Source organism: Pseudomonas furukawaii, from assembly GCF_002355475.1.
Lineage (GTDB): Bacteria > Pseudomonadota > Gammaproteobacteria > Pseudomonadales > Pseudomonadaceae > Metapseudomonas > Metapseudomonas furukawaii.
Genome location: NZ_AP014862.1, coordinates 1,358,904 through 1,815,208, shown reverse-complemented (window position 1 = coordinate 1,815,208; position 456,305 = coordinate 1,358,904). Strand labels below are relative to the sequence as shown.

404 protein-coding genes, 5 tRNA genes, 19 pseudogenes, 1 riboswitch and 1 other annotated feature (2 of these 430 cut by a window edge) are annotated in these 456,305 nt (G+C 64.6%); of the genes and pseudogenes, 159 read left to right on the top strand and 269 right to left on the bottom strand.

The annotated features are described in order from the left end of the window. On the bottom strand, positions 1-88 hold the 5' portion of the coding sequence (gene apbC / locus KF707C_RS08520; RefSeq protein WP_003452628.1) for an iron-sulfur cluster carrier protein ApbC. The gene continues 1,007 nt to the left of window position 1, outside the view; the window shows 88 of its 1,095 coding nt (coding positions 1-88); its start codon is at positions 86-88; its stop codon lies beyond the left edge, outside the window. A gap of 145 nt (positions 89-233) precedes the next feature. Here apbC and metG point away from each other — a divergent pair, with 145 nt between their 5' ends. The 8 genes from metG (at position 234) to KF707C_RS08480 (ending at position 7,637) form a co-directional block, all read left to right on the top strand. Beyond that, positions 234-2,267: a methionine--tRNA ligase gene (gene metG, locus KF707C_RS08515; protein WP_036993089.1), complete on the top strand. Its 2,034-nt coding sequence runs from the start codon at positions 234-236 to the stop codon at positions 2,265-2,267. A 251-nt stretch (positions 2,268-2,518) separates the two neighbouring features. Then, complete coding sequence (locus KF707C_RS08510; RefSeq protein WP_003452635.1) at positions 2,519-3,073, top strand: Rnf-Nqr domain containing protein; 555 nt, start codon at positions 2,519-2,521, stop codon at positions 3,071-3,073. After that, positions 3,070-4,446 carry an electron transport complex subunit RsxB gene (rsxB, locus tag KF707C_RS08505; protein ID WP_003452637.1) on the top strand — a complete coding sequence of 459 codons (1,377 nt, stop codon included), beginning with the start codon at positions 3,070-3,072 and terminating at the stop codon, positions 4,444-4,446. Before KF707C_RS08510 ends, rsxB begins: the two co-directional genes overlap by 4 nt. A gap of 126 nt (positions 4,447-4,572) precedes the next feature. Further along, positions 4,573-5,544: an RnfABCDGE type electron transport complex subunit D gene (locus KF707C_RS08500; RefSeq protein WP_051050739.1), complete on the top strand. Its 972-nt coding sequence runs from the start codon at positions 4,573-4,575 to the stop codon at positions 5,542-5,544. Then, a complete protein-coding gene (locus tag KF707C_RS08495) occupies positions 5,541-6,146 on the top strand; it encodes an RnfABCDGE type electron transport complex subunit G (RefSeq protein WP_003452639.1) in 606 nt (201 codons plus the stop codon). The genes KF707C_RS08500 and KF707C_RS08495 overlap by 4 nt, the downstream gene beginning before the upstream one ends. Then, on the top strand, positions 6,143-6,715 hold the full coding sequence (locus KF707C_RS08490) for an Rnf-Nqr domain containing protein (RefSeq protein ID WP_003452640.1): 573 nt from the start codon (positions 6,143-6,145) through the stop codon (positions 6,713-6,715). Before KF707C_RS08495 ends, KF707C_RS08490 begins: the two co-directional genes overlap by 4 nt. Then, positions 6,712-7,350 carry an endonuclease III gene (nth, locus tag KF707C_RS08485; protein ID WP_003452642.1) on the top strand — a complete coding sequence of 213 codons (639 nt, stop codon included), beginning with the start codon at positions 6,712-6,714 and terminating at the stop codon, positions 7,348-7,350. The genes KF707C_RS08490 and nth overlap by 4 nt, the downstream gene beginning before the upstream one ends. A 107-nt stretch (positions 7,351-7,457) precedes the next feature. Beyond that, positions 7,458-7,637, top strand: coding sequence for a PA3496 family putative envelope integrity protein (locus KF707C_RS08480; RefSeq protein ID WP_003452644.1), 180 nt, complete (start codon positions 7,458-7,460; stop codon positions 7,635-7,637). A 1,040-nt stretch (positions 7,638-8,677) separates the two neighbouring features. On the opposite strand, the gene ltrA (KF707C_RS08470) is transcribed toward KF707C_RS08480, so the two are convergent. Together ltrA (KF707C_RS08470) and KF707C_RS08460 are read right to left on the bottom strand one after the other, a co-directional pair. Continuing rightward, positions 8,678-10,045: a group II intron reverse transcriptase/maturase gene (gene ltrA, locus KF707C_RS08470; protein WP_003453656.1), complete on the bottom strand. Its 1,368-nt coding sequence runs from the start codon at positions 10,043-10,045 to the stop codon at positions 8,678-8,680. Between the two features lie 517 nt (positions 10,046-10,562). Next, a complete protein-coding gene (locus KF707C_RS08460; protein WP_003453657.1) occupies positions 10,563-11,789 on the bottom strand; it encodes a hypothetical protein in 1,227 nt (408 codons plus the stop codon). A 1,063-nt stretch (positions 11,790-12,852) separates the two neighbouring features. On the opposite strand from KF707C_RS08460, the gene ltrA (KF707C_RS08450) reads away from it, so the two are divergent. After that, positions 12,853-14,220, top strand: coding sequence for a group II intron reverse transcriptase/maturase (gene ltrA / locus KF707C_RS08450; RefSeq protein ID WP_003453656.1), 1,368 nt, complete (start codon positions 12,853-12,855; stop codon positions 14,218-14,220). 540 nt (positions 14,221-14,760) lie between these two features. On the opposite strand, the gene KF707C_RS08445 is transcribed toward ltrA (KF707C_RS08450), so the two are convergent. The 23 genes from KF707C_RS08445 to KF707C_RS08340 form a co-directional block, all read right to left on the bottom strand. Further along, entirely contained in the window at positions 14,761-15,720 is a 960-nt protein-coding gene (locus KF707C_RS08445; protein ID WP_003452740.1) for a PDR/VanB family oxidoreductase, read from the bottom strand. A 14-nt stretch (positions 15,721-15,734) separates the two neighbouring features. Then, a complete protein-coding gene (locus KF707C_RS08440; protein WP_003452744.1) occupies positions 15,735-16,169 on the bottom strand; it encodes a RidA family protein in 435 nt (144 codons plus the stop codon). Then, positions 16,166-17,185, bottom strand: a complete 1,020-nt coding sequence (locus KF707C_RS08435) for an aromatic ring-hydroxylating oxygenase subunit alpha (protein ID WP_003452747.1) — start codon at positions 17,183-17,185, stop codon at positions 16,166-16,168. Before KF707C_RS08435 ends, KF707C_RS08440 begins: the two co-directional genes overlap by 4 nt. Positions 17,186-17,208: 23 nt before the next feature. Next, positions 17,209-17,427, bottom strand: a complete 219-nt coding sequence (locus KF707C_RS08430; protein WP_003452749.1) for a recombinase-like helix-turn-helix domain-containing protein — start codon at positions 17,425-17,427, stop codon at positions 17,209-17,211. 1 nt (position 17,428) lies between these two features. Next, positions 17,429-17,746 carry a hypothetical protein gene (locus KF707C_RS08425; protein WP_003452752.1) on the bottom strand — a complete coding sequence of 106 codons (318 nt, stop codon included), beginning with the start codon at positions 17,744-17,746 and terminating at the stop codon, positions 17,429-17,431. 4 nt (positions 17,747-17,750) lie between these two features. After that, the gene (locus tag KF707C_RS08420; protein ID WP_003452754.1) at positions 17,751-18,716 is read right to left on the bottom strand and encodes a VOC family protein; all 966 of its coding nucleotides are present in this window, start codon (positions 18,714-18,716) and stop codon (positions 17,751-17,753) included. Positions 18,717-18,729: 13 nt separating this feature from the next. Beyond that, positions 18,730-20,214 carry an aldehyde dehydrogenase gene (locus KF707C_RS08415; protein WP_003452757.1) on the bottom strand — a complete coding sequence of 495 codons (1,485 nt, stop codon included), beginning with the start codon at positions 20,212-20,214 and terminating at the stop codon, positions 18,730-18,732. A 10-nt stretch (positions 20,215-20,224) separates the two neighbouring features. Further along, a complete protein-coding gene (locus KF707C_RS08410; protein ID WP_003452759.1) occupies positions 20,225-21,028 on the bottom strand; it encodes an aspartate dehydrogenase in 804 nt (267 codons plus the stop codon). 10 nt (positions 21,029-21,038) lie between these two features. Further along, on the bottom strand, positions 21,039-22,721 hold the full coding sequence (locus KF707C_RS08405) for a thiamine pyrophosphate-binding protein (protein ID WP_003452760.1): 1,683 nt from the start codon (positions 22,719-22,721) through the stop codon (positions 21,039-21,041). Beyond that, positions 22,714-23,511: an SDR family oxidoreductase gene (locus KF707C_RS08400; RefSeq protein ID WP_003452763.1), complete on the bottom strand. Its 798-nt coding sequence runs from the start codon at positions 23,509-23,511 to the stop codon at positions 22,714-22,716. Before KF707C_RS08400 ends, KF707C_RS08405 begins: the two co-directional genes overlap by 8 nt. Beyond that, on the bottom strand, positions 23,498-24,331 hold the full coding sequence (locus KF707C_RS08395) for an IclR family transcriptional regulator (RefSeq protein WP_003452765.1): 834 nt from the start codon (positions 24,329-24,331) through the stop codon (positions 23,498-23,500). The genes KF707C_RS08400 and KF707C_RS08395 overlap by 14 nt, the downstream gene beginning before the upstream one ends. After that, positions 24,318-25,193 carry an alpha/beta fold hydrolase gene (locus tag KF707C_RS08390; protein WP_003452766.1) on the bottom strand — a complete coding sequence of 292 codons (876 nt, stop codon included), beginning with the start codon at positions 25,191-25,193 and terminating at the stop codon, positions 24,318-24,320. Before KF707C_RS08390 ends, KF707C_RS08395 begins: the two co-directional genes overlap by 14 nt. Positions 25,194-25,201: 8 nt before the next feature. Beyond that, a complete protein-coding gene (locus KF707C_RS08385; protein WP_003452768.1) occupies positions 25,202-25,732 on the bottom strand; it encodes a cupin domain-containing protein in 531 nt (176 codons plus the stop codon). A gap of 15 nt (positions 25,733-25,747) precedes the next feature. After that, positions 25,748-26,509, bottom strand: coding sequence for an SDR family oxidoreductase (locus tag KF707C_RS08380; protein ID WP_085986665.1), 762 nt, complete (start codon positions 26,507-26,509; stop codon positions 25,748-25,750). Between the two features lie 5 nt (positions 26,510-26,514). Next, positions 26,515-27,291, bottom strand: coding sequence for an ABC transporter permease (locus KF707C_RS08375; RefSeq protein ID WP_003452773.1), 777 nt, complete (start codon positions 27,289-27,291; stop codon positions 26,515-26,517). Positions 27,292-27,300: 9 nt separating this feature from the next. Beyond that, positions 27,301-28,296, bottom strand: coding sequence for an ABC transporter substrate-binding protein (locus tag KF707C_RS08370; RefSeq protein ID WP_003452777.1), 996 nt, complete (start codon positions 28,294-28,296; stop codon positions 27,301-27,303). A 37-nt stretch (positions 28,297-28,333) separates the two neighbouring features. Further along, positions 28,334-29,185: an ABC transporter ATP-binding protein gene (locus KF707C_RS08365; RefSeq protein WP_081608092.1), complete on the bottom strand. Its 852-nt coding sequence runs from the start codon at positions 29,183-29,185 to the stop codon at positions 28,334-28,336. A 635-nt stretch (positions 29,186-29,820) separates the two neighbouring features. Continuing rightward, positions 29,821-30,924, bottom strand: a complete 1,104-nt coding sequence (locus KF707C_RS08360; RefSeq protein WP_036992720.1) for an IS110 family RNA-guided transposase — start codon at positions 30,922-30,924, stop codon at positions 29,821-29,823. A gap of 1,278 nt (positions 30,925-32,202) precedes the next feature. Continuing rightward, the gene (locus tag KF707C_RS08355) at positions 32,203-33,516 is read right to left on the bottom strand and encodes an NAD(P)/FAD-dependent oxidoreductase (RefSeq protein ID WP_003448674.1); all 1,314 of its coding nucleotides are present in this window, start codon (positions 33,514-33,516) and stop codon (positions 32,203-32,205) included. 79 nt (positions 33,517-33,595) lie between these two features. Continuing rightward, entirely contained in the window at positions 33,596-34,960 is a 1,365-nt protein-coding gene (locus KF707C_RS08350) for a glutamine synthetase family protein (RefSeq protein ID WP_003448675.1), read from the bottom strand. A gap of 106 nt (positions 34,961-35,066) precedes the next feature. Then, positions 35,067-35,276, bottom strand: coding sequence for a hypothetical protein (locus tag KF707C_RS29315; protein ID WP_131679662.1), 210 nt, complete (start codon positions 35,274-35,276; stop codon positions 35,067-35,069). 270 nt (positions 35,277-35,546) lie between these two features. Continuing rightward, positions 35,547-36,182: a response regulator transcription factor gene (locus KF707C_RS08345; protein ID WP_003448678.1), complete on the bottom strand. Its 636-nt coding sequence runs from the start codon at positions 36,180-36,182 to the stop codon at positions 35,547-35,549. Between the two features lie 24 nt (positions 36,183-36,206). Continuing rightward, the gene (locus KF707C_RS08340; protein WP_003448680.1) at positions 36,207-38,459 is read right to left on the bottom strand and encodes a PAS domain-containing sensor histidine kinase; all 2,253 of its coding nucleotides are present in this window, start codon (positions 38,457-38,459) and stop codon (positions 36,207-36,209) included. A 221-nt stretch (positions 38,460-38,680) separates the two neighbouring features. On the opposite strand from KF707C_RS08340, the gene KF707C_RS08335 reads away from it, so the two are divergent. From KF707C_RS08335 to KF707C_RS08320, 4 genes are all read left to right on the top strand, one after another. Further along, positions 38,681-40,303 (top strand): acyl-CoA synthetase, encoded by a 1,623-nt coding sequence (locus KF707C_RS08335; protein WP_003448681.1) that lies wholly within the window; start codon positions 38,681-38,683, stop codon positions 40,301-40,303. A gap of 137 nt (positions 40,304-40,440) precedes the next feature. Continuing rightward, entirely contained in the window at positions 40,441-40,770 is a 330-nt protein-coding gene (locus KF707C_RS08330) for a DUF485 domain-containing protein (RefSeq protein WP_003448684.1), read from the top strand. Next, positions 40,767-42,410 (top strand): cation acetate symporter, encoded by a 1,644-nt coding sequence (locus tag KF707C_RS08325; RefSeq protein ID WP_003448686.1) that lies wholly within the window; start codon positions 40,767-40,769, stop codon positions 42,408-42,410. Before KF707C_RS08330 ends, KF707C_RS08325 begins: the two co-directional genes overlap by 4 nt. A 134-nt stretch (positions 42,411-42,544) precedes the next feature. After that, complete coding sequence (locus KF707C_RS08320) at positions 42,545-43,807, top strand: OprD family porin (protein ID WP_096368009.1); 1,263 nt, start codon at positions 42,545-42,547, stop codon at positions 43,805-43,807. Positions 43,808-43,899: 92 nt separating this feature from the next. Here the strand turns inward: KF707C_RS08320 and pcsA are convergent, their stop codons facing one another. Further along, positions 43,900-44,628, bottom strand: coding sequence for a phosphatidylcholine synthase (gene pcsA, locus KF707C_RS08315; RefSeq protein ID WP_231992328.1), 729 nt, complete (start codon positions 44,626-44,628; stop codon positions 43,900-43,902). Positions 44,629-44,856: 228 nt separating this feature from the next. Between pcsA and KF707C_RS08310 the strand changes: the two genes are divergently transcribed. The 19 genes from KF707C_RS08310 to KF707C_RS08220 all read left to right on the top strand — a co-directional run bounded on the left by KF707C_RS08310 (position 44,857) and on the right by KF707C_RS08220 (position 62,355). Further along, a complete protein-coding gene (locus KF707C_RS08310; RefSeq protein WP_003451011.1) occupies positions 44,857-45,069 on the top strand; it encodes a cysteine-rich CWC family protein in 213 nt (70 codons plus the stop codon). Then, complete coding sequence (locus KF707C_RS08305) at positions 45,069-45,761, top strand: pseudouridine synthase (RefSeq protein ID WP_003451009.1); 693 nt, start codon at positions 45,069-45,071, stop codon at positions 45,759-45,761. The genes KF707C_RS08310 and KF707C_RS08305 overlap by 1 nt, the downstream gene beginning before the upstream one ends. A gap of 398 nt (positions 45,762-46,159) precedes the next feature. Further along, positions 46,160-47,044 carry an alpha/beta fold hydrolase gene (locus KF707C_RS08300; RefSeq protein WP_003451007.1) on the top strand — a complete coding sequence of 295 codons (885 nt, stop codon included), beginning with the start codon at positions 46,160-46,162 and terminating at the stop codon, positions 47,042-47,044. A gap of 96 nt (positions 47,045-47,140) precedes the next feature. After that, positions 47,141-47,214, top strand: a tRNA-Gly gene (locus tag KF707C_RS08295). A 237-nt stretch (positions 47,215-47,451) separates the two neighbouring features. Further along, positions 47,452-49,305, top strand: coding sequence for a tyrosine-type recombinase/integrase (locus KF707C_RS08290; RefSeq protein ID WP_036992510.1), 1,854 nt, complete (start codon positions 47,452-47,454; stop codon positions 49,303-49,305). 367 nt (positions 49,306-49,672) lie between these two features. Next, positions 49,673-50,410: a GntR family transcriptional regulator gene (locus tag KF707C_RS08285; protein ID WP_036992482.1), complete on the top strand. Its 738-nt coding sequence runs from the start codon at positions 49,673-49,675 to the stop codon at positions 50,408-50,410. A gap of 91 nt (positions 50,411-50,501) precedes the next feature. Next, the gene (locus KF707C_RS08280) at positions 50,502-51,878 is read left to right on the top strand and encodes an aromatic ring-hydroxylating dioxygenase subunit alpha (RefSeq protein ID WP_036992472.1); all 1,377 of its coding nucleotides are present in this window, start codon (positions 50,502-50,504) and stop codon (positions 51,876-51,878) included. A gap of 42 nt (positions 51,879-51,920) precedes the next feature. After that, positions 51,921-52,562 (top strand): aromatic-ring-hydroxylating dioxygenase subunit beta, encoded by a 642-nt coding sequence (locus KF707C_RS08275; protein ID WP_269148407.1) that lies wholly within the window; start codon positions 51,921-51,923, stop codon positions 52,560-52,562. A gap of 37 nt (positions 52,563-52,599) precedes the next feature. Next, complete coding sequence (locus KF707C_RS08270; protein ID WP_003451002.1) at positions 52,600-53,019, top strand: BphX family protein; 420 nt, start codon at positions 52,600-52,602, stop codon at positions 53,017-53,019. 74 nt (positions 53,020-53,093) lie between these two features. After that, the gene (locus tag KF707C_RS08265) at positions 53,094-53,423 is read left to right on the top strand and encodes a non-heme iron oxygenase ferredoxin subunit (protein ID WP_011494297.1); all 330 of its coding nucleotides are present in this window, start codon (positions 53,094-53,096) and stop codon (positions 53,421-53,423) included. Then, a complete protein-coding gene (locus tag KF707C_RS08260; RefSeq protein WP_003450997.1) occupies positions 53,420-54,646 on the top strand; it encodes an NAD(P)/FAD-dependent oxidoreductase in 1,227 nt (408 codons plus the stop codon). The genes KF707C_RS08265 and KF707C_RS08260 overlap by 4 nt, the downstream gene beginning before the upstream one ends. 46 nt (positions 54,647-54,692) lie before the next feature. Further along, positions 54,693-55,526, top strand: a complete 834-nt coding sequence (gene bphB, locus KF707C_RS08255; RefSeq protein ID WP_036992465.1) for a cis-2,3-dihydrobiphenyl-2,3-diol dehydrogenase — start codon at positions 54,693-54,695, stop codon at positions 55,524-55,526. Between the two features lie 21 nt (positions 55,527-55,547). Beyond that, a complete protein-coding gene (gene bphC, locus KF707C_RS08250; RefSeq protein ID WP_029380758.1) occupies positions 55,548-56,444 on the top strand; it encodes a biphenyl-2,3-diol 1,2-dioxygenase in 897 nt (298 codons plus the stop codon). A gap of 31 nt (positions 56,445-56,475) precedes the next feature. Continuing rightward, positions 56,476-57,087, top strand: coding sequence for a glutathione transferase GstA (gstA, locus tag KF707C_RS08245; RefSeq protein ID WP_003450988.1), 612 nt, complete (start codon positions 56,476-56,478; stop codon positions 57,085-57,087). 82 nt (positions 57,088-57,169) lie between these two features. Then, entirely contained in the window at positions 57,170-57,952 is a 783-nt protein-coding gene (dmpE, locus tag KF707C_RS08240; protein WP_003450985.1) for a 2-oxopent-4-enoate hydratase, read from the top strand. A 21-nt stretch (positions 57,953-57,973) separates the two neighbouring features. Further along, positions 57,974-58,888: an acetaldehyde dehydrogenase BphJ gene (gene bphJ, locus KF707C_RS08235; protein WP_003450975.1), complete on the top strand. Its 915-nt coding sequence runs from the start codon at positions 57,974-57,976 to the stop codon at positions 58,886-58,888. Between the two features lie 19 nt (positions 58,889-58,907). Next, positions 58,908-59,948 (top strand): 4-hydroxy-2-oxovalerate aldolase BphI, encoded by a 1,041-nt coding sequence (gene bphI, locus KF707C_RS08230; RefSeq protein WP_003450974.1) that lies wholly within the window; start codon positions 58,908-58,910, stop codon positions 59,946-59,948. A 70-nt stretch (positions 59,949-60,018) separates the two neighbouring features. Further along, positions 60,019-60,879 carry a 2-hydroxy-6-oxo-6-phenylhexa-2,4-dienoate hydrolase gene (gene bphD, locus KF707C_RS08225; RefSeq protein WP_003450973.1) on the top strand — a complete coding sequence of 287 codons (861 nt, stop codon included), beginning with the start codon at positions 60,019-60,021 and terminating at the stop codon, positions 60,877-60,879. Positions 60,880-60,981: 102 nt separating this feature from the next. Next, positions 60,982-62,355, top strand: coding sequence for an OmpP1/FadL family transporter (locus KF707C_RS08220; RefSeq protein ID WP_003450972.1), 1,374 nt, complete (start codon positions 60,982-60,984; stop codon positions 62,353-62,355). Between the two features lie 313 nt (positions 62,356-62,668). Here KF707C_RS08220 and KF707C_RS08210 read toward each other — a convergent pair. The 3 genes and pseudogenes from KF707C_RS08210 to KF707C_RS08200 form a co-directional block, all read right to left on the bottom strand. Continuing rightward, positions 62,669-63,127: pseudogene (locus KF707C_RS08210) on the bottom strand (IS5-like element ISAch1 family transposase); the annotation flags it as partial. A 72-nt stretch (positions 63,128-63,199) separates the two neighbouring features. Beyond that, the gene (gene ltrA, locus KF707C_RS08205) at positions 63,200-64,705 is read right to left on the bottom strand and encodes a group II intron reverse transcriptase/maturase (RefSeq protein ID WP_003450970.1); all 1,506 of its coding nucleotides are present in this window, start codon (positions 64,703-64,705) and stop codon (positions 63,200-63,202) included. Positions 64,706-65,309: 604 nt separating this feature from the next. After that, positions 65,310-65,420, bottom strand: a pseudogene (locus KF707C_RS08200) (IS5/IS1182 family transposase); the annotation flags it as partial. Between the two features lie 315 nt (positions 65,421-65,735). Between KF707C_RS08200 and KF707C_RS08195 the strand changes: the two are divergent. After that, positions 65,736-66,911, top strand: a pseudogene (locus KF707C_RS08195) (IS3 family transposase). Next, positions 66,002-66,119, top strand: a sequence feature (AL1L pseudoknot). (Overlaps the previous pseudogene by 118 nt.) Positions 66,912-67,068: 157 nt before the next feature. After that, positions 67,069-67,257: pseudogene (locus KF707C_RS08190) on the top strand (transposase domain-containing protein); the annotation flags it as partial. A gap of 55 nt (positions 67,258-67,312) precedes the next feature. Here the strand turns inward: KF707C_RS08190 and nahR are convergent. Then, a complete protein-coding gene (nahR, locus tag KF707C_RS08185; RefSeq protein WP_017849601.1) occupies positions 67,313-68,215 on the bottom strand; it encodes an HTH-type transcriptional activator NahR in 903 nt (300 codons plus the stop codon). A 33-nt stretch (positions 68,216-68,248) separates the two neighbouring features. Further along, positions 68,249-69,402 (bottom strand): IS3 family transposase gene (locus KF707C_RS08180; protein WP_430458650.1). Its coding sequence is split into 2 segments (ribosomal slippage): positions 68,249-69,165 and positions 69,165-69,402, totalling 1,155 coding nucleotides; the frame shifts between segments, so codons are not numbered across the junction. 191 nt (positions 69,403-69,593) lie between these two features. Here KF707C_RS08180 and salA point away from each other — a divergent pair. The 11 genes from salA (at position 69,594) to KF707C_RS08125 (ending at position 79,252) form a co-directional block, all read left to right on the top strand. Beyond that, a complete protein-coding gene (gene salA / locus KF707C_RS08175) occupies positions 69,594-70,907 on the top strand; it encodes a salicylate 1-monooxygenase (protein WP_036993061.1) in 1,314 nt (437 codons plus the stop codon). Between the two features lie 442 nt (positions 70,908-71,349). Further along, on the top strand, positions 71,350-71,688 hold the full coding sequence (locus tag KF707C_RS08170) for a 2Fe-2S iron-sulfur cluster binding domain-containing protein (protein WP_003292091.1): 339 nt from the start codon (positions 71,350-71,352) through the stop codon (positions 71,686-71,688). Beyond that, complete coding sequence (locus tag KF707C_RS08165) at positions 71,685-72,608, top strand: catechol 2,3-dioxygenase (RefSeq protein ID WP_003292092.1); 924 nt, start codon at positions 71,685-71,687, stop codon at positions 72,606-72,608. The genes KF707C_RS08170 and KF707C_RS08165 overlap by 4 nt, the downstream gene beginning before the upstream one ends. A gap of 34 nt (positions 72,609-72,642) precedes the next feature. Next, on the top strand, positions 72,643-74,103 hold the full coding sequence (locus KF707C_RS08160; RefSeq protein WP_003292094.1) for a 2-hydroxymuconic semialdehyde dehydrogenase: 1,461 nt from the start codon (positions 72,643-72,645) through the stop codon (positions 74,101-74,103). 10 nt (positions 74,104-74,113) lie between these two features. Further along, positions 74,114-74,962, top strand: a complete 849-nt coding sequence (locus KF707C_RS08155) for an alpha/beta fold hydrolase (RefSeq protein WP_014819622.1) — start codon at positions 74,114-74,116, stop codon at positions 74,960-74,962. A gap of 11 nt (positions 74,963-74,973) precedes the next feature. Next, positions 74,974-75,759, top strand: a complete 786-nt coding sequence (gene dmpE, locus KF707C_RS08150) for a 2-oxopent-4-enoate hydratase (protein ID WP_003292096.1) — start codon at positions 74,974-74,976, stop codon at positions 75,757-75,759. Positions 75,760-75,773: 14 nt separating this feature from the next. Continuing rightward, positions 75,774-76,697 (top strand): acetaldehyde dehydrogenase (acetylating), encoded by a 924-nt coding sequence (locus KF707C_RS08145; RefSeq protein WP_003292099.1) that lies wholly within the window; start codon positions 75,774-75,776, stop codon positions 76,695-76,697. Positions 76,698-76,709: 12 nt separating this feature from the next. Then, the gene (gene dmpG / locus KF707C_RS08140) at positions 76,710-77,750 is read left to right on the top strand and encodes a 4-hydroxy-2-oxovalerate aldolase (RefSeq protein ID WP_003450283.1); all 1,041 of its coding nucleotides are present in this window, start codon (positions 76,710-76,712) and stop codon (positions 77,748-77,750) included. Next, a complete protein-coding gene (gene dmpH / locus KF707C_RS08135; RefSeq protein ID WP_017849598.1) occupies positions 77,747-78,541 on the top strand; it encodes a 2-oxo-3-hexenedioate decarboxylase in 795 nt (264 codons plus the stop codon). The genes dmpG (KF707C_RS08140) and dmpH (KF707C_RS08135) overlap by 4 nt, the downstream gene beginning before the upstream one ends. A 48-nt stretch (positions 78,542-78,589) precedes the next feature. Beyond that, positions 78,590-78,781: a 2-hydroxymuconate tautomerase gene (locus tag KF707C_RS08130; protein ID WP_003292102.1), complete on the top strand. Its 192-nt coding sequence runs from the start codon at positions 78,590-78,592 to the stop codon at positions 78,779-78,781. 30 nt (positions 78,782-78,811) lie between these two features. Beyond that, positions 78,812-79,252, top strand: a complete 441-nt coding sequence (locus KF707C_RS08125) for a GlcG/HbpS family heme-binding protein (protein WP_017849597.1) — start codon at positions 78,812-78,814, stop codon at positions 79,250-79,252. 188 nt (positions 79,253-79,440) lie between these two features. Here the strand turns inward: KF707C_RS08125 and KF707C_RS08120 are convergent. Further along, positions 79,441-79,777: pseudogene (locus tag KF707C_RS08120) on the bottom strand (ISL3 family transposase); the annotation flags it as partial. A gap of 307 nt (positions 79,778-80,084) precedes the next feature. Between KF707C_RS08120 and KF707C_RS08115 the strand changes: the two are divergent. Next, a complete protein-coding gene (locus tag KF707C_RS08115) occupies positions 80,085-81,515 on the top strand; it encodes an FAD-binding oxidoreductase (RefSeq protein WP_003451223.1) in 1,431 nt (476 codons plus the stop codon). A 313-nt stretch (positions 81,516-81,828) separates the two neighbouring features. Here KF707C_RS08115 and KF707C_RS08110 read toward each other — a convergent pair. After that, a pseudogene (locus KF707C_RS08110) lies at positions 81,829-82,865 on the bottom strand (IS110 family transposase). 887 nt (positions 82,866-83,752) lie between these two features. Here KF707C_RS08110 and KF707C_RS30125 point away from each other — a divergent pair. Together KF707C_RS30125 and KF707C_RS30120 are read left to right on the top strand one after the other, a co-directional pair. Continuing rightward, positions 83,753-83,839 (top strand): hypothetical protein, encoded by an 87-nt coding sequence (locus KF707C_RS30125; protein WP_075751106.1) that lies wholly within the window; start codon positions 83,753-83,755, stop codon positions 83,837-83,839. A 175-nt stretch (positions 83,840-84,014) separates the two neighbouring features. Further along, complete coding sequence (locus tag KF707C_RS30120; protein WP_202967462.1) at positions 84,015-84,278, top strand: IS66 family transposase; 264 nt, start codon at positions 84,015-84,017, stop codon at positions 84,276-84,278. A gap of 401 nt (positions 84,279-84,679) precedes the next feature. On the opposite strand, the gene mobH is transcribed toward KF707C_RS30120, so the two are convergent. From mobH to KF707C_RS08080, 3 genes are all read right to left on the bottom strand, one after another. Continuing rightward, a complete protein-coding gene (gene mobH / locus KF707C_RS08090; RefSeq protein WP_003451228.1) occupies positions 84,680-86,506 on the bottom strand; it encodes a MobH family relaxase in 1,827 nt (608 codons plus the stop codon). A gap of 202 nt (positions 86,507-86,708) precedes the next feature. Beyond that, a complete protein-coding gene (locus KF707C_RS08085; protein ID WP_003451230.1) occupies positions 86,709-87,629 on the bottom strand; it encodes a nucleotidyl transferase AbiEii/AbiGii toxin family protein in 921 nt (306 codons plus the stop codon). Further along, positions 87,622-88,380, bottom strand: coding sequence for a type IV toxin-antitoxin system AbiEi family antitoxin domain-containing protein (locus KF707C_RS08080; RefSeq protein WP_003451232.1), 759 nt, complete (start codon positions 88,378-88,380; stop codon positions 87,622-87,624). Before KF707C_RS08080 ends, KF707C_RS08085 begins: the two co-directional genes overlap by 8 nt. 223 nt (positions 88,381-88,603) lie before the next feature. On the opposite strand from KF707C_RS08080, the gene KF707C_RS08075 reads away from it, so the two are divergent. Then, positions 88,604-88,975 carry a DUF3742 family protein gene (locus tag KF707C_RS08075; protein ID WP_003292113.1) on the top strand — a complete coding sequence of 124 codons (372 nt, stop codon included), beginning with the start codon at positions 88,604-88,606 and terminating at the stop codon, positions 88,973-88,975. Between the two features lie 7 nt (positions 88,976-88,982). Here KF707C_RS08075 and KF707C_RS08070 read toward each other — a convergent pair whose 3' ends face one another. The 17 genes from KF707C_RS08070 to KF707C_RS29000 all read right to left on the bottom strand — a co-directional run bounded on the left by KF707C_RS08070 (position 88,983) and on the right by KF707C_RS29000 (position 103,553). After that, positions 88,983-90,506, bottom strand: a complete 1,524-nt coding sequence (locus tag KF707C_RS08070) for a conjugal transfer protein TraG N-terminal domain-containing protein (RefSeq protein ID WP_003451235.1) — start codon at positions 90,504-90,506, stop codon at positions 88,983-88,985. A 15-nt stretch (positions 90,507-90,521) separates the two neighbouring features. Next, positions 90,522-90,875 (bottom strand): hypothetical protein, encoded by a 354-nt coding sequence (locus KF707C_RS08065; protein WP_003292115.1) that lies wholly within the window; start codon positions 90,873-90,875, stop codon positions 90,522-90,524. After that, complete coding sequence (locus tag KF707C_RS08060; protein WP_003451236.1) at positions 90,872-92,278, bottom strand: integrating conjugative element protein; 1,407 nt, start codon at positions 92,276-92,278, stop codon at positions 90,872-90,874. The genes KF707C_RS08065 and KF707C_RS08060 overlap by 4 nt, the downstream gene beginning before the upstream one ends. A 10-nt stretch (positions 92,279-92,288) precedes the next feature. Continuing rightward, positions 92,289-93,233 carry a TIGR03756 family integrating conjugative element protein gene (locus KF707C_RS08055; protein WP_003451237.1) on the bottom strand — a complete coding sequence of 315 codons (945 nt, stop codon included), beginning with the start codon at positions 93,231-93,233 and terminating at the stop codon, positions 92,289-92,291. Further along, positions 93,230-93,679: a TIGR03757 family integrating conjugative element protein gene (locus KF707C_RS08050; protein WP_003451238.1), complete on the bottom strand. Its 450-nt coding sequence runs from the start codon at positions 93,677-93,679 to the stop codon at positions 93,230-93,232. Before KF707C_RS08050 ends, KF707C_RS08055 begins: the two co-directional genes overlap by 4 nt. 150 nt (positions 93,680-93,829) lie before the next feature. Beyond that, on the bottom strand, positions 93,830-94,324 hold the full coding sequence (gene radC / locus KF707C_RS08045) for a RadC family protein (RefSeq protein WP_003451239.1): 495 nt from the start codon (positions 94,322-94,324) through the stop codon (positions 93,830-93,832). Positions 94,325-94,519: 195 nt separating this feature from the next. Beyond that, positions 94,520-95,263: a DsbA family protein gene (locus tag KF707C_RS08040; RefSeq protein WP_003451240.1), complete on the bottom strand. Its 744-nt coding sequence runs from the start codon at positions 95,261-95,263 to the stop codon at positions 94,520-94,522. Between the two features lie 13 nt (positions 95,264-95,276). Further along, the gene (locus KF707C_RS08035; RefSeq protein WP_003451241.1) at positions 95,277-98,156 is read right to left on the bottom strand and encodes a conjugative transfer ATPase; all 2,880 of its coding nucleotides are present in this window, start codon (positions 98,154-98,156) and stop codon (positions 95,277-95,279) included. Beyond that, a complete protein-coding gene (locus tag KF707C_RS08030) occupies positions 98,156-98,590 on the bottom strand; it encodes a TIGR03751 family conjugal transfer lipoprotein (protein WP_036992627.1) in 435 nt (144 codons plus the stop codon). Before KF707C_RS08030 ends, KF707C_RS08035 begins: the two co-directional genes overlap by 1 nt. Continuing rightward, on the bottom strand, positions 98,571-100,007 hold the full coding sequence (locus tag KF707C_RS08025; protein ID WP_003451243.1) for a TIGR03752 family integrating conjugative element protein: 1,437 nt from the start codon (positions 100,005-100,007) through the stop codon (positions 98,571-98,573). The genes KF707C_RS08030 and KF707C_RS08025 overlap by 20 nt, the downstream gene beginning before the upstream one ends. Next, the gene (locus KF707C_RS08020) at positions 99,997-100,911 is read right to left on the bottom strand and encodes a TIGR03749 family integrating conjugative element protein (RefSeq protein ID WP_003451244.1); all 915 of its coding nucleotides are present in this window, start codon (positions 100,909-100,911) and stop codon (positions 99,997-99,999) included. Before KF707C_RS08020 ends, KF707C_RS08025 begins: the two co-directional genes overlap by 11 nt. Then, entirely contained in the window at positions 100,908-101,606 is a 699-nt protein-coding gene (locus KF707C_RS08015) for a PFL_4703 family integrating conjugative element protein (RefSeq protein WP_003451246.1), read from the bottom strand. Before KF707C_RS08015 ends, KF707C_RS08020 begins: the two co-directional genes overlap by 4 nt. Continuing rightward, positions 101,603-102,013: a TIGR03750 family conjugal transfer protein gene (locus KF707C_RS08010; RefSeq protein ID WP_003451247.1), complete on the bottom strand. Its 411-nt coding sequence runs from the start codon at positions 102,011-102,013 to the stop codon at positions 101,603-101,605. Before KF707C_RS08010 ends, KF707C_RS08015 begins: the two co-directional genes overlap by 4 nt. Positions 102,014-102,025: 12 nt before the next feature. Beyond that, positions 102,026-102,394, bottom strand: a complete 369-nt coding sequence (locus KF707C_RS08005) for a TIGR03745 family integrating conjugative element membrane protein (protein WP_003451249.1) — start codon at positions 102,392-102,394, stop codon at positions 102,026-102,028. A gap of 22 nt (positions 102,395-102,416) precedes the next feature. After that, positions 102,417-102,656, bottom strand: a complete 240-nt coding sequence (locus KF707C_RS08000) for a TIGR03758 family integrating conjugative element protein (RefSeq protein WP_003451251.1) — start codon at positions 102,654-102,656, stop codon at positions 102,417-102,419. Continuing rightward, positions 102,653-102,997 carry an integrative conjugative element protein, RAQPRD family gene (locus KF707C_RS07995; RefSeq protein WP_036992632.1) on the bottom strand — a complete coding sequence of 115 codons (345 nt, stop codon included), beginning with the start codon at positions 102,995-102,997 and terminating at the stop codon, positions 102,653-102,655. Before KF707C_RS07995 ends, KF707C_RS08000 begins: the two co-directional genes overlap by 4 nt. A gap of 340 nt (positions 102,998-103,337) precedes the next feature. Then, entirely contained in the window at positions 103,338-103,553 is a 216-nt protein-coding gene (locus KF707C_RS29000; RefSeq protein WP_059396312.1) for a hypothetical protein, read from the bottom strand. On the opposite strand from KF707C_RS29000, the gene KF707C_RS07990 reads away from it, so the two are divergent. Further along, positions 103,482-103,853, top strand: coding sequence for a transposase (locus tag KF707C_RS07990; protein WP_079452554.1), 372 nt, complete (start codon positions 103,482-103,484; stop codon positions 103,851-103,853). The two genes, KF707C_RS29000 and KF707C_RS07990, sit on opposite strands and share 72 nt — an antisense overlap. A gap of 104 nt (positions 103,854-103,957) precedes the next feature. Here the strand turns inward: KF707C_RS07990 and KF707C_RS07985 are convergent, their stop codons facing one another. From KF707C_RS07985 to KF707C_RS30220, 3 genes are all read right to left on the bottom strand, one after another. After that, entirely contained in the window at positions 103,958-105,325 is a 1,368-nt protein-coding gene (locus KF707C_RS07985) for an IS1182 family transposase (protein ID WP_003451255.1), read from the bottom strand. Between the two features lie 103 nt (positions 105,326-105,428). Next, positions 105,429-106,346, bottom strand: coding sequence for an AEC family transporter (locus KF707C_RS07980; protein ID WP_003451257.1), 918 nt, complete (start codon positions 106,344-106,346; stop codon positions 105,429-105,431). A gap of 95 nt (positions 106,347-106,441) precedes the next feature. Continuing rightward, positions 106,442-106,711, bottom strand: a complete 270-nt coding sequence (locus tag KF707C_RS30220; protein ID WP_075746132.1) for a helix-turn-helix domain-containing protein — start codon at positions 106,709-106,711, stop codon at positions 106,442-106,444. A 26-nt stretch (positions 106,712-106,737) separates the two neighbouring features. Between KF707C_RS30220 and KF707C_RS07970 the strand changes: the two are divergent. Beyond that, positions 106,738-107,892 (top strand): annotated as a pseudogene (locus tag KF707C_RS07970) (ISL3 family transposase). 251 nt (positions 107,893-108,143) lie between these two features. On the opposite strand, the pseudogene KF707C_RS07965 reads toward KF707C_RS07970, so the two are convergent. Continuing rightward, positions 108,144-109,231 (bottom strand): annotated as a pseudogene (locus KF707C_RS07965) (IS5 family transposase). Between the two features lie 349 nt (positions 109,232-109,580). Here KF707C_RS07965 and KF707C_RS07960 point away from each other — a divergent pair. Next, positions 109,581-110,579 carry an AraC family transcriptional regulator gene (locus tag KF707C_RS07960; RefSeq protein WP_036993437.1) on the top strand — a complete coding sequence of 333 codons (999 nt, stop codon included), beginning with the start codon at positions 109,581-109,583 and terminating at the stop codon, positions 110,577-110,579. A 61-nt stretch (positions 110,580-110,640) separates the two neighbouring features. On the opposite strand, the pseudogene KF707C_RS29670 reads toward KF707C_RS07960, so the two are convergent. The 62 genes and pseudogenes from KF707C_RS29670 to KF707C_RS07645 form a co-directional block, all read right to left on the bottom strand. Then, positions 110,641-111,196, bottom strand: a pseudogene (locus tag KF707C_RS29670) (IS66 family transposase); the annotation flags it as partial. Between the two features lie 348 nt (positions 111,197-111,544). Next, entirely contained in the window at positions 111,545-112,795 is a 1,251-nt protein-coding gene (locus KF707C_RS07940; protein WP_004574812.1) for a benzoate/H(+) symporter BenE family transporter, read from the bottom strand. 37 nt (positions 112,796-112,832) lie between these two features. After that, a pseudogene (locus tag KF707C_RS30110) lies at positions 112,833-113,226 on the bottom strand (IS30 family transposase); the annotation flags it as partial. A gap of 12 nt (positions 113,227-113,238) precedes the next feature. Further along, positions 113,239-114,039 (bottom strand): annotated as a pseudogene (locus KF707C_RS30105) (penicillin-binding protein activator); the annotation flags it as partial. A 103-nt stretch (positions 114,040-114,142) separates the two neighbouring features. Continuing rightward, positions 114,143-115,324: an ABC transporter substrate-binding protein gene (locus KF707C_RS07930; protein ID WP_003454305.1), complete on the bottom strand. Its 1,182-nt coding sequence runs from the start codon at positions 115,322-115,324 to the stop codon at positions 114,143-114,145. 86 nt (positions 115,325-115,410) lie between these two features. After that, a pseudogene (locus tag KF707C_RS07925) lies at positions 115,411-115,638 on the bottom strand (OprD family outer membrane porin); the annotation flags it as partial. Then, a protein-coding gene (locus KF707C_RS07920; protein ID WP_197704974.1) for an IS3 family transposase occupies positions 115,639-116,819 on the bottom strand; the annotation gives its coding sequence in 2 pieces (ribosomal slippage) (positions 115,639-116,564 and positions 116,564-116,819; 1,182 coding nt in all). 54 nt (positions 116,820-116,873) lie between these two features. Further along, positions 116,874-117,932, bottom strand: a pseudogene (locus tag KF707C_RS07915) (OprD family porin); the annotation flags it as partial. 271 nt (positions 117,933-118,203) lie between these two features. Continuing rightward, the gene (locus tag KF707C_RS07910) at positions 118,204-118,395 is read right to left on the bottom strand and encodes a 2-hydroxymuconate tautomerase (protein WP_003454301.1); all 192 of its coding nucleotides are present in this window, start codon (positions 118,393-118,395) and stop codon (positions 118,204-118,206) included. A gap of 49 nt (positions 118,396-118,444) precedes the next feature. Continuing rightward, positions 118,445-119,239, bottom strand: coding sequence for a 2-oxo-3-hexenedioate decarboxylase (gene dmpH, locus KF707C_RS07905; protein ID WP_059392972.1), 795 nt, complete (start codon positions 119,237-119,239; stop codon positions 118,445-118,447). Continuing rightward, entirely contained in the window at positions 119,236-120,273 is a 1,038-nt protein-coding gene (gene dmpG, locus KF707C_RS07900) for a 4-hydroxy-2-oxovalerate aldolase (RefSeq protein WP_003448357.1), read from the bottom strand. The genes dmpH (KF707C_RS07905) and dmpG (KF707C_RS07900) overlap by 4 nt, the downstream gene beginning before the upstream one ends. A gap of 10 nt (positions 120,274-120,283) precedes the next feature. Beyond that, complete coding sequence (locus KF707C_RS07895; RefSeq protein ID WP_003448356.1) at positions 120,284-121,222, bottom strand: acetaldehyde dehydrogenase (acetylating); 939 nt, start codon at positions 121,220-121,222, stop codon at positions 120,284-120,286. 14 nt (positions 121,223-121,236) lie between these two features. Then, positions 121,237-122,022 (bottom strand): 2-oxopent-4-enoate hydratase, encoded by a 786-nt coding sequence (dmpE, locus tag KF707C_RS07890; protein WP_059400088.1) that lies wholly within the window; start codon positions 122,020-122,022, stop codon positions 121,237-121,239. Between the two features lie 11 nt (positions 122,023-122,033). Next, complete coding sequence (locus KF707C_RS07885; RefSeq protein ID WP_059390751.1) at positions 122,034-122,882, bottom strand: alpha/beta fold hydrolase; 849 nt, start codon at positions 122,880-122,882, stop codon at positions 122,034-122,036. 10 nt (positions 122,883-122,892) lie between these two features. Next, positions 122,893-124,353 carry a 2-hydroxymuconic semialdehyde dehydrogenase gene (locus tag KF707C_RS07880; protein WP_096368008.1) on the bottom strand — a complete coding sequence of 487 codons (1,461 nt, stop codon included), beginning with the start codon at positions 124,351-124,353 and terminating at the stop codon, positions 122,893-122,895. Positions 124,354-124,387: 34 nt separating this feature from the next. After that, a complete protein-coding gene (locus KF707C_RS07875; protein ID WP_059390749.1) occupies positions 124,388-125,311 on the bottom strand; it encodes a catechol 2,3-dioxygenase in 924 nt (307 codons plus the stop codon). After that, complete coding sequence (locus KF707C_RS07870; RefSeq protein ID WP_059390776.1) at positions 125,308-125,640, bottom strand: 2Fe-2S iron-sulfur cluster binding domain-containing protein; 333 nt, start codon at positions 125,638-125,640, stop codon at positions 125,308-125,310. The genes KF707C_RS07875 and KF707C_RS07870 overlap by 4 nt, the downstream gene beginning before the upstream one ends. 144 nt (positions 125,641-125,784) lie before the next feature. After that, the gene (locus KF707C_RS07865) at positions 125,785-126,561 is read right to left on the bottom strand and encodes a 1,6-dihydroxycyclohexa-2,4-diene-1-carboxylate dehydrogenase (RefSeq protein ID WP_003452491.1); all 777 of its coding nucleotides are present in this window, start codon (positions 126,559-126,561) and stop codon (positions 125,785-125,787) included. 115 nt (positions 126,562-126,676) lie between these two features. Then, on the bottom strand, positions 126,677-127,687 hold the full coding sequence (gene benC, locus KF707C_RS07860; protein ID WP_003452496.1) for a benzoate 1,2-dioxygenase electron transfer component BenC: 1,011 nt from the start codon (positions 127,685-127,687) through the stop codon (positions 126,677-126,679). A gap of 9 nt (positions 127,688-127,696) precedes the next feature. Beyond that, positions 127,697-128,185: a benzoate 1,2-dioxygenase small subunit gene (gene benB / locus KF707C_RS07855; protein ID WP_003452498.1), complete on the bottom strand. Its 489-nt coding sequence runs from the start codon at positions 128,183-128,185 to the stop codon at positions 127,697-127,699. Further along, positions 128,186-129,541 carry a benzoate 1,2-dioxygenase large subunit gene (gene benA / locus KF707C_RS07850; RefSeq protein ID WP_003452500.1) on the bottom strand — a complete coding sequence of 452 codons (1,356 nt, stop codon included), beginning with the start codon at positions 129,539-129,541 and terminating at the stop codon, positions 128,186-128,188. It abuts the gene before it with no gap. A gap of 174 nt (positions 129,542-129,715) precedes the next feature. Next, complete coding sequence (locus KF707C_RS07845; protein WP_003452502.1) at positions 129,716-130,465, bottom strand: TIGR03747 family integrating conjugative element membrane protein; 750 nt, start codon at positions 130,463-130,465, stop codon at positions 129,716-129,718. Continuing rightward, a complete protein-coding gene (gene traD, locus KF707C_RS07840; RefSeq protein ID WP_036993057.1) occupies positions 130,462-132,618 on the bottom strand; it encodes a type IV conjugative transfer system coupling protein TraD in 2,157 nt (718 codons plus the stop codon). Before traD ends, KF707C_RS07845 begins: the two co-directional genes overlap by 4 nt. A gap of 8 nt (positions 132,619-132,626) precedes the next feature. Further along, entirely contained in the window at positions 132,627-133,160 is a 534-nt protein-coding gene (locus KF707C_RS07835; protein ID WP_003452505.1) for an integrating conjugative element protein, read from the bottom strand. Continuing rightward, positions 133,157-133,777, bottom strand: a complete 621-nt coding sequence (locus KF707C_RS07830) for a lysozyme family protein (protein ID WP_003452507.1) — start codon at positions 133,775-133,777, stop codon at positions 133,157-133,159. The genes KF707C_RS07835 and KF707C_RS07830 overlap by 4 nt, the downstream gene beginning before the upstream one ends. Then, positions 133,762-134,478: a TIGR03759 family integrating conjugative element protein gene (locus KF707C_RS07825; protein ID WP_003452509.1), complete on the bottom strand. Its 717-nt coding sequence runs from the start codon at positions 134,476-134,478 to the stop codon at positions 133,762-133,764. The genes KF707C_RS07830 and KF707C_RS07825 overlap by 16 nt, the downstream gene beginning before the upstream one ends. 10 nt (positions 134,479-134,488) lie before the next feature. After that, the gene (locus KF707C_RS07820) at positions 134,489-135,136 is read right to left on the bottom strand and encodes a hypothetical protein (protein WP_003452511.1); all 648 of its coding nucleotides are present in this window, start codon (positions 135,134-135,136) and stop codon (positions 134,489-134,491) included. Next, positions 135,133-135,666 carry a PFGI-1 class ICE element type IV pilus protein PilL2 gene (gene pilL2 / locus KF707C_RS07815; protein WP_197704973.1) on the bottom strand — a complete coding sequence of 178 codons (534 nt, stop codon included), beginning with the start codon at positions 135,664-135,666 and terminating at the stop codon, positions 135,133-135,135. Before pilL2 ends, KF707C_RS07820 begins: the two co-directional genes overlap by 4 nt. A gap of 368 nt (positions 135,667-136,034) precedes the next feature. Further along, positions 136,035-137,122 (bottom strand): annotated as a pseudogene (locus tag KF707C_RS07810) (IS5 family transposase). Positions 137,123-137,640: 518 nt separating this feature from the next. Continuing rightward, on the bottom strand, positions 137,641-138,708 hold the full coding sequence (locus KF707C_RS07805) for a UvrD-helicase domain-containing protein (RefSeq protein ID WP_003451210.1): 1,068 nt from the start codon (positions 138,706-138,708) through the stop codon (positions 137,641-137,643). Next, on the bottom strand, positions 138,705-140,786 hold the full coding sequence (locus tag KF707C_RS07800) for an ATP-dependent nuclease (protein ID WP_003451208.1): 2,082 nt from the start codon (positions 140,784-140,786) through the stop codon (positions 138,705-138,707). The genes KF707C_RS07805 and KF707C_RS07800 overlap by 4 nt, the downstream gene beginning before the upstream one ends. Beyond that, positions 140,743-140,997: an AAA family ATPase gene (locus tag KF707C_RS29665; RefSeq protein ID WP_231992304.1), complete on the bottom strand. Its 255-nt coding sequence runs from the start codon at positions 140,995-140,997 to the stop codon at positions 140,743-140,745. The genes KF707C_RS07800 and KF707C_RS29665 overlap by 44 nt, the downstream gene beginning before the upstream one ends. Positions 140,998-141,218: 221 nt before the next feature. Next, on the bottom strand, positions 141,219-143,489 hold the full coding sequence (locus KF707C_RS07795; RefSeq protein WP_003451206.1) for a helicase-related protein: 2,271 nt from the start codon (positions 143,487-143,489) through the stop codon (positions 141,219-141,221). 99 nt (positions 143,490-143,588) lie between these two features. Beyond that, complete coding sequence (locus KF707C_RS07790) at positions 143,589-143,885, bottom strand: hypothetical protein (RefSeq protein ID WP_003451204.1); 297 nt, start codon at positions 143,883-143,885, stop codon at positions 143,589-143,591. Between the two features lie 99 nt (positions 143,886-143,984). Continuing rightward, a complete protein-coding gene (locus tag KF707C_RS07785) occupies positions 143,985-145,094 on the bottom strand; it encodes a DUF6094 domain-containing protein (protein ID WP_003451202.1) in 1,110 nt (369 codons plus the stop codon). A gap of 67 nt (positions 145,095-145,161) precedes the next feature. Beyond that, positions 145,162-145,812 (bottom strand): hypothetical protein, encoded by a 651-nt coding sequence (locus KF707C_RS07780; RefSeq protein WP_003451200.1) that lies wholly within the window; start codon positions 145,810-145,812, stop codon positions 145,162-145,164. Positions 145,813-146,039: 227 nt separating this feature from the next. After that, entirely contained in the window at positions 146,040-146,867 is an 828-nt protein-coding gene (locus tag KF707C_RS07775) for a DUF932 domain-containing protein (RefSeq protein ID WP_003451198.1), read from the bottom strand. Positions 146,868-147,016: 149 nt separating this feature from the next. Next, the gene (locus KF707C_RS07770) at positions 147,017-147,277 is read right to left on the bottom strand and encodes a hypothetical protein (RefSeq protein ID WP_003451196.1); all 261 of its coding nucleotides are present in this window, start codon (positions 147,275-147,277) and stop codon (positions 147,017-147,019) included. 17 nt (positions 147,278-147,294) lie between these two features. After that, on the bottom strand, positions 147,295-147,678 hold the full coding sequence (locus tag KF707C_RS07765) for a hypothetical protein (RefSeq protein ID WP_003451194.1): 384 nt from the start codon (positions 147,676-147,678) through the stop codon (positions 147,295-147,297). Positions 147,679-147,770: 92 nt separating this feature from the next. Continuing rightward, positions 147,771-148,385, bottom strand: a complete 615-nt coding sequence (locus tag KF707C_RS07760) for a DUF3275 family protein (RefSeq protein ID WP_003451192.1) — start codon at positions 148,383-148,385, stop codon at positions 147,771-147,773. 116 nt (positions 148,386-148,501) lie between these two features. Next, the gene (locus tag KF707C_RS07755) at positions 148,502-149,038 is read right to left on the bottom strand and encodes an STY4534 family ICE replication protein (RefSeq protein ID WP_003451191.1); all 537 of its coding nucleotides are present in this window, start codon (positions 149,036-149,038) and stop codon (positions 148,502-148,504) included. 342 nt (positions 149,039-149,380) lie between these two features. Beyond that, positions 149,381-149,747, bottom strand: a pseudogene (locus tag KF707C_RS07750) (DUF3085 domain-containing protein). A 96-nt stretch (positions 149,748-149,843) separates the two neighbouring features. Then, positions 149,844-151,025: pseudogene (locus KF707C_RS07745) on the bottom strand (IS3 family transposase). 50 nt (positions 151,026-151,075) lie between these two features. Further along, a complete protein-coding gene (locus KF707C_RS07740; protein WP_003451183.1) occupies positions 151,076-151,864 on the bottom strand; it encodes a hypothetical protein in 789 nt (262 codons plus the stop codon). 291 nt (positions 151,865-152,155) lie between these two features. Continuing rightward, positions 152,156-152,872, bottom strand: a complete 717-nt coding sequence (locus KF707C_RS07735) for a DUF5983 family protein (RefSeq protein ID WP_003451181.1) — start codon at positions 152,870-152,872, stop codon at positions 152,156-152,158. A 250-nt stretch (positions 152,873-153,122) separates the two neighbouring features. Beyond that, the gene (locus tag KF707C_RS07730; RefSeq protein ID WP_003451177.1) at positions 153,123-153,515 is read right to left on the bottom strand and encodes a hypothetical protein; all 393 of its coding nucleotides are present in this window, start codon (positions 153,513-153,515) and stop codon (positions 153,123-153,125) included. A gap of 951 nt (positions 153,516-154,466) precedes the next feature. Beyond that, the gene (locus KF707C_RS07720; protein WP_003451175.1) at positions 154,467-156,482 is read right to left on the bottom strand and encodes a DNA topoisomerase III; all 2,016 of its coding nucleotides are present in this window, start codon (positions 156,480-156,482) and stop codon (positions 154,467-154,469) included. A 291-nt stretch (positions 156,483-156,773) separates the two neighbouring features. Then, the gene (locus tag KF707C_RS07715; protein WP_003451173.1) at positions 156,774-157,157 is read right to left on the bottom strand and encodes a single-stranded DNA-binding protein; all 384 of its coding nucleotides are present in this window, start codon (positions 157,155-157,157) and stop codon (positions 156,774-156,776) included. After that, positions 157,154-157,702 (bottom strand): DUF3158 family protein, encoded by a 549-nt coding sequence (locus KF707C_RS07710; protein WP_003451171.1) that lies wholly within the window; start codon positions 157,700-157,702, stop codon positions 157,154-157,156. The genes KF707C_RS07715 and KF707C_RS07710 overlap by 4 nt, the downstream gene beginning before the upstream one ends. Further along, on the bottom strand, positions 157,699-158,487 hold the full coding sequence (locus KF707C_RS07705; RefSeq protein ID WP_003451170.1) for a PFL_4669 family integrating conjugative element protein: 789 nt from the start codon (positions 158,485-158,487) through the stop codon (positions 157,699-157,701). The genes KF707C_RS07710 and KF707C_RS07705 overlap by 4 nt, the downstream gene beginning before the upstream one ends. A gap of 246 nt (positions 158,488-158,733) precedes the next feature. Next, positions 158,734-159,255 (bottom strand): OST-HTH/LOTUS domain-containing protein, encoded by a 522-nt coding sequence (locus tag KF707C_RS29660; protein WP_003451169.1) that lies wholly within the window; start codon positions 159,253-159,255, stop codon positions 158,734-158,736. Then, positions 159,240-159,557 carry a hypothetical protein gene (locus tag KF707C_RS29655; protein WP_003451167.1) on the bottom strand — a complete coding sequence of 106 codons (318 nt, stop codon included), beginning with the start codon at positions 159,555-159,557 and terminating at the stop codon, positions 159,240-159,242. The genes KF707C_RS29660 and KF707C_RS29655 overlap by 16 nt, the downstream gene beginning before the upstream one ends. Further along, positions 159,554-159,868, bottom strand: a complete 315-nt coding sequence (locus tag KF707C_RS07695) for a type II toxin-antitoxin system RelE/ParE family toxin (protein WP_003294157.1) — start codon at positions 159,866-159,868, stop codon at positions 159,554-159,556. Before KF707C_RS07695 ends, KF707C_RS29655 begins: the two co-directional genes overlap by 4 nt. Before the next feature lie 5 nt (positions 159,869-159,873). After that, the gene (locus tag KF707C_RS07690; RefSeq protein WP_003451164.1) at positions 159,874-160,134 is read right to left on the bottom strand and encodes a ribbon-helix-helix domain-containing protein; all 261 of its coding nucleotides are present in this window, start codon (positions 160,132-160,134) and stop codon (positions 159,874-159,876) included. A gap of 148 nt (positions 160,135-160,282) precedes the next feature. Next, positions 160,283-161,452, bottom strand: coding sequence for an STY4528 family pathogenicity island replication protein (locus KF707C_RS07685; protein WP_003451161.1), 1,170 nt, complete (start codon positions 161,450-161,452; stop codon positions 160,283-160,285). A gap of 3 nt (positions 161,453-161,455) precedes the next feature. Continuing rightward, complete coding sequence (locus KF707C_RS07680; protein ID WP_003451146.1) at positions 161,456-162,016, bottom strand: DUF2857 domain-containing protein; 561 nt, start codon at positions 162,014-162,016, stop codon at positions 161,456-161,458. A gap of 17 nt (positions 162,017-162,033) precedes the next feature. Continuing rightward, entirely contained in the window at positions 162,034-163,692 is a 1,659-nt protein-coding gene (locus KF707C_RS07675; protein WP_003451135.1) for a ParB family protein, read from the bottom strand. Beyond that, the gene (locus tag KF707C_RS07670; RefSeq protein ID WP_003451134.1) at positions 163,685-163,921 is read right to left on the bottom strand and encodes a hypothetical protein; all 237 of its coding nucleotides are present in this window, start codon (positions 163,919-163,921) and stop codon (positions 163,685-163,687) included. Before KF707C_RS07670 ends, KF707C_RS07675 begins: the two co-directional genes overlap by 8 nt. Next, complete coding sequence (locus tag KF707C_RS07665; RefSeq protein WP_003451133.1) at positions 163,905-164,771, bottom strand: ParA family protein; 867 nt, start codon at positions 164,769-164,771, stop codon at positions 163,905-163,907. Before KF707C_RS07665 ends, KF707C_RS07670 begins: the two co-directional genes overlap by 17 nt. 40 nt (positions 164,772-164,811) lie before the next feature. Continuing rightward, a complete protein-coding gene (locus KF707C_RS07660; RefSeq protein WP_003451132.1) occupies positions 164,812-165,030 on the bottom strand; it encodes an AlpA family transcriptional regulator in 219 nt (72 codons plus the stop codon). A 118-nt stretch (positions 165,031-165,148) separates the two neighbouring features. Continuing rightward, a complete protein-coding gene (locus KF707C_RS07655) occupies positions 165,149-165,910 on the bottom strand; it encodes a hypothetical protein (RefSeq protein ID WP_003451131.1) in 762 nt (253 codons plus the stop codon). A gap of 528 nt (positions 165,911-166,438) precedes the next feature. Continuing rightward, on the bottom strand, positions 166,439-167,350 hold the full coding sequence (locus tag KF707C_RS07645; protein ID WP_003451130.1) for a LysR family transcriptional regulator: 912 nt from the start codon (positions 167,348-167,350) through the stop codon (positions 166,439-166,441). Between KF707C_RS07645 and KF707C_RS29520 the strand changes: the two genes are divergently transcribed. Together KF707C_RS29520 and KF707C_RS07635 are read left to right on the top strand one after the other, a co-directional pair. Further along, a complete protein-coding gene (locus KF707C_RS29520; RefSeq protein WP_192817696.1) occupies positions 167,349-167,789 on the top strand; it encodes an ExbD/TolR family protein in 441 nt (146 codons plus the stop codon). The two genes, KF707C_RS07645 and KF707C_RS29520, sit on opposite strands and share 2 nt — an antisense overlap. Positions 167,790-168,058: 269 nt before the next feature. Beyond that, positions 168,059-168,967, top strand: coding sequence for a LysR family transcriptional regulator (locus tag KF707C_RS07635; protein ID WP_003451128.1), 909 nt, complete (start codon positions 168,059-168,061; stop codon positions 168,965-168,967). A 342-nt stretch (positions 168,968-169,309) separates the two neighbouring features. On the opposite strand, the pseudogene KF707C_RS07630 reads toward KF707C_RS07635, so the two are convergent. The 5 genes and pseudogenes from KF707C_RS07630 to KF707C_RS07610 form a co-directional block, all read right to left on the bottom strand. Beyond that, positions 169,310-169,596: pseudogene (locus KF707C_RS07630) on the bottom strand (helix-turn-helix domain-containing protein). A gap of 5 nt (positions 169,597-169,601) precedes the next feature. Next, on the bottom strand, positions 169,602-169,871 hold the full coding sequence (locus KF707C_RS30100; protein ID WP_394296129.1) for a type II toxin-antitoxin system RelE/ParE family toxin: 270 nt from the start codon (positions 169,869-169,871) through the stop codon (positions 169,602-169,604). Continuing rightward, positions 169,792-170,076 (bottom strand): hypothetical protein, encoded by a 285-nt coding sequence (locus KF707C_RS07620; protein ID WP_003451126.1) that lies wholly within the window; start codon positions 170,074-170,076, stop codon positions 169,792-169,794. Before KF707C_RS07620 ends, KF707C_RS30100 begins: the two co-directional genes overlap by 80 nt. Then, on the bottom strand, positions 170,069-170,281 hold the full coding sequence (locus tag KF707C_RS07615; RefSeq protein WP_003451125.1) for a hypothetical protein: 213 nt from the start codon (positions 170,279-170,281) through the stop codon (positions 170,069-170,071). Before KF707C_RS07615 ends, KF707C_RS07620 begins: the two co-directional genes overlap by 8 nt. Continuing rightward, positions 170,278-170,502, bottom strand: coding sequence for a hypothetical protein (locus KF707C_RS07610; protein WP_003451033.1), 225 nt, complete (start codon positions 170,500-170,502; stop codon positions 170,278-170,280). Before KF707C_RS07610 ends, KF707C_RS07615 begins: the two co-directional genes overlap by 4 nt. Positions 170,503-170,631: 129 nt before the next feature. Between KF707C_RS07610 and KF707C_RS07605 the strand changes: the two genes are divergently transcribed. The 5 genes from KF707C_RS07605 (at position 170,632) to KF707C_RS07585 (ending at position 173,480) form a co-directional block, all read left to right on the top strand. Beyond that, complete coding sequence (locus tag KF707C_RS07605; protein ID WP_081608070.1) at positions 170,632-170,871, top strand: DNA-binding protein; 240 nt, start codon at positions 170,632-170,634, stop codon at positions 170,869-170,871. A 335-nt stretch (positions 170,872-171,206) separates the two neighbouring features. Further along, positions 171,207-171,509: a hypothetical protein gene (locus tag KF707C_RS07600; RefSeq protein WP_003451035.1), complete on the top strand. Its 303-nt coding sequence runs from the start codon at positions 171,207-171,209 to the stop codon at positions 171,507-171,509. A gap of 170 nt (positions 171,510-171,679) precedes the next feature. Then, positions 171,680-172,225 (top strand): NADPH-dependent FMN reductase, encoded by a 546-nt coding sequence (locus KF707C_RS07595; protein ID WP_003451053.1) that lies wholly within the window; start codon positions 171,680-171,682, stop codon positions 172,223-172,225. Between the two features lie 152 nt (positions 172,226-172,377). Beyond that, a complete protein-coding gene (locus tag KF707C_RS07590; protein ID WP_036992538.1) occupies positions 172,378-172,941 on the top strand; it encodes a TetR/AcrR family transcriptional regulator in 564 nt (187 codons plus the stop codon). A 59-nt stretch (positions 172,942-173,000) separates the two neighbouring features. Next, the gene (locus tag KF707C_RS07585) at positions 173,001-173,480 is read left to right on the top strand and encodes a nuclear transport factor 2 family protein (protein ID WP_003451056.1); all 480 of its coding nucleotides are present in this window, start codon (positions 173,001-173,003) and stop codon (positions 173,478-173,480) included. A gap of 118 nt (positions 173,481-173,598) precedes the next feature. Here KF707C_RS07585 and hisN read toward each other — a convergent pair whose 3' ends face one another. Together hisN and KF707C_RS07575 are read right to left on the bottom strand one after the other, a co-directional pair. Next, entirely contained in the window at positions 173,599-174,378 is a 780-nt protein-coding gene (gene hisN, locus KF707C_RS07580) for a histidinol-phosphatase (protein WP_003451057.1), read from the bottom strand. A gap of 129 nt (positions 174,379-174,507) precedes the next feature. Next, positions 174,508-175,065: a cysteine hydrolase family protein gene (locus KF707C_RS07575; protein ID WP_003451058.1), complete on the bottom strand. Its 558-nt coding sequence runs from the start codon at positions 175,063-175,065 to the stop codon at positions 174,508-174,510. A gap of 105 nt (positions 175,066-175,170) precedes the next feature. On the opposite strand from KF707C_RS07575, the gene KF707C_RS07570 reads away from it, so the two are divergent. Further along, the gene (locus KF707C_RS07570; RefSeq protein WP_003451059.1) at positions 175,171-176,181 is read left to right on the top strand and encodes a GlxA family transcriptional regulator; all 1,011 of its coding nucleotides are present in this window, start codon (positions 175,171-175,173) and stop codon (positions 176,179-176,181) included. 511 nt (positions 176,182-176,692) lie between these two features. Here KF707C_RS07570 and KF707C_RS07565 read toward each other — a convergent pair. The 4 genes from KF707C_RS07565 to KF707C_RS07550 all read right to left on the bottom strand — a co-directional run bounded on the left by KF707C_RS07565 (position 176,693) and on the right by KF707C_RS07550 (position 180,703). Further along, entirely contained in the window at positions 176,693-177,043 is a 351-nt protein-coding gene (locus KF707C_RS07565) for a hypothetical protein (RefSeq protein ID WP_003454435.1), read from the bottom strand. A 72-nt stretch (positions 177,044-177,115) separates the two neighbouring features. Next, entirely contained in the window at positions 177,116-178,786 is a 1,671-nt protein-coding gene (locus KF707C_RS07560; RefSeq protein ID WP_003454437.1) for a sensor domain-containing diguanylate cyclase, read from the bottom strand. Between the two features lie 106 nt (positions 178,787-178,892). Beyond that, positions 178,893-179,213: a DUF2025 family protein gene (locus KF707C_RS07555; RefSeq protein ID WP_003454440.1), complete on the bottom strand. Its 321-nt coding sequence runs from the start codon at positions 179,211-179,213 to the stop codon at positions 178,893-178,895. Positions 179,214-179,380: 167 nt separating this feature from the next. Further along, positions 179,381-180,703: an MFS transporter gene (locus KF707C_RS07550; protein ID WP_003454442.1), complete on the bottom strand. Its 1,323-nt coding sequence runs from the start codon at positions 180,701-180,703 to the stop codon at positions 179,381-179,383. Positions 180,704-180,876: 173 nt separating this feature from the next. On the opposite strand from KF707C_RS07550, the gene KF707C_RS07545 reads away from it, so the two are divergent. From KF707C_RS07545 to KF707C_RS07510, 8 genes are all read left to right on the top strand, one after another. Beyond that, a complete protein-coding gene (locus KF707C_RS07545) occupies positions 180,877-181,791 on the top strand; it encodes a LysR family transcriptional regulator (protein WP_003454447.1) in 915 nt (304 codons plus the stop codon). Positions 181,792-182,017: 226 nt separating this feature from the next. Continuing rightward, the gene (locus KF707C_RS07540; RefSeq protein WP_003454453.1) at positions 182,018-184,102 is read left to right on the top strand and encodes an LTA synthase family protein; all 2,085 of its coding nucleotides are present in this window, start codon (positions 182,018-182,020) and stop codon (positions 184,100-184,102) included. Positions 184,103-184,273: 171 nt separating this feature from the next. Further along, positions 184,274-184,906: a maleylacetoacetate isomerase gene (gene maiA / locus KF707C_RS07535; RefSeq protein ID WP_003454454.1), complete on the top strand. Its 633-nt coding sequence runs from the start codon at positions 184,274-184,276 to the stop codon at positions 184,904-184,906. A gap of 142 nt (positions 184,907-185,048) precedes the next feature. Then, entirely contained in the window at positions 185,049-186,125 is a 1,077-nt protein-coding gene (gene hppD / locus KF707C_RS07530; RefSeq protein WP_003454456.1) for a 4-hydroxyphenylpyruvate dioxygenase, read from the top strand. A gap of 152 nt (positions 186,126-186,277) precedes the next feature. Next, positions 186,278-186,799: an RNA polymerase sigma factor gene (locus KF707C_RS07525; protein ID WP_003454458.1), complete on the top strand. Its 522-nt coding sequence runs from the start codon at positions 186,278-186,280 to the stop codon at positions 186,797-186,799. Positions 186,800-186,861: 62 nt separating this feature from the next. Further along, on the top strand, positions 186,862-187,818 hold the full coding sequence (locus KF707C_RS07520; protein ID WP_036993491.1) for a FecR family protein: 957 nt from the start codon (positions 186,862-186,864) through the stop codon (positions 187,816-187,818). A gap of 154 nt (positions 187,819-187,972) precedes the next feature. Continuing rightward, complete coding sequence (locus KF707C_RS07515) at positions 187,973-190,576, top strand: TonB-dependent receptor (protein ID WP_003454461.1); 2,604 nt, start codon at positions 187,973-187,975, stop codon at positions 190,574-190,576. 95 nt (positions 190,577-190,671) lie between these two features. After that, positions 190,672-191,250 (top strand): biliverdin-producing heme oxygenase, encoded by a 579-nt coding sequence (locus KF707C_RS07510; RefSeq protein WP_003454463.1) that lies wholly within the window; start codon positions 190,672-190,674, stop codon positions 191,248-191,250. Between the two features lie 718 nt (positions 191,251-191,968). On the opposite strand, the gene KF707C_RS07505 is transcribed toward KF707C_RS07510, so the two are convergent. Beyond that, on the bottom strand, positions 191,969-193,354 hold the full coding sequence (locus KF707C_RS07505; protein ID WP_004420882.1) for an MBL fold metallo-hydrolase: 1,386 nt from the start codon (positions 193,352-193,354) through the stop codon (positions 191,969-191,971). Positions 193,355-193,538: 184 nt separating this feature from the next. Between KF707C_RS07505 and KF707C_RS07500 the strand changes: the two genes are divergently transcribed. The 8 genes from KF707C_RS07500 (at position 193,539) to KF707C_RS07465 (ending at position 200,793) form a co-directional block, all read left to right on the top strand. Continuing rightward, positions 193,539-194,429: a diguanylate cyclase domain-containing protein gene (locus KF707C_RS07500; protein ID WP_004420893.1), complete on the top strand. Its 891-nt coding sequence runs from the start codon at positions 193,539-193,541 to the stop codon at positions 194,427-194,429. A gap of 84 nt (positions 194,430-194,513) precedes the next feature. Then, positions 194,514-195,188 carry a thermostable hemolysin gene (locus KF707C_RS07495; RefSeq protein ID WP_004420894.1) on the top strand — a complete coding sequence of 225 codons (675 nt, stop codon included), beginning with the start codon at positions 194,514-194,516 and terminating at the stop codon, positions 195,186-195,188. Continuing rightward, positions 195,178-196,638, top strand: a complete 1,461-nt coding sequence (locus KF707C_RS07490; RefSeq protein ID WP_004420895.1) for an AMP-binding protein — start codon at positions 195,178-195,180, stop codon at positions 196,636-196,638. Before KF707C_RS07495 ends, KF707C_RS07490 begins: the two co-directional genes overlap by 11 nt. Before the next feature lie 2 nt (positions 196,639-196,640). Then, entirely contained in the window at positions 196,641-197,315 is a 675-nt protein-coding gene (locus tag KF707C_RS07485; RefSeq protein WP_036991711.1) for a TenA family transcriptional regulator, read from the top strand. Further along, a complete protein-coding gene (locus tag KF707C_RS07480) occupies positions 197,302-198,108 on the top strand; it encodes an SDR family oxidoreductase (RefSeq protein ID WP_004420897.1) in 807 nt (268 codons plus the stop codon). Before KF707C_RS07485 ends, KF707C_RS07480 begins: the two co-directional genes overlap by 14 nt. Further along, positions 198,105-198,749 carry a tetratricopeptide repeat protein gene (locus KF707C_RS07475; RefSeq protein WP_004420901.1) on the top strand — a complete coding sequence of 215 codons (645 nt, stop codon included), beginning with the start codon at positions 198,105-198,107 and terminating at the stop codon, positions 198,747-198,749. Before KF707C_RS07480 ends, KF707C_RS07475 begins: the two co-directional genes overlap by 4 nt. 8 nt (positions 198,750-198,757) lie before the next feature. Beyond that, positions 198,758-199,420, top strand: a complete 663-nt coding sequence (locus KF707C_RS07470; protein ID WP_004420906.1) for a response regulator — start codon at positions 198,758-198,760, stop codon at positions 199,418-199,420. Next, positions 199,417-200,793, top strand: coding sequence for an ATP-binding protein (locus KF707C_RS07465; RefSeq protein WP_004420910.1), 1,377 nt, complete (start codon positions 199,417-199,419; stop codon positions 200,791-200,793). The genes KF707C_RS07470 and KF707C_RS07465 overlap by 4 nt, the downstream gene beginning before the upstream one ends. Before the next feature lie 71 nt (positions 200,794-200,864). Here the strand turns inward: KF707C_RS07465 and KF707C_RS07460 are convergent, their stop codons facing one another. The 3 genes from KF707C_RS07460 to KF707C_RS07450 all read right to left on the bottom strand — a co-directional run bounded on the left by KF707C_RS07460 (position 200,865) and on the right by KF707C_RS07450 (position 204,402). Then, positions 200,865-201,809, bottom strand: a complete 945-nt coding sequence (locus tag KF707C_RS07460; RefSeq protein ID WP_003450664.1) for an IS110 family RNA-guided transposase — start codon at positions 201,807-201,809, stop codon at positions 200,865-200,867. A 369-nt stretch (positions 201,810-202,178) separates the two neighbouring features. Beyond that, positions 202,179-203,093, bottom strand: a complete 915-nt coding sequence (locus KF707C_RS07455; RefSeq protein ID WP_003451757.1) for a response regulator — start codon at positions 203,091-203,093, stop codon at positions 202,179-202,181. Positions 203,094-203,097: 4 nt separating this feature from the next. After that, positions 203,098-204,402: an ATP-binding protein gene (locus KF707C_RS07450; RefSeq protein ID WP_003451758.1), complete on the bottom strand. Its 1,305-nt coding sequence runs from the start codon at positions 204,400-204,402 to the stop codon at positions 203,098-203,100. Between the two features lie 148 nt (positions 204,403-204,550). Between KF707C_RS07450 and KF707C_RS07445 the strand changes: the two genes are divergently transcribed. After that, positions 204,551-205,414, top strand: coding sequence for a neutral zinc metallopeptidase (locus tag KF707C_RS07445; RefSeq protein WP_003451759.1), 864 nt, complete (start codon positions 204,551-204,553; stop codon positions 205,412-205,414). A 6-nt stretch (positions 205,415-205,420) separates the two neighbouring features. Here KF707C_RS07445 and KF707C_RS07440 read toward each other — a convergent pair whose 3' ends face one another. Beyond that, positions 205,421-206,209 (bottom strand): IclR family transcriptional regulator, encoded by a 789-nt coding sequence (locus tag KF707C_RS07440; protein WP_003451760.1) that lies wholly within the window; start codon positions 206,207-206,209, stop codon positions 205,421-205,423. A gap of 102 nt (positions 206,210-206,311) precedes the next feature. On the opposite strand from KF707C_RS07440, the gene hmgA reads away from it, so the two are divergent. Next, positions 206,312-207,607 carry a homogentisate 1,2-dioxygenase gene (gene hmgA, locus KF707C_RS07435; RefSeq protein ID WP_003451761.1) on the top strand — a complete coding sequence of 432 codons (1,296 nt, stop codon included), beginning with the start codon at positions 206,312-206,314 and terminating at the stop codon, positions 207,605-207,607. A gap of 1 nt (position 207,608) precedes the next feature. Next, complete coding sequence (fahA, locus tag KF707C_RS07430; RefSeq protein WP_003451762.1) at positions 207,609-208,913, top strand: fumarylacetoacetase; 1,305 nt, start codon at positions 207,609-207,611, stop codon at positions 208,911-208,913. 41 nt (positions 208,914-208,954) lie between these two features. Here fahA and KF707C_RS29515 read toward each other — a convergent pair whose 3' ends face one another. Continuing rightward, positions 208,955-209,410: a hypothetical protein gene (locus KF707C_RS29515; RefSeq protein WP_003451763.1), complete on the bottom strand. Its 456-nt coding sequence runs from the start codon at positions 209,408-209,410 to the stop codon at positions 208,955-208,957. A 230-nt stretch (positions 209,411-209,640) separates the two neighbouring features. Between KF707C_RS29515 and KF707C_RS07420 the strand changes: the two genes are divergently transcribed. Continuing rightward, positions 209,641-210,072 (top strand): anti-virulence regulator CigR family protein, encoded by a 432-nt coding sequence (locus KF707C_RS07420; protein WP_003451779.1) that lies wholly within the window; start codon positions 209,641-209,643, stop codon positions 210,070-210,072. A gap of 319 nt (positions 210,073-210,391) precedes the next feature. Here the strand turns inward: KF707C_RS07420 and KF707C_RS07415 are convergent, their stop codons facing one another. The 6 genes from KF707C_RS07415 to KF707C_RS07390 all read right to left on the bottom strand — a co-directional run bounded on the left by KF707C_RS07415 (position 210,392) and on the right by KF707C_RS07390 (position 216,450). After that, positions 210,392-211,252: a LysR family transcriptional regulator gene (locus tag KF707C_RS07415; RefSeq protein WP_003451782.1), complete on the bottom strand. Its 861-nt coding sequence runs from the start codon at positions 211,250-211,252 to the stop codon at positions 210,392-210,394. A gap of 293 nt (positions 211,253-211,545) precedes the next feature. Next, entirely contained in the window at positions 211,546-212,493 is a 948-nt protein-coding gene (locus KF707C_RS07410; protein ID WP_003451784.1) for a SphA family protein, read from the bottom strand. Between the two features lie 32 nt (positions 212,494-212,525). After that, positions 212,526-213,068, bottom strand: coding sequence for a flavin reductase family protein (locus KF707C_RS07405; RefSeq protein WP_003451785.1), 543 nt, complete (start codon positions 213,066-213,068; stop codon positions 212,526-212,528). Between the two features lie 15 nt (positions 213,069-213,083). Next, positions 213,084-214,322, bottom strand: coding sequence for a styrene monooxygenase/indole monooxygenase family protein (locus KF707C_RS07400; protein ID WP_003451787.1), 1,239 nt, complete (start codon positions 214,320-214,322; stop codon positions 213,084-213,086). Between the two features lie 87 nt (positions 214,323-214,409). Next, a complete protein-coding gene (locus KF707C_RS07395; protein WP_003451794.1) occupies positions 214,410-215,195 on the bottom strand; it encodes an SDR family oxidoreductase in 786 nt (261 codons plus the stop codon). Positions 215,196-215,205: 10 nt separating this feature from the next. Next, positions 215,206-216,450, bottom strand: coding sequence for a dienelactone hydrolase family protein (locus KF707C_RS07390; RefSeq protein WP_003451797.1), 1,245 nt, complete (start codon positions 216,448-216,450; stop codon positions 215,206-215,208). Positions 216,451-216,798: 348 nt separating this feature from the next. Between KF707C_RS07390 and KF707C_RS07385 the strand changes: the two genes are divergently transcribed. After that, positions 216,799-217,827, top strand: coding sequence for an AraC family transcriptional regulator (locus tag KF707C_RS07385; RefSeq protein WP_003451800.1), 1,029 nt, complete (start codon positions 216,799-216,801; stop codon positions 217,825-217,827). Positions 217,828-218,825: 998 nt separating this feature from the next. Here KF707C_RS07385 and KF707C_RS07380 read toward each other — a convergent pair. From KF707C_RS07380 to KF707C_RS07345, 8 genes are all read right to left on the bottom strand, one after another. Beyond that, complete coding sequence (locus KF707C_RS07380; RefSeq protein ID WP_003455037.1) at positions 218,826-219,269, bottom strand: YybH family protein; 444 nt, start codon at positions 219,267-219,269, stop codon at positions 218,826-218,828. A 119-nt stretch (positions 219,270-219,388) separates the two neighbouring features. Next, the gene (locus KF707C_RS07375) at positions 219,389-220,612 is read right to left on the bottom strand and encodes an RNA polymerase sigma factor (protein ID WP_036993717.1); all 1,224 of its coding nucleotides are present in this window, start codon (positions 220,610-220,612) and stop codon (positions 219,389-219,391) included. 31 nt (positions 220,613-220,643) lie between these two features. Then, positions 220,644-221,030 (bottom strand): YciI family protein, encoded by a 387-nt coding sequence (locus tag KF707C_RS07370; protein WP_003455039.1) that lies wholly within the window; start codon positions 221,028-221,030, stop codon positions 220,644-220,646. A 168-nt stretch (positions 221,031-221,198) separates the two neighbouring features. Next, the gene (locus KF707C_RS07365) at positions 221,199-221,726 is read right to left on the bottom strand and encodes an SRPBCC family protein (RefSeq protein WP_003455040.1); all 528 of its coding nucleotides are present in this window, start codon (positions 221,724-221,726) and stop codon (positions 221,199-221,201) included. Positions 221,727-221,924: 198 nt separating this feature from the next. Continuing rightward, positions 221,925-223,238, bottom strand: coding sequence for an OprO/OprP family phosphate-selective porin (locus tag KF707C_RS07360; protein WP_003455041.1), 1,314 nt, complete (start codon positions 223,236-223,238; stop codon positions 221,925-221,927). Between the two features lie 272 nt (positions 223,239-223,510). Beyond that, a complete protein-coding gene (locus KF707C_RS07355) occupies positions 223,511-223,744 on the bottom strand; it encodes an anti-sigma factor family protein (protein WP_003455046.1) in 234 nt (77 codons plus the stop codon). Then, complete coding sequence (locus KF707C_RS07350; RefSeq protein ID WP_003455048.1) at positions 223,738-224,349, bottom strand: RNA polymerase sigma factor; 612 nt, start codon at positions 224,347-224,349, stop codon at positions 223,738-223,740. Before KF707C_RS07350 ends, KF707C_RS07355 begins: the two co-directional genes overlap by 7 nt. After that, positions 224,349-225,470 (bottom strand): beta-ketoacyl-ACP synthase III, encoded by a 1,122-nt coding sequence (locus tag KF707C_RS07345; protein WP_003455050.1) that lies wholly within the window; start codon positions 225,468-225,470, stop codon positions 224,349-224,351. Before KF707C_RS07345 ends, KF707C_RS07350 begins: the two co-directional genes overlap by 1 nt. Before the next feature lie 472 nt (positions 225,471-225,942). Here KF707C_RS07345 and KF707C_RS07340 point away from each other — a divergent pair, with 472 nt between their 5' ends. Continuing rightward, positions 225,943-226,377: an HIT family protein gene (locus tag KF707C_RS07340; RefSeq protein WP_003455054.1), complete on the top strand. Its 435-nt coding sequence runs from the start codon at positions 225,943-225,945 to the stop codon at positions 226,375-226,377. A gap of 67 nt (positions 226,378-226,444) precedes the next feature. Here the strand turns inward: KF707C_RS07340 and KF707C_RS07335 are convergent, their stop codons facing one another. The 6 genes from KF707C_RS07335 to fadD2 all read right to left on the bottom strand — a co-directional run bounded on the left by KF707C_RS07335 (position 226,445) and on the right by fadD2 (position 236,456). Beyond that, positions 226,445-227,524 carry a diguanylate cyclase gene (locus KF707C_RS07335; RefSeq protein WP_003455056.1) on the bottom strand — a complete coding sequence of 360 codons (1,080 nt, stop codon included), beginning with the start codon at positions 227,522-227,524 and terminating at the stop codon, positions 226,445-226,447. Positions 227,525-227,613: 89 nt separating this feature from the next. Next, positions 227,614-228,147, bottom strand: coding sequence for a DUF3087 domain-containing protein (locus KF707C_RS07330; RefSeq protein WP_003455058.1), 534 nt, complete (start codon positions 228,145-228,147; stop codon positions 227,614-227,616). Beyond that, positions 228,144-232,202 carry an ATP-dependent RNA helicase HrpA gene (gene hrpA, locus KF707C_RS07325; protein ID WP_003455060.1) on the bottom strand — a complete coding sequence of 1,353 codons (4,059 nt, stop codon included), beginning with the start codon at positions 232,200-232,202 and terminating at the stop codon, positions 228,144-228,146. The genes KF707C_RS07330 and hrpA overlap by 4 nt, the downstream gene beginning before the upstream one ends. Positions 232,203-232,370: 168 nt before the next feature. Next, the gene (locus KF707C_RS07320; RefSeq protein ID WP_003455063.1) at positions 232,371-232,592 is read right to left on the bottom strand and encodes an addiction module protein; all 222 of its coding nucleotides are present in this window, start codon (positions 232,590-232,592) and stop codon (positions 232,371-232,373) included. Between the two features lie 136 nt (positions 232,593-232,728). Next, entirely contained in the window at positions 232,729-234,435 is a 1,707-nt protein-coding gene (gene fadD1, locus KF707C_RS07315; protein WP_003455065.1) for a long-chain-fatty-acid--CoA ligase FadD1, read from the bottom strand. Positions 234,436-234,767: 332 nt separating this feature from the next. Then, positions 234,768-236,456: a long-chain-fatty-acid--CoA ligase FadD2 gene (gene fadD2, locus KF707C_RS07310; RefSeq protein ID WP_003455067.1), complete on the bottom strand. Its 1,689-nt coding sequence runs from the start codon at positions 236,454-236,456 to the stop codon at positions 234,768-234,770. 186 nt (positions 236,457-236,642) lie between these two features. On the opposite strand from fadD2, the gene KF707C_RS07305 reads away from it, so the two are divergent. The 3 genes from KF707C_RS07305 to KF707C_RS07295 all read left to right on the top strand — a co-directional run bounded on the left by KF707C_RS07305 (position 236,643) and on the right by KF707C_RS07295 (position 238,871). Further along, on the top strand, positions 236,643-237,380 hold the full coding sequence (locus KF707C_RS07305; protein WP_003455069.1) for a substrate-binding periplasmic protein: 738 nt from the start codon (positions 236,643-236,645) through the stop codon (positions 237,378-237,380). 64 nt (positions 237,381-237,444) lie between these two features. Further along, positions 237,445-238,404 (top strand): alpha/beta hydrolase, encoded by a 960-nt coding sequence (locus KF707C_RS07300; protein ID WP_003455071.1) that lies wholly within the window; start codon positions 237,445-237,447, stop codon positions 238,402-238,404. After that, positions 238,401-238,871, top strand: a complete 471-nt coding sequence (locus KF707C_RS07295) for a MaoC family dehydratase (RefSeq protein WP_003455073.1) — start codon at positions 238,401-238,403, stop codon at positions 238,869-238,871. The genes KF707C_RS07300 and KF707C_RS07295 overlap by 4 nt, the downstream gene beginning before the upstream one ends. Before the next feature lie 111 nt (positions 238,872-238,982). Here KF707C_RS07295 and KF707C_RS07290 read toward each other — a convergent pair whose 3' ends face one another. Beyond that, positions 238,983-240,326, bottom strand: a complete 1,344-nt coding sequence (locus tag KF707C_RS07290; protein WP_036993663.1) for an MFS transporter — start codon at positions 240,324-240,326, stop codon at positions 238,983-238,985. A gap of 333 nt (positions 240,327-240,659) precedes the next feature. Here KF707C_RS07290 and KF707C_RS07285 point away from each other — a divergent pair, with 333 nt between their 5' ends. Next, complete coding sequence (locus tag KF707C_RS07285; protein ID WP_036993665.1) at positions 240,660-241,226, top strand: LuxR C-terminal-related transcriptional regulator; 567 nt, start codon at positions 240,660-240,662, stop codon at positions 241,224-241,226. Positions 241,227-241,290: 64 nt separating this feature from the next. Here the strand turns inward: KF707C_RS07285 and KF707C_RS07280 are convergent, their stop codons facing one another. Genes KF707C_RS07280 through KF707C_RS07270 form a run of 3 tightly spaced genes read right to left on the bottom strand, consistent with a single transcriptional unit; the run spans position 241,291 to position 244,341 of the window. Next, positions 241,291-242,148, bottom strand: a complete 858-nt coding sequence (locus KF707C_RS07280) for an efflux RND transporter periplasmic adaptor subunit (protein WP_003455078.1) — start codon at positions 242,146-242,148, stop codon at positions 241,291-241,293. A gap of 11 nt (positions 242,149-242,159) precedes the next feature. Next, on the bottom strand, positions 242,160-242,366 hold the full coding sequence (locus KF707C_RS07275; RefSeq protein ID WP_003455080.1) for a DUF1656 domain-containing protein: 207 nt from the start codon (positions 242,364-242,366) through the stop codon (positions 242,160-242,162). Beyond that, on the bottom strand, positions 242,353-244,341 hold the full coding sequence (locus KF707C_RS07270; protein ID WP_003455082.1) for an FUSC family protein: 1,989 nt from the start codon (positions 244,339-244,341) through the stop codon (positions 242,353-242,355). The genes KF707C_RS07275 and KF707C_RS07270 overlap by 14 nt, the downstream gene beginning before the upstream one ends. A 190-nt stretch (positions 244,342-244,531) precedes the next feature. Between KF707C_RS07270 and KF707C_RS07265 the strand changes: the two genes are divergently transcribed. Genes KF707C_RS07265 through KF707C_RS07250 form a run of 4 tightly spaced genes read left to right on the top strand, consistent with a single transcriptional unit; the run spans position 244,532 to position 248,136 of the window. Beyond that, positions 244,532-245,170: a TetR/AcrR family transcriptional regulator gene (locus KF707C_RS07265; protein WP_003455084.1), complete on the top strand. Its 639-nt coding sequence runs from the start codon at positions 244,532-244,534 to the stop codon at positions 245,168-245,170. Beyond that, positions 245,167-246,126, top strand: coding sequence for an HlyD family secretion protein (locus KF707C_RS07260; RefSeq protein ID WP_003455087.1), 960 nt, complete (start codon positions 245,167-245,169; stop codon positions 246,124-246,126). The genes KF707C_RS07265 and KF707C_RS07260 overlap by 4 nt, the downstream gene beginning before the upstream one ends. Beyond that, positions 246,113-247,060 carry an ABC transporter ATP-binding protein gene (locus KF707C_RS07255; RefSeq protein WP_003455089.1) on the top strand — a complete coding sequence of 316 codons (948 nt, stop codon included), beginning with the start codon at positions 246,113-246,115 and terminating at the stop codon, positions 247,058-247,060. Before KF707C_RS07260 ends, KF707C_RS07255 begins: the two co-directional genes overlap by 14 nt. Continuing rightward, on the top strand, positions 247,057-248,136 hold the full coding sequence (locus KF707C_RS07250) for an ABC transporter permease (protein ID WP_003455091.1): 1,080 nt from the start codon (positions 247,057-247,059) through the stop codon (positions 248,134-248,136). Before KF707C_RS07255 ends, KF707C_RS07250 begins: the two co-directional genes overlap by 4 nt. A 51-nt stretch (positions 248,137-248,187) precedes the next feature. Here KF707C_RS07250 and KF707C_RS07245 read toward each other — a convergent pair whose 3' ends face one another. The 5 genes from KF707C_RS07245 to KF707C_RS07225 form a co-directional block, all read right to left on the bottom strand. Beyond that, positions 248,188-249,318 carry a TIGR03364 family FAD-dependent oxidoreductase gene (locus KF707C_RS07245; protein ID WP_003455093.1) on the bottom strand — a complete coding sequence of 377 codons (1,131 nt, stop codon included), beginning with the start codon at positions 249,316-249,318 and terminating at the stop codon, positions 248,188-248,190. A 72-nt stretch (positions 249,319-249,390) separates the two neighbouring features. Beyond that, positions 249,391-250,410: a putative 2-aminoethylphosphonate ABC transporter substrate-binding protein gene (locus tag KF707C_RS07240; RefSeq protein WP_003455094.1), complete on the bottom strand. Its 1,020-nt coding sequence runs from the start codon at positions 250,408-250,410 to the stop codon at positions 249,391-249,393. 41 nt (positions 250,411-250,451) lie between these two features. Beyond that, the gene (locus KF707C_RS07235; RefSeq protein WP_231992303.1) at positions 250,452-252,161 is read right to left on the bottom strand and encodes a putative 2-aminoethylphosphonate ABC transporter permease subunit; all 1,710 of its coding nucleotides are present in this window, start codon (positions 252,159-252,161) and stop codon (positions 250,452-250,454) included. A 13-nt stretch (positions 252,162-252,174) separates the two neighbouring features. Further along, positions 252,175-253,233, bottom strand: a complete 1,059-nt coding sequence (locus tag KF707C_RS07230; protein WP_003455096.1) for a putative 2-aminoethylphosphonate ABC transporter ATP-binding protein — start codon at positions 253,231-253,233, stop codon at positions 252,175-252,177. 168 nt (positions 253,234-253,401) lie between these two features. Continuing rightward, entirely contained in the window at positions 253,402-254,250 is an 849-nt protein-coding gene (locus tag KF707C_RS07225; RefSeq protein ID WP_003455097.1) for a LysR family transcriptional regulator, read from the bottom strand. A gap of 341 nt (positions 254,251-254,591) precedes the next feature. On the opposite strand from KF707C_RS07225, the gene KF707C_RS07220 reads away from it, so the two are divergent. Continuing rightward, positions 254,592-255,413, top strand: coding sequence for an AraC family transcriptional regulator (locus KF707C_RS07220; RefSeq protein ID WP_003455098.1), 822 nt, complete (start codon positions 254,592-254,594; stop codon positions 255,411-255,413). A 259-nt stretch (positions 255,414-255,672) separates the two neighbouring features. Here KF707C_RS07220 and KF707C_RS30095 read toward each other — a convergent pair whose 3' ends face one another. The 6 genes from KF707C_RS30095 to KF707C_RS07190 form a co-directional block, all read right to left on the bottom strand. Then, on the bottom strand, positions 255,673-255,918 hold the full coding sequence (locus KF707C_RS30095) for an OST-HTH/LOTUS domain-containing protein (protein WP_394340060.1): 246 nt from the start codon (positions 255,916-255,918) through the stop codon (positions 255,673-255,675). 686 nt (positions 255,919-256,604) lie between these two features. After that, a complete protein-coding gene (locus KF707C_RS07210; protein WP_003455099.1) occupies positions 256,605-258,026 on the bottom strand; it encodes an aspartate aminotransferase family protein in 1,422 nt (473 codons plus the stop codon). 25 nt (positions 258,027-258,051) lie between these two features. Next, positions 258,052-259,332 (bottom strand): 4-aminobutyrate--2-oxoglutarate transaminase, encoded by a 1,281-nt coding sequence (gene gabT / locus KF707C_RS07205; RefSeq protein ID WP_003455101.1) that lies wholly within the window; start codon positions 259,330-259,332, stop codon positions 258,052-258,054. A 126-nt stretch (positions 259,333-259,458) separates the two neighbouring features. Continuing rightward, on the bottom strand, positions 259,459-260,904 hold the full coding sequence (gene gabD, locus KF707C_RS07200) for an NADP-dependent succinate-semialdehyde dehydrogenase (protein ID WP_003455103.1): 1,446 nt from the start codon (positions 260,902-260,904) through the stop codon (positions 259,459-259,461). Positions 260,905-260,914: 10 nt separating this feature from the next. Beyond that, the gene (locus tag KF707C_RS07195) at positions 260,915-262,408 is read right to left on the bottom strand and encodes an aldehyde dehydrogenase (protein WP_096368007.1); all 1,494 of its coding nucleotides are present in this window, start codon (positions 262,406-262,408) and stop codon (positions 260,915-260,917) included. A gap of 90 nt (positions 262,409-262,498) precedes the next feature. Next, the gene (locus tag KF707C_RS07190) at positions 262,499-263,176 is read right to left on the bottom strand and encodes a type 1 glutamine amidotransferase (RefSeq protein WP_036993667.1); all 678 of its coding nucleotides are present in this window, start codon (positions 263,174-263,176) and stop codon (positions 262,499-262,501) included. Between the two features lie 327 nt (positions 263,177-263,503). Here KF707C_RS07190 and KF707C_RS07185 point away from each other — a divergent pair, with 327 nt between their 5' ends. The 8 genes from KF707C_RS07185 (at position 263,504) to KF707C_RS07150 (ending at position 271,590) form a co-directional block, all read left to right on the top strand. Further along, on the top strand, positions 263,504-264,718 hold the full coding sequence (locus KF707C_RS07185; protein ID WP_036993668.1) for a cytochrome P450: 1,215 nt from the start codon (positions 263,504-263,506) through the stop codon (positions 264,716-264,718). Positions 264,719-264,720: 2 nt separating this feature from the next. Beyond that, a complete protein-coding gene (locus tag KF707C_RS07180; protein WP_003455109.1) occupies positions 264,721-266,013 on the top strand; it encodes an FAD-dependent oxidoreductase in 1,293 nt (430 codons plus the stop codon). Then, positions 266,013-266,453 (top strand): flavodoxin domain-containing protein, encoded by a 441-nt coding sequence (locus KF707C_RS07175; RefSeq protein ID WP_003455111.1) that lies wholly within the window; start codon positions 266,013-266,015, stop codon positions 266,451-266,453. The genes KF707C_RS07180 and KF707C_RS07175 overlap by 1 nt, the downstream gene beginning before the upstream one ends. A 142-nt stretch (positions 266,454-266,595) precedes the next feature. Further along, positions 266,596-267,315 carry a type 1 glutamine amidotransferase gene (locus tag KF707C_RS07170; RefSeq protein ID WP_036993669.1) on the top strand — a complete coding sequence of 240 codons (720 nt, stop codon included), beginning with the start codon at positions 266,596-266,598 and terminating at the stop codon, positions 267,313-267,315. 307 nt (positions 267,316-267,622) lie between these two features. Next, entirely contained in the window at positions 267,623-268,999 is a 1,377-nt protein-coding gene (locus tag KF707C_RS07165) for a glutamine synthetase family protein (protein WP_003455113.1), read from the top strand. Continuing rightward, positions 268,996-269,718: a substrate-binding periplasmic protein gene (locus KF707C_RS07160; RefSeq protein WP_003455115.1), complete on the top strand. Its 723-nt coding sequence runs from the start codon at positions 268,996-268,998 to the stop codon at positions 269,716-269,718. Before KF707C_RS07165 ends, KF707C_RS07160 begins: the two co-directional genes overlap by 4 nt. 255 nt (positions 269,719-269,973) lie before the next feature. Then, entirely contained in the window at positions 269,974-270,723 is a 750-nt protein-coding gene (locus KF707C_RS07155) for a FadR/GntR family transcriptional regulator (protein ID WP_036993670.1), read from the top strand. Positions 270,724-270,831: 108 nt separating this feature from the next. Beyond that, entirely contained in the window at positions 270,832-271,590 is a 759-nt protein-coding gene (locus tag KF707C_RS07150; RefSeq protein WP_036993672.1) for a cache domain-containing protein, read from the top strand. 56 nt (positions 271,591-271,646) lie between these two features. On the opposite strand, the gene KF707C_RS07145 is transcribed toward KF707C_RS07150, so the two are convergent. Both KF707C_RS07145 and KF707C_RS07140 read right to left on the bottom strand, forming a co-directional pair. Continuing rightward, positions 271,647-272,699 (bottom strand): extracellular solute-binding protein, encoded by a 1,053-nt coding sequence (locus tag KF707C_RS07145; RefSeq protein WP_036993674.1) that lies wholly within the window; start codon positions 272,697-272,699, stop codon positions 271,647-271,649. A 127-nt stretch (positions 272,700-272,826) separates the two neighbouring features. Then, entirely contained in the window at positions 272,827-274,332 is a 1,506-nt protein-coding gene (locus KF707C_RS07140) for an APC family permease (protein WP_003455121.1), read from the bottom strand. A gap of 563 nt (positions 274,333-274,895) precedes the next feature. Between KF707C_RS07140 and KF707C_RS07135 the strand changes: the two genes are divergently transcribed. Both KF707C_RS07135 and KF707C_RS07130 read left to right on the top strand, forming a co-directional pair. Next, on the top strand, positions 274,896-276,158 hold the full coding sequence (locus KF707C_RS07135; RefSeq protein ID WP_051050769.1) for an NAD(P)/FAD-dependent oxidoreductase: 1,263 nt from the start codon (positions 274,896-274,898) through the stop codon (positions 276,156-276,158). Between the two features lie 172 nt (positions 276,159-276,330). Then, positions 276,331-277,314, top strand: a complete 984-nt coding sequence (locus KF707C_RS07130) for a methyl-accepting chemotaxis protein (protein ID WP_036993679.1) — start codon at positions 276,331-276,333, stop codon at positions 277,312-277,314. A 34-nt stretch (positions 277,315-277,348) separates the two neighbouring features. On the opposite strand, the pseudogene KF707C_RS30090 reads toward KF707C_RS07130, so the two are convergent. From KF707C_RS30090 to glaH, 3 genes and pseudogenes are all read right to left on the bottom strand, one after another. Beyond that, positions 277,349-279,325 (bottom strand): annotated as a pseudogene (locus KF707C_RS30090) (putative bifunctional diguanylate cyclase/phosphodiesterase). 411 nt (positions 279,326-279,736) lie between these two features. Then, positions 279,737-280,978, bottom strand: a complete 1,242-nt coding sequence (gene lhgO, locus KF707C_RS07115) for an L-2-hydroxyglutarate oxidase (RefSeq protein WP_003455124.1) — start codon at positions 280,976-280,978, stop codon at positions 279,737-279,739. Between the two features lie 83 nt (positions 280,979-281,061). After that, positions 281,062-282,048, bottom strand: a complete 987-nt coding sequence (glaH, locus tag KF707C_RS07110; RefSeq protein ID WP_051050772.1) for a glutarate dioxygenase GlaH — start codon at positions 282,046-282,048, stop codon at positions 281,062-281,064. 145 nt (positions 282,049-282,193) lie between these two features. Between glaH and csiR the strand changes: the two genes are divergently transcribed. After that, positions 282,194-282,940 (top strand): DNA-binding transcriptional regulator CsiR, encoded by a 747-nt coding sequence (csiR, locus tag KF707C_RS07105; RefSeq protein ID WP_231992302.1) that lies wholly within the window; start codon positions 282,194-282,196, stop codon positions 282,938-282,940. Between the two features lie 117 nt (positions 282,941-283,057). Here csiR and KF707C_RS07100 read toward each other — a convergent pair whose 3' ends face one another. Together KF707C_RS07100 and KF707C_RS07095 are read right to left on the bottom strand one after the other, a co-directional pair. Further along, positions 283,058-284,263, bottom strand: a complete 1,206-nt coding sequence (locus KF707C_RS07100) for an MFS transporter (RefSeq protein ID WP_036993683.1) — start codon at positions 284,261-284,263, stop codon at positions 283,058-283,060. Positions 284,264-284,915: 652 nt separating this feature from the next. After that, on the bottom strand, positions 284,916-285,665 hold the full coding sequence (locus KF707C_RS07095; protein WP_036993687.1) for a hypothetical protein: 750 nt from the start codon (positions 285,663-285,665) through the stop codon (positions 284,916-284,918). A gap of 71 nt (positions 285,666-285,736) precedes the next feature. Here KF707C_RS07095 and KF707C_RS30085 point away from each other — a divergent pair, with 71 nt between their 5' ends. Further along, positions 285,737-285,988: an AbrB/MazE/SpoVT family DNA-binding domain-containing protein gene (locus KF707C_RS30085; protein ID WP_081608116.1), complete on the top strand. Its 252-nt coding sequence runs from the start codon at positions 285,737-285,739 to the stop codon at positions 285,986-285,988. 322 nt (positions 285,989-286,310) lie between these two features. Here the strand turns inward: KF707C_RS30085 and KF707C_RS07080 are convergent. Beyond that, positions 286,311-287,164, bottom strand: a protein-coding gene (locus tag KF707C_RS07080) for an IS5 family transposase (protein ID WP_085986648.1) whose coding sequence is annotated in 2 segments (ribosomal slippage) — positions 286,311-286,822 and positions 286,822-287,164 — 855 coding nt in all. Because the reading frame shifts where the segments join, the coding sequence is not laid out codon by codon here. 218 nt (positions 287,165-287,382) lie between these two features. Here KF707C_RS07080 and KF707C_RS30005 point away from each other — a divergent pair. After that, positions 287,383-289,449, top strand: a pseudogene (locus KF707C_RS30005) (AAA family ATPase); the annotation flags it as partial. A gap of 563 nt (positions 289,450-290,012) precedes the next feature. Here the strand turns inward: KF707C_RS30005 and KF707C_RS07070 are convergent. The 3 genes from KF707C_RS07070 to KF707C_RS07060 all read right to left on the bottom strand — a co-directional run bounded on the left by KF707C_RS07070 (position 290,013) and on the right by KF707C_RS07060 (position 292,448). Beyond that, positions 290,013-290,999 (bottom strand): IS5 family transposase, encoded by a 987-nt coding sequence (locus tag KF707C_RS07070; protein WP_003449698.1) that lies wholly within the window; start codon positions 290,997-290,999, stop codon positions 290,013-290,015. Positions 291,000-291,200: 201 nt separating this feature from the next. Beyond that, entirely contained in the window at positions 291,201-291,896 is a 696-nt protein-coding gene (locus tag KF707C_RS07065; RefSeq protein ID WP_036993689.1) for a DUF3223 domain-containing protein, read from the bottom strand. 99 nt (positions 291,897-291,995) lie between these two features. Beyond that, positions 291,996-292,448 carry a helix-turn-helix domain-containing protein gene (locus KF707C_RS07060; RefSeq protein WP_036993691.1) on the bottom strand — a complete coding sequence of 151 codons (453 nt, stop codon included), beginning with the start codon at positions 292,446-292,448 and terminating at the stop codon, positions 291,996-291,998. A gap of 149 nt (positions 292,449-292,597) precedes the next feature. Here KF707C_RS07060 and KF707C_RS07055 point away from each other — a divergent pair, with 149 nt between their 5' ends. The 4 genes from KF707C_RS07055 to KF707C_RS30080 all read left to right on the top strand — a co-directional run bounded on the left by KF707C_RS07055 (position 292,598) and on the right by KF707C_RS30080 (position 294,480). Next, positions 292,598-293,059, top strand: a complete 462-nt coding sequence (locus tag KF707C_RS07055; RefSeq protein ID WP_036993693.1) for a hypothetical protein — start codon at positions 292,598-292,600, stop codon at positions 293,057-293,059. 50 nt (positions 293,060-293,109) lie between these two features. Further along, positions 293,110-293,490 carry a hypothetical protein gene (locus KF707C_RS07050; protein WP_051050773.1) on the top strand — a complete coding sequence of 127 codons (381 nt, stop codon included), beginning with the start codon at positions 293,110-293,112 and terminating at the stop codon, positions 293,488-293,490. Positions 293,491-293,554: 64 nt separating this feature from the next. Further along, the gene (locus KF707C_RS07045) at positions 293,555-293,962 is read left to right on the top strand and encodes a DUF6957 family protein (protein ID WP_051050774.1); all 408 of its coding nucleotides are present in this window, start codon (positions 293,555-293,557) and stop codon (positions 293,960-293,962) included. A gap of 98 nt (positions 293,963-294,060) precedes the next feature. Continuing rightward, positions 294,061-294,480: a DUF6957 family protein gene (locus tag KF707C_RS30080; protein WP_394296138.1), complete on the top strand. Its 420-nt coding sequence runs from the start codon at positions 294,061-294,063 to the stop codon at positions 294,478-294,480. Here the strand turns inward: KF707C_RS30080 and KF707C_RS07040 are convergent. The 10 genes from KF707C_RS07040 to KF707C_RS07000 all read right to left on the bottom strand — a co-directional run bounded on the left by KF707C_RS07040 (position 294,464) and on the right by KF707C_RS07000 (position 307,888). Then, positions 294,464-295,237: an HNH endonuclease gene (locus KF707C_RS07040; RefSeq protein ID WP_081608119.1), complete on the bottom strand. Its 774-nt coding sequence runs from the start codon at positions 295,235-295,237 to the stop codon at positions 294,464-294,466. The two genes, KF707C_RS30080 and KF707C_RS07040, sit on opposite strands and share 17 nt — an antisense overlap. 4 nt (positions 295,238-295,241) lie before the next feature. Then, entirely contained in the window at positions 295,242-296,534 is a 1,293-nt protein-coding gene (locus KF707C_RS28990; protein ID WP_003455136.1) for an ATP-binding protein, read from the bottom strand. Between the two features lie 253 nt (positions 296,535-296,787). Next, complete coding sequence (locus tag KF707C_RS07030; protein WP_081608121.1) at positions 296,788-297,267, bottom strand: Mov34/MPN/PAD-1 family protein; 480 nt, start codon at positions 297,265-297,267, stop codon at positions 296,788-296,790. Beyond that, entirely contained in the window at positions 297,255-298,907 is a 1,653-nt protein-coding gene (locus tag KF707C_RS07025; RefSeq protein WP_003455137.1) for a ThiF family adenylyltransferase, read from the bottom strand. Before KF707C_RS07025 ends, KF707C_RS07030 begins: the two co-directional genes overlap by 13 nt. A gap of 8 nt (positions 298,908-298,915) precedes the next feature. Beyond that, positions 298,916-300,061 carry a CBASS cGAMP synthase gene (locus KF707C_RS07020; protein WP_036993697.1) on the bottom strand — a complete coding sequence of 382 codons (1,146 nt, stop codon included), beginning with the start codon at positions 300,059-300,061 and terminating at the stop codon, positions 298,916-298,918. Positions 300,062-300,422: 361 nt separating this feature from the next. Continuing rightward, a complete protein-coding gene (locus KF707C_RS28985) occupies positions 300,423-301,070 on the bottom strand; it encodes a Cap15 family cyclic dinucleotide receptor domain-containing protein (protein ID WP_131679697.1) in 648 nt (215 codons plus the stop codon). 343 nt (positions 301,071-301,413) lie between these two features. Then, a tRNA-Arg gene (locus tag KF707C_RS07015) sits at positions 301,414-301,488 on the bottom strand. 288 nt (positions 301,489-301,776) lie between these two features. After that, complete coding sequence (locus KF707C_RS07010) at positions 301,777-303,174, bottom strand: sodium-dependent transporter (protein WP_003455138.1); 1,398 nt, start codon at positions 303,172-303,174, stop codon at positions 301,777-301,779. 80 nt (positions 303,175-303,254) lie between these two features. Further along, positions 303,255-304,310: a Glu/Leu/Phe/Val dehydrogenase dimerization domain-containing protein gene (locus KF707C_RS07005; protein WP_003455139.1), complete on the bottom strand. Its 1,056-nt coding sequence runs from the start codon at positions 304,308-304,310 to the stop codon at positions 303,255-303,257. Between the two features lie 110 nt (positions 304,311-304,420). Beyond that, positions 304,421-307,888: an indolepyruvate ferredoxin oxidoreductase family protein gene (locus KF707C_RS07000; protein ID WP_003455140.1), complete on the bottom strand. Its 3,468-nt coding sequence runs from the start codon at positions 307,886-307,888 to the stop codon at positions 304,421-304,423. Between the two features lie 199 nt (positions 307,889-308,087). Here KF707C_RS07000 and KF707C_RS06995 point away from each other — a divergent pair, with 199 nt between their 5' ends. Continuing rightward, positions 308,088-308,555 (top strand): Lrp/AsnC family transcriptional regulator, encoded by a 468-nt coding sequence (locus KF707C_RS06995; RefSeq protein ID WP_003455141.1) that lies wholly within the window; start codon positions 308,088-308,090, stop codon positions 308,553-308,555. A 3-nt stretch (positions 308,556-308,558) separates the two neighbouring features. Here KF707C_RS06995 and phnN read toward each other — a convergent pair whose 3' ends face one another. Further along, positions 308,559-309,143 carry a phosphonate metabolism protein/1,5-bisphosphokinase (PRPP-forming) PhnN gene (phnN, locus tag KF707C_RS06990; protein WP_003455142.1) on the bottom strand — a complete coding sequence of 195 codons (585 nt, stop codon included), beginning with the start codon at positions 309,141-309,143 and terminating at the stop codon, positions 308,559-308,561. Positions 309,144-309,594: 451 nt separating this feature from the next. Between phnN and KF707C_RS06985 the strand changes: the two genes are divergently transcribed. Beyond that, the gene (locus KF707C_RS06985) at positions 309,595-309,921 is read left to right on the top strand and encodes an Arc family DNA-binding protein (protein WP_036993700.1); all 327 of its coding nucleotides are present in this window, start codon (positions 309,595-309,597) and stop codon (positions 309,919-309,921) included. A gap of 100 nt (positions 309,922-310,021) precedes the next feature. Here the strand turns inward: KF707C_RS06985 and mgtE are convergent, their stop codons facing one another. Beyond that, positions 310,022-311,464: a magnesium transporter gene (mgtE, locus tag KF707C_RS06980; protein WP_003455148.1), complete on the bottom strand. Its 1,443-nt coding sequence runs from the start codon at positions 311,462-311,464 to the stop codon at positions 310,022-310,024. 317 nt (positions 311,465-311,781) lie between these two features. Here mgtE and KF707C_RS06975 point away from each other — a divergent pair, with 317 nt between their 5' ends. Continuing rightward, on the top strand, positions 311,782-312,285 hold the full coding sequence (locus KF707C_RS06975) for a DUF4124 domain-containing protein (protein WP_003455156.1): 504 nt from the start codon (positions 311,782-311,784) through the stop codon (positions 312,283-312,285). A gap of 46 nt (positions 312,286-312,331) precedes the next feature. Here KF707C_RS06975 and KF707C_RS06970 read toward each other — a convergent pair. The 24 genes from KF707C_RS06970 to KF707C_RS06850 form a co-directional block, all read right to left on the bottom strand. Continuing rightward, a tRNA-Arg gene (locus KF707C_RS06970) sits at positions 312,332-312,408 on the bottom strand. 72 nt (positions 312,409-312,480) lie between these two features. Next, positions 312,481-312,557: transfer RNA gene (locus KF707C_RS06965), tRNA-Arg, on the bottom strand. A 107-nt stretch (positions 312,558-312,664) separates the two neighbouring features. Beyond that, positions 312,665-312,755, bottom strand: a tRNA-Ser gene (locus KF707C_RS06960). Positions 312,756-312,816: 61 nt separating this feature from the next. Then, positions 312,817-313,002, bottom strand: a complete 186-nt coding sequence (csrA, locus tag KF707C_RS06955; RefSeq protein WP_003283978.1) for a carbon storage regulator CsrA — start codon at positions 313,000-313,002, stop codon at positions 312,817-312,819. Positions 313,003-313,189: 187 nt separating this feature from the next. Beyond that, the gene (locus tag KF707C_RS06950; protein ID WP_003455157.1) at positions 313,190-314,425 is read right to left on the bottom strand and encodes an aspartate kinase; all 1,236 of its coding nucleotides are present in this window, start codon (positions 314,423-314,425) and stop codon (positions 313,190-313,192) included. A 100-nt stretch (positions 314,426-314,525) separates the two neighbouring features. Next, a complete protein-coding gene (gene alaS, locus KF707C_RS06945) occupies positions 314,526-317,150 on the bottom strand; it encodes an alanine--tRNA ligase (RefSeq protein ID WP_003455158.1) in 2,625 nt (874 codons plus the stop codon). Between the two features lie 264 nt (positions 317,151-317,414). Further along, a complete protein-coding gene (gene ltaE, locus KF707C_RS06940; protein WP_003455159.1) occupies positions 317,415-318,419 on the bottom strand; it encodes a low-specificity L-threonine aldolase in 1,005 nt (334 codons plus the stop codon). 81 nt (positions 318,420-318,500) lie between these two features. Further along, positions 318,501-319,499 (bottom strand): succinylglutamate desuccinylase, encoded by a 999-nt coding sequence (astE, locus tag KF707C_RS06935; RefSeq protein ID WP_003455160.1) that lies wholly within the window; start codon positions 319,497-319,499, stop codon positions 318,501-318,503. A gap of 9 nt (positions 319,500-319,508) precedes the next feature. Next, on the bottom strand, positions 319,509-319,796 hold the full coding sequence (locus KF707C_RS06930; protein WP_003455161.1) for a hypothetical protein: 288 nt from the start codon (positions 319,794-319,796) through the stop codon (positions 319,509-319,511). A 10-nt stretch (positions 319,797-319,806) separates the two neighbouring features. After that, positions 319,807-321,153: an N-succinylarginine dihydrolase gene (gene astB / locus KF707C_RS06925; protein WP_003455162.1), complete on the bottom strand. Its 1,347-nt coding sequence runs from the start codon at positions 321,151-321,153 to the stop codon at positions 319,807-319,809. Next, a complete protein-coding gene (astD, locus tag KF707C_RS06920) occupies positions 321,150-322,613 on the bottom strand; it encodes a succinylglutamate-semialdehyde dehydrogenase (protein WP_003455165.1) in 1,464 nt (487 codons plus the stop codon). Before astD ends, astB begins: the two co-directional genes overlap by 4 nt. After that, the gene (gene astA / locus KF707C_RS06915) at positions 322,614-323,636 is read right to left on the bottom strand and encodes an arginine N-succinyltransferase (RefSeq protein ID WP_003455168.1); all 1,023 of its coding nucleotides are present in this window, start codon (positions 323,634-323,636) and stop codon (positions 322,614-322,616) included. It abuts the gene before it with no gap. A 75-nt stretch (positions 323,637-323,711) separates the two neighbouring features. Continuing rightward, positions 323,712-324,728 carry an arginine/ornithine succinyltransferase subunit alpha gene (gene aruF / locus KF707C_RS06910; RefSeq protein WP_003455170.1) on the bottom strand — a complete coding sequence of 339 codons (1,017 nt, stop codon included), beginning with the start codon at positions 324,726-324,728 and terminating at the stop codon, positions 323,712-323,714. Between the two features lie 129 nt (positions 324,729-324,857). Then, complete coding sequence (locus KF707C_RS06905; protein ID WP_003455173.1) at positions 324,858-326,078, bottom strand: aspartate aminotransferase family protein; 1,221 nt, start codon at positions 326,076-326,078, stop codon at positions 324,858-324,860. A 333-nt stretch (positions 326,079-326,411) separates the two neighbouring features. After that, positions 326,412-327,398, bottom strand: coding sequence for a transcriptional regulator ArgR (argR, locus tag KF707C_RS06900; RefSeq protein ID WP_003455200.1), 987 nt, complete (start codon positions 327,396-327,398; stop codon positions 326,412-326,414). A 96-nt stretch (positions 327,399-327,494) separates the two neighbouring features. Then, positions 327,495-328,259, bottom strand: coding sequence for an arginine/ornithine transport ATP-binding protein AotP (gene aotP / locus KF707C_RS06895; RefSeq protein ID WP_003455201.1), 765 nt, complete (start codon positions 328,257-328,259; stop codon positions 327,495-327,497). Positions 328,260-328,278: 19 nt separating this feature from the next. Next, the gene (locus tag KF707C_RS06890) at positions 328,279-329,391 is read right to left on the bottom strand and encodes a succinylglutamate desuccinylase/aspartoacylase family protein (RefSeq protein ID WP_003455202.1); all 1,113 of its coding nucleotides are present in this window, start codon (positions 329,389-329,391) and stop codon (positions 328,279-328,281) included. Positions 329,392-329,395: 4 nt separating this feature from the next. Beyond that, on the bottom strand, positions 329,396-330,094 hold the full coding sequence (locus KF707C_RS06885) for an ABC transporter permease (protein ID WP_003455203.1): 699 nt from the start codon (positions 330,092-330,094) through the stop codon (positions 329,396-329,398). Further along, entirely contained in the window at positions 330,091-330,780 is a 690-nt protein-coding gene (locus tag KF707C_RS06880; RefSeq protein WP_003455204.1) for an ABC transporter permease, read from the bottom strand. The genes KF707C_RS06885 and KF707C_RS06880 overlap by 4 nt, the downstream gene beginning before the upstream one ends. 108 nt (positions 330,781-330,888) lie before the next feature. Further along, the gene (locus KF707C_RS06875) at positions 330,889-331,671 is read right to left on the bottom strand and encodes an ABC transporter substrate-binding protein (protein WP_003455205.1); all 783 of its coding nucleotides are present in this window, start codon (positions 331,669-331,671) and stop codon (positions 330,889-330,891) included. Between the two features lie 552 nt (positions 331,672-332,223). Further along, entirely contained in the window at positions 332,224-334,179 is a 1,956-nt protein-coding gene (acs, locus tag KF707C_RS06870) for an acetate--CoA ligase (protein WP_003455206.1), read from the bottom strand. 264 nt (positions 334,180-334,443) lie between these two features. Then, positions 334,444-335,937 (bottom strand): sodium/proline symporter PutP, encoded by a 1,494-nt coding sequence (putP, locus tag KF707C_RS06865; protein WP_003455208.1) that lies wholly within the window; start codon positions 335,935-335,937, stop codon positions 334,444-334,446. A gap of 599 nt (positions 335,938-336,536) precedes the next feature. Beyond that, entirely contained in the window at positions 336,537-338,618 is a 2,082-nt protein-coding gene (locus tag KF707C_RS06855; protein ID WP_003455209.1) for a TonB-dependent receptor, read from the bottom strand. A 174-nt stretch (positions 338,619-338,792) separates the two neighbouring features. After that, positions 338,793-339,545 carry an AraC family transcriptional regulator gene (locus tag KF707C_RS06850; RefSeq protein ID WP_003455210.1) on the bottom strand — a complete coding sequence of 251 codons (753 nt, stop codon included), beginning with the start codon at positions 339,543-339,545 and terminating at the stop codon, positions 338,793-338,795. A gap of 151 nt (positions 339,546-339,696) precedes the next feature. Here KF707C_RS06850 and lon point away from each other — a divergent pair, with 151 nt between their 5' ends. The 6 genes from lon (at position 339,697) to cmoB (ending at position 345,761) form a co-directional block, all read left to right on the top strand. Then, positions 339,697-342,096, top strand: coding sequence for an endopeptidase La (lon, locus tag KF707C_RS06845; protein WP_003455211.1), 2,400 nt, complete (start codon positions 339,697-339,699; stop codon positions 342,094-342,096). A 106-nt stretch (positions 342,097-342,202) separates the two neighbouring features. Continuing rightward, complete coding sequence (locus KF707C_RS06840) at positions 342,203-342,607, top strand: protease inhibitor I42 family protein (protein WP_003455212.1); 405 nt, start codon at positions 342,203-342,205, stop codon at positions 342,605-342,607. Between the two features lie 91 nt (positions 342,608-342,698). Then, positions 342,699-343,388, top strand: a complete 690-nt coding sequence (locus KF707C_RS06835; RefSeq protein WP_003455213.1) for a lysoplasmalogenase — start codon at positions 342,699-342,701, stop codon at positions 343,386-343,388. Positions 343,389-343,414: 26 nt separating this feature from the next. After that, positions 343,415-343,987 carry a hypothetical protein gene (locus KF707C_RS06830; protein ID WP_003455214.1) on the top strand — a complete coding sequence of 191 codons (573 nt, stop codon included), beginning with the start codon at positions 343,415-343,417 and terminating at the stop codon, positions 343,985-343,987. Positions 343,988-344,052: 65 nt separating this feature from the next. After that, the gene (cmoA, locus tag KF707C_RS06825) at positions 344,053-344,796 is read left to right on the top strand and encodes a carboxy-S-adenosyl-L-methionine synthase CmoA (RefSeq protein WP_003455215.1); all 744 of its coding nucleotides are present in this window, start codon (positions 344,053-344,055) and stop codon (positions 344,794-344,796) included. Continuing rightward, the gene (cmoB, locus tag KF707C_RS06820) at positions 344,793-345,761 is read left to right on the top strand and encodes a tRNA 5-methoxyuridine(34)/uridine 5-oxyacetic acid(34) synthase CmoB (RefSeq protein WP_003455217.1); all 969 of its coding nucleotides are present in this window, start codon (positions 344,793-344,795) and stop codon (positions 345,759-345,761) included. The genes cmoA and cmoB overlap by 4 nt, the downstream gene beginning before the upstream one ends. Positions 345,762-345,903: 142 nt before the next feature. On the opposite strand, the gene pdxJ is transcribed toward cmoB, so the two are convergent. The 11 genes from pdxJ to rpoE form a co-directional block, all read right to left on the bottom strand. Continuing rightward, on the bottom strand, positions 345,904-346,650 hold the full coding sequence (gene pdxJ / locus KF707C_RS06815) for a pyridoxine 5'-phosphate synthase (protein WP_003455219.1): 747 nt from the start codon (positions 346,648-346,650) through the stop codon (positions 345,904-345,906). Continuing rightward, complete coding sequence (recO, locus tag KF707C_RS06810) at positions 346,643-347,341, bottom strand: DNA repair protein RecO (RefSeq protein ID WP_003455221.1); 699 nt, start codon at positions 347,339-347,341, stop codon at positions 346,643-346,645. Before recO ends, pdxJ begins: the two co-directional genes overlap by 8 nt. An 8-nt stretch (positions 347,342-347,349) precedes the next feature. After that, a complete protein-coding gene (gene era, locus KF707C_RS06805; RefSeq protein WP_003455223.1) occupies positions 347,350-348,252 on the bottom strand; it encodes a GTPase Era in 903 nt (300 codons plus the stop codon). Next, on the bottom strand, positions 348,245-348,934 hold the full coding sequence (rnc, locus tag KF707C_RS06800; RefSeq protein WP_036993704.1) for a ribonuclease III: 690 nt from the start codon (positions 348,932-348,934) through the stop codon (positions 348,245-348,247). Before rnc ends, era begins: the two co-directional genes overlap by 8 nt. Beyond that, complete coding sequence (locus tag KF707C_RS06795; RefSeq protein ID WP_003455229.1) at positions 348,931-349,308, bottom strand: DUF4845 domain-containing protein; 378 nt, start codon at positions 349,306-349,308, stop codon at positions 348,931-348,933. Before KF707C_RS06795 ends, rnc begins: the two co-directional genes overlap by 4 nt. 111 nt (positions 349,309-349,419) lie before the next feature. Beyond that, the gene (lepB, locus tag KF707C_RS06790) at positions 349,420-350,274 is read right to left on the bottom strand and encodes a signal peptidase I (RefSeq protein WP_003455232.1); all 855 of its coding nucleotides are present in this window, start codon (positions 350,272-350,274) and stop codon (positions 349,420-349,422) included. Positions 350,275-350,279: 5 nt separating this feature from the next. Beyond that, on the bottom strand, positions 350,280-352,079 hold the full coding sequence (gene lepA, locus KF707C_RS06785; RefSeq protein WP_003455234.1) for a translation elongation factor 4: 1,800 nt from the start codon (positions 352,077-352,079) through the stop codon (positions 350,280-350,282). A 159-nt stretch (positions 352,080-352,238) separates the two neighbouring features. Continuing rightward, on the bottom strand, positions 352,239-353,660 hold the full coding sequence (locus KF707C_RS06780; protein ID WP_036993709.1) for a DegQ family serine endoprotease: 1,422 nt from the start codon (positions 353,658-353,660) through the stop codon (positions 352,239-352,241). Between the two features lie 156 nt (positions 353,661-353,816). Continuing rightward, on the bottom strand, positions 353,817-354,767 hold the full coding sequence (locus tag KF707C_RS06775; protein WP_003455237.1) for a MucB/RseB C-terminal domain-containing protein: 951 nt from the start codon (positions 354,765-354,767) through the stop codon (positions 353,817-353,819). Positions 354,768-354,775: 8 nt separating this feature from the next. Then, the gene (locus tag KF707C_RS06770; RefSeq protein WP_003455238.1) at positions 354,776-355,360 is read right to left on the bottom strand and encodes an RseA family anti-sigma factor; all 585 of its coding nucleotides are present in this window, start codon (positions 355,358-355,360) and stop codon (positions 354,776-354,778) included. A 30-nt stretch (positions 355,361-355,390) separates the two neighbouring features. Next, the gene (rpoE, locus tag KF707C_RS06765; RefSeq protein ID WP_003455239.1) at positions 355,391-355,972 is read right to left on the bottom strand and encodes an RNA polymerase sigma factor RpoE; all 582 of its coding nucleotides are present in this window, start codon (positions 355,970-355,972) and stop codon (positions 355,391-355,393) included. A gap of 381 nt (positions 355,973-356,353) precedes the next feature. Here rpoE and nadB point away from each other — a divergent pair, with 381 nt between their 5' ends. Beyond that, a complete protein-coding gene (nadB, locus tag KF707C_RS06760; protein WP_003455260.1) occupies positions 356,354-357,970 on the top strand; it encodes an L-aspartate oxidase in 1,617 nt (538 codons plus the stop codon). Here nadB and KF707C_RS06755 read toward each other — a convergent pair. Beyond that, entirely contained in the window at positions 357,939-358,391 is a 453-nt protein-coding gene (locus KF707C_RS06755) for a protein YgfX (protein ID WP_003455262.1), read from the bottom strand. The two genes, nadB and KF707C_RS06755, sit on opposite strands and share 32 nt — an antisense overlap. After that, the gene (locus KF707C_RS06750; protein ID WP_003455264.1) at positions 358,375-358,629 is read right to left on the bottom strand and encodes an FAD assembly factor SdhE; all 255 of its coding nucleotides are present in this window, start codon (positions 358,627-358,629) and stop codon (positions 358,375-358,377) included. The genes KF707C_RS06755 and KF707C_RS06750 overlap by 17 nt, the downstream gene beginning before the upstream one ends. 119 nt (positions 358,630-358,748) lie before the next feature. On the opposite strand from KF707C_RS06750, the gene ygfZ reads away from it, so the two are divergent. The 3 genes from ygfZ (at position 358,749) to KF707C_RS06735 (ending at position 361,377) form a co-directional block, all read left to right on the top strand. Next, on the top strand, positions 358,749-359,690 hold the full coding sequence (gene ygfZ, locus KF707C_RS06745) for a CAF17-like 4Fe-4S cluster assembly/insertion protein YgfZ (RefSeq protein ID WP_003455268.1): 942 nt from the start codon (positions 358,749-358,751) through the stop codon (positions 359,688-359,690). Positions 359,691-359,718: 28 nt separating this feature from the next. Beyond that, a complete protein-coding gene (locus tag KF707C_RS06740; protein ID WP_003455270.1) occupies positions 359,719-360,555 on the top strand; it encodes an HDOD domain-containing protein in 837 nt (278 codons plus the stop codon). 66 nt (positions 360,556-360,621) lie between these two features. Next, positions 360,622-361,377: a substrate-binding periplasmic protein gene (locus tag KF707C_RS06735; RefSeq protein ID WP_003455272.1), complete on the top strand. Its 756-nt coding sequence runs from the start codon at positions 360,622-360,624 to the stop codon at positions 361,375-361,377. A 20-nt stretch (positions 361,378-361,397) separates the two neighbouring features. On the opposite strand, the gene KF707C_RS06730 is transcribed toward KF707C_RS06735, so the two are convergent. Together KF707C_RS06730 and KF707C_RS06725 are read right to left on the bottom strand one after the other, a co-directional pair. Continuing rightward, positions 361,398-362,783 (bottom strand): sensor histidine kinase, encoded by a 1,386-nt coding sequence (locus KF707C_RS06730; protein ID WP_003455274.1) that lies wholly within the window; start codon positions 362,781-362,783, stop codon positions 361,398-361,400. Next, positions 362,776-363,447 (bottom strand): response regulator, encoded by a 672-nt coding sequence (locus tag KF707C_RS06725; RefSeq protein WP_003455276.1) that lies wholly within the window; start codon positions 363,445-363,447, stop codon positions 362,776-362,778. Before KF707C_RS06725 ends, KF707C_RS06730 begins: the two co-directional genes overlap by 8 nt. A gap of 204 nt (positions 363,448-363,651) precedes the next feature. On the opposite strand from KF707C_RS06725, the gene KF707C_RS06720 reads away from it, so the two are divergent. The 6 genes from KF707C_RS06720 (at position 363,652) to KF707C_RS06695 (ending at position 369,988) form a co-directional block, all read left to right on the top strand. After that, complete coding sequence (locus KF707C_RS06720) at positions 363,652-364,917, top strand: OprD family porin (protein WP_003455283.1); 1,266 nt, start codon at positions 363,652-363,654, stop codon at positions 364,915-364,917. A 29-nt stretch (positions 364,918-364,946) separates the two neighbouring features. Continuing rightward, positions 364,947-365,921, top strand: a complete 975-nt coding sequence (locus KF707C_RS06715; protein ID WP_003455289.1) for a Bug family tripartite tricarboxylate transporter substrate binding protein — start codon at positions 364,947-364,949, stop codon at positions 365,919-365,921. Positions 365,922-366,017: 96 nt separating this feature from the next. Continuing rightward, positions 366,018-366,461, top strand: a complete 444-nt coding sequence (locus KF707C_RS06710; protein ID WP_003455290.1) for a tripartite tricarboxylate transporter TctB family protein — start codon at positions 366,018-366,020, stop codon at positions 366,459-366,461. 1 nt (position 366,462) lies between these two features. Then, positions 366,463-367,971 (top strand): tripartite tricarboxylate transporter permease, encoded by a 1,509-nt coding sequence (locus KF707C_RS06705; protein WP_003455291.1) that lies wholly within the window; start codon positions 366,463-366,465, stop codon positions 367,969-367,971. Then, complete coding sequence (locus KF707C_RS06700) at positions 367,964-368,983, top strand: AbrB family transcriptional regulator (RefSeq protein ID WP_003455292.1); 1,020 nt, start codon at positions 367,964-367,966, stop codon at positions 368,981-368,983. Before KF707C_RS06705 ends, KF707C_RS06700 begins: the two co-directional genes overlap by 8 nt. 141 nt (positions 368,984-369,124) lie before the next feature. Then, positions 369,125-369,988: a DUF6279 family lipoprotein gene (locus KF707C_RS06695; protein ID WP_003455293.1), complete on the top strand. Its 864-nt coding sequence runs from the start codon at positions 369,125-369,127 to the stop codon at positions 369,986-369,988. A gap of 5 nt (positions 369,989-369,993) precedes the next feature. Here KF707C_RS06695 and ung read toward each other — a convergent pair whose 3' ends face one another. Further along, positions 369,994-370,689, bottom strand: a complete 696-nt coding sequence (gene ung, locus KF707C_RS06690; RefSeq protein ID WP_003455294.1) for a uracil-DNA glycosylase — start codon at positions 370,687-370,689, stop codon at positions 369,994-369,996. Between the two features lie 107 nt (positions 370,690-370,796). On the opposite strand from ung, the gene KF707C_RS06685 reads away from it, so the two are divergent. Further along, complete coding sequence (locus tag KF707C_RS06685; protein ID WP_003455322.1) at positions 370,797-371,639, top strand: HDOD domain-containing protein; 843 nt, start codon at positions 370,797-370,799, stop codon at positions 371,637-371,639. An 87-nt stretch (positions 371,640-371,726) separates the two neighbouring features. Here the strand turns inward: KF707C_RS06685 and KF707C_RS06680 are convergent, their stop codons facing one another. Beyond that, a complete protein-coding gene (locus KF707C_RS06680) occupies positions 371,727-372,608 on the bottom strand; it encodes an AraC family transcriptional regulator (protein WP_003455324.1) in 882 nt (293 codons plus the stop codon). 131 nt (positions 372,609-372,739) lie between these two features. Here KF707C_RS06680 and KF707C_RS06675 point away from each other — a divergent pair, with 131 nt between their 5' ends. From KF707C_RS06675 to mmsB, 5 genes are all read left to right on the top strand, one after another. Next, a complete protein-coding gene (locus tag KF707C_RS06675; RefSeq protein ID WP_003455325.1) occupies positions 372,740-374,233 on the top strand; it encodes a CoA-acylating methylmalonate-semialdehyde dehydrogenase in 1,494 nt (497 codons plus the stop codon). Positions 374,234-374,323: 90 nt separating this feature from the next. Beyond that, complete coding sequence (locus KF707C_RS06670) at positions 374,324-375,487, top strand: isobutyryl-CoA dehydrogenase (RefSeq protein ID WP_003455328.1); 1,164 nt, start codon at positions 374,324-374,326, stop codon at positions 375,485-375,487. Positions 375,488-375,505: 18 nt separating this feature from the next. Beyond that, complete coding sequence (locus KF707C_RS06665) at positions 375,506-376,324, top strand: enoyl-CoA hydratase (RefSeq protein WP_003455329.1); 819 nt, start codon at positions 375,506-375,508, stop codon at positions 376,322-376,324. Between the two features lie 11 nt (positions 376,325-376,335). Next, positions 376,336-377,439 (top strand): enoyl-CoA hydratase/isomerase family protein, encoded by a 1,104-nt coding sequence (locus KF707C_RS06660; protein WP_036993713.1) that lies wholly within the window; start codon positions 376,336-376,338, stop codon positions 377,437-377,439. Positions 377,440-377,481: 42 nt separating this feature from the next. Then, the gene (mmsB, locus tag KF707C_RS06655) at positions 377,482-378,366 is read left to right on the top strand and encodes a 3-hydroxyisobutyrate dehydrogenase (protein ID WP_003455333.1); all 885 of its coding nucleotides are present in this window, start codon (positions 377,482-377,484) and stop codon (positions 378,364-378,366) included. Between the two features lie 170 nt (positions 378,367-378,536). On the opposite strand, the gene KF707C_RS06650 is transcribed toward mmsB, so the two are convergent. The 3 genes from KF707C_RS06650 to KF707C_RS06640 all read right to left on the bottom strand — a co-directional run bounded on the left by KF707C_RS06650 (position 378,537) and on the right by KF707C_RS06640 (position 383,507). Further along, entirely contained in the window at positions 378,537-379,874 is a 1,338-nt protein-coding gene (locus KF707C_RS06650) for an HlyD family type I secretion periplasmic adaptor subunit (RefSeq protein WP_003455335.1), read from the bottom strand. Positions 379,875-379,884: 10 nt separating this feature from the next. Next, entirely contained in the window at positions 379,885-382,041 is a 2,157-nt protein-coding gene (locus tag KF707C_RS06645; RefSeq protein WP_003455340.1) for a type I secretion system permease/ATPase, read from the bottom strand. A 113-nt stretch (positions 382,042-382,154) separates the two neighbouring features. Next, entirely contained in the window at positions 382,155-383,507 is a 1,353-nt protein-coding gene (locus KF707C_RS06640) for a TolC family outer membrane protein (RefSeq protein ID WP_003455344.1), read from the bottom strand. Positions 383,508-383,843: 336 nt separating this feature from the next. Here KF707C_RS06640 and KF707C_RS06635 point away from each other — a divergent pair, with 336 nt between their 5' ends. Together KF707C_RS06635 and KF707C_RS06630 are read left to right on the top strand one after the other, a co-directional pair. Further along, positions 383,844-393,920 (top strand): retention module-containing protein, encoded by a 10,077-nt coding sequence (locus KF707C_RS06635; RefSeq protein WP_158526750.1) that lies wholly within the window; start codon positions 383,844-383,846, stop codon positions 393,918-393,920. An 86-nt stretch (positions 393,921-394,006) separates the two neighbouring features. Continuing rightward, complete coding sequence (locus KF707C_RS06630) at positions 394,007-394,357, top strand: hypothetical protein (protein ID WP_004420963.1); 351 nt, start codon at positions 394,007-394,009, stop codon at positions 394,355-394,357. Positions 394,358-394,395: 38 nt separating this feature from the next. On the opposite strand, the gene lapD is transcribed toward KF707C_RS06630, so the two are convergent. Beyond that, positions 394,396-396,345, bottom strand: coding sequence for a cyclic di-GMP receptor LapD (lapD, locus tag KF707C_RS06625; RefSeq protein ID WP_004420964.1), 1,950 nt, complete (start codon positions 396,343-396,345; stop codon positions 394,396-394,398). An 8-nt stretch (positions 396,346-396,353) separates the two neighbouring features. Continuing rightward, entirely contained in the window at positions 396,354-397,013 is a 660-nt protein-coding gene (gene lapG / locus KF707C_RS06620; protein WP_004420965.1) for a cysteine protease LapG, read from the bottom strand. Positions 397,014-398,368: 1,355 nt separating this feature from the next. Between lapG and KF707C_RS06615 the strand changes: the two genes are divergently transcribed. Beyond that, on the top strand, positions 398,369-398,881 hold the full coding sequence (locus KF707C_RS06615; RefSeq protein WP_003453418.1) for a BRO-N domain-containing protein: 513 nt from the start codon (positions 398,369-398,371) through the stop codon (positions 398,879-398,881). 50 nt (positions 398,882-398,931) lie between these two features. Here KF707C_RS06615 and KF707C_RS06610 read toward each other — a convergent pair whose 3' ends face one another. Next, positions 398,932-399,477 carry a hypothetical protein gene (locus KF707C_RS06610; RefSeq protein WP_003453420.1) on the bottom strand — a complete coding sequence of 182 codons (546 nt, stop codon included), beginning with the start codon at positions 399,475-399,477 and terminating at the stop codon, positions 398,932-398,934. 306 nt (positions 399,478-399,783) lie between these two features. After that, positions 399,784-399,883, top strand: a riboswitch (guanidine-I (ykkC/yxkD leader). 64 nt (positions 399,884-399,947) lie between these two features. Between KF707C_RS06610 and KF707C_RS06605 the strand changes: the two genes are divergently transcribed. From KF707C_RS06605 to KF707C_RS06575, 7 genes are all read left to right on the top strand, one after another. Beyond that, positions 399,948-401,009: a putative urea ABC transporter substrate-binding protein gene (locus KF707C_RS06605; protein ID WP_003453423.1), complete on the top strand. Its 1,062-nt coding sequence runs from the start codon at positions 399,948-399,950 to the stop codon at positions 401,007-401,009. Between the two features lie 104 nt (positions 401,010-401,113). Beyond that, complete coding sequence (locus KF707C_RS06600; protein WP_003453425.1) at positions 401,114-401,929, top strand: ABC transporter permease; 816 nt, start codon at positions 401,114-401,116, stop codon at positions 401,927-401,929. After that, on the top strand, positions 401,926-402,744 hold the full coding sequence (locus KF707C_RS06595) for an ABC transporter ATP-binding protein (RefSeq protein WP_003453427.1): 819 nt from the start codon (positions 401,926-401,928) through the stop codon (positions 402,742-402,744). The genes KF707C_RS06600 and KF707C_RS06595 overlap by 4 nt, the downstream gene beginning before the upstream one ends. Beyond that, a complete protein-coding gene (locus KF707C_RS06590) occupies positions 402,741-403,469 on the top strand; it encodes an urea amidolyase associated protein UAAP1 (protein WP_003453429.1) in 729 nt (242 codons plus the stop codon). Before KF707C_RS06595 ends, KF707C_RS06590 begins: the two co-directional genes overlap by 4 nt. Positions 403,470-403,479: 10 nt before the next feature. Next, positions 403,480-404,115, top strand: a complete 636-nt coding sequence (locus KF707C_RS06585) for an urea amidolyase associated protein UAAP2 (protein WP_003453431.1) — start codon at positions 403,480-403,482, stop codon at positions 404,113-404,115. 255 nt (positions 404,116-404,370) lie between these two features. Continuing rightward, the gene (uca, locus tag KF707C_RS06580; protein WP_003453433.1) at positions 404,371-407,958 is read left to right on the top strand and encodes an urea carboxylase; all 3,588 of its coding nucleotides are present in this window, start codon (positions 404,371-404,373) and stop codon (positions 407,956-407,958) included. A gap of 172 nt (positions 407,959-408,130) precedes the next feature. Continuing rightward, on the top strand, positions 408,131-409,624 hold the full coding sequence (locus tag KF707C_RS06575) for a sensor domain-containing diguanylate cyclase (protein ID WP_003453435.1): 1,494 nt from the start codon (positions 408,131-408,133) through the stop codon (positions 409,622-409,624). Positions 409,625-409,647: 23 nt separating this feature from the next. On the opposite strand, the gene modC is transcribed toward KF707C_RS06575, so the two are convergent. The 6 genes from modC to KF707C_RS06545 form a co-directional block, all read right to left on the bottom strand. Next, positions 409,648-410,733, bottom strand: coding sequence for a molybdenum ABC transporter ATP-binding protein (gene modC / locus KF707C_RS06570; protein ID WP_003453437.1), 1,086 nt, complete (start codon positions 410,731-410,733; stop codon positions 409,648-409,650). Between the two features lie 4 nt (positions 410,734-410,737). Continuing rightward, positions 410,738-411,424, bottom strand: a complete 687-nt coding sequence (modB, locus tag KF707C_RS06565) for a molybdate ABC transporter permease subunit (RefSeq protein WP_003453439.1) — start codon at positions 411,422-411,424, stop codon at positions 410,738-410,740. Between the two features lie 70 nt (positions 411,425-411,494). Then, the gene (locus KF707C_RS06560) at positions 411,495-412,520 is read right to left on the bottom strand and encodes a sensor domain-containing diguanylate cyclase (protein ID WP_003453442.1); all 1,026 of its coding nucleotides are present in this window, start codon (positions 412,518-412,520) and stop codon (positions 411,495-411,497) included. A gap of 58 nt (positions 412,521-412,578) precedes the next feature. Further along, positions 412,579-412,971, bottom strand: coding sequence for a lactoylglutathione lyase (gloA, locus tag KF707C_RS06555; RefSeq protein WP_003453444.1), 393 nt, complete (start codon positions 412,969-412,971; stop codon positions 412,579-412,581). A gap of 152 nt (positions 412,972-413,123) precedes the next feature. Beyond that, positions 413,124-414,341, bottom strand: coding sequence for an argininosuccinate synthase (locus tag KF707C_RS06550; RefSeq protein ID WP_003245607.1), 1,218 nt, complete (start codon positions 414,339-414,341; stop codon positions 413,124-413,126). Positions 414,342-414,469: 128 nt separating this feature from the next. Next, positions 414,470-415,444 (bottom strand): flagellar protein MotY, encoded by a 975-nt coding sequence (locus KF707C_RS06545; protein ID WP_003453446.1) that lies wholly within the window; start codon positions 415,442-415,444, stop codon positions 414,470-414,472. A 166-nt stretch (positions 415,445-415,610) separates the two neighbouring features. Between KF707C_RS06545 and pyrC the strand changes: the two genes are divergently transcribed. Next, positions 415,611-416,657: a dihydroorotase gene (pyrC, locus tag KF707C_RS06540; RefSeq protein WP_003453448.1), complete on the top strand. Its 1,047-nt coding sequence runs from the start codon at positions 415,611-415,613 to the stop codon at positions 416,655-416,657. After that, on the top strand, positions 416,654-417,325 hold the full coding sequence (gene rnt, locus KF707C_RS06535; protein WP_003453450.1) for a ribonuclease T: 672 nt from the start codon (positions 416,654-416,656) through the stop codon (positions 417,323-417,325). Before pyrC ends, rnt begins: the two co-directional genes overlap by 4 nt. 78 nt (positions 417,326-417,403) lie before the next feature. On the opposite strand, the gene KF707C_RS06530 is transcribed toward rnt, so the two are convergent. Then, entirely contained in the window at positions 417,404-418,006 is a 603-nt protein-coding gene (locus KF707C_RS06530; RefSeq protein ID WP_003453452.1) for a peroxiredoxin, read from the bottom strand. 282 nt (positions 418,007-418,288) lie between these two features. Here KF707C_RS06530 and KF707C_RS06525 point away from each other — a divergent pair, with 282 nt between their 5' ends. Then, positions 418,289-418,507, top strand: a complete 219-nt coding sequence (locus KF707C_RS06525) for a bacterioferritin-associated ferredoxin (protein WP_003453454.1) — start codon at positions 418,289-418,291, stop codon at positions 418,505-418,507. A gap of 203 nt (positions 418,508-418,710) precedes the next feature. After that, positions 418,711-419,181 carry a bacterioferritin gene (gene bfr, locus KF707C_RS06520; RefSeq protein WP_003453455.1) on the top strand — a complete coding sequence of 157 codons (471 nt, stop codon included), beginning with the start codon at positions 418,711-418,713 and terminating at the stop codon, positions 419,179-419,181. 175 nt (positions 419,182-419,356) lie between these two features. Here the strand turns inward: bfr and grxD are convergent, their stop codons facing one another. From grxD to KF707C_RS06505, 3 genes are all read right to left on the bottom strand, one after another. Then, a complete protein-coding gene (gene grxD / locus KF707C_RS06515) occupies positions 419,357-419,683 on the bottom strand; it encodes a Grx4 family monothiol glutaredoxin (protein WP_003453456.1) in 327 nt (108 codons plus the stop codon). A 93-nt stretch (positions 419,684-419,776) separates the two neighbouring features. Then, positions 419,777-421,885 (bottom strand): molybdopterin oxidoreductase family protein, encoded by a 2,109-nt coding sequence (locus tag KF707C_RS06510; RefSeq protein ID WP_003453457.1) that lies wholly within the window; start codon positions 421,883-421,885, stop codon positions 419,777-419,779. 137 nt (positions 421,886-422,022) lie between these two features. After that, complete coding sequence (locus tag KF707C_RS06505; RefSeq protein ID WP_003453461.1) at positions 422,023-422,463, bottom strand: hypothetical protein; 441 nt, start codon at positions 422,461-422,463, stop codon at positions 422,023-422,025. 427 nt (positions 422,464-422,890) lie between these two features. On the opposite strand from KF707C_RS06505, the gene argF reads away from it, so the two are divergent. Next, on the top strand, positions 422,891-423,808 hold the full coding sequence (gene argF / locus KF707C_RS06500) for an ornithine carbamoyltransferase (RefSeq protein WP_003453462.1): 918 nt from the start codon (positions 422,891-422,893) through the stop codon (positions 423,806-423,808). After that, a complete protein-coding gene (locus KF707C_RS06495; protein ID WP_003453463.1) occupies positions 423,805-424,914 on the top strand; it encodes an ABC transporter ATP-binding protein in 1,110 nt (369 codons plus the stop codon). The genes argF and KF707C_RS06495 overlap by 4 nt, the downstream gene beginning before the upstream one ends. 86 nt (positions 424,915-425,000) lie before the next feature. Here the strand turns inward: KF707C_RS06495 and KF707C_RS06490 are convergent, their stop codons facing one another. The 3 genes from KF707C_RS06490 to ybaK all read right to left on the bottom strand — a co-directional run bounded on the left by KF707C_RS06490 (position 425,001) and on the right by ybaK (position 427,941). Then, complete coding sequence (locus KF707C_RS06490; protein ID WP_003453464.1) at positions 425,001-425,783, bottom strand: PhzF family phenazine biosynthesis protein; 783 nt, start codon at positions 425,781-425,783, stop codon at positions 425,001-425,003. A 138-nt stretch (positions 425,784-425,921) separates the two neighbouring features. Beyond that, positions 425,922-427,409, bottom strand: a complete 1,488-nt coding sequence (gene glpK / locus KF707C_RS06485; RefSeq protein WP_003453466.1) for a glycerol kinase GlpK — start codon at positions 427,407-427,409, stop codon at positions 425,922-425,924. Between the two features lie 61 nt (positions 427,410-427,470). Further along, positions 427,471-427,941, bottom strand: a complete 471-nt coding sequence (gene ybaK / locus KF707C_RS06480) for a Cys-tRNA(Pro) deacylase (protein ID WP_003453469.1) — start codon at positions 427,939-427,941, stop codon at positions 427,471-427,473. 101 nt (positions 427,942-428,042) lie between these two features. On the opposite strand from ybaK, the gene KF707C_RS06475 reads away from it, so the two are divergent. Both KF707C_RS06475 and glpD read left to right on the top strand, forming a co-directional pair. After that, the gene (locus KF707C_RS06475; protein WP_003453471.1) at positions 428,043-428,801 is read left to right on the top strand and encodes a DeoR/GlpR family DNA-binding transcription regulator; all 759 of its coding nucleotides are present in this window, start codon (positions 428,043-428,045) and stop codon (positions 428,799-428,801) included. A gap of 132 nt (positions 428,802-428,933) precedes the next feature. Then, the gene (gene glpD / locus KF707C_RS06470; RefSeq protein ID WP_003453474.1) at positions 428,934-430,466 is read left to right on the top strand and encodes a glycerol-3-phosphate dehydrogenase; all 1,533 of its coding nucleotides are present in this window, start codon (positions 428,934-428,936) and stop codon (positions 430,464-430,466) included. 139 nt (positions 430,467-430,605) lie between these two features. Here glpD and KF707C_RS06465 read toward each other — a convergent pair whose 3' ends face one another. After that, complete coding sequence (locus KF707C_RS06465; protein WP_003453476.1) at positions 430,606-431,601, bottom strand: alpha/beta fold hydrolase; 996 nt, start codon at positions 431,599-431,601, stop codon at positions 430,606-430,608. A 237-nt stretch (positions 431,602-431,838) separates the two neighbouring features. Between KF707C_RS06465 and metR the strand changes: the two genes are divergently transcribed. Then, complete coding sequence (gene metR / locus KF707C_RS06460; protein WP_003453478.1) at positions 431,839-432,756, top strand: transcriptional regulator MetR; 918 nt, start codon at positions 431,839-431,841, stop codon at positions 432,754-432,756. Between the two features lie 9 nt (positions 432,757-432,765). Here the strand turns inward: metR and KF707C_RS06455 are convergent, their stop codons facing one another. The 4 genes from KF707C_RS06455 to KF707C_RS06440 form a co-directional block, all read right to left on the bottom strand. Then, entirely contained in the window at positions 432,766-434,109 is a 1,344-nt protein-coding gene (locus tag KF707C_RS06455; protein WP_003453480.1) for a TolC family outer membrane protein, read from the bottom strand. Position 434,110: 1 nt separating this feature from the next. Beyond that, complete coding sequence (locus KF707C_RS06450; RefSeq protein WP_394296135.1) at positions 434,111-435,394, bottom strand: HlyD family type I secretion periplasmic adaptor subunit; 1,284 nt, start codon at positions 435,392-435,394, stop codon at positions 434,111-434,113. Between the two features lie 66 nt (positions 435,395-435,460). Further along, complete coding sequence (locus KF707C_RS06445; RefSeq protein WP_003453484.1) at positions 435,461-437,197, bottom strand: type I secretion system permease/ATPase; 1,737 nt, start codon at positions 437,195-437,197, stop codon at positions 435,461-435,463. Between the two features lie 376 nt (positions 437,198-437,573). Then, complete coding sequence (locus KF707C_RS06440; protein ID WP_036993315.1) at positions 437,574-438,215, bottom strand: TetR family transcriptional regulator; 642 nt, start codon at positions 438,213-438,215, stop codon at positions 437,574-437,576. 201 nt (positions 438,216-438,416) lie between these two features. Between KF707C_RS06440 and KF707C_RS06435 the strand changes: the two genes are divergently transcribed. The 4 genes from KF707C_RS06435 (at position 438,417) to KF707C_RS06420 (ending at position 445,057) form a co-directional block, all read left to right on the top strand. Further along, complete coding sequence (locus KF707C_RS06435; RefSeq protein WP_003453487.1) at positions 438,417-439,559, top strand: efflux RND transporter periplasmic adaptor subunit; 1,143 nt, start codon at positions 438,417-438,419, stop codon at positions 439,557-439,559. Between the two features lie 11 nt (positions 439,560-439,570). Next, complete coding sequence (locus KF707C_RS06430) at positions 439,571-442,708, top strand: efflux RND transporter permease subunit (protein WP_003453493.1); 3,138 nt, start codon at positions 439,571-439,573, stop codon at positions 442,706-442,708. Next, complete coding sequence (locus tag KF707C_RS06425) at positions 442,705-444,138, top strand: AdeC/AdeK/OprM family multidrug efflux complex outer membrane factor (protein ID WP_003453496.1); 1,434 nt, start codon at positions 442,705-442,707, stop codon at positions 444,136-444,138. The genes KF707C_RS06430 and KF707C_RS06425 overlap by 4 nt, the downstream gene beginning before the upstream one ends. 559 nt (positions 444,139-444,697) lie before the next feature. Continuing rightward, positions 444,698-445,057, top strand: coding sequence for a hypothetical protein (locus KF707C_RS06420; RefSeq protein WP_081608099.1), 360 nt, complete (start codon positions 444,698-444,700; stop codon positions 445,055-445,057). Here the strand turns inward: KF707C_RS06420 and cls are convergent. The 5 genes from cls to KF707C_RS06395 form a co-directional block, all read right to left on the bottom strand. After that, the gene (gene cls, locus KF707C_RS06415) at positions 445,054-446,445 is read right to left on the bottom strand and encodes a cardiolipin synthase (protein ID WP_003453501.1); all 1,392 of its coding nucleotides are present in this window, start codon (positions 446,443-446,445) and stop codon (positions 445,054-445,056) included. The genes KF707C_RS06420 and cls overlap by 4 nt on opposite strands. 201 nt (positions 446,446-446,646) lie before the next feature. After that, positions 446,647-447,075 carry a hypothetical protein gene (locus KF707C_RS06410; RefSeq protein WP_003453503.1) on the bottom strand — a complete coding sequence of 143 codons (429 nt, stop codon included), beginning with the start codon at positions 447,073-447,075 and terminating at the stop codon, positions 446,647-446,649. A 74-nt stretch (positions 447,076-447,149) separates the two neighbouring features. Next, complete coding sequence (locus tag KF707C_RS06405) at positions 447,150-448,304, bottom strand: MFS transporter (protein ID WP_003453505.1); 1,155 nt, start codon at positions 448,302-448,304, stop codon at positions 447,150-447,152. Between the two features lie 108 nt (positions 448,305-448,412). Next, positions 448,413-449,225, bottom strand: a complete 813-nt coding sequence (locus KF707C_RS06400; RefSeq protein ID WP_003453507.1) for an SDR family oxidoreductase — start codon at positions 449,223-449,225, stop codon at positions 448,413-448,415. Between the two features lie 128 nt (positions 449,226-449,353). Next, complete coding sequence (locus KF707C_RS06395) at positions 449,354-449,722, bottom strand: DUF2784 domain-containing protein (RefSeq protein ID WP_003453509.1); 369 nt, start codon at positions 449,720-449,722, stop codon at positions 449,354-449,356. Between the two features lie 112 nt (positions 449,723-449,834). On the opposite strand from KF707C_RS06395, the gene KF707C_RS06390 reads away from it, so the two are divergent. Next, positions 449,835-449,990: a DUF3309 family protein gene (locus tag KF707C_RS06390; protein WP_003453511.1), complete on the top strand. Its 156-nt coding sequence runs from the start codon at positions 449,835-449,837 to the stop codon at positions 449,988-449,990. 43 nt (positions 449,991-450,033) lie between these two features. Here the strand turns inward: KF707C_RS06390 and KF707C_RS06385 are convergent, their stop codons facing one another. From KF707C_RS06385 to KF707C_RS06370, 4 genes are all read right to left on the bottom strand, one after another. Next, the gene (locus tag KF707C_RS06385) at positions 450,034-451,683 is read right to left on the bottom strand and encodes a cation acetate symporter (RefSeq protein WP_003453512.1); all 1,650 of its coding nucleotides are present in this window, start codon (positions 451,681-451,683) and stop codon (positions 450,034-450,036) included. Further along, on the bottom strand, positions 451,680-451,991 hold the full coding sequence (locus tag KF707C_RS06380; protein WP_003453513.1) for a DUF485 domain-containing protein: 312 nt from the start codon (positions 451,989-451,991) through the stop codon (positions 451,680-451,682). The genes KF707C_RS06385 and KF707C_RS06380 overlap by 4 nt, the downstream gene beginning before the upstream one ends. 300 nt (positions 451,992-452,291) lie before the next feature. Further along, entirely contained in the window at positions 452,292-453,959 is a 1,668-nt protein-coding gene (locus tag KF707C_RS06375) for a cation acetate symporter (protein WP_003453514.1), read from the bottom strand. Beyond that, positions 453,956-454,267: a DUF485 domain-containing protein gene (locus KF707C_RS06370; protein WP_003453515.1), complete on the bottom strand. Its 312-nt coding sequence runs from the start codon at positions 454,265-454,267 to the stop codon at positions 453,956-453,958. Before KF707C_RS06370 ends, KF707C_RS06375 begins: the two co-directional genes overlap by 4 nt. 224 nt (positions 454,268-454,491) lie before the next feature. Between KF707C_RS06370 and KF707C_RS06365 the strand changes: the two genes are divergently transcribed. Next, positions 454,492-454,716, top strand: a complete 225-nt coding sequence (locus tag KF707C_RS06365; protein WP_003453516.1) for a DUF2061 domain-containing protein — start codon at positions 454,492-454,494, stop codon at positions 454,714-454,716. A gap of 121 nt (positions 454,717-454,837) precedes the next feature. After that, positions 454,838-456,305, top strand: partial view of a glycoside hydrolase family 17 protein gene (locus KF707C_RS06360; RefSeq protein WP_003453517.1) — the 5' portion only. It continues 83 nt past the right edge of the window; the window shows 1,468 of its 1,551 coding nt (coding positions 1-1,468); its start codon is at positions 454,838-454,840; the stop codon falls past the right edge of the window.

Sequence of the window (456,305 nt, the reverse complement as noted above, 5' to 3'; positions counted from 1 at the left end):
AGCCCGCGCTGACCGGGTCCTGGTTGAGGTGGGGATCGGTGAACTGGCGCAGGGTCGCTTCGACCTGGGCGCGGGAAAGGGTGCTCATGGCGGGACTCCAGATAAAGACCGAGCGAAGTAGCGGGCTATCCTACCCGAGCCCCCCGCCGCTGGGTCCTCCGGGCGTGAAAAAATCGTGGCGCCCCTTTATAGTTGCCGACTTCCCTTCGTTTCATATCCGGTAGCCCAGCACCATGACCGAGCCCCGCAAGATCCTCGTGACAAGCGCCCTTCCCTATGCCAACGGTTCCATTCACCTCGGGCATATGGTCGAGTACATCCAGACCGACATCTGGGTGCGCTTCCAGAAGATGCGCGGCAACCAGGCCATCTACGTCTGCGCCGACGACGCCCACGGCTCGGCCATCATGCTGCGCGCCGAGAAGGAGGGCATCACCTCCGAGCAACTGATCGACAACGTGCGCGCCGAGCACACCACCGACTTCGCCGACTTCCTGGTGGACTTCGACAACTACCACTCGACCCACTCGGAAGAGAACCGCGCGCTCTCCAGCCTGATCTATACCCGCCTGCGCGACGCCGGGCACATCGCCACCCGCCCGGTGACCCAGTACTTCGACCCGGACAAGCAGATGTTCCTGGCCGACCGTTTCATCAAGGGCACCTGCCCGAAATGCGCGGCCGAGGACCAGTACGGCGACAACTGCGAAGTATGCGGCGCCACCTACTCGCCCACCGAACTGAAGAACCCCAAGTCGGCCATCTCCGGCGCCACCCCGGTGCTCAAGGAGTCGCTGCACTACTTCTTCAAGCTGCCGGACTTCGACGCCATGCTGAAGCAGTGGACCCGCGGCGGCGCCCTGCAGGAGTCCGTGGCCAACAAGATCGCCGAATGGCTGGACGCCGGCCTGCAGGAGTGGGACATCAGCCGCGACGCCCCCTACTTCGGCTTCGAGATCCCCGACGCCCCGGGCAAGTACTTCTACGTCTGGCTGGACGCGCCCATCGGCTACATGGCCAGCTTCCAGAACCTCTGCGCCCGCCGTCCGGAACTGGACTTCGACGCCTTCTGGGCCAAGGACTCGGGCGCCGAGCTGTACCATTTCATCGGCAAGGACATCGTCAACTTCCACGCCCTGTTCTGGCCCGCCATGCTCGAAGGCGCCGGCTATCGCAAGCCCACCGCGCTGAACGTCCACGGCTACCTGACCGTCAACGGCCAGAAGATGTCCAAGTCCCGCGGCACCTTCATCAAGGCCCGCACCTACCTGGACCACCTGGACCCGGAATACCTGCGCTACTACTACGCCTCCAAGCTCAGCCGTAGCGTCGACGACCTCGACCTGAACCTGGAAGACTTCGTGCAGAAGGTGAACTCCGACCTGGTGGGCAAGGTGGTCAACATCGCCAGCCGCTGCGCCGGCTTCATCCACAAGGGCAACGCCGGCCGGCTGGTGGCCGAGAACGCCGCCCCCGAACTGTTCGCCGAATTCGCCAGCGCCGCGCCGAGCATCGCCGAGGCCTATGAGAACCGCGACTTCGCCCGCGCCATGCGCGAGATCATGGCGCTGGCCGACCGCGCCAACGCCTGGATCGCCGACAAGGCGCCCTGGGCCCTGAACAAGCAGGAAGGCAAGCAGGCCGAGGTGCAGGCCATCTGTGCCGCCGGCGTCAACCTGTTCCGCCAGTTGGCGATCTTCCTCAAGCCGGTGCTGCCGAAACTGGCCGAAGCCGCCGAGCAGTTCCTCAACGTCGCCCCGCTCACCTGGGACGACCACAAGGTGCTGCTGGCCGACCACGACCTCAACCCCTTCAACCCGCTGATGACCCGGATCGACCCCGTGAAGATCGACGCCATGATCGCCGCCTCCAAGGAAGACCTCGCCGCCGCCTCCGCGCCCAAGGGCAATGGCGAGCTGACCAAGGACCCGCTGGCCCCCGAGATCGCCTTCGACGCCTTCGCCGCCGTGGACCTGCGCATCGCCCTGATCGAGAAGGCCGAGTTCGTCGAGGGCGCCGACAAGCTGCTGCGCCTGACCCTGGACATCGGCGACGCCAAGCGCAACGTGTTCTCCGGCATCAAGAGCGCCTACCCGGACCCGAGCAAGCTGGAAGGCCGCCTGACCCTGTACGTGGCCAACCTGGCCGCGCGCAAGATGAAGTTCGGCGTCTCCGAAGGCATGGTCCTGGCCGCCGGCCCTGGTGGCGAGGAGATCTACCTGCTCAGCCCCGACAGCGGCGCCAAGCCCGGCCAGCGCGTCAAGTAAGCGCCTCGTCCCTCCCACAACGCCCGCGCCTGCGGGCGTTGTGCTTTCCGGGGCCGCCGGCCGGACCTTTCCCGGATTCCATCCCGCTACCACGGGCAAGGATTCGGCAATGGCGCTACCCATGCCAGGCCGTCTCGCTGAGCTAGCCTTTGATGACAGGCGCGGCCAGCGGGCGTCGCGCCCCTGTACCGCCCCGGCGGCATCCCGGATAATACGCGGCCCTTTTTCCAGCCCGGCGATACCACGTCCCCATGACCGACTTCCTCCTCGCCCTGCTCGGCGCGGCCCTGGCCAGCAACCTGGTCCTCGGCCTGCCCGTCGGTGCCGACGCCCTGCGCCCGCCGCGCGGCCGGGCGCTGGCCGAGGCGGGCGGCGTTCTGCTGGTGGTCGCGGTCCCCGTCGCCTGGCTGCTGGACCGCCTGGTCCTCGCCCCCTTCGGGCTCGACGCCCTGCGCCTGTTCCTCTTCCTGCCGCTGCTGGCTGGCCTGGCCTGGGCGCTGTTGCGCCTGCTGGCCCGCTGGCGCCCGGCCCTCGCCGCGGAGGGCCTGCTGCCGCTGCTGCTGGCCAATGGCGCCGCGCTCGGGGCCATGCTGCTGGCCCAGGCCGGCAGTCTTCTCCAGGCCCTGGGCCTGGGGCTCGGCGGCGGCTTCGGCTTCTGGCTGGTCCTGCACCTGTTCGACGACCTGTTGGCCCAGACCGAACAGGCGGACATCCCGGCCCCCTTCAAAGGCACGCCCATGCTGCTCATCTGCGCAGGACTCATGGGCCTGGCCTTCCTCGGTTTCAACGGATTCGGCACCCCATGACCCAAGCAGCCCTGATCCGCAGCATCGACGCCCTGCTGCCCCAGACCCAATGCGGCAAGTGCGGCCACCCCGGCTGCCGGCCCTACGCCGAAGGCATCGCCCAGGGCGAAGCCATCAACAAATGCCCGCCCGGCGGCACCAGCACCATCCAGGCCATCGCCGAGCTGTTGCAGGTCCCGCCCCTGCCCCTCGACGCCCCCAACGGCCCGGTGCCGCCGCAGATCGCCCTGATCCGCGAAGCCGAGTGCATCGGCTGCACCAAGTGCATCCAGGCCTGCCCGGTGGACGCCATCGTCGGGGCGGCGCGACAGATGCACACCGTCATCACCGACGAATGCACCGGCTGCGAACTCTGCGTCGCGCCCTGCCCGGTGGACTGCATCGACATCCTCCCCCTGGCCGAGCCCGACGCCAGCGCCCAGCGCGCACGCGCCGACCAGTTCCGCACCCGCTTCGAGTCCCGCAACGCCCGCCTGGCCCGTGAAGACGCCCGGCGCCAGGCTGAGCGCGAAGCCCGCGCCGCGCGCATGGCCCAGGCCCAGGCGAGCGCCGGCGCCCCCCAGGACGCCGTGCAGGCCGCCATCGAGCGGGTCAAGGCGCAGAAGGCCGCGGCGCCCAGCCTCAGCGACCAGCAGAAGCGCCTGAAGATCGAGGCCGCCATGGCCCAGGTGGCGCTGAAGAAGGCCGAAGCCCAGTTCGCCACCTACGGCACCGACGAACTCAAGGCCCAGGTGGACGAACTGCGTCGCGCCCACGAGCAGGCCAAGGCCGCCCTGGAGGCCGCCCTCGAAACACCGGTAGCGGCGCCGACGGCGGTGGACGAAGCCGCCCTCAAGCAGGCCAGGATCGCCGCCGCCATGAGCCGCGCCCAGCTCGCGAAAGCGGAAAAGGCCTTCGGCGAGACCCCCAGTCCCGACCAGCAACGGCAGCTCGCCGAACTGCGCGCCGCCGTGGACGGCGCCCAGCAACATCTGGAGCGACTCCAGAACGCGTCCGCTCCCCAGGTGCCGGCAGCCGGTGAGGCGAACCTGAAGGCAGCCAAGATCGCCCTCGCCAGCCGCCGCGCCGCACTCAAGGGCGCCGAGCAGAGCGGGGCCGACGAGGCGGAACTGATTCCCCTGCGCCAGGCCCTGGCGGAAGCCGAGCGCGCGCTGCACGCGGCCGAGGACGCCTGCGGCAAGGCCCCGCCGGACCTGCAGCGCATCGACAAGCGCCCGGTAGACCCGGCAATCCGCGCCCTGAAGACCGAACTGGCCTACGCCCGCGCCGAAGTCAGCAAGCTGGAGCGCCGCGCCGAAGTCGACCCGGCCGCCCTGGCCCAGGCACGGGAGCGCCTGGCCCGGGCTGAACGAGCCCTTGATGAACAGTCCTGACCGGACCACCCGCGCAAGCGCCCTCAGCCGCCAATGGCTGCGGGGCGAGCTTCGCGAGCAAACTAGCGCCCATGGCCCGGAGGCCCGGCCGTGACCCAGCGGCCAGCCTTCGATCCACGCCCCAGCATGCAATGGGTGCTGCTGGCGTGCGTGCCCGGACTGCTGGCCCTGCTCTGGCACTTCGGCTGGGGCAGCCTTCTGCAACTGCTGGTGGCCCTGCCGGTGGCCCTGGGCTGCGAAGCCCTGGTGAGACGGCTGCGCCGACAAGCCGCGGATGCCGCCAGCGCCCTGTTCAACCAGCCGCTGCTGGGCGAAGGCAGCGCCCTGGTCAGCGCCACACTGCTGGCCCTTGCCCTGCCGCCCTACGCCCCCTGGTGGCTCACCGCCTGCGCCTGTGCCTTCGGCCTGCTGTTCGGCAAGGCCCTGTTCGGCGGTTTCGGCCAGAACCCCTTCAACCCCGCCATGCTGGGCTACGCGGTGGTGCTGGTGGCCTTTCCCGCCCAGCTCAACCAATGGCCCGTGCCGGGCCAGCACCCGGGGCTGCTGGAGTCCCTGCAACAGGTGCTGGGCCTCGGCGGCGGCCTGCCGGACGGCTGGAGCCAGGCCACGGTCCTGGACAGCCTCAAGCACAACGACCGCCTGACCATCGAGGAACTGTTCGCCAGTCACCCCGCCTTCGGCGGCCTCGGCGGGCAGGGCGCGGAGTGGGTCAACCTGGCCTTTCTCGCCGGCGGCCTGCTGCTCCTGCAGCGCAAGGTGATCCGCTGGCACGCGCCCCTGGGCCTGCTGGCCGGGCTCTTCGTCGCCAGCCTGCTGGGCTGGAACGGAAGCGGCTCCGACTCCAATGGATCCCCCATCTTCCACCTGTTCAGCGGCGCCACCATGCTCGGCGCCTTCTTCATCGCCACCGAACCCGTCTCCGGCCCGGGCAGCGACCGTGCCCGCCTCTGGTTCGGCCTGGGTGCCGGGCTGCTCATCTACGTCATCCGCGCCTGGGGGGGCTACGCCGATGGCGTCGCCTTCGCCATCCTGCTGATGAACCTGCTGGTACCGAGCCTGGATCGCCTCGCCGAGCGGCGGCGGCAGGTGCCTTCATGAACCGCCGCAGCGCCCTGTCCCTCGTCCTGCTGGCCCTCTGTGGCCTGGCGCTGCTGCTCATCGCCCGGCACTGGCTCGCCGACCCGATCGAAGCGGGACGCCAGGCGGCCCATGAGCGCGCCCTGCTGGACCTGATGCCCCCCGGCAGCTACGACAACCATCCCCTGACCCGCCCCATCGCCCTGCCCGCCAGCGAACTGCTGGGCCAGCCCGCCCCCCGGGAAGCCTGGCTCGCCACCCGCGCCAGCGAGCCGGTGGCGGTGCTGCTGCCGGTGACCGCCCAAGGCTACGAAGGACCGATCCGGCTGCTGCTGGCGATCCGCCCCGATGGCCGGCTGCTGGCCTCCAAGGTCCTGGAGCACCGGGAAACCCCGGGTATCGGCGACGCCATCGAACCTACCCGCAGCCCCTGGCTGGCCGGTTTCGCCGACGTCTCCCTGGTCGATCACCCGGAAGCCGACTGGCGAGTGACGGCCGACAAGGGCCGGTTCGACCAGATCGCCGGCGCCACCATCACCTCCCGCGCCGTGGTCTCGGCGTTGCAGCGTGGCCTGCAGTACTTCGACCAGCACCGTCGGCTGCTCATGGAGCCCCCGCCATGAAGACCCTGCACCCGAGCCTGCTGGGCCTCGCCCTGCTGGTAGGCGCCACCGACCTGCTGGTGAAAGGGGTGGCGCTCGCCCTTCTCGGGCTGCCCCTGCTCGGCCTCTTCGGCCTGGCGCTGCCCCTGCTGGACCGCCACCTCCAGGGGGCCGCTCACTGGCTCGCCGCCCTGCTGCTGGCCGCCCTGCTGGTGAGCCTGGGCAACCTGCTGCTGCAGGCCGGCGCCTTCGAGTTGCACCGGGCCCTGGGTCCTTTCGCCTACCTGCTGGTGCTGCCCTGCCTGCAACTGGCCCGCCAGGAGCGCCAGGACGCCTTCGAAGGCGTGAGGGCGGGCCTGGCCCTCGCCCTGCTCGCCCTGCCGCTGGCCGCCCTGCGGGAAATCCTCGGCCAGGGCAGCCTGCTGGCCCACGCCGACTGGTTGCTGGGCCCCGGAGCCGCCACCTGGCGCCTGGAGCTGGACGGCGCGGGCATCCCCCTGTTCGCCCTGGCGCCCGGAGCCTTTATCCTGCTCGGCACGCTGCTGGCGCTCTGGCGCCACCTGACCACCACAAGAACCGACTCCCGATGAACGCCGCAAAACGCTACGAAATCTTTCGCCGTCTCCATGCCGACGACCCGAACCCCACCACTGAACTGGCCTACAGCACGCCGTTCGAGCTGCTGATCGCGGTGATCCTCTCCGCCCAGGCCACCGACGTGGGCGTGAACAAGGCCACGGCCAGGCTCTACCCCGTCGCCAACACCCCGGAGGCCATCTACGCGCTCGGCGTCGAGGGGCTCTCGGAGTACATCAAGACCATCGGCCTGTACAACAGCAAGGCGAGGAATGTCATCGAGACCTGCCGCATCCTCATCGAACGGCACGAAAGCCAGGTGCCGGACAATCGCGAAGCCCTGGAAGCCCTGCCCGGCGTAGGCCGCAAGACCGCCAACGTGGTGCTCAACACCGCCTTTCGCCAGCCCACCATGGCGGTGGATACCCACATCTTCCGGGTCAGCAACCGCACCGGCATAGCCCCCGGCAAGAACGTTCTGGAAGTGGAGAAGAAGCTGCTGAAATTCGTACCCAAGGAGTTCCTGCTGGACGCCCACCACTGGCTGATCCTCCACGGCCGCTACGTCTGCGTGGCCCGCAAACCGCGCTGCGGCGCGTGCAAGATCGAGGACCTGTGCGAGTACAAGGCGAAGACCTCGGACGATTGATAACCTATTGAATCGCTCAAGTATCCGATTGAAAAAATCTTTTTTACCGCCCCTGGCTTTGTCGCTATAAGGTGCGCCAATAGCGCCCCGCATTGTGGAGTGACCTTATGAGCACCGCCAAAGACGAGATCGAGATCGAAGATGAATTCGTCGCCGACGACGGCGAAGAGTCGGATGCCCCGGTAGAGAACGCGAAGACCAACCTGACCAAGCGCCGCATCATCGACAACTACCTCGAAGAACGACGCCTGCAGAAGCAGCTGAACGACTACGACTTCGACCTCTGATCGAAGCCACTGGAAAAGCCCCGCCACGCCGCGGGGCTTTTTGTTTGGTTCATCGCGGATTATCGGGGAAATCCTGTTCACACTGGATTGGCGATTTTGCGTGGCGCCCTGACCAACTCCCAGTCTGCGGATACCGCCCTCTCCCCCGCCCCTCTCCCAGAAGAGGAGAGGGGTGACTCGCGCCGGCAGGGGACAAGTCATCCTGCTGCCGAAACCGATCTGAAACCGGGCGAAGACGATGACGCCGCGCGAAGTGCCCCGTCAGGAGGCCGAGCGGAGTCGTCGCGCAGGGTGACGAGCGGCATGGATGCTGCGAGAGGCGTGCGGGGCCATGGATGGCCCCTCGCGCCGTGCCCCGGAGCGGCGATGCAGCGAGGGGACCCGGCGAAGCCGGGCCGGATGCAGGGGCAAGCCCTTTGGTTCCTTTCGGCGATTGAGAAAGGGACTCGACCGGGAGGGCGAAACAGCAACTCGCAGCCTGCGCGGAAATGAGCCGAGCCCCCACAAAACCTGACACCGTTCTGACAATCCGGCTTGAGCAAGTCCCTTCCCCGATAATCTGCGAAGAACCTTTTGTTTGGGCCGGCGCAAGGCGACCTCGTGCTGGCAATCCGGTATGAATCCGCACCTGACCAACTGCGGACCTGACGCATCCCTCACCACGCCTTTCCCTGGGGTTAAAGGGTGAGTCGGGCCGGCCGCGCCTAGCGATCCGGATGCCTGCGACGAACCCGAATGCCTGTGCATCCGGTGGGGCAGCAGGACCGCCCCTTCAGGAGGCCGAGTGGAATCGTTGCAGAGGGGGATGAGCGGCATGGATGCCGCGAGAGGCGTGCTGGGCCATGGATGGCCCTTCACGCCGTGCCCCCGGCGCAACGATGGAGCGAGGGCAGTCCGGCTCGGCCGGACCCGGATGCAGGGGCAAGTTCTTTGGCTCCTTTGGAACGACTGCCAATCGGCATAGGGGGCGGCCATCGGGCCGCGCCCCTGCCACACCACCCGGCATGCGGGTCCGCACCGGGCGGTTCGAGAAGTTGAGGTCAGCAGAGTCGAGGTAGACCCAACCGGTCGAACCACGCCACCGTGAGCACTCCATGGATCAGACCGACACTGTTGTGCCAGAACCTGTGGCTGTTGCCGGCTATCGCCGCTGCCAGATCAGGCCATGCTCCAAGTTTGCGCAGTTCACGGTACGTTCTCCGTCCGGTTTTCCATTGTTTGAGCTGGATGGCCCTGAGTCGTCGGCGTATCCACTCATCAAAACCCCGCCAACGACGAGGGGTTTGCGATAGACCGAAGTACGCTTTCCAACCCAGTAGGTAAGGCCTCAGGCTTTCCACCACTTGCGACACACTTCGGCCTCCGTTTCGAGACGTCAGCTGTCGGATGCGGCTTTTGAACCGCTGCAGTGCTTGGCTGGCCACCCCGCGTTTGATCTCGCCTTGAGCCGACAGCCAAAAGCTGTAGCCCAGGAACTTGCGGCCAAACGCACTGGCAATCGCGCTCTTGCGTTCGTTCACTTGCAGCCTGAGTCGATCATAAAGGCGACGGAGCACTGCCATTACCCGCTGACCGGCCTTGAGGCTGCGTACGTAAACATTCGCGTCGTCCGCGTACCTGACGAAGCAATGGCCTCGTCGCTCCAACTCTTTGTCCACCTCATCCAGCAATACATTGGCCAGCAGTGGTGAAAGGGGGCCGCCTTGCGGTGTCCCTCGTTCACTGGCCACCACCACGCCGTCGATCAACGTCCCGCTGTTCAGGTAGGCCCGGACCAGACGCAGAACGCCTCGGTCGGTCACCTTTCTGCTCAGTCGAGCGATCAACAGGTCATGGTCGACGCGATCGAAAAACTGCTCCAGATCGACGTCCACCAGGATGTTCCGCCCCGAGTGAATGTATCGCTGCGCTGCCAGTACCGCTTGGTGAGCGCTGCGACCGGGACGAAAGCCGTAGCTATGATCACTGAACCCTGGGTCCAGCAACGGCTGCAGAATCTGTAGCAGCGCCTGCTGGATCAGCCTGTCCGTCACCGTCGGGATGCCCAGCTTGCGCTCGCCACCCTCCGGCTTGGGGATCAGGACTCTACGCACCGGACTTGGCCGATACGTCCCGGCCAGCAACTGTGCCCGTATCGCGGGCCAGGCCGTTTTCAGATGCTCGACCGTCTCATCGATCCCAAGACCGTCGACGCCCGCAACACCTTTATTAGCCCGAACGCGCTTGAGCGCCAGTTGCAGGTTCTCTCTTGTCAGGACTTCTTGCAGAAGCCCTGACCCCGTGTGGTTCTGGTCATGGCGCGGACAGCCGGCTTCATCGCTGGACGCCCCGCGTCGGGCTTCACCCGTTGCAGCTCCGTCCCGCCCCGGTTTCCCGGGCATCTGATGCAAGGCCTGCTGTATCGCCATGGTGAACCTCACTCCTTCTCGTTCGGCCCTTCGCTGCAGCGCAACTACTACGGCCTCTGCTGACTTCTCGCTCCAACTTACGTCGTTGCCCTTTCAGGCATAAGGCGAGATCTCCCCAGGTAAGAACGCCATCCTTCACCGCACAACCGCTGCATTTACGTCACCGGGCTTTGGCCACAAGAGCTTCGCAGTACCTTGGCTGCTCGCCCTGTCCGGTAACGCCTCAGATGCAGTTCGTGTACCTCGGCTCGCGGTTTACGCTCCACGCTTCCTCCCCACACTCAGTCGCCTTCATGCAGTTGCGCTTCACTTCATTCGCTGTGGCCAGCTCAAGAGAGGACTTTCACCTCTAGGATGGCGCCCATGCTGGGCGCACAAGGAGCTCGCCCGGGGGGGGCGAAAAAGAGACCTGAAGCCCACTCGGCAATGAGCTGAACCACAAACCTCAGGCCCCCGACCGCGCACTGCCAGTCCGGTGCACAGCCCCTGTCCTTCCGGGTCCGGCGCCTACATCCCCTCAGAAGTAGTAACCGACATTCAGGTTGGTACGGAATATCCACTCGTTGCTGCGGGACGAGGTGGCGCTGGTGAAGCCGGTACCGCTTTCAGCGCCGCCGTAGGGGTTGGCGTTGCGGCCCCAGGTGAAGTCCAGCCAGCCCATGATCGGCATGGCGATGAACTGCACGCCGGCGGTGAACATCTGCGAGTCGTCCCAGCCGCTCTTGTCCTTGAACATGCGGCTGTAGTCGTTGTAGAAGCGCAGCTTCTTGAGCATCCCCATGTTCGGCGTCGGCACGTCGTAGCCGACGTTGAAGGACAGCACCGAGGCCTTGGAGGCGATGAGGTACGCCGGCGTCAGGCCATTGGCCCCCATGAGGATGGCGTCGTCGCTGACCCCGTCGGGGTTCTTCGGATCGAACTCGTAACGGATGCCCTGGGTGGTGACGGTCCAGTTGCCGGTGTTGAACACCGCGTGCAGGCCGCCGGCCCAGTAATCGCCATCGTCGTCGGTGGTGGCGTTGTGCAGGCGCGCGGCGGCCAGGGAGGCGCCCACCTCGGTCTTCCAGCCGTCCCCGGCGAAGTTGCGTGCCACCCGCAGGTTCACCTGGTCGCGCTTTTCGTTGTCCTGGCGTCCGTGGATGAAGGGGATGGCGTTGTCATCCAGGTCCGCGAATCGCCCCACCTCCGGCGAGTAGCGGAGATCGCTGGGCAGCATGCGCGGGAAATAGCCCGCCTGGACGTGCCAGTCGGCATCCTTGTAGACGTACTTGGCACCCGCCCCGGCGCTGACCCCGTAACCGAGGAAGAAGGGGATGTGGTAGCTCCAGCCGAACTGCGGGTAAGGCTCCAGGCCGAAGGGCTTGAAGGGCGCACCCAGCTGCAGGCTGGAGGTGTCGCTGAACCGGTAGCCGACGAAGCCACGGTCGATGGAACGCTTGCCATCGTCCTGGAACCAGTAGCCGATATCGGAGAAGAGATTCTTGTGGGTGGCCTGCACGTCGAGGCGGAAGGTATCGAAGAGGAAACGGCCATTGTTCTCGGTGGTGTCCCAATCCTCGTGGCGATAGTTCATCCGCAGCGCGCCGCCGATATCCAGGGTGCTCTGCCCGTCATCGCTGCTCAGGCTGATATGGGGGAACGCCTTGGCCGGTTTGGCGACGGGCGATGCCGGGCCGGCGGACTGGTCGGCCATGGCGGAAGCGGTGGACAGCGCGAGACCAAGGGACAGCAGGTACTTGTTCATTACGACCTCATCTGCAAGTTCGCTAAGGCAGAGTTTCTTGAGCAAACAAAGCCCGCCACCCGAACTTTCCAGGCAACTTTAAAGTTGCAAAACCGGACTATTTCAGGCGCTTCGCTTATTGCTCGTTAATTGTTTTTTCGGCCTCTCCATCGGCCAGTTCGGCTGTTACCCGGCAGCGCTGCCGAACAGCCAGTCTCCATCGCATTTCGTTTCATCTGCGATACGCTGTTTTGAGCATGAATCATGCCACTGGACAGCCAGCGCGTTATTTTATGAAAAAGTCTTTACTTTCAGTTGTTTATATATAGAACAGGGACTTTTGTACCGCCCTTGAAACCTGACTTTCCGGGGGTAACGAAAACGCACAAAGTGTGTGCGAGAAATACTCACAGTGACACTTTCAGGGGAGTTCTGTCGTTTCATCAGGAAAACCTGAATGGGTGGTCCTTGATTTTTACAAGGATGGACCGAGTGAAGCTGTAACTTCCCTCAGCCAACTTCATCCATTCCGCTTATCCGGACTAGATGATTAGTGCATTTTCCACGGACAAAAAAGGTTCTTCGCAGATTATCGGGGAAGGGACTTGCTCAAGCCGGATTGTCGAACCGGTGTCAGGTTTTGTGGGGGCTCGGCTCATTTCCGCGCAGGCTGCGAGTTGCTGTTTCGCCCTCCCGGGCGAGTCCCTTGTGCGCCCAGCATGGGCGCCATCCTAGAGGTGAAAGTCCTCTCTTGAGCTGGCCACAGCGAATGAAGTGAAGCGCAACTGCATGAAGGCGACTGAGTGTGGGGAGGAAGCGTGGAGCGTAAACCGCGAGCCGAGGTACACGAACTGCATCTGAGGCGTTACCGGACAGGGCGAGCAGCCAAGGTACTGCGAAGCTCTTGTGGCCAAAGCCCGGTGACGTAAATGCAGCGGTTGTGCGGTGAAGGATGGCGTTCTTACCTGGGGAGATCTCGCCTTATGCCTGAAAGGGCAACGACGTAAGTTGGAGCGAGAAGTCAGCAGAGGCCGTAGTAGTTGCGCTGCAGCGAAGGGCCGAACGAGAAGGAGTGAGGTTCACCATGGCGATACAGCAGGCCTTGCATCAGATGCCCGGGAAACCGGGGCGGGACGGAGCTGCAACGGGTGAAGCCCGACGCGGGGCGTCCAGCGATGAAGCCGGCTGTCCGCGCCATGACCAGAACCACACGGGGTCAGGGCTTCTGCAAGAAGTCCTGACAAGAGAGAACCTGCAACTGGCGCTCAAGCGCGTTCGGGCTAATAAAGGTGTTGCGGGCGTCGACGGTCTTGGGATCGATGAGACGGTCGAGCATCTGAAAACGGCCTGGCCCGCGATACGGGCACAGTTGCTGGCCGGGACGTATCGGCCAAGTCCGGTGCGTAGAGTCCTGATCCCCAAGCCGGAGGGTGGCGAGCGCAAGCTGGGCATCCCGACGGTGACGGACAGGCTGATCCAGCAGGCGCTGCTACAGATTCTGCAGCCGTTGCTGGACCCAGGGTTCAGTGATCATAGCTACGGCTTTCGTCCCGGTCGCAGCGCTCACCAAGCGGTACTGGCAGCGCAGCGATACATTCACTCGGGGCGGAACATCCTGGTGGACGTCGATCTGGAGCAGTTTTTCGATCGCGTCGACCATGACCTGTTGATCGCTCGACTGAGCAGAAAGGTGACCGACCGAGGCGTTCTGCGTCTGGTCCGGGCCTACCTGAACAGCGGGACGTTGATCGACGGCGTGGTGGTGGCCAGTGAACGAGGGACACCGCAAGGCGGCCCCCTTTCACCACTGCTGGCCAATGTATTGCTGGATGAGGTGGACAAAGAGTTGGAGCGACGAGGCCATTGCTTCGTCAGGTACGCGGACGACGCGAATGTTTACGTACGCAGCCTCAAGGCCGGTCAGCGGGTAATGGCAGTGCTCCGTCGCCTTTATGATCGACTCAGGCTGCAAGTGAACGAACGCAAGAGCGCGATTGCCAGTGCGTTTGGCCGCAAGTTCCTGGGCTACAGCTTTTGGCTGTCGGCTCAAGGCGAGATCAAACGCGGGGTGGCCAGCCAAGCACTGCAGCGGTTCAAAAGCCGCATCCGACAGCTGACGTCTCGAAACGGAGGCCGAAGTGTGTCGCAAGTGGTGGAAAGCCTGAGGCCTTACCTACTGGGTTGGAAAGCGTACTTCGGTCTATCGCAAACCCCTCGTCGTTGGCGGGGTTTTGATGAGTGGATACGCCGACGACTCAGGGCCATCCAGCTCAAACAATGGAAAACCGGACGGAGAACGTACCGTGAACTGCGCAAACTTGGAGCATGGCCTGATCTGGCAGCGGCGATAGCCGGCAACAGCCACAGGTTCTGGCACAACAGTGTCGGTCTGATCCATGGAGTGCTCACGGTGGCGTGGTTCGACCGGTTGGGTCTACCTCGACTCTGCTGACCTCAACTTCTCGAACCGCCCGGTGCGGACCCGCATGCCGGGTGGTGTGGCAGGGGCGCGGCCCGATGGCCGCCCCCTATGCCGATTCTCAATCGCCGAAAGGAACCAAAGGGCTTGCCCCTGCATCCGGCCCGGCTTCGCCGGGTCCCCTCGCTGCATCGTCGCTCCGGGGGAACGGCGCGAGGGGCCATCCATGGCCCCACACGCCTCTCGCGGCATCCATGCCGCTCGTCCCCCTGCACGACGAATCCGCTCGGCCTCCTGACGGGGCACTTCGCGCGGCGTCATCTTCTTCGCCTGGTTTCAGATCGGTTTGGGCAGCAGGATGACTTGTCCCCTGCCGGCGCGAGTCACCCCTCTCCTCTTCTGGGAGAGGGGCGGGGGAGAGGGTGGTATCCGCAGACTGGGAGTTGGTCAGGGCGCCACGCACAATCGCCGATCCAGTGTGAACAGGAATTCCCCGATTATCCGCGATGAACCAAAAAAAAGCCGGCGTCACGAGCGCCGGCGAAGGGATGAGCAAAGGAGCACTCGGGGGAACTAGAGGTCCAGCACCAGGCGTGAACCCTTGCAGCCGGAAACGCAGACCATCATGGTCCGGTTGGCCGCTTTCTCGGCCTTGGTCAGGACGCCGTCGCGATGGTCCGGCTCGCCTTCCAGCACCGCCGTCTCGCAGGCACCGCAGACGCCCTCGCGGCAGCTGCAGTCCACTTCGATCCCCGACTCCAGCAGGGCATCCAGCAGGGACTTTCCGCTGGGCACTTCGATGACCTTGGCCGAACGCGCCAGCTGCACCTCGTAGCTGCCCTGGGGCGCAGTCGGGGCCTGGGGCGCGGCGGCGAATCGCTCGACATGGACATTGCCGTGGCCGAGGCTTTCGCAGAGGTTCTCGAAGGCCTCGATCATCGGCGTCGGGCCGCAGCAATAGAAGTGCGCACTGGAGGGGCGTTCGGCGAGGAAGGCCCGCAGGTCGATGGGCCCGCCCTGCTCATCGTCGAAGTGCAGCTTCACCGGTACGTCGGTGACGGCGGCCAGCTCGGCCACGAAGGCGGCCTCCTTGCGCGAACGGGCGCAGTAGAGCAGTTCCACCGAGCGGCCCAGGGCGCGCAGGCGGTTGAACATGCAGTAGATGGGGGTGACGCCGATGCCGCCGGCCACCAGCACCGTGTGCCCGGCGCCCTCGTCCAGCTGGAAGTGGTTGCGCGGCAGGGAAATGGTCAGCGGCATGCCCACCCGCAGGTTCTGGTGCACGTAGGCCGAGCCGCCCCGGCTGTTGCGGTCGCGGAGGATGCCCACCACATAGCGGCCACTGTCCTCCGGCGAGTTGAACAGCGAGTAGCTGCGCACCAGGCCATTGCCCAGGTGCAGGTCGATGTGGGAGCCGGGGGTGAAGGGTGCGAACACCTGGTCGCCCTGGGGGCGCAGCTCCACGCTGATGATGCCTTCCGCCTCGAAGCGCAGCGTGTGGACGAAGGCCGTTACCGTGTTGTTGTGAGTCATGTGCTACCTCTGTTTCAGGCTTCGTCGCAGCGGGTCAGATCAATGTCCAGGCGCGCCCAGGCGTCGACTTCCACCCGCAGTTCCGGGAACACCAGCCCGCTCACCTCCACCAGGGTGGAGGCCGGGAAGTGGTCCTGGCCGGTGAAGAAGTCGCGCCGCGCGCGCCCGACCGCGTCCTTGTCGTCGATGCGGGTGACGTAGATGTTGAGCTTGTAGATGTTGCCGATATGGCCGCTCGCCGCTTCCAGCAACGCCTTCACCTTGCCCAGCACCAGCAGGGTCTGGGCATGGGCGTCCAGGGGCTCGCCCCGCTCCGCCGCCAGGCGGGTCGCGGCGTGCCCGGTCATCCCGGACATCACCAGCTCCCGGCCCACCAGCAGGGCGTTGGACCAGCTGGCGCTGGCCGGCTCGGGGACGGCGTCGGTGCGGATGCGGCGGACCGGGGTCATAGCTGCCTGGCCTCGATCAGCTCGAGCTGGGCCTTGGCCAGGTTCTTCATGTGCCGGCGCAGGCGCACCAGGCCCAGGTCGTGCTGGTAGAGGTTCTCCCGCTGGTTGGCGTCCGGCTCCATGAACTCGAGCATTTCCCGGTCCTGTTCCAGCACCGCCCAGTGGCGGGCTTCCAGGCGGTTCTTGTAGAGGAAGCGCCAGGTATCGCGCTGCCAGCCGGTCAGTGCCCGGCAACGCCAGTGGAACACGGCCGAGAGCTCGCGACTGATGGGCGTGTAGCTGCCGACGATGTGGAAATTACCGCCCGGGCCGCCGGTCTTGGGATAGGGAATCTCCAGGCGCATCCAGTGCACGCCGGTGTCGGCCCATTCGGTCCAGTCGAAGTTCACCCCGCGCTGGCCGTCCTTCTCGAAGATGAAACCGGTGTCGGTGTCGCGGGTGACGAACTTCGCCTGACTCTCGCCTTCGGACATGGAGTGGGACTGCTTGTGCAGGTAGGTGCCGTGCATGGGGTCCATGACGTTGTCCAGCACGTAGCGGTAGTCACCGCGCCACTCGGCGTAGCAGAGGAAATGGGAGAAGGCCGGGTCGGTGAGCTGCTCCGGCAGCACCAGGGGCGGCGCCTCCTCGACGTTCTGCGCCGAGTTGTACAGCCACACCGCGCCGGCGGCCTCGGTGACATGGAAGTAACGGGTCGCCTGGCTGCCTTCCAGCTTGCAGCCGGGGCTGCCGGGCACGCGGGTGGTGACGCCGTCGCAGCGCACTTCCACGCCGTGGTAGGGGCACTGCAGGCGGTCGCCGAGGTTCACCCCGCGGGACAGCGGCGCCCCCCGGTGCGGGCAATGGTCTTCGAGGGCATGCAAGGTGCCGTCGGTGTCGCGCCAGAGGGCCAGCTTGTAGCCCAGGCGACGCAGGGAGACCGGCCTGTCGGCGATGAAGCCGACCGGGCAGATGGGGTACCAGAGGTTCTTCAGGCCATTGGCCAGGAGGTGTTCAACAGGGTCCAGGGTGCTCATATCGCTTTCCTCTTGGAGGGAATTCACTCGCCCAGGCGGGCCATCAGGGTGGTGTAGGCCTCTTCGGTCCAGGGACCGCCACCAGGGCAGGTGGGGCCGGCCTGGTTGAGGTAGCCCAGCAGGCCCGGCAGGTCGTGCAGGCCGGCCGCGTAGGCGCGCTCGATGGAATCGCCGAGCAGGTCTTCGAAGGCGTTCGGCTCGCGGCTACGGGCCTGGTGGGGTTCGAGGTAACGGTCTTGCATGTCATTGGCCTCCATTGCGGACCCGCTCGCGAATGGTTTCGCGAACCGGGACGAAGTCGTAGGTGGGGTAGCACTCGGTACGGAAGACGCCCCAGGCGGAGCGCTCCAGTTCAACGTTGATGCGCGGCAGCAGGGCCGGCGGCAGGCGCAGCGTGACGATCTGCCCCAGGCCCATGGCGACCGTCCAGGAGACGATCTCAACGCCTTCGCCGGGGAAGCGCTCCCACCAGTCCATGGCCTTCATGTGGCCCTGGATGGCGTCGAGGTTCTTCGACGGGTCGTGCCGGAGCAGCAGGGTCAGCAGCATGGTTTCGCTCATGGCCTCAGCCCTTGGGTTTGTCGGTGAGGAACTTGCCCTGGGGCGCCTCGACGTTCTTCTGCCGCCGGGTGTTGCCGTCCAGGCCGCCGGCGATGGCCCACTCGGCGAAGACGGTGGGGCCGGGCTCGAAGGTCCGCGCCTGCCACTCGCCGGTGAGCTGGTCCTCGTCGGCGTAGTACTCCACCAGGGCGCCCGCCGGGTTGCGGAAGTACCAGAAGTAGGCGGAGGACACGGGATGCCGTCCCGGGCCGATCTCGGTATCCCAGCCGCAGCGGGAGATGTGCATGCCGCCACCGAAGACCTCGTGGATGTCACGCACGGTGAAGGCCACGTGGTTGAGGCCGGCGCGCGGCTGGGGCAGTTGCAGCATGAAGAGGTCGTGGTGGCCGCCCTCCTCCGCGCAGCGCATGAAGGCGCCCCGGTCCGGGTAGCGGTCGGAGCAGACGAAGCCGAAGCGCTCGCTGTAGAACCGCTCGCAGGCGTTGACGTCCTTGACGAAGAACACCACATGCCCGACTTCGATGGGCTGGGCGCGCTCGTAGATGGGGCTGGCCTGGTTGATCCGGCCCTTGAACTGCCAGGTGTTGGACTGGCCGCACGGCACCTGGATATCGCGCTTGCGGGTGACCTGGAAGCGCACCGCCAGGCCGTTGGGGTCCAGGCAGCCGATGCGGCCCTCGCCCTCGATGAAGCCGGGGTCGCGGGCGATACGCTCGGCGTAGCGCTTGAGGTCCGCCTCGCTTTCCACGCCCCAGACCACTTCCCGCAGGGTGGAGCCCGCCTCGATGGCCGGCGGCAGGCCGGGCTTGTCCAGGTGGGCCAGGATCACGCGGCAGCCGTTCAGGCTCTCGAAGACGACCTCGTCGTGGCTCGCCGCCACTTCCTTCAGGCCCCAATCGGCGAAGAAGCGCGCGCTGGTGGCCAGGTCTTCCACGCCGTAGGTGATTTCGTCGATTCCCAATACGCTCATGGCGTCTTCCTCGTCAGTGGCCGCCGGCCCAGGCCAGCGGTTGTTCGTTCAGGCCCCAGTAGAGGCTCTTCTGCTCCATGTACTGGAGGATCCCCAGGCGGCCCTTCTCGCGGCCCAGGCCGCTGTCGCGCCAGCCGCCGAAGGGGGTGGCAATGGAGAACTGCTTGTAGGTGTTGATCCACACGGTACCGGCCTGCACGGCGCGCCCCAGCTTCCAGGCCCGCTGGAAATCACGGGTCCAGATGCCGGCGGCGAGGGCGTAGCAACTGTCGTTGGCCTCTTCGATCAGGGCCGCTTCGCTGTCGAAGGGCATGGCCACCAGCACCGGGCCGAAGACCTCCTCCTGGCACAGGCGCGCGTCGTTGCCGAGGCCTTCGATGATGGTGGGGGTGTAGAAATAGCCGCGCTCGAAGGCCGCGCCCTGGGGACGCAGGCCCCCGGTGCGCAGGCGACCGCCTTCGGCGACGCCCAGTTCGACATAGCGCTCCACCGACTCGCGGTGGCGGGCGGTGATCAGGGGCCCCATCTGGGTGCCTTCGTCCGCCGGGTCGCCGACGCGCAACGCGGCGGCGCCGGCCGCCAGGCGCTCCATGAACTCGTCGTAGTGCTCGCGGGCGACGAAGAGGCGGGAACCGGCGATGCAGGACTCGCCGCTGGAGCTGAAGATGCCGTAGAGCACCCCGGCCACCGCATGGTCCAGGTCGGCGTCGGCCAGGACCATGGTGGGCGACTTGCCCCCCAGTTCCATGGACACCAGCATCATCTTGTCGGCGGCGATACGGGCGATGTGCTTGCCGGTGCTGGTGCCGCCGGTGAAGGACACCCGCTTGACCAGGGGATGGCGGGTCAGCGCATCGCCGATCACCGATCCCTTGCCCGGCAGCACGCTGACCAGGCCGCTCGGCAGGCCGGCCTCGTCACAGATGCGGGCCAGCGCCAGGGCCGCCAGCGGGGTGACCTCCGCCGGCTTGACCACCACGGCGTTGCCGGCGGCCAGCGCCGGCGCCAGCTTCTGCGCCTCGGAGGCGATGGGCGAGTTCCAGGGGGTGATGGCGGCCACCACGCCCATGGGCTCGTAGACGCTCATGGTGACGAAATCGCCCCGGGAGGGGGTGATGGTCTCCTCCAGGGTCTCGCAGGCGGCGGCGAAGAACTGGAAGGTGGCGGCGGCGCTGGCCACCAGGTTGCGGGTTTCCTTGATCGGCTTGCCGTTGTCCAGGCGCTGCAACTGGGCCAGCTCCTCGCTGCGCTCGCGGATCAGCGCGGCGATGCGATAGAGCACGGCGGCGCGCTCGTGGGGCTTGCGCTGGGCCCAGCCGCTCTCGCGGAAGGCGCGGTCAGCGCCGATGATGGCCTCCTCCACGTCCTCCAGGCTGGCGGCGTGGAGCCGGGCGATGGCTTCGCCGGTGGCCGGGTAGAGGCTGTGGTAGAGGTCGCCACCGCCCAGGCGCCACTGGCCGGCGATGCAGATGGGTTGGATCGGGTCGAGGTCAATCACGGTCGTTGTCCTAGATCGAAATCACGTGGGCGTGGTTGCCCAGCGCGCGAACCACGCTGAACACGGTGAGCGCCGAAGTCTTGGGGTTGGCCGCCAGGGGCTTGCCGCGCAGGGTCAGCTCGAAGCCGCCGAAGGCGCCGCTGGCCTCCACCTGATGCACGTTCTCGCAGCTCTCGGGGTCGGCGATCAGGCGCACCTGGGTACGGTCCAGTCCCAGCCCGGCGAGGGACAGGGTGGCGGCGACGTTGGCGTTCTTCGGGTAGAGCCGCGCGGCTTCCCGGGCGCTGCCTTCGAAGATCACCCGGGCTTCCTCCAGGTGTTCCAGGTCGCAGACCTGTTCACCGGGGGTGCCGAGCCAGGCGCGGGCCGGCTTGCGGCCGGTGTAGCGCACCGACTCCAGGCCACCCACCTTGGCCGCCGACAGGGCGTCGATGCCACCGATGGCACCCGGCAGCAGCTCGATGCGGGTACCACCGAATTCGGCGGCGGCCTCCAGGCGCTCCACCAGCCCGGGCTCGGAGAGCGCGCCCACCGACACCACCAGGCAGGGAATCCCCTGGGTCAGGGCCGGCAGCACATGCTCCTCGATGGCCCGGTGCCCGGCGCACTCCACCAGCAGGTCGGGGCGCACCCCGGCCGGCAGCTCGCTGAGCACCCGCGGCGGATTGCGCAGCCCGCCCAGGCGCTGGCGGACCAGCGGCTGGGAGGCTTCCGGCACTATCACCGCATCGACGCAGAGGTGCGGGTCGCTTTCCAGCAGTTCCAGCACGCCGACGCCAATGGCGCCGCAACCGATCATGGCGATATGCAACATGGCGTCTGCCTCAGACTGCGGCCTTGGCGGCCTTGGCTTCGTTGACCGGCGGACCGGCGAAAATGGTCTTGAAGCTGCCCACCGAGAGCATGTCCACCTCCAGCAGGAAGGGGCCGGGCTCGGCCAGGGCGCCATCCAGCACGGTGCTGAAGTTCGCCAGGTCGCTGACCCTGGCATGACGCAGGCCAAGGGAGGCGGAGAGCTGGGCGTAGTCCGGGGTGTGCAGGTCGACGTAGCAGCGACGGCCACCGTAGGCGGCGTCCTGGATGTTCTTGATCACCCCGTAGCCCTGGTCGTTCATCAGGACGATGACCATGTTCGCGCGCTCCTGGACGGCGGTGGCCAACTCGCCCAGGTTGAGGATGAAGCCGCCGTCGCCGGCCAGCACGAAGGTCTTGCGGCCGGGAGCGGTTTCCGCCGCGCCCACGGCGGCGCCGATGCCCATGGCCAGGCCCTGGCCGATGCCGCCGCCGAGGGCGTGGACGCCGGCGCGGGGGCTGAAGATCTTCAGGTGGCGGTTGCCCCAGGTGCTGTTGGAGACGGTGACGTCGCGCACCCAGTTGAAGTCGCTGCCGGCGAGGTTCTGCAGTTGCTCCACCAGGGAGGCGTAGGGGCCGAGGCCGTCCACCAGCTGGGCGCGGGCCTGGTTGCGCGCGGCGGCCAGGTCGGCGGCGAAGGCCGGGTCCACCGACAGGCGCCCTTCCAGGCGGTCGGCCAGGCCCTTGAGGACCCGTTCGGAGTCGCCGCAGACGAAGAAGTCGCTGGGGTAGCAGCGGCCCTCCGCCGTGGCATCGGCGTCGGCCCGGTAGAGCGGACGCGGGAGCTTGAGCTCGTACTTCAGGGTTTCGTTGCCGCGCAGGCGCGAACCGACCACCAGCATGGCATCGCAGCTCTGGTAGAACTGCTCCACGGGCTTGTTCAGGTTGAAGGCGCCGAGGGAACGCTCGTCGTCCTCGGGGACTATGCCGCGCCCCTGGGTGCTGGTGACCACGCCCACGCCCATGGCCAGCAGGCGCTTGACCTGCTCTCCGGCGTGACGGGCGCCGCCGCCGAGCCAGAGCATCGGCCGCCGGGCCTTGGCGAAGCGTTCGGCGAGGTCATCCAGCGCCTGCTCGGAGGGCTTGGCCACCGGCACCGGCAGCGGCGACAGGTCGGCCGGCATGTTGATCAGCGCCGACTGGATGTCGATGGGGATTTCCACGCTCACCGGGCCGGTGGGCGCGGTCAGGGCGGTCTGCACGGCGAGCTTGATGGTGCTGATGGCGGTGTCGACGCTGCGCACGCGGAAGGCCGCCTTGGAGATGGCCTTGAGCATGGTCAGCTGGTCCGGCGCCTCGTGGATGTAAGCCAGGCTCTGGTCCAGGTAGGGAGTTTCGATCTGCCCGGTGAGGTGCAGCAGCGGCGTGCCGGCGGTCAGGGCCTCGACCATGGCGCCGGCGGCGTTGCCGGCGGCGGTGCCGGTGCTGGTCAGGCACACGCCCAGGCCGCCGGTGGTGCGGGCGTAGGCGTCGGCCATGTTGGCCGCGCCGGCTTCGCCACGGGCCATGACGAAGCGGATGTTCCCGCGAATGGCGAAGGCATCGAGGATCGGCATGTTGTGGATGGAGATCACGCCGAATGCGGCCTTGACGTCGCACTGCTCGAGGAAGGCGGCGATGGCGGCGCCGACGGTGACTTGGTTTTCGTTACGCATGACGGGACAAACCTCCGGAAACATCGATGTGACTGCCCGTCGTGTAGGCAGACAGGGGGGACGCGAGGAAAACGATGGCGCGGGCCGCCTCGATCGGCTTGCCCAGGCGCCCGAGGGGAATCTGCTTGCGTTGCGCCAGGTCGCCGCTCCACCGGGCCCAGTCCTGGTCACGGTCTTCGCGGGCCTCGAAGCGGCGGCGCCACTGGCCGGACTCCACCAGGCCGATGAGGATGCCGTTGACCCGGATGCCCTGGGGGGCGAACTCGAAGGCCATGGAGCGCACCAGGTTCTTGACCCCGGCGCGGGCGGCGCTGGTGGCCACCATGTGCGGTTCCGGCTGGCTCGCCAGCAGCGAGTTGACGCAGACGATGGCGGCGTCCGGCTGGCCCTGCAGTTGCGGCAGGAAGGCGCGCACCGGGTGGATGATGGAGAAGAACTTCAGGTTCAGTTCCTCGGTCCAGGCCTCGTCGGTGGTGTCGGCGAAGGTGGAGACGCGACCCTGGCCGGCGTTGTTCACCAGGATGCTGGTCCGGCCCAGCTCCCGCTGGCTGGCCTCGGCGAAGGCGGCGACCTGCCCGGCGTCGAGCACGTCGCAAGGCTGGGCGAACAGCCGCGCCTCGGGGAAGCGCTGGCGCAGGCTGCTCTCGGCGCTCTTCAGGCGGTCCGGGTTGCGGCCGCAGAAGGCCACGGCGGCGCCGGCCTCCAGCAGCAGCTCGACGGTGGCCAGGCCGATGCCGGAGGAGCCGCCGGTGACCACGGCCACGGCGTGGGACAGATCACACAGGCTCATGCTGCTTGCTCCGGAAGATGGAGGTCACCTTGTCGTGGCCGTCCGGGGTGTAGTTCAGCAGGTGGGACAGCTCATCGGCGCTGTGGCGCACGGCGCTCACCAGGCCATCGATGCGGGACGGATCGATGTGCGCCGAGGGAATGGTGGCGCCCATGGCGGCCACCACCCGGCCGCTGTGGTCGCGCACCGGCGCGGCGACCGTGGAGATGGTCGACTCGAAGAAGCCCTCGCCCTGGACGAATCCGCGCAGGCGGTCGCTCTGCACCAGGTCGAACAGCTCCAGCACGGTCTTCGGGGTGTTCGGCGAGAAGCTTTCCAGGTGCTCTTCCGGGTACAGCTCGCGCAGCTCGGAGAGGGACAGGTCCTGCAGCAGGATGCGGCCGAGCACCGTGGCGTGGGCCGGCAGGCGGGTGCCGACGTTGACCGTGCTGGTGAGCAGGGTCGAGGGCGAGACCTTGGCCACGTAGACGATGGAACGGCCATCGCGGACCACCAGGTTGCAGGGGTAGCGGATCTCGTCGCAGAGCTGGTTCAGCAGCGGCTGGCCCAGTTCGGTGAGTTCCAGCGAGGCCAGGTACTCGAAGCCCAGGCGCAGCACGGCCATGCCCAGGCGGTACTCGTTGCCGTTGCGATTGACGAAGCCCATGGTTTCCAGCGTCGTCAGCAGCCGGAAGATCGTCGAGCGCGGCAGCTTCAGGCGCCGGGCCAGCTCGGGGGCGGTCAGGGTGCGGTTCTTCCGGCTGAACTCGCAGAGCAGCAGCAGGCCGCGCTCCAGGCCGGGCACTATGTACTTGTCTTGTTGATCGTCAGGCTTTTCCATGGGCGGATCCTTCAAGAGTGAGGCGTTGCGCGTGACCAATGCGTCCTGCGACCACGTCGGGTTGTTCGATGGGGCTGGCGTGGCCGGCTGCGGGGATCAGCGAGAAGGGAGCGTCCAGCCCCCGGGCGATGGCGCCGCAGGCCTCCGGCGAGGTGATGGCGTCGTCCTCGCCGCAATGCACCTCGCAGGGCATCGCCGGCCGGCCGTTGCCCAGCAGGTCGTCGCCGCAGAGCAGCTCCACCGCCTGGCGGTAGCCGGCCGGGTTCAGCCGCGCCATGTTCCAGCGCACCCAGGCCAGGGCGTCCTCGCTGGGGTTGCGCCCCAGCAGCCGGCTGGTGCGCTCGCTGGCCATGCCGTCGATGCCCAGCCGCTCGAGGTTGTCCAGGCGCTGCTGGCGCACCCGCAGCCCGGTTTCCCGCAGGGCCTCGGCGCCGTAGCCTCGCGCCGGGCTGATCAGCACCAGGCGGGCGACGCGCTGGGCGCCCTGGCCTGCGGCGTAGGCGGTGGCCATCAGCGCGCCCAGGGAGTGCCCCACCAGCAGGCAACGCTCGACGCCCAGGGCCACCAGCAGCGCCTCCAGCCGGGCGGCGTAGTCGACCGCTTTCGGTCTTGCCTGCGGCAGCGGCGTGGACAGGCCGTAGCCGGGGGCGTCCCAGGCGATCACGCGGTTGCCCTCGGCCAGGCGCTGGGCGCAATGCAGCCAGGACGCCGAGCCGGAGCCGATACCGTGCAGGAGCACCACCACCGGGCCCTGGCCGCACTCGCGGATGGCCACCCGGGCACCGTCGGCGACGGTCACCAGGCGCTCCGGGAAGCACTGCTGCAAGCGCGGCGTGGGGATGCGGGTCTGCGCCATGTTCATGGGTGACCTCAGCGCTTGATGCTCGCCAGAGGGTGCTCCGGCGGATAGGTCGGGGTGATGGGCTTCTTCGCGCCGAGCATCACGCACATCAGGGCGTCCTCGTCGCCGATGTTGATCTCCTCGCGGTACACGCCCGGCGGCACGGAGATGACATCGCGGTCGGTGAGGATGGTCTCGAAACGCTCGCCATCCTTTTCCAGGATGACCTTGAGCTTGCCGCGCAGGACGAAGAAGACCTCTTCGACATCGACGTGCAGGTGCGGCGGGCCCTCGTGGCCGGCCGGGATCACCATGGTGGAGAAGGTGAAGTGCTCGGAGGGGATGGTGTTCATGTCACTGGCCACGCCGGTGCCGCCGGTGCCGATGTAGCGCATCTGCGCGCGGCGGAACTTGGGGTCGTGGTCGGCCTGGAACTTCAGGGCGTCCCAGTCGTACTTGCGGGTGGAGTAGCGGGCGATGCGGGTATTGCACCACTCCTCGAAGCTGGCGCCTTCGGGGCGATCCCAGGATTTGGGCGTGTTCTGGTTCAGATCGGTCATGGGGGAGTCTCCTGATCAGGGCATGACGAACCCGCCGTTGACCGGCAGGGTTTGTCCAGTGATGAAGCGGGAAAGGTCGGACAGGGCGAAGAGCACTGCGCCGCAGACGTCCTCGGGTACCTGGCCGCGCTGAAGGGCGCGCTGGTCGCGGTAGAGCTGGTGCCGGGCGGCGGGCACGTAGGCGGTGGCCTCCACTTCGACCAGGCCGGGGGCGATGGCATTGACGGTGATGCCGTCGCCGCCCAGTTCGCGGGCCAGGCTGCGGGTCATGGCGATGACCGCGCCCTTGCTGGCGGTGTAGGCCAGCAGGTTGGGTGCGCCCCAGAGCGGCGTGTCGGAGGCCAGGTTGACCACCGTGCCACGGCCGCTCTGGCGCAGGGCCGGCAGGCAGGCGCGGGTCATCAGCCAGGTGCCGCGCACGTTCACCTGCAGCACGCGGTCGAACATCTCGATCTCCAGCTCTTCGCAGCTCTTGCCGCCGGAGTGGGTGATGGAGGCGTTGTTGACCAGGCCGTCGAGGCCACCCAGGCGCTCCACGGCGACGGCCGTGCAGCGCTCGATGGACGCCGGGGCGGCCAGGTCCAGGAACAGGCCGCTGACATCCAGGCCCTGGGCGGACAGGTCTTCGGCCGACCGCAGGACGCGGTCTTCGAGGATGTCGGCGATCACCACCCGGGCTCCGGCGCGGGCCGCCGCCTCGGCGAAGGCGAAGCCCAGGCCGCGGGCGCCGCCGGTGATCAGCACGCGGCGTCCTTCGAGAAGGGAGTTCAGGCTCATGGCGTTCACACCGTGCTCAGGTTGGCTTTGGGCAGGTAGTGCAGCACCCGCTTCTCGGCCCAGACCACCGCGCTGTAGGCCAGCACGCCGATCAGGGTGAGCATGACGATGGCGACGAAGACGCCGGCGGTGTTGCCCTGGCCTTCGGAGTCCACCAGCAGGAAGCCCAGGCCCTTGTTGCCGCCCACCAGCTCACCGACGGTGACGCCGATGACCGCCAGGGTGGAGGCGATGCGCAGGCCGGAGAACAGCGCGGCCATGGCCGAGGGGAACTCCACCAGGCGGAAGATCTGCCAGCGGCTGGCGCTCATGGCGCGGACCAGGTTGATCATGTCCGGGTCGACGGTGCGGATCGCCGAGAGCACGTTGATCATCACCGGGAAGAACACGATGAGCACGGCGATGAGGATCTTCGGGTACACGGTGTAGCCGAGCCACATCACGAAGAGCGGGGCGAAGGCCACCTTGGGCGCGATCTGCAAGGCCAGGATGTAGGGCGAGAGCATGGCCTCGGTGGTGGGCGACAGGCCCAGGGCGACGCCGATGGCCACCCCCAGCAGGGCACCCAGTCCGAAGCCGACGATGATCTCCAGGGTGGTGATGGCGGTGTGTTCGACGAGGTCGGCGTTGCGCCACATGGCCACGCCCTCCTCCATCACCCGGCTGAGCTTGGGCAGGACGAACTCGGGCATGCCGAGCAGGCCGGGGCCCCATTGCCAGGCGGCGAGGAACAGGACCAGCAGCGCGACGCTGCCGAGCATGGGTTTGTTCAGGCTGTTCATCGGGGCACCTTATTGCTTGGCGGCCACGTCGTCGGCGTCGACGAAGCGGTTGGTGTAGAGCTCATCCAGCGGCGTCTCGCGGCCGACGATGCCTTCGCTCACGTAGAACTTGCGCACCGTGTCCAGGCGCGCGGGGTCGATGTGGCCCAGGGGCTGCTGGTTGGCGTAGACGTGCTCGACGTAGAGGCGCAGGACCCTCTCCAGGCTGGCTTCCTTGCCCTTGTAGCTGGGCACCGCCTCGGCGAAGGTGGCGGCGGCCTGCTTCGGGTCGGCGATGATGTCGCGCATGCCCATGAGGGTGGCCTTGACCACGCCACCGACCACTTCCGGCTGCTTCTCGATGGCCTCCTCGGAGGCGAGGATCGCCTGGGCCATGCTTTCGAAGACTTCGCTGCGGGGCATCAGCTTGACCTTGAGGCCGGCGTCCTCGGCATTCACCACCCAGTCCGGCACACCGGCCATGGCCTGGGACTTGCCGGCGGAGAACAGTTGCCAGACACCGGACGGGCCGGCGGCCTGGACCTCGACATCGGTCTTGCTCAGCCCGGCCTTGCGCATGGAGGCCAGCAGTGCGTAGTAGGTGGTGTCGGAGTAGGACATCACGGTCAGGGTCTTGCCCTTGAGGTCCTTGATGCTGCCGATGCCCGCCTGCTCGTCGGTGGCGATCATGGTCACACCGCTGGCTCCCAGCACCGCGACCGCCTTCACCGGCACGCCATTGGCGCGGACGATGATCGGGGTGTCGCCGATGGCGCCGCCCACCAGGGCGTTGCCGGCACCGATCTGCTTGGCCACATCCACCCCGCCCTTGCCGGCGACGAAGGTGACCTTGAGGCCCTGCTGGGCGTAGTAGCCCTTCTGCTGGGCGATGATCCAGGGCGCGAAGGCCGGGGAGTTCGGCGGTGCCGGCAGCAGGTAGGTGATTTCCTTGGGCGCGGCCTGCACGGAAAGGCCGGCACCGAGGGCGGCGCAGAAGAACGTGGCGTGGATCAGGTTCTTGAACATCTGCAGCTCCTGTAGGGGAAATGGGATCGGGGACGGTTCAGTGCAGCTCGGAGTCTTCGCCGACTTTCAGCAGGGTCATCAGGCGCCCGGCGAGGGGACCGATCTCCGGCAGCTTGCGACGTTCGAGGGGGTTCTCCCGCAGCGGCAGGTTCACCTCGATTTCCTCGATGATGGTTCCCGGGCGGGCGCTCATGACCAGGATGCGGTCGGACAGCGCGATGGCCTCGATCAGGTCGTGGGTGATGAACAGGGCCGTCTTCCGCTGCTCATGGAGCATCTGCGCCAGGTCCTGCTGGAGGATCATCTTGGTCTGGGCGTCCAGGGCCGAAAACGGCTCGTCGAGGAACAGCACCTGGGGATCGGTGGCCAGGGTGCGGGCCAGGGCGGCGCGCTGGCGCATGCCGCCGGACAACTGGAAGGGGTAATGGTCGCCGAAGCCTTCCAGGTGGCACTTCAGCAGCATCCGCTCGGCGATGTCGCGACGCTCGGCGGCCGGACGCCCCTCGATCTCCAGGCCCAGTTCGATGTTGCGGCGAATGCTGCGCCAGGGCATCAGCAGGTCTTTCTGCAGCATGAAGGCGACGCGCTTCACCGGGCCGTTGACCCGCTCGCCGCCGACATACACCTCGCCTTCGCTGGGCATGTAAAGGCCGGAGCCCATGTTCAGCAGGGTGCTCTTGCCACAGCCCGACGGACCGATGATGGACACGATCTCACCACGGCGAATGCTGAAGTCCAGGCCATTCACGGCGACGGTGGGTTCCGCCTTGCCCTTGGCCGGGAAACGCTTGGTGACACCCCGGAACTCGATCTCGGCCCGGACTTCGTCGGCCCTGGGCGCACCCTGCAGCTGTTCGGCGGTGTAGATGTTCAATGCGGTGGCTCTCATCTGTTTTCGGCCTCACACTTGTTTCATATACGAAACATCGTTTTATTTATGAAACTTGCATGAGCCATGCCAGGAAATCGGCAGGTGAAAGAGCCCCCTTGTTTCGAGGGTTAAACCTTATAAATCAATAAGTTATTTGAATTGAGAGCGATGTCGGCGATGAATCTCCGACAAGCGACACGGATGAGGGAAAAAGTCGCTCGAGCGCCCATTGCCGAAACTGGGTCCTCGATGCACACCTTCAGGGCAGGCGTGCTTCATTTGGTAACAGGCGTTGCTGTTCTACACATAAAACAACGTTTTATGGGTGGAACAAATGTGGCGTTGCGGCTTGGCTCCGGCCAGGCACGTCGATGGGTTTCGCTGCGCTCTACGCCATCCTATGTATGGACTCGCCTTTTACTGTCAACCCGCTTTGAACAGAGAAACCCGGTTGCATCTATGTATCAGGCCTCAGCAAGGGAGCCGCAAAGGGGCTCCGGGCCAACATTGTCTGAGCTCGCGCCGTGCCAATTACGAAGAGGCTTAGGGGCCAGTAGGATGGCAGGCATCATCGCGCGGCGGTCTGACCTGGGGTCAATGTTCTCAGCAGCGGTTGAGGCGCTCAGCGCCTCGGTGGCGGGATCTCGTGGGATCTATTCGGCTATCGTTGCTCCCGGTTGGACAGAGGGATTACGGCAGTAGCGGGCGTCCGACTGCAGCAGCACCCAGACGATACGCAAGTTGCGGTTGGCCAGACGTATGGCCGCCCCCTTGCGTCCGTGCCGCTGCATCCAGCGGTTCAGCCGACGGTCGTCCACTTCCTCGGAGTCAGCCTTGAGCGTGCGGAGCACCGCATGGGCGCCCTCGACCATCAGGCTGCGCAGATAACCATCACCGCGTTTGCTCATCTTGCCGAGCCGAACCTTCTGGCCGCTGCTGTGCTGATCGGGTACCAGGCCAAAGTAGGCCGCGAACTGGCGTGCATTCGGGAAGCGCGCGGGCTCGACCTGCTTGGCGACCAGGGCAGTGGCGATGATCGGCCCAACCCCGCGCACGCTCATCAGTCGCGAGGCGGTCTTGTCCGCGTGCGCACATTGTTCCAGCCGTTTGGTCAGCAGCAGGAGACGGCCTTCCAGAGCCTGCCATTCCGCCTGCATATCGGCGATCAGCTCACGCAGCAGGTCTGGCAGCGGCAACGTGGCATCCTCCAGAATCCGGCTCACGCGGTCGCTGAGCGCTGCAGCGCCTTGCGGGATCGCCAGGCCATGCTCGAGCAGCAGCCCCCGGATTTGATTACCCAGCGTCGTCCGGCGCCGTATGTAGCCCTGTCTGACCCGATGCGCCGCCTGCATGGCCAGGGCCTCCACGGTTTTCACCGGTACGGCATGGATGGTGGTATCGCGTCCGGCGCGCAAGATCGCCTGCGCATCGTTGCGATCGTTCTTGGCACCACTGCGGTGCTCGGCGACTCGCTGTGCGGGTAACAAGCGCACCTGACAACCCAGGGCCTGCACCTGTCTTGCCCAGGCTTGTGCGCCCGGCCCGGTCTCCAGCAAGACCGTCGCGCCCTTGGCGATCTGGTACAAAAACCTCGAGAACGCCTCGCGCGACTGGAGACGCTTTTCGTACACCAGCTCTCCGTGCGCCTCTTCGCCGGCGATTTGGAACACCTGCTTGGCCAGATCAACAGCGACTGTCGTGCACAGAGAGAGCGTTTCCGGGTGTGCAGCTTGCGGTTTCGTCGTACGCTTTTGCATGGCCTTGCCCTCGCTGTCGGTGGTTATCGTAGGGTGCCACCGTGGCGCGCTCGACGCCTCGGCGAGGGCGAGTCCATCCAATTACGGGCCGCTCGGCGGCACGCGTGTAGGGTGGGTCACGCTCCACCGACCCACCGGCGAGGTCCGCTGCGGGTACGCCGATGGGTTTCGCTGCGCTCTACGCCATCCTACGAACCGCTCGGCGGCACGCGTGTAGGGTGGGTCACGCTCCACCGACCCACCGGCGAGGTCCGCTGCGGGTACGCCGATGGGTTTCGCTGCGCTCTACGCCATCCTACGAACCGCTCGCCGGCACGCGTGTAGGGTGGGTCACGCTCCACCGACCCACCGGCGAGGTCCGCTGCGGGTACGCCGATGGGTTTCGCTGCGCTCTACGCCATCCTACGAACCGCTCGCCGGCACGCTTGTGGGGGGTCACGCTTCACCGACCCACCGGCGAGGTCCGCTGCGGGTACGCCGATGGGTTTCGCTGCGCTCTACGCCATCCTACGGGCCGCTCGGCGGCACGCGTGTAGGGTGGGTCACGCTCCACCGACCCACCGGCGAGGTCCGCTGCGGGTACGCCGATGGGTTTCGCTGCGCTCTACGCCATCCTACGGGCCGCTCGGCGGCACGCGTGTAGGGTGGGTCACGCTCCACCGACCCACCGGCGAGGTCCGCTGCGGGTACGCCGATGGGTTTCGCTGCGCTCTACGCCATCCTGCGGTCTGCTCGCCGGCACGCTTGTAGGGTGGGTCACGCTTCACCGACCCACTGGCGAGGTCCGGTGCGGGTACGGCGATGGGTTTCGCTGCGCTCTACGCCATCCTACGGGCCGCTCGGCGGCACGCGTGTAGGGGGGGTCACGCTTCACCGACCCACCGGCGAGGTCCGCTGCGGGTACGCCGATGGGTTTCGCTGCGCTCTACGCCATCCTACGGGCCGCTCGGCGGCACGCGTGTAGGGTGGGTCACGCTTCACCGACCCACCGGCGAGGTCCGCTGCGGGCACGGCGATGGGTTTCGCTGCGCTCTACGCCATCCTACGGGCCGCTCGGCGGCACGCGTGTAGGGTGGGTCACGCTCCACCGACCCACCGGCGAGGTCGGGTGCCGGCACGCCGATGGGTTTCGCTGCGCTCTACGCCATCCTGCGGACTGGTCGCCTGCACGCTTTGTGCGGTGATGGGTTTCATTGCGCCCGGCACCATCCGGCGGTTGCTGCGAAGAAAAAAAGAAGCCGGCGCTGGGCCGGCTCTAAGGACGCACAACAATCCTGGTCAGCGCAGTTTCTCCATCAGCTGGTAGTACCACATGCCCACCGCCAGCATGTGGTTGCCCAGGCGTTCGCTGAGGGGGACGCGGATGTGCTGGCACTGGGCGAAGGTGTCGAACTTCTCCAGGCTGCCGCTCATGGCGTTGGCCATGACCTCGCCCATGATGTGGGTGGTGGCGACGCCGTGGCCGGAGTAGCCCTGGCAGTACCAGACGTTCTTCGACAGCTTGCCCAGCTGCGGGATGCGGTTCATCACGATGCCCATGGCGCAGCTCCACTTGAAGTCGATCTCCACGCCCTTGAGCTGCGGGAAGGTGCGCTCGATGCAGGGCCGCAGCTCCGCTGCGATATCGCGGGAGTCGCGGCCGGAGTAGTTGGCGCCACCGCCGAACAGCAGGCGGCCATCGCCGGTCATACGGTAGTAGTCGAGGACGAAGCGGCAGTCGTAGACGGCAAGGTCCTGGGGGTTGAGCTGCTTGGCCAGGTCGCCCAGGGGGCGGGTGGTGACGATGCCGCCCATGGCCGGGAAGATCATGCCCTTGAGTTGCTTGCGCTCCAGCTTGTGGTAGACGTCGCCGGCCAGCAGCACCTGCTGGGCGTTGATCCGGCCACGACGGGTCACCACCGCCGGGCGATCGCCGTGGATGATGTCCTGCACCTCGGAGTGCTCGAAGATCAGCGCACCCAGGCTGGCGGCGGCCTTGGCCTCGCCGATGCACAGGTTCAAGGGGTGCAGGTGCATGTTGCGGGTGTTCTTCACCGCGCCGATGTAGAGGTCGGAGGCCAGATGCTCGCGCACGCCGGCGGCATCCAGCAGGGTGACGTCATCGCCCATGCCACGACGCACGGCCTCGTCATAGGAGGCCTTGAGCTCGTCCATGTGGGACGGTTTCATGGCCGCGTGCAGGTGGCCGTGCTTGAGGTCGCACTGGATGCCGTACCTGGCTACGCGGTTCTTGATGATCTCGTGGCCGCGCCAGCGCAGGTACCAGATGAAATCGTCCACCTCAGGGCCGAGGAAGCGGCTCATCTGCTTGCGCATGGCGGCGTCGCCGGACAGGCTGCCGGTGACCTGGCCACCGTTGCGGCCGGTGGCGCCCCAGCCGATCTTGTGGGTTTCCACCAGGGCCACCTTGTAGCCACGCTCGGCCATCTCCACGGCCGTGGCGACGCCGGTGAAACCGCCGCCGATGATGGCGATGTCGACATTCACCTCCCCTTCCAGGGTCGGGTAGGCGGTCTCTTCATTAAGGGTCGCGGAATAATAGGACGGCGCGCGCTCGGGGGCGGGCAGCGGGTGTCTGATTGCAGCGGTCATGGTGGATCCTTCTTATCTATGGGGAGCGATTCGCCAATGCGTTCGCTCCCACGAACAGGGGCAGACTCGGCGCGGGCGATCAGGCCTGGTTCAGGTACCAGCGCCAGTCCTGCTCGCCCACCTCGGCCATGAATTGGCGGTACTCGGCCCGCTTCACCGCCAGGTAGACACCGAGGAAGGCGGTGCCGAAGGCGTCGCGGGCCCAGCTGGAGCGCTCCAGGGCGCGCAGCGAGGTGAGCCAGTCGGTGGGCAGCAGTTCGGTGGCCTGGGCATAGCCATTGCCCTCGACGGGCTCGCCCGGATCGAGGTTTTCGCGGATGCCCCGGTGGATGCCCGCAAGAATGGCGGCGGCGGCCAGGTAGGGGTTGGCGTCGGCGCCGCAGATGCGGTGTTCGATATGCCGGCTGGCAGCCGGACCGCCCGGGACGCGCAAGCTGACGGTGCGGTTGTCCACGCCCCAGGTCGGTGCCAGCGGCGCGTAGCTGTTGGCCTGGAAGCGGCGGTAGGAGTTGGCGTTGGGGCAGAACATCAGCAGCGAGTCCAGCAGGCTCTCCAGCATGCCGCCGACGGACTGGCGCAGCAGCGGGGTGCCGGCGGGGTCTTCGCTGGCGTAGAGGTTGCGGCCCTCGGCGTCGGCCAGGCTGACATGCATGTGCATGCCGGTGCCGGCGATCTCGGAGAAGGGCTTGGCCATGAAGCAGGCCTGCATGCCGTGGGCATGGGCCACGCCCTTGACCAGGCGCTTGTAGCGCACGGCCTGGTCCATGGCTTCGAGGGCGTCGCCGTGCTCCAGGGTGATCTCCACCTGGCCCGGCGCGTACTCGGAAATGGCGGTGCGCGCCGGAATGCCCTGGGCCTTGCAGGCGGCGTAGAGGTCGGCGAGGAAGGGTTCGATCTGCTCCAGCTCGCGCAGGCCATAGACCTGGGTGCTGCGGGGGCGCTGCCCGTCGGCATCCAGGGCCGGCTGCGGGCGCCCGCTGGCGTCGCGCTTCTGGTCCAGCAGGTAGAACTCCAGCTCACAGGCCATCACCGGGTGATAGCCGTCGGCCTTGAGGCGCTCGATCACCTCCACCAGCACATGCCGGGGATCGGCGATGGCGGCCGGCATGCCGGCTTCGGGGTGCATGCTCACCTGCACGGCGGCGGTGGGCATACGGCGCCAGGGCAGGCGGACCAGGCTGCCGGGCAGCGGGTAGGCGCGGCAGTCGATATCGCCCACGTCCCAGACCAGGCCGGAGTTCTCCACGTCCTCGCCGTGCAGGGTGAGGCCGAGGATGGTGCTGGGCAGCGGACGCCCCGACTCGTAGACGGCCAGCAGCTCGTCGCGGTGCAGCAGCTTGCCGCGGGGAACGCCGTTGGCGTCGAGGATGAAGAGTTCGATGGCATCGATATCCGGGTTCCGCTCAAGGAAATCCCGGGCTTCCTGCACAGTGGCAAAGGTCATGGCGCTCTCTGTTAGTGCCGCATGGCACGCGATTCGTCCCCGCCCGCTGGGCAAGGGTCGAGGGTCTCGTTCTGAAGTGGGGAAAGGGCCACGGCGGTGGCCCGGATCAGGCGAGCGCGCTGTCCGGCGGACGGGCGTGACGGCAATGCCAGAGCGCCCAGAAGGCGAGTTCGAGCGGCAGGGAGATCAGCAGACGGGCGGCCCATTCGTGGGAGAACTGGACCTTGGGCCTCACTCCGGGAGTACGACGCGTGACCCGGACCTGCCCGAGGGGCATGGCGGCCAGCGACGATTGGTGCGGAGTGGGACAACCCATGAGGGAAAGCCGTGTTATTGGAATGCCTCGCAGGCTCGCACGGCCGGTTGGGTCAATAAAATTCAGGTTTTTTTATCTTTGGTTGAGCGATGGCTAAACATTGCACCTGACCCGGACATGCGCGCGACGCGTCCTACGGGAGGGCCGAGGCGCCGGGCGTTATCGGCCGGGGTTCCGCCTTGTTCCCCCGGAGTTCGGACCTGTCCCCGGATTTCATCCGGGCTACGGATTGTGCACGCGGTGAGCATCGCGCACCCTGCCGCGCAGGCATCAGCGCAGCTTCAGCGGGTCCACCAGCCCCGCCGCGATGGCCATGCCCACCAGGTCCGGCAGGCGCTCGGCCTGCATGCGCTTCATCACCCGGGCGCGGTAGAGGTCCACGGTCTTCACGCTGATGTCCAGTTGCTCGGCGATCTCGCGGTTGGTGTAGCCCTGTACCAGGGGCAGCAGAACATCACGCTCGCGAGGGGTGAGGCTGTCCAGGCGCTCCTTCAGCTGCCCCTGGCCGGCGTCGTTGCCGCGCTTCGGTTCATGGCTGGACAGGGCCTGCTGCACGCTGTCCAGCAGCAATTGTTCGTTGTAGGGCTTTTCGATGAAGTCGCGGGCGCCAGCCTTGAAGGCGCGGACCACGATGGGCACGTCGGCGTGGCCGCTGACGAAGATGATGGGCAGGTCGAGCCCACGGCTGCGCATCTCCTCCTGGACGTTCAGGCCGCCCATGCCGGGCATGCGCACGTCCAGCAGCACGCAGGCGTCGAGGTCGGCATCACAGGCCTCGAGGAAGGCCCGGCCGCTGGTGAAGGGCAGCGCCTTGAGCCCGACCGACTCCAGCAGCCAGACGGTGGAGTCCAGCATCCCCTGGTCGTCGTCCACCACATACACCACCTGCTCGCCGCTGTTGGGCATCGTTCAACTCCGTTCCGATTCTTGTTATTGCCGCGGCAGGCGGCAGCGCATCAGCAGCCCGCCCGCCTCGTCCGGCATCCCGTCGAGGGCGCCGCCAAATCCTTCGATGATGCTCCGGCTCATCGACAAGCCCAGCCCGAGTCCATCGGGCTTGCTGGTGTAGAACGGCGTGAAGATTCGCCCCAGCGCCTCCTCATCCAGCCCCGGCCCCTGGTCGCGGACGTCGATCAAAACCTGCCCCGCCTCCGCCCGGGCGATCAGGCGGATCAGCGACGGCTGCCCCGGATGCGCCTCGCGGTTGGCGTCGATGGCGTTGCGCAGCAGGTTCAGCAGCACCTGCTCCAGCAGCACCCGGTCGGCGAACACCGGCGGCAGATTCTCCGGCAATTGCTCCTCGATCGCCACCTGGCTTGCACCCGCCTCCCAGGCGCACAGGCGCACCGCCTCGCGGGCCACCTCAGCCACGTCCAGGGCCTGCATGCGGCGCTGGCCCTTGCGCAAGAAGGCGCGCAGCCGCTTGATCACCTCCGACGCATGGTTGGCGTGCTCGGTGATGCGTTCCAGTCCCTGGGCCACCCGCCGGGCCGCCTCGGGGTTGCTGCCCAGGGCCTGCAGGTAGCGCTGGCTGGCCCCGGCGTAGTTCATCACCGCCGCGAGCGGCTGGTTGATCTCATGGGCGATGCCCGAGGCCAGCTCGCCCAGGGTCACCAGTCGCGCGGTGTGGGCCAGTTCGTCCTGATGGCGGCGCTGCTGGGCCTCGCGCAATTCGCGCTCGGTCATGTCCCGCGCCACCAGGGAGTAATAGCGCTCCCCGCCGGCGCTCTTGTGGGCCAGCAGCACCATGGAAACCGGCACCGAGGCGCCTCCGGCGGGCGGCTGCAGGCGCGTGTCGAGCTTCCACACGCCCAGGCGCTCGGCGGTGCTCCAGCCTTCCCGCTGCAGCCGCGCCAGGTCGTCGGCGGCGATCACCTCGGACAGCGCCGGCATCGGCTGTCTGACGGCCAGGCCCAGCGCCTTGCGCGCCGCCGGGTTGAGGTAGGTGATATGGCCGGCGGGGTCGACGAAGAGCACCGGGTCGGTGTTGGCCTCCACCACTTCGGCCAGGCGCCGGCGGTTCTCTTCCGCCTGCACCCGCGCGGTGATGTCCCGGGACACGCTGACCACCTCCACCACGGCACCGGTGTAGGTTTCGCGAATGGCCCGGCTGGCGGTCTCGAACCAGAGGTAATGCCCGGCGCGGTGGCGGATGCGGTAAGTCATGGTGTGGTAGCCGTCCTGCTCCAGGGCGTCCTGGGCGCGCTGCACCAGCTGCGCCACTTCCTGGGGATGGAAGAGGCACTGGGCCAGTTGCCCGCGCAGCTCCTCGGGCCAGTAGCCCAGCAGGGTCCAGGACGCGGGCGAGGCGTCGAGGAAGCGACCGTCCGGGGTATGGCGGGAAATCAGGTCGGTGGTGTTCTCGGTGATCAGCCGGTACAGCCGGCGGGCCCGCGCCGCCTCGCGCTCAGTGAGGATCTGCGCCGTGGCCTCGCGACAGCGCGCCAGCACCCGGCGCTCCTGGGCATCGGGAATGTAGGTCCAGATCAGCACCCGCTCGCCGCACTGGGCCTCCACCCCCTCGATGGCACGGGCCTGGTCCAGGCAGGCGCGAACCAGGGCGACATGGTTCACCGGCAGCAGGCGCAGGGCGTGCTCCAGAGGCTGCTCTCCCAACAGCGTCAGGAGCGCGGCGTTCAACTCCAGGGGGCGGGCCTCGGCGTCCAGCAGCAGGCTGGGCTGCGGGTCCTGGCCCAGCAGCGGCGAGGCCCGCAGCAGGCCGTTGATGCTGCCCAGCAGGGTGGTCAGCAGCTCATGGACCCAGCCCAGCCAGTCCAGGCTGACGCCCTCATGCACCTCCACCAGCAACATCCCGGGCGGACCGGCATCCAGCGACAGCGCGAAAGCCTGGCCGTGGCTGATGCCGGCCCGGCGCAGTCGCCCGGCCAGCCAGCACTCCAGCTGGCGCACCTGGTCCAGTCCCAGCCGCCCCTCCGCCGCCAGGCGCGCGGCCAGCGCTTCATCGCTGGCCTGCAGCGGGTCACCCTGCCCGGGGGGCAACTGCTGGCCACCGCCTTCGTGGCTGTAGATGCGCGCCCCCGGTTGCCAGGACAGGTAGAAGGCCTGGCGCACCTCCGGGCAACCCCGCACGGCGCGGCACAGGGCATCGGCCCGGACGCCCAGGGGCACCCCTTCGCGTTGCAGGCGCAACCAGGTGTGAAGTCGAACCGGAGTCTGGGTCATGGCGGGTCCAGCGGCTGGGGGTGGGAAAGCATATAACGCCTCAGAATGGATCGAGAGGCGTCCTACCAAAGCATCAGATTTAATATAGTAGTTTTACTATACGACTCTAGAAGTACTTCCATACAAACACAAAGTCGGTATATAAATCGCCCCAGAGAACTATCGGCCTTACCAGAAGAGCCGGTACAGAAGAGCTAATAATCCGCCGCCGGGTATCCAGCATGTCGATCTACGATCAGGGCCTCGCTCCTGCCGCCGTCAACCACATCGCCCTCTCCCCCCTCAGCTTCATCGAGCGCACCGCCGCCGTTTATCCCCACTACCCCGCCGTGATCCACGGATCCATCCGCCGCAATTGGGCCGAGACCTACAGCCGCTGCCGGCGCCTGGCCTCGGCGCTCGCCGGTCGCGGCATCGGCCAGGGCGACACGGTGGCGGTGATGCTGCCGAACATCCCGGCGATGCTCGAGGCTCACTTCGGCGTGCCGATGATCGGCGCCGTGCTCAACACCCTGAACGTGCGCCTGGACGCCGAGGCCATCGCCTTCATGCTGCAGCACGGCGAAGCCAAGGTACTGATCACCGACCGCGAGTTCCACGATGTGATCCACGCCGCCATCGGCATGCTCGACCAGCCGCCGCTGGTGATCGACGTGGACGATCCGGAGTACGGCGAAGGCCAGGCGGTGAGCGACCTGGACTACGAGGCCCTGCTGGCCGAGGGCGACCCGGAATTCGCCTGGCAATGGCCCCGGGACGAGTGGCAGGCCATCTCCCTCAACTACACCTCCGGCACCACCGGCAACCCCAAGGGCGTGGTCTATCACCACCGTGGCGCCTACCTGAACGCCCTGGGCAACCAGATGACCTGGAACATGGGCAACCAGCCGGTCTACCTCTGGACCCTGCCGATGTTCCACTGCAACGGCTGGTGCTACCCCTGGACCGTGACCGCCCTGGCCGGCGTCCATGTGTTCCTCCGCCGCGTCGACCCGCAGAAGATCCTCAACCTGATCCGCGATCACCAGGTCAGCCACCTGTGCGGCGCGCCCATCGTGCTCAACGCCCTGGTGAACATGCCGGACTCGGCCAAGGCCGCCATCGACCACCCGGTGAACGCCATGGTGGCCGGCGCGGCGCCGCCGGCCAAGGTGATCGGCGCAGTGGAGGAAATGGGCATCCGCGTCACCCACGTCTACGGCCTCACCGAGGTGTACGGGCCGGTGACCGTGTGCGCCTGGCACGAGGAGTGGGACGAGCTGCCGCTGGAGGAACGCGCCCGCATCAAGTCCCGCCAGGGCGTGCGCTACCCCACCCTGGAAGGGGTGATGGTGGCCGACCCCAAGACCCTGGAACCCGTGCCCCGCGACGGCCAGACCATCGGCGAGATCTTCATGCGCGGCAACACCGTGATGAAGGGCTACCTGAAGAACCCCAGCGCCACCAGCGAAGCCTTCGAAGGCGGCTGGTTCCACACCGGCGACCTGGCGGTCTGGCACCCGGACGGCTACGTGGAAATCCGCGACCGACTGAAGGACATCATCATTTCCGGCGGCGAGAACATCTCCACCATCGAACTGGAAGGCGTGCTCTACCGCCACCCCGCCGTACTGGAAGCGGCCGTGGTGGCGCGCCCGGACGAGAAGTGGGGTGAAACGCCCTGCGCCTTCGTCACCCTCAAGGCGGACCACGCCGACACCCGCGAGGCGGACATCATCGGCTTCTGCCGCGAGCACCTGGCCAGCTTCAAGGTGCCGAAGACCGTGGTCTTCACCCAGCTGCCGAAGACCTCCACCGGCAAGATCCAGAAGTACGTCCTGCGGGACATGGCGAAGAACCTCTGACCTCACCCGGCTGCGGCCGGGCCGACCCGACTCACGAACACGGTGGCGCCCACGGGCGCCGCCAGGGGCCGTCGCATGCCCGAAAAGCCTGCGACGGTCACCACCGGCATCGACAACAACAACAAGCGGAGCCCGTCATGAGCCACCTCGAAACACCTCACAGCCACAGCTTCGAACGCATCCGGTCCAACCCCAAGTTCCAGCGCCTGGCACGCCAGCGGGCGACCCTCGCCTGGTCCCTGAGCGCCGTGGTGCTGGGGGTCTACTACCTCTTCATCTCCCTGGTAGCCTTCGTCCCGGGCTGGCTGCACCTGCCGCTGTACGAAGGCAGCCACCTCAGCCGGGGCCTCCCGCTGGGCGCCGCCATCATCGTCCTCTCCTGGCTGCTCACCGCCTGGTACGTGCGCAGCGCCAACACCCGCTTCGACGCCCTCAGCGCCGAGATCATCGAGGAGGCCAAGGCATGAAAGCGCTCCTCGCCCTCCTCGCCCTGTCCCCCCTGGGCGCCGTCGCCGCCGAGGCGCCCAAGCAGCCGCTGAACCTGCACGCCATCGGCATGTTCTTCGTCTTCGTCCTCGCCACCCTCGCCATCACCTGGTGGGCGGCCCGGCGCACCCGCTCGGCCTCGGACTTCTACACCGCCGGCGGCGGCATCTCCGGCTTCCAGAACGGCCTGGCGATCGCCGGCGACTACATGTCGGCGGCCACCCTGCTGGGCCTCTCAAGCCTGGTGTTCGCCAAGGGCTACGACGGCTTCGTCTACACCATCGGCTTCTTCGTCGGCTGGCCGGTGATCACCTTCCTGATGGCCGAACGCCTGCGCAACCTGGGCAAGTACACCTTCGCCGACATCGTCTCCTACCGCCTCGACCAGACCCGCGTGCGCAGCCTGGCCGCCGTCGGTTCGCTGACCGTGGTCTGCTGCTACCTCATCGTGCAGATGGTCGGCGCCGGCCAGTTGATCAAGCTGCTGTTCGGCCTGGACTACCAGATGGCGGTGATAGTGGTCGGCGTGCTGATGCTGGTTTACGTCATCTTCGGCGGCATGATCGCCACCACCTGGGTGCAGATCGTCAAGGCCGTCCTGCTGCTGGCCGGCGGCACCACCCTGGTGCTGATGGCCCTGAGCGAATTCGGCTTCAGCCTGGAAAACCTCGCCGCCCGCGCCATCGAGGCCCACGCCATCGGCAACGGCATCATGGGCCCGGGCTCGCTGCTGGCCGACCCGATCAACGCCGTGTCGCTGTCCCTCGGCCTGGTCTTCGGCATCGCCGGCCTGCCTCACATCCTGATGCGCTTCTTCACCGTGCCCAACGCCAAAGAAGCCCGTCGCTCGGTGCTCTTCGCCACCGGCTTCATCGGCTTCTTCTTCCTGGTGGTCTGCGTGCTCGGCTACACCGCCATCGTCATCGTCGGTACCGACCCGCAGTACTTCGTCGACGGCAAGCTGGGCGGCGCCCTAGTGGGCGGCGGCAACATGGTGGCCATGCACCTGGCCAAGGCAGTGGGTGGCAACCTCTTCCTCGGCTTCCTCTCGGCCGTGGCCTTCGCCACCATCCTCGCCGTGGTGGCGGGCCTGGCACTCGCCGGTGCCTCGGCCATCTCCCACGACCTCTACGCCACCGTCCTGAAGAAAGGCCGGGCCAGCGAGCGCGAGGAAATGCGCGTCAGCCGCATCGCCACCGTCTGCCTGGGCCTGGTGGCCATCTGCCTGGGGCTGCTGTTCGAGCAGATGAACATCGCCTTCCTGGTGGGCCTGACCTTCGGCGTCGCCGCCTCGGCCAATTTCCCGGTGCTGATCATGGCCATGTACTGGAAGGGCCTGACCACCCGTGGCGCCCTCTGCGGTGGCCTCACCGGCCTGGTCAGCGCGCTGGTGCTGGTGGTCCTCTCCCCCGCCGTCTGGGTGACCGTGCTCGGCAACGCCAAGGCGATCTTCCCCTACGACCATCCGGCGCTGTTCTCCATGCCCCTGGCCTTCGCGGTGATCGTCCTGGTCTCCAGCCTCGACCGCAGCGCCCGTGGGCAGCGCGAGCGGGCGGCCTACGACGACCAGTTCGTCCGCGCCCAGACCGGCCTCGGCGCCGCGGCCGCCAGCAGTCACTGATCCATGAAACGAAGCCCGGGGCCACCGTCCGGCCCCGGCGCCTCCCCCGTTGAGCGTGGCGCGGTCCGGCCGTTTTGGGCCGCGCCCTTTTCATTCCGCCTCCGGGCGACAGAACAACAACAAAAGGAACCCCCATGAAGCGCACCACCCTCACCTCCGGCCTGATCCTGGCCAGCGGCGCCCTCGGCCTGTCCGTCCCCGCCTCCGCCGACTTCATCCAGGACGGCAAGGCCAGCCTCGAACTGCGCAATTTCTACTTCAACCGCGATTTCCGCCAGAGCGGCGCCCCCCAGGCCAAGGCCGAGGAATGGGCCCAGGGCTTCCTCCTGCGCTATGAATCGGGCTTTACCGAAGGCACGGTCGGCGTCGGCCTGGACGCCATCGGCCTCTTGGGCGTGAAGCTGGACTCCAGCCCGGACCGCGCCGGCTCCGGCCTCCTGAAGCGCGACCGAGAAGCCCCCAAGCGTGCCCAGGACGAATACGGCGAACTGGGCCTGACCGCCAAGCTGCGGGCGTCCAGGAGCACCCTCAGGCTGGGCACCCTGATGCCGAAGCTGCCGGTGCTGCTGGCCAACGATTCGCGCCTGCTGCCGCAGACCTTCGAGGGCGGCCAGCTCAATTCGCTGGAGCTCGATGGCCTGACCTTCGACGCCGGACGCCTGACCCAGGTGAACCAGCGCGACTCCTCGGACTATGAGGACATGGGCATCACCACCGTCGGCGCGAAGAACATCCGCGCCCGCAGCACCGGCAGCGACGCCTTCGATTTCGCCAACCTCAGCTACAAATGGAGCGACAGCCTCACCACGGGCTACGGCTTCGGCCGCCTGGACGACTTCTATCGCCAGCATCAGCTCAATCTCAACCACCTGCTGCCCCTGGGCGAGGGCCGGAGCCTGAAGAGCGACCTGCGCTTCGCCCACTCCAGCGACGAAGGCGGCAGCAACGTCGATAACAAGGCCTTCGGCGCGATGTTCACCTACGCCTTCGGCGGCCACGCCCTGGGCCTCGGCTACCAGCGCATGAGCGGCGACACCGGCTTCGCCTACGTCAACGGCAGCGATGCCTACCTGGTGAACTTCGTGCAGATCAGCGACTTCGCCAACCGCGAGGAACGCTCCTGGCAGGCCCGTTACGACTTCAACTTCGCCAGCGTCGGCATCCCCGGCCTGACCTTCATGACCCGCTACCTCTCCGGCGACGGCGTGGAACTGGGCGCCGGGCGCGAGGACGGCAAGGAATGGGAACGTGACACCGACATCGCCTACGTCATCCAGGGCGGCCCGCTGAAGAACCTTGGCCTGAAATGGCGCAACGCCACGGTGCGCACCAGCCACTTCGGCAGCGACCTGGACGAGAACCGCCTGATCCTCAGCTACACGCTGCCGCTCTGGTAAGGCCCCGGGTACGCTCCGCCCCTGAGGCAGGGGCGTGGCAGGGAGACGACGCAACGCGGCCGGTAAGTGGCCCTTCGGGCAGCAGCCCGTGCTCAGGCCTTCAGCTTGTGGGTCCAGTCCAGCAGGCTGCGCCACAGGCAGATGCCGACGAAGTAGGCCGAGGCCAGCCACCAGATGCCCAGCACCAGGGACTTGTAGAAGGGATGCTGGATGATCAGCAGCATGCTGCTGATCATCCAGATGAAGGTCACCAGGATGTTCAGCGGCATCAGCCTGCGCACCCGGAAGGGATGCAGGAACTTCAGCTTGGTCAGGGTCAGCGCCGCCAGCACGCAGATCAGCAGCAGGCTCACCACCGGCGGCGGGTCGATGATCCAGACGTACAGCGCCACCACGTTCCAGGCGGCGGGGAAGCCGACGAAATAGTTGTCGCTGCTCTTCATGTTCAGGTTGCAGAAGCAGAACAGCGAGGACACCAGGATCAGGCTCACCGCCACCAGCGCGGTATGGTCCGGCAGGTCGATATAGCGGTAGATGAAGATCGCGGGGATGAACACATAGGTGAGGTAGTCGATCACCAGGTCCAGGGTGGAGCCGTCGAAGTTCGGCAGCATGGTGCTGGTCTGAACCCGTCGCGCCAGGGTGCCGTCGAGGCCATCCACCAACAACGCCGCACCGAGCCAGAGGAGGCAATCGCGCGGCTGGTTGTCGAACAGGGCGAGAATGGCCATCAGGGCAAGGACGACACCGGTGGCGGTGACGCCATGGGCCGACCAGGCCTTGGCTTTGTTGACGGCATTGATATTGGCGGACACGGGCAGCTCGGCTCAGGAAGTGGATGACAGACTCGATAGACCGCGATTATGCGTTAGCTTCTTAAATGCCTTCAGACTTTTGTGAATGCGGCCATGTCGCATACAGACATTTACGTCTTGCATATTCGAGCCTAGGCGATCCCCAGCGGACGGCAACACCAGCCCATCGGCCCGGGCTTGCAGCATGACGCCCCAGGCCTCACCCTTGCGCCCTTTCCATCGCCGTCCCCATCCATGAGCACCCCCAACGACCCGACCCGCTGCCCGCTCTGCGGTCAGAGCAACCACTGCACCCAGGCCGATCCGGCGCGGGCCGGCGAGGACTGCTGGTGCTTCTCCACGCCCATCGACCCGGCGGCCCTGGCGCGCATCCCACCGGCGGACATCGACCGCGCCTGCCTCTGCCCACGCTGTGCCCAGGCACTGCCGCCCGACGCACCAAACTGATGCGCCTTGATCGATTCCTGAGCAATTTTCCCGAGTTCAACCGCCTCGATGCACGCCTGCTGCTGGCCGCCGGTCGGGTTCGGGTGGATGGCGAAAGGGTCACCGACGGCCGTTGCGATATTCGGGAATTCCAGCGGGTGGAGCTGGACCAGCGCGTACTGCAGGCCGGCAAGCCGGCGCGCTACATCATGCTCTACAAGCCCTCCGGCCACGTCAGCGCCACCGAGCACCCGGACCACCCCACGGTGCTGGACCTGCTGGACGAGCCGGACAAGCACGAGCTGCACCTGGGCGGCCGCCTCGACCTCACCACCACCGGCCTGCTGCTCATCACCAACGACGGCCAGTGGTCCCGCCGGCTCACGCTGCCCGGCAGCAAGCAACCCAAGGTCTACCTGGTGGAAACCGCGGACCCCATTGGCGGCGAGTACGTCGAGACCTTCGCCCGAGGGCTCTATTTCGCCTTCGAGGACCTGACCACCCTCCCCGCCCAGCTGGAGATCCTCGACACGCGCAAGGCCCGCCTGACCCTGCACGAGGGCCGCTATCACCAGGTCAAGCGCATGTTCGGCCACTTCCGCAACCGCGTGACCAGCCTGCATCGGGAGTCGATCGGCCCCCTCGAGCTGGACCCTTGGATGCAGCCCGGCGACTACCGGTCACTCACCGAGGCGGAAGTGGCCTGCTTTTAGCAAGGTCATGGGCGAGTCACATCGGATTCGAATAACCCGACGAACTGCAAGAATTTTTCCTTTCAATGCGCTTGCAGGGGTAAAGAGGCCCTGCTTAAATCGGACACAAGGTCAGAGCGTGACCCAAGAGTCACGCCGACCATCTAAGCGTTCCTGCGGTCCCTTGTGCTATGCACTCGTAGGTTCCCTGCCTGGTTAGAAGACACCCTTCCGACGCCCGCCAAAGCGTCGGAACACGCCGTCTTTTCTCGAACTAACCGCTTGAAATATAAAGATTTTTAAAAATCTCCGCCTGACATTGGATTGTCATCGAAAGGCGCTTTCCTACTGCCACGACTTACAGCGAACCACGCGGTCGAGAGGGTTCGCATGACCCATCTGCGCCAGGAGGAAACGACATGAGGCCGGAAACTGCCATCGTCGAGATTCACAGCCAGTACAAGGTTCACACGGAGTTCTACCGCAATCCTGAAGCCAGGGAGACCATCATCCTGGTCAACGGCTCCTTGTCGACGACCGCCTCGTTCGCGCAGACAGTGAAATACCTGCAACCGCACTTCAACGTGGTGCTCTTCGACGAGCCCTATGCGGGCCAGTCCAAGCCGCATAACGACAACAGCCGCTTCATCAGCAAGGAAACCGAGGCGGACATCCTCCTCCACCTGATCGAGCATTTCCGGGTGGACTACCTGATGTCCTTCTCCTGGGGCAGCGTCTCCGCCCTGCTGGCCCTGGCCCAGTGCCCGGCCCGGATCAAGAAGGCCGTCATCACCTCCTTCTCGCCCATCCTCAACGCGCCGATGATGGATTACCTCACCCGTGGCCTGGAGTGCCTCGCGGCCGTGGACCGCAACGCCGTCGGCGACCTGGTGAACGGCACCATCGGCAAGTACCTGCCGGGCCTGTACCAGCGCTTCAACCACAAGCACTGCAGCAGCCTGGACGAGCACGAGTACCTGCAGATGCACTTCCACGTCCGCCAGGTGCTGAACATGGATTCGCGCTGCTACGTGGATTGCCTGGCCAACGTCGACATCCCCATGCTGTTCATCAACGGCGAGAACGACGAGTACACCTCCGCCGAGGACGCCCGCCACTTCGCCAAGCACGTACGGGACTGCCAGTTCATCACCATCGACAACGCCGGCCACTTCGTCGACGTCGAGCACAAGGACGGCTGGCGGCAGACCCAGGACGCCATAGTGGGTTTCCTGAAAAAGAACCCGGCCACCAAGCCCCTGGCCCGCCCCCTGGCGGCCGACTACCAGGCCGTCGCCGTTTGAGCGCCGGGTCACCCGGGCAGATTCAAGTATTTTCAGTCACTTGACCTGCCCCGGGCTTCACCTCGCCTGCAGCTTCTGGTAAAAAGAGCACCCTCCGCGGGCGTCGTATAATGGCATTACCTGAGCTTCCCAAGCTCATGACGAGGGTTCGATTCCCTTCGCCCGCTCCACTGCATCATTCTGCGGACTTCCGCAGAAGTCCAAGAGAGTCTGCAAGTCGTTGCCACACAAAGGCTTTTTCTCTCTTTGACGTTCTGCTGTGGTCCACTGCGATCCGCCTACAGCCGGGACTTTTAAGTCCACAAACAAGTCCATTTTTGCGGGCGCGGCTGATTCCGGATTGTTGATGGAGAGGCGAGGTCGACGTGACCAGCATCTGGTTCCTGACTCATGTTCGGAGCAAGAGCATGGCACTCTCAGACCTGGCCGTTCGACAGGCCAAGGCGACTGGCAAGGCATACACCCTCCCTGACCTGGATGGCCTCTCCCTGGCCGTCACCGCTGCCGGTGGCAGGACTTGGCACTTCCGCTACTACTGGGCGGGCAAGCAGAAGCGGATGTCGCTCGGCACCTACCCGGAGGTGACGCTTCGCGAGGCCCGCAGCCTGCGCGATGAAGCGCGCGCCCTGCTGGCCAAAGGCACCAATCCTCGCGATCACCGCAAGCAGAAGCGCACCGCTGTCCGGCTCGCCGACGAAAACACCTTCGAGGCGGTGTATCGCAAGTGGCTCAAGCATCGCGGGCTCAGCCTCAAGGAAGGCCGGCAGACGACTCTCTCGATCCTTCCGCGCATCTTCGACAAGGATGTGCTGCCGACCTTGGGCAAGCAGTCGATCTATGAGATCAAGCGGCCCGACCTCCTGGAGGTGATCGCCAGGATCGAGAAGCGCAGGGCGCTCTCCGTCGCCGAGAAAGTCAGGACGTGGTTCAACCAACTGTTCCGCTACGCGCTGGTGATCGTGCCGGGCCTGGAGCAGAACCCCGCCTTCGATCTCGATGTGGTGGCGCTGCCGCTGCCACCCGTCAACCACAACCCGTTCCTGCGCATGGCCGAGCTGCCAAGGCTGTTGCAGCGGCTGCGCAGCTATCGCGGCCGGCGGCAGACCCAGCTCGGGCTGCGGCTATTGCTGCTGACCGGCGTGCGAACCGGAGAGCTGCGGCAGGCGATGCCGGATCAATTCGATCTGGACCGAGGGCTGTGGATCATCCCGCCCGACGTCGTGAAGCAACTCCAGGTGGATATGCGCAAGAAGCGGCAGCAGCCGAAGGACATCCCGCCCTACATCGTGCCGCTGTCGATTCAGGCCATGGAGATCGTCCGGCACCTGCTCGATGAGTTCAAGCCGGCCCAGCGCTACCTGTTCCGGCACGACAGCGACCTGAAGAAGCGCATCAGCGAGAACACGCTCAATGGTGCGCTCAAACGCATGGGCTATCAGGAACGCCTGACCGGACATGGTATCCGTGGCACGATGTCCACTGCGCTCAACGAGATCGGCTACCCGAAAGTCTGGGTGGATGCACAGCTTTCGCATGTCGATCCCAACAAGGTCAGCGCGACCTACAATCATGCCGCGTACGTGGAGCAGCGTCGACGCATGATGCAGGACTGGGCCGATCGCCTCGACCTCTTCGAGCAGAACCAGGTCGAGGCGGCCAGCATGCCGCTCACCGTGCATCTGGAAGGCGTGCCCGCATTCCCCACTGAGCAAACCGCAAGCGCGCCCTCTACGCCGGTTGCCGCTTCGCCAAGCCTGCTCGTGACGAAGCCGGGTGACGCCATGCCGTTGGTTTCTGCCGCCGCACATCGGCTGCCGGCAATGCCGCCCCAGCGATCGGCCGCACCGCTGGTGCCTTCGGACATTCAGCGCGAGAGAATGGATTTGTTCGATGTCTTCGAAGCGCCGCACAACCTTCCCGTCGCTGCGTTTGCCAAGATGGCGGGCAAATCCCGCAGGTGGATCAGCTACGAGATCCAGGCGGGCAACTTGCTGGCGTTGAACGTGGGCAACCGCGGCCAGCGCGTGCCGGACTGGCACCTCGACCCACTCAAGCACGAGATGATCCAGTCTGTCCTGAAGCTGACCAGGGGTGCGGACCCTTGGCAGATCTACCATGCACTGCTGCAGCCGCGCTCGATGCTGCGGGGGCGCTCGGCACTGGAGGGCGTGACTGCCAGCAATCTCGACAAGCTCGTCATGGCCGTGAGCACAGCGGTGAAGGAAAGCGAATGGACCCCGCTGCGGGTCGGGGTCGTGTAGTCAAACAACGGGCCGGTAAGGGATGGTCTGGATAGCCCTGTATTTCCGGTCCGACCTCAGCCCCTGCCGATTTTGAAAGCGGTAAATCGATCAAAAACGATCTGATCACCTTGCTCTTCCCTGCGCTTTTAGCCAACGCGAGCACCTCGCGTCAGCCATTTATATTACAGGCGCACGGATCCTGCACGGACCACCATGAGGAGGTCTGCCCGCTTTCGCGTGAAGTGATTGACAGGCGACGTCAAGCTCATCTAAGTTAACCCGATAAATATAAATATCGATTATCGACATTTTTGAAGCCGCTTTCTCCCGGATCCTGATTCCGAAAGTGCTGAAATTTTTCTTTAACGAGCATGTGTGAAATGCAATGAATACGAGAACTCCAAGCGGCGTTGCGATGGCAGGCGAAAAGTCATTTTCGGATGCATCGACGGTGCCTCGCGCGAAGATGCGCAGCCTGATTGAGGTGACGTTTCAGCGTTTGCGAGCAGACATCGTGGAGGGGCGACTCGCTGCGGGCTCCAGACTCGGCGTTGAAGATCTCAAGTCGCGCTATGAGGTCAGCGGCGGAACCATGCGGGAGGCGCTTTCTCTGCTAGTAGCCGAAAACCTGGTGCAGACACAGGCCCAGCGTGGGTTCCATGTGACCCCAATGTCCCTGGGTGACATGCGTGATTTGGCCGCCACGCGGATCGCGCTCGAGAGCGAAGCGTTACGCCAAAGCGTGCTGAATGGTGACGCTGAATGGGAGGCGCGGATCGTCAGTTCGTTTCACCGACTGTCATTGATTGAAGAGCCCACGATGCGGGATCCGGCTCGCTGGTTTAATGAGTGGGAGCCAGTCAACCGCGGTTTTCACGAAGCTCTTATCTCTGCCTGTTCGTCCGTCTGGATCCGGCGGTTCCTGTCCATCCTGTATGTGCATATGGAGCGCTACCGCCGATTGACTGCTATGCACAACCCGCCTACCAGAAACGTACATGAGGAGCATCTAGCACTTCGCGACAGCGCGCTCGCGCGAGATGCCGAGCGCTGTGCTGCGTTGATGGCGGAGCACATCGAATCATCAATTTCGGTGGTTCGGGAATTCGGTTTGTTGAGGTGACGCCAACATCCCACGTGTTTGTTTTCGTCGTGATGGATGCGGTCGGCATTTTTTCGCCCTACTAAGGGCATTTCAAAGGAGACGTTGAATCATGAGCTCATCAATCAAAGAAGTGCAGGGAGCCCCTGTGAAGTGGGTTACCAATTGGACGCCGGAGGCGATCCGGGGGTTGGTCGATCAGGAAAAAGGGCTGCTTGATCCACGCATCTACGCCGATCAGAGTCTTTATGAGCTGGAGCTTGAGCGGGTTTTTGGTCGCTCTTGGCTGTTACTTGGGCACGAGAGTCATGTGCCTGAAACCGGGGACTTCCTGGCCACTTACATGGGCGAAGATCCGGTGGTTATGGTGCGACAGAAAGACAAGAGCATCAAGGTGTTCCTGAACCAGTGCCGGCACCGCGGCATGCGTATCTGCCGCTCGGACGCCGGCAACGCCAAGGCTTTCACCTGCAGCTATCACGGCTGGGCCTACGACATCGCCGGCAAGCTGGTGAACGTGCCGTTCGAGAAGGAAGCCTTTTGCGACAAGAAAGAAGGCGACTGCGGCTTTGACAAGGCCGAATGGGGCCCGCTCCAGGCACGCGTGGCAACCTACAAGGGCCTGGTCTTTGCCAACTGGGATGTGCAGGCGCCAGACCTGGAGACCTACCTCGGTGACGCCCGCCCCTATATGGACGTCATGCTGGATCGCACGCCGGCCGGGACTGTGGCCATCGGCGGCATGCAGAAGTGGGTGATTCCGTGCAACTGGAAGTTTGCCGCCGAGCAGTTCTGCAGTGACATGTACCACGCCGGCACCATGTCGCACCTGTCCGGCATCCTGGCGGGCATGCCGCCGGAAATGGACCTGTCGCATGCACAGGTGCCCACCAAGGGCAACCAGTTCCGGGCCGGCTGGGGCGGGCACGGCTCGGGCTGGTTCGTCGACGAGCCGGGCATGCTCATGGCGGTGATGGGGCCCAAGGTCACCCAGTACTGGACCGAAGGTCCGGCTGCCGACCTGGCAGAACAGCGACTGGGCCACACCATGCCGGTTCGACGCATGTTCGGCCAGCACATGAGCGTCTTCCCGACCTGCTCGTTCCTCCCGGCCATCAACACCATCCGGACCTGGCACCCGCGCGGCCCCAACGAAATCGAAGTGTGGGCCTTCACCTTGGTCGATGCCGATGCCCCGGCCGAGATCAAGGAAGAATATCGCCGGCACAACATCCGCACCTTCTCCGCAGGCGGCGTGTTTGAGCAGGACGATGGCGAGAACTGGGTGGAGATCCAGAAGGGGCTACGTGGGTACAAGGCCAAGAGCCAGCCGCTCAATGCCCAGATGGGCCTGGGTCGGTCGCAGACCGGTCACCCTGATTTTCCTGGCAACGTCGGCTACGTCTACGCCGAAGAAGCGGCGCGGGGTATGTATCACCACTGGATGCGCATGATGTCCGAGCCCAGCTGGGCCACGCTCAAGCCCTGATCAAGACGCAATCGTTAGATCTGTCAACCGGAAGAATTCAACATGGTGGGCTGGACGTGCATGTGCAGACGGCGCGCCGAGGTTCCGTCCCCTGATATTTACTTGGAGATAACTGTTATGACAAATCCATCCCCGCATTTTTTCAAAACATTTGAATGGCCAAGCAAGGCGGCTGGCCTTGAGTTGCAGAACGAGATCGAGCAGTTCTACTACCGCGAAGCGCAGTTGCTTGACCACCGGGCCTACGAGGCCTGGTTTGCCCTGCTGGACAAAGATATCCACTACTTCATGCCGCTGCGCACCAATCGCATGATCCGGGAGGGCGAGCTGGAATATTCCGGCGACCAGGATGTTGCCCATTTCGATGAAACCCATGAAACCATGTACGGGCGCATCCGCAAGGTGACCTCGGACGTGGGCTGGGCGGAGAACCCGCCTTCCCGCACGCGCCACCTGGTCTCCAACGTCATCGTCAAGGAGACGGCCACGCCGGATACCTTCGAGGTCAATTCCGCATTCATCCTGTACCGCAATCGGCTTGAGCGCCAGGTCGACATCTTCGCGGGCGAACGCCGGGACGTGCTGCGCCGCGCCGACAACAACCTTGGTTTCAGCATCGCCAAGCGCACCATCCTGCTCGACGCCAGTACCTTGCTGTCGAACAACCTGAGCATGTTCTTCTAGCCCAGCACGCTGAACCGGCCTCAATGAGGATGCTGCCATGAAAAATGCAAGACTGTTTTTGATCGCCATCGGCGTCTTCTACATCATCAACCTCATTGGCACGCTTCCCTTCAGCACGTTGGGCTTGTTTGGCAGGATGTATCCAGGCGTAGAACTGCACGTGGGTGCGCCGATTTTCACCCTGCTGCAGGATGCCTGGGCGGTGGTCGGTCTCCAGTTGGGCGCCATCGGGGCCGTCGCTTTGTGGGGCGCCCGCGATCCGGGCCGTTATCGGGCCGTTATTCCAGTGGTCATCGCAACGGAAGTGGTCGATGGTCTCTGGGATTTTTACAGCATCGTGTGGAGCCACGAAGCCTTGTGGTTCGGGCTTGTCACGCTGGTGATCCATGTGCTGTGGATTGGCTGGGGCCTGCATGCCTGGCGTGCCCTGGCGTCGAAATCGCTGAGGACACTTTGAATTACTCTTCAGCCACCAACAGTGACTGTTCGCCCCAGGCGATTTAACCCTTTTAACTAATTACAAGAAGCGTTATGAAATTTACCAGAGTTTGTGATCGAAGAGATGTGCCCGAAGGCGAAGCCCTGAAGGTCGAAAGTGGAGGCACCTCCGTCGCGATTTTCAATGTGGATGGCGAGCTGTTCGCAACACAGGACCGCTGCACCCACGGCGACTGGTCCCTGTCCGATGGCGGCTATCTTGAAGGTGACGTGGTGGAATGCTCACTGCACATGGGGAAGTTTTGCGTTCGCACGGGCAAGGTCAAATCACCGCCGCCCTGTGAGGCACTGAAGATATTTCCGATCCGCATCGAAGACAATGACGTGCTGGTCGACTTCGAAGCCGGGTATCTGGCGCCATGATCGACACCATCGCCATCATCGGCGCCGGCCTGGCCGGTTCGACGGCTGCGCGCGCACTGCGCGCCCAGGGATACGAGGGGCGCATCCACCTGCTCGGGGATGAGTCGCATCAGGCCTATGACCGGACCACGCTGTCCAAGACGGTGCTGGCGGGCGAGCAGCCCGAGCCGCCTGCAATCCTGGACAGCGCCTGGTACGCATCGGCCCATGTGGATGTCCAGCTCGGGCGACGGGTGAGTTGCCTGGATCTGGCCAACCGCCAGATTCAGTTTGAATCGGGCGCCCCGCTGGCCTACGACCGGCTGCTGCTGGCCACCGGCGCGCGCGCCCGGCGCATGGCGATTCGGGGTGGCGACCTGGCAGGCATCCATACCTTGCGAGACCTCGCCGACAGCCAGGCGCTGCGGCAGGCGCTGCAACCGGGCCAGTCGCTGGTCATCGTCGGCGGAGGCCTGATCGGTTGCGAGGTGGCGACCACCGCCCGCAAGCTGAGTGTCCATGTCACGATTCTGGAAGCCGGCGACGAGTTGCTGGTGCGCGTGCTGGGTCACCGGACCGGGGCATGGTGTCGGGCCGAACTGGAACGCATGGGTGTCCGCGTGGAGCGCAATGCACAGGCCGCGCGCTTCGAAGGCCAGGGGCAGGTGCGCGCCGTGATCTGCGCCGACGGGCGCCGGGTGCCCGCCGATGTGGTCTTGGTCAGCATTGGCGCCGAGCCGGCGGACGAGCTGGCCCGTGCCGCTGGCATCGCCTGCGCGCGCGGCGTGCTGGTCGACGCCACCGGCGCCACCTCGTGTCCAGAGGTGTTCGCCGCCGGTGACGTCGCCGCCTGGCCGCTGCGTCAAGGGGGCCAGCGCTCGCTGGAGACCTACCTGAACAGCCAGATGGAGGCCGAAATCGCGGCCAGCGCCATGTTGAGTCAGCCCGTGCCGGCGCCCCAGGTGCCGACCTCGTGGACGGAGATTGCAGGCCACCGCATCCAGATGATTGGCGATGCCGAAGGGCCCGGCGAGATCGTCGTACGCGGCGACGCCCAGAGCGGCCAGCCAATCGTGTTGCTCAGGCTGCTTGATGGCTGCGTCGAGGCCGCGACGGCGATCAATGCCACCAGGGAATTTTCTGTGGCGACCCGACTGGTCGGCACCCGGGTTTCTGTTTCCGCCGAGCAACTGCAGGACGTCGGCTCGAACCTGCGGGATTTACTCAAAGCCAAACCGAATTGATGCGCATGACCGGCGAATCGCTTTAACAATAAAGGGGATTGGAAAAATGAAACTGAAAGGTGAAGCGGTACTGATCACGGGGGGCGCCTCCGGATTAGGGCGCGCGCTCGTGGACCGATTCGTGGCCGAAGGCGCCAAAGTGGCGGTGCTCGACAAGTCGGCAGAGCGCCTTGCAGAGCTGGAAACCGATCATGGCGACAACGTGCTCGGCATCGTCGGCGATGTGCGTTCACTGGAAGACCAGAAACAGGCTGCCAGCCGCTGCGTGGCCAGGTTCGGGAAAATCGACACCTTGATTCCCAATGCAGGCATCTGGGATTACTCGACGGCCTTGGTCGACCTGCCCGAAGAGAGCCTCGATGCCGCGTTCGATGAGGTCTTTCACATCAATGTCAAGGGTTATATCCATGCAGTGAAGGCCTGCCTGCCGGCCCTGGTCGCCAGCCGTGGCAACGTGATCTTCACGATCTCCAATGCGGGCTTCTATCCCAATGGCGGCGGCCCTCTTTACACCGCAGCCAAGCACGCCATCGTGGGCCTGGTGCGTGAACTGGCGTTCGAGCTGGCGCCATACGTGCGCGTCAACGGCGTGGGGCCGGGCGGCATCAATAGCGATATGAGAGGTCCTTCCTCGCTGGGAATGGGCAGCAAGGCGATTTCGACCGTACCGCTGGCCGACATGCTGAAGTCGGTGCTGCCGATTGGTCGCATGCCCGAGGTCGAAGAGTACACCGGGGCCTATGTGTTTTTTGCCACCCGAGGCGATGCGGCGCCTGCGACCGGGGCCTTGCTGAACTACGACGGTGGCTTGGGCGTTCGTGGATTCTTCTCGGGTGCCGGAGGTAATGACTTGCTCGAACAGCTGAATATCCATCCCTAAGCATCGACGAAGGAGACAGTAATGAGCATCAGAAGTTTGGGATACATGGGGTTTGCGGTCAGCGACGTAGCTGCTTGGCGTTCGTTTCTGACGCAGAAACTGGGCTTGATGGAAGCGGGCACGACCGACAACGGCGACCTGTTCCGCATCGATTCGAGAGCCTGGCGGATCGCCGTTCAGCAGGGCGAGGTTGACGATCTGGCCTTTGCCGGCTACGAGGTGGCCGATGCGGCAGGGCTGGCGCAGATGGCTGACAAGCTCAAACAGGCCGGTATCGCAGTCACCACCGGCGATGCCTCATTGGCCAGGCGCCGCGGGGTGACCGGATTGATCACCTTTGCCGACCCGTTTGGCCTGCCGTTGGAAATTTACTATGGCGCCAGCGAGGTGTTCGAAAAACCGTTCCTGCCTGGTGCGGCCGTGTCGGGTTTCCTGACCGGCGAGCAAGGGCTGGGGCATTTCGTGCGCTGCGTTCCGGATTCGGACAAGGCGCTGGCGTTTTATACCGACGTGCTCGGCTTCCAGTTGTCTGACGTCATCGACATGAAAATGGGGCCGGACGTGACGGTTCCTGTGTACTTCCTGCACTGCAACGAACGCCACCACACCCTGGCAATTGCGGCATTCCCGCTGCCAAAACGCATTCATCACTTCATGCTCGAAGTCGCCTCGCTCGATGACGTCGGCTTTGCATTTGATCGGGTTGACGCGGACGGCTTGATCACCTCCACGCTGGGGCGCCACACCAATGACCACATGGTGTCGTTCTATGCCTCGACCCCGTCCGGAGTAGAGGTCGAGTATGGCTGGAGTGCCCGTACCGTTGACCGCTCCTGGGTTGTGGTGAGGCACGACAGTCCGAGCATGTGGGGCCACAAGTCTGTGCGCGACAAAGCAGCTGCGCGCAACAAAGCATGAACAACAACCTGAATAGCACGGGAATCCCTGCATGAAACTTTACTACAGCCCTGGTGCCTGCTCCCTGTCACCGCACATTGCATTGCGCGAGGCGGGCCTGAACTTCGAGTTGGTGCAGGTCGATCTTGCGAGCAAGAAGACTGCCTCCGGGCAGGACTACCTGGAGATCAACCCGGCCGGGTACGTGCCTTGCCTGCAGCTTGACGACGGCCGTACCCTGACCGAAGGCCCGGCCATCGTGCAATACGTGGCCGATCAGGTCCCCGGCAAGCAGCTGGCGCCGGCCAACGGCAGCTTCGAGCGCTACCACTTGCAGCAATGGCTGAACTTCATCTCGAGCGAACTGCACAAGAGCTTCAGCCCCTTGTTCAACCCTGCCTCCAGCGATGAGTGGAAAAACGCCGTGCGGCAGAGCCTGAACACCCGCCTGGGGCAGGTCGCACGACAGCTCGAACATGCGCCTTATCTGCTGGGCGACCAACTGAGTGTGGCCGACATCTATCTGTTCGTCGTGCTCGGTTGGAGCGCATATGTCAACATTGATCTTTCGCCCTGGCCCTCGCTGCAGGCCTTCCAAGGCCGTGTTGGAGGCCGTGAAGCGGTACAGTCAGCGCTTCGCGCCGAAGGCTTGATCAAGGAGTGAAGATGCCTTCCCGGGGCGCGGAAGCGGGCCTGGGAGAGCTGCCTCAAAGCAATGAACGCCCCGACCTGGAATGAGAAACGCCATGACCCCTGAACTGATCGGAACGCTGGGTGACGAGCTCTACAGCGCGCTGTGCACGCGCACCGTGGTCGAGCCGTTGACCAGCCGCCATCCAGAGATCACCGTCGAGGACGCCTACCACATTCAGCAACGGATGATCTCGCGCCGTCTGCAGGCCGGCGAGCGCGTCGTCGGCAAGAAAATCGGCGTTACCAGCGCGGCCGTGATGAACATGCTGGGCGTCTACCAGCCCGACTTCGGCTACATGCTGGACGGCATGATCGTCAGCGACGGCGGCAGCATCGCCATGTCCTCCCTGATCCAGCCCAAGGCCGAAGGGGAAATCGCCTTTGTCCTGAAAAAGGACCTCATGGGTCCCGGCGTCACCAACGCCGACGTGCTGGCTGCCACCGACTTTGTCATGCCCTGCTTCGAGATCGTTGACTCGCGCATCGGCGACTGGAAAATCAAGATCCAGGACACCGTGGCCGACAACGCCTCCTGCGGCATGTTCGTGCTCGGTAGCAGCGCCGCCGACCCGCGCAGGATCGACCTGATGACCTGCGGCATGGTGCTCGAGAAAAACGGCGAGATCATCGCCACCGGCGCCGGCGCCGCCGCCCTGGGCTCCCCGGTCAATTCCGTGGCCTGGCTGGCCAACACCCTGGGCCGCCTGGGCATCGGTCTGAAAGCCGGCGAGGTGATTCTCTCCGGCGCGCTGGCCGCCATGTTCCCGGCCCAGGCCGGCGACCATTTCCGCGTCACCATCGGCGGCATCGGCGGCTGCTCGGTGCGCTTTCACTGACTTTTCCGGAAATTTCAGCACATGACGAAAAAAATCAAATGCGCCCTGATCGGCCCCGGCAACATCGGCACCGACCTGCTGGCCAAGCTGCAGCGCAGCCCGGTATTGGAACCCATCTGGATGGTCGGCATCGACCCCGAATCCGACGGCCTCAAGCGCGCCCGCGAGATGGGCATCAAGACCACCGCTGACGGTGTCGATGGGTTGATTCCCCACATGCAGGCCGACGGCGTGCAGATCGTCTTCGATGCCACCAGCGCCTACGTGCATGCTGACAACAGCCGCAAGGTGAATGCCCTCGGCGCCCTGATGATAGACCTGACCCCGGCGGCCATCGGCCCCTTCTGCGTGCCGACGGTCAACCTCAAGGAACATGTCGGCAAAGGCGAGATGAACGTCAACATGGTCACCTGCGGCGGCCAGGCCACCATTCCCATGGTCGCGGCCGTGAGCCGCGTCCAGCCGGTGGCCTACGGCGAAATCGTCGCCACCGTCTCGAGCAAGTCCGCCGGACCCGGAACGCGCAAGAACATCGACGAATTCACCCGCACCACCGCCGGCGCGGTCGAAAAGGTCGGTGGCGCCAAAAAGGGCAAGGCCATCATCATCCTCAACCCGGCCGAGCCCCCGCTGATCATGCGCGACACCGTGCACTGCCTGCTGGAGAGCGAACCCGATCAGGCCAAGATCACCGAGTCCATCCACGCCATGATCAAAGAGGTGCAGAAGTACGTGCCCGGCTACAAGCTGGTCAACGGCCCGGTTTTCGACGGCTTGCGCGTCTCGGTCTACCTGGAAGTCGAGGGCCTGGGCGACTACCTGCCCAAATACGCCGGCAACCTCGACATCATGACGGCGGCGGCGGCCCGCACCGCCGAGATGTTTGCCGAGGAAATCCTCGCCGGGCAGTTGACACTCCAGCCCGTCCACGCCTGAACCACGCAGGAGAACCACCATGAAGCTAGAAGGCAAAAAAGTCACCGTCCACGACATGACGCTGCGCGACGGCATGCACCCCAAGCGCCACCAGATGACGCTGGAGCAAATGAAATCCATCGCCTGCGGCCTGGATGCCGCGGGCATCCCGCTGATCGAAGTCACCCACGGCGACGGCCTGGGCGGCTCCTCCGTCAACTACGGCTTTCCGGCGCACAGCGACGAGGAATACCTGGGCGCCGTGATTCCGTTGATGAAGCAGGCCAAGGTCAGTGCCCTGCTCTTGCCCGGCATCGGCACCGTCGAACACCTGAAGATGGCCAAGGACCTGGGCGTGAACACCATCCGCGTGGCCACCCACTGCACCGAAGCCGATGTGTCGGAGCAGCACATCACCCAATCGCGCAAGCTGGGTCTGGACACCGTGGGCTTTTTGATGATGGCGCACATGGCCAGCCCAGAAAAGCTGGTCAGCCAGGCACTCTTGATGCAAGGCTACGGCGCCAACTGCATCTACGTCACCGACTCGGCCGGCTACATGCTGCCTGACGACGTGAAAGCGCGCCTGAGTGCCGTGCGTGCCGCGCTCAAACCCGAAACCGAGTTGGGCTTTCACGGCCATCACAACCTGGCCATGGGCGTCGCCAACTCGATCGCCGCGATCGAGGCCGGGGCCACCCGCATCGATGCCGCTGCCGCTGGCCTGGGTGCCGGCGCCGGCAACACGCCGATGGAGGTGTTCATCGCCGTATGCGCGCGCATGGGGATCGAAACCGGAGTCGATGTGTTCAAGATCCAGGACGTGGCCGAAGATCTGGTGGTGCCGATCATGGACCATGTCATCCGCATCGACCGCGACTCGCTCACGCTGGGCTATGCCGGGGTCTATTCCAGCTTTCTGCTGTTTGCCAAACGCGCCAGTGCGAAGTACGGCGTGCCGGCGCGCGACATCCTGGTCGAGCTGGGACGGCGCGGCATGGTCGGCGGCCAGGAAGACATGATTGAAGACACCGCCATGACCATGGCACGTGAGCGCGGGTTGACCTTGACCGCCGCATGATTTCAAACCCGGCGCGGCATGAAGCGCTGCGCCTGACCAGTTTCCACTCCACTCACTTAAAGGATGAAAAATGACCGCACTCACCGAAAGTTCTACCAGCAAGTTCGTGAAAATAAATGAAAAAGGTTTTTCCGATTTCAATATTCACTACAACGAGGCGGGTAACGGCGAAACCGTCATCATGCTGCATGGCGGGGGCCCCGGCGCTGGCGGCTGGAGTAACTACTACCGCAACGTCGGACCGTTTGTCGACGCCGGTTACCGGGTGATCCTGAAGGATTCGCCCGGCTTCAACAAGTCGGACGCGGTGGTGATGGACGAGCAGCGCGGCCTGGTCAACGCCCGTGCCGTCAAAGGGCTGATGGATGCGCTGGGCATCGACCGGGCGCACCTGGTCGGCAACTCGATGGGGGGCGCCACGGCGCTGAACTTCGCTATCGAATACCCTGAGCGCATCGGCAAACTGATCCTCATGGGACCCGGCGGCCTTGGCCCCAGCATGTTCGCGCCAATGCCGATGGAAGGCATCAAGCTGCTGTTCAAACTGTACGCCGAACCGTCCTATGAAAACCTGAAACAGATGATTCAGGTGTTTTTGTATGACCAGTCCCTCATCACCGAGGAGTTGCTACAGGGCCGCTGGGAAGCCATTCAGCGCCAACCGGAACACCTGAAGAACTTCCTCATCAGCGCACAAAAGGCGCCGCTTTCAACCTGGGATGTGACTGCCAGACTTGGAGAAATCAAGGCCAAGACATTCATTACCTGGGGGCGCGATGATCGCTTCGTTCCCCTTGACCACGGTTTGAAGCTGCTCTGGAACATCGACGACGCGCGTTTGCACGTTTTCTCCAAGTGCGGCCATTGGGCGCAATGGGAGCATGCCGATGAATTTAACCGATTAGCCATTGATTTTTTACGGCAGGCCTAAGGAGAAAGCGTTGCCTCTTCTATAAATGATGACGAGCGGGCAGATGGAAGTGCTCGTTCGTTAAATAATTATAAGACTTATTGATATCTGAGGATAAAAACAATGAAGCACAGATTAATGGGTCCGATCACCGCGGGGGTATTGGCAATCACATCTCAGCCGGCACTGGCGGTCACCGACGTATTTCGGTTCGTAGGGTTTGGACAGGTGTCGGGGGCGATGGGTGGTGCCGCAACCGCATTTGACGTGGGTGCTGCCGGCATGATGACCAATCCGGCGACACTGTCGCTAATGCCTGAGGGTTCGCAGTTCTATCTCGGCATGGATGTCACTTTTGGTGACCTTGCAATCAAGAACCTCGATACAGGGGAGGTTGCCGACTCTGAGGATCACTCCAAAAATCGCGGCCCCTATGCCGTCCCCCAAATGGCATATACCTATCACAGCGGCTCCTTGACGCTTGGCGCAGGCATCTTTCCGCAGGGCGGGGTTGGAACGGAGTATGGAAACAGCAGTTTTCTTTCCCGTGCTACCGGTGGCCTTGATACTGGACTCGAGAACTCGAGTCGGCTGATGACCTTGAACATTCCCTTTGCGGCGAGCTATGAAGTCAATGACAAGCTGACAGTTGGTGCAAGTCTCGATGCGATGTGGCAGGGCCTGAACCTCGATCTACTACTGGGTGCGGATCAGGTTGGTTCGTTAATAGGATCGGGCCGGGCAAGCGGTAGCCTCGTACCCGTTCTCGGAGGCTTGCCTGACTTGCGCGGTGCGCATTTAAGCTTTACCAGGAACCATCCAGTGGCCAGCGGCGCTGATGCATGGGGTATTGGCGGGCGCATCGGGCTGACCTACAAGGTCTCAAAAGATACGGTTCTGGGTGTCGCGTATTCCATGGAGAGTCATATAGCTGACATGAAAGGTGATGCAACCCTGACTGCAGTCGACGCCTTGGCCGGCCAGGTTCCGCTCAGAGGCAGGATCAGCGTACGTGACTTTCAAACGCCGGCGCAATTGAATCTTGGCATAAGCCACCAGGTCAATGCGCAATGGATGATTGTTGCCGACGTCTCCCGGATATTCTGGAAGCACGCCATGAAAGACGTCGATGTCGGGTTTGTGGCGGATACCGGTGACAATATCGACATTCTGTTGCCGCTAAATTTCAAGGATCAGACCGCCCTGTCGCTCGGTGCCGCTTACCAAACTGGCAAGTGGACGCTGCGAGGTGGCACCCGTTTCGTGACTCAGGCACTCCGCTCTGAGACCTTGCTGTCGGTAATGCCCGCCATTACGACTAGGTTTGTCTCGGCGGGGTTTTCTTATCAGTTCTCGCCAACAAGTAAGGTGGATGTTGCCTGGAACCATTCCTTCAAGAAGAAGATGGATAACTCCAGTTTGCCTAATACCTCCGCGCCAATAAGGGTAGAGCATGCTCAGGACACTGTCGGTCTGGGCTATACCCACAGCTTCTGACCCTAAAGCTGGCAGAATAACCGCGACATGGCTCGCGGTTATTTTGTATGAGACGTATGGGAGGCACTCCTAAAAGGAAAATGGAACAGATTTGAATGGCACTTACTTATGCTTCGCAGGGTGCCCGTTTTTTTTTGACGTCATCGCGAGCAGAGTGCCGCGGCTTAAGGGATGGTCTGAAGTAGTCACGTATTTCTGGCTGACTTCAGCCCTGCCAATTTCAAAAACGGCGATTCGTCTAAAAACGATCAAATCATCCATTCTTTCTGGATTTTTAGCCGCCGCGAGCACCTCGCGGCGGCCATTTCCCGCATTACAGGCGCACCTCTCCTGTATTCGCCAGTAAATGTCGGCGCGCCATCCACAGGTTCGACAGGGCGAACAGCGTCACCAACTGCGCCGTGTTCTTCACCAGCCCTCGAAAGCGAACTTTGATGTAACCAAACTGGCGCTTGATCACCCGAAACGGGTGCTCGACCTTGGCCCGCACCTGCGCCTTGGCCTTCTCGACCTTGCGCTTGGCTTTGTAGAGCGGGCTGCTCTTGCCAAGCTTCTTGTAAGTGCTGCGGCGTGCCGCGACCTGCCAGATCACCGCCCGGCCTTCGTGTTCGGAGCGCTTTTCGACGCCGGTGTAGCCGGCATCGGCGCAAACGACGTTTTCGTCGCCGTGCAGTAACTTGTCGACCTGAGTGACATCCGCCACGTTGGCTGGCGTACCGACTACGCTGTGTACCAGACCCGACTCATCATCCACTCCGATGTGGGCCTTCAGTCGGGTAAAGCAGGAGTGTTACCACCCCTGCCTCCCCTAAGAACCGTACGTGAGAGTCACCCCTCATACGGCTCAAGCCTTCCAGCAGCCTGAGTAAGACTGGGCAACCTGACGATGCGCTCTTCGGCGCTCAAGGTAAAACGTCCATGCCGGGTCGAACGGGTTCGCTGCACTGCATATTTTGATATGCCGCACGATCGAAACACTGGCGGCGGCATACAGCCAAGCGGGTTGACTCAAGCCGCGCGCTTTCTCCTGAGTGGCAAAAACCCAGTGCCGTTGACCTACGACACGAAAGTAGCGTTGTTTTACCCAATGGGCATTTTTCATGGCGTGCCGACGAACTGCCCAGCGCCATAGCACTTGCCAAATCTGATGGTCGATCCATGCGAAACGCTTGGCAGCGACAACATGGCGATGATACATGGTCCACCCTCGGATCACCGGGTTCAAGGTCAGGATCAAGTTAGCTTGAGTTGCCGTCTTGTTTGCGTTCGCGATTTCCCGCACCTTATCCAGCAATGCCTTCACACTCTTGCGAGCCGGAGTGATGAGTAGCTTGCCGGCGTACTTGCGTACGTTCTGGCCCAGAAAATCGAAGCCTTGTGAGATATGCGTTATCTGAGTCTTTTCATCAGAGAGTTCCAGTCCACGCTGTTTCAGGAACGCCTCAATTGCAGGACGAACCTGATGTTGCAGAACAGCTTGCGTGGCCCCTGTGATGATGAAGTCATCGGCATATCGTACGACGTGTATCTTGAATGGCTTACGCTTGCGCGCTGTCGAAGCCACGCTTGCATGGACGACATCTTCCAGGCCATCCAGCGTCCAATTCGCAAGTACCGGAGAGATGATCCCCCCTTGCGGGGTTCCTGCCTCCGTTGCGAACAAGGCTCCCTGATCGACATACCCCGCTCGAAGCCATTTGCGCAGAACCACCTTATCCATAGGCACATTGGCGAGCAGCCAATCGTGACTGATATTGTCGAAGCAGCCTCGAATGTCACCTTCAAGTACCCAATGCGCCGAACCACGTTTCGCCAGTGCATTGAAGCAATGTGCGATTGCATCGGCGGTGGATCGTTGCGACCGAAATCCATAGGAGTTGGGATCTGCACGCGTTTCGGCAACCGGCTCAAGTGCCAGTTTCCACAGCGCCTGCATCGCACGATCCCGCATCGTTGGAATCCCCAGCGGACGCTGCTTGCCATTGCTTTTGGGTATGTAGATGCGTCGCAGTGGTTGGGGCCGATAGCCCCGATGCTGTAACGCTTGTGCTCCCGTCGATTTGGCCACCGGAGTCGACCAGATCTTGCCATCAACGCCCGGTGTTCTCTTGCCTCTGTTTTCCGTCACTCGTTTCACGGCCAACATTTTGCCGCTGAACGAGCGAGTCAGCAGTCGCTGCAAGGCTTGCACCTTGCCCCACCTACCTTCCCGTGTTGCCTTGGCGATACGGACCTGGAGTCGTTTCACTTGCGACTCGATCTGGTTCCAGTGTTGGGGCCAGGCCGATATGAAGTTCGAAGGCGCACCAGTGCTCGCCGTTGCTTGCGCATTGGGTGCGAGCACTGCCATCTGCTTTCCTCCGTACAACGATTGATCAGGTTTTCTCGCCATGGAAGACCGTGTGGAAGTCTGCTCGCTTTCGCGCCAGATGATGTTTCAATCTGTATTCACCCCATTACAGGGTGACCTTCGCTTTTTCCACATTCCTTTACCCGCAGCATCAACAGCTTGCTTTACAGCTCACCTGCCGAAATCGGCAACGCTACGGGCTTACCCTGTTCCGCATGGATTTCCGAACGGGTCGGGCTCCTCGATTTCGCCGGCGGCACCACATCCACGAGGGGCTATCGGTAAGAGCCCCTGCCTGGCCGCACACCTTTTGGTTCAAGCCTGTCAGCATCTTTGGCTTGGCTATTATGACGACGTTTATATGAGGTTCACTTGTGTTAGCCGTACCCGTTCATCCCTAGCGCCTCTCCGCCTTGATGCTGGCAGATTCAGTCTGGCCTCGCGGTTCGACCTACCGAAATATCGGCGGTTACATTGTCCCCAGAGCTTCAGACCCGGCTGTTACCGGCCACGCCTGTCTGGGTAGGGAACGAGTGGTGGAACAGTCGGTTCCGTCGGGCGTTAACCTGCGGAACAGAAACCCATGCGACTTTCAGGTCGCACTGCCGAAGTAATATTGGTTACCCTTCTTGGTCTGGTGCATCTCCGGGTCGCGTTTGCCGTCCTTGTTCTTGGTCGAACTCGGCGCATTGATCACCGTGGCATCGACGATGGTTCAGAGCTTCCTTAACAGGGGCGGTGAGTTGCAACGTCTCATGCCGTGGCGTGAGAGCCCGCTCTGACCACGCTCCCATTAATGATGCCGTTGGGTGAAAAATAGAGAAGGCTGTTATATAAGTAAATAAGCGAATTTGTATAGATATCATCGCCGGCATGAATATTGAGGGGAAAGTATGCAGCTGCATGTGTCAAGGCCGATGTAAAACTGACCCACCTGGGCTAACGTCGCGGCCTTGTCGAGGCTGCTTATGTTGATCTGAACCGCCCCGGCTATCGCGGAGGCTCCACCTTTTGAGAAACTGGAGCCACTATGCCAAAGCCACCGAAGTTTTCCCCTGAAGTCCGCGAGCGTGCCGTACGGATGGTCTATGAAGTCCGTGAGTCGCATGCTTCCCAGTGGGCGGCCATTGAGGCGGTATCCAGCAAGATCGGTTGCACCGCTCAGACCTTGAGCAACTGGATTCGCAAGGCATCTTCCCCCTCAACACCCAATCCGTCGGTAGATCCTCGTATCAAAGAGCTGGAGCGCGAGATTCGCGAGCTCAAGCGGGCCAACGAGATTCTCAAGGTCGCCAGCGCTTTTTTCGCCCAGGCGGAGCTCGACCGCCGTTTGAAGTGATCTGGCTACTCATCGACGAGCACCGGAAAACCTTTGGGGGTCGAGCCAATGTGCAGCGTGCTGCAGGTGTCCCCATCGGCCTATCGACGCCATGCTGCGCGCTTACGCGACCGATCACGGCAATCAGCACGCGCAATACGTGACGAGGCGCTTACCGTGCAGATTCGTCGTGTCTGGCAAGAGAACTACGAGGTCTATGGTGCCCGAAAAATCTGGCGTCAGATGCTCCGCGAACGCCAGACCGTAGCGCGCTGCACAGTGGAGCGGTTGATGCGGGACATGGGGCTGCGTGGTGTAACACGAGGCAAGGCCGTGAAAACCACACGCGCTGACCCTAGCAATGCCAATCCCAGAGACTTGGTGAAGCGGCAGTTCACGGCTGAGCACCCCAACCAGCTCTGGGTGGCCGATTTCACCTTCGTTTCAACCTGGCAGGGGTTTGCCTACGTCGCGTTCATCGTGGATGTCTACTCCCGGTTTATCGTTGGCTGGCGTGTCAGTCGGCACATGCGCACGGAGTTTGTCCTCGATGCGCTCGAACAGGCACTTCACAGCTGTCGGCCTGAGCCGCACCGGCTGGTTCATCATAGCGACCGGGGCTCGCAAGCCGGCGTCGAGCCGTCGGTTGGCAATACCGGCGACAGCTACGACAACGCCTTGGCGGAGACCATCAACGGACTCTACAAGACCGAGTTGATCCACAAGCAAGGGCCATGGAAAACTGTAGAGGCTCTGGAATGGGAAACGCTGAAGTGGGTGACCTGGTTCAACCAACAGCGCTTGCTGGAACCGATTGGAAATAGGCCACCAGCGGAGTTTGAGGCACTATACGAACAGAGTCAGGCAGCAATCCCAGTTGCCGCCTGACTCAAATACGATAGCCTCCGCGAAACCCGGGGCGGTTCAAGCATTACAACGAGCAGCATCCGCACAGCGCTTTGAAATATCGCTCGCCGAGGGAATTCAGGCGCTTGGCAGTAGCATCAACGGGGAGTTGGTGTCCGGTTTGGTAGGGGCAAGTCCATCGAACTGGTTGTTTGCCGGGCCGCTACGCAGCGGCAAACGAGCGGCGGCGATCATGAGCCTGATCCGGTCGGCCCGCATGAACGGACATGATCCGTATGCCTATCTCAAGGACGTGCTGACACGGCTGCCTATGCAGCGGGCCAGTGAAATCGGCCAACTGCTGCCGCATCAGTGGGTACCTGCCTGAATCACGCAAGGTGAGTTCGGCGTACGCTTACGTATCGATCACCCCGGATTGTCACTCAATCCGAAAACAGCTCGAACATCAGTTGTCGCAACCAGATGTTGGCTAAATCCTTGTGATATTTTGCGTGCCAGAACATGTTAATGGGGATTTCTGGTAGGTCGATGGGGATTGGCAGCACATTCAAGCCGAAGGGCTCTACACAGCAGTCAGCGAAGCGCTCAGGTACGGTGGCGAGTAGCTCCGTATGCTGGAGGATATGGCCGACGGCGACGAAGTGCGGAACCTCTAGGCGAATGTCCCGCCGGATGCCAGCTCGCGCCATAAGGGAATCTACTTCGCCGTGGCCAGTGCTGGCGGCGATGACACGTATATGGCTGTAGGCACAGAAGCGCTCCAAGGTCAGTGGCTCTCTGGTGGCCGGGTGGTTCTTACGGCACAAGCACACGTAGCGGTTATGAAGAAGCCGACGCTGTAAGAAGCCGGCCTGTAGGTTGGGTAGCAGGCCTACGGCCAAATCTACTGTACCGTCTTGTAACGACTGTCCCAAACTCACCGAGCTGCCGCGTACCGTGCTGATTGTGCAATGGGGGGCCTTACGAGCGAGCGCATCTATTAACCGCGGCATGAAATATATCTCACCAATGTCGGTCATGGCCAAGGTGAAGGTACGCTCGCTGGTTAAAGGATCGAAGCGCTCTTCGTGATGTAGCGCTTCGCGCAGACTGTGCATGGCATGGGCGATAGGCTCAGCTAAATGTGCAGCATAGGGCGTAGGTTCCATGCCTTGGTGGGTACGCACGAACAGTTCGTCCTGCAGTGCGGTGCGCAGGCGCTTCAGGGCGTTGCTTACGGCAGGTTGGGTTAGGCCTAGGCTTTGCGCGACGATAGAGACACGCTTGTCGACCATCAACTGGTTGAATACTACCAGCAGGTTTAAATCCAGGTCATGCAGTTCCATGGAGCCTCGCTATGTTGGGACGTCGTCCGGGTTCTACCCCATTTCCACGGACGGTTTGAAAAGGGCTGAAAACTTCAGATCTTGCCTGGCGACTCTACGACGCATTCTCGGGTTGTGAAACCGCTCGATGTAATCGAATAGATCTGCTCGTGCTTCATCGCGAGTTCGATACGACTGATGGGCAACCCGCTCCCGTTTGAGCTGACCGAAGAAGCCTTCACAGGCAGCGTTGTCGCCGCAATGCCCGACGGCACTCATGCTGCAAACCAGCGTGTTGCGATTCAGAAAGCGCTGGTAGTCAGCACTGGTGAATTGGCTGCCGCGATCCGAATGCAGGATCACTGACCAGTCACCCTGGCGCTGCCAGATTGCCATCTCCACTGCTCGGATCACCATTTGCCGATCCTGGCGGTGATGCATCGACCAACCGATCACCAGCTTGCTGTACAGGTCGAGCACTACGCACAGGAAGAGTTTGCCTTCCAGTGTGGCTATTTCCGTGATGTCCGTGACCCACTTGCGCTCCGGTTCCTGTGCAGTGAAATCGCGCTCCAGGAGGTTTTTCACGCCTGCTGGGCGGCCACTGACGGCTCTTCCGAAGCCACGTCGTTTCCGGCGTGGCCAGCCTTGAATTCGCTCAGCCGCCATCAGGCGAGCAACTCGGTTCAGGCTGACGACTTCGCCCTCGTCGAGCAAATCCTCGTGCATTCGTGGCGCTCCAATCACGCCCCGGCTGTCCTCGTGAATCTCCCGAATGCGCTTCACCAAGCGCGCATTCTCCTGAGCTCGCGCACTTGGTTCACGATCCTGCCAGGCGTAATAGCCGCTGGCAGAAACCTTCAGGCAACGGCACATCAATCGTACCGGGTACTCGTTGCGGCAGCGCTGGATCACCGTGTACCGCTCGATGACTCCTTGGCAAAGTACGCTGCCGCGTCTCTTAAAAAATCACGTTCCTTGGTTACTCGGGCCAACTCGCGCTTGAGACGGGCAAGCTCCTCATCCCGCGGACTTCCCGTTCCAGGGAAGACTTTCTCAGTGCCTGGTTGCGCCTCCCGAACCCAGCGGGTGAGCAGGTTGGGAGCCACACCAATCTCTAGGGCCACCTGTCGGCAGCTGGCCCCTGAACGACGAACTAGCTCGATGGCTTCCCGCTTGAACTCGGGACTGTATTTCTTGCGCTTCATGAACACTCCTTCAGCTCGGTGTGAGCTTACTTGAAAGTGTCCGTGCTAACGGGGTAGAACCCTCCTGCCAAAGCGGCAGCATCGTACATTCTCCCCATGAATATATAATATAGGGATTAGTGTATTTATCAATAGTTATGGCTTCGCTACTGTTGAAGATATCCCAATAATAAAGCCATGACAGGTATTGCATGAACGACATGAACGCTAAGAAACCAGCCTTGCGCGTCGCTATAGTCGGCGGCGGAATTTCAGGCCTTGCCTTGGCATTGAGCTTGTGCAAACACTCCCATCTTAATGTGCAGCTATTCGAGGCTGCCCCGGCGTTCGGTGAAGTCGGTGCTGGTGTGTCCTTCGGGCCTAACGCAGTGCGCGCCATTGTCGGTTTGGGTTTGGGTCAAGCCTACTTTCAGGTTGCTGATCGGACTCCGCAGCCTTGGGAGGATATTTGGTTTGAATGGCGGCGCGGTAGCGATGCCAGCTATCTAGGCGCCACCATTGCGCCGGGCGTAGGTCAGTCCTCTGTACACAGGGCTGATTTCCTTGACGCCCTAGTAAAACACCTTCCAGAAGGTATCGCCCAATTTAGGAAGCGTGCCACCCAAATCGAGCAGCAGGGTGATGAACTGCAAGTGCTATTCGCCGACGGCACAGAGTACCGCTGCGATCTTCTAATCGGCGCCGACGGCATTAAGTCAGCGCTTCGTAGCTATGTGCTGGAAGGTCAGGGGCTGGATCATTTAGAACCACGTTTTAGCGGTACCTGTGCATACCGGGGCATGGTAGATAGCCTGCAACTGCGCGAAGCCTATAGAATAAATGGCATTGACGAGCACTTGGTGGATGTCCCGCAGATGTACTTAGGGCTCTATGGCCATATTCTTACCTTCCCGGTGAGAAAAGGCCGCATTGTCAACGTGGTAGCGTTCACCTCCGACCGTAGCCAGCCGGAACCGACTTGGCCCGCGGACGCTCCCTGGGTACGGGAAGCGAGCCAGCGCGAGATGCTCGATGCGTTCGCGGGCTGGGGCGATGCCCCGCGCGCCTTACTGGAGTGCATCCCGGCGCCAACTCTCTGGGCACTGCATGACCTGCCGGAACTGCCAGGCTACGTACACGGTCGGGTTGCCCTGATCGGCGACGCAGCGCACGCCATGCTGCCGCACCAAGGGGCCGGTGCAGGGCAAGGGCTTGAGGACGCCTATTTCCTCGCCCGGCTGTTGGGCGATAGTCGGACCGAAACAGGCAACCTCCCCGAGCTGCTTGGAGCTTACGACGACCTGCGCCGCCCTCATGCCTGTCGTGTGCAACGAACCACTGTGGAAACCGGCGAGTTATACGAGTTGCGCGACCCCATTGTAGGTGCGGACGAACAGCTGGTGGGGGAAATACTGGCGACTCGTTTCGACTGGCTATGGAACCATGATCTCGATGCCGATGTGGCTGAGGCCCGACTGCGCATGGGTTGGGAGGCGCATGAGCAAATTGCGCTGCGTCAAGGGTAAGAGGCCGTGTCGATAGTGGCTAAGGTTTCGAAGGCGAGTAATTGAAGTGTTTTCTGCGAACGGGTTACGTGATACACATAGGCTTGCGTTTAGTGCTAGGTGCAAAATATCACTTTGTTTCAGCCGCTAGGCCGACGCCCATGGGAGCCGTTGGATCTGTAAATATAGTTAGATTCTGATCTAAGCACAGGCAGCCACCGCATTGGTGCCAGTGGACCGCAGATACCACGGTAACCCATTAGGATTTCATACATGCTGCGCCAAAGAGCATCGCTAGAGAGAACAATGCAAACCAATAACAAGAGTTCGTTCCGTTACACCTTAATAATCAGCGCTCCCGCGATGACAATCAATACTTCCCTAGCAATCGCCAAACTGGTCAGGACTTGTATTTGGAGGTCCTGCAGCGGTGCCCACTGACGCACATGCCGACGGAGGCGGGATGCCAACGGTCTTTGAAATCACTGTACGGCCTGATGGGGAGAGCTTCGTCTGCCAGCCGCAGCAGTCAGTGCTTCGTGCTATGGAGGCCCAGAACAAGCACTGCCTACCAGTTGGCTGTCGCGGCGGCGGGTGCGGCCTGTGTAAGGTGCGGGTGCTGACCGGTGATTACGAATGCGGGCGTATGAGCTGCAAGCACGTACCGGTAGAGGCCCGCGAACAAGGCTACGCCCTGGCCTGCCGACTGTTTGCCCGTAGCGATCTATGTATCGAGCGTTATTCAAAGCCGTGCTATGAAAATACGGTCGACCCACAACAAAGAGAAAAGGTGACGTCATGAACAAAGGTATAATGCGCCCCGGCCATGTGCAGCTGCGTGTACTGGACATGAGCAAGGCCCTGGAACACTACGTCGAGTTGCTGGGCCTGATCGAGATGGACCGTGACGATCAGGGCCGTGTCTATCTCAAGGCTTGGACCGAAGTTGACAAATTCTCCGTGGTGCTACGCGAAGCCGACGAACCTGGTATGGATTTTATGGGTTTCAAGGTTGTGGATGAGGATGCTCTCCGGCAACTGGAGCGGGATCTGACGGCATATGGCTGTGCCGTTGAGCAGCTACCCGCAGGTGAGCTGAACAGTTGTGGCCGGCGCGTGCGCTTCCAGGCACCCTCCGGGCATCACTTCGAGTTGTATGCAGACAAGGAATATACTGGAAAGTGGGGTGTGAATGAGGTCAATCCCGAGGCATGGCCGCGCGATCTGAAAGGCATGGCGGCTGTGCGTTTCGATCATTGCCTACTGTATGGCGACGAATTGCCGGCGACCTATGACCTGTTCACCAAGGTGCTCGGCTTCTATCTGGCCGAACAGGTGCTGGACGAAAATGGCACGCGCGTCGCCCAGTTCCTCAGTCTGTCGACCAAGGCCCACGACGTGGCCTTCATTCACCATCCGGAAAAAGGCCGCCTCCATCATGTGTCCTTCCACCTCGAAACCTGGGAAGACGTGCTTCGCGCCGCCGACCTGATCTCCATGACCGACACCTCTATCGACATCGGCCCGACCCGTCATGGCCTGACCCACGGCAAGACCATCTACTTCTTCGACCCGTCCGGTAACCGCAGCGAGGTGTTCTGCGGCGGCAACTACAGCTATCCGGATCACAAGCCGGTGACCTGGCTGGCTAAGGACCTGGGCAAGGCGATCTTCTATCACGACCGTGTGCTCAACGAACGATTCATGACCGTGCTGACCTGATGGTTCGGTTCGACTTATTGCAGAGATTGCGCAGATGAAAGAGATCAAGCATTTCATTAACGGTGCCTTCGTCGATTCGGCCAGCGGCCGCACCTTCGAGGACATCAACCCGGTCAATGGCCAGGTGATCGGCCGCGTGCACGAGGCCGGCCGCGCCGAGGTCGACGCCGCGGTCAGGGCGGCACGCGCTGCGCTGAAGGGACCATGGGGGAAGATGACGGTGGCCGAGCGCGCTGAGATTCTGCATCGCGTGGCCGATGGCGTCACGGCGCGCTTCGATGAGTTTCTCGAGGCCGAATGCCTGGACACCGGCAAGCCCAAATCCCTGGCCAGCCACATCGACATTCCGCGCGGCGCGGCCAATTTCAAGGTGTTCGCCGACCTGATCAAGAACGTGCCGACCGAAGCCTTCGAGATGGCCACCCCGGACGGCGCCGGTGCACTCAACTACGGCGTGCGCCGGCCCAAGGGGGTGATCGGCGTGATCAGCCCGTGGAACCTGCCGCTGCTGCTGATGACCTGGAAAGTCGGCCCGGCCCTGGCCTGCGGCAACTGCGTGGTGGTCAAACCATCCGAGGAAACCCCGCTGACCGCCACCCTGCTCGGCGAGGTGATGCAGGCCGCCGGTGTGCCGGCCGGCGTGTACAACGTGGTGCACGGTTTCGGCGGCGATTCGGCCGGGGCCTTCCTCACCGAGCACCCGGACGTCGACGCCTACACCTTCACCGGCGAGACCGGCACCGGCGAAACCATCATGCGCGCCGCGGCCAAGGGCGTGCGCCAGGTGTCGCTGGAGCTGGGCGGCAAGAACGCCGGCATCGTCTTCGCCGACTGTGACCTGGACAAGGCCATCGAGGGCACCCTGCGCTCGGCCTTCGCCAACTGCGGCCAAGTCTGCCTGGGCACCGAGCGGGTGTATGTCGAGCGGCCGATCTTCGACGCGTTCGTCGCCCGCCTGAAGGCCGGCGCCGAAGCGTTGAAGATCGGCGAACCGAACGATCCAGAGGCCAATTTCGGCCCGCTGATCAGCCACAAGCACCGTGAAAAAGTCCTCAGTTACTACCAGCAGGCAGTCGACGACGGCGCCACCGTTGTCACCGGCGGCGGCGTGCCGGAGATGCCGGCGCACCTGGCCGGCGGCGCCTGGGTGCAGCCGACCATCTGGACCGGCCTGACCGACGATTCGGCGGTGGTCACCGAGGAAATCTTCGGCCCCTGCTGCCATATCCGCCCGTTCGACAGCGAGGAGGAAGCCATTGAACTGGCCAACAGCCTGCCTTACGGCCTGGCCTCGGCGATCTGGACCGAGAACGCTTCGCGCGCCCACCGCGTCGCCGGGCAGATCGAGGCCGGCATCGTCTGGGTCAACAGCTGGTTCCTGCGCGACCTGCGCACCGCCTTCGGCGGCAGCAAGCAGTCGGGCATCGGGCGCGAAGGGGGTGTGCACTCGCTGGAATTCTACACCGAGCTGAAAAACATCTGTGTGAAACTCTGAGGAGCTGGCCATGAACGCACCGCAGCAAAGCCCTGAAATCGGTCGCGAAATCCTCGCCGCTGGCTACCGCACCAACCTGCATGATCAGGGCGAAGGCTTCCCGGTTCTGCTGATCCACGGCTCCGGGCCGGGCGTCACCGCCTGGGCCAACTGGCGCGGGATCATTCCGCAGCTGGCGCAGACGCGCCGGGTGGTCGCTCCGGACATGCTCGGCTTCGGCTACAGCGAACGTCCGGCCGATGGACAATACAGCCAGGCGCGCTGGGTCGAGCATGCCATCGGCGTGCTCGACGCCCTCGGCATCCAGCAGGCCGACATCGTCGGCAACTCGTTCGGCGGCGGGCTGGCGCTGGCACTGGCCATCCGTCACCCCGAGCGCGTGCGCCGGCTGGTGCTGATGGGCAGCGTCGGCGTGGCCTTTCCGATCACCGAGGGGCTGGAAATGGCGTGGGGCTACACGCCGTCGCTGGCCAACATGCGCAGGCTGCTCGATCTGTTCGCCCACGACCGCACCCTGGTCAACGACGAGCTGGCCGAGCTGCGCTACCAAGCCAGCATCCGCCCGGGCTTCCAGGAGTCGTTCGCCGCGATGTTCCCGCCGCCACGGCAGAACGGAGTCGACGATCTGGCCAGCAACGAGGCCGATATCCGCGCCCTGCCCCACGAAACCCTGGTCATCCATGGCCGCGAGGATCGGATCATCCCGCTGCAGGCTTCGCTGACCCTCGCGCAGTGGATTCCCAACGCCCAACTCCACGTCTTTGGCCATTGCGGCCACTGGACCCAGATCGAACACGCCGAGCGTTTCGCCCGCCTGGTCGAGAATTTCCTCGCCGAGGCCGACGCCCTCCATTCCTGAGAGAGACCGATATGGACAAGACATTGATCAACGAACTCGGCGACGAGCTCTACCAGGCGATGGTCCAGCGCGAGACCGTGTCGCCGCTGACCAGCCGCGGCTTCGACATCACGGTCGAGGACGCCTACCACATCTCCCTGCGCATGCTCGAACGCCGCCTGGCGGCCGGCGAGCGGGTGATCGGCAAGAAGATCGGCGTCACCAGCAAGGCCGTGCAGAACATGCTCAGCGTGCACCAGCCGGACTTCGGCTACCTCACCGATGCCATGGTCTACAACAGCGGCGAGGCAATGCCGATCAGCGAGCGGCTGATCCAGCCACGCGCCGAGGGCGAGATCGCCTTCATCCTCAAGAAGGATTTGATGGGGCCGGGCGTGACCAACGCCGACGTGCTGGCTGCCACCGAATGCGTGATCCCCTGCTTCGAAGTGGTCGATTCGCGCATCCAGGACTGGAAGATCAAGATCCAGGACACCGTCGCGGACAACGCCTCCTGCGGGCTGTTCGTGCTGGGGGACCAGGCCGTCTCACCGCGCCAGGTCGATCTGGTCACCTGCGGCATGCTGGTTGAGAAGAACGGCCAGCTGCTCTCCACCGGCGCTGGAGCGGCTGCGCTCGGCTCGCCGGTCAACTGCGTGGCCTGGCTGGCCAACACCCTCGGCCACTTCGGCATTGGCCTCAAGGCCGGCGAAGTGATCCTGTCCGGCTCGCTGGTTCCGCTGGAACCGGTCAAGGCCGGTGATTTCATGCGCGTCGAGATCGGCGGCATCGGCAGCGCCTCCGTGCGCTTCATCTGATCGAGGACAGCCTGATGAGCAAGAAACTGAAAGCCGCCATTATCGGCCCGGGCAACATCGGCACAGATCTGGTGATGAAGATGCTGCGTTCCGAGTGGATCGAGCCGGTCTGGATGGTCGGCATCGACCCCGAGTCCGATGGCCTCAAGCGCGCCCGCGAGTTCGGCCTGAAGACCACCGCCGAGGGCGTCGACGGCCTGCTGCCGCACGTGCTCGAGGACGATATCCGCATCGCCTTCGATGCCACCTCCGCCTATGTACACGCCGAGAACAGCCGCAAGCTCAACGAGCTGGGCGTGCTGATGGTCGACCTGACCCCGGCCGCCATCGGCCCGTACTGCGTGCCGCCGGTGAACCTCAAGCAGCATGTCGGCACGCTGGAAATGAACGTCAACATGGTCACCTGTGGTGGCCAGGCCACCATCCCGATGGTCGCCGCGGTATCGCGCGTGCAGCCGGTGGCCTACGGCGAGATCGTCGCCACCGTGTCCTCGCGCTCCATCGGCCCGGGCACCCGCAAGAACATCGACGAGTTCACCCGCACCACCGCCGGCGCCATCGAGCAGGTCGGCGGGGCCAAGGAAGGCAAGGCGATCATCGTCGTCAACCCGGCCGAGCCGCCGCTGATGATGCGCGACACCATCCACTGCCTGACCGAAACCGAACCGGACCAGGATGCGATCACCGCATCGGTCCACGCGATGATCGCCGAGGTGCAGAAGTACGTGCCCGGCTACCGGCTGAAGAATGGCCCGGTATTCGACGGCAACCGCGTCTCGATCTTCATGGAGGTCGAGGGCCTGGGCGACTACCTGCCCAAGTACGCCGGCAACCTCGACATCATGACCGCCGCCGCCCTGCGCACCGGCGAGATGTTCGCCGAGGAAATCGCCAGCGGCACCATTCAACTGCCACGTCGTGAAGCGGCACTGGCCTAAAGGAGTCGCACCATGAATCTGCAAGGCAAGAACGTCACCCTGCACGACATGAGCCTGCGCGACGGCATGCACGCCAAGCGCCACCAGATCAGCCTCGAGCAGATGATCGCGGTCGCCACCGGCCTCGACGCCGCCGGCATGCCACTGATCGAGATCACCCACGGCGACGGCCTCGGCGGTCGCTCGATCAACTACGGTTTCCCCGCGCACAGCGACGAGGAATACCTGCGTGCGGTGATCCCGCGCCTCAAGCAGGCCAAGGTATCCGCCCTGCTGCTGCCGGGCATCGGCACGGTCGACCACCTGAAGATGGCGCTCGACTGTGGCGTCTCCACCATTCGAGTGGCCACGCATTGCACCGAGGCCGATGTCTCCGAGCAGCACATCGGCATGTCGCGCAAGCTGGGCGCCGATACCGTCGGCTTCCTGATGATGGCGCACATGATCAGCGCGGAAAAAGTGCTGGAGCAGGCGCGGCTGATGGAAAGCTACGGCGCCAACTGCATCTATTGCACCGACTCCGCCGGCTACATGCTGCCCGATGAAGTCAGCGAGAAGATCGGCCTGCTGCGCGCCGAGCTGAACCCGGCCACCGAGATCGGCTTCCACGGCCACCACAACATGGGCATGGCCATCGCCAACTCGCTGGCGGCCATCGAGGCCGGCGCCTCGCGCATCGACGGCTCGGTCGCAGGGCTAGGCGCGGGTGCCGGCAACACCCCGCTGGAAGTCTTCGTCGCGGTGTGCAAGCGCATGGGCGTGGAAACCGGCATCGACCTCTACAAGATCATGGATGTGGCCGAAGACCTCGTCGTGCCGATGATGGACCAGCCGATCCGCGTCGACCGCGATGCGCTGACCCTGGGCTATGCCGGCGTATACAGCTCATTCCTGCTGTTCGCCCAGCGCGCCGAGAAGAAATACGGCGTGCCGGCCCGCGACATTCTGGTCGAGCTGGGGCGCCGCGGCACCGTCGGTGGCCAGGAAGACATGATCGAAGACCTCGCCCTGGATATGTCCCGGGCCCGCCAGAACCAGAAGGTGAGCGCATGAACCGTACCCTCAACCGCGAGCAGGTGCTGGCCCTGGCCGAGCACATCGAGAACGCCGAATTGCAGGCCCATGACATCCACAAGGTCACCAACGACTATCCCGAGATGACCTTCGCCGATGCCTACGACATCCAGTGGGAAATCCGCCGGCGCAAGGAGGAGCGCGGCAACAAGATCGTCGGCCTGAAGATGGGCCTGACCTCATGGGCGAAGATGGCACAGATGGGCGTGGAGACGCCGATCTACGGCTTTCTCGCCGACTACTTCAGCGTGCCCGACGGCGGCACGGTGGACTGTTCCAAGCTGATCCACCCCAAGATCGAGGCGGAAATCGCGGTGGTCACCAAGGCACCGCTGGTCGGGCCTGGTTGCCATATCGGCGACGTGATCGCCGCGGTCGACTACGTGATCCCCACCGTCGAGGTAATCGACTCGCGCTATGAGAATTTCAAGTTCGACCTGATCAGCGTGGTGGCCGACAACGCCTCGTCGACCCGCTACATCACCGGAGGCCGCATGGCCAACCTCGAGGAGGTCGACCTGCGCACTCTCGGCGTGGTGATGGAGAAGAACGGCGAGGTGGTGGAACTTGGTGCCGGCGCCGCAGTGCTCGGCCATCCGCTGTCCAGCGTGGCCATGCTGGCCAACCTGCTGGCAGAGCGCGACGAACACATACCGGCCGGCACCTTCATCATGACTGGCGGCATCACCGCCGCCGTCGCAGTAGCGCCGGGCGACAACATCACCGTGCGCTACCAGGGGCTTGGCAGCGTCTCCGCGCGCTTCGTCTGAGCCATCCGGCCGCCCTGCCCGGGCGGCCTCTTCTTCAGGAGGCACACCATGCCTATTGCCCAGATCCACATCCTTGAAGGCCGCAGCGACGAGCAGAAGGAAACCCTCATTCGCGAAGTCAGCGAGGCCATCTCGCGCTCCCTGGATGCGCCGCTGACCAGCGTGCGAGTGATTATAACCGAGATGCCCAAAGGCCACTTCGGCATCGGCGGCGAAAGCGCCAAGGCCATTGGTCGATGAACCTGCCTCCTCCTGCACAGAGTCCGGCACATGAGAACAACGAATCAACGCTCGCTGCACTGGGAAGCCGCCTATGCCGCCACCCGTGCGGCCGTGGCACATGCAGAGAAGCTAGGCGTGCGCATTAACGTCTGCGTGGTTGACCACTCCGGCCTGCCGTTGGCCTATCTCCGCATGAACGGCGCCTTTCTACATTCACGGGAAATTGCCGAAGACAAGGCATACACCGCCGTGAGCTTCGGCTTCTCCACCCGCGACTGGCTCGACGTGCTGGGTGACAACCCGCGCCTGCGCATCGGCCTGCCAAGACGCGAGCGGCTGGTGGTGTTCGGCGGGGGCCTGCCGATCCTGCTCGATGGTGAATGCATCGGCGGCATCGGCGTCTCTGGGGCCGACGAGGGGCAGGACGAAGCCTGCGCGGCAGCGGGCTTGGCGGCCATAGGGCATCATGAGGCATCCAGTTTGGGGTAGAGGCAGATTTTGACTTTCGCGCCCGAACGCATCATGCGGCTGGCTTCCAGAAGGGAAATCAGCAGCATTGATTGGCCTTCTGATCTCTTTAGGCGGTTTCGGTAATAAGCGGAGCGAGAAACAGATCAGCCGATGGATGCTAGGTCGGCAAGCCCGTTCAGTTTGGCGGTGGCAGATAGACCGTGGGCCAATGGCTGGTTGGCGGCGAGCAATTCCTGCAACTGCACGGCTTGGCCGCCCTTGAGGTGCTCAGCGTTGCGCAGCAGCAGCCAGCGGCTGCGCTTGACCACCTTGCGCGCTGGTTTGTTATCGCGCAAGGTGGTTGGCCTGGTCGACGCGGATACGGTCGATCACCTCACGACCGTAGCGCGCCACCCCATGGAACAGGTCGTACACCACTTCGGCTTGAGGGCAGTGCCGCTTCACTTCCAGGTCGAAAGCGGTGTTCATGTCCATGGCGACCGCCTCGATATGCCGGCAGTGCTCACCGAGCCACTCGAAGAATGGGCGAATCGCCTGGCGGCTGCATAGCGACAGCAGGGTGTGGGGGTTGGGATGTTTAGCGACTGCCAATCTACCCACTTCCTCGCCTGTTACTAATGAGGAACAAAGTATCCGAACATCGCAATAATATTCGCGGTATTGTCTGACATCATAAAAACACAAAAGCATCAGCGTGTTATGGGTTTCACGGATACTTATCGGAAAACTTTTTGACTGTCCGGATACAAAATTTCGGGTTAGTAACTCGCTCTTTCCCCAGAATCCGCGGCCGCCCATTATAAAGGCTGGACACGCTGGCCGTTCCATAAACTGGAAGAGGAGTCTCTTCATGAACATCACTGCATCGGAACCGGCGTCCGGGCCCTGGAACCCTAAACGAATTCTGGCCGCGCTGCGCGCCGACGCCAGCATCGGCGAAGTGCTGGCGGGCGCCGACATCGAGGCCCGGTACCTGAACGACTGGAGCGGCGAGGAAGGCGGCAGGCCGCTGGCCTTGGTGCGCCCGCACGACACCGCCGAAATTGCGCGCGTGATGGCATTATGCCATGCAGGACGCTGCCCGGTGGTGCCGCAGGGCGGGCTGACCGGCCTGGCCGGCGGTGCCACGCCGATAGAAGGCTGCGTGCTCGTTTCACTGGAGCGCATGTCCGGCGTGGTCGAACTGGACCCTGCCTCAGCCACCATGACCGTGCTGGCCGGCACGCCGCTGCAGGTCGTTCAGGAAGCCGCGCAGGCGGCGGGCTTTCTGTTCGCGCTGGACCTGGGCGCGCGCGGCTCATGCCAGATCGGCGGCAACATCGCCACCAATGCGGGCGGCAACCGCGTGATCCGCTACGGCATGGCGCGCGACCTGGTGCTGGGACTGGAAGCCGTGCTGCCCGACGGAACCGTGCTGTCCATGATGAACAAGATGGTCAAGAACAATGCCGGCCCCGATCTGAAGCATCTGTTCATCGGCACCGAGGGCACGCTGGGCATCATCACGCAGGCCGTGCTCCGCCTGCATCCGGGCGTCTCGGGCGCCAATACCGCGTTGGTAGCCGCGCCCGATTTCGGCTCGGCCATCAAGCTGCTGCGCCATGCGCAGCACCTCCTGGGCGGCCGGGTCAGCGCATTCGAGATGATGTGGCAGGACTACTATGCCGCGGCCACAACCGCCGGCGGCATCGCCGCGCCGCTGCCGGCCACGTATCCACTATACGTGCTGCTGGACCTGCAGGCGGCCGCACCCGAAGAGGATGCGGCGCGCTTCGAGGCGATGTTGGAACACGCGCTGGCCGAAGGCTGGATCGCCGACGCCGCCGTGGCCCAATCTCACACGCAGACCCAAGCCTTCTGGGAACTGCGCGATGCCATCTCCGAGATGCTGCGCACCTTCGCGCCCACCATCAACTTCGACGTGTCCGCGCCCATCTCGGGCATCGAGGAATGCGTGGCCCGGATGCGCGAGGCGCTGGCGCGCGATTTCCCCGGCGTTCGGGCGATCTACTTCGGCCACGTCGGCGACGGCAACGTGCATATCGTGGTGGGTTCGCTGCCGACTGACGACCGCAAGACCGAACAGCGCATCGAGGCCGCATTCTACGCTATCGTGCGCAGCCTGTCGGGATCGGTCTCGGCCGAGCACGGCATTGGGCTGCACAAGCGGCCGTGGTTGCACTACAGCCGCAATCCGGCGGAGCTGTCCTTGATCGCGACGGTGAAGCGCGCGCTCGATCCGCACGGGATCATGAATCCGGGGAAGATTCTGGCGTCTTGAGTGGGGGTGGTGGCGGCGGTCGCCGCCTGATGGGTGCTGCAAGAGATTTTTTTGAAGAAAAAATTTACGGTCACCCCGTTTCTGCAATACTGACCAGCGATGATTCTATGGCTTGCGTAAATCTATCCGGCGTCTCGTTTGGGCTGCCTCGCGCCACGATGAGAGTCGCGCCTGGTGATCCTGACAAGCCGGCGGCTTCGAAAGCCGTTTTTTATGTCAGGTTCTTCACCAAGCCGGTGGCCGTTCACGTCATCGGTTGTTCAGCATCGCAAAACCTGGAAGGGTGTTCCGTGGTACAGCTGTAATGGCCGGATCAGGCGGCGTAGACGACTGGCCCTGCTTCGAATTCCGAGTGGTTGGCAGCGATCGCCCAGGCGATTCGGGCGAACTTGTTGGCCAGGGCGCACACCACTACATTCGAGTGATTCGAGCGGCGTCGCTCTCGTAGCGAACGGACCCAGTCGGCCAGGGCGCCCTGCTGATGCTTCAGGCGCTGCGGCTAGACCCGGGCGCATTGCACTAGAAGTCGCCGCAAATTCTTGTCCCCTCGTTTGCTCATCCCCAGCAAATTGGCTCGACCGCCGGTGCTGTGCTGGCGGGGCACCAGCCCCACCGATGCCGCGAAATCACGGCTGCCGCCATACTGCTTGCCATCGCCATTTCGGCCGATAACAGGCTGGCCGTGATCGGGCCGACACAGGGAATCGTCAGCAAGCGACTCCCCAGGTCATCTTCCTCAAGCTGGGTGGTCATTTCCTTGTCCAGTGCCTTGATCTGTCCGTCCAGATAGCGTGAATGCTGATGCAGGCGCGTTAGGAGTGCGACCAGCCGAGGCGGCAGCTCATGCTCATCCAACGTGCTCGGCAGTCGTCTGACCAGCGATAGTCCCTTGGGCAGGCTGATGCCGAACTCAAGCAGGAAACCGTGGGCCTGGTTGGCCGTCTTGGTACGATCACGCACCAGCGAATCACGCATCCGGTGCAATACCGAAAGCGTTTGCCGGGCCTCGGTCTTGGGCGAGACGAAGCGCATGCTGGGCCGCGAGGCGGCTTCGCAGATCGCTTCGGCATCAATGAAGTCGTTCTTGTTGCCCTTGACGAAAGGACGCACGAACTGCGGCGAGATCAATTTCACTTGATGCCCGAGCGCCGTCAGTTGGCGCGCCATAAAGTGCGCTCCGGCGCAGGCTTCCATCACCACCGTGCAAGCCGGCAGGATGCCAAGCAATCGCATCATTTGCTGGCGTGTCGCTTTCGTGCGAAAGATCTTCCGGCCAGAACCGTCTTTTCCGTATAGATGAAAGCTTTGCTTGCCCGGATCAATCCCTACCAGTGCAACTGCGCTCGTGATGATGGCCTCCGAAATAAAACACCCTGCGAAAGTGTGCCCTCGGAGGGTGGGGATGACCATCTCATTAACCCGAATCTCGAACGCGCGGAACCCACCAGGCAGCAAAAGCCACCGATCTTCTCGGCATGCAGCCAACTACCCTGGCTGCTGCCCAGCTCCACGCTGATCCTCCGCGCCGTTTCGCAAACTACCGGTATCAGCCTGCATGCGCTTTTCATCCATGTATTCGAGCGTGCTGGACAGGCTGCTCGCGGCGACGGTCTTGCGGCTGCCGCCGCGTATCGACAGTAAGCGCCCCCCCCCTTTTGCTCGAACACCCCGCCCTGCATCCTGTGCTTTTCCAGTAGGGGATTTATATGGAAACGATGCACGCGCGCCGCGAGTCCTGGGCTCGGCATGTTCAGGCCTGGCAGGACAGCGGGCTGACGCAGTTGCTTATTGCCAGTAGCATGCGCTCAAACCCGAGGCACTGGCCTACTGGATCAGACGCAGCAAGCGGGCGGCCACGCCGCTTACCCTGGTGCCCGTGGCAGCGGCAGGGGTGTGGCTGCTGCAGGCATGCCAGTGGCTGGCGGTTGGCGTTGCCGGCGGACGTCGATGCAAGCTGGTTGGCCGGATTGCTGCGGGGGATGGTCTGACGCGAATGCCGGCCCAGGTTTGGCTGGTGGCCGACCGATCAACATGCGCTTGGGGATCGACGGGCTTTGGTGCACCTTCAGCAGGCCCTCGGGCGACCACCCTGCGATGGCACGACCTATGCCTTTCGCAATCGGCACGGCTCGCGGCTCAAGCTGTTGCAGTAGGACGGCACCGGTGTGTGGTTGGGTCAGCGCCGTCTGCATCAAGGCCGTTTTCGCTAGTTCCATGCCGCCGAATGCAGCGCCGCGCTGGTCAAGATCGGCGAAGACATCAGCGAGCAGCTCGACCTGATCCTGGCCAGGTCCTTCGTCCACCGGCACAGTCGCCCGCAATAAGCCTGCCGCCCGTGCGAAAGCATCAGCGCCGCGCCGGTTCCGCCAGCAGTGATCGAAGGCGGCATGGCCGCCCCTGACCTGACCGCCTGCCGCTCTACCGCCTCGAACAGATCGCTGCCCGTGACGGCGTCACCCTGCCCGTTCGGCCCTCGCCGAGTGAGTCGGGCGCTACGGCGTGGCCTTGAGCCCCCTGGTGGATCGGCTGCGCGCCTTATTGCTCCAACGCCAGGTGCTGCATGCCGATGAAACTCCCTCTGCAGCAACTCAATCCCGGCGAGGGGAAAACCAAACGCCCCTATCTCTGGGCCTACTCTGGGCCTACCGCAGCAACGACCTGGAGCCCAGTGACAGCCGAGGCCTTGCGGCGCATCGCCGATCTCTATGCCCTCGATTGGCGCGCCCCCGCACTCGACGCGGCCGTCCGGCAGCTGCTGCGTGAACAGAAAGCCCTGCCCAAACTGCAGGCCCTACACGACCGGCTGCAGCTACCGCGCCGCCGCCATCCAGAGCGTGCTGGCCACCACCAGACTGAACGGTCTCGAGCCCGGCGCCTGGCTCAAGGACACCCCGGGAAAAACTGCCCATCTGGCCCAACAGCCAGATCGAGGAGCTGTTGCCCCTCGGCGTCTCAACCTGAGTAACGATGGGACGGCTGGACGCTCACCTTTTTTCATAAGACGAGCCGAAAACGGGCACCTACCCACAGCATGGGTTCGCGGAGGCGGGCTTAACCGTGATCGGTTGCTAAATGGGGGGCGATGCCGCTCAGCATGCGCTTAATGCAGCTCACGACCTGCTCAACCTAGATTGCTAATTCCCGGCTTGGATAGGGGGCAGGTTTTACAGAGGGTTCGCGCTTGGTAAGAAGTCCTCATGCAGGAGCCGCAGGTATGGGTTGTCTGGCGGCGTCTCCTGGAACAGCGCATCCGGGCTGGCGAGCAGGTAGCCGTGCAGCCGGCGCGACTTGCGCGGCCCCGTGACTTCGCAGGTCCAGATGTTCAGCCCGCTCGGCTGCTTGCGGTGCTGTCCCAGCTTCTCGAAGCGCTTCTGTACCCACTGCCACCCCTCCAGCTTCTCCTGCTTGGCCAGCGCGGCGACTTGAAGGTACTCCTGCGCGTAGCGCTGGAACACGCCGGGGCTGACGAGGTAGGTCGTACCGGCGACGGTATGCACCAGGGCCTTGGCGTCGTTGATGATGAGCTTGCGCGTCTGGATGCTCTGACGCAGCCAGGCCATGAAGTGCGCCCCGGAGGGCTCCGCGCGATCCTGGGAAGGCGCGAGGCCCATCTGCGGCGGGGGCACGGTCGAAGGGGCCGGCTCGGGCTCGGCAACAGGGGAACTCGGGATCTCCGGTGCCGTGGGTGGAGCGGTGTCGCCCAGCAGGTCGAGCAGCGCGGCCACGCCGGTGTCCATGGCTGCGGATGCGACCGGCGCCGTGCTCGCGGATGCAGCTTCGATGCCTTCCGCGCGCGGCCCATCGGCCACCGCCGGCGCCTGCGGCGTCGGCTCCGCTTGTTCCTCTTCGACCTGCACACGGCCTGCGAACGGCGCCGGCCGGTCGGCGGCATCCCAGATCATCGCCGGCGAGAGTTTCAGGAAGGTGAAGGCGTGCGACCAGCCGGCCTCGCTGGTGACCGCAGCCTTCCAGATCGCCTTGCCATCCGGCGTCGGTTGCACGATGCCGTGATCCTGCAGCACGTTGAACACCGCCGTATTGCTCGCCGGGATGCCGTCGATGCCCTGCGACAGCAGATGTGCGCGTAGCTTGTCGGAGACGGTCTTGCTCACCAGCCACAGGGCGTCTTGGGTCAGCCAGCCGTCCGCCGGGCCGGCCTGGTTCAACTTGAATTCCTCCTTGAGCAGGTAGCGCAAGCCGTCGAGCAATTTGCGTTGCAGCGCATGCTTGGGTGCCGCCAGCGCCTTACTGGGATCGCCGCCGAGTTCCTGGGCGACCGATGCCTGGTCGGCCTGCACGACCAGTTCGCCGAGCGTGCCGGCGTGCTCGTACTGGCCGGCCAGCACGTACAGCAGCGCGGCCCAGAGGTCGGGATAGCCGCTGAGCCAGTCGAAGATGTCCCGATCGAGAAGGCGCGCGTAGAGCAGCCCGGTGGCGGCGCTGTGCAGGCGGTACTCGCGCTCCTTTCGGTAACGGAAGCGGTAGGGCTTTCGCAGCGGGCCGTGCCAGGGATGCCAGATGCTGCCGTCGGCATGTTCGACGTGCAGATCGACGGCAATCTTGCCGATGTCGTGCAGCAGGGCCGCGTAGGCCGTGCCTGCGGTCCAGGCTTCGGCCTGGGCCGCCTGTGCCTCCGGCGTGACGCCCGCAGGCAGCAGGTATGACTGCCGCAGCTTCAGCGCATAGGCGACGATCTCCAGGCCGTGGTCCAGCATGCCGCCCGGATAGGCGTGGTGGTGGTTCTCGGAGGCCGGGAACTGCTGGACCAACTCGGCGTAGCGCTCCAGTGGGGCGAGGTAGAGCGTGGCGAACTGCCGGCGCGAGAGCGATGTGCGCTGCCAGATGTGTTCCAGCAGTTTCTGCCGGCGCGGCGTGGCCAGCAGCGATGCGGCCGACTCCGGCCGCATCGACCCTTTCGGAGTTTCGATGGCGGAGGTGGGCGGTGTGCCGGCGGCGGGTGGCACCCTTTTGCGCTGGAACAGCGAGAGCATGGCGAACCCCGGATGACGGGCTGCTCGGGGCGCCTTTTGGCCTTTTCAGGATAGGGCCTTTCCCCTTGGCGCCCTTCCTTTGCCCCTTCCCAGCCCTTTGGCCTTTGTCGGAAGCCTTTGGGTATAGGGCCGCTGCTTCGTGGATGCCACGATGAATGCGGCATGGGGCAATCCCGGCAAGTGGGGCGCTGCGGGATGTTCGTCAGCTCTGGCCCAAGCCGGTGTCGAGGGCGGCGGATTGCGTTGCGAAGTCGTCGGGACGGCGCTTGCGGAAGGTTTCGAGATTGGCGAGCTTCCAGCGCAGTGCCGGCAGTTGCGCGGCGTGCTGGCACTGCACCAGCGACCAGTCCGGTTCTGCGCGCGCCAGCCCGCTCAGAAACTGCTTGTGCGCGGTGCTCAGTCGCTGTGGCAGCTCGCGCCGCATCCTGGCGCGAGCGTCGAGCAGTGTCTCCAGGGAGCAGTCCACTTCGGTCATGCCGACAAAGGCCCGCTCGTACTCGCCGGCGATGTCCTTGTCGTTGCCGAACAGCACTTCGTGGGGCGGCCGGTTGTGGCCCGCCAGATAGATCACGAAGCACTCGACCATGCCGTCGCTGATGTCGCCCGACTCAAAGAGCTGCCACACGTCGAACAGGTCGCGGGGGTGCTGCCGATCCAGCGCGGCCACCAGCTTGCTGGCGTACAGCTCGTCCGGTGCCAGAACCGGCAGCTCGAACTCGACGCCGAACAGATCGCTGGTCTTGGCGCTCAGCGGCCGCCGCTCGACGGGCAGCACGCTGCCTCGGAACACGACGTTGACCTCGATCTTCACCTGGCTGGCGTCGTTCTCGACGATCAGCTTGGTGTCTCCCAGGTCCTTGGCGCGAACCAGGCGTGTCTGCACGCCCAGTGGCGCAACGCGCGTGGCGATGGCGGCCAGCTCCTGGTTGATGGCTTGCAGCGCTTCTTCGCGCGGCGTCTGCCACGGGAGGTACACCACGTCGATGTCCACCGACAGACGCGGCATGTCCCGCACGAAGAGGTTGATGGCCGTGCCGCCCTTCATGGCGAAGATGTCGTTGGCGAACACGTCGGGCGCGACGGCCAGCAGCAGGCGAACGGTGTCCGCGTAGGTCTTATCCATGAGGTCTCAGGCTCAGCAAGGTGCCGTCATCGAGCCGGCTCATCCAGCGCGTGTTGCTGCCGGTGCGAACCGGGTACTGCTCCAGCAGGGCATCGACATCCACGAGGCTGGTCTCGCGCGCCCAGGTGAGGAACAGGCGCACGGCCTTCACGCTGGCGCAGCAAGACAGCAGTTGCCCGAGCAAGTCCTTGCGGGGGGAACGCAGTCCATCGAAGAGGTTGCGGGCCTCTTCGAGGCTCTGCTTGACGCCGGCTTCGTACAGCAGCTCCAGAACGGCACGCTCGGGGGCTGCCACCCGCAGATCCTCGGGCAGGCCAGGCGGCGTGGTCAGGGTCTTGCTGGCCAGCGTCGTGTCCGGCCAGTCGAACAGGCGGGCGTGGACGTAGCGGGCCGGAAAGCGCGAGGTGAACCAGGCCGGCAACGCGAAACGACCGTCGCCCCACAGCACCAGCGTCTCCCGGCTGCCCAGGTTGTGCCGCACACCCTGCAGGGCCAGGGCGCTCTTGCCGCCGACGTGCAGGCCGGGCACACGCTGTTGCAGGAACTTCAGCGCACCGTAGACCCCGAACTCATCGTTCGGGAAGGCATAGACGCCATGGGCCAGGCGCACGAGCCACCCGCCGTCGGCATAGTGGGCGGCGAGCTGGGGCGACACCCCGAACTGGCTCAGGGTGGCAAGGTCGAACGGCGCCCCACGGGAGAGTCCCGCCTGCAGTCGCTTGATTACCTGGTGCCGAGAATTTCGATCCATGTTATAAAAATAACACAGAATCCAATCGACCCCTAGAGCCATTGCAAGAACGTGCATGGAAAGTAGCATAAGGTTTGATTTGTTGTGCATAATCTAATCGACCTACGACCCGAGCCAACCCGGCTCTGCCGGGCGCAACCCGCCCTCCTGATCGCGGTCTATGCTGGAGGGCAGGCCACGACCGGCCGCTCCGCGAGGTGAGGCACCACTGAAGCCGAGGCATATGAGCATGACCGCCAACACGCACAACGGGCGCTGGAGCCACCGGCTGGGCCGGGGGGCTGGCCGTGCCTGGCGTGGATACCTGCGCCGCGAGCAGCGTGTCGCCGGCTGGCTGGTGACGCGCGGGGTGCCTGCGGGCGCGGCGACGGCGGTGCTCTGGATCGTCAAGCTCGCCGTGCTCGGTGCGCTGCTCTACTCCGCGTTCTGGCTGGCCCTGCTGCTCGCCTTTGCGGTGACTGCTGCATGGCTCGTGCAGCACGACGACCCTGATCAAGAGGAACCGCAACCCGAGTGGAGGGAAGGCCCCAACGGCTTCGGGCTTTATGACAAGAGCGACTGGCGCATCGACCCGCATGTGACCGACGACGACTGAACGGCGGTCACTTCTTCGATACGGCGCTCATTGCCATACCAGCGCCACGCCCCCCAGCGCCCTTGGCGTCCGAGGTGGCGGTGGACAACCCCTGCACGATATTTCCCGTGCGAACGCCTGCCCAAGCCAATGCCATGACCCAAAACGTCGGCAGCACGATGAACATCATCGCCATGACGAAGTTCAGCAACATGTCGCCAAAGGCGTTGTTCAAACCGATCAACGGATCGAAGTTCGTGTGCGGCCTGTCCGCGCCAAACCCCCAGCCGTAGAGCGCGTCCAGGATCGTGCTGTCGATCCAGCGCGCGAGCTGGAACCAGAAGTCCACGAAGAACAGCGCGAACTGGACGCAGCTCACCGTCACCACCGTCTTCAGGTCGTAGGTGCCGATCAGCAGCACCAGCGGGATGCAGATGACGAGCGCCATCTTGAGCATCGTCAGCACCATCGGCAGCGCCTGGCGCACCACGTCCATCGCGGGAAAGAAGGCCAGCGAGCCGACGGTCAACCCCAGGTCGCTTGCGCCGCGCGTGACAACGTTCGGCAGCGTCTTGTCGATCTGGCCACCGTAGTCGGTGTAGACGGCGCCCTGGTTCATCTTCTGCTGTCGCGGTGAGACCACGGCGCGGATCACCGAGTCATTGACCTCGCTCTGCGACAGGAAGCCCGCCCAGCGCCCGATGCGGGTCAGTAGGTCCGGGTCGACCTGTGCCAGCAGCCGGCTGCGCAGTCCCTGGCCGCCATCGGCCCACCACTGCCGGCAGGACGGATAGCCGCCGCCGCTGTCCACCTGTGCCAACCCTGCATCGCGGGTCGCGTCGTAGGGCCAGGCCGTGCGTGGGGTCTTGGCGCGATAGGTGTCATAGAAGCCGGGCGTGTCGAGGAAGTAACTCGACCCGATCCAGGTGACGTCGTTCATTTGCTCGTCGGAGAGCGTCGGCCGGTTCATGAACAGCTTGGCGCGCGACGGCCCGTAGCAGTCGTGCGTGAAGTCGGCGACCTCCTGTGCCAGCACCGGATCGTCGATGCGCGTGGCATCCACATCCATGCGAATCTGACGCAGGTCCGTGCCGCAGGGAATCGCCGCCACCGCGGAGCCCGTCACGGCTTTCGACAGCGCGTGCATGAAGAACCACCACACCGGCACCAGCGCGCTCTGGTCGTTGAGCGCCGTGTAGACGTTGGACCAGCCCGTGTCGTTGGGCAGCGGGACGTTGACCTGGCATTGCGCGGACCGCGTGGTGTCGAACTTGATCGTGGCGAGATCCACCGGGATGAACGGGATGCCGGCGAACAGGATGACCACGATCGCCACCCACACCCGGTTCTCGATGCGCATCGACGACAGCACGCCCTTGTTGCCCTCGTCCGCACCTTCGCTGCGGGCCTTGAGCCATTCCTGGATCACGATGGCCACGAACGGCAGCGCGAACACGCCGCTGGCCACGAGGATGCTCCAGATGCCGTTGTTGACCACCCAAGCCACCAGGGTCAGGTAATACTCCAGGTAGTCCGTGGTGTAGAGCGTCATGCCTGCCTCCCGGTCTCAGCCGTGCCGCAACAGTTGGCTGGCTTCCAGCGCGACCACGGCGATCACGGCCGCGATCTCCGTGCGCAGCAGGCGCTGATGCGTCTCGCGGGACGGCTCCCGCCGCAGCAGGCGCCGGCGCATCCACCACCAGCCGTAAGCCGTCGCTCCGTAGAGGCACAGACGCCACACGAAGAAGTGGCCGGCGTGCGCCTGCAGCCAGTGCTGCCAGCCCTCGACGCCGCCGACGACGTGGATGCCGGCGATGTTCACCGCCACCGCGGCGGCGACCACCAGCAAGGTCCACAGCAGCGCCACGCCGACGCGGCGGTTGAACAGCCATGGCAGCCGCAGCCAGGCGAGCCGGCTCATGGCGTACCGCTCCGCGGCTTCTGGACTTCCCGCAGACGGTCGCGCGTGGTGTCGCCCTCGAAGACGCCGCGCGAGCCGGCAGCGCGGGTACTGTGGCGCTGGATGATCGCCATCGCCGAGTTGCCGGCCAGCGTGCGGCGCAGCTCCAGCTCGGTCTTGAGGTTGTTGATCTCCTGCTCCAGCGCGCTGTTCTCCTGGTCCACCGCCTGCACGGCGAGCTCGTTGGCGGCGACGTTCGGCTCCTTCTTGCCGGTCAGCAACGTGCGTTGCAGCAGCAAGGCCTTCTCCAGCACGCTGGACAGCGCAGCCTCGGACGCGAGGCGCCGGCCCAGCACGTCCTGGTCGGGCTCGTCACGCAGGGCCTCGATCACGCCGCGGGTGATCGGCAGCGAGCTGCTGCCGGCCGCGTCGAGATTGGCCAGTGTCGTCGGCCGGGCGCCCGTCACCAGTTCCTGCAACACCTGCAGCTTGGTCTCGTACTCTTCCTGGATCACTGGCGTGAGCCCGACGCCAGGCGTGGTCTGGGTCTTCGTGCAGTTTTCGCAGGTGCGTTGCTCGCGTTCGCCCAGCACGCGGTTCGCAAAGGCCGCGGCCGCGCCAGGCGACGACCAGGTCTGGCAGGTCAGGCGGTTGCCGCAGGCGCTGCGCGCGATCGACGAGGTATCGGTGGCGCTGCGCCCGTTGAGCAGGTTGTAGCCCGCGCGCGTCACGTCGCCGACCACCTTGATCGAACTCTGGCCGGAGCCGCCCGCGTTGCCGCCGCCGACCCAGGGCACGCCGTTGTTCCCTTTGTTGGACTCGGCCTGCTCGATGGCGGAGACGGCATCGGTGCTGCTGACCGCATCCCGCAGCGCCATCCCTTCGGCGAGCTGGTCCCAGCCGGCCTGGCCGCCGGCCATGTCCGCCATACGATTGGCGATGGCGCGGCAGGTCATCTTCGAGCGGTCGAAATCCAGGCGCGCCTGCAGGATGCCGTTGGTGAGCAGGTTGTACAGGCCCGGGTCGGCGCGCTGGATGATGAGCGCCGGGAGTGACGCCACCGCGGCAGTGGCGTTCTGGATCACGTTGCTCATGATCGTCTGGAAGCCGTTGGTGATGCCGTTGAGCTGGTTCTGCAGTGTCGTGGTGATACTCATGTCGCCGCAGATCAGGTTGCTGTTCCAGCCGACGCCGACGCCGATGCTCTGCATGTTGCCGGCACCACCCATCGACACCGCCCGGCCGCCGCCGATGCTGTAGAGCACGTCGTCGCCGATCACGCTGCCGCTGACGTTCACGCCATTGGGGTCGATGCGGGTCTGCGCCCAGGCGACGCCGACGACCAGCGTGATGGCCGCCACGAGCAGCGTGGCCCGCAGGGGCGATTTCGCGCGGCGCAGGAAATCAGGGAGGGAGGCGTTCATCGTGGGTTCCTCACATGAAATCGACGCTGCCGAGGAAGACCAGGCCACGGCGCCGGCAGCAGGAGTACGGCCGCCACAAGGCCCAGGCGTAGTCGCCCTGCTGGGCCTGCACGCGGGTGCGGCTGTGCGGGAAGACCACGCAACTGTTCGAGAGCGTGGGCGTCAGCTCCTGCCACTTGCCCGTCGAGGCGTCGGTCTCCATCAGCGCGCCGGCTGGCCAGTAGCCGTCGCGGGCGTTGGCCAGCAGGGGCTGATACACGTGAATCTGGTTGCGGCGCGTCACGATGTCGCCCGCGCGCTGCGCGACCACGGCGCCGCTCTTGTGGTCGTCGGTCTGGTGCAGGAAGCCACCGCGGGGATACACGTTGCCCCAGAGGTTCAGGCCGGTGCGCGTACCGATTTCGCGCCGGCCGGGGATGAGCGCTTCGGGGTAGAACGCTTCCGGGATGTTGTAGCGCCAGGCGATCGTGTCGAGCGTGCTCAGCAGATACGGCATGAAGGCCGTGCCAGCGCCTTCGCAGGTGTAGCCGGAGGCGCTGGCGAACTGGCTGAACACCAGCCCGGCCGGATGGCCGATGACATCGGCGTTCTTGAACTTGGCGAGGTTGTTCTCGTTGTCGTGATTGGTCGTGCCGTCACCGCCAGCCTTGGCGGTCGGGTTGGGCATGCTCATCGCCCTGACCTCCAGCCACGGGTTTTCGCCGGTGTTCGAGTAGCTCGACACCACCGCATCGGGGACGTAGTGGCGCACCTTGACGGAGGTGCGAACCGAGCAGCCGAAGGGCGTGCAGTACAGCCAGTAGCAGATACCGACCACGCGGTATTCGAGGCAGTCGGGGGACAGCGCCGACGAGACGATGGTGGCGGTGTCCAGGGCGAACGTCGACGTGGCCGTGCTCAGCAGCAGCGAGGCGACGGTGGCGCGCAGGCGCCGGGATGCCAGCAGGAGGCTCATGGCTGCGTGCTCCGGTAGGCGTTGATGCGCGCGACGGCGCGGGGCACGTCGGGCTCGCCGTAGACCACGTAGCGTCGATCGACCACCACGGCGGGAATCTTGGCGATGCCCAGTCCCCAGGCATCCGCGACACCTTGGTAGGCGTGGCCGATGCGGCGTTGAAGGGCCTCGCCGCCGTCATGCAACCGCTGCCGCACCAGGGCTGCAGCCTGTTGCGGGTCGGCCGGTAGGTGCGCGGCGAGTTCGACCTCGATGCGCGTGGCCTGGTCCAGCTCGATGATCCGCACGCCGGCTGGAGCCTGCACCGGATGACGGCTGTCGGTGACGACGAGCACACCGGCGGCGGCCGCGATGGGAGCAAGCAGTGCGGCGCACAGCCCAGCGGCCAGCCTGGCAGTCAGGAGGCGCCGCGAGGCAGCAGGAAGGTTGAGGGAATGAGCCGGCATGTCGCGCCTCCGCAGAGTCGATGCAAGCTCGTAGTCGAGTGCAACGCAGATCAGGAAACGACAAAGAAACCGAAACCAGTCAGTCCCGATTTCCTGCGGACTGGCAAAAAAACGGGAGCCAAGGGCTCCCGTGGTGATGAATCGAATGCGCTACAACAAGCCAGCTTCGGCGAACGAGTACGGGCTGCCCTTGCCGACGATGAAGTGATCCAGTACCCGGACATCGACGGTGGCCAGGGCGCTCTTCAGCCGCTCGGTGATCGCACGATCAGCGGCCGAGGGCTCGGTGTTCCCCGAGGGGTGCTGATGCGCCAGGATCAGCGCCGCAGCGTTGAGCGCCAGCGCACGCTGGACCACCACCCTCGGATACACCGAAGTCTGGTCGACCGTGCCCTGGAACAGCGGCTCAAAGGCGAGCACCTGGTGCTGGTTGTCGAGAAACACGACGGCGAAGATTTCGTTCGGCTCCGTGACCAGTTTCAGGCGCAGGTAGTCGCGCACGGCGGCGGGACTGCCCAGCGCTGGACCGGCCTTGAACACGCGGTTCTCCAGCAAAGCGATGGCCTGCCGGATGATCCAGTCTTCGTGCTGGGCGGCGATCAGGGTGAGCGACTCCGGGCGGGAGTCGGCGATGACAAGAGACATGGCGAACCTCCAATGGATGAGATCGGAGGGCGCCTGCCCCTGGAGGGCAAACCCTCCTGGGGACGATGGGGATGGAACGGGTGACGAGCGGGCATCCACCACCGCCGATGCAGTGGCTGTTCGCGTCAAGGGATGCGATGCGAACGGGTTTCGATCAACGCGGACAAGCCGCGCCGCAGCCTTGAAGATCGATGGCTACCTGGGCATGTCACCGGCAACGCCGGCGGGCATGTCTGAGGAATGGGCGGGTTCGGCTGCGGTCGTGCTGCCGGCGGCGAGCAGGTCGATGGCAGACAGCAAGGCATCGCCTTCGACGGGACCGTGCAGCAGGAGCGTCTTGCCGGACTCGCGGTCGCGCAGTTGCAGGGCCGGCGTGGCCGCGATGCCCTGCTGTGCCGCTTCCGCCGCGTGGGAACGGATGATGGCGTCGGGGCGATCGCTGTCGAGACAAGCCTGCACGGCAGGCGTGAGGTCGGGATAGCGCAGGCCCTCCGGCAGGCCCTGGCCGTCGCCGCGGGTGTGCGCGTAGAGCCAGGCCACCGCCTGCCAGAACGTGGCATGTCCGCCGATCTCGCCCGCGCACTCGGCCAGGCGTGCCCCGGCAGTCGCGGCCGGCTCGTGCATGGACAGCGGCAGGTGGTGCCACCGCCAGCTCACCTCGGGATGGGCGTCTATCCAGCGCTTGAGCGTGGGGAAGTAGGCCCGACAGTACGGACACTCCAGGTCGGCGTAACCGACCACCGTGAAGCGGGCATCGGCACGGCCATACAGCCAGGGCGGGCCAGCCGGTTTCGACGCTTCGGACCCGGCGGCGGCCAGGGGCACGGGCTCGGTTGCCGGATGCGGCACGTGCAGCAGCATCCACGAGGCCACCGCAATCGTCACCACGATCAGCAGACCGATCCAGGGATGACGGCGGGCGAATGAAGGCATGCGCATCGTGTTGCTCCCTTCAGGCCAACGTGTCCAGCGTCAGAGGTTCGATGCCCCGCGCACGGTCGATCTTCTCGGCCACGCGGAAGGCCGCATCCAGCTCGCTGATGCCGTGCTGCTGCATCAACTGGAAGCGTTCGGCCTTCTCCTCCGGCTCGGTCATCGCCATCGCCAGGTAGAGGCTGGGCGGCACGGCGCGGAACAGCACTTCCATGCTCTTGGAGAGGATGACGCCCTCGCTGAACTTGCCGGCTTCCTTGCGGGCCGAGAGCATCAGCGCCTTCTGCGACGCATTGAGTTCGCGGAACCGGGCGATCTTCTCGACTTCATCGGGCGGCATCGACAGGCAGATCCACCACTCGATCATGTTGAGCATGGGCTCGGCCGCTTTCGGCAAGTCGTCCAGGTTCTGCGTGGCGAGCCAGAACCAGGCGCCGAGCTTGCGCCACATCTTGGTGATCTTGACCACGTAGGGCGCGAGCAGCGGGTTCTTGGTGATGATGTGACCTTCGTCCGTCACGTTGATGATCGGGCGGCCCAGGAACTGGTCGCGCTCGGCGATGTTGTTGACGGTGTTGATGAGCGAGATGTAGGCAATGGAGAGCTGCGCGTTGTAGCCCTCGCGGGCGAAGGTGGCCAGGTCCACGATGGTGATGTCGACTTCCGGCCACGGCGTGCCGGGCCGGTCGAACATCTCGCCATCCACGCCCTGGCAGAACATGTCCATGGCGTCGGCCATCTCCAGCAGGCGTGCGCGCCGCATCTCCGGCAGCGTGGCATCGCCGGCGCGCTCGCGCAGCGCGTCGCGCACATCGCGCGTGAGCACCGTGCGTTCGTCCGCCACGCAATGCCGGGCCGCATCGAGAATGCACTGGCGGATCAGGCTGCGGTCGGCGCGGGTCATGCGCGCTTCTTCCTTGTCCTCGCCGCCGGTGATCATCAGCCGTGCAGTGATCTCCAGCTCGCCGAGCACGTCGCGCTGCTCGTCGCCTTCCACGGCCATGCCGGCATCGGGCTGATCTTCGTCGAGCGCATCGGCGTCCAGCGTCTGTACCTGGCTCGGCGTATCGACCAGGCGCCAGGCGTCGGCGAACGGCGCCAGACTGACGCCCGCGCCGGGCGCGAGCTTCACCCGATGCACGGTGAGGCCCAGCCGTGCCGCGAAGTCGCCGAACAGGCCGAAGCTGTTGCCCGCCTCGACGATGAACAGGCGCGGCCGATAGATCGCCGTCACCTGATTCAGGATGTTGTTGAGCGTCGCGCTCTTGCCCGAACCCGTGGGGCCGAACAGGAACAGATGCGCGTTCATCTGGCGGTCGAGGCGGTTCAACGGATCGAAGGTGATCGGACCGCCGCCGCGGTTGAAGAACGTGATGCCCGGATGCCCCGTGCCCTGGCTGCGGCCCCAGACCGGCGCCAGGTTCGCCGCATGTTGCGCGAACATGAGCTGGGTGTACCACTGGCGCTTGTCGGCAGCCGGATCGAACACGCACGGCAGCCAGCGCAGATAGCTGTTCAGCGGCGCCACCTCGTCTTCCTCGCGCACCGGCTGCAGGCCCGCGTTGAGCATCACGTTGACGAGTTGCAGGCCGCGCGCGTCGAGCTGGGCCAGGTCGCGGCCGCGCAGGTAGAACGCCAGTGCGCCGCGGTAGAGCTTGTGCGCGCTGCCGATCAGGCCGCGCGCCTGCTGCACGTCCGCACGCGTCTGCTCCGAGGCCAGGGTCTCGCCGACGGCCTTCCTGGCGAGGTGGTTCAGGTGCGCCTCCAGCACGTCCTGGGGCGTGGCGACCAGCGTCAGGCACATCACCGTGTCCTCGGGCATCTGGTCGAACAGCGCGTTCATGGCGTCGCCGCCTTTGCGCGTCTCGCCCGTCAGATGGCCCGTCACGGGTGGCGTGCGCAGGCGATCCATCACGATCACCCGATGCGGCATGCCGTCGAAGAACCAAAGGCCGTTGGGCACGTCCGAGCGTGGCTGGCCGAAGAACAGGCGCTGCGCGAAGTCGGTGCCGCTGGCGAGTTCGATCTCGCCCTCTTCCCGCTCTTCCGGGTAGCGGGTCAGCGCATAGAAGCGTTCCCGGTCTTCGGCAGTGGCGCCGAGCAGGGTCGGGTTCGGGTTGAACCAGCGCAGCAGCCAGGCGTGGATGTCCGCCGCGCCGAGACGCCGGGCTTTCACGCCGGCATTCGCCAGCCCGCCGACCAGGCGGTCGCAGATCGTGGTCAGCGCCTGCTCGGGCGACTGGCCGCGCCGCGGGGCCGCGGACGTGCGGCGATAGACCACCATGCGCACGCGCCGGACCTGGCCGCGCCACCGCAGGCGCGTCACCGTGGTGTCCTCGAACAAGCCACCCGGCTTGGCGATGGCCTGCAGGTGATGGGCGAAGAAGCGCAGGTAGAAGTCGCTGAACGCGCTTCCCTGCGCACGCGGCTGCAGATAGTTCGCCAGTGAACGCAGATAGTTGTTCCAGTCGGCCTCGTCCTGGGCGTAGAGCTGCACCACCCAGGGGTTGTCGTCCAGCTCGTCGAAGGAGTCCTGCAGGGCGTTCTCCAGCGCATCGCGCGCCTGCCACAGCCAGGCCATCTCGCGGCCCTCGGTGCCGACCGGCGCCAGCTCGAAGAAGGCCGCCACCGACTGGCCATCTTCCAGCAACATGCACTTGCTGCCGTGCAGGTACTCGACCCAGGGCAGCAAGTCCGCGAACGACGGCGCGACGGTGTAGAGCGCATCGTGGTCGGCCTGGGTCGCTGGCCGGCGCCGGCCGGCGAGCGCGCCGCCGGGCTCCGGTATGCCCTGCGCGGCCAGCGTCGCGACATGCAACGCCCAGGCGTCGTCCGCCGCCTGCGCACCATCCGCTGGAGGGGCGGCTCCCTTGCGCGGCCACGGCAGCGACCAGGCCATCAGTAGTCCTCCACCCGCTCGCCCGGCATCGCGTACTGCACGCGCTGGTAGAGCGGGAACACCGTGCTGTAGCCGGGCACCGGCACCGGGTCGGTGCCCGCCAGGTGTGGGAACACGTACATCACCAGGTCGGGGTTCGGCAGGCGCTGGAACTGGCGGTAGATCTCGTTCTGCGCGGTACGGGTGTAGCGCGCCTGCACGCCGGGTGCCGCCTGCACGTCGGCCACGGTCAGCGGCCGGCGCAGGCCCTGGCGCGCGTCGAGCAGTTGCCGTGCGGTCTGGCCGCCGCCCGCGCTGCCGCCGGTCTCCTGCTGCCAGATGTCGAGCATGCTGCTGTCGCCGTGTAGCAGCAGCTTCTCCTTGCTGGTGGCGCAGCCGCCGAGCAAGACGGCCGCCAGCAGCACGGCAGTCGCGTCAATCCAGGTCCGAAGCATGGGCTTCTCCGATGCGGTGGTTCACCCGACGCCCCTGGGCGTCGTAGTCGATGTCGAGCGGCTGCTCCAGATGCACGGCCACCCTGGCGCCGGGCTGCACGTAGACGGCCGCGAAGGCCTGGCCATACAACTTGTTGACCCAATCGGCCATGTCGCGCACACCGCCGGCCAGGATGCGGCCCATCGCTTCGTTGCCGCTGATGCCGACGGTGCCCAGCGAGCCGTTGTTGTTGGCGACCACGGCCACGCTGCCGTTGTCGGACTTGATGAGCGAGGCCGCGCCCGCGCCGGCCGCGGTGATCAGCGCCTGGCTGCCGAGGTACTGCTGCGCGTTGCTGCGCCGCTCGCCGCTGACGCAGGGAATGCCGTAGGGATCGCTGATCCAGCCGAGGCCGCCTTGCGTGGCACTCGTCGTGCTGTTGGCGCTGGCTTGCCCGCTGCGCTGGTCCCGGTTGCCGTCCTCGGGCACCGTGCGGATGGTGCCGTCCTGGAACACGAACGTGACCGAGCGGATTTGCCCGCGCACGCACGACAGCGTCCAGTCGCCCGAGGCCGTGCCGCTGACCACGGCGCCGGCCACGTCGGGGATGTCGATGCCGTTGGCCGTGAGGTTGTCCGGGCCGATCAGCACCTTGAAGGGGTACGGGTCGTTGACGGTTCCGTCGATCGGCACGCGCCCGATCAGCGCCGTCATGGCAATCGACCCCATGAGCGTCGCGTTCGACGGCACGGTGTAGACAGCCTGCGTGGATGCGCCCACCGCGCTGCTGCCAACGTCGGCGACGGATTCCACTGCGGCCGACAGGCTTTTCTGGGCCGGCCCGAAGCTCTGGGGAAAGCTCGGCTCCTTGCTGCCTTTCGTGGCGTCGACCTTGGCGTCGTCGGGCTCGACCCACCGCATGCCGCTGGTGCCGCGCTCGAAGCGCTGGCCGTCACCCTCTTCCAGCCCCAGCCCGACGGGCAGGTCGGACGGGCCACCCTTGCCGGCAAGGCCGTCCAGTTGCCGCTGCAAGTCCTGCAGCAGACCCTGGGTCTGCTGCCTGTCGCTGGCCACCTGGGTGCGCTCCTGCTCCAGGCGGTTGCGCTCGCCTTCCAGCGCGCTCTGGATGCGCTGGTCGATCGCGCTTTCCCGCGCCCGCAGGCGCTCGTTCTCGGCCTTGTGCTGCCTGTTGTCGCCGAGCGCGCTCTGTAGCTCGGTGCGCAACTGCTTGACCTGGGCCACCAGCGTGGCGACGGTATCGCGCGGCGTGTCGCCGGCGATGCCCAGGGCCTTCATCTCCTCGGGCGTGAGCGTACCGGCCGCGCCCTTGGGCGCGGGCTGGCCGCCGGGGGCGCCGGAGAACAGCTTGATGCCGACGAACACCAGCAGCAGCGCCATCGGGATCAGCAGCCACTTGAGCAGCGGATTACTCTTCATCGCGCGCTCCTGCGGTCGAGCCGGCCGCGGCGGCCGGCGGCAGGTTCACGGTGGCGTCGATCGGGCTCAGCGCCGGCAGCAGCGATTCGGCCAGGCCGTGGCCGCGCGTGACCAGGTAGAGCACCGTGGTGTCGGACGGGGTGCCGGCCGGCCCCAGGTTCGGATGCTGGAAGGTCGCCGCCACGAAGTTCCCCTGCAGCGCGCGCGGGTCGAGGTCGAGCCAGCGCGCGGCGGTGTTGGTGAGTCGCACGGCCGTCACCCACTGGTCTTCCAGGCGCCACGCGGCCAGCGCCCGCGCGTGCACCGGCAGCGTCGGCAGCAGGGTGTCCAGCGCGAGGTCGCGGCGCAGGTTCACGCGCCCGATGCCGGACACCGGCTCGACGGTGCGCAGCGGCGCGTACAGGTTCTGTGCGGCATGGCGCGTCAGCACGATCGGTAGCGGCGTTTCGCGCCGGGGAACCGATTTGTCTGCGGGCGCATCGGCCTGCGCGTCCGCGCCACTTGCCGCACCGCCGCCGTAGCGCTTGGCGGGGGCTTCCGCTGCCACGATGCGCACCGGCTCCAGCGGCGCCTGGCCGTCCTGCGCCGGCTCGGCGGCGATGTCGAGCAGGATCAGCGCGCCGGATTCCACGTCCTGCAGTTGCAGCCGCGTTGGCGGAATCGGCTCGCTCGCCCGCAGGTAGATCGCGCCACCCGTACTCTGCACGCGCAGGTGGTCGCCAACACCGGTCGGCACGCCGACGCGCACATTGCGGTCGATGAAGACCACGCGCTCCTGGCCGACCACCAGCGGCAGCGGCAGGGGCAGCCGCTCCCAGCGCAGGATTTCCACGGCCTGGCTGGCCGGCACGAAACCGAGGGTCAGCAGGACGGCGGCCAGGGCCGACAAGACGACGGACTTCATGGGGAGCCTCCCTGCAGGCGGCCGGAGGCGTTGGCGGGCGTGCCGGCCCGGGTCGGCGTGGGCGTCGGCGGTGGTTCGATGCGCTGGGGTGCGCTGGCGTAGCAGTCCAGCGCCAGGCCGAAGGGGTTGCGCTCGGGGTCGATGTCCAGCCGGACGACCTTGATGGGGTAGCGCACCAGGGCGCGCTTGACCTGCTCGGAGCCGTAGTATTCGTCCGCGCTCACGTCGAGCGTGACGATCCAATCGCGGTCGGAGACCACCTTGACGCGCGTGGCCGGATTGTCGCCGTAGCCGCGGCCGGGAATCTCGTAGATGCCGCGCACGCGCTGACGCAACTCGCCCCTGGCACGCCGGTACTCGTAGTCCTGCTGCAGGAAGGCCCGGCAGCTCGGCGTCAGGTAGGCCGACAGCGCGCGCAGGTTGCGTGGATAGTCCTCTTCGCCGCTCGTGGGCCAGCGCTGTACCTGCTGCCAGATGTAGAAGGTGAAGGCATACACGCTCTCGGGCGGCACCTCCCACCACTTGCGCGTGCTGCCCGAGCGCAGGTCCGGCGGCACATGGATGGTGAGACTCTTCGGCGCAGTCCACCAACCGAAGCCGAGCAGCAGCACCACCGCGAACAGCGCGCCGGCGCCCAGGCGCAGCGTCCTCACGTGCGCCTGCAGGTGCGCAACCTCGTTCCTGAAACGGCTCATGGCGCCCCTCGATCGGCATTGCGCCGGGTCGTCCAGTAGCCCGAGCGGGTAATGAGGCGCTGCCAGCCCAGCAGCGCTGCCAGCGCCGGGTGCCGCAGGGCCAGCCGCCACTGGAGCTGCCGGTATAGCCAGGTCTCGGGCCGGCCGCGCTTCTGTGCGCGCAGGAAGCCGCCGCCGATGAAGACGCCCAGCGCGATACCGGCGACGATCAGCGTGGGCACCATGGCGATGCTGTGCGTGAGCCAGGCCAGCGGCACGCCGAGCGCGAACCCGGCGGCGGCCGACAGGCCGGCGCAGATCCACAACTCGTCGGCGGTCAACCCGCGCACGACCACCGGCTGGCGGTTCAGCCGGTGCGGCAGGAAGGTCACCAGCGTGTCGCGCGGGGTCTCCGCAGGGACGGCCATCGCTTGCCGCCCTCACAGCACGCCGGTGGCCTCGGTGAGCAGCCAGATGCCCACCACCAGCAGGATCGCGCCCACGGCGACCGTCAGGCCGAACTGCCCCCAGGTGGCGCGGCCGGCGTGGATCTCCGAGTAGCGGGTGTAGGCGTGGTAGCAGACGCCGACGAACATCGAGGCGACCACGAGCAGCGCGATCAGCAGCACGATGTCGTAGCCGTAGTTCTGCAGGGTCTGCAGGATGCCGCTGCCCTGGCCGCGCGATGGGTCTTCCATGGTCGGCAGGCCCTGCGCGAACGCGGATGGCGGCAGCCCCAAGAGCGCCAGCGGCAGCAGCGGCGCGGCGATGCGGGACGGAATGCGATGGGATGTCGTTGGCGTGTTCATGGCGTATGGCCCTTCGTGACGGTCAGGAGAGGAGGAAGAAGGCCAGCACCAGGTACATCGCCACGAAGCGCACGACGACGGCGAGGAACTGACGTTCAGTGATGCGGTGCTCGGCCCAGCCGACATAGGCGGTGCGCATGGCCCACACGCCCCACAGCAGCAACACGGCGAACACGAAGCCCAGCACCACGGCGGAGACGGCCGAAGGCGCAAAGCCGCCGTTGGCCTGGAAGGCGGCGACCTGATCGGCAGAGGGCGTCATGGCGACGGTTCCTCGTCGTCGGCGCGCTCGCGGCGGACGTAATCGCCGGCCAGCGGGACGGGATCGCGCGGCTGGGCGCGCTGGGGCACGAGGTAGTCCTGCAGGCCGGTGCGAACGCGCTGCAGGTCGGCGCGCAGCCGGGCGTAGTCGAAGTGGTAGCGGGCGCGCGCCTGCGGGGCGGTGCTGGTGGCGTGCTCGACCAGTCGGTCGATCAGGTCGAGCTGGCGCGCGAGCGCGGCGAGCTGCTCGTGTTCAGCGGTGGCATCGCCGGCCGATGCGGGCGATACGCCGGCCAGCGCGATGATCAGCGCCAAGGCCGGCACACGGCGGCAAGGGGTCATCGGGTTGCCATGGGGTGTCATCACGCCGTTCCACAGTCGTTTGGATGGCGGGATGCTGCGGTGGTCGGCTGGAACCTGCCGCAAACAATCGGAACGGGCTGCGAACCGGATTCACGTAATCTACTTCGTAGAGTGCCAAGCTAGCGCTTGCCGTGTCCGGCGTGCCCTGCGCCGGAGCAGCCAATCCACGACCGGGGCGAGCGCCGTTGGCAGCACCTGCACTTCTTCCAGTTTCGCGTCTCATCGATGCCCACCGCCGTGGGTGGGGTGCACGCAGTGAACTTCAGCGCGGCGCGGCGGCCGGGTGTGGACGAGACTAACGCCCGTCGCGGCCAGCGCTCTACGTGACGTTGTTCCATAATACCGATGCGCGGCGCTTGCTGTTCGCCACGCCGGGCCGGGATGCCCAGACCTTTGCGACGTTCGCAGCCGATCTGCGTGCGTATGGTGGCGAGCCCGACGCGATCACCGACATTGGCATCGACTGCCCAGGGCCTTCCAGGCGGGCGCGGCCAAGCAGCATCCGCAGGCGCGCCTCGCCTTCGATCCATTTCATGTGGTGGCGCTGGCCAGTCGGGCGCTCGACCAGGTTCGGCGTGCGGAAGTGAAGCTCGCGCCGGAGCTAAAAGGCAGTCGTTGGGCGTTGCTCAAGCGCGCGGCGCACTGGTATCGCAAACAGATCGACACCATGCATTGGCTGCAGCGCAGCGGCCTGAAGACAGCACGTGCCTTGCGCCTGAAAGAGGCATTGCGCCAACTCTATCAAGCACGCCACGCCGTTAGCCCTGCTCGACGGCTGGATCTCGTGGGCACGTCGCTGCCGGCTGTGGACGAATGGCTTCGCCTTCGCTCCTGATGCCCCTCTCGTGAACTCAAGTCCGACAGGCATATAGAACATTAGATTTTCCGGAAAACAGGCGTTTTTTTGCCAATTTCCCGGATTTATACCTATTTTTTTGCTCAATTTCCGATTTTCAGGCGTAATACGGCCATGCGTTTCAGGTTCCACGCCAGGCACACCAGCGTCCATTCGCCGCTGACCTTTTTCATTCCACGCAGCGAGAATTGCCGAAAGCCCAGCACCGACTTGATGATGCCGAACACCGGCTCCACCGTTTGCTTGCGCAACGCATACCGCGCACGACCCACCTTGGTTTTCAGCTTGTGCGCCATGTGCTGCGCCGGGGTGGCGTCGGCGGCCAAGGCCGGTGGCTCGGTGAAGCGCGCGCAGGGCGAGGGGTGATGCTCCTCTCGCTTGACCGCCATCAGCGGCTCGATGCTGCTCGCGGTGCAGGCGTTGGAATTGGCGGCGCGGTAGTAGCCGCTATCAGTCAGCAGTTCGCTGGGCTTGCCCAGCGTGGCGGGTAATTCGGCCAGTTGTGCCAGCATCGGCACGACTTGTTCCTTGTCGTTGCAGGCCTGGGTGACGGCTGGCGCCACCACCAGCATGCTGGTCGTATCCACCGCTGCCTGGGCGTTGTAGGCCTGTTCGAAGCCGCCGCCGGATACCGGCATGATGCGCGAGTCTTCATCGGTCAGGTTGATCTGATCTTTGGCCGTCGGCCCCGCAATGGGTGGCTTGGGGGCTTTGCCGCGTGGTTTCTTGCCACTGGCTTTGGCCTTTTCCTCCCGCTGCGCCAGCTTGGCCTGATACTCAGCTTGCTCCTTGGCGAAGCGCGCCTTGGCACGGGCTTGGATCTTGCTCTTCGCCTCGGCCATGGCCGCCAGGCGGGTTTCACGGCGAGCGATTTCCTCTGGCAGATTCATGCCGTCCGGGACGGCCGATTGATCCGCCTGCTCGGCCAGGGCGAATAGCGTCTGCACTTCGCTCTTGAGCTGATTTTCGAGTTGTTCGATATGCCCATGGGACAGCGCGCTATGGCGCGATGCGTTGGCGTGGATCTTGGTGCCATCCAGACTGATCGTGCCCAGCGTGAGCAGGCGCATTTCCTGCGCCATTTGCAGTACCTGCACGAACAGGCCGGCCAGTTCGTCGAGAAAGCGGCGGCGGAAGCTGGCCAGGGTATCGTGATCGGGATGAGCGTCAGCGGCGATGAAGCGGAAGGCCACCGAGTCATGGGTGGCGCGCTCGATCTTGCGGCTGGAGAACACGCCGGTGGCGTAGCCATAGATCAGCAGGGCCAGCAGCATCGACGGGTGATAGGCGCTACTGCCACGCCCGGCGTACGCTTTCTCCAGCGCGCTAAGATCACACCCGTCGACGACTTCGACGATAAAGCGAGCCAGGTGATTTTCCGGCAGCCAGTCTTCGATGGAGGGCGGCAACAGGTAGCTGGTGTGGCGATCGACTGGGCGGAAACGGCTCATGCTGGGTCTCGCTAAGGGCAGGCCGCCATGATCGCAGAAAACCATGGGAAAGACCGACAGGCTGCTAGCGATCGGATTCGAGTGATTTAGAGTTCCCGGCTCACTAAATGCTCCCGCCAAAGCTCTGCAGCAACATTATCAGCACGGTCAGAGTCAGAAAACCCAGGAGTGAGCTGGCGATCACCTGACTTGAGACGAAACGCGGTTCGGCATCGAATTCGGTTGCCAGGATTATCGTGAAGACAGCAGTGGGCATGGCCGCCATAACAATGAATGTATGCTGTGCAACACCTTCCAGACCCAACAGCTCACTGACCAGGTAGGCCAAGACGGCGCTGCCAATGAGCCTCAGGCCGAGTGCCGCCAATAGGCTGGCACCCCGGTCCAGGGCTACGCCTTTCTCAAGCTGGAAGCCCAGAATTAGCAGCATGATCGGAATTGAGGCCTGGCCCAGCATCTCTAAAGGCTGAGCGAGCGCGAGCGGCAGGGTTGTATCCGTGACGCGAAGCAGAAAGGCCAGCCCGATCGCCCATACTACCGGCAGCTTCAGGGTTTGTTTGAGGGGGCCGAGCCCCGCATTGTGGCTGCGCGCCGCGATGAAGACTCCCAGCGACCAGCCCAGGATGGCCTGGGATGCAAAAATGATGACCGCGACAGCAAGGCCTTCCTGGCCAAAGGCGAGCAGGGCCACAGGTAGGCCCATGTTGCCGGCGTTGGGAAATGCCGTGGCAAGCATAAACCCACTCTGCATGGGACGGTTGTGACCAAGGCTGCGGCTGAGCAGCGCGCTGACGGCCACCAGGCTGATGCTCATGAGCAGGATCGCGCCAACGATCCGTCCGGTCGCCTCCAACGGCAGGCTCGCATTAAGCAGAGAGTCCAGCACCAGCGCAGGTGATAGCAGGTATAGCATCATCTGGCTGAAAGGGGCCGCAGGGATATTGCGCCAGCGTTTGAGTCCGGCACCGGCCGCCGCGACAATCAGTATTGGCAGGATGACGTTGAAAAAAACGTTAGTCACAAGACGAAAGACCTCGGCCGAAGTTGCAGGAGCGCAGGGAAAATCTGGGAATCTTCAGTGGCGCTCAACAGAGGCTTCTCAGCCGTGCAGTTGCGCTAGCGGGTAATGAACGTGTGAGAAGATACGTGAGTCCATGATTCCGTGAAAGCAGCCTTGTCCAGACCGTGCCTTTTTATTTTATTGTAGAGGGTTTTACGAGGCAGCCCGAGCTGCAGCATGGTGTGCTTTATACTCCCGTGGCAACTGTTAAGGGCGCTCACCAGTGCGAGCGCTCGAGCATAGGAAGAATAAAGGTTCTTCGCGGATTCTGGGGAAAGAGCGCGTTGACAGGCAGGGAAGTGGGTAAATTGGCAGTCGCTCAACATCCCAACCCCCACACCCTGCTGTCGCCGTGCATCCTATTGATCTTGCCGCTTTCTGGCCAGGCTACGACGTCGTCGCCTCTCGCCCCGTAGCTGAGAATACCCTGCTGATCGAGCTCGAACCCCAGGCCACGCGAGTGCCCTGGTGTGGGCGCTGTCTACAGCCCTGTCCGTTGATTCACGAACGGCGTCTACGCCACGTGCGTGACCGCGACCTGCTGAATCAGCAGGTGCTGCTCCAATTGTCCATGCGTCGCGTCGACTGCCTGCGGTGTGGGCGGGTGACCGAACGGAACGATTGGCTGGAGCCGGCTTCCCGCCTGACTCGACGTTTGCAAGCCTGGCTCGAGGGCTTGTTGCGGATACTGCCCATCAGCCACGTCAGCCAGCTCACCGGCCTGCATTGGCACACCCTCAAGGCCCTCGACAAACGCCGCCTGGAAGCGGAGGCAGGCGTCATCGAGCCGGGCGACGTCCGGCGCCTGGTGATGGACGAGCTCGCCCTGCACAAGCGCCATCGCTACGCCACGGTGATCATGGATGCCGAGCGAACACGCGTGCTGTGGGTCGGCCACAGCCGCCAGGCGATTCGCCCATTCTTCGAGTGGCTCGGTGAGCATTGCCAGCACATCGAGGCGGTCGCCATGGACATGAACACCGCTTTCGACCTGGAAGTGAAGCGGCACTGCCCTCAAGCCGAAGTGGTGTACGACCTGTTCCATGGGGTGGCGCGCTACGGTCGTGAGGTGATCGACCGTATCCGCGTCGACCAGGCCAACCACCTTGCGCGATAACAAACCAGCGCGCAAGGTGGTCAAGCGCAGCCGCTGGCTGCTGCTGCGCAACGCTGAGCACCTCAAGGGCGGCCAAGCCGTGCAGGTGCAGGAATTGCTCGCCGCCAACCAGCCGTTGGCCACGGTTTATCTGCTCAAGGACGCGCTGAAGGAAGTCTGGTACCCCCGAGCGTCTGGGAAGGCTGGCAACGCTGGCGGGCCTGGCTACGGCAGGCCCGAGAAAGCGGCTTGGCACCGCTACACCGCGGCATCCTCGCCAGCGCTCGTTTTCCCATGCATACCAGCCTGCTGGAGGGCCTGAACAACCGTATCAAGGTGATCAAGCGCATGGCCTATGGTTTCCGGGACTCGGACTACTTCTTACTGAAAATCAAGGCCGCCTTCCCCTGAAAAGCATGATGAACCCTGAAAAACGCCTGTTTTCCGGAAAACCCATGTTCTATCTGCCTGCGGGGCTCAAGACCGACAGGCTGCTAGCAGGCCGTTGAAAAATTCGGCCTCGACTGCCCCAACCCGTTCGGGGTGTCGCTTTTTCAAGCGCTTGGGCCTAACGGAGGCCGCAAAAGGCCTGGATTCAGGCCTTTTTGACCGGTTTCAGCACTACTTTCACGCCTTTCGGCGTTTTTCGGGCGCACCTCGCCCTATACATGCGAGCCTCGCCACCAACCCGACAGACTCCCCAGTCGGATCAGGTTGTAGACCGAGAAGCCCAGCAGCAACTGGGCACTCAGCTTGGCGCGGCCGATCAGCTTAGTCTTGCGCAGGCCGCCAACCGTCTTCAGCCAACCAAAGCCTTCTTCGATCCGCTTGCGGATCTTCTGGCTGGTGGCGTACCCCGGGTGCCGCGTGGTGCGGCCGTCGATGGCACTGCCCTTGCGCTTGTGCGCCACATGCGGCGTCACCTTCAGCTCGCGCGCCCCCTGCACAAAACGCTTCTGGTCGTAATTCTTGTCCGCCCCCACCGTGCTGCCCGGCTTGGCCGTGCGCTCCAGCATCTCCAGGGTCGCCTCCACCTCGGCACGTCCATTGAACTCGGTGCATTCCACATCCACGATCAGGCCGTTGCGGTGCTCCATCATCGTGTGGGCCATGTGCGCCAGGCGACTGGCATCGCCATTGCTCTTGCGCGCCAACTTGGCTTCAGGATCGGTGGTCGACTGGTGGGTCGCGTTGCTGCGCTTCTCGCCCTTGAAGTCGGCATCGGGGTTGCGCGTGCCATCCTCCCGTGGGTCGCCGCCGTCCTTCTTGATGAAGGACTTGTGCGAGGCCCAGGCGTCGATCAGCGTGCCATCGACGCTGAAATGCTCGTCGCTGGCGTACTCGGACCATTCGTCCAGGGACTTGATGCGCTGAAAAAACAGGCGCGCTACATCCTGATTGAACAGCCGGTCGCGGTTCTGGCTGAAGGTCGAGTGATCCCACATGCGCTCGTCCATCGACAAGCCGACGAACCAGCGAAACAGCAGGTTAAAAAATCAATCTGCTCGACCAACTGCCGCTCGGAGCGAATGGTGTAGATCACTTGGAGCAACGAGGCGCGCAGCAGGCGCTCCGGCGCAATCGAGGCCCGTCCCAGGGTGGAGTACAGCCCGTCGAAGTCCCGATCCATCGACGCCAAGACAGCATCGACCAGCTCGCGCAGTGGACGCAGCGGGTGATCGTTCGGGATGCGCTGCTCCAGCGTCGTATAGCTGAAAAGCTCGTTTTGTTTGAGGTCGAGTCCACGCATAGGCTTAGGCTGGCTTCGGCAGAAGGGGATAGTCGCCATTTTGCCAGAGCCAGGCGGGCTCTGGCTTTTTTCAACGGCCTGCTAGAGCTTTCTGAGGGCGAGCCCAAGCAGGCTAGCCCGACCACCAATTTTTGTGAGGCCAGAGTCATTGGCGCGTGCCGACCACAAAGAAGGGGCGCGCAGGCGTCATGGCTCAGAACTAAAAGCAGAGCCAAAGACCAAAATCATTTGGCCCTTGGTTGACTTGCGTCATGTCCGGCTAAGGCATATCGTGATACGCATGATGCGTGCGTAGCTTGGCCCTTGGCTCCGTTGTAACCCGCGTTAATAAAAATAAGAGATGTGGACTATGAATGTTTGCTTATTGAACCAGAAAAGCCAGATTTTCGCCCATACCGACCCCTATGCAGTTTCCGACTACGTTAACCAGTATGTCGGTTCGCACTCTATTCGCCTGCTCAAGGGCCGGGACTCAAAAAGCAGCCTGAACCACCGAAACTTTGGCGGCCTCGACCTGTGTCGAATCAGCTATGGCGATAGTGTCAGGGTGACCTCGCCAGGCTTGGAAACCTGCTATCACCTGCAGCTATTGCTCAAGGGTCATTGCCTTTGGCGTGGCAATGGCTTGGAGCACTATTTTGCGCCAGGCGAACTATTGGTGATCAACCCGGATGACCGCGCGGAGCTGACTTATTCGGAGGAGTGCGAGAAATTCATTGTCAAATTGCCCTCGGTTATCATTGATAGCGCATGCAATGAGCTCAATTGGCAGAAGCCGAGTGGAGGTATCCGTTTCCCCCCCCGACATAGCCTGCAGCAGCTTAATGGCTTCATCAATCTACTCGGACTGGTTTGTGACGAAGCGGAACATAACATGTCGATGACCCTGGTGGCGGAGCACTACACGAAGATCATCGCTACCAAGCTGCTCGAGACGCTCAGCAGCAATGTCAGCCGCAAAGGCTTCGTCGAAGGCAACCCATGTTTCGAGCGAGTCGTTCAGTTCATTGAGGAAAATGTCAAACGGAGTATCAGCCTTGAGCAGTTAGCGGAGCTGGCGCTGATGAGCCCACGCTCCCTCTACACCATGTTCGAGAAGCATACCGGCACCACGCCCATGAATTACATTCGCAACCGCAAGCTTGAGTGCGTCCGTGCCTGCTTGAGCAATCCCACTACCAATATACGTAGTATCACTGAGGTGGCCCTAGACTACGGCTTCTTACATCTGGGACGTTTCGCCGAGAAATACAGGAGCACATTCGGCGAGCTGCCTTCCGACACCCTGAGTCGACACAAGATGAAGTGCATCGATTCAAGGGAGTCTAGCCTGTCCTCGCTCTTTTGACTGGCTGCTTGTCGGACTTGAGCCCCGCCGTCAGGTAGAGCATCAGATTTTTTTAAAAACCATCGATCACCTCCCTGCCGTTGTCGAGACAGCGCACCAGGGCCGTCCAGCGCTTGAGGCTGTGGTCAAGCGCCTTGGAGATGGCCGTGCCTTCATGGATGCGCTCGCGCTGGGCGAGCATCCAGGTGTGCAGGGTATCGTCGAGAGGTCTGGCCTGTGCGTGGCGTATTCGCGTCGCTCGTCAGGCGGCAGTCACGCACCTCGCGCTCGATGGCGTACAGCTGACCGATATTGGTGCAGGGCCTGTCCGGCCAGCGGGCTCTGGTTGGCCACGTGCAGGCTGTAGAACTCGCGCCGGGCGTGGGCCGCGGGCCATACAGCCGATTTTGGTCACGCCTTCCCCTGCTCGAAGCAGAACTTGTAGGCGGCGAAGTCATCACAGACCAGCTGGCCTCTCCAGTCACCGAGGAAGGCACGGGCATGCTCGCCGGCTCGGCTGGGACTGAAGTCATAGACTATGGCGCGCAGCTCGGCGAACGCGCTGGCAGCATAGGCCACACGTAAACCCGCTGCGTCTTCTTCATGCCGGGCGCAAGCATTTGCACCGGGGTTTCATCGGTCGTGGTAGGGACGGCAGTTACCTGCCGCCCTCCGCTCAGATCCGTACGTGCGGGATAACCGCATAGGGCTCCTGCCTCGGGGTATGTGACGCAAAGAGATCCTCAGGATAACGATGTGCGTTTCCGGGTTTAGGTATGTAGTAGAGGTCAACGAGGCGCCCTTAACATGACCATTGATATTTGAAAGCTTGCCGTCCTAGCTAGACGGCAGACCGCCGAACGAAAACCACCAAGACGTATCAGGTTCCCCGGCGCCGCGTGGCAATTGAAGAAACGCGTTTCGGCAACCGGCTCATCTGCCTCATCAGACAACTCGGCGGTTGACATCAGGATATTCTGACAAAATCAGGAAGTCTTTTTCAGAGTTTCCTTAGGCACCATTACCCTACGCAGGCTGTCACGCTCGAGTAGCCAAGACGCGATGAATGCGAACACGAGACCCCAAAACGGAGCGCCTATATTCAGAATTGGTACACCGGCCACCGACACCACAAAGGCGACCAGAGCACCAAGCGGACACTCGCCGCAAAAGGCGCCTTGGAAAGCGCCCTGCAACGCCCGGATCATGGCCAGTCCGCCGATTAGCCCAATCAAGGCCAGCGGCACCGCCAACGCAACGGCTGTTGCGACCGGTGCAAAAAGGCCAAAAATAATCATTAAGACAGCGAAGACCATGCCGCCGATCCACTGCCGATGCTGCGCGCCGCTGGAGACGAGAATCGCGTTGGTCGGCCCGGTAAGACAGGCGGGCACCGAACCGACCACCGCGAACAGCATCGAGCCCAGCCCGGACCCCACCGTAACGGCCTTCACAGGCGGTGGGTGATCGACCTGCTGCAGTACCGCAAAGCCCTGTGCGTTCTGAATGCCCAGCACAGTTATCATGAGCGGAATGACCATCTCTACCAGAGCCTGCAGCGAGAACTCTGGCATGTACATAATAGGACGCGCTAGGAGCGTTGGCACCACGCCCAGTGGCGCGATGCCGCCCGTAGTCCAAGCTACCGCGCCACCGGCGAGCAGCGCGGCCAGCACCGGCGGCAGTCGGCTCCCTAGCGCTGGCAAGACGGAGAAGAGCATGAATACTCCGAGGCTTACGGTGGCGAGCAGCGCGTTACTGGTAAACGCGGTGACAACTTTAACTCCCAGCGGCAGGAAAACGCCGGCGACCATGCCCATGACGATGGGTATTGGAATGCGGCGCATCACACAGTTAATGAGCCCGCTCCAGCCGAGTAATGTGATGAGTAGAGCAGTTACCCAGTAGGCCCCAATGACTTCCGCAAAGCTCAGGTGGTCGAGCGCCGACGGCAGCAGCAGCGCGCCCGGGATCGTCCAGGCCATCCCTAGCGGCTGCCGGTATCGCCAGCAAAAGTACAGGCTCAGCACCCCACTGAGACCGTAGGCACCGAAGATCCAGGAGGCGAGATCTACATCGCTCAGACCTCCATCACGGCCCACCATGATAAGGATAGCCAAGGGACCCGTCACCCCGAAAAGAAAGGCAGTGATGCCGTTGCTAAGAGCGTGACTATCGAGGCGATTCGACCTGGCTTCTTCAGCACTACCCGCGGTATTCCTTTCCTCTGTTTGCAAAGTCTTTCCTCCGTCAGTAAGAACCTCCCGGAAAAGCCTAGGACTTTAGCTGGCCAGTTGCAGGAGCTGAGTGCAACACTGTTATTGATTGAAGCTGGAACAGCTGCCGTATATCCAGGGCTTCCTGCATTACCTCATTCGTGACTTCTCAGGCACTTGAAGTCGAAGCGCTAAAGCGGTCGCATACTCGGTTGCAGTGCAATGGCGTCGCGTTCTTCTTGGCTGTGTACCGACAAGTCCGTCCCCTTGGCAGGTATTGGCGGATCAGGCGGTTGACGTTTTCGTTGCTGCTGCGCGGCCAAGGGCTATGAGGATCGCAGAAGACTATCGCCAACACCGGTTCTCTGGGTGGTCTGGGCGTGCTGCGCCATCTCCCGCCCCTGGTCGCAGGTCATGCGCATCGCCAGCGGCATGCGATCGAGCGCGGCCGCGCGGTCGCCCAGCCCGTCAAGGCTCTCGGTCAGGAAGCCGGTGGAGAGCAGCGGAATCGTATTCTTGAGGCCGGCGTCGGCGTAGTCCTGAATGAACTTCACGGCACCGCCACCTCCGAAGAAGGTATAAACAGCATCGGGCTTGATTGATGCGATCTCGGTCAGCTGGGCTTGGAAGTCGACGCTGGGGAAAGGAACCAGGATCTGCTTGACGATCTCGCCGCCGAGGCGCTCGAATTCTTCCTCGAAGCCGCCCAGATGCTCGGTACCGGCTGCATAGCGCCAGGATATTGTCACGATGCGGCGATAGCCCGCATCATAGGCCGGCTTGGCCATAGCGTAATCGGCCTGCCAGTTTGAGAACGAAGTACGGAATATATTGGGTGCGCACAACTCACGCGTGGCCACGTTCAGGCCGGCGTTGGGGATCACCAAAATGGTGCCGGTCTGACGCGCTACCTTGATCGCAGCCATGGCGACGCCCGAGTGGACCGGGCCAATCACGAAGTCGACATTCTCGCCGGAGATGAGCTTCTGCATATTGCTAACAGCCTTGCCTGGGTCCGCCTCGCTGTTGACCACGACAAACTTGGCTTCGCGTCCCCCGAGCTTGTTTCCGTGCTGTTCGATCGCAAGGCGCATACCTCGGTCCGCGTTGGTGCCGAGCATTCCGAATGTGCCTGAGTAGGGGAGTAGCAGACCGATCTTGACCTGCTCTTGCGTCGAGGCTGCGCCCGTCATTGTAAGAGTCATGAGTGCAGCCGCGGCTGCACCCGGTGCAAAGCGTTTTGCCTTTACCTTGAATAAACCCATTTGATTTTCCTTTTTATTTTTGTTTGTCGGCCTTAAGAGACCCGGGGCTATAGCTCCGCTACGCGTTACACCTATAAAATGACCTCGCTACTGGAAAGTAACCTCAGTTCATTTCGCATCCCAGCGCTGGATCAGACAGCGCCTCGGCGGCGGTACCGACCACCACGTTGGTGCCGTCCTGCACTTCGCGCAGGTAAATGTTTTGCATTGGATTATGCGCCTTGGAAAAGCGCCACTCACCGCGCGGACTATCGATCCGCACCTGTTCCATCGCGGCGATCCAGGCTTCGCGATCACGGCTGTTGCCTCCCACCGTTTGCAGCGACTGGGCTAGCAACAGGCCAGCGTCGTAGCCCTGAACCGCGTAGACGTCCGCCTCCTTGGCGAACCTCTGCCGGTAGGACTGGCGGAACGCCAAGTTCTTCTCGGTTGCCAGACCCTCGGCATAATGAAGGGTGGTCAACAGGCCCTCGGCTGCTTGCCCCTGAGCCTCCAAGGTGCCCTCAGTGAGGAAGCCCGAGCCAAGCAGCGGAATCCGTCCCTGCAGGCCCGACGCTGCATAATCCTGGACGAACTTGGCGGCACCGCCACCGGCGAAGAAGACAAACACCGCGTCCGGCTTGAGCGCAGCAATCTCGGTGAGATGGCTCTGGAACTCCACTTCAGGGAACGGTACATAGAGCTCCTTAAGCACCTTGCCACCGGCCTGCTCGAGACCCTCCTTAAAGCCGTCCACCGACTCGGTACCGAAGCCGTAGCGCCAGGCCAGGGTGATGACATTCTGGTAACCACGGTCGGCGGCCACCTGACCCATGGGGTAGGCGGTCTGCCAGGAGCTGAATGAGGTACGGAAGATGTTCGGCGCGCACAGCGGGCCGGTGGCCGCGTTGAAGCCTGCGTTGGGGATGATCAGCGGCACACCGGTCTCCCGGGCGACCTTGACCGCGGCCATGCCAACGCCAGAATGTATCGGACCAACCACCACATCCACATTAGCACCGGACACCAGGCGCTGCATATTTTGCACCGCCTTGCCGGGGTCGGCGCCATCATCGACCACTACGTACTCGACTGGACGCCCACCAAGCTGGTTGTCGTACTGCTCAATAGCCAACTTCAAACCATTGGTAGCAGCTTCACTTGGCGCGGCGTATGTGCCGCTGTATGACATCAAAAGGCCAATCTTGATTGGCTCATCCGCGTGAGCCAGACCGCACAGGGTGGTGAACAGGATCCCAGGCAGAAGGCCGTGGAAGGTGGAAGCGCGTTTTTTATTCTTGTTCATGGTGACTCTCCAATGCTGCACTGCAAAAAATCTCTCGTCGGTTATAGCCTCGCTTCCCGGCAGACCAGCCGCCGGGAAGCGGCGGTTTACAGCAGGTTCCAGGTGTAGTTGAAAATCAGGCGGTTCTCGTCTATGTCGCTGCGGTAGTTGGAACGGGCAACGACATTGCGTAGCCGCACACCGAGGTTCTTGAGCGCGCCGCTCTGGAAGGTGTAACCCACATCTAGATCACGCTCCCACTCCTTGCCCTCGAAGCCCCTGCCAGTGTCGACGTTGTCTCCCTTGATGAAGCGCACCGTGGTCACCTGTAGTGGTCAACTAATTCCGGACACCTCGATAGGTGGTTTCGACGCCATCGCCCGCTCGTAAACGGTCGGTGGCAGATATCCCAGTTTCGAGTGCAGCCGCTCGTTGTTGTAAAACCCAACGATGTATTCCACGATGTCACGTATCGCTTCTGCGTGATTGGCGTAGTCGCGGCGCCATACCCGCTCCATTTTCAAACTCAGAAAAAAGCGTTCCATCACTGAGTTGTCCCAGCAGTTACCTTTACGGCTCATGCTTTGCTGCATGTCATTTCGCGCCAGCAACGCTCTGTAGCTTGCGCTGGCGTACTGGCTACCGCGATCCGAGTGGGCGATCAGGCCAGGTGGCGGTTGACGCTGAGCAATTGCCAGCAGCATTGCACTACACACCAGCTCGGCAGGCATGTTCGGGGCCATGGACCAACCCACGATCTTGCGTGAGAACAAATCCAATACCACAGCCAGGTACAGCCAGCCGCTGCGGGTCCGGATGTAGGTAATGTCCGCTACCCAGGCCTTGTTTACCGCCTCAGGCTCGAATTGACGATTCAGTACATTGTCGGCAACTGGCAGGTCGTGCTTGCTATCGGTCGTGTGCACAAACTTACGCTTCCAAGCCGAACGCAGGCCGTTGGCACGCATCAAGCGACGAATTTTATAAACGCCGATTTCCATACCCTTGGCGCGCAACGCTTTACGTAACGGACGGCTCCCATAGCAGCCGCCACTCGCATCAAACGACGCTTTGAGCTGCACGGTCACGGGGCAAACCGATGCTGGCGTGTCGGCACGCCTGTTTGCCTCGTAGAACCCCGATCGGCTGCCCCCCAGCAGCCGACAGACATACGCCACCGAATAAGCCTTCTGTTGCAGCTGCCGAACCAGGCGATACGTTACTTCAGCTCGCGGGCAAAGAAGGCGGTGGCTTTTTTTAATACATCGTTATCCATCTTGAGCTGGCGGTTTTCCTGCTCCAGCTGCCGGATTCGCTGCTGTTCGGATGTTAGTGGTTTACCGATCCCGGGCTGACCCAATTGCTCAGCCTCGTACTGCTGAACCCAGCGCCGGACGGCTGTCTCACCAATATTCAGATCGCGACAGACCTGCGGAGCGGTCAGCCCCTGGTCCTTGATCATCTTCACGACTTGCAGCTTGAAGCTGTCGTCGAATGTCCTGCGTTTGGTGGTCATGAAAAACTCCTCGATAGATGCATTTTCCACCTATCGAGGTGTCCGGGGAAATTAGACCACTACAACCAAGCCGGGAAGACCCAGCGCAGCGAAGTCGTAGTCATGGCGAACCTGCCAGGAGCGCTCGTCGGCTCCGGCGAACTCATAGGTGGGGACTTCATTGCCCAGCGGCGAAACGTTGTTGAAGAGACGCGGGAAGGCGTCATCGCCGAACATGGCCTGATAGCCGACCATGAAGGTGTTCCCGCCATACTTGGCCGACAACTGGGAGAAAACCGCCTGATTATCGATATTGCCCAGCAGCTGATCACCGTCTTCCTTGGAGTCGTAGAAGCCTATGTTAGCGCCCAGTCCCCAGTCACCCACCGGCTCGCTGTGCTTGAGGCTATAGAAACGCTGGTTAAAAATGTCTTCCAACTGCGCGTACCAGACGCCGACCGAGGTGCGCTTATCGTTGAAGGCGTAATCGGCACCTGCGTAGTTGAAGCGGTCGGTCGCGGCGTTCCCCGCCAGCTGCGGCAGATGACCGAGCTTGGCGCGCATCTTGTCGTCACCCGCCTCGTTCAGCAGACTGTTGGAACGGAATTGACCGCCTTGTAGGGTCAGTCCGTCGAACTCGCGGGAAATGATGCTAGCGCCCTGGTAAGTCGGGGGCAGCAGGCGAATATCAGAGAAGGTAAGCACCGGCAGGTTCGGGGTTTGCTCGCCGATCTTCAGTTCGGTCTGCGACAGGCGCACCTTTAGCGCCGCTCCAAGGCGGCTGAAGTCATCGACCGCCTCGCCGCTATCCAGGGGTAGCAAGCCGGTATTCACCCTCTCGCGGCTACTGTCGAGTTTAATGCCCAGCATTCCCAGCAGGTCGACGCCGAAACCGACTGTGCCCTGGGTGTAGCCAGAATTCACTCTGAGAATGAAGCCCTGCGCCCACTCTTCGGCCTTGGACTGCTGGTTGGGGCCCTCAATGTCCGAGAAATCCCGACTGAAATAATAGTTGCGCGCTTGCAGCGTCGCCGTGGTGTCTTCGATGAAACCGCCTTCAGCGGCTAGGGTACTGAGCGGCAGACTGGCGCTCACAGACACCAGCAGACGGGTTAGGTTCGGATATTGCTTCATTTTTGACTCGCTCTTTTTTATTGTTTTTTGGAAAGCATATATATGCCACATATTTCCCGCCCACAATTCTCCGTACCGCAAGTGGGCGGCCTTGAAACCACCTCGCTACCCAGACAGGCAACTCGGCGTAACAAACGGACCAGCCGCTCTGCACTTTTCCTCGCTTTAGGCATGCTTAAAATAACAGGCAGTCACTTGCCCGCGCTCTTTGTGGCCGCGTCCCAATGCAGGTCTGGTTCCTCGACCCGAAGTGCCCTTGGGCATCTCCACTTCAGCGTCTGACCTTGCTGGCCAGTTCGCCGCCGATACCGAAGTGGCCCTTGGCCATCTCCGTGATAATCACTCGCACGCTGGTCAGCGGCGCATCCAGGGAGCGCGATATGGCCTCGCTGACCTCACGGATGAGGGTTTCCTTCTGCTCGTCGTTGCGGCCTTCAAGAATGTGGATCTGGGCAATGGGCATGTTGTGCCTCCTGAATAAGAAGGCCGCCCGGGCAGGGCGGCCGAATGGCTCAGATGAAGCGCGCGGAGACGCTGCCAAGCCCCTGATAGCGCACGGTGATGTTGTCGCCCGGCTCCACCGATACCGCAGCCGTGATGCCACCGGTCATGATGAAGGTGCCGGCCGGTATGTGTTCGCCGCGCTCTGCCAGCAGGTTGGCGAGCATCGCCACGCTGGACAGCGGATGGCCGAGCACTGCGGCGCCGGCACCAAGTTCTACCACCTCACCGTTCTTCTCCATCACCACGCCGAGGGTGCGCAGGTCGACGTCCTCCAGATTGGCCATCTGGCCGCCGGTGATGAAACGGGTCGAGGAGGCGTTGTCGGCCACCACGCTGATCAGGTCGAACTTGAAGTTCTCGTAGCGCGAGTCGATCACCTCGACGGTGGGGATCACGTAGTCGATCGCTGCAATCACGTCACCGATGTGGCAACCGGGGCCTTGCAGCGGTGCCTTGGTGACCACCGCGATTTCCGCCTCGATCTTCGGATGGATCAGCTTGGAGCAATCCACCACGCCACCGTCGGGCACGCTGAAGTAGTCGGCGAGAAAGCCGTAGATCGGCGTCTCCACGCCCATCTGTGCCATCTTCGCCCATGAGGTCAGGCCCATCTTCAGGCCGACGATCTTGTTGCCGCGCTCCTCCTTGCGCCGGCGGATTTCCCACTGGATGTCGTAGGCATCGGCGAAGGTCATCTCGGGATAATCGTTGGTGACCTTGTGGATGTCATGGGCCTGCAGTTCGGCGTTCTCGATGTGCTCGGCCAGGGCCAGCACCTGTTCGCGGGTCAGGGTACGATTCATGCCTGTTGCTCCTTGCGGGCTGCCAGCAGATCGAGGGCGACGTCGACAATCATGTCTTCCTGGCCACCGACCATCCCGCGCCTGCCCAGTTCTACGAGAATGTCCAGGGTCTTCAGCCCATACTTCGCGGCTGCCACCTCGGCGTGGCGCAGGAAGCTGGAGTAGACCCCGGCATAACCCAGGCCGAGGGTTTCGCGATCAACTCTCACCGGACGGTCCTGCAACGGCCTGACGATATCGTCGGCGGCGTCCATCAGCGTGTAGAGATCGGTGCCATGGTTCCAGCCGAGGCGCTCCGCGGCGGCGATGAACACCTCCAGCGGCGCGTTGCCGGCGCCAGCGCCCATTCCAGCCAGCGAGGCGTCGATGCGGTCGCAGCCCTCTTCCACCGCGATGATGGAATTGGCCACGCCGAGGCTGAGGTTGTGGTGCGCATGCATGCCGGTCTGGGTCTGCGGATTCAGCACCGCCTTGAAAGCGCGCATGCGGTCGCGGATGTCGTTCATGTTCATCGCGCCACCGGAATCGGCCATGTAGATGCACTGTGCGCCGTAGGTCTCCATCAACTTGCCTTGCGCTGCCAGTTGCTCAGCCGGAATCATGTGGCTCATCATTAGAAAGCCGACGGTGTCCATGCCCAGTTCACGGGCATACTCAATGTGCTGTCGCGAGACATCCGCCTCGGTGCAGTGTGTGGCCACGCGCACCGAGCGGGCGCCGGCGTCATAGGCGGCTTTCAGGTCATGCACGGTGCCGATTCCGGGTAATAGCAGCACTGTAATCCGGGCGTGCTGGATCACATCGGCGGCGGCCTCGATCCACTCCAGGTCACTGTGCGCACCGAAACCGTAATTGAAGCTGGAGCCCTGCAGGCCATCACCGTGGGTCACTTCGATGGAGTCGACGCGGGCCTTGTCCAGCGCGCGGGCGATGTCCTGAACATTCTGGATCGAGTACTGGTGACGAATCGCATGGCTGCCGTCGCGCAGGGTTACGTCTGAGATATAGAGTTTCTTGCCGGGGTTGAAGGTCATGGTTCGGTCCTCAGGCGTTCAGCAGCGACTGCGCCATGCGTTCGGCGGTAGCCAGCGCGGCGGAGGTCATGATGTCGAGGTTGCCGGCGTAGGCCGGCAAGTAGTGGGCGGCACCTTCGACTTCGAGGTAGATCGAGGTCTTCAAACCGCTGAATGTGCCGAGGTCTGGGATATGCAGCGGCGCGGATTCGGGAATCACGTCGAACTGCACCTTCTGCTTGAGACGATAACCCGGCACGTAGGCCTGCACGGCGCTGGTCATCTCCTCTACGCTGGCCTCGACCAGTGCCTGGTCGACGGTTTCGGACAGCACAAACACCGTGTCACGCATGATCAGCGGCGGCTCGGCCGGGTTCATGACGATGATCGCCTTGCCCTTGGCAGCGCCGCCGATCACTTCGATGGCCTTGCTGGTGGTCTCGGTGAACTCATCGATATTGGCGCGAGTGCCGGGACCAGCCGATTTCGACGCGATCGAGGCGACGATTTCGGCATAATGCACCTTGGCCACACGCGATACCGCGGCGACCATCGGGATGGTGGCCTGGCCACCGCAGGTGACCATGTTGACGTTGAGTTTGGCGAGGTGCTCTTCCAGATTCACTACCGGTACGCAGTAAGGGCCGATGGCCGCCGGGGTCAGGTCGATCAGGCGGATGCCGGGTTTAGCACGACGCAGCAAGGCATCGTTCTGCACATGGGCGGAGGCGCTAGTGGCATCGAAGACAAAATCGATGTCGGCGAATTCCGGCAGGTTGATCAACCCTTCGACGCCTTCATGGGTGGTCGCCACACCCATGCGCTGAGCACGGGCCAAGCCATCGGAGGCCGGGTCGATACCCACCATGGCCCCCATTTCCAAGTACTGTGCGTTGCGTATCACCTTGATCATCAGGTCTGTGCCGATGTTGCCTGGGCCTATGATCGCTACTTTCAGTTTCTTGCTCATCAGGCTGTCCTCGATCAGATGAAGCGCACGCTGGCGCTGCCGATGCCGCCGATCTCGACGCGCATGAAATCACCGGTCTTGACCGGTTCCAGCGGAACCAGCGAGCCGGACAGGATCACTTCGCCGGCCTTCAGGCCGATGCCGAAGTGGCCGAGGGTGTTGGCCAGCCAGGCCACGCAGTTGACCGGCGAGCCGAGCGCAGCCGCTCCAGCGCCGGTGGAGAGCAGCTGGCCGTTTTTCTCCACCAGCATGCCGCAGGTGACCAGATCGACCTGGCGCGGTGAGACGGCCTGGTCGCCGAGCACGAACAGCCCGCAGGAGGCGTTGTCTGCCACGGTGTCCTGGATCTTGATCTTCCAGTCCTGGATGCGCGAATCGACCACTTCGAAGCAGGGAATCACGCATTCAGTGGCGGCCAGCACGTCGGCGTTGGTCACGCCCGGCCCCATCAGGTCCTTCTTGAGGATGAAGGCGATCTCGCCTTCGGCGCGCGGCTGGATCAGCCGCTCACTGATCGGCATGGCTTCGCCGCTGTTGTAGACCATGGCATCGGTGAGGTAGCCGAAGTCCGGCTGGTGCACGCCGAGCATGTTCTGCACGGCCTTGCTGGTGACGCCGATCTTCTTGCCGATCACCCGCTCGCCGGCAGCCAAGCGCCGTTCCAGCATGCGCAGGGAAATGTGGTAGGCGTCCTCGACGGTAATGTCGAAGCCGCGGCTGGTCAGCGGCGTGACGGTCTCGCGCTGGACCATCGCCTGGTAGAGCTCGTCGCCGAGTTCGTTGATCAATGTCTTGTCCATATCGGTCTCTCTCAGGAATGGAGGGCGTCGGCCTCGGCGAGGAAATTCTCAACTAGGCGGGCGAAACGCTCGGCGTGTTCGATCTGGGTCCAGTGGCCGCACTGGCCGAAGACGTGCAACTGGGCGCGGGCGATCCATTCGGCCAGGGTCAGCGAGGCCGCCAGCGGAATCACCTGGTCCTCGCGGCCATGGATCACCAGTGTTTCGTGGGGCAGGGCGCGGATGTCCGCTTCGTCGCTGGCCAGCCCGTCGACCCAGCGTTGGCGCGGGGCCGGGAACATCTGGGCGAAGGATTCCTGAAAGCCGGGGCGGATACTGGCCTGGTAACGCAGCTCGGCCAGCTCGTCGTTGACCAGGTTGCGGTCGTAGGCGAAAACGTCCATCAGCCGGCGCATGCTGGCAAAGGACGGCTCGTAGCCCCAGACAGCATCCAGGCCCGGCGTGATTGGAAAACTCACTCCAACGCTGCCCATCAGCACCAGCCGGCGCACCCGCTCGGGATGCCGGATGGCCAGTGCCAGCGCCAGCCCGCCGCCGAACGAGTTGCCGACGATATCAGCCTGCTGGATGCCGAGGGCGTCGAGCACGCCGATGGCATGCTCGACCCAGCGCTGCTGATGGTACCGACCGTCAGCCGGGCGATCGCTGTAGCCGAAGCCGAGCATGTCCGGAGCGACCACCCGGCGCGTCTGCGCCAGCTGCGGAACGATCCCGCGCCAGTTGGCCCAGGCGGTGACGCCGGGGCCGGAGCCGTGGATCAGCAGGACTGGGAAGCCTTCGCCCTGATCATGCAGGTTGGTGCGGTAGCCGGCGGCGAGGATTTCGCGACCGATTTCAGGGCTTTGCTGCGGTGCGTTCATGACCAGGTCCTCAGAGTTTCACACAGATGTTTTTCAGCTCGGTGTAGAACTCCAGCGAGTGCACACCCCCTTCGCGCCCGATGCCCGACTGCTTGCTGCCGCCGAAGGCAGTGCGCAGGTCGCGCAGGAACCAGCTGTTGACCCAGACGATGCCGGCCTCAATCTGCCCGGCGACGCGGTGGGCGCGCGAAGCGTTCTCGGTCCAGATCGCCGAGGCCAGGCCGTAAGGCAGGCTGTTGGCCAGTTCAATGGCTTCCTCCTCGCTGTCGAACGGGCGGATATGGCAGCAGGGGCCGAAGATTTCCTCGGTGACCACCGCCGAATCGTCGGCCAAGCCGGTCCAGATGGTCGGCTGCACCCAGGCGCCGCCGGCCAGGTGCGCCGGCATCTCCGGCACGCCGCCGCCGGTGACAACGGTGGCGCCGTCGTCGACTGCCTGCTGGTAGTAACTGAGGACTTTTTCACGGTGCTTATGGCTGATCAGCGGGCCGAAATTGGCCTCTGGATCGTTCGGTTCGCCGATCTTCAACGCTTCGGCGCCGGCCTTCAGGCGGGCGACGAACGCGTCGAAGATCGGCCGCTCGACATACACCCGCTCGGTGCCCAGGCAGACCTGGCCGCAGTTGGCGAAGGCCGAGCGCAGGGTGCCCTCGATGGCCTTGTCCATATCGCAGTCGGCGAAGACGATGCCGGCGTTCTTGCCGCCCAGCTCCAGCGACACCTGGCGCACGCCCTTGGCCGCGGCGCGCATGATGGTTTCGCCGGTGCCGGTCTCGCCGGTGAAGGTGTAGGCGTCGACGTCCGGGTGCTCGGTGAGGAAGGCCCCGGCCGAATCGCCGCCGAAACCGTGCACCACGTTGTACACGCCGGCCGGCACACCGGCGGCCTGCATCACCTCGCCGAGCAGGGTGGCGGTCAGCGGGGTTTCCTCGGATGGTTTGACCACCACGCAGTTGCCGCAGGCCAGGGCCGGGCCGACTTTCCAGGTCATCAGCAGCAGCGGCAGGTTCCACGGGCTGATCACCCCGATCACCCCCTTGGGCCGGCGCACTCCGTAGTTGAGTGCACCGGCGCCGTCCGGGGTGGCCATCTCGAAGGTTTCATTGGCAACATTCTTGAGCAGGTCGGCGAACACCTTGAAATTGGCCGCGCCGCGCGGAATGTCGATGTGGCTGGCCAGAGATTTGGGCTTGCCGGTGTCGAGGCATTCGACCTCGAGAAACTCGTCGAAGCGCGCCGTGATGCCATCGGCCACGCGATGCAGAATCTCAGCGCGCTCGGCCACCGTCATCTTCCCCCAGGGTCCCTTGAGCGCGGCACGGGCAGCTTTGACCGCAGCGTCGACCTCGGCGCGGCCTGCCTCGTGGACGCGGCCGATCACCTGGCCGTTGGCCGGGCTGACATTGTCGAACAGCTTGCCGCTGGCCGAACCGACGAAGGCACCGTTAATGAAATGCTTGATTTCTTTCATCTGCGCAATCTCTGCAATAAGTCGAACCGGGCCTTCAGGTCAGCACGGTCATGAATCGTTCGTTGAGAATGCGGTCGTGGTAAAAGATCGCCTTGCCCAGCTGGTCAGTGGTCCAGGTCACCGGTTTGTGGTCCGGGTAGTTGTAATCTCCCCCGCAGAACACTTCGTTGCGGTTACCGGACGGGTCGAAGAAGTAGATGGTCTTGCCGTGAGTGAGGCCGTGGCGGGTTGGGCCGATGTCGATCGAGGTGTCGGTCATGGAGATCAGGTCGGCGGCGCGAAGCACGTCTTCCCAGGTTTCGAGGTGGAAGGACACATGATGGAGGCGGCCTTTTTCCGGATGGTGAATGAAGGCCACGTCGTGGGCCTTGGTCGACAGGCTGAGGAACTGGGCGACGCGCGTGCCATTTTCGTCCAGCACCTGTTCGGCCAGATAGAAGCCGAGCACCTTGGTGAACAGGTCATAAGTCGCCGGCAATTGGTCGCCATACATGAGGGCGTGGTCGAAACGCACAGCCGCCATACCTTTCAAATCGCGCGGCCATGCCTCGGGATTGACCTCATTCACACCCCACTTTCCAGTATATTCCTTGTCTGCATACAACTCGAAGTGATGCCCGGAGGATGCCTGGAAGCGCACGCGACGGCCACAGCCCCTGAGTTCTCCGGCGGGAATGGTCTCGATCAGGCAGCCGTAGTCGATCAGGTCCTGGGTCAGACGGACCAGGCACTCATCATCGATCACCTTGAAACCCATGAAATCCATGCCCGGCTCATCCGCTTCACGCAGCACCAGGGAAAACTTGTCCACTTCGGTCCAAGCCTTGAGATAGACACGGCCCTGATCGTCACGGTCCATCTCGATTAGGCCCAGCAACTCGACGTAGTGTTCCAAGGCCTTGCTCATGTCCAGTACACGCAGCTGCACATGGCCGGGGCGCATTACACCTTTGTTCATGACGTCACCTTTTCTCTGTTGTCAGGTTTGTTTCCGCCAACGTGGCGAAAGTACTCGATGGTCAAGTCGGTTTGCGGAAACACTTGACAGGCCAGGGCCAGGCCTTCGGCGGCAGCCTTGGCCGGCACGTGACCGCGGCTCATGCGTCCGCTCCGGTAGGCTCCGCTGAGCACCCGCACTCTACAAAGGCCGCAACCGCCGCCGCGACAGCCCACCGGTATGCAGCGCTTGCCCTGGGCTTCCATGGCGCGCAGCACCGACTGGCCCTCCGCACAGCGGAATGACTGGCCGCTTAGCACTTCGCACACCTCGTAGCCGGCGCTGTTCATATTCATCCCAGATACACTAAACATGACGGAAGTATCTCCCAACAGCTCTGGGTGATGCCGGCATAGCCCCGAAAATGAGCGTCAGGGATCTTATGTACGTTGCTTCTGCGCATGTCGATTTCTCTTCTTAACCAGACATAAGGGTCAACCGAGGTCTCCTCCTGCCACCGGAAGAGTCATACCGGTGATGTAGGAGGCGGCGTCAGAAGCAAGGAATAGAATAGCTTCGACCTGCTCATCAATGCTTCCGTAGCGTTTCATAAGGCTGCTGTCGAGGGTCTGGTCGACGATCTGCTGGTACCAGACCTTCTCCTGCTCACTCGGCTCGGCGCTATTGCGCGGGATCCGCCGTGGCGGCGCCTGGGTGCCACCCGGCGCGGTGGCGTTGACGCGGATGCCGCGCTCGGCGGTTTCAAAGGCCAGGCAGGCGGTCAGGGCGTTAACGCCACCCTTCGCCGCGCCATAAGGCACGCGATGGATCCCGCGCGTGGCAACGGAGGAAACATTTACGATGGCGCCACTGCCCTGCTCGAGCATTGGCGGCAGCGCGGCGTGGCAGCACCATAGGGTAGGAAACAGTGAACGCCGCACTTCGGCCTCGATCTCGTGTTCCTGGTAATGCTCGAATGGCTTAGCCCAAATGGTGCCGCCAACGTTGTTGATCAGAATGTCCAGACGACCGAAGCGCTCGAGCGCCGCCGCCATCACCCGTTGGCAATCGGCGAACTGCTCAAGGTCGGCGGTCAGGGTCAGCACCTCAGCGACTCCGACCAGTTCGTCGGCCAGCTCATGTATTAGCTCGGAACGGTCGACCAGCAGCAGCCGACCTCCTTCGGCCGCCATCCGTTCGGCCACGCGGCGACCGATGCCCTGGGCAGCGCCGGTGATAACGGCAGTCTTGTCCTGGAAACGTTTGTTCATGAACCACCTCGGTTGTGTAGCCCAGATGCAATTTTGGGAAAGTTCGCAGGAAACATGGGCTCTACTGCACGAATAAAACAGGCCCGCTCACCAAGTAAGCGGACCAAAGGAGCCTCTAGGCGCTGGCGGCGAACTTCTCATAATAGAAATTGGCCGGCTGGATGCCCTGTGCGCGAATGTACTGACTGACCGCCTCGACCATTGGTGGCGGACCGCAAAGGTAGACATCTACCTCACCGCCGTTGAGGTGTTTGGGCTCGATGTACTGGGTCACATAGCCCTTTTGCGGATAGGCGCTGTCCGGGCTGGCGACGCAGGCGCTGTAGCTGAAGTTGGGAATGCGCGCGGCGAATGCCTCTAGCTTGTCCATTTCGACCAGGTCGTGGTCATGGGTGACGCCGTAGATCAGATGGAGCGGGTGCTCGCTGCCCTGCTCGGCGATCTTCTCCAGCATCGCGGTGAACGGCGCTAGGCCGGTACCACCCGCCAGCAACAGCAGCGGCCGCTTGATCTCGCGCAGATAGAACGCGCCCAGCGGTCCAGCCAGACTGACGCTATCGCCGACCTTGGCGAGGCTGGTCAGGAAGCTGCTCATCAGCCCGCCCGGCACGTTGCGGATCAGGAAGCCGACCTCGCCATCCTTTTGCAGCGAGCTGAAGGAATAGGCGCGGGTCTGGTCGCTGCCCGGCACTTGCAGATTGACGTACTGGCCCGGCAGAAACGCCAACTGGTTCAGCGATGCGCTTTTGATAGACAGCGCGATGGTGCTCTCGGACAGCTGACGCACGTTGCTGATCGCTGCCTGATAGCTGGCCTGCTGGGTCTTACAGACGTCCGATGCGGCCGGAACGCGAATCACGCAGTCGCTTTCGGCGCGCATCTGGCAGGTCAGCACGTAGCCCTGCTCGGCTTCGGCTTCGCTCAACGCATCCTCGATGTATTCCTCGCCGAGGTCGTAGCGGCCGCTCTCGGCGAAGCATTTGCAGGCGCCGCATGCACCGTCTCGGCAGTCCATGGGTAAATTGATGCCTTGGCGGTAGGCAGCATCAGCAATAGTCTCGCCAGCATTAGCATCGATGAAACGAGTGACGCCGTCTTCGAAGTTCAGTGCAACCTTGTGTGTCATGGCGGCACCTCAGACGTGGTATACATCGATGAACTGGCGGACGTAGTCGTTCTTCAGAACGACCTTCTTGGCCTTAATCAGCGGGCTCTCGCCGCATGTGTCGAGGGTGCAGAAGTTGGTGCCAAAGAAGTGGTCCACCGTCTTGTACCGGTAATTCAAGGTGTACCAGTTGTAGCGCAGCTTACAGAAGCCGTCGGACTGCTCGAGCAACTCCAGATTGCTGATGTTGTGGCTGGTTCGGGTGTCCGGAATGGTGGCACTGGAGCGCTCGGTCTTGATGCGGAACACCCGATCCTCTAGGCCACCGCGATTGCCGTACCAAATCAGCGAGATCTGGCTCTGCGGGTCTTCGGTCAATTGGTCGCGGTCGTCCCAGGCCGGCATCCAGAAAGTGGCGTCCGGCGCGTACATTTCCAGCCAGCTATCCCACTGCTTGTCGTCGAGGTAGCGTGCTTCGCGGTAAAGGAAATCGCGCACGGCTTCGTAGGAGATAGTCATTTACGCGCCCTCCGCATGGATCAGCCGATCCTGTTCGGCCTTGACGGCCCTGATCATCTGCTGTTGCCAGTACTTGTGCTGCATGACGAACAGGCCCTCGTCCTCGATACGCGGGCCACTCATCAGCGGGTGCAGATCAATCCCCCTAGCAATTTCGTCGGGGCCGTCGATCCAGTGCGTCGCCCCACGGGACATATCGTTCATTCCCCTGCCGGCGAAGCCCTGCTGGCAAGCGCGGAATTCTTCAAGGTCGTCCGGGGTGGCCATGCCGCTGACATTGAAGAAATCCTCGTACTGACGGACGCGGCGGGCACGCGCCTCGGCGCCCTCGCCTTTCGGCGCGATGCAGTAGATGGTGATTTCGGTTCTATCCACCGACAGCGGACGGGTGATACGCAACTGCGAGCCGAACTGGTCCATCAGGTAGAGGTTCGGGTAGAGGCAGAGGTTGCGGGAGATACCGATCATCCAGTCGGCACGGGCTTCACCAACCTCACTGGCTAAGCGATCTCGATCAGCGAACAGCGGACGGTCTGCCGGGTCGGGCCAGCGCGTCCAGATCATCTGATGGCCGTTTTCAAAGGAGTAGAAACCACCGCCACCCTTGCCCCAGCTACTGGCGCTCATGGCGCGAATATCATCGCCCGCTTCTCTCAGCTTGCGCTGCTGCTGGGTGGCGGCGTAATTCCAGTGCACAGTGCTAACGTGGTAGCCGTCGGCCCCGTTCTCGACCTGCACCTTCCAATTGCCTTCGTAAACATAGGTGCTGGAACCGCGCAGCACCTCCAGACCTTCGGGCGATTGGTCGACGACCATGTCGATGACCTTCCTCGACTCGCCGAGGAATTCTTCCAATGGGGCGACGTCCTCGCGCAGGCTGCCGAACAGAAATCCGCGGTAGGAAGCAAAGCGCGCAACTTTCTTCAGGTCGTGCGAGCCGTCACAGTCGAAGCTGTCCGGATAGCCGGCGCCCTTGGGGTCTTTGACCTTGAGCAGCTTGCCCGAATTGCTGAAGGTCCAGCCGTGGAACGAGCAGGTGTGGGTGGCCTTGTTTCCACTCCTAAAGCGACAGAGCGTGGCGCCGCGGTGACTGCAGGCATTGATGAAGGCATTGAGCTCACCATCTTTGTTGCGTGTGATGAATATCGGCTGCCGGCCCATCTGCGTGGTGTAGTAGTCGTTCTTCTCGGGAATCTGGCTCTCGTGGGCGAGATAAATCCAGTTACCCTCAAAGATGTGTTTCATCTCTAAATCGAACAGCCGAGGGTCGGTGAACATCTCGCGCTTGCAGCGGTAGATGCCCTCATTCTCATCTTCTTCAACGAGGCTATCAATATAGTCGAGACCCAGGTTCATTTTCGTGCCTCCATTATTATTGTTTCAGTTGCATAAAGCCTAAGAGCTAGGCCTTTCTAGAGATAGCCATTTTTTGCACTCCTGTATCCGCTTCTTGCAAGACTGGACTTATCCCTATCAAACCGGACACTGCAGCCCGTTAAGGAACTGCTGATCAAAATTAACGTGTCGCACCTACAGATACTTCTTGAACGTCGCCGCAGCGATGCACACCGCCACGCCGAGCAGTGCGGCGCTGGGCAGCAGGATCAGCAGCGGGTTCACGCTGACCGGCAGTGCCAGGTAAGTCACCCACGGCAGTACGGCCAGCGGGATCAGGCTGGCCCTGGCGCGGTGATAGATGAACCCCGACTCGCGTCCCGCGCCGAAGCGGCGGATGTCCCGGCGCACCAGGCCGTCCACGAGGCCGACGAAGGCGGCCATCAGGAACAGCGGCAGGGTCAGGCACAGCACCAGCAGCCGCACGAGGAAGACCAGCGTCGTGTAGGCCGCCGCGATCAGGTAGCTCTCTACGTTCACGTAGACTAGGCCGATGTAGTAGCGGAAATCCTTGGTCGGGCGGTGGCTGCCGGCGCTGGCCTGCGCGGAGGCGTCGCGTATCCAGTCCAGCAGGCCGCTTTTCACGAACAGCCAGTGGTAGCCCTGCTCGACCAGCCGGTGCGCGGTGCGCCCCGGCTCCTGCACCAGCGCGCTGCGCGTGAAATGCGTGGAGAGCTGATCGAGCTCGTAGTGCAGCATGCCCTGCGCGTGGCGCCAGCCCTGCTCGGGCCAGAAGAAGTGCATGCCGACGCATTCGATCAGGATGCACAGCAGCAGCGCGCCGCACAGCACGCCGAAGAAGCGGAACGGCAGCGTGACTAGGCCGGCGATCAGCCCCTGCTGTCGCTGCTGCTGGCGCTGGGCCGCGACGGCCGGGTCGCTCATGCTTCCGTTCCGTCAGCCGCGGCCATCTGCTTGAAGTCGTCCAGCAGGTCGTCGGGCAGCGCCTCGTCCTGCAGGCCGGGGATGCCCTGGTTCTCCCACCAGTCTCCCGCCTCGACGTAGTGCTGGCGCATGTAGCCGGCCAGCTCCTGCAGATCCTTCGGCATGGCTTCGTCGGAATCGGGTGCCGGCAGCGGCATGCGGACTTTCCAGAGGTTGCTGCCCTCGGTCAGCGCGAAGCACTGCCCCTTGGGCAGCGCCACCACATGCGCCGGTTCGATCAGCGGCACGCTGTTGCTGCTGATGCGGTCCTGGGTGTTGGACGTGAACGCGGTGTTGCCGCGCGGGTCGGAGCTGTCGGTGGCGCCGCTCATCAGTGCCGTGGCGTACACCTCGACCTTGGGCAGTTGTCGCGTCAGCAGCTCGGCGGTGGCGGTCTCGCGCACGCGCAGCATGAACAGGTTGTTGAAGTTGCCGACCACCTGTCCTGCCTTGGCGCGGTTGCCGATGCGCGCCTCGATGTCGCTGAGCGTCTGCGTGTAGGCCGTCACCTGCACGCCCGCCCCGCCGCCCTTGTTGACCATCGGGATGAACTCGTCGCCCATCAGTTCGTTGAACTCGTCGGCGTGGACGTTGATCGGAATCCTGGTGCCCACCGCGGCGCCGGGTAGCCCGTCGTCGATGCCGAACTTGTAGATGTGGCCGGCGACCGAGACCAGATCGCTGAACATCGAGTTGCCCACCGCCGCCGCGACTTCGGCGTCGGACAGCGCATCCAGCCCCACATAGACCACCGCGCGTTTGCGGATGATTTGCATCCAGTCGAAGATCGGCCGCGGGTCGGACAGGTCGGAATAGTTCGGTGCGAGCAGTTGCGCGATCTTGCCGGTGGTCAGCTTCTCCAGCAGCGGCAGCAGCGAAGCGACGATCTTGTCGAAGTAGGTCCGGTCGTAGCGCACGGCGCTGCGCAGGCCATCGAGCACCGGGTCATAGACGCGCACCTGGGACAGGTACTGTTCGAGGGCCACCACGCGCTTCTCGCGCCCGATCATGTTGCGCGGGATGTTCTTGTCGTTGAGCCTGGCTTCGAGCTGGACGATGACCTCCCAGGCCTTCGGTTCGTTCCTGGCGAAGTAGTGCTGGGCGTACTCGATGAACAGCGCGTCGATGTTGATGACGTGGCGCTGGATCAGCAGGTAGTCCGGCCGCTGCCCCAGCTCGACCAGGGCGCGCGCGATGATGTTGACGAAGCGCCAGGCGAATTCGCGGAACGCGGCGCTGTTGCCTTCGCCCGAGAGCTGTCCGGCGATGCGCGTGGCCACCTCGGAGATCCGCCCGAACCGGCCGACGGCGTTGTAGCGCGCCGAGATGTCCGGCCAGCCCAAATGGAAGACGTAGAACTCGCCTTCACGCCCGGCGCGCCTGGCCTCGATGTACATGCGCTTCAACAGGTCCGCATCGCCCTTGGGGTCGAAGACGATCACCACCTCGTGCTCGCCACGGACCTTGCGGCGGATGTCCTGGGTGATGAACAGCTCGGCCAGCCGCGTCTTGCCCACGCGCGTGGTACCCAGCACCAGGGTGTGGCCGACGCGCTCGCCCAGCGGCAGCGTGACGTCGACCTCGGCCGGTTCGATGCCGTGCAGGCGCGGCAGTCCGCCCACCGGCGGCAGCGGCCGCGCCGGGTTGAGCGGGCTGTCCCAGGCCAGCGCGCGCGCCAGCTTCGAGAGGGGAAACGGCGCGAACTCCAGCCGCTCCTCCAGCCCCCGGGCGGCCCGATGGATCGCCGTCGGCTCGACGTAGCGGCGGAACTCCGGCCGGTAGGTCTGCAGCAGCCGGTGCGTGTGCCGCTGCTCCCAGCGAAAGCCCCGGCCGACGAACAGCCGTTGCTGGCTGACCGGCACGTCGCGGCTGGTCATCACGTAGCGCGGCAGGCGGCGGATGTTGCGGCGATAGCGCAGGATCGCCCAGGCATCGCGCAGGCGAATCGCGCCGAAGCTCAGGAAGGCCAGCGCCGAGCCCAGACCGAGCAGCGGGTTCAGCGCGAGCGACCATGGTGCCACTAGGCACAGAATCGCGGCACCGGTGCAGACCGCCACGGTATAAAGCTCCACCGCTGGCCGCAGCAGAACCTCGACCGCATGCGGTTGGGCCATTTGCGCACCTACTGCTCGACGCCGGTGGACGTGATGAGCACCGGGTAGTGGCGCAGGCCGAGGCGCTGGGCCAGGTCGTCGCCGGAGGCCGGCGAGAGGGTCAGGCCGGGAGCCAGCCGGCGCAGCGCCATCAGCGCGGCCATCGACTCCACGTTGACCACTAGGCCCACGGCGCCCAGCTCGCGCAGCGCGGCGTGGCGCCGCCGCAGCCAGGCGCGCGAACGCTCGTCGTCGCCGATCAGGAACAGCGCCGTCAGGCCCGGCGCCCGGATGACGCGGCGCGGCACCTCGCCCGGCGACAGGTTCGCCGAGCGCACCGGCAGCATGGCGGCTTCGGCGTCGGCCACGTTGCCCACGCGCGAGCGTGGCAGCGGGGCTGGCCGCGCGGTGTCGTCCGGCTGCGGATTCAAGGGCTGGTAGTACGGCAAGGCGGACGCGCCGCCACGGTCTTCGACCACGATCAGCGGCGCGGCGGCGGTCTGGGCGAAGACGGTGGTCGTGGACAGCAGCCCGATGGCGGCGATGAGGACGATGGGGTTCATGGCGTGGTGGCCTGGAAGGTTGGAACGGGAACGCCGGGGTCGAGCACGCGGGTCAGGTGCCGATGCACACTGCGCCGGTAGCGCGCCGCGGGTGCCCCGCCGGCGGGCCGGTGGTAGCGGCCGATAGCAAGCAGCCAGTCCTCGCCCGGCGTGTGCTGTTCGCGCAGGATTTCCGCAGCAATGGCGAGGTTGCGGTACGGGTCCAGCAGCTCGCAGGGCTGCATGTAGCGATGCGCGTGGTAGCCGAGATTGACCTGGCCGAGGCCGGCGTCGATGCGATTGGCCGGCGTGCGGGCGAGCGCTCGGCGCAGCCCCGCGCAGGCCGCGGCGCGGGTGGCGTAGCGCTGCGGCGTGCCGGCGACGTTGAGCGTCCAGGGCCAGGGGATCAGGCGCCCGCGCAGCGTGGCGCCGCTCTCCTGCAAGGCCACCGCGTACAGCACCGCCGCCGGCACGTCTGCACGATGCGCCGCCAGTTGATAGGCCGGCGGCGGCACTTCCCGCGCCAGGGCGGCCAACGCCCAGCCACCGGTGGCGAGCAGCAGCGCGGCGCTGACGCAGCGGATGGCGACGCGGGACGGCCGATGCTCCCCGCCCGGAGCACCTATTGCCGCTGCCATTGGCCGTTCAGCTCGCGCACCACGGCCGGCAGATCGCCGGACAGGCCGAGCGACAGCCAGCGCCCCGCATCGTGGTTGAGTGTGATGGTGCGGGCGCGCACCCTGGCCGGGTCGATGCCCGCCTGGGTGGCCCACTGGCGGATGCGCGCGTCGTCCTGACGGCTGCCGACCATGTAGAGGTCGAAGGCCGTGCCGGCCGCCTGCAACTGCTGTACGCGTTGGGCGCACGGTGCGCAGTCGGCCTTGACGAAAACCGCCAGGCGCCCGGAGCCGGTGTTGCCGGCACCCTGCGCCTTGGCGCCGGGCAGGCTCACGCGCGGCTGGCCGGGAAACAGGCGCTGCCACGCCGCGTCGTAGGCACGCTGGTAGGCCAGCGTCTTGCCGACGCGCCGGGCCTCGGCCTGCACCTGCAACTCGGCGTAGCGGCGGCGTTCCTCGTCCGTGCGCGCTTCGATCCCGAGGGCCGTGAGCGGGTCGAGGTTGGGCGAGTATACACCCAGCGGCCCCTGCATCAATTGGCGGTAACGCGCCCATTCCTCGGGCTGCAATCCCCAATCGCGCGCCAGGCGCTCGTCGAGTGCCGCATCGGTGTTGGGCTGTACCTGGCTGGGCGCCACGCGCGCATTCGTCACCGGAGATTGCGCGGAGGCCCCCAGGGAGACGGACAGAAGCACGGCAGCAAGCATCGGCCGCAGGGTCATGGCCCGCCTCCTACGGCACGGCAAGGCGCTGCACCTGGCCGTCCACGCGGAACACGGCGGCGCGAGCCTCGATGGATTGCAGGTGCCAGCCGCTCTCCGCATCACCCTCGCGCAGTAGCCGGACACTGCCGAGCGAGGTGGCGGCCATGGGTGCGACCGACAGGAAGCGCTCGCCGCCGCGCAGTTCCACGCCGACCACCTGGAACGGTGGAACCGGCAGCGCCGGCTTTGTCACCTCGGGTGCTCGACGGGGGGCGACGGCGGTAGCTTTGCGGGCTTTTTCCAAACGGGTTTCGATCCCGTGCACACGAGCCTGCAAGGTCTGCAGGTCGATGGCGAGGCTGTCCGCAGACTGTGCCGCCTCGACACGCGCGATGCGCTCGTCCAGCGCCCGTTGCGCGGTGGCGAATTCGACCTGCCCGAGCGGCGCAGGCCGGCGCCTGTCCACCTTGGCCTGCTGTTCGAGTTCGGCCAGCCGCAGGCCCAGCGCCTGGACCTGGGCGTCCTGCGCACTGGCCTCGGCCTGTTCGCTGAGACGCGACAGGCCGACACTGTTGACAGCGGCCAGGGTGCTCGTGAGCAGCAGCCAGACGGTCGCGGCGATCTTGAGCCAGCGTGTGCGGGCGGCGGACTCGGACGGTGCTTGGGGGAAGCTCATCGCGTTGCCTCCACGACAGCATCGACGGCCGCTGCCACCGGATCGGCCACGCGGGTGAAGCAGACCTCGCGGCTCAAGTCATCGACCGACAGCGTCCAGGCCGGGCCGGCCAGGGTCAGCAGTGCATCGCGCAACAGCAGCGGGCCAAGGCGTAGATGCGCGGCTGGCAGCGGTAGCGCGTAGAGGGCGTCGGCGTCGATGGCATCGCAGAGCCGGTAGCCCGAGCGCAGCAGGACATGCCGCATGGCGTCGCCCACGTTCGCATCGAGCGTGGGCGGGATGGAGACTTCCACGGTCTGCTGCAGCAGATCGCGCTGGGCAGGCTCCGGCGCCAGTTCGACCAATGTGTAGCGGCCGTAGCGTACGACGGGGATTCGTTTGTCGGTCAGCGATGCCGAGACAGTCGGGGTCGGGGGATAAGGCGACGGGATCGGAGACGAGCTGGCGCAACCGGCCAAGCCGCTTCCGATCAGCAGGATGGTCGCGAAGACGCGGCGCCGGGCGCCGCTGGAGAGCAAGGAAGGTGGCACGCATCGATTCCCAGGAAGCCGTGATGCGATACCTTCGCAAGGTAGGCTGGCTACATCTGCAGAAAATGGGAACCAGCGCTGCACCGCATTAGGGGGCAGTGGCATCTGAAGGATTGCTGAGGTCCTTGAGCGTGTCGATGCAGAGATCGTCGGACAATGGCTACTGACTTGAGGCAGCGCATCAGCATGGTGGCCGCCGACTAACAGGCCGTTGAAAAATTCGGCCTCGACTGCCCCAACCCGTTCGGGGTGTCGCTTTTTCAAGCGCTTGGGCCTAACGGAGGCCGCAAAAGGCCTGGATTCAGGCCTTTTTGACCGGTTTCAGCACTACTTTCACGCCTTTCGGCGTTTTTCGGGCGCACCTCGCCCTATACATGCGAGCCTCGCCACCAACCCGACAGACTCCCCAGTCGGATCAGGTTGTAGACCGAGAAGCCCAGCAGCAACTGGGCACTCAGCTTGGCGCGGCCGATCAGCTTAGTCTTGCGCAGGCCGCCAACCGTCTTCAGCCAACCAAAGCCTTCTTCGATCCGCTTGCGGATCTTCTGGCTGGTGGCGTACCCCGGGTGCCGCGTGGTGCGGCCGTCGATGGCACTGCCCTTGCGCTTGTGCGCCACATGCGGCGTCACCTTCAGCTCGCGCGCCCCCTGCACAAAACGCTTCTGGTCGTAATTCTTGTCCGCCCCCACCGTGCTGCCCGGCTTGGCCGTGCGCTCCAGCATCTCCAGGGTCGCCTCCACCTCGGCACGTCCATTGAACTCGGTGCATTCCACATCCACGATCAGGCCGTTGCGGTGCTCCATCATCGTGTGGGCCATGTGCGCCAGGCGACTGGCATCGCCATTGCTCTTGCGCGCCAACTTGGCTTCAGGATCGGTGGTCGACTGGTGGGTCGCGTTGCTGCGCTTCTCGCCCTTGAAGTCGGCATCGGGGTTGCGCGTGCCATCCTCCCGTGGGTCGCCGCCGTCCTTCTTGATGAAGGACTTGTGCGAGGCCCAGGCGTCGATCAGCGTGCCATCGACGCTGAAATGCTCGTCGCTGGCGTACTCGGACCATTCGTCCAGGGACTTGATGCGCTGAAAAAACAGGCGCGCTACATCCTGATTGAACAGCCGGTCGCGGTTCTGGCTGAAGGTCGAGTGATCCCACATGCGCTCGTCCATCGACAAGCCGACGAACCAGCGAAACAGCAGGTTAAAAAATCAATCTGCTCGACCAACTGCCGCTCGGAGCGAATGGTGTAGATCACTTGGAGCAACGAGGCGCGCAGCAGGCGCTCCGGCGCAATCGAGGCCCGTCCCAGGGTGGAGTACAGCCCGTCGAAGTCCCGATCCATCGACGCCAAGACAGCATCGACCAGCTCGCGCAGTGGACGCAGCGGGTGATCGTTCGGGATGCGCTGCTCCAGCGTCGTATAGCTGAAAAGCTCGTTTTGTTTGAGGTCGAGTCCACGCATAGGCTTAGGCTGGCTTCGGCAGAAGGGGATAGTCGCCATTTTGCCAGAGCCAGGCGGGCTCTGGCTTTTTTCAACGGCCTGCTAGGAGAGAATCTTGCGGGCCTTGACCAGTTCCCGCTTCGGTGGTCACGAACGGGCGCAAGCTGGCCGGGATTTCAAACAACCCGTGGACTGCCACGCATTCGAGAACATCGAGAAACTTTGTGGCTGGATGATCGACGTCGAGCGCTGTCAGCGCCTCGACAGCCTGCCGCGCCGCTCGCAAGGGGGTGTCGGGATCATCGCTAATGCGAGCGTCGCTCGCCGGAGGAGCGGAGAGGTTCTGCGAAGGTGTGCCATGACACCAAATTTGTCATTGGCGGCCGAGGTCGCGAGCAAAGGAGCGACACGTTCCGTGAAAAACCGGAGCCCGGCCAGGTCACCCTTTCTCAGGCCTGTCGAAAGCCGCGAGTCCTGATCGAGAGCCTGGAACATTGATAGGAATCCGCAGCGTGAGGCGGCCATATGATGTTCGAGCGTCAGGGTCTTGACGGCTGTTTCCCCTTCCTCCCAGCCTTCGTATCGCAGATTTCCGCCATCCGCTCGCGGATTTGCTGCTCGACCGCGGGTTTGTCCAGCGTGGTGGCCGATGTGATGAACAGTCTGACGATGCCGGCCGCGCTATCGTCCCGAGCCAATTGGCGCTGACCGTCGACTGCAGATCGCAGGGAATTGCCCAACTGGATCACCCGCTGCGGCGACCGATGATTCATTCTCTTGACCGGCTTGGCCCAATCCTCAGGAACATCTCGCCCAAGATCCGGCTTGCCGTCCGCGCAAATTCTCTGCATGGTGTCGCCGAATAGTCCTAATGCAAATCGGCCCGTATTCGCCGCTGCCAGTGCGAGGAAGGCGTCCATCAGGACTTTGCTCGTGTCCTGACTCTCGTCGATGAGAAGGAAAGGGAACTTACTGACAAGAACAGCCTGCATCGATGGCTTGGAGACGATGAAGTCCGCGGTGATTTTCAAGACTTCGGAATGTGAGAGCGAGTCGGAGCCGAAGTTGTCTCCATTTGGGTTATAGGTGAAACGACGGGGTGTGTGAAGCCATCCGATGCGCTTGAGAATGGCTGTGATTCCACGCTCGCGATCCAGTGCGGCCTTCGTGCCGGCGCGCCCCTTGACCTGCTTCTCCTGCAACTCGGCAAGATCCCGCGGTAGGTTTGCGAGCAGCCAGGCTTGAATGTCAGCGTGATAGGAGCCGATCTGAGACCAACAAAAGCTGTGAATCGTCGAAATGGGAAAGAGCGCATCTTGACCGACACGCGACGCGATCTCGTCGGCAGCGGCATTTGTGTATGTGATGACCGCGACCTTCTTGCCGGCACGCCGGAAGCCAGCCCCGTATCTCTCTCGAAAGCTTTGCAGAGCGCTCTTGAGAGAACGTGTCTTTCCTGAGCCGGCGCCGGCGTAGAGGAAGAAGCTCTTCGGCGCCTTGGGGTCCAGGCACGCGCCGATCTCGGCGTCGACAGCGTCGTCAGCGTCGTCAGCGTCGTCAGCGTCGTCAGTATCAGATGAACCGAGTGCTATCACTTCTACAGTCATACGCTTACCGCCGTCGGTTCGTTTTCCGCGATGTCCTTCCCAACGGCGCGCTCGAACCAAGTCAGGCCGTCATGGATGTAGCGAGGCGGGATGACCGCCCTCGCGTCCTCCAGCATCAGGCAGTCAAGCGCGAACGCGGCCTTCTCCGCTGTTTTCAGCAGTTGGAATAGCTCATCCGCCAGTTCATCACCAGACAGGCCGTCCGTGACAATTGCCTTTATCTTGTCGCTTGTCCTTGATCCGGTAATGTTCGCCAGAACCTCGAGATTCTCCAGAATGAGGGCGTCCTCGAAGGTCCGCGGAATGATCTCAACTCCGCTACCGTCACCTGACGGTATCAAGAGTGGCTTCTGGTATGCGACGTAAAGGTCATACCCCTCGCAGCTCGATGACTCATGCTCTTCGGACTTGAGTGCCACAAGCTCGTCGATGAATTCCTTCGATGGGTGCCAGTCCTTGAGGACGGGACTGCCGGTCTTTTGGTCTGCTCCACGCTGGGGCTTCGTCGCCTTCCAGCGGATCGCTTCGGTTCCGGCCTGAGTCTGCACCTTTGTGGCGACGGTCGCATCGAGATCGGCGATGATCGGCGTCGTCAGCCCAAGTCCGTCGACAAGCCTCTTGAAACTGTGGGCGTGACTGCCGCCCAGATCAAGCAGGCTGATATAGCGGCGGGATAGCGAGTCGAAGTGATGCCGGATGAAATGGGGAACCAGAATGCGTTCAGCCTGGCCTTCGACGAATATGATGCCGTCGGCGAAAAACAGATCACAGTGTGTTGCTTTCAGATAGCGCTTGACGAATCGCTGAGTTTCGTCCCCTTCACCGAAGATATATGACAGGTTGGCGACGGTCGTAGTCGGCGTCTCACCAGATGAAGTCGCCGGAAGTCTGCGGAAGTAACGCAGATTTGCGAAGTCAGCCTCATGCGCCACATGGCTCGAATGAGTGCTGACGACCAATTGCGTCGAGAACGTTGTGCTGTCGCCAAGTTCATCGTGCTTGCGCAGAAGCTTATAGGCCTTCTTAATGAAGACCTGCTGGACCTGCGCGTGAAGATTTGCCTCCGGCTCCTCCACCAGAACCAAGTGCAGCGGTTGGATCTGCGTTTGTGCCCCAGGGTCGGTGTCCGCCGAAGCCTTTCCCACCCGCATCCACTCGTCACGATAGCCCATCAGCATGAAAACCATGGCGATGAGGTTCTGATAACCGAGACCGGAATAGTCTTCCGGAAGTTGGAGGGGCTTTAATCCTTCTCCAGCAAGGTCCGTCACCTGATACTGCACCGCGGAGCCATGCTTCAGCCCGTCAGTCGCCCGCAGTTGTGTGGTGATTTTCAGTTTTGGATTGCTGATTCCGGGATAGCCAAGATCCTCAAGTTCCTCGAAGGCAGCGGCGAAACCAACCTCGAGGCGCTTATCGAAATTCTGCTCAGCAGTCTGGATTGCGTCGAGAGCCTCATAGTCCTCTGCGGATGGCGTTTTCGCAGGATCGAGGTGACGATCATAGTAAGAGCGTAGTTGGTCCGAAAGACGGCGCTTATACCGGCGTGTCGACATATCCTGGGAGTCCTCGCCTGTCGGAGCCCGCTCACCAGCATCGGCGAAGTCACGCTGGGCCGCGATTTCGTCAATTTTGATCAGGTGCTTGAAAGGATTCTTCTCCAGCGGAAGCATGTTCTCCGGTAATGTTTGCGGCGTCGCCAATCCTTTCACTGGGGGGGTGTGGGCGGCAGGATCAAGGGCGAAAGCCTCAAGTGCGATGTAGGTTCGCAGGCGTCGTTCGAGGAATTCGGTGAGACAGGTGGGCCAGACTTGAATGTTTCCTACTTGACCTCCCGGGGCTTTCGCGCCCGCTTCGAGAGCGGCGCTGCGCTGTGCGACGTAGTCGGCTTTGAGCTTCGCGATCAGCTCGACTTGGTATTTCAGCCTAACGCCGAGCAGACCACCATTCCAGTCCAAGGTTGGAAGGATATGAACGACATGCTGGATTTCGGAGAGAGGGACATCGAGCCAGAAGTCGAGGCTGGGTAGCAGATCATTGATGATTGACCTCTCCAGCTGCGCCGTTTTCCCAGGCATCTCCAATCGCGTCGATCTTCGGCCAATTGGCGATCGTAATGTCGCGCAGGGCTAGTCGGTTGGGAGAAACAAGGAAATATCGAAGAGCAACCATCGCGGATGTCTTACCGCTGTTGTTCGCGCCAACGAATATTGTTGTTTCCTTGTCGAAGTCGAGGTGCGTCGACTTCAGTCTGCGAAAATTCGATATTTCGACGAACTTGATCTTCATTAGCGCGCCCTCCCAGCTGAGCTGACGCATTTGTACTGCGCCTGATGTTCCAACGCCACGTAGCTACTGGATGTGAGTATATCGAAGGAATGTGCGGAGGCTCACATGGAGCACGGGCGAATCATGTCGGAGAGAGTCACGCCAGACACCATCTACTCAGCAAGCGTCGATCGCGATGAAGAACGCGGCCCCCGAAGGGGCCGCCAAAGATCAAGCAAAGCTCAGCGCACCAGCTGCCGCGCCAGCGCCACCTCCACCGAGTCGCCATCCTGGTTCAGGACATCCAGTCCGGATTCGGGCACGTCGCCCGAGGTGGATTGCGACACCATGATCTTCCTGGCCATCAACCCCAGGCAGGTCATCTGCGAGGAGTTGGCGTAGCCGAGGTAGATCACACGCACCGGCTGCTTCTGGCCGATGCGCCATGAACGGCGTGCGGCCTGCTGCAGCGAATACACGTTGTAGCCCGACTGCATGAACACGATGGTCGGGAACTCCAACAGGTCCAGGCCGGTTTTCACCAGCTCCGGGTTGGTGATGAGCACGTCGATACCACGGTCGAGCTGCTCGGCGATCCAGTCCTCGCGGCGGGAGGCATCCACGCTCGCGCGCAGCACCGCCACCTTGAAGCCTTCCTGCTCCAGCAGCACCTTCAGGCGCGACGTGGTGTCGCGCGTGCCGGTGTAGACCGAATAGACCAGGGTCTTGCGACCTTCCGCTTTCTCCTGCTTGCAGATCTCGATCAGCTCGCGCTCCTTGGGCATCACCTCCAGCTCGTTGAACTGAGCCGGGACGAAGGCCAGGGTGTTGCGCGTGCGTGGATGCACCACGGTTTCCGACCGGAAGCAGGTGTCCGGCCAGGCCAGCAGCACGTTGAGCACCACACCGAGCAGCGTCGTGTCCCGCTTCGCCAGGGCTTGCCTCAGCTCTGCGGTCAGCCGACCCGCCAGATCGCGATAGGCCGCGGCCTGCGCCGTGTCCATCGCGACTTCGCGGAACTCCTCGTCGTAGGGCGGCAGCACGTTGCCGCCGATGTCCTTCAACTTGAGGAAGACGGTGAAGGGCAGGACGCAACGCAGCACGCCCTTGGGACCGAAGCCCGGCGCCTTGACCGTGCGCACCGATACCTTGGTGCCCTTGGCCGTCTTGTGCGCCGTGCCGATGCTCTCCGAATAGATGTCCTTGAGCACGCCGTGATCGCGCATGAACGCCATCGCGGCCGAGGTCATGCTGCCGCTCTTCGCCGGCCGGTAGCCGTCTTCGAGCATCCGCCCTGGCAGGGCGCGGAACAGCAGGTGGAACAGGTCGTCGCCGTAGCCGCCCATCAGCGTGCCGGTGAGCAGCAGCGTTTTGCGCGCCTTGGCCGCTAAAACCCCCATGGCCTGGCCCTGTGCGGAGCCGCCGTTCTTGTACTCGTGCGCCTCGTCGGCGATGAGCAGGTCGAACGTACCCTGGGGAAGCTGCCTCTTGATGAACTCGGACGGCTGGTAGCCGCCCTCGCCGAAGCCGAACTCCATGTTGGCCATCGCACGTTCCATGCGGTGGGCTTGCCGGTCCGAGAAGACCAGCTCGCCGTTGCCATCCATCAGGTTGATGAACTCGTGGATGTTGTCCCCGAGCATCGACGCGAGGAAGGCGTCACCGAACTTCTGCATCAGCTTCTGCGCGGTGACTTCCCCGATGGTCGGAATGCGCTTCAGTGCCTTGAGCACGGTCGAGGACTGGTCGCTGGCGGACAGGCCTCTGGGACGGATCAACGACCACAGCGGTGCACGGCAGTGGCTGCACTTGCGGCGGGACTCCTCGGCTTCCAGCTCGACCGGGTTGATCGGCTCGCCGTCGAGGTCGGTGATGATGTGGCCGCAATCCGGGCACGCCGCCACGTCACCGTGACGGGTACGGCGTCGCACGAACACCGGCTTCCAGTGGAAGCCCATGCGCATCCGCACACGGCCCAGGACGAAGAACTCCTGGCCTTGCGCCGGTACGCCCAACTGCTCGCGCAGCTTCAGCAGCTTGACCAGGGTGTCCGGGCCATTGAGTACCCAGACCTTGGTGCCGGCCACCGTCTCCTGGATCTCGCGCCGCCACTTGTAGACCAGGTGGGGTGGCGAGAGCACCAGGGTGCGGCGGTAGCCTTCGGCGTTGAGCACAGCGGCCGTGGCGATGCCAACGGTCGTCTTGCCGCAGCCCATCTCGCCATTGACGATCGCGGCGCGTTCGCCGCGGTCGACCAGCAGCTCGGTGACGGCATGGACGACATCGGCTTGCGCCGGGAACAGCTTGCGCTTGAGGGCTGCGAGGATGAGTTGCCGATGCACCCGCGCCTGGCCGGTGTAGACCGGCGGATTGGCGCGGTTGAGCGAGTCGAGCAGCTCGTCGCCGAACTCCGACACGAAGTCGGTCAGGCTGATGGTGAGGGGTGAAGCGGCCGCTTCGAGCAGGTCGCCCTGCACAGCGGTTTCGGGAACAGTGTCGAGATCGAGGGACATGGTGATGCTCCAAAAAGATGGGGCATGCACCGACCCCCGCAGGGGCGATGGCATGCCCCGGGGTGGGAAGAGAAAGACGGCCGAGCCGTCAGAGGACGATCAGTACTCGGATGGCAACAGCAGCGTGGTCACGCTGCGATCCCATTCGGTGATGATCCAGAGCTTCAGGCCGGGAGCGATCTGATAGGACGACAACAGTCGATCCTCGCCTGACTTCAATGCGGCATCGTTCTGCCGCTTGTCATCACCGCAAAGATCGCCCCAATCGCCACCGAGATGGCGCCGGAGATAGGGCACGGGATCGAGTGCACCCCGTTGAACCAGGTTGTTCACGCCCGCGGTCATGACCAGTTGGCCGGCCCGAAAGCGTAGTTGAGACAGAACGGCGAGTGCCATGGTGATTACCTCTCGAAATGAAGGGGCCACGGCACCCCACGGGGCGACTGGACCCCGATGGGTGGATGAAAACGACGGCGAACCGTCAGGGAAAAGCGATCAGCGAATGGTCAACACCTCTCCCCGCGTCGGGGAGCCGGGCGTCATGTCCCAGGCGCGGATCACAGGAACGAAGCGATCGGTGAGGATGCGTGTCTCGGCGACCGAGCCGTCATCCCGTTCCGTGTACTCCGTCGTCAAGGATTTCTCCTTGTGGGTATCGCCCTTGACCACCAACACCTTGCCGGTCTTGGAGGTCACGGCGCCCGAGATCGCCCCCGCGGCCAAGGCCAGGGCGAGATGCCAGTGCGACAAGGCCCGCGCCGGTGGCCGCAGTGATTGCTGTGCGGCACCCAGGTGGGTATCGAGCGCCGGCCAGAGTCCTTGCAGCCGGTCGACTTCATCGGCGAACTGCTCAGGCTCCATCGTGACGCGATAGAAGTGCTCCGGCTCGGCCGGGCTGGCGGGGACGGTGTACGGCAGGAACGGCCATTCGAGCGGCAGCTCCTCGGCTTGCGTCTCGCCTTGCCCAATCTGCAGCAGCAGACCACGCAGGGCCTTGGCCGACTCCGACGCCTGGTCGCGCTGGCGAACCCGGCGGCCGAAGACCACTACCTGTTTGAACTGCGTTTCCACCGCACGGTAGATGCGCAGGTCTTTGAGGTGGCGCGTCAGCCATCCGACCAGCTCGGCGTCGAGCACGTAGGACGGCACGATGAAGACCAGCACGCCACCGTACTGCAGCAGCGGCAGCGTGCGCTGATAGAACAGCTTTTCCAGCCGCGCACGGCCCTGGCCCTGATAGCCGATGTTGCCGTTCACGTCCTTGGAAAGGTCGCCATACGGCGGGTTCAGCCACAGCAGCCCGAAGGACTGGCGCGAGATCAGTGTGTCCATCAGGTCACCGTGGATGCAGCGATCGACCAGTTGCCGTGCGTGGCGGGCACGCTCGGCGTCGTACTCGACGGCGAAGGCCTGGACCTGCGCGCGCCCGAGGGCGTGGGCGGCTTCGGCAATCGCCACGCCTTCGCCGGCGCAAGGATCGAGGATGGACATGGAGCCGGGAGACGGCGCCAGTGCGGACAAGGCCCGCTCCAGCGTCGGCTCGTCGGTGGGGAAGTAGCCGTTACGAATGAAGTTGCGCGCCAGGCGCGGAAACATGAGAGCCATGGATTTCTCCTGGTGATGGATGAGGGAAGGCGGACACGCGCGCGGCGCGCATGCCCGTGGGGCTGGCTCACGCCACACGCCGAAGCGGTGCGTTCGCGGCCAGTTCGTACTGCGTGGCGCCGAGGGTGCCGTTGCGGATCAGCTCGCCCAGCGCCTTCGTCAGCGCCGGGACATCGAGGGCCAGCCGATGGCCTTCCAGCGGCCCGAGGGCCAAGGGAAGACCGGTCAGCATCCGCCGTGTCTGCAACAGCTCCAGCACGGTGTCGCGCCAGTGGTCGAGCAGTGGCAGCGGGCAGGTGTCCTGCACCAGCGTCCACAGCCGGTCGAGCCGGTGAGCGGAATCCCTGGGCAGAAGCGCCAGCGCGCTGGCGTTGGCCTTGTCTGGCTTCACGCAGCGACGATCGAACAGCCACACGTTCGTCAGCGAACCGAACAGCGTTCGCCGGTAGGCGCGGGTGATGCGCTTTTCCAGGTTCTCGACGTTGCCGACGAAGAGCGGGACGCATGCGCCCTGATCGGTGATGACGTGGAACTGGTCGAGCCCCTGTTCATCCCGGCCGAGCGTCAGGCGGGCGAGGAACTCCTGAACGGCGGTGTCGCGCGCCCAGATCGAGAGAAAGACAAGATTGCCCTGCTCGTCACCGACGCAAGCGTCGGCCATGAGGTCGGGGCATTCGTCGATGCGGTACAGCGGTTTCGCGGAAGAAGGTGCAGGCATGGTGATGTCCTCAAAAAAAGCAGAGGCAGCACCACCCGCGAGGGCAGTCACTGCCCCAGGGGGATCGAAGGAAACGCCGTGAGCGTCGTGGCAAAGAGAACGACCCAATGTGCGGGAGCAAGAAACCGCCACGCAACACAACCTTGTTTGTGAGGCAGATGTCGAAGGGGCTTCTGCTGAACGAAAAAAAGCGGACCATGCCGCGATGGGCACGATCCGCATGGGGGTCAGGCTTTCAACTGACGCAGACCTTCCGCCAGCAGCCATAGCGCCCGGTTGAGCCGGACGTTCTGGTCGATGCCTTGAACGGGCCGCGTCTGCCGCTGGCGCCCGTTCGCGGTACGGCTGGTCAAGCCACCTTTGACGAGGTTCTCCTGCACGCGATTGAAGACCGACCACAGGTCCGAACGGTTGTCGTCGAAACGACGTGGCCGCAGAATCTGGCTCTCCGTGATCGGCACGGCCTTGCCAGAGTCGTCGTACTTGAGGGTCAACGCCGAGCGGGCGAAGACCTCGGCCTCACCGTCGTCGAGTGTGATGGCACCCATGGCGTCGCGCGAGTGCTGCACCCGCTCGAAGCCATCCAGCACCTCGTAGGCGCCTTCGATGACATGATCGGTGACGTTGCCCTTGTGAGGCACGCGCACGTCGGCGAACGTGTCGCCGCACACCAGGCCGTTTTGGCAAACGAATCGAAACATGCCGGCGAGCATTTGATAGCTGCTCGTACCATCGTGCGAATTGAGCAGGATGATTTCGTTCGCCTCGGTGCCGTCGATCTGGCTCGCGTGACGAAGCCGCAGCATGTGCTTGGTGTAATCGCGACGATCTTCGTGGCGCACAGGTGTCTGGCAAACCATGAACGGTTGGAAACCCTCCTTGCGCAACTCCGCCAACACGGCCGCAGTCGGGATGTAGCTGTAGCGCTGGGAACGGCTTTCGTGCGGGGTCTCCGCGAAGATGGAGGGGGCGACGGTGCGGACCTGATCGTCCGACAGCGGATGATCCGAGCGCAGCACCGGAGAGCGCTGGGAAAAACGGGATGAGAGTTGCATGACTATCTCCTTGAGGATTGGAGCAATCGGCATCGAGCGGCGGTAAGCCGGATGCGCGACCGCGTGGGACAAAAGAAAGGCCCTGCGCAACAGAGCCTGGACAGGTCAGGTAGAGAGGAATGCAGGCCCGTGAAGCAAGGGCCTGCGGTTCAGTCCGGCTCGAACTGCCGGCTGTAGGGATTGAAACGAAGCGCCTCGCTTCCCTTGTGGATCGGTGTGAAACCGTCCAGGAGAAGATTGACGAAGTACTGGTCGCGGTAGGTCAGCGCCTGCCGTGCCTGTTCCTCGGTGAGACCGTCGCTGATGAAGTGATCAAGCGGTTCGTCGTCGGAAGAAACGTCGTTGTTGGACAACTGGTCTTCGACCAGGCGCAGCAACGATGCCGGGAGGGCGGCCAGGATCGGGTCCATGACGAACGCCTCCGGCATCACGCCATCAACGCCGCCGGCTTGCGCCGACGTGCGTGATGGGCGCGCACCCCTTCGCGCCACTCGGGGGATTGCACCGGCGCCATGTCGAGATAGCGCAACGGGCACGAGTAGTAGTAGGGGTGCATGGATTCATCCAGCGGCTTGTAGCCCCATTCGCCACCCGATCCTTGCAGCAGGTCGCAACGGATGACGTTGATGGAATCGCCGACAGCGAGCTTCATGACTCCCGCCCGCTTGGCGGTGATGCGCACCACGGACCACAGCACGTTGCCGCGCAGGGTGTGGGCGATGACCTCCGAGCGAGCGTTTTCGGCGTCCTGCGGTTCGATCAGTTTGTGGATCAGTTGGTCGCGGGTTTGCCGCGAGAAATACCAGCCCATGGGAGTTCTCCTGTGAAAAAAGCCGGAGCACTCCCCCGACGGTGGAAGTGCCCCGACGGGTGGTTGAAACGTCGCGGGAAGCGACGGGTGGATCAGGCGCTGGCGAGGTGCCAGTCCTGGGACAGCGGGGCGAACGAATAACCCAGCGCTCCGAGGCGGTCGCGCTGCTGACGCAGGACACGACGATCCACAGTCGGATCGAGCTTGACGATGTCGCCCAGCGGCCATAGCGCTCCGAACAGTGCGGTGTCGTCTTCATCGGCCGAGGCCACGGAAGACGGCTTGGCCGCTTTCTCGGTGCCGAACGGCGTGGTATCGACCAGCGGATCGCGGGTCTTGCGACCCTTCGCCTTGGCAGGTGCCGGGGCTGCGACAGGCACAGGTGTCTGCGCCTCTTCGTCGATCGGATCGACTTCCTGCGGACTCAGCCGGCGGGCTTCGTCACGGCTCAGGGGATCGATGCTGGACAAGGTCATACCGCCCAGGTGGGCGCGAATCTCGATCACCATCCGCCCACTGGTGTTGTAGGTGGAGGGCCGGATCTCGGTGATGATGAAGTCGCCGTCGTACTTGCCTTCGGCGTACTGGTCGAGTTCGGCATTTTTGATGACGAACTCGCCGATGGAAGTCGCCAGGCGGCCGACGTTGAAGTCGCCGTTGCGACCGTGGATGGTCTTGATGGCCAACTGGCCTGGAACAGTGATCATGGATAGCTCCTTTCGATGAATGAGCGATCGCGTGCCGCCGGCGCCGGGGCGCAGGCAGTGCTCGATCGAAGGGGAAGAAAACAAGGCCCCGGTGCATGCGCACGGGGCCTTGCAGATCAGAACGAATCGGCCAGGGCCGGCGCCTCAGCAGGTGCATCAGCGTCGTCATTGATGGCGGCTTCGGATACGGGCGCATCCTGGGCTGCCGACGCGCTGGAGGGTGCTGGTGCATCCTCGCTCGCCGCGTCATCGGTCGTCTTGGGCTCGGCCTCGTAGACCATCTCGCCATCGATCTTGATCCAGCTCACGAAGAGCAGGCGGGCCTTCAGGCTGACGCCCGGCTTTCCTTCATTCTTCCCCTTGGTGTAGGTGAAGATGTCGGTCCACAGGTCGCCCAGGCGGAACCCGATCAGCACCTTGCGTTCGGCCTTGACGGCCTCCTCGCAACGACGGATCAGGTGCTGCGCCTCACTGCCGGATACGCGCACGTCGAAACGGCGGTATTCCGGTTTTACGCTGGGACCGTTGAGCGCCGCGATGTCGCAGGCCAGGAACGCATCGCCTTTCTTGGGCTTCACGTCGCGGATGCGGTTGAGGTACCCGAGGCCGGTGATGTGCAGATCGAAGTAGGACTTTTCGGTGGAAGTGGTCATGGTGAATCTCCTGAGAACAATGAGGCGGAGACACACCCGACCCAGGCGGGGAAGGTGTGGAACCCCCGCGTGGGTTGATGGAACAGCTTGGGGCATCACCATCGAGAACCGATGGCCGTTCGCGCATGGATGCCGGTGCGAACTGATGTGATCGACGCGGTCGGAACCGCGTCGCAGCCTTGAAGATCGTGGCTGCCTGGGCATGTCGCTGACGGACGTCAGCGGAACATGGCCGGAAGCGTGGCGCCAGGACGGCGCGCAGGCGAGCGGAAATCGGTACTCGCGGCGGTCCACATTGCCGGGAAGAAAGAGGCCCCCGGAGCGGGGGCCAGGAATGGGCGGTCAGTTACCGCTGGGTGTGGGAGGAACCGCCTGCAGCGACAGGTGTGTCGCGGTGGCGGACACGTCGAGGTCTCCCTCGCCGCTCAGGATGAGCGCGAAGACACCATCGTGCGGATCGAAGAACTCGCCGAAGTCGTCGCCGCCGAACTCGGTGCGCGCCAGCTCCCACCAGTCATCGAATGCATCAACGTCCGGGTTGCAAGCCGGCGGCATAGGCGATGGTCTTCTGGCGACCATCGTGTCGGCGCTCGCCGCGCTCGGCCAGGAAGTACACGCCGTGATCCTTGACCAGGATGACGCGGCATTGATTCGCCGCCGCTTCGGCGAGCACGGGCCGCAGCTCCGTGCCTTTGAATCGAACAGTCATGGGTGTCTCCAGGGAGGCAGGAAGAGAGGCTTCCCGCCGCGAGGGCAGGAAGCTGCTGGGAGGTCAGTGCCGGACCGCCTTGCGACCGTGTAGTGGTCAACTAATTTCGGACACTGCGATAGGTTGTTTTTGCTGTTGCCGCTCGAACGCTGTTGGCGCTTGATAGCTTAGGCTCGAGTGCAGACGCTCGTTGTTGTAGAAGCCGACGATGTAGTCGGCGATATCTGTCATCGCTTCGCTGTGGTTGGCGTAGTCAAGCTGCCAGACCCGCTCCATTTTCAGGTTCAGGAAGAAGCGCTCCATCACCGCATTGTCCCAACAATTTCCCTTGCGGCTCATGCTCATCACCAGACCATGCTGAGCCAGTACGCCTTGATGAGCCGCGCTGGCATATTGGCTGCCACGATCCGAGTGCACGATCAGCCCGGCTGCAGGCTGGCGTTGGGCGATCCCCATCTGTAACGCCGAGCACACCAGTTCTGCCGGCATGTTCGGCGCCATCGACCAACCGATGATCTTGCGCGAGAAAAGATCCATTACCGCTGCCAGATAGAGCCAGCCGCGGCGTGTTCGAATGTAAGTGATATCCGCCACCCAGGCCTGGTTGATGCCCTCGGGATTGAACTGCCGGTTCAGGATATTGGCCGCTATCGGGAGGTCGTGTTTGCTGTCGGTGGTGTGGATGAACTTGCGCCTCCAGGTCGGTCGCAACTGGTGCTTCTTCATCAGTTGCCTCACCCGGTACACCCGGTAGCGCCCGTACTGAAAGCCCTGAGCCTTAAGCGCCGCTTGCAAGCGACGACTGCCATAGGTGCGGCCGCTCGCCATGAACTGGGCTTTCAAGGTGGTAGTCACAGGGCACGCCTTGGGCGGCTGCAACAGGCCTCGAGACACCGCGTAATAGCCCGAACGACTCACTCCAAATAATCGACAAAGCCTCTTGGTAGGGGCCTTCTGCTGCTCCTGAGCGATCAAGATAGATCACTTCATTTCCCGGGCAAAGAAGGCCGATGCTTTTTTTAACAGTTCGTTATCCTGCTTGAGCCGAAGGTTTTCAGCTTCAAGCTGCCGTATTCGTTGCTGCTCGGCCGTCAGCGGCTTCCCGATCCCGGTCTGGCCCGATGACTCCGCGTCGTACTGCTGCACCCAGCGACGCACGGCGGTCTCGCCAAGATCCATGTCTCGGCAGACTTGCGGAACAGTCAGGCCCTGTTCCTTGATCATTTTCACGACTTGCAGCTTGAAGCTGGCGTCGAACTCTCTGCGTTTACGGCTCATAAATATTCCCCTGTCAGTGGATTTTCCACCTATCGAGGTGTCCAGGGAAATTAGGCCACCACACCGGACAGGCGCTGCACACGGATGCGCCGCCAGCTTCCGTCGTCGATCAGCCGTTCCAGCGTTTCCCCAAGTGAGCCGAAGAACACCTCATCGACCCGTTCGATCAGCTCGCCGTCGCGGTGCAGCTCCACCGCGTAGAGGTCGAGGCCACGCTCATACAGCACAGTGACGCGACCCTGGAACTTCATCGTGGCGACGGTGAAGCCGATGGCCGGTGGCGTGCGGATGATGTCGGCGGGCAGCGGATCGACCCAGGTGATGTCCCGCGCACCGGCATCCACCAACAGGTGGGTGACGCGCCGGAAACCATCGGGAGCGGGCAACTGCTCCAGTTGGACGATCAGTTCCTGCAGCTCGGGGCAGCGCGGCTCCGGGATCGGCAGCTTCGCCGGCGCAGAACCGAGCACGAACCGCTTCACCGTGTAGGGCTGGCCGTCGGCGGTGAACTCGATCCGCTCCTCGGGCGTGTCCGCCCGCTGACCGTCGAAGCAGCGTCTGACATAGGGTTCGACCTGCACCTTGGCGCCCTCGTCGGGCACCTCGGTCACGAGCGTTCGATCAAGCACCGCGAACTCGGCTCGTCCCGTCTTGACGACGATGGCCTCGTCGGTGGTGGCGATGACCCTGCCCTCGAAAGGCTTCGGGTCGATGTGAAAGCCCAGCGTCGAAACCTTGGGCTGACCGTCGAAGATGTTGAACTTGAACGAACGGACGTTGGAAGGCACATGACCGACGATGAGCGTCGGCATCTGTGCGCGGATGGCTTGGGTATCCATGGGGAGACTCCTTGTGGCAACCAAGGGACTCCCGCCCGCAAGGGAGGTCTGTCCCTTGAGGGTGAGGTGGATGAACGCGGTATGCGTCCGGCGAAGGAAACGACCAGCACGGCGAACCGCGCCGCAGTCTGGAAGGTCTCGACTGCCTGGGCATGCTGCCGGCAACGCCAGCGAACATGCGGCCAGCGTGCGGCACATGACGGCGGCCGTCCGCCGGGAATCGGCAACGCGCCGGCACCGCGTTCCGCGGAAAAGAAGAGCCCCGACGTGGGGGCTCGAATGGGTCGCGGGTTACTCGTCGTCGTAGAGCGTCAGCCCGTCCAGCACGGGCGCGTCGGCATCGAACACCAACATGCGAACGTCGGCGAGCGCAGCCAGGTGCAGCACTTCCACGAGGGACTCCGGCATGCCCTTGGCCCGGTGCTCCTGCCGCAGCTCTTCGGCGGTGATGCCCTCGACATGCTGCAGGTTCGCATCCGTCGAGGGCGTGGCGATCAACTTCACGCCGATCGCGGGGCTGTACGGGATGCGGAAGGCGACGAACAGAAAACCGCTCGGCGTGGCGATGTCGGCCAGGTTGGCCAGATAGCGGCCGGCCTCCTCGGTGATGTGCGCCGAGCTGATCTCCCAGGCACGGCTGTAGAACCCGGTCTCGAAGCGCAAGCGCCGCACCACCTCGCGCGCGGCTTCCTCGGAGTAGGTATCGCCGACGTGCAGCGGCTGGCCGGCTTCTTCGGCCATGACGGCGTAGACGAGGTTTCGGGCGATACCGTGGCTGGGGCACTGTGCGTCCAGCTCGGGCGGCACGTTCTGGCCCTCGGTTATCAGCGCGAAGTCGTCGCAGAAGACGCAGGCATGGCGCTCGACCTGTCTGTCCGGGAGGTGCGACTGCGAGACGTGCAGCGGCAGATAGCTCAGCGGGCAGTCGTCGTCGTAGGAAATCGCCAGCAGCCGCTGCACGGACAGGCCATCGTAGCCGCGGACGAAGGGGTTTTTGGAATGGGACATGGGATTCCTCCAGCAGAGGATGGCCGAGGCAATCCCCTGCCGGGGATTGAACCCCAGCGAGTGGATGAAGTGGCAACCGGTCAGCCGGCCGCGGCGTCTGGCCGCCCTGGTGGCGGGCGGTGCAGGTCAGTGGAAGATGCTGATTCGGGACATGGCCGCTCCTGCGAAAAGAAGGAGGGACATGGCCCCGAACGGGGACGCATGTCCCTCATGGGGTGGGATGAAAGGACGGTGGGTTGCCAGGCGCGGCTCACCAGCCGTTGTAGTGCAACGTGAGGTCAGCGATGACCTGGCGCCGTTCCAGATCGAGGCCGCCGAAGTCGGACAGCCCCTCGAAGCCGCAACGCTTGAGCATCGCGCCGCCCTCGCGGGAGTTGTAGAAGCTCACCATCGCGGACAGGAACATGCGTTGACCGCTGCTGAGCGCGCCCAGGGCGTCGTTGAGCATCAGCATGTTGGGCCGCAGGTCCCACTTGGTGGTGGCACGCTGCAGACCTTCGCGTGTGCCGTCGCCGAACCATTCGTGGCCGGCGATCTGCGCGCCGCGCTTCCAGGCCTCGAAGAAGGCCTGCGGTGCAGCATCGAAGTGCGCCTGTTCCAGCGCCATCTGATCGAGCACGTCTTCGGGTAAAGACAGATTCATGAGAGGACTCCTCGAAGGGTGGGAATCAGGGGTGAGCGCGCTGCGTCCAGGGATGGGTATCCAGGGCGCGCTGCGCAGCACCTGTAGCGGCAAACGCTTGCCGGTCCAGGCCAGCGCCAGCGCACCACTGCGCACTGCGGTTGCAGAGGAAGATGCGGAAGGTTCAGACATGCCGTGCTCCTTGGTGGGTCGGGGAGCACGCATCCCGCAGGGGATGGGGTTCCCCTCGGGTGGTTGAGAAAAGTGCATCGTCGCCAGGCCGGCGAGCGTCTGCGGTGGGCGATGCGAAGCGGACTGGATCGGTCAACGCGGCGAACCGCGTTGCAGTCTTGAAGACCGAGACTGCCAGGGCATGCCGCTGACGACTGTCAGCAACGCATGGCGTGAGGATGGGCGCGAAGCATGGCTGTCGTCGCAGAGAAAACCGAATCGCGGACGGCCCGCTTTAGGGCAGGCCCGCGTCACGGGACAAAGCAAGGACCAGGGCGCCGAAGGCCACGCGGGCCTCCGGCTGGAGAGGAAGGAAAACCACCTGTGGGCTGCGTCAGCGCAGGCCGTCGTCAAAGCCGTTCGCTGCGTCAGCAATCTCACCCGGCCCGTTTCGTGGCTGGGGCCGGCATCCTCTGGCGTGTATCCACACACAAAGGGAACCCGTTGTTTCACCGGCGGGCACCGGCACCGAATACCCTCGGCCCAAGTGGCCTCCTTACGGCTCGCGCGGCGGCAAGACGTCAGGAAGCCCCTCGTGGCCGAGGCAAGGCACACCGATCAAGGGAATGGCGGCGGGCGCGATTCGTGGAGCAATGACCTTCTCGCCCCGTCGCCCGATGGTGTGGGCAGACGGGGCGCGCACACCGTTGCAGAAGGAGACGCGCGCTTGGAGTCCCGCGCGGTGCGGGACGTTTGCCTCGCCGCCCGTGAAGTGGCCGGCGCGGCAGGGGGAAGTGAGGATCAGGACGCCTTGGAGGCAGCACGCCGCTTGCGCGGTGCGCTGCGCCGGCCCGCCGAGGACTCGATCGGCAACGTGCCCTTGCAGTTCGGGTAGCGCGAGCAGGACCAGAACGCGCCGCTCTTGCCCGTGCGCTGCTGCATCGGTGCGCCGCACCGCGGGCAGGCCGGCGCCGGCGGCAGCTTGAGCGAGAGCGTTGCGCCGCGGTACTGCTGCACGAGCTGGCCGACCCAGACGGACTGCTTGGCGATAAAGGTGTCCAGCGTCATCTGGCCAGCCTCGATCATGTCCAGCGCCTGCTCCCATACCGCTGTCGTGCCCGGATTGGCGATGGCCGCCGGCACGGCGTCGATCAATGTAAAGGCCGCATCCGACGCGCGGATGGCGCGGCCCTTCTTCAAGAGATAACCGCGGGCCAGCAACCCGCTGATGATGTTGGCGCGTGTCGCCTCGGTGCCGATGCCGGTGGTATCTCGCAGCTTCTGTTTCAGGCGCGGGTCGGTCACGAACTTGGCGACGGTCTTCATGGCCTTGATCAGCTCGCCCTGCGTGTAGGGTTTGGGCGGCAGCGTCTTCAGCGCCTTGAGATCCACCTTTCCGACCGGGCAGGACAGGCCCGCATGCAGGGCGGGCAGCACCTGGCTGCGCTGCGCATCCTCGCCACCGGCATCGTCCGGCCCCGGCGTCGCCAGCACCTCACGCCAGCCGATGACGGCAATCTGCTTGCCCACGGCCGCCAGCGACTGACTGCCGCACGAGAACTGCGCTACCGTCCGGTCGAACTCATGGTGCGGGAGGAACTGCGCGAGGTAATGGGCGCGGATCAGCCGGTAGACGGCCAGTTCCTTCTCGTTCATGGCCGACAGGTTGGCGGGCTCCAGCGTCGGGATGATGCCGTGGTGAGCCGACACCTTGCCGTCGTTCCATGCACGCGAGCGCTGTTGGCGATCCAGGCGCTCGATCAGCGGCCGCAGGCTGGGGTCGGTCTTGACCAGACTGTCGAGTACGGTCGGCACCTCGGCCAGCATGCTCTCGGGCAGGTAGCCCGAATCCGAGCGCGGATACGTTGTCGCCTTGTGCGTCTCGTACAGCGCCTGGGCAATGTCCAGCGTCTCCTGCACGTCGAGGCCCAACTGCTTGGAGCACACCTCCTGCAGCGTGCCCAGGTCGAACGGCAGCGGCGGTGCCTCGCGCACGCGCTCGGTGTCCACTGACACGACCTGCGCATCGCGTGCCGCGCGAATGCGATCCGCAGCCTGCTGCGCCACCGGCTGCTGAAGGCAGCGACCCGCTGCATCCGTGCTGCCTTCAGGCGGTATCCAGCTCGCGGTGAAGGATTGGCCGGCATGGGATAGCAGCACATCCACGGCCCAATACGGCATGGAGACGAATCGCGCGATCTCGCGATCACGATCCACGACCAACTTCAGCGTCGGCGTCTGCACGCGCCCCACCGACAGCACGCCCGTATAGCCGGCCTGACGCCCCAGCAGTGTGAACAAGCGGCTCAAGTTCATCCCGATCAGCCAGTCGGCGCGCGATCGGGCGAGTGCGGAGAAGTACAGCGGCAGCGTTTCGGCGGACGGCTTGAGCGTGCTCAGGGCCTTGCGGATCGATGCATCGTTGAGCGCCGAAAGCCACAACCGCTGGATCGGTCCGCGGTAGCCACACAGATCGATGATTTCGCGGGCGATCATCTCACCTTCGCGGTCGGCGTCGGTCGCGATCACCAGCTCGCCCGCCTTGGCGACGAGCTGCTGCACGATCTTGAACTGCGCAGCGGTCGCCGCCTTGGGCTCGACACGCCAGCGCTCGGGAAGAATGGGCAGGTGCTCCATAGCCCAGCGCTTGTACTGCTCGCCGTAGCCTTCGGGCGGAACCGCCTCGACCAGATGACCGATGCACCAGGTCACGACGACACCCGCGCCGCTGTAGCAGCCGTTGCCGCGTTGAACGGCACCCAGCACACGGGCGATGTCCTTGCCCTGGGAGGGCTTCTCGCACAGGAACACGCGCATGAAGCCTCCTTGGAAATTTGCGGTTCATCGGATGGGCGTCAGCTTGGCGGGGCCAGGAGATGCCGGCAGCAAGGAAGCCGATTGATGCAGACACCGCTTTGTGATCGGCAGGCGGTTCGTTGCCGCAGCGGTGCGCCTGGACCAGAGCTGGCACAGCAAAAGCGTCGTTTCGGGAGGGCGGCTGGAACTCCGTGGACGACCTTGGAGCTATCCCCTGGGGATAGCTCGCTGGTGCATCGCGGGCGTATGACGATTGCTACAGCCGCCCTCGGGGGAACGGCGATGGGCGAATTACTGTCCGCCGGCCGGCTTGGTGCTGAGCGCCACCGACTCGATGCGGTACGGCAGGATGCCCACGCGCCGCGCCTCGACCTTGAACGTCACGCGCTCGTTCTCGTCGGCGTCCTCCCATTCGTCGCGCACGGTGCGGCCCTCGACCAGCACCCGCATACCTTTCTGGTACAGCGTCTTCCAGTGCTCGGCGTCGCGGTGCCACAGCTCCACGGGCGCCCAGAAGCCGCCGCGATCTTCGTACTCGCCGTCCTTTTTCGGCACCGGGTTGTCGAAGTAGACGTTCAGGCGCAGCAGCCGGCGCGGCTCGTCGTTGCCGTTCGGGAATTCGCGGTAGTCCGGCGCAGAACCGATGTTGCCCTCGCCGACAAAGTGCGTGCTCATGGTGACTCCTTGGGGGTGGGTGGAACGACTGCGGTATGCCCGTGGACACGCCGCAGGTAAGCCGCTTCGGCCTGGGCGGCCTTGCTGGCGCATTCCAGGGCTTGGCGAGCGATGCTGTGGGTCAGGCTGATCTGCATGTTCAGCACGATGCGCTGCAGTTCCATCGCGTACAGCTCGTCGATCAGCGAGGCCGGCGTCGCGGGGTTGGCCAGCAGGGCCTCCCACAACGCCACGCCCATGGAGGAACGGTCGTGGTTGCGCCAGCGCAGGAAGGTCGTCCCTGCGCCAGTGGCCTGCTGGGCCAGTTGCACGTCGAGCAGGCTGAAGGGGTAGGCGCGCGCCTGGGGCAGCACGCGCCGCTGCGCCAGGCCAATCACGTCGTCGCGCAGCGATGCGCACTGGCTGGCCCAGGTCTCCAGACTCCCCTTACCCTTAAAAGGCTGTAAAAGGCCTTTTAGGTAGCCTGCGTGTTCCAGCCGCTGGAAGTCCGCCTGTTCCAGCGCCACGAAGCGCGTGGAGTGGCTGATGGGGGGCGATGCCGTCATGCGCCAGCACCCTCATCGCCCGCCGCACCATCGGCTGCGCCACCCGTGGGAGCCGGCGCATCGGGCTCGACGGCAGGCGCAGCAGTCGGCGTGCCGGGCTGGGTCGTCCGCCGCGCGATCGGTGGCGCGAAGCGCGAACGGCGCGTACCTTCCAGCACGTCCTGCGGCAGCTCGCCGAACTTCTCCAACGCCGCTCGCGCCGCCGCGTTCTTCGCCGCGAAGTCATCGCGCGTCGTGCCCGAGTAGCGGTACTGCTGGGCCAGCGAGAACAGGCTGCGCAGCGCGTGCGCGCCATCATTGAGCCAGCGCTCCAGGGTGCTGCGGTCGATCAGCGCCGTGTGGTGCGCCAGGATGAGTTTGCGTGCCAGGTCGTCGTAGTCGGCCAGCAGATACACCGCCATGAAGCCGAGCTGTGCATTCACGAACAGCGGCAGCTTCACCGGCTGCACGTTCATGTTTTCGCCCAGCGACAGCGCCGGTGGCACGTCGGCCAGGGCTTGGTCCACCTGTTCGCGCAGGGTCTGCAGACGGGTCTTGGTGTCGGCGAGCTTGTCCTCGATCCGCAACATCCACCAGTCCGAGTACGGGTCGTCCTGCTCGGCGCCGCGCTTCATCTTGTTCATGGCGCCGATGAAGCCGTTGAGACCGATGATGCCGGGGCGCCCCTCGGTCGGCGCACGGCCGTGCCAGATGCGCGAGGCGTGGTGCGTGTGCAGCGTCAGCGACATCGCGCTGCGCAGCGATCCGAGATTCAGTTGCAGGGGTTCTGTGCGTTCGTTGGCCATGGGAGCGACTCGCGGTGAAGGGGCGAGTCGCCAGCATCGGCATCGGTCGGAAGGCCGTCAGTCAACAAACCGCAATCGGCGTGCGCCCGGTTTGTTCGCTGCCGGAAGGCTGGCTGTACCGGCTATCCCCTGGGGATAGGGATAGCCTGATGAGATGACAGCAGGACGGGGAAAGCCGCCGATGCGGCATTACGACTTCGACAGTGGGCGCGAGCCCTGTACCAGGCGGCACGCTGCCCGTCCACGTCACGGTAGCTCAGTTCGAACAGGCGCGGTTCGAACAGGCGCGACTCGTGCAAGCACCTGCCGCCAACCGGCACAGCCGTACCTGGCAGGCTGCTGCTCGGGATACCGTTGTGTGATCCATCGTCCTGCGCTGGCAACGGGTGTCCAGCCTTCCACGGCCAGTTCGACCGAGGCCTCGCGCAGGGCGCGGACGATGCCTGCCGCCGGCCAATCCACCGAGTCAGCCGGGGCGATGTCATGGATCACCAGGTCACGGAAGGTATCGGGCTGAACAAACTCTGCCGCCAGGCGCCTGGCCTGGTCCATGTGTTCGGCCCAGCCCCGGAGGCGCTCGAAGTGCTGGTCGATGCGAGCGTAGGCGGCGGCCAGCGCCTCGTGCGCTTCACGACATCCGCCCAAAGTCCACAGGTCGTGCTGGTCGATGAAGTGGTGCACCAGATTGTTGCGCAGCGACACCAATTCCCTCAGGCCGTCCTGGGTCTGGGCGTAGTCTTCCGCGGACAGGCTCAGGTGGATCCGCATGCTGAACGAGATGAGGTCTTCGGGGCGTTGCCTAAAGAATCGGCGGATGTGTCGGTTCCGTCGATGACGGCATACGATCCCAAGAGCCGCCCGACCAGGGTGCCGAGCGTCTTGCCTGCGGCATCGGCGATGCGCGCCGCGCGGGTCGACGCCAGTGCGTGGGCCGGTCCCGTAAAGTCGTGGTGGGCCACGATGGTCTTGATCAGGCGCTCGTATTGCTGGAGGCGGAGCATGCAACGGCCGAGCACGCGCTGGACTTCGCGCTGGCGGTCCAGGAGATCGCCGTCGGTCTGTCCGGTCATGAACCGAAATCGTCCCGGAATCGGTCGATCTGGTGCATCCGCTCGTGCAGGATGGTCACGATGCCGATGTCGCCATTCGAGAGCCGGCGCCAGTAGACGAAGTGCCGTTCGTAGCGGAAGAAGTAGCCTTCGATGCCGAACTCGGCCGGGACGGGCCTGGACGATGTCCGGTGCGTGTCGATGCCGTCGAAGGCCTCGAACAGCCCGGCGATGTAGCGATCGGCCTGTTCGGTGCCCCAGCGATCGCGCGTGTAGCGGTAGATCTCGTCGAGCCGCCAGGACGCCGCCTCCTGGACCAGGACCTTGGCCACAACCGTCAGCCCTGGTTGCGCGCGGTCACGTCGGCGGCGGTCAGGGGACGATACGAAGTTTCCGGGGCGCCAAAGGCATGGGCTAGCTCGGCCTTCAGCCGGTCGAAGGCTTCCTGCTCCTTGCGTTCCTTGTCGCGGCGGACCAGGTCGCGCATGTATTCGCTGACGTTCTCGTAGTCGCCATGCTCGCCCACGTTGGCGGCGACGAAATCGCTGAGCGGTCCGCTGAGGCGAACCGTCATGGTCGTGGTCGTTGTCCGGGGCATGTCTGGCTCCTGTTGCCGTTGTTGTATTCAACATACGCAAAAATGAATACGCCAGCAAGCGTCCGGCAGGCTTTTCCTTGCCCGGTCCGTATTGATCGGAAGGCTTCCTGTTGCAACCATCCCTTGGGGATGGCGCAATGTGCCGCGTTCATGGCCGCTCCAACAGCGAGCGCAGGCGCGTGATGTGAGCCTGTGCCACCTCCGGACCGGCGGCCTTTGACACAGCGGATGCCGGACCGGACATGGCGCGGGCATCGCCTTGCCCGGCCCAGGCACGGAATTCTCCGCGGATCGCCTTCTGGATGATGCCGAACAGGTAGCCGGGCGGATTGCGCACCGTGCTGCCGCCACAGCGCGCCGCCCACTCGTCGAGCACCGCCTGGCGCTGCGCCTCGTCCACCTGTTGCAGCGCCACAAGCGCACCCGCCTGCTGCTCGTCCTTCAGGCGCAGGAAGCGCTCGGGCAGCCGCAGGTTCTGCAAGGCCCTCGCGCACGGTACGGTACGTGCTTCATTTATACGATCATTACGTACTGTACGGTCCTCCTTCGGAATCCGAACAGAGCCGTCCGGCGCGGGTTCCGGCCCTGCTTCGGATTCCGAAGACGGGCGCGCAGCATTCCGAAGAAAGGCATTTCGGCCTTCTTCGGAATCGTAGTCGGCGACCTCCTGTGGATAACTCTCCGCCGCCAAGCCGTGGCGTGTCATGCGCTGCGCCAGCACCTGCAGGCGGGTCGGTAGCGTGCGGCCGCTGAGCAGCGGGTCTTCGGCAATTTCCTTGAGCGTGTTCATGCCCACGATCTGCACCGCCTTGGCGGCATGGGTCAGCGCCTGGCTGACCAGGCCGAGGTAGTCGGCATCGAGCTGCATCGCCTCGAAGGGCGACAGCGGTTCGTCGTGCAGCACGTAGAGGTTGCCTTGGATGCGGCCGGTCTTGGGGTCGCGCCGTCGTCGCACCAGGCTCAGCCAGCGCGTCAGCCGCAGCAGCGTCAGGGCGCGCGCCACGGTCTCGTGCGATGCCTGCGCCGCGCAGGGCATCGAGGCCAGGTAGGGGCGCAATTGGTCGTAGGTGGGAAAGGCGGTCACGCCGTCGTCGTTGAGCTGCAGGCGGAACACCTGCCAGGCGTTGCGCTCCAGCGGCGTCAGGCGCCGGTCGAGGAACAGCCTGCGCGGCACGCTCTCATGGCGGTTGCCGCTGTAGAGGAAACCGTCGGCGGCCGGCGCCGTTCCCTGCGCCGGCTGCAGGTGCTGCAGGGCCTCGTCGAAGAGCGCGGACAGCGCAACGGGGCCTTCGCGCCGTGGTACGCCACCCGTGCTCATGGCCTACACCAGCCCCTGGTCGATCCAGTTCCGTATCGCCGACCAGATCACCGACATGGGCAGAGTCATGGCCTCGGCCAGATCCATGGTCAGCTCCAGCATCGCCATGTCGTCGGTCAGGGCGATATGGCGCTCGGTGACGGCGGCCTTCCAGTGCTCCCACAAGGCCACGTCCTGCGCCTCGTTCAGCACCGGATGTCGGCCCTTGCGCTTGGGCAGGCCGAGGATGTCGCGGCGCAGCGCCACTTCCTGATGCGTGAGGCCATAGAACTTGCTGACCATCTCCGTGCTCGCCCCCAGGCGCAGCATGCGGTCCACCGTGGCGATCTCCCGCTCCACGTCGTGCACCTGGCTCAGCAGCCGCTTCAACACTTCCCGGTTCACCGACACCGAACACCACGACACCGTGGCATTCACCAGCATGCTCACGAGTTCGGGGTGCTTCAGCGCATCCAGCTCCTCCTCGCCGAAGCCCATGGCCTTGCAGCGGCGCAACTGGCCGTTGCGCAGGTCATGCAGGGCCTGGGCGATCACGGCCTGATTGAGCGGGTGCGGTGCCGACATACGGGAGCCTCCTGCGCTCAGGAATCCTGGCTCGCTACGCCGGCTTCCAGATCCAGCAACCGGCGCGCCAGGCGCAGCAGACGGAACAGCTTCACCAGCGCAGCATCGCTCAGGCGTGTGGCCGAGCCGCCGTGGCCATGCAGCAGCGCCGCCAGCTCGTCGGCCAGCCGCGCGCGGTCCAATCCATTCGCGGCTGGCGGCGCCACGCTCAGTACATGCAGCAGGGTCAGCACCGCCCGCGCGAACGCAGGCAGCGCCTTCGCCTGGCCCACGGCCGGCGACACGCAGACGAAGCCGATGCCGCCGGCGCTGGCCTCGATGTGGTCGGCAACCGCCGCTTCCTCGCCGATTTCGCGCGCGAACTGCGCGATGTGCACGCGCAGGCGATCCGGCGCGTCCAGTCCCGGCTCGATGTACCAGACATCCGAGATGGGAAAGAGCCCGCCAGCCTGTACGGGGATCGCCCGCAGCGCATCGGCCTCGAAGTCGGGCAGCTTGTCGCCGAGCTGGTCCGCGACCATCCGCTGGATGGACTGCAGGCGCTCGGTGGTCGGTGCCGGTGTCACGATGTGCCCTTGCAGGCACTCGTCGCGTTGCCCTTGCTGGTCCTCCGGCGCTTCGGGCGATGCAGGCGGTGTCGCTGCTGGCGCCGGTGGCGCGACCGGCGTGGTGTCGCGCGGCACAGACGAGGCGGATGGCTGCTGAGGCGCGGAGATCGGCGGGGGAGGAGCAGCAGGCACGACAGGCGCTACCGGTGGCGTCGGAGCCGCCGGTTCGCTGATCAGCGCACGCTGGCGGCTTTCGCTGTCGTTGATCTCCAGAGCCAGCGTGTCGTAGTCCGCCTCCAGCAGCTCGGCCATCTGCCCCACCAGCTCGTCCTGCACCCGCTGCGGCGAGAAGTCGTCCGGCTGTGTGTCGAACTGCGTCAGCACGTCCTGAAACAAGGTGGCGAAGTCCACGGCCACGGTGCGGCCGAGCGCACGCCGCTCCCAGGTGCGCTCGCACGCCTTGCGCAGCACCGCGAGCCGGTCCACCTGATGCCGACCCAATCCGCCGTACAGCAGGGTCGGGATCGCCGGCAGCAGATAGCGCACCGCATCGTTCATGCGGCTGATGTGTGACTGCGGCACCGGATAGCCGTCGGAAGTCAGCCGCCGCGCGAGTTCGCTCTGCGACAGCGCCTGGCCGCTTTCCTGCTCGTAGAACTCGCGCGCCTTCTCGATGCCCAAGGCACGCTCGATGAAGGTCAGCCCGCCGCGCAGCTCGTTCTCGGCCAGGTGCCCGGTCAGCGCCACGATTTCACCGCGCGCCGGCCACGGGCGGAACAGGCACGCAATGCGGAAGAAGCGTTCCTCCTTGGTCTCGCTCCACAACTCGCGCAGGATGGCCAGCCGCGTGTTGCCGCCGTTGCGAATGATGTAGTGCGCCTCGCCCGGTCTGCGCGTGATCGTGGGGGGCGCGTCCAGCCCGCGTTCGCGGATGGACGCCTTGATCTCTGCATAGGCCGGGTTGCGGGTCACGCGCGGGTCGTGGTCGTAGGGCCGCAACTGGTCCAGGGTCACCACCATCGACGTGTCGGCGATGGGGTCGCTCAAGGTCGCGGCCGAAGGGCCGCTGCGCTCGAAGCCGGTGGCCAGCAGCTTGGCAGCCATGTCCTGCGGCGTCAGCTCAGCCACGGCCGTTCTCCTGCGCCTGCCGGTCGGCGCGGCGAAGTTGCGCGCGGGCATTGCGGTCGGCACGGTGGTCGCTTGCAGTCGAGCTGGTGTAGATCGACGCGCAGCCTTGTTTCGTGAATTTCAGGTGCCCGCCGGACGTGCGCACCACGCGCCAACCTTCGCCCAGCGCGAACTCGATCAACGCGCGCAGCCGTTCACGGCCGCGCGCCAGTTCATGCACGCTCGCCATGGCCGGCCCCTCCCGCATCGGCCCGGCCGGTGACTAGCGCGAGGCGCTCCCGCCACGCGGGGAACAGCTCGCCAGCCAGCGCGCGCATGGTCTCCAGCGCCGCGGGCGCCGCGCGGCCCGCCGGTTGGCGGTACTCCACCCGATGCACCGGCAATCCTCGTGTCGCAGCGCGCGGATAGGCTTCGATGGCCGGCACGTCGGTGTCCAGCACCTGCACGCCGGCCTGTTCCTGGAACACCTGTCGCAGCGCCTGCTGGACCAGCCGCGCGTTCGACGACACCGTATGCACACGGTTGATGAGCAGGCGCAGCGGCGGCGGTTCGATGCTCAGGTGCCGATACGGCGAGATGTCCTCGATCAGTTGCAGCGTGCCGCGCCGCAGCTCGCGCGCCGCGAGGATTTCCGGCGTCACCGGCGACAGCGCCAGGTCGGACGCCAGCACCGCCATCTCCAGCAGCACGCTGCGCGCGCCCTGGGTGTCGATCAGCAGCAGGTCGTAGTGCTCGCGGAAGACCGGCAACAGGTTGCGCAGCCGCAGGCGCCCGTCGGGCGCGTGCAGCAGCAGTGTGTTCAGTTCGCCGCGGTCGTCGTTGGAGAGCACCAGGTCCAGGCCCGCGATCGCGGTGCGCGACACCAGGTGCTCGATGCGCCGCTCGTTGAAGGCGAGCATCTCGTAGATGCCGCCGGGCGCACGCACGTCCAGTGTGAAGTAGCTCGACAGCGTGGGCTGCACGTCCAGGTCCAGCAGCAGCACGCGCAGCCCGGCATCGGCAATGAGGCCGCCCAGGTTGGCCGCCGTCGTGGTCTTGCCGACGCCGCCCTTGGTTGAAATGATGGACACCACCTGCATGAGCTTCTCCTCGTCGAATGGCATGAACCGAGAAGAAGCGTCAGGCGCGTTCTTTGAGGCGATCGGCGATCCACTGTTCGATCTCCACCGAGTCCCAGCCCACCGCGCGCACGCCCAGGCGCAGCGCCTTGGGGAAGTTGCCGTCCTTCATCAGGCTGTAGATGTGCGCGCGCTTGAAGCCGGTCTTGGCTTCGACCTCAGCGCGGCGCAGGATGCGGTGTTCGGTCAATGCCGCCGTGGCGGTGGTCTGCGAAGACATGAGGGTCACTCCTTAACGCTCAGTGGCGCTGATTGGCGTGACTCGAATTAAGACCGCTGCGTTGAAGAAAGACACCGCAAATGCGGTATCCGCGACCGCAGATACGGTCTGGCATCGCTCAGTACGTTGTGCTCTGCAAACTGCGCCGAGCCAGTGCGAATTTGGCCTGCAGGGTGCGCTCGGTGATGCCCATCGCATTGCCGTGGTGCGCCACCATCGCGCTGATGATGGCCTCCTGCGTCAGGAAGCTGGAATACGGCATGCCGCTGGGAGACTTGCCCAGCAGCAGGGTCAGTAACCCGCCAACGATGTTCAGGTAGGTCGATTCGCTGCGCGGCCCCGGCGTGTTTGCACGCTCCGCGTCAGCCGCGCAGGCGGCGTGCGTCTTCAGCAGCGCCTCGTGCTCGGCGCGCAGCGTCTCGTGCACGCCCAAGTGTTCCACCAGCCGCGCCTTGATCGCTTCCCGCTCGGCCAGCAATGCGCCCACTGTGTCCAGGCTGATCGCCGGGTGAAGCGCACGCTCGATCTCATCGAACAGAAACGCCGGTTTCTCGCCGGGGTAGTAGTGCGCCATCCAGGCTTTCAGTTCGACGTGCCGCACCGTCAGCGACGGGTCGTCCATCGCCAGACCCTGCGTGTCCCGCCCCAAGCCCTCCTTGCCATACGGCATCTCGCCGTGAACCAGCGCATCGAAGATTCTTTCGGTGTTCAATCGCAGCATCGGCCAGTGTGGAAACTCCGTTGCCTCCGGCAGAGGCCGCTGTCCCAAGGTCGCCAGGATGCGCCGCTCGAAGCGCAGCAATCCGCTCCAGCGGATTGCCGCCTCGATCGGGCGGTAGTAGGTCTTGGCGCCATCGGCCAGGCTGCTCGACTTCGGCATATCGCGCGCCTCCATTCGTCATCGCACCGAGTCCAAGCACGCGCACCCGCCGTACAGGCGGCGTGCGTGGCTGTCCAGGAATCTCCGGGCGAAACGAGCAGGTGGCGAAGCGGCGAAGACCGTGGCATCGTTGATGCCGCCGGTTTCGTTGCGAGATGCGCGCCTTGCTGCGCATGGCGCCATCACTCACAATTCGCAAGCCGCGAAACACGCTGTCACCAGCGTCATTCGCGGGCACCATGCTTGACCCGGATAACCAGGCCAAAGTCTTTGCAGGGAAAGAGGCCCAGTAAAGCGCGATCAGCTCAACACGCCAGAGCCGATGCGCATACGGCAAGCACTGTTGCGCCGCGCGTCTTCGCTGTGACGCGCCACGTTGGGCATGCGAAGTTGCTCGCAGATGCCAACGGCAAGCGCGAGCAACGCCTGAGTGCAGCGCGCCCGTGCACCGCCAATGGAATCCCGCTGTGGCAAAACAGGTCTGGCGCTTTGACAAAAATGGAATCGGTCAACCCGCCTGAGGCAGCCTCATGCGAGCCGTTGCGTATCCAACGGCATATGGCCGACACGCTGAGCACGGTCGATGAAGTGGCGCAGCGGCTCCGACATCGCGCCCTCGGGATGTAGCAGGTAGGTCGTCAACGCCGCCGAGTCCTCGTCCAGCGGCCGGACGATCACGTCCGCCTGCCGGCATGCCACCGCGTGCGCCGCGGTGGAAAATCCCACGCCATAGCCGGCCGCCACCAGGGCCAGCATCAACGAGTGGGTCGTCACGTACTCGGCCACGACCGGCGGTGTCTCCACCAGGCGCAGCAGGCGCTCGCATTGCCGGCTGCACTCCGCACACACCTGCGGGTGACACAGCACCAGCGGGTAGCCCACCACCTCGTCCAGCGGTACCCGCTTGTGCGCCAGCAAGGGGTGCCGCGCGGGTATGGCCACCACCAGTGGATCTTGCCACACCGGCCTGGCGACCACCCCGGCCGCCATCTCGCCGGCCATCGCAAAGGCCGCGTCGTACAGGTCGTTGCCCAGGCCGCCCACCACCTGCAACAGCGGCGCCTCGAACAGCCGGATGCCCACTTCCGGCGCCTCCTCGCGGCACAGCGCGAGCAGCGCCGACAGCCGGGTCCGCCCGACGCCGCCGGCCAGGGCGATGCGCAGGGTGCCCCGGTGTCCCACCGCCACCGCCCGCGTCTTGGTCTGGGCTTGCTCAAGGGTCAGCAGCACGCGCCGGGCCTCCTCCAGAAACACCTGCCCGGCCGGGGTCAGGCGCACGCCGCGCGGCGTGCGCTCCAGCAGCATCACGCCCAGGCCTGCCTCCAGTTGGCGGATCGTGCGCGACAGGGGCGACTGCTCCATATGCAGCCGCCGCGCCGCCCGGCCGAAGTGCAACTCCTCGGCCACGGCGATGAAGCAGCGAAGATGGCGTAAGTTCATGTACTTCTCCTCAGAAAGTGGAGTCCATTCCTCTGGCTTTAGGGAACTGCATGAGCGCTTCCCGGCGGCGATGCCGGTCACAGAGGCTTGCCAGTCGCCGCCATCCGACCTTCTGTCGTGGCCACGGGGGGCGAGTGTCCAAGCAAGTCCGGTTATCCCGTCGGTGTTGCCTTATCGGAAAATTGCCAGATTGTCATTATTGTGTTGTCTGAGTGGAGTGAAGTCGATCAAGCCCGACTCGGCGACCCTGTCCATCACTGCCGACCGCAGCGTGTTCTGGAAAGACGAACGCATGAGCGACGAGCAGTTCGCGCAGTGGCTGCATGCTTCGGCGCCGCGTCATCCGCAGCCCAAGGACTTCATGCGCGGAGACCGCCAAGCGGGCCTACCGGCGCGTCGCCCAGGTGATGGCGGCTGCGCAGAAGTCCGGGCGTGTTAGAACCGGACTTCGTGACCGATCTGGGAGGCGATCGGGGTGACCCGAAAGACACCCAACTGCATCGGCATGCTCGCCCTGACGCCGGCGTGACGTCATCGGCTGCACCGATCGCGGACTCCAGCACACGTGAGCGCCTGCGCGCCGTGCCCGGCGCACCGAGCGGTCATGAGGCTTTGACGCGATGCCACCGAAGGAGGTGCTGACGGGATGCGGTAGGAGATGCTGGCGTCCGATAGGCTGAACCAGAAGAAGACAGACAGGAGGCGGCCTTGGATTTCAGATTGCTGCGTTACTTCGTCGCAGTTGCGGAAGAACTGCATCTGGCCCGTGCAGCCGAGCGTCTGGGCATCGAGCAATCGCCTGTGTCGCGTGCGATGCGCGACCTGGAAAGCCAGCTCGGTGTACAGTTGTTCGACCGCAGCACACGCCTGACGCGGCTGACCTGGGCCGGCCAGGTGTTCCTCGGCGAATGCCGGCGCGTGCAGGCTACCGTGGAGCAGGCAGTCAAGAGCGCCAAGGCCGCGGCGCAGGGCTACCAAGGCCATCTGCGCATCGCCATCTGCGACAGCCTGGCGCAGCCCCGCATCGCTACCTTGCTGGCACGCAGCCGCGAGGATGAACCCGAGCTGGAGATTCGCGTCTTCGAGTTGCCGTTCGTGCAGCAGCTCAAGATGCTGCACAACGATCTGCTGGACATCGGCTTTGCGTTGTCGAACGCGGTGCATGATGGGCTCGTCGCCGAGCCGGTGTGGACCGATCCGCTGTCGGTGATCGTGCCCGCACGCCATCCCTTGCTGGCACACGTCCAGGTGCCGCTGGCCGAAGCCTTGAAGTTCCCGCTGGTTCTGTGCCATCCCGAATCGGGATCGGGCTGCCGCCATCAGATTCAAGCGATGCTGCAGGACGCAGGCACGCCGCTCAAGCTGGTCGATGAAGTGACCAGCCTGGGCGTGATGCTGACCCTGGTCGGCGCCGGCTACGGCATCGGCTTCGCCATCGCCTCGCAGGTGCAGACGCTACAGCGCCCGGACATCTCCATTCGTCCCCTGACCGGCACCCCACCGATGCTCTCTACCTACCTGCTGCGCCGCCGGGGCGAACCCTCGGAGCCCATGAAGCGGTTCCTCGCGCGAGTGAAAGACGAGGCCTCACCGGTCGATGATAAGCCGGTTCGTTGAGGCCGTAGCTCGCCTGTCCGTTGCGGCCTGTGGCGTGGTGTGCCAGTAGACGGATAGACTTCGGAATGAAATCCGATGCTCTGGCTGTTGATGGATGTGCTTGGCTCGCTTTGGATCACCCGCAACGGCCTGCGTTGACCAGGCCGAAGACTTGAGTCCACAATCGAGTCCATTCCGTGACGCCTGGATCGGAAAAAATGTTCGTAATAAACGAGTTGGTGACCGGGTGCTGTTCCCTTCGCCCGCTCCAGATTCCCCTGACTAAACCCCTGATTTATGGGGTTTTTTCGTTTCTGGGGTTTGGTGGTGTCGAAGAGGTGTCGAAATCGACAACCCACAGGCTCAGGTCGATAGGACCTGGATGACGTGCTTGGGGTCGTTGTGAATGGCACGAAGCAGCGCTTTGGCCGGTCCCTAGGCTCACGCCGCCCCTGCTCCCAATTGCGCAACGTGCCGAGCTGCACATCGATCATCGCCGCGAACTTGGCCTGGGTCAGGCCGGTGGCCTTGCGGATTTTCTTCACCTTCATCGCGTCCACGGCGAACTCCCGTGAAGGCTTAGGTTCGCCACGGTGGATTTCGTCCATTTGCTGGACGCTCTCCAGAAGGTCTTCAAAGAATTTGCTCATGGCGATTACCTCCACCGCTCAATGATTTGCTTGAGCACCTTTCGCTCATCGGCCGACAGATCATCCTTCTCGTTCTTCGGGTAGATCAGCAGCAGTGCAATCTGCAAAGCCGAAGTGAAGTGGTAGTAGATGACGCTGGACCCGCCCGAGGCGACGCGGACCTTGCGCGAGCCGGACACGCGGTGTCCGACCGGATCAGGCTGTGGCGCGAGGCTGCACGTCAATCCACTGGCAAACCCGTTGCAGGGTACGGATGTGGGCCCAGAATATTTCATAGGGGAATGCCTCCGGGGCCAGGGCGTTGACCACCACGAAATGCCCATGCTCGTAGATGCCCTCCTTCGGCAGCACCACGCCCAGCACATGGAGGCACCGCCAGACAGACTCCGGGTCATCATCCCAGCCCAGTTCCATCAGCACCGTTTGCCCGAGGCAGGAAAGCGCGGTGGCGCTGTCGATGGCGACGCAGTGGCTAGACATGTCGGTAATCCCCCGCCGAGAACTCGGTTTTACCCTTGAGCAGGTCTTCCCGCAGACGGGCGAGGTTGACCATGCGGAAGCCAGCTAGCCTCAGGCTCGGAATGGTGCCGTCGTCCACCCAGGCAATGGCCTCTTCGATGGATACGCCGGTCATTTCGGCGAAGGTCTTCACGCTGCACAGATCCAGGCTTTCGTCCTTGCTCATGGGGTCCACTCCTTTTCCAGCAGTTCGCAGGTCAGCAACGCGACGTTGACCATCAGGTGCTTGCCGACCTGGTGGGAGGGGATGGAGCCGTTGCGAATCCATCCCCAGACGATGTTGTGTTCCTCGCCCATCCGTATCCAGTCGGCGAACTCGCGCCATGGCATCAGTGGCGGTGGGCTGAGCAGGTCCTTAAGCGTCAGGCTGGTTCCTTCCACATCCATGGCGTTTCCTGCACTATGTTGGCCCTGATGAGTCATTATCTTAAGACTATGTCTTTTGACTATGTTCAAAACATAACATGCACAGATACTTTAGACATAGTCTAAAGTCGATCGTTTTATTGGATTGATATGTCGATAACCGATAGAGCATTGCTATTGATCGGAATGGCCAGCCTGACGGATCTCGCAAAGGCTGGCGATACGAACTACCCGCGCTGGGTAAGCATCAAGCGTGGAAAGGCTCGAGTTGGTGCAGAGGAAGTCGAGATCCTCGGAAAGCTCTACCCCCAATACCGCTGGTGGCTAAGCACCGGAGAAGTGATGCCAGAAATTGGGCAAACGAGTCCATTGCACGATTCGGCCAACTGAGCGGAACAGGGTTAGCAGGGCAAACTCGCCTCTTATCTAGAACACCTCGCTCCTGATGCACCGCTATTTCGGCAACAACGACAGGGCCCGCAGGCGCAAGGATCCGAGTGCCGACACTGGACTTCCAATCCCCGCCCTCACCAGGAGCACCACCCGTCGACCGCGACACCAAGCTCCGGTCGCTCCGCCCCACCCTGGACTAGACTGCTCCCCCACTGTGCATGCTGGCAGTGCGGGGTGGATCCGCAGCGGCGCAGATGGGCTTCCTCCAATGCAGCATCCGGTAGTTCGCGGGCCAGGACGGCCACCACACGAATGGGAAAGCGAGTCTGGCCATGCCTTACAGAAAACGACTTGTCACCACTGCCACCCTGATCGCCAGCGGTTTCGCCACCAGCGCCCTGGCGGATGATTCCGTCATCCGATCCTTCTGCGACGCCAAATGGAACGGCGAAGCCATGCGCAGCTACTGCCAGGAGGACCAGCGCCGTTCAGCCGAGGCCATCGCCCTCTACAGCGGCCCGGTGCGACGTCGCTGCGAAGCGGAATGGCGCAGCGATTTCCATATGGTGCTGTTCTGCATCCGCGAGCAGCAGGCGCTGCCCCAGGCCAGCCTCACGGACATCGGCCCGGACTGAGCCTCGCTATCGCGCCCCTTCCTCCAAGGCCGCGCTGACCGAACGACGGCGGTGCGACGATTGCCGCGGAAAGGTCAGGAAACTTGCCTACGCTTTCCTGCAGCGGGCCCGCCCGTGGCCCGAGCCCCTTCTCCACTGTCGAAAACCACCCTCAGGAAGGAGTCCTCCCCATGTCCCTGCGTTTCCTTGGCATCGCCGGCAGCCTGCGCCAGAAGTCCACCAACAGGGGGCTGCTGCGCGCAGTCGCCGCTCACCTGCCCGACGGGGTGGAACTGGACGTGGCCGAGCTGTCGGATATCCCCTTCTACAACGCCGACATCACCGAGAAGCCCGCCCCGGTACTGCGGGTCCTGGCGCAGATCGGCCAGGCCGATGCCCTGGTGCTGGCCTGCCCGGAGTACAACTACTCCATGGCGCCGGCCCTGAAGAACATCCTCGACTGGGCCTCGCGGGAGCCGAACAACGGTCTGCTGGCCGGCAAGGCGGTGGCCATCCTCGGCTCCGGTGGCGGCATGGGCACCTCCCGTGCGCAGTACCACCTGCGCCAGTCCTGCGTCTTCCTCGACCTCCATCCGCTGAACAAGCCGGAGGTCTTCGCCAACGCCTTTTCCGGCAGCTTCAACGAGCACGGCGACCTGGTGGACGAGCGGTTGCACGGGCTGATCACCGAGCAGATGCAGGCGCTGGCCGCCTGGACCCGCACGCTGAAAGGCTGAAACAGGGCGGTCGACTCATCCATTCGGGCTCGCTCCGACCCTCCGCGCCACGCTCCCGCTGGAAGGCGGGCGACACGAGGATGAGGCGACCGTTCGTAACTTTTCCGCGCAAGGCATTGCACGCAGAGAACGATCGTTCTACCATCACTTCCATGAACAGCAAATCAACCTCCGAAGTCCGCGAACGACTTCTCGATACCGCCGAAGACCTGATCTACCGCACGGGGATCAGCGCCACGGGCATGGACCTCCTGGTGAAGACCTCGGGCGTGGCGAGAAAGAGTATCTACACGCACTTCGGCACCAAGGACGACCTGGTCGAAGCGGTGCTGCGGCGGCGCGACGAACGCTGGATGGACTGGTTCAGGACGGAAGTTCGCCGGGCGGAATCACCCGAGGCGCAACTGCTCGCCCTGTTCACGGTGCTCCGGCAGTGGTTCGGCTCCGACGGCTTTCGCGGCTGCGCGTTCGTCAACACCGCCGGTGAGACGGGCGACCCCGACGATCCGGTCCGCCAGGTGGCCAGGGAGCACAAGGAGAAGCTGCTCGGCTTCGTGCGGGAGATTTGCCTCGATTTTGGCGCTGACTATCCGGATGCCCTGGCCAGGCAGCTGTTGATCCTGATAGAGGGCGCCATCAACGCCGCCCACCTCCTCGGTGATCCAAGCTACGCGGACGATGCGCAAGCCATGGCGCGGGCGCTCATCCGCCGGTAACGACCACCCCCGGCGGGCACCTTCACTTCCTTGTCCAACCCTGTACTGGAGACATGCCCATGTCCTCTGAAGAAGCCGTTCGCCCGCCACTTCCCCCGTTCACCCGTGAAACAGCCCTCCTGAAGGTTCGCCTGGCCGAGGATGGCTGGAACAGCCGCGACCCGGAAAAGGTCTCGCTGGCCTACACCCTGGACACCCGCTGGCGCAACCGTGCCGAGTTCGCCACGAGCCGCGCCGAGGCGAAGGCCTTCCTCACCCGGAAATGGGCCAGGGAACTGGACTACCGCCTGATCAAGGAGCTTTGGGCCTTTACCGACAACCGCATCGCCGTGCGCTACGCCTATGAGTGGCGCGACGATTCGGGCAACTGGTTCCGCTCCTATGGCAACGAGAACTGGGAGTTCGACGAGAACGGCCTGATGGCCAACCGCTACGCCTGCATCAACGACATGCCCATCCAGGAATCGGAGCGCAAGTTCCGCTGGCCCCTGGGCCGTCGTCCCGATGACCATCCGGGGCTTTCGGAGCTGGGGCTCTGACCCGTCCACACCCTGCACCCGGCACCTGCCGCCACGGGACGAGCTGATCGCCCAACGCGGGCTGCCGGCCCAATACGAAGAAGCCCCGCCAATCGGCGGGGCTTCTTCGTTCAAGTCGCTAGCGCAGCAGCTCCAGCAGTTGCGCATGCAGGCGCGGATCGCCACAGGCGATGACGTCGCCACCGTCCTGCGCGTCGCCGCCGTCCCAGCGGGTCACGACGCCGCCGGCGCCCTGGATGATGGGCATCAGGGCCTGGATGTCATAGGGCTTGAGGCCCGGATCGAGCACCACGTCCACCAGCCCCAGGGCCAGCATGCAGTAGGCGTAGCAATCGCCGCTGTAGCGCACCAGGCGGGCCTGGCTGGAGAGGCGCTGGAAGGCGTCGCTGTAGGGCGGCTGGAGGAAATGCTCCGGGCTGGTGACCATCAGGGTGGCGTCGGCCAGGTCGCGGCAGGCGCGGGTCCTGATCGGACGGCCGTTGAGCGAGGCGCTGGCGCCATCGCCGATGAAGCGCTCGCGGGTGAAGGGCTGGTCCATCACGCCCAGCGCCGGGCGGGTGCCGTCGTTGAGGGCGATCAGGGTGCCCCAGAGGGGAATGCCGCTGATGAAGGAGCGGGTGCCGTCCACCGGATCCAGCACCCAGGTCCAGGGCTCCTCGCCCTTGAGGTTCTCTTCTTCCTCGCCGAGCACGCCGTGCCCGGGATAACGCTGGGCGATCAGGTCGCGCATGGCCCGCTCGGCGCCCTTGTCGGCGAGGGTCACGGGATCGAAGCGCTCCGCTTCCTTGTTCTCCACCTCCAGGGGCAGGCGGAAATAGGTCAGGGTCACCCGCGCCGCGGCGTCGGCCAGTTCTTCGGCAAACGCCAGGTACTCGGGCGGAAGGGTGTGGTCGTTCATGGGGACTCCGGGGTCAGGCGATCGGCTTGGTTCAAGCATAGGCCAGGCGTCTGAACGTCTGGCCCCTGGGCGGTTGCGGGGGCGACAACCTATAACAGGGGCCAGGCCCGGTTCAAGGAACAGCGCGCCTCAGGCCGCCTGGCCCGCCAGGAACTGCTCGGTGGAGACCACCTGGGCGTAGCCGAAGGCCAGGGCGGCCATGAACGCCGCGTGGACCTGGGCCGCCGGGACGCGGGTGCCGTTGAACTCCAGGTCGAGGGTGGCGCAGGCATCGTGGATCACGGTGACCGGGTAGCCGAAGTCCACCGCCGCGCGGGTGATGCCGTCCACGCACATGTGGCTCATGTTGCCGACGACGGTCAGCCGCTCGATGCCGTGGCGATCCAGCACCGCCTTCAGCTCGGTTTCGCGGAAGGAGTTGATGTAGTGCTTCAGCACCACGGGTTCTTCGGCCAGGTTGGCCACCTTGGGATGGAGCTGCGCGCCCTCGGAACCCGGACGGAAGAAGGGTGCGTCCTGGGTGGGGAATTCATGGCGGATATGCACCACCAGTTCGCCGCGCCGGCGGGCGTCGGCGATCAGTCGCGCGGCGTTGTCGGCGGCCGCGTCCGCACCGGTCAGGGTCCAGAGACCGCCGGGGAAGTAATCGTTCTGGATATCGACGACGACCAGGGCCTGTTTGCTCATGGGGATTCTCCTCGGGTTGTTGGTTGGGTTCGTGGGGCCCAAGATGAACCTTCCGGCGCCGGTCGAGGATCGGCGCGACCGACAAATTCGCAGGAAGAACTGACAATGACGCCCCTGCTGGAGATCGACATCCTCCTCTACCCCGGCGCCCAGCTGGCGGCCGCCCATGGCCTTTCGGACCTGTTCTCGGTGGCCAACCGCATGGCGGCCGAGCACCCGGGCGCGGCGTTGCCGGTGCTGCGCACGCGCCACTTCGGCGCCGACGCGGCCGGCGGCATCAGCTGCCAGCTGGACAGCCATCCCGGGGCCACGGGCCAACCCAGCGTGGCGATCCTGCCGCCCTGCCTCGGCCCCTTGCCGGCGGACGAGGCACTGGCGCCCTTCACCGCCTGGCTCGGCCAGCGCCATGCGGCAGGCGCAACCCTCAGCTCGGTCTGCGCCGGGGCCTACCTGCTGGCCCGCACCGGCCTGCTGGCCGGGCGTGTGCTCACCACCCACTGGAGCCTGGCCCGGGACCTGGGCGAGCGTTTTCCGGAGCTGACCGTGGACGCCGACAAGCTGGTGGTGGACGACGGCGACATCATCACCGCCGGCGGCGTGATGGCCTGGACGGACCTGGGGCTGGCCCTGGTGGACCGGCTGCTGGGGCCCACCATCGCAGCGGACACCGCACGCTTCCTGGTGCTGGACCTGACCCGCCACTCCCAGCAGTACTTCCGCCGCTTCACGCCCGTGCTGACCCACGGCGACGAGGCGGTGCTGAAGGTCCAGCGCTGGCTGCAACGGGACGCCCGCCACGTCAGCCTCGCCGCCATGGCCGCCGAGGCGGGGCTGGGCGAACGCACCTTCCTGCGGCGCTTCCAGCAGGCCACCGGCCTGCGCCCCACCGAGTACTGCCAGCAATTGCGCGCGGCCAAGGCTCGGGAGCTGCTGGAGCTGACCAATCGCACCGTGGACCAGATCGCCTGGGACGTCGGCTACCAGGACCCGGCGGCGTTCCGCAAGGTGTTCACCAGGATGGTCGGACTTTCGCCCATGGACTACCGCAAGCGCTTCGGGCCGCGCGGTGCCGGGGAAAGGAGCCGCGAGGTTGCCGACGGCGCGGCCCTCCTGTAGGAGCCGGCTCGCCGGCGAAGGCTGCGGAGCCGTTCGCGAGCAAGCTCGCTCCTACCGCGCATCGGCACCGCGCGTGATCTTGTAGGAGCCGGCTTGCCGGCGAAGGCTGCGGAGCCGTTCGCGAGCAAGCTCGCGCCTAAAGCGCATCGGCACCGCGCGTGATCTTGTAGGAGCCGGCTTGCCGGCGAAGGCTGCGGAGCCGTTCGCGAGCAAGCTCGCTCCTACCGCGCATCGGCACCGCACGTGATCTTGTAGGAGCCGGCTTGCCGGCGAAGCGCGCGGACTCGTTCGCGAGCAAGCTCGCTCCTACCGCGCATCGGCACCGCACGTGGTCTTGTAGGAGCCGGCTTGCCGGCGAAGCGCGCGGAGCCGTTCGCGAGCAAGCTCGCTCCTACCGCGCATCGGCACCGCACGTGGTCTTGTAGGAGCCGGCTTGCCGGCGAAGGCTGCGGAGCCGTTCGCGAGCAAGCTCGCGCCTAAAGCGCATCGGCACCGGGTGCCCCGAGCCCCATCACTGCGCACAGTCCTCCACCTCGCAGTCGATCGCTCCGTCGCGGTTGCCCTCCCGGTCCCGCACCTCGGCGTCGCGATAGACACCCAGTTCCGGATCGAAGGTGCGGATCAGCACCTGGGGTTCTTCGGTGCTGACCCGAGGTGGCTGGGCATCGCGGAAGCGGTGGTCGTCCGGCACTACGACGAAGGTTTCCGGCGGCGGGTCGGGAAAGGCGCGGGGCGGTGGCGACACATAGGGCCGCGGAGCCTGGCCGGGCGCATCGAGCGGGCCGTCGTAGCCCCCGTCCGCGCCCCAGGCGCAGGCGGCGGGCACGACCAGCAACAGCAGGAGAGGTCCTCGGTGGGCCATGGCGGCGCCCTCCAGATGGGGTCACCCGAGGTGTTCAGTTATAGCACCGCCTCCGGCGCCCCACCCTGGCCGTCAGTCCATGCAGGCCATGATGCAGTTGCGCCCGGCTCCCTTGGCCGCGTAGAGGCCCTGGTCGGCGCGCTTCACCACGCTCTCGGCGTTACGGTCGGACGGCCTCGCCTGGGCGGTGCCGACGCTCAGGGTGATGCGGTTCACCACCGGCGCCGGCGTGGACTCCACCGTGGCACGGATCTTCTCCGCCACGCCCAGGGCATCCTCCTGGCCCGTGGCGGGCAGGAGCACGAGGAACTCCTCGCCACCGACGCGGTAGAGGAAGTCCGTGGCACGGATGCTGGCGCGAATCAGCAGGGCGGTGAACTGCAGCGCCTGGTCGCCCACGTCATGCCCATGGGTGTCGTTGATGCGCTTGAAGTAGTCGATGTCCAGCAGCAGCACGGAATAGACCGAGCCGGTGCGTTGCAGGCGGCGGAACTCCTCCTCCAGCCGCTCATTGGCGGCCAGGCGGTTGAGCACCCCGGTGAGGGCGTCCTTGCGCGCCAGCGATTCCAGCTGGACATTGGCGTCCTCCAGTTGCCGCGTGCGCTCGGCCACCTTGGACTCCAGGTTTTCATTGGCCCGTTCCAGTTCGCCCTTGCGCGCCAGGAGCGTCTCGGCCATGCCGGAAATGGACTGGAACAGTGTCTCCAGCTCCCGGGTGCTGGCATGGACATCCAGCTTCGCGCTCTCGTCCCCCCGGCGGATGCGATCCGCCAGGCGCGCCAGTTGTTCGATGGGCCGGCTGGTGCGCCGCGCACCGAGCCAGGCGAGGACCAGCAGGACCAGGGCGGCGCCGGCGCCGAACAGCAACAGCGCGCGCTGCAACTGGTCCACATCCTGGCGCACGCCCGCGAGGGGCTGGCGCACCAGCACCGTCCAGTTCAGCGGGGTATCGGGAAACAGCTCCGGCACCGGACGCAGGGCGGCCAGGTACTGGCCATCCTCGCTCCAGCGCTGGCTCGACAGGCGCGCCAGGAAGGCATTATCCAGCGTCACGCCGGCGTTCTCCGGGTAGATGATGCGGTCGCGGGCGTCGAGGATGAACAGCTCGACGTCCTGATGCTCCCGGCGCACCGGCTCGATCCGGCCGAGGATGGCGTCCGCCCAGCTCCAGTGGGCGTGGGAGGCCATCACGCCGATCTGCCGGCCATCGGCATCCTGCACCGGGGCGGCGAAATCGATGAAACGTAACGGACCGCCGCCCGGTTCCGCCGGCAGCAGTTTCGCCAGCAGCACCGCCTCGTGCAGGTCGCCGACGAAGGAGCCCTGGCGCCCTTGCTGGAACCACGGCCGCTGGGACACGTCCTGCCCCACCAGCAGGTCGCCACTGGCGGCGCGGACTATGCCGCGCATGTCGGCGAAACCGATCCAGGAGTAGTAGGCGTAGGACTGCTTGAGGCGATCCAGCATGGCGGTGAGCTTCCGGTTGTCCACCCTGCCATCGTCGTCCAGGTAGATGGGGGTGCGCGCCAGCAGGTCGATCTCCCGTTGCCGCTCCCGCAGGTTCTCCGCAAGCAGCGTCGCCACGGACATGGCCAGCCCGGTGAGGGCGTTGCCGCGATCGGCCTCCAGCTGGGCGCCATAGAACCGATCGATATAGAGGTAGTAGGGCAGGCTGACGACGAGGCTGAGGCTGCCGATGAGCAGGGCAAGGCGGTTCCTGAAGGTATCGGGGAGAAGGCGCATCCATGGGTCCTGGGCTGAGACGGGCCGGCATCGGGCGATGCCGGTCAATCTAGCATGGGGCCGGATGCCGATGATGGACGCACTCGACAATCCGGCCCTGGCCCACTCAGAGGCGCCGGCGCTGGGCCTGGATCTCCGGCAGGTCCGTGCGGCGCAGGTAGAGCTGCAGTGTCTCGCCCAGGTTGAGGCGGTCGTTGACGTTCTGGTCCCTGAGTATCTGCAGGCACTCGCGGCTCAGGGTCATCACCTGGTCATCCCTGGCCACCCAGACGAATTCGCTGGCGGGCGTGATGCTGTCATCCGGCACGTCCATGCCGAAGGCGTCCTCGCTGAAGCGCACGATGTACTTGCCCAGCTTGCGGTTGAAACCGACGAAACCCAGCAGGGCGTCGGCGGCGTTGCAGATGTCGGCGGATGTGATGCTCATGCTGTACTTCCCAGTCTGGATAGGAGCGGGTTGCGCACGCATGGAAGGCGGGAGTCCCACTCTGCCGGTGGGTGGGGCACCATTCTGCCAGCCCGGGAGGACGCCCGGCACAGGACAGGCGCGGACAGGATGTCGCACCTCCGGCGGTGCCGGAGGTGCGGAGCGGGTCAGTGGGCGGGTTGGCTGATGGCGTTGCCCGGCAGGACCGGCAGGCGCGCCAGGTGCAGCGCCACCGCCACCGAAAGCACCAGCAGGCCACCGATGAACAGGCCGATGCCTTCCCAGCCGTAGAGGTGCCAGAACAGGCCACCCAGGGTGCCGGCCAGGCTGGAGCCGGCGTAGTAGCTGAACAGGTACAGGGACGACGCCTGTCCCTTGGCCCGCTGGGCGCGGCGGCCGATCCAGCTGCTGGCCACCGAGTGGGCGCCGAAGAAGCCGAAGGTGAAGACCACCATGCCGACGAGGATGACGCCCAGCGGGTTGAACAGGGTCAGCAGCAGGCCGCCCAGCATCACCAGGATGGACGCCCAGAGCACCTTGCGCCGCCCCAGCCTGTCCGCCAGCGAACCCACCCAGGCCGAGCTGTAGATGCCCGACAGGTAGACCACCGAGAGCATGCCCACCAGCGCCTGGCTCATGTGATAGGGCTCGGCCAGCAGGCGATAGCCGATGTAGTTGAACAGGGTGACGAAGGCGCCCATCAACAGGAAACCGGTCAGGAACAGCCAGGGCAGGCCGGCATCGCGGAAGTGCAGGCGATAGCCGTCCACCAGCGTCGCGGGACGCAACGGCGCGGGGCGGAAATGCTTCGATTCCGGCAACACCCGCCAGAACACCAGGCCCGCCACCAGGGCCAGGGCCCCCAGCATCGCCAGGGCGGCGTGCCAGGACACGAAATCCACCATCACGCCACTGATCAGCCGGCCGCTCATGCCGCCGATGGCGTTGCCGCTGATGTAGAGCCCCATGGAGAAACCCAGGTGCTGCGGATGGATCTCCTCGCTGAGGTAGGTCATGGCCACGGCGGCCAGCCCGCTCAGGGCCAGGCCCACCAGCGCGCGCATCACCAGCACCCCTTCCCAGGTGGGCATGACGGCGCTGCCCAGGGTGAACAGCGCTGCGGCGATCAGCGACACCACCATCACCGGCTTGCGGCCGATGGCATCCGACAGGGGACCTGTGATCAGCAGGCCGAGGGCGAGCATGGCGGTGGACACCGACAGCGCCAGGCTGCTCTGGGTCGCGGTGATGGCAAAGGCCCTGGACAGCACCGGCATCATCGGCTGGATGCAGTACAGCAGGGCGAAGGTGGCGAAGCCGCCGGAGAACAGCGCCAGGGAGGTGCGACGGAACTGCGGCGTGCCCTTCCTGATGTAGGTGGGAAGCTCGGGGTCATTGGCGGCGGCATCGGGCAGCTCGGCGACGGGCTCGGCCGCCGGACAAGGCGCCGGTTCTTCTGCGGGTTTCACAACTGCCTGGGCTTGGCTCACGGGGCACCTTCGGACGTTTGCGGCGAGCAGGCACAACGAGGCCGTGCCGCCTGGATCAGGGGCTGGGGTGTTCGTTGTTGGGGTTATGGGGCACAGGATATCGGCGGGTTTATATTATCTCCAATATATTGTTCGACCGATTTGATATGTTTTACATATCAAAAGGAGACCCCATGGAACTCAGGCACCTGCGCTACTTCATCGCCGTCGCCGAAGAACTGCACTTCGGTCGCGCCGCCGAACAACTGGGCATATCCCAGCCGCCCCTGAGCCAGCAGATCCAGGCCCTGGAAGAGGAAATCGGCGCCCGCCTGCTGGAGCGCACCAACCGCCGGGTGGAGCTGACCGAAGCCGGTCGCCGCTTCCTCGACGAGGCCCGCCTGGTGCTGCAGCAGGTGGACAAGGCGGTGCAACTGGCCCGCCGAGCGCACCGGGGCGAACTGGGCGAACTCAAGGTGGGGTTCACCTCCTCGGCGCCCTTCACCTCCACCATTCCCCGCAGCATCCATGCGTTTCGCCAGCGCTACCCGGACGTCCACCTGGAGCTCACCGAAGGCAGCAGCGCCGAGACGGCGAAGGCCCTGCAGGAAGAAACCGTGCAAGTGGGCGTGATCCGTCCCATGGCGCTGCCCGACAACCTGGTGGCCGTGGAGCTGTTCAACGAACCCCTGGTGGCGGTGCTGCGGGCCGACCATCCCCTGGCCGCCGGCAGCGAAGAGGGCCTCTCCGTAGGCGCGCTGGCCGACGAACCCTTCGTATTCTTCCCCCGGAGCTTCGGCACCGGCCTCTACGACCAGCTCCAGGCGCTGGCCCGGGAAGCCGGCTTCACCCCGCGAATCGCCCAGGAAGCCAGCGAGGCCATGACCATCATCGGCCTGGTGTCGGCCGGCCTGGGCGTCTCGGTGCTGCCCGCCTCGTTCCGGCGCACGCGGGTGGACGGGGTGGTCTACCGCACCTTGCTGGATCCCGGCGCCACCACGGCCGTGTGGCTGGTACGACGGCGGGACGAGCGCTCTCCCCTGGCCCACGCCTTCATCGACCTGGTGACCCGGGAAGCCGCCGCCATCCGCGAGCGCAGGCTGGGCTGAAACCGTGGCTACGGGAACATTCCTACTTATGTCACGGTAACAGTCCGACACAGCTTCGACGCTGCCCGCCCCGGAATACGACGTTTTCTTCACATTTGCTCTGGCACAGTCCGTCCGCTTTGGCGATCCGGCCAGGAACCATGACGCCATCACCGGGGTCTTCATGGCCTCGGCGAGGTCCAACCGGCCATCGCCCTTTCACCCGCTTCTCTGGATGCCCGACCCGATGACCGCCAAGGAACCCCTGACCACCGGCCACGCCCACTTCAACCTGGACAAGCCCACCACCCGGAGCCACCTGGCCTTCACCCTGGCAAGCGCCGTGGCGCTGCTGGTGATGTACAGCCTGTTGCGCGTCGCCCTGCTGGTCTACAACAGCGACCAGATCGGCGACGCCCCGGCCTCGGTCTTCGTCGAATCCTTCGCCAACGGCGTGCGTTTCGACCTGCGCGTGGTGGTGTTCGTCTGCATCCCGCTGCTGCTGTCGCTGCTCAGCGCACGCGCCATGGCCGCGCGCGGCCTGCACCGCCTCTGGCTGACCTTCGCCGCCAGCCTGACGCTGTTCCTCGGCATCAGCGAACTGGACTTCTACCGCGAATTCCACCAGCGCCTGAACAGCCTGGTGTTCCAGTACCTGCAGGAGGACCTGGGCACCGTCGCCAGCATGATCTGGAACGGCTTCCCCGTCGGCCGCTACCTGGTCGCCTGGGCCCTGGCCACCGCCCTGCTCTACCAGCTGTTCCGCGCCATCGACCTGGCCAGCCGCCCGCGCCTCCGGGCCAGCGCCGCGGCCAAGCCCCGGCATCACGCCCATTGGTTCGGACGCCTCGCCCTCTTCGTGGTCTGCCTGATGGTGGCCGTGGTGGCCGCCCGTGGCCATCTGCGCCAGGGACCGCCGCTGCGCTGGGGCGACGCCTTCACCACCGAGTCCATGTTCGCCAACCAGTTGGGCCTGAACGGCACGCTGACCCTGGTGGACGCCGCCAAGAACAGCTTCTCCTCCCACCGCGACAACGCCTGGAAGGCCACCCTGCCGGAAGACCAGGCGCTGGCCAGCGTGCGCGAGATGCTGCTGACGCCCCATGACCGGTTGGTGGACACCGACACCGCCGCCATCCGCCGCGACTTCACCCCGCCGACCGAAGGCACCCTGCCGATCCGCAATGTGGTGGTGATCCTCATGGAAAGCTTCGCCGGTCGCTGGGTCGGCGCCCTCGGCAGCGAAGCCGGCATCACCCCGCACTTCGACCGTCTGGCCAGGGAAGGGCTGCTCTTCGACCGCTTCTTCTCCAACGGCACCCACACGCACCAGGGCATGTTCGCCACCATGGCGTGCTTCCCCAACCTGCCCGGCTTCGAGTACCTGATGCGCACCCCGGAAGGTGCCCACCAGTTCTCGGGCCTGCCGCAGTTGCTCAGCGCCCGTGGCTTCAACGACCTGTACGTCTACAACGGCAATTTCCAGTGGGACAACCAGTCCGGCTTCTTCAGCAACCAGGGCATGACCCGGTTCATTGGCCGCGAGGACTTCGTCGACCCGGTGTTCATGGATCCGACCTGGGGCGTATCCGACCAGGACATGTTCGACCGGGGCGCCGCCGAACTGGCGAAGATGCCCACCGACAAGCCCTTCTACGCGCTGCTGCAGACGCTCTCAAACCACACGCCCTACGCCCTGCCGAAGGACCTGCCGGTGGAGCCCGTCACCGCCCACGGCGTCCATAACGAACACCTGACCGCCATGCGCTACGCCGACTGGGCCCTGGGCCAGTTCTTCGAGAAGGTGCGCAAGGAGCCCTGGTTCAAGGACACCCTGTTCGTGGTGGTGGGGGACCATGGCTTCGGCAGCGACAAGCAGTTGACCGAAATGGACCTGTTCCGCTTCAACGTGCCGCTGCTGCTGATCGGTCCCGGCGTGCAGGAAAAGTTCGGCCGCCTGAACCACAGCGTCGGCACCCAGATCGATGTGGTGCCCACCATCATGGGTCGCCTGGGGGGCGAGACCCGCCACCAGTGCTGGGGCCGCGACCTCCTCAACCTGCCGGCCGACGACCCGGGCATCGGCGTGATCAAGCCCTCCGGCAGCGACCAGACCGTGGCCATCGTCAGCAACGACCGCGTACTGGTGCAACCCAAGGACTTCCCGGCGCGCCTGTACCGTTACCAACTGGGCGCCGACGCCAGTGTGGAGCGCGTCCCCGGAGACAACGACCCGCGCCTCGAACGGTACCTGGAGGCCTTCCTCCAGACCGCCACCGGCAGCCTGCTCAACAACACCGCCGGCGTTAAGGACGCCAGGCAGAACCAGTGATGGACCCAGCCCCCGCTCGATGCGGGGGCTTCTTTTTTCACCCGCCGCCCAAGCACGCATTCCCTTGACAGCCTCGCCCCCAGCCCGCAAATTACGCAAAGTGTAAATTGATTACGAAAATAATAATGCCGGCCCCGGACGCTCCGGAACGCCTGCCGCCGAGTGAGTGCCATGGACCTCTACACCTACTACCGTTCCACGTCTTCCTACCGGGTGCGCATCGCGCTGGCCCTGAAGGGACTGGAAGCCCGGCACATCCCGGTGAACCTGATCCAGGACGGTGGACAGCAGCACAGGCCCGAGTACAGGGCGATCAATCCCCAGGGCCGCGTGCCCAGCCTGCGCACCGACGACGGCGCCCTGCTGATCCAGTCCCCCGCCATCCTCGAATACCTGGAAGAGCGCTATCCCAGCCCCGCCCTGCTGCCCGCCGACCTCCTGGCCCGCGCCCGCCAGCGTGCGGTGGCGGCCGTCATCGGCTGCGATATCCACCCATTGCACAACGTCGCCGTGCTCAATCGCCTGCGTGGCCTGAAGGTCGATGAAGCCGAGGTGATGGCCTGGATCCGTCACTGGATCGCCGAGGGCTTCAACGCCATCGAGGCGCTGATCGGCGACGACGGCTTCTGCTTCGGCGAGCCCGGCCTGGCCGACGTCTACCTGCTACCGCAGGTCTATGCGGCCCGCCGTTTCGAACTGGACCTGTCACACTATCCGAAGATCGCCCGGGTCGAAGCCCTTGCCCTTGCGCATCCGGCCTTCGTCCAGGCGCACCCCGACCAGCAAGCCGACAAGCCGGCCTGAGGCCACGCCCATGAAAAGCCTCGGATTCAAAGTCACCATCGGCGACCATCTCGCCCGCAGCGTGCGGGGGATTTCCTGCGCGCCACCACCCGCCACCTCGCATTGACCCATACTTCCAATCAATCGCTTGAGGTGCCTGACAATGGCTGACATCTTCGAAAACCCCATGGGCCTGATGGGCTTTGAATTCATCGAGTTCGCGTCCCCCACCCCCAACACCCTGGAACCCATCTTCGCCATGATGGGCTTCACCAAGGTCGCCACCCACCGCTCCAAGGACGTGCACCTGTATCGCCAGGGCGAGATCAACCTGATCCTCAACAACGAGCCGAAGAGCCTGGCCGCCTACTTCGCCGCCGAGCACGGCCCCTCCGTCTGCGGCATGGCCTTCCGCGTGAAGAACGCCCACCAGGCCTACGCCCGCGCCCTGGAACTGGGTGCCCAGCCCATCGACATCCCCACCGGACCGATGGAACTGCGCCTGCCGGCCATCAAGGGCATCGGCGGCGCGCCGCTCTACCTGATCGACCGCTTCGGCGAGGGCTCCTCGATCTACGACATCGACTTCGAGTTCATCGAAGGCGTCGACCGCCACCCCAAAGGCGCGGGCCTGAAGCTGATCGACCACCTGACCCACAACGTCTATCGCGGTCGCATGGCCTACTGGGCCGACTTCTACGAGAAGCTGTTCAACTTCCGCGAGATCCGCTACTTCGACATCAAGGGCGAGTACACCGGCCTGACCTCCAAGGCCATGACCGCGCCGGATGGCAAGATCCGCATCCCGCTGAACGAGGAGTCCTCCAAGGGTTCGGGCCAGATCGAAGAGTTCCTGATGCAGTTCAACGGCGAAGGCATCCAGCACGTGGCCTTCTTCACCGACGACCTGGTCAAGACCTGGGACGAGCTCAAGGCCCTCGGCATGCGCTTCATGACCGCGCCGCCAGCCACCTACTACGAGATGCTCCAGAGCCGCCTGCCCGACCACGGCGAGCCGGAAGGCGAACTGCAGGCCCGTGGCATCCTGCTGGACGGCACCACCGACGGCGGCAACCGGCGCCTGCTGCTGCAGATCTTCTCGGAAACCCTGATGGGCCCGGTGTTCTTCGAGTTCATCCAGCGCAAGGGCGACGACGGATTCGGCGAGGGCAACTTCAAGGCCCTGTTCGAGTCCATCGAGCGCGACCAGATCCGCCGTGGCGTCCTGACCACGGAGTAAGCGACATCGCCTGCGAAAAACCCGGTTCTTGCCGGGTTTTTTCGCTTCAGGGATTTGCCCCTCGCCCCGCCGACCGTGCAGGGCAAATCGCCATTGCTTGGTGCAAATAAAAGTCATTATCATTCGCGACCAGTTCAATCCTGGACGCACCCGTGACCACCTCCAAGCTCGACGCCGTATTCATCGCCCAACGAACCCCGCTGCTGCGCACCCTCATCCGCATGGTGAAAAACCCCAGCGTGGCGGAAGACCTGGTCCAGGAAACCTACCTGCGGGTCGCCACCACCTTGCGGGAGCGGCGCGTCGACCACCTCGAACCCTTTCTCTTCCAGACCGGGCGCAACCTCGCCCTGGACCACCTGCGGCACATGCGCATGAAGTCCCGCACCCTGGTGGAGGACCTGCCCGGAGCGGTGATCGAGGCCATCCCGGACGCCGCCTCATCCACCGAGGACGGCCTCTACGCCGGGCAACTGCTGGAGCGCCTGGGCACCACCCTGTCGCGCCTGACGGACCGCCAGCAGCGCATGTTCATCCTCAGCCGCCTTCACGGCCTCGGCCACGGCGAAATCGCCGAGCGGCTGAAGGTCTCGCCCAGTACGGTGCAGAAGGAACTGAAACTCATCATGGCGATCTGCGTGGAAAGCCTCAGCCGCCTGGAGCCAACCCCATGATGGGCTTTCGCTCCCCCCGTCGCGCGCTGAAAATGGCGCTCCCCGCGTTCGAGGATTTCCCGATGCCCCAGTCCGCCGCCCCCGGCAGCCACGTACTCGACGACGCCGTGATGGCTGAAGCCCTCGACTGGCTGATCCGCCTCGAGGACGCCGACGACCTCGATCGCGCGCAGTTCCAGGCCTGGATCGAGCGCGCCCCGGCGCATCGCGCGGCCTTCGACAAGGCTCGGGGCATCTGGCAATCGCCCGCGCTGGCGGACATCGCGCGGGAGCTGGAGGCCGGCCTGCAGCCGCCGCGGCCCGCCCGGCGGCGACTGCTCAAGCCCCTGACCCTGGCCGCCGGCCTGGTGCTGGCGGTGGCCGCCGCCCTGGAGAGCGACCTGCCGCTACGCCTCAGGGCCGACCACCTGACCGACGTGGGCGAGCGCCAGAACCTGCAACTGGCCGACGGTTCCAGGGTCCTGCTCAACACCGACTCCGCCCTCTCCAGCCGCATCGACGACCAGCGGCGCATCGCCCGCCTCTTCCGGGGCGAGGCCTACTTCGACGTGGCCCGGGACCCCGATCGCCCCTTCGAGGTGGAGGCCGGGCCGGTCCAGGTGTCGGTGCGCGGCACCGCCTTCGCCGTGCGCTACCTGGGCAACGCCGCGGAAGTCAGCGTCCACCATGGCAGCGTCGACCTCAGCAGCCGCCAGGACGGCGCCCGGGTCAGCCTGCGGGCCGGGGACAGCATCCGCATCGGTCCCGAGGGTTTTGGCGATCCGCGCCAGGGCGACCTGGACCAGGAGCTTGCCTGGGTGCGCGGCCGCCTGGTGTTCGAGGATTGCCCCCTGAGCCAGGTCCTGGTGGAACTGCGCCGCTACTACCCGGGCTGGATCCTCAGCGCCGACGATGACCTGGGCCAGGTCAAGGTCACCGGCAACTACCGCCTCGACGACCCGATCGGCGTGGTTCGTTCCCTGGCCCAGGTCACCTCCGCGCGGCTCCACGAATACCCCGCGCTGCTGATCCTCGACTGAGCGCCCGGCGGGTTCCGGCCCGCCCGCGCCACGGCCTGGCCCGCCCCCGTCGAAATTATTTTTACGCAACCGAGAAGGCTCGTTCGTCCCGTCAAAAGCCAATGCAATTGATTCGCATTAATAACCAAAAGACGGACTGACAAGAGAGCCTTCCATGAACCAGCCATTCCGGAGCCCCGCCGAGCACCGGCTGTCCACCCGCACGCTGTCCCTGCTGGCCCTGTCCATCGCCCTGGCCGGGGTCCCCATCATCCCGGCGACGGCCGCCGACAATCCGGCCACCAGCAGTCGAAACCAGCAACCGGGCTATGACTTCGCCATCCCGCGCCAACCCCTGGTGTCCGCCCTGAACGCCTTCAGCGGCGTCACCGGCTGGCAGGTGGGATTACCGGCGGCACTGGCGGAAGGCCGGGTGTCCCCCGGCATCAGCGGGCGCCTGCCGGCGCAGCAGGCCCTGACCCGCCTGCTGGCGGGTACCGGCCTGGAGTACCGCAGCATCGGTGAGCGCAACGTGGTACTGGAAAAGGTCCCGGCCCCGGGCCTGGAACTGCAACCCCTCACCGTCTCCGCCACCCGCCACGCCCAGAGCGCCAGCCGGGTACCCGTCACCGTCAGCGTGAAGAGCCGCGACCAGCTGGACCGAGCCAACGTCAACAGCATCAAGGACCTCGTGCGTGACGAGCCCGGCGTCAGCGTGGGTGGCACCGGCCAGCGTGCGGGCCTCACCGGCTACAACATCCGAGGCATCGACGGCGACCGCGTCCTGACTCAGGTGGACGGCGTGGAAATCCCCAACGGCTTCTTCAACGGTCCCTACGCCCAGACCCGGCGCAACTACGTGGACCCGGAGATCGTCAAGCGCGTGGAGATCCTTCGCGGTCCGTCCTCGGCCCTCTACGGCAGCAACGCCATCGGCGGCGCGGTGAGCTACTACACCCTGGACGCCGACGACATCATCCGGGACGGACGCGACACCGGCGCCCGCCTCAAGGGCGGCTACAGTTCCGCCGACGACAGCTGGCTGACCTCCGCCACCCTGGCCGGGCGCCGCGATCAGTTCGACGCCCTGCTCCACCTCAGCCAGCGCAACGGCCACGAAACCGAATCCTACGGCGAGCACGGGGGCACCGGCCTCGACCGTACCCGCGCCAATCCGGAAGACGCGCAGACCACCAACCTGCTGGCCAAGCTGGGCTGGAACTACAACGACAGCGACCGCCTGCAGCTGACCTACGAGAAGTACCGGGACGACGTCGACACCGACCAGAAGAGCGCCTATGGCGGCCCCTACTCCAACGGCCAGCCGGCCATTCCCGGCAGCATCCTCCCGGGCGGCATGTACCAGTGGCGTACGGGCAACGACACCATCACCCGCGAACGCTTCGGCCTGGAACACCGCTTCGCCCTCGACAGCCTGATGGCCGACAACGCCCGCTGGAGCCTGAACTACCAGGATGCCAGGACCGAGCAGAGCACCGAGGAGTTCTACTACCCCATCACCCGCCAGGTGCTGCGTACCCGCGACACCCTCTACAAGGAACGCCAGTGGGTCTTCGACCTTCAGCTGGACAAGGCCTTCGCCCTGGGTGAAACGGACCACCTGCTCACCTACGGCACCACCCTCAAGCGGCAGAAGGTCACCGGCTACCGCGAAGGCAGCGGCACCTGCCTGGCGGTGGGGCTTGGCTGTACCGCCGTCGGCGCCCCCAGTGCCCGCGACAGCCTGACGCGCAGCAGCGACTTCCCCGATCCGACCATCGACACCTACGCCCTCTTCGTCCAGGACGAGATCCGCTGGAACCAGTGGACCTTCCTGCCCGGCCTGCGCTACGACCACACCCGCCTCAAGCCGCACATCACCGAGGAATTCCTCGAAACCGTGCAACAGAGCAATGACGACGTGATCAGCCGCGAAGGGAAGGACTGGCACCAACTGTCGCCCAAGCTTGGCGTCACCTACGCCTTCGACGACCACTACCTCTGGTACGGCCAGTACGCCCAGGGCTTCCGCACCCCCACCGCCAAGGCGCTCTACGGGCGCTTCGAGAACCTGGCCGGCGGCTACCACGTGGAGCCCAACCCCAACCTCGACCCCGAGCGCAGCCAGGGCTACGAGGCTGGCCTGCGGGGCAACTTCGACGCGGGCTACTTCGACGTCGCGCTGTTCTACAACCGGTACCGCGACCTGATCGACGAAGACGCCATAGCCCCCGGTTCCGATGAGCTGACCTTCCAGACCCACAACATCGACCACGCCACCATCAAGGGCGTGGAACTCAGGGGTCGCCTGAACCTTGACCGCTTCGGCGCCCCGGCCGGCCTCTACGCCAACGGCTCGGTGGCCTACGCCCAGGGTCGCAACAAGGACAATGGCGAGCCGCTGAACAGCGTCAACCCGCTCACCGGCGTGTTCGGCCTGGGCTACGAACAGGCGCGCTACGGCGCGTTGCTGAACTGGACCCTGGTCAAGCGCAAGACCCGTGTCGACGACAGCGCCTTCAACGCTCCGGATGGCACCAGCGGCCAGTTCAAGACCCCGGGCTACGGCATCCTCGACCTGACCGGCTACTACAGGCTCACCGAAGACCTGACCCTGAACGCCGGCCTGTTCAACCTGACCGACAAGCAGTACTGGCAGTGGGATGACGTGCGCGGCTACGACAGCGTGGGCGAGGCCTCGGTGCTGAGCCCTGCCAACCTCGACCGCCTGACCCGGCCGGGCCGCAACTTCTCGGTGAACCTGGTGTGGGACATCTGACCCGGCCCCGCCCCTTTCGCCGTGAGGGGGGCCATTTTACGCGCCGGCCAACCTGCATCGTCTCGTCAACTGAACCCTTATCCACAGGACATCCCATGACCCAGCTACGCTCCCAGCGACTGAACCAGATCACCCACGAACCTCACAGCCGCCTCGACGCGGCGGTGAAAGCCCAGGACCCGTTTTCCAGCCGGGAGAACTTCGCGCGGTTCGTCCAGGCCCAGTACCTGTTCCAGAGCGAACTCCAGCCCCTCTACCGTGACCCCGCCCTGGTGCAGCTGTTTCCCGACCTGCCGGCCCGCTGCCGCGCCGCCCAGGCCCGTGACGACCTGGCCGACCTCGGCGCCGGGGTTCCGGCCCCGGTGGCCGGCGCTCCGGAAGGCGTCAGCCGGGCCGAAGCCCTGGGCTGGCTCTTCGTCTCCGAGGGATCCAAGCTTGGCGCCGCCTTCCTGATCAGGCGCGTGGCCGCCCTGGGCCTCGGCGAAACCTTCGGCGCCCGCCACCTGGGCGAGCCGGAAGGTGGCCGCGCCGAGGGCTGGAAGACCTTCACCCGTCTCCTCGACGGCCTGGCCCTCAGCGCCGAAGAAGAACGCCAGGCGGATGCCGGCGCCCTCGCCGCCTTCGAGCGCTTCGCGCGGCTGCTGCAGCACAGCTACGCCACCGAGAACGCCTGACTCGCCCGCGAATACCTCCGCGCCTTTCGCCGGCAAGCCGGCTCCTGCGAAGAACCAAAAAAAAGGTTCTTCGCAGATTATCGGGGAAGGGGCTTGCTCAAGCCGGATTGTCGAACCGGCGTCAGGTTTTGTGGGTGCTCGGCTCATTTCCGCGCAGGCTGCGAGTTGCTGTTTCGCCCTCCCGGGCGAGTCCCTTTCTCAATCGCCGAAAGGAACCAAATGGCTTGCCCCTGCATCCGGCCCGGCTTTGCCGGGTCCCCTCGCTGCATCGTCGCTCCGGGGGCACGGCGCGAGGGGCCATCCATGACCCCACACGCCTCTCGCGGCATCCATGCCGCTCGTCCCCCTGCACGACGAATCCGCTCGGCCTCCTGACGGGGCACTTCGCGCGGCGTCATCTTCTTCGCCTGGTTTCAGATCGGTTTGCGCAGCAGGATGACTGGTCCCCTGCCGGCGCGAGTCACCCCTCTCCTCTTCTGGGAGAGGGGCGGGGGGAGAGGGTGGTATCCGCAGACTGGGAGTTGGTCAGGGCGCCACGCAAAATCGCCAATCCAGTGTGAACAGGAGTTCCCCGATTATCCGCGAATAACCAAAAAAAAAGCTGCCATCGCCGGCAGCTTCAGTTTGCACCCTGGCACATCCTGTGCCCTTTCTGTTCCTGGATTCAGGATGCCCATCGCCGATGAATCAGCGATGACGGATTCACGACCATTGGGTGTCAGTCCTCCTCCTCGTACAGATCATCCAGGGACACCCGCTGACGATGTTCGGCCACGGACACCGACCAGCCCAGTTCCTGGCTGATGCGGCGGCGCAGGCAATCGGCGGCGTCGGGTTCGCCGTGGACCACGAAACAATGCCGGGGCGGATGCTCGAAGCCTCCCAGCCAATCGAGGATTTCCCCGGCATCGGCATGGGCCGAAAGGTTTTCCAGGGCGACGACCTCCGCGCGGATGGGTATGTCCTCGCCATGGATGCGCACCTCACGCGCGCCCGATGCGATGAGCGCCCCCCGGGTTCCGCCGGCCTGGAAGCCCGACAGCAGGATGGTGTTGCGCTCGTTCGGCGCCAGCGCCTTCAGGTGGTGCAGCACCCGCCCACCGGTGGCCATGCCGCTGCCGGCGATGATCACCGCAGGCGAGCGCATCTGCTCCAGGCGCTTGGACTCGTCCACCGTCCGGACGAAATGCGCCACCTGGCACACATCCCGGCATTGCTCGCGGGTCAGCCGGTGCTGATCGTGGAAGCGCTGGTACAGGGCGGTCACATCCGTGGCCATGGGGCTGTTGAGGTAGATCGGCAGGTCGGGGATACGTGCCTCCTGCTTGAGGCGGTGGAGCAGGTACATCAACAATTGCGCGCGCCCCACGGCGAAGGACGGCACCACCACGATGCCGTGGCGAAGGGCCGTCCGGTTGACCACATCCGCGAGCACCGTGAGGGTGTCCTCCGTCGGGTGCCGGCGGTTGCCGTAGGTGGACTCCACCAACAGGATATCGGCCCCCTTCACCACCTCCGGCGCGACCATCAGCGGGTCGTCGGGGCGCCCCAGGTCGCCCGAGAACAGGACGCGCCGCCCGCCGACCGTCAGCTCCACCATGGAGGCACCCAGGATATGCCCGGCCGGGCGCAGCAGCAGGGACATGCCGCTGACGATCTCATGGCGGCGATGCAGGGCGAAGGGACGCAGCAGCTTCAGCGCCCGCTCGGCATCGGCCTCCGTGTACAGGGGCTTGGCCGGGTGGTGGCGGGTATAGCCACGGCGGTTGGCGTACTCGGCTTCCTCCTCCTGCAGCCGGGCACTGTCGCGCAGCATGATGTGCGCCAGCTCGCAGGTCGCTTCGGTGGCATAGATGGGTCCCCGAAAACCGTCGCGCACCAGGGCCGGCAGGTAACCACTGTGATCCAGATGGGCATGGGTCAGCACCACCGCATCGATCCGGTGGGGGCGAATGGGAAAGGAATCCCAGTTGCGCAGGCGCAGGGCCTTGTAGCCCTGGAACAGCCCACAATCCACCAGGACCCGTCGGCCCTCGTGTTCCAGCAGGTACTTGCTGCCGGTCACGGTGCCGGCGCCGCCGAGAAAGCTGAGATGGGTGCCCATGTCGATTGCCATCCTTCTTTTCGAGTCCAGTCTGGCAACTCTAGCCGTCAAATCGTCGACTACCTTGTCCTGGGTCAAACGCGCAATGGCCCCTGGCCATGAGCCGCTGATATCCATCAAGAAAGCCGACGACGCCCGGGCATAAGGTGAAAGCTGAATGCCACCGCAACGCGGGAGTACCCCATTGAACGCGTACGACCGGCAGTTACTGGCCAGGGCCATGGAGGGCGCCGCCAATGCCATCCTCATCACTGACCGCAGGGGACGCATCGAATGGGCCAACTCGGCCTTCCTCCGCATCAGCGGCTACGACCTGAGCGAGCTGATCGGCAGGACCCCCGCCCTGCTGAAATCCGGCCGACAGGACCGCGACTTCTACAAGAACCTGTGGAACACCGTGCTGGACGGCAGACCCTGGCAGGGCGAACTGCTGGAACGGGCCCGGGACGGCAGCTTCTATCAGGTCAACCAGGTGATCACGCCGTTGCTGGACGACCAGGGGCGGATCACCCACTTCATCGCCATCCAGCACAGCTTCACCCAGGCCGACCAGGAACGTTCGCGGATGCGCTTCGAGGCCTACCACGACGCCCTCACCGAATTGCCGAACCGTCGCCTGTTCCTCGAGCGCCTGGACCAGGCGATCCATGAGGCGGCCGGCGGCGAAGTACCGGTCACGGTGATGTTCGTCGATCTGGACCGATTCAAGCCGGTCAACGACAACCTTGGCCACGCCCACGGCGACAAGCTGCTGCAGGCGGTGGCCGGCCGCCTGAAAAGCGGCGTGCGCCGCAGCGACCTGGTGGCGCGCCTGTCCGGCGACGAATTCGTGGTGCTGCTCCAGGGCCCCCTCGACGATGACGACCTGGCGCGCCTGGCCGCCGGCATCAACCGCCGCATCGCCCGCCCCTTCCACCTCGACGGCAACACCAACCGGATTTCCGCCAGCATCGGCATCGCCCGCCACCCTGGGCACGGCGCCGACAGCAAGACCTTGCTGGCGGCGGCGGACCAGGCGATGTACCGCGTCAAGGCGCTGGGCGGGAACGGCTTCCGCATCGCACTCGACGGCTGAAACGGGATGCCGGGCATCTTCAGGGTCCCTTAAGACTTCGCACCGATACTGCCCTCCAACACGCCACGAGCCCTGGAGGGCCCCATGAGCAGCGCCGAGTGGAACGACCTGTTTCCCCTTCATTTCGGTCAGAACGCGCAGCAATACAACCTGTCCCTGCTGCTGGCCGGAGACAGCGGGCGCGACCAGGCGGAGGACTTCGTCCATCGCCGCTTCCTCAGCGCCCACGGCGCCGATATCCGCCAGTTCATGCCCGAACTGCTGACCCTGCGCAATCATCACGGCGCGCTGGGCGCCGTCGCCGGCATCCGCCTCGGGGACGCCGGGCCCCTGTTCCTCGAGCAATACCTGGAAGGGCCCGCCGAAAGCCTGATCGCCGGCCGCATCAGTCACCCGGTCAGCCGCAGTCGACTGGTGGAGGTGGGCAACCTCGCCTCCGTCAATGCCGGCAACGCCCGCCTGATCATCGTTGCCGTCACCTGGCTGCTGCACCAGCGCGGCCTGGAATGGGTGGTGTTCACCGGCGCGCCGGCCCTGATCAACAGCTTCCGCCGACTGGGACTGGAACCCATGCTGATGGGCAAGGCCGATCCGCAGTGCCTGGGCGATGGCCAGGGGAACTGGGGCACCTACTACGAGCAGAAGCCCCAGGTGTTCTGCGGCAGCATCGCCTACGGGTTCGAGCAGTTGCAGCGCAGCGGCTACCTCGCCCGCCTGGGATTTCCCGAAGCCGAGGGAACGGCCCACCATGCAGCCTGAAACCTTCCGCGCCATCCTGCGTGACCACGCCGGGCACCAGCCCCAGCGCCTCGCCCTGCGCGGCGACACCCGGCGCTTCACCTACGCCCAGTTGCTCGAGGAAGTCGAGCGTCGCGAAGCCCTGCTGCGCGCCGAGCCCGAGGGTGTGCTGGCCCTCGGCCTGGACAATGGTCCGGAGTTGCTGCTCTGGGACCTGGCGGCGCTGCTGGCCGAACGCCCCAGCCTGATCCTGCCGCCCTTCTTCAGTCCGCAGCAGCGCGCCCACTGCCTGGCGCAGTGCGAAGTCGGCCTGGCGGTGGGCGAAGGGCCCTTCGCCGAGGAGCTGGACGCCGCCGGCTTCCAGGTCGAACGCGGCTTCTGGCGCCGGACGGCGGGCACCGCCAACCTGCCCGCCGGCACCGCCAAGGTCACCTACACCTCCGGCACCACCGGCCAGCCCAAGGGCGTCTGCCTCAGCGCCAGCGCCCTGCTGCAGGTGGCCCATGAGCTGCAACAGGCCAGCCGCGACACCGCCCCCGAGCATTACCTGGCGGTGCTGCCCATGGCCGTGCTGCTGGAGAACCTCGGGCTCTACGCCGCCCTGCTGGCCGGCGCCTGCGCCACCCTGCTGCCCCAGCGCCAGCTCGGCATCCAGGGTGCCAGCGGCGTGGACTGGCCGAAGTTCCTCGGCACCCTGGTCCTCAGCGGCGCCCAGAGCCTGATCCTGGTACCGCAGCTGCTGCTGGGCCTGGTCACCGCCCTCGAGCGCGGCCACCTGCGCGCCACGCCTTTTCGTTTCGTCGCCGTGGGTGGCGCCCGGGTATCGCCCGACCTGCTGGCCCGCGCGGCGAAGGTCGGGCTCCCGGTGTTCGAAGGCTACGGTCTCTCCGAATGCGCCTCGGTGGTCTGCCTGAACCGCCCCGGCGCCCAGCGTCCGGGCAGCGTCGGCCGGCCCCTTCCCCATGTGCGGGTCCGCCTGGCGGAGGATGGCGAAGTGGAGGTCGCCGGCTCCACCCTGCTGGGCTACCTGGGGGACACGCCCTTCACCGGCCAGTGGTGGCCCACCGGCGACATCGGCGAGTTCGACGCCGATGGCTACCTCCACCTGAAGGGCCGCAAGAAGCACCAGTTCATCACCAGCTTCGGCCGCAACGTAAATCCGGACTGGGTGGAGGCCGAGCTGACCCAGCGCGGCGTCATCGCCCAGGCCTTCGTCCATGGCGAGGGCCTGCCGGGCAACCTCGCCCTGCTCTGGCCGGTGGATCCGCAGTGCGACGCCCGGGCCCTGGCCGACGCCGTGGCCAGCGCCAACGCCGCGTTGCCCGACTATGCACGCATCCGCGCCTGGCACCGCCTGGCGACTCCCTTCACCGCCGCCGACGGCCTTTTGACCAGCAACGGCCGGCTGCGCCGCGAGGCCATCCTCGCGCGCTACCACGGCGAACTTCTTGATCTTCAGAACGAGGCATGACCATGAGTTTCTTCGAACAACTGCAAGCGGCCACCGCCCAGGAACGTGACGCCCTGTTCTGCGTCCCGGTGATCCGCGAGGCCCTGGCCGGCCAGGTGAGCCTGGAGGGTTACCGCGCCTTCCTGGCCCAGGCCTACCACCATGTCCGCCACACCGTGCCGCTGATGATGGCCTGCGGCGCGCGCCTGCCCTCGCGCCTGGAATGGCTGAGGGGCGCGGTCTGCGAATACATCGAGGAGGAGTACGGCCACGAGCGCTGGATCCTCGACGACATCGCCGCCTGCGGCGGGGACGCCGAGGCGGTCAGCCGCAGCCGCCCGTCACTGCCCATCGAGCTGATGGTGGCCTACCTCTACGACCTCATCGCCCGTGGCAACCCGGTGGGCCTGTTCGGCATGGTCAACGTCCTGGAGGGCACCAGCATCGCGCTGGCGACCCAGGCCGCCGGCACCATCCGCGAAAGCCTGGGACTGCCTGCGGACGCCTTCAGCTACCTGTCCTCCCACGGCGCCCTCGATGTGGACCACATGGCCACCTATCGCCGGCTGATGGATCGCCTGGACGACGAGGACGACCAGCAGGCGGTGATCCACGCCGCCAAGGTGGTCTACCGCCTCTACGCCGACATGTTCCGCGGCCTGCCCCGCGCCGGCGAGGTGCGCCATGCGTCTCGCTGACTGCCGTGTGCTGCTGACCGGCGCCAGCGGCGGCATCGGCCAGGCGCTGGCGGAAGAACTCTGCGCCCGGGGCGCCCAGGTGCTGGCGGTGAGCCGACGGCAAGGCGCCCTGGCGGAGCTCTCCCGGCGTTATCCACAGCGGTTGACCCGGCTCGACGCGGACCTGCGCCAGCCCCAGGGCCGCCAGCGCGTCCTGGACGCCGCGCGGCAACACGGCGGCATCAACGTGCTGGTCAATGCCGCCGGGGTCAACAGCTTCGCCATGCTGGAGCAGATCGAGGACGAGCAGATCGACGACATGCTCGCCCTCAACATCAACGCCACCCTGAAACTCACCCGCGCCCTGCTGCCGCTGCTGCGCCAGCAGAGCCACGGCCTGGTGGTCAACGTCGGCTCCATCTACGGCTCCATCGGCTACCCCGGCTACGCCGTCTACTGCGCCAGCAAGTTCGCCCTGCGCGGCTTCTCCGAGGCCCTGCGCCGGGAGCTGGCGGATACCTCGGTGAACGTCCTCTACGTGGCGCCCCGGGCCACCCGCACCCCCATGAACAGCCAGGCGGCGATGGCCCTCAACGCCGAACTCAAGGTCGGCGTCGACGAGCCCGAAGCCGTGGCCCGCGCGGTGATCACCGCCATCGAGAAGGACCTGAGCGAGCTCTACCTCGGCTGGCCGGAGAAGTTCTTCGTCCGCCTCAACGGCATGCTGCCGGGCATCGTCGACCGCGCCCTGCAGAAACAGCTGCCCATCATCCGTCGTTTCAGCGCTGCCCATCACGGCAAGGAGCACCCATGATCAAGCGAATCCTCGGCACCGCCAGCCTGCTGCTGGCCCTCAGTCACCCCGCCTGGGCGCTGGACGCCACCGAAAGCCAGCGCCTGTCGGCCATCCAGCAGCGCTGGGCGGAGATCCAGTACCAGGTGCCGGAAAAGCAGCGCGCCACCGAGTTCGAGAAGCTCGCCGCCCAGAGCGCCGCCTTCACCCGCAGCTCGCCGAACGCCGCCGAAGCCTGGATCTGGAACGGCATAGTCAACAGCAGCTGGGCCGGCGCCGATGGCGGCCTGGGCGCCCTGGGCAAGGTGAAGGACGCCCGCGCCTCCCTGGAACAGGCCCTCAAGCTGGACCCGAGCGCCCTGCAGGGCTCGGCCTACACCAGTCTCGGCGCCCTGTACGACCGCGTTCCCGGCTGGCCGGTGAGCTTCGGCGACGACGAAAAGGCCGAGCAGTTGCTGCGCAAGGCCCTGGAGATCAACCCCAACGGCATCGACAGCCTGTACTTCTGGGGCGACCACCTCTACCGTCAGGGCAAGCCGGAGCAGGCCCGCGAGGTCCTGGAGAAGGCCAAGGCGGCACCACCCCGACCCGGCCGTGAACTGGCCGACCAGGGACGTCGCCAGGAGATCGATGCTTTACTCCAGGAAATCCGCAATCCCTGAGGACTCCAATGCGACTGCTCCTCGTCGAAGACGACAATGCCCTCGGGGCCGGCGTGCGCGCCGGCCTCCGCCAGGAGGGCTACACCATCGACTGGCTGACCGATGGCGCCAGCGCGCTGCACGCCCTGCAAAGCGAGGAGTTCGACCTCGCCATCCTCGACCTGGGGCTGCCTCGGCTCGACGGGGTCCAGGTGCTGCAGCAACTGCGCTCCGGTGGCGCGACACTGCCGGTGCTGGTGCTCACGGCCCGCGATGCCCTCGAGGATCGCGTCATCGGCCTGGATGCCGGCGCCGACGACTACCTGGTCAAGCCCTTCGACCTCAATGAGCTCAAGGCGCGGCTGCGGGCCCTGCTGCGCCGCAGCGCCGGCCGGCCGCAGGTGCTGATCGAACACGGCGATGTCGTCCTCGATCCGGCCAGCCAGCAGGTCAGCTACCGGGGCAACCCGGTGCCCCTCACCCCCAAGGAGTACCAGTTGCTTCATGAACTGCTGTCCCAGCCGGGCAAGGTGCTCACCCGCGAGCGCCTGGTGCAGACCCTCTACGGCTGGGACGAGGAGGCGGAAAGCAACACACTCGAGGTGCATATCCACCACCTGCGCAAGAAGCTCTCCAGCGACCTCATCCGCACGGTGCGGGGCATCGGCTACCTGGTGGACGCTCGCCCATGACCTCACTGCGCCACCGCACCCTCTGGCTGGTGATGGGGTTGCTGCTGCTGGGCACCCTGCTCATCACCTACCTCAACTACCGCGACAGCAGCCACGAAGTGGAGGAAATCTACGACGCCCAGCTGGCGCAGAACGCCCGCCTGCTGCTGGGGGTGATGCGCATGCCCCTGGCCAGCGCCGAGCGCGACCGTCTCTACCAGGCCTTCAACGCCGCCCTCGGCAGCGCCGAGCCACGCAAGGTCGGTCATCCCTACGAGAGCAAGCTGGCCTTCCAGGTCTGGGGCAGGGACGGCCGCAGCCTGGTGCAGTCGCCCAGCGCACCGCCCTTCGACCATGCACCTGAGCGCATCGGCTTCCACGACATCCAGCTGGCCGGCAACAGCTGGCGCGGCTTCGTCCTGCCGGACGCCCAGGAGGGCCTGCTGATCTGGGTCGGCGAGCGCGACGACGTGCGCCAGGACCTGGTGGAACGCATCGTCCGCCACACCCTCTGGCCCAACCTGGTGGGCATCCTCATCCTCGCCGGCCTGGTCTGGGTAGCCATCGGCTGGGGCCTGCGCCCGCTGCAGAACATGGCCCAGGTGATCCGCAGCCGCCACGCCGATTCCCTGGCCCCCCTGCAGATCGTGCCGCTGCCCAGGGAACTGGAGCCCATGCAGGCCGCGCTGAACCGCCTGCTGGGACAGATCGAACAGATGCTGCAACGCGAACGCCGCTTCATCGGCGACGCCGCCCACGAGATGCGCACGCCACTGGCCGTGCTGCGCCTGCATGCCCAGAACGCCCTGGAAGCCACCAGCGAGGAGCAGCGCGAGGAAGCCCTGCGCTTTCTCAGCCAGGGCGTCGACCGCCTGACACGGGTGGTCCAGCAACTCCTGACCATGGCCCGCATGGAGCCGGAGCTGGCCCGGCAGAACTGGCAGCCCCTGGACCTGGAGCCGCTGGTGCGCGAGCACCTGGCGGAACTTACCCCGCTGCTGCTGGACAAGGGCCTGGAGCTGGTCCTGGAAGTCGCCAAGGGGGATTACCGCACCATCAGCGACGCCGCGGCCATCGGCATCGCACTGCAGAACCTGGTGACCAACGCCTGCAACTTCACCCCCGCCGGCGGCGAGGTGAAGGTGAGCCTGCTCACCGAGGGGCCGGACGTCCTGCTGCTGCGGGTGGAAGACCAGGGACCGGGGGTGGACGAAAGCGCGCTGGAACGGCTCTTCGAACGCTTCTACAGCCAGGACAATCCCCAGGGAGCGGGCCTCGGCCTGGCCATCGTGCAGATGATCGCCACCCGCCTGGGCGGTGCCATCCACCTCTACAACCGCGAGGGCGGCGGCCTCTGTGCCGACCTGCGCCTGCCCCGCGCCACGCGCCGGTAGGAGCGCGCTCGCCATTCGCCGGCAAGCCGGCTCCTACAGGATTCCGGACCCCGCTGTAGGAGATTCTATGTCTACCCCGCCGTACAGGTTGGTGACCGATACGGCTGCTGGGTCTTCATGAGGGCGAAGGCAATTCGAGCCAGTTTCCGTGCCAGGATGGTCAGGGCTTCGGTCTTTTTCAGACCACGCTCCAGGTAGCCCAGATAGAGCTTCTGCCAAGCTTTGGTGCGACTGGCGGCCATGGCGGCATTGTGTAGCAGCCGCCGGACCTCCGGATCGCCCTGTTTGCTCAACTTGCGGCGTCCGCTGTAGCGCCCCGATTCCTTCGCGCGCACATCCAGGCCCAGGAAGGCGATGAAGGCGTCGCTGTTGCGGAAGGGGCCACGCTGAAAGGCCATGTTCAGGGCTGCTGCGGTTAGCGGGCCGATGCCTTCAATGGCCCGGCAACGCTTGGCCTGCTCGGCTAGGCCAGCGTCCTTCAAGGCCTGGGCAATGTCCTGATCGAGGCGCTGCTCCAGGCGCTTGAGGGAGCTGAGCGCCGCTTTCATCGACACCTTGAACTGGGTGTCATGGCCAAAGCTCTGGCGCAGCGCCGTGGCACTGCGGATCAGCGTCGCCCGGCGTCGCAGCAGGCTTTGCAGCAGCCGGTAAGCCTTGCCGGCGGGTTGCCAGACCCGCAGTTGGGCCTGTTCGTGGGCCAGATAACGGGCCAGTAGACGGGCATCGCTGGCGTCGGTCTTGATGCGGCCACCGATGCCCTTGCGGTAATTGCTCAGGCGATAGCCATCAATGACATAGAGGCGATGACCACGCGCATGGGCCAGGTCGACGAGCTGCACGTGATAGGTGCTGGTGGCTTCCACTGCCAAGGCACAGTCGCCGGGGAGCGTCTTCAGCCAGGCGCGGATGCTGCGGGCGTCATTGTCCAGGGTGCAGTACTGGTCCAGGTCGGCGCGATACAGGCTCAGGCTGTCCTTGGCCACGTCGATGCCGATGATGGGGGATTGGGTTGTCATGTGCGATTCCGGCCGACAAGATGAATGAGTCTGTCGGGGGGCTCACCTGTGCGCAGGCTTGCAGATATGGTCGATCTCGAGCGGCTACTCGAGTCGATGGATTCCTTATCGGCGCTTGTCGTGAGCCAGGAGTGGGGGAGTTCTCCTACCGTCTGTCTTGCAGAAGCGAGCTCAGTCCCTCCACCCCCGACAGACCCACCTTACGACATACAAGCGAGCTTGCTCGCGAAAGGGCCCGTGCGATTCGCCGGCAAGCCGGCTCCTACAGGATTCCGGACCCCGTTGCAGGAGCGAGCTTGCTCGCGAAAGGGCCCGTGCGATTCGCCGGCAAGCCGGCTCCTACAGCGAAAGTGAGGCACCAGGCCCCGCTCAGGCGATCACCCGCTCCCGCAGGCGCGCCAGCATCCCCAGCAGGCTGCCCACCCGCTGGTTCTCGCCAGCCTCCCTGGGCGTCTCCGCCACGCGGGGTACGAGGCCCAGGGGCTGGCTGCGCCAGAGGAACGCCTGCTCGGCGGCGGCCTTCAGGCCCTTCTCGAACAAGCCCCGACGGATCGGCTTGGGCAGGTAGCGGAAGATCTGCGCCTCGTTGATCAGCTTGAGCAGGGCCTGGGTGTCGCGGAAGGGCGTCACCACCAGGCTCAGCAGGCGCGGATGGGCCTGGGCCAGTGACTTGAGCAGGGGCGCCAGGTCCTCGCCTCCCAGGCGCAGGTCGCTGACCAGGATATCCACCGGCTCCAGGTTCAGGGTCACCAGGGCCTCGGCCAGGCTGTGGGCCCGCAGCAGGCGATGCCCGCCGGCCTGGCAGAAGGCGTCGACGCAGTGCAGGGTCTCCAGGTCGTCATCCAGCAGCAACAGGGACAGAGGCGCGGCGAGTGCGCTGGTGGCTGCGGTGACGGGCGTCGCGGCCTGGCGCACGGCGATCTCCGCCGCCTGGCGCAGGGTGAAGGCCATCTCCTGCGGGTCCCAGGGTTTGGTCAGGTAACGGAAGATGCCGCCATCGTTCAGGGCGTCCACCGCCGCATCCAGGTCGGAGTACCCGGTGAGCAGGATGCGCAGGCATTCCGGCGCGATGTCCCGGGAGCGGGCCAGCAGCTCGGCGCCACTCATCCCTGGCATGCGCTGGTCGCTGACGATGATCTGCACCGCGTCCTCGCGCAGCCGTTGCAGGGCCCGCAGCGGGTCGCTCTCGGTGATCACCTCGTACTGACGGCGGAACTGCAGGGCAAGGCTGCGCAGGATGCGCTCCTCATCGTCGACGAAGAGGATGCGGACGGGGGTGTTCATGGGCTCAGGCGCTCCGTTTCAATGTCGCCGCCTGGTGGCGCGGCAGGCTGACCAGGAAGCGTGTGCCACGCCCCGGCTCCGAGGCCACGCGGATGCTGCCACCGTGGTCGCGGATGATCTTGTAGCTGATGGACAGGCCGAGGCCGGTCCCCTCGCCCACCGGCTTGGTGGTGAAGAAGGGATCGAAGATGCGTGCGACCACCTCGGGCGGCATGCCCCGGCCACTGTCCTGCACCGAGATATGCACCCGGTCGTTCTCCGCCCAGCTGCGAATCTGGATACGGCCGGGGCCGTCCATGGCCTGGGCGGCGTTGGTCAGCAGGTTCAACAGCACCTGGTTGATCTGCGAGGGTGCGCAGGCCACCGGCGGCAACTCACCCAGCGCCTGGAACACCTCGACCCTGTCCTTGAGGTGGTTGCGGGCGATCAGCAGGGCACTGCGGATGCACTCGTTGAGGTCCACCTCGTCGCTCATGGCGCGATCCAGCCGGGCGAAATCCTTGAGCCCGGACACCAGCTCGGCGATCTGCCCGAGGCCGTAGCGGGTATCGCCGAAGAGCTGGCGCAGGTCGTCGGCCAGCAGCTCCGGCGCGGCCTCTTCGCGGGCACGGGCGGCCTGCTCCAGCGCGTCCGCCAGGCGCTGCGCATCGCAGTCCGGATCGTCCAGCGCCGAGGCGAGCGTGGCCTGGGTCTCGGCCAGGCGGAACAGCGGCAAGGTCAGCTCTTCCATCAGCTGGACATTGTTGGTCACGTAGCCGAGGGGGGTATTCAGCTCATGGGCGACGCCGGCCACCATCTGCCCGAGGGAGGCCATCTTCTCTGACTGCACCAGCTGCGCCTGGGACTCCTTCAGGTCGACCAGGGCCTGGCGCAACACCCGGTTGCGTTGGGCGATGCGCAGCTCCATGGCTTTGAGCAGGTCCAGCACCGTGCCCAGTCCCAGGTAGCGCCCCTGCTCGTCCACCAGGATGAAATCCTCGGTAATGGGGTAGCTCAGTTGCGCGGTGACCCGCTGGGCCGCCTGCTCCAGGGCCGACGCCAGGGGCACCGTCAGCGGCGCGGGATTCATCACGTCGACCACCGGGCGGCGGCCCCAGAGGTCGCGCCCGAAGCGCTGCATGAAGATGTCCTGCAGGGCGTAGCGGCTGACCAGCCCGAGGGGACGGCCCTGCCCATCCACCACCGGAAGGGACAGGAACGCCTTGTGGCCGGGGGTCAGCAGGCGGTCGGCCACATCACTGATGCTGAGGTCGGGGGCCAGAGGTTCGACGGCCTTGAGGAGGCGAGCCAGACTGCTTTCGGCTGCCATGATGGGTACTCCGGACGGCAGTTGAATGCCGGCGATTCAAGCAGCATCAGATTGCCATCCTGTGACAGCTGTCTCAGTCGCGATACAGATGGCAAGGTCGCCCGGAAACGACAACACTGAAACCCGATGCCCCCCGGAGTCCAACGCCATGCCCGAGAAAGCCGCCGCCCCGATGCCTCACAAGGGCCTGCTGCTGCGCCTGCTGCGAATACTGGCCTGGACGCTGATCCTGGTGGCCGTGGCCTGCGCCGCGCTTTACCTGGCCTTCGGTCCCGCCCGACTGGCCGAGCGCCTGGCGCCACCGCCCCCTACCTTTCCCGCCACCGTGGTGACCTCACCCGACGTGCTGGTGATCTCGACCCCGACGCCCACGGCCCCGCCAGCCGACTCCGGGGAGCTGGTGGCGCTGATGCTGGAAAGCACGGCCGATATCTGGGGCGAGTTTCTCGCCCGGGGAGACTTCGCCTACAAGCAGCCGAAGCTGCAGCTCTATCGCGGCCAGGTGGCCAATCCCTGCCGGGCCAAGGGGCAGTTCAGCGGTCCCTTCTACTGCTCCGAAGGCATGCAGCTGTACCTGGACATGGACTACCTGGAAGCGTTGCAGCGCCAGTCGCCCGAGCTGGGAAGCTTCGCCCTCAGCTATGTGATCGCCCGCGAGGTGGGCTTCCACGTGCAGAACCTCACCGGGGTCAACGGCTGGATCAAGGAATTCCGCCAGCAGGGCACGAGCGCCGAGAAACTGGCCACCGCCCAGAGCCTGCTGTCGGACTGCCTGGCCGGCAGCTGGATCAGCTATGCCCAGCGCAAGTACGCCTGGTTGCGCCCCGGCGACGCCCTGCCGATGCTGGAAGCCATCAACGCATTGAACAAGGGGCGTGGCGCCTCGCTGCCGCCCCTGCGGGACGACCCGTCGAACATCGATGTGCAGATGCGGGGGGAATGGCTGGACCAGGGCATCACCACCGGCGATCCCCGCGAATGCACCCTGCTGTTCACCAGCCAGGTCGAGTGACGGCGCTCAGTCGGGTTGCCGGCCGCCCATGCGCAGGCTGATGGCCTCGGCGGCACGGTGCAGGCGCTCGGCCGCCGAGCCTTCGGTGTCGGCGCTGAACACACTGGCGGCCCCCACCACGGTGATCACCCCGGCCAGCTTGCTGCCGGTGGCGAACAGCGGTGCCGACAGGGCGTTGACCCCCGGCATCAAGAGGCCATGGACGGGCTGCAGGCCGGTGGCGCGGATGCGCTCCATCCAGGCCTGAAGCTCCGCGGCAGCGGGCGCGCCGGGCAGCGCCAGTTCCTCGTCCCGGAGAAAGGCGGTCTCGGCTTCGGGCAGGTAGGTGTTGAACACCAGGCCGGTGGACGAGCCCAGCAACGGCAGGACCGAACCCACCTGGGTGACCAGGGTCACCGCCCGCAGGGCCTGCTCCACATGCACCACCGTCGGGCCCTTGTTGCCCCAGACGGCGAGGAAGCAGGTTTCATTCAGGGCATCCCGCAGCTCCACCAGGTGCGGCATGGCGACCTTGACCACATCCAGCCGACCGATGGCGGCCAGGCCCACCAGCAGCGCCTCGCGACCGAGGCCGTAGTGGTTGGTGGTGGCGTCCTGCTCGGCGAAGCCGCTGGCGATCAGGGCCTGCAGGTAACGATGGACCTTGCTCGCCGGCATGCCGACATGTTCCGCGAGCTTCGACAAGGAAGTGGCCGGCGCCAGTTCGGCCAGGCCCTTGAGGATATCGGTGCCCACTTCCGCGGCCTGCACCTTCTGTCGCCTTGGTGCGCCCGCGCTGTCGTTGTCGTTGCTCATGTCCCGGCCTTGGTCGATAGGAAGGGCGCTGTTATAGCTTGACCCCTTTTTCCTTTCAAATTACGTTATGCGTAATCAAATTACAAAAACAACGAGGTCATCATGGTCTCCTCCGAATCCCTTCACTACCAGTCCGGCTTCGCCAACGAATTCAGCAGCGAAGCCTTGCCCGGCGCCCTGCCCGTCGGCCAGAACTCCCCACAGAAGGTGCCCTACGGGCTCTACGCGGAGCTGCTCTCCGGCACGGCCTTCACCGTGCCCCGCAGCGAGGCGCGAAGGACCTGGATGTACCGCATCAAGCCCTCCGCCAACCACCCGCAGTACCTGCGTCTGGAACGCCAGATCCCGGGCGGCCGCCCGGGGCCGGTGAACCCCAACCGCCTGCGCTGGAATCCCCTGGAGATCCCCGCCGAACGCACCGACTTCATCGACGGCCTGGTGACCCTGGCCGCCACCGCCGATGCCGAGCAGGCCAGCGGCGTCAGCGTCCATGTCTACCGTGCCAACGCCAGCATGGAGCGGGTCTTTTTCGATGCCGACGGCGAACTGCTGGTCGTGCCCCAGCAGGGCCGCCTGCGCCTGGCCACCGAACTGGGGCTGCTGGACGTGGCACCGCTGGAGATCGCGGTGATCCCGCGCGGCATGAAGTTCCGGGTCGAACTGCTGGACGCCACCGCGCGCGGTTACCTCTGCGAAAACCATGGCGTGGCATTGCGCCTGCCGGACCTCGGCCCCATCGGCAGCAACGGCCTGGCCAACCCCCGCGACTTCCTGGCCCCGGTGGCCCACTACGAGGACCTGGATGCACCGGTGACCCTGGTGCAGAAGTTCCTCGGCGAGCTCTGGGCCACCGAGCTGGATCATTCGCCGCTGGACGTGGTGGCCTGGCACGGCAACAACGTGCCCTACAAGTACGACCTGCGCCGCTTCAACACCATCGGCACCGTCAGCTACGACCACCCGGACCCGTCCATCTTCACCGTGCTCACCTCCCCCAGCGAGACCCACGGCCAGGCCAACATGGACTTCGTGATCTTCCCGCCGCGCTGGATGGTGGCGGAGAACACCTTCCGTCCGCCGTGGTTCCACCGCAACCTGATGAACGAGTTCATGGGCCTGATCCAGGGCGCCTACGACGCCAAGGCCGAGGGCTTCGTGCCCGGCGGCGCCTCCCTGCACAATTGCATGAGCGCCCACGGCCCGGACAATGCCACCACCACCGCCGCCATCGCCGCCGACCTCAAGCCGCACAAGATCGACGACACCATGGCCTTCATGTTCGAGACCAGCCGCGTGCTGCGCCCCAGCCACTACGCCCTGGAGTGCCCGCAGCTGCAACGCGACTACGATGCATGCTGGGCCGGCATGGCCAAGACCTTCGACAAGGGCAGGATCTGAAATGACCGCAACCGACACCCGCCAGAGCTGGATCGCTTCCGCCAACGGCCACCCCGACTTTCCCCTGCAGAACCTGCCGCTGGGCATCTTCAGCCCGGCCGGCGGCACGCCCCGTGGCGGCGTGGCCATCGGCGACGCCATCTTCGACCTGAAGGTGGCCAGCGACGCCGGCCTGTTCAGCGGTGAAGCCGCCGACGCCGCCCGCGCCGCCTGCGGCGACAGCCTGAATGACTTCTTCGCCCTGGGCGCCTCCGCCCGCCGCGCGCTACGCAACCAGCTGCAGGACCTCCTGGTGGACGGCAGCCCGTCCCGCGAGCGTCTGGAAGCCATGGGCCAGGCCCTGCTGCCGGCCGCCGCCAGCTGCCAGCTGCACCTGCCGGCCAAGGTGGGCGACTACACCGATTTCTACGTCGGCATCCACCACGCCAACAACGTGGGCCGCCTGTTCCGCCCGGACAATCCGCTGCTGCCCAACTACAAGTACGTGCCCATCGGCTACCACGGCCGCGCCTCCACCGTCTGCGTCTCCGGTACGCCGGTACGCCGTCCGCTGGGCCAGACCCTGCCACCGGGCCAGGACGCGCCGAACTTCGGCCCCAGCAAGCGCCTGGACTACGAACTGGAACTGGGAATCTGGATCGGCCAGGGCAACGCCATGGGCGAAGCCATCGCCATCGCCGACGCCCCGCAGCACATCGCCGGCTACTGCCTGCTCAACGACTGGTCCGCGCGCGACGTGCAGGCCTGGGAATACCAGCCGCTAGGGCCCTTCCTGGCGAAGAACTTCGGCACCACGGTGTCGCCCTGGGTGGTCACCGCCGAGGCCCTGGAGCCCTTCCGCGCCGCACAACCGGCGCGCCCCGAAGGCGATCCGCAGCCCCTGCCCTACCTGCGGGACGAGGCCGACCAGGCGCGCGGTGCCTTCGATATCCAGTTGGAAGTGCTGATTCTCACCGCCAGCATGCGCGAGCAGGGCCTGCCGCCCCATCGCCTGGCCCTGAGCAACACCCTGAACATGTATTGGACGGTCGCCCAGATGGTGGCCCACCACAGCGTCGGTGGCTGCAAGCTGCAACCCGGCGACCTGTTCGGCTCCGGCACCCTCTCCGGCCCGGAACCCGAGGCCTTCGGCAGCCTGCTGGAGAGCACCTTCGGCGGCAAGCAACCCATCAACCTGCCCAATGGCGAGACGCGCACCTTCCTGGAGGACGGTGACGAGGTCATCCTCCGTGCCCGTTGCGAGCGCGAGGGCTACCCCAGCATCGGCTTCGGCGAGTGCCGGGGCGTGCTGCTGGCGGCACGCTGAAAAACGACTGGGGCAACCTGATGGTTGCCCCGGACGTTGTGCTAGCGATGGCTCTTGCCGTCGTTCTTGCTGGACGACACGCCGGCCTTGCCCAGGCCGTCGGCGTTGTGATCGCCCGGCGTGGTATCGGCGACCGCGCGGGCATTGGCCAGGCCACGGCTGTCCTGGTCGCGGGCGACGGCCGAGGTGGCGGCACCATGGCCCTTGTCGTCATTGCGCAAGCTGCCGTAGCGATTGCCCTTGCCCTCATGATCGGCGCTCTTGCCATAACCGTGTCCCTTGCCGGCATGACTGCCGCCGTAGCCACCGCCAAAGCCGCCACCGTGCCCGCCACCATGCCCGCCGCCGTTTCCACCACCGTTCCCGCCACCATTCCCACCGCCATTGCCACGGGCATAGGCGGAATCGACGAGGAACGAGCCACTCGGCATTACGGTACCTGCCACCAGCGCCATCACGCAGGTCGCCACCGCCAACAGGGTTTTCTTGCTGTTCAATTCATTGCCTCCACAGGATTGCTTTCACGGTAGCCATGAGACTCGCGAGGACAGGAAGCGGTTCATCGATGGCAGACAAATGGTGGCTCCAGGGACGACCGGACGCACAGACCTTGAACGGCATCAAGTTTCGCTGCCGTCGGCAGCCGTTTTTTCTGCGATATTTGGGCACTCACGATGGCTCGCGCAGTCCATCGATATAAGGAAACGGCCCAATGGAGAGTCCACCCATGATCCGCACGCGCCCCCTGATCGCCCTGCTCACCAGTGTCGCCCTCATCACCGGCTCCCCCGCGTTGCTGGCCGACCCCGGCAAGAGCAAGGGACACGGCAACCCCGCCCAGCACGGTAGCCCACAGGGCGGCCACGGCAACGACTGGCAGGGTGGCGGCCCGCAAATCGATGTCGGCGGAATCCGCGTCATCCTCGATGGCCACCGCGACTACTGGGGTCCGGCACAGTCCCTGCCACCGGGCATCCAGAAGAACCTCGCCCGCGGCAAGCCGCTACCGCCGGGCATCGCCAAGAAGCTGGACGGCCGACTGATCAGCCGCCTGCCCCACTACGAGGGTTACGACTGGGTTCGCGCAGGGACCGACCTGATCCTGGTCGCCGTCGCGACCGGCATCATCTATGAGGTCCTTCACGACGTGATGGACTGATCGAGGCGCCCGGAGACGGCGGGTTCCGGCAATCCGGAGCCCGCAGTTTCCGGGGACCGCGCGAAGCATCCAGGCTTCCCGGCGCGTTTGAATGCAAATTTGTTGAACTAAAACTGCAAGACTATTCATTAGCCCTGATCTTGCGTTCTTCCGTAGGATCACCCGGTTCGCGGCTCCCCACCCGGCTCGGGCCGAGGTCGGGAACCTTGCAGACATTTCCATTTTCCAGGGATGGAACCCCCACCACCCGGTGGGTTCGATGAGGGCCGCAAGGCCCCTCGTTTTTTACCTTGCCCTCGTCCCCCTTCGTCACCCCTTCCTAGAGCATCTCCCCGCCCAGGCGCCAATCGATGCCCTCGGCCACCACCTCCTTCAGCAGCTCGATGGCCTGGCGCAGCGCCGGCGAATCCTTGTCCCGCGAATAGGCGAGGTAGGTGGGGCAGGTGAACTCCGGCGCCAGTTCCACGCGCTCCAGGGCACCGCTGTCCAGATGCGCCTGGACCACACGGGTACGGAAGTAGCCGCTGCCGCCGCATTGCAGGATGTACTGCAGGGCCAGCGGCGGCAGGTTGGTGGTCAGCGCCGCGCGGGCCTTGTCCGGCAGCGCGGCATCATGGCGCTCGCGAAACTCCGGTCCCCAGTCGTTGTAGAGGTAAGGCTCGGCGCTGCGGGTGGAACGCACCTGGATCAGCTTCTCCTCCAGCACCAGCTCCACCTGCATCCCGGACCAGTATTCCGGGCGATACAGCAGGGCGACGTCCAGCACCCCGGCGCGCAGCAGCTTCTGAACATGGCCGGCCTCGCCGACTTCGGCACGAATGGCGTGGGACGGCATCCGCTGGCGCAGGCGGATGACCCAGTCGAGGATCAGCGGGTTGCACAGGCTCACCTCGCCGCCGACGTTGAGCACGTCGCCAAAGCCCCGTGGCAGCGGCAGGTCACGCCGCGCCGCTTCCCAGGTCTGCACCAGCTGCGTGGCGTAGGGCACGAAGACCTCGCCGTCGACCGTCAGCCGCGCCCCGGCGCGATTGCGCACGAAGAGCCGGCAGTCCAGCTGCTGCTCCAGGTTCTGTACCCGCGCGGTGATGGTGGTCTGGGTGACGTGCAGGCGTTCGGCGGCGGCGACGAAGCTGCCGGTGCGGACGATCTCCAGGAAGGTGCGCGCCAGATCGATATCCATGGGCGTTGCTCGGGTTGGGGGGCGATGATTCTAACGGTTGCGGCCATGGGACGCTCCCGGCTGGCCACGACGCCCGCCCCGCACTGCGGCACGCAAAAAAAGCCCGCCGTGGCAGGCCGCGTGAAAACGAGGTGAGCGATGGCCAGGCAAGGCAGAGAACGGTGAAAGGCGCCGTTTACGAGCGGTAAATGAGCCTTTTCAGCCGGTGTTCAGCGCAGCCTGACCGAGCACAGTAGTTTTCACACAGCCTGATGGGCGGGCTGAAGGGACGACCCGAGGACGTCCTTGCGATCTCAGAAGTGGTGCACGTAGCGCACCTGCACCCGCGAGCCTTCGGGGCGGTTCTCGACGTCCTGCTCGACGTAGGCGTTCACCACCAGGTGGTCCTCCTGGGAGAAGCTGTACATCGCTCCCGGCCCGATGGCCCAGACCCGCTCGCGGCGCCCGGAGACCTCGTGGCCATCGATCCTGGTGTCGGTGAACTGGTTCAGCCAGTAGCCGTTGATCCCCAGGCGCAACTGCGGCGTCACCGCGTACTCGGTGGCGAAGTTGGCGTGCACGGCCTGGCCGGCCTGGAGGTCGTCGGCACCGCCGTAGCTGTAGTTGGGGTCCTCGTTCTTGCCGTTGTAGAGGTAGTGGGCCCGCAGCGACGCGCTCCACTTCGGCGTGAACCAGTAGGTGGCGGCCCAGTAGGGATTGAACGACCAGGCGTTGGCGCCGGGGTTGATGGCCTGGTCCTCGTCGTACTTGCCGGTGGGCAGGTTGACCTGCAGCTCGATGCGGTGGACGAAGCGCGGGCCGTCCGGGCCCATGATCGGGTCGAACTGGATGAAGGGACCGACCAGCAGGTCGCCGACGCCATCCTGGGCCTTGAGGGCCGCGTTGTTCAGTCCGTCGTCCAGGTCCATGCGGGTGACCACCGGCAGCACCGCGTTCAGGCCCAGGCTGGCGTTGCCCAGGCGCAGGTCGGACAGGTAGCTGAGCTGGGTCACCGCCACCTGGTAGTGGAGGTCCTGCCGGGGCAGCGGCAGGTCGTCGCCGCGCTGGTCCTTCAGGTGGTCGGCGCGGTAGTCCTGGAAGTACTGCTGGATGTACCAGCCGGGGCCCGCCGGCAGGCCGCCGTCGAGGAAGGTGGTGAGGCCCAGGTTGACCACCGGCAGGTCATAGGCCTGGGATGCCTGACCGGCCACCAGGCCGGAGGCGAGCACGCACAGCTGCAACGCTTTATTGGTTCTTGTCATGGTGTTTCCCTTGCGCAAGGCGGGAGGCAGCGTTACTGGCCGAGGGCCGGGTGCGCGGCGGCGACCCGGTACTGGCCGGCATGGAAGACCAGCGGTTCTCCGCCGCCGTGTCGGTAATGCTCGATCTGGCCAAGGAAGATCAGGTGGTCGCCGCCGTCGTACTGGGTGAGGTTGCGGCAGACCAGCGCCGCGATCACCCCCTCCAGCACCGGCACGCCGCCGGCGGCGGTGCGGAAGCTCACCCCATCGAACTTGTCGGCCGCGCCCCGGGCGAACTGCCCGGACAGCCCGTGCTGGTCGGCGCCCAGCACGTTGATGGCGAAGTGGCTGGCGGCGAGGAAGTCCGGCAGGCTCGGCGCGCTGCGGGAAATGCTCCAGAGCACCAGCGGCGGGTCCAGGGACACCGAGGAAAAGGAGTTGGCGGTCATCCCCACGTTGCGTCCGTCGACGCTGCGGGTGGTGATCACGGTGACGCCGGTGGCGAACTGGCCGAGCAGGTTGCGCAGGGCGCGCGGCTCGCTGTCGGTGGCGGCGACCAGGTCGTCGAAATGCGGGGCGTGGATACTGGCGTTCATGGCGGTTCTCCGGGGTCAGGCGGCCTGGCGGCTGAGCTTGTGGATCAGGTCCTGGCAGGACGCGGCGTCGAACCACCAGGGCGCGAAGCGGCGCGGGTCGTCGAAGCCGTTGGTGATGACCGAGGCCAGCGCCCGGCTCTGGCTGGCGGCGCCGAGCAGTTCGAGGAGGTGCGGCGCGGGCGGCAGGAGCATGGAATTGGTCCAGCTCACCACGTGCTGGGCGTAGTCCCAGTAGCGCTCGAAGGTCTGGTGCATCCAGCCACTGGTGAAGGGCTGGTCGCCCTGGGCGAGGATGGCGTCGAGGTAGACACGGCTGCATTTGGCGGCGTTGTTGGAGCCCTGGCCGGTGATGGGGTCGTTGACCACCAGGGCGTCGGCCATGCCGAACACATGCCGCCCGGACGGCAGCTCCAGCACCGGCTTGCGCACCATCGGGGTGAAGCGGCCGGACAGGAAACCCTTGTCATCGGTGAGTTCGAGGGACTGGCAGCGCTCGGCCTCCCAGGGCAGGTAGCGGCGGACGATCTCCAGGCTCTTCTCCAGGTGCTGCTCCGGCGCGGTGACGCCCTGCCAGCAATCCATGGGGCCACCGGGAATGCCCTCGAACACCATGATCTCGCAGGGCCCGCTGGTGGTCAGGCAGGGAAACACGAAGTACTCGCCGACACCGGGGATGAGGTTGAAGGCCACCCGCGAGAAGGGCGACATCGGCGCCATGCCCTTCACGTAGGTCAGCGCCAGCGCGCGCTGGGGCTGCTGGAACCGGGTGCGCGCGGTGTCGCGGGGGAAGAGGTTGACGATCTCCCCCTTGCCCGCCGCCAGCAGCACCAGGTCATGGCTGGCCGACAGCCGCTCCAGCTCTTCCAGGCCCACGTCCTGGATCACCAGCTCGCCGCCACGGCGCTGGAATTCCTCCATCCACACCGGCATCTTCACCCGCTGGTCCACCGACTGGGCGTAGCGCTCCAGCCGCGCGGACCAGCTGAACAGGCGCTCGCCGGGACGCTCCGGGTGCGGCACGGTGAGGCCGATGCCCTCCACCGCCGGGCACTCGTCCTCCCAGAAGTTCAGGCCCAGGTCGCGCTCGGTCTGCAGCGCGCTGTGGAACATGCACTGGCTGGACATGACCTTGCCGTTGCGCACCTCCTCGGCGGTGCGGTTGGTGGTGAGGGTGACCTGGTAGCCCTTGGCGAGAAGGCCAAGGGCCAGTTGCAGGCCGGCCTGGCCGGCTCCGACGATAGCGATGCGACGCATTGTTGTTCTCCTGGAGTGCGACGGTTGGGACTGCGGCGCCAGGCGGGCGCCGAACAGGCTGTGGAAAAGTCGTTTCATGGCGCCGGCCTACTCGGCCAGGCGCGGGATGGCCGGCAGGTTCTGCTCCGGCCCCATCACCGAGTAGCCGCCATCGACGGCGTAGTCGGCGCCGGTGACGAAGCTGGCCGCCGGCGAGCAGAGGAAGGCCACCACCGCCGCCACTTCCGCCGGGTCGCCCAGGCGCCCCAGCAGGTGGTAGGAAGCCGCGACCCGGTCCGCCCGGGCGCGGTCGCCGCCGCTCACCTCGCTGATCACCCGGGACCAGGTCCAGCCCGGCGACACCGAGTTGACGCGGATGCCGTCGGCGGCGAAGTCCATGGCCATGGAGCGGGTCAGCTGCAGCATGGCGGCCTTGGACACCGGGTACACCCAGCGGCCGGTCTGGGCGCAGCGGGCGGAGATGGAGGTGAAGTTCACCACGCTGCCGCGCCGCGCCTTGAGGTCGGCGTGGACGGCGCGGGTCAGCGCCACCGCCGAGACCAGGTTGACGTCCAGCGCCTTGAGCCAGTCGGCGCGGCTGGAACCGGCGCCGTCGTCGAGGTAGGTGCAGGCCAGGTTGACCAGGGTGTCCACCGGGCCCAGGTCCTGGCGCACCGCCGCCACCGCCCGGTCGAGGGCGGCATCGTCGGTGATGTCCACGGCGTGGAAGCGCGCGGCATCGCCCAGCTCCCCGGCCACCCGCTGGGCGGCCTCGGCGTCGATGTCGAACAGGGCCACGCGGTGGCCGGACTCGATCAGCGCGCGGGCCACCGCGCCGCCGATCAGGGTGGCGCCGCCGCTGATGACGGCGACCTTGGCAAGGCTTCGGTCCATGGCGGGCACCTCAGACCGGCTTGCCGGCGCTGGTGGGCCAGCTCGGCATCAGGGTGTTGGAGGGCAGGCTCTCGTCCAGCAGCTTCTGCGCGGTCTCGCGGCCGGCCACCGGCAAGCCGCTGGGGTCGAGCAGGCCGATCTGCACCAGCACGCTGGCCTGGTCCCAGTAGATGTGCTCGTGGTAGAGCTTCGGCCCGCGGAACTTGACCACCCCGAGCATGGGGATCTCCACCCGCTTGCCGGTGGGGGCGACGCCCGGCAGCAGCCAGTCCACCTCGCGGTCGTGGGTGAAGGTCATGATGAATTCGTCGACGATCTGGCTGGCGCCGACCGTGCGGGAGATCGGCGTCAGCGCCATGTCCTCGGGATTGCCGTGGACGAAGTGGTAGCGGTAGAAGCGCGACAGCTCCCGCTGCCCGACCCCGCCGGTCATGGTGGGGATGTGGTTCACGTAGGGTTCGTCGACCATGGTGGCCATGGTGGCGGGTACGTCGCGGGTGTCGAACTCGTGGCGGATGTGTTCCTCCCAGAGCGCCGAGAGGTTGTAGTCCGGGCCCAGGGTGCGACGCAGCGCGGCCACGCTGCGCTCGTGGGCCAGCAGCGCGGCGCTCTTCCGGTAGTGATGGCCACCCAGGCGGGCGAAGGCGTGGTCGACGCCCGGGTAGACATAGAGCTCGACGCCGGGCAGGCGACCCAGGGCGGTCTGGATGGCCTCCCGCGCCTCGGCCGGGCAGTAGGCGTCCAGCTCGGCCAGGTGCAGCACCAGCCGGCGGCCACCCAGGCCCTCGGCCTCGTGCAGGGCCTTTTCGATGCCGACGCCGTAGTAACCCACGGCGCAGGCCACCTGGGGCAGGCGGCAACCGGCGAGGTAGGCCAGCTTGCCGCCGAGGCAGTAGCCGACCACGCCCAGCTCGCCCTCGCACGCATCCAGCGCATCCAGGGCCTTGAGGGTGGCGCCGATGTCCTCGACGCCCAGGGCTTCGTCGAAGCCCTGGTAGAGGCTGAAGGCGCGGGCGAAGTCCGCTTCGTCGTAGCCCAGGTCGACCCCGCGCTCCTGGCGCCAGTAGAGGTCGGGCACCAGCACGGTGTAGCCCTCTTCGGCCAGCAGGTCGGCGGTCTCGCGCATGGCCTGGTTGACGCCGAAGATCTCCTGGCACAGGACGATGCCCGGCCCCCGGCCGTCCACCGAGGTCGCGAGGTAGGCCTGGAAGAGCTCGCCGGTTGTCGCCGGCACCTGGATGTAGCGGCCTTTCATGGTATGCCTCCAAGGGGAGTGGGAAGGTACGAGTCGATCTTCCGCGTCCGGACCGGGAGGCCTCTATCCGCTCTCTGCAACGAGCGTCCGCTGTATGCAGGAATTTTCTGACCTATGGAAAGGCACGACGTTGTAGGCTCTTGGACCCGAGCCGCCGCGCCGGGGTCGGCCCGCCCCTGGCGCGCCTCTTGCTGCTACACCCGACAACCCCCATCGAGGGGACAAAAAGAAACAGACAGGCGTGGCGGACTATCCGGTGACCGCAGGCGGTATCCGGATACTGCAGTTACCGTGGTGCACGGTCCCACGCCCTGCCTTGATAACGTGCAGCCTGTGAGGTGACTCACCATGATCCAGGACCCGAGTCAGGAGGACGGTGGCAGCCGATTCCTGCAAACGCCGCTGTTCAGTCCCCATAACCAGTTGTTCCTGCTCAACGACCTGGACGCCATCCGCGAGCGCGTGGGCGGCGTTTTCAAACCCCATGAACTGACGCCATTGCGGGCGGGCGATGCGGTCAGCGCGCAGATGCACCACGTGAGCCGCGGGCGGCTGTCCCTCAATCGCCTGGAGTACGGCGCCACCGTGGACATCGACCCCGGCCGGCTGGAGGACTTCTACCTGGTGCAGGTGCCGATCCACGGCCGCGCGCGCATCGACTGCGATGGCCACCGCTTCATTTCCTCGCCGGAGCGCGCCTCGCTGATCTCCCCCAGCCTGCCGGTGCGCATGCGCTGGGAGCACGACGCACCGCAACTGGCCCTGCGCATCGACCAGGACGAGATTCGCCATCATTGCGCGCAGCACCTGGGGCATCCGCTGGAAGGCCCGCTGGAGTTCCACCCGGAGCTCGATCTCGGCAGCCCTGGCGGCCGCTACTTCCTGCAGTTGCTGGAGATGCTGGTGGAGGCCATCGCCCAGCCCGGGCATCCGATCCACCAGCCGCTGGTGCTCAAGCAGTTCGAGTCGGTGCTGCTCAACGCCCTGATCTACGGCCAGCCCCACAACCTGAAGGCGCGCATGGAAGGCGAAGGCCGAGGCAAGGTCATCTCGCCGCATTTCGTCCGCCGCACCGAGGAGTACCTGCGCGCCCACGCCCACGAGCCGCTGACCATCGAGCAACTGGCCGAGCACGCCGGGGTCAGCGTGCGCACCCTGTTCGCCGGCTTCCGCGAGTTCTGCAACACCAGCCCCATGGCCTACCTGCGCAACCTGCGGCTGGAGCGGGTCCACCAGGAACTGACGCAGGACAGCCAGGTCTCGGTGACCGACGTGGCCTTCAAATGGGGCTTCGCCCATCTGGGCCGTTTCGCCCAGGAGTACAAGCGCCGCTACGGCTGCCTGCCCTCGGAAACCCGGCGCTACCGTAACGAGTGATGGCCGCACACGGACGGTGCGGGCCATCCCCGGAGTGCATCCGTATGTGGGCTGAACGCAGTAGAGCGCAGCGAAACCCATCGGCGTGCCCGCATCGGACCTCCCTGGTGGGTCGGTGAAGCGTGACCCACCCTACAAGCGTGCCGGCGAGCAGACCGTAGGATGGCGTAGAGCGCAGCGAAACCCATCGCCGTACCCGCACCGGACCTCGCCGGTGGGTCGGTGAAGCGTGACCCACCCTACAAGCGTGCCGCCGAGCGGTTCGTAGGATGGCGTAGAGCGCAGCGAAACCCATCAACGTGCCCGCAGCGGACCTCGCCGGTGGGTCGGTGAAGCGTGACCCACCCTACACAGCGTGCCGGCGAGCAGACCGTAGGATGGCGTAGAGCGCAGCGAAACCCATCGACGTGACCGCACCGGACCTCGCCGGTGGGTCGGTGAAGCGTGACCCACCCTACAAGCGTGCCGGCGAGCAGACCGTAGGATGGCGTAGAGCGCAGCGAAACCCATCGGCGTGCCCGCACCGGACCTCCCTGGTGGGTCGGTGAAGCGTGACCCACCCTACAAGCGTGCCGGCGAGCAGACCGTAGGATGGCGTAGAGCGCAGCGAAACCCATCGGCGTGCCCGCACCGGACCTCCCTGGTGGGTCGGTGAAGCGTGACCCACCCTACAAGCGTGCCGGCGAGCAGACCGCAGGATGGCGTAGAGCGCAGCGAAACCCATCGGCGTGCCCGCAGCGGACCTCGCCGGTGGGTCGGTGAAGCGTGACCCACCCTACAAGCGTGCCGGCGAGCAGACCGCAGGATGGCGTAGAGCGCAGCGAAACCCATCGGCGTGCCCGCACCGGACCTCCCTGGTGGGTCGGTGAAGCGTGACCCACCCTACAAGCGTGCCGGCGAGCAGACCGTAGGATGGCGTAGAGCGCAGCGAAACCCATCGGCGTGCCCGCAGGCGCGGTGAAGCATGGCCCATCCTTGAAGCTGCACAGTGCCCAGGCTCAGGGCTGCAGTTCGAACAGCGCCTTGCCGCTTTCGATGTCGAACGGCGCGGAGAAGTGCTCGTGGACGATCTTCCAGCGGCCGTCGCGCTTGACGTAACACTGGGTGCCGCGCATCCAGCTGGTCTTGATCTCGCCGTCCTGCTCACCGCCGCAGCGCACCAGGCAATGCAGCACGGCCAGTTCCCGGTCGACGAGGATGGTGGGCTCCTGCGGCTCGAAGATGCCGTCGCCGCCGCACATTTCCAGGCAGTTGCGCCAATGCTGTCCATAGGCATTCAGCCCCTTGAACTGCAACTGGAGGATGGCGTCGTAGGCGATTACCTCGTTGGCGTAGCAGGCCAGGATGGCGTCCGCATCCTTGGCGCGTGCGCCCTGGAGCCACTGGCTGAAGGCTTCCTGTACTTCCCTTTCGGCGGTGGCCTTGAGCGTTTCGCTGTTCATGGTGCTTCTCCTCGGGGTCGGTCGGGTGTGTGGGCCGGTGGCTACCGGCGGTGATAGTCCCTTGTCGTATGCGACCGCCCGCTTTCGACGCTGTCCCGCACTGGGCGACCAACGGCGGTTCAGCCATCCAGTTCCGCCAGGCGCTTCTCGATGAAGCGTCGTTCGGGCTCCTGGCGCACCAGGGCCAGGGCGGCCCGGTAGGCGGCGCGCGCCTCTTCGCGACGGCCCAGGCGTCGGCAGAAGTCCGCGCGGGTGGCGTGGGCCAGGTGGTAGTCCTTGAGTTCCCCGGCTTCCAGCAGGGCGTCCACCTCCGCCAGCCCGGCCTCGGGGCCATCGCACATGGCGATAGCCACCGCCCGGTTGAGCCTCAGCACCGGCGAAGGCGCCAGCTGCTGGAGCACGGCATAGAGTCCGGCGATCTGCCGCCAGTCGGTGCTGGCGGCATCCTCGGCCCGGGCGTGAACGGCGGCGATGGCGGCCTGCAACGGATAGAGGCCGATGCGCTGGCTGGCGAAGGCGCGGGACACCAGGGCCAGCCCCTCGGCGATCTGGGTGCGGTCCCAGAGGCTGCGGTCCTGCTCGTCCAGCAGCACCAGTTCGCCATCGGCGCGGGTGCGGGCGGCGCGCCGCGAGTCGTGCAACAGCATGAGCGCCAGGAGGCCCATGACTTCCGGGTCGGGCAGCAGTTCCAGCAGCAGTCGCGCCAGGCGGATGGCCTCGGCGCAGAGGTCGGTGCGCACCAGGGCCTCTCCCGACGAGGCGGAATAGCCTTCGTTGAACACTAGGTAGATGACCCGCAGGACGTTATCCAGGCGCTCCGGCAATTCCGCCAGCGTGGGAACCTGGTAGGGAATCTTCGCGTCGCGGATCTTCGCCTTGGCCCGGACGATGCGCTGGGCGATGGTGGGTGGGCTGCTGAGGAAGGCCCGGGCGATCTCCTCGGTGGTGAGGTCGCAGACCTCACGCAGGGTCAGGGGCACCTGGGCATCCGCCGGCAGCGCCGGGTGGCAGCAGGTGAAGATCAGGCGCAGGCGATCGTCTTCCACGTCCTCGCCCTCCTCGAAGGGACTCGCGGCCTCCTCCAGCTCCGCCAGCAGCAGCCGCCTGGAGGCATCGAAACGGGAGCGTCGACGCAGGTTGTCGATGGCCCTGAAGCGCCCCGCCGACACCAGCCAGGCCCGGGGATTGGCCGGGACGCCATCCCTCGGCCATTGCTGGACGGCGGCGATGAAGGCGTCATGCAGGGCCTCCTCGGCCAGGTCGAAATCCCCCAGCAGGCGGATCAGCGTGGCCAGCACCCGTCGCGAGTCGCTGCGGTAGATCGCCTCCACCCGCAGCCGAATCCCCGCTTCGTCGTGGCGAAGGTCCGTCACCTCAGGACGCCGCGCCCAGGGGCTGGACGCCGGGCCGAACCCCGGGCTCGCGTACCGGCCGGACCTCGATGCAACCCAGGCGCGCCGGCGGGATCTTCGAGGCGATCTGGATGGCCTCGTTGAGATCCCGGGCCTCGATCAGGTAGAAGCCGCCGAGCTGTTCCTTGGTTTCGGCGAATGGACCATCGGTCAGGGACACGCGGCCGCCCTGTACCCGCAGCGTGGTCGCGCTACGCACCGACTCCAGGGCGTTGGAGGCGAGGTGATGACCGCTGGCGGCCAGTTGTTCGGTGTAGTCCAGGCATTCGCCGGCGATGGCCTGGTAGTCGGCGTCGGTCAGGGTGGCCAGCTTCGCTTCCTCGAAGTAGATCAGGCAGAGGTATTTCATGATGGGTTCCTCGGTGGAGTGTGGGGACTGACACCCAATGGTCGTTCGCGCGGTACGGCGTTCGACAGGCCCGCGAAAAGATATCCACAAGACGGAGCCTCGCCGACCTCCGGCGCCGCCCACGACGCTCCCCTGAAGGCGCGGGTGCAGCCCGCCAGCCCGTTCAGCTCATTGCTCGGCGGCGGCCTTGAGGTTGGCCAGGCCCTGGTCGAAGCGGCTACCGACCAGGTCGTCCATGTCGAAGAACACCTGCATCAGCCGATGGGTGTAGGGCGATGGACCGTACATGGCCCAGGTCACCCGGGTGCCGCCGTTCTCGGGGCTGAGGGTGAATTCGGCGGTGTTGTGCGCCTCGAAGGGCATCTGGAAGTCCAGCTTGATCTCCACCCTCGACGCCGGCTGGCTGCCGGTGATCTCCATGCGCCCGGTGCCCACCTCGTTGTTGCCCTGCCAGGCATAGACGGCGCCGACGCCGGCCTGCGGTCCGCTGTAGCTGCGCTTGAGGGTCGGGTCGATCTTCTCCCAGGGCGACCAGGCCGGCCATTGCTGGAAATCGTTGATCAGGGGAAAGACCTTCTCCGGCGGCGCCGCGATGCTGGCCGTGCGCTCGATGCGGAAGTGATCGGGACTGATGGCGGCGTAACCGAGGACGCCGAGAATGGCGACGACGATGATGGCGAGGCTGGCTTTGAACATGGCGCCCTCCAGGGGCTTCAGGCGGGTCGACGGGGACTGCTGGCGTACGGCCAGGACAAGGTTAGCCGCTGCTGGCAAGGTCGGCCTGCCGGACCTGCGGATGGAAGCACGGTATGGGCTGAGCGCCGGCCGGGGTGAAAAGAAAAAGCCCCGCCAGAAGGCGGGGCCGAAGGGTAAGGAGCGGGAATCCGTTCGTGCTTAGAACACGTACTGGGCGCGGAAGACCATGCCGTCGCCGTCGTCGTCGCCGTTGGCGTTGGTGGCATTGTCCACCTTGGACTTGACGTAGTAGCCGCTCAGCTTGACCGCTTCGTTGGCGTACCAGTTCACACCCAGGTTGTGCACCTTGGCCTCGACGTCGTCGATGGCGGCGAAGGCGCCGTTGTCGTCTTCCACGCTCAGGTTGTCGTAGCGGTAGAACACTTCCCAGGCGCCGATGCCCTTGTTGGCCGGTTTGATCTTGTCGAACTTGCCCAGCTTGTAGTCGCGGGCTTCGCCGGTCAGGGTGTAGGCCACCTGCACGTAGTAGCCGTCGGCGTCGATGTCCTCGCGGTTGGCGGCCTTGGCCTGCACTTCACGCGTCAGGTATTCGCTCTGGATGGAGAACGGACCCGCAGCGAAGGCGGCTTCCAGGCCCCAGGTGCTGTCGGTGTCGTAGGTGTCCACCGGGGTGTTGTTGGCGCCGCCCAGGACCAGGCGGTTGCCGTTGCCGCCAGCGTCCTGGCCACCGTCGGTGCTCACGCCGCGAATGCCCAGGCGGCTGCGGATACGGCCGTCGAAGGAGGTGTCGGACAGGTCGCGGGTCGCGTAGTTGACGCCGAAGTGCAGGACGTTGCCGGCCTCGTGCATCGGGGCGAAGACGCCGCGTGCGTTGAACTGCTTGATGCTGTCGCCGTCTTCGTCACGGTTGGCCGGATCGTTGGCGGTGATGCCGGCGGAGCCGTACAGGGAAGCCCCGTAGTTGCCGGAGACCTGGATGCCCATGCCACCGTTGTGGGAGTTCACGTAGTCGGCCAGGTCATAGGCGGCGGTGCGCTCCTGGGCGGTCACCCACTTGGAGCTGGTGGCCTTTTCCAGACCGAAATCGGGGTCGAAACGGCCCATCTTGATGGTGACCGGGGCAAAGCCGATGTAGGCGATGGAGGCCTCGTCGAAGTAACCGTCTTCGCTGCGGTTGTCACCGCCGGCGTTGTGGGAGAAGTCGTAGTTGATCTGGTAGGCCCAGTCGCTGAAGGCGATGCCGCCCAGCTCCAGGAAGGCGCGACGGAAGTAGCCGGCGTCGGCGGTGTCGCCGTTCACGGTGTAGAAGCCATCGAAGCGGCTGTAGTCGGCCTGCAGGCGGCCACCCAGCTTGAAGCTGAAAGCCTTGTCGGTAGTGCCAACTTCAAGGCCGCCTTTGGTCTTGATGACGATATCGGCGCCGTCGGTGGTCACGGTACCGGCGAAAGCCTGGGCGGAGATGGCCAGGGCCATGGCGCTGGCGGCAAAACCGGCGAAGTGCTTACGGATCATCGAAGAATTCCCCTATTGGTCTTTAGCGTTAGAAAACACTCGAGCGCTGGGCTCATTGGTGCTGGAGGGGAATCTTGGCGGCGGGTTATTTCAGCCCGGTTGCTCCTATATAAATATTTTGTGACAACGGAACTTTTTTACTTCGAATTCTTATAAGGCACGCACTGCTCTAGGACGGGCCTTTCAGCCGAAAAGCCTGGGGACTCGGGAGTGAAACAGGTGCAAAAGCCGACTTGCGCAGTCGGCTCGGGGGGTCTACGCGAATGCGCGAATCAGTGGGCGTCGCGGCGCGCCCGGGCCAGGCGCTCGGCCAGGTCGTCCGCATCCGCGGGCGGTTCATCGGGCATCTGGCGGACCACGGCCTGGGCCAGTTTCATCTGCCTGATGAAGCGCCGGCAGTTGCGGCAGAGCACCAGATGGCGACGCATGGCCAGCCGCTCGCGAAAGCTCAGCTGGTCATCGAGCAGGTCGCTGGAACGGGCCACCAGTTCCTTGCATGTCAGCATTGGCCGGTCTCCTCGAAATGTTCCAGCGTGGCGAACAGCTTGAGGCGCCCGCGATGCAGGAGCACCCGGACATTGGAGAGCGAAACCCCCAGCACGTTACAGATCTCTTCCAACTCCAGTCCCTGGCGCTCCCGCAGGAGCACCACGCTGCGCTGCATCTCCGACAGGCCGAGCAGGGTCTTTTCCAGGCACTCCCGCAGTTCTTCCTCGGCCAGCAGGGCCTCGGGGGAGTCCTGGTGCCAGGCGGGCACCTCGGCCATCCAATGGCCGTTCTCGGCAAAGCGCCCCTCGTCGAGGGTGCCGTGCGGCCCCGGCAGGTCATCCAGCAGCACCTCCCGACGGCTCTGCTTGAGCCGGCTGCGGGCGGTGTTGGCGACTATGGTCAGCAGCCAGGTCTTGAGGCTGGAGCGCTGCTGGAAGCCGTCCAGGTTGCGCACCACGGCCAGCCAGGCGTCCTGCACCACCTCGTCGGCGAAACGCTGGCCGACGATGGCATAGGCCACCGCGCGCATGGCGCCCTGGTAGGCGTCGATCAGTTGTCGGAAGGCCCGCTGCTCCCCGGCCAGCAGCCGGGGCAGCAGGTCCCCGTCGGGGGGCAGGCTCATCAGCGCTTGCGCAGGATCACGCTGCCGATGGAGTAGCCGGCTCCGAAGGAGCTGAGCACGCCGAGGGCACCGCTGGGCAGGTCGTCCTGGTGCTTGTGGAAGGCGATCACCGAGCCGGCGGAACTGGTGTTGGCATAGGTGTCGAGGATCACCGGCGCCTCCTGCGGCTCGGCGTCGCGCCCCAGCAGCTTGCGGGCGATCAGCAGGTTCATGTTGAGGTTGGCCTGGTGCAGCCAGAAGCGTTTCACCCCGGCCACCTCGATGCCGTTCTCCTGCAGGTGCGCGGCGATCAGCTCGGCCACCATGGGGCAGACGTCCTTGAACACCTTGCGACCTTCCTGGACGAACAGCTTGTCGCGCGTGCCGATGCCTTCCTCGGCCGCGCGATTGAGGAAGCCGAAGTTGTTGCGGATGTTGTTGGAGAACTGGGTCAGCAGCTTGGTGCCGACGACCTCGAACTGGTGTTTCGAGGTGGCCTGGTCGGCCCGCTCGATGATCACGGCGGTGGCGGCGTCACCGAAGATGAAGTGGCTGTCGCGGTCGCGGAAGTTGAGGTGGCCGGTGCAGATTTCCGGGTTGACCATGAGGATGGCGCGGGCCTGGCCGGTCTGGACCGCGTTGGTGGCGGCCTGGATGCCGAAGGTGGCGGAGGAGCAGGCGACGTTCATGTCATAGCCGAAGCCCTGGATGCCCAGGGCGGCCTGCACCTCGATGGCCACCGCCGGGTAGGCGCGCTGCAGGTTGGAGCAGGCGACGATCACGCCGTCGATATCGGCCGGGGTGCGTCCGGCACGCTCCAGGGCCTGCCGGGCGGCGGCCACGGCCATCTCGCAGAGGATGCCCCACTCCTCGTTGGAGCGTTCCGGGATGCGCGGCACCATGCGCCGGGGATCGAGGATGCCGTCCTTGTCCACCACGAAGCGGCTCTTGATGCCGGAGGCCTTCTCGATGAAGGCGACGCTGGACTCGGCCAGGGCCTCGATCTCGCCGCGCTCGATGGCGTCGGCGTTCTCGGCGTTGAAGGCCTGCACGTAGGCATTGAAGGAGGCCACCAGCTCTTCGTTGGAAATGCTGTTGGGCGGGGTGTAAAGGCCGGTGCCACTGATCACGACGTTGTGCACGGTCGATCCTCTCGATACTGGGCCGCCTGCTCGGGCGGCCGGTTTGGGCAGTCAATCGCCGCAGGCCGGTGCCGGCGGCGGGAAAATGGGGCGTCCCATCGAACGGGATGGAAACCTGATGCCGGACTTATCCACGCGGACCAATCTTCGCCGCGCCCGGCAGGGCCTGTCGCGGCACCCGGGCCGGCGCGAAAGCGGGCTGCCACGGGCGTCCGGAAATCATCCAGATGCGAAGGGTAACGCCAGATTCGGCCGCTGGCGACGGGGACTTTTGCCGAAACGTCGGCAAAAATGCAGAACCATCAGTCCACTTTCGACCCGGTTAACACTAGACGTTCCGGAAGCTTCCCACCCGAGATGGGAAAGGCCCACGGCCAGGTGCGCGGCGGAGAAAATGAAGCGCCCGGGTTTCGCGCCTGGGCCCCGAGCGTTAAGGTGCGCGCTTCATGTCCGGCAAAATGGAGAGCCCACGATGAGCCTGCACGGCACCTACGACCCGCAGAACGTCTTCGCCCAGATCATTCGGGGCGAGGCGCCCTGCTACAAGCTCTACGAGGACGACGATGTGCTCGCCTTCCTCGATCTGTTTCCGCAGTCCTTCGGCCATACCCTGGTGATCCCCAAGCGTTCCACCGCCCGCAACATCCTGGAGATCGAACCCGAAGCCCTGGCCAAGGTGATGGCGGTGGTGCAGCGCCTGACCCGGGTGCTGGTGGATGAGCTGCAGCCGGCCGGCGTCCAGGTCGCCCAGTTCAATGGCGCCCCGGCGGGCCAGACCGTGTTCCATATCCACATGCACATCGTGCCGCGTTTCGAAGGGGAAGCCCTGGGCATCCACGCCAGCAAGCGGGCCGCCCCGGAAACGCTGGAAGCCTTGCAGGCACGGTTGCTGAAGCACCTGTCGTAATTCACGGAAGCCCTTGGGCGGGCGCGCGGCACCCATGCTCCAGGAGGCGCCGTGGCGAGACCGCTCCTCAGACCCCCGCCTGGACCTGGGGATGCGCCACCACCTGGTTGCGCCCCCGGGACTTGGCCTCGTAGAGCGCCTTGTCGGCGCAACGGATCCAGTCCTCCAGGCTGCCCATGCCCGGCTGGTAGGCCGCCAGGCCGATGCTCAGCCCCAACTGGCCCTGTTCGTCGCGCACCACCCGCTCCCGCATCCAGTCCAGCGCCGTGCAGGCGCCGTGCTCGCGGGTCTGGGGCAGCAGCACGCAGAACTCGTCCCCGCCGTAACGGCCGATCAGGTCGGTCTCCCGCAGGTTTGCCCGTAGCGCCCGGCCGAGCCGAGCCAGCAGTTCATCCCCGGCCAGGTGGCCCTGGGTATCGTTGATCGCCTTGAAGTTATCCACATCGATGAGCGCCAGGCAGGACGGACCGCCACCCCGCCCGCAACGCTGGAACTCCTGTAAAGCCAGCTCGCTCCAGTAGCGGCGGTTGTAGACGCCGGTGAGGCTGTCGGTCTGGCTCAGGGTGCGCAACTTCCTGCGGCTCCTGGCGACGCTCTGGGCCATTTCATAGAGGGTGGTGCCGATCACCACGGGGTGGATCACCAGCATCGGCAGGCAGAACAGCAGGTGCTTCAGGGTAAGCGCGGAATGGAACTGGGCGCCGAACACCAGCAGGCCGACCGTCACGCCCGCCAGCTGCGCCAGCCAGCCCTGGCCGACGAAGCGGATGCCGCCGGCAGCCACGTTGTTGGCCTGGAGCATGGCGAAGGTGACGCAGGTGGCCAGGGGGCTGAAGCCCGCCGCCGCCATCCAGAAGGTGCCGGCGAAGGAGTCGAGGAGAATATGCCGGCGCTCGTGGCGCACCGGATCGCGGTAGCGCAGGCTCAGGGCCAGGGCGAGCCAGGGCCAGACGAAGACGAAGAGGAACAGCAGCCCCCAGACCCAGAGCGGGCGGCCCAGCTCCCAGAGCGGCAGGGCCAGGCACAGCGCCCCCACCGGCAGGCCCAGGGAACGCGGCGCCAGGGCTCGCCAGACGAAGCGGCTCCGATGCTGAACCGCGCCCGGCGATGATCGTTCGGTCGATGAACGCTTGCCCTGCCCGTCCATGCCTCGTGCTCCTGATGCCGTTGCCCCCGTGACGGCTGTATAGCACGGCGCCCTGTCCGCCTCCAGGCAAGCCGCGACGCCGGCTCCGCCTAGCCGGCGTATCCCTTGAGGGTCGACAGCCAGGCCGGGTCGAGGCGGACCTGCTCGGGGTCCAGCCCCTGCCGCTCCATCGCCTCACGGTGCTGGTCGATCTCCTTGACCATCTGGCTGAGGTCGGAGAGGTTGCCGTCCAGCTGGTGCATCTGGGTCAGCGCCAGGTGATAGAAGCGCAGGGTCTTCATCGCCGTGGCATCGCCCACGGCGACGCCGGCCTTGACCTTGTGCATGAGGTTGCCGACGCGCATCAGGCTGCGCTTGAGTTGCCAGCCATAGACCGCCGGCGCCATCCAGGGCCGGGACCAGAACTGCAGGCGCACCAGGGCGACGGTCAGCCCCAGGCCCAGCAGCACGCCCGCGAGGTTCCAGCGGAAATTGTCGCCGCCCGGCGTGCCGAACAGCGTCACGGCGGCGGTGGACAGCAGGAGCGCCAGGGCGATGAAGAGGCCGGCGCAGCCCAGGGCGATGCGGCGAGTCTGCTGGCGGTAGAGCTCGGGGCTCATGGGACGGATTTCGAACGCGGTCATGCTTCCACCTGGCTCCACTGTTTCGACAGTCGCTTATCGGACACCGGCAGTTTCGTGCCCAGTTGCTGGGCGAAGAGGGACACCCGGTACTCTTCCAGCATCCAGCGGTAGAGCACCAGTTCCGGGTCACGCTTGCCTTCCTGGGCATGCTTGGCCAGGCGCGTCTGGTACTGCTCCCAGTAGCCGGCGATCTCGCCGGACCAGACCCGATCCCGCTGCAGTTGCGCGGCGATCTTGTCGAAGCGCTGCTCCACCGCCTTCAGGTAGCGCGGCAGTTCCCTGAACCATTCCGCCGGGGTTTCGCGGACGAAGCCCGGATAGACCAGGTTGGCCAGCTGCGCCTTGATGTCGTTCAGCGCCACGGCCTGAGCCAGGTCGATGCGGCCCTTGAAGCGTTTCTGCAGGCCGTGCCAGAGCTTGAGGATCTCCAGGGTCAGGCGCGCCAGGCGCTCGGCGTGCTCGGCCCAGGCGCCGCGCTTCCTCTCGGCCAGGGAAGCGAGGGCGGCGCCGTCCCGGGGCAGGCTGGCTTCGCCTTCGAGGATGCAGCTGTCCAGGCTGGCCAGGAGGATGTCCTCCACCAGCGCGTCGACGCGGCCCATGTCGCGGTACAGCAGTCCGAGTTCGGTCAGCCCCGGCAGCTTGCCGCGCAGGTACTTGGCCGGCTCGGCCAGCTGTTGCAGCAACAGCCGTTGCAGGGCCCGGCGATGCTGCCAATCGGCCTCGGCCTGAGTCGGGAAGCGGCTTTCCCTGACGCTGCCGCCCTCCTCCACCAGCGCCGGGTAGACGGTCATGGACAACCCGGCGATCTTCTGCTGGGTCTTTTCCGCCACCTGGGCGAAGCCCTTGGCCTCCACCGGCTTCTGCTCCTGCTTCGCCTGGGGAATGGCCAGGGCGGCCTGGCTGGCCTCGGCGAAACGGGCGGTGACTTCCGCCAGCTCGCGCCCCTCGCCGAGGAACTTGCCCCGGGCGTCCACCACTTCCAGGTTCATCTTCAGATGGCCTTCCAACTGGGCGGCCGCCTCGCCCCAGGCCTCTTCGGAAACGCGGACGCCGGTCATGCGGGTCAGCTCGCGCCCCAGGGAGTCGGGCAGGGAGCCCTGGCCGAAGGCGATCCTGGCCAGGGCCGCCTTGACGAAGTCCGGCACCGGCACGAAGTTCTTGCGAATGGCCTTGGGCAGGTTGCGCACCAGGGCGACGCACTTGGCTTCCAGCAGGCCGGGCACCAGCCACTCGAGGCGCTCGGCGGGCAGCTGCGGCAGCAGCGGCGCCGGCACCCGCAGGGTGACGCCGTCACGGGCATGGCCGGGTTCGAAGTGATAGGAAAGCGGCAGCTCCAGCTCGCCCAGGCGCAGCGTGTCGGGGTACTGGGCGGCGGTGACTTCGCTCGCCTCACGGGCCAGCACGTCTTCCTCGCGCATGATCAGCAGGTCGGGATTGCCGGCCCGCTCACGCTCGTACCATTTCTCGAAACTGGCGGTCTGGTAGATGTCCGCCGGCAGCCGCGCCGCGTAGTAGGCGAAGAGGGTTTCCTCGTCGGCGAGGATGTCGCGGCGGCGCGCCTTGGCTTCCAGCTCGTCGAGCCGCTCCAGCAACTGGCGGTTGGCGGCGAGGCAACGCGCCTTGCTGTGGATCTCCCCTCGCACCAGGCCCTCGCGGATGAACAGCTCGCGAGAGACTTCCGGATCGATCGGACCGTAGTGAACGGCGCGGCGACCGACCACGATCAGGCCGTAGAGGCTGACCTGCTCGTAAGCGACCACCTGGCCACGGCGTTTTTCCCAGTGGGGCTCCAGGTGGTTCTTCTTCACCAGGTGCGCGGCCAGGGGCTCCAGCCAGTCCGGCTCGATCTTCGCCACCATGCGCGCGAACAGCTTGGTGGTTTCCACCAGTTCGGCGGCCATGATCCACTGCGGGCGCTTCCTGGCGATGGCGGTGCCGGGGTGGATCCAGAAGCGCCGCTGGCGGGCGCCCAGGTAGTCGCCCTCCTCGGTCTTCTGGCCGATCTGGCTGAGCAGGCCGCAGAGGATGGCCTTGTGCACCTTGGCGTAGTCGATGCTGCGCTGTTGCTGTTCGGCCTTGCTGGCGGCATCACCTGAAGCGGCGGCGGCATTGCTTTTCGTAGGATGGCGCTGAGCGGAGCGATGCCCATCGTTGCGGACGGCATGGGTATCGCTGCGCTCAACCCGTCCTACGGGAGCCTCCTTGCCCCGTTCGGGGAAGAGCTTCAATTCGCGGCCGATGAGCACCAGCTGCCGGTGGGCATCGCGCCACTCGCGCAGGCGCAGGTAGTTGAGGAAGTTCTTCCGGCACCAGTTGCGCAGGGCGTTGGAGCCCAGGGCCAGGCGCTGCTCCTCGAATCCACGCCAGAGGTTGATCAGGGCGGCGAAGTCGGAGTCCACGTCCTTCCATTGGGCGTGGGCCTGGTCGGCCGCCTGCTGGCGGTCCATGGGGCGCTCGCGCGGGTCCTGCACGGACAGCGCGGCGGCGATCACCAGCACCTCGTCGAGGCTGCCCTGGCGGGCGCCTTCCAGCACCATGCGGCCCAGGCGCGGGTCGATGGGCAGGCGCGCCAGCTGGCGGCCGATGGGCGTCAGCTGGCCCTCGCGGTTCACCGCCGAGAGCTCCTGCAGCAGGGTGAAGCCATCCTTGATGGCCTTGCCGTCCGGCGGCTCGATGAAGGGGAAGGCCTCGATATCGCCGAGGCGCAGGTGGAGCATCTGCAGGATCACCGCAGCCAGGTTGGTGCGGAGGATCTCGGGGTCGGTGAAGGCCGGGCGGGCGAGGAAATCCTCCTCGCTGTAGAGGCGCACGCAGATGCCGGGCTCGACGCGGCCGCAACGGCCCTTGCGCTGGTTGGCGCTGGCCTGGGACACGGCCTCCACCGGCAGCCGCTGGACCTTGGCGCGGTAGCTGTAGCGGCTGATGCGCGCGGTGCCGCTGTCGATCACGTAGCGGATGCCGGGCACGGTCAACGAGGTTTCGGCGACGTTGGTGGACAGGACGATCTTGCGGCCCGGCATCGGCGCGAAGATCTTCTGCTGCTCCGCCGGCGTCAGCCGCGCATAGAGCGGCAGCACCTCGGTGTGCCTGAGATTGGTCTTGCGCAGCACCTCGGCGCAGTCGCGGATCTCCCGCTCGCCGGGCAGGAACACCAGCACATCGCCCGGGCGCTTGCCCTCGCCGCGCTCATGGGCGGCGATCTCGTCCAGGGCGCGAAGGATGCCCTGGTCCACGGACAGGTCGTCGAACAGCGCCTCGCCATCTTCGTCCACCTCGGCGGCCAGCGGCCGGTACCAGGTCTCCACCGGGTAGGTGCGACCGGACACCTCGATGATGGGCGCCCCGCCGAAATGCCTGGAGAAGCGCTCCAGGTCGATGGTCGCCGAGGTGATGATCAGCTTGAGGTCGGGGCGGCGCGGCAGCAGGGTCTTCAGGTAGCCCAGGAGGAAGTCGATGTTGAGGCTGCGCTCGTGGGCCTCGTCGACGATGATGGTGTCGTAGCGTTCGAGGAAGCGGTCGTGCTGGGTTTCGGCCAGCAGGATACCGTCGGTCATCAGCTTGATCAGGCTGCGTTCGTTGGACTGGTCCTCGAAGCGCACCTGGTAGCCCACCAGCTCGCCCAGGGGGCTGCCGATCTCCTCCGCGACACGTGTCGCCACGCTGCGGGCCGCCAGTCGGCGCGGCTGGGTGTGGCCGATCAGGCCATGGGTGCCGCGACCGATCTCCAGGCAGATCTTCGGCAGCTGGGTGGTCTTGCCCGAGCCGGTCTCGCCGGCGATCACCAGCACCTGATGCTTTTCCAGCGCGGCCTTGATCTCCTCGCGCTTGGCGGCGATCGGCAGGGCGTCGTCGTAACGCATGACCGGCACGCTGGCGCGGCGCGCCTCGACGCGGGCGACGGAGGCCTGGAAGCGCTCGACCCACTGCGCCAGCCGGGTGTCGTCCGGGTGCTTGCGCAGCTCGTGGAGCTGTCGACGCAGGCGATGGCGGTCGGCGCCCATGGCCTGGTCGAGGCGTTTCAGGAGGTGTTCGGCGCTGGGGGATTGCTCGCTCATCGGGTCCGTTGATTCTGCTGTCGTTTTCGGCAAGGGCGGAATTGTCGCAGATTTCCAGCGAGGAGGGCTCGGGCCTATGAGGGCTTGGCGATTCGATCACGCCAGTAGCCGGGCGAGCGGTGCAGGTGGGCAATCGCGATCACGAGCAGGTCCTTGCCGTCCGAATGCTCAATTGTTCAGATACTTGCCCAATACCTCGGCCAGTGGGAGTGCCTTGAGTTCACCACGCCGGTATGCATCCAGCCGATCCTCGGCCTCTTCCCCCCACTGGGCGTCGAGGGTTGCGTCAGGAGTGTCCAGGCTGTCCAACAGGTCTTCCACCAGTTCGACACGCTCGTTGATGGAAAGCCGTCTGGCTTCCCTGGACAGGCTCTGGCTGGATTGGCTCATGGCAGGCACTCCGATGGAATGAAGGTGAGGACGAGATTGCAGCCATACAACATGCCTTCCTCCCGTAACAGCCTCGGGGTCGCCCTGAAACGACAAGGCCCCGCAAACGCGGGGCCCTGTCCTGAGCGGAACGGGATCAGGCCTTGGCCGTTTCCTGCTTCGCCTTGAGCTTCTTCAGTTCCTCGTCGCGCAGTTCACGGCGGAGGATCTTGCCGACGTTGGTGGTCGGCAGGCTGTCGCGGAACTCGATGGTACGGGGCACCTTGTAGCCGGTGAGGTTGCCGCGCATGTGCTCCATCACCTGCTCCTTGGTGAGGCTCACGCCCGGCCGGACCACCACGAAGATCTTGATGGCCTCGCCGGATTTCTCGTCCGGGATGCCGATCGCGGCGCACTGCAGCACCCCGGGCAGGGTGGCGAGCACGTCTTCCAGCTCGTTGGGGTACACGTTGAAGCCGGACACCAGGATCATGTCCTTCTTCCGGTCGACGATGCGCATGAAGCCATCGTCCTGGATCACCGCGATATCGCCGGTCCTCAGCCAGCCATCGGCGTCGAGGATCTCGTCGGTGGCGTCCTGGCGCTGCCAGTAGCCCTTCATGACCTGCGGGCCCTTGACGCAGAGTTCGCCCGGCGCGCCGAGACCGACGTCGCGGCCTTCGTCGTCCACCACCTTGCACTGGGTGGAGGGCACGGGAATACCGATGGTGCCGATCTGGATGCTCTGGAAGGGGTTCACCGACACCACCGGGCTGGTCTCGGTCATGCCGTAGCCTTCGCAGATGGGGCAGCCGGTGACCTGTTTCCAGCGTTCGGCGGCGGCCAGCTGCAGGGCCATGCCACCCGACAGGGTCAGCTTCAGGGCCGAGAAGTCCAGCTTGCGGAAGTCGTCGTTATTGCACAGCGCCACGAACAGGGTGTTCAGGCCGACGAAGCCGGTGAAGCGGAACTTGCCCAGCTCCTTGACCATCGCCGGCAGGTCGCGGGGGTTGCTGATCAGGACGTTGTGGTTGCCGGTCAGCATCATCGCCATGCAATGGAAGGTGAAGGCGTAGATGTGGTAGAGCGGCAGCGGCGCGATAAGGATCTCGCAGCCCTCGTCCAGGTTGGCGCCCATCAGGGCCTTGCACTGGAGCATGTTGGCGATCAGGTTGCGATGGGTCAGCATCGCGCCCTTGGCCACGCCGGTGGTGCCGCCGGTGTACTGCAGCACGGCGATGTCGCCGCTCTGCGGGCTGGCCTCGTTCACGGCGCGGCCACGGCCCCTGGCCAGGGCGTCGTTGAGCTTGACCGCCTGGGGCAGGCTGAAGGGCGGCACCATCTTCTTCACGTGCTTGATCACGGCGTTGACCAGGAGGCGCTTGAAGGTGGGCAGCAGGTCGCCCACTTCGGTGACGACCACGTGCCGGACACCGGTCTTCGGCAGCACTTCCTCGGCCAGGTGGGCCATGTTGGCCAGGCAGACCAGGGCCTTGGCACCGGAGTCGTTGAACTGGTGCTCCATCTCCCGTGCGGTGTACAGCGGGTTGGTGTTCACCACGACCAGGCCGGCGCGCATGGCGCCGAAGACCACCACCGGATATTGCAGGATGTTCGGCAGCTGCACGGCGATGCGGTCGCCGGGCTTGAGGTCGGTGTGGTTCTGCAGGTAGGCGGCGAAGGCCCCGGAGAGTCGGTAGAGCTCACCGTAGGTGAGGGTCTTGCCCAGGTTGCTGAAAGCGGGCTTGTCGGCAAAGCGTTGGCAGGACGCCTTCAGTACCGCCTGGACATTGGGGTACTGGTCGGGGTCGATCTCGGCAGGAACGCCCGCTGGGTATTTGTCCTTCCAGAAGTTATCGGTCATGGAAGCCCACTCCTAAGCAACAGCTGATTTCACCGCCCTCAGGGGGGCGGTTGTTTGTTGTGTTCTGTGCGATTGTGCGCCCAACCGGGCAAAAAAACGCGCCGAGAGTAGCAGCTTTGCCAAGGCCCCACCAGCACCAAACCAGCCCTTGCCAGTCAAAATAATGACCAACACCCTAGAATCTGGTCATTATTGGAGTCTTAACTCTAATTCGCCGACAAACGGCGTATCACGGGGCTTTCGCGGGTGCTGGTGGTGGCTCGGAGGGTCCGGAAGGGCTCCGGAGGGGAGAGGAGGCGGCGGGACGTCGGGTTCGTCCCGCCAGGCTCGGGTCAGGCGATGTCGCGCAGTTCGCGACGGAGGATCTTGCCCACCGGCGTCATGGGCAGGGCGTCCTTGAGGACGATATGCTTGGGCACCTTGTAGCCGGTGAAATTCTCCTTGCAGTAGGCCTTGAGCTCCTCGACGCTGACGCCGCCATCCCGGGGCACCACGAAGAGCTTCACGGCCTCCCCGGACTTGTCGTCCGGCACGCCGATGGCCGCGCAGCTGGCCACCTTCGGGTGAGCCATCACCACATCCTCGATCTCGTTGGGGTAGACGTTGAAGCCGGAGACGATGATGAGGTCCTTCTTGCGGTCGACGATGCGCACGAAGCCGTCCGGGTCGATCACCGCGATGTCGCCGGTCTTCAGCCAGCCCTCGGCGTCCAGCACCTCGGCGGTGGCCTCGGGGCGGTTCCAGTAGCCCTTCATCACCTGCGGGCCCTTGATGCACAGCTCGCCACGATCGCCCAGGGGCAGTTCGTTGCCCGCGTCATCGATGACCTTGAAGGCGGTGCCCGGAACCGGGATGCCCACCGTGCCCAGGCGTGCCTGCGCGCCATAGGGGTTGGTGCTGGCCACCGGGGAGGTTTCGGTGAGGCCGTAGCCTTCCACCACGGAGCAGCCGGTCAGGGCCTGCCAGCGCTCGGCGGTGGCCTTCACCAGGGCGGTGCCGCCGGAGTTGGTGACCTTGAGGTTGGAGAAATCCAGGTCCTTGAACCCGGGATGGTCCATCAGCGCGACGAACAGGGTGTTCAGGCCCAGCAGCGCGGAGAAGCGCCACTTCTTCAGCTCCTTGATGAAGCCACCGATGTCCCGCGGGTTGGTGATGAGGATGTTGTGGTTGCCATTGACCATCATGCACATGCAATTCGCGGTGAAGGCATAGATGTGGTACAGCGGCAGCGGCGCGATCATGATCTCCTGGCCCTGCTTCATCAGCGGTGCGCCATCGGGCCCCAGCTGGGACAGGCAGGCATCCACCTGCTGCATGTTGGCCACCAGGTTGCCGTGGGTGAGCATCGCGCCCTTGGCCACCCCGGTGGTCCCGCCGGTGTACTGCAGCACCGCGATGTCCTCCAGCCCCACCTTCACCGGTTTCAGGGCGTGGCCCTGGCCGAACTTCAGCGCGTCCTTGAAAGACACCGCCTGGGGCAGGTGAAAGTCGGGAACCATCTTCTTCACCTTCTTCACCAGGGTGTTCACCAGCCAGCCCTTGAGGCTCGGCAGCATGTCCCCCATGCGCGCTTCCACCAGGTACTCGATGCCGGTGTCGGGAAGCACCTCCTCCACCAGCTTGCCGAACAGGTTGATGTACACCAGCGCGCGCACGCCGGCGTCCTTGAACTGGTGGCGCATTTCACGGGCGGTGTACAGCGGGTTGGTGTTGACCACGATGAGCCCGGCGCGCAGGGCGCCGAACACGGCAATGGGGTACTGCAGGACATTGGGCATCTGCACGGCGATGCGGTCGCCGGGCGCGAGGTCGGTGTGTTTCTGCAGGTAGGCGGCGAAGGCGGCGGAGAGGCGGTCGAGCTCAGCGTAGGTCAGGGTCACGCCCAGGTTGCTGAAGGCGGGACGGTCGGCGAATTTCTTGCAGGAGCGCTCGAAGACCTCGATCACCGACTTGTACGCCGTGGCGTCGATCTCGTTGGGAACGCCCGCCGGGCGCTTGTCGCTCCAGAAATCAGGTTGCATTGTTCTTGTCCTCTTATCCCTGAAATAGTCCTGGCCCGCGCTGCGGGGTTGCCCGGAAAGTAGCAGGTCCCCGGCAAGGCGCAAATACGCGGCGGGGCGTCATTGACCGCGTGAATCTTGCTGATTGTTTCCGCTAGATTCGCCTAGCATCAAAACAACCACGTGACATCCGGAAACCCGACCTCGATGCGTTTTCCCCTGGCCCTGCTGGCGCTGCTGGCCACTCTGACCCTCGCCTGCGGCGCCCGGGCCGACCTCCGCCTGGCCACCCTCGAATACCCGCCCTATTGCTCCCAGCACCTGCCGGAGGGCGGCAGCATCGTCGAACTCACCACCCGTGCCTTCGCCACCCAGGGCCACAAGGTCCGGGTGGACTTCATGCCCTGGGCCAGGGTTCGCGCCGCGCTCCGCGACGGCCACTACCAGGGCGCCCTGGCGCTCTGGCCCCAGGAAGTCGCGGAAGACCAACTGCGCCCCTCGCGTCCGCTGTTCTACAGCGAACTGGGGTTCTTCGTGCGCGAGGACACCCCCGTGCCCTTCCTCGACCTGGCCGAACTCAGGGGCCGCAAGGTGGGCGTGGTTCGTGGCTATGGCTATCCCAGGCGCCTGCTGCAGTCCGGCTTCACCGCCGAGGAGGCGGTGGATGATGTCACCAACCTGCGCAAGCTGGAGGCCGGGCGCTTCGACCTGGTGCTGCTGGAGCGAGCCGTCGGCCAGCACCTGATCGCCGCCACCCCGGAACTCAGGGGCAAGCTGCGCTGGCAACCACCAGCCCTGGCGCGAGTCCCCCTGCTGGCCGCCTTCACCGAACCCCGACCCGGGCAGCCCGATTGGGCGCGGGTATACGAGCGCGGCCTGAAGGTCCTGCTGGCCAACGGCGAATACACCCGCATCCTCCAGCGCCACAACGCGTATCCCCCCTGAGCGGGCTTTGCGCGACACCGACGCGCGTGCACAATGCGCCGACTCCCCGGCAAAAGGATCGGCCATGCGCCACGATGCCTTCTGGCTCGACGCCAGCGATGCAGTGCCCCTGTTCGTGAACCACTGGAGCGGCGAAACACCGCCCCGGGCCGTGGTGATGCTGTCCCACGGCATGGCCGAGCACGGCGGCCGCTATGCCCGCCTGGGCGAGGCGCTGGCGGATGTGGGAATCGACCTCTATGCCCACGATCAGCGCGGCCACGGCCGCAGCGCGGAGCAGGGTCTCGTCGGCCACTACGCCGAAGCCGACGGCTGGAACAAGGTGGTGGAAGACCTGGCCAGCCTCAACCACCATATCCGCCAGTGCCATCCGCACCTGCCGATCTTCCTGCTGGGCCACAGCATGGGCAGCTACATCGGCCAGGCCTACCTGATGCGACACAGCTGCAGCCTCCAGGGCGCCATCCTCTCCGGCTCCAATTACCAGCCGGTGGCCCTGTATCGCCTGGCCCGCCTGGTGGCCCGTTTCGAACGCTGGCGCCAGGGCCCGCACGGTCGCAGCGCGCTGATCGAGTTCCTTTCCTTCGGCTCGTTCAACAAGGCCTTCAAGCCCAACCGCACCGCCTTCGACTGGCTCAGCCGTGACCCGGACGAAGTGGACAAGTACGTCAACGACCCCCTCTGCGGCTTCCGCTGCACCAACCAGCTGTGGCTCGACCTGCTCGGCGGGCTTCAGAGCATCACGCCACCGGCGAACCTCGCGCAGATCGACCACGACCTGCCGCTGCTGGTGATCGGTGGCGAGCGCGACCCGGTCAGCGACGGCCGGCGCCTGCAACACCTGGCCGCCGCCCTGCGCAACGCCGGCCTGAAGCACGTGGACCTGAACATCTACCCCGACGCCCGTCACGAGCTGCTCAACGAGCGCAATCGCGACGAGGTGACCGCCGACCTGATCGACTGGCTGGAGCGCACGCTCGCCCTCAGTCGACGCCCTTCACCATTCGCCAAGGAGCCCTCATGAGCCAGGTAACCAACTTCACCTACGACGCCCTCGAAGTCGGCCAGAAGGCCAGCTTCTCCACCCTGGTGGAAGAGCGCCATGTCCAGCTGTTCGCCGCCGTGTCCGGCGACCGCAACCCGGTGCACCTGGACGCCGAATACGCCGCCGGCACGATGTTCAAGGAGCGCATCGCCCACGGCATGTTCACCGGCGCGCTGATCAGCGCCGCCATCGCCTGCGAGATGCCCGGTCCGGGCAGCATCTACCTCGGCCAGCAACTGCGCTTCACCCGCCCGGTGAAGCTGGGCGACACCCTGACCGTCGAACTGGAAATCCTCGAGAAACTGCCGAAGAACCGCGTGCGCATCGCCACCCGCGTGTTCAACCAGAACAGCGAGCAGGTGGTGGACGGCGAGGCCGAGGTGCTGGCGCCCAAGCAGCAGCTGTCGATCGAGCTGCCGGAGCTGCCGCCGATCACCATCGGCTGACGGCTGGCGGCGATGAAAAAGCCTGGAGATGATCCAGGCTTTTTTGTGGGCTACCGGATGGAACCGGGATACATGGGTAACGCCTGTCGTGATCGTTGGGCTTCGCGTCGCTCAACCTGGGACTCGAGCTGGCTTCAACACATCACTGGGAAGGTTACTTGGCCCATCGTGCAACGAGATACGGTAGGTTTCCGGCAGCGCCAAGCCGCCGACCAGGGCCAGCAGTGCGACAAGCACCAGATAGAAGGCTGGCGCCAGGCTGCTGCCTGTCTGGCCGATCAACCAGGTCGCCACCAGAGGCGCGGTGCCGCCGAAAATCGTATAGGCGAGGTTATAGGTCATCGCCGAAGCGGTGTAGCGCGTACGGGTTGGGAAGGCTTCGGACAGCAACGCGGCGGTGACCACTCCGGACAGCACCGCGCCCACGGCCAGCAGGATGACCCCGACGATCGCGGCCAGGAGGTCACCGGAGCTCGCCAACCAATAGGCGGGGAACACCGCCAGGATCATCCACAGGCAGGTGAAGCCAATTGTCCTGCGTCGACCCACGCGATCTGAAAAGGCACCCGCCACCGGGCAGGCAGCCGCGGCGAACAGCAGGGCCACAGTCGAGACAATGAGCGACTGGGGCCGGCTCAAGTGCCCGACAACCTGCAGGTAGGTCGCGAAGTACGTGGTGAACATGTAGAACGACAGCGCTGTCAGCGAGATGAAGGCGCCGAGCCGCAGGATCGTGCCCTTCTGTTGCCCCAGCGTTTCCCGCAACGGCGAATGGGCATGCATCTGTTTCTCGGACATGGCCAGGCGGAACGCCGGCGTCTCCTCCATCCGCCAGCGCAGATAGAGCCCGATGAGCCCCAACGGCGCCGCGGCCAGAAACGGAACCCGCCACCCCCACTCGCTCATCGCTTCGGGCGAGAGACTGGCATCCAGCAGGTAGGCCATGAGCGCCGCGCACGCAAACGCCGTGAAGGTCGACACAGGGATGAAGCTGCCATACCAGGCCCTCCTGTGGTTCGGTGCGTGCTCCATCAGGTAGGCGCAAGCCCCGGCATATTCGCCTCCGGCAGAGAAACCCTGGACACAGCGGGCAACCGTCAGCAAAACGGGCGCCAGCAAGCCAATGCTGGCGTAAGTAGGCAGCAGGCCGATCACCGTGGTAGCCCCGGCCATCATCAGGACAGTCGCCGACAGGACCCGCTTGCGACCGAGCCGGTCGCCGAGCGCTCCGAACACGATCCCACCCAGGGGGCGTAGCGCAAAGGCAACGGCGAAGACCGCGAAGGTCTGTAGCAAGGCGGTGCTGGGGTCATCGCTCGAGAAAAACTGCCCCGCGATGATAGTGGCGAGAAATCCATAGACTGCAAAATCGAACCATTCAACGAAATTACCAACTGCTGCTGCAGCGGTTACTTTTCGAAGTGTGGCGGGAGACACATGCATAGTTTCGCTCATCGACCTTGCCCCTGATTTATTTTAATTAAACAGGCTAGGGAGTTAACGCATGGAGCATACAAGGAGCAAAGCACATGAATAAAACTACTTGCCCCTGACTCCATGGGCACTGCAACTCGCGACTACATCCCTGGCAAACTGAATATCCTGCTCAGACGCTTCTGACTTGGTAGATGGCGCTTCCCAGTTACTCGACGGTAATTGCCAAAGCCGGATACGAGTCGCGAGTGCGATCATAATTGCGAGGAATCAAGTGATCCAGACTCCATGATCACCTAGGTGATCATCCCTGTTCCAGAGAGGTTCCAATCCTGCGCCCCAAGGAGAAAACCAATGATATCCAAAGAAGAACTATTGAGTGCCGACCATCTTCTCCATCATTTACCGGTCGCGGTGATCATTGCCAGGAACCGCAAGATAATAAGTTTCAATGCCCGAGCACTTGAAATGTTTCGTGCATCCAGAAAACAACTGGCAGGTGCGTCTTTCGCCGTGCTCTATCCTGAGCAGAAGGATTTTGAAGATGCCGCGCAACACTTTGGCCCGCTGTTAGCCCGACGTGTCTATTTTCATGATGATCGCATCATGCGTCGCCTGGATGGCACGCATTTCCGGGCCAGGGTCCGAGGTCATGGATTCAACGAAAACAATCCGTACGAGTTGGCAGCCTGGGTGTTCACGGACGTGGTCATGCACGAACAGGATGCCCCCGGCCAGAACCTGAGTCTGACCGCACGAGAGCGGGAGGTGGCCGCACTATTGGTGGAAGGACTGACGAGCAAGGAAGCAGCGAAACGCCTGGGCATCAGCCCCAGGACGGTGGACATTCATCGCTGCAGCCTGCTCAAGAAATACCAGGTGAACTCGACGAAGGACCTGATCAAACGAATCGTGAGCTGAACCTTCGATCCGGGGATGATCGTGCGGGGCCTCGTTGCTCGGCAACAACCTGCGAAAGCATCCCCTACTCCTCCTCCACCATCACGCTGGCCGTCATCCCCGCGCTGAGCTGAACGCCCTCGGGCAGCGCGTCCAGCTTGATCCGAACCGGAATCCGCTGCGCCAGGCGCACCCAGTTGAAGGTGGGCTCCACGTTCGCCAGCAGTTGGCCATCTGGGCTGGCATTGCGGTCGGTGATGCCTCGGCTGATGCTTTCCACGGTACCCGACAGGGGCTCGCCGGCACTCATGAGCCAGACCTTCACCGGTGCCCCCACCTCGATGCGCGGCAGCTTGGTCTCTTCGAAGTAGGCCTGGACGTAGAAGGAGCTGTCGTCCACCAGTGCCATCACCGGCTGGCCGGCACTCACGTAGTTGCCCTGGGCCAGGCGCAGGTTGGTGACCTGGCCGCTACGGGGCGCGCGCAGCTCGCTGCGGGCCAGGTTCAGCTCGGCCACCTTCAGATCGGCCTCGGCCTCGCGGTACTCGGCACGGGCCACCTCGGCGGTGATCAGGGCGTTCTCGCGCAGTTCGGCGCTGATGGCCTGGGGCCCCAGGTGAGCGCGCCGCGACGCCTCGTGTTCCCGCAGGCTGAGCTGGTGCTTGCGGGTATCGGCCACCGCGCGGGCCCGTTCAAGGGCCGCCTGGTAGCGCTCGCGGTCGACCCTGAGCAGCAGGTCGCCCGCCCTCACCTGCTGGTTGTCCCGGACCTTGAGCTCCATCACCCAGCCGGACACGTCCGGGGTGATCACCACCACGTCGGCGCGAATCCGCGCATCGCGGGTCCAGGGGGCGAGCATGTAGTGCTGCCAGAGCCAGTAGCCGGCCACCAGGGCCACCGCCACCAGGGCGAGGGTCACCAGCACACGCAGGATGGAACGCATCATCTTCTCCTTCACCAGCGCCCGGCCAGCGCCACCAGCGCCGCCAGGACACAGACATACAGGGCACAGTCGAACAGCGCTTCGTGCCAGATCCAGCGTGACGCGCCGAACCGGGCCAGCCCGAGGCGCAGCACGCCGGTCAGCAGCAGCGCCAGCAGGGCATAGATCAGAAAGGGGCTCAGCAGCACGCCGCCCAGGGACCACTCACGCAAACCCATGGTTCGCCTCCTGGTGTTCACACCATTGCCGCCAGCTCTGCTGCAACTGCAACAGGGCCGCCTGGGCCAGGCGGCGGTCGATGCTGCTGCCGGCGGTGCGCAGCGCGGCCAGCAGGTCGCCGATGGGTTCATCCAGATCCTCGGCGCGGCCCGGGGCGGGTCCTTGCAGCAGGACGCGCTCCAGCTCGCGCAGGAAGCGTCGTTCGGAGCGGCCCAGCGGCTGGTCGGCGGCGGCCAGGCAACGCCGCAGGTGCAGCAGCTCATCGCCCAGGTCGAGGCTGGCGATGCCGTCGTCCCAGCGGCTGCGGGACTGCTCCGGCAGCACGGGATAGAGCCGCGCCAGTTGCAGCAGGCGGTCCGCCATGCGGCCACCGAACCAGTTTTCCGCGCCCGCCAGCACCCGGCCGGTGAGTTTCGCCAGGTCCGCCAGGCTGGCCTTGAGCAGCCGCCGGCCGTGCCAGGCCGGGTTGCGCAGAGGGATCAGGCGGAAGGACAGGACCGCGAAAGCGACACCGAACAGCATGGAGATCGCCTCGTTGAAGAACAGCCCGACATTGAAACTCATGACGTTCTGCGGGGCGCAGAGCACGATGAAATGCAGGCAGAAGGACGTGGCCGTGGCACCCAGGGCCGGCTTGGCCATGCCCAGCGCACCGAAGAACAGCGGCACGCCCAGGGCCAGGCAGAGCATGGCGAAGCCGCTCAACTGGGGCAGCAGCAGCTGGCCGACGACGAAGGCCACCGGCAACGCGTAGAGGATGCCGCGCAGGAACAGCAGGCCGATCTGCTCGGCGTTCTCGCGACTGGCGAACAGGCCGCAGATCACGCAGGTGAGGGTCAGGGCGCCCACCGCCGAGGTCCAGGCCGTGGCCAGCCAGAAGGCCGAAAGCCCGAGGAAGGCCAGGGCGCTGCGCAATCCGTAGACGGCGGCGGTCTGCACATCCCGGTGGCTGGAAAGCGGTGGCGGCGCGTCGGCCGGCGCCTCGCCCCGCTCCACCCCGTGCATGGACGCCACCGCCGATGCCGCCTGGCGCATCAGCACCGCCATGCGCCCCAGGCAGTACTGCTGCACGGTGGTAAGGGACTCGTCCTCGGCCGCGACCAGCAGCCGCTCACGCAAAGCGTCCAGGCGCGGGACATCGGATTCGCCCAGGGCCGCCTCCACCTCCTCCAGCCAGGGACGCAAGACCTCCTCTTCTCCCGACCCCAGCTGGCGCCACTGGCGGGCGACGCCCCGGGCCAGCCGCAAGAGGCTGAGCAGGTCGTGGCTGAGCACCTGCAGCGCCACCGCCCGCTGGCGTCCGCGATGCCCCTCGAACCAGGCATGTTCGCGCTGGGCGTCCACCGCGACGATGCGTCCGAGCACACCGAGCAGGCCCTGGCGTTCCTGGGCCTCGCCCTTCAACGCCGAGAGTGCCGCCTGGACTCCGCATTGCCAGGCGTCCCGGGCCTGTCGCGCCAACTGCCGCTCCACCCGCTGCGGCCAGAGCAAGGCGCTGGTGAAGGTGGCGCAGAGGATGCCGAGGGAGATCTCGGTGCAACGGGCCACCGCCTGGTCGAACACCGTCAGCGGATGGGCGATGGCCGGTAGCCCGATGATGGCCACGGTGTAGCCCGCCAGCACGAAGGCATAGGACCAGGCACTGCGCATCAGGGTCGACGCCGCGGTGCACAGGCCCAGCCAGGTCGCCAGCGCCACCAGGAACAGCCAGGGCGTCTGGGCGAACAGGGCCAGGATGACCACCGACATGGCGGTGCCCACCAGGGTCCCCAGCAGTCGCGCCAGGCCCTTCTGCACCACCATGCCGGACAGCGGCTGGGCAACGATGAAGGCGGTCATCAGCGCCCATTGGGGTTGCTCCAGGTCCAGTCGGAAGGCGAGCCAGAGCGCCAGGCCTCCGCCCAGGAGCGTCTTGATGACGAACTGCAGCGCCGGAACATCGGGCGCCAGGAAAGCACGCAAGGTGTCGCGCACAGGCCAGCTCCAGGGATTTTCGTCGTGGAATTCAAGATAGCTCGCCGTGAAGACAAGCAATAACTTAAGCTCATTATTAGCTTCCTATCTTATTTTCGTCCAGAGACCCCATCACGTTCGTCGGCCGCCGATTGCCGTTTAATTAAATGCACATTTAAATAATTCCATCCCCCTCCACGGAGAACCCACCGTGAACCTTCCCCGCTCCCCCGGACGCCCCTCCGGGGACTCCCAGCTCCAGCGCGAGCGCCTGCTGGACGCCGCCGCCGAAACCTTCGCCCGCATCGGCATCCACGCCGCCAGCCTGCGGGGCATCGCACAGCAGGCCGGGGTCACGCCCGCCCTGGTGAACTACTACTTCGGCAACAAGGAGCGCCTGGTGGACGCGCTGGTGGAAGAGCGTCTGCAGCCGCTCTTCGCAGGTCTCGGCGCGCGCCTGCAGGAGGCCGGCGACGAGCCGCTGGAGCTGGTGCGCACCTTCGTCCTGGGCCTGAGCGCCACCCTGGCCCGCAATCCCTGGCTACCGCCGCTCTGGGTACGCGAGATCCTTTGCGAGGGGGGTGCCCTGCGGGACCTGCTGACCACCCGCTTCGCCCCCCTGGTGCCGCAGCCGCTGGCCCAGCGCTTCGCCGCCGCCCAGGCTCGCGGACGCCTGAATCCCGACCTGGACCCGCGCCTGCTGGTGGTCTCCCTCGTGGGCCTGGTGATGCTGCCCCATGCCGCCGGGCACATCTGGCGCGGCATCTTCCCCAGCCCGGAACTGGGGGACGAGGCCCTGGCACGGCACATCCTCGTCCTGCTGGAGCGGGGCCTGGAGGTGACGCCATGAAACGACTGCTCACCGGCCTGCTGGCCTGCGCCCTGCTCGCCGGATGCGACGACCCGGCTGGCGACCAGTTGCTCGGCACCCTGGAGTGGGACCGCATCGGCCTGCCCGCCGAAGCCTCGGAGACCATCCTTGCCTGGCACGTGGCCGAAGGGGACCGGGTCGAGGCCGGCCAGTTGCTGCTGGAACTGGATCCTCGCCGCCTCGACGCGCGCCTCAAGGAGGCCGGTGGCGATCTCGACCTGGCCCGCGCGCAGCTGGCGGAACTGGCCAACGGCGCCCGCAGCGAAACCGTGGACGCCGCCCGCGCCAGCCTCAATCGCGCCCGGGCCGAACTCATCGACGCCGAGCGCAGCTTCCAGCGCACCCAGGCGCTCTATCAGCGCCGCCAGGTGGCCATCGCCGAACTGGACCGTGCCCGCGCCCTACGCGACCAGGCCAGCGCCCAGGTGAACAACGCCGACGCCCAGTTGCGGGAACTCACCAACGGCACCCGCCCGGAGCAGATCGACCAGGCCACCGCCCAGCTCCGGGCCGCCGAGGGACGGCTGGCGCAACTGCAGGTCAGCCGCGAGCACCTCAGCCTGCGCGCACCCCGTGCCGGACGCGTGGACGCCCTGCCCTTCAAGCCAGGCGACCAGCCCCCCTCGAACGCCGAGCTGGTCAGCCTGCTGGTGGGCGACAGGCCCTACGCGCGGATCTACGTACCGGCCTCGGCGCGTCCGGGCCTCGCCATCGGCGACCGGCTGCGGGTGAAGGTGGAGGGCGTGGACGACACCTTCGAGGCGCACGTCAGGAGCATCGCCAGCGAGGCCAGCTTCACGCCCTACTTCGCCCTGACCGGCGCCGACGCCAGCCGCCTGGCCTACCGCGCCGAACTGGTGCTCGAAGGCGACGCCGCGCGGTCCCTGCCCGCCGGCCTGCCGGTCCAGGTGGAGCGTCCCCATGAGCAGCCCTGAAGCGGTGATCCGCGCCCGGGGGCTGACCAAGCGCTTCGGCTCGCTCACCGCCGTGGACGGCCTCGACCTGGCGGTGGACCGCGCCGAGGTGTTCGGCTTTCTCGGCCCCAACGGCTGCGGCAAGTCCACCACCATCCGCATGCTCTGCGGCCTGCTGCTGCCCAGCGCCGGGGAGATCGAGGTGCTGGGCTACCGCATCCCCGAGGATGCCGAGGCGCTGAAACGGCGCATCGGCTACATGACCCAGAAGTTCTCCCTCTACGAGGACCTCAGCGTCATGGAGAACCTGGACTTCCTCGCCACGGTCCAGGGACTGGATCGCCGCGCCGCCCGCCAACGCATCGAGGAACTGCTGGAACGCTACTGGCTGGCCGACCGCCGCAAGCAACTGGCCGGCACCCTCAGCGGCGGCCAGAAACAGCGCCTGGCCCTGGCCGGTGCGGTGCTGCACAAGCCCGACCTTCTACTGCTGGACGAGCCCACCAGCGCCGTGGACCCGCAGTCGCGCCGGGAATTCTGGGACTCGCTGTTCGAGCTGGCAGAAGCGGGCACGACCCTGCTGGTGTCCACCCATTACATGGACGAAGCCGAACGCTGCACCCGCCTCGGCATCCTCGACGCCGGCCGGCTGGTGGCCGACGGCAGCCCCGCCGCACTCATGGCCGCCCTGCCCGGGCGCCCGCTGCTGGTGGAGTGCGCCCAGCCGCGCCAGGCCCAGCGCGCCCTGCAGGGCGCCGGCGAGATCATCGCCATGGCCCAGATAGGCGCCTCCCTTCGCGTGCTGAGCGCGGTGGAGGACGCCCGCGAACGCATCCTCCGGCGCCTCGCCGCCCAGGGCATCGAGGCCCGCGTCACCCCCACCGAGGCCAACCTGGAAGACGTCTTCGTCACCGTCACCCATCGCCCGCTGCAACGGGCCGGAGCCACGCCATGAACCTGCGCCGGCTGGGGGCCATCGTGCTCAAGGAGTTGCGGCAGCTACGCCGCGATCGCCTCACCTTCGCCATGATCGTCGGCATCCCGATCCTGCAACTGGTGCTCTTCGGCTACGCCATCAACATGGACGTGCGCGGCCTCCACGCCGCCGTGCTGGACCAGGCCGACACCGCCCGCTCCCGTGAGGTGGTGGCGGAGCTCGGCGCCAGCCAGGTGCTGGATTTTCGCTACCACCTGGCCAGCCCCCAGGTGCTGGACCGGCTGCTGCGGGAAGGTCGCATCAGCGCCGCCCTGGTGATTCCCCCGGACTTCGAGGCGCGCCTGCAGGAGCGCGATCGCCCGCCCCTGCAACTGGTGGTGGACGGCACCGACCAGGTGGTACAGGCCTCGGCACGGCAACTGGCGGCCTATCCCCTGCCCGGCTGGCCGCGCCTCACCGGCGTGCAGGTGGTGAACTTCTACAACCCGGAACGCCTGGCGCCGTTGAACACGGTGCCGGGGCTGATCGGGGTCATCCTCACCATGACCATGGTGCTCTTCACCGCCATCGCCCTGGTGCGGGAGCGGGAACGCGGCAACATGGAGCTGCTGATCACCACCCCCGTGTCGCCCTGGGAACTCACCCTGGGCAAGGTGCTGCCCTTCGTCGGCATCGGCCTGGTGCAGGTGACCGTGATCCTGGTGGTGGGCCTCTGGCTGTTCGAGGTCCCGGTGCGCGGCTCGTTGCTGGAGCTCTATGGCGCGTCCCTGGTGTTCATCCTCGCCAGCCTGACCCTGGGGGTATTCATCTCCACCCTGGCCCGCAGCCAGTTCCAGGCCATGCAGATGGCCTTCTTCACCTTCCTGCCGCAGATCCTGCTGTCGGGCTTCATGTTCCCCTTCGCCGGCATGCCCAAGGCGGCGCAATGGATAGCCGAAGCGCTGCCGCTGACCCACTTCCTGCGCCTGGCCCGGGGCATCATGCTGCGCGGCGCGGGCCTGGCCGACCTCTGGCTGGAACTGGCGGTGCTGGGGCTGTTCACCCTGCTGATGCTCAGCGTCGCGGTGATGCGGGTACACAAGCGGCTGGATTGAGGCCGTACATCACCAGGGCGCGCAATCGGCGTTCGAGGGGCTGCCGGCCGATCAGCCCAGCAACCCCGCCACCGTACGTTCGCCGAGGGCCGGGCCGATGCTCATGCCGACGCCGCTGTGCATCAGCACCGCGGTCACCCCCGGCGCGGCCTTGAGCACGCTGAAGGGCCCAGGCCCACGGGCGCCGTAGACGCCCTGCCAGCGCTCCACCACGGCCAGGCGCGTGCCCAGGGTCTGCTCGGCCAGCCCCAGCAGGATCTCGTCCACCGCCTCCGCGTTGAAGGGCGACGCATCCGCGCCGTAGTGATGGGAATCGCCGATGATCAGCTCACCCCGGGGCGTCGGGCTCACCAGCAGGTGGATGCCGTGCTCCTCCAGTTCCGGCTGCTGTTCACGGATCTGCTCGCGGATCGCCTCGGCCTCCGGCAGGTCGGAGAAGGCGCCGTAATGGACGCAACTGAGGCCGGTGAGCACGGCCTGGTCCAGGCCGAAGTCCCGCTCGGGGCGCACCCGCAGCATCTGCAGGCGGCAGACCTGGGGATGCAGTGCCGCGATCTGCTCGGCCAGCAGGGTCTGGTAGTCGTGGCCCGAGCACAGGACTATCTGCTCCGCCCGGCACCGGCCGGCGGTGCTGTGGATGAGTCGCGGCTCGATATCGCGGACGAGGGTGGAGAAGTGGAACTGCACGCCGTGCTCGCGGCGCAGGTAATCCACCAATGCCGGAATCGCCTCGCGGGAGTAGACCTGCTGGTCGTCGAGCCCCAGCAAGGCGGCGCGGTGGTGGCTGAACTGGCCCCGGTAGAGGTCGTGCAACGCATCGCCCCGCAGCAGCTCGACCCGGTAGCCGTGCTCCGGCGCGCGCACTTCGCAGAAGGCCTCAAGCAGTTCTTCCTCGGCCCGGGTGCGGGCCAGCAGCAACGAGCCATTGCGGCGGATATGGAAGCCGGCGGCCTCCGCCCAGGCGGACCAGAGGGCGCGACTGTCCCGGGCCAGGGCGAACATGGGGCCCGGCGGCTGACCGGTGACCAGGGCCTGGCCGAAATTGCGCACCGAAGCCCCCAGGGGCGTGGCGCTGCGCTCGAAGACGCTGACCTTGAGGCCCCGGCGAGCGGCGGCGTAGGCATGGGAAAGGCCGAGGATACCGGCGCCGACGATGGCGATGTCGGTGTCGTGCAGGGGCATTGCGTTCTCCTGGGATGATGTTGCCCCCTCTCCCAGAGGGAGAGGGGGAACGCAGCGAGAGGCTGGGCAGACTTACTGGGGCAGCTTCTCGGACTTGCCGTCGTAGCGCTTGCGCCACTCGGCGAGGATCCGGTCGCGGTTCTGCGAGGCCCAGGCGAAGTCGTTCTTGATCAGGCGCTGCTCGTAGTCGGCGGGCAGTTCGGTCTGCGGCTTGGCGATGCCGGGGGCGGCCAGCACCGCGAAGTTCTCCTTGTACAGCGCCATGGCGGCGGGGCTGGCGGAGAAGTCGGCGAGCTTCTTCGCCGCCTCCAGCTGATCGGTGCCCTTGACGATGCCGGTGGCCTCGATCTCCCAGCCCAGGCCTTCCTTGGGCAGGATGATGTCCAGCGGCGCGCCCTGGCGCTTGAGCTGCACCGCCGGGTACTCGAAGGAAATGCCGATGGGGAACTCGCCGGCGGCGGCCAGCTTGCAGGGCTTGGAGCCGGAGTGGACGTACTGGCCGATGTTCTGGTGCAGGGCATCCATGTAGGCCCAGCCCTGGGGCTCGCCGAAGGTCTGCAGCCAGGCGCTGACATCGAGGAAGCCGGTACCGGAGGAGGCCGGGTTGGGCATCACGATCTTGCCCCGGTATTCGGGCCGGGTCAGGTCTTCCCAGCTGCCCGGCCGGGTCAGGCCCTGCTTCTCGGCTTCCACGGTATTGAAGCAGAGGGTCGCGGCCCAGACGTCCATCCCCACCCAGGCCGGCGGGTTGGCGGCGTCGCGGTAGTGGGCGCCGATGCTGTCCAGATGCCGGGGGGCGTATTTCTCCAGCATGCCCTGGGCATCGAGGATGGCCAGGCTGGAGGCGGCCAGGCCCCAGACCGCGTCGGCCTGGGGACGGTCCTTCTCGGCCAGCAGCTTGGCGGTGATGATGCCGGTGGAATCCCGTACCCACTTGATTTCGATGTCCGGGTTCGCTTTCTCGAAGGCCTTCTTGTAGGTCGACAGCTGCTCGGCTTCCAGGGCCGTGTAGACGGTCAGCTCGGTGGCGGCCTGGGCCTGGAGGCTGAAGCCGGCCACCAGGGCGGCGGCGAGGGCGAGGCGTTTGAACATGTGAAGCTCCTGGTCGGGGTTGGCAGTGCGTGAGTGAGTGTTCAGGCGGCGTCCGGCGCACCCTGGCGCCAGGCCTGGGAGCGGCGCAGCGCACCGCGCGAGGCCCAGGCCAGCAGCAGGGACACGGCGGCCGACGTGAGCAGGATCAGGGTGGACATGGCGGCCGCGCCGCCGACGTTGCCGGCGTCATCCATGTTCAGCACGGCCACGGCGGCGAGGATGCTGTCGGGGCTGTAGAGGAAAATGGCGGCGGACACCGTGGTCATGGCCGAGACGAACAGGTAGCGGACGATATCCAGCAGCGCCGGCAGGCAGATGGGCACCGTCACCTTCAGGTAGTGCCGCCAGAGCGGCGCCTTGAGGGACAGCGCGGCGGCCTCGAACTCGCCGTCCAGCTGGCGCAGGGCGGTGGTCGCGGTCATCTGCGCGGTGGTCAGGAAGTGGGCGATGGTGCAGATCACCAGCAGGGTCATGCTGCCGTAGAGCACATGCAGCGGATTGCCCGGCAGGTTGAAGAAGAAGACGTAGCCCAGGCCCAGCACCAGCCCCGGCACCGCCATGGGCACGAAGCTCAGCAGGCGCAGGCTCTGGTTCAGCCAGGTGCGGCCTCCGGTCTTCTCCATCAGGTAGGCGCCGGTGAAGATCAGCGCGCCACCGATCAGGGCCGTGCAGGTGGCCAGCGTCAGGCTGTTGCGGTAGGCCAGCCAGCCCCCGCCGGCGGTGTCCTCGAAGGCGTAGTGACGCAGCGACAGCGACAGGTCGTAGGGCCAGAATTTCACCAGGGACGAATACACCGCCATGCCCAGCACCAGCAGGATCACCGAGCAGACCAGCAGCACCAGGGCGAGGAAGCAGGCATCGCGCCCCCTCGATGGTTGCGGGTGGAAGACCTGGGCGCGACCGCTCATGGCCTCGCCCTGGCGGCGGCGCAGCCAGGCATCGACGCCGAAGCTGAGCAGCGCCGGCAGCAGCAGCACCATGCCGATCAAGGCCCCCCGGCCGAACTGCTGCTGGCCCACCACGGCCTTGTAGGCCTCCAGCGCCAGCACCTGGTAATCGCCGCCCACCACCACGGGCACGCCGAAGTCGGTGATGCACAGGGTGAACACCAGGCAGAAGGCGGCGAACACCGCCTGCCGCGTGGCCGGCCAGGTGATGCTGCGGAACGCCCGCCAGGGGCCGGCGCCCATGCTGGCGGCGGCGTCGAACAGGCGCGCATCGGCCATGCCGAGGGCCGAGAGCAGCACCATCAGCGCGTGGGGAAAGGTGTAGATGGCCTGGCCGAGGACGATGCCCCAGAAGCCGTAGATTGTGTCCGGCAGCCAGTCGCGCAACAGGCCCTGGTTGCCGAACAGGTAGATGAGGGCGATGCCCGGCAGCATCGAGGGGGCCAGCAGCGGCAGCAGCGATATCCCGCGCCAGAGCCCCTTGGCCGGGATGAGCGTGCGTTGCAGGGCGTAGGCGAACAGGTAGGCGCTGGGCACGACGATGGCGGCCACGCTCAGGGACACCTTGAGGCTGTTGCCCAGCAGCCAGTGGAAGTTGGCGCTGGCCAGCAGCTCGCGTGCGGCCGACAGGCCGCCGCCCTGCCCCGCCTCGCCACTGAAGCCCCGCCAGAAGATGGCGCCCAGGGGCAGCAGCACGGCGAGGCACAGCAGCAGCAGGAGCAGGTACTTGCCACCCTGCACGAAGAGGCGGTCGCCCAGGTCGGAACGCTGTCCCGAGCGGACGCCGGTATTTTCCAGTTGCATCACGCGGTCCATCTCAGGCGAACACCTGCAGGCTGTGGGGCGGCAAGGCCACCCAGATGTCCGGGGAGCCCAGGCGCGGCAGGCGTTCCGGGTCCAGTTCCGCCAACAGCGGATGGCCGGGCAGCTGCTCCAGCTCGAAGCTCATGCGGCAGCGATTGCCGAGGAAGGTGATTTCCCGCACCTGGGCGCGGAAGCGGTTGTCCTGCTGCTCGGCCGGATCGATGGCGATGGCCTCCGGGCGGCAGAACAGCCGGCCGCTGGCGGCGCTGCCGGCGATTTCCGGCAGGCGCAGCTCGAGGCCTCCAACGCGGACGTGGCCGTTCTGGCGCGAGGCGAAGGGCAGCCAGTTGCCCTGGCCGACGAACTCGGCGACGAAGGGCGTCGCCGGTTGGCGGTAGATCTCGGTGGGCGTGCCGTACTGCTCCACCCGCCCCTGGTTGATCACCGCGATGCGGTCGGCCATGAGCATGGCCTCGTCCTGGTTGTGGGTGACCATCAGGGTGGTGATCCCCAGGCGCCTCTGCAGGTGCCGCAACTCGGTGCACAGGTGCTCGCGGACGCGGGCGTCCAGCGCCGACATGGGCTCGTCCAGCAGCAGCAACGAAGGACTGGGTGCCAGGGCGCGGGCCAGGGCCACCCGTTGCTGCTGGCCACCGGACAACTGGCCGGGGTACTTCCGCTCGCTGCCGGCGAGGCCCACCAGTTCCAGCATCTCCGCCACCCGGACGCGGGCCTGCTCGCGGCTGGCGCCGGCCAGTCCGTAGGCGATGTTCTGCTCGACGTTGAGGTTGGGGAACAGCGCGTAGGACTGGAACAGGATGCCGTAGTCACGGGCCTGGGGCGGCAGATGGGAAATATCCCGGCTGCCGATGTACAGGCTGCCGCCATCCTGGCGCTCCAGTCCGGCGATGCAGCGCAGCAGCGTGGTCTTGCCACAGCCGGACGGCCCCAGCAGGCACACCAGCTCGCCCGCGGCGATGTCCAGGCTCACCCCGTCCAGGGCGGTGAAATGGCCGAAGCGCTTGTGGATATCCCGCACCCGCAGGGAGGCGGCGTGGTCGGCAGGGGTCATGGCGTTACCTCGTTGAACAGGGGGCGTGCGGCGATGCACGGCTCGACGAGGTGGATGCTAGGGATGGATTGCGAAGGCCAGATGGCGATTGCCGAAAACACGCCAATAGTGGCATTGGCGGATTTGCGATGCGGACCTGAGGGTCGCGCCGGGCGTCGGGTGCCGCTACTACCGCGCCAGGGCCAGGAAGGCCGCCGGCAGGCGCGCCTGGCGACGCTCCTTGAGGCAGTAGAGGTATTCGTCGATGTGCGGCGCGCCCTTGAGCTCGACCACCCGCAGCTCCGGGTTATCCGGCACTTCGTGGCGGGCGATGATGCTGATCCCGAGGTTGCGGATCACCGCCTCGCGGATCGACTCGCGGCTGCCGATCTCCAGCAGCGGCCCCGGGGTGATACCGGCGTCCCTGAGCATCGCCTCGGTCAGTTGCCGGGTGGTGGAGCCGGATTCGCGCATGAGCAGGCAGTGACCCCGCAGGTCCTCCAGCGCCACCGACGGATGTCGCGCCAGGGGATGCTGGCGATGCACCGCCAGCACCAGCGGATCGCTGCCCAGGAGTACCCGGGTCAGTCGCGCGTCCTCCAGTTTCTGGGACGAGGCCGCAAGATCCACCCGGTATTCCTCCAGGGCCTCGATCACCTGCTGGGAATTGCCGATCTCCAATGACACGTCGGTCTGTGGAAAACGCTCACGGAAGGCCCGCACCAGGTCGAGGATGTAATAGGGCGCGGTCGCGCCGATGCGCAGCGCACCCTGCACCTGGCCGCAGTTGCGCAGGTAGAACTCGATGTCGGCTTCCTGCTGCAGCAGCGCCTTGACCATGGGCAGCAACCGGGCGCCCTCCTCGCTCACCACCAGGCGGCGGCCGCCACGGTGGAACAGCTCCACGCCGTACTGAGCTTCCAGGTTGCGGATCTGGGTGGTGACCGTCGGCTGGCTCAGGCCGAGCTTCTTGGCCGCCTGGGTGATGCTGCCCAGGCGGGCCACCCGGTAGAAGGCCTTGAGTTCAGCGCTGAGCATGGGACGCTCGAGAAGTGGGGATGCTGGCCATGGTCGTGGGCTCTCGGAAAATACGCGGCATTGTGCCTGCTCCTTCGACCAAAGCAATTCCGGACGGTCACCGACCCGGCAGATTCCGCGTTACCCACTGGGCAAGGCGCCTGATAGCGCTTCGGCGGGTCACGACGGCGGCCTCTTCGACGGTGGCAAGGGCGATGCGGGGCATGGTGGGCTCTCCTGTGGATGGGTATCCCCTCCTGGATAGGGGTCCATGCCAGGGCACGACGCCGACCTCATGGACGCAGAAGTTCGCCAACTTGCGACTAATCGTCCAGACTTTCTTTTTTCAGAGGAGTCCGACCATGGATCGACTTTCCGTCCTGCTGGGGCACTTCGGCGTCCAGGCCGGTACCTTCTTCAGCGGTGCCTTCTGCGGCCTGGAGGCCTTTGGCCAGGAAGGCCACAGCGGCCATGTGCACCTGCTGCAGGGAGGACGAGTGGGCCTGCGCATGGGCGACGGCAGCCACTGGTCGCTGGAGGAGCCGAGCCTGGCGTTCTTCCCCCGCCCCTACCCGCACCGCCTGGAGTCCGCCGAGGGCGACGGTACCCGGCTGGTGTGCGCCACCCTGGCGTTCGGCGGCGCCTCGGGCAATCCGCTGGCCGGCGCACTGCCCGACTACCTGGTGCTGCCGCTCAAGGACGTGCCGCTGCTGGCGGGCAACCTGGACTGGTTGTTCGCCGAGGCCTTTGGCGAGGAATGCGGCCGCCGTGCGGTGATGGACCGCCTGTTCGAATTGCTGGTGATCCAGTTGCTACGCCATCTGCTGGCCCATCGCGGCCTTGCCACGGGCATGCTGGCGGGCCTGGCCGATCCACGCCTGTCCAGGGCCCTTAACCTGATGCACGAGGACCCGAAACACCCCTGGACGGTGGCCGAACTGGCCAGCGCCGCCAGCATGTCCCGCGCCGCCTTCGCCGCGCACTTCCGTGAAGTGACCGGGCAGACCCCGGCCGACTACCTGGTGCAGTGGCGGGTGGGCCTGGCGCAGAAGCTGCTCCGCGACGGCAGACCCATCCCCCACGTGGCGGACGCCGTGGGCTATGAAAGCCCTTCGGCGCTGGCACGGGCATTCCGCCGCAAGACCGGGTCGAGCCCACGGGAATGGCTGCTGGCACAGGGTTGAGCGATGGGAAAGGTAGCCGGAGCGGCGTGAGAATGGCGTCCCAGAGTGGGTTCGAACCTTTATCTGGGGTAACTACCAGGCCACCTGGAGCGGCATCTTACGGTAGGTCACTGAGTAGTCGAACAAACTCTCAAGCTCAACAAACTGATGCCAACGGGAGTCCAGACTCCTGTTGGCGACCATCTTGGTGGCCTTTCTCTCCATTTCGTCCCTGACTGCCCTACACGGCTCCATCACCTATGCAGCGCTATTTGGCCCTTCAATTTGAGAGCGCGGAGAGCCTGCTCCGGTACCAGGCGACAGTCGCCCCAGAGGAACTGTCCGTACGCTTCTCCATTTCGAACACTCTCGCTTCATGGAGGATTTGTCGCCAGCTGGAACAGCCATATTTCTTGGGGCCTGGAGCTGGGTTTCGCGCCTGGATGTAGCGAATGGCATCTGGCAGGCATGTCCATCCCTCTCGAGCGCATTCACTCTCGGCATTTCTGAGCCAGTGGACGATCATTATGGATGGCCAATGCATCTCCCCTTCCCCCCGACGTGATCCCATAGACGAAGAGGTTTTCCCCTGCCGCCGATGCCATGAAGGCAGCCAATTCCTTGCGGATATCGTCCATGGATTTGGCCAACCGGCGTAGCTCACGGCCATGCTTATGCCTGGCTCCCTGATAAGGGACTCCTGCGTCGTTGTGGTTCGTCGAGGTCAATCGTCCTACTCTCGGCATTAATCGTTCGGCCCTTCAGCCCGTGCCGGCACCTACTATGGCCTCTGCTGACTTCTGCAGCGCCATCCCGGCACCTCTCGGTTCCGGTAGCCATTGCTGGCAGCGATGCAGATCTCCCCGGGTATGGCGCACCCACTTTCACGCTTATGCCTGTCGGATATACGTCATGGCGTTCCGTGCAAGTATCGGGCTTCACAGATTTTGGACTGCTTACCCCGCCATGCCGCCTCGTATCCGCTTCCTGTTCGTCAGGCCAGCGCTTTGCCTCGGGCTTCCTTCAGATGCGCAGTCGCCCGCGCCACCCTTGCCTCCGGCTAACACTTCCCCTTGCCGGGTGTGTCGGGGACTTTCACCCCTGAGTGGGTGCGCCCTGCCGGGCGCACCCAAAAAAGCCCCGCATATGCGGGGATAAGCGTGGATGACTGAGTGACAGTCACACGGGCTCGATTACTCGGGCCAGACGATATCAGGACTTGTGGGTGTAGCCTTCCCACTGGTGCCAAAGGCTTTGGTTGTAGCCCAGACCGAACCAGCGGTCGGTGTCGTCAAGCGCACGGCTGAAGGTATCCAATACCAGTTGAATCTCCGCTTTCGTGGATATCAATGGCGGACAGAACGCGATTGAATCCCCCATCGCCCGAGTGATCATGCCGTGCTCCTGCGCGCGGCCAGCCAGGTAACGGCCCAACTTGCCAACCACATCCATGGGGGCCTTGGTCTTGCGATCCGCGACCAGCTCCACTGCGGCGATCAGACCACAGCCACGCACTTCCCCTACCAATGGGTGCTCCGAGAAGTGAGCCAGGCCAGCCTGAAGCAACTCCCCCATCTCGGCAGCATGCTCGACCAAGTGCTCTTCTTGGATGATCCTGATGTTCTCCAAGGCTACGGCGGTAGCAACCGGGTGACCGCTACCAGTAAACCCGTGCCCGAGAGTACCCATGGTATGGCTTTGATCGGCGATACCTTCGAAGACTTTGTCGTTGATCAGGATGGCCGCGATGGGTTGATAGGAGGACGACAACTGTTTGGAGACAACCATGACGTCCGGCTTGATGCCAAAGGTCTCACTGCCGAACATCTTGCCTGTACGACCGAAGCCACAGATGACCTCGTCGGCGACCACTAGGATGTCGTACTTGCTGCATACCGCCTGGATCTTTTCCCAATAGGTACGCGGAGGCACGATCACACCGCCCGCACCCATCAGGGGTTCACCGTAGAACGCCGCAATGGTTTCCGGGCCTTCTCGGAGGATGACACTTTCCAGTTCTGCCGCGAGGCGATCGGCAAACTGCTCTTCAGTTTCCCCCGGCTTGGCGTAGCGATAGTGGTGCGGGCACCCAACGTGATAGAAACCCGACAACGGAACATCAAAACCACGTTGGTTCGCCGGCAACCCGGTGAGGCTGGCGCTAACAGTGGTGATGCCGTGGTATGCATTCAGACGACTGATGAACTTCTTCTTGGTCGGTTTGCCGATCGCGTTGTTGCGATACCAGATCATCTTGACGACGGTATCGTTGGCTTCCGACCCGGAGTTGGTGAAGAAGACCTTGCTCATTGGCACAGGCGCGATTTCGATCAGCTTCTCCGCGAGCTCAATGCTGGGGCTATGCGCCTTATGGCTAAAGAGGTGATAGAACGGCAGCTTGCGCAATTGCTGTTCAGCGGCCTTGATCAGGCGCTCGTTGCTGAAGCCCAGCGCAACGCTCCAAAGACCCGACATCGCCTCGACATAGCGCTTACCCTGGTCGTCAAAGACGTATACGCCCTCGCCACGCTCGATGATCAGCGGCCCCACTTCCTGGTGGACACGGGCATCGGTGTACGGGTGGAGCTGATGCTGAACGTCCTTCTCGGCGAGCGAAAGTTTCGACTGGTTCATGATTCTGTACTCCGTAGGGCGGGACTCAGGCGAGCTCGGCAAAGCACTGGCGAATGATCTCCAGACCCTGGTTGAGCTGTTCATCGCTGGCAGTTAGCGGCACAAGGATGCGCAGCACGTTGCTGTACGTGCCGCAGGACAAGAGGATCAGTTTCTTTTCGCGCGCCTTGACGACTACTTGGCTAGTCAGTGCGCTTGCCGGCTTGTTGAGATCGCCGCCCTCGAAGAGCTCGACAGCAATCATCGCTCCGAGGTTTCGTACTTCGCCGATCGACTTATACTGGGCTTGTAGCTCCTTCAGGCCGGTGACGAGGATCTCGCCGACGGACTTCGCGCGATCCAGGAGATTCTCTTCCTCGAACACGTCCAGCACAGCAAGTGCTGCTGCACAGGCCAAAGGGCTTCCCGCATAAGTCCCACCCAAGCCGCCCGGCGCCACGCTGTCCATGACACTTGCCTTGCCGGTCACGCCCGCCAACGGGAAGCCCCCTGCAATCGACTTGGCGAAGGTGGTCAGGTCGGCGGCGACGCCCATCTGCTCCATTGCGAAGAATGTTCCGGTGCGGCCTGCTCCGGTCTGCACTTCGTCCGCGATGAGCACAATGCCGTGCTGATCACACAGCGCGCGCAGTCGAAGCAGCAGCTCCTTCGGGGCGACATAGAAACCGCCCTCGCCTTGCACCGGTTCCAAAATGATGGCGGCAATGTCGCTCGGCGCAGCGTCGTTCTTGAAGATGCGCTCGATACTCGCGATCGAATCCTCAACGCTAATACCGTGCAAAGCACAGGGATACATGGCGCGATAGACCTGACCAGGCATGAGCCCCATGCCGGCGGAGTACGGCACGACTTTCCCGGTCAGCGAGAGGGTCATCAGCGTCCGTCCGTGATAGGCACCGGTAAACGCGATGACACCGGTGCGGCCAGTGGCGGCACGTGCGATTTTAATGGCGTTCTCGACCGCTTCAGCGCCGGTCGTCACAAGCAAGGTTTTCTTCGGAAAGTCGCCCGGCACCAGCTTGTTGAGCTTCTCGCAGATCTCAACGTATGGCTCGTAGGCCAAAACCTGGAAGCAGGTGTGAGTCAGTTTGCTCAGTTGAGCCTGCACGGCCGCTACCACTTTCGGATGAAGATGGCCGGTATTCAGCACCGCAATGCCACCTGCGAAATCGAGGTACTCCTGCCCTTCGACGTCCCACACTTTGGCGTTCTCAGCGCGCTCGGCAAAGATGGGGTGGATCTGGCTTACGCCTCGGGCGACTGCCTCATTGCGACGCTGCATCAGGGACTCGTTGGTGTTGCTCATGTCTTCCTCTCAGGGCCTGGTTAGGCCGAATTCATTCAGGATGAGCCTCGATCCAAAATTAAGGTCGAGAGAGCGCTGCCGACACTCCACTCTCTCGACCACCTCGAACCGAGGCTCGAGGTTTGGTTAGATGCCGCCTAGACAGAGGTACTTGATCTCGAGATAGTCCTCGATGCCGTACTTGGATCCTTCGCGCCCGATACCGGACGCTTTGATGCCGCCAAAGGGCGCTACCTCTGTCGAGATGATCCCGGTATTGATTCCAACAATGCCGTACTCCAAAGCTTCGCCAACCCGGAATACCCGGCTCAGGTCACGCGCGTAGAAGTAAGCGGCCAAGCCAAACTCGGTGTCGTTGGCTTGAGCGATCACATCGCTCTCGTCGGTGAAGCGGAAGAGCGGTGCGAGAGGCCCGAAAGTTTCCTCCTTGGCGACCTTGGCATTCTTCGGAACATTCACCAGGATGGTTGGCTCGAAGAAGCTTCCACCCAGGCTATTGCCGCCCGCGACCACTTGCGCACCCAACGCAACCGCATCCGAGATGTGCTCTTCCACCTTCGCGATCGCCTTCTCATCGATGAGTGGGCCCGTGGTCACGCCGTCCATGAGGCCATTGCCGATCTTAAGTTTCGCCACCGCCGCTTTGAGCTTGTCGGTGAACGCGTCGTATACGCTGTCCTGGACATACAGGCGGTTCGCACAGACGCACGTCTGACCAGCATTCCGGTATTTGGAGGCCAACGCCCCCTCCACGGCCGCATCCAGGTCGGCGTCGTCGAAGACAATGAAGGGAGCGTTGCCGCCGAGCTCCAGCGACACCTTCTTGATGTCCTTCGCACACTCGGCCATGAGTTGGCGACCGATCTCGGTGGAACCGGTGAACGATAGCTTCCGCACAATCGGGTTACTGGTCAGCTCACTACCGACTTCGCCGGCGCTACCGGTGACGACGCTCAGCACACCACGCGGAATGCCGGCCTGCTCGGCCAATGCAGCCATAGCCAACGCCGAAAAAGGAGTCTGCGAAGCGGGCTTGATCACCATGGTGCAGCCGGCAGCTAAGGCCGGCCCCGCCTTGCGCGTGATCATCGCGGCAGGGAAGTTCCACGGTGTGATGGCAGCGGTTACCCCAATAGGCTGCTTGAGAACCAGCAGTCGCTTGTCAGGCTGGTGACCCGGGATGGTGTCGCCGTAGATGCGTTTACCTTCCTCCGCGAACCATTCGAGGAACGATGCGGCGTAAGCAATCTCGCCGCGCGATTCAGCGAGGGGCTTGCCCTGCTCCATCGTCATCAAGCGGGCCAGTTCTTCCTGGTTCGCCATCATCAGTTCGAACCAGCGGCGCAACTTTCCAGCGCGTTCCTTCGCCGTCAGCTCACGCCATGCGGGCAGAGCACGATCAGCTGCCTCGATAGCCCGCCTCGTTTCAGCTGCGCCCATCTTCGGGACAGTGCCGATGATCTCCCCGGTTGCTGGGTTGTTGACCTTGATGCTCTGGCCGTTGTCCGCATCTACCCAAGCGCCATCAATGAAGGCCTGCTGGCGAAACAAGACAGTGTTGTTCAAAGGCATGGTTCGCTCCTTACAGCTTGATCCAGGTAGCTTTCAGCTCGGTGTACTTGTCGAACGCGTGCAGCGACTTGTCGCGACCGTTGCCGGACTGCTTGAAACCACCGAAGGGCGCGGTCATGTCGCCGCCGTCGTACTGGTTGATCCACACACTGCCGGCGCGTAGGGCCTTGCCGACCAGATGGGCACGGGACAGGTTGCTCGTCCACACCGCTGCGGCCAGGCCGTACACGGTGTCGTTGGCGATGGCGACGGCTTCTTCTTCGCTGTCGAAGGCAATGACCGACAGCACCGGGCCGAAGATCTCTTCCTTGGCGATGCGCATGGCGTTGTCCACGCCATCGAAGACGGTCGGTTCGACATAGGTGCCGCCGGTCTCTTCCAGTACGCGCTTGCCGCCGGCCACCAGCTTGGCGCCGTCGTCATGGCCAGCCTGGATGTAGGACAAGACGGTGTTGAGCTGCTGGACATCGACCACAGCACCAACATTAGTGGCCGGATCAAGCGGATGACCCGGTTTCCAGGACTTGATGGCCTCGACCACCATGGGCACGAACTTGTCCTTGATGGAGCGCTCGACCAGCAGGCGCGAGCCGGCGGTGCAGACTTCGCCCTGGTTGAAGGCGATGGCGCCAGCGGCGGCTTCGGCGGCGGCCTTGAGGTCGGGCGCGTCGGCAAAGACGATATTCGGGCTCTTGCCGCCGGCTTCCAGCCAGACACGCTTCATGTTTGATTCGCCGGCGTAGATCATCAGTTGCTTGGCGATCTTGGTGGAGCCGGTGAACACCAGGGTGTCCACGTCCATGTGCAGGGCCAGGGCCTTGCCCACTGTGTGGCCAAAGCCCGGCAGCACGTTGAGCACACCAGCCGGAATGCCGGCTTCGATGGCCAGCTGGGCCAGGCGGATGGCGGTCAGCGGCGACTTCTCGGAGGGCTTGAGGACTACCGAGTTGCCGGTGGACAGCGCCGGGCCGAGTTTCCAGCAGGTCATCAGCAGGGGGAAGTTCCAGGGCACGATGGCAGCGACCACGCCCACCGGCTCGCGGGTCACCAGACCCAGCTCGTTGTGCGGGGTGGCAGCGACTTCGTCGTAGATCTTGTCGATGGCCTCGCCGCTCCAACGGATGGCGCGGGATGCGGAAGGGACGTCGACGCTCAGCGAATCGCCGATCGGCTTGCCCATGTCCAGGGTTTCCAGCAGGGCCAGCTCTTCGGCATGGGCATCGATCAGGTCGGCGAAGCGGATCATCACTTCCTTGCGCTTGACCGGCGCCAGGCGCGACCAGACGCCGGACTCGAATACGATGCGAGCATTCGCCACAGCCTGCTCAGCATCTGCTTGGTCGCAACTGGCAACCTCCACGAGCACACGACCATCCACCGGGCTTACGCAATCGAAAGTCTCACCATCAAATGCGTCGGTGTACTCGCCGTTGACGAAGGCTCGACCTTCGATCTTCAAAGCTTTGGCTCTGGACTCCCATTCGGAGCGGGTCAGGTTGCTCATGTCTTTTCCTCTTGTAGTAGTGCTGCAACGCTTGGCTGTCTCTGGAAAAGCACTGACACGAGGCTGATCCAGAATTAACTGAGGTAAGCCTCAGATGTGGCTAAGAAAGTCGCGAAGCAACTCTCTGCAGTTCACTCGGTTTTCGGGCTCTCTGGCCTCAATTTCCGCACGCATGCGCTCCGGCAGATCCCCGGCCGACGCGAGGAATCGTTTCCCCTCCTCCGTTTCGCGCCAGTAGGCAGTCCAGGTATCGAACATCTGGGCATCGATCTCGGGATGGAACTGAACACCCATGGCGCGACCTACTCGGTACGCCTGCGGTGCCAAGTCGGTTTTGCCAAGGAGCGTGGCACCAGGCGGGGGGGTGAAGGCGTCAAAGTGGAAGTTCAACCACGGGCCCTTGTGCGCCCAACCATCGGGGGTATCCAACGGCGTCCAGCCAATTTCTGGCGCGGCGTTGCGATAGACCTGGCCGCCCAGCGCACGCGCCAGCAGCTGACTGCCGAAACAGATACCTAGAGTTGGTACGCCTCGCGCCTGAACGGCCTGGAGCCATTCCAACTCACTGGCTAGCCAAGGCAGCCGGTGGTCGTATGCCGACTCCGGACTTCCCATCACCACGGCCAATTCCAGTGCCTCGGGAGCCGGCAAGCCTGCCGACACCGGGTTAATTTCCAGCTGGATACCGAGGTCGGCGAACAGGTCTGGGAGGCTTCCAGCCACGTCGGAATCGGAATGAATGATGGCTACGGCGCGGGCTGGCTTCATGAGGCGGTTCCTGAAAGGACTAAATCTTATGAAACCATATCTTAAAGTTTATTTCATGCCAATCCCTCTGCGACGGATCCGCAAAACCCCTACTCAATGGGCCTTCTGAACGCCACAACCCCACGACTCACCTCACCATTCCAGACAAGCGGATGCAAAAATCCTGTTGAAAGATATAAAACCATATTTTAAATTGAAGTCGTCCAACCTCCCCGTGATTAGCAGACAGAGGTGAGCGGGGAAGGAATAAATGGCGTAGCGCTGAGCCTGGGGATGGCCTGTAAGAAAGCCCCCCAGAAGCCTTTAACAAGAATCGGAGGTGTCCAAATGTCATCCAGTGCCCCAACTACGCTCGAGGCTGCGCCTTACCTTGATGTGGCTGACCCGTCTTTCTCCATGCGCTCCCAAGCGGTCGCGGAAGCGCGGGCAAAGAGTTGGTTTGCTCGCACTCCGTATGGAATAGCAGTACTGCGTTATGACGAGGTGAACGCCCTGATCCGCGATCAGCGCCTCCGCCAGGGCAGCTATGCCTGGCCAGCCCATAACAAGGCGACCGGTAGTTTCGCGGACTGGTGGGTGCGCATGCTGCTGAGCCGCGAAGGCGCTGATCACTCCCGCCTCCGTCGTCTGGCGAATCCCGCCTTCTCCCCCAAGCTGGTGCGGAAGATGACCCCCGAATTCCAGGACATGGCCAATGAGCTCATCGACAGCTTCATCGATGCTGGTCAATGCGAGTTCGTGTCCCAGTTCTCCGAGCCCTATGCCACCCAGGTCATCTGCTCGCTACTCGGCCTGCCGCGCAGTGAGTGGCGCGGCTTGGCCGAGCTGGCCGTCGATATGGGCCTTGCTCTGGGCGTGACGTTCAAGCAGGACGAAGCCAAGATCAACGCTGCTACCGACAAGATGTACGGCTACGCAAAAATGGCCGTGGAGACCCTGAAGCAAAACGGCCTGGGTGACGACTTCCTCAGCATGTTGGTAAAGGCCAACGAGGAAGACAAAGCAGCTCTGAGCGACCAAGAGCTGTACGACATGATCATTCTCGCCATCTTCGGCGGCATCGACACCACCCGAAATCAGATCGCTCTAGCCATGGACACATTCGTCCAGCATCCCGAACAGTGGAAGCTACTTGGCGAGCAACCCGACCTCGCGCGTGCGGCAGTCGAAGAGGTCATGCGTGTGCGCCCCACCGTTACCTGGGTCACCCGCGAAGCCCTGGAAGACTTCAACTACCAAGGTCTGGACATCAAGAAAGGCACCACCGTCCACCTGTTCAGCCAAGCCGCCGGCACTGACCCGAACGCGTTCGAGAATCCAGGCTTCGATATCACCGCCAAACGCCAACCTCACTTCGGCTTCGGTGCAGGGGCCCACCATTGCATCGGCCACTTCATTGCACGTGGCGACATGACCGAAGCGCTGAGCTTGCTTGCGCAGCGACTGCATAACCCCGCTTACAACGGCGAAGTGAAGTGGCTGCCGGATAGCGGCAACACCGGCGCAATCACAATGCCGCTCAAGTTCGATCGAGGCATCTGACAATGGCCAATCCAACTGTGGCGATAGTCGGCACGGGGCCCTCGGGTTGCTACGTAGCACAGGCCCTCCGCAAAGAGTGGCCGGAATCCGAAATCGTGATGCTCGATCGACTACCCGTTCCATATGGACTCGTACGGTACGGAGTCGCTCCTGATCACCCCGGCACCAAGGCGGTCACCCGGCAATTCGAGCGCCTGTTCGAGCGAGAAAACATTCGCTTCATAGGCAATCTGGAAATCGGCAAAGACTTGTCGTTGGACGACCTTCGTCAAGCCTACGACATCGTGGTGCTGGCGACCGGGCTCTATGGCGATCGGAAGTTGGGCATCCCCGGCGATAGCCTGGAGCAGGTATACGGCGCGGGCCGTATGACGCGCTTGCTCAATGACCATCCCGACGAAATTGGTTTCGCCCCCCTCCTCGGCAAGCGAACCGTGATCGTGGGAAATGGCAATGTTGCCATCGACCTGTTGCGACTATTCGCCAAGTCTCATGACGAATTCGAGGGCTCGGACATCTCGGAAGAGTCCCTGGCGCACCTGCTAACCGATCCGGTGGAGTCCATCGACATCGTCGGCCGCTCGCCGGCAGCCCTCGCCAAGTTCGACACTGTAATGATCAAAGAGCTGGCGAAGCTGAACAACGTTCGATTCGAAATCGGGTCGGGCTCAGCACTAACTGCAGCAGCGAGCCCGCAAGAACACGCGAAGATCGAAGCGATCCTGTCGCTGCGGGACACCGAGAGCAAGCCGGGGCCACAGCATAAAACCGTAACCTTCCACTTCGGCTGGATCCCGGAGGAAATTCATGGGGAGGATAACGTCCAGGCAATCACCTTCATTTCTGTCGACGGTGCTGATAAGCGTCTCCGGCTGAAAGCCGACAGCGTGATTACGGCCATCGGCTTCCAGGAGCGCCCCGAGACCGATCTCAGTCGAGACGCACTTTCCGGAGCTACGGCGGACATCGATGCTGGGCTTCTGGATCGCGGCCTCTACTGTGCCGGCTGGTTTAGGAGAGGCCCGCGCGGAACGATCCCGGAGAACCGAGCCGATTCCAAGCGAGTCGCTGACGCAATCGTTCATGCCGTAGCCGAAGGTACCCTCCCTATCGGCAAACCGGGCTTCATCGCAATCCCCGATAACGTGAAGACCCATCTGGTCAGCTACGAGGACTGGAAACGCATCGACGCCGAAGAGCTGCAAAGCGCTCCCGGCGGACGAGTTCGGCGGAAAGTAAGAAACAAATTCGACATGTTGAGCATCGCTCAAGAGAACACCCCGGGAGTCCAATAATGAAAATTCAAGTCCTCTTCGGCACCGAGACCGGCAACGCGGAAATGGTCGCAGACGACATCGTAGATGCACTGGCCCACGAGGTAGATATCTCGGCAGCAGACATGTCCAAATTCCAGGCAAGTGAACTGACTGCGGAAACTTTCTACATCATCGTCTGCTCTACCTACGGTGACGGCGAGCTTCCAAACTCCGCTCAGCCATTCTTTGCTGCCCTCAACAGCGAAAAGCCTGATCTCAAGGGTCTGCGCTTCGCAGTCTTCGGGCTGGGTGACAGCTTCTATGCCACCTACAACCGTGGCAGCGAGATCATCGCTGAGCAGTTGATTGCATTGGGCGGACTGCAAGTAGGTGAACGCGGCCTGCACGATGCATCCAGCGGTGAGCTGCCCGGTGATATCGCCATGCAGTGGGCCAAGGAAATCCTGTCGGCCCTCTGAAAATCGTGAGCCTACGCGCCGCCCCCTCGTGAACGCGTTGGGCGGCGTCTTAGTTTGTGATGCAGAGGCCGGTTATCGACCTGTGCGCAGCCACGCCAGCATCAAGCACGGTTGTTGCTTGCAAGCTGGCAGAAGGTGAACCATGACATCTAAAGCACTCAATATCTGCATTCTCGAGAATGGACAGACCCCCGCCGACCTAGCAGATGATTTCGGCTCGTACCCTGCAATGATCGAACGCTGGATTGCGCCATTCCTGCCTGAGGCGACGTTCACCTACGTTTCTCCGGTACAGGGTGAAGCCCTCCCCTCGCCCCACACGTATGACGGTTACATCCTTTCGGGCTCAAAATACAGTGCGTACGAGCGAGCTCCCTGGATGCTGAGCCTCATGGAGTTCCTGCAGGAGCTTAAGGCGCTGCAAATTCCCGTCTTCGGTATCTGTTTCGGCCACCAGATAATGGCCGACGCGTACGGTGGCCAAACCACAAAGGCCAAGCAAGGATGGGGCGTTGGAGCACAGCTCTACGAGTATGTGAACGACGCTGGCCCGAAGGCGGCGGCGTCCTACATCTTCCACCAAGACCAGGTCACCACGCTGCCGCCGGACTCAGTATGCATAGGGGGCTCCTCTCATTGCCGAAATGGTGTGCTGGCATATGATTTCCCCGCTCTCTCGGTGCAGTACCACCCCGAGTTCACCGCTGACTACATCCGGGCTTTGGCGACCAAGTTCCGTGGCTCACTGCTGCCGGATGCGGTCTCCGAAGGTGCTTTGGATAGCATCGAATGCCTTGAAGTGGACAGCAGTCAGATAGCCAACTGGGCTGCATCTTTCTTCCGGAAGCATGCCCAGCGCTGATTCCGCCTGCCATTGCCGTTCCGTGCCCTCTTCCTAGGAGGGCGCATCCCCCCGCTTCGCCGCCGTCAACTTGAATCCCTCGCGCACTGCAGCCGCGACCACGCGTGTCCGCTCCCCTCTCTCGACCACCCCAAGAAAAGATGCCCCATTCATCGGTCGTGGGAAAAAAATCAGTTGAAAGATATAAAACCATATTTTAAATTTAAATCGTCCCTGCCAGGCACTCACCGAAAGCCGTTAGAGCAGGGGGTAACAAGAATCAAGCAGCTGCAGAGCCTTGCGAACGCTGCGCCAGAGGAGAACTCGAATGACAGCGCTAGACCTTCACCGAGAACACAACACCAGCTCCAGCTCAGCGCAGGAGCTTGCGGCTCGCATTCGCGATGCCGGCGTGGAGTATCTCTACTACCAAGTGGTCACCCTTTCCGGTCGCGTCATCGCCAAGGTTGTCCCGGCCAAGCATCTCCTCCGCAACCTCGAGAAAGGCGTGCAGTTCCACCGCACCGCAATCTCCGACCTGCAAACCTCCCGCTCTGGCGAGCTGCTCGGCGGCGGCGCTCAAGCTGCTGAATTCACCGCCCTGCCGGACATCGACAGCTTCCAGGTACTGCCCTGGGATCGTTCCATCGGTTCCTTCTTCTGCCGCCTGTACGAGCCGGATCACCGCATCGAGAACGGCGGAGCCCCCCTGGCGACCGACGCGCGCGGCCACCTGATCCGTACTCACGAAGCCTTCATCAAAGAAACTGGCATGCGCCTGAAATCGGGTTGCGAGCCCGAAATGACCTGGTTCGGCGAGAAGCTGGAAGTGCAGGTGCGCCCGGGCGCGAGTCCTGCCTACCACCTGGGCAACCTCGAGCTGATGCGCCCGATCTACAAGCGCGTCATGGAGTACTCGACCGCCATGGGCCTCGACATGATCGAAGGCGACTACGAGGATCCGGGCCAGCTCGAGCTGAACTGGATGTTCGACTCCTGCGAGCTGACCGCAGACCGTCTGATGACCTACCGCCTGATCTGCCGTCAGGTAGCACGTGAGTTCGGCGTAACCGCCAGCTTCATGCCGAAGCCGAGCACCGGCAGCATGGGTAATGGCTGCCACCACAACGTCAGCCTGTGGAAAGGCGATCACAACGCCCTGGCCGAACCAGGCCGCCGCGAACTACACCTGACCGAAATCGGCCTGCACGCCCTCGGCGGCATGCTGTCCCACGCTCCGGGCTCCATGATGATCATGGCCTCGACCGTGAACTCCTATAAGCGCTTCTGGGACACCGGGCAGTTTGCTCCGACCCGCATCAACTGGGGTATGGACAACAAGACCTGTACCGTTCGCCTCTCCGCCAATGGCCGCCTGGAATACAAGCTCCCCGATGCCAGCGTGAACCCGTACCTGTCCCACACCCTGCTGCTGACGGCCATGCTCGACGGCCTGCGCAACAAGATCGACCCGGGCCAGTCCGAGAGCAAGGACAGCTATGTGGAAGGCGGCAGCGCCTCCGGACGCCTGCCGCTGACGCTGGGCGAAGCAGTCCAGGCGTTCGATCAGGACGAAGTAATCCGCTCCGCCCTTCCCACTGAGATGAGCAAGCTGTATCGCGATCTGAAGGCAGACGAGTGGGCCCGCTCCTGCGGCGTTGTCACCGACTGGGAACGCAAAATGTATCTGGACTACCTGCCATGAACCTGGTCAACAAAGACACCCTGCAAGAGTTCCGGATCATCTGCGCCGACCTGCCGGCCCCGCCCCTGTTCTGGAAGGACGATAAGGGCTATCGGCATGGCTATGAATCGGATCTCGGTCGTCTGCTGGCGAACACTCTGGGACTCCCTTTCAGTTTCGCCTACCACAACTGGGCTGACTTCTATCCGGCGCTGCAAGCTGACCAAGGCGAAGTGATCCTGTGTGGCCAAGGTATCTCCGAGTATCGGAAAACCCTGGCCGACTTCACCGAACCCTACGCGATCTTCGACGAGGCCGTGATGGTGTTGCGCGGAAGCACTGTTCGGAGTCCGGCCGACCTGGCGGGCAAAAGGGTTGGAGCGATTGCCAATAGCTTGAACATGGCGCTGGCCGAAACCTTCGCCGACTGCATCTGCGTTCCCTTTGGCGGCGACAGCGACGACGTTCTGGGCGACATGGTTCAGGCCCTCCGAGACGGCACAATCGACGCCTTTGTCGACGATGACGTGGCCCTGGTACCACTCGCGAAAGAAGCAGACCTGGCGATCGCATTCAGCGTACCAACGCAGAACAAATGGGGTATCGCGGTTAAGAAAGGGAATGGGCAGCTCCTTGCCCAGGTCAATGAAGCTCTTGCGGCCGTGAAAACCAACGGGCAACTGGAACAGATCTGGCGCAAATGGATGCCGTCCTTGGCCTATCCGTTCGGGGACAACTGACCGCAGCCCTCACCCTGCGCTCAGCTGGTCGAAGCTCGCCGTCACCCGGCGAGCTTCTTAAGGCCGCTACCTCACGGGGCGGCCTTTTTTTGCTGACTAGAACAATCAAAACATCTGGAAAGAGGTTATAAGGGCGTGAGAGGCAGTAACTCTGGTAAATTGCCACGCGCGTTGGGCGCAAACAGACGGAGGATTGGCAGAAGAGGATTGTCACCTGGCAGTAGGTGAGAGCGCTTCGGGCCAACAGATATAGGTATGAACGAAACTACGAGTGCACGTACAGCCTCCTTTATGCGGCTGCGCCAGGAAGGGCGAACCGAAGAAGTAGTGCGCCGCCTGATTGAAGTCATTGACCTCGGCCTCTTTGCCGAAGGCGAACAACTGCCCAGCGAAAGTGAGCTAGCAATGCAGTTCGGCGTTGCAACAGTGACCCTTCGGGAGGCCCTGGCTTACCTTCGCGAGCGCGGAGTGATTGAAACCCGTCGGGGTCGCAACGGCGGCAGCTTTGTATGCCCGCCTGTGGAAATCTCGGAGGAACTACTCTTCTCCCGCCTCACCGAAATGAGTGCCCTGGAACTGCGCGACCTTTGCGATGAACATATTGCAATTTCCGGCACCGCAGCACGACTGGCCGCCAAGCGCTCTGCACCGGAGCACCACACACGTCTGGAGCACTACATCAGCGCGTTAGGTGAAGCTTCGACTCGACTGGAAAGGCGCCGTGCGGATGCTCGCTTCCATATCGAGATTGCCGTGGCCGCACAGTCTGTAAGGCTCACCCATGCAGAAATGAGCCTGCAGGCTGAAATTGGAGAACTGCTCTGGATCCCTATCGAGGGGGCACAAAGTCCCGAAGCGGTGCAACAAGAGCATCGAGCAATTGCGGACGCGATCGTTGCTGGCGACACGAACCTGGCCGGCGCTCTGGCAGAAGCGCATGTCACTCGCGGCATCAAAAGGCTAATAGATCTAAGACTGAATCTTTTAGCTCAAGAAGAGGAGTGACTGGCACATCACTTGCTGCCCAATTCTTGAACAATAATGATAAGGGTCTGTGTGCTAAACGTACCCCTACGTTTTCAGTCCCGACCACACGCAGTGAGGCGGTAAGCCATGCCTGTAGAGATTCTCCGAGACGAGCTAGATGAGTGCGCATCGCGCATCAATGCGTCGATCGGTAACGTTTTCAGCCAACTGACCGTACTGGCAGACGAAGTCGTCGACACCTGGCAGCGTCTGAGTGCGGAGGGGAAAAAACCAACGTCGAAAGACCTGGCAACCCTCAAACCCCAGATCGACGCGCACCTCCTGGCAGAACGGACTTCAGTCCACGGCACGGGTGTAGTGATTGAGCCTGGCGAGCTGGCGGATCAGGAGATGTATCTGGAATGGTGGCGCATGGGCGCCTCCGGCAAAGTCATCCCTATGACACTCAACTTCAACCGCCGCAGCGAGAGTTACTACAACTATCAGAGCATGCCCTGGTTCTCGCGCCCCAAAGAGACCGGCCGAAATATCGTAGTCGGGCCTTATGTCGACCTCTATGGCGCCGATATGTACATCCTGACGTTCTCGATGCCCATCTATGTAGATGACCGCTTTGTGGGCATAGCAGGTGCAGACATTGCGCTTCATCGCTTCGAGCGCGTACTGCTTTCCAGCCTGATGAAGATGGAGCACGAAGCCCTAATCGTTACAGAGGAAGGCCGAGTGGTTGCCGCGAACACAGCCAATTGGACGGTTGGCGAGATGGCGCATCATGCGTTTAATCGCACCGAGGTAGACTGCAAAATCATTGAGCTTGGTGAAGCTGCGGCCCATTGGTCGCTGATCCAGCGCCCAAATCGACGCAACATGACTGGTGCGGCCTAACCTACCGACACCAGTGGGCGAGACTCCAGCTTGGCAGTCTCGCCCTCATACACACCTTACTTCCCGGCCTGCCACTGCTTCCATGCGGTACGGATTGCCCGCTTCTGGTCGCCTGACAGCTGCTCTAGAAAATACAGCCTCCTCCGCTCCTCTCGGCTCGGTAAAAACGTATCCGGTATCAGTCGTCTGTAGCTCTCACGATCCAAATCAAGGCTGGGAGTAAAGTGCGTGGCCCTGGCGTTCCTCACGGCGATTCTCGGCTCCAGCATGTAGTTGATAAACCGATAGGCTGAGGTGATGTTTTGTGCGTTCGCGGGGATTGCTAGGCTATCGATGAACATGAGCCCCCCTTCTGTAGGTATTGTGAAGCGAAGCTCACCTTTCCCATTCGCTGCAGACACGTGTCCATTCCATGCCATTCCAGCACAGACTTTTCCACTGGCAAGCTGCGAGATGTACGTCGAGAATGCGCTAGGACTGAGTAATGCTCCCAGGCCCTGGAGCTCGCGAGCGGCTTTCGCGATGCCGCGAGGACTGCTGCTTTTCAGGCTCTTGCCCTTGTAGTTCAGGTACAAAGAAAGAGTTTCCTCCTGAGCATTGAGCAGCGTCACTCCACATGAGTGAAGCTTGTTGGTGCTGGAAGGATCAAACAAAACGCTCCAACTGTTCGCTATTGGTGCCTGCATTACCCGGGAGGCCGCAGACTCATTCACAACCAGGCCCACAGCCCCCCACATGTACGGGCTGACATACCGATCTGCGCCGCGCTTGGCAGAGAGGTTAGCGAGAAGCTCCTTACTTACCTCAGAGCGATTCGGCAACCTGGAAAAATCGATCTCGACAAGTCGCTTCTCTCTTATCAGCCGATCGAGCTGAAAATCCGACGGCACGATGACATCGAAGTAATCGCCGCCTTCGAGGTCGGCTTCCAATTCGGCCGCCGTAGCATAATTTGTGTACTCAACCTTGATACCGGTATCGCGCTCAAAATCGCGAATGACCCCGGGATCGATATAGTCCGCCCAGTTGTGTACCCGCACGACCTCTTGAGCGGGTACCTGAGTCGACACCAATGCCATCAAAAGCACCAACAATACCGTGACATGCATTCTTGAACTCCGCCGAGCTAAGAGCTGGATCTGTATGAAAGTCCGGACATTTAACTCTTGATCGCCAAATGCAATACGCCCTTGAAAACAAGGGCGTATTGGTTTGTGGCGAATGATCAGCCTTGCACTAAGCAGCGTTCACTGTCGATCGTTGAAAGCCGTTACCAGGAATGGCATCCCCATGCGGTGCGTCGCTTCGATTGTGAGGGCGAGACAGCCCCATGTAGATGAAACCGATGGCGATTACTGCCCCTGCAGAGAGCAGAACGATCCAGTTGTCGTACCAGGCCGCATCTGGTGTGCGAGGCCAGCAGATATTCACGATTGCTGCGACGCCGTAGGCCAGGGCGCCGACGTTGACCAACATGCCATAACGGCCCAGTTGGTACTCACCTGACGGCTTCCAGCCTTTGAGGCGCGCTCGAAGGGCAGCAAGAATTACCATCTGGAAGGCGATATAGATACCAACCGACGAGAAAGAAATGATCTTCAGTAGAGCGTCAGTGGAGACCATGGAGCCGACGACGATGATGCCTGGAATGATCGCGGACAACAGCAGCGCATACGGCGGGACGTGGCGTTCATGAGAGAACTTGGCCAGGAGTGTACTTCCAAACACCATCTTGTCGCGGGCATAGGCATACACCAGGCGACTGGCAGCAGCTTGCAGGCTCATGGCGCAAGACAGGAACGAAATCAGTACCACACCAATCACGGCCCAAGCGCCGATCGGCCCAAATGCAGAAGTCAAAACACCAGTTACCGGATCGCCAGCCTTACCTTCGATCACGGCCTGGAAATCTACCACTGACAACGTAAGGGCTAGGCAAACAAAGGTCGCCGCAGCGCCACCGATGTATATGGTGCGTCGCATGGATTTCGGGATGCGCAGACCGGGATTTGGCACCTCTTCTGCCACATCCCCGCATGCCTCGAATCCGTAATACTGGAATACGCCGATCAGGCTGGCGGCCAGGAACGCACTCATATAGCTACCAGTGCCTTCCGCGCCAAAGGTGTCGAACAACACGCTGAAATCGTGATGGCGCTCGAAAATCAGCAGGTAACCACCCACCACCAGAGCTCCGAGGATTTCAGCCGCGAAGCCAATGATGGCTGCCTGCGCCAGAACGCGCGTGCCCATCAGGTTAATCACGGTTGCCAGCGCGAGCACGGCCAACGCACACAGAACAGTAGCTTCGGTTGTCGGCTCAAAGCCCACGATGGCCGCCGTGTAGGGCGCCGCACCGTATGCAACACCTGCAATGGTAGAGAACAGGGCCATCACATAGACCCAACCAGTCATCCACGCCCACTTCCGCCCCCACAGGCGACGCGCCCAGGGATACACGCCGCCTGCCAAAGGATACTGGGAAACGATTTCGCCAAAGACCAGGGCGACCAGCATCTGACCGATACCAGCAACGAGCAGTGCCCAGATCATCGGCGGCCCCCCCAAAGCCAGCGACACGGCAAAGAGGGTGTAGATACCCACTACTGGGGACAGGTAGGTAAAACCGAGCGCAAAGTTCGCCCAGAGGCTCATGTCCCGTCGAAACTCGGATTTGTACCCAAGCGACGCCAATCGCTCAGCGTCGGCGTCTATGGGGGTGTTTATGTGATGGTCGGTCATCGTGCTACCTCGTGTCTTTTTTGTGCTTGTAGGCAGTGACGCAGTAGATAGGGCCTTTTCTATCGGTACGCAGGCTTTGGTGGTGCGCAGGCTTTGGTTGCGGCACGGCCTAGAAATATCTCTAAAAACCTATTAGGTCAAATGACATATCTTTTAATTAGAGAGCTTTCTTATTCAAAAAAGCTATTGAAGTGGCGAGATCTCATCCAGAAGCGCAAGGATAACAGCCGAAACGGCGCAGAAAATGCTTCCACGCCACGCCAACGCTCTTGACCATTCATATGGTTTCATATTTTATTGAGGCTATCCGTCCTCCCGTAGGTATCCCCACCCGGTTGCTGGCGGGCCTAGGCAGGGACGAAAGAACGTGCAGGTAGCGAGAGCGCAGCCAGGCGTGCGAAGGAAGGATCCCCACGAGCCAATAGCAAGCGCCGCCCTCTAACCGTGAGCGATGAAGATTCAATGAAAGCCCACCGAAGTACCCATGCCCCAACCTACGATGAGCTGGGATGCCCCTCCTCCCTTTTGGGACAGTCGTTTGAACTCGCTGCTAGGAGAGCATCATGACAAAGCAAATAGTGGTCGTTGGTGCCTCTCTCTCCGGCTTAAGAGCGGTTGAACAACTGCGGGCTCATGGTTGGAAGGACGCCATCACTGTCGTGGGCGCCGAGCCATGGATGCCTTACAACAGGGTGCCGCTTTCCAAACAGATGCTGAGTGCTGAACTCAAGGCTACTAAATCGCTCGATAGCGATTTCTTCGAAGCGCTGGCGCTTCCACAGAGCAAGCTTCTTGAGAAGGTCGAATGGCAGCTAGGAAACCCTGCCGTTTCGTGTTCAATCCAGAACAAATGGGTGTCTCTGGCAGACGGTAATCGCATTCAATGGGACGGCTTGGTTATCGCCACTGGCTTACGCCCCCGGAAGCTTTCGCTCCAAGGGCATGACAAAAATCGCTTTGTTGTACGTACGCTCGAGGATGCTGCCAGATTACGGTCGGCGCTAACTGCCGGTCGCAAAGTCACGGTCGTTGGAGCCGGATTCCTGGGCTGCGAGATCGCCGCGGCGGCTACGCAATTGGGGTGTGCGGTAACTGTCATTGATTCCAACACGACCCCATTGGAGCGGCCACTCGGATCAGCGGTAGGGCGAGTGCTACAACGTTATCAGGAAGCGCATGGCGTCAAGTTCATCCTGGGCCAACGAGTCGACGGCTTCTCCGCCTCAGCTACAGGTGAGCTGATCGGCCTTAGACTGAGCAACGGCACCTTCCTATCGACCGATATCGTGGTCGAGGCGCTCGGTTTCCACGGGAACGTCAAATGGCTCGAGGGAAATGGGCTCGATTTGCATGATGGCGTGCTCTGCAATGAACGACTTCAGCTAGCCGGAAACCCACATGTCGTCGCAGTAGGCGATGTCGTCCGCTTCGTCAATCCCCTCTATCGGGCCGTCACAAATCGCCCCGAACATTGGGCCGCTCCCGAAGATACTGCCTGCCATGCTGCCGCGTCGCTGACAGGTGAACTGCTTTCCCAAACATCTCGAGACATTCTTTTCCAGCCGCTCCCACACCACTGGAGCAGCCTGTTTTCTCTGCAGATTCAAGTCATCGGAGCACCAGGGCTTGGCCAAAAAATGTACATCATGGAAGGAGACTTGAATCAACCCCTTAAAGACCAAAGCAAGCTCGCAATAGGTTATTTGAACAAAACCACTCTCACTGGCGTGCTTCTTATTAATTTACCGCAAAGACATCAAGCGTTTCGCCAGCTTGTTCTTAACTCACTACAAGAATACCAAAACGAGGTGTTGGAACATGCATAATGTAATAGGAAGCTTTGAGATAGGTGTGATGATAGACGAGAGCAACCCTATCAACCCGCCGCCGACCAAAACGGCGAAAACCTCCATACTTGAATTTCTAATCAAGATTTTCGCCGACTTCAGCATTAATTACTAACAAAACAAATAATCGACTAATCACGAAGGAGGGCTCATGTTCACAAGTAGAAAGCCCAAGCTTTTAGCAGAGGAAGTAACCAATTATATAGAGTCCATTCTGCTAGACCAATCAGCAGACATTGTAAATGGAACATTGATTAGCCAACACTTAAAGCTCAAAGAGTGCCTGGAAAGCCTTAAGAGTAGAATAACAGCCAAAAGCAATATCCAGATCGAAAGATTTCCAAACAACCTTGATCACAACCTTGTAGAAGATCTGAAAAATACGCTTCTGGAAGCTCAGTCAGAGATAACAGCACTCCGAAGCGAGATCGACCGCCAAAATGCCAATCAATGCGAACTCATTGACCAAGCTCAGCGACACTTTGAGGATGAGCAAGTCTGGGAGATCACAAAACAGACCCTCACCGAGGGGTGCTGGTCGCTTTCGGTAATTGATGGGGACATCAACAATCCCCTAAATACTCCACGTTGGTCTAAGCAGTTCAGAGATCTAATCGGCTATTCAGAGCGCGAGTATACGGACGGTTGGGAAAGCTACACGGAAGTAGTCAACCAAGATGACCTGAAGCGAATGATGAAGGTTGTTACTGATTATGCGCTATCTGGTGACTATTCCTCCCCCTATACAGTTGAGTATAGGATGCGGCACAAAACCAAGGGAGAGACCTGGTTTCGGGAACGAGGCCAAGGAGTCAAGGACAGCAATGGTAAGCTCTGTCGTGTCATAGGGGCAGTACGTGATATCTCCGACGAGAAGCTAGCTGAGATTCTGCACGCTCGTGAACTGGCAGGAATTCAAGCGACCTATGACCAAATTGCGCAAGTAGTGGGCGTGATTAAAAGCATCGCAGACCAAACCAATATGCTTGCACTGAATGCAGCGATCGAAGCGGCACGAGCAGGGGATGTTGGCCGTGGTTTCTCCGTCGTCGCTGACGAGGTAAAGAAACTCGCAGGAAGAACTCGGGAAGCCACCCAGAAGATCCAAGACATGCTATCGTCACAACCTGTATAGACAACGAAAATCGGCCTTTGTCCTAATTCGCCCTTCAAACAAAGGCCCTATTCCATGACTGAAAATCATGCCCTGAGATCGGCTTGCTAATACAGTACCCCTGAACCTCCTCGCATCCCCAACGTTCAAGCATATCCATAACAACTTTTGACTCGACGCCTTCAGCGACCACCTCAATATTTAGACTGTGGGCAAGCTCAATTATCGACCTCACGATAGCTGCAGAGTCCGCATCCTCGTCAAGCCCCATGACGAATGACTGATCGATTTTTATGTAGTCAACCGGCAGCCTCTTTAGGTACGACAACGAAGAGTATCCCGTACCAAAATCATCGATGAATATCTTGAAGCCTGCCTCACGCAACTGCATAAGAACATGCTGGGCCGCTGACAGATCGTCCATTATGCAACTCTCTGTCAACTCGAACTGAATCCAGTCTGGACTACCACCCCAGGTTTCCAGCGATCCCAAGACGTGCTCCATAAGCTGCGGATCTCGTAGGTCATGGGAAGAAAGATTTATGGCGATTGGAACAGCTTGACCTGATCCATGCCATACATGACTTTCGCGAACGGCCGCCGCTAATACCCAGTACGTCAGTCGGGTGATCAAACCCGCGCGCTCAGCGAAGTTGATGAACTGGTTGGGACTCATTAGGCCTTGCTCTGGGTGCTTCCACCGCACCAAGGCTTCCACCCCGCTTATTGCCCTTGAGCGTATTTTCACCTTTGGTTGAAACAGCAAGAAGAGTTCATCGCCATCGATGGCACGGCGCAAGTCAGTCATGAGAATCAGCCGTTGGGCGTTATCGCTATCGAGCGAACCGGCATATACAGCAATCTTCTCGGCACTGCATTTGGCGCTGTAGCGTGCAATATTTGCTCGCCGCAAGAGCGCATCGGGGTCGCTGCCATGTCCCGGAAACAACGTGATACCGATGCTGCAGTCCACATGCAGCAGCAGTTCGTTCAGATCCATAGGTTTACTCAAAGCCTGCAGCACCTGCCGCGCAGCTTGCGCCGCATGACCGGCATCCACTTATGGTAGCAGCACCGAAAAGGAGGATTCAGCGATGCGGGCAATCATTCGATGTGCCCCAACTGCATCTATCAGGCCTTTAGCGACCTGCTGCAAGAGACGATCGCCCTCTCGATAGCCGAGCGTTTCATTGATCTCCCTGAAGTTGTCGATCTCAATATGCAGCAGCGCCAAAGGGTCATGTGAGTCGCCCGATTTGATGGTCGCATCGCTCAGGGCTGCTCTCATCGAAAGACGATTGGGGAGACCGGTAAGCTCGTCGTAGTAGGCCATTCTCCTAATGCATTCTTCAGCTCGTTTGTGCTCACTGACGTCGGTAATGAAGCCTTCCAACGCCAGCACTCTACCTTCTGGGGAGTACACGCCACAGCCTTGCTCCCATACCCACTTGATTTGACCGGCAGCAGTCTGGATCCGATATGTGAATTGATAAGGGGCCCTGGCCTTCAAGGCTCGGGAAACCTTGCGCCTGAGCGAAGGGAGGTCGTCTGGGTGGATGATGTCCACCATTCTCACTGCGCCCTCGATAAGCTCGGAAGCAGGATGACCGGTAAGCTGGCGGCAGCCTTCACTGATAAACTCGACGCTCCAGGAAACATCATTCCGGCACCGATACGCCACACCCGGTAGATTACTGATGAGTGTCTGCAAAATACGCTGACTGTCTCTCAGACCCTCTACCAATGCGGACTCGGTAGTGACTGCTTCCTGGAGGCTACTCACCCGAGTCTGATGCTCCAGTAAGGATTTGACGTGGTGAGCTAGCAAGTAAAGCGCCTCGCGCTGCGGCGCTTCCAGTTTTTTTGATACGGTATCTGCGACTGAAAGAACCCCGGTCACATGGCTCCCTGCTCCAGGAATTGGGATGCCAGCGAAGAATTTGATGTGAGGCGCCCCAGCCACCAAGTCGCAGTCCCGGAACAACTCGCTAGTGGTGGCATCCGCCACCTCAACCAATTCGTTGAAGGCCATGACTGCAACACTCAACGATCCTTCCCGGGGGATTCCTTCAGATTCCACCCCCAGCTTTGCCGCGAACCATTCTCCCTCTTCGTCCAGGAACGCCAGCATCGCCATCGGCACATGGCATGCGATTGCCGCCACCCTGATGACTCGTTCGAGTTCCAGGTCAAGCAAGGAGTCGCGGACACCGCGCGACTGAAGAGTTGTCATCGCCAGGCTCCTCCATAGGATGAGCATCAGCGCGATAGAGAGGACGAGCGCCAGGCCACGACCAAGCATTCATCCATTCGAGGGACAGCTATCTTGGCTCTGCATTCAGTCTAGCTGCGATGGTCGTGGCGCTGCGGCCTGCGAGGACGAGGGCAACTAGGCGCCAGACAGGAGGAGAAGCCGCCGGATTAACCCAGCGGCTGGAGCCGATTAGGCGGAAGCTTTTTCTCGATCGACAAAAACGCCGACCGGGCTGAGCTCGCCTACTTGCTCTTTGACCTTGGCGACAATGTGAGCCCCGATGGGAATCGCCGAGGTTGCAGCGGGAGACGGCGCATTGCAGACGTTGACACTGCGCTTGGTGTTGACGAAGAGGAAATCGTCAATCAGCTTGCCCTGCTTGGAAACCGCTTGAGCGCGAACACCCGCCGGGTATGGTTTAAGGTCGGCCTTGGTAACGCTCGGGCAGTACTTCTGTACCTCTTTCAGATATTGGCCCTTGAAGAGCGAGTTCTTCATCTCGGTAAGCCCAGGGCGTAGGTTAGCCTTGAGCACCTTGAGAATGCCAAGCGAGGTAAACATCTCGACCATGTCGGAAATCGAAATGTCGCTCTTTCGATAGCCTTCTCGCTTCATCGCCAGAACAGCGTTGGGGCCTACTGTAACCGTGCCATCGATCATCCTGGTCAGGTGTACGCCAAGGAACGGCATCGAGGGATCAGGGATCGGATAGATCAGGTGATTGACGATCTGGTTATGCTGCTCCGGCAACAGGTAGTACTCCCCACGGAAGGGGCAAATGATGAAGTCTGGCTCGACATCCAACATGCGGACAACTCGATCGGCCATCAATCCGGAGCAGGTCACTAGGAAGCGGGCTTTGTACTCGCCCGAACGGGACTGAATAACAATTTCGTTGGGCCACTCGCCGAGAGAGGTGACCTCCGAGTCGTAGCGGATCTCACCCCCCATTCTTCGAAACTCGCACGCCATAGCGGCGGTAACTTCTGCGTAGTTCACAATGCCGCTGGAAGGCACGAAGATGCCGCCTATACCCACGATGTTGGGCTCGCGCTCACGGAGTTCATCTGCCGAGAGCCAGTGCCGTTCAATGCCATTGGCAGCGGTACGATCCCAGAGCGCCTTCATGCGCTCCATCTCAATATCATTCGTCGCTACCAGTAGCTTGCCGCATTCGTCGTAACGAATACCGTGCTGATCGCAGAAGGCCTTGGTAGCGCGGTTCCCCTCGAGACAGAATTTGGCCTTGAGGCTTCCCGGCGTGTAGTACACGCCTGCATGAATTACCCCACTGTTGTGACCAGTCTGGTGCTTGGCGGGGCCTGACTCCTTCTCCAGGAGCAGGATCTTCGATTCAGGGTACGCCTGAATCAGTTGCATCGCGGTTGACATGCCAACGATGCCTCCGCCAATGATCACGAAATCGTACACAGCGTTCACCTCTACCTGCCGGCGGATGCAAATAAGTCGATTGATAAGGGCTACAGAATGCAGCCCTTATCAACAGCGGGCCATCAGTTAGCGGTCTGGCCGTGGTGGTGCCCCAGTTTCGGGTAGCTGAAGTAGCCGCGCTGACGCATCAGCTCACGACGCAGGCCCGGATGGGCAGTGAAGCGGTCACGTCCATGTAGCCAGAACAGATTGTTGATCAGCAGGAACGAACCGACTGGTACCGGTACGGAAAGCTTCTTCCGGCTAGTTTCGAGAGAGGTGGACATATCAAACAGCCAGACGCCCTCTTCGTAGTTCTCCGGCTGCACAAACTGATCGATGTAGCGCATCGTCGGGCGCCCTTCCGCATCAGTGTCGAAAATGGAATGGAACACATCCTTGTCCACTCTCTTACTGGGCGGCGCAGTCCAGCGGAGAACGCGCCGGGCGAGGGGATGGGTGTAGAACTTGTTAAGCTCCTCCCAGTCGTCCAGGTGCAGAATCAGGGAGTTGCCACCTTCCATGTTCTGCTCATCGATCTTCTGCATCAGCACGTAGTCGGTAATCTGATCAACGAACGTGCCGTCGTTGTGCAACTCCATAACCCGGTGAGGCTGGCGCAGATAGCTGTCCGAGTTGTCGACATTCTCCACCACGAAACGAGCGTAAAACTGGCCGCTCATAGCGTCGTAGTTGGAACGACCCAGCAAGTGAGCAACGGCTGTCGAGAACTTAACCATGTCCTCCGCCTGCGCGACTTCGTTAAGCCCTTCGGGCTTGATCAACAACGCCCCAGTCTCACGATCCATCAGAGTGTTGACCAGTACTGGCCGCAGGGTACCGCCACAGATCTCATCCAGCATCTTGCCGAACTGAAAGCGCAGGAAGGACTTGTATTCCAGGGCCTGCACTGGCCATACGGCCACGGCGCTCAGAAATGTATTAACCGTCGCCCTCGGGAAAACCAGCTCGAGCATACGCGGCGATTGGGCCGACGGAGTAAGTGAGAAGCCTTGGAGCTGCGCCGGCAGGGGCAGCACAGGGGCTTTGAATTGGGCAAAGACAGTCATGGCAGCGTCCTGATCATGTGATGGTATCGCGCCCTCCAGCGATCACTGGTCAAACGGGCACCTCAAAAATATCGCCAGATTACCCAAATGTCTATATCCTCCTATTTTATATTTTAAACGGCCGTTTGCCTAAACAACACAAGGCTTGGATGCCGTCAACGCAAGCCAGAAACAGGCGCAGGTGATGGACATAGGAACGCTTCGACGCGGTGAAAACTCTGGCCGCAATGGCTATCAATGGCTCAAGCGAGACCTTGCCAATGGGGTGTTCAAGCCAGGTGAGAAGCTACCTGTGAGACAACTGCAAGAGCGCTACAACCTAAGCACTGGCCCGCTCCGAGAAGCTCTCTCGCAGTTGGTCGCAGAGCGATGGGTTAGCGCAACAAGCCATAAGGGCTTTCGGGTGGCACTGCAATCCCTTGATGAGTTGCAGGATATCTATAAGGCCCGGGCAAACCTGGAGGTCATGATCGTGCGATTGGCGATTGAACGAGGCAACGATGCCTGGGAAGCATCTGCCCTCTCGCACTTCCACACGCTCTCCAAAGCCCTGGAGATCGACGATCACACCTGCCGATGGAATGCGTGGGATACTCGCCAACAGGAGTTCCATTCAGCGATCGCCTCAGGATGCAACTCGAAGCATCTGCTGCAGGTGCGCTCATACCTGCTCGACCAGGCCGAACGGTATCGCCATCTTTGGTTGAATTGCGGGGATGGTTCGCAAACTTCGCTTGTAACGCGTTGCAAGGAACATTCAGCCTTACTCACTGCAGTTCTCAATCGCTGCCCCGAGGAGGCCTGTGAGCTGATTCGAGCGCATCTCCTGATACAGGTTGCGAGTATCACAGACGCGGATCTCGGTCGTAGCGCGAACCAGCGGAGCGAATGAGGTAATTAATCTCATCGCTGATCAGCTCGTCAGCTCTCGCCGTGTTCAAATTCTGAACATAAGCAGAGCTTGCCGCTACGTGGTAACGACAAGCCCTAGCTTTCAATCGACCCGGATTTATGCGCTAGTCACTACAGGATCGATTGCAGCTGCATTTTGCCTCTGGATTGCAGCCAGCGGAACCATTACCGCAATCAACGTAAGCAGTACCATTGCAGCAAGCCCCCAGCCCACGAGCAGGAATCCACCCTGCTCTGCCAGAAGCCCAGTCAGTGCCGGGCCAACAGCGATGCCCAAAGTCAGGAAAGACCCGGAAGCCGCAGCGACCCGCCCTTCCCTGTCAAGTGAAGCAGCCAATGCCGTCAGGTAGGCGAGCGCATAGAAATAGCTCGTGGAGATCATCATTACCGAGATGGTGTACATCGGCTTGGAATGTTCACCGAGCACATACCCCAAGCTGACTGCACCAGACGCAAGGATGCCGATGATCACCGGTGGACGCATTCCGAATCGCTTGCCTACTGTTGCCGCCACCACCGGCCCCAGCAATCCAATGAAGGACTGCAGAGAGAACAACCTGCCCAACTCTTCACTGGTATACCCGACACTGACGCCGACCTGCTCAACGAATGCCCAGCCCATGGTGTCGCGCATCGAGAAGCAAAACATTGCAGCCATCATGCAAATCGAGGTGACGGAAAAAAGGTTCTGGTGCTTCGCCCCATGCTGGAAATGAGGAGTGTTGGCGTGCGGAATGGCGCGTTGTGGCATGAAGCAGATAAAGACCAGCATCACTATGTTGGTAACAGCGATTGCACGGTAGAGCCCAGCCAAGCCGTCAGCAGCCATGGCTTCAGCAAACGCGATCATGACAATGGCCATCAAGCCCACGAATAAAATGTTCATGTGCCCTGCGGCCTGATCCGGATTCTTGGCACTCGCCACCGAAGCATTTCCACACGACAGGCAAAGACCCGCGCCTATACCAGCAATGCAGCGAACAACGGCGAGGGTGTAGACGTCATGGAGGGAGGCGGAAATGAGGTTGGCCAGAATCACCACAATGGCGCCACCCAGGGCGAGAGTACGACGTGGCGCACGCCCCATCGCCGGGGCAACCAGCAGCGATGCCAGCATGGTAAAGATGAATTCCGCTGACATCAGAAATCCGGCCTGTGCCGCGTCCAGCTGGAGGTCTTTCATGATCGCGCTGACCAGGAACGGAAGAGCGAGCAGTGCGAGCAAGCCCACACCATAAGCGGAAGCAAAAGCGGAGAACACCAGACCCCAGTTATCTGGAAGCAGATTGCGCATTTTATTCATTGTTCGAATCCGGTTCTGTTGGACTACGTTCAGGTAGCCCCAATGGGGGCTACCGGCAAGGCATCGGAGACGGCTGTTGCCGAGTTAGATCAGCACACTGTTTGAGCCGATCTGGAGCCGGTGCATACGCCCGTCAGGCACACCTGAAGGCCAATGATCGGGGAATGGGGATTGGGGAATGGGCGATCTGACGCTGTCCTTGCGCCTGCGAAATTTGGGACTAGTGGTCAACATGGCAAACCTTCGAGCGAGAGTTCCAGTACAGATGCCGAGCGCATCCCAGCATCGCCTGAAGGGTAAGCACACCCCATGCCATAAAACATTAGTTTTTAAATGTTTGATTTAGAGCGATTCACTTGCCTTCTCGTAGGTTCCGCTCGCTCCAAGGTGGGGAATTTCTACCCGGAATGCTCCTTTTTGTAACAGCTTCCGCACTCGAGATGATCCGAAGCACAGCGCGATAGCGGCGCAACTAGATCAAGACCCGCCAGTGAGCGTGTGGCGCCCTCTACAGTTTCCGCATCGACAGCATGCAAACGTTTTGGATGACAAACGATGCTGCCTGCGAAGAACACCAGAAACGAGTCGACCTCGGGATCCGCTCGCGATGCGTCTGTGTGGATCATTTTCACGTCGTTATGAGGTACGACTCTCACTCGCGCCCATCACTGAGATCCGCCTCTAGGTAGGTCTTACGAACCACGACATTGTTCTCAGTCTTGAGCTTGTAGACCACGTTTCCTGCAAGCAGGTAGGTGTACTCAGAATTGGCCAACAAGACATCTCCCGACACGACACCTTGGGAAGTGTCGATCTCAAAGCGCTTTCGGACACCCCGCAAGTCTTCCTTTACGACTTGAAGGTGCTTGGCTGCCAAAGCCAGGGCAGAGTCCTTGGCAGGGACATACCCCATCAGCATCGGAATAGCCGGCACAGCGGCGACGGCCACCGCGACTGCCATGGTCGCTGCATCTTTTCTCCAGGAAGAGCGCCCTGTCCCGAAAAGCGCGAAAAGCACCACCACCAGAACGCCGACACTAGCGCCAAACACGAGCTGGGCAGGCCGCCCCGAAAAAATCAGATTGAGAAAAGCTCCGTAACCATATGCCAACAGGTCGGATATCGAATAGGACACCTCCGATCGCGCGATTCCGAAGAGCTCCATCTGCGCGAGGTATCGCATATAGCCGAGGATCAGCAATGCGGCGTTTGCGATCGTCGCGATCAGTGCAGCCAGCTTCAACACCGTATCCAGGTGAAATCTGCTGGTTTCGATCCGAGGACTCTCGACGGTTTGGCTGTTTCCTAAAGGCAACTGCCCCTCCACCGTGAGCCGGGGGTTCATCAGCTCCACGCGTACTGTCCTTTCCTTGTTCCAGAACACTTCTTCGTCCTTCGCCAATTCGTCTTTCGTGGCTACGCTTGCCGTCCCTGCGCTAGGGTAGTGAGAGTCAGCCGGCATGGATATCCCGTATGCCAATAATCGATGCTCGTGGTCGCGTGACGCTGCCAAAGTCAGTGCGAGACTCACTTGGTGTGCGCCCAGGCGATCAACTACTACTCACGCAAACTCCTGAGGAATGGGTATTGCAGCGCGTGGAAGACGCCTCGCCGGGAACCACTACCCGGCGATTAGGTTTTATGCGTAACCAAGTCCAGGTGCCGGATGACTTCGACGCGATGGGTGGCGACGCCATCCTGCGCCGATTCGAAGGGAGTAGCTGATTCCTAGAACGATGAAAATCGCATTTCCGTCCAAAGCCGGTCGAGTCATCGAACAATCGGCTCGAAGCGACTAAAATCCGGATCGCCTTCGTCGAACAACGTGTTAACCATCCGCTCCCGCCTCAAACCCGCAAGCGTCCTAAAGAAGCAGCTCTCGCATAGTCGGATCTCATACTGCTCGCCTGCGTGTGCCGAGCCGCTACCCCAGTGGGCGCCCAGGGAACCGAATTGTGGCTCCCCTTCCCCCGGCGATGTGCTTTCACCGCAGACATCACACGAGATTTCGACTCGTTTCAATTCATTCACACTCATCTGCACTTCTCTAGGTTCTGTACGAAAAGTACTGCCGTAGGCATCGCAGCGTGCAAGCCAGCGTGACCATCGCGCCAAAACTTCTGGCGAGCTTGTCGTAGCGGGTGCCAATTCTCCGGTTCTCTTTCAGCCAGCCAAACATCCGCTCGATGATGTTCCGTTGCCGGTATTTCGGACGATCAAACAGTCGGGGTAGTCCTGGCTTGGGTTTGCGCTTCATGGTGCGCTGCGGAATCACCGGCTGCATGCGGTAGCGGTCGCAGTACTGGCGCAGATGTTCGGCATCGTAACCTTTGTCTGCCAGTAACCAGCGGCAGCGCTTACGAGGCCGTCCCGACTTTCCGGGAATACGCACCTGATCCAAGAGCGGCTGAGCATGTGCAATGTCGCTGGCCTGCCCCGGTGACAGCATGAAGCGAAGAGGTATCCCATTGGCATCGCAGATCAGGTGAATCTTGGTGGTCAGGCCGCCTCGACTACGTCCCAATGCATGGTCTACCGGTTCTTCTGGCCCCCCTTTTTCCCGGCGCCAGAAGAGGCTCGGGTTGCGCGCACCGCAGTGGAGTCGATCATCCACGACTCCAGGTCAATCAGGCCTTCCTGATTCAGCCGGACGTGCAATCGCTCAAGTACTCGGTCAAACGTGCCGTCGTCTCGCCAGTCACGGAACCGTTGATACACCGTCGACCACGGGCCGAAACGCTCCGGCAGATCACGCCAGGCGGCTCCGGAGCAGAGGATCCAGAAGATGCCGTTCAGCACCAACCGATCATCACTTCGAGGTCGGCCCATCTTCTGTTCCGGGGAAACCAGATCCTTGATCAACTCCCAGCCCGCATCCGGGAGTTCGTAGCGCCTTGCCATGTGGGCCTCCAGCCAATCATGGCGGCAATTCTACCTGCACCGACTTTTCGTACAGAACCTAGGCTTGTCGTCACGCGGCGATAAGCGCCTGTCGCCGACAACGGGAACTCTGAAGAGTGGATCGGCAGACGCGCCACTCGACCGGCCGAATCGCCGTAGATCATGGGATGGCACTCTGGTAGCGTCAGGCTACTAACGGACTGCCTTAGGATCGGTAAATGGAAATTCTCGAAGAAATACGCGCATGGCTGCTGAAGCAACAGGATTGGTTTCAAGAGACAGCTGACAGGCTCCTAAGACAGGGCCAATTGCTCCCTCAAGACATCACTGATCTCGTAGCGCTGTTGAAGACGCCAGAAGGCCAGAAGGTGACCAAGCACCGCGCCTTTGATGGCCTAATGGGAGCCCCTGCTGGAACCAACGAGGTTCGCCTCTTACGTATCGATGGGGTCAGCGGTATCGAAAATCTCGGGCCTCGATATCCGTTGGACTTCGGGACAGGAAACCTCACCGTAATCTATGGCCACAACGGCTCCGGTAAGTCGAGTTACACCCGCGTGCTCAAGAAAGTCTCCGGGAAACCTCGAGCGGTTGACCTGAAAGCGAACGTTTTTCAAGTCGTGCCGGTAGAACGCAAATGCCAGATCGCCTATCAACTGAACGGCGTTGCACATGCCTCGGAGTGGCACGTTGGTAGTCCACCGATCGACTCATTGAGAAGCTTGGACATTTTCGACAGCGAGGAGGCAAATCACTATCTCAGCGGAGAAAGTGCGGCCACCTACATCCCCCCCGTCGTGGGGTTGTTCGAGCAGCTGGCTTCGACGATCGAACAGATAAGGGCGCGACTGGAGGCCGAGCAGTCGCTGCTGGTCAGTGCGTTGCCAGCGATCCCGGCGGTCTTTCTACAGACTGATGCAGCGCGCGCTTACGGAACTCTCGGGAGCCTGAGCGGCGCTGCCCTGGAAGAGTTACTGAACTGGTCTGACGAAAATGCACAGCGATTGACCAAGCTTGAGGAGCGCCTGAAGGCTGAAGATCCGAGTGCCTTGGCGAAGCAGAAGCGTCGTACCACAACCGAAGTACAGCAGATCATCAACAGCATCTCGCAGGCCGCCAAGCTGTACGGCCAGGAGAATCTAGAAATGATTCGTGGTCTACGAACAACCGCTGCAGCCAAACGGCAGATCGCAATTGAAGGAGCCAAGGTTCAGTCAGCGGCGCTTGATGGTGTGGGGTCACATACATGGCGGGCGCTGTGGGAGGCGGCAAGAGAATATTCTGCAATTCCGTACCCAGCGTCAGCCTTTCCTGTAACAGACGAAGCTCGCTGCCTGCTATGCCATCAAGAGCTGACTGCTGAAGCTCAGCAGCGCCTCAAAGACTTCGAAAATTTTGTGCATAGCAAACTCGAGTCTGACGCCACTGCAGCAGAAGAGCTTTATCAGGCGACTGTGCAGCAGCTATCTCCTTCTCCTCCGGATATCCAGGTAAGCACCCAGTGCGAGGCCGCTGCCCTATCCGAGGAATGGAAGAACTACTTCCTGAATTTCTGGCTCCAAGTGTCCCAGGCTCATTTCGCAATGACCAACGATGAACTGGTTCAGCCCGCTGCACCAGTCGGTGATATGACAGACGCTGTGGGCAAACTCACAGCTTATCGAGATCAGTTGGAGGCTACAGCCGCACAGCTCGATATAGATGCTCAAGGATTCGACAGAGATCAGGCCTTGAAAGACAAAGCGGGATTGGAGGCGAAGCGATGGGTGGCTTACCAAGCAGTCGCCGTGCGAGCAGAAATCGAACGTCTACAGAAAACCAAAGCCTTCGATAATTGGAAAGGACTGGCGGGCTCTCGAGCGGTCTCCTTGAAAGCTGCAGATGTCACACAGAAAGTTGTGACGGAAGCCTATGTGGCCCGATTCAACCAGGAGTTGGTAGCTCTCGGGGCCACACGGATCCAAGTCGAGTTAGTCAAAACGCGAACTCGTAGTGCCAAAGTCCTTCACCAGTTGCACTTGAAAGGAGCCCAGAACGGCGAAAAGCCAGAGGCGGTTCTTAGCGAAGGGGAACGACGCATCATCTCGCTCGCAGCTTTCCTAGCGGACGTTGCCGACCAACCCGGTGCTGCACCGTTTGTGTTCGACGACCCCATCTCCTCCCTTGATCACGATTTCGAGTGGCACGTAGCCTGTCGCCTGGCAGTGCTGGCGAAGAATCGACAAGTAATCGTACTAACGCACCGCCTATCTCTCTATGGGGCATTGGAGGACGTCGCCAGGAAGGCCGGCGAGGCGTGGAAGGAAGCACATTACCGCCCGATGTGCATAGAGGCTTTTGCTGGTAGCGCAGGCAATCCGGCAGACCAAGACGTATGGAACACGAATACGAAGAAGGCAAACAACATTCTGCTTGATCGTCTGAACACTGCGAAGAAAGCAGGTGAGACAGGCGGTGGAGCAGCGTACCGTGCGCTGGCTCAGAGCATATGCAGCGAGTTCCGCAAGCTGCTCGAACGCTCCGTTGAGGAAGACCTCCTTAACAAAGTGGTACTGCGTCACCGCCGCAGCGTAACCACCGACGGCCGTCTCGGTGGACTTCCGGAGATCACGGTGGAGGACTGCAAGCTGATTGACGACCTCATGACGAAATACAGCTGCTATGAGCACAGTCAGTCAAAGGAAGTGCCGATACTAATTCCTGATGAACCGGAACTTCGCGCAGATCTTCTAGGGAAACTCCGAACAAGTCAGCGACGGGCAGCCGATTGGCGACCGAATCGATTTTTAGCCCGGTCTTCGGCGACAGACTTCACCAGAAACCCGGCTTTTGACCGGGTTTCTGCGTTTTACAGGCGCACCTCTCCCGTTTCAGCCAGCAACTCTCGGCGGGCCATCCATAGATTCGACAGGGCGAACAAGGTGACCAGTTGCGCAGTGTTCTTGGCCAGGCCCCGGAAGCGCACTTTGGTGTAGCCGAACTGCCGTTTGATCACCCGGAATGGATGCTCGACCTTGGCCCGCACCTGCGCTTTTGCCTTCTCGATCTTGCGCCTCGCCTTGTACAGGGCACTGCGTTTGCTCAGTTGTTTGTAGGTGCTGCGCCGGGCGGCGATCTGCCAGATGACCTCACGCCCGGCATGCTCGGGACGTTTCTCCACCCCGGTGTAGCCCGCATCGGCACACACCACGTTCTCCTCGCCGTGCAGCAGTTTGTCGACCTGGGTGACATCGGCCACGTTGGCCGCCGTCCCCACGACGCTGTGCACCAGGCCGGACTCGGCATCGGCGCCGATATGTGCCTTCATGCCGAAGAAGTACTGGTTGCCCTTCTTCGTCTGGTGCATCTCCGGATCACGCTTGCCTTCCCGGTTCTTGGTCGAACTCGGCGCATGAATGATCGTGGCATCAACGATGGTGCCCTGGCGCAGTGACAACCCGCGCTCGCCCAGGTGGTCGTTGATCACCGCCAGGATGCCCGCGGCCAATCCGTGCTGCTCCAGCAGGTGGCGGAAATTCATGATTGTCGTGTCTTCCGGGATGCTGCCCTGGGTCAGCGACAGCTGGGCGAACTGACGCAGCGAGGTGATCTCGTACAGCGCTTCCTCCATCGCCGGATCGCTGAGAGCGAACCAGTTCTGCAGCAGGTGGATGCGCAGCATGGTTTCCAGCGGATACGGCGGACGGCCATTGCCCGCCTTGGGGTAGTACGGCTCGATCAGCGCCAACAGCCCGGCCCAGGGCACCACTTGCTCCATCTCCGCCAGAAAGCGCTCGCGCCGGGTCTGTTTGCGTTTGCCGGCGTACTCGGCATCGGAAAAGCTCATCTGGGTCATGCGGCAGGGCTCAGGTTCTGCGGGGGCGTCATTTCAGCAGATCGGTCGGGACTTTTCCGGAGTTTCCCTAGCACTTAAAACTTGGAGAGAGGGTTTGGCCAATCGCCGTGCTAAGAGCCTAGCGTCATAGCCGTATCGCCCGTTCACGGGGGGCCACCCAGTGGTGGCCCGCTTTCTCCATCTGACTCATCTCAGGATGGATCAGTCGAACAACTCATCCCAGGGCGCGGAAAGCTTGCTCAATTTTAGGTTCCCCAGGCGCGAAATGAGGCGAAGCTGAGCACGCTGCTGATGGAAACCCTGCCACGAAGCAGACAATGCCTGATCTTCAAAGGTAGCTACCACACCCTCTAGGGATCCAATCCGCACCTTAAGGGGGTTAATTTGATGGTCAAGGCAAAAGCGAAACAGAAGCTGATCGAAGGTATCAGGAGCGATGTGATCCACTGCCGCGCTGGAACGACTCAGTTGCTCTCCCGTAATTGGGCAGCTTGTTGCCACTAAGAGTTCCTGATCGCGAAAGTTGTGAATCTGGCCCTTAATCGCCGTTCTGGCTGCCGCGCGAAAATCCCGCAGCGCCTGGGGCATCAACTTTGCCGTGCGCGAGCTTGGGAGGAGCCGCACGGCGTGTGGGAAGGAGATATCGACCTCAACCGCTGATGGCTTCCGAAGCACAAAGCAGCGCGTACCATGCACTGTTGTCTGGGTGGATATCCCATCCACACCGCCCGCGGACTTTTGTTCCCATTCGTCGTGGTGCTGAAAGAGATGGAGCAGGAACTCCGCACTTACTTCTTCGACAGCGTAGCCGTCGGGAGTTTGTGCAAGGATCTGGCGGCACCGCTCTTTGATGAGTTCTTTGGTATCAAAAAACTCATCACCAATGAGATAGGGCACGATATGGAGTCTCTTGTGATCTGATCCGTACAGGGGTGAACGTGTGGGAGCGCCGGTACTGCAATCTTTCCTAGGGAAAAGATCATCCAAGCTCGGCGTCTACTTTGTCCAGTAGCGATCAATAGTTCGAACGGTTACGCCCAAACGCCGTGCGATCTCTGGCTTTTTGAATCCCTCAGCTTGCAGACGCCGAGTTTCATCGCGTGTCTCATCCGCTTTCCTGCCCCTGATACCCCTAGCAGCATCTTCCGGAGCAACACGGTCAAAGCGCCCGGCATCGATGAGTGAATGCAGTCGCTTGATGCTCTCAGTCAGGTGCTCTTCAACACTGTGGTTGGCAAGTCGCGCCTCCACGACCAGGAGTAGCTGACTAGGAGTGACCCCAAGCAAGCTGCAAAGGGCCATCAGCATGTCGATTTTTAAGACGGATAGGCCCTTCTCAACCTGTCGCAGGTGCGACCTGGTGATTACCTCGGCGCAGGCATCGTGTGTAAGGCCTGCTTGCAGCCGCAAGTCTCTGATCACTTCCCCCAAGGCCTTTTCGTAGCCCATCTCTTTGAATCCAAAAAGGAAGCATCAAGCCAGCTTTGACGCGACATATCGTGCCGCTGTAGCATTCTCTCGTGTCGCATTCGGCATGCCTGACGCATCTGTCAATTGATGCCTATTTAATGCCGGCTCTTGGCCGGTGAGGGATTCTGATGTTCAAGACTCACGAAACGATGGAGATGGGGCTGATGCGCGTCTTCAGCGAAGACCATCGTTACTGGCGGATGATCGAACGTGACGTTCGCGCGCCCTGGTTCCACCTGACCTTGCAATTCCAGATGGGGGGTCAGATCAGGCGGCGAGCCCTAATGCCAGATGACGTCACGTTGCTCTCGCATCTGGTGGGACAGCAGGACGATGAGGTTCAAGTTGTCGACCTGCAGGTAGTGACGCCGGACTGCCTCAATGGGCAGGGGCGGTGGCTGATGGAGCCGCTGGCGAAATTGGAGCTCGCCATAACTAGCGATGATGATGTTGTTCACATCTATACGCTGATGGATGGGCGTACCTACTACGACCCTGTCCAGAACGAGCAGGCGTTGATGCAGCTGAGTGACTCGGCCGTGATCTACAGCCGGCCAGCCATGACATCGGAGTCGGCACTCCACGCCTGAGAATGCCCCCCACATTCGTTCCACATGGAAAGCCATCGAAGGAATAACGGATGGAATTAATAACGATCCAACGACTCGTCAGGCCGATCTCGACAAAGGTTCGAAAGCGTCTGAAGCAGGCGATGGCACACCAGTTCGATGAGCCGATTACCGGGTTTCTGACGCATGCCTGGATCGTTTCCGCCAGCTGCCTGGGATTTGTCTACGGGCACGTCCGTGCCGACGATTTCGGACGCTTCGCGGACGGTCACCTGATGCGAACGTCGGACGTCCGGAACGCACGAATGGAGGGCCCCTACTGGGTGCTGACCACGATGAACTCGCGCTACGTGATCGTTTCGTTCAAGCGCAATGACGGTAGGCCTTCCCTGCAGTACTTCCTAAGCAACCTTGAATCGAAGGCGTTTCCAGCACCGGATCGCCTTCAATGACGGCCATTTCCGCAAACGCTCATTGCATACAAGTCCATCCACGACAAATTGAGAACCCGGCTGGATGAATCTTACTGACCAGCTTTCAGAGACACTTGCGATCCTCTACGGCGTTGGTGAATCCATGGCTGGGTGCACGCTGACCGTTGACGATGCTATCAGCTGGCTTAATACGCTCAGCCCAACGCGCCCGTTCTGCTTGGTTACCAGCTGGCACTGGCTTGACCTCGAATTATCGGAGCAAGACCGTCAAAAAGTTGAAGCGGCCGGTATGCAACCGGTGGTCATACTCGCAGACAACGTAGTGTTCGATAGCCGGAGCCGCTTTGCCACCGGGCATTGGGTGAGGAGCACCCTCCTTGTGGAACATCGCGACGGCTGCCTGTTCGAGACCAGGAACACTCGCTATGTGCTTATGGGTGAGGGCCGGCGAAAGAAGACTACACCCGCTGCACTCGGCAGGATTCAGTGAGTAGGACTTGAAGGAACCAGCTACCGGAGCAGTTGGACGGTGAGCATCGTCCAGCCAGCTGCCTGGCAAGCAAAGCAATAGTCCAGAGAAGATGAACCGTGCTGCCCCCCAAGACCTTCCAACCGCTGCTTACAGGCCCGGCTGAACGGGTACCCGCCCTCTGCCCCGACGAAGAGGAAGGTCTTCGTCGAGTCATGCGCGCCTATCGCGGGGAACCCTATTGTCTGGTTAGCAAGTGGGTCATTGTCGAGCTAGATGTCGAGCAGGCGATTATCGACAAACTTCACCTGGACGGCCTGCATCCGTGCGTGCTCTTCGCAAGGCGTGTGATCTATGACAGCAGAGGGCGTTACAGCCGGGAAAACTACGTTCTCACGAGTCCACTCAAGTGGCTGGACGAATGCTACTTCGTTACACAGAACACGGTTTACGTTCTTATTGGCGGTGGGGAGCGTCAACGATGTAAATATAACCATCTAATAGGAAAACCCCATCCCGCAACTAATTCTCAGCCATGAGAGACGCTTTCAAAGCACTCTCGAGCGCACTTAATGCAAACGTCCTGAAAGCCTCAATGAGATCAAGTATCTTTCGCTCCGAAAGAATGGAAAGCTCTGGCCTGGACTCCCTCAATATGCGAGCCAACTCCTCGCCCGCCATTTTCGGAAACTGCCCTATTGCTGAAAAAATCGCAGCATGGGCTTCTTCCGCTTGAGATGCCGTCTCATACAATCGTCTTTTCTCAACAGTTGAGAGATCCATCAGCTTGCACTGATCTATTACAGCTTGAGCCCGGCGCTTATTTTGGCGATCACCAATAGCCTCAAAAAGATAGTCTTCATGAATAATGAAATGCTCGCTGTATCGGTGAACGTATGGATGAACCCATAGATAATCTGAGCTCTTAAGAGGATACGGACAGCTTCCAGTTACAGCTATTTGTAAGACCGGGTGATCACCCTTGTTCTTGTTGCAGCGCTTGCAGGCTGCGACTAGGTTCATTCGCTCATAAGTAAATCGAGCCATCCCCTCTATAGCCTTAGCCACGACATGGTCTATTTCATTCCGACCGATATCCTCAGATATTAGTCTTCTACAATAGGCACATGTAAAATTCTGAAGCTCAAGCAAATCTTTTCTTAGCTTTTTTCGAAGCGCCGCGAGAGTTTTCTTATTCCATTCGGTATGTTTTCCTTTAAAGTACTTGTCGATCGTCTTCTGGTCTTCCTCTGACCAAGACTCCGGCAGGAGCACATCAAAAGTCTCGTTGGTCATGAATTCATTTGACCAGGCGATTAAGGCTGAGGTACAACGCGCGCAGAGAATCCTCCTCTGGCAAGCCTTCAACAATTGGCTTTAATACTTCCAATTTGTGGCGAAGCTTTGTTTTTTTTCCATGCAACCCCGAGGCAACCAACTTTAGAATCTCTTCCAATTGATCTACAAGCTCTGGAGACCGAGTACTGACAAGAGAAAATTTCTCTTCAAGCACATCATTTGACTGCCAGCCGACAGGTACATCAGAAATCTCAGAAACCAATTTCCCATTGTTATCTTTTCTGAGAATTAATAGGTCAAACTCTCCGGATCCTGCAGTCCCCACAATCAATGGGGAGTGTGTCGCGAGAAACACATGACAGCCAGCACACTCACTCATGGCCTCCATTAGATCGCCCATATACTCTCTTTGCCAACGGGGATGTAATGCACTCTCTGGCTCATCTATAAGAATGAGGGAATTGTCCTTCGCTCGCAAAGCCAGTGTTGCCAACGTAGAAAAAAGGCCCCATTGCCCCGCACTGAATCCTTCCACTGCACCATCAGCAGAACTTCCCTTCTTAGATGGAGGCCTAAGATTAACAAGTCCATATTTATAACCTACTTGGATGGCCTCCAATTCGTAATCATTACACTCAACACCACCAGAAATATCTATGGATAAACTTAGAGCAGTGGAACTGGAGCGACCTCCCAGCGTATCCACCAAGAAATTGACCTTACCGATTTCCTCTGCAGGGATTTCAGATAGCCGATGAACTCCATCGCGCGTCCTGAGGTCTCCTCTCAACATGGAAAATACAGGCTGAACTTCCATATGATAATGCAAAGGAACCCCAGTCTTCCCCGACAGCTTACGAATAAAGCTTGATACCTTTATACTTGGCGAGCTGTTTTGCAGGGCGGCCGCTGCAAGAGCCTGGAGGCTCTGGTTTCGGCTAACAATATTTTGATTGTGCCTTGGCCCAATATATTCATAGTTTTCGGCCGAGTATCTCCCATCAACTCGGGAGTCACCACTGCGCTTCTTAGTTGGGAAGCGATCGTTAGGAATTGCTGATATGGCTATTACCTGAGAGGGTTCTCCAACTTTGTAAGAAAAAGCGGAAGGATATCGTTGCCTGCGTTTTTGCTCAGGATCAACAATTGAGTCATCAAGAATTGCGCGAAGGAGCGTGCTTTTCCGCGTCCCGTTCTCGCCTAGAAGAATGGTGACTCGATTGGCGTCAAAATCCCCTTCAGGGAGAGAAACCTCTCCTTCTCCACCTGGAATCTTAAAACTTAAAACCCTCACGCAGCCTCCGGCCAAAACAGGAACTTTAAATATATCTAGGAAACTTTACCGACCATCATCTCAGAAGTTACGTCATCTTATTTTCAAGGTCAGTTCAGTGCATGCAGAAATGATTAGCTTAACGATAAATGGCAAAAACCAGCCTCGCTCAGCGGGCCCATTGAGGTGGGGCGCGTCCTCTGCCGTGACGAAGACGAAGGACTTCGACGGTATTATAGTGCCTTGCATGGACAATACTCTTAACCGAAAATGGCTAATCCGGAAAACTCCTAAGAACTACCCGACGTCCATCTTTAAACATATACTCAACATGCAAGCCTTTCCTACCTACAATTACAGCAAGCAATGGCCTCTGATCAACTCTGCTCTTCGCAAGCTTTCTCCACTCATGAATATCAGTCCCTGAGGGTCTGGGATAGTCCTCTGGATGAGTATGCCACTCTCCAAGGTATCTCACCTCTCCTCCACTTCGCTTCCAACGAAGCGAAGCAATCACTTGATGAAGGTAAGGCGTCCTTTCAAATAGGTAGCGAAATCGACGATCCTTTCGAGTAGGCGTTGTTGCCTCCAATATCTCGAGGTGCGGGCCTCTCACATTACCGAGAAGTATGCCGCCGGACTCCGGATCCGATTCCCCCACCTGTGCGTACCTTAGGACGAGTTCAAGTGCAGCCGGATGTATGTAGACCAGTTTTTGTAAATCTGAGGAGGCCCAGTTGGTCAGGTGCAACATGCAGGACAACCAATTTTCACTAGGGGCGAGCAATCATCAGTGGAAAGAGTGAAGTTGGGATCTGTAACCCTTGTCCTCAAGGACGGGAGAGTCCAGCCCCCAACCCAATCAAGAATAGCCTCCGCCGATAAGCATGCCGCTTGAACAGAGACTGTTGCAGGGAATGGGACATAAAGCCCCTCGCAGCCATGTCCGGCGAAAATCTCGCCAAAATCTTCAGATACGGAGACGAAATGCCGATCCTTGTTGTAATCACATAGACAGCGATAACAAGCGCCTATGCCAGGTAGTTTAAATAGCGTCCTGACGGCCGCCCCACGACCTTCAATCCACACATTAAGGATGGGAACAACCTTGTGGTATTGAGCCGCGATCCAATAACCGACTGCCTCATCGCCAGTTGCATCAATTAGCAAATCTAGTTCAGGCAACCGTACATCGCGGACATCAAGCGGCACCCCCTCAATGCCAGCGGATGGCATAGCCTTAGAAAGCTCATCCGCTAGCGCAATAGCTTTAGGCCGATAGAGATGGGTAAAGCCCAAGCGATGGCGCCCTAAGTTTTGTGGGCCAAACTCGTCAGGATCAATCAGGGTGAGCTTTCCACCTGCTAACCCAGCACCTGCCTTGACTAGAAGCTCGGCCAAATAACCACCAATAGTACCGCAGCCGACGATGCCGATTTTTAGCCCAGATAGATTCTTGACTCCGGGAATATTACGCTCTACCAGATAACGATCGTCAATTCTAAAGGTTGCGACCGGCGTGATTTTCAATTCATAAAGATACTGGAAGCCGTTCGCGGCCTTTCGAAGTGCCCTTCGCTCTTCCAGATCTGGAAATTTGACTATTAAACCATACTTGTATAATGGCGAACTTATAACAAACAAGCACGCTCCAAATTCTGAGCGATAAGCCGCCGCCACACGCCTCAGTAATTTTTTTGGAACATTCTTATCGAGCTGATACTGCCAATTGACGAAATCTCCGAGTGTCTTAGGCGGCCATGAATCCTGTGATGGCCTAGGTCTAGCACTCGTAGAGATAGAGTGAATGATGAAGTTTTCTTGAGTAAACTCATCGCGAAGCAGTGATAGCTTTTTACTGGTTCTCGCAAGATCGTCAGTGAGGAATATTTCAAATGTTCTGCCAGAGCGCTCACTCTCGCCGCTGGAGAACACTTGAAGCTCGCCCGTCTCTAAGCGATCCGTATCAATATAGCAGTAAGCCCCCCACCAGTACGCGAAAAACTCCTCAGCCAAATCATCAATTAACTCCCCCCTCATTATCTCGCCCAACACCTGCTCCGCACGTTGGATAAATGCAAGCGTCTGCTCAATTGGGTTGAAGATATCGAAAACATATGTGCCGGTGGCCGCATAACACAGCTCACCACCAGAACCCAGATGTGGCGCTACAGGCAATAGCTTTGGGGGAATTTCAAGCAATGTCACCCGAGGAATGCGTCTAAACTCCCGATCGATCGCTATTGAACAGGCGACAGGCCCGTCATTTGTCCTTAGTGCTCCCGTTAGCACTAAGTTCCCCCCGACCTTCTGACGCAGAGTCCGAGAAAAGCCTAAAGGCTTTAGCCTCTCGAGGAGCTCAGGAATGAGTTCTTCATCTGACGGTTCAGCCATAATGATAACTAGCCAGCCTTGGTAGTTTTCACGAGCTCACGTGGCCCGGCCTCAGCTGGAACGGCTTGAACAGCTGCTGCTACCGTGCTGACTAGCACCAGATCCGCCCGATTAGGGAAACGATCTCCAAGCATGGAGCGAACCCAAGTACAGGCCTGCTGCTTATCAGTGCCGAAAATTGCCCCACTGAGATGGTTATGAAACGCCTCGAACTGCCTAGCGATTTCTTCGATTTCCTCAGCTGCAAGACTGGCAGTTAGATAAACCTCAGAGTCAATCGGGCTTAGCACTCCTTCTCGCAGAACATTCGGCAGTTTCTCCAAAACATCTTTGAGTGCTAGGTCATCACGCTTGTCGCGCTTCTCGAATATCGGCGCGGTCGCCGCCATGAGCAGGATCGAACTCGGCCCCCCCTTCGTCCACACCTTGTCACGAAACGCCTTCAAATAGCGCACGACTCGGCGCAACTGCTCGCCACGATCGGCAATTTCCTGAACAAACCAGTCCTTCATGGCCCGAGGGTCGGACTTGATCCAGTTCTCCTCACGGTGGGCAAGCAGCACATGATCAGACGGCAATGCAGCCCAATGATCCTTCGCAGAGTCCGTGGCAGCATTGAATACACGTCCCTCGAACGACTCATTTGCGGCCTTCAGCAGCATGAATTCGTCGTCAGGGATCGCGTACAGCGGAATGTCGATGTGTGCGAAGGGAGAAATTTCCAGTCGAATGCACGTAGGTTTCGCGGAGAGCGTCCATTTCTTGTCTGCTGCAAGCGGCTTCAGCGCAGCCTCGGTAGCTTCAAAAAATAGAGCGCTCGCTACGCTAGGGCGGCGGTGCTCTTTCATGATGCTCATCGGCAGATAAACACCATCGTCTAGATCTGACTGCTGCGGCGGCGTCGTGCAGGGCCGGTTCAGCGTCCTGTAGGCCCAAGAACCCTGGATGTAGAACTTAGGCTCAACACTTACCGCTTCCAGGCCGTTTTGAGCCAGAACATCAGCAATGCTCGCTTTCAGTCTCTCACGAAGGGCTGCCCGAATCTCATTCTTGGCATCAGAGATGTACGTCTTTTCCCCCTCCGTGAGATCAAGCTCAGCAAGGAAGTTGGGTTGATCCAGCTTGGTGTAGAACAGCGCACTCAAATTCAGCATGCAACCTCCCCGCAGAAGCTTGGGACAGACATGTTTAGAGGATTGATCAACAGCCAGCGTGCGTCCTTGCCAGCGGCCATGGGGACACAATGCCACCATACTACATATGACGCAAAGACTTCTAATAAAACACTAGATATTGTGTTTGTGACAAAATAATTCTGATTCCACTAGACTGCCTTCTGCTCTCGCCAGTGGTGAAGGCCATCTGCCCGCAGAAGGATTTGGAGGCGTGTCGAGCCTCGAGAGACAGAGCAGGATTGCTCCTCTCGCATGACCGTGGCCAAACACCATTGACGGTCACGCTAGCGCCGGAAATCCTCTGACGTCGCTGACAGTAGTTGGGTTGACCTCTGGGCTTTCAAGGCTTCTTACGAAAAAAAGATACCTTTCCTGCGGTATTCATCCCCTCATTCCATTTCCGATCTGTCCAGTAGGTACCTTCCATAGTCACTCCACCAGGGTCATCAGAAATCGTTACCCGACCCGCACCATTGTGCCTTGAACTGTCCGTGGACTCAGGATCGTCAGTATCATTCTCATAGATGTAGTTCAATTGAACAGTTGAGTCCTGTTCATCCCTGCTAACACTGACACAAACAGTTTTCGATCTTGAGTATTTTGTTGTAGATTTGAAATTAATACGAACAAATAGAAGGCGAGAAACAATCCTCACTTCACCTTCTACACGAGAATTCCCCACCCCTTCTGGAATTCCCTTCATCTCTCTGATCTTATCCCAATTAGACTCAAGAACCGCAGTCCACTTGCCATCTATAGGGGGGAACACCTTCCGCACGATGGGAAGCCTACACAGCAAGGGGAACAACGGAGTTTGACCAACTAGCAAAAAAAATAAGCCTGCACCAGAAATAGAAGACAAGCACAGCTTAATAAACTCAAAAATAGTGAAGTTATCTTTAAAATTCAAAAGCATAATAATAAAAATTATGAAAGCGACGACCCCAAACGCCGTAAACAGGCTAAAAAGCCTAACAGACTGATACATCCCCAGCCCCTTCGATAGTCAAAGCCAACAAAATTTATAACAGAAAAACCTGGAGAGCTGAAGGTGATCACCTTTTGCAGCAAAAAAATGAGATCTATCGACTGAGCAAAGCGCTGCGCAAAGCTCAGTTGGTTGCAACCCTTAATATTGACGGCAATGCAACTTTTCGACCCTCACGAGTGACTGAGCAGGATCATGGCAATTTTCGGTTTTCTAGATCGATACATCGAAAACCACACGGTAGATCACCAGTTCGCCATTCCACTTGGATGCAAATGGATGCGAAGACCTAGTCCTTGTGACTTGAAGGTACCGAGGGATGTGGTGCGTGAGGAAGGATGTGTGGCGTCCCCTGCTGGAGTCGAACCAGCATCTAGCCCTTAGGAGGGGCTTGTTCTATCCATTAAACTAAGAGGACATCGAGCGCTATATCTTACGTAATACCAAGCACTTAGGAAAGGCTACACCTTTCCCCGCGCCCAGTGCATCCCACCATTCGGATCCCAACCTCAAAGCGGAAGGACTGCAAATCTCAACAGGAGACTGCATCCTCCCCCAGATAAGAACCACCAACCTTCCCCTTAGGAGGGGGATGCTCTATCCAATTGAGCTACTGGGACGCGGCGACCTCGCCGGGCGGCGAGGTCGTGAGGACGGGCGGCATGTTAGCGACGTTCGCGGCGTTTGTCATGCCATCCCGACGGACTCAGAACACACCCAGGCTGTGGAGGAAGACCACGAGGATGCAGAGCGGCGTGACGTAGCGCAGCACCTGCCACCAGAGACGGAACAACGCCGGGCTGGCGATGCCCACGCCCTCCTCCACCCTGGCCTTGCCCAGGACCCAGCCGCAGAACACTACGGTGAGCAGGCCGCCGATGGGCATCAGCAGGTTGGCGGTGAGGTAGTCCAGGGCGTCGAAGAAGGTCTTGCCGAACAGGCTGTACTCCGCCCAGTGGTTGAAGGAGAACACCGAGCCCAGTCCCAGCACCCAGAGGCCCAGGCCGCTCACCAGGACCGCCTTGATCCGCCCCATGCCGAAGCGCTCGGTGAGCCAGGCGATGGTGGGTTCGCTGAGGGAGATGGCGGAGGTCAGGGCGGCGATGGCCAGCATCACGAAGAACAGCCCGCCCACCAGGCTGCCCAGGGGCATCTGGCCGAAGGCGATGGGCAGGGTGACGAAGATCAGACCGGGCCCGGAGCCGGGCTCCAGCCCGTTGGCGAATACCAGCGGGAAGATCGCCAGCCCCGCCAGCAGGGCCACGCTGGTGTCGGCGATGGCCACCATAATCGAGGTGCGGGCGATGGAGGTTCCGGCGGGCAGGTAGGAGCCGTAGACCATCATCGCGCCGCTCGCGAGGCTGAGGGTGAAGAAGGAATGGCCCAGGGCGATGAGCACGCTCTGGCCGGTGAGCTTGCTGAAGTCGAAATCGAAGAGGAAGTGGACGGCGGCGCCAAAGTGCCCGGTGGTGGTGGCGTAGCCGACCAGCACCAGCAGGAGCAGGAACAACCCCGGCATGAGGAACCGCAGGGAGCGTTCCAGGCCTTTCTGCACCCCCAGGGCGACGATCAGGAGGGTGGCGAGGAGCACGCCGGTGCCATAGGCCAGGAGCTTGAGCGGATTGGCCAGCAGGCCGCTGAACAAGGCCTCGCTCGCCTTGCCGTCGAGACCGGCGAATCGCCCGGCCAGGGCGTCCGGGATATAGGCCACGGCCCAGCCCGCCACCAGGGTGTAGAAGCTGAGGATGAGGAAGCCGGTGAGCACCGCCATGCTGCCCAGGCGTCGCCAGTGCCGCCCGGCAGCGGCGTCCAGGGCCGCCAGGTTCATGGCCTGCTCCGGGTTGGCGCGGGCACGTCGGCCCAGCATCACTTCCAGCATCAGCAGGGGGATGCCGATCAGCAGGATGCAACCCAGGTAGACGAGGACGAAGGCGCCACCACCGTTCTCGCCGGTGATGTAGGGAAACTTCCAGATGTTCCCCAGCCCCACGGCGGAGCCGGTGGCGGCGAGGAAGAACGCCCAGCGCGACGACCATTGTCCACGGGCTGCATTGGGTCGAGAGGCATCACCGGCCAGGCCGGATACGAGGCTTTCTTGGGTCATGGGGGCATACCGTCTTGTTGTTGTAGTGAGGTACGGGCGGACCCGCCGGCTATTCGCGGCAGGCCCACCGGGAACTGCGGTCAGGCGCGGCCGTAACGCTCCTCGGCGATGCGGTCGGCCACGGCGGTGGTGGTGCGGCCCTCGGCGTCGGCGCGGACGAAGATTTCCCGCAGCGTCTCGCCGATGCCTTCCACGTGCTGACGCAGTTCGGCTTCGCTGCCGCCGCTGCGCTCGTACCAGACGTCGATGATGCCGCCGGCGTTGATGGCGTAGTCCGGCGCGTAGAGGGTGCCGCGACGGCGCAGTTCCTCGGCGAGAACGGCATCCGCCAGCTGGTTGTTGGCGGCACCGGCGATGATGGGCGCGCGCAGGGCTTCGAGGGTCTGCGGGTTGATGATGCCGCCCATGGCGCAGGGGGCGAAGACGTCGACGTCGAGGCCGTAGATGTCATTGGCGCCGACGGCGGTCGCGCCCAGTTGCTCGACCGCGCGGCGCACGTTGGCTTCATGGATGTCGCTGACCCAGAGCTGGGCGCCGGCGTCCTTGAGGTGACGCGCCAGGCAGAAGCCCACCTCGCCGACCCCCTGGATGGCCACCTTGAGGCCACTGAGATCGTCGCGCCCCAGGCGGTGCTTCACCGCCACGCGGATTCCGACGAAGGTGCCGTAGGCAGTGGACGGCGAAGGGTTGCCGTCACGCACGCTGCCGTCCAGGGCCTCGCGGGTGCCGGCGCCGGCCACGTGGCGGCTGCGCTCGGCCATGATGCGCATCTCGGTGACGCCGGTGCCGGAGTCGGCGGCGGTGATGTAGCGCCCGCCGAGGCTGTCGACGAAATCGCCCATGGCCTGGAACAGCGCTTCGCTCTTGTCCCGGTGGGGATCGCCGATGATCACCGCCTTGCCGCCGCCCAGGGGCAGGTTGGCCAGGGCGGACTTGTAGGTCATGCCACGGGACAGGCGCAGCACGTCGCGCAGGGCCTGCTCGTCGTTCAGGTAGGGCCACATGCGGCAGCCGCCGAGGGCCGGGCCCAGGTTGCTGTTGTGGATGGCGATGATGGCCTTGAGGCCGCTGGCCTTGTCGTGGCCGTAGACGACCTGCTCGTGGTGATCGAACTCGACGTGGGTGAAGACGGACATGGAGTACCTCTGATTCGGGGTTGGCGTATTTCGAGTCGAGATGACCCTCTCCCCCGCCCCTCTCCCACACGCGGGAGAAGAGGGGAAGTCCGGGAGAGGGGCTTCTGGGGTCAGGCGGCCGGGTCGAACAGGTGCAGGACCTGGATCTCGCTGGCGGTGAGGCGGGCGCGCAGTTGCTGCTCCTGCTGGCGGACCTTGGCCAGGGCGCGCTCCTTCACCGGGCCGTAGCCACGGATCTGTTCGGGCAGCTCGGCCAGGGCCACGGCGGCGGCGTAGTTGCCGGGGCGCAGCTCCTTGATGATCAGCTCCACCTGGGCCTCGTACTCCTCGATCAACTGGCGCTCGAGCTTGCGCTCGTGGCTGTAGCCGAAGGGGTCGAGGGCGCTGCCGCGCAGGAAGCGGAAGCGGGCGAGGACGTCGAAGGCCTTGAGCATCCAGGGGCCGAAGCGGCGCTTGCGCGGCTCGCCGGTGGCGGCATCGGGCTTGGCCAGCCAGGACGGGGCGAGGTGGAATTCGAGGGTGAAGTCGCCCTCGAACTGCGCGTCCAGCTGCTTGCGGAAGCTGGCGTCGCTGTAGAGCCGGGCGACCTCGTACTCGTCCTTGTAGGCCAGGAGCTTGGCGTAGTAACGGGCCACCGCGCGGGTCAGGGCCTTGTCTTCGCCGCTGTCAGCCTGGCGTACGCGCTCCACCAGGGCGCGGTAGCGCTCGGCGTAGGCGGCGTCCTGGTAGGCGCGCAGGTGCTCGGCGCGGTACTGGACGATCTCTTCCAGGGTTTCGCAGCGCGGCGCTTCGATCTCCGCCGGGCGCGCGAGCTTTTCGACCGCGGCCAGGTCGTGGGCGGCGCGGCGGCCCCAGAGGAAGGCCTGCTGGTTGAGGGCGACGGCGACGCCGTTGAGTTCGATGGCCTTGTCGATGGCTTCGGCGGAGATGGGCACCAGGCCCTTCTGGTAGGCGTAGCCGAGCATGAACAGGTTGGTGGCGATGCTGTCGCCCAGCAGGCGGGTGGCCAGGCGGGTGGCATCGACGAAGTGGGTCTTCGCCTCGCCCACCGCTTCCAGCAGGGCCTCGCGCATGGCGGCGCCGGGCACCTGGGCGTCGGGGTTGCGGGTGAACTCGGCAGTGGCGGCTTCATGGCTGTTGACCACGGCGTGGGCGATGCGGTCGTTGAGCTTGGCGAGCGCCTCCTCGCTGGCGGAAACCACCAGGTCGCAACCCAGCAGCAGGTCGGTCTCACCGGCGGCGATGCGCACGGCGTAGATGTCATCCTGCCTGGCGGCAATGCGGATGTGGGTGACGACCGGGCCGAACTTCTGCGCCAGACCTGCCTGGTCGAGCACGGTGCAGCCCTTGCCTTCGATGTGGGCGGCCATGCCCAGCAGGGCGCCGACGGTGGTAACGCCGCTGCCGCCGACGCCGGGCAGGAGGATGTTCCAGGGACGCGCCAGGCTCGGCTGGCGGGGCTCCGGCAGGGCCACGAAGAGCGCCTTGGCGCCGGCGGCCTCGGGTTTGCGCAGGCTGCCGCCGTGGACGGTGACGAAGCTCGGGCAGAAGCCTTCGACGCAGGAGAAGTCCTTGTTGCAGGCGTTCTGGTCGATCTGCCGCTTGCGGCCCAGTTCGGTTTCCAGGGGCAGCACGGAAAGGCAGTTGGATTTGACGCTGCAATCGCCACAGCCTTCGCACACCGCGGGGTTGATGAAGGCGCGCTTGGCCGGGTCGACCAGCTTGCCGCGCTTGCGGCGGCGGCGCTTCTCGGTGGCGCAGGTCTGGTCGTAGATGATGACCGAGACGCCCTTGAACTCGCGCAGTTCGCGCTGCACGGCGTCCAGCTCGCGACGGTGGTGGAAGGTCACGATGGGGGCGAAGGTGGCGCGGGTGGGGTACTTCTCCGGCTCGTCGGTGACCAGGGCGATGCGCTTGACGCCTTCGGCATAGACCTGGTGACTGAGCTGGTCGACACGCAGTTCGCCATCGATGGGCTGGCCACCGGTCATGGCCACGGCGTCGTTGTAGAGGATCTTGTAGGTGATGTTGACGCCGGCGGCGACGGCGGCGCGCAGGGCCAGCTGGCCGGAGTGGAAGTAGGTGCCGTCACCCAGGTTCTGGAAGATGTGCGGGGTGTCGGTGAAGGGGGCCTGGCCGATCCAGGTGGCGCCCTCCCCGCCCATTTGGGTGAAGGTATCGGTGTTGCGGTCCATCCACTGGGTCATGTAGTGGCAACCGATGCCGCCCTGGGCGCGGCTGCCTTCGGGCAGCTTGGTGGAGGTGTTGTGCGGGCAGCCGGAGCAGAAGTGCGGGGTGCGCACGGTGGTGTGCTTGGGCGCGGCGAGGGCCTTTTCCTTGGCGGCGAGGAAGGCCAGGCGCGATTCGATCTGCTCGCTGGTATAGATGGGCGCGAGGCGCTTGGCGATGACGCGGGCGATCATCGCCGGGGTCAGTTCGCTGAGGTTGGGCAGCAGGGAGTTGCCCTGCTCGTCGAATTCGCCGACGACGCGCGGGCGCTTGTCCACAGGCCAGTTGTAGAGCTGGCCGGTGAGCTGGTCCTCGATGATGCTGCGCTTCTCTTCCACCACGAGGATCTCGTCCAGGCCCTGGGCGAATTCGTGGACGGAAACGGGCTCCAGGGGCCAGCTCATGCCGACCTTGAGCACCCGCAGGCCGACCTTGGCGCAGAGTTCATCATCCATGCCCAGGTCGTTGAGGGCCTGGCGCACGTCCAGGTAGGACTTGCCGGTGGTGATGATGCCGAGGCGCGGGTTGGGCGAGTCGAGCTTGACCTGGTTGAGGTTGTTGGCCAGGGCGAAGGCGCGGGCGGCGTAGATCTTGTACATGTTCAGGCGCTTTTCCTGCGCCAGGGGCGGGTCCGGCCAGCGGATGTGCACGCCGTCTTCGGGCAGGACGAAGTCCTCGGGGATCTTCACCTCGACCCGCAGCGGGTCCACGTCCACCACGGCGGAGGAGTCGACGTTCTCGGCGATGGTCTTCAGGGCCACCCAGCAACCGCTGTAGCGGGAGAGTTCCCAACCGATGATGCCGTAGTCGAGGATTTCCTGGACGTTGGCGGGGTTCAGCACCGGGATGGAGGCGGCGATGAAGGCATGCTCGCTCTGGTTGGCGATGCTGGAGGATTTGCAGCCGTGGTCGTCACCCGCCAGCAGCAGGACGCCGCCATGGGGGGAGACGCCGGCGGAGTTGCCGTGTTTGAAGACGTCGCCGCAGCGGTCCACGCCAGGACCCTTGCCGTACCACATGGAGAACACGCCATCGTAGCGGGCACCGGGAAACAGGCTGGTCTGCTGGCTGCCCCAGACAGCGGTGGCGGCCAGTTCTTCGTTGACGCCGGGCTGGAAGTGGATGTGGTTGTCCTTGAGGAAGGTCTTGGCTTCCCAGAGGCTCTTGTCGAGGTTGCCGAGGGGCGAACCCCGATAGCCGGAGATGAAGCAGGCGGTGTTCAGGCCGTGGGCCTTGTCCCGCTGCTTCTGCAGCATCGGCAGGCGGGTCAGGGCCTGGGTGCCGGTCAGATAGAGGTGACCGGTTTCGAGGCGGTATTTGTCATCCAGGCGGATCTCGGCCAGAGACATGCGGGCGCTCCTTTTGTTTTTATGGCGACCTCGATGGCAATGGTAGCTGCCATCTGTTGTTCAGTCCGGCGCGGGATCACCGCGTGGACGCATGCCAAGAAGATGACTGATCAGTACTGATTTTTTCTTTCTATTTTTGGGCTCTGGCGCCAGACTTGCGCATGATCCTTCCAACAAGAACAAGATTTCGGACTGAATCATGCAGACCCCACTAAGCCCCATCGATCGGAAGATCCTCCGCCTGCTGCAACACGATGCCGACCTGTCCGCCGCCGAGGTGGCGGAAAAGGTGGAGCTCTCCCAGTCACCCTGCTGGCGGCGCATCCACCGGATGCAGGAAGAGGGGCTGATCGAACGCAAGGTGGCACTGCTCAACCCGCGCAAGCTGGGCTTCTCCATGACGGTATTCGTCAACGTGAAGCTGTCCGCCCACGGCCGCAACAACCTCACGGAGTTCGAGGAGGCCATCGTCGGTTATCCCGAGGTGCTGGAGTGCTACACCATGGCCGGCGGCTCGGATTACCTGCTGAAGGTGGTGGCCAAGGACATCGCCGGCTACGAACGCTTCCTGCGGGACCACCTGCTGCAGCGGCCCCATGTGCAGGAGGCGCACTCGAACATCGCCATGAGCGAAGTCAAGCGCACCACGGAACTGCCGCTGGACTGAGGCTCAGGCGGAGTCCGGCAGGGGGTGGGGACGGTGTTCCTCGATGAGCCGCAGCAGCCGCTGGCAGGTCTCGGAGAGGGAACCGGAGTTGTCCAGATGACAGAGGTCGTCGTTCTCACCGGCCAGCAGGGTGTCGGCGAATCCGGCGTTGCGCGCCAGACGGGCCTCGATTTCCTCCGCCGACTCACGGCCCCGGGCGTGCAGGCGATGACGAAGCACCGCGTCATCCACACTCAGCAGAACGGCGAGCAGGTGCGGATAGCGTCGCCGGGCTTCCGGCAGGTAGCCACGGGATCCGTTGACCAGGACATCGTCACCGGCCGCCAGCCAGTCGTCGACCTGCCGGGGGATGCCATAGGACAGACCGTTGGCGTACCAGCTCATGGCGAAGTCGCCCTGGGCTTCGCGCCGGGCGAACTCGTCGGCGCTGATGGACTCGGCGGCTTCACCCCGAGCCTCGGCGGAACGGGTGATGACCCGACGTGCCACACGGCAACCATGTTCAGCGGCGGTCTCGCGCACGGCATCGAGCAAGCTGTCCTTGCCTGAGCCGGAAGGGCCTATGAGATAAATCAGCCTGCCTTTCATCTCTGTACCTGATGGGAGCGGTGTGAAGGGAAATGGCGGTACCGGTGAGAAAGTCTGAACGGGATTGGTGACAGCGAAAAGGGATTCTTTTGCGCCACGCGCGGTCAGACAACAGCGGCTACCATGAAGATGATGGCTAGACAGCATCATCGTGCCGGTATTTCGGACGCCGACGGATATTCAGGCGACAGCGTGAGTTCCTACAGTTCTGCAGGAATTTACCCAAGTGATCAGTCAGTCCCAATTCGGATAATTGGTGCTGGCAAGACGCCGCTACAATGATCACAATGTGACACCAAATTGACGTCAAGGAACCGTTTTACTGACCCGAGGGTCATACCGTTTCGAATCGTGGTGCGGGTTGAACAAATTGCTGCCAAGCACAGTCAAACCGGTGACAATCTTGCAGCTCATTGCCAGCATCGCTTTCCTGAACTAACCGGTTGAATGTATGCGCCCTATGAAACAGGCTATCTACTCCAGTCGCACGGCTGACAAATTTGTCGTTCGCCTCCCCGAGGGCATGCGCGAACGTATCGCTGTAGTGGCTCGCAACCACCATCGCAGCATGAACTCAGAGATCATCGCCCGGCTTGAGCAGAGCATGCTCCAGGAGGGCGCGCTGGATGAAGGCATTTCCATGCGTCTGGACAGCCCGGAACTCTCCCTGCATGAACGCGAACTGCTGCAGCGCTTCCGCCAGTTGTCCCGCCGCCAGCAGAACGCGCTGGTGGCACTGATCGCCCACGATGCCGAGCTGGCGGCCGAAGAATCCTGACCCGCTCGCCTCGAATGAAGAAACCGGCAGTCGCCGGTTTTTTCATGCCCGCAGGAATGACAAAGCCGCCCAAGGGGCGGCTTTGTCACAGGATCCAAACTCAGAGCAGGAACAGCGTAGCCAGCCCCAGGAAGATGAAGAAGCCGCCACTGTCGGTCACGGCGGTGATCATCACGCTGGACCCCATGGCCGGATCCCGCCCCATTCGCGCCAGGGTCATGGGGATCAGCACCCCCATCAGCGCCGCCAGCAGCAGGTTGAGGGTCATGGCACCGGTCATCACCAGGCCCAGTGACCAGCTGTCGTAGAGGTAATAGGCCACGGCGCCGATCACCCCACCCCAGACCAGGCCGTTGATCAACGCCACGCCGAGCTCCTTGCGCAGCAGTCGCGTGGTGTTGCCCACTCCCAGTTGGTCGAGCGCCATGGCGCGGACGATCATGGTGATGGTCTGGTTGCCCGAATTCCCACCAATCCCCGCGACGATCGGCATGAGGGCGGCCAGGGCCACCAGCTTCTCGATCGACCCTTCGAAAACGCCGATCACCCGGGAGGCGATGAAGGCGGTCACCAGGTTGGTGGCCAGCCAGGCCCAGCGGTTGCCAACGGACTTCCAGACCGAGGCGAAGATGTCTTCCTCTTCCCGCAGACCGGCCATGTTGAGAACTTCGTTCTCGCTCTCCTCACGGATCAGGTCGACCATTTCATCGATGGTCAGACGGCCGATCAGCTTGCCGTTCTTGTCCACCACCGGCGACGACACCAGGTCATAGCGCTCGAACGCCTGGGCCGCGTCATAGGCGTCCTCATCCGGGTGAAAGCTGACGGGATCGGTGGCCATCACCTCGGCCACCTGCTTGTCCGGGTCGTTGACCAGCAGACGCTTGATGGGCAGCACGCCCTTGAGGATGCCGTCGTAGTCCACCACGAAGAGCTTGTCGGTGTGGCCCGGCAGTTCCTTGAGGCGACGCAGATAGCGCAGCACCACCTCGAGGGTCACATCGTCCCGGATGGTGACCATCTCGAAGTCCATCAGGGCGCCAACCTGGTCCTCCTCGTAGGACAGCACGGAGCGAACGCGCTCGCGCTGCTGCGCATCCAGCGACTCCATCAACTCATGGATCACATCCCTCGGCAGCTCGGGTGCGAGGTCTGCCAGCTCGTCCGCATCCATCTCCTTGGCGGCGGCGAGCAGCTCGTGATCGTCCATGTCGGCGATCAGGGATTCGCGGACGGCATCGGACACTTCGAGGAGAATGTCGCCGTCACGCTCGGCCTTCACCAGCTGCCAGACGGTCAGGCGATCGTCCAGCGGAAGGGCTTCGAGGATGTGGGCGATATCGGCGGGGTGCAACTCGTCCAGCTTGCGCTGCAGCTCGGCAAGATTCTGCCGGTGAACGAGGTTTTCTACGAGTTGCTGGTGCTGGCCTTCCTGACGGTGGGTCAGGTCTTCCACCAGCTTGTGCCGATGCAGGAGCTCGATCACCTGGGCCAGGCGATCCTGAAGGCTCTCTTGCGGCTTCTTGGCTTCTACTTCAGTCATATAGCACGCTCCACCCCCAGCGGCGGGGCGCGCCGAATGGAGGTCAGACAGTCATTTCGCGATTGTGCAATCGGGATTCTGAGTAACTACTGGGTAATTCCATGACGGTTGTCCGAAAGCCCCGGCGGGGCTGACCGCGCAATCATACCACCGCCCACCGGCCCAAGCGTTACAAATTCATGGAAAGAACAATCGCTTGCATCGCAAAGCTGAGATTCCTTACACGCTGCTGCGACGCCTTAATGTGACTGTAGGACACCTGAAGGGACTCGATTGCTCCGGATACCCTCGAGAGTCAGTGCCAAGGAGAAGGCCTCATGAAACGACTCTCGATCCTCGCCCTCGCCACCCTCCCCTGCTGGCCAGGACCTCCGCCCCAAGCGGCCTCGGTCTATCGCTGCATCGCGGAAGATGGCCATCTGAGCTTCAACCAGCATGGCTGTCCTGCCGACTCCCAAGGGGAAGAGCAGCAGACCCGGACACCCAACCTGGTGTCGAGCGAACCGCTCCAGCGGGAAGTCAGCGACGAGCGTTTTCCGATCATGGACTGGGAATCACCCGAACCATCGCGGGACGTGGTCGTAGTAGGCGAGCGGGAGATCATATGTGGGGGACTGATTTCCCCACGCGAACGGCGCCAGGCCATCATCCGCAAGCAGGTTCGCCAAGGCATGACCCGGACGGATGTGGAAAGCGCCCTCGGCAAGCCGGACCGTATCAGCGGTCGCAATGGCCAGGTGAACTACCACTACAAACCCAAGAAGGGCGCCAGCCAGCTGGTGAGCTTCGACGAGGACGGTTGCGTGAAGGGTCGTCATTGAACGCACAAAGAAAAAGGGCCTGCATTTCTGCAGGCCCTTTTCGATATGGCGCACTCAGGAGGATTCGAACCTCCGACCGCCCGGTTCGTAGCCGGGTACTCTATCCAGCTGAGCTATGAGTGCATGGTTGGTGTTTTTAGACCAGACCACCTCTGGTTCCTTCAGATATCCGGAAGACCCGTTCTACCTGGAAGATGGCGCACTCAGGAGGATTCGAACCTCCGACCGCCCGGTTCGTAGCCGGGTACTCTATCCAGCTGAGCTATGAGTGCGTGTAGGGCGCGCATTATAGAGATCCTTGAAACTTCGTCAACTGTTTTTTCGATACTTTTCAACAACTTATCGAACTAACCGAGGACATCTCTATAACGCTTGATAATGGCGGAGAAGGGGGGATTCGAACCCCCGACACCCTTTTGAGGTGTACTCCCTTAGCAGGGGAGCGCCTTCGGCCACTCGGCCACCTCTCCGCAACACGGGGCGCATGATATCCATGTTTTCCCCGTTTGCAAAGCAAAAAATGCAGAAAAATTAGTGGCTTGGTTCCTGGTCCTTCTCTTTCTGTATGCGCTGGTAGATTTCCTCACGGTGCACGGCGACCTCCTTCGGGGCGTTCACGCCGATGCGCACCTGATTACCTTTCACGCCAAGCACGGTGACAGTGACATCGTCACCCACCATCAGGGTCTCTCCGACCCGGCGAGTCAGAATCAGCATTCCTTTCTCCTTACGGATTCGTTTCGGGACAACAGTCTGCAAAAAAGAAATGGTTACAGCCCCGGCTCATATCGAGCCATCGGAGCTTACACCCAAGTATTGACCAGCCCCGGCAAAAGGAAAGTTCCACCGTGGCGACCAAAAACGACAAAAGGCGCGGGGTGAGCCGCGCCTTTTGCATAAAGCCTTACTCGCCCTGTCGAGACGGGGCGTCCAACTCGAAGGCAGTGTGCAGGGCACGGACCGCCAACTCGAGGTACTTCTCCTCGATGACCACCGAGACCTTGATCTCGGAGGTGGAGATCATCTGGATGTTGATGGTCTCCTTGGCCAGGGCCTCGAACATGCGGCTGGCAACGCCCGCATGGGAACGCATGCCGACACCGACGATGGAAACCTTGGCGATCTTGGTGTCGCCGATGACTTCACGGGCGCCGAGTTCGCGAGCGGTCTGCTCCAGGACGCGCTGGGCGTTCTGGTAATCATTGCGGTGCACGGTGAAGGTGAAATCGGTGGTGTTATCGTGCGCCACGTTCTGCACGATCATGTCCACTTCGATATTGGCGGAACTGATCGGGCCCAGGATCTTGAAGGCCACGCCGGGAATGTCCGGCACGCCACGGATGGTCAGCTTGGCCTCGTCGCGATTGAAGGCGATGCCGGAGATGATCGGCTGTTCCATGGATTCCTCTTCATCAAGGGTAATGAGGGTGCCCGGACCCTCCTGGAAGCTGTGCAGCACGCGCAGCGGGACATTGTACTTGCCGGCGAATTCCACCGAGCGGATCTGCAGCACCTTGGAGCCGAGGCTGGCCATTTCCAGCATCTCCTCGAAGGTGATCTTGTCGAGGCGCTGCGCCTGGGGCACCACGCGCGGATCGGTGGTGTAGACGCCATCTACATCGGTGTAGATCTGGCACTCGTCGGCCTTCAGGGCCGCGGCCAGGGCCACGCCGGTGGTGTCGGAACCGCCACGCCCCAGGGTAGTGATGTTGCCGTGCTCATCCACACCCTGGAAGCCCGCCACCACGACGACACGACCGGCCTTGAGGTCGCCACGGATCTTCTGGTCGTCGATCTGCAGGATGCGGGCCTTGTTGTGGGCGCTGTCGGTGAGGATGCGCACCTGGTTACCGGTATAGGAAACGGCCGGGACGCCACGCTTGATCAGGGCCATCGCCAGCAGGGCGATGGTCACCTGCTCGCCGGTGGACACCATGACGTCGAGTTCGCGCGGTACCGGCTGCTCGCTGACCTGTTTGGCCAGATCGATCAGGCGGTTGGTCTCGCCGCTCATGGCGGAAACCACGACCACGATGTCATCACCGCCTTCGCGGAATTTCTTCACCTTCTCGGCCACCTGCTCGATGCGCTCGACAGTGCCGACCGAGGTCCCCCCAAACTTCTGTACGATCAAAGCCATTTCAAAAGCCGCCTAATCCCGTGAAGGGCGCCCATTAAACAATCAACGCAGAGCACTGCCAAGGCCCGCCGGGCGTGGGGCGAGCCTTTGGCGTCGGGCCTTAGAGGCCCTGCTCGACGAACGGTACGGCAAGCGCCAGGGCCTGCTCCAGGGCCGCGGCGTCGGTACCACCGCCACGGGCCATGTCAGGGCGACCACCGCCCTTGCCACCGACCGCCGCCGCGGCCTGCTTCATCAGATCGCCGGCCTTGAGTTGACCGGTCAGGTCCTGGGTGACGCCGGCGACCAGTGTCACCTTGCCCTCCAGCGCACTGCCGAGCAGGATCACCGCGCGGCCGAGCTTGTTCTTCAATTGGTCCACCAGCGCCAGCAGGGCGTCGCCGTCGAGGCCGTCCAGGCGCGCCGCCAGGACCTTGACGCCTTTCACGTCGGTGGCGGACGCCGCCAGGTCATCACCGGCGGCGCTGGCCGCCTTGGCCTTGAGCTGGTCGACTTCCTTCTCCAGCTGGCGGTTGCGCTCCAGCAGCGCGGAGAGCTTGTCCAGCAGGTTGTCGCGGCTGCCCTTGACCAGCACGGCCGCTTCCTTCAGTTGTTCCTCGGCGCCGTTCAGGTAGGCCAGGGCCGCCGCACCGGTCACCGCCTCGATACGGCGGACGCCGGAGGCCACGCCGCCCTCGCTGGTGATCTTGAACAGGCCGATATCGCCGGTACGGGATACGTGGGTACCGCCGCAGAGTTCGACGGAGAAGTCACCGCCCATGCTGAGGACGCGCACCTGTTCGCCGTACTTCTCGCCGAACAGCGCCGTGGCACCCTTGGCCTTGGCGGTCTCGATGTCGGTCTCTTCGGTCTCGACTTCGCTGTTCTTGCGGATCTCGGTGTTGACGATGTCTTCCAGGGCTTTCAGTTGCTCGGGCTTGATGGCCTCGAAGTGGCTGAAGTCGAAGCGCAGGCGCTGGCTGTCCACCAGGGAGCCCTTCTGCTGCACGTGATCGCCCAGCACGCGGCGCAGGGCGGCGTGCAGCAGGTGGGTGGCGGAATGGTTCAGCGCGGTGGCCTGGCGCACGGAAGCGTCGACCTGGGCGGTGACACTGGCGCCGATACGCAGGCTGCCATGGTCGACCACACCGTGGTGCAGGAAGGCGCCACCGGCCTTGGTGGTGTCTCGCACGTCGAAACGCAGGCCCTGGGCGGCGATGAAACCGCAGTCGCCGATCTGGCCGCCGGACTCGGCATAGAAGGGAGTTCGATCGAGGACCAGCACGCCCTCCTCGCCTTCGCCCAGTTGCTCGACGGCCTGGCCGTCCTTGAACAGGGCGATCACCTTGCCCTCACCGGAGGTGCAGACGTAGCCGGTGAAATCGGTGTCGGCATCCACCTTGACCAGGGCGTTGTAGTCCATGCCGAAGGCGCTGGAAGCACGGGCGCGCTCGCGCTGGGCCTCCATCTCACGCTCGAAGCCTTCCTCATCCACGGTCAGCTCGCGCTCACGGGCGATGTCGGCGGTCAGGTCCACCGGGAAGCCGTAGGTGTCGTAGAGCTTGAAGACGATGTCGCCCGGGATGACCCGGCCTTCGAGGGACGCCAGGTCCTGCTCGAGGATCTTCAGGCCCTGCTCCAGGGTCTTGGCGAACTGCTCTTCCTCGGTCTTCAGCACGCGCTCGATATGGGCCTGCTGCTGTTTGAGCTCCGGATAGGCCACGCCCATCTCGGCCACCAGGGCGGCGACGATCTTGTGGAAGAAGGTGCCCTTGGCGCCCAGCTTGTTACCGTGGCGGCAGGCGCGACGGACAATGCGGCGCAGCACATAGCCACGGCCTTCGTTGGACGGCAGCACGCCATCGGCGATGAGGAAGGAGCAGGAGCGGATGTGATCCGCCACCACCTTCAGCGAAGGGGCGTCGTCATTGGCGCACCCGATGGCCTCGGCGGCGGCCTTGAGCAGGTTCTGGAAGAGGTCGATCTCGTAGTTCGAGTGCACATGCTGCAGCACGGCGCTGATCCGCTCCAGGCCCATGCCGGTATCCACGCTCGGCGCCGGCAGCGGATGCATCACGCCGTCGGCGGTGCGGTTGAACTGCATGAAGACGTTGTTCCAGATCTCGATGTAGCGGTCGCCGTCCTCTTCCGGGGATCCGGGCGGGCCGCCCCAGATGTCCGGGCCGTGGTCGAAGAAGATCTCGGTGCAGGGACCGCAGGGACCGGTGTCGCCCATGGCCCAGAAGTTGTCGGAGGCATAGGGAGCCCCCTTGTTGTCGCCGATACGCACCATGCGCGCTTCCGGCACGCCGACTTCCTTGGTCCAGATGTCGTAGGCCTCGTCATCGCTCGCGTAGACGGTGACCCAGAGTTTTTCCTTCGGCAGTTTCAGCCATTTGTCGCCTGTCAGGAATTCCCAGGCGTAGTGGATGGCATCGCGCTTGAAATAGTCGCCGAAGCTGAAGTTGCCCAGCATTTCGAAGAAGGTGTGGTGGCGAGCGGTGTAGCCCACGTTCTCCAGATCGTTGTGCTTGCCGCCGGCGCGCACGCACTTCTGGCTGGTGGTGGCGCGGGTGTAGGCGCGCTTTTCCAGGCCAAGGAAGCAGTCCTTGAACTGGTTCATCCCCGCGTTGGTGAACAGCAGGGTCGGGTCGTTGCCCGGAATCAGGGAGCTGGAAGCGACACGGGTATGCCCCTTCTCTTCGAAGAAGCTCAGGAAGGCTTCACGGATTTCTGCGCTTTTCATAGGTTCATCCACGGAAAACTGCGCCACGAAGGCGGGTGCAAATCGTTATCGGCGAAGGACGGCAAGCGGAAAGTGGCTGGAAACCTGCAGGATCTCCGGAAGAACCACGGGATTTCCGACCAATCCCGACGTTGCGCGCGACACTCGACGCTGTCTGTCGACAGGCAGACGGATCACCGGCAAAGGGCCGCATTATATCGGCCCTGCGCCAGCGGGATAGTGTCTTTGTGCGATAGACGCAGGCTATTTCCGCCTGCGGGCGATTCAGCCCTGCCGGAAAGCGGCAAAGGCTTCGATCACCCGGGGAATCGCTTCCGCCCGCACGTCCAGGTGGGTGACCAGCCGCAGGCGCGGTGCGGGGCTCACACGTATGCCCCGGGCGGCGAGGAAATCCGCCAGGTCCCGCGCCTGGCCGTCCATCTGGACGTAGACCATGTTGGTCTGCACCGGCTCGATGGCATAACCCAGCTCCCGCAACCCGGCCCCCAGGCGCTCCGCATGGGCGTGGTCCTCGGCCAGGCGCTCCACCTGGTGATCCAGCGCGTAGAGCCCGGCCGCCGCCAGCAGGCCGGCCTGGCGCATGCCGCCGCCCACCATCTTGCGCAGGCGTCGGGCACGGGCGATGAGCGTCGCGCTGCCGCAGAGTACCGAGCCCACCGGGGCGCCCAGTCCCTTGGACAGGCAGACCGAGACGGAGTCGAAATGTCGGGTGATCTCCCGGGCCTCCACACCCAGCTTCACGGAAGCGTTGAAGAGACGCGCGCCATCCAGGTGCAGACCCAGGCCACGACGACGGGTGAGTTCCCGCGCAGCAGCGAGGTAGCCCAGTGGCAGCACCTTGCCCTGCATGGTGTTTTCCAGGGCCAGCAGGCGGGTCCGGGCGAAATGGAAATCGTCCTGCTTGATCGCCGCCTCCACCCTGGCCAGGTCCAGGCTGCCGTCCGCCTCGCCCTCGATGGGCTGGGGCTGGATGGAACCGAGCACCGCGGCGCCGCCCCCCTCGTACTTATAGGTATGCGCCTGCTGGCCGACGATGTACTCGTCACCGCGCTCGCAGTGGGCCATCAGGGCCAGCAGATTGCTCATGGTGCCGGTGGGCACGAACAACGCCGCCTCGAAGCCCAGGCGCTCGGCCAGGGTCGCCTCCAGGCGATTGACGGTGGGGTCCTCGCCATAGACATCGTCGCCCAGCTCGGCCCGTTGCATGGCCTCGCGCATGCCGGTGGTGGGCTGGGTGACGGTGTCGCTGCGCAGGTCGATCAGGCTCATGCCGGGCTCCTTGGATGGGCTGGGACAGGCGATCCTAAGACCCTGGACCGGATGGGTACAGGCACAGTTCCGATCGAATCCTCAGACGTCGGCGGGCACGATCAGAATCCCCGCCCGCAGGCCGTTCCTGACCTTGGGGTTGGGGAAGATGATCCGGGCGCCCTGCTCCTCCACCACCCAGCGGGTGCCGGCGATGTCCTCGGCCAGCAGGTAGCCCACGGGCAGTTCGCTGAAGTTCTCGACATCCGCCGCCAGGTGCAGCTGAAAGGACTCGCTGTGCTTGATGATCTCGCGGGAGACCGAGAACAGCTGCAGTCCGTTCAGGTCGTGGCCGTCCGCACTCGGCTCGCGCCCTTCGATGAGCGCGTGCAGGCTGGCCTCCAGGCGCTCCAGGTTGACCTCCTGGTTGCTGCCGAACGGACGCGCCTTGCCCAGCTCCAGGGTGAAGGCCTCCGCCTCGAGCTGGGCGTAGGTGAAGGAGCTGAAGGTGATGCCGGTCTTGTTCTGCAAGAGAACGGCATCGATGCCGGCCTGGCTCAAGCGCGCCAGCTCGCGGCGGGAATGCTCGCGCCCCTCCACGTAGGGATAGAGGGCGAACTGCTCGATTTTCGATGCGCGGATGGCGGTGTGCAGGTCGTAGTGCAGCCGCGAACGCCCGGGCTTGCTGAAGAAGGCGGCGGCGTAGCGCTCCAGCTCGGCGGCGCGCATCGCTTCGAATCCGCTGGACTCGGCATGGCGTCCGCTGAACAGGCGGTTGATGTCCTGCTCGACAAAACGCTCGCCCCGGCGAATGGCCTCGGGGTTGCCGAACAGGAAGAGAATACGCGCCCGGGGCTTGAGGTGGCCCCGGGCGATGCCCTGGATCAGGCGGTCCAGCAGCTCGATGGGGGCCGTTTCGTTGCCGTGGACGCCTGCCGACAGCAGCAGGTCGAGGCCGCTGTCTTCGGCGGCGGGCGGCGTCACGTCGAGGGCACCCTCACCGAGCCAGTGCAGGCGCACGCCCCCGGAGGTCAGCTGGATCTTCTCGGTCGGCTCACGGCCGGCGAGGGTCAGTTCAAGCAGTTTTCCGAGGGCGAGCATCCTGATACCTCAATGGTCGTGGTCGCAATCCGGGCCGTGTACGTGGTCTTCGTCGTCCAGGTCGGCGGGTTCCATTTCCAGCTGCAGGCTGACCAGGTTGGTGGCCAGGGGGCGCAGCAGCAGGTTGGCGTACTCGGTATCGCCTTCCTCCACGTCCACGCCGATCAGCAGTTGGCCGTTGCCGGCCTGCTGGATCCAGACTTCCTTGCCCTGCCAGACGACGGCGAACCGGGTGCAGGAGGTTTCGAGCTGGGTGCCGTCGGTATCTTCGAGGATGAGTTGCAGGGCGTCGGACATGTAGGGACTCTCAGTTGAGTTGGAAAGGATAGACAGCGCCCAGTTTAAGGATCTGCGTCAGTTCATCCAATGCCGTCCGGCATTCCACCAGCAATTGCGGGTCGGCCAGGTCGGCTTCGCTGAGGCGATCGCGGTAGTGCTTCTCGACCCAGGCGGTGAGGGTGGCATGGAGTTCCGGGGTCAGGATCACACCCGGATTCACCGCCGTCAGTTCGTCCTCCTTGAGGGCCACCCGCAGCCGCAGACAGGCCGGTCCGCCACCGTTCTGCATGCTCTGCTTGAGATCGAAGACCTTCACCTCGCGGATCGGCCCCGAGCCCGCGGTCAATCCGCTCAGGTAGTTCCAGACGTTGGCGTTGGACCGGCACTCCTCCGGCACCACCAGCAGCATGCTGCCGTCGGGACGGCTGAGCAGCTGGCTGTTGAACAGGTAGGAGCGCACCGCATCCTCCACGCCCACCGCACTGCGCGGCACGCGCACGGCCTGGAAGCGACCGCCGCGCTTGCCCAGCTTGGCGTCCAGTTCGGCCAGGACCTTGTCGGTCTCGAGGAAGGCATCCTCGTGATAGAACAGCACCTCGCCGTTGCCCACCGAGATCACGTCGTTGTGGAACACGCCCTGATCGATCACCGCCGGGTTCTGCTGAGCGTAGACCACGCCCTCGGCGGAGAGGCCATGGAGACGGGCGACCGCCTGGCAGGCTTCCAGGGTCTGCCGCGCCGGGTAGCGCTGCGGCGCGGGATAGCGCGCATCGAAGGCGCTGCGGCCGAAGACGAAGAACTCCACGCCGGCATCGCCGTAGCCCTTGCAGAAACGGGTGTGGTTGGCCGCGCCCTCATCCCCGAACTGCCCGACCGCCGGCAGCGCGGCGTGGTGGGCGAAGCGTCGCTCGTCGGCGAACATCGCCCGCAGCACGCGACTGGTGGTCGGGTGCTCGATGGAGCGGTGGAACTTGCAATTCAGGTTCGCGGCGGTGAAATGCACCCGGCCATCGGCGGTATCCGCGCTGGGACTGACGGTGCAGGAGTTGGCGGTCCACATGCTGGAGGCGGAGCTGCAGGCCGCCAGCAGCGGCATGGACTCGCGGGCGGCCTGGGCGATCACCTCGGCGTCTGTGCCGGAAAACCCCAGGCTGCGCAGCGCGGCGACGTCCTGGCGCTCCTGCGGGGCGAACACGCCCTGCTTGAAGCCCATCTCCATCAGCGCCTTCATCTTGCCCAGGCCCTGAAGCGCCGCTTCCTTGGGGTTGGAGGCCGCCTGGCTGTTGCTCTGCGACGCCACGTTGCCGTAGGACAGGCCACCGTAGTTGTGGGTCGGGCCCACCAGTCCGTCGAAGTTCACTTCATGGGCGTTCACAGGCTGACTCCTGGGGTAAGGGTTGCAGGCAGGGCAAGGGTTTCGCTTTCCAGCGAGGCGACCGGGTAGGCGCAGTAGTCAGCCGCGTAGTAGGCGCTGGCACGGTGGTTGCCCGATGCGCCGACGCCCCCGAAGGGCGCGCTGCTCGCGGCCCCGGTCAGTTGTTTGTTCCAGTTGACGATGCCGGCGCGACTCTCGATCAGGAAGTGCTGGTAGCGCTCGGCGGAATCCGACAGCAGACCCGCCGCCAGGCCGTACTGGGTAGCGTTGGCCTCGGCGATGGCCGCATCGAACCCGTCGTAGCGGATCACCTGCAGCAGCGGGCCGAAGAACTCCTCGTCCGGGCGCTCGGCCACGGCGGTGACGTCGAGGATGCCGGGAGTCAGCAGCGCGGCGGTTTCCAGCGGCTGGGTCATGGCCAGCAGCGCGTTGGCGCCCTTGGCGATCAGTTGCTCCTGGGCCTTGAGCAGGTGGCGCGCGGCGTCCAGGGAGATCACCGAGCCCATGAAGGGCGCCGGCTGGGCATCGAAGGCGCCGACCTGGATGCTCGCGGCGACCGCCACCAGGCGCGCCAGCAACGCGTCGCCCCAGGCACCCACGGGCACCAGCAGGCGGCGGGCGCAGGTGCAGCGCTGGCCGGCGGAAATGAAGGCGGACTGGATGATGGTGTAGACGGCGGCATCGACGTCGGCGACCTCGTCCACCACCAGCGGATTGTTGCCGCCCATCTCCAGCGCCAGGATCTTGTCCGGGCGCCCGGCGAACTGCTGGTGCAGCAGATTGCCGGTGCGGCTGGAGCCGGTGAAGAAGAGGCCGTCGAGGCCCGGATTGCCGGCCAGGGCGACGCCGGTCTCACGGCCGCCCTGTACCAGGTTGAGCACACCCGCAGGCAGGCCCGCCTCGATCCAGCACTTGACCGTCAGCTCGGCGACCTTGGGGGTCAGCTCGCTGGGCTTGAACACCACCGCGTTCCCCGCCAGCAGCGCCGGCACGATATGGCCGTTGGGCAGGTGGCCGGGGAAATTGTAAGGACCGAAGACCGCCACCACGCCGTGGGGCTTGTGACGCAGCACCGCGGTGGCGTCGGCCAGGGCGCCACGCTTCTCGCCGGTACGCTCGCGGTAGCTCTGGATGGAAATGGCGACCTTGTTGACCATGCTCGTCACTTCGGTAGCCGACTCCCACAGCGGCTTGCCGGTCTCCTCGCCAATGCAGCGGGCGAGCTCATCGGCGTGGGCCTTGAGCACCACGGCGAACTGCTCGAGAACGGCGATGCGCTCCTCCAGCGGGCGACGCGCCCAGGCCGGGAAAGCGGCACGGGCCGCAGCGACGGCAGCCTCCACCTGGTCAGCGGTGGCGCCACGGCCCGACCAGACCACGGCCTGGGTCACCGGGTTCAGCGAATCGAACGCCTCGCCCTGCCCCGCCTGCCAGTTTCCGGCGATGAGATGGGTAGTCATTCAGACGGTCTCCTTGGCAGACAACGGAACGGCACGGACCGACGCGCCGGCGGACAGTTTCAGGCGCTTCGCGGTCTGCGCGTCCACCACCAGGGTACCGGCGGCCAGGCGCGCCGGTGCGGCGGTGATACGGCAGTCTTCGCGTTTGCGGTTATGGATCAGGAAGGGCGTGGCGTCGTCGCCCGGAGTGCCGACGGCCAACACCAGGTTCTGGCTGTCGCGAACGGCGCGGATCTTCGCCGTTTCACACTCGATCGCCGGGCCGGCGTCGAAGATGTCGACATAGCCCTGGTAGCTGAAGCCTTCACCCTTGAGCATGGCCAGGGCCGGCTCGGTGTCGGGATGGACGCGGCCGATGATGGCGCGGGCCGCCTCGGAGAGGAAACAGGTGTAGAGCGGGAACTTGGGCATCAGCTCGGCGATGAAGGCCTTGTTGCCGACCCCGGTCAGGTAGTCGGCCCGGGAAAACTCCATCTTGAAGAAATGCCGGCCCAGGCTTTCCCAGAACGGCGAGACGCCATTCTCGTCGGACATGCCGCGCATCTCGGCGATCACCTTGTCGCCGAACAACTCCGGGAACTCGGCGATGAAGAGGAAGCGCGCCTTCGACAGCAGCCGGCCGTTCAGGCCCGTGCGGTAACCGGCATGGAGGAACAGCGAGCACAGCTCGGAGTTGCCGGTCAGGTCGTTGGCCAGGAACAGCGTGAGAATCTGCCGATGGATGTTCAGCTCCTGGGAGGCGCTGACGGTGAGGCCGACCCGGTAGTTGTACCAGGGCTCCCGCAGGCCGACGGCACCGGCCACGGCGGAGATGCCGACCACCTTGCCGTCGTCGTCCTCGAGGACGAACAGGTAGTCCGCGTCGGCGCGTTCGGCCTCGCCGCGAAAGGCCTTTTCCGCCCAGCCCACCCGATGGGACAGGCGCTCCTCATTGGCCGGCAGCGTGGTCAGGCCGGCGCCGGTGCTGCGCGCCAGGTCGATCAGGGCCGGCAGGTCGGCGCTGCGTACGGGACGAACGATCATAGGGACTCCGTTAGAGCTGCGAGCTTCATGGGGCGAGTCACGCGGCGGTAATCCCGCCCGGCCGCCCGCTTCGGTTTAAATCGCGACCAGGCGCACACTGGCGCCCTCACCCACACCCAGGACTTCGGCAGCCGCGCTGCCGAGCACCACGGGCTTGCCGGGTACCCAGTCCAGCTCCATCACCACCGCGCGGAAGTCCTGCAGCTGGCCGTTGCAGACCAGGTGCAGGCGCCCGCCCTTGCCCGGTTCGCCGAGCTTGACCGGCACCAGGCGGCTCTGGGCGATGGAACGGATGCCGGACGTGCGTGCATGCAGGGTCGGACCGCCGTCGAAGATGTCGATGTAGTTGTCGGTCTCGAAGCCTTCGCGCATGAGGATGTCGAAGGTGATCTGCGCCCGGGGGTGCACCTGGCCCATGGCCTCCTGGGCCTCGTCCGGCAGCAGCGGGACGTAGATGGGGTAATGGGGCATCAGCTCGGCGAGGAAGGTCCGGCTCTTCAGGCCCGACAGGCGTTCGGCCTCGGTGTAGTTGAGGTCGAAGAAATTGCGCCCGACCGCGTCCCAGAACGGCGATTCGCCCTGGTCATCGCTGTAGCCGACGATCTCCACCACCACCGCGTCGGCGAAGCGCTCGGGATGGCTGGCCATGAACAGCAGGCGGCCACGGGAGTTGAGTTCGGCGACGGGCGTGTTCACCAGGTCGCGTTCGACGTAGAAGCTGGTGAGCAGGCTGTTGCCGGTCAGGTCGTGGCAGAGCGAGAGGACATGGATCTTGTTGTGGATCTTCAGCTCCCGGGACGCATGCACGAAGGTCTCGTTGCGGAAGCTGTAGAAGGGTTCGGAGAAGCCGGCGGAGGCGACGATGGCGGAGCAACCCACCAGGCGCCCGGTCTCGCTGTCTTCCAGGACGAAGAAATAGCTTTCCTCGCCGTTGAAGCTGACCTCGGCCGAGAAGGAGGCTTCGGAGGCCGCGATCTTCTCGCCCAGGACCTTGGCGTCGTCCGGCAGCGAAGTGACACCCACGGGGCTATCCGCGGCCAGGCGCTGGACTTCAGCGAGGTCGGCCATTTGCGCGGGGCGCATCACCAACATGGGGTTCACTCCTTTTTCTTGTTCAAGGCCCCGGACGGACCAGTGGGTCCATTCTGGGCGGGGTCCGGACCAGGGGCCCGGGTTCACGATTGGATCGGCCGGACGCGCCAGGGCGCGTCCGGCGGGGTGTCAGGCCTGGGTCAGCTTGGCGACGGCGCGCTCGAAGCGGTCCAGACCCTCGTCGATGTCCGCATCCGGAATCACCAGGCTCGGGGCGAAACGCACCACATCCGGGCCGGCCTGCAGGACCATCACGGCCTCACGCTCGGCGGCGTTCAGCACATCCTTGGCCTTGCCTTTCCAGGGCTCGGAGAGCACGGCGCCAATCAACAGGCCAAGGCCGCGAACCTCGCTGAAGAGGCCGTACTTGGCGCCGATCGCCTCGAGGCGGGTCTTGAAGCGGTCGTGCTTGGCGTTGATGCCGCTGAGCACCTCGGGGGTGTTGATCACGTCCAGCACGGCTTCAGCCACGGCGGACGCCAGCGGGTTGCCGCCGTAAGTGGTGCCGTGGGTGCCGACGGCCAGGTGCTTGGCGATCTCGCTGGTGGTCAGCATGGCGCCGATGGGGAAGCCGCCGCCCAGGCTCTTGGCGCTGGAGAGGATGTCCGGGGTCACACCGTAATGCTGGTAGGCGAACAGGTGGCCGGTCCGGCCCATGCCGCTCTGCACTTCGTCGAAGATCAGCAGCGCGTTGTGTTCGTCGCACAGCTTGCGGGCGCCTTCCAGGTAGGCCTTGTCCGCCGGCAGCACGCCGCCCTCGCCCTGCACGGGCTCCAGGACCACGGCGCAGGTCTTGTCGGAAATGGCCGCCTTCAGGGCGTCCAGGTCGTTGTAGGGCACATGGGTGATGCCTTCCATCTTGGGACCGAAACCGTCGGAGTACTTCGGCTGGCCACCTACGGTCACGGTGAACAGGGTACGACCGTGGAAGCTGTTGGTGGCGGAGATGATCTCGTGCTTCTGCGGGCCGTAGACGTCATGGGCATAGCGACGGGCCAGCTTGAAGGCCGCCTCGTTGGCTTCCGCCCCGGAGTTGGCGAGGAACACGCGCTCGGCGAAGGTGGCGTCCACCAGTTTCTTCGCCAGGCGCAGGGCCGGCTCGTTGGTGAAGACGTTGGAGACGTGCCAGATCCTGTTGGCCTGATCGGTGAGCGCCTTGACCAGCACAGGGTGAGCATGGCCCAGGGAGTTCACGGCGATGCCGCCGGCAAAATCGATCAGTTCGCGACCGGATTGGTCCCAAACGCGGGAACCCTCACCTCGCACCGGAATGAACGCGGCGGGGGCGTAGTTGGGAACCATCACCTTGTCGAAATCGGCGCGCTCGACCTGCGCATGCTCAACGGACATCAGTTTCTCCTGCCATGAACGGCTAGCGATGAAAGGATTGTAGGGACTGAATCAGGGTTGGCATTGCCGCCATGCGACAACTTCTTACAGCGCCAACCCCGCGAAAACCGGCGCTTACGGAAATGCGACAGAAAGCGTCGGGAAGGCGCAGTTTAAACGGTGATCGCCACCACCACGCACCGCCGTGGAAAATTTCTCCACAGGGTGACTGGCGGGTATCTGCATTCGCGAAGGCCCGCCGGAACCGGTTGCAGGGTGCGCTGGATGCGCACCACGTCCGGCACCAGGTCCAGCCTGTGACGGGTTATCGGAGCGGGTATCAGGAGGGGATTTTCAGCCCCGCTCAGCCACTGCGGCCGGCTGCTGGGGCTCGAAGGGACTGGCGCCGCGGCGCTGGTTGCGGTCTTCGCGAGGGGTGACGCCGAAGAAGTTGCGGTAGGCGCTGGAGAAGTGCGGGCCGGAAGAGAAGCCACAGGACAGGCCGATCTGGATGATCGACTTGCTGGTCTGCATGAGCATCTGCCGGGCCTTGTTCAGGCGCAGCTCCAGGTAGTACTGGCTGGGCACGCGGTTCAGGTACTGCTTGAAGATCCGCTCCAGCTGGCGGCGGGACACACAGACGTGCTGGGCGATCTCGTCGGTGGTCAGCGGCTCCTCGATATTGGCCTCCATCAGCAGCACCGCCTGGGTGAGCTTCGGATGGCTGGAACCGAGGCGGTTCTGCAACGGAATGCGCTGACGCTCACCCCCTTCGCGGATGCGCTCCACCACCAGCTCTTCGGACACCGCGCCCGCCAGCTCGGCGCCGTGGTCGCGGGCCAGCACCGCCAGCAGCAGGTCCAGCACCGCCAGCCCCCCGCAGGCGGTGAGGCGATCTCGGTCCCAGTCGAACAGGTGGCTGGTGGCGATCACCTTGGGGAAACGCTCGGTGAAGTCGTCCTGCCAGCGCCAGTGCACGGCGGCGCGATAGCCATCCAGCAGCCCCAGGTACGCCAGCGGGTAGACACCGGCGGACAAGGCACCCACTACGCAGCCGGTGCGCACCAGTTGCTTGATGGCGCCGGCCAGCGCCGGGGAAACCTGCGTCGGCGGTTCGTCGGCCACCAGGAACAGCCGCTGCTGGCCCTCCAGCTTGCCGGACCAGGCCTCACCGGGCAGGCGCCAGGCGCCTTCCGCGGCCGGCTCCGCCTGGAGGAAGGACATCTCGTATACCACTTCAGGATGCAGTCGCTGGGCGACCCGCAGGGCTTCCTCCGCCAGGGCCAGGGTCAGCGCCTTGGTGCCGGGCCAGAGGAGAAAAGCGATTCGATGGGCAGTCATGGCAGGCAGCTTAGCAGACCCCGGAGAAAGGAAAGGGACAAGGCGAACGCCCTGATCGACGCGGCGTGGCGGCCTGGAAGACCGCCACGTCGGGCATCACTTCAGGCTGCCGGAAAGGAACTGCTGGAGACGTTCGGACTGCGGATTGGCCAGCACCTCTTTCGGGCAGCCGCGCTCTTCCACCAGCCCCTTGTGAAGGAACACCAGCTGGTTGGAGACCTCGCGGGCGAACCCCATCTCGTGGGTCACCACCACCATGGTGCGCCCCTCCACGGCCAGGTCCTTCATCACCTTGAGCACCTCACCCACCAGCTCCGGATCGAGGGCCGAGGTGGGCTCGTCGAACAGCATCACTTCCGGTTCCATGGCCAGGGCACGGGCGATGGCGACGCGCTGCTGCTCCCCCCCGGACATGTGCGCCGGGTAGGCATCCTTGCGATGGGCCACGCCGACCTTGGCCAGGTAATGCTCGGCCTTTTCGATGGCTTCCTTCTTCGGTACGCCCAGCACATGCACGGGCGCCTCGATGACGTTCTCCAGGGCGCTCATGTGGGACCAGAGGTTGAAGTGCTGGAACACCATGGCCAGGCGCGAGCGCATGCGCTGCAACTGCCGGGGATCGGCCGCCTTCAGGCCGCCGTCCTTGTTCGCCACCAGCTTGAGCTCCTCGCCATTGAGCAGGATCTTGCCGCCGTGGGGCTGCTCCAGCATGTTGATGCAGCGCAGGAAGGTGCTCTTGCCCGAGCCGCTCGAGCCGATGATGCTGATGACGTCGCCGGCCTTGGCGGCCAGGGACACGCCCTTGAGCACCTCGTGGCTGCCATAGCGCTTGTGCAGGTCCTGAACTTCGAGTTTGTACATGGTTTCGCTCTCGTTTGGCTCAGTCGCTCAGCAGGCGACCCTGACGAATGGGTTCACGGCCGGCCACCTTGGCCAGCCACAGTCCAGGTTGCGCGAAGCGCAGGCGCTCACGCACATACAGCACGCCGGAAGTGGAGGCGTGGACGACGCTATGGCGATCCTCGAGCGGATCAATGACTTCGAACAGCGGATCACCCACCTCGACGTGCGCACCAACCGGCTGGAGGAAACTGACCACCCCCGCGTGGGGCGGGTAGGCGTATTGGGCACCGGCGAAAGGGGTCGCCTCGCAACCGAGGGCGGGAGCCGGCGGCCAATCGCCATCGATCAGGCCACGACGGGCGAGAAAGGCGAGGACGCTTTCGGCGCTGGCCTCGGCGCGCTCGCGCTCGGTATCCGGCATTCCGCCCAGCTCCACCGTCGCCGCCTGGCACGCCAGCGGCACGGCGGCTTCGGGAAACCGCCTGGACAGTCGTAGCCAGGCCATCGAACAGGCCTCGTCGAACGAGCTGCCGCCGGTATCCTCGGCCACCAGGACGGCCCCCGCGCCCAGGCGCGCGGCCAGATCCATGAAGGTCTCCGCCTGCTGCGGAATCATGTACAGGTGCACGACCGCATCGAAGTCGCAATGCAGATCGAGTACCAGGTCCGCATCACAGGCATGTCGAAGCAACAGCCGCTGCAGGCCCTGCAGTTCGGAACCCGCGGGAGGCAGCTCATCCAGCGCGGCGAGCATCGCGTTGCGGATCGTCCGCACGTTGGCGTCGCCATCTCCCCCCAACCGCCCTGCCACGGCAGGCTCGACCAGTTGCGCCAGGTCGGCGAAGTCACGGTTGAAGTTCTTGCCACTGCCCAGTTCGAAGCGCCCCTGGCTGGTGGCCTGGAACATCTGGCCGAGGCCGATGGGGTTGGCCACCGGCACCAGCTCGATACGGCCGGTCAGGCGCCCCTGCCCTTCCAGCTCGGCCAGACGACGCTTGAGTTCGACGGCGACGCGCATGCCCGGCAGCTCGTCGGCGTGCAGAGATGCCTGGATATAAGCCTTGCGCTCGCCCGCCCCGAAGCGAAAGACGCTCAACTGGCGACGGGTGCCCGGGGCGGACCAGGGCAGGTCGTGATCGATTCGTTCCATGGCGTCAGGCCTTGCGCGGGGCCAGGTAGGCCAGCCAGCGACGTTCGGCGGCCTTGAACAGGCGCACCAGGATGAAGGTCAGGCACAGGTAGAACGCGCCGGCGGTGATGAACGCCTCGAACGGCAGGTAATACTGCGAGTTCACGGTGCGCGCCGCGCCGGTGATGTCCACCAGGGTGACGATGGAGGCCAGGCTGGTGGTGTGCAGCATCATGATGACTTCGTTGCTGTACTGCGGCAGCGCGCGGCGCAGCGCCGAGGGCAGCAGGATGCGGCGATAGAGCTTGGCCCGTGACATGCCCATCGCCTTGGCCGCCTCGATCTCGCCGTGAGGCGTCGCCTTGATGCTGCCCGCGAGGATTTCCGCGGTGTAGGCGCTGGTGTTGATGGCGAACGCCAGGCAGGCGCAGAAGGTGGCATTGGACAGGTAGGGCCAGAAGGCGCTCTCGCGCACGGCCTCGAACTGGGCCAGCCCGTAGTAGATCAGGAACAGCTGCACCAGCATCGGGGTGCCACGGATGACGTAGGTGTAGAGCCAGGCCGGGAAGTTCACCCAGGGCTGCTTGGACACCCGCATCAGCGCCAGCGGCACCGCCGCCGTCAGGCCCAGGGCCAGGGAAATGAGCAGGAGCTTGAGGGTGACCAGCACGCCGCTGAAGTAGAGGGGCAGGTTCTCCCAGATCACGTTGTAGTCGAAGATCATAGTTCAGCCGCCTTGATGCCCGCCGAGTAACGACGCTCCAGGTAACGCAGCGCCAGCAGGGAGACGCTGGTCAGCACCAGGTAGAGCGCGGCGACCGCGAGATAGAAGGTGAAGGGTTCACGGGTGGCATCCGCTGCGCTCTTGGCCTTGAACATCATGTCCTGCAGGCCCACCACCGAAATCAGCGCGGTGGCCTTGGTCAGCACCAGCCAGTTGTTGGTGAAACCGGGAATCGCCAGGCGGATCATCTGCGGCACCAGGATGCGGAAGAACACCTTGGTGTGGCTCATGCCATAGGCCAGGCCCGCCTCGCCCTGCCCCTTCGGGATCGCCATGAAGGCGCCACGGAAGGTCTCGGACAGGTAGGCGCCGAAGATGAAGCCCAGGGTGAAGACGCCCGACCAGAAGGGGTCGAGGTCGATGTAGTCCTCGTAGCCCACCATCGGCGCGACGACGTTCACCAGTTGCTGGCCGCCGTAGAAGATCAGCAGGATCAGCACCAGGTCGGGAATGCCGCGGATCACCGTGGCGTAGGCCTCGCCGAGCAGCGACACCCACTTGATGGGCGAAAGCCGGAAGGCAGCCCCCAGGAGACCCAGGAACACCGCCAGGGAGATCGACGAAAGGGCCAGCAGCAGGGTGAGCCAGGCACCCTCGAGAATGGTCGAGCCGTAGCCGTTGAGCATGGTTCAGATCCTCATGCAGCGCGCCGGAATGCACCGGACGGCACCGCCACAACGAAAAAGTGGCACAAACCGCAGATTTGAGTTTGTGCCACTTTCGGAGAAAAGCGATTACTCGCCGTAGACGTCGAAGGCGAAGTACTTGTCCTGTACGGCCTTGTACTTGCCATTGGCACGGATGGCGGCGATGGCGGCGTTGATCTTCTCGGCCAGGGCCTTGTCACCCTTGCGCACGGCGATGCCGGCGCCTTCGCCGAAGTATTTCTTCTCGGTGAAGGCCGGACCCACCAGCGCGAAGCCCTTGCCGGCGTCGGTCTTGAGGAAGCCGTCGTCGATGTTCACCACGTCCGCCAGTGTGGCGTCCAGGCGACCGGCCGCCATGTCCAGGAAGATCTCGTTCTGGGAGCTGTAGCGCACCACTTCCACGCCGGCCGGTGCGAACACCTCGGTCGCGTAGCGATCGTAGATGGAGGCACGCTGCACGCCGACTTTCTTGCCCTTGAGGTCGGTCAGCGGGTCATTGATCACGCTGCCTTCCTTCATCGCGAGGCGCGCCGGCGTGTGGTAGTACTTGCCGGTGAAATCCACGGACTTCAGGCGCTCCTCGGTGATGGTCATGGACGACAGCACCGCGTCGAACTTGCGCACCTTCAGGGCCGGAATCAGCCCATCGAACTCCTGCTCGATCCACTTGCACTCCACTTTCATCTCTTCGCACAGGGCGTTGCCGATGTCGTAGTCGAAGCCGGTGATCTTGCCGTCGGGGGTCTTGAAGGCGAAGGGCGGGTAGGCCGCTTCGATACCGATGCGCAGGGGCTTGGCATCATCGGCGATGGCGACCAGGGGGGACAGCAGGGACAGCGCCATGGCGCCGAGGAGAGCGATCTTTTTCATGTTCTGACTCCTTCAAAGGGGAATGGCTTCTGTCGGCAGCGTGAGATTTTGCCCAGACGGTCCACGAATTTTAGAAAGAGTCGTCGTCTTTGCCGGCTGGCGGCCGTAGGCAAAAGGCTCCGACTGGGTGTGCGGCATTCTAGCCACAGCCCTTAAGTCGATATTTCTTCAATGCGACAACAAATTACAGAAGCGTCGGAGAGGGGGCGAAAGAGGATTGACAGGCACAGGGAAAAGTGCCGGGAGAATCAATTATCAAACCTTAAACAACAGCAATTACCGCGCCATAAAAGCCAGAGCCCAGCTATTGCGCGACCTGCCCGACTCCGCCTTGTTGCGAAGGCTGTCGAAATCGCACCAGGAGCGACCAGAACGTTCCCAATGGAACCAGATCGGTGCGCACCGTAACCCGGTGTGTTACGGGATGCGGGGCGCGCGCTGAAAAACCGATAGGGAATCGGCAATTGGCGAGCGCCTACCGCCGAAGGGTTCCAGAAAATGCAAAACCCCGCCCCGGCTTGTGGCCGGGGCGGGGTTTGCGGCGGGAGCCGGTCAGGCAGCCCGCATGGTGCGATGGGTATCGATAAGGTGCTGCACCACTCCGGGATCAGCCAGGGTGGAGATGTCGCCGAGTGCGTCGTACTCGGCGACCGCGATCTTGCGCAGGATGCGGCGCATGATCTTGCCCGAGCGGGTCTTCGGAAGGCCCGGAGCCCACTGGATCACGTCCGGGGTGGCGATCGGACCGATCTCCTTGCGCACCCAGGCTTTCAGCTCCTGACGCAGTTGCTCGGAGGACTCCTCGCCCGCATTCAGGGTGACGTAGACATAGATGCCCTGGCCCTTGATGTCGTGGGGCACGCCAACCACCGCGGCCTCGGCGACTTTCGGGTGGGCGACCATGGCGCTCTCGATCTCGGCGGTGCCCATGCGGTGGCCGGAGACGTTCAGGACGTCGTCCACGCGACCGGTGATCCAGTAGTAGCCGTCCTCGTCGCGGCGGGCGCCGTCACCGGTGAAGTACATGCCCTTGAAGGTCTTGAAGTAGGTGTCGACGAAGCGGTCGTGGTCGCCGTACAGGGTACGGGCCTGACCCGGCCAGGAGTCGATGATCACCAGGTTGCCTTCGGCCGGGCCGTCGATCAGGTTGCCCAGGTTATCCACAAGCGCCGGCTGCACGCCGAAGAACGGCCGCGCCGCGGAGCCCGGCTTGAGGGCGTGGGCGCCCGGCAGCGGGGTCATCAGGCAGGCGCCGGTCTCGGTCTGCCACCAGGTGTCGACGATAGGGCAGCGCGACTGGCCGACGTTCTCGTAGTACCAGTGCCAGGCCTCCGGGTTGATCGGCTCGCCCACCGAGCCCAGCAGGCGCAGGCTGGAGCCGTCGGCGCCTTCGACCGCGGCCTTGCCCTCGGCCATCATCGCGCGGATGGCGGTGGGGGCGGTGTAGAGGATGTTGACCTTGTGCTTGTCGACGATCTTGGCGACGCGGGTCACGTCCGGATAGTTCGGCACGCCCTCGAACATCAGGGTGGTGGCGCCATTGGCCAGCGGGCCGTAGACCAGGTAGGTATGACCGGTGACCCAGCCGATGTCGGCAGTGCACCAGAAGACCTCGCCCGGGCGGTAGTCGAACACCCGCTCGTGGGTCAGGGAGGCGTAGACCAGGTAGCCGCCGGTGGTGTGCAGGACGCCCTTGGGCTTACCGGTGGAGCCGGAGGTGTAGAGGATGAACAGCGGATCCTCGGCGCCCATTTCCTTCGGCAGGCAGGTGGAGCCGGCCACCTTCATCAGGTCCTCGAACCAGATGTCGCGGTGCGGGTTCCACTTGATGTCGGAGCCGGTGCGCTTGCAGACGATGATCTTCTGCACGCTGCTGGTTTCAGGGTTGGTCAGGGCGTCGTCGACGTTGGACTTCAGTGGTACCTTCTTGCCACCGCGCAGGCCTTCGTCGGCGGTGATCACCACCTTGGACTTGCAGTCGATGATGCGGCCGGCCAGGGCCTCGGGCGAGAAGCCACCGAACACCACGGAGTGGATGGCGCCGATGCGGGTACAGGCCAGCATGGCCACCACGGCTTCCGGGATCATCGGCATGTAGATGGTCACCACGTCGCCCCGGTGCACGTCCTGGCCACGCAGCGCGTTGGCGAACTTGCAGACCTGCTCGTGCAGCTCGCGGTAGGTGATGGTGCGGCTCTGGGACGGGTCGTCGCCTTCCCAGATGATGGCCGGCTGGTCGCCACGGGTTTCCAGGTGGCGATCCAGGCAGTTGGCGGAAACGTTGAGGGTACCGTCGGCAAACCACTTGATGTCGACGTGGTGATCGTCGAAGGAGGTCTGCTTCACCTTGGTGAAGGGCTTGATCCAGTCCAGGCGCCTGGCCTGTTCACGCCAGAAGCCATCGGGGTTGATGACGGATTGCTGGTACAGGGCTTTGTAGGTCGCTTCGTCGGTGAGGGACGCGGCGGCCACTTCAGGGCGGACCGGATACAGAGAAGCAGCACTCATGGGGTCTTACCTCGGTGGGTAGTTGTTTTTGTATGGCGCCTTTTGTATCCCCCACCCTTTCGTAGGGCCATTCGACCATGGTCTTACCAAACACGGACTATGGTCGAAGCGCCCGGGCATGCGGGCGCCGTGCTGCCATTCAGGCAAAAAAAAACCGGCCCATGTCGGGGACATGGGCCGGTGAAGCACTATCGGGTCGTAGGTGAGAGCCCGGGAATTCCCGGATGACGGCACACGGACGACCAGCCGCGCGCCGCACAGAACTCAGATGTGCGCGTCCTGGTATTCCTTCTCGGCTTCGTCGAAGCGCTTGAGCATGGCGGCGGACGGGCCATTGCCGACGCGGCTGAAGATCAGGATGCCCAGGGTGCAGAGGATGAAGCCGGGAACGATCTCGTAGAGGCCGGTCCAGCCGAAGAAGTTCTTCCACAGCACCACGGTGACGGCACCGAGGACCATGCCGGCCAGGGCACCGTTACGGGTCATGCCCTTCCACAGCAGGGACAGGATCACGACCGGGCCGAAGGCGGCACCGAAGCCGGCCCAGGCGTAGGACACCAGGCCCAGCACCTTGCTGTCCGGGTTGGAGGCGATGGCGATGGCGATGACGGCCACCAGCAGCACCATGGCGCGGCCGACCCACACCAACTCGACCTGGCTGGCGTTCTTGCGGAAGAAGGCCTTGTAGAAGTCTTCGGTCAGGGCGCTGGAGCACACCAGCAACTGGCAGCTCAGGGTGGACATCACGGCCGCCAGGATGGCGGACAGCAGCACACCGGCGACCCAGGGGTTGAAGAGGATCTTGGCCAGTTCGATGAACACGCGCTCGGGGTTCTCACCCACGGCGCCGGCCTGCTCCGGATGGGCGGAGAAGTAGGCGATGCCGAAGAAGCCCACGGCCACGGCGCCGCCCAGGCAGAAGATCATCCAGGCCATGGAGATGCGACGGGCGTTGGGGATGGACTTGACGGAGTCGGCGGCCATGAAGCGGGCCAGGATGTGCGGCTGGCCGAAGTAGCCCAGGCCCCAGGCCAGGAGGGAGATCACACCGATGAAAGTGGCGCCCTTGAGCATGTCGAAGTTGGTGGCGTCCTTCATTTCGATGGCCATGAAGGTCGGATCCACGCCGCCGGTGGCGATCATCACGATGATGGGGGTGAGGATCAGGGCGAAGATCATCAGGCTGGCCTGGACGGTATCGGTCCAGCTCACCGCCAGGAAGCCACCGACGAAGGTGTAGCAGATGGTGGCGGCGGCCCCGGCCCAGAGGGCGGTCTCGTAGGAGATGCCAAAGGTGCTCTCGAACAGGCGGGCACCGGCGACGATGCCGGAAGCGCAGTAGATGGTGAAGAACACCAGGATCACCACGGCGGAGAAGATGCGCAGGATGCGGCTGTTGTCTTCGAAGCGGTTGGTGAAGTAGTCCGGCAGGGTCAGGGCGTTGCCGTTGTGCTCCGTCTGCACGCGCAGGCGGCCGGCGACGAACAGCCAGTTGAGGTAGGCACCGACGATGAGACCAATGGCGATCCAGCTTTCGGAGAGACCGGAGAGGTAGACGGCACCCGGCAGGCCCATGAGCAGCCAGCCGCTCATGTCGGAGGCGCCGGCGGACAGCGCGGTCACGAAGCTGCCGAGGCTACGGCCACCCAGGATGTAGTCGGAAAGGTTGTTGGTGGAGCGATAGGCATAGAAGCCGATCAGCACCATGGCCGCGATGTAGACCACGAAGGTGATCAGTGTCGGGTTACTCACACTCATGGGGGTCTCCCCTGCTCGTTTGTTCTTATTCGGGCGCGGCGGGTTGTCCGCGCCCGTGGTTGCTGATTGGCGACCGCTTTTGACGATCGCCGGTTGGCTTCTCGACCGCAGGGACCAAGGGGCCACTGCGCTTCCGGTCGAGCTGGAGACGAGGCAATCCGGCCCCGCCAGTCCACGACGACCGCCACCGGGGTGGCGACCCTCGCGGGAATTAGTGGAAGTCCTGGACCGCCTCTTGACTGAAAGCGCCGCCGGCCATGGACAGCGCGAGGGGGAACCGCATTCCGGGAGTGGTTGCGCCCGGCAGGACGGGGGCGGGTTCGGCCCCGGTGCGCCATACCGTGAGCGACGGGTCGCTCGACAAGACGTGATTCGCAACCGTCATCACGCCCTCCTCATTCATGAACGCTTCTTTTGGGTCTAGTACAACCGGACCAGCCTGCAAGCATGGGACCGGTAAACGGGAGAGCGGAATGTAGAGAGGTGGCACCCTGACTTTCTTGCAGGATCCTCCGATTTCCTTTCGACATCCTCCGATCCAGGGAACTTTCCGCCAAAAGGTGCAACCGGCCATCCCTCAGGATAGCCGGCGCATTCCGTCAGAAGGCGACACGAACCCCAAGGGTAAGGTTGCGCCCAGGCAGTAGAACCTCGTCCTTGATGAAGGAGCTGTGGTTGCGCCCTTCCGCATCCAGCAGGTTGCTCCCCTTCAGGTAGAGCTGGTAGTCGGCCTGCTGCAGTCGGCCGGAGTAAGTCAGGGACGCCCCGAGCATGTTGTAGCCAGAGGTTTCGGTCTCATGGTCCGCCACCTCGTCCTGGCGCTGCACGCGGTAGAACTCCAGTTGCCCGGCCAGGGCGGGGGTCAGGCGCTGGTCGAGGCGCACGCCGAGGCGATCGGCGGGGATACGCGGCAGGTCGCCACCGCCACTGCGCAACCGGCCGCGCACATGGTCGCCAAAGAGGGTGACGTCGGTGTCGTCGGTGAACCGGTAGCCCAGCTCACCCTCGGCGCCGGTCAGCACGGCATCCTGCTGGCGGTACTGGATCTCCCGCATGCCACCGCCAATGTCCCGGCCGGTATCCGCCGCATAGATGAAGTCGTCGATCTGGTTGCGGTAGAGGCTCAGGCTGAAGTGGGTACGGCCGGCGAACTTGCGCAGGGTCAGGTCGATGTTGTGGGAGGTCTCCTCGTCGAGGTTCGGATCGCCCAGCTCCACCGTGCGGGTGGCCGCATGGGGACCGTTGGCGTAGAGCTCCTCGGCGGTAGGCAGGCGCTGGGAGCGGGACAGGGAGAAGCCCAGGGAGTATTCCGGGGCGAAGGTCCAGACCGCGCCGGCGGACACCGAGGTGCCACTGTGCTGTGCGCCTTTCTGCCCCTTGGCATCGATGTCCTGCCATTCATGGCGCAAGCCGAGCTCGTAGCGCCAGTCGCCGGTCTCGTACTCCTCCAGCAGGAACAGGCCGTGGTTGTGGGTCAGGCTGGGGGGCACATACGCCTCCTCGCCCAGGGCCTGGAAGTCGCGCCGCTGGGTCTGGCCACCCAGCACGCCCCGCCAGCCGAGGAGGGGCTTGTGGGTCAGTTCCAGGCGTCCGTCATAGGCCTTGTTCTTGAAGGTGGTGGAGGTCTCCCCGCCTTCTATCTCCTGGTGCTGGTAGTCGCTGTAGCCAGCGCGCAGGCGGGCCATCTCGAAGCCGGGCAGCGGATCGCTGTACTCGCCACGCAGGTCCCAGCGCTTCTGCTTCATGTCGATGTAGGGCACGCCGCCGTGGGCATGGTCGTGATCATGCTCGTCGTGATCGTCATGGTCCTCTTCATGATCGCCGTGGTCCTCATGGTGATCGTGGGAGCCGCAGTGCCAGTCACGTGGACCATGGGTGTGGCAGTCGGTGTGCTCGTGGGCCAGCAGGCCGTATCGGTTGTTCTGTTCGGTGTAGGCCAGTCCCAGGTAACCGCGATCACCGATCCAGCTGCCGCCGAGGGTGGCGCTGTCGGTGTCGTTGTAGGAGCCGGTCTGCTTCGAGTCACGCGGATCGCCCTCCGCGCCCGGTATCTCGTAGGCATTGGCCTGGCGCTTGAGACCCTCGATGCGCCAGGCGAAGGGCCCGGTGCCGAGGGTCAGTCCGGCGGCGCCGAGCCCTTCGTCCGCCACGGTGTTGCCCCGCAGTTCCAGTTCGCCCTCATAGCCCTTCTCCGGCAGGCGGGTAGGGATTTTCTTGTCGATCACATTGACCACGCCGCCGATGGCGCCGCCTCCATACAGCAGGGTCGCCGGCCCCTTGAGCACTTCGATGCGCTCCACCAGCAGCGGCTCGAGGGTGACGGCATGGTCGGGACTGATGGTGGAGGCGTCGAGGGTGTCCACGCCGTCGCTCAGGACCCTGACGCGGGCGCCATCCAGGCCCCGGATCACCGGCCGGCTGGCCCCCGCACCGAAGCTGCTGGAGTGCACGCCCGGCAAGCCGTCCAGGGTCTCGCCGAGGGTCGCCTCCCGGCGCAGCATCAGCTCCTCACCTTCCAGGACCTCCGCCGGTGTCGTCATCTCGCGGGGCGCTGTTTCCAGGGCGCTGGCGCGCACCAGGTTGGGCTCCAGCTCGAGGGTTTTCCCGGACTGGGCGGCGAACGCAGCCGTTCCGGGCACCAGGGCGATCGCCAGGGCAAGCGGGTGGTGAATCGGTTTCATTGAAGACCTCGAATTGTCGTCAGCGCGCGGCCTTGCGCGCTCGATGGGCAGATGGGTATCCACGGACAAGCCGTTTCGGGGCGTGAATGTACAGCGTTATAACGTAACAATTAAGACCCATCGAAACGACACGGCGATCCGGTCCGGAGCTCGACCGGGACGTCGCAGAGCGGGTCAGTCGCTGTCGCGAAGGCGCTTGGGGGTGAGGCCGAGGTAGCGGCGCATGGCCGTGGTGAGGGCGCTCTGACTGGAGAAGCCGCATTCCTCGGCGATGCGTACCAGCGGACGGTCACTGTCGCGAAGAAGGCGCGAGGCGCTGTCCAACCGGGTCTTGAGCAGGTACTGGTGAGGCGTCAGGCCCAGGGCGTCCTTGAACTGGGCATGGAAATGGCTGGGGCTGAGGCAGGCCACCTGGGCCAGTTCCGCGACACTGATGCGACGGGCAAGGTTGTCGCGAATGAAGACATCCAGTCGCTCCAGGTCGAGGGCCGTGCCCCGACGCGGCTTCGCGTCCCCGAACAACCGGAGATACAGCGCCCGCAGCAGGATGCCGCCCAGGGAGCGGGCCAGCATCGGGTCATTGCCATAGCGCGCCAGTTCGGCACCGGCGTAGTTCAGGAGGTTCTGGAAGTCCGCATCCAGATCGGGGTAGCGCGGGGTCTCGAACAGGCGCTCGAGCATTTCCAGGTCATCGGCCGGGGTGCCCTCCCCGTCCAGGTCGAGGATCAGCATGCGGTTGTCGCCCTTGCCGGCGAACCCATGGCCGGCATCCCCGGGCACCAGGCAGGCGCGCATGCGACAGACTTCGCCGCCTCGTCCATCCACCTCGAATTCGGCACGACCAGCCAGGGACATCACCAGTTGGTGATGGTCATGGGCGTGGTGGTGGGCCTTGTCGTCCAGGCGCAGGAGGCGGGCTTCGATCATGGGAGGCGAGAGGTGATCAAATTTTGCGCATTCTAACGACCCCATCCGAAATTTCCCAGCGCCAGCGAGCTGCGTGCCTCTCTCTTCCATGGTTGAAATGCACCCTTCACCGCCCCATCTAGGCTTGGTGAGCCAACTGCCAGGTACTGCCATGAGCGATCAGGACATCAACGCCGACATCGTCGAAGAAGCCACCTCCAGCCAGCGGACCGGTCTGGTACTGCCCGGCCAGACGCTGCCTGACAAGGTCTACATCATTCCCATCCACAACCGCCCGTTCTTCCCGGCCCAGGTGCTGCCGGTGATCGTCAACGAGGAGCCCTGGGCGGAAACCCTGGAGCTGGTGGGCAAGACCGACCACCACTGCCTGGCGGTGTTCTTCATGGAGAACCCGCCGGAAGACCCGCGCCATTTCGACCCCAGCACCCTGCCGGAACACGGCACCCTGGTGCGGGTGCACCATGCCAGCCGAGAAGGCGGCAAGCTGCAGTTCGTCGCCCAGGGCCTGTCGCGGGTGCGTATCCGCGGCTGGCTGAAGCGCCATCGCCCGCCCTACCTGGTGGAAGTGGACTATCCGCAGAGCCCGGCGGACCCGCGGGACGAGGTGAAGGCCTACGGCATGGCGCTGATCAACGCCATCAAGGAGCTGCTGCCGCTCAATCCGCTGTACAGCGAGGAGCTGAAGAACTACCTGAACCGCTTCAACCCGAACGATCCGTCGCCCCTCACGGACTTCGCCGCCGCGCTGACCACCGCGCCGCCCCGTGAGCTGCAGGAAGTGCTGGACACCGTGCCCATTCTCAAGCGCATGGAGAAGGTGCTGCCGCTGCTGCGCAAGGAAGTGGAGGTGGCACGGCTGCAGAGCGAGCTGTCCGCCGAGGTGAACCGCAAGATCGGCCAGCACCAGCGGGAGTTCTTCCTCAAGGAACAACTGAAGATCATCCAGCAGGAGCTCGGCATCACCAAGGACGACCGGAGCGCGGACGCCGACGAGTTCCGCGCCCGCCTGGAAGGCAAGACGCTGTCCGATCAGGCGCGGAAACGGATCGACGAGGAATTGAACAAGCTGTCGATCCTGGAGACCGGCTCACCCGAATACGCCGTGACCCGCAACTACCTGGACTGGGCGACCTCGGTCCCCTGGGGCCTCTACGGCAAGGACAAGCTGGACCTGAAACATGCGCGCAAGGTGCTCGACCAGCACCACGCCGGCCTGGACGACGTCAAGAACCGCATCCTCGAATTCCTCGCCGTAGGCGCGTTCAGGGGCGAGATTTCCGGCTCCATCGTATTGCTGGTGGGCCCGCCCGGCGTGGGCAAGACCAGCATCGGCAAGTCCATCGCCGAATCCCTCGGTCGACCCTTCTATCGCTTCAGCGTCGGCGGCATGCGCGACGAGGCCGAGATCAAGGGTCATCGCCGCACCTACATCGGCGCGCTGCCCGGCAAGCTGGTGCAGGCGCTGAAGGAAGTCGAGGTGATGAACCCGGTGATCATGCTGGACGAAATCGACAAGCTCGGCGCCAGCTACCAGGGCGACCCGGCGTCCGCCCTGCTGGAGACCCTGGACCCGGAACAGAACGTCGAATTCCTCGACCATTACCTGGACCTGCGTCTGGACCTGTCCAAGGTGCTCTTCATCTGCACCGCCAACACCCTCGATTCGATTCCGGGGCCCTTGCTGGACCGCATGGAAACCATCCGCCTCTCCGGCTACATCACCGAAGAGAAGCACGCCATCGCCAAGCGCCACCTCTGGCCACGCCTGCTGGAACGCACCGGCGTGCCGAAGCGGCGCCTGTCCATCACCGATGGCGCCCTGACCTCCGTGATCGAGGGCTACGCCCGTGAGGCCGGGGTTCGCCAGCTGGAGAAGCAGCTGGGCAAGATCGTGCGCAAGTCGGTGGTGCAGTTGCTCGACGACCCCGATGCGAAGATCAAGGTGGGCCAGAAGGACCTGGAGCAGTACCTGGGGCTTGCGCCCTTCCGCAAGGAGCAGGTGCTGGCGGGCACCGGCGTCATCACCGGACTGGCCTGGACCAGCCTGGGCGGCGCCACACTCCCCATCGAGGCGACCCGCATTCACACCCTGAACCGGGGCTTCAAGCTCACCGGCCAGTTGGGCGACGTGATGAAGGAGTCGGCCGAGATCGCCTACAGCTATATCAGCTCCCATCTGAAGCAGTTCGGCGGCGATCCCGGCTTTTTCGACCAGGCCTTCGTCCACCTCCACGTGCCGGAAGGGGCCACGCCCAAGGACGGGCCCAGTGCCGGCATCACCATGGCCAGCGCCCTGCTTTCCCTGGCCCGTGACCAGGCCCCGAAGAAGGGCGTGGCCATGACCGGCGAACTGACCCTCACCGGCCAGGTCCTGGCCATCGGCGGGGTGCGCGAGAAGGTGATCGCCGCGCGCCGGCAGAAGATCCACGAACTGATCCTGCCGGACGCCAACCAGGGCGCCTACGAGGAATTGCCGGATTACCTGAAGGAGGGCATGACGGTGCATTTCGCACGTCGCTTCAGCGATGTGGCCAAGGTGCTGTTCGACTGATCCCGACGAGGACGGCGCGGATGCCGTCCGCCCATTGCCTTCGGCACCTACGCAAGGCGGAGCCCAGCCGTTATGCTGGCTCCGCCCTTGACCGACGGAGTCGCCGATGTCATTCGCCCTTTCCCCACGATTGCTGCTGCCGCTGGGTGTCGTCCTGCTCACCGCCTGCGCCCAGCAGAAGACCGGACCGGTCCTGATCCAGGACCAGGCCGACGACTGCCCCCTGTCCCTGAGCCAGGGCCAGCCCCTGGTACTCACCCTGCCGAGCAACCCCACCACAGGATTTCGCTGGGTCGTCCGCAGCGCCGCTCCGAATGTGCTGCAGAGCCTGGGGCCGGAGGTCTACACCACGCCCGAGGATGCCGGCCTGGTGGGCAGCGGCGGGCAATCCACCTGGCGCTTCAAGGCCAGCCAACCCGGTGACGGCCACCTGCACCTGGAGTACCTGCGCCCTTGGGAAACCGACATCGCGCCAGCCGAAAGCTTCGACTGCCGGGTCAGCGTCCGCTAGCGCCATTTGCCCCCGCAGTTGGCGTCCTCCGCCTGGCGGGGCGCGCCAGCCGCTTCCATAGTGATGGCCCGTCCCAAGCCCCGGAGCCCCCATGGCCCCCCTGATCGTCGCCCTCGCGGGTGCGCTGGCATTCCTCGCCGGTCGCGCCCTGGAACTGGACTGGCTGTGCTTCTGGAGCAAGCCGATCCCGGTGCTCGCCCTGCTCTACTGGCTGCGCGGCTTTCCTGCCGGCGCTTACCGCCGGTGGATCGGCACCGGCCTCTGGCTGTCCCTGGCAGGTGACATCCTGCTGGAGTGGCCCGCCGACCTCTTCGTCTTCGGCCTGGGCGCGTTCCTGCTGGCGCACCTCGCCTACCTCCGCGCCTACCTGCTGGACACGCGACGACTGGCGCCCCTGCCCTTGCTGGCCGCCGCCATCACCGGTGCCGTCATCTTCAGCCTGCTGGCCAGCGGCGGACTCGGCGCCCTGCTGGTGCCGGTGGCCTGCTACGCACTGGCCATCAGCGCCATGCTCTGGCGCGCCCTCGCCCGCCTGGGCACCGGCGTGGACCGCCGGTCAGCACAACTGGCCGCCATCGGTGCGGTCCTCTTCGTGCTGTCCGACAGCCTGATCGGCATCAACCGTTTCGTCGCGCCGTTCGACGCCGCGAGCTACCTGATCATCCTCTCCTACTGGCTCGGACAATGGGGTATCGCGGCATCCGCCCGAAGCACCGCGCGTGCTGTCCCAGGTTCGGAAATTCCTCCGGCACCCCCGGGGGAAATCGGCTATAGCAAATAGGGGGATCTGCGAAACGGGAGGGCGTGATGGGCAGCCTGGTGCGACTCTGGATCCTGCTGTGCGGGGGCGTGCTGATTGCGGGATGTGGCAGCCTGCTCCCCAGTGAGCGCGCCGAGGTGCTGTCGCCCTTTCGCGACTACACGGACGCGGAAATCCGCTACTCCCAGGCCGTACCGGGGGTGACCACCCGGCCCGAGCTGTTCTCCCTGGGGTTCGATCCCCTGGTCCAGGGCAATGGCCGGATGCTCTCGTTCATCGATGTGCGACTGATGTTCGTCCAGCCCAACGTGCCCATCGAGTACCTGCCCGACGGCCTGATGAAATGCCTGGAGGCCAAGGACCGTTGCATCGGCTACGCCTTCGAATTCACCAAGACAGACACCCAGCGCGTGGGCAGCTTCTGGGCCGACGTCTTCAACTTCCGCAAGAACCGGGAGCTGCAGGGCTGGTCGTTCCGCGCGGTCTTCGTGCTGGTGGACGATGTGGTGGTCCACAAGGTGAGCAACGGCGAACCGAACATCCGGCGCTTCGAGGTCAAACGCAATCCCCTGGGCCCCCTGCAGGGCGCCGGGGAGTTCTTTTCCGATCAGCTGAAGTGAGGGTGGTTTGGCCCGGCCGCGCAGTCCGCTAGAATGCCGGCCTTTTCTTCTGCTGGTACCGGCCCGTGACCGAAAGTCCCGATCGCATCTACGCCACTCCCCAGGCCCAAGTCGCCGACTTCGCCTTCAACGAGGACGTGGTCAAGGTTTTCCCGGACATGATCAAGCGCTCGGTGCCGGGCTATCCCACCATTGTCGAGAACATCGGCGTGCTGGCGGCGAGATTCGCCCAGCCGAACACCCCGCTCTATGACCTTGGCAGCTCACTCGGCGCCGTGACCCAGGCCCTGCGCCGCCACGTCAGGACCGACGGCTGCCGGGTCATCGCTGTGGATAACTCCAGCGCCATGGTGGAGCGTTGCCGGGAGTATCTCCACGCCCAGGACGCCATGTTCCAGGAGTTGCTGCCGGTGGAGGTGGTGGAGGCGGATATCCTCGCCCTCGACTTCCAGCCCTGCTCCCTGGTGGCGATGAACTTCACCCTCCAGTTCGTGCCCCGTGAGCACCGCACCGCGTTGCTCGCCCGCATTCGCCAGGCCCTGCTGCCAGGTGGCGCACTGGTCCTCTCGGAGAAGCTGCGCTTCGAGGATGCCGAGGAACACCAGTTGCTCACCGACCTGCATATCGCCTTCAAGCGCGCCAATGGCTACAGCGAGCTGGAAATCGCCCAGAAGCGCAGTGCCCTGGAGAACGTCATGCATCCGGACAGCCTCGACGAGCACCGCCGGCGCCTCCTGGACGCCGGCTTCTCCAAGGTGGTGCCCTGGTTCCAATGCCTCAACTTCGCTTCCCTGATCGCCCTGCCATGATTCGTACGCTGGACCTCGACGCGCTGCAACAGACACTGGCAGGCACGCCGCTGCAGGACTGGAGCGCCGACCTGCCCGGACAACTGGACGCCAAACTCGCCGTGGGCCATGGCGACCTCGAACGATGGAGCGCCGCCGTCGCCGCCCTCCCCGCCCTGAAACCGCAGCAGGTGGAACTGGCACGGCGCTTCCTGCTCGACGGCCCCTGTGACGACACCTCCCGCGCCCAGCTGAAAACCGCCCTGCAAGGGCTGATTCCATGGCGCAAGGGGCCCTTCGAGCTGTTCGGCGTGCATGTCGATACCGAGTGGCGTTCGGACTGGAAATGGGAGCGGGTGTCACCGCACCTGGACCTCTCCGGCAAACGGGTGCTCGATGTGGGCTGCGGCAATGGCTACTACCAGTGGCGGATGCTCGGGGCCGGAGCGAACTGCGTGGTCGGCGTCGACCCGAACTGGCTGTTCTTCTGCCAGTTCCTCGCCATGAAGCACTTCCTCCCGGACCTGCCCGCCTGGCACCTGCCCCTGGCGCTGGAAGAACTGCCGCCGAAGCTGGAAGGCTTCGACACGGTGTTCTCCATGGGCGTGCTCTACCACCGTCGCTCGCCCATCGACCACCTGTTCGACCTGAAGGACTGCCTGCGCCGAGGCGGCGAGCTGGTGCTGGAAACCCTGGTGGTGGAAGGCGACGCCCAGCAGGTGCTGGTGCCCGAGGACCGCTACGCGCAGATGCGCAACGTCTGGTTCCTGCCGTCGGTACCGGCGCTGGAACTCTGGCTGCGCCGCGCCGGTTTCGTGGATGTGCGCTGCGTGGACGTCAGCATCACCAGCGTCCAGGAACAGCGCAGCACCGAGTGGATGCGCTACCAGTCGCTGCCCGAGTTCCTCGACCCGGCCGACCACAGCCGCACCGTCGAGGGCCTGCCGGCCCCGGCCCGTGCCGTCCTGATCGCCCGCAAGCCCTGACGAGCAGGCGCCATGAATCGTAGCCCGATGAAATCCGGGCTACTGACTGCATGCATACGTTGGGTGCGCCGTGCGCACCAGGCCCTCGATGCCGTGATTGCGGTGCGCGCAGCGCACCCTGCCTGGGCTCGGCCTGCCCCTCTCAGCGCTTGGGCGCCGCCGAAACGATCAGTTGCTTCATCTCCACCACCGCCTGCTTGAAGCCCACGAACAGCGCATGAGCCACCAGGGCGTGGCCGATGTTCAGCTCGTTGATGCCCGGGATGGCGGCAACGGGCTCGACGTTGTGGTAATGCAGGCCGTGGCCGGCGTTGACGATCAGACCCAGCCTGAGGCCCAGGGCGACGCCGTCCTGGATGCGCTGGAGCTCGCGGGCGGCCTCTTCCGGGGTATGGGCGTCGGCATAGCGGCCGGTGTGCAACTCGATGGCCGGCGCGCCGACGCGGTGGGCCGCTTCGATCTGAGCGGCATCGGCATCGATGAACAACGACACCTCGCTGCCCACCTTGGCCAGGCGCTCGACGGCGGCCCGGATACGCGCTTCCTGACCGGCCACGTCCAGGCCACCTTCAGTGGTCAGTTCCTGGCGGGTTTCGGGTACGAGGCAGACGTGCTCGGGACGAATTTCCTCGGCGAAGGCCATCATCTCCTCGGTGACGCCCATCTCGAAGTTCATCCGGGTCTGCAGCACCTCCTTGAGCAGGCGCACGTCACGCTCCTGGATATGCCGGCGGTCTTCCCGCAGGTGCACGGTGATGCCGTCGGCGCCGGCCTCCTCGGCATCCAGCGCGGCCTTGACCGGGTCCGGGTAGCGAGTGCCACGGGCCTGGCGAAGGGTAGCGACGTGGTCGATGTTGACGCCGAGCAGTACGCGGTTGGGTTCAGTCACGGGGAGGTTCCTTGATCGTCATGAAGAGCTCGCGGCTGACCAGTGGCCGGCCGCCCAGGTGAGGTGCCAGGGCCTGGCGCATCAGGCGCTTGGCCGCGCCGAGGGCACCGGGGGCGTCCCAGTCGGCTTCGGCCAGGGCCAGGAGTTCGCGCCCCTGGAAAAGACCGGGCTGCAACTGCCCCACCGGTTCAAGCCCGGCGTCCGGCAGGAGGCGGTAGATGCCGTCGGCGGCGATGGGCGCTCCGGCCAGGTCCCTATCCAGGGCGAAACCATAGCCCAGCTCGTCCAGCAGGCGCCATTCGAATGCACGCAGCAAGGGCTCCAGGGGCCGGCCGGCGGCCAGGGCCTGGAGGGTGGCGGCGTAATGCTCGAAGAGCGCGGGTTGCGGGTCTTCGGCAGGCAGCAGGCGCACCAGCAGTTCGTTGAGATAGAGGCCGCTGAAGAGGGCCTCGCCGGCCAGCAGATTGGGAATGCCGGCGCTGTCGAGTCGAGCGACGTTCTTCAGCTCGCCGCGACCACGGAATTCGGCCTCCAGGGGAAGGAAAGGCCGGGCCAGGGTGCCGGCCTTGCCCCGTGCGCCCCGGAGCACGGCGCGGAGCCGGCCCTGCGGGGTGAAGAAATCCACCAGTGCGCTGGTTTCACGGTAGGCGCGGCTGTGCAGGACGAACGCCGGTAGCGCCGCGCCGATCATGGGCCGGCTCAGAAGTCGTTGTAGCCCAGCGAGCGCAGGGCACGCTCGTCATCGGACCAGCCACCCTTCACCTTGACCCAGAGGTTCAGCATGACCTTGGAGTCGAACATGGTCTCCATGTCCTTGCGGGCATCCTGGCCGATGCGTTTGATACGCTCGCCACCGTCTCCGATGATGATTTTCTTCTGGCCGTCACGCTCCACCAGGATCAGGGCGTGGATATGCAGGACCTGTCCCTCCTGCTTGAACTCCTCGATCTCCACGGTGATCTGGTAGGGCAATTCGGCGCCGAGCTGGCGCATGATCTTCTCGCGCACCAGTTCGGCGGCGAGGAAGCGGCTGCTGCGGTCGGTGATCTGGTCTTCGGGGAAGAAGTGATCGCCTTCCGGCAGGCGCTCGGCTACCAGGCGCTCCAGGGTATCCAGGTTCTGCTGCTGCAGGGCGGAGATGGGCACGAGCTCGGCGTTCGGCAGTTGCTCCTGGAGCCAGGTGAGATGGGGGATCAGGGCGCCCTTCTCATCCAGGCGATCGGTCTTGTTCACCGCGACCAGCACCGGGCCCTGCACGTACTGCACGCGTTCGAGCACCAACTGGTCCTCTTCGGTCCAGCGGTCGCGGTCCACCACGAAGATCACCACGTCCACGTCCTTCAGGGCCGAGGAGGCGCTGCGGTTCATGTAGCGGTTCAGCGCCTTGTCGCTCTTCTTGTGCAGGCCGGGAGTGTCCACATAGACCGCCTGGACGTTGCCTTCGGTCTTGATGCCGAGCATGTTGTGGCGGGTGGTCTGGGGCTTGCGCGAGGTGATCGCCAGCTTTTGCCCGAGGATGTGGTTGAGCAGCGTGGACTTGCCTACGTTGGGGCGGCCAACGATGGCGACGTAGCCGCAGCGGGGGGTATCGAGGTCAGTCATTGCCATTCTCCACACCAAGGGCCACCAGGGCGGCAGCGGCGGCCACCTGCTCGGCGATGCGCCGGCTGGCGCCCTGGCCCTGGGTCTTGTCATTCAGCAGGGTCACCTCGCACTCGACGAAAAAGGTCCGGCAGTGCGGTTCACCCTGGATATCCACCACTTCGTAGCGTGGCAGTTCGCAGGCCCGGGATTGCAGGAATTCCTGCAGCCGGGTCTTGGGGTCCTTGTTGGTATCCACCAGGGTCAGGCCTTCGAGCTCGTTGGCCAGCCAGGCGAGGACGCGCTCACGCGCTGCCTCCATACCCGAATCCAGGTAGATGGCACCGATCAGCGCTTCCAGCGCATCGGCGAGGATGGACTCACGACGGAATCCACCGCTCTTCAGTTCACCCGAGCCCAGGCGGAGGTACTCGCCCAGTTCGAAGCCCCGCGCCAGCAGCGCCAGGGTCTCGCCCTTCACCAGTCGTGCGCGAAGGCGCGACAACTGGCCCTCGCGCGCCTGGGGGAAGCGTTCGAACAACGCCTCCCCGGCGACGAAGTTGAGGATGGCATCGCCGAGGAATTCGAGGCGCTCGTTGTTGCGCCCCGCATAGCTGCGGTGGGTCAGGGCCAGCGTCATCAGACTCTGGTCCTTGAAGGTATAGCCGAGCTTACGCTCGAGACGGCTGAGGTTTACGCTCACTGGGCTCGCACACGGAATTCTTTGTCGAAGCGCACCACCAAGTCGAGATTTTCGATCAGGGGTTCGCGTTTTTCATACTTGAGGTGGGCCTGGAACTCGTTGTTCTCCAGGGTCACCGTCAGCGCATCGCGCAGGTCCAGGTCACGGATGCCGTTGACCTGCAAGCCCTTGCTGACATGGCTGTAGAAATCGGGAATCGTCCTGATTTCCAGCGCTTTCTCGGTTTCCACCGAGGTGATGATCTTCTCCAGGGAGAAGAAGTCGAGGTAATGCGGGATCACCTTGAAGGCGGTACTGGCGAGGAACGCCACCACGGCCAGGACCAACAGCCAGCCCAGTACCGACATACCCTTCTGCTTACGCGCGAACGTCATGATCGACCTCAATGTCTGTTTTTTTGGAGGCCGGTTGGCCCGCAAGCAAGACTATATAGCGACGGCGGCGCTGTCATGAACAACGCCGCAAATCCGGGATGAGGGGGCCGATCAGTGAATCAGGCCCACCCGGGAGAAGTTCGGCAGGTTGCGCAGCTTGGGATCGGGCCAGCTCATCCACACCGCAAAGGCCTTGCCGACGATGTTGCGGTCAGGAACCATGCCCAGCAGCTCCCTGGGGATGCGCGGGTCATTCCAGTAACGGCTGTCGTTGGAGTTGTCGCGGTTGTCACCCATCATGAAGTAATGCTCGGCCGGCACGACCCACTCACGGCCCGGCTCCATCCGGTAGCGCTTCATTTCCTTGCGGATCAGGTGCTCCGCCTCGCCCAGTTTTTCCTGGTAGAGCATGGCGCTGCCCAGTGTGCCCGGCTCCTCGCCCAGCAGTTTCTCGGCCACCGGCTCGCCATTGACGGTCAGGCGCTTGTCGCTGCTGTAGGCGATTCGGTCGCCCGGCAGGCCGATCACCCGCTTGATGTAGTTGATGTTCGGGTCGCTGGGATAGCGGAACACCATCACGTCGCCACGCTGGGGATCACCGACCTCGACCACCTTGGTATCCGCTACCGGCAGCCGGATGCCGTAGGCGAACTTGTTCACCAGGATGAAGTCGCCCACTTCCAGGGTCGGTTTCATCGAACCCGACGGGATCTGGAAGGGTTCCACCAGAAAGGAGCGCAGTACCAGCACGATGGCCAGCACCGGGAAGAAGGACTTCCCGTACTCCACCAGCAGCGGCTCCTTGTTCAGCTTGTCGAGTACAACCGGGTCGGGCTCACCGACCTGCCCCTCGTAGGCGGCGATCGCGGCACGCCGGCGCGGGGCCAGCAGAACCAGGTCGACAAGCGCGAGCACACCGCAGACTGCGACGGCGATAACCAACAACAGCGGGAAATTGATCGACATAGACCCTAGCTATCCACTTTGAGCACAGCGAGGAAGGCTTCCTGCGGGATTTCCACGCTGCCGACCTGCTTCATCCGTTTCTTACCGGCCTTCTGCTTTTCCAGCAGCTTGCGCTTACGGCTCACGTCACCGCCGTAACACTTGGCCAGCACGTTCTTCCTGAGCGCCTTCACGGTGGTCCGCGCCACGATCTGTCCACCGATCGCAGCCTGAATCGCCACGTCGAACATCTGCCGCGGGATCAGTTCCTTCATCTTTTCGGTCAGTGCGCGACCCTTGTAGTGGGCCTGGTCGCGATGCACGATGAGTGCCAGCGCGTCGACCTTCTCGCCGTTGATCAGCACGTCCAGCTTCACCAGATTAGCCGGTTCGAAGCGGTCGAAGCTGTAGTCCAGCGACGCATAGCCACGACTTACCGACTTCAGGCGATCGAAGAAGTCCAGTACCACCTCGTTCATCGGCAGGTCGTAGCAGACCTGGACCTGGGAACTGAGGAACTGCATGTCGCGCTGGACGCCGCGCTTCTCGATGCACAGGGTGATGACGTTGCCGAGGTGCTCCTGGGGCACCAGGATGTTGGCGCGGACGATGGGTTCGCGCATCTCGGCGATGGACGCCAGGTCCGGCAGCTTGGACGGGTTGTCGACATAGACGGTGTCGCCGTTCTTCTGGACGATCTCGAAGACCACGGTGGGCGCAGTGGTGATCAGGTCCAGGTCGTACTCGCGCTCCAGGCGCTCCTGGATGATCTCCATGTGCAACATGCCGAGGAAGCCGATGCGGAAGCCGAAACCCAGGGCCTCGGAGCTCTCCGGCTCGTACTGCAGCGCGGCGTCGTTCAGAGTCAGCTTCTGCAGGGCTTCGCGGAAATCCTCGAAGTCGTCGGAACTGACCGGGAACAGGCCGGCATAGACCTGCGGCTTGATGCGCTGGAAACCCGGCAGGACGTCGACGTCCGGAGTATTGGACAGGGTCAGGGTATCGCCCACCGGGGCGCCATGGATGTCCTTGATGCCGGCGATGATGAAGCCCACTTCACCGGCCTTGAGATCGGCGGTCTCGGTGTGCTTCGGGGTGAATACGCCGACGCTGTCCACCTGGTGGACCTTGCCGGTGGACTTCACCAGGATCTTGTCGCCTTTCTTCACCCGGCCGTGCTTCACGCGAACCAGCGAGACCACGCCCAGGTAGTTGTCGAACCAGGAGTCGATGATCAGGGCCTGCAGCGGCGCATCGATCTCGCCCTCGGGAGCGGGGATGACCTTGACCAGCTGTTCCAGCACGTCGATCACACCCATGCCGCTCTTGGCGCTGCAGGGCACCGCGTCGGTGGCGTCGATGCCGATGATGTGTTCGATCTCTTCCTTCACCCGCTCCGGCTCGGCCTGGGGCAGGTCCATCTTGTTCAGGACCGGCATCACTTCCAGGCCCTGCTCGATGGCGGTGTAGCAGTTGGCGACGGACTGCGCCTCGACGCCCTGGCCGGCGTCCACCACCAGCAGCGCACCTTCACAGGCGGCCAGCGAGCGGCTGACTTCATAGGTGAAGTCGACGTGGCCGGGGGTATCGATGAAGTTCAACTGGTAGGTCTTACCGTCCTGCGACTTGTAATGCAGGGTGACGCTGTGGGCCTTGATGGTGATGCCGCGCTCGCGCTCCAGGTCCATGGAGTCGAGCACCTGGGCCTCCATCTCGCGATCGGACAGGCCGCCGCACATCTGGATGAAGCGGTCTGCCAGGGTCGACTTGCCGTGGTCGATGTGGGCGATGATGGAGAAATTGCGGATATGACTCAGGTCACTCACGGATCAACACTCAAATATGCCGCGAGCAGGCTGCTCGCCGAAAAATAGCGGGGGAGTTTACCCGATCGCCGGGCAGGCCGTCACGTCCATGCAGCGGATGGCCGAAATGAAAAAGGGCGACCACGGAGGTCGCCCCTTTCCTGTTTCATCGGCTCGCCGTCATTCGGCCAGCTTGAAGGTGATGAAACTGGCACGGCCCTGGCGCAGGACGCGCATGGACACCGAGCGGTTCTTCGGCAGGTCCTTGGCGACCTGGGTGAAGACCTTGGAGGACGTGATGGACTGGTTGTTCAGGTGAGTGATCACGTCGCCGGGGCGCAGCCCCATCATGGCGGCCGGACCGTCCTGGACTTCCTTGATGACGACACCGCCCTGGATATCCAGCGCCTTCTTCTGTTCGTCGGTCAGTTCCACCACGCTGACGCCAAGGCGATTGCTGCTGCGCTCGACACCCTGGCCGGCGGCGGCCATCTCCTCACCATCCTCCGGCAGGGCGCCAATGGCCATGTCCAGCGTCTTGCGGCTGCCGTCTCGCACCACGCCCAGTTCGATCTTGCTGCCCGGCTTGAGATTGCCCACCAGATGCGGCAGGTCGGCGGAGACCACGATGGGCTGGCCGTTCAGGCTGAGAATGACATCACCTACCTGCAGGCCACCCTTGGCAGCCGGACCACCCTCCTGGACCTGGGCCACCAGGGCGCCAGCAGGCTTGTCGAGGCCAAAGGACTCGGCCAGGTCCTTGTTGACCTCCTGAATCACCACGCCCAGCCAGCCACGACTGACCTTGCCTTCGGACTTCAGCTGGTCGGCCACGCCCATGGCGACGTCGATCGGAATGGCGAAGGACAGCCCCATGAAACCGCCGGAACGGGTGAATATCTGGGAGTTGATGCCCACCACCTCGCCATCCAGGTTGAACAGCGGGCCACCGGAGTTGCCCGGGTTGATGGCCACGTCGGTCTGGATGAACGGCACGTAGTTCTCGTTCGGCAGGCTGCGGCCCTTGGCGCTGACGATACCGGCGGTCACCGAATGATCGAAGCCGAAGGGCGAACCGATGGCCAGCACCCAGCTGCCTACCTTGAGATCGTCGGACTTGCCGATCTTCACCGTGGGCAGGTCCTTGCCCTCCACCTTGAGCAGGGCCACGTCGGTACGCGGGTCGGCGCCGATCAGCTTGGCCTCGAGCTCGCTGCGGTCGGACAGGCGGACGATGATCTCGTCGGCGTCCGCGACCACATGGTTGTTGGTCAGGACGTAGCCATCCTGGCTGATGATGAAGCCGGAGCCCAGGGACTGGGCTTCACGCTGGCGTCCGCCCTGAGGGCCACGCGGCGCCGGGGGCATGTTGCGTTCGAAGAACTCCCGCAGCATCGGCGGAAGGCCTTCCAGATCTGGCATCACCTGGGCCCCGGACGCACCTCGTTGAGGCAGTTTCTGCCGGGTACTGATGTTGACGACCGCCGGGGAGGCCTCTTCGACCAGGGGCGTGAAGTCCGGCAGTTCGGCACGGGCCACGAGTGTTTGACCAAGCAGCAGCAACGCTGCGACAGCGGTCATGCAGGATTTGAGGTTAAGCATCGACATACAGCTCCCGTCGCATAACGAGTGGTATGAACTCGCGGACCGCCCGGCCCGGCGAGCAAAGCAGAAACACAAAAGCAAAACGAGCCCGAAGCATAGACTTCGAGCCCGGTGGAACATCATAAAAAAAGTTCGCAGACCCTGTAGCGGGGATCATTGGGCTGCAGTTGCCTCCGCCGCCCGCATCGAGAGGGCCACCCGTTCCGCCGTGCCGAGCGGGATCTCGCCGACCACGGTCACCATGACGTCACCTTCTGCGGTACTGATCCGCTTCGACACCATGACAGTTGGCCCCAGCTGGCTTCGGGCATCCTCGACGACCGTACCATGCAGGGGCTCCAGGAACACCGAAAAACGCGCCAGGCCGTCACTGTACAGCAGGCTGGAAACCGCTTCGGACGAGGCTGGACTACGGCGCTCCTGGGCACTGGTCAGGCTGAACCCCGGCGGCAGCCAGTCGGACCGCCAGCGCGCGGGGGCATCCGTCGCGGCCTCGCTGGATCGCACCGCCTTGCAGGCAGCGCTTGGCTGCAGGTCGGCGTCGTCAATCGCGGAGGCGGTATCCACCCGGGTGAACTGGAGGCGTTCGAGCAGATGCGCCCGATCACTGAGCAGCAGTGACTTGAGCGGCAAGCCGGTATCCCGGTCAAGATGCAGCTCGAAGCCGTAGCGATGCTGATCGCGCGGGGTCAGGGTGAGCACAGTGGCGGAACGGCCGGCGACACGGGACTCGCCAGCCACCTTGAGGTCATACCATTCGGAGAGTTGCCGGGCATCCAGCGCGCGCGCTGGCCACGCCTGGCCGTCGGCCATCTGATCGGACAGGGCCCCGGTTACGCACTGGGTGCGCCCATTGACCCGCAACACTTCCTGGGCCGGACCATCGAGCTGCAACAGACGCTCACGTACTTCTCCCCCCGGCCGAACCTGATGCCAGACCTGATGGGTGGAGAAACTCCCGTTTCGCTCGTAGACGAAGGTTCCCTGGAAACTCTGGCGCTGCTCCGCGTCAGCGAGGCGCTGCAGCCAGTCCTGAGCGTCGGCGGCATGGGCTGTTTGGGTCAGCCAGCCGCCGAGCAAGATGATTACCGGAAGTGCGCGCATGTTCCTCCTCAGCGGCTCTCCAGACTGGCCGCACGGGCGTAGGGCAGAGCACTGTCGCTCCCACTCATCGCCGCCTGCTGCGCATGTTGCCGCAGATAAGCCGGCAGGCGCTTCTCGTGCCAGCCGGACGAGGCCTGTGTCGCGATGGGCGGCTGGGCCTGCTGGGCGTCTTCACTGTAGCCAGCCAGCACGGCGCCCTGCTGGGCCTGGGGCATGACCATGACGGGCTGGCTGCCCTGCTGCGCCAATTGCTGGGTGCCCGTGACCTCATCCTGGTTATACAGACGTACGCCCGCCAGCACAGCCACGGTCACCGAGGCGGCGACGGCCAGGCGACCCAGGCTGCGCCAGGGACCCCGTACCACCTTGGTCGGAACGGCTTCCTCGGCGAGCGCTGCGGAGACCGCGGCGGCGATGTCCAGGCGCGGCTCCAGCAACTCCTTGTGCATCACGGCACGCGCGATCTGGTAACGCGACCAGGTTGCCCTTAGTTCATTGTCTTCGCTGGCGGCGAGCACTCGACGCAGCTCCAGTTCGTCCGCCTCGTTATCCATCACCGCGGACAGCGATTCCTGCAAAGCTTCACGACTCATGGCGGTTCCTCTCTTGGTGTCGCCGCTGTCTCAGGTTCCCTGCAACAGGGGTTGCAAGGCTTTATCGATGGCTTCCCGCGCCCTGAAGATGCGGGATCGCACAGTACCGACCGGACACTGCATGACGCTGGCAATGTCCTCGTAACTCAGGCCATCGAACTCACGCAGGGTCAGCGCCGTACGCAAGTCTTCCGGCAGTTGCTGGATGCTCCGGTGCACCGTGGCCTCGATCTCGTCGCGAAGCAAAGCCCGCTCCGGCGACTCGATATCCTTGAGCGCGTGGTCGCCGTCGTAGAACTCGGCGTCCTCTGCACTGACATCACTGTCCGGCGGGCGTCTGCCACGCGCCACCAGATGGTTCTTCGCCGTGTTGATGGCGATGCGGTACAGCCACGTATAGAACGCACTGTCACCGCGAAAGTTGCCGAGCGCTCGGTAAGCCTTGATGAAGGCTTCCTGGGCTACATCCTGGGCTTCCTGGGCGTCATGCACGAAACGCACGATCAACCCCAGAATCTTGTGCTGGTACTTCAGAACCAGCAGATCGAAAGCCCGCTTGTCGCCCTGTTGTACCCGTTCGACCAGCTGCTGATCCTGTTCCTGGGTTAGCATGAACACTCCTCGTCGATCTTGGAGGGGTGTCGCGCCAGCCAGTGGATCGGCTTGCCAAAATAGACTCGGGCGTTGCGCAAAAGTTCTCCCCTCCAAGCAAGCTTCCCGCAGATTGTTTTTTCATCCGCACGGAATGACGCAGCAGGGCCTGCGGCCATGCTGCGCCGAATATAAGTCGCTTGATAAACAGGCATCCGGGCTGCACATTTTCCGTGCGGTGGTTGCATCAGTGTAAGCAAGCACTGTCTCTTCAAAACGGTGACCCTGAATGGAACCTGAACGACTCAAAAAGTTCCGTGGCGTCAAGCAGGGTCACAGGCGCGCTATTGTGCCGACCACCCCGGCTATATACTAGCCGCCGCTTTTTTCGCGGGAACCGACATGAGCCAACATTTCCAGCATGACGTACTGGTCATCGGCAGCGGCGCCGCCGGCCTGACCCTGGCCCTGACCCTGCCCTCGCACCTGAACATCGCGGTGTTGAGCAAGGCCGACCTCAGCAACGGTTCCACCTTCTGGGCCCAGGGCGGCGTCGCGGCGGTGCTGGACGACACCGACACGGTCGACTCCCATGTCGAGGACACGCTGGTCGCCGGAGCCGGCCTCTGCCGCGAAGACGCCGTGCGCTTCACGGTAGAACACAGCCGGGCCGCCATCCAATGGCTGATCGACCAGGGCGTGCCCTTCACCCGCGAAGACGAGAACGCCCGAGAGGACGGCGGCTTCGAGTTCCACCTCACCCGCGAGGGCGGCCACAGCCACCGGCGCATCATCCATGCCGCCGATGCCACCGGCGCCGCGATCTTCAATACCCTGCTGGAACAGGCCAAGAAGCGTCCGAACATCCAGTTGCTGGAGCAGCGTGTCGCCGTCGACCTGATCACCGAGCGCAAACTCGGACGGGACGGCCAGCGCTGCCTCGGCGCCTACGTGCTGAACCGCGACAACGGCGAGGTGGACACCTGCCATGCCCGCTTCACCGTGCTTGCATCAGGCGGGGCGGCCAAGGTCTACCTCTATACCAGCAACCCCGACGGCGCCTGCGGCGACGGTATCGCCATGGCCTGGCGCGCCGGTTGTCGAGTGGGAAACCTGGAGTTCAACCAGTTCCACCCCACCTGCCTCTACCACCCCCTGGCCAAGAGTTTCCTGATCACCGAAGCGGTACGCGGCGAGGGCGGCCTGCTCCGCCTGCCCAACGGCGAACGCTTCATGCAGCGCTTCCACCCCCGCGCCGAACTGGCGCCCCGGGACGTGGTGGCCCGCGCGATCGACCATGAGATGAAGCGCCTCGGTGTGGATTGCGTCTACCTGGACATCAGCCACAAGCCGGCCGAGTTCGTGAAGAGCCACTTCCCGACCGTCTACGAACGCTGCCTCCATTTCGGCATCGACATCACCCGGGAGCCCATCCCGGTGGTACCCGCCGCCCACTACACCTGCGGTGGCGTGGTCGTGGACCATCACGGCCGGACCGATATCCCCGGCCTCTACGCCATCGGCGAGACCAGCTTCACCGGTCTCCATGGCGCCAACCGCATGGCCAGCAACTCCTTGCTGGAGTGCTTCGTCTATGGGCGCTCGGCGGCGGAGGACATCGTCGACCAACTGGACCAGGTGGAGATGCCCATCGACCTGCCCACTTGGGACGCCAGCCAGGTGACCGACTCCGACGAGGACGTGATCATCGCCCACAACTGGGACGAACTGCGGCGTTTCATGTGGGACTACGTGGGCATCGTGCGCACCAACAAGCGCCTGCAGCGCGCCCAGCACCGGGTGAGGCTGCTGCTCAGCGAGATCGACGAGTTCTACAGCAACTACAAGGTGAGTCGGGACCTGATCGAACTGCGCAACCTGGCCCAGGTGGCGGAGCTGATGATCCGTTCGGCCATGCAGCGCCACGAAAGCCGAGGCCTGCACTACACCCTGGACTACCCGGACCTGCTGCCCGAGGCCCGGGACACTATCCTGGTTCCGCCCACCTTCGGCGACTGAAGGCCAACCTCACCCGCAACCGGCGGTGCTGCTCGCGATCCAGGGAGTCCGCCGGAATGCACAGTCCCCTCGCCCACCCAGGTCCCGACAGGCGGTAGCGCAGGATCACCAGCCATGGCAACGCCAGGCTGTCCGGGCGCAACTGCACCGGCCGCCAGCCGCTCGCCTCGCTCCAGAGTTGCCAACCGTCGCCATCCAGCCGCAGCCCCGTAATGGCCTGGGGAGCGGTCAGCAGAATCTGTCGGGGCAGGTGCCAGAGGGCATGGAGCGCACAGGCGAGCCAGGCGAAGCAGCGTGCCCAGAGGGGGAGGTCGGCGGAAAGAATGGCCAGGACGGCCAGGAAAGACAGGGTCAGATAGACCGCCAGCAGGCGCCGCGACGGGCGCCAGTGGCATTCGAAGGCGTCACTTCGGCTGGACACGGTCCAGGATCATGCGAACCATGCGGCGCAGGTCCGCATCTTCCGGCTCGCCGCGCTGCATGAACCAGCCGAACATGTCCTGGTCCTCGCACTCCAGCAACTTGCGGTAGCGGGCCTGGTCTTCCGGATCCAGGTCGGGGTAGACCTCCTGGACGAAGGGCACCAGGAGCACATCCAGCTCCAGCATGCCGCGACGGCTGTGCCAGAAGAGTCGGTTCAGTTCAATTGCGTCGGCCATCACAGCGCCTCCAGGGAAGAGGCGCGCATTATAACCACAGCCGCCGCCCCGGGCACCCGCTGACAAGCCACCAGCGGAACTCTATGATGGCGCCCCAGACTTTTTTCCAGCGATCCGCAATGGCCGACTCCGCATTCTTCTGTACGCTCTCCCACGAAGGCCTGCTCGCCGTCCGCGGTGTGGACGCCGCGAAATTCCTCCAGGGCCAGCTGACCTGCAACCTCAACTACCTCAACCAGGCCACCTGCAGCCTGGGTGCCCGCTGCACCCCCAAGGGCCGGATGATCTCCAGCTTCCGGATCCTGACCGAGGGTGACGGGTTCCTGCTGGCCCTGTCCGCCGACCTGCTGGACGCCCAGTTGGCCGACCTGAAGAAGTACGCCGTCTTCTCCAAGTCCAGCCTCTCCGACGAAAGCGCCAACTGGGTGCGATTCGGCCTCAGCCAGGGCGATGGCGCCCTGCTCGCCCTTGGCCTCGACCTGCCCCGCAGCGCCGACGCCGTGGCGCGCGAGGGAGCGCTGATCGCGCTGCGCCTGGCCGATGGCCGTGCCGAACTCTGGGCCCCCGCCGCCGAGGCCGCCACCCTCGAGGCCCGCCTTGCCGCTCAGTTGCCCAAAGTGGCGCTGGACGCCTGGCTGCTGGCCCAGGTGCGCGCCGGCATCGGCCAGGTGTTCGGTCCCACCCGCGAGCTGTTCATCCCGCAGATGATCAACCTCCAGGCCCTGGGAGGCGTCAGCTTCAAGAAGGGCTGCTACACCGGCCAGGAAATCGTCGCCCGCATGCAGTACCTGGGCAAGCTCAAGCGCCGCCTCTACCGCCTGGCACTGGCCGACGGCGAACTGCCCGGGCCCGGCGTCGAACTCTTCTCCCCGGTCCACCAGAGCTCCGTGGGCGAAGTGGTACTGGCCGCCCCGACCGGCCCGGGTGGCGAACTCCTGGCGGTACTCCAGGAAGATGCCGTGAACGATGGCCGCCTCTACCTGGGGGCCGCCGACGGCCCCGCCCTGAGCCTGCTCAGCCTCCCCTACACCCTGGACGCGGATCGCGAGATCCAGCGCTGACCGCCGCCAGCCACAGACGAGATCCCCCATGAGCAAGCTTGCCGACAAAGTCCAACAGGAACTGATCCAGGCCATCGACAACGATGAGCTGGTGCTGCCCACCCTGCCGGAAGTGGCCCTGCGCGTGCGCGAGACCGCCGAGGACCCCAATGCCAGCATCCCGGCCCTGGCCAAGGTGATCGGCAATGACGCGGCGCTCACCGCCCGCATCATCAAGGTGGTGAACAGCCCGTTGCTGCGCACCAACAAGGAGATCACCGACCTGCAGATGGCCGTGAGCCGCCTGGGCATCAACTACACCTGCAACCTGGCCACGGGCCTGGCCATGGAGCAGATGTTCCAGGCCACCTCCGACGTGGTGGACCGCAAGATGCGCGAGGTGTGGAACAAGAGCACCGAAATCGCCGGCATCTGCCATGTCCTCTGCCGCCACTACACCCGCCTGATGCCCGACCAGGCCACCCTCGCCGGCCTGGTGCACCAGATCGGCGTGCTGCCGATCCTCACCTATGCCGAAGACCACAACGAGCTGCTGGCGGACTCCATCAGCCTCAACCACGTGATCGAACGCATTCACCCCATGATCGGCGACCGCATCCTGCGGGCCTGGGAATTCCCCGACCCCATCGCCGCCGTGCCGTCCCAGTTCCTGGACTTCAGCCGCAACTCGGCGAAGGTGGATTACGTCGACATCGTCCAGGTGGCGACCCTGCAGAGCTACCTGGGCAGCGAGCATCCCTTCACCCAGCTGGACTGGAGCCAGGTGCCCGCCTTCGCCAAGCTCGGCCTGGACCCCAATGTCGACATGCAGGCCGACGAAGACCTCTCCGCCGCCATGGAAGCGGCCATGGGCATGCTCCAGTAAAAACTGCGCGCACCGGGCCGGGCGGCGCTAGACTCAGCCCTCGTCACCCGCCGCTGGATGGACCCGATGCGCGCCCTTTTCCTTGCCATCACCCTGCTCTGCTCCGGCCCCTGCATCGCGGATGCGGTGCGCCTGACCAACGGCGAATGGGCGCCCTACCTCGGCGAACAACTGCCCCACAGGGGCGTCGCGTCGCGCATCGTCACGGAAGCCTTCGCCCTGGAGGGCATCGAGGTCCACTGGGAGTTCTACCCCTGGGCCCGCGCCCTTTACCTGGCCGAACGGGGCGAACGCACCGGCACCGCCCTCTGGCTGCGCAATCCGGAGCGGGAGAAAGCCTTCCATATCAGCGAGCCGGTGATCGAAAGCGGCTACTACCTCTTCCACCGCAAGGACCGTCCCCTCGACTGGCGGCAGGTCGGCGACCTCAGCGGGCTGCGCCTTGGCGGCGGCATCGGCTACGACTACGGCAAGGCCTTCCAGCGGGCCGAGGCCAGCGGACAGCTCCAGGTCAATCGCCTGGCAAGCGAGGAACAGGGACTGCGCATGGTGCTCGCCGGTCGGCTCGATGCCTTTCCCATGGACAAGGTGGTGGCCTTCGCCCTGCTCAACGACCGTTTCAGCTCCGCCGAGCGCCGGCAGATGAGCTTCCACCCCAGGCCGCTCCGGAGCGACAGCCTGCACCTGATGCTGTCCCGCGAGATTCCCGGCAACGCCGAACTCATGGCGCGCTTCAACAAGGGCCTGGCGGCGCTGCGTGACAGCGGCCGCACGGCCCGATACCTGATGGAAGTGCAGCAGCCCCTGAGCCTGGCCCCCTGAAACGAACAGCCGGCGGCCACTCAGGCCGGCGGGAAACTCACCCTGACCTTGAGGCCGCCGCTCTCCCCGTCATGCAGGCTGATCTCCGCCAGATGGGCGCGGCAGATCTCGCCGACGATCGCCAGCCCCAGCCCCGCACCATGGCCCTGGCCGGAGCGCCGGTAGAAGCGCTGGAACACCTTGTCCCGCTCCTCGGGCGGAATGCCGCTGCCTTCGTCCTCCACCTCCAGGATCGCCGGCGCGCTCACCCGCAGCACCACGCTGCCCCCCTTGGGTGTGTGGGCCAGCGCGTTATCCACCAGGTTGTTGAGCAATTCGTTGAGCAGGGTGGGTTCACCCATCACCCAGGCCGGGTCCTCGGCCTCCAGCGCGAGGGCGATGCCCCGGGCGTGGGCGAGGGGCGCCAGGGCCATCCCCAGCTCCCGCGCCAGCGCCCCCAGCTCGATGCGCTCGGCGCCCCCCTCGGCGATGGCCCGGGCACCACTTTCGATTCGCGCCAGTGAGAGCAGCTGGTTGGCCAGGTGGGTCAGGCGATCGGTGTTCTGCGCCGCCTCCTCCAGGGTCGCCCGCCAGACGGCCGGGTCTTTCTCGCGCAACCCCAGCTCCACCCGCGCCTTCAGGGCGGCGAGGGGCGTGCGCAACTCGTGGGACGCGTCGGCGATGAAGTCCGCCTGACGCTGGAAGAGCCCGCGCAAGCGTTCGGTGAACTGATTCAATGCATCCACCAGCGGCCTCAACTCGCGTTGCACGGCCACCTCCGGTAGCGGACGCAGGTCGTCGGCTTCCCGCTCCTCGACGGCGATACGCAGCTTGTTCAGTGGACGCAGGGCCGCGCTCACCGCCAGCCAGACCAGCAACAGGGCCGCCGCCACCAGCAGCGCCAGGCGCCAGAGGCTGTCCACCAGCAGGCCACGGGCCAGCCGTTCGCGTGCCCCCTCGGTCTCGGCCACGCGGATCTCCGCCACCCCGTTCAGGCGCGGCTCGCTGACCGGCTGCAACAGGCTGACCACCCGAACCCCGGTGCCCTCGTACTCGGCATCGTAGAAACGCGCCAGTGCCGGATAGTCATCCGTGCGCCGGGTACCTGGCGGCGGCGGGGGCAGTTGCTCGTAGCCGGACACCAGCTTTCCGTCCGGATCGATCACCTGATAGAAAATGCGCCCGGCGATGTCGTAGGCGAAGGTGTCCAGGGCCACATAAGGCACATCCGCCTTGAGCCGGCCATCGGCTTCGTAGAGACCGTCCGCAATGGCCCGGGCCGATGCCAGCAGGGTGCGGTCATAGGCGGTGTCGGCCGCTTCGCGGGCATTCCAGTAGGCGCTGAGACTGGCGATCACCAGAAGCCCGCCGAGCATCAGGGCCAGGCGCCGCAGCAGCCTGCCGCGCAGGCTGCCGGCTTCACGCATCCTGGCTCTCCAGCAGATAACCCAGTCCGCGGAAGGTGACGATGCGCACTGCGCTGCCCTCCAGCTTCTTGCGCAGACGATGGATGTAGATCTCGATGGCGTCCGGACTCGCCTCCTCGTCCAGGCCGAAGACCTGGGACGCCAGTTGCTCCTTGCTCATGACCCGCCCCGGCCGCGCGATCAGCGCCCCCAGCACCGATTGCTCGCGGGAGGTCAGGCTGAGCGGCTCCTCCGCCAGGGTGAAACGCCGCGTCCCCAGGTCATAGACCAGCGCGCCGCAACGCTGCTGCTGCTCCCCGCCCAGCACGGCGCGGCGCAGCAAGGCCTTCACCCGCGCCTCCAGCTCGGTGAGCTCGAACGGCTTGGCCAGGTAATCGTCGGCGCCGAGGTTGAGGCCGTGCACCCTGTCCTTCACCTCGCCCCGGGCGGTCAGCATCAGCACCGGCAACGTCTTGCCCCGCCCACGCACACGCGCCAGGACCTCGAAGCCATCCATGCGTGGCAACCCCACGTCCAGCACCGCCAGGGCGTAGTCCTCGCTGGCCAGGGCCAGGTCGGCGGCCACGCCATCATGCAGCACATCCACCGTCCAGCCCTCGCCCTTGAGCGCCTGGGCCACGCTTTCCGCCAGTTGGGGATGGTCTTCGACCAGCAGGATTCGCACGAGAATGTCTCCGAAAGGACGGCTATCGCCCCAAAGTGTAACGGCCCGCCCGCCGCTGTGAACGCCGCGCGAACTTTCTTTCAGCGTGAAAGGCTGGCGAAAGCTTCAGGTCCTAGCATCGCTCCAGGGTGGCAAGTACCACCCACCAAACGGACCGGCCCGTGGTTGCGCCGACCCGACAACAAGAACAATGGAGACCACCCGATGCTCACTGCCGCACGGCAGGCGCTTCCGCCTGTTTGTACCCTCAGCCTCGCCATTGCGGGCTGCACCCTGGCCGGCCAGGCCAGCGCCGAGTTCCTCAAGGACAGTTCGGCCACCCTCGAAGCCCGCAACATTTACCTGAACCGCGACTTCCGCGAAGGCGATGGCCAATCCAAGCGCGAGGAATGGGCCCAGGGCTTCCTCCTCAATATCCAGTCCGGCTACACCGAAGGCACCCTGGGCGTCGGCCTGGATGCCCTGGGCATGGTCGGTTTCAAGCTGGACTCCGGACCGGGCCGAAGCGGCACCGACCTGCTGCCGGTGCAGGACGACGGCGGCACGCCGGACCAGTTCGGCAAACTGGGCCTCACCGCGAAGATCCGCGCCTCGAACAGCGAGTTGCGCCTGGGCAGCCATATCCCCGAGCTGCCGGTGGTCAAGGCCAGCGACAGCCGCATCACGCCCCAGGTGTTCGAAGGCGGACTGCTCACCTCGAAGGAAATCAGCGACCTCAGCTTCACCGGCGGCCGCCTCAGGGAGGTGAAGGACCGGGCCTCCACCAACTCCGAGGACCTGGCCCTCAACAACAAGAACAAGCGCTTCGCCAGCGCCGCCACCGGCTCCCACTTCGACCTGGCCGGCGCCGACTACGCCTTCAGCAAGCAACTCACCGGACGCTACTACTTCGCCGAACTCGACGACGTCTACCGCCAGCATTTCTTCGGCCTGCTGGCCAGCCAGCCCCTGGGCGCCGGCACCCTCAGCGCCGACCTGCGCTACGCCATCAGCGACGACAGCGGCCGCGCCGACGCCGGCAAGGTGGACAACCGTGCGCTGAACGGCATGCTCAGCTACGGCCAGGGCGCCCACAAGGTCGGCCTGGGCTACCAGCGCATGAGCGGCGACACCGGCTACGCCTACATCGACGGCAGCGACCCCTTCCTGGTCAACTTCGTCCAGATCAACGACTTCGCCAATGCCGACCAGCGTTCCTGGCAGGCTCGCTACGACCTGGACTTCGCCCGCTTCGGCGTCCCGGGCCTGAGCTTCATGACCCGCTACATCACCAGCGACAACGCCCAGGTCACCGGCAGCAGCGAAGAAGGCCGCGAATGGGAGCGCGATGTCGAGTTCAAGTACGTGGTGCAGAGCGGCACCCTCAAGGACCTCACCTTCCGCGCCCGCCACGCCGGTTTCCGTTCCACCTTCGCCCGCGATGCGGACGAGCTGCGCCTGATCGTCAGCTACGCGCTGCCGATCTGGTGATCCACAATAAAACTCCACAGGAGAACCCCATGAAGACTGCCCTCTCCCGCATCGCCCTGATCACCTCCGGCCTCCTGCTCTCCACCCAACTGATGGCAGAGCCCAAGCGTCCGGAATGCATCGCCCCCGCCAAACCCGGCGGCGGCTTCGACCTGACCTGCAAACTGGCCCAGAGCGGCCTCAAGGACAGCGGCCTGCTGAAGTCGCCGATGCGCGTCACCTACATGCCCGGCGGCGTCGGCGCGGTGGCCTACAACGCCGTGGTGGCCCAGCGCCCGAAGGACGCCGGCACCATCACCGCGTTCTCCTCCGGCTCCCTGCTCAACCTGGCCCAGGGCAAGTTCGGCCGCTACGACGAGAACGCCGTGCGCTGGCTCGCCGGGATCGGCACCGACTATGGCGCGATCTCCGTGCGTGCCGACTCGCCCTACAAGACCCTGGGTGAACTGGTGGAAGCCGTGAAGAAGGACCCGGGCGGCATCGTCTTCGGCGCCGGCGCCACCATCGGCGGCCAGGACTGGATGCAGACCGCGCTGATCGCCCGCGCCGCTGACATCGACCCGCAGAAGCTGCGCTATGTGGCCTTCGAGGGCGGCGGCGAAACCCTCACCGCCATGCTGGGGGGCCACGTCCAGGTCACCAGCAGCGGCCTGGGTGAAGTCACCCCGCAGCTGGCGGCCGGCAAGATCCGCGTGCTGGCGGTGCTCTCCGACCAGCGCCTGCCCGGCAAGCTCGCCGACATCCCCACCGCGAAGGAGCAGGGTTTCGACATCACCTGGCCCGTCATTCGTGGCTTCTACATGGGACCGGAAGTCAGCGACGAGGACTTCAACTGGTGGAAGCAGCAGTTCGACACCCTGCTGGCCAGCGAGGATTTCGCCAAGCTGCGGGAACAGCGTGACCTCTTCCCCCTGAGCATGACCGGCGACGAACTGAAGGCCTACGTCTTCGACCAGGTCAAGCAGTACAAGCAGCTCGCCGGTGAGTTCGGCCTCGCGCAGTGAACTGACCTGAAAGTCCGGGTGAGGCGGACGCTCCCCTCACCCCCGGCCCCTCTCCCGCCGGGAGAGGGGAGATCAACCGCTTCTGGGTAAACCGCCATGCACGTCCGAATCTTCGCTGCGGTCTGGCTGCTCGTCTGCGCCTTTCTCGCCGTAGTGGCCTGGGGCTTCCAGGCTCCCTTCAGCTATGACCCGGTAGGTCCTCGCGCCTATCCCCTGCTGCTGCTGTTCCTCATGGCCACGGCTGCCGCCTGGTTGCTCTACAAGCCGGGCGACGCCGGCAACCGACCGATCTCCTGGCCCCTGGCACGCAAGGTCACCCTCTGCGTCCTGGCCCTGGTGGCCTACGCCCTGCTCTTCGAACCGCTGGGCTTCGTACTCAGCACGGCCCTGGTGGGTTTCAGCCTCGGCCTGCTGTTCAACGGCCGGCCCATCCCCAGCCTGGTGAGCGGCGTGCTGATGGGCGTCCTGCTCTACGGCCTGTTCGACTACCTGCTGGACGTCCCGCTGCCCCTCGGCGTCTTCGGCCTCCTGGAGAACTGATATGGAAACCCTGAACTTCCTGGCCCAGGGCTTCGATGTCGCCCTGCGCCCCATCAACCTGCTGGTGGCCCTGTTCGGCGCCTTCGTCGGCACCGTGGTCGGCCTGCTGCCGGGCCTGGGCCCGATCAACGGCGTGGCCATCCTGCTGCCCCTGGCCTTCGCCCTGGGCCTGCCGCCGGAAACCGCCCTGATCCTGCTGGCCGCCGTCTACCTGGGCTGCGAGTACGGCGGCCGCATCTCCGCCATCCTGCTCAACGTGCCGGGCGACGCCGCCGCCATCATGACCACCCTCGACGGTTATCCCCTGGCCCGCCAGGGCAAGGGCGGCATCGCCCTGTCGCTGTCGGCCATGAGCTCCTTCATCGGCAGCACCATCGCCACCATCGGCGTGGTCCTCTTCGCGCCCATCCTCGCCAATTGGGCGGTGGCCTTCGGCCCGGCCGAGTACTTCATGCTGATGGTGTTCGCCATCGCCTGCCTGGGCGGCATGGTCGGCGACAAGCCGGTGAAGACCCTGCTGTCGGCCCTGATCGGCCTGGGCCTGGCCACCGTGGGCGTGGACGCCACCACCGGCGTCTACCGCTTCACCTTCGACAGCGTCGGACTCTCCGACGGCATCCAGTTCGTCATCGTGGTGATCGGCCTGTTCAGCGTCAGCGAAGTGCTGCTCATGCTGGAGCACACCAGCACCGGGCAGACCGCCGTGAAAGCCAGCGGCCGTATGCTGTTCAACCTGAAGGAGCTGGCGACGGTCGGCTGGAGCACGGTACGCAGCTCCCTGGCCGGTTTCGTCATCGGCGTCCTGCCGGGGGCCGGCGCCACCATCGCCAGCGCCATCACCTACATGAGCGAGAAGCGCATGGCCGGCAGTTCCGGTCGCTTCGGCGAAGGGGACCTGCGCGGCCTGGCGGCACCGGAAGCGGCCAACAACGCCTCGGCCTGCGGCTCGCTGATTCCGATGCTGACCCTGGGCGTACCGGGCTCGGGCACCACCGCGGTGATGATCGGCGCCCTGACCCTGTACAACATCACCCCCGGCCCGCTGCTGTTCGAGCAGCAGCCTGATGTGGTGTGGGGCCTGATCGCCTCGCTGTTCATCGGCAACGTCATCCTGCTGCTGATGAACATCCCGCTGGTGGGCCTGTTCGCTCGGATGCTCAGCGTGCCGACCTGGATCCTGGTGCCGGCCATCACCGTGGTCAGCGTCGTCGGCGTCTACGCGGTGCACAGCACCACCTTCGACCTGGTGCTGATGGCCGCCCTCGGCGTATTCGGCTACCTGCTGCGCAAGATGGACTTCCCGCTCTCCTCGCTGATCCTCGGCTTCGTCCTCGGCGAGCTGATGGAATCGAACCTGCGCCGCGCCCTGTCCATCACCAACGGCGACCTCGGCATCCTCTGGGGCAGCCCCATCACCCTCGCACTCTGGGCCCTGACCGTGCTGATGCTGGCCCTGCCGGGCATCCGCTGGTGGCGCGCGCGCAGCAAGGCGAAGCTGGCCCATGCCTAAATGGCTGCTGACGCCCCTGGTGGGCGCCGCCGGCGGCGCGCTGGCCAGCCTCGTGGGCTGGCCCCTGCCCTGGATGGTGGGCTCGCTGCTGGCGGTGATCGCCGTCCGCTGCATCGCTAACCGGCCGCTGGCGGAAATCCCCGGCGGCCGCAAATGCGGTCAATGGATAGTCGGCGTCGGCATCGGCCTGCACTTCACCCCGGCGGTGGTGGAACAGGTGCTGGCCAACAGCGCGGTGATCCTGGTGGGCGCGCTGGCCACCACCCTCTCCAGCCTCATCGGTATCCGCCTGATGCTGCGCAGCGGCGAGGACCGCGCCACCGCCTTCTTCGCCAGCATGCCCGGCGGAGCCAGCGAAATGGTCAACCTGGGCAGCCGCAACGGCGCGGTCACCAGCCGCGTCGCCGCCGCCCAGAGCCTGCGCCTGCTGCTGGTGGTGCTCAGCGTGCCCGCCCTGTTCCAGCTGTTCCTCGGCACAGGGCCTGCGCTCCACCAGGCCGCGCCGGTGGACGGGACCTGGCTGGGCCTGGCGCTGGCCGGCGGCGCCGCCCTGGCCCTGCTGATGCAGCGTTATCACCAACCCAACCCCTGGCTGATCGGCCCCCTGCTCGTCAGCGCCGTCCTGTGCGTCGGCTTCGACCTGCGCCTGGGCCTGCCCGACGGGGCGAGCGAGCTGGGGCAATGGCTGATCGGCAGCGCCCTGGGCTGCCACTTCGACCGCGCCTTCTTCCGCCGCGCCCCATCCTTCATCGCCCGCACCCTGCTGGCCACCGCCCTGGGCATGGCCTTTGCCGCCCTGGCCGCCGAGCTGCTCGGCTGGCTGGACGGCCTCGACCACCGCTCGCTGATGCTGGGGATGATGCCCGGCGGCATCGCCGAACTCAGCCTCACCGCCGAAGCCTTGCAGCTCTCGGTGCCCCTGGTCACCGCCCTGCAGGTCCTGCGCCTGCTGCTGGTGCTGTTCCTCGCGGAACCGGTGTTCAGGCGCTGGCAATTGAAGGCTGAAAGCTGAGGTCCGAACGACATTCGTCCGGGCTCCTCACGGGCCAGGCGGCGCCGTCCGGCATCGCGGCAATATCCGGACATAGCCCCTTGTGCCAGGTCAGGCGAAGGCGCCTATCCTCTTCCCCATCCGCCCTCGCCCAGCCCTGCCATGCCCGGACGCATACAACGCCTTCGACCGCTTGTCCTGCTTGCCGCCCTCCTGCTGCTGGCGGCCTGTAGCCGGCTCGACCTCGCCTACCGCAACCTGGACCTGGTGATCCCCTGGTGGATCGGCAACTACGTCAGCCTCGAGCCGTCCCAGAAGGCCTGGCTGGAGCCGCGCCTGCAGCGGCACCTGGCCTGGCACTGTCGCACCCAACTGCCGGAGTACGTCGCCTGGCTGGACGATATGTCCCGGCTCAGCCAGCGCCCGAGTCTGACTGAAGAGGAGGTGCAGGAACGGATCACCCGCATACGCGGCGCCATGGCCACCATCGCCCGGGAAATCACCCCGACCGCGCTGGGCCTGACGGAAAGCCTGACGCCCCGGCAGATGGGCCAGATCTACGTGGCCATGGATGAGCGCAATGCCGAACTGCGCGAGGAGCACGTGGCGCCCTCCCTGGCGAAGCAGGCGCAAGCGCGTGCCCAGCGCATGGAGGATCGGGCTCGGGAATGGCTCGGGCCCTTGCGGACCGACCAGCGCCGCAGCATCCAGGCCTGGGCCCGGGCCCAGGGCGACTACAACCGGATCTGGGCGGAGAATCGCGAGGCCTGGCTGGTGGCCTTGCGCACCGCGCTGTATGGCCGCCACCTCGATGACTTTCCGTCCCGGCTCACGGCGCTGCTGCAGCAGCCGGAACACTTCTGGACGACGGCCTATCGCGACACCTATCCCCGGGTGGAAAGGAACCTGGCGCGGTTGCTCAGCGACCTGTTCAACAGCGCCGACGCGTCGCAGCGGGCGCATCTGCGCGAGCGCATCGACGACCTGGTGGCGGACCTCAAGGGGCTGGAATGCTACCCCCGCTGACCCGCTCAGAGTGGCGGGAGGTTCCAGTCGATCGGCTCCAGTCCGTGCTGGGCGAGGAACTTGTTGCAGCGGCTGAAGTGCCCGTTGCCGAGGAACCCGCGGTACGCCGACAGCGGCGACGGATGCGCCGACTTGAGGATCAGGTGCTTGGTGGGGTCGATCAGGCGCTCCTTGCTCTGGGCATGGGCGCCCCACAGCAGGAAGACCAGATGCGGCTGACGCTGACTGACGACCTCGATCACCCGGTCGGTGAAGGACTGCCAGCCGGCACCGGCATGTGAGCCCGCCCTGGCCTGCTCGACGGTGAGGGAAGTGTTGAGCAGCAGCACGCCCTGCTCCGCCCAGGACTGCAGGTAGCCGTGGGAAGGCATCTCGATGTTCAGGTCACGCTTGAGTTCCTTGTAGATGTTCTGCAAGGAGGGCGGCGTGGGCACGCCCGGCTGCACCGAGAAGCACAGGCCGTGGGCCTGGCCCGGCCCGTGGTAGGGATCCTGGCCGATGATCACCACCTTCACCTTGTCCAGCGGGGTGGAGTTCAGGGCGTTGAAGATCAGCGGTCCGGGCGGAAAGACCACCTTGCCGGCGGCTTTCTCCTGCCGCAGGAACTCACCCAGTGCCGCCATGTAGGGCTTGTCGAACTCGTCCCGCAGGGCGTCTTTCCAGCTCGCTTCGAGCTTGATCCGGTCTTCGCTGTCAGTCATCGCATCCCATCTCATCGCACTTGCCGGGACGCTACCCGCCCGGTGGTCGGGCACCCTAAGAAATGCCCACTACCCTTGTCAATCAAGGACGACTGGAGCTGATCCACATGGACAACCGACACGATTCGGTGAAACGCGCCCTGTACCAACGTTTCCTCGGGACCCGCGACGCCCTGCCGCCGATGCCGCCCGTCGCCCGGCACCTGCGCCACCTGCTGGCGAACCCCACGCCGGAGCGGGAGCAGGCCTGCGCCCTCCTGGAGGACGCCCCCGCCCTGTCCGAGCGACTGCGGCAGTTCACCAGCCTGCCCCTGCTGGGCCACGTCCGCCCATGCTCCGGCCTGCGGGACCTGGTGGAGCAACTGGACGGCAGGCGCCTGGCCAACCTGGTACTGGCCTTCGAGCTGCGGCAGCTGTACGACGGCAGCGAACCGCGCCTGGTGACGGTCTTCGAAAAACGTTGGCACCTCGCCCTGCAACGGGCCGCCCTGAGCGCCGGCCTGGTCCGCCACGTGCCGCACCTGGAGGTCGAGGACGCCCTGCTGGCCGGCCTGCTGCAGGACGTGGGCAGCCTGCCGCTGTTGCGCGAGCTCCATCATTGGCCCCAGGTGTCGCGCCTGGAGGTGGACCTGCAGCGGCTCTGCGAACAGCTCTCCGCCGAACTGGGCGTGCTGCTGCTGCGGGCGTGGAACCTGCCGGCTGGCCTGATCGAATGCGCCCGCCTTCGCCAGGACTGGTGCCGCCAGCACAAGGGGCCGGTGGACCTGGCGGACGTGGTCCAGGTCGCCAGCCAACTACTGGAAGAGCCCCGGGACGACGAGCGCCTGGCCCGGCTTCCCGCCTACCAGCGCATGGCGCTGCCAGCGCCCCGGGAACTGCGGGCGGACCTCGCGGAAGTGGTGGCCTTGTGGCTGAAGCTGCTGGGAGGCCGCCCCCTCGATACCGATTGACCGCGCACCCGCTTACGAATCCGCATCATTCGCCGGCAAAGCCACACCCCGCTGCAGGAGCGGGCTCGCCCGCGAAAGGGCACGCACTCAGCCCTGATGCAACGCCCGGTAATGGCTGGGCGCCATGCCCACCACCTTCCTGAACAGCCGCGAGAAGTAATAGACGTCCTCGTAACCCAGTTGCTCGGCGATCTGCTTGACGCCAAGGTCCCCTTCGTCCAGCAGGCGACAGGCATGGGCCATCTTCAGCTGGATGAAGTCCTGGATCGGCGCGTGGCCGGTCAACGCCCGGTAGGTCTTGGCAAAGTGGAAGCGCGACAGCTTGAACTGCGCCGCCAACTGGTCGAGGTTCAGGCTGTCATGGAGATGGGCGCGCATCACCGCCTGTACCGCATCCACATCCAGCACTCGTCCGGACTTGAGAAAGCCCCGCACCGGGAGCACCGCCAGGGAGGTGAGCAGGGTCTGCAACTGATGGGCGGCGTAGATGAAATGCGGCAGGTTGAGGCCTTGCCGGCGCAGGCACAGCAAGGCATCGAAGTCCGCCAGCAAGCGCGGCTGGGCGCCGATCCTGCGCAGCGGCGCGCTCCCCAGGGGGCGCAGGTAGTCCGCCACCAGCTCGCCCTCGAAATGCACCCAGTAGATGCTCCAGGGACGCTGGGGGTCGGCGCCGTAGGCGTGGGCCTGCCCCCGAGGCAGCAGCAGCAGGTCACCACCCGCCACCTCGAATCGTCCATCCTCGCTGTCCAGCCAGCCCTGGCCGGCACGGCAGTAGATCAGGAGGTAATCCTCCGGCGCCTGGCGCTCCATGCGGTGCCCCCGGGCCTCGGGGTAATAGCCCAGCGCCAGTGGATAACAGGCGGAAGTCAGCGGGTGGCGGGCCAGCAGCCGACGCAGGCGTGGCGGCGTGGTGAAACGCACGCCATTGGCCGGAAGGGGCCAGTTGGAGGTTTCGACGAAGCGGTTCATGGTCGTTCTTGTGGATGGCCGCAGTACCAAGATCGTCCATCCCCCACCCAAGATCGTCAATCCACAAGTGGCTCGGCGGCCGCTATAAGAACAAGAAACCACAAGGTCCCGCCTGGCGGGTGGAGTGCGAGATGCCCAGGACCATCCCCCAACTGATCGACGGACAGTGGCGCGAAAGCCGCGCCCGCGAACTGATCGAAGTGACCGATCCGGCGACCCAGGATGTCCTCGCCCTGGCGCCCAAGGCCACGGCGGAAGAAATCGAGGCCGCGGTGGCCAGCGCCCAGTCCGCCTTCGCCAGCTGGCGCGAGGTGCCGGTGCCCGAACGGGCCCGCCTGATGCTGCGCTACCAGCAACTGCTCAAGGAACACCACGACGAACTGGCCGAGTTGCTGGCCCGCGAGACCGGCAAGACCTTCGCCGACGCCAAGGGCGACGTCTGGCGCGGCATCGAGGTGGTCGAGCATGCCGCCAATGTGGCCAGCCTGATGATGGGTGAGACGGCGGAAAACATCGCCCGCGACATCGACATCGCCAGCTGGGTGCAACCCCTCGGCGTGTGCGTCGGCATCACCCCCTTCAATTTCCCCGCGATGATCCCGCTGTGGATGTTTCCCCTGGCCATCGCCTGCGGCAACACCTTCGTCCTCAAGCCCTCCGAGCAGGACCCGCTGACCCCCAATCGCCTGGCCGAACTCTTCCTCGAAGCGGGTGCGCCCGGGGGGGTGCTGCAGGTGCTCCACGGTGGCCGCGAGCAGGTGGACGCCCTGCTCACGCACCCCGACGTGCGGGCCATTTCCTTCGTCGGCTCGGTGCCGGTGGGCCAGCACATCTACCGCACCGGCACCGCGCACCTGAAACGGGTGCAGGCCTTCGCCGGCGCCAAGAACCACATGGTGGTGCTGCCCGACGCCCACAAGGAGCAGGTGCTGAGCAACCTGGTCGGCGCCAGTTGCGGCGCCGCCGGCCAGCGCTGCATGGCCATCAGCGTGGCCGTGTTCGTGGGTGAATCGCGGGCCTGGATTCCCGAACTGGCGGAACAGATGGCGACCCTGCGCCCCGGCCACTGGAAGGATGCCCAGGCCGCCTTCGGCCCGCTCATCAGCCAGCAGGCCCGGCAACGGGTCCTGCGCCTGATCGCCGAGGGCAAGGCCGAGGGCGCCGAGTGCCTGCTGGACGGCTCCCGCTGTGAGGTGGAGGGTTTCCCCCAGGGCAACTGGCTGGGCCCGACCCTGTTCCGGGGCGTGACCACCCGAATGGGCCTGTACCGGGAGGAAATATTCGGTCCGGTGCTGATCTGCCTGGAAGTGGACACCCTGGACGAGGCCATCGCCCTGGTGAACGCCAACCCCTACGGCAACGGCACCAGCCTGTTCACCCGCTCCGGAGGCGCCGCGCGGCACTTCCAGCACGCGGTGGAAGTGGGCCAGGTGGGCATCAACGTGCCCATTCCGGTGCCCCTGCCCTTCTTCTCCTTCACGGGTTGGAAGGGCTCCTTCTACGGCGACCTGCACGCCTACGGCAAACAGGCGGTGCGCTTCTACACCGAGACCAAGACGGTGACCAGTCGCTGGTTCGACGATGCACCGGTGACTGGCCCGAACATGACCATCCACCTGAAATAGGACCGCGGGAGTGCGTTCCGCGCGCGACCCCGAACGGATCGCAAGCGCGCTTCCGCATGATTCGGCTTATAGCGACCAAGACCTAGACCTATGGATTTCAACCTCACCGAAGAACAACGCCTGCTGGTGGAGAGCGCCCGCGCCTTCGCCCAACACGAACTGGCGCCCCACGCCGCCGACTGGGACCGCGAGCACCACTTCCCCCTGGACGTCATCCGGCGCGCCGCCGAACAGGGCTACCTGGGCCTCTACATCGCCGAGGAGGACGGCGGCCTCGGCCTCTCCCGGCTTTCCGCCTCGCTGATCTTCGAGCAGCTGGCGGCAGGCTGCGTGGCGACCACCGCCTACCTCACCATCCACAACATGGCCGCCTGGATGCTCGCCTCCTTCGGCGACCCCGCACTCAAGGCCCAATGGCTGCCCAGCCTGATCAGCGGCGAACGGCTGGCCTCCTACTGCCTGACCGAGCCGGATGCCGGCTCCGATGCCGCCCACCTGCGCACCCGCGCCCGACGCGATGGCGATCACTATGTGCTGGACGGCAGCAAGTGCTTCATTTCCGGCGCCGGCAGCACCCAGGTCCTGGTGGTGATGGCACGCACCGGGGACGACGGCGCCAAGGGCATTTCCTGCTTCCTGGTGCCGGCCGATGCCGAGGGCATCCGCTACGGCCGCAACGAGGACAAGATGGGCTGGCGTGCCCAACCCACCCGCACCATCACCTTCGAGGCGGTGCGCATTCCCGCCGGCAACCGCATCGGCCCGGAAGGCCAGGGCTTCGTCTACGCCATGAAGGGGCTGGACGGCGGCCGCCTCAATATCGCCAGCTGCTCCCTTGGCGCCGCCCAGGCGGCCCTGGAGCAGAGCCTTCGCTACGTCGAGGAGCGCAAGCAGTTCGGCAAGGCCCTGGCGCAGTTCCAGGCGCTGCAGTTCAAACTGGCCGACATGCTCACGGCGCTGACCGCCAGCCGCCAGATGGTGCGACTGGCCGCCCATCACCTCGACCAGGGGCACGCCGAGGCCAGCCTGCATTGCGCCATGGCCAAGCGCTTCGCCACCGATCAGTGTTTCGAACTCTGCAACGAGGCCCTGCAGCTCCACGGCGGCTACGGTTACCTGAACGACTACCCGCTGGAACGCTGGGTACGGGACACCCGGGTGCACCAGATCCTGGAGGGCACCAATGAAATCATGCGCGTCATCGTGGCGCGTCGTTTACTGGAACAGGGCGGCAGCCTCGACCGCCTGTCGTGACGATCCAAGGAGAACTGCATGAGCACCGCCGTAGAACCCTATCAGCCCGGCATCTTCGACCTGACCCACAAGCTCACCGTGGAGAAGCACGGGCACACCGCGCTGATCACCATCAACCACCCGCCGGCCAACACCTGGGACCGTGAGTCGCTGATCGGCCTCAAGCAACTGATCGAGCACCTGAACCATGACGACGGCATCTACGCCCTGGTGGTGACCGGCCAGGGCCAGAAGTTCTTCAGCGCCGGCGCCGACCTCAACCTCTTCGCCGACGGCGACAAGGCCCGCGCCCGCGAAATGGCCCGTCGATTCGGCGAAGCCTTCGAGGCCCTGCGGGACTTCCGTGGCGTCTCCATCGCCGCCATCAATGGCTACGCCATGGGCGGCGGACTGGAGTGCGCCCTGGCCTGCGACATCCGCATCGCCGAACGCCAGGCCCAGATGGGCCTGCCGGAAGCCACGGTCGGCCTCCTGCCCTGCGCCGGCGGCACCCAGGCGCTGCCCTGGCTGGTGGGCGAAGGCTGGGCCAAGCGCATGATCCTCTGCGGCGAGCGGGTGGACGCCGAGACCGCCCTGCGCATCGGCCTGGTGGAACAGGTGGTGGACAGTGGCGAAGCCCGTGGCACCGCCCTGCTGCTGGCAGCCAAGGTGGCGCGGCAGAGCCCCGTGGCGGTGCGCACCATCAAACCGCTGATCCAGGGGGCGCGCGAACGCGGGCCCAACGGCTGGCTGCCGGAGGAACGTGAGCGCTTCGTCGACCTGTTCGACGCCGAGGACACCCGCGAGGGTGTCAACGCCTTCCTGGAAAAACGCGACCCGCACTGGCGAAACAAGTGACGAGAATGACCATGAACCTGAGCTTCGAAGAACGCAGCGGCCTTCACGGGGCCCGCATCGGCATCGCCACCCTGGATGCCGAGACCAGCCTCAATGCCCTGTCCCTGCCGATGATCGAGGCGCTGGACGCCAGGCTGCGCACCTGGGCCAGCGACCCGGAGATCGTCTGCGTGCTGCTGCGGGGCGCCGGCCCCAAGGCCTTCTGCGCCGGCGGCGACGTGCGCAAGCTGGTGGACGCCTGCCGCGAACACCCGGGCGTGGTGCCCCCGCTGGCGGGCCGCTTCTTCGCCGATGAATACCGCCTGGACCATCGCATCCATACCTACCCCAAGCCGTTCATCTGCTGGGCCCACGGCCACGTGCTGGGTGGCGGCATGGGCCTGATGCAGGGTGCGTCGATCCGCATCGTCACGCCCTCCAGCCGCCTGGGGATGCCGGAAATCAGCATCGGGCTCTATCCCGACGTGGGCGGCAGCTGGTTCCTCGCCCGCCTGCCGGGCAAGCTCGGCCTGTTTCTGGGGCTCGGGGCCGGCTCCATCAACGCCCGCGACGCCCTGGACCTGAACCTGGCCGACCGTTTCCTGCTGGATGACCAGCAGGAGGCCCTGCTCGGCGGGCTGGTCCAGCTGAACTGGCAGTCGCAGGCCGGCCAGCAGCTCAACAGCCTGCTCAAGGCCCTGGAACAGGAAGCCCGCAGCCAGTTGCCGGAGGCCCAGTGGCTGCCGCGCCGACCGCGCATCGACGCACTGCTGGACGTGGCCGACCTGCCGGCGGCCTGGAAGGCCATGACCGCCCTGCAGCACGATGCCGACGTACCCCTGGCCCGCGCCGCCAAGACCCTGGCCAACGGCTGCCCCCTCACCGCCCACCTGGTCTGGGAGCAGATCCGCCGAGCCCGGCACCTGTCCCTGGCGGAGGTGTTCCGCATGGAATACGCCATGAGCCTGAACTGCTGCCGCCATCCGGAGTTCCCGGAGGGTGTGCGGGCGCGCCTCATCGACAAGGACAACGCCCCGCGCTGGCACTGGCCGGACGTGTCGGCCATCCCCCGGGCGGTGATCGAAGCCCACTTCGAGCCGGTGTGGGACGGCCCGCACCCCCTGGACGATCTCTGACCAGAGGCCCGAGACCGGACGGCCGGGCCAAGGAGACGCAGCATGAGCGACATCGCCTTTATCGGACTCGGCCACATGGGCCTGCCCATGGCCCGCAACCTGCTCAAGGCCGGTTACCGGCTGCGAGTGCATGACCTGGTACGCAGCGCCGTCGACGAACTCGCCGCCGAGGGCGCCACCTCGGCGACGGACGCCCGCGAGGCCGTGGCCGGTACGGCGGTGGTCATCACCATGCTGCCGGCCAGCCGGCATGTGGAAGGCCTGCTGCTGGGCGAGGATGGCCTGCTGCAGGCCATCGCCCCCGGCAGCCTGGTGCTGGAGTGCTCCACCATCGCGCCCGAGTCGGCACGCAAGGTCCACGCCGAAGCGCGCGCCCGGGGCATCGACCTGCTGGATGCGCCGGTGTCCGGCGGCACCGCCGGCGCCGCCGCAGGCACCCTCACCTTCATGGTGGGTGGCGAAGCGGCGGCCCTGGAGCGGGCGCGGCCGATCTTCGAGGCCATGGGCAAGAACATCTTCCACGCCGGCCCCGATGGCGCCGGCCAGGTGGCCAAGGTGTGCAACAACCAGGTGCTGGCGGTGCAGATGATCGCCACCGCAGAATCCATGGCCCTGGGCGTGGCCAACGGGCTGGATCCGGCGGTGCTGGCGGAGATCATGCGCCAGAGCTCCGGCGGCAACTGGGTGCTGGAACGCTACAACCCCTGGCCCGGCGTGATGCCCAACGCCCCGGCGAGCCGCGAGTACGAAGGGGGGTTCATGGCCGAGCTGATGGCCAAGGACCTGGGCCTGGCCCAGGAAACCGCGCAGAACAGCCTCTCCAGCACGCCCATGGGCGCCCTGGCGCTGCAGCTCTATCGGCTGTTGCTGAAACAGGGCCAGGGCAGGAAGGACTTCTCGGTGGTGCAGAAGCTGTTCGTGGAATGACCCCGCGCCCCGGGAACCGGGCCCCTGGTACGCAAGACCCGTCGCGAGGATGAAGTCCGGGCCCCGCCGGAACCCCGCTCGCGGATTCCATCGGGGCTACCGGATAGCGCCCGCGCATCGGCATCCCGTGGGGTGCAACGCGCCCAAGGACGCCGTTCCCGGCGCTGATCTCAACGCTCCCGCAGCGCCTCGGCGCGGGCCCGGATGATGGGTTTCAGCAGGTAGCTGAGGATGCTTTTCTTGCCGGTCATGATGTCCACCGAGGCCACCATGCCGGGGATGATCAGCAACGGCTTGTCGTCGGATCCGAGATGACTTTTGCGGGTGCGCAGCTTGATCAGGTAGAAGCTGTTGCCGTCCTCGTCGGTCACGGTGTCCGCGCCGATCTGCTCCAGCTCGGCCTCCAGGCCGCCGTAGATGGTGAAGTCGTAGGCGGTGAACTTGACCATGGCCCGCTGGCCCGGGTGCAGGAAGGCGATGTCCTGGGGCCGGATGCGGGCCTCCACCAGCAGGGTGTCGTCCAGGGGCACGATCTCCACCAGGTCGCTGCCGGGCTGGATCACGCCGCCGATGGTGTTCACCAGCAGCTGCTTGACGATGCCCCGCACCGGCGAGGTGACCAGGGTGCGCTTGACCCGGTCCTCCAGCGCCTTGCCCGTGGCATTGGCCTTCTTCAGCTCGGTACGCGCCTCGTTCAGCTGGCCCAGGGCCTCGCTGCGAAAACGCGAGCGGGTCTCGGCGATCTTGTTCTCGGCTTCCTTGATGGCCGACTCGGCGCGGGGGATGGCGAGGGAGGTCGCATCCAGCTGGCCACGGGTCTCCACCTCGGCGCGGCGCAGGCGCAGGACTTCCACCCGGGAAATCGCCCCTTCGGCCACCAGGGGCTCGGAGATGGCGATTTCCTGCCGCAGCAACTGCAGGCTGTTGCGGAACTGGGCCTGCTTGGAGATGAACTCCTGCAGCTCCTGGCGACGCTGGACCAGTTGCTGTTCCAGGCCGCCCACTTCGTCGTTCAGTTGTTGCCGACGACTCGCGTACAGGGCTTCCTCGCTGGCCGCCTGTTCGGGCGCGAGACTGCGCAGCTCCTCGGAGATGATCAGCGGCTGGTCGTTCACCTCGGCGCTGAGACGCTCCACCCGGAGCTGCATGGCATTGCGGTCCGCCTCGGTTTCGCCGACGTTGGACTCGAAGCGGGTGGGGTCCAGGCGCAACAGCGGCGCCCCCACTTCCACCACCTGCCCCTCACGGACGAACAGCTCTGAAACGATGCCGCCTTCCAGGTTGGACACCTTCTGCAGCTTGGAGGACGGGATCGCCTTGCCCTCGCCACGGGTCACCTCGTCGATCTCGGCGAAATGGGCCCAGAAGCCGAGGAACAGGGTGAAACCCAGCAGCGTCCAGATGGTCAGGCGCACCACGCGCGGCGCGTCTTCCACCAGGGCCTTGCTGACCTCGGGAAGGGGCTGGTCGGACAGCGACTCGCCGCCCTTGAAGTACTGGCGAAACATGCCGATGGCCTTATGCGACACTGATCTGCCCCTTCTTCAGCGCTTCCATGACCGCTTCCTTCGGGCCGTCCGCGATGATGCGGCCACGGTCGACGATCAGCAGTCGGTCCACCAGGGAAAGCATGGAGGCCCGGTGGGTGACCAGCAGCAGGGTCTTGTTGGCGATCACCGCGGCGAGGCGCTCCTTCAGCCGTTCCTCGCCGGGGTTGTCCATGGAACTGGTGGGCTCGTCCAGCAGCAGGATGGGGGGATCGAGCAGCAGTGCGCGCGCCAGGGCGACGTTCTGCCGCTGGCCGCCGGAGAGGTTCTGGCCACGCTCGCCGACCTGCAGCTCATAACCTTGCGGATGGAGTCGGGCGAACTCGTGGACTCCCGAGAGCTCGGCGGCCTGCAGCACCAGTTCGTCCTCCACGTAACGGGCGCCGGACATCAGGTTGTCCCGCAGGGTGCCGCTGAACAGCTGGATATCCTGGGGGACGTAGCCGACGTTGTGGCGCAGCTCGCTGACATCCAGCTGGCGGATGTCGGTGCCGTCCACCAGCAGGCTGCCGGAATCGGCCTGGTAGAGGCCGACGATCAGCTTGGCCAGGGAGCTCTTGCCGGAACCGCTGCGACCGATGATGCCGATCTTCTCCCCCGGGCGGACGATCAGGTTCACCTCGCTCAGGGCCGGGGTCTGCTGGTGCGGGTAGGTGAAGTTCACCTGGCGCAGCTCCAGGCTGCCCTGCAGCTTGGAACGCACCAGCGGCTGCTCGCCCTCCTGGCGCTCCTGGGGCAGGTCCATCATCTGGTCCACGTTGGTCATGGTCAGGCGCGCCTGCTGGTAGCGGGTGAGCAGCCCGGAGAGCTGGCTCAGCGGCCCCAGGGCACGGCCGTTGAGCATGTAGCAGGCGATCAGGCCGCCCATGCTGAGGTCGCCGGCCATGATCAGGTAGACGCCGGCGACTATCATCGCGACGCCCGCCAACTGCTGGATCATCAGCGTCAGGTTCATCGCCAGGCTGGAGAGCATCTTCACCCGCAGTTCGAGGCGGCCGAGGGTGCCGATGGTCTGCTCCCAGAGATACTGGCGATCGCTCTCGGCGTTGTTCACCTTCACCGCGTCCAGGCCGGCGAGGGTCTCGATCAGGCTGGACTGACGCTCGGCGGCCAGGGCCATGGTGCGGTCCATGGTCGCCACCAGGGGTTTCTGCAGCAACCAGCTGATCCCCATGGCGAGGGGGAAGGCCAGCAGCGGAATCCAAACCAGGGGCCCGCCCAGCAGGCCGATGACCAGGAGGATCAGCAGGGTGAACGGCAGGTCGATGACGCTGGTCAGGGTCAGGGACGCGAGGAAGTCCCTGAGCGTCTGGAACTCATGGATGTTCTGGGCGAAGCTGCCGACCCGCAGCGGGCGGTACTTCATGGCCATGCCGACGATGCGCTCGAAGAGCGTGGCGGAGATGATCAGGTCGGTCTTCTTGCCCGCGAGATCGAGGCAGAGCCCGCGCATGGTCTTGAGCAGCAGGTCGAAGAGGTAGGCGCCGGAGATGCCGATGGCCAGCACCCAGAGGGTGGCGGCGGCCTGGTTGGGCACCACGCGGTCATAGACGTTCATCACGAACAGCGGCGCACCGAGGCCGATGAGGTTGATCAGCAGGCTGGCCGCCACGGCGTCGATGTAGAGCCAGCGGGAACGCTTGAGGGTGTCGCGGAACCAGGACCGGGTGCGCGGGATCAGGCTGCCCTGGTCCAGGTCGTACTTGTGCTGGGGCTGGGCGAAGAACACCTGGCCGCTGTAATCCTCCTGCAGCAGCTCGCGGGTCACCGACACTTCGCCACCATCGCTCTCGCTCAGCAGCAGGCGGGCATCGCCCTGCGCGCTCCAGCCCAGCAACACGGCGCAACGCCCCTTCTTGAGGAGCAGCAGAGCCGGCAAGGCGATCTTCGGGATCTGCTCCAGGCGCCGGTGCAGCAGACGTCCTTGCAGGCCGGCGCGGGCGGCGGCGCGGGGCAGCAACTCGACGGTCAGACGTTGCTTCGGCAGCGGCAGGCCGCTGGTGAGCATGGCCCGGTTGGCCGGCTTGCGGTGCAGGACGCAGAGGGACAGGAGCGAGTCCAGCAGCGGGTCGTCATGCTGCCCGCGGGGATCGGAGTTGATTTGAACGCGACTGACTTCTGGATCCACGCCTGGACACTCTGCTCGGGGTTCTTCGGAAGGCGGAACGGCCCGGCCCGAAACTCACACGCCCGAGGGAGACACAGGGTCTCCATCGGGCGATGCAGGTCGGAGCGGGACTATCAGTTGAGGCCGGGAAGGGTTGCCTGGGGCTTCAGGTCGGACTGAACCACGGTCGCCATCGGCGCCACCACTCCCTGGCTCTTCAGCAACTCGCCAATGGTCGCCTTGATGCGGTACTGAGTAAACAACTCGCTGTAGCGCAGGTCGACGAGGCGACGAGATGCAGTGAAGAGCTCGTTTTCGCTGTCCAGCAGGTCCAGCAGGGTCCGTTCGCCAATGCTGAACTGCTTCTGGTAGGACTCGCGGACACGGGTGCTGTAATCCACGTACTGCTGGGCGATCGGCAGCTGCTCACGGGCGTTGGCCAGGGCGTTCCAGGACAGGCCCAGGTCTTCGTTCAGCACGCGCATGGCGTTGTTGCGAATGTCCAGCGCCTCGTTGATCTGGTAGGCCTTGGACTCCAGGTCAGCCTTGTTGCTGCCGCCGGCGAACAGGTTGTAACGCATGCGCAACATCGCCTGCCATTCGTTCACATGCCCGTTCTCGCCATCCAGGTCATTGTCCGCACCACGGGACAATTCGGCGTCAAAGCGCGGGTAGAAGAAGGATTTCGCGGCGTCGTACTGCTTCTCGGCGGCGGCGACGTCGGACTCGGCGGAGCGCAGGATCGGGCTGTTGGCCATCAGGGTCTGGCGAGCCTCTTCCAGGGAGGCGGGCAGTTGGCCGGGCAGGCCTGCCGGCTCCATGAGCTCCACCGGCTCGGCACCCACCACGCTGTAGTAATTGGTGCGGGCATCGGCCAGGTTGGTCTGTTCGGTGATCAGGTTGTTGCGGGCCTGGGCCAGGCGCGCCTCGGCCTGATCCTGGTCGGCCAGACGCCCTACCCCGCGCTCACTGCGCAGGCTGATCTGGTCGAAGATGCGCTCGTGGCTGCGCAGGTTCTCCTGGGCCAGACGCACCATTTCCTGGCGGCGCAGCACATCGATGTAGACCTCGGCGACATCCAGCGCCGTGCGCTCAGAGGTGCCCAGCAGCGCATAGGCGCGGGAGTTCACGGTGGCCTGCTGGCGCCCCACTTCGTTCTTGGTCGCGAAACCGTCGAACACCATCTGGCTCAGGCGCAGGCTGGACTCGCCACGGGTCATGGTCTTCCAGTGGTTGTCCCCGGTCGCACGGGTGGTGGTGTTGTCGGTGCCTTCGCGGCCGTAGCCGGCGAGCAGGTCCACGGAAGGCAGGTAGCCCCCCTTGGCAGCCTGCAGCTGTTTGTCGGCCGACAGACGACTATTCACCCCGGCCTGGATTTCCGGGTGTACGTCCATGGCGCGCTGCATGGCTTCGGTCAGGGTCTGGGAGTGGGCGGGAAGGCTGACGGCCAGGGCGAATGGCAGTACGGAGGAGAAGCGCAGACGCATGTTCTAGGCATCCTTTTCATTGAATTTAGAGGTCCGGAACCACGCCGGACGTTGCTTCTCGTCAAGGCTCCGAATACGTGATCAAAGTCACACTGGATGACACCAGACGAACGAAAAATATCAAAGTGACAGCATGCAAGTGATTGTTTAGGATGGGAGTCAATTGGTCAATACTTTGGCATATACGCAATAGCCAAATGTAATAAGCCAAATATTTGGCGCCACCTTTTCGCCATGCAATAACTATAGAAGGGAATGTCAGTCCTGCGCTTGGTCGCCACAAAAACGACCCCAGCGACGACAAGCCAGCTGAGAGTCAATCCAGGAGAGTCACCCATGAGCAGTGTTGTTGCGATCGTCAAAAGCATTGTTGGACAGGTAATCGCCGTATCCCCCGAAGGCCTCCAACGCTTCCTGGTGGAAGGCGATCGACTCTTCAAGGGTGACCAGGTCCTGACAGGAAACGAAGGCATGGTGACCCTGGCACTGGCCGACGGCCGCGCCGTGGACCTGGGCCGCGACAGCCAGTGGAGCGAGTCGGACACGGGCCTTGCCGAGCAGAACGCAACGCCCCAGCAACAGAACGCCGCCCCAGGCGATGAAGTGGCGCAGTTGCAACAGGCGATCGAGGCCGGCATGGACCCGACCCAGGCCCTTGAGGCCACTGCGGCCGGCCCGGGCGCTGGCGGTGGTGCCGGCGGCGGCGCTGCGGGTGGCGGCCACAGCTTCGTGCTGCTGGAGGCGACGGCGGATCGCGTCGACGCGACCATCGGCTTCCCCACCGAAACCTTCGCCCTCGCCACCGAGGCGGTAGAAGAAGACGAGACGGACCCGCTGCTCGTGGCGGAAGCCCCCCTTCCGACGCCTGAGGCCGTGAACAACCAGCCCAGCGGTCAGGACACCAGCATCACCACCGACGAAGACACCCCCGTCAGCGGCCAGCTCGGCGCCACCGACCCCGATGGCGACAGCCTGACCTTCACCGCCGGCGAAGCACCGCGCAACGGCACCGTGGTGGTCAACCCGGACGGTTCCTACACCTACACGCCCAATGCCAACTTCAATGGCGGCGACAGCTTCACCGTCATCGTCAGTGACGGTAACGGCGGCACCGACACCCTCACCGTCACCGTCGGCGTGAATCCGGTCAACGATGCGCCCGTCATCACCGACAGCAACGGCAACCCGCTGGGCGACGACATCAGCATCACCACCGACGAAGACACCCCCGTCAGCGGCCAGCTCGGCGCCACCGATCCCGATGGCGACAGCCTGACCTTCACCGCCGGCGAAGCACCGCGCAACGGCACCGTGGTGGTCAATCCGGACGGCTCCTACACCTACACGCCCAATGCCAACTTCAATGGTGGCGACAGCTTCACCGTCATCGTCAGCGACGGTAACGGCGGTACCGACACCCTCACCGTCACCGTGGGCGTGAACCCGGTCAACGACGTCCCCGTCATCACCGACAGCAACGGCAACCCGCTGGGCGACGACATCAGCATCACCACCGACGAAGACACCCCCGTCAGCGGCCAGCTCGGCGCCACCGACCCCGATGGTGACAGCCTCACCTTCACCGCCGGCGAAGCACCGCGCAACGGCACCGTGGTGGTCAATCCGGACGGCTCCTACACCTACACGCCCAACACGAATTTCAATGGTGGCGACAGCTTCACCGTCATCGTCAGCGACGGTAACGGCGGCACCGACACCCTCACCGTCACCGTGGGCGTGAATCCGGTCAACGATGCGCCCGTCATCACCGACAGCAACGGCAACCCGCTGGGCGACGACATCAGCATCACCACCGACGAAGACACCCCCGTCAGCGGCCAGCTCGACGCCACCGATCCCGATGGCGACAGCCTGACCTTCACCGCCGGCGAAGCACCGCGCAACGGCACCGTGGTGGTCAACCCGGACGGCTCCTACACCTACACCCCCAACACGAACTTCAATGGCGGCGACAGCTTCACCGTCATCGTCAGCGACGGTAACGGCGGCACCGACACCCTCACCGTCACCGTGGGCGTGAATCCGGTCAACGATGCGCCCGTCATCACCGACAGCAACGGCAACCCGCTGGGCGACGACATCAGCATCACCACCGACGAAGACACCCCCGTCAGCGGCCAGCTCGGCGCCACCGATCCCGATGGTGACAGCCTGACCTTCACCGCCGGCGACGCGCCGCGCAACGGCACCGTGGTGGTCAATCCGGACGGTTCCTACACCTACACGCCCAATGCCAACTTCAATGGCGGCGACAGCTTCACCGTCATCGTCAGTGACGGTAACGGCGGCACCGACACCCTCACCGTCACCGTGGGCGTGAATCCGGTCAACGATGCGCCGGTTGCCAACAATGACGGCCCGACGGCGGTCACCGAGGACACCCCGGCCACCGGCAACGTCCTGGACAATGACACCGACCTGGACGGCGACACCCTGACCGTCACCCAGTTCACCGTGGGCGACAGCACCTACAACGCCGGCCAGACCGCCAACCTGAATGGCGTAGGCACCCTGGTCATCAACGCAAACGGTTCCTACACCTTCACGCCGGCGCAGAACTACACCGGCCCGGTGCCGACCGTGACCTACACCCTGACCGATGGCACCGCCACCGACACAGCCGAGCTGAGCTTCGCCGACGTCACGCCGGTGGATGACGCCTCCGTCCTGGCGCCCGATACCGCAAGCGCGGAAGAGGACACCGAGGCCACCGGCAATGTGCTGACCAATGACAACGATGTCGACAGCAGCCTCACTGTCGCCAGCTTCGCCATCGCTGGCGTAGCAGGCAGCTTCGCTGCGGGCTCCAGTGCCGTGATCGCCGGAGTGGGCACCCTGACCATCGAGGCCGATGGCAACTACCGCTTCACCCCGGACGCCGACTGGAACGGATCGGTGCCCCAGGTAACCTACACCACCAACACCGGCAGCAGCAGCACGCTCGATATCACCATCAGCCCGGTCAACGACGCTCCGGTGGCCGAGGTAGACGAAACCAACGTCGACGAAGGCGGCACCGTCATCATCGACGTGGCGGCTAACGACAGCGACCTGGACGACGGCCTCGACCTCGGCAGCATCGTCATCACCCAGGGCCCGGCCAATGGCAGCCTGACCGTCAACCCCGACGGCACCGTCAGCTACCAGCACAACGGCAGCGAAACCAGCGGCGACAGCTTCACCTACACCATCAAGGACAAGTCCGGCGTCGAGTCCAACCCGGTCACCGTCCAGATTTCGGTGAACCCGATCAACGACGCCCCGCAAACCAATGCCACCACCGCCAGCGGCAATGAAGACAGCCTCATCGCCGTCAACCTCGCCGGCAGCGACGTCGACGGCACCGTCGCCAGCTTCAAGCTGACCGCCCTGCCCGCCAACGGCACCTTCTACAGCGACGCGGCCGCCACCATTCCGCTGACCCTGGCCAGCGTCATCGCGGCCACCGGCAACGGCGCGACTGTCTACTTCAAGCCCGATGCGAACTGGAACGGCGAGACCAGCTTCCAGTACACCGCCACCGACAACGAAGGCCTGAGCGACGCCACGCCCGCCACCGGCACCATCACCGTCGGCGCCGTCAACGACGCCCCGGAAACCGCCAACACCTCCGCCAGCGGCAGCGAAGACGCCACCGGCATCGCCGTAAGCCTCAGCGGCTCCGACCTCGACGGCACGGTCGACCACTTCGTCATCAAGGACCTGCCGGCCAATGGCACCCTGTGGCTCAATGGCACCCAGCTGAATGTCGGCGACAGCGTCCCGGCCACCGGCAACGCCGCCAGCGTCACCTTCGTGCCCGGCGCCAACTGGAACGGCGAGACCACCTTCACCTACGCCTCCGTCGACGACCAGAACCAGGAAGACAGCACCCCGGCCACCGCCACCATCAGCGTTGGCGCCGACAACGACGGCCCGGTCGCCGAAGCGGACGAAACCAATGTCGACGAGGGCGGCACCGTCATCATCGACGTGGCGGCCAACGACAGCGACCTGGACGATGGCCTCGACCTCGGCAGCATCGTCATCACCCAGGGCCCGGCCAATGGCAGCCTGACCGTCAATCCCGATGGCACCGTCAGCTACCAGCACAACGGCAGCGAAACCAGCGGCGACAGCTTCACCTACACCATCAAGGACAAGTCCGGCGTCGAGTCCAACCCGGTCACCGTCCAGATCTCGGTGAACCCGATCAACGACGCCCCGGAAACCAATGCCACCACCGCCAGCGGCAATGAAGACAGCCTCATCGCCGTCAACCTCGCCGGCAGCGACGTCGACGGCACCGTGGCCAGCTTCAAGCTGACCACCCTGCCGGCCAACGGCACCTTCTACAGCGACGCGGCCGCCACCCTCCCGCTGACCCTGGCCAGCGTCATCGCGGCCACCGGCAACGGCGCGACTGTCTACTTCAAGCCCGATGCGAACTGGAACGGCGAGACCAGCTTCCAGTACACCGCCACCGACAACGAAGGCCTGAGCGACGCCACGCCCGCCACCGGCACCATCACCGTCGGCGCCGTCAACGACGCTCCGGAAACCGCCAACACCTCCGCCAGCGGCAGCGAAGACGCCACCGGCATCGCCGTAAGCCTCAGCGGCTCCGACCTCGACGGCACGGTCGACCACTTCGTCATCAAGGACCTGCCGGCCAATGGCACCCTGTGGCTCAATGGCACCCAGCTGAATGTCGGCGACAGCGTCCCGGCCACCGGCAACGCCGCCAGCGTCACCTTCGTGCCCGGCGCCAACTGGAACGGCGAGACCACCTTCACCTACGCCTCCGTCGACGACCAGAACCAGGAAGACAGCACCCCGGCCACCGCCACCATCAGCGTTGGCGCCGTCAACGACGGCCCGGTCGCCGAAGCGGACGAAACCAATGTCGACGAGGGCGGCACCGTCATCATCGACGTGGCGGCCAACGACAGCGACCTGGACGATGGCCTCGACCTCGGCAGCATCGTCATCACCCAGGGCCCGGCCAATGGCAGCCTGACCGTCAATCCCGATGGCACCGTCAGCTACCAGCACAACGGCAGCGAAACCAGCGGCGACAGCTTCACCTACACCATCAAGGACAAGTCCGGCGTCGAGTCCAACCCGGTCACCGTCCAGATCTCGGTAAACCCGATCAACGATCCAGCCGTCATCGGCGGCACCGACAGCGGCCTGGTGAAGGAGGACACCACCCTCACCACCGGCGGCACCCTGACCGCCACCGATGTCGACGGCACCGACAACGCCTTCACCCCGAGCACCCAGGCCGGCACCTACGGCACCCTCAGCCTCGGCGCCAACGGCACCTGGAGCTACAGCCTCGACAACGGCGCCGCCCATGTGCAGGCCCTGGCCGAAGGCGAGACCCACACCGAGACCTTCACCGTCACCGCCGCCGACGGCACCGAGCACGTCATCACCGTCGAGGTCGTCGGCACCAATGAAGCCGCCGTCATCGGCGGCACCGACAGCGGCCTGGTGAAGGAGGACACCACCCTCACCACCGGCGGCACCCTGACCGCCACCGATGTCGACGGCACCGACAACGCCTTCACCCCGAGCACCCAGGCCGGCACCTACGGCACCCTCAGCCTCGGCGCCAACGGCACCTGGAGCTACAGCCTCGACAACGGCGCCGCCCATGTGCAGGCCCTGGCCGAAGGCGAGACCCACACCGAGACCTTCACCGTCACCGCCGCCGACGGCACCGAGCACGTCATCACCGTCGAGGTCGTCGGCACCAATGAAGCCGCCGTCATCGGCGGCACCGACAGCGGCCTGGTGAAGGAGGACACCACCCTCACCACCGGCGGCACCCTGACCGCCACCGATGTCGACGGCACTAACAACGCCTTCACCCCGAGCACCCAGGCCGGCACCTACGGCACCCTCAACCTCGGCGCCAACGGCACCTGGAGCTACAGCCTCGACAACGGCGCCGCCCATGTGCAGGCCCTGGCCGAAGGCGAGACCCACACCGAGACCTTCACCGTCACCGCCGCCGACGGCACCGAGCACGTCATCACCGTCGAGGTCGTCGGCACCAATGAAGCCGCCGTCATCGGCGGCACCGACAGCGGCCTGGTGAAGGAGGACACCACCCTCACCACCGGCGGCACCCTGACCGCCACCGATGTCGACGGCACCGACAACGCCTTCACCCCGAGCACCCAGGCCGGCACCTACGGCACCCTCAGCCTCGGCGCCAACGGCACCTGGAGCTACAGCCTCGACAACGGCGCCGCCCATGTGCAGGCCCTGGCCGAAGGCGAGACCCACACCGAGACCTTCACCGTCACCGCCGCCGACGGCACCGAGCACGTCATCACCGTCGAGGTCGTCGGCACCAATGAAGCCGCCGTCATCGGCGGCACCGACAGCGGCCTGGTGAAGGAGGACACCACCCTCACCACCGGCGGCACCCTGACCGCCACCGATGTCGACGGCACCGACAACGCCTTCACCCCGAGCACCCAGGCCGGCACCTACGGCACCCTCAGCCTCGACGCCAACGGCACCTGGAGCTACAGCCTCGACAACGGCGCCGCCCATGTGCAGGCCCTGGCCGAAGGCGAGACCCACACCGAGACCTTCACCGTCACCGCCGCCGACGGCACCGAGCACGTCATCACCGTCGAGGTCGTCGGCACCAATGAAGCCGCCGTCATCGGCGGCACCGACAGCGGCCTGGTGAAGGAGGACACCACCCTCACCACCGGCGGCACCCTGACCGCCACCGATGTCGACGGCACCGACAACGCCTTCACCCCGAGCACCCAGGCCGGCACCTACGGCACCCTCAGCCTCGGCGCCAACGGCACCTGGAGCTACAGCCTCGACAACGGCGCCGCCCATGTGCAGGCCCTGGCCGAAGGCGAGACCCACACCGAGACCTTCACCGTCACCGCCGCCGACGGCACCGAGCACGTCATCACCGTCGAGGTCGTCGGCACCAATGAAGCCGCCGTCATCGGCGGCACCGACAGCGGCCTGGTGAAGGAGGACACCACCCTCACCACCGGCGGCACCCTGACCGCCACCGATGTCGACGGCACCGACAACGCCTTCACCCCGAGCACCCAGGCCGGCACCTACGGCACCCTCAGCCTCGGCGCCAACGGCACCTGGAGCTACAGCCTCGACAACGGCGCCGCCCATGTGCAGGCCCTGGCCGAAGGCGAGACCCACACCGAGACCTTCACCGTCACCGCCGCCGACGGCACCGAGCACGTCATCACCGTCGAGGTCGTCGGCACCAATGAAGCCCCGAACATCGTCGACGCCACCGTCTCGATGAACGAGAACGTGCCCGCGAACACCCTGGTGTTCGACGTCAACGACAGCTTCTCCGGCAGTGACCTGGATGTTGAAGGCCAGGCCATCACCTACAGCATCACCGGCGGCAACGGTACCGGCATTTTCGTGATCGACCCGGGCACCGGCGTGATCAGCATCGCTCCCGGTAAGAGCCTCGACTACGAGACCGCCAGGCAGCATGTACTGACCGTCACCGCCAGCGACGGCAGCCTGGTGGATACCGCGCAGATCACCGTCAACGTGAGCAATCTGCCGGACACTCCGCCGTCGGTGACTGGCGGCAGCAAGCTGGTATCGGAAACCGGCCTGAAGAGCGCCACGGATGCGGACACCAGCAATCAGGCCACCGGCAAGGTCACCATCACCCACGACTCGGCGACCACCGTTACCCTGGTCGCCCCCAGCGGGACGGCGTTGAAATCCGGTGACACTACTGTCACCTGGAGCCTGAGCGCCGACGGCAAGACCCTGACCGGCAACGCGGGCACCCAGCCGGTGCTCATCATTTCCATCGACGACCAGGGCAACTACTCGGTCAACCTGCTGAAGCCGATCGACCACCCGGACAAAAACTCGGCGGACCTGTTCGACCTGAACGTCGGCGTCAAGGTCAAGGACGCCTACAACAACGAAGGCACAGGAACCCTGACCGTTCAGATCCAGGACGACGTGCCCACTGCGCAGCCCGGCGCCATCACCATTGATATCCCGGTGAGCAGCATCAAGATCTCGGGACTTGAGGCCGGTTTCGTCAATGCGATCAACTCGAGCGGCGGCACCTCCTCGATCGGCAAAGAGAACCTCGACTCTGACAGCTACACGGACAAGCTCACCTGGGGTGATGACAATCCCCCGTCGGGCTACGTTTTCGTCGACAACGAAGCGTTCCGCACCTCCGGACCGAGCCTGCCCGACAGTGACTTCAAGCTCGGCACCTTCACCCATAACAACTTCCCGGTCAGCGGCACCACCCTCAGGAGCGTCGACCTGGTGGTCAAGCTGACGGTGATGATCGATGGCGTGCCGACCACGGTCGAACACACCGTCAAGCTCAACCACACCGAAACCCCGAACAACGCCTCCAGCACCCAGGACCCGGCGAACGACGACATCATCCGCCTGGACAACTCCACGCTGGTCAGGCAGTTCACCGTGGGCGACCGCACCTTCGAGTTCGAGATCAAGGGCTTCCTCAATCCGAGTACCGGAAATGTGGTAACGGAGATCCGCACGAAAGAGAACGCCGCCTCCTCCTTCGACCTCTACGCTGTGGTGAAATCCACCGACGGTCTCCCACTGAACAGTGGCGACGTCTCCACCGTCACCACCACGGGTGCCGATGGTGATGTCCTGGTCAATGGCAGCGACGCCAGCGTCTCTTGGGTCGGCGCTACCCAGCAGGCCGACGGCAGCTTCACCATCGTCAACGCGTTCGGCACCTTCACCGGCTGGTCGGATGGTCGTTATCGCTTTGAAGTCAGCCGCACCGCCCGCGACAACTTCAACGCGGATCAGATCGAGAAGCTCAAGTTCGACTACGTGGTAACCGACGGCGACGGCGACACGGCGACCTCGGACGTCACCGTGACCTTGAATGGGGAAAAGGTCCTGCCCTATACCCCGCAAGTGGAACAGCCTGCACAGACCGCAGTCCTCAGCCAGGAATCAGGCACCCTGGCTACCGCCAGCCTCGGCATCGAGACGGGTCGAGATCTCAGCGGCGCCTCGGTGAAGATCACCGCCCCCGACGACAGCTCCCTGAACGGCCAGCCGGTACAGGGCACTGTATTGGTGGGTGGCGTGCCGACCAGCATGGCTCTGACGTCCGGCGGCGGCGCCCTGGTCTATCGCGCCAACGCCGACGGCAGCCTCGACGCCGTCAAGCAGGGAACCAATCAGGTGATCTTCAAGGTCACCGGCGATGCGGCCAAGGGTACCTATTCGGTGCAAATGCTGGGCACGCTGGATCAGGCGACCAAGGTCACGAACAGCAACGCCCTGGTTTCCTTCTCACTCTCCGGCAACAAAGCAGTGGCGAGCAGCGCAGCCAGCGAAGTCACGGTGTCCCTGAGCGGCACCAATGGCACCCCGTACTGGAGAAGCGGCGGCCTCGGCCTGGACTCCTCGCTAAGCGGCAACACCGAGAGAGGAGAGATCAACCGTAACGCGAACGAAGTACTGATCCTCACGCTGACGGCGATCCCGGGCGTAACCATCACAGGCGCGCATTTCGGAATCAGCGGCTTGACCAGCAGTGGCGAAGCCGCCCAGTACAGCCTCGACGATGGCCTGACCTGGACCACCGTGCCGCGGAACAGCGCAACCATCGATATCACCGACGCGACAGGTATCGACAGCATCCAGATCAGGGCAGCGGGTTCCAATAGCGATACGAACTTCTCCATCACCTCGTTGAACCTCGACTACACGAAGGTCACCCGCGCCGACGACGACTCCACCACCACGCTGAACCTTGGCGCCACCGTCACCGACGGCACCGGCGACAAGGCCACCACCGACTTCAACGTGGTGATCGATCCGACCACCACGCTGCAGGGCACCACCGGCAGCGACTCCCTGATGGGCAGCTCGCAGGCCGACCTGCTGCAAGCGGGCGACGGCGATGACGTGCTCAATGGCGGTGCCGGCAACGACACCCTCTTCGGTGGCGAGGGCAAGGATCTGCTGATAGGCGGCCAGGGCGACGACATCCTCTGGGGCCAGGGCGGCGCCGACACCTTCGTCTGGAAGTCCGGAGATGCTGGCGTAGCCGGCGCCCCGGCCCAGGATGTGGTGAAGGACTTCAACATGAGCGAAGGGGATCGCCTGGACCTCAGTGACCTGCTACAGGGTGAGACCAATGCCACTATCGACAACTTCCTCAAACTGATCGTTGATAGCGACACCGGCAACGCCACCTTGCTGGTGAGCAAGGACGGTCACCTGAGCCCGGCCGGTGACAGTGCCGATCTGACCATCACCCTGGAAGGTGCTGCCTCGCAGTTCAGTGGTTCTTCCGTCAACTCGCTTATCGCAGGTGCCGACCCGACGACCGTCAAGATCGAACACACTTGATGAGGGATGTTCTCCGCAACCGTGCAGACGGTTGCGGAGGGCCGATGTCAGCCTTCATGCTGCGGCATCCTCCAGGGAGACCCACCATGCTCTACATCCAGCGCGACGAAGAAGGAAAGCTGGTCCGCGTCGAAGCGGCCGAGTTCGCCGAAATGACCGGCCAACTGCCCGCCGATGACCAGGAGATCCAGGCCTGGTACGCCAATCTCGCCATGCAGAGCAGCCTGCTTCAGTTGAAGCAGAGCGACCTGGACATGATCCGGGTGCTCGATGACCTCATCACCGTGCTGATGACCAAAGGCATCATCCGCATCACCGACCTGCCCCCGGCCGCGCAGTCCAAGCTGCTCAGCCGGAACCAGGCGCGGGAAGCCCTGGGCGGTATTTCCCGGCTGATCGTGGATGATGATGAAGACGCGGGCTCAGGGCTGATCTGAGCCCACGGCGATGGCCCGGCGCGCACCGGGCCCACGCCTCAACGCCAGGGCGCCGGCGCCCCGAAGAGCTGGCCCTGCACACCCTGTATCCCCATTTCCCGCAGCACCTGCAGCTCGCCCTGGGTTTCCACCCGTTCGGCGATCAGCGGCAGGTCGATGCTGTGGGCGGCGCGCTGCATGGCCTCGATGAACAGGCGCTTGTCCGCCTCCAGGTCGATGGAACGGATGTAGCTGCCGTCCACCTTCAGGTAGGCCAGTCCCAACCGCGCCAGATTGCCGATCATGCTGAAGCGGCCGCCGAAGTGCTGCAGGCTGAGGCTGAACCCCAGCTCCCGCAGACGCCGGGTCAGCTGCTCCAGCGCCGCCTGTTCGGGCAGTTGGTCTTCCTCCAGTTCCAGCACCAGGCGCGGACCGAACTGGGCATGGCGACGGAGCAACTCGAAGGCCTTCTCCAGCATCTTCGGCTCCCGCAGCAGGGCACCGGACAGGTTCAGCGCCAGGGTCTCGCTGTGGCCGGCCATCTGCTCCAGCACCCGTTCCAGCATCAGCAGGTCAAGACGGGAGGTCCAGCCGAAGCGCTGCAACCAGGGCAGGAAGCGGCCGGCGGGAATCGGCTCGCCCGCCTCGTCGCGCAGGCGCGAAAGCACCTTGTAGTGCAGCACCCGGGCGGGTTCGCGGCTGTCCACCACCGGCTGGAAGTAGAGCTGAACCTGACGCTGGCCCAGCGCGCGGTCCAGCAACTGGTGCCAGGCGTGACGCTCGTCGCCGATGCGGGGGGCCTCGCCCCGGATCACCATCGCCCAGGTGCGCTCGCCCTGGCTTTCCGCCTTGGCCAGGGCCTCGTCGGCCAGCCGCAGCAGCGCCGCCAGGTCGTCCCCCGGGTTGAACAGCGCCAGGCCCAGATGGGCCACCGGCAGCGCATCCGCCGCCCCCGTGCTGACCAGGTTGGCCAGGGCTCCTTCCAGGCGCAGCGCCAGCTGCTCGGCCTCCTCGGTCATCAGGCCCGGCGCCAGCACCGCGAAATCCCCCCCTCGGCTGCGGGCCACCAGCTGACCGGCGCCCAGCCCCGCCGCCTCGCGGGCGAGCAACTCGGCCACCGCCAGCAACAACTGGTCGGTGCGCTGGCCACCCAGGCGCTGGTTCAAGCCGGACAGATCATGGACACGCGCCAGCAGGAGGTAGCCGGCATTGGCCTGGTCCTCGGCGCCCAGTCGCGCCTGCAGCTGCATCTCGAAGTAACGACGGTTGGCCAGGCCGGTCAGGCTGTCCTTGTAGGCCTCGTCCCGCAGGCGCTCGCTGCGCTCGGCCTGCTCCTGGAACAGCGCCTTGAGCTTCTCCACCATCTGGTTCATCGCCTGCACCACGCGGCGCAGCTCCGGGGTGCGCGGCAGCTCCGGCAGGCTGAGGAATTCCCGACGGGCGATGGCGTGGGACTGGGCCACCATGTAGTCCAGCGGCTTGAGCTGGCGGCGCAACAGGAAGGCCCCCAGCCCGGCGCTGACCAGGCCACAGACCAGCAGCCAGCCCAGGCTGCCCAGGGCGCTGCGCCAGAGCCTCGCGATGGCGAACAGCGGGTGACTCTGCACCTCCACCCGCGCCGCCTGCTCCCAACCCCGGCTGACCAGGGCGTCGCCACCTTCGGCGCGCAGGTCGATCAGGTCGACGAACCATCGGGGCACCTCGGCGCCCGTCGCATCAGGCACGCCGGAACGCTCCACCAGGGCCTTGCCGGTCCCGAGGTCGATCACCCGGATGCTCTCGAAATAACCGCTGTCGAAGATGGAGCTGACCATCAGCTCCATCATCGCCGGGTCGTCCACATGGGGCGTCAGGGACAACCCCAGGGCGGTGGCGGCGTCCTGGGCGTGGGAGCGCAGCTGGTTGGCGTACTGCTCCCGGGAACTCTCCAGCCCCACCACGAAACTCCCGGTGAAGGCGACCACCAGGAACAGGCAGATGGCGATCAACAACTGTTTGAACAGGGACATCTCGACTCCTATCGGCCCGGTTCCACCGGGAACCCCTCGGCTTTCATCTTCTTCAGCAATTCCTGCCAGCGCGACAGGCGCTTGGCGTCCCCCACCTGCTTGCCACCAGCCTTGCCGGGCAGCCACAAGCCCTCGGCATTGAAGGCGTAGACCGGCAACAGGTCGGTGCGCTGGCTGGCCGGGCGGATGATGCCCACCAGGTTGTCCAGCACCAGGGGCATGGCATCGGGCGTGGCGTAATAGGTCAGCACCATGTGCGCCTGGTTCAGGCGCAGCGCCTTGACGTAGGTAATGCGCAATCTCTCGCTGGGCACCCCGAGTCGCCGCAGGGTGAAGTACTTGGCGATGGCAAAGTCCTCGCAGTCACCGGCGCCGATGCGCAGCGCCTCCACGGGCGTCGCCCAGTAGTCCGTCTGCCGCCAGAGCGCGATGTCATCGCGAAAGCGCAGCTTGGCATTGAAGAAGCGGTTCACCTCCTCCAGTTGCCTCTCCTCGTCGGCACCGGACAGACGCCCCAGCAGCGCCTGCCATTCATCGATGCGGGCCTTGCCCGGCCCCAGAGGCCCATAGAGCGCCTCGGCACGCCGGCTGATCAGTGCGAAATCCCAGTCCGCCTGCAGGGCGCCCGCCAGCAGGGCCAGCAGCAACGGCAGCACCAGGACCGGCATCCGCCGTCCTCGCCCACGCCACCACACGCCCACACCCGCTCGGAACATCCGCCTTCCTGATTCGGGGCCACGCGCCCCTGGAACGAGCCGCGAATGGTGCGGGCTGCACCCGGAAAAAACAATGGCGCTTTGCCGCTATCGCAGCCGCACAGGTGAGCACCCGCAGGATGGCGGAGAGCACAGCGAAACCCATCAACGTGCCCGCACCCGACCTCGCCGGTGGGTCGGTGAAACGTGAGCCACGCCATTCGCCGGCAAGCCGGCTCCTACAAAAGCCAGGCGCCGCACCGCGCCCCGTAGGATGGCGTAGAGCGCAGCGAAACCCATCAACGTGCCCACACCCGACCCCGCCGGTGGGTCGGTGAAGCGTGACCCACCCTACAAGCGTGCCGGCGAGCGGCCCGTAGGATGGCGTAGAGCGCAGCGAAACCCATCGCCGTGCCCGCACCCGACCTCGCCGGTGGGTCGGTGAAGCGTGACCCACCCTACACAGCGTGCCGGCGAGCGGCCCGTAGGATGGCGTAGAGCGCAGCGAAACCCATCGCCGTACCCGCAGCGGACCTCGCCGGTGGGTCGGTGGAGCGTGACCCACCCTACAAGCGTGCCGGCGAGCGGCCCGTAGGATGGCGTAGAGCGCAGCGAAACCCATCAACGTGCCCGCACCCGACCCCGCCGGTGGGTCGGTGAAGCGTGACCCACCCTACAAGCGTGCCGGCCAGCAGACCGTAGGATGGCGTAGAGCGCAGCGAAACCCATCAACGCGCCCGCACCCGACCTCGCCGGTGGGTCGGTGGAGCGTGACCCACCCTACAAGCGTGCCGGCGAGCGGCCCGCAGGATGGCGTAGAGCGCAGCGAAACCCATCACCGCCCCCGCAGCGGACCTCGCCGGTGGGTCGGTGGAGCGTGACCCACCCTACAAGCGTGCCGGCGAGCGGCCCGTAGGATGGCGTAGAGCGCAGCGAAACCCATCGGCGTGCCCGCAGCGGACCTCGCCGGTGGGTCACTACCCGACACAGCGTGCAGACGCGGAACTCGGACAGGGCCTACAGGCGACACCAACGGACACCCGTTGCCCCTGGCGGTGCGGATTTCTAATCTGCGGCGGCCACGGCCAGTCCCGTGGCCGGGTTTAGCGACCCGAAAAGATGGCGCGACAACGCCAGTGGGGACATGCAAGGGCACAGGGCCTTTCGCAGGACCATCCTTGTCCACAGCACCTTAATGGCGGATCGCGTGGGGAGACCTTGCGGTCTGCCGGTACCCATCTTCCGGTTCGCTAACCCCTCGCGGTCCGCCACCCTCCCGTTTAGCGACGCAGGTGGCGGTTCCCTGAACCTGAAGATGGAGTACCACCATGCATGACGCATACACCCCGATCACCTTCCAGCGGCACAACCATCAACTGCGAGCGGTGATGATCGACCACCAGCCCTGGTTCGTCGCTCAGGACTTCGCCCTGCTGATCGCCGCCCGCCGCCCCTATCGCCTGCCCAATCGCATGGACCCCGAGCAGAAACGCGCGGTGATGCTGGCCTATCCCAGCGGCTTTCTCGAAGAGGCCGAGGTGATCAGCGAATCCGGTGTGTTCAAGGCGTTGTACCGCTTCTGGCACCCGGAGCACCGCAGCCTTGCGCGGTGGATGGGTGAAGAGGTGTTGCCCACGCTCTACGACGCCCACCGCGAAGCGGACGCCAGCCCACGCCGGGCGTTCATGAGCTGGGCGGACCAGCGGGTGGGGGTGGTGAAGTGGCAGGGCGAGATCTGGATCGCCCGCCGCGACCTGCCGGTGTTCCTCGCCGTGCAGGACGACCTGATATTGCGGGATGAGCCCAGCTGGCGGCGCCTGCCGCTGATGCCGGGCCGCTAGGCACTCCGCAGCCTCGGGGTAACGCAGTCCCCGAGGCTGCGGGGAGGCGGTCAGCGGCGGTTCTGCATCGACCAGTCGCTACGGTTGTTGTAGCGCGGGTTCTGGTGGGGCCGCGCCTCGTAGCCCGGCTGGACCCGGTACTGCTGGCGGTATTCGGAGCGCCGGTAGCCGGGCTGGCGGGGATCACGCGGTGCCGCATGGGGCTGGACCTTGTTGTGCCCCCAGTTCTGCAGGCGCGGGCTGTAGTCGTGGCGGCGTTCCTGGAAGTTGTCCTGGCGCGGCTGGTAGTAACGCCGATCCTTGTGGTACTTGCGGTCGTCGTAGTCGCGCCGGTCATGGCGCTTGTAATCCGACTTGTAGTGATCCCGGCGCCCGTCATGGTAGCGGCGGTCGTAATTACGATCGTGGTGGCGATCGTCGTAGCGTTTCTCGACGTAGTAGTAGTTCGTCCTCGGCGGATCGTAGTAGTGGCGATGCACGCGGTAATCGTCGTCGCCGTAGTAGCGGCGACCGTAGTAGTCGTTGTCGTAGTCGTAGACGGCACAACCGCCCAGGAACAGGCTCAGCACAGCAAGGATGAGGGCTCTATAGGACATGGCGGCCTCCTTCGACCGCGAGGGACGGCGCAGACAGATGTCAGCGACTGGGATTGCTCCCACTGCGTTGGACAGCGGGCCTGTCAGAACGGCGCACACGCCCTGTCGGAAAAATCCTTTTCCAGTTGTTGCATGCACCAACCTGAAGCCCGACGCCCCATGAGCGGGCATGACGCCCTGCCTCCCCGTCGCCCCATAACGCCGAAATCCCCTTTCCAGAGCCCTTTGGCGAGGTTGGCACGGCCTTCGCTTTGTACAAGGCGTGCAGGAGCTACCCGGCCATCCGGGATCGCGGCACCACAATTTGCAATGGCTGGCTAGGGTTCCGGTTCGCGCAGGCGGATGGCTGGTCCGAGAGCTGGCGACCTCCAGCGAGGTTACACGGCGGGACAAAAGCCCGGGAGAACGCGCCCCTTGATTGGGATGTGCCGCGCAGCTCCGCCCGCCCTCAACCGAACTGGAGGTCCTCCATGCGCAAGCCCCGTCTGTTCGCCGTCGCCGGCCTCGCCGCCGCCCTCAGCTTCAACAGCTCCGCCGCCCAGAAAAGCAACTTCGACGTCTGCTGGACGATCTACGCCGGCTGGATGCCGTGGGAGTACGGCGCCACCCAGGGCATCGTCGACAAGTGGGCGAAGAAGTACGGCATCGAGATCAAGGTCACCCAGCTCAACGACTACGTCGAATCCATCAACCAGTACACCGCGGGCCAGTTCGACGGCTGCACCATGACCAACATGGACGCCCTGACCATTCCCGCGGCCGGCGGCGTGGACAGCACCGCGCTGATCGTCGGTGACTTCTCCAACGGCAACGACGGCATCGTGCTCAAGGGCGAGGGCAAGACCCTGGCGGACCTCAAGGGCCAGCCGGTGAACCTGGTGGAGCTGTCCGTCTCCCACTACCTGCTGGCCCGCGCCCTGGAGCGCGCCCACCTCGCCGAGAAGGACGTGAAGGTGGTGAACACCTCCGACGCCGACATCGCCGCCGCCTTCGACACCGACGAGGTGCAGGCGGTGACCACCTGGAACCCGATGCTCGCCGAACTCAAGGCCAAGCCCGGCACCAGCCTGGTGTTCGACTCCAGCAAGGTGCCCGGCGAGATCATGGACATGATGGTGGTGAACACCGAGACCCTGAAGGACAACCCCGCCCTGGGCAAGGCGCTGACCGGCGCCTGGTTCGAGATCGTCGCGCTGATGAAGGCCGGCACCGCCGAGAGCACCGCCGCCCTGGAGCACATGGCCAAGGCCTCCGGCACCGACCTCGCCGGCTACCAGGCGCAACTGGACGCCACCCGCCTGTTCGGCACCCCCGCCGAGGCCCTGGCCTTCGTCACCAGCCCGAAGCTGCCGGCGACCATGGACAAGGTGGCCACCTTCTCCTTCGCCCACGGCCTGCTGGGCGAAGGCGCCAGGGACGCCCACGCGGTGGGCATGAGCTTCGCCAAGGGCCTGGTCACCGGCGACAAGGGCAACGTCAAGCTGCGCTTCGACCCGACCTACGTGCAGATGGCCGCCGACGGGAAGCTCTGACCACCAGCATGGTCCCGTAGGTTGGCGCCAAGCGCAGCGCGGCCCAACGTTGGGCCTCGTTCCTCGGCACCAACCTACCCGCCCCCTATCACCGAGACCTCGCCATGCGCCTGATCAACCGCCACCCCGACCGCGCCGGCCGGCTGATGCTGGTCCTGCTGCCCTTCGCCCTGCTGCTGTTCGCCTACTTCACCGGCTCGGCGTCGCGGCTGGCGGAGAACCCCAACGACAAGCTGCTGCCCAGCGCGGCGCAGATGGTCGATGCGGTGGAGCGCCTGGCCTTCACCGAAGACAAGCGCAGCGGGGCCTACCTGTTCTGGCAGGACAGCGCCTCCAGCCTCAAGCGCCTGGGCATCGGCCTGTCCATCGCCGCCCTGACGGGGCTGGCCCTGGGCATCGCGGCGGGCACCCTGCCGCTGTTCGGCGCGCCACTGTCGCCGCTGCTCACCGTGCTGTCGATGGTGCCGCCGCTGGCGATCCTGCCGATCCTGTTCATCGTCTTCGGCCTGGGCGAGCTGTCCAAGGTGATGCTGATCGTCATCGGCGTCGCCCCCATGATCGCCCGTGACCTGGAGCAGCGCGCCCGGGAAATCCCCCTCGAGCTGCTGATCAAGGCCCAGACCCTGGGCGCCAGCACCTGGACCCTGATCCTGCGTGTGGTGTTGCCCCAGCTGCTGCCGCGCCTGCTGATCTCCCTGCGCCTGGTGCTGGGCTCGGCCTGGCTGTTCCTCATCGCCGCCGAGGCCATCGCCTCCACCGACGGCCTCGGCTACCGCATCTTCCTGGTCCGCCGCTACCTGGCCATGGACGTGATCCTGCCCTACGTGGTGTGGATCACCCTGCTCGCCTGGCTGATGGACCTGGGCCTGCGCCAGCTCACCCGCCTGGCCTTCCCCTGGTACGAAGGAGCCAAGGCATGAGCGCGTTCATCGAAGCCAGGAGCCTGTGGCAGGCATACGGCGAACAGACCGTCCTGGAAAACCTCAACCTGAGCGTCGCCGAAGGTGAGTTCTGCACCCTGGTCGGCGCCTCCGGCTGCGGCAAGTCCACCTTCCTGCGCCTGCTGCTGGGCCAGGAGAAACCCAGCCGCGGCCAGCTTCTGCTGGACGGCCGCCCCCTGGTGGCCGAGCCCGACGCCAGCCGTGGCGTGGTGTTCCAGCGCTACTCGGTGTTCCCCCACCTGTCGGTGCTGGACAACGTCACCCTGGGCCTGGAACTGCCCCGTTCGCCGCTGCTGGGCCGCCTGTTCGGCGGCGCCCGGCGCGAGGCCCGCGAACAGGCCGCCGCGATGCTCGCCAGGGTCGGCCTAGGCCACGCCCTGGACAAGTACCCCGCGCAGCTCTCAGGCGGCATGCAGCAGCGCCTCGCCATCGCCCAGGCGCTGGTGATGAAGCCCCGCGTGCTGCTGCTGGACGAGCCCTTCGGCGCCCTCGACCCGGGCATCCGCAAGGACATGCATGCGCTGCTGCTGGAGCTCTGGCAGGAAACCCGCCTCACGGTATTCATGGTCACCCACGACCTTTCCGAGGGCTTCAGCCTGGGCACCCGGCTGATGGTCTTCGACAAGGTGCGCCACGACCCGCAGGCGCCCAATGCCTTTGGTGCGCGCATCACCTACGACATCCCGCTCAACGCCGGCCGCCGCACCGCGCGCGACCTCGCCGACGCCCTGCCGGCCGAGATCGGCGCCGCCCTGCTGCCCGCCGTCGCCCACTCACCAGGAGTCCTCCCATGACCCAATCCCTGGCCCTGCGGCCCACCCTCTACGAAGAGACCGTCCCCGGCGGCGGCCACACCTCCTTCGTGCTCAAGCGGGGGCAGCAGCTGCGCCTCACCGACCTGGAGGGCGGCGCCAACGTCAGCCTGCTGCTGCTCAACGCCCATGAGAAGAGCGAGCGCCTGAACCTGCCGGACAGCCTCAAGTGCCAGCACACCGCCAAGCTCACGGCCGGCCACTGCCTCTACTCGGACATGGGCCGGGTGCTGGCCGCCATCACCGCCGACACCTGCGGCTGGCACGACAGCTTCGGCGGCGTGCTGAACGCCGAGGAAGTCCGCGAGAAGTACGGCATCGGCCGCTACCAGGAACTGCGCAACGGCTTCTTCCGCAATGGCGTCGACAACCTGCTGGTGGAGCTGGGCAAGTGGGACCTGGGCCTGGCGGACCTGCTGATGTGCCTGAACCTGTTCAGCAAGGTCAGGGTGGACGCCGACGGCGGATTCCACTTCGAGCCCGGCAACAGCCAGGCCGGCGACTATGTGGAGCTCTACGCCCCGATGGACACCCTGGTGGTGCTCACCGCGCTGCAGCACCCCCTGGACCCCAACCCGGCCTACGCGCCGAGACCGGTGCGACTCAGCTGGCAGCAGGTACAGAGCGACGGCATCACCCTGCTCTGCCGCACCTCGCGCCCGGAAAACGGCCGGGGCTTCCACAACACCGAACGCCTGTACATCTGAGGGCCGCCCGATGAACGCTTTCCCCAGCGACAAGCACCCCGAAGCCGCCGTCTACCGCGCCGTGATCGGCGCCGGCGAACCCTTCATGACCGAGGTGAAGGCCGGCCAGACCCTGCGCCTGCTCGACCTGGAAGGCAACCAGGCGGTGGACACCCTCTTCTACAGCGCCCGCAACCCCCGCGAGCGCTACGACGTACAACGCACCCTGCGCAAGCAGAACCGCGTCTACCTGGGCCCGGGCAGCGTGCTCTGGTCCAACCTGGGCAACCCGATGCTGAGCATCGTCGCGGACACCTGCGGCCGCCACGACACCCTCGGCGGCGCCTGCGCCCAGGAGAGCAACACCGTGCGCTACGCCCTGGACAAGCGCTACATGCACAGCTGCCGCGACAACTTCCTGCGCGCCAGCCTGCACGACGGCCGCCTGACCAAGCGCGACATCAGCGCCAACATCAACTTCTTCATGAACGTGCCGGTCACCCCCGAAGGCGGCCTCACCTTCGAGGACGGCATCTCCGCTCCCGGCAAGTACGTCGAGCTGCTGGCCCACATGGACGTGATCGTCCTCATCTCCAACTGCCCGCAGCTGAACAACCCCTGCAACGGCTGGAACCCCACCCCGGCGGAGGTGCTGGTATGGGATTGAAGAAGCAGCGGCAAGGGGTGAGCGGCAAGCTGCAAGGGGTGCGGCGTTGGCTGTTCCTCTTGTGCCAGAGCCGGGCCGGCCAGTGTTCGCGAAGCACCTCCGTAGGATGGGTAGAGCCTGCGAAACCCATCGCTCCGGATTGATGGGTTTCGCTCCGCTCTACCCATCCAATTACAAACCAGCTCCCAGCCACGGACGACCGTGGTGCAGACGAACAAGGCGGGACGGCCCGTCATCCCTCCCGAGGGTTCTGCAATGTTCAAGAAGCTCCTGATCGCCAACCGTGGCGCCATCGCCTGCCGCATCCTGCGCACCCTCCGCCCGCTCGGCGTCGAAGGGGTCGCCGTGTACTCCGAAGCCGACGCCGCCAGCCTGCATATCCAGCAGGCGGACCAAGCCATCAGCCTGGGTGACGGCCCGGCCGCCAACACTTACTTGGTGGTGGAGAAGATCATTGGCGCCGCCCGTGAGAGCGGCGCCCAGGCGATCCATCCCGGTTACGGCTTCCTCTCCGAGAACGCCGCCTTCGCCGAGGCCTGCGAGGCCGCCGGCATCGCCTTCGTCGGGCCGACGCCTGCGCAGCTGCGGGTGTTCGGCCTCAAGCACACCGCCCGCGCCCTGGCCAAGGCCAACGGCGTGCCCATGCTGGAAGGCACCGACCTGCTGGAAAACCTCGACGCCGCCCAATCCGCCGCCGAGCGGGTGGGCTACCCGGTGATGCTGAAAAGCACCGCCGGCGGTGGCGGCATCGGCATGCGCGTGTGCCGCACCGCCGCCGAACTTGCCGACGCCTTCGAGGCGGTGAAGCGCCTGGGGCAGAACAACTTCAGCGATGCCGGGGTGTTCATCGAGAAGTACATCGAACGGGCCCGCCACCTGGAGGTGCAGGTGTTCGGCGACGGACGGGGCGAGGTGATCGCGCTCGGCGTGCGCGACTGCTCGGTGCAGCGACGCAACCAGAAGGTGCTGGAGGAAACTCCCGCGCCCAACCTGCCGGCCGGGATGGCCGATGAACTCTGCGCCGCCGCCATCCAGTTGGCCAAGGCGGTCAGCTACCGCAGCGCCGGCACCGTGGAGTTCGTCTATGACAGCGAGGCCGAACGCTTCTACTTCCTCGAAGTGAACACCCGCCTGCAGGTGGAGCACGGTGTCACCGAGCAGGTCTGGGGCGTCGACCTGGTGCGCTGGATGGTCGAGCTGGCCGCCGGCACCCTGGCGCCCCTCGCCGATCTGGCCAAGGACCTGCGCCCCAGCGGCCACGCCATCCAGGCGCGCCTCTATGCCGAGGACCCGGGGCGCGACTTCCAGCCCTGCCCCGGCCTGCTCACCGCCGTGGCCTTTCCCGAGGCGGACGGCCAGGCCCTGCGCATCGACACCTGGGTGGAAGCCGGCTGCGAGATCCCGCCCTACTTCGATCCGATGATCGCCAAGGTCATCGCCTGGGCGCCGACCCGCGATGACGCCAGCGCCGCCCTTGACCGCGCCCTGGCCACCACGACCCTCTACGGCGTGGAAACCAACCGCGACTACCTGCGACAGATCCTGGCCGACGCGCCCTTCGCCAGCGGCTCGCCCTGGACCCGCTGCCTGGAGGGCCTGGCGTACCGCGCCAGCACCGTCGAAGTGCTCGCCGCCGGCACCCAGACCAGCGTGCAGGACTACCCCGGCCGCCTCGGCTACTGGGCCGTGGGCGTGCCGCCGTCCGGCCCCATGGACAGCCGCGCCCTGCGCCTGGGCAACCGCCTGCTGGGCAACCCGGAAGGCGCCGCCGGCCTGGAAATCACCATGAGCGGCCCCAGCCTGCGCTTCAACACCGACGCGGTGGTGGCGGTCACCGGCGCGCCGATCCCGCTGAGCCTCGACGGCCAGCCCCAGCCCATGGACACCGCGCTGTTCATTCCCGCCGGCGCCACGCTGTCCATCGGCAGCATCAAGGGGGCCGGCGCGCGCAGCTACCTGTGCCTGCGCGGCGGCCTGCAAGTGCCGGACTACCTGGGCAGCAAGAGCACCTTCACCCTCGGCCAGTTCGGCGGCCATGGTGGCCGCGCCCTGCGCGCCGGCGACGTGCTGCACCTGGCACCGCTGGCCGACCGCGACGCCGGCGCCCGCCTGCCCGCCGAACTCTGCCCGCCGCTGCCGGAGCTGCGCCGCATCCGCGTGATCTACGGCCCCCACGGTGCGCCGGAGTACTTCACCCCGGCCTATATCGAGACCTTCTTCGCCACCGACTGGGAAGTGCACTTCAACTCCAGCCGCACCGGCGTGCGCCTGATCGGGCCCAAGCCGGAATGGGTGCGCGAGAGCGGCGGCGAAGCCGGCCTGCACCCCTCCAACATCCACGACAATCCCTACGCCATCGGCGCGGTGGACTTCACCGGCGACATGCCGGTGATCCTCGGCCCGGACGGCCCCAGCCTCGGCGGCTTCGTCTGCCCGGTGACGGTGATCGAGGCCGACCTCTGGCAGCTCGGCCAGCTCAAGGCCGGCGACAGGGTGCGCTTCGAGCCGGTGAGCATCGCCGAGGCCCGCTCCTGTTCCCCTCTCCCCTCTCCCCAACCCGCTCCCGGAGGGAGAGGGAGTCGTCCGCAGCTCACCTCTCCCGTGGTGCTCGACCTCGGCGAAGGCGACAAGCGCCTGGTGGCGCGTCTCTCCGGCGACACCCACCTGCTGCTGGAAATCGGTGCGGCGGAGCTGGACCTGGTGCTGCGCTTCCGCGCCCATGCGCTGATGCAGGCGCTGGAGGCCGAGGCGCTGGCCGGGGTGATCGACCTGACGCCCGGCATCCGCTCGCTGCAGGTGCATTACCAGCCCGAGACGCTGTCCCTGGAACGCCTGCTGGCGGTGGTCACGGGGCTCTGGGACGGCGTCTGCGCCGCACAGGACCTGGCCGTGCCCTCGCGCATCGTCCACCTGCCGCTGTCCTGGGACGACCCGGCCTGCCAACTGGCCATCGAGAAGTACATGACCACGGTGCGCAAGGACGCGCCCTGGTGCCCGAGCAACCTGGAGTTCATCCGCCGCATCAACGACCTGCCGAATCTCGACGAGGTGCAGCGCACGGTGTTCGAGGCCAGCTACCTGGTGATGGGCCTGGGGGATGTCTACCTCGGCGCGCCGGTGGCCACTCCGCTGGACCCGCGCCACCGCCTGGTGACCACCAAGTACAACCCCGCGCGCACCTGGACCGCCGAGAACTCCGTGGGCATCGGCGGCGCCTACATGTGCGTCTACGGCATGGAGGGCCCCGGCGGCTACCAGTTCGTCGGCCGTACCCTGCAGATGTGGAACCGCTACCGCGACCTCAAAGCCTTCGACGGCAAGCCCTGGCTGCTGCGCTTCTTCGACCAGATCCGCTTCTACCCGGTGTCTGCCGAGGAGCTGCTGCGCATCCGCCGCGACTTTCCCCTCGGGCGCTTCCCGTTGCGCATCGAGCAGAGCGAACTGCACCTGGCCGACTACCAGGCCTTCCTCGCCGCCGAGGCCGAGGGCATCGCCGCCTTCCGCACCCGGCAACAGGCCGCCTTCAATGCCGAGCGGGAGCGCTGGATCGCCAGCGGCCAGGCGCATTTCGAGAGCGAGGAGGTGGCGCCGGAGATGGGTGACGATGCGCCCCTGGACGCAGGCCAGCACGCCATCGAAAGCCATATCGCCGGCAACCTCTGGCAGGTGCAGGTGGCGGAAGGCGCCCGCGTGAAGGCCGGTGATGTGCTGGTGATCCTGGAGTCGATGAAGATGGAGATCCCCCTCACCGCCCCCCGCGACGGCGTGGTGCGCGAGGTGCGCGTGCAGCCCGGTTCGCCGGTGCGCGCCGGGCAGCGGGTGGTGGTGCTGGAGGAAGGCTGATCGGCGGGGCTCACCCGCCCCGGCGGCGGGCTGGGTGTTCTTCCGTTCGTACGGCGGTCTGCAGCTCAAGGAAAGGCCCGATGCGCCGATAGCCTGGCGTCAAACAGCCGTTCGTGACGGCGGCCACGCACCACGCTAGCATTGCGCCACCACCTGGAGGCCGCCGTATCCAATGCCGTTAGTCGAACACTCCAAGCACAGCCAGCGCCTGCTGGTCCTCGCCCTGGTGCTGCTGCTTGGCGGCGGCTTCCTCGCCACCTCCCTGGTGAGCTATCAGGCCTCGCTGAAATCCATCCGCAGCAGCATCGTCGACACCGAGCTGCCGCTGACCTCCGACAACGTCTACTCGGAGATCCAGAAGGACCTGGTCCGACCCATCCTGATTTCCTCGATGATGAGCCGCGACACCTTCGTTCGCGACTGGGTGATGCAGGGTGAAAAGGACGTGGGCCAGATGACCCGCTACCTGCGGGAGATCCAGGAGCACTACGGCGCCTTCACCAGCTTCTTCGTCTCCGAGCGCACGCTGACCTACTACCAGACCAAGGGTGTGCTCAAGCAGGTACGCGAGGGCGAGCCGCGCGATGTCTGGTACTTCCGCCTGCGGGACATGAAGGAGCCCTACGAGATCAACGTCGATGTGGACATGGCCAACCAGGACCGGTTGACCATCTTCATCAACTACAAGGTGTTCGATTACGACGGTCGCTTCCTCGGCGCCACCGGCGTGGGCCTGACGGTGGACGCGGTGATCAAGCTCATCGACCAGTACCAGCGCCGCTACGACCGCAGCGTGTACTTCGTCGACACCGAGGGCCGCATCGTGCTGACCGGCGCCGAGGGCGGCCCCCTGGGCGCCCGGGTGGGCACCTCGCTGTTCGACGTGCCGGGGCTGGACGATCTCAAGAGCAAGCTGTCCCGCCCGCAGATCGGCACCTTCGAGTACCACGAGCGCGGCCGTGACCACTTCCTCAATGTGCGCTTCATCCCGGAGCTGGACTGGTACCTGTTCGTCGACAAGCACGAGGGCGGACTGCTCGACGGCCTGCGCAAGACGCTCTACCTGAACCTGGCGATCTGCGTGCTGGTCACCCTGGTGGTGGTGCAGCTGCTTCGCCGGCTGATGCGCCGCTACCAGCGCCGCATCGCCGCCCTGGCCACCACCGACAGCCTCACCGGCCTGCCCAACCGTCGTGGCTTCGAGCTGCTGGCCGGCCAGGCGCTGCAGGAAGCCCGCCGCGACCGTCGCCCCCTGGCCGCGCTGCTGCTGGATCTCGACCACTTCAAGCAGCTCAACGACACCTACGGCCACCAGGCCGGCGACCTGGTGCTGCAGGGGTTCGCCCAGGACCTCCGGGACAGCCTGCGGCAGTCGGACATCATCTGCCGCTGGGGTGGCGAGGAGTTCATCATCCTGCTCAAGGACACCGGCAGCGCCACCGCCCTCCAACTCGCGGAGAAGGTGCGCAACGACGTCGCCGCGCGGCGTTATCCGTTCAAGGGTGTGAACCTGCAGGTCACCACCAGCGTCGGCCTGGCGGAGATGCACCCGGAAGACGCCCTGGACAGCCTGATCGGCCGCGCCGACCGGGGCCTGTACCGCGCCAAGCTGTCCGGCCGCAATTGCGTGTGCGTGGAGCCTTCGGGCAATCACGACGCGCTCTGAATCCGGCGGCGACGGGCGCCGCCTCAGGCCAGCAGTGCCACCGATTTGATCTGGGCCCAGATCGACTGGCCAGGATGCAGGCCCAGTTGATCCCGGGAAAAACGCGTGATGCGCGCCAGCAGCGGTGTGCCGTCCACGTCCAGGCGCACCAGCACCTGAGCCGGGTTCGCCGCGTCGGACAGGTCCACCACGCGAGCCGGCAGCAGGTTGAGGATGCTGCTGTCACGCTGCCTGTCCAGGCTGAGGCTGACGTCCCGGGCCAACACCCGGAGGCGCAGGCTGCGCCCCTCGGGCACCGGCGGATGGGCCACGCGGACGACAAGGGCGCTGCCCGACAGGCCCAGCGCGAGCAACTGGTAACGCTCGTCGAACCCCCGCACCCGCCCCTCGATCACCACGCCGGCGTCATCCTCCTGGGCAATCGGCAGGTCCACCCGCGACAGGGTCTCTTCCAGAGGGCCGCTGGCCAGTACCTGGCCGTTGTCCAGCAGCACCAGGTGGTCGGCCAGGCGCGCCACTTCATCCGGGGAATGGCTGACGTAGAGCACCGGGATGTCCAGTTCGTCGTGCAGGCGCTCCAGGTACGGCAGGATTTCGCCCTTGCGCTTGAGGTCCAGGGCCGCCAGTGGCTCGTCCATCAGCAGCAGGCGGGGACTGGTGAGCAGGGCACGGGCAATGCCGACCCGCTGCCGTTCACCTCCGGAAAGGCGATCAGGCATGCGTTCCAGCAGGTGGCCGATGCCGAGCAGCTCCACCGCCTGGGCAAGTTCCACGCGCCGCTCCCGGGCCGGAATGCGCCGCCAGCCGAACTCCAGGTTGCGCCGCACGGAGAGGTGCTCGAACAGGCTGGCCTCCTGGAAGACGTAACCCAGGCGCCGCTTGTGTGTGGGCAGGAAGAGGCCACGGGCGCTGTCCTGCCAGACTTCGCCATTGATCTCCAGGTAACCGTCGGCGGCCTGCTCCAGGCCGGCGATGCAGCGCAGCAGCGTGGTCTTGCCGGAGCCGGAATGACCGAACAGGGCACTGACGCCCCGACCGGGCAACACCAGGTCGGCCTCCAGGGAGAAGCCTTCGTAGGTCAGCTTGAAGCGGGCACGAATCGACTGCATGGGCTCAGGTCCAGCCGGGTTTCAGGCGCCGGCTGGTGTTGAGCGCCAGCAGGATGAGGAAGGAGAACAGCAGCATGCCGCCAGCCAGCCAGTGGGCCTGGGCATATTCCATCGCCTCGACGTGATCGAAGATCTGCACCGACACCACACGGGTCTTCTCCGGGATGTTGCCGCCGATCATCAGCACCACGCCGAACTCGCCGACGGTGTGGGCGAAACCGAGGATGGAGGCGGTGACGAAGCCCGGCCAGGCCAGCGGCAGGACCACGCTGAAGAAGGTGTCCCAGGGGCCCGCCCGCAGGGTCGCGGCGACCTCCAGGGGGCGGTTGCCGATGGCGCTGAAGGCGTTCTGCAGGGGCTGCACCACGAAGGGCATGGAGTAGATCACGGAGCCCACCACCAGGCCGGCGAAGGTGAAGGGCAAGGTGCCGAGACCCAGGCTCTGGGTGAACTGGCCGATGACGCCATGGGGCCCCATGCTCACCAGCAGGTAGAAGCCGATGACGGTGGGCGGCAGCACCAGGGGCAGGGCCACCACGGCCGCGACCGGTCCCTTGAGCCGCGAACGGGTGCGCGCCAGCCACCAGGCGACGGGCGTGCCCAGCAGCAGCAGGAGCAGCGTGGTGAGGGTGGCGAGTTCGAGTGTCAGCCGGATGGCGGCCAGGTCGGTGCTGTCGAGTGGAAAGCTCATGGAGTGGCCCGGGGCGGAGGGATTTCGCTATGTTGCGAACTATATAGCGAGCTTGACTCCCGGGCCAGAATCAGTCGCCCGCCAAGGCGGCGTCTTCCGCCTGCCGCATCAGCCGTTGCGGGTCGTCGTCCACGCCGCAGCCGAGATGGCCGATGCGCAACGCCAAGGGCCGGCGCGCGCCGGCATTGGCGCTGTCCAGCGCGGCGCGAAGACGGCGCGTGACGCTCTCGGGCTCGCCACGGGTCAACACCAGGAAGACTCCACCGCCCAGGCGCGCAAGGCACTCACCCTGGCCGAAGCGCTCGCGCAGGAATCGGGCGACCGCCATGACCCGGGCCTCGCCGTCCAGCCCGTCCAGCCCTTCCAGGACCAGGTGCAGCAGCAACAGGCGGGAATCTCCCCGTCGACGAGCGTCCTGCAAGGCCGACTCCGCCTGGCGCAGGAAACCGATGCGGTTGTTGAGCCCGCTCAGTTCGTCGGTCATTTCCAGGCGCAAGGCGCCCTGCTCCACGCGCTCGCGCTCGCAGGCCTCGTCGTAGAGCAGCCGATTCGCGGTGACCAGGTCCCGCGTCCGGTCCTCCACCCGTTGCTCCAGCTCGCGGTAGAGCTGGACGTTTTCCATGGCCACCGAGGTGGAGTCGGCCAGGGCCTGGAGCAGCGCCACCTCCCGCTCGCCGGCGCGGCGCTGGTCGGCCCAGTAGGTGCCGATGGCGCCCACCGGCGACAGACGCCGGATGGGCACCATGACCAGGCTTTTCACGAAGGTGGGGCGATAGGCGTCGTGGGGAATCCGCGGATCGCGGTAGATGTCTTCCACGACCACGGGCTCGCAATTGATCATGGCCCAACCGCTGATGCAGCTTTCGATGGGGAAGCGCAGGCCCTTCCACAGGGGCGAGATGGCGTCCTCATCCTTGTAGAAACAGCGGTCGTCGTCACGCAGCACGAAGGTGGCACCATCGGCGTTCACCAGTTCGCGCGCGGCGCTACGGACGATCTCGGCGATGCGATCGAGGTCGCGGGCCAGGGACAGTTCCTGGACGGCCCTCACCAGGCATTCGAGATTGCGCTCGTGACTGACAGCGAAACCCTCCATAGACCCACGCCTCCTGACCGGAACGGGAATCGTCCCGGCTTCATATCAGCACAGCGGATCAATCCTTGCGAGAGGGGGACAGCAATTCGATCTTGTAGCCGTCCGGGTCCTCGACGAAGGCGAGGATGCTGGTGCCGTGCTTCATCGGGCCCGGCTCGCGGGTGATCTTGCCGCCACGGGCACGAATGTCGTCGCAGGCCTTGTAGACATCGTCGACTTCCAGGGCGATGTGGCCATAGCCGGTGCCCAGCTCGTAGGCGTCCACGCCCCAGTTGTAGGTGAGCTCGATCACGCTGTTGTGGGCCTCGTCGCCATAGCCGACGAAGGCCAGGGTGAACTGGCCATCCGGGTAATCCTTGCGGCGCAGCAGGGTCATGCCCAGGACTTCGGTGTAGAAGGCGATGGATTTGTCCAGGTCGCCGACGCGCAGCATGGTATGCAGCAGTCTCATCGGTTCTTTCCTCATCAGGTGCCCGTTTTTCCGGGCTTCACAAAGACAAACCCCGGCTCGTGGCCGGGGATTTGCCGGTAGGAGCGAGCTTGCTCGCGAACCGGGGTGAAGGCAAAGCTTCGCGAGCGCGGCTCGCTCCTGCATCAGGCCGCTCAGATCAGCTTGCGGCCCTTGCCGGCGGCGATGCGCATGCGCAGGGCGTTGAGCTTGATGAAGCCCGCCGCGTCCTGCTGGTTGTAGGCGCCGCCGTCTTCCTCGAAGGTCGCGATGTTGGCGTCGAACAGCGAGTCGTCGGACTTGCGGCCGGTGACGATGACGTTGCCCTTGTACAGCTTCAGGCGCACCACGCCGTTCACGTTGGCCTGGGAGGCGTCGATCATCTGTTGCAGCATCAGGCGCTCGGGGCTCCACCAGAAGCCGTTGTAGATCAGGCTGGCGTACTTGGGCATCAGCTCGTCTTTCAGGTGGGCGACTTCGCGGTCCAGGGTGATGGACTCGATGGCGCGGTGGGCCTTGAGCATGATGGTGCCGCCGGGGGTCTCGTAGCAGCCACGGGACTTCATGCCGACGTAGCGGTTCTCGACGATGTCCAGGCGACCGATGCCGTTCTCGCCGCCGATGCGGTTCAGTTCGGCCAGCACCTGGGCGGGCGTCATGGCCTTGCCGTCGATGGCGACGATGTCACCGGCCTGGTAGGTCAGCTCGATGTAGGTGGGGGTATCCGGCGCGGCTTCCGGGGACTTGGTCCAGCGCCACATGTCCTCTTCGTGCTCGGTCCAGGTGTCCTCCAGCACGCCACCTTCATAGGAGATGTGCAGCAGGTTGGCGTCCATGGAGTACGGGGACTTCTTCTTGCCGTGGCGCTCGATCGGGATCGCGTGCTTCTCGGCGTAGTCCATCAGCTTCTCGCGGGACAGCAGGTCCCACTCGCGCCAGGGGGCGATCACCTTGACGCCCGGCTTCAGCGCGTAGGCACCCAGCTCGAAGCGCACCTGGTCGTTGCCCTTGCCGGTGGCGCCGTGGGAGATGGCGTCGGCGCCGGTCTCGTTGGCGATCTCGATCAGGCGCTTGGCGATCAGCGGACGGGCGATGGAGGTGCCCAGCAGGTACTCGCCTTCATAGATGGTGTTGGCGCGGAACATCGGGTAGACGAAGTCGCGGACGAACTCTTCGCGCAGGTCATCGATGTAGATTTCCTTGACGCCCAGGGCCTGGGCCTTGGCGCGGGCCGGCTCGACCTCCTCGCCCTGGCCGAGGTCGGCGGTGAAGGTCACCACTTCGCAGTTATAGGTATCTTGCAGCCACTTGAGGATCACCGAGGTGTCCAGGCCACCGGAATAAGCCAGGACAACCTTCTTCACGTCCGCCATGCCATCAACTCCACGGGGGTTGTACGAAAAACCCGTGATTCTACTGACCCTGGCGGCCAAATTACAGGGGCGCGACAGCTTGTGACGACGAGGCGACGGATTCTGTCGGCGACGCGACGAACGGCCTGTCAGGAACCGGTGGGGGCAGGCGCCTTCGCCGGCGGTGCTGGTGGGACGGCCGGGGCCTCGGACGCCGGCGCGGCGGGGGTCGCCGGGGCGTCGGCGGGCGTCGAGGGTGACGACTGGGGCAGGTCGACCCGGGAAAGCTGGACGGTGACGCGGCGGTTCTTCGCCCGGTTCGCCGAGCTGTTGTTGGGCACCAGCGGGTAGCGTTCGCCGTGGAAGCGCATGACCATCTGCGCCTCGGGGAAGCCGTTGGCCTTGAGGTACTCGAACACCGCCAGGGCGCGGCGACGCGACAGGTCGCGGTTGGTCAGGCGGTTGCCGCTGTTGTCGGAGTGGCCGTCGATCTCGATGTGATTGACGCTGGGATCGGCCTTGATGAAGTCGAGCATGATTTCCAGCCTGGCCCGGGCCATGTCGTCCAGTTCCATGCCGCCGCCGGGAAAGCCCAGTTGCATGCGCTTGACCTGGTCGAAGTTCACCGGCAGCAACTTCGCGGTGCAGTCCAGGTAGGCCTGGTAAGCCTGCTCGAACCGGGCCGGCAGCAGCCGCACCTCGAGCGCGTCGCCGCCCTGCAGGGTGCGATGGCGGATCACCGGGCTGCGCCCCTCCAGCAGGCCGGTGAGCAGGCGTCCGGCCTGCTGCTGGGAACTGTTGAAGGGCACCTCGCCCCCCTCCACGCTGACGACGCCGAGGTTGATGTCACCCCGTCCCGGCTGCCAGGGTGCGGCGGCGGCCAGCAGCGTGGCGGAGCCCGCACCCATCCAGCGTTCGCGGGCTTTCAGGCGGAAGGTGGCCTGCTCGCCTGCTCGACGGACGAATTCACCCGCACCGAAGTCGGTGATGGGCTGCGACAGACGGCACTCGAACTTGTCGCCTTCCACCTTCCACTCCACCTTTTCCAGACGCGTCTGGAAGGTGATGGCCATGGCCGGCAGGCTGGCGAACAAGCTCAGGAAGACGAGGTAGCGCTGGCGCACGGCGGGCTCCACGGGGAATTGCGGCGTTCCTGCTGGATATCGGTGTGACGTGAGAAAACTTGAGGGTGGATTCGTCGACAACCTGTGAACGGCGCGCGGCCGGCGTGCCCAGCGGGGCCTTTTCCGGTAGCATGTCCGCCCAGTTCTGCCCGCCTGGAAGCCCCCCATGTCCGACCGTTTGACCCTCCTGCGTCCCGACGACTGGCACATCCATCTGCGCGATGGTGCCGTTCTGGCCCATACCGTCGCCGATGCCGCCCGTACCTTCGGCCGCGCCATCATCATGCCCAACCTGGTGCCGCCGGTGCGCAATGCCGAGGAAGCCGACGCCTATCGCCAGCGCATCCTCGCTGCACGGCCGGCCGGCAGCCGCTTCGAGCCGCTGATGGTGCTCTATCTCACCGACCGCACCAGCCCTGAGGACATCCGCGCCGCCAAGGCTTCCGGTTTCGTCCACGCCGCCAAGCTCTACCCGGCCGGTGCCACCACCAACTCGGACTCCGGCGTCACCAGCATCGACAAGATTTTCCCGGCCCTGGAAGCCATGGCGGAAGTGGGCATGCTGCTGCTGGTGCACGGTGAAGTGACCCGTGGCGAAATCGATGTGTTCGACCGCGAGAAGGTCTTCATCGACGAGCACCTGTCCCGCGTGGTGCAACGCTTCCCCACCCTGAAGGTGGTGTTCGAGCACATCACCACCAGCGACGCGGTGCAGTTCGTCCAGTCGGCTCCAGCCAACGTGGGCGCCACCATCACCGCCCACCACCTGCTGTACAACCGCAACCATATGCTGGTGGGCGGCATTCGCCCGCACTTCTATTGCCTGCCGATCCTCAAGCGCAACGTTCACCAGGAAGCCCTGCTGGACGCGGCCGTGAGCGGCAGCCCGAAATTCTTCCTCGGCACCGATTCGGCCCCCCACGCCAAGCACGCCAAGGAAGCCGCCTGCGGCTGCGCCGGCTGCTACACCGCCTATGCGGCGATCGAGCTGTATGCGGAAGCCTTCGAGCAGCGCAACGCCCTGGACAAGCTGGAAGCCTTCGCCAGTTGCAACGGTCCGGACTTCTACGGTCTGCCGCGCAACAGCGACCGGATCACCCTGGTGCGCGAGGAATGGACCGCTCCCGCCACCCTGCCCCTGGGCGAACAGGTGGTGGTGCCGTTGCGTGCCGGCGAGAAGCTGCGCTGGCGCCTGCTGGAGGACCGCGCGTGAGCGAAGACCTCTACGACGACGAACTGGACGTCAGCCTGCCCTCAGGGCCGCGCCATCCAATGGCCGCCCGCTTCCGCGGCTACCTGCCGGTGGTGGTGGATGTGGAAACCGGCGGCTTCAACGCCGCTACCGACGCGCTACTGGAAATCGCCGCTACCACCGTCACGATGGATGAACAGGGCTTCCTCTATCCGGACCACACGCACTTCTTCCGTGTGGAGCCTTTCGCGGGCGCCAATATAGAGGCGGCAGCCCTGGAGTTCACCGGCATCAAGCTGGATCACCCGCTGCGGATGGCCGTGACCGAAGAGCATGCGCTGACGGAAATTTTCCGGGGCCTGCGCAAGTCGATCAAAGCCAATGGTTGCAAGCGCGCCATCCTGGTGGGCCACAACTCCAGCTTCGACCTGGGTTTCCTGAATGCCGCGGTCAACCGCACCGGCATCAAGCGCAACCCGTTCCACCCCTTCTCCAGCTTCGACACCGCCACCCTGGCGGGATTGGCCTACGGCCAGACCGTGCTGGCGAAGGCCTGCCAGGCTGCCGGCATCGATTTCGACGGACGCGAGGCGCACTCGGCACGCTACGACACCGAGAAGACCGCCGAGCTGTTCTGCGGCATCGTCAACCGCTGGAAGGAAATGGGCGGCTGGATGGACGACGACTGACCCATCCGCTTTCCAGAGCCCGAAAAAAAAGAAGCCCGGCAATGCCGGGCTTCTTCTTGCTGGCCGGAAAAACGCTTCTTACAGAGCGGAAGCGTTTTCGGACAGGTACTGGGCTACGCCTTCCGGAGAAGCGGTCATGCCCTTGTCGCCTTTCTTCCAGTTGGCCGGGCAGACTTCGCCATGCTCTTCGGTGAACTGCAGGGCATCTACCAGACGCAGCAGCTCGTCCATGTTGCGGCCCAGCGGCAGGTCGTTGACGATCTGGGAACGCACGACGCCGTTCTTGTCGATCAGGAAGGCGCCACGGTAGGCCACGCCACCCTCGGACTCGACGTCATAGGCCTGGGCGATTTCGTGCTTCATGTCGGCAGCCAGGGTGTACTTGACCGGGCCGATGCCGCCCTTGTCCACCGGGGTGTTGCGCCAGGCGTTGTGGGTGAAGTGGGAGTCGATGGACACGCCGATCACTTCCACGCCACGGGCCTGGAACTCGGGGATGCGGTGGTCCAGGGCGATCAGCTCGGACGGGCACACGAAGGTGAAGTCCAGCGGGTAGAAGAACACCAGGCCGTACTTGCCCTTGATGGCTTCGGACAGGGTGAAGTTGTCGACGATTTCGCCGTTGCCCAGCACTGCCGGTACGCTGAAGTCCGGAGCCTGCTTGCCTACGAGTACACTCATTCCATGTCTCCTGTTACATGAGTAGTCGGTGGGGAGGGTCCCGCAGCTTCGCCGGATACTGTGGCGGAGCCGTGACACCCGCTGCCAAAAGGACTGGCAATGATACACATGGCCGCCCTCTCCGCCCACCGCAATCGACTGGCGGACCAGGACTCGCCGCGACACCGGAAACACCCCACGAACCCGTCTAATTCGGGCCCTGCAAAGGCATCTTTGACAATCATTCTCATTACTATTAGTATCGCTGCTATCCGATCATCCTCTCTCGAGTCCCGAATCGCCATGTACGTCTGTCTCTGCCTGGGTGTCACTGACGGTCAAATTCGCGAAGCCATCTACGAAGGTTGCTGCAGCTACCGGGAAGTGCGTAATGCGCTCGAAGTAGGGACTCAATGCGGCAAGTGCGCTTGCGTCGCCAAGCAGGTGGTCAAGGAAACCCTCGCCGAAGTGCAGAGCAGCCAGGCCGCCCTCGCCTACCCCGCCACGTACGCCGTAGCCTGACCGTTCAGCGGATCGAAAAAAGCCGGACCTTGGAGTCCGGCTTTTTTGTGCTCGCTTTTCAAACATTTAGCATTCAAATGTAGAAGTTAAACATTCTTATTCATATTCGAATTCATTTGACTTTCAATAGCTTAGATTTGACACAACTAAACATGGAGATCAGAATTCCTCGATCATCCACTAATTCAACGGCAGGATTCCACATGAAAGGCGACAAGAAAGTCATACAGCATCTCAACAAGATTCTCGGCAACGAACTTGTTGCGATCAACCAATACTTCCTGCACGCCCGTATGTACGAAGACTGGGGTCTGAAGAAGCTGGGCGACCACGAGTACCACGAGTCCATCGACGAGATGAAGCATGCGGACAAGCTGATCAAGCGCATCCTCTTCCTCGAAGGCCTCCCCAACCTGCAGGACCTTGGCAAGCTGATGATCGGCGAGAACACCAAGGAAATGCTCGCCAGCGACCTCAAGCTCGAACTTCAGGCTGTACCGGACCTCAAGGCAGCCATTGCCTACTGCGAAAGTGTCGGTGACTACGGTAGCCGCGAGTTGCTGGAAGAGATCCTCGAATCCGAAGAGGAACACATCGACTGGCTGGAAACCCAACTGGGCCTGATCGAGAAAGTTGGTCTGGAAAACTACCTTCAATCGCAGATGGACGAATAATCCGTCAGCAACTTGTAAAGCCCTGCCTCGGCAGGGCTTTTTATTTATACGGAGTTTTCTGAAGAACAACCAAACGAGAGCGATTTCGAACCGCAAATAATACTTGAAGAGCTGAGTAAAACTTTCTGCAATAAAAAACCCCGCACTTGGCGGGGTTCTTCATCGAGCGTCCGGATCAGGCGCCGGCCTTGCTCACAGCTTCTTTGATAAGGGTCTGCAGTTCGCCCTTCTCGAACATTTCCACCAGGATGTCGCTGCCACCAACCAGCTCACCACCCACCCAAAGCTGCGGGAAGGTCGGCCAGTTGGCGTACTTCGGCAGGTTGGCGCGGATTTCCGGATTCTGAAGGATGTCGACGTAGGCGAACTTCTCGCCACAGCTCATCAGGACTTGGGCCGCGCGAGCCGAGAAGCCGCACTGAGGAGCGTTCGGCGAGCCTTTCATGTACAGCAGGACAGTGTTGTTGGCGATCTGCTCTTTGATGGTTTCGATGATATCCATTGGGCACCTCGGCTGAACTTTCCGACTGGCGAGTCGGCAGGATGGCGGCATTGTATAGGAAAGCCGAGCGAATCGCTCGGCCTTCCCTTGCCTTCAGGCGGCAACCACCTCCACGGGAACGCCATTCAACGCCGCATTGCCGGACAAGGCGTCCAGATGGCGCTCATCCGTGAGGTCGTTGACACTGGCACCGGGCTGTTCCCTCGCGATCCCCAGGCGCACGCCGGGACGCGCATGACCCCAACCGTGGGGCAGGCTCACCACGCCCGGCATCATGTCCTCACTGGCCCCGACCTCCACCTCGATCACCCCAACGCGTGACCGCACCTTCACCCGCTGGCCATCCACCAGACCCCGTGCCTCGAGGTCCTGGGGATGCATCAGCAGCTGGTGCCGCGGCTTGCCCTTCACCAGGCGATGGTAGTTGTGCATCCAGGAGTTGTTGCTTCGCACATGGCGTCGGCCGATCAGCACCAGTTGGCCATCATCGGGCAGAGGCTGGGCCGCGAAGCGCGCCAGATCGCCCAGCAGCAGGGACGGAGCCGCTTCCACCTGGCCGCTGGCGGTCTTGAGACGGCCACCGAGATTCGGTTTCAGCGGCCCCAGGTCGATGCCATGGGGATGCTCCCTCAAGCGCGCAACGGAGAGCTGGAGCCCGGAGCGATCGCCATAGGGCCCGGCCCGCAGTCCCAGGTCGATCATCTGCTCCGGCGCCAGGGTCGGCTTCAGGGACATCCCTGTCCGCGCCGCGAAGGCCCTGGCCAGGCCGACGAAAATCTCCCAGTCGTGTAAGGCGCCCTCGGGACGCGCCAGAACCGCCTCGTTGAAGCGCGTCACGTTCCGCACCGCGAACAGGTTGAAGGTGGTGTCGTAGTGGTCATGTTCCAGGGGCGCGGTGGGCGGCAGGATCAGGTCCGCGTAGCGGGTGGTCTCGTTGATGTAGAGATCGATGCTGACCATGAACTCCAACCCGTCCAGGGCCTGCTCCAGCTGTCGGCCATTGGGCGTGGACAACACCGGATTGCCGGCCACCGTGACCAGCGCACGTACCTGGCCCTCGCCGGCGGTGAGCATCTCCTCCGCCAACGCGGCCACCGGGAGTTCACCGCCATACTCGGGCAATCCGGACACGCGGCTTTGCCAGCGATTGAAGTGGCCACCCGAAGTCGCAGCGACCAGGTCCACTGCCGGCTCGGTGCAGAGGACGCCGCCGACCTGATCGAGGTTGCCGGTCACCAGGTTGATCAGTTGGATCAGCCATTGGCAGAGGGTACCGAAGGCCTGGGTGGAAACGCCCATACGGCCGTAGCACACCGCACGCTCGGCAGCGGCGAAGTCCCGGGCCAACTGGCGGATGACCTCAGCCGGGATACCGCAACGGGCACTCATGGACTCGGGCGTGAAGCCCACCACGGCCGCCCGGACCTGCTCCAGACCGTTCACCTGGAGGTGGCTGGCCCGGCCCAACCCTTCCTCGAACAGCGTGCTCAGCAGGCCAAGGAGCAACGCCACGTCCTGGCCGGGCCGGATGAACAGATGCTGGTCGGCCATGGCCGCCGTCTCGCTGCGGCGCGGGTCCACCACCACCAGCCGGCCGCCCCGGGCCTGCAGCGCCTTCAGGCGTTTTTCGACATCCGGCACGGTCATGATGCTGCCATTGGAGGCGAGGGGATTGCCGCCCAGTATCAGCATGAAGCCGGTGTGATCGATGTCGGGAATCGGAATCAGCAGGCCATGACCGTACATCTGGTGGCTGACCAGGTGATGGGGCAACTGGTCGACCGAGGTAGCGGAGAAGCGCCCACGGGTCTTCAACAGGCCGAGGAAATAGTTGCTGTGGGTCATCAACCCGTAGTTGTGCACGCTGGGATTGCCCTGGTACACGGCCACCGCATCGTTGCCGTGGCGGGCCTGGATGTCCGCCAGGCGTTCGGCCACCAGGGCGAAGGCCTCGTCCCAGTCGATGGGCAACCACTCGTCTCCGGCACGACGCAGGGGGCGGCGGATGCGATCCGGGTCGTTCTGGATATCCTGCAGGGCCACTGCCTTGGGGCAGATATGACCTCGGCTGAAGCTGTCCAGGGCATCCCCCTTGATGGAGAGGATGCGACGGCTGCCGTCAGCCTGGTCCTCGGTCTCGATGCTCAGGCCGCAGATGGCCTCGCAGAGATGGCACGCTCGGTGGTGGAGGGTCTTGGTCATCGCCTGGCCTCATGTTCTTGTTCGAGACGACCGGTCGGGTCGCGAGATCAAGACTATGGCGCCGGTTCGGGCAGCCGGCCAGTAGCCTCAACGGCATGAATCGGCAGGCATCAGACCTGCCGATTCGACTTACCGGCTCAGCGGATCGACTGGATGGTGCCCTTGTTGCCGGTCACCTTCACGCTGACCTGCTTGAAGACGAGGTAGTCGTTCACGCTCACTTCGTAGCGCGGAGCGACGATCAGGTCGGCGCCGGAACCTTTCACCGCCTTGAACGCCGCAGCGGCCTTGGCGCTGGAGACCGGGTCGAAGGCGGCCAGGTTGATCCCGGAGCCGCTCTCGGCGCCATAGGTCACGCCGTCGGCGAACTGGTTGTCGCCACCGATCTTGATGACGCCAAACAGGATGTTTACCGACGATTGGCCGCTGATGGCCTCGCCGACGGCGACATCCGCCTTCAGATTGGTCTTGACTGCGCCAGCGACCGGGGCGATCGGCTGGCTGACGTTGTAGCTGCTGCAGCCGGTGACGGCGGCGATGACGGTGACCAGGCCGGCGGTAGCAAGGAACTTCTTCATTTATATCTCCATGATTCAGGTATGGCGTGATGGCCTCGCAGAACATCCATCTGCGACCCATCCCCCGAAGCCGTGCTCGGGGGACGCGAAACCTTAGCAACGGGGTCCCCAGGCGCATCAGTTCACGCCTTCCCAAGCTGCCTGTTGAAATTTCCTATCGAGCACCGTCGAGCTCGGCATCGGCGAGGGGGAAAACCGCCATTCCCACCCGGCTATTCCGTGACGAACCCGCGAGGGAAACGGCCTCAAACGCCACCGAGCCGGCCCCGTCCAGGCCCCTGTTGGCATCAGGCGACAAATCCTTATAAGATCGCGCCTTCCCCCTAATCGTCGCCACGTGCGGCTTCAACCGCCCGTCCCGCCTACGTTGTTCCCGCATCACCCGGCCAGGACAGCGGCCAAAGGCAAAAGAAGAAAGGTAGTAACCATGAGCGCTAGGCATTTTCTCTCCCTGATGGACTGCACTCCCCAGGAGCTGAACAGCCTGATCCGTCGAGGCACCGAGCTGAAGGATCTGCGCAACCGAGGCGTGCGTTACGAACCCCTGAAGAGCCGCGTACTGGGGATGATCTTCGAGAAGGCGTCCACCCGGACTCGCCTGTCCTTCGAGGCGGGCATGATCCAGCTCGGCGGCCAGGCCATCTTCCTGTCCCCGCGCGACACCCAGCTGGGTCGCGGCGAGCCCATCAGCGACTGCGCCATCGTCATGTCGCGCATGCTGGATGCGGTGATGATCCGCACCTTCGCCCACAGCACGCTGACCGAATTCGCCGCCCACTCCCGCGTGCCGGTGATCAACGGCCTGTCCGACGACCTGCACCCCTGCCAGTTGCTGGCGGACATGCAGACCTTCCTCGAACATCGCGGAAGCATCCAGGGCAAGACGGTGGCCTGGATCGGCGACGGCAACAACATGTGCAACTCCTATATCGAGGCGGCCATCCAGTTCGACTTCCAGCTGCGCGTCGCCTGCCCGGAAGGCTACGAACCCAGCGCCAGCCTGCTCGCCAGGGCCGGCGACCGCGTGATGGTGACACGCGACCCGAAGGAGGCCGTGACCGGCGTCCACCTGGTGAGCACCGATGTCTGGACCTCCATGGGCCAGGAAGAGGAAACCGCCAAGCGCCTGGCACTGTTCTCCCCGTACCAGGTGAACAAGGCGCTCCTCGACCTCGCCGCCGAGGACGCAATCTTCATGCATTGCCTGCCGGCCCACCGCGGTGAAGAAATCAGCGAGGACCTGCTGGACGACCCGCGCTCCGTCGCCTGGGACCAGGCGGAGAACCGACTCCACGCCCAGAAGGCGCTGCTCGAACTGCTGGTCGAACACGCCCACCACGCATGACCCACGACATTCTCCTCAGCCTCCGCAACCTGACCTGCGGCTACCACGACCAGCATGTGGTACGGGGGTTGAACCTCCACCTCAACGCCGGCGATATCGGCTGCCTGCTCGGCCCCTCCGGCTGCGGCAAGACCACCACGCTGCGTGCCATCGCGGGATTCGAGCCGGTGCTCGAAGGGGAAATCCAGCTGGCCGACGAAGTCATCTCCCGCGCTGGCTTCACCCTGGCGCCGGAGAAGCGACGCATCGGCATGGTCTTCCAGGACTACGCCCTGTTCCCGCACCTGACGGTGGCCGACAACGTCGCCTTCGGCATCCGCAAGGCCCCCGACAGCGAACGCAAGGTGGCCGAACTGCTGGAACTGGTGAAGCTGGGTCATCTTGCCAAGCGCTATCCCCATGAGTTGTCGGGCGGTCAGCAACAGCGCGTCTCCCTCGCCCGGGCCCTGGCACCGGAACCTCGCCTGCTGCTGCTGGACGAGCCCTTCTCCAATCTCGATGGCGAACTGCGCCGCCGACTGAGCCAGGAAGTCCGGGAGATCCTCAAGGCGCGGGGCACCAGCGCCATCCTGGTGACCCACGATCAGGAAGAGGCCTTCGCCGTCAGCGACCATGTCGGCGTGTTCCGCAATGGCCTGCTGGAACAGTGGGACACCCCCTACAACCTCTACCACGAGCCGGTGACGCCCTTCGTCGCCAGCTTCGTCGGCCAGGGTTACTTTATCCGCGGCCAGTTGGTGTCGGCCGATGCGGTGAGCACCGAACTGGGCACCATCCGTGGCAACCGCGCCTATGCCTGGCCCCAGGGCTCGGCGGTGGACGTACTGCTGCGTCCGGACGACATCGTCCACGCGCCGGAGAGCGACCTGCGGGCGACGGTGATCGGCAAGACCTTCCTCGGTGCCGCCACGCTGTATCGCCTGCAACTGGCCACCGGCAGCCAGCTGGAATCCATCTTCCCCAGCCATGCCGACCACCAGCCCGGCCAGGACGTAGGCATTCGCGTTGCCGCCGATCACCTGGTGGTCTTCCCCGCCCAGGGCAGCGTCGCCGCCCACTTCACACCCCAGGAGTCCGGCGTTCGCCGCATCAGCGGGGCGCTCTGACACTCGGCAAAAAAGGCGCAAATGCGCCTTTTCATGAGCCTCACGACGAGGGGGTCAGGCTCCGTATCGCCCGCCTTCCCGCGCCCTCATACCCAGAGCCTGCCACTGGCCACCAGCACCGAGTGCCCGGCGATGCTCACGCGATCGCCATCCAGGCGGCACCAGAGTTCGCCGCTGCGGGCGGAACACTGCTCGGCCCGCAAGACGCGCTTGCCGAGCCGGTTGGCCCAATAGGGAATCAGCATGCAGTGGGCGGCCCCGGTCACCGGGTCCTCCTCGATCCCGATCACCGGTGCGAAGAAGCGTGAAACGAAGTCGTGCTTCATGCCTGGCGCCGTGACGATCACACCGGCCCAAGGCAACTTCGCCAACGCCTTGAAGTCCGGCGAGCAGGCACGAACCGCCTGTTCGCTGTCCAGCACCGCCATCAGGAAACTGGCCCCCAAGGCGTCCACCGGCGCGACGCCCAGGGCATGTTCCAGCTCCAGGGTCACCCCGGCTTCCTGGGGAACCTGGGCCGGGAAATCCAGGGCCAGGCGCCCCTCCTCCTCGCGGCTCACCCGCAAAGGGCCGGACTTGCTGGTGAACTCCAGGCGATCACCCGGCTCCTGGAAAATCTCCAGCAACACGTGGGCGCTGGCCAGGGTCGCGTGGCCGCAGAGCGGAACCTCCGCCTTGGGCGTGAACCAGCGGATATGCCAGGCGCTCCCCTCCCTGACCAGGAAGGCGGTTTCCGACTGGTTGTGCTCTGCGGCGATACGCTGCATCAGTTGGTCATCTAGCCAGGCGTCGAGGCGATAGACCACTGCCGGGTTGCCGCCGAAGGGGCGTTGGGTGAAGGCGTCGACCTGGTGGAAATCCAGCTGCATGGCGAGCTCCTGAAGGGGTGAGAGGTCCAGCATGCCAGCTTGCGGCGCTCCTTGCGCCGTACAGTCGCCAGCATCGGATTGAGTACAGCTCGCCCAGTGCGACGGCGCCAGTCCAAGGCGCGGACGCACCCCGGCGGCTCAGGCGCCGCTGCGAACCCGCTGCACCGCGTCCAGCCAGCCCTCGTAGAGCTTCTTTCGATGAGCCTCGGCCATACGCGGCACGAAGCGTTGCTGGCGATGCCAATGGCCGGCCACCTCGTCGAGGTCTCGATAGAGACCGGCCTGCAGGCCCGCCAGGTAGGCCACTCCGAGGGCCGTGGTCTCGGTCACTTCGGGACGCTCAACCGGCACCCCGAGAATGTCCGCCAGGAACTGCATCACCCAGTTGTTCTCCACCATGCCGCCGTCCACCCGCAGCGCGCTGGGGGCCGCCGCACCGTCCTGGGCCATGGCTTCCAGCAGGTCGCGTGTCTGATAGCAGACCGATTGCAGGCCAGCGGTGACGATCTCCTTGATTCCGGTGTCGCGGGTCAGGCCGAAGATCGCACCACGGGCGCGCGGGTCCCAGTAAGGGGCCCCGAGCCCGGTGAAGGCCGGCACCAGATAGACCCCGCAGGCATCGCCGGTCTGCTCCGCCAGTGCCTCGGTATCGCGGGCATGGCTGATGAGCTTGATGCCGTCGCGCAGCCACTGCACGGCGGCGCCGGCGACGAAAATGCTGCCTTCCACCGCATAGCTCACCTTGCCGTTCAGGCGATAGCCCACGGTGGTAAGCAGCCGGTTGCGCGAGACCACTGGCCGCTCACCGGTGTTCTGGATCATGAAGCAGCCTGTTCCATAGGTGCTTTTCACCATGCCCGGCTGGAAGCAGGCCTGCCCCACCAGGGCCGCCTGCTGGTCGCCGGCCATGCCCAGCACCGGGATGCCCGCCCCCAGCAGCGAAGGGTTGGTCTCGCCGAACTCGGCGGCACAATCCAGCACCTCCGGCAGCAGGCTCGCGGGAATGCCGAACAGTTTCAGCAAGTCGAGGTCCCACTGCTGGCTGTGGATATTGAACAGCAGCGTTCGCGAGGCGTTGGTGGCATCGGTGCGATGCGCCTTGCCGCCGGTGAGGCGCCAGAGCAGGAAGCAATCCACGGTGCCGAAACGCAGCTCCCCACGCTCGGCACGCTCCCGGGCACCGGGGACGTTCTCCAGCACCCAGCGCAACTTTGTGGCGGAGAAATAGGGGTCGATCAAGAGCCCGGTCCGCGCGGCCACATCGGCTTCATGGCCGGCGGCCTTCAGCTCGGAACAGTAGTCGGCCGTGCGCCGATCCTGCCAGACGATCGCCGGGTGGATCGGCGTACCGGTGACGGCATCCCACACCAGGGTGGTTTCCCGCTGGTTGGTGATGCCGATGGCGGCGATATCCGCCGGATTCAGCCCACTCTGCTGGATGGCTTCGCGACAGACCTTGAGGGTGGTCAGCCAGATCTCCTCGCCGTCGTGCTCCACCCAGCCATCCTGGGGAAAGTACTGGGTGAACTCCTGCTGGGCCCGAGCCACCGGCAGGCCCTGGGCGCTGAAGACAATGGCGCGGCTGCTGGTGGTGCCCTGGTCGATGGCGAGCAGGTATTGGGCCATGGCGATGCTTCCTTGTTATGGGTTCTGGAGCCAGCGGAGCGCCGGGGAACGGGGAACGCGCTCAGGGCCGGCCGATATCGGCGAACTGCCCCTGGGTATGGGTGGCCAGGGTCTCGGCGGCGAGTTCCACCTCCAGTCCCCGACGCCCGGCGCTGACATGAATGCTGTCGAACCGGCGGGCGCTGCTGTCGATGAAGGTACGCAGGCGCTTCTTCTGCCCCAGCGGGCTGATGCCGCCCACCAGGTAACCGGTGGCCCGCTGTGCCTGGTTCGGGTCCGCCATCTCGGCCTTCTTCGCGCCCGCAGCCTGGGCCAGGGCCTTGAGGTCGAGGGTGCCGGCCACCGGCACCACCGCCACCAGCAACTCGCCCTTCTCGGTGGTCGCCAGCAGGGTCTTGAACACCCGGGCGGGGTCCAGGTTGAGCTTTTCGGCGGCCTCCAGACCATAGGAGGGCGCCTTGGGGTCGTGGGCATAGCTGAGCACCTTGTGCTCGGCCTTGGCCTTCTTCAGCAGATCGATGGCGGGAGTCATGTTCGATTGTGAAAATCCTGCGACAGATTCGGCGTACCTTAGCGGAAAAGCGGCCATTCGGCAGCACGCCGCTATAATGCCGCGCAGCACAAGGAGCCAGCATGAACCTGGGCCCACGACAACAGGACATCCTCGAACTCGCCCGCGATCGCGGCTACGTCAGCATCGACGAACTGGCCCAGGCCTTCGCCGTGACCCCGCAGACCATCCGCCGCGACATCAACCAGCTGGCCGAACACGGCCTGCTGCGGCGAACCCACGGCGGCGCGGCGGCCGAGGCCTCGAGCATCCAGAATACCGCCTACGCCATGCGCGCCGGCCAGAACCGCGACGAGAAGCAGCGGATCGCCGACGCGGTGGCCGAGTACATCCCCGACCACGCCTCGCTGTTCATCAACATCGGCACCACCACCGAAGCCATCGCACGCGCCCTCATGGGCCACAAGGGCCTGAAGGTGATCACCAACAACCTCCATGTGGCGGCACAACTGGCGGACAAGTCGGACTTCGAGGTCCTGGTGGCTGGCGGCACGGTGCGCAGCGACGGCGGCATCGTCGGCCAGGCGGCGGTCGACTTCATCCACCAGTTCAAGGTGGACTACGCCGTGGTGGGCATCAGCGGCATCGACGAAGACGGCAGCCTGCTGGATTTCGACTACCAGGAAGTCCGCGTCTCCCAGGCCATCATCGACAACGCCCGCCAGGTATTCCTTGCCGCCGACTCCAGCAAGTTCGGCCGCAACGCCCTGGTTCGCCTGGGCTCCATCGCCCTGGTGGACCGCCTGTTCACCGACCACCAGCCCTCCCCCGCCCTTTCCCGCCTCCTCGCCGAGCACAAGGTCCACCTGGAACGGGTCTGACCGACGCCAGCCTGAACCCCCATGACCGCCCGGCGTCGAGGCCGAGACCGGGCTGGTCATCTTTCGTTCACTCGACTAGGCTATTTTCGAAAATGAACATCTAGAGTTCGATTTCGATTACGGTGCCCCGCGATGAATCACAGCCACTCCCCTATCGCTGAAGTCTATGACCTCGCCGTGATCGGCGGCGGCATCAATGGCGCCGGCATCGCCGCCGACGCGGCCGGACGCGGCCTGTCGGTGTTCCTTTGCGAAAAGGACGACCTCGCGCAACACACCTCATCCGCCAGCAGCAAACTGATCCACGGTGGCCTGCGCTACCTGGAACATCATGAATTCCGCTTGGTGCGCGAGGCCCTCGCCGAGCGCGAAGTGCTGCTGGCCAAGGCGCCGCACATCATCAAGCCCATGCGCTTCATCCTCCCCCACCGCCCGCACCTGCGCCCGGCCTGGATGATCCGCGCCGGTCTGTTCCTCTACGACCACCTGGGCAAGCGCGAGCGGCTGCCCGCGTCGCGGGGACTGCGCTTCGGCGCTGGCAGCCCCCTGCAGGCGGAAATCACCCAGGGCTTCGAATACTCCGACTGCTGGGTGGACGATGCCCGCCTGGTGGTGCTAAACGCCATGGCCGCCCGGGAGCATGGCGCCCATGTCCACACCCGCACTCGCTGCGTCAGCGCCCGCCGCAGCAAAGGGCTTTGGCACATCCACCTGGAACGCTCCGATGGCAGCCTGCTGTCCATCCGCGCCCGCGCCCTGGTCAACGCCGCAGGTCCCTGGGTCGCCCGCGTCATCGAGCACGACCTCAAGCAGCGCGCGCCCTACGGCATCCGCCTGATCCAGGGCAGCCATATCGTCGTGCCGCGCCTGCATGACGGTGAACAGGCCTACATCCTGCAGAACGAGGATCGCCGGATCGTCTTCGTCATTCCCTACCTGGAGCGCTTCAGCCTGATCGGCACCACCGACCGCGAGTACCACGGCGATCCGGCGGACGTCGCCATCACCCCCGAGGAAACCCGCTACCTGCTGGACGTGGTCAATCGCCACTTCAAGCGCCAACTGGCCGAGGACGACATCCTCCACAGCTACGCCGGCGTGCGCCCGCTCTGCGACGATGAGTCCGCCGACCCGTCCGCCGTCACCCGCGACTACACCCTGGCCCTCGCCGGACACCCGGGGGAGGCGCCGCTGCTGTCGGTCTTCGGCGGCAAGCTCACTACCTACCGCCGACTGGCCGAGTCCGCCCTGCAACAGCTGGCTCCCTGGTTTCCGTTGGCCGGCGGTGCCTGGACTGCAAAGGCGCCGCTGCCCGGCGGCGAAGGCATGGAGACCCGCAGCGCCCTGGTGGAAACCTTGTGCGCCAGCCACGGCTGGCTGCCGACGAGCCTGGCACGGCGCTGGGCCAGCCTCTATGGCAGCCGCACCTGGCGTCTGCTGGAGGGTGTGCGGGAGCTGGTGGACCTGGGCGAACACCTGGGCGCCGGCCTGTATGCCCGTGAAGTGGATTACCTGTGCCGCGAGGAATGGGCCATGAGCGCCGAGGACATCCTCTGGCGCCGCACCAAGCTGGGCCTGTTCATGACCCCCGGCCAGCAGGCGCGGCTGGCCCAGTACCTCAAACAGCAGCAGCCGCCCCATCGACCAAGGGCCGATGCGGCTTGAGGCCGGATCAGACGAAGGCCTGTTTCCGGGATTGCAGGACGCGTCGCGGGGTCTCACGTCGTAGCAGCCGGCTCGCCGGCGAACGCAGTGATGACCTTCGCGAGCAAGCCCACTCGCTCGCCAATGGATTCCCCCACAGCTAAAGCTGCGCCACATGCCCCTCCGCGCGATGGGCCAGCAGATGGGGCAGCACCGCCGCCAATAGCGGCTCCTTGAAGGCCTCCTGGAAGCGATGGGCCAGGCCGGGGATCAGCCGCAGCTCCGAGCCCTTGATATGGGCGGCCACGTGCACACCATGCATCACCGGCAGCAAGGGATCGGCAGTGCCGTGGACCACCAGCGTCGGCACGCGCAGGCGGTTGAGCAGGTCGACACGGCTGGGCTCGGCGAGGATCGCCAGCATCTGCCGCTGCACCCCCTCGGGGTCGAAGGACCGGTCGTAGGCACGCGCCGCCTGCTCCAGCAGTTGGTCCCGATCATCGGCCACTTCGGGGCTGCCCAGAGCGCCCAGCAGGTCCGCCTGCTGCGCAATGGCCACCTCGCGGCTCGGTGCCTCGCGGCGCGCCAGCAGTTCCAGCAGCGCGGGGCTGGGCGCCGGCAGCCCCTGGGCACCGGAACTGGTCATCACCAGGGTCAGGCTCAATACCCGCTCAGGGGCCATGTCCGCCAGGTGCTGGGCGATCATCCCGCCCATGCTGGCCCCCAGCACATGGGCCTCGCCTATCCCCAGGGCATCCAGCAGGTGCAACGCATCCCCGGCCATGTCCCGCAGGCCGTAGGGCGCCGCCACCGGCAGTCCGAGGCGGTAGCGCACCACCTCATAAGACAGGTTCACCGAAGGCGCGGCCCCGACCCAGGCGGACAGGCCGACATCGCGATTGTCGAAGCGGATCACCCGGAAGCCGCTCTGGCAGAGACGCCGCACCACCTCGTCGGGCCAGTGGATCAGTTGCCCGCCCAGCCCCATGACCAGCAGCAGAGCCGGATCCCGATCCCGGCCCACGCTCTGGTAGGCCAGGCGCACCTCACCCAGTGCGACCGTTTCCGTGGGCACGGTGACGTCGCAGCGGGTGGTGGCGAAAGCAAAGGAAGGCACGCCGCAAAGAAGCGCGGCGAGCAGGATCAGCACACGCATATCGAAAATCCAGAACGAAAAACCCCAGTCGACCGCGATTCTGATGAATTCCCGTGCGTCGCACTGCCACAGAACCATGACACTTTGATGAAGGACGCCGAACGGTCGTCGGCGGCCCGCCATTAACGGACGGACGACGCGATGGGTGCGCCTGGGGCCCGTCGACAGCCGCATCAACTTGAGACAAACTCAACGAATCATCATTTATCTAGAATTTTCCTCATGGAGAACCGCCCCGTGCTCGAGCTGCGCCATCTCAAGACCCTGCACGCCCTGCGCGAAGCCGACAGCCTGGTGGAAGCCGCCGAGCGCCTGCACCTGACCCAGTCGGCCCTCTCCCACCAGTTCAAGGAGCTGGAGGAACGCCTCGGCATGCCGCTGTTCGTGCGCAAGACCAAGCCGGTGCGTTTCACCAGTGCCGGCCTGCGCCTCCTGCAACTGGCCGACAGCGTCCTGCCCCAGTTGCGCGGCGCCGAGCGTGACCTGGCGCGGCTCGCCGGCGGCACCGCCGGCCGCCTGCACATGGCCATCGAGTGCCACAGCTGCTTCCAGTGGCTGATGCCCACCATCGACCAGTTCCGCGATGCCTGGCCGGAAGTGGAACTGGACCTGGCCTCAGGCTTTTCCTTCGCCCCCTTGCCGGCCCTGGCCCGGGGTGACCTGGACCTGGTGGTGACCTCCGACCCGATCGACCTGGCCGGCATCACCTACGTACCGCTGTTCACCTACGAAGCCCTGCTGGCCGTGGCCAACCAGCACCCTCTGGCCAGCCGCCCCTTCGTGACGCCGGAAGACCTGGAATCGGAAACCCTGATCACCTACCCGATCGAGCGGGATCGCCTGGACATCTTCACCCGTTTCCTCGAACCGGCGGATGTGGAGCCGGCCCAGGTCCGCACTTCGGAGCTCACGGTGATGATGATGCAGCTGGTGGCCAGTGGCCGGGGCGTGTGCGCCCTGCCCAACTGGGCGCTGCACGAATACAGTTCCCGGGGTTATGTCACGGCCCGGCGCCTGGGCGAGAAAGGGCTGTACTGCACCCTCCATGCCGCCATCCGTGCGGACATGCTGGATGCGCCCTTCATGCGCGATTTCCTGCTGACCGCCAAGGACACCTCCTTCGCCACCCTGGAGGGTGTCAGCGCCGCACGCTGAACGGGAAACTCACTGCTGCATCGAGATCGAGGGGCCCAGGTAGTCGTTGGCCCGCTGGATATCATCGCCCCCCAGCGACCCCACCGACGCGGCAAGGCGCAACCGCGACAGCAGGTAGCGCAGTTTGGCCTCCAGCAGGTCGCGCCGGGCGATGAAGGCCTGTTCCTCGGCATTGAGGATATCCAGGTTGGTGCTGGTGCCGGCCCGGAAGCCCTTGCGGGCCGAGTCCTGGGCCCGCTCGCTGGAGATCACCGCCTGCTCCAGTGCCCGGATACGCTGCTCGCCGCTCTGCACCCCGCGAAACTCGCGGGTCGTGCCGGAGAGCACTTCCTCCCGGCTGGAGTTGAGCTGGTCGTTGGCCAGTTCGCGGTTGGCCGACGCCTGGCGCACCTGGGCGTTGGTGGCGCCACCGGCGAAGATCGGCATCCGCAGTTCGACGCCCACCGAGCCGTACTTGTTGTGCTGGTCCTGGGTGGAGACCGAGTCACTCTCGGTGTCGTTGTAGGCGGCGACGAAGTCCAGGGTGGGCCAGTGCCCAGCGCTGGCGCGCTTCACCTCCTGGTCGGCGATATCGACGCTATGGCGGCGAGCGATGATGGCGGGGTTGTTCGCCTTGGCGTCGTTGAGCCAGTCCTGGAGCGACGGCGGCTCCAGCGGCGGCGTGGGAAAGTCGGTGCGCAGGGTGGACATCTGCTCCGGCACCACGCCCAGCAACTCCTGCAGCAGGCGGCGGGCCACCAGCAGGTTGTCCTCGGCCTCGATCAGTTCGGCCCGGGCCAGGTCGCGCCGGGCGGAGGCCTGGTCGACGTCGATCACGGTACCGTCGCCAAGGTCGAAACGGCGCTTGGCGGACTGCACCTGCTCCTCCAGGTTCTTCAGTTTCACCTTGGCCAGCTCGATGGTCTCCAGCGCCAGCAGCACGGCGAAGTAGCGGCTGGCGAGGCTCACCGCCGACTCCTGGGTCTTGGCGTCGAACACCGCATCGCTGAACAGGGTCCGCTGGTTGCCCTGGCGGTACTCGGCCATGCGCTGCTTGTTGAACAGCGGCTGGCGCAACTCCACCACCGCGCCCCGCGAGTCGTAATCCAGGTCACTCTCGACGCTGCGCCCAAGGAGGTTCTCCTGCTCGCTGGTACCGTCCACGCGCTTCCAGTACGCGGTGGCGTTGATGCTGGGCAGCAGCCCGGCCTTGCCCAGCTCCTTGTACTCCTGGCCAGCCTGGCGCTCGTGCACCGAGGCGAGGTAGGTCGGCCCCTGGATCTGATAGACGTTCCAGGCTTCCGCCAGGTCCATGGCCGACACCGGCAGGGCAACGATTCCAAGTAATCCCGCGAGGGCCTTCCGGGGGCTCATGTCACTGCTCCTTGAATGCGTTTCCGACCCGGCTCAGCAGGGGTTTCATCAGGTAGCTCATCAGGCTGCGTTCACCGGTCTTGATAGTCACTGTAGCCGGCATTCCCGCACGGATATTGTTCGGACCGAGCAATTTCATGCCCTCCGCGGTCACCTCCACCTGGGCGAGGTAGTAGGGCTGCTTGCTGGCCTCGTCCACCAGGCGGTCGGCGGCCACCGTCAGCACGCGACCGGGAATATTGGGCGTCTGCGCGTGGTTGAAGGCCGGGAAGGCAATGTCCACCGGCAGGCCGGGCACCATCTTGTCGATGGCCTGGACCGGCACCTGGGCATCCACCTGCAAAGGCTCCTTGTCCGGCACCACGTCCATGATCGGCGCGCCGGGCTGGATCACCCCCCCCACGGTGGCGATATTCAGCCCCAGGACGATGCCGTCGATGGGGGAGCGGATCACGGTGTTGTCCACCTGGTAGTCCACCGAGCGCAGGCGTTCGGCGAGGGAGGTGGTCTCCCGCTGGATATCGGTGAGCTGGGACTCCACTTCCTTCTGGAAGTCCTGCTCGCGCTGGAGAATACGCAGCTTGAGCTCGGCGATCTGGTTGCGGGTCCGGCCGATGTCGGCGACGTTCTGCGCCAGGGCGCCGTTCAGCTCGGACGCGCTGCGCTCCAGCTCCAGCATGCGGTTGCGCGGGATGTAGCCTTCGGCCGCCAGGCTGCGAACCCCCTCCAGCTCCTGTTCCAGCAGACTGGCCTGCCGGGCGCGGGTCCCCTGCACCTGACGCAGGCCCTTGAGCTGCTCCTCGGCGCCATTGAGGTTCTCATGGAGGATGCTGATCTCGCCCAGCAGTGCCTTGCGCCGGGTCTGGAACAGGCGCTGCTGCAGGGCGACGGCCTCCATCAGGCGCGGATCACCGCCGAAGCGCTCCAGCAGTTCCGAGGTGAAGGTGACGGTGTCGGCGCCATCGCGCTCGGCCACCAGGCGGTCCTCCACGGTCTTGGCGACTATGTACTGGGAGCTCAGCGCCCCCTGCTCGGCGATGGCCTGGGTCGGGTCCAGGCGGGCCAGCTCCTGGCCGGCGCGCACCTTGTCCCCCTCACGCACCAGGATCGCCGACACGGTGCCGCCGGTGAGGTGCTGCACCGTCTTGCGGGCATTGGTCACGTTGACCGTAGCATTGGCCACCACCCCGGCGTCCAGGGGCGCCACCAGCGCCCAGACGAGGAAGCCGCCGAAGCCGGCCAGCACCAGGCCGACGCCCCAGCGGGCAGGACGGCGGTCGTCCATGTCCACCTGTGCCGGTTCCTCGACCTTGACCAGGGCCTTGCTTTCGCTTGCCGCTTGCATGATGGATTACTCCTTCGCCCGCATCGACGCCAGGTTGGGGGTGCCCACGGAAGGCATGACGCTGGCCTGGCGCAGGGCCGCGAAGACTTCCTCGCGGGGACCGAACAGCTGCACGCCGCCGTCGCGCAGCAGCAGCACCTTGTCCACCGTGCTGAGCACGCTGGGTCTGTGGGAAATCAGGACCAGGGTCTTGCCCCGTTTCTTCAGGTCGAGGATGGCCTCCACCAGTGCCGCCTCGCCGAGGTCGTCGAGGTTGGCGTTGGGCTCGTCCAGCACGATCAGCGAGGGGTCGCCATAGATGGCCCGGGCCAGGGCGATGCGCTGCTTCTGGCCGCCGGAGAGCGGGCTGCCGTCACCGGCCAGGGGCGTGTCGTAGCCCTTGTCGAAACGCAGGATCATGTCATGGACCCCGGCGCGCTTGGCCGCCAGGATGATCGCCTCGCTGTCCAGCTCGCCAAAGCGGGAGATGTTCTCGGCGATGGTGCCTTCGAACAGCTCCACGTCCTGGGGCAGGTAGCCGATGGAGGGCCCCAGTTCCTCCTTGTTCCAGAGGAAGATATCGGCGCCGTCGAGCCGCACCTTTCCACCCTGCGCCGGCCAGACGCCCACCAGCAGGCGCGCCAGGGTGGACTTGCCGGCGGCCGAGGGGCCGATGATGCCAAGCGCTTCGCCGGGCGCCAGGTTGAAGTTGATGCCACGCAGGATGGTCGAGACGCCTCCCGGGGCGGCGGTCATGGCCTGCTCCACGGACAGGGCGCCCAGGGGCTTGGGCAGGGACATGGCTTCCTTGCGCGCCGGGAAGTCCTGCAGCAGCTTGTTCAGCCGTTCCCAGGACGCCCGGGCGGACAGCAACTGCTTCCAGACGCCGATGGCCTGCTCCACCGGGGCCATGGCGCGGCCACTGAGGATGGAGCTGGCGATCATCATGCCGGCGGTGATGTCGCCCTTGATCGCCAGCAGGGCGCCCGCGCCGAGGATCAGCGACTGCATGGTGACCCGCACGAAGCGGCTGACACCGTTGATGTAGGCTGCGCGGTCCGAGGCCAGGGTCTGCTTCTCGAGGATGCGCTGGTGGCTGCCGAACCAGCGCTCGCGGATCGCCGGCAGCATCCCCATGGCCTCGATCACCTCGGTGTTGCGCAGGTTGTTGTTGGCGAAGGCGCCGGAGGACATGGCCGCCTGGTTGGCCTCCATCAGCGGTCCCCGGGTCACCACCTCGGTGAGCAGCGCCAGGCCGAAGAGGATCGCCGAGCCCACCAGGGTGATGATCCCCAGCAACGGATGCACGAGGAAGATCACCAGCAGGTAGATGGGCGTCCAGGGGGCGTCGAAGAAGGCGAACAGGCCATTGCCGGTCAGGAACTGGCGCACCTGGGACAGGTCCTGCAGGGCCTGGGCCGGGTTGCCGCCGGCTCGCCGCAGGTTGCGCTCGAAGGACGCATTGAAGATGCGCTTGTTCAGGCTCATGTCCATGCGGTTACCCAGGCGGATCAGCACCGTGGAGCGCACCACCTCCAGAAGCGACATCAGCAGGTAGAGCCCGAGGATCAGCGCCGTGAGCATCATCAGGGTGGTGACGTTGCTGCTGGCCAGCACGCGGTCGTACACCTGCATCATGTAGATGGCCGGGGCCAGCATCAGCAGGTTGACGACCCCGCTGAAGCCACCCACCACATAGAAGGTGTGGCGCAGGCGGTTGAGGATCTCGGACAACTCGGATCGGGGCTGCGAGAAAGTCTTCATCTCGGCGCTCCAGTGGCGGAGTGGTGGGATCGGCCCGGACGCGGCCGCCTTCTTATAGTTCGAAGCCAAGGAGCACTACGGCGCTGCCCCCGCAGAACCCTAGGGACAGGCTTAGCCAATAGTCCGACGCATCGCCAGCGCTGCACCCCACCCGTCGGACGGCTGCGGGATTAAGCCCGACCAGCGACACGCCAAGGAGACGAGAGACGTTCTCATTAACGCTGATAAGCCCATTCCAGAGCGGCCCAGGCGAAAAGTGGGGGTGACGGCGAAAAAATGTGCGGGACGAACGAGATGAATTGGCGCCATAAAAGTGGCGCCCCTCCCGCAGCGCTGCCGGCAACCGGCTATCGCCGGGGCAGGATCCGCGCCGGGCTCAGGGAGCGTGCCTGCGCAGCGCCGGACTTAGTCGCAGCATGTCCATCAGGCTGTCGACCAGGATCTCCGCCTCGTCCGCCAGGGAGTAGCCGTCGGGCGCCAGCAACCAGTTGGTCTGGATCCCCTCCATATAGGCATGGACGCTGACGGCGGCGAGGCGACAATCCAGGCCGGCGGGCAACTGGCCACGACTGACGGCATTGGAGAGCGCCTTGGCGATGCGCTGGTCGCACTCGATGCTCTGCTCCCGCATGCGACGGTGCAGGTCCCCCAGTTCCTCGGTGTACTCCACCTTGTAGCGGAGGATCTCGTGGATGCGCCGGCTTTGAGGGTCGAGCTCCACACGCTTCAGAAGGCGCACGAGCAACTGGTGCATGCGCCCCAGCGGATCGGGCTCGTCCTCCCGCTCGCTGGCGCGTGCCAGTTCTTCCAGGGGCAGGCGGATGCGCTCCAGCATCGCCTGGAACAAGTCGGTCTTGTTCTCGAAATGCCAGTAGATGGCGCCCCGGCTCACGCCGGCGGCGGTGGCGATCTCCGCCAGGGAGGCACGGGAAACCCCCTTCTCGTGGAAGACCCGTTCGGTGGCATCGAGTATCTGCACCCGGGTCTCTTCGGCTTCTTCTTTGGTACGTCTGGCCATGTGCCGCTGAAACCTATCCGTCTGGAGACAAAGGAAAAAATCGCCCACTCAGAGAAACAAAATCTGACATCGGTGTCGGAATATTCGATTTACAAACATTCACGCATGTAAGTATATTCTTACACCTCCGCAAGAATCCACAACTCGCCCTGCGCCCAGCCCTTCCCCAGGGTTGTCACCCAAAGAATGAGGTCCCTTCAGATGCCCATGAAGCCAGCCTTTGCCGCCTTGGTTTCCGCCATCGCCCTGGCCACGCTCAGCCTCGCCGGTTGCCAGGAAGCCTCGGCTCCCCCGCCCGCCCAGACCCCCAAGGTCGGCGTCGTCACCCTGCAACCGCAGGCGTTCACCCTGACCACCGAACTCCCGGGCCGCACCAGCGCCTACCGCATCGCCGAGGTCCGCCCGCAGGTGGACGGGATCATCCAGAAACGCCTGTTCACCGAGGGCAGCGAGGTGAAGGCGGGCCAGCAGCTGTACCAGATCGACCCGTCGGTCTACTCCGCCACATTCAAGAGCGCCGAGGCCAGCCTCGCCTCCGCCCAGTCCCTGGCGTCCCGCTACAAGACCCTGGTGGTGGACCAGGCGGTGAGCAAGCAGGCCTATGACGAGGCCCGCGCCGCCAGCCTGCAGGCCGAAGCCGCCCTGGAGAAAGCCAGGATCGACCTGCGCTACACCAAGGTGCTGGCGCCCATCTCCGGCCGCGTCGGCCGCTCGGCGGTGACCGAGGGTGCGCTGGTCAGCAATGGCCAGGCCAACGCCCTGGCCACCATCCAGCAGCTCGATCCCATCTATGTCGACGTCACCCAGTCCACCACGGACCTGCTGCGCCTGCGCAAGGAGATGGCCGACGGCCAGCTGGAGAAGTCCGGCGACAAGAGCGCCAAGGTCACTCTGATCCTCGAGGACGGCAGCGAGTACAGCCAGAAGGGCAGCCTTGAGTTCTCCGAGGTCTCGGTGGACGAAGGCACCGGCTCGGTGACCCTGCGCGCGGTGTTCCCCAACCCCGACCACACCCTGCTGCCCGGCATGTTCGTCCACGCCCGGCTCAACTCGGCGGTGAAGCAGGAGGCCATCCTCGCGCCGCAACAGGGCATCACCCGCGACCTCAAGGGCCAGGCCACCGCCCTGGTGGTGAATGCCGAGAACAAGGTGGAACTGCGCCAGCTCAAGGCCCAACGCACCGTCGGCGACCGCTGGCTGGTGAGCGAAGGCCTGAACCCGGGGGATCGCCTGATCACCGAGGGCCTGCAGTTCGTCCGCCCGGGCGCCGAGGTGGAAGCCTCCCCGGCCACCAACGTGGCCAACCCGCAAGCGTCCGGCGACGGCCTGGCCAAGAGCCACTAAGGAGCCTCCAGATGTCCAGATTCTTCATCGATCGCCCGATCTTCGCCTGGGTGATCGCGCTGGTGATCATGCTCGCTGGCGGCCTGTCGATCCTGAAACTGCCGATCAACCAGTACCCCAGCATCGCCGCGCCCGCGGTCGGTATCCAGGTCAGCTACCCCGGCGCCTCCGCGCAGACGGTGCAGGACACCGTGGTGCAGGTGATCGAGCAGCAGCTCAACGGCATCGACGGCCTGCGCTACATCTCCTCGGAGAGCAACTCCGACGGCAGCATGACCATCACCGCCACCTTCGAGCAGGGCACCAACCCCGACATCGCCCAGGTCCAGGTGCAGAACAAGCTGCAGCTGGCGACCCCGCTGCTGCCCCAGGAGGTCCAGCAGCAGGGCATCCGCGTCACCAAGGCGGTGAAGAACTTCCTGCTGGTGATCGGCGTCGTCTCCGAAGACGGCTCCATGGACAAGAACGACCTGGCCAACTACATCGTCTCCAACATCCAGGACCCGATCTCGCGCACCAAGGGCGTGGGCGACTTCCAGGTGTTCGGCGCCCAGTACGCCATGCGCATCTGGCTGGACCCCGCCAGGCTGAACAACTACCAGCTGACGCCGGTGGACGTGAAGACCGCCATCCAGGCGCAGAACGTGCAGATCTCCTCCGGCCAGCTCGGCGGCCTGCCCGCCTCCCCCGGTCAGCAGCTCAACGCCACCATCATCGGCAAGACCCGCCTGCAGACGCCCGAGCAGTTCGGCGCCATCCTGCTCAAGGTCAACCGTGACGGCTCCCAGGTGCGCCTGCGGGATGTGGCCAAGATCGAGCTGGGCGGCGAGAACTACAGCATCAGCGCCCAGTACAACGGCAAGCCCGCCTCCGGCCTGGCCATCAAGCTGGCCACCGGCGCCAACGCCCTGGACACCGCCAAGGCGATCCGCCAGACCATCGGCGAACTGGAACCCTTCTTCCCCGCCGGGATGAAGGTGGTGTTCCCCTACGACACCACCCCGGTGGTCTCGGCCTCCATCGAGGGCGTGATCCACACCCTGGGCGAGGCCATCGTCCTGGTGTTCCTGGTGATGTTCCTGTTCCTGCAGAACCTGCGCGCCACCATCATCCCGACCCTGGCGGTGCCCGTGGTGCTGCTGGGTACCTTTGGCGTGCTGGCGGCCTTCGGCTTCTCCATCAACACCCTGACCATGTTCGCCATGGTGCTGGCCATCGGCCTGCTGGTGGACGATGCCATCGTGGTGGTGGAAAACGTCGAGCGGGTGATGCGCGAGGAGGGCCTGTCGCCCCTGGAAGCCACCCGCAAGTCCATGGGCCAGATCCAGGGCGCGCTGGTGGGCATCGCCCTGGTGCTCTCGGCGGTGTTCCTGCCCATGGCCTTCTTCGGCGGCTCCACGGGTGTGATCTACCGGCAGTTCTCCATCACCATCGTCGCCGCCATGGCGCTCTCGGTGCTGGTGGCGCTGATCTTCACCCCGGCCCTCTGCGCCACCCTGCTCAAACCTATCAGGAAGGGTGAGCACCACGAGGCGCGCGGCTTCTTCGGCTGGTTCAACCGCAGCTTCGAGCGTGGCAACCAGGCCTACCAGAACGGCGTGGCCGCCATGCTCAAGCGCAAGGCCCCCTACCTGCTGATGTACCTGGTGATAGTCGGCGTCATGGCCTTCATGTTCACCCGCATCCCCACCGCCTTCCTCCCCGAGGAAGACCAGGGCGTGCTCTTCGCCCAGGTGCAGACCCCGGCCGGCGCCAGCGCCGAACGGACCCAGGTGGTGGTGGACGAAATGCGCCAGTACCTCCTGGAGCAGGAGCAGGACACCGTGAAGTCGGTGTTCACCGTGACCGGCTTCAACTTCGCCGGACGCGGCCAGAGTTCGGGCATGGCCTTCATCATGCTCAAGCCCTGGGACGAGCGCCCCGGCGAGCAGAACAGCGTCGCCGCCCTGGCCCAGCGCGCCCAGAAGCACTTCTTCAGTTTCCGCGACGCCATGGTGTTCGCCTTCGCGCCGCCGGCCGTGATGGAGCTGGGCAACGCCACCGGCTTCAACTTCTTCCTCCAGGACCGCGCCGGCATCGGCCACGAGGCCCTGAACGAAGCCCGTGACCAGTTCCTCGAACTGGCGGCGAAGAACCCGGTGCTCAACCGCGTCCGCGCCAACGGCCTGCGTGACGAGCCCCAGTACCAGTTGCTGATCGACGACGAGAAGGCCCGCGCCCATGGGCTCTCCCTGTCGGATATCAACAACACCGTCTCCATCGCCTGGGGCGCCAGCTACGTCAACGACTTCATCGACCGTGGCCGGGTGAAGAAGGTCTACCTGCAGGGCGAACCCGAAGCACGGATGAACCCGGAAGACCTGAACAAGTGGTACGTGCGCAACGACCAGGGCCAGATGGTGCCTTTCAGCGCCTTCGCCAGCGGCGAGTGGACCTACGGCCCGCCGAAGCTGGCGCGCTACAACGGCGTGCCGGCGGTGGAAATCCTCGGCGAGGCCGCTCCGGGCTACAGCTCGGGTGACGCCATGGCCGCCGTGGAAGAGATCGCCAAGCAGCTGCCGGCGGGCGTCGGCTACGCCTGGACCGGCCTCTCCTACGAGGAGCGGCTGTCCGGTGCCCAGGCCCCGGCCCTCTACGCCCTGTCGCTGCTGGTGGTGTTCCTCTGCCTGGCGGCCCTGTACGAAAGCTGGTCGATCCCCTTCTCGGTGATGCTGGTGGTGCCCCTGGGCGTGATCGGCGCGCTGATGTTCACCAGCCTGCGCGGCCTGTCCAACGACGTGTTCTTCCAGGTCGGCCTGCTCACCACCATCGGCCTGTCGGCGCGTAACGCGATCCTCATCGTCGAGTTCGCCAAGGCCCAGCACGAGCAGGGCATGAGCCTGGTCCAGGCGGCCATCGAGGCCTGCCGCATGCGCCTGCGCCCCATCGTGATGACCTCCCTGGCGTTCATCCTCGGCGTGCTGCCCCTGGCCATCGCTTCCGGCGCCGGCGCCGGCAGCAAGCACGCCATCGGCACCGGGGTGATCGGAGGCATGCTCAGCGCGCTGGTCCTGGCGATCTTCTGGATTCCCTTGTTCTACGTGGTGGTCTGTTCGCTGTTCGAGAAGCGCAAGCGGTCCGCCGAGAAAACCGAGGAGGCCCTGCAGTGAGGCATTCCCTGTTATCCCTGGCCATCGCCGCGACCCTGCTCGGTGGCTGTTCGATGATCCCCGACTACCAGCGCCCCGAGGCGCCGGTAGCCACCAACTGGCCGGAAGGCGAAGCCTACAGCCAGGGCGCGGCCCAGGTGGACACCGCCGCCGCCGAGCTGGACTGGCGCGAGTTCTTCCACGACCCGGCGCTGCGCCAGGTGGTGGAGCTCGCCCTGGCCAACAACCGCGACCTGCGGGTGGCCGCGCTCAATGTCGAGGCCTACCGTTCGCTCTACCGCATCCAGCGTGCTGACCTGTTCCCCAGCGTCTCGGCCGACGGCGGCGCCACCCGCCAGCGCCTGCCCGGCAGCCTGAGCAGCAGCGGCGAAGCCACCACAAGCGGCCAGTACAGCGCCACCCTGGGCGTGAACGCCTGGGAACTGGACTTCTTCGGTCGCCTGCGCAGCCTGAGCCAGGAAGCCCTGGAGCAGTACTTCGCCACCGAGCAGGCGCGCCGCAGCACCCAGATCAGCCTGGTGGCCGCGGTGGCCACCGCCTACCTCGACTGGCAGGCGGACCAGGCTCTGCTGCAACTGACTCGCGACACCCTGAAGACCTACGAGGAAAGCTACGCCCTGACCCAGCGCAGCTTCGATGTCGGCGTCGCCGACGCACTGTCCCTGAGCCAGGCACGCACGGCGGTGGAAAGCGCCCAGGTCAGCCTGGCCCAGTACAGCCGACTGGTGGCCCAGGACCGCAACGCCCTGATCCAGTTACTGGGCACCGGTCTGCCGGAGAACCTCCCCAGGGGCATGCACCTGGACGACGACCTGCTGGCGGAAGTGCCGGCGGGGCTGCCGTCCGACCTGCTGCAGCGCCGCCCTGACGTGCTCCAGGCCGAGCATCAGCTCAAGGCCGCCAACGCCAACATCGGCGCCGCCCGTGCGGCCTTCTTCCCCAGCGTCAGCCTCACCGCCAACGCCGGCAGCCTGAGCGACGAGCTGTCCGGTCTGTTCGACGCCGGATCGGGAAGCTGGCTGTTCCAGCCCAGCATCAGCCTGCCGATCTTCAATGCGGGCCGGCTGAAGGCGAACCTGGAGTACAGCGAACTGCAGAAGGACATCCAGGTGGCCAACTACGAGAAGGCCATCCAGGTGGCCTTCCAGGAGGTGGCCGACGGCCTCGCCGCGCGCACCACCTACCAGCAGCAACTGGATGCCCAGCGCGCCCTGGTGAAAACCACCGAGGAGTACTACGGCTTCGCCGAACGCCGCTACCGCACCGGCGTGGACAGCTACCTGACGCTGCTGGATGCCCAGCGCCAGCTGTTCAGCGCCCGCCAGCAACTCATCGGCGATCGCCTCAACCAGCTCGCCAGCGAGGTGAACCTGTACAAGGCCCTGGGCGGCGGCTGGAAAGAACAGGGAGATGGCTCCCCGGAGGCTTGACCCGCGACTCCCCGCTTCTCAAGAACGAGGAATCCACCCGACGCCCCCGACCCCGAATGTCGGGGGCGTTCTTTATTGGGCAGCGGAAAAGAAAAAGGCCGCCACGAAGGCGACCCAAACAAAGCACAGAGCACCAATGGTCTGTGTTTCAAGAGTGTAGAAGCTCCGCTACGAAATGATGACGAAACCCGGAAGAACCAAGGGCATTCCGTCGGGAAATTCGGCAATAAAACAACAAGTCGCTCTAGTGCGGGCCTCTCCGCCGGACACCCGTTCCGCTCCTTGCGACAGCGATCATTTCGGGACATTTCTGACAGGCCTTGCGCCTTGAGCGCCTACAAGCCCCCTCGCTAGAGTCCCCAACCGTTGCGGTGGGAACCGCAACCGGGCGTCGCAACCCGGTCGTCACGCAGGGCACGGTTCACCGACATGGCGGACCGTGCAGGGAAGGCCTTTGGCCTTGCCGGGTTTTCCTCGCGTACCGGTTTGCGACCCCTGCACGGCCCGCCACCCCTTCAACGGGATGGCGGCAACTCCGGACCCGCGAGGACGCAAGGATATGCACTACCCTCCCCGTTTCGAAAACCGCACGCGCAACGCCAACGAACTCTCTCCCCTCCCCGCCTCCTCACAGCCCTACGGCGATGTGCTCTTCATCAATAGCAAAGCGCCCGCCCATCACCTCTTCGAAGCCGCCACCCAACGCATGACGGCCGTGTGCGACCTGCTATGCGTGCTGGAAGGAAGCAGCCACACCGATGTCCTGCCCCAGCAGACCGCTCGCCTGGCGTCCGCCCTTGGCCTGCTCCTGGCCGATGCCCGTGCGCTGCACGAAGCCGCCTACCAGCGCCTGCTGGATGAACAACGCCCGCGTCCCGCCCGCAAGGGGCCTGCCGTAACCGGCGTGGTCCGAGGCTAGAGCCAGTATTCCCAGATGCGCCCGATCCGTTCGCTGATCCGGGCGCGGATGGATCGGCTCTGCCAGCGCTCCAGGGTGATTTCCTCCGAAGCGGCCACATCGTCCAGGAACGCCTTGCGCATCCTCTGGCCGAAATCGGCCCCCAGCACCACCACGTTGACCTCCTGGTTATGCAGGAAGCTCCGCCAATCCAGGTTGGTGGAGCCCACTGTGGACCAGACGCCATCGATCACCCCGGCCTTCACGTGCAACAGGGCATCATGTCGCTCGTAGAGGCGAACGCCCGCCTCCAGCAACGTCCGGTAGTAGGCGCGGCCGGCGTGGAATACCAGCCAGGAGTCCGTGCGACTGGGCACCACCAGGCGGACGTCGACGCCCCGCGCCGCGGCGGATTCGAGGGCTTCCAGTAGCTGGGGATCCGGCACGAAGTAGGCAGCCGTGAGCCAGATTTCGCTCTGGGCACTGTGCAGGGCGGAGATCAGGGTCGCGTAGATCTGGCTGTAGGGCTCCTCCGGCGAACTGCCGATCGCCCGGACCACCTCGTCCCCCGCCGGCTGCAAGGGCGGGAAGTAGTGCCGCGCCACCAGTTCGCCGCCTTTCTGCCGATCCCAGGTCTCGATGAACAGCTTCTGCAGGTCAGCCACCACCGGCCCTTCGATACGCAGGTCGGTATCCCGCCAGGGCAGCCGGTCCTTGTCCTGATGGACGCCGTGGGAGCCGAAGGAACCCCCTGAATAGACCCCACTGATGTTCACGCCACCGAGGATGGCGACCCGGCCATCGACGATCAGCAGCTTGCGGTGATCGCGCTGGTTCAGTTGCCAACCGGCCTTGGCGGTCAGGGGATTGATGGGATTGAACTCCAACAGGCGGACACCGGCCTCCGCCAGGCGCGCGAAGAATGCCGGCGGCGTGGTCAGGGTACCGACGCTGTCGTAGATCAGGTTCACCTGCACGCCACTGCGCTGTTTGGCGATCAGGGCCGTGGCGAAACGCTCGCCCACCTCGTCGCCTTCGAGGATGTAGGTCTCCATGTTGATATGGTCCCGCGCCCCCTCGATGGCGGCGAACATCGCCGCGTAGGTCGCCGGCCCGTCCTGCAACAGTTCCACCCGGTTGCCGGCAGTCAGAGGGCTGCCCACCAGGGCCTCCTCGATGGCCAGGTGAAGGTCGAGGAAGTCGGTTTCCGGCCCGCCCGCCTTGAGCCGTTCCAGAATCGCCCTGCTGCGGGCCTCGGACAGGGGGCCGTGGGCACCGTCCAGTTGCACGGGCGCCGGAGAATGGACGAGGTCGGGATTGATGCGGGGCAGCGGGGTGCAGGCCAGGAGAAGCGCCGAATAAAGCGCCACCAGGACTCGCGCCACTGTCCCTGGTGACGGTCGGCTCATCCAGCTTCCTCCTGCTGGGGGGAAGGTCGATGCCCAAAAAGTATATCGGCGGTTTCCCGCGCTGCTTTTCGGACGGCCTGGAGGTTTCGACCACGTCCGCCTGGCGGGGTGCAGGCAATCCGCCAGTCCGCTCGTCGCGAAGCGTCCCCGCGCCGTTGAAAGGGACGGCGCGCAGCAGGACCGACAACGGCGACGAAACCCTCAGCCGTTCACGCCGCCCTCGCGCTCCCAGGCACAACGGACCCGGAGATTGCCCTCCTCGGGGCCATGGAAGCCCTGCTCGCTCTCCCAGCGGAAGGTATGGATGCCGTTGAGCTCGGTCTCCAGGTGAACCACCGCGCTGCTCCAGTAAAGCCGCCGGAGCAAGGCCTCGAACTCACCGACCCACAGGTTCCACTCATACTCCACCGCGGGGTAGCTGGCGCCGAAATGGATCACCTGGGTCTGGAACAGGCCCGCCCCGGGTTGCTCGCAGCAGGCGAACATCTCGCGGCCAAGGAAGGGCCAGGCCTCGCCACGGGACAGGCTGTCCAGTACCCGGTGGTTGTGGTCGCGGCGCAACCGCAGCTCCTGGTCGTCCGGGGACGGCCAGTCGCGGATGCAGCCATAGACGATGGATTCGGACTCCACGCGGGCACTCCAGGAAAACGGTGGCAGCCTTCTAACACAGGAGCGCCACGGGAGAAAGGAACTGCCTCGAAGTCTCAGCGCCGGCCTTGGCCGAGCCGCCAGGCGATCACGCACATCACCAGCGCCAGCCCGGTGATCACCATGAAGGGCACCTGATAGTTGCCGGCCAGGTCACGCCCCAGCCCGGCAAGCACCGGGGTCAGGCAACCCAGGCTGTAACCGGCGCAGAGCATCATCGCGGTCCAGCGGCTCACCGCCAGGGGCGAGCCGGCCTCGTACAGCGGCAGCACCATGGACAACGCGAATGAGCCGCTCAACCCCAGGCTCAGCAGGGCCGCCCAGACCTCGGGCAGCAGGGTCGGCTGGAAGGTGATCATCGCCAGGCAGAGGCTGCTGACCACACTGCAGAGCAGCAGCAACAGGTAACGGTTATCGAAGCGCTGGGCCAACCAGGGCAGCAGGAAGGCGCTGGGCACGCCCACCAGCATGAAGAGGCTGAACAGGCTGTTGCTGCGCAGCAGGCTGAAACCGGCCTCGTGATAACGGGCCACCAGCCAGGTGGCCAGGGCATAGAACAACCCGGCCTGGAGGGCGAAGAGCGTGGTGACCAGCCAGGCTCGCGGCACCGTCCAGGGCAAGCCGCCCGACTCGCCTTCGCCCGTGGCGTCCGACTGGTTCGGCAGGCACAGCCAGAGCAACGCCGTCAGCACCGCCGGCAAGGCCCAGGCGGCCAGGCCGAGGTGCCACTGATCACCGAGCCACTGGGTCACCGGCGGGGTCAGCACCGCGCCGCCGGCACCGCCGATGGTCATGCTCAGGGAATACCAGGCCACCACCCGGCCCATGCGATCGTGGAAATGACGCTTGATGAACCCGGACAACAGCGGCCCGGCCACGGCGATGCCCGCACCAAGGAAGATGGCGCTGCCGATCAGTACCTCGCTGGCGTGGCTGCCCAGGCGCGCCAGCAGGGCGACGCCGATCAGCCCGAGACAGGCGGCGACCACCCGCTCCAGGCCGAAGCGCACCGCCAGTCGCGGCGCCAGGGGAGCCAGCAGGCCCATGCAGAGCACCGGCAGGGCCGTGGTCAGGCTGATGAGGCTGCGGCTCAGGGAAAGTTCGTGGGCGATCCGCTCGATCAGCGGCGCGAGGGAGGTGATACCGGGACGCAGGTTGATGGCAGCGAGGACTAGCGCCAGCAGCAGCCAGGCGCGGGAGAGGGGTTTCACTGAGGATCCATCCGGGTGGGCGATGAGGCCGGGGGAAAAACCCTACTCCCCCGGCCCGCCTCAGGGCAACCCTGGGCGCCCTGAAAACTGACCGAGCGGACAGCCCGCTCAGGCCAGCGAGCGCTGCCTGGCGCGCATCTTCTCGCACATGCTGGTCATCTCGTCGTAGAGCATCTGCGGGTTCTTCTGCTTCAGGCCCCAGGCCAGGCGCCCCTGCTCATGGGGCAGGATCATGAAGACGCCCTCGGACACCTCGCGGTAGATGGTGTCGGCGATGTCGGCGGCACTGATGGGGGAGCTTTCCAGCAGCTTGCCCACCTGGGCCTTCATGGCCGGGGTGGGGCCGCGGAAGGAATCCAGCAGGTTGGTCTGGAAGAACGACGGGCAGACCACATGAACGCCGATGCCCTCCCCTTTCAGCTCCACCAGCAGGCTCTCCGAGAGCGCCACGACGCCCGCCTTGGCCACGTTGTAGTTGCTCATGGCCGGTCCCTGCATCAGGGCCGCCATGGAGGCGATGTTGATGATGCGCCCCTGGCTCTTCTGCAGGAGCGGCAGGAAGGCCTTGCAGCCCTTCACCACGCCCATGAGGTTGATGGAGATCTGCCAGTCCCAGTCTTCGAGGGACAGTTCCTCAAAGAAGCCGCCAGCGGCCACGCCGGCGTTGTTGACGATGATGTCGATGCCGCCGAGCTTCTCCTCGCAGGCCTGGGCCAGGGCGGTGAGCTGGCTGTAGTCGCGGACGTCGCAACGCCGGGTGAAGCCATCGCCACCGGCCTCCCGGACCAGTTTGAGGGTCTCCGCCAGGCCGGCCTCGTTGACGTCGGAGAGGGCCAGTTTCCAGCCTTCGCGCGCCCAGCGCAGGGCGATTTCGCGACCGAGCCCGGAACCGGCGCCGGTAATCATGATGCGGTTGTGCATGGTGAGGTGCCTTTCTGTGTGTGCGGTGGATGGGCAGGAGTGTAGCGAAGGCGATGGTCCCGCCATCCTTGAATCACGGGGGTGAATGATCGGGGCAAATCCGCCGCTAACCAGGCTCTGTGAGCGGGTCACGGGCGACGCCTTAAGCGCCACAGCAGCAGCCCGTAAGGCACCAGGTTGATCAGCAGCACCAGGGCGCCGAGCCCGAGCTGGATACCGGGCGTCAACCCGGCGGGGTAGATCAGTGGTTCCAGGTAGTGCTCGATGAAACCACCCTCGTAGCCCCGCTCCCCCGCCAGGCGGCGCAGGCGGTTCTCCAGCGGCGTGAGGGGGCAGAGCAGCTGCAGGCATTCCACCGTGGCGCCCCAGGCGACCGCAGGCAGGTGCAGCAAGGCCAACCGGGGCCAGCGGAGCACCAGCAGCCCGCCCAGGACCACGAAGAGAATGAAGGCCAGATGCAACAGGAGCACCGCATCGGCGGCCAGGCCATGGATCATGTCGGCATTTTCCTTGAACCCTCGCGGAAGCTGATCAGTCGGTTACTACAGGTGCCCGCTTTCAACCTTAGCGCCTGCGGAGCCCCCCATCGTCAACCCGGAGAGACTGCCCATGCTCACCCTCCTGTTGCTCGTGATCCTGGTTCTACTGCTGGTCGGCGGCTTGCCCCTGTTCCCCCACTCCCGCAACTGGGGCTACGGTCCCTCCGGCCTGGTAGGCGTGTTGCTGGTCATAGTGGTCGTACTGTTACTGCTGGGCATGATCTGAGCCCGGGACGCGCGGGGCCCGCATCCGGCCGCCGCGCGCGCACTCAGCGCTTCGAGGGACCGCTGGCCCCCAGCCCGGTCTGGGAACGCACGAACTGCGGGTAGAAGCGCGCGCGTTCCTCCGCCGCGCTGGCGGACCTGTCGGTGATCGAGAAGAACCAGATACCCACGAAGGCCAGCAGCATGGAGAACAGCGCCGGGTACTCATAGGGATAGATGGGCGTCGGGTGCCCCAGCACCTGCACCCAGACGGTCGGGCCCAGCACCATCAGCGTCGCGGCGGTCAGCAGCCCCATCCAGCCGCCGATCATGGCGCCACGGGTGGTCAGCTTCTTCCAGTACATGGCGAGGATCAGCACCGGGAAGTTGCAGCTGGCGGCAATGGAGAACGCCAGGCCCACCATGAAGGCGACATTCTGTTTCTCGAACAGGATGCCCAGCACCATGGCCAGCAGCCCCAGGACCAGCGTGGTGAGACGGGTGATGCGCAGCTCGTCCCGCTCCTGCGCCTGCCCCTGCTTGATCACATTGGCGTAGAGATCGTGGGACACGGCCGAGGCACCGGCCAGGGTCAGGCCGGCCACCACCGCCAGGATGGTGGCGAAGGCCACGGCGGAGATGAAGCCGAGGAACAGGCTGCCACCCACGGCGTCGGCCAGGTGCACCGCCGCCATGTTGTTGCCACCGATCAGGGCGCCGGTGGCGTCCTTGAAGGCCGGGTCGGTGCTCACCAGCAGGATGGCGCCGAAGCCGATGATGAAGGTCAGGATGTAGAAGTAGCCGATGAAGCCGGTGGCGTAGAACACCGACTTGCGGGCTTCCTTGGCATCGCTCACGGTGAAGAAGCGCATCAGGATGTGCGGCAGCCCCGCCACCCCGAACATCAGCGCCAGGCCCAGGGAGATGGCGGAGACCGGGTCCTTCACCAGGCCGCCGGGACTCATGATGGCCTCGCCTTTCGGGTGAACCTGGATGGCTTCGCTGAACAGGGCGGCTAAGTCGAAGTTGACGTGCCTGAGCACCATCAGCGCCATGAAAGTGGCCCCGAACAGCAGCAGCGCGGCCTTGATGATCTGCACCCAGGTGGTGGCCAGCATGCCGCCGAACAGCACATAGCAGACCATCAGGATGCCCACCAGCACGACGGCGACCTGGTAGTTGAGGCCGAACAGCAGCTCGATCAGCTTGCCGGCGCCCACCATCTGGGCGATCAGGTAGAGGCACACCACCACCAGCGAGCCGCTGGCGGACAGGGTGCGGATTTCCTTCTGCTTCAGGCGGTAGGAGGCCACGTCGGCGAAGGTGTAGGTACCCAGGTTGCGCAGGCGTTCGGCGATCAGGAAGAGGATCACCGGCCAGCCCACCAGCCAACCGATGGCGTAGATCAGGCCGTCGTAGCCCGAGGTGAACACCAGCGCGGAGATGCCCAGGAAGGACGCGGCGGACATGTAGTCGCCAGCGATCGCCAGGCCGTTCTGGAAGCCGGTGATGCTGCCGCCGGCGGTGTAGAAGTCCGCCCGCGACTGGCTGCGCCTGGACGCCCACCAGGTGATCCCGAGGGTCGCCCCGACGAAAACCAGGAACATGAGGACGGCGGACAGGTTGAGGGCGTCGTGGGCGCTGCCGTCGGCCGCCATGGCGAGGGCCGGCAGCGGCAGGAGGACGGTGCAGGTGACGAAGCGGCGCGGGGTCATTGGCGTACCTCCTCGAGGATGTCCTGGTTGATCCGGTCGAACTCGCCATTGGCGCGGTACACGTAGAGCCCGGTCAGGGCGATGGCCAGCAGGTTCAGGCCGATGCCGACGGGAATGCCCCAGGTGATCGGGGAGCCTGTGCGGATCGGCGTTCCCAGCCACTCCGGAACGAAGGCGATCACCAGGATGAAGGCCAGGTAGAGGCCGACGATCAGCGCGGTGAGCGACCAGGCGAAGCGCTGGCGCCGGGCGACCAGCGCCTGGAATTTCGGGTTGCGCAGGATCCGCTCGTTGATGGATTCGGTCATGGCCGTATTCCTCCTTGGCTCGGTGGAAGGAATCCCGAATCTAGGACGGCGGCGGGGGTTCGATACTCGACCTTGGTTGTAGGCAAATCCTGTCCGTCGGGCGCCAGGCCCCGTGGTTGCGGACGGCGCGCCTCCGGGCAGTGACAGCGTCTGTCCGATGCCCTACAGGACTTGGGGAAATGTCATGGGCCTGGCAACCGTCTCGCCCAGGAGGAACCCGGACCAGCACCGGGGCGGATTGCCACGGACAAAAGAAAAAGGGCAGCCCGAAGGCTGCCCTTGTCGTCACCCGGGAGGGGATCAGTGGGCCACGGCGCCACTGGCACCCAGGCCGGTCTGGGAGCGCACGAACTGCGGGTAGAAGCGCGCGCGTTCCTCGTCCGCGGCGGCGGACTTGTCGGTGATGGAGAAGAACCAGATACCCACGAAGGCCACCAGGATGGAGAACAGCGCCGGGTACTCGTAGGGGTAGATGGCTTCGGCATGGCCGAGGATCTGCACCCAGATGGTCGGGCCGAGCACCATCAGGCCCACCGCGGTGACCAGGCCCAGCCAGCCGCCGATCATGGCGCCACGGGTGGTCAGCTTCTTCCAGTACATGGAGAGGATCAGCACCGGGAAGTTGCAGCTGGCGGCGATGGAAAAGGCCAGGCCCACCATGAAGGCGATGTTCTGCTTCTCGAACAGGATGCCCAGGCCAATGGCCAGGAAGCCCAGCGCCACGGTGGTGATCTTCGATACGCGCAGCTCATCCTTTTCGTTGGCCTTGCCCTTCTTGAACACCGAGGCGTACAGGTCATGGGACACGGCCGAGGCGCCCGCCAGGGTCAGGCCGGCCACCACCGCCAGGATGGTGGCGAAGGCCACGGCGGAGATGAAGCCGAGGAACAGGCTGCCGCCCACGGCGTTGGCCAGGTGCACCGCCGCCATGTTGTTGCCGCCGATCAGGGCGCCGGTGGCGTCCTTGAAGGCCGGGTTGGTGCTCACCAGCAGGATGGCGCCGAAGCCGATGATGAAGGTCAGGATGTAGAAGTAACCGATGAAGCCGGTGGCGTAGAACACCGACTTGCGGGCTTCCTTGGCGTCGCTCACGGTGAAGAAGCGCATCAGGATGTGCGGCAGGCCGGCGGTGCCGAACATCAGGGCCAGGCCCAGGGAGATGGCGGAGATCGGGTCTTTCACCAGGCCGCCGGGGCTCATGATGGCCTCGCCTTTCGGGTGAACCTTGATGGCCTCGCTGAACAGGGCGGAGAAGTCGAAGTTGACGTGCTTGAGCACCATCAGCGCCATGAAGGAAGCGCCGGAAAGCAGCAGCACGGCCTTGATGATCTGCACCCAGGTGGTGGCCAGCATGCCGCCGAACAGCACGTAGCAGACCATCAGGATGCCCACCAGCACGACGGCGACGTGGTAGTTGAGGCCGAACAGCAGCTCGATCAGCTTGCCGGCACCCACCATCTGGGCGATCAGGTAGAAGGCCACCACCACCAGCGAGCCGCTGGCGGACAGGGTGCGGATTTCCTTCTGCTTCAGGCGGTAGGACGCCACGTCGGCGAAGGTGTACTTGCCGAGGTTGCGCAGGCGTTCGGCGATCAGGAAGAGGATCACCGGCCAGCCCACGAGGAAGCCGATGGAGTAGATCAGGCCGTCATAGCCCGAGGTGAACACCAGGGCGGAAATACCCAGGAAGGACGCGGCCGACATGTAGTCGCCGGCGATCGCCAGGCCGTTCTGGAAGCCGGTGATGCTGCCACCGGCGGTGTAGAAGTCGGACGCCGACTTGCTCCGCTTGGAGGCCCAGTAGGTGATGTACAGGGTGAAACCGACGAAGGCCACGAACATCACGATGGCCGAGACGTTCATAGGTTGGCGCTGCACGTCGCCCTCGATGGCGCCGGCGGCCCAGAGTGCCGGGGCGGCGACCATCAGGCCGGCGGCGGCCAGAAGCGAAAGGATGCGCGCGCTCATTGCTGAGCCTCCTTGAGGATTTCCAGGTTCATGCGGTCGAACTCGCCGTTGGCGCGACGGACGTAGATCCCGGTCAGCAAGAAGGCGGACAGGATCAGGCCGATGCCGATCGGGATACCCCAGGTCATGGGAGAGTCAGGGCTGATGCGCGTGCCGAGCACTTGCGGCTCGAAGGCGATCAGGAGAATGAAGGCCAGGTAAAGGCCGAGCATGATGGCAGAGAGTGTCCAGGCGAAACGATCTCGCTTGGACACCAGTTCCTGGAAACGCGGACTCTCCTGAATCCGCCGGTAGGTGCTGTCGTTCATTGTTGTTGTCCTCCACAGCGCGGGTTGCTGGTGAAGCCAACAATAGAACCGCCGTACAAGCGCAACAGACGACCTTAGTCGTACAGGCGGGTTTTCTCGACCAAGGTCGTAGGGAATCGATTAGGCAAAACTATCAGAACCATGACTCTCTAAAATTTCCCACTATCGTTCACGAGGACTAGCCTCGGCATATCGAAGAAACGTGCCCATCGCCGAGGTGCATCATGCTCAAGACCGTCACCTTCACCCTCATGCACTTCTGCATCGCCTTCGGCGTCGCCTACGCCCTGACCGGCAGCATTGCGGTGGGCGGCCTGGTCGCGGCGGTCGAGCCCCTGTGCAACTCGGTGGGTTTCTACTTCCACGAGAAAATCTGGAAGCGCTTCGAGAAGGCCGGGACGCCTGCGCGGGAGATCCCGAAGCATGCCTGGTTGCACCATCACGCCTGATCCGGGGAATCGCGCGCCGGAGCGACGATCCCGGTGCGCATTTTCCCTGTCGGAGCCGTAGGAGCCGGAGGGGCGAATCCGCTAAGATGCGCGGCTTTGCCCCCACGCAAGCACCCAGAGCATGAGTCAGAACGCCCGCTTTCCTGCACTCCCCTACCTCGCCTCCTTCCTCGTTGCCACCGTCGCCCTCATCGGCCTCTGGTACGGCCTGGGCAAACCGGTGGTCCTGCCCGACGCCGCCACCCCCGAGCACAAGCTGCAGTGCGCCTCCTACAGCCCGTTCGACAAGGACCAGTCGCCCTTCGACCAGCCCTTCGTGCTGCGTCCCGAACGCATGGATGCCGACCTGGCGCTGCTGGCGACCCGCTTCCACTGCGTGCGCACCTATTCCATGACCGGCCTGGAAGCGATTCCGGACCTGGCCCGCAAGCACGGTCTCAAGCTGATGCTCGGTGCCTGGGTGAACGGCAACCCGACGGACAACCGGAAAGAGATCGAGGCGCTGGTCAAGGCCGCCAACGCCAACCCGGATGTGGTGCAGTCGGTGATCGTGGGCAACGAGACCCTGCTGCGCAAGGAGGTCACCGGCGCCCAGCTGGCCCAGCTGATCGGCGAGGTCAAGGCCCAGGTGAAGCAGCCGGTCACCTACGCCGACGTCTGGGAGTTCTGGCTCAAGCACCCGGAAGTCGCGCCGGCCGTGGACTTCATCACCATCCACCTGCTGCCCTACTGGGAGGACGACCCGGCCGGCATCGACCAGGCCCTGCGCCACGTCGGCGAGATCCGCCAGGTGTTCGGCAACCGTTTCGCACCCAAGGAGATCTTCATCGGCGAAACCGGCTGGCCCAGTGAGGGCCGGCAGCGGGAAACCGCAGTGCCCAGCCGGGTCAACGAGGCGAAGTTCATCCGTGGTTTCGTCGCCATGGCCGAGCAGAACGGCTGGGGCTACAACCTGATCGAGGCCTTCGACCAGCCCTGGAAGCGCGCCAGCGAAGGCGCCGTGGGCGGTTACTGGGGCCTGTTCGACGCCGATCGCCAGGAGAAAGGCGTGCTCGCCGGCCCGGTCAGCAATCTGCCGGCCTGGCCCCTCTGGCTGTCGCTTTCCGGCGCGATCTTCCTCGCCAGCCTTGCGCTAGCAGGTCGCCCCGCGTCCGCCCGTGCGGCCTTCGCACTGCCCCTGCTGGCCGCGATCGGCGCCGCCAGCATCGGCCTCTGGGCCGAGCTGGCCTGGGTCACCAGCCGCTTTGTCGGCGAATGGGCCTGGGCCGCCTTCCTGGTGGCGCTGAACCTGGTGGTGCTGGCCCATGGCGCCCTGGCGCTGTCCGCCCGCGACGGCGGTCGCGCTCGCCTGTTCGCCTGGCTGGACGCCCGTGGCGGCTGGTGGCTCGCCGCCGCCGGTTTCGCCGGCGCGGTACTGATGCTGGGCCTGGTGTTCGACGCCCGCTACCGCAGCTTCCCCAGCGCGGCCCTGCTGCTGCCGGCCCTGGTCTACCTGTTCCGCCCGGTGGCAGCGCCGCGTCGCGAGATCGCGCTGCTGGCGGTCCTGGTAGGCGCCGGCATCGTCCCGCAGCTCTACGAGGAAACCCTCG

What these genes read in the sequence shown, in the direction of transcription:
- metG (WP_036993089.1), top strand. Translation starts at nt 234, where the DNA reads ATGACCGAGCCCCGCAAGATCCTCGTGACAAGCGCCCTTCCCTATGCC.
- KF707C_RS08510 (WP_003452635.1), top strand. Translation starts at nt 2,519, where the DNA reads ATGACCGACTTCCTCCTCGCCCTGCTCGGCGCGGCCCTGGCCAGCAAC.
- rsxB (WP_003452637.1), top strand. Translation starts at nt 3,070, where the DNA reads ATGACCCAAGCAGCCCTGATCCGCAGCATCGACGCCCTGCTGCCCCAG.
- KF707C_RS08500 (WP_051050739.1), top strand. Translation starts at nt 4,573, where the DNA reads ATGCAATGGGTGCTGCTGGCGTGCGTGCCCGGACTGCTGGCCCTGCTC.
- KF707C_RS08495 (WP_003452639.1), top strand. Translation starts at nt 5,541, where the DNA reads ATGAACCGCCGCAGCGCCCTGTCCCTCGTCCTGCTGGCCCTCTGTGGC.
- KF707C_RS08490 (WP_003452640.1), top strand. Translation starts at nt 6,143, where the DNA reads ATGAAGACCCTGCACCCGAGCCTGCTGGGCCTCGCCCTGCTGGTAGGC.
- nth (WP_003452642.1), top strand. Translation starts at nt 6,712, where the DNA reads ATGAACGCCGCAAAACGCTACGAAATCTTTCGCCGTCTCCATGCCGAC.
- KF707C_RS08480 (WP_003452644.1), top strand. Translation starts at nt 7,458, where the DNA reads ATGAGCACCGCCAAAGACGAGATCGAGATCGAAGATGAATTCGTCGCC.
- ltrA (WP_003453656.1), bottom strand. Translation starts at nt 10,045, where the DNA reads ATGGCGATACAGCAGGCCTTGCATCAGATGCCCGGGAAACCGGGGCGG.
- KF707C_RS08460 (WP_003453657.1), bottom strand. Translation starts at nt 11,789, where the DNA reads ATGAACAAGTACCTGCTGTCCCTTGGTCTCGCGCTGTCCACCGCTTCC.
- ltrA (WP_003453656.1), top strand. Translation starts at nt 12,853, where the DNA reads ATGGCGATACAGCAGGCCTTGCATCAGATGCCCGGGAAACCGGGGCGG.
- KF707C_RS08445 (WP_003452740.1), bottom strand. Translation starts at nt 15,720, where the DNA reads ATGACTCACAACAACACGGTAACGGCCTTCGTCCACACGCTGCGCTTC.
- KF707C_RS08440 (WP_003452744.1), bottom strand. Translation starts at nt 16,169, where the DNA reads ATGACCCCGGTCCGCCGCATCCGCACCGACGCCGTCCCCGAGCCGGCC.
- KF707C_RS08435 (WP_003452747.1), bottom strand. Translation starts at nt 17,185, where the DNA reads ATGAGCACCCTGGACCCTGTTGAACACCTCCTGGCCAATGGCCTGAAG.
- KF707C_RS08430 (WP_003452749.1), bottom strand. Translation starts at nt 17,427, where the DNA reads ATGCAAGACCGTTACCTCGAACCCCACCAGGCCCGTAGCCGCGAGCCG.
- KF707C_RS08425 (WP_003452752.1), bottom strand. Translation starts at nt 17,746, where the DNA reads ATGAGCGAAACCATGCTGCTGACCCTGCTGCTCCGGCACGACCCGTCG.
- KF707C_RS08420 (WP_003452754.1), bottom strand. Translation starts at nt 18,716, where the DNA reads ATGAGCGTATTGGGAATCGACGAAATCACCTACGGCGTGGAAGACCTG.
- KF707C_RS08410 (WP_003452759.1), bottom strand. Translation starts at nt 21,028, where the DNA reads ATGTTGCATATCGCCATGATCGGTTGCGGCGCCATTGGCGTCGGCGTG.
- KF707C_RS08405 (WP_003452760.1), bottom strand. Translation starts at nt 22,721, where the DNA reads ATGCGTAACGAAAACCAAGTCACCGTCGGCGCCGCCATCGCCGCCTTC.
- KF707C_RS08400 (WP_003452763.1), bottom strand. Translation starts at nt 23,511, where the DNA reads ATGAGCCTGTGTGATCTGTCCCACGCCGTGGCCGTGGTCACCGGCGGC.
- KF707C_RS08395 (WP_003452765.1), bottom strand. Translation starts at nt 24,331, where the DNA reads ATGGAAAAGCCTGACGATCAACAAGACAAGTACATAGTGCCCGGCCTG.
- KF707C_RS08390 (WP_003452766.1), bottom strand. Translation starts at nt 25,193, where the DNA reads ATGAACATGGCGCAGACCCGCATCCCCACGCCGCGCTTGCAGCAGTGC.
- KF707C_RS08385 (WP_003452768.1), bottom strand. Translation starts at nt 25,732, where the DNA reads ATGACCGATCTGAACCAGAACACGCCCAAATCCTGGGATCGCCCCGAA.
- KF707C_RS08380 (WP_085986665.1), bottom strand. Translation starts at nt 26,509, where the DNA reads ATGAGCCTGAACTCCCTTCTCGAAGGACGCCGCGTGCTGATCACCGGC.
- KF707C_RS08375 (WP_003452773.1), bottom strand. Translation starts at nt 27,291, where the DNA reads ATGAACAGCCTGAACAAACCCATGCTCGGCAGCGTCGCGCTGCTGGTC.
- KF707C_RS08370 (WP_003452777.1), bottom strand. Translation starts at nt 28,296, where the DNA reads ATGTTCAAGAACCTGATCCACGCCACGTTCTTCTGCGCCGCCCTCGGT.
- KF707C_RS08365 (WP_081608092.1), bottom strand. Translation starts at nt 29,185, where the DNA reads ATGAGAGCCACCGCATTGAACATCTACACCGCCGAACAGCTGCAGGGT.
- KF707C_RS08360 (WP_036992720.1), bottom strand. Translation starts at nt 30,924, where the DNA reads ATGCAAAAGCGTACGACGAAACCGCAAGCTGCACACCCGGAAACGCTC.
- KF707C_RS08355 (WP_003448674.1), bottom strand. Translation starts at nt 33,516, where the DNA reads ATGACCGCTGCAATCAGACACCCGCTGCCCGCCCCCGAGCGCGCGCCG.
- KF707C_RS08350 (WP_003448675.1), bottom strand. Translation starts at nt 34,960, where the DNA reads ATGACCTTTGCCACTGTGCAGGAAGCCCGGGATTTCCTTGAGCGGAAC.
- KF707C_RS29315 (WP_131679662.1), bottom strand. Translation starts at nt 35,276, where the DNA reads ATGGGTTGTCCCACTCCGCACCAATCGTCGCTGGCCGCCATGCCCCTC.
- KF707C_RS08345 (WP_003448678.1), bottom strand. Translation starts at nt 36,182, where the DNA reads ATGCCCAACAGCGGCGAGCAGGTGGTGTATGTGGTGGACGACGACCAG.
- KF707C_RS08340 (WP_003448680.1), bottom strand. Translation starts at nt 38,459, where the DNA reads ATGACCCAGACTCCGGTTCGACTTCACACCTGGTTGCGCCTGCAACGC.
- KF707C_RS08335 (WP_003448681.1), top strand. Translation starts at nt 38,681, where the DNA reads ATGTCGATCTACGATCAGGGCCTCGCTCCTGCCGCCGTCAACCACATC.
- KF707C_RS08330 (WP_003448684.1), top strand. Translation starts at nt 40,441, where the DNA reads ATGAGCCACCTCGAAACACCTCACAGCCACAGCTTCGAACGCATCCGG.
- KF707C_RS08325 (WP_003448686.1), top strand. Translation starts at nt 40,767, where the DNA reads ATGAAAGCGCTCCTCGCCCTCCTCGCCCTGTCCCCCCTGGGCGCCGTC.
- KF707C_RS08320 (WP_096368009.1), top strand. Translation starts at nt 42,545, where the DNA reads ATGAAGCGCACCACCCTCACCTCCGGCCTGATCCTGGCCAGCGGCGCC.
- KF707C_RS08310 (WP_003451011.1), top strand. Translation starts at nt 44,857, where the DNA reads ATGAGCACCCCCAACGACCCGACCCGCTGCCCGCTCTGCGGTCAGAGC.
- KF707C_RS08305 (WP_003451009.1), top strand. Translation starts at nt 45,069, where the DNA reads ATGCGCCTTGATCGATTCCTGAGCAATTTTCCCGAGTTCAACCGCCTC.
- KF707C_RS08300 (WP_003451007.1), top strand. Translation starts at nt 46,160, where the DNA reads ATGAGGCCGGAAACTGCCATCGTCGAGATTCACAGCCAGTACAAGGTT.
- KF707C_RS08290 (WP_036992510.1), top strand. Translation starts at nt 47,452, where the DNA reads ATGGCACTCTCAGACCTGGCCGTTCGACAGGCCAAGGCGACTGGCAAG.
- KF707C_RS08285 (WP_036992482.1), top strand. Translation starts at nt 49,673, where the DNA reads ATGAATACGAGAACTCCAAGCGGCGTTGCGATGGCAGGCGAAAAGTCA.
- KF707C_RS08280 (WP_036992472.1), top strand. Translation starts at nt 50,502, where the DNA reads ATGAGCTCATCAATCAAAGAAGTGCAGGGAGCCCCTGTGAAGTGGGTT.
- KF707C_RS08275 (WP_269148407.1), top strand. Translation starts at nt 51,921, where the DNA reads ATGGTGGGCTGGACGTGCATGTGCAGACGGCGCGCCGAGGTTCCGTCC.
- KF707C_RS08270 (WP_003451002.1), top strand. Translation starts at nt 52,600, where the DNA reads ATGAAAAATGCAAGACTGTTTTTGATCGCCATCGGCGTCTTCTACATC.
- KF707C_RS08265 (WP_011494297.1), top strand. Translation starts at nt 53,094, where the DNA reads ATGAAATTTACCAGAGTTTGTGATCGAAGAGATGTGCCCGAAGGCGAA.
- KF707C_RS08260 (WP_003450997.1), top strand. Translation starts at nt 53,420, where the DNA reads ATGATCGACACCATCGCCATCATCGGCGCCGGCCTGGCCGGTTCGACG.
- bphB (WP_036992465.1), top strand. Translation starts at nt 54,693, where the DNA reads ATGAAACTGAAAGGTGAAGCGGTACTGATCACGGGGGGCGCCTCCGGA.
- bphC (WP_029380758.1), top strand. Translation starts at nt 55,548, where the DNA reads ATGAGCATCAGAAGTTTGGGATACATGGGGTTTGCGGTCAGCGACGTA.
- gstA (WP_003450988.1), top strand. Translation starts at nt 56,476, where the DNA reads ATGAAACTTTACTACAGCCCTGGTGCCTGCTCCCTGTCACCGCACATT.
- dmpE (WP_003450985.1), top strand. Translation starts at nt 57,170, where the DNA reads ATGACCCCTGAACTGATCGGAACGCTGGGTGACGAGCTCTACAGCGCG.
- bphJ (WP_003450975.1), top strand. Translation starts at nt 57,974, where the DNA reads ATGACGAAAAAAATCAAATGCGCCCTGATCGGCCCCGGCAACATCGGC.
- bphI (WP_003450974.1), top strand. Translation starts at nt 58,908, where the DNA reads ATGAAGCTAGAAGGCAAAAAAGTCACCGTCCACGACATGACGCTGCGC.
- bphD (WP_003450973.1), top strand. Translation starts at nt 60,019, where the DNA reads ATGACCGCACTCACCGAAAGTTCTACCAGCAAGTTCGTGAAAATAAAT.
- KF707C_RS08220 (WP_003450972.1), top strand. Translation starts at nt 60,982, where the DNA reads ATGAAGCACAGATTAATGGGTCCGATCACCGCGGGGGTATTGGCAATC.
- ltrA (WP_003450970.1), bottom strand. Translation starts at nt 64,705, where the DNA reads ATGGCAGTGCTCGCACCCAATGCGCAAGCAACGGCGAGCACTGGTGCG.
- nahR (WP_017849601.1), bottom strand. Translation starts at nt 68,215, where the DNA reads ATGGAACTGCATGACCTGGATTTAAACCTGCTGGTAGTATTCAACCAG.
- salA (WP_036993061.1), top strand. Translation starts at nt 69,594, where the DNA reads ATGAACGACATGAACGCTAAGAAACCAGCCTTGCGCGTCGCTATAGTC.
- KF707C_RS08170 (WP_003292091.1), top strand. Translation starts at nt 71,350, where the DNA reads ATGCCAACGGTCTTTGAAATCACTGTACGGCCTGATGGGGAGAGCTTC.
- KF707C_RS08165 (WP_003292092.1), top strand. Translation starts at nt 71,685, where the DNA reads ATGAACAAAGGTATAATGCGCCCCGGCCATGTGCAGCTGCGTGTACTG.
- KF707C_RS08160 (WP_003292094.1), top strand. Translation starts at nt 72,643, where the DNA reads ATGAAAGAGATCAAGCATTTCATTAACGGTGCCTTCGTCGATTCGGCC.
- KF707C_RS08155 (WP_014819622.1), top strand. Translation starts at nt 74,114, where the DNA reads ATGAACGCACCGCAGCAAAGCCCTGAAATCGGTCGCGAAATCCTCGCC.
- dmpE (WP_003292096.1), top strand. Translation starts at nt 74,974, where the DNA reads ATGGACAAGACATTGATCAACGAACTCGGCGACGAGCTCTACCAGGCG.
- KF707C_RS08145 (WP_003292099.1), top strand. Translation starts at nt 75,774, where the DNA reads ATGAGCAAGAAACTGAAAGCCGCCATTATCGGCCCGGGCAACATCGGC.
- dmpG (WP_003450283.1), top strand. Translation starts at nt 76,710, where the DNA reads ATGAATCTGCAAGGCAAGAACGTCACCCTGCACGACATGAGCCTGCGC.
- dmpH (WP_017849598.1), top strand. Translation starts at nt 77,747, where the DNA reads ATGAACCGTACCCTCAACCGCGAGCAGGTGCTGGCCCTGGCCGAGCAC.
- KF707C_RS08130 (WP_003292102.1), top strand. Translation starts at nt 78,590, where the DNA reads ATGCCTATTGCCCAGATCCACATCCTTGAAGGCCGCAGCGACGAGCAG.
- KF707C_RS08125 (WP_017849597.1), top strand. Translation starts at nt 78,812, where the DNA reads ATGAGAACAACGAATCAACGCTCGCTGCACTGGGAAGCCGCCTATGCC.
- KF707C_RS08115 (WP_003451223.1), top strand. Translation starts at nt 80,085, where the DNA reads ATGAACATCACTGCATCGGAACCGGCGTCCGGGCCCTGGAACCCTAAA.
- mobH (WP_003451228.1), bottom strand. Translation starts at nt 86,506, where the DNA reads ATGCTCTCGCTGTTCCAGCGCAAAAGGGTGCCACCCGCCGCCGGCACA.
- KF707C_RS08085 (WP_003451230.1), bottom strand. Translation starts at nt 87,629, where the DNA reads ATGGATAAGACCTACGCGGACACCGTTCGCCTGCTGCTGGCCGTCGCG.
- KF707C_RS08080 (WP_003451232.1), bottom strand. Translation starts at nt 88,380, where the DNA reads ATGGATCGAAATTCTCGGCACCAGGTAATCAAGCGACTGCAGGCGGGA.
- KF707C_RS08075 (WP_003292113.1), top strand. Translation starts at nt 88,604, where the DNA reads ATGAGCATGACCGCCAACACGCACAACGGGCGCTGGAGCCACCGGCTG.
- KF707C_RS08070 (WP_003451235.1), bottom strand. Translation starts at nt 90,506, where the DNA reads ATGACGCTCTACACCACGGACTACCTGGAGTATTACCTGACCCTGGTG.
- KF707C_RS08065 (WP_003292115.1), bottom strand. Translation starts at nt 90,875, where the DNA reads ATGAGCCGGCTCGCCTGGCTGCGGCTGCCATGGCTGTTCAACCGCCGC.
- KF707C_RS08060 (WP_003451236.1), bottom strand. Translation starts at nt 92,278, where the DNA reads ATGAACGCCTCCCTCCCTGATTTCCTGCGCCGCGCGAAATCGCCCCTG.
- KF707C_RS08055 (WP_003451237.1), bottom strand. Translation starts at nt 93,233, where the DNA reads ATGAGCCTCCTGCTGGCATCCCGGCGCCTGCGCGCCACCGTCGCCTCG.
- KF707C_RS08050 (WP_003451238.1), bottom strand. Translation starts at nt 93,679, where the DNA reads ATGCCGGCTCATTCCCTCAACCTTCCTGCTGCCTCGCGGCGCCTCCTG.
- radC (WP_003451239.1), bottom strand. Translation starts at nt 94,324, where the DNA reads ATGTCTCTTGTCATCGCCGACTCCCGCCCGGAGTCGCTCACCCTGATC.
- KF707C_RS08040 (WP_003451240.1), bottom strand. Translation starts at nt 95,263, where the DNA reads ATGCGCATGCCTTCATTCGCCCGCCGTCATCCCTGGATCGGTCTGCTG.
- KF707C_RS08035 (WP_003451241.1), bottom strand. Translation starts at nt 98,156, where the DNA reads ATGGCCTGGTCGCTGCCGTGGCCGCGCAAGGGAGCCGCCCCTCCAGCG.
- KF707C_RS08030 (WP_036992627.1), bottom strand. Translation starts at nt 98,590, where the DNA reads ATGCTTCGGACCTGGATTGACGCGACTGCCGTGCTGCTGGCGGCCGTC.
- KF707C_RS08025 (WP_003451243.1), bottom strand. Translation starts at nt 100,007, where the DNA reads ATGAAGAGTAATCCGCTGCTCAAGTGGCTGCTGATCCCGATGGCGCTG.
- KF707C_RS08020 (WP_003451244.1), bottom strand. Translation starts at nt 100,911, where the DNA reads ATGAAGTCCGTCGTCTTGTCGGCCCTGGCCGCCGTCCTGCTGACCCTC.
- KF707C_RS08015 (WP_003451246.1), bottom strand. Translation starts at nt 101,606, where the DNA reads ATGAGCCGTTTCAGGAACGAGGTTGCGCACCTGCAGGCGCACGTGAGG.
- KF707C_RS08010 (WP_003451247.1), bottom strand. Translation starts at nt 102,013, where the DNA reads ATGGCCGTCCCTGCGGAGACCCCGCGCGACACGCTGGTGACCTTCCTG.
- KF707C_RS08005 (WP_003451249.1), bottom strand. Translation starts at nt 102,394, where the DNA reads ATGAACACGCCAACGACATCCCATCGCATTCCGTCCCGCATCGCCGCG.
- KF707C_RS08000 (WP_003451251.1), bottom strand. Translation starts at nt 102,656, where the DNA reads ATGACGCCCTCTGCCGATCAGGTCGCCGCCTTCCAGGCCAACGGCGGC.
- KF707C_RS07995 (WP_036992632.1), bottom strand. Translation starts at nt 102,997, where the DNA reads ATGACCCCTTGCCGCCGTGTGCCGGCCTTGGCGCTGATCATCGCGCTG.
- KF707C_RS29000 (WP_059396312.1), bottom strand. Translation starts at nt 103,553, where the DNA reads ATGAAATGGATCGAAGGCGAGGCGCGCCTGCGGATGCTGCTTGGCCGC.
- KF707C_RS07985 (WP_003451255.1), bottom strand. Translation starts at nt 105,325, where the DNA reads ATGAGCCGTTTCCGCCCAGTCGATCGCCACACCAGCTACCTGTTGCCG.
- KF707C_RS30220 (WP_075746132.1), bottom strand. Translation starts at nt 106,711, where the DNA reads ATGTTGAGCGACTGCCAATTTACCCACTTCCCTGCCTGTCAACGCGCT.
- KF707C_RS07960 (WP_036993437.1), top strand. Translation starts at nt 109,581, where the DNA reads ATGAATGTTTGCTTATTGAACCAGAAAAGCCAGATTTTCGCCCATACC.
- KF707C_RS07930 (WP_003454305.1), bottom strand. Translation starts at nt 115,324, where the DNA reads ATGAACAAGAATAAAAAACGCGCTTCCACCTTCCACGGCCTTCTGCCT.
- KF707C_RS07910 (WP_003454301.1), bottom strand. Translation starts at nt 118,395, where the DNA reads ATGCCCATTGCCCAGATCCACATTCTTGAAGGCCGCAACGACGAGCAG.
- dmpH (WP_059392972.1), bottom strand. Translation starts at nt 119,239, where the DNA reads ATGAATCGTACCCTGACCCGCGAACAGGTGCTGGCCCTGGCCGAGCAC.
- dmpG (WP_003448357.1), bottom strand. Translation starts at nt 120,273, where the DNA reads ATGACCTTCAACCCCGGCAAGAAACTCTATATCTCAGACGTAACCCTG.
- KF707C_RS07895 (WP_003448356.1), bottom strand. Translation starts at nt 121,222, where the DNA reads ATGAGCAAGAAACTGAAAGTAGCGATCATAGGCCCAGGCAACATCGGC.
- dmpE (WP_059400088.1), bottom strand. Translation starts at nt 122,022, where the DNA reads ATGGACAAGACATTGATCAACGAACTCGGCGACGAGCTCTACCAGGCG.
- KF707C_RS07885 (WP_059390751.1), bottom strand. Translation starts at nt 122,882, where the DNA reads ATGAACGCACCGCAGCAAAGCCCTGAAATCGGTCGCGAAATCCTCGCC.
- KF707C_RS07880 (WP_096368008.1), bottom strand. Translation starts at nt 124,353, where the DNA reads ATGAAAGAAATCAAGCATTTCATTAACGGTGCCTTCGTCGGTTCGGCC.
- KF707C_RS07875 (WP_059390749.1), bottom strand. Translation starts at nt 125,311, where the DNA reads ATGAACAAAGGTGTAATGCGCCCCGGCCATGTGCAGCTGCGTGTACTG.
- KF707C_RS07870 (WP_059390776.1), bottom strand. Translation starts at nt 125,640, where the DNA reads ATGAACAGCGCCGGCTACGAGGTGTGCGAAGTGCTAAGCGGCCAGTCA.
- KF707C_RS07865 (WP_003452491.1), bottom strand. Translation starts at nt 126,561, where the DNA reads ATGAACAAACGTTTCCAGGACAAGACTGCCGTTATCACCGGCGCTGCC.
- benC (WP_003452496.1), bottom strand. Translation starts at nt 127,687, where the DNA reads ATGACACACAAGGTTGCACTGAACTTCGAAGACGGCGTCACTCGTTTC.
- benB (WP_003452498.1), bottom strand. Translation starts at nt 128,185, where the DNA reads ATGACTATCTCCTACGAAGCCGTGCGCGATTTCCTTTACCGCGAAGCA.
- benA (WP_003452500.1), bottom strand. Translation starts at nt 129,541, where the DNA reads ATGAACCTGGGTCTCGACTATATTGATAGCCTCGTTGAAGAAGATGAG.
- KF707C_RS07845 (WP_003452502.1), bottom strand. Translation starts at nt 130,465, where the DNA reads ATGAGCGACCCGGCCGTCGCGGCCCAGCGCCAGCAGCAGCGACAGCAG.
- traD (WP_036993057.1), bottom strand. Translation starts at nt 132,618, where the DNA reads ATGGCCCAACCGCATGCGGTCGAGGTTCTGCTGCGGCCAGCGGTGGAG.
- KF707C_RS07835 (WP_003452505.1), bottom strand. Translation starts at nt 133,160, where the DNA reads ATGAACCCCATCGTCCTCATCGCCGCCATCGGGCTGCTGTCCACGACC.
- KF707C_RS07830 (WP_003452507.1), bottom strand. Translation starts at nt 133,777, where the DNA reads ATGGCAGCGGCAATAGGTGCTCCGGGCGGGGAGCATCGGCCGTCCCGC.
- KF707C_RS07825 (WP_003452509.1), bottom strand. Translation starts at nt 134,478, where the DNA reads ATGACCCTGCGGCCGATGCTTGCTGCCGTGCTTCTGTCCGTCTCCCTG.
- KF707C_RS07820 (WP_003452511.1), bottom strand. Translation starts at nt 135,136, where the DNA reads ATGAGCTTCCCCCAAGCACCGTCCGAGTCCGCCGCCCGCACACGCTGG.
- KF707C_RS07805 (WP_003451210.1), bottom strand. Translation starts at nt 138,708, where the DNA reads ATGACTGTAGAAGTGATAGCACTCGGTTCATCTGATACTGACGACGCT.
- KF707C_RS07800 (WP_003451208.1), bottom strand. Translation starts at nt 140,786, where the DNA reads ATGCCTGGGAAAACGGCGCAGCTGGAGAGGTCAATCATCAATGATCTG.
- KF707C_RS29665 (WP_231992304.1), bottom strand. Translation starts at nt 140,997, where the DNA reads ATGAAGATCAAGTTCGTCGAAATATCGAATTTTCGCAGACTGAAGTCG.
- KF707C_RS07795 (WP_003451206.1), bottom strand. Translation starts at nt 143,489, where the DNA reads ATGTCCCTCGATCTCGACACTGTTCCCGAAACCGCTGTGCAGGGCGAC.
- KF707C_RS07790 (WP_003451204.1), bottom strand. Translation starts at nt 143,885, where the DNA reads ATGGCACTCGCCGTTCTGTCTCAACTACGCTTTCGGGCCGGCCAACTG.
- KF707C_RS07785 (WP_003451202.1), bottom strand. Translation starts at nt 145,094, where the DNA reads ATGGCTCTCATGTTTCCGCGCCTGGCGCGCAACTTCATTCGTAACGGC.
- KF707C_RS07780 (WP_003451200.1), bottom strand. Translation starts at nt 145,812, where the DNA reads ATGCCTGCACCTTCTTCCGCGAAACCGCTGTACCGCATCGACGAATGC.
- KF707C_RS07775 (WP_003451198.1), bottom strand. Translation starts at nt 146,867, where the DNA reads ATGCAACTCTCATCCCGTTTTTCCCAGCGCTCTCCGGTGCTGCGCTCG.
- KF707C_RS07770 (WP_003451196.1), bottom strand. Translation starts at nt 147,277, where the DNA reads ATGGACCCGATCCTGGCCGCCCTCCCGGCATCGTTGCTGCGCCTGGTC.
- KF707C_RS07765 (WP_003451194.1), bottom strand. Translation starts at nt 147,678, where the DNA reads ATGGGCTGGTATTTCTCGCGGCAAACCCGCGACCAACTGATCCACAAA.
- KF707C_RS07760 (WP_003451192.1), bottom strand. Translation starts at nt 148,385, where the DNA reads ATGATCACTGTTCCAGGCCAGTTGGCCATCAAGACCATCCACGGTCGC.
- KF707C_RS07755 (WP_003451191.1), bottom strand. Translation starts at nt 149,038, where the DNA reads ATGACCACTTCCACCGAAAAGTCCTACTTCGATCTGCACATCACCGGC.
- KF707C_RS07740 (WP_003451183.1), bottom strand. Translation starts at nt 151,864, where the DNA reads ATGGATACCCAAGCCATCCGCGCACAGATGCCGACGCTCATCGTCGGT.
- KF707C_RS07735 (WP_003451181.1), bottom strand. Translation starts at nt 152,872, where the DNA reads ATGTCCCATTCCAAAAACCCCTTCGTCCGCGGCTACGATGGCCTGTCC.
- KF707C_RS07730 (WP_003451177.1), bottom strand. Translation starts at nt 153,515, where the DNA reads ATGAATCTGTCTTTACCCGAAGACGTGCTCGATCAGATGGCGCTGGAA.
- KF707C_RS07720 (WP_003451175.1), bottom strand. Translation starts at nt 156,482, where the DNA reads ATGCGCGTGTTCCTGTGCGAGAAGCCCTCCCAGGGCAAGGACATCGCC.
- KF707C_RS07715 (WP_003451173.1), bottom strand. Translation starts at nt 157,157, where the DNA reads ATGAGCACGCACTTTGTCGGCGAGGGCAACATCGGTTCTGCGCCGGAC.
- KF707C_RS07710 (WP_003451171.1), bottom strand. Translation starts at nt 157,702, where the DNA reads ATGACGGCATCGCCCCCCATCAGCCACTCCACGCGCTTCGTGGCGCTG.
- KF707C_RS07705 (WP_003451170.1), bottom strand. Translation starts at nt 158,487, where the DNA reads ATGGCCAACGAACGCACAGAACCCCTGCAACTGAATCTCGGATCGCTG.
- KF707C_RS29660 (WP_003451169.1), bottom strand. Translation starts at nt 159,255, where the DNA reads ATGCGGATCCACCTGAGCCTGTCCGCGGAAGACTACGCCCAGACCCAG.
- KF707C_RS29655 (WP_003451167.1), bottom strand. Translation starts at nt 159,557, where the DNA reads ATGACCGGACAGACCGACGGCGATCTCCTGGACCGCCAGCGCGAAGTC.
- KF707C_RS07690 (WP_003451164.1), bottom strand. Translation starts at nt 160,134, where the DNA reads ATGCCCCGGACAACGACCACGACCATGACGGTTCGCCTCAGCGGACCG.
- KF707C_RS07685 (WP_003451161.1), bottom strand. Translation starts at nt 161,452, where the DNA reads ATGAGCACGGGTGGCGTACCACGGCGCGAAGGCCCCGTTGCGCTGTCC.
- KF707C_RS07680 (WP_003451146.1), bottom strand. Translation starts at nt 162,016, where the DNA reads ATGTCGGCACCGCACCCGCTCAATCAGGCCGTGATCGCCCAGGCCCTG.
- KF707C_RS07670 (WP_003451134.1), bottom strand. Translation starts at nt 163,921, where the DNA reads ATGGCGAGCGTGCATGAACTGGCGCGCGGCCGTGAACGGCTGCGCGCG.
- KF707C_RS07665 (WP_003451133.1), bottom strand. Translation starts at nt 164,771, where the DNA reads ATGCAGGTGGTGTCCATCATTTCAACCAAGGGCGGCGTCGGCAAGACC.
- KF707C_RS07660 (WP_003451132.1), bottom strand. Translation starts at nt 165,030, where the DNA reads ATGTCTTCGCAGACCACCGCCACGGCGGCATTGACCGAACACCGCATC.
- KF707C_RS07655 (WP_003451131.1), bottom strand. Translation starts at nt 165,910, where the DNA reads ATGCCGAAGTCGAGCAGCCTGGCCGATGGCGCCAAGACCTACTACCGC.
- KF707C_RS29520 (WP_192817696.1), top strand. Translation starts at nt 167,349, where the DNA reads ATGTACTTCTCCTCAGAAAGTGGAGTCCATTCCTCTGGCTTTAGGGAA.
- KF707C_RS07645 (WP_003451130.1), bottom strand. Translation starts at nt 167,350, where the DNA reads ATGAACTTACGCCATCTTCGCTGCTTCATCGCCGTGGCCGAGGAGTTG.
- KF707C_RS30100 (WP_394296129.1), bottom strand. Translation starts at nt 169,871, where the DNA reads ATGAAATATTCTGGGCCCACATCCGTACCCTGCAACGGGTTTGCCAGT.
- KF707C_RS07620 (WP_003451126.1), bottom strand. Translation starts at nt 170,076, where the DNA reads ATGTCTAGCCACTGCGTCGCCATCGACAGCGCCACCGCGCTTTCCTGC.
- KF707C_RS07615 (WP_003451125.1), bottom strand. Translation starts at nt 170,281, where the DNA reads ATGAGCAAGGACGAAAGCCTGGATCTGTGCAGCGTGAAGACCTTCGCC.
- KF707C_RS07610 (WP_003451033.1), bottom strand. Translation starts at nt 170,502, where the DNA reads ATGGATGTGGAAGGAACCAGCCTGACGCTTAAGGACCTGCTCAGCCCA.
- KF707C_RS07605 (WP_081608070.1), top strand. Translation starts at nt 170,632, where the DNA reads ATGTCGATAACCGATAGAGCATTGCTATTGATCGGAATGGCCAGCCTG.
- KF707C_RS07600 (WP_003451035.1), top strand. Translation starts at nt 171,207, where the DNA reads ATGCCTTACAGAAAACGACTTGTCACCACTGCCACCCTGATCGCCAGC.
- KF707C_RS07595 (WP_003451053.1), top strand. Translation starts at nt 171,680, where the DNA reads ATGTCCCTGCGTTTCCTTGGCATCGCCGGCAGCCTGCGCCAGAAGTCC.
- KF707C_RS07590 (WP_036992538.1), top strand. Translation starts at nt 172,378, where the DNA reads ATGAACAGCAAATCAACCTCCGAAGTCCGCGAACGACTTCTCGATACC.
- KF707C_RS07585 (WP_003451056.1), top strand. Translation starts at nt 173,001, where the DNA reads ATGTCCTCTGAAGAAGCCGTTCGCCCGCCACTTCCCCCGTTCACCCGT.
- hisN (WP_003451057.1), bottom strand. Translation starts at nt 174,378, where the DNA reads ATGAACGACCACACCCTTCCGCCCGAGTACCTGGCGTTTGCCGAAGAA.
- KF707C_RS07575 (WP_003451058.1), bottom strand. Translation starts at nt 175,065, where the DNA reads ATGAGCAAACAGGCCCTGGTCGTCGTCGATATCCAGAACGATTACTTC.
- KF707C_RS07570 (WP_003451059.1), top strand. Translation starts at nt 175,171, where the DNA reads ATGACGCCCCTGCTGGAGATCGACATCCTCCTCTACCCCGGCGCCCAG.
- KF707C_RS07565 (WP_003454435.1), bottom strand. Translation starts at nt 177,043, where the DNA reads ATGGCCCACCGAGGACCTCTCCTGCTGTTGCTGGTCGTGCCCGCCGCC.
- KF707C_RS07560 (WP_003454437.1), bottom strand. Translation starts at nt 178,786, where the DNA reads ATGCGCCTTCTCCCCGATACCTTCAGGAACCGCCTTGCCCTGCTCATC.
- KF707C_RS07555 (WP_003454440.1), bottom strand. Translation starts at nt 179,213, where the DNA reads ATGAGCATCACATCCGCCGACATCTGCAACGCCGCCGACGCCCTGCTG.
- KF707C_RS07545 (WP_003454447.1), top strand. Translation starts at nt 180,877, where the DNA reads ATGGAACTCAGGCACCTGCGCTACTTCATCGCCGTCGCCGAAGAACTG.
- KF707C_RS07540 (WP_003454453.1), top strand. Translation starts at nt 182,018, where the DNA reads ATGACCGCCAAGGAACCCCTGACCACCGGCCACGCCCACTTCAACCTG.
- maiA (WP_003454454.1), top strand. Translation starts at nt 184,274, where the DNA reads ATGGACCTCTACACCTACTACCGTTCCACGTCTTCCTACCGGGTGCGC.
- hppD (WP_003454456.1), top strand. Translation starts at nt 185,049, where the DNA reads ATGGCTGACATCTTCGAAAACCCCATGGGCCTGATGGGCTTTGAATTC.
- KF707C_RS07520 (WP_036993491.1), top strand. Translation starts at nt 186,862, where the DNA reads ATGCCCCAGTCCGCCGCCCCCGGCAGCCACGTACTCGACGACGCCGTG.
- KF707C_RS07515 (WP_003454461.1), top strand. Translation starts at nt 187,973, where the DNA reads ATGAACCAGCCATTCCGGAGCCCCGCCGAGCACCGGCTGTCCACCCGC.
- KF707C_RS07510 (WP_003454463.1), top strand. Translation starts at nt 190,672, where the DNA reads ATGACCCAGCTACGCTCCCAGCGACTGAACCAGATCACCCACGAACCT.
- KF707C_RS07505 (WP_004420882.1), bottom strand. Translation starts at nt 193,354, where the DNA reads ATGGGCACCCATCTCAGCTTTCTCGGCGGCGCCGGCACCGTGACCGGC.
- KF707C_RS07495 (WP_004420894.1), top strand. Translation starts at nt 194,514, where the DNA reads ATGAGCAGCGCCGAGTGGAACGACCTGTTTCCCCTTCATTTCGGTCAG.
- KF707C_RS07490 (WP_004420895.1), top strand. Translation starts at nt 195,178, where the DNA reads ATGCAGCCTGAAACCTTCCGCGCCATCCTGCGTGACCACGCCGGGCAC.
- KF707C_RS07485 (WP_036991711.1), top strand. Translation starts at nt 196,641, where the DNA reads ATGAGTTTCTTCGAACAACTGCAAGCGGCCACCGCCCAGGAACGTGAC.
- KF707C_RS07480 (WP_004420897.1), top strand. Translation starts at nt 197,302, where the DNA reads ATGCGTCTCGCTGACTGCCGTGTGCTGCTGACCGGCGCCAGCGGCGGC.
- KF707C_RS07475 (WP_004420901.1), top strand. Translation starts at nt 198,105, where the DNA reads ATGATCAAGCGAATCCTCGGCACCGCCAGCCTGCTGCTGGCCCTCAGT.
- KF707C_RS07470 (WP_004420906.1), top strand. Translation starts at nt 198,758, where the DNA reads ATGCGACTGCTCCTCGTCGAAGACGACAATGCCCTCGGGGCCGGCGTG.
- KF707C_RS07465 (WP_004420910.1), top strand. Translation starts at nt 199,417, where the DNA reads ATGACCTCACTGCGCCACCGCACCCTCTGGCTGGTGATGGGGTTGCTG.
- KF707C_RS07460 (WP_003450664.1), bottom strand. Translation starts at nt 201,809, where the DNA reads ATGACAACCCAATCCCCCATCATCGGCATCGACGTGGCCAAGGACAGC.
- KF707C_RS07455 (WP_003451757.1), bottom strand. Translation starts at nt 203,093, where the DNA reads ATGAACACCCCCGTCCGCATCCTCTTCGTCGACGATGAGGAGCGCATC.
- KF707C_RS07450 (WP_003451758.1), bottom strand. Translation starts at nt 204,402, where the DNA reads ATGGCAGCCGAAAGCAGTCTGGCTCGCCTCCTCAAGGCCGTCGAACCT.
- KF707C_RS07445 (WP_003451759.1), top strand. Translation starts at nt 204,551, where the DNA reads ATGCCCGAGAAAGCCGCCGCCCCGATGCCTCACAAGGGCCTGCTGCTG.
- KF707C_RS07440 (WP_003451760.1), bottom strand. Translation starts at nt 206,209, where the DNA reads ATGAGCAACGACAACGACAGCGCGGGCGCACCAAGGCGACAGAAGGTG.
- hmgA (WP_003451761.1), top strand. Translation starts at nt 206,312, where the DNA reads ATGGTCTCCTCCGAATCCCTTCACTACCAGTCCGGCTTCGCCAACGAA.
- fahA (WP_003451762.1), top strand. Translation starts at nt 207,609, where the DNA reads ATGACCGCAACCGACACCCGCCAGAGCTGGATCGCTTCCGCCAACGGC.
- KF707C_RS07420 (WP_003451779.1), top strand. Translation starts at nt 209,641, where the DNA reads ATGATCCGCACGCGCCCCCTGATCGCCCTGCTCACCAGTGTCGCCCTC.
- KF707C_RS07415 (WP_003451782.1), bottom strand. Translation starts at nt 211,252, where the DNA reads ATGGATATCGATCTGGCGCGCACCTTCCTGGAGATCGTCCGCACCGGC.
- KF707C_RS07410 (WP_003451784.1), bottom strand. Translation starts at nt 212,493, where the DNA reads ATGACAAGAACCAATAAAGCGTTGCAGCTGTGCGTGCTCGCCTCCGGC.
- KF707C_RS07405 (WP_003451785.1), bottom strand. Translation starts at nt 213,068, where the DNA reads ATGAACGCCAGTATCCACGCCCCGCATTTCGACGACCTGGTCGCCGCC.
- KF707C_RS07400 (WP_003451787.1), bottom strand. Translation starts at nt 214,322, where the DNA reads ATGCGTCGCATCGCTATCGTCGGAGCCGGCCAGGCCGGCCTGCAACTG.
- KF707C_RS07395 (WP_003451794.1), bottom strand. Translation starts at nt 215,195, where the DNA reads ATGGACCGAAGCCTTGCCAAGGTCGCCGTCATCAGCGGCGGCGCCACC.
- KF707C_RS07390 (WP_003451797.1), bottom strand. Translation starts at nt 216,450, where the DNA reads ATGAAAGGCCGCTACATCCAGGTGCCGGCGACAACCGGCGAGCTCTTC.
- KF707C_RS07385 (WP_003451800.1), top strand. Translation starts at nt 216,799, where the DNA reads ATGATCCAGGACCCGAGTCAGGAGGACGGTGGCAGCCGATTCCTGCAA.
- KF707C_RS07380 (WP_003455037.1), bottom strand. Translation starts at nt 219,269, where the DNA reads ATGAACAGCGAAACGCTCAAGGCCACCGCCGAAAGGGAAGTACAGGAA.
- KF707C_RS07370 (WP_003455039.1), bottom strand. Translation starts at nt 221,030, where the DNA reads ATGAAATACCTCTGCCTGATCTACTTCGAGGAAGCGAAGCTGGCCACC.
- KF707C_RS07365 (WP_003455040.1), bottom strand. Translation starts at nt 221,726, where the DNA reads ATGTTCAAAGCCAGCCTCGCCATCATCGTCGTCGCCATTCTCGGCGTC.
- KF707C_RS07360 (WP_003455041.1), bottom strand. Translation starts at nt 223,238, where the DNA reads ATGATCCGTAAGCACTTCGCCGGTTTTGCCGCCAGCGCCATGGCCCTG.
- KF707C_RS07355 (WP_003455046.1), bottom strand. Translation starts at nt 223,744, where the DNA reads ATGCTGACATGCAAGGAACTGGTGGCCCGTTCCAGCGACCTGCTCGAT.
- KF707C_RS07350 (WP_003455048.1), bottom strand. Translation starts at nt 224,349, where the DNA reads ATGAGCCTGCCCCCCGACGGGGACCTGCTGCCCCGGCTGCTGGCCGGG.
- KF707C_RS07340 (WP_003455054.1), top strand. Translation starts at nt 225,943, where the DNA reads ATGAGCCTGCACGGCACCTACGACCCGCAGAACGTCTTCGCCCAGATC.
- KF707C_RS07335 (WP_003455056.1), bottom strand. Translation starts at nt 227,524, where the DNA reads ATGGACGGGCAGGGCAAGCGTTCATCGACCGAACGATCATCGCCGGGC.
- KF707C_RS07330 (WP_003455058.1), bottom strand. Translation starts at nt 228,147, where the DNA reads ATGACCGCGTTCGAAATCCGTCCCATGAGCCCCGAGCTCTACCGCCAG.
- hrpA (WP_003455060.1), bottom strand. Translation starts at nt 232,202, where the DNA reads ATGAGCGAGCAATCCCCCAGCGCCGAACACCTCCTGAAACGCCTCGAC.
- KF707C_RS07320 (WP_003455063.1), bottom strand. Translation starts at nt 232,592, where the DNA reads ATGAGCCAATCCAGCCAGAGCCTGTCCAGGGAAGCCAGACGGCTTTCC.
- fadD1 (WP_003455065.1), bottom strand. Translation starts at nt 234,435, where the DNA reads ATGACCGATAACTTCTGGAAGGACAAATACCCAGCGGGCGTTCCTGCC.
- fadD2 (WP_003455067.1), bottom strand. Translation starts at nt 236,456, where the DNA reads ATGCAACCTGATTTCTGGAGCGACAAGCGCCCGGCGGGCGTTCCCAAC.
- KF707C_RS07305 (WP_003455069.1), top strand. Translation starts at nt 236,643, where the DNA reads ATGCGTTTTCCCCTGGCCCTGCTGGCGCTGCTGGCCACTCTGACCCTC.
- KF707C_RS07300 (WP_003455071.1), top strand. Translation starts at nt 237,445, where the DNA reads ATGCGCCACGATGCCTTCTGGCTCGACGCCAGCGATGCAGTGCCCCTG.
- KF707C_RS07295 (WP_003455073.1), top strand. Translation starts at nt 238,401, where the DNA reads ATGAGCCAGGTAACCAACTTCACCTACGACGCCCTCGAAGTCGGCCAG.
- KF707C_RS07290 (WP_036993663.1), bottom strand. Translation starts at nt 240,326, where the DNA reads ATGAGCGAAACTATGCATGTGTCTCCCGCCACACTTCGAAAAGTAACC.
- KF707C_RS07285 (WP_036993665.1), top strand. Translation starts at nt 240,660, where the DNA reads ATGATATCCAAAGAAGAACTATTGAGTGCCGACCATCTTCTCCATCAT.
- KF707C_RS07280 (WP_003455078.1), bottom strand. Translation starts at nt 242,148, where the DNA reads ATGCGTTCCATCCTGCGTGTGCTGGTGACCCTCGCCCTGGTGGCGGTG.
- KF707C_RS07275 (WP_003455080.1), bottom strand. Translation starts at nt 242,366, where the DNA reads ATGGGTTTGCGTGAGTGGTCCCTGGGCGGCGTGCTGCTGAGCCCCTTT.
- KF707C_RS07260 (WP_003455087.1), top strand. Translation starts at nt 245,167, where the DNA reads ATGAAACGACTGCTCACCGGCCTGCTGGCCTGCGCCCTGCTCGCCGGA.
- KF707C_RS07255 (WP_003455089.1), top strand. Translation starts at nt 246,113, where the DNA reads ATGAGCAGCCCTGAAGCGGTGATCCGCGCCCGGGGGCTGACCAAGCGC.
- KF707C_RS07250 (WP_003455091.1), top strand. Translation starts at nt 247,057, where the DNA reads ATGAACCTGCGCCGGCTGGGGGCCATCGTGCTCAAGGAGTTGCGGCAG.
- KF707C_RS07245 (WP_003455093.1), bottom strand. Translation starts at nt 249,318, where the DNA reads ATGCCCCTGCACGACACCGACATCGCCATCGTCGGCGCCGGTATCCTC.
- KF707C_RS07240 (WP_003455094.1), bottom strand. Translation starts at nt 250,410, where the DNA reads ATGTTCAAACGCCTCGCCCTCGCCGCCGCCCTGGTGGCCGGCTTCAGC.
- KF707C_RS07235 (WP_231992303.1), bottom strand. Translation starts at nt 252,161, where the DNA reads ATGCAACTGGAAAATACCGGCGTCCGCTCGGGACAGCGTTCCGACCTG.
- KF707C_RS07230 (WP_003455096.1), bottom strand. Translation starts at nt 253,233, where the DNA reads ATGACCCCTGCCGACCACGCCGCCTCCCTGCGGGTGCGGGATATCCAC.
- KF707C_RS07225 (WP_003455097.1), bottom strand. Translation starts at nt 254,250, where the DNA reads ATGCTCAGCGCTGAACTCAAGGCCTTCTACCGGGTGGCCCGCCTGGGC.
- KF707C_RS07220 (WP_003455098.1), top strand. Translation starts at nt 254,592, where the DNA reads ATGGATCGACTTTCCGTCCTGCTGGGGCACTTCGGCGTCCAGGCCGGT.
- KF707C_RS30095 (WP_394340060.1), bottom strand. Translation starts at nt 255,918, where the DNA reads ATGATCGTCCACTGGCTCAGAAATGCCGAGAGTGAATGCGCTCGAGAG.
- KF707C_RS07210 (WP_003455099.1), bottom strand. Translation starts at nt 258,026, where the DNA reads ATGAACCAGTCGAAACTTTCGCTCGCCGAGAAGGACGTTCAGCATCAG.
- gabT (WP_003455101.1), bottom strand. Translation starts at nt 259,332, where the DNA reads ATGAGCAACACCAACGAGTCCCTGATGCAGCGTCGCAATGAGGCAGTC.
- gabD (WP_003455103.1), bottom strand. Translation starts at nt 260,904, where the DNA reads ATGCCTTTGAACAACACTGTCTTGTTTCGCCAGCAGGCCTTCATTGAT.
- KF707C_RS07195 (WP_096368007.1), bottom strand. Translation starts at nt 262,408, where the DNA reads ATGAGCAACCTGACCCGCTCCGAATGGGAGTCCAGAGCCAAAGCTTTG.
- KF707C_RS07190 (WP_036993667.1), bottom strand. Translation starts at nt 263,176, where the DNA reads ATGAAGCCAGCCCGCGCCGTAGCCATCATTCATTCCGATTCCGACGTG.
- KF707C_RS07185 (WP_036993668.1), top strand. Translation starts at nt 263,504, where the DNA reads ATGTCATCCAGTGCCCCAACTACGCTCGAGGCTGCGCCTTACCTTGAT.
- KF707C_RS07180 (WP_003455109.1), top strand. Translation starts at nt 264,721, where the DNA reads ATGGCCAATCCAACTGTGGCGATAGTCGGCACGGGGCCCTCGGGTTGC.
- KF707C_RS07175 (WP_003455111.1), top strand. Translation starts at nt 266,013, where the DNA reads ATGAAAATTCAAGTCCTCTTCGGCACCGAGACCGGCAACGCGGAAATG.
- KF707C_RS07170 (WP_036993669.1), top strand. Translation starts at nt 266,596, where the DNA reads ATGACATCTAAAGCACTCAATATCTGCATTCTCGAGAATGGACAGACC.
- KF707C_RS07165 (WP_003455113.1), top strand. Translation starts at nt 267,623, where the DNA reads ATGACAGCGCTAGACCTTCACCGAGAACACAACACCAGCTCCAGCTCA.
- KF707C_RS07160 (WP_003455115.1), top strand. Translation starts at nt 268,996, where the DNA reads ATGAACCTGGTCAACAAAGACACCCTGCAAGAGTTCCGGATCATCTGC.
- KF707C_RS07155 (WP_036993670.1), top strand. Translation starts at nt 269,974, where the DNA reads ATGAACGAAACTACGAGTGCACGTACAGCCTCCTTTATGCGGCTGCGC.
- KF707C_RS07150 (WP_036993672.1), top strand. Translation starts at nt 270,832, where the DNA reads ATGCCTGTAGAGATTCTCCGAGACGAGCTAGATGAGTGCGCATCGCGC.
- KF707C_RS07145 (WP_036993674.1), bottom strand. Translation starts at nt 272,699, where the DNA reads ATGCATGTCACGGTATTGTTGGTGCTTTTGATGGCATTGGTGTCGACT.
- KF707C_RS07140 (WP_003455121.1), bottom strand. Translation starts at nt 274,332, where the DNA reads ATGACCGACCATCACATAAACACCCCCATAGACGCCGACGCTGAGCGA.
- KF707C_RS07135 (WP_051050769.1), top strand. Translation starts at nt 274,896, where the DNA reads ATGACAAAGCAAATAGTGGTCGTTGGTGCCTCTCTCTCCGGCTTAAGA.
- KF707C_RS07130 (WP_036993679.1), top strand. Translation starts at nt 276,331, where the DNA reads ATGTTCACAAGTAGAAAGCCCAAGCTTTTAGCAGAGGAAGTAACCAAT.
- glaH (WP_051050772.1), bottom strand. Translation starts at nt 282,048, where the DNA reads ATGACTGTCTTTGCCCAATTCAAAGCCCCTGTGCTGCCCCTGCCGGCG.
- KF707C_RS07100 (WP_036993683.1), bottom strand. Translation starts at nt 284,263, where the DNA reads ATGAATAAAATGCGCAATCTGCTTCCAGATAACTGGGGTCTGGTGTTC.
- KF707C_RS30085 (WP_081608116.1), top strand. Translation starts at nt 285,737, where the DNA reads ATGCCAATAATCGATGCTCGTGGTCGCGTGACGCTGCCAAAGTCAGTG.
- KF707C_RS07070 (WP_003449698.1), bottom strand. Translation starts at nt 290,999, where the DNA reads ATGACCCAGATGAGCTTTTCCGATGCCGAGTACGCCGGCAAACGCAAA.
- KF707C_RS07060 (WP_036993691.1), bottom strand. Translation starts at nt 292,448, where the DNA reads ATGGGCTACGAAAAGGCCTTGGGGGAAGTGATCAGAGACTTGCGGCTG.
- KF707C_RS07055 (WP_036993693.1), top strand. Translation starts at nt 292,598, where the DNA reads ATGTTCAAGACTCACGAAACGATGGAGATGGGGCTGATGCGCGTCTTC.
- KF707C_RS07050 (WP_051050773.1), top strand. Translation starts at nt 293,110, where the DNA reads ATGGAATTAATAACGATCCAACGACTCGTCAGGCCGATCTCGACAAAG.
- KF707C_RS07045 (WP_051050774.1), top strand. Translation starts at nt 293,555, where the DNA reads ATGAATCTTACTGACCAGCTTTCAGAGACACTTGCGATCCTCTACGGC.
- KF707C_RS07040 (WP_081608119.1), bottom strand. Translation starts at nt 295,237, where the DNA reads ATGACCAACGAGACTTTTGATGTGCTCCTGCCGGAGTCTTGGTCAGAG.
- KF707C_RS07030 (WP_081608121.1), bottom strand. Translation starts at nt 297,267, where the DNA reads ATGTTGCACCTGACCAACTGGGCCTCCTCAGATTTACAAAAACTGGTC.
- KF707C_RS07025 (WP_003455137.1), bottom strand. Translation starts at nt 298,907, where the DNA reads ATGGCTGAACCGTCAGATGAAGAACTCATTCCTGAGCTCCTCGAGAGG.
- KF707C_RS07020 (WP_036993697.1), bottom strand. Translation starts at nt 300,061, where the DNA reads ATGCTGAATTTGAGTGCGCTGTTCTACACCAAGCTGGATCAACCCAAC.
- KF707C_RS28985 (WP_131679697.1), bottom strand. Translation starts at nt 301,070, where the DNA reads ATGTATCAGTCTGTTAGGCTTTTTAGCCTGTTTACGGCGTTTGGGGTC.
- KF707C_RS07010 (WP_003455138.1), bottom strand. Translation starts at nt 303,174, where the DNA reads ATGACCCAAGAAAGCCTCGTATCCGGCCTGGCCGGTGATGCCTCTCGA.
- KF707C_RS07005 (WP_003455139.1), bottom strand. Translation starts at nt 304,310, where the DNA reads ATGTCCGTCTTCACCCACGTCGAGTTCGATCACCACGAGCAGGTCGTC.
- KF707C_RS07000 (WP_003455140.1), bottom strand. Translation starts at nt 307,888, where the DNA reads ATGTCTCTGGCCGAGATCCGCCTGGATGACAAATACCGCCTCGAAACC.
- KF707C_RS06995 (WP_003455141.1), top strand. Translation starts at nt 308,088, where the DNA reads ATGCAGACCCCACTAAGCCCCATCGATCGGAAGATCCTCCGCCTGCTG.
- phnN (WP_003455142.1), bottom strand. Translation starts at nt 309,143, where the DNA reads ATGAAAGGCAGGCTGATTTATCTCATAGGCCCTTCCGGCTCAGGCAAG.
- KF707C_RS06985 (WP_036993700.1), top strand. Translation starts at nt 309,595, where the DNA reads ATGCGCCCTATGAAACAGGCTATCTACTCCAGTCGCACGGCTGACAAA.
- mgtE (WP_003455148.1), bottom strand. Translation starts at nt 311,464, where the DNA reads ATGACTGAAGTAGAAGCCAAGAAGCCGCAAGAGAGCCTTCAGGATCGC.
- KF707C_RS06975 (WP_003455156.1), top strand. Translation starts at nt 311,782, where the DNA reads ATGAAACGACTCTCGATCCTCGCCCTCGCCACCCTCCCCTGCTGGCCA.
- csrA (WP_003283978.1), bottom strand. Translation starts at nt 313,002, where the DNA reads ATGCTGATTCTGACTCGCCGGGTCGGAGAGACCCTGATGGTGGGTGAC.
- KF707C_RS06950 (WP_003455157.1), bottom strand. Translation starts at nt 314,425, where the DNA reads ATGGCTTTGATCGTACAGAAGTTTGGGGGGACCTCGGTCGGCACTGTC.
- alaS (WP_003455158.1), bottom strand. Translation starts at nt 317,150, where the DNA reads ATGAAAAGCGCAGAAATCCGTGAAGCCTTCCTGAGCTTCTTCGAAGAG.
- ltaE (WP_003455159.1), bottom strand. Translation starts at nt 318,419, where the DNA reads ATGAGCCTGATCGACCTGCGCAGCGACACCGTCACCCAGCCCACCACC.
- astE (WP_003455160.1), bottom strand. Translation starts at nt 319,499, where the DNA reads ATGCTCGCCCTCGGAAAACTGCTTGAACTGACCCTCGCCGGCCGTGAG.
- KF707C_RS06930 (WP_003455161.1), bottom strand. Translation starts at nt 319,796, where the DNA reads ATGTCCGACGCCCTGCAACTCATCCTCGAAGATACCGACGGCACCCAG.
- astD (WP_003455165.1), bottom strand. Translation starts at nt 322,613, where the DNA reads ATGACTACCCATCTCATCGCCGGAAACTGGCAGGCGGGGCAGGGCGAG.
- astA (WP_003455168.1), bottom strand. Translation starts at nt 323,636, where the DNA reads ATGATCGTTCGTCCCGTACGCAGCGCCGACCTGCCGGCCCTGATCGAC.
- aruF (WP_003455170.1), bottom strand. Translation starts at nt 324,728, where the DNA reads ATGTTGGTGATGCGCCCCGCGCAAATGGCCGACCTCGCTGAAGTCCAG.
- KF707C_RS06905 (WP_003455173.1), bottom strand. Translation starts at nt 326,078, where the DNA reads ATGTCCGTTGAGCATGCGCAGGTCGAGCGCGCCGATTTCGACAAGGTG.
- argR (WP_003455200.1), bottom strand. Translation starts at nt 327,398, where the DNA reads ATGACTGCCCATCGAATCGCTTTTCTCCTCTGGCCCGGCACCAAGGCG.
- aotP (WP_003455201.1), bottom strand. Translation starts at nt 328,259, where the DNA reads ATGTACAAACTCGAAGTTCAGGACCTGCACAAGCGCTATGGCAGCCAC.
- KF707C_RS06890 (WP_003455202.1), bottom strand. Translation starts at nt 329,391, where the DNA reads ATGGAACGAATCGATCACGACCTGCCCTGGTCCGCCCCGGGCACCCGT.
- KF707C_RS06885 (WP_003455203.1), bottom strand. Translation starts at nt 330,094, where the DNA reads ATGATCTTCGACTACAACGTGATCTGGGAGAACCTGCCCCTCTACTTC.
- KF707C_RS06880 (WP_003455204.1), bottom strand. Translation starts at nt 330,780, where the DNA reads ATGCTCAACGGCTACGGCTCGACCATTCTCGAGGGTGCCTGGCTCACC.
- KF707C_RS06875 (WP_003455205.1), bottom strand. Translation starts at nt 331,671, where the DNA reads ATGAAAAAGATCGCTCTCCTCGGCGCCATGGCGCTGTCCCTGCTGTCC.
- acs (WP_003455206.1), bottom strand. Translation starts at nt 334,179, where the DNA reads ATGAGTGCTGCTTCTCTGTATCCGGTCCGCCCTGAAGTGGCCGCCGCG.
- putP (WP_003455208.1), bottom strand. Translation starts at nt 335,937, where the DNA reads ATGAGTGTGAGTAACCCGACACTGATCACCTTCGTGGTCTACATCGCG.
- KF707C_RS06855 (WP_003455209.1), bottom strand. Translation starts at nt 338,618, where the DNA reads ATGAAACCGATTCACCACCCGCTTGCCCTGGCGATCGCCCTGGTGCCC.
- KF707C_RS06850 (WP_003455210.1), bottom strand. Translation starts at nt 339,545, where the DNA reads ATGATCGAAGCCCGCCTCCTGCGCCTGGACGACAAGGCCCACCACCAC.
- lon (WP_003455211.1), top strand. Translation starts at nt 339,697, where the DNA reads ATGAGCGATCAGGACATCAACGCCGACATCGTCGAAGAAGCCACCTCC.
- KF707C_RS06840 (WP_003455212.1), top strand. Translation starts at nt 342,203, where the DNA reads ATGTCATTCGCCCTTTCCCCACGATTGCTGCTGCCGCTGGGTGTCGTC.
- KF707C_RS06835 (WP_003455213.1), top strand. Translation starts at nt 342,699, where the DNA reads ATGGCCCCCCTGATCGTCGCCCTCGCGGGTGCGCTGGCATTCCTCGCC.
- KF707C_RS06830 (WP_003455214.1), top strand. Translation starts at nt 343,415, where the DNA reads ATGGGCAGCCTGGTGCGACTCTGGATCCTGCTGTGCGGGGGCGTGCTG.
- cmoB (WP_003455217.1), top strand. Translation starts at nt 344,793, where the DNA reads ATGATTCGTACGCTGGACCTCGACGCGCTGCAACAGACACTGGCAGGC.
- recO (WP_003455221.1), bottom strand. Translation starts at nt 347,341, where the DNA reads ATGATCGGCGCGGCGCTACCGGCGTTCGTCCTGCACAGCCGCGCCTAC.
- era (WP_003455223.1), bottom strand. Translation starts at nt 348,252, where the DNA reads ATGACTGACCTCGATACCCCCCGCTGCGGCTACGTCGCCATCGTTGGC.
- KF707C_RS06795 (WP_003455229.1), bottom strand. Translation starts at nt 349,308, where the DNA reads ATGACGTTCGCGCGTAAGCAGAAGGGTATGTCGGTACTGGGCTGGCTG.
- lepB (WP_003455232.1), bottom strand. Translation starts at nt 350,274, where the DNA reads ATGTCGATCAATTTCCCGCTGTTGTTGGTTATCGCCGTCGCAGTCTGC.
- KF707C_RS06780 (WP_036993709.1), bottom strand. Translation starts at nt 353,660, where the DNA reads ATGCTTAACCTCAAATCCTGCATGACCGCTGTCGCAGCGTTGCTGCTG.
- KF707C_RS06775 (WP_003455237.1), bottom strand. Translation starts at nt 354,767, where the DNA reads ATGCGCGCACTTCCGGTAATCATCTTGCTCGGCGGCTGGCTGACCCAA.
- KF707C_RS06770 (WP_003455238.1), bottom strand. Translation starts at nt 355,360, where the DNA reads ATGAGTCGTGAAGCTTTGCAGGAATCGCTGTCCGCGGTGATGGATAAC.
- rpoE (WP_003455239.1), bottom strand. Translation starts at nt 355,972, where the DNA reads ATGCTAACCCAGGAACAGGATCAGCAGCTGGTCGAACGGGTACAACAG.
- nadB (WP_003455260.1), top strand. Translation starts at nt 356,354, where the DNA reads ATGAGCCAACATTTCCAGCATGACGTACTGGTCATCGGCAGCGGCGCC.
- KF707C_RS06750 (WP_003455264.1), bottom strand. Translation starts at nt 358,629, where the DNA reads ATGGCCGACGCAATTGAACTGAACCGACTCTTCTGGCACAGCCGTCGC.
- ygfZ (WP_003455268.1), top strand. Translation starts at nt 358,749, where the DNA reads ATGGCCGACTCCGCATTCTTCTGTACGCTCTCCCACGAAGGCCTGCTC.
- KF707C_RS06740 (WP_003455270.1), top strand. Translation starts at nt 359,719, where the DNA reads ATGAGCAAGCTTGCCGACAAAGTCCAACAGGAACTGATCCAGGCCATC.
- KF707C_RS06735 (WP_003455272.1), top strand. Translation starts at nt 360,622, where the DNA reads ATGCGCGCCCTTTTCCTTGCCATCACCCTGCTCTGCTCCGGCCCCTGC.
- KF707C_RS06730 (WP_003455274.1), bottom strand. Translation starts at nt 362,783, where the DNA reads ATGCGTGAAGCCGGCAGCCTGCGCGGCAGGCTGCTGCGGCGCCTGGCC.
- KF707C_RS06720 (WP_003455283.1), top strand. Translation starts at nt 363,652, where the DNA reads ATGCTCACTGCCGCACGGCAGGCGCTTCCGCCTGTTTGTACCCTCAGC.
- KF707C_RS06715 (WP_003455289.1), top strand. Translation starts at nt 364,947, where the DNA reads ATGAAGACTGCCCTCTCCCGCATCGCCCTGATCACCTCCGGCCTCCTG.
- KF707C_RS06710 (WP_003455290.1), top strand. Translation starts at nt 366,018, where the DNA reads ATGCACGTCCGAATCTTCGCTGCGGTCTGGCTGCTCGTCTGCGCCTTT.
- KF707C_RS06705 (WP_003455291.1), top strand. Translation starts at nt 366,463, where the DNA reads ATGGAAACCCTGAACTTCCTGGCCCAGGGCTTCGATGTCGCCCTGCGC.
- KF707C_RS06700 (WP_003455292.1), top strand. Translation starts at nt 367,964, where the DNA reads ATGCCTAAATGGCTGCTGACGCCCCTGGTGGGCGCCGCCGGCGGCGCG.
- KF707C_RS06695 (WP_003455293.1), top strand. Translation starts at nt 369,125, where the DNA reads ATGCCCGGACGCATACAACGCCTTCGACCGCTTGTCCTGCTTGCCGCC.
- ung (WP_003455294.1), bottom strand. Translation starts at nt 370,689, where the DNA reads ATGACTGACAGCGAAGACCGGATCAAGCTCGAAGCGAGCTGGAAAGAC.
- KF707C_RS06685 (WP_003455322.1), top strand. Translation starts at nt 370,797, where the DNA reads ATGGACAACCGACACGATTCGGTGAAACGCGCCCTGTACCAACGTTTC.
- KF707C_RS06680 (WP_003455324.1), bottom strand. Translation starts at nt 372,608, where the DNA reads ATGAACCGCTTCGTCGAAACCTCCAACTGGCCCCTTCCGGCCAATGGC.
- KF707C_RS06675 (WP_003455325.1), top strand. Translation starts at nt 372,740, where the DNA reads ATGCCCAGGACCATCCCCCAACTGATCGACGGACAGTGGCGCGAAAGC.
- KF707C_RS06670 (WP_003455328.1), top strand. Translation starts at nt 374,324, where the DNA reads ATGGATTTCAACCTCACCGAAGAACAACGCCTGCTGGTGGAGAGCGCC.
- KF707C_RS06665 (WP_003455329.1), top strand. Translation starts at nt 375,506, where the DNA reads ATGAGCACCGCCGTAGAACCCTATCAGCCCGGCATCTTCGACCTGACC.
- KF707C_RS06660 (WP_036993713.1), top strand. Translation starts at nt 376,336, where the DNA reads ATGAACCTGAGCTTCGAAGAACGCAGCGGCCTTCACGGGGCCCGCATC.
- mmsB (WP_003455333.1), top strand. Translation starts at nt 377,482, where the DNA reads ATGAGCGACATCGCCTTTATCGGACTCGGCCACATGGGCCTGCCCATG.
- KF707C_RS06650 (WP_003455335.1), bottom strand. Translation starts at nt 379,874, where the DNA reads ATGTTTCGCCAGTACTTCAAGGGCGGCGAGTCGCTGTCCGACCAGCCC.
- KF707C_RS06640 (WP_003455344.1), bottom strand. Translation starts at nt 383,507, where the DNA reads ATGCGTCTGCGCTTCTCCTCCGTACTGCCATTCGCCCTGGCCGTCAGC.
- KF707C_RS06635 (WP_158526750.1), top strand. Translation starts at nt 383,844, where the DNA reads ATGAGCAGTGTTGTTGCGATCGTCAAAAGCATTGTTGGACAGGTAATC.
- KF707C_RS06630 (WP_004420963.1), top strand. Translation starts at nt 394,007, where the DNA reads ATGCTCTACATCCAGCGCGACGAAGAAGGAAAGCTGGTCCGCGTCGAA.
- lapD (WP_004420964.1), bottom strand. Translation starts at nt 396,345, where the DNA reads ATGTCCCTGTTCAAACAGTTGTTGATCGCCATCTGCCTGTTCCTGGTG.
- lapG (WP_004420965.1), bottom strand. Translation starts at nt 397,013, where the DNA reads ATGCCGGTCCTGGTGCTGCCGTTGCTGCTGGCCCTGCTGGCGGGCGCC.
- KF707C_RS06615 (WP_003453418.1), top strand. Translation starts at nt 398,369, where the DNA reads ATGCATGACGCATACACCCCGATCACCTTCCAGCGGCACAACCATCAA.
- KF707C_RS06610 (WP_003453420.1), bottom strand. Translation starts at nt 399,477, where the DNA reads ATGTCCTATAGAGCCCTCATCCTTGCTGTGCTGAGCCTGTTCCTGGGC.
- KF707C_RS06605 (WP_003453423.1), top strand. Translation starts at nt 399,948, where the DNA reads ATGCGCAAGCCCCGTCTGTTCGCCGTCGCCGGCCTCGCCGCCGCCCTC.
- KF707C_RS06600 (WP_003453425.1), top strand. Translation starts at nt 401,114, where the DNA reads ATGCGCCTGATCAACCGCCACCCCGACCGCGCCGGCCGGCTGATGCTG.
- KF707C_RS06595 (WP_003453427.1), top strand. Translation starts at nt 401,926, where the DNA reads ATGAGCGCGTTCATCGAAGCCAGGAGCCTGTGGCAGGCATACGGCGAA.
- KF707C_RS06590 (WP_003453429.1), top strand. Translation starts at nt 402,741, where the DNA reads ATGACCCAATCCCTGGCCCTGCGGCCCACCCTCTACGAAGAGACCGTC.
- KF707C_RS06585 (WP_003453431.1), top strand. Translation starts at nt 403,480, where the DNA reads ATGAACGCTTTCCCCAGCGACAAGCACCCCGAAGCCGCCGTCTACCGC.
- uca (WP_003453433.1), top strand. Translation starts at nt 404,371, where the DNA reads ATGTTCAAGAAGCTCCTGATCGCCAACCGTGGCGCCATCGCCTGCCGC.
- KF707C_RS06575 (WP_003453435.1), top strand. Translation starts at nt 408,131, where the DNA reads ATGCCGTTAGTCGAACACTCCAAGCACAGCCAGCGCCTGCTGGTCCTC.
- modC (WP_003453437.1), bottom strand. Translation starts at nt 410,733, where the DNA reads ATGCAGTCGATTCGTGCCCGCTTCAAGCTGACCTACGAAGGCTTCTCC.
- modB (WP_003453439.1), bottom strand. Translation starts at nt 411,424, where the DNA reads ATGAGCTTTCCACTCGACAGCACCGACCTGGCCGCCATCCGGCTGACA.
- KF707C_RS06560 (WP_003453442.1), bottom strand. Translation starts at nt 412,520, where the DNA reads ATGGAGGGTTTCGCTGTCAGTCACGAGCGCAATCTCGAATGCCTGGTG.
- gloA (WP_003453444.1), bottom strand. Translation starts at nt 412,971, where the DNA reads ATGAGACTGCTGCATACCATGCTGCGCGTCGGCGACCTGGACAAATCC.
- KF707C_RS06550 (WP_003245607.1), bottom strand. Translation starts at nt 414,341, where the DNA reads ATGGCGGACGTGAAGAAGGTTGTCCTGGCTTATTCCGGTGGCCTGGAC.
- pyrC (WP_003453448.1), top strand. Translation starts at nt 415,611, where the DNA reads ATGTCCGACCGTTTGACCCTCCTGCGTCCCGACGACTGGCACATCCAT.
- KF707C_RS06530 (WP_003453452.1), bottom strand. Translation starts at nt 418,006, where the DNA reads ATGAGTGTACTCGTAGGCAAGCAGGCTCCGGACTTCAGCGTACCGGCA.
- KF707C_RS06525 (WP_003453454.1), top strand. Translation starts at nt 418,289, where the DNA reads ATGTACGTCTGTCTCTGCCTGGGTGTCACTGACGGTCAAATTCGCGAA.
- bfr (WP_003453455.1), top strand. Translation starts at nt 418,711, where the DNA reads ATGAAAGGCGACAAGAAAGTCATACAGCATCTCAACAAGATTCTCGGC.
- grxD (WP_003453456.1), bottom strand. Translation starts at nt 419,683, where the DNA reads ATGGATATCATCGAAACCATCAAAGAGCAGATCGCCAACAACACTGTC.
- KF707C_RS06510 (WP_003453457.1), bottom strand. Translation starts at nt 421,885, where the DNA reads ATGACCAAGACCCTCCACCACCGAGCGTGCCATCTCTGCGAGGCCATC.
- KF707C_RS06505 (WP_003453461.1), bottom strand. Translation starts at nt 422,463, where the DNA reads ATGAAGAAGTTCCTTGCTACCGCCGGCCTGGTCACCGTCATCGCCGCC.
- argF (WP_003453462.1), top strand. Translation starts at nt 422,891, where the DNA reads ATGAGCGCTAGGCATTTTCTCTCCCTGATGGACTGCACTCCCCAGGAG.
- KF707C_RS06495 (WP_003453463.1), top strand. Translation starts at nt 423,805, where the DNA reads ATGACCCACGACATTCTCCTCAGCCTCCGCAACCTGACCTGCGGCTAC.
- KF707C_RS06490 (WP_003453464.1), bottom strand. Translation starts at nt 425,783, where the DNA reads ATGCAGCTGGATTTCCACCAGGTCGACGCCTTCACCCAACGCCCCTTC.
- glpK (WP_003453466.1), bottom strand. Translation starts at nt 427,409, where the DNA reads ATGGCCCAATACCTGCTCGCCATCGACCAGGGCACCACCAGCAGCCGC.
- ybaK (WP_003453469.1), bottom strand. Translation starts at nt 427,941, where the DNA reads ATGACTCCCGCCATCGATCTGCTGAAGAAGGCCAAGGCCGAGCACAAG.
- KF707C_RS06475 (WP_003453471.1), top strand. Translation starts at nt 428,043, where the DNA reads ATGAACCTGGGCCCACGACAACAGGACATCCTCGAACTCGCCCGCGAT.
- glpD (WP_003453474.1), top strand. Translation starts at nt 428,934, where the DNA reads ATGAATCACAGCCACTCCCCTATCGCTGAAGTCTATGACCTCGCCGTG.
- KF707C_RS06465 (WP_003453476.1), bottom strand. Translation starts at nt 431,601, where the DNA reads ATGCGTGTGCTGATCCTGCTCGCCGCGCTTCTTTGCGGCGTGCCTTCC.
- KF707C_RS06455 (WP_003453480.1), bottom strand. Translation starts at nt 434,109, where the DNA reads ATGAGCCCCCGGAAGGCCCTCGCGGGATTACTTGGAATCGTTGCCCTG.
- KF707C_RS06450 (WP_394296135.1), bottom strand. Translation starts at nt 435,394, where the DNA reads ATGGACGACCGCCGTCCTGCCCGCTGGGGCGTCGGCCTGGTGCTGGCC.
- KF707C_RS06445 (WP_003453484.1), bottom strand. Translation starts at nt 437,197, where the DNA reads ATGAAGACTTTCTCGCAGCCCCGATCCGAGTTGTCCGAGATCCTCAAC.
- KF707C_RS06440 (WP_036993315.1), bottom strand. Translation starts at nt 438,215, where the DNA reads ATGGCCAGACGTACCAAAGAAGAAGCCGAAGAGACCCGGGTGCAGATA.
- KF707C_RS06435 (WP_003453487.1), top strand. Translation starts at nt 438,417, where the DNA reads ATGCCCATGAAGCCAGCCTTTGCCGCCTTGGTTTCCGCCATCGCCCTG.
- KF707C_RS06430 (WP_003453493.1), top strand. Translation starts at nt 439,571, where the DNA reads ATGTCCAGATTCTTCATCGATCGCCCGATCTTCGCCTGGGTGATCGCG.
- KF707C_RS06420 (WP_081608099.1), top strand. Translation starts at nt 444,698, where the DNA reads ATGCACTACCCTCCCCGTTTCGAAAACCGCACGCGCAACGCCAACGAA.
- cls (WP_003453501.1), bottom strand. Translation starts at nt 446,445, where the DNA reads ATGAGCCGACCGTCACCAGGGACAGTGGCGCGAGTCCTGGTGGCGCTT.
- KF707C_RS06400 (WP_003453507.1), bottom strand. Translation starts at nt 449,225, where the DNA reads ATGCACAACCGCATCATGATTACCGGCGCCGGTTCCGGGCTCGGTCGC.
- KF707C_RS06395 (WP_003453509.1), bottom strand. Translation starts at nt 449,722, where the DNA reads ATGATCCATGGCCTGGCCGCCGATGCGGTGCTCCTGTTGCATCTGGCC.
- KF707C_RS06390 (WP_003453511.1), top strand. Translation starts at nt 449,835, where the DNA reads ATGCTCACCCTCCTGTTGCTCGTGATCCTGGTTCTACTGCTGGTCGGC.
- KF707C_RS06385 (WP_003453512.1), bottom strand. Translation starts at nt 451,683, where the DNA reads ATGACCCCGCGCCGCTTCGTCACCTGCACCGTCCTCCTGCCGCTGCCG.
- KF707C_RS06380 (WP_003453513.1), bottom strand. Translation starts at nt 451,991, where the DNA reads ATGACCGAATCCATCAACGAGCGGATCCTGCGCAACCCGAAATTCCAG.
- KF707C_RS06375 (WP_003453514.1), bottom strand. Translation starts at nt 453,959, where the DNA reads ATGAGCGCGCGCATCCTTTCGCTTCTGGCCGCCGCCGGCCTGATGGTC.
- KF707C_RS06370 (WP_003453515.1), bottom strand. Translation starts at nt 454,267, where the DNA reads ATGAACGACAGCACCTACCGGCGGATTCAGGAGAGTCCGCGTTTCCAG.
- KF707C_RS06365 (WP_003453516.1), top strand. Translation starts at nt 454,492, where the DNA reads ATGCTCAAGACCGTCACCTTCACCCTCATGCACTTCTGCATCGCCTTC.